Source organism: Bacillus sp. B.PNR1, from assembly GCF_030386235.1.
Lineage (GTDB): Bacteria > Bacillota > Bacilli > Bacillales > Bacillaceae > Bacillus > Bacillus stercoris.
The window spans coordinates 1,030,339-1,491,711 of record NZ_JANYMN010000001.1; the positions used below are offsets into that span (position 1 = coordinate 1,030,339).

A 461,373-nucleotide genomic window follows, 5' to 3' on the forward strand; every position below is an offset into this window, starting at 1 on the left:
TTCTGGCGGAAAAATCATCGTCAAGTCACCAGAAGAATTCAACTCTGCTTCGGATGACAATGTCATTATCGGCAACGTTGCTTTTTACGGTGCGACAAGCGGAGAAGCATATATTAACGGACGTGCTGGTGAACGCTTTGCCGTTCGGAACAGCGGTGTGAACGTAGTTGTAGAAGGCATCGGCGACCACGGCTGTGAATACATGACTGGCGGCAGCGTTGTCGTTCTCGGTGATGTAGGCAAAAACTTTGCGGCAGGTATGTCCGGCGGAATCGCTTATGTATTGGCTGAAGATGCCAAAGCCTTTAAACGCAAATGCAACCTTGAGATGATTTTATTTGAATCATTAGAGGATGAGAAAGAAATCCAGCAAATCAAAGCAATGCTTAAAAGACATGCTGCGTATACAAACAGCCAAAAAGCACAAGATCTGCTTGCTCAATGGGAAGACAGCGTGAAAAAATTCGTTAAAGTCATTCCGAAAAACTATAAACAAATGCTTGCGAGCATCGAAGAGCAAAAAGCTGCAGGTTTATCAGAAGAAGAAGCCATCATGTTCGCTTTTGAGGCCAACACGAAGCCAAAGCAGAATACAGCAGCTGGACAAAAACAAGCGGTAGTACAGTAAGGAAGGGGAGAGGAACATGGGGAAACCAACTGGATTTATGGAGATCAAACGAGAAAAACCTGCTGAGCGGGACCCTCTCACTCGCTTAAAGGATTGGAAAGAATATTCTGCTCCTTTTTCAGAAGAAGCATCGAAACGGCAGGGGGCGCGGTGTATGGATTGCGGTACACCGTTTTGCCAGATCGGTGCGGACATTAACGGATTTACATCCGGCTGTCCGATTTACAACTTAATTCCTGAATGGAATGATCTTGTCTACCGGGGCAGATGGAAAGAAGCATTGGAACGTCTGTTGAAAACAAACAACTTTCCTGAATTCACAGGGCGGGTATGTCCTGCCCCTTGTGAAGGGTCATGCACTTTAGCGATTTCAGACCCGGCCGTTTCAATTAAAAATATCGAGCGAACCATTATCGACAAAGGATTTGAGAACGGCTGGATTCAACCTAGAATTCCTAAAAAACGAACAGGCAAAAAAGTGGCCATTGTCGGGTCAGGCCCAGCCGGACTGGCGAGTGCTGACCAGCTGAACCAAGCGGGACATTCCGTCACTGTTTTTGAACGAGCAGACAGAGCGGGCGGCCTTTTAACATACGGCATTCCAAACATGAAGCTTGAGAAGGGCATTGTAGAACGCCGAATTAAATTACTGACGCAAGAAGGAATTGATTTTGTCACGAACACAGAAATCGGTGTTGACATAACAGCGGATGAGTTAAAGGAGCAATTTGATGCTGTGATCCTGTGCACAGGCGCTCAAAAGCAGCGGGACCTCTTAATTGAAGGGCGCGACTCAAAAGGAGTCCATTACGCGATGGATTACCTGACGCTCGCAACGAAAAGCTATTTAGATTCTAATTTTAAAGACAAGCAATTCATTGACGCCAAAGGGAAAGATGTCATCGTTATCGGAGGCGGAGATACAGGAGCTGACTGTGTAGCTACTGCTCTGCGACAAAAAGCCAAAAGCGTGCATCAATTCGGCAAACATCCAAAACTTCCGCCAGCCCGCACGAATGACAATATGTGGCCTGAACAGCCGCACGTCTTTACGCTTGAATATGCGTATGAAGAAGCGGAAGCAAAATTCGGAAGAGATCCGAGGGAATACTCCATTCAAACGAAAAAAATGGTCGCGGATAAAAATGGCCAGCTGAAGGAGCTCCATACCATCCAAATGGAAAAAGTGAAAAATGAGCATGGAAAATACGAGTTCCGCGAGCTGCCTGGAACTGAAAAAGTATGGTCTGCTCAGCTTGTCTTTATCGCTATCGGCTTTGAAGGCACAGAACAGCCGCTGTTGAAACAGTTCGGTGTGGATTCTGTAAACAACAAAATCAGTGCAGCATATGGGGATTATCAAACAAATATCGATGGCGTATTCGCCGCAGGGGATGCAAGAAGAGGCCAAAGCTTAATCGTATGGGCGATTAATGAAGGCCGTGAAGTAGCGCGTGAAGTGGATCGGTATTTGATGGGGAGTTCAGTTCTTCCGTAAATAAAGGGGATTATCATATAAAAAAAGAAACCGGTCTGGTTGCCAGCCGGTTTCTTTTTTTATTCCATTACGATCCCAATGTTTCCAAACTGCCTGCCTTCCTGCATTCTTTTATATGCATCACATGCTTTTTCTAAAGGATATGTGAGGTCGATTACAGGTCTCAGCTTATGTTTTTCAATGAAAGCGAGCATATCGCGAAATTCCTCACCGCTTCCCATCGAAGTTCCCAAAACATTGATTTGCGGAAAGAATAGAGAACGCACCGGAAAACTGAGATCGTCCCCTGAGCTTGCCCCAAAGCTGACAATGCGGCCATTCGGCTTTACATGACGGAAGTATTCCGAAAAGAGGGCAGGGCCTATGCTGTCAAGAACAGCATCAGCCTTTTTTCCCTGCATCTGTTCATCCCAATTGCTGTAACTGTCAAATGCGTAATCAGCACCTAATTGTAGCGCCCTTTTTCTTTTCTCCTCACTGCGGGAGGTCACGCTTACTGTTGCCCCAATCGCCTTCGCCATCAATAAAGCGTAGGTTGCAACTCCGCTTCCGATGCCGGGTATCAATAGATGCTCGTCTTTTTTCAATTGTCCCTTCGTAAACAGGGCCCGATATGCAGTTAAAGCGGATAAAGGTAAAACGCCCGCTTCTTCCCAAGATAAATAAGGAGGTTTTTTGATTGCATTTTGTGAAGGAATGATCACATATTCAGCAAGTGTTCCGTCAGAAGGACCTCCCAGAATCTCAGGTACAGGCGGAACATTCTCTGTTAATTCCCAGTTTAATGTCGGGAAAATGATGACTTCTGTTTCAACAGTAACATTTTTCACGCCTTCACCAATCTCTTCAATGAGACCGGCGCCGTCAGAACCGAGTATCACGTGAGGATCTTGTTCAGATTTGTCTTTCATGAGAAACAGGTCACGATGATTCAGACCCGCGGATTTTAATTTTACCTTTACCTCTCCATATCCAGGCTTTTTCGCAGGGACGTTTTGAAATGATAATCCCTGCAGTCCGGTTGTTCCATTGTGAATTACAGCTTTCATGTTGTCTTCCTCCTCATTGAATTGTATTTTCATATCTTTACATATTTTACTCAGCAGTTTTCTTCGAGTAAAATGAACAAATATGATAGCCACTATCACTTTTAATCATAGCAAGTAGGTGAGAGCCCGTGGAAAGCGGAGATTTAAAGATTTTTCAGGCTGTGGCCCGTGAAGGAAGCATAACGAAAGCAGCGCAAATGCTGAATTATGTTCAATCGAATGTGACAGCCAGAATACATAACCTTGAGGAAAATTTGAATATCAGGCTTTTTCATCGAACGAATCGCGGGATGAAGCTGACTGCTGCGGGAGAAAATCTTTTGCAATATGCTGATCAAGTATTATTGCTGTTAGACGAAGCTGAAAAATCGGCACAGATGAGCCGGCATCCGAAAGGGCCTTTGCGGATCGGCTCACTAGAAACGACGGCGGTAACGCATCTGCCCGAACATGCCGCCTCCTTCCTCAGACGTTTTCCTGATGTGGATTTATCGGTGAACACTGCTAATACACATCATCTGATTCAACAGGTTCTTGATCATCAAGTTGATGGCGCTTTTGTATATGGACCGGTTGAGCACACTGCTGTCAGACAAATCCATGTTTCCCATGATGAATTAGTTTTGATTTCATCACGAGAAGGGTCGGCCGAGGATATGCTTCAGCAGCCGATGCTCTTTTTTGGAGCAGGCTGTTCTCATCGTGACAGGGTCAAAAGATTACTGGAGGAAGCAGGCATACCCAACCAAAAAATCATAGAGTTTGGCACATTGGAGGCGATTATAAAAGGAGTTTCCGCCGGGATGGGTACGGCGCTGCTCCCAAGGTCCGCTATTGATTGCTCCGAGCATCGAACGAATGTATGGATTCATCAGCTGCCAGCAGCATATCAAGACGTAGAGATCGTATTTATATACAGGAAAGACTTTTTTATTACGAGTGCGTTCCAGACATTTCTTGATGAGATACACGAAATGAAAAGATGAAGATAGACGTGTTGGATTTCTGGTCTGATACACTGCATTGGCAGAATAAAACCGTTTATCAGTTTTTATTTTAAAGATGGGCATAAAAAAACTGTACTCATTTGAAGCGAGTACAGTTTTTTCTTTTTATTTGCGTTTTAAATTAATGCCGATCGCTGCGCCGTTTCTGCTTGAATCAGCTACGCCTTTAAAGGTGCCGTTTTCATGGTCGATCGATATGCTTTGCACGTTTCCGATATCCACCGGACTTGTGCCAAATTTGTGGCCCATGCCGTTCAGCTTGCTGAGGACATCTTTAGGAACTCCGTCTTCGTAACGGTAAGAGCTCATGCTGTTTGTGTAAATTCTCGGCTCTTCAACAGCCGCTTTTAATTCCATACCGTACTCTATATAGTAGAGAATGGTTTGCAAAACTGATGAAATAATTGTGGCCCCGCCAGGAGATCCAACCGTGAGGACAGGCTTGTCATCCTTAAATAAAATCGTCGGGGTCATGCTGCTTAAAGGCCGTTTGTTTGGCTGTACTTCGTTGGCTCCGCCTGGTATCGCATCAAAATCCGTTAATTCATTGTTTAAAATAACACCGTAATCAGGGACCATAATACCCGTTCCGAATAGCTGTTCGATTGTTGTTGTATAGGAAACAACATTTCCCCATCGATCTGCAACTGTAAAATGGGTTGTTTGGCCTTCTACTTTATCTTTCGGCTGTTCGACTTGTTTATAGTTTGCTGATCCTTCTTGGTATTTCCAAGGATCGCCGGCTTTCGGTTTTTTATTCACTTGATCTAGGTTGATTAATTGCTGGCGTTCTTTAATATAATCGGGGTGAAGCAGGCCTTTGAGAGGAACATTTACAAATTCGGGATCACCAGCGTATGACGCACGGTCGGCATAAGACAAATGCATCGTTTCGGCAAGCAGCTGATATTTCTCCCATGAGCGGACATCGTATTGTGAAAGGTTAAAATCATCAAGTATTTTCAGCATTTGCAATAAGAAAATACCACCGGAGCTTGGAGGAGGAGTGGTAGCGATTTGATAGCCTTGATAGTCTCCCCAAATCGGTTCATCAATTGTAATGTCGTAATTTTCTAAATCTTCTTTCGTCATTGATCCGCCGAAATCCTGGACAGTGTCAGAAAGCGCCTTGGCGAATTTTCCTTTATAAAAAGCGTCAGTGCCTTTGGAGCGAATCAGTTTAAACGTTTTGGCCAAATCTTTTTGAATAAGGGTATCGCCTTCTTTCAGCGGCTCGCCATTTGGCAAAAATACATCTTTTGCGGCTGTCTGTGACAGTTTTTCCTGGTAATTAGAAATGGCATCTGCCAACACTGAATCAATCGGGAAGCCTTTGTCAGCGAGTTTAATAGAAGGGGTAATTAATTGCTTCATTGAACGGGTTCCCCATTTATCCAAGGCTTCTTCCAGCCCTTTCAGCGTGCCTGGAACACCAACGGCAGTACCTTTTGTCACACGTTCAGAGAAAGGAATGGCTTTGCCGTTTTCATCCAAAAACATGTCAGGGGTTGCGCCTGCTGGTGCACGCTCACGGCTGTCGATTATCGTTGTATCCTTCGTTTTTCCGTCATACACCATCATAAAACCGCCACCGCCAATGCCTGACATCATCGGCTCCGTTACATTGAGTGCGAATTGAATAGCGACCGCTGCATCAATGGCATTTCCTCCTTTTTTCAGCACATCAGCACCGATTTCAGAAGCGAGAGGATGTGCGGTCGCAACCATGCCGTCTTTTCCGACATCTACTTGTTTGTACTCATCGTAGCTTTTGGGCGGTTTTTTAGCTTCCGCGTGAAAAGGGACACTTCCAGCGACTAACAGAACACTAAGCAGAGCTGTTAAACAGACGTTCCACGTTCTTTTCATGTTCTCCCTCCTATATGAAGCTGTATTGTTACAATCTTAGCGTAAAAAAATTACAGCGTTTTCACAAGTGACAAATGGTATATTATATAGTACATAAAGCCGTTTTTCTGTGCAAAATTGATTATATTGATATGAGCCATGTGCTATATTAGAATCAGCATACGGATGAAGAAGGGACTGCTATATGTATTTAACGATTGAAGAAACAGCAGAATATACAAATCTTTCAGAGGATTATATTAAAAGCTTGGTGCTCGAAGGAAAAATCAGGGCCGTTCATGACGGGGAGCAATTTTTGATTTATAAGGAGCAGTTCAAAACGCATCTCGAACAGCTGGAGAATTACAAAGCACTTGTGCAGGAAATATTAAATGAACCAATCCCGGAAGATATTGATGTAAAGGATGAAGATTAGGACACAATTTGAAATTGTGTCTTTTTTTGTATGTTTTTGCAGAAACGCTGAAAAATCAGGAACGTCAGATTTCGTTTTAAGAGGCTTTTTGATCATAACTAGGGGGATAAGTATCTGAGAGATTAAAAGCTTTATAAGAGGATCTAAAGGCCGTTTAAAAGGAAGAAGGTTTACAGAAGCTTACTCACATGCTTATGTAACACTATGTATATTATGTTACATAAATACCGTCACGCTTTGACATTCAAGGTTTTTCAGCTATAATAGTAACATAAGCCTCAAAACGTTACATAAAGGTTTTTAAGGAGTTTTTTGATGCATATTGTACAGCCGATTCGCAGTTTAGAGAAAATCCAAGAAGTCAAACAGTATTTGCTTAACAAAAACAAGCGGGATTATTTTCTGTTTATTTTCGGCATCAACAGCGCGCTCCGCATTTCTGATATTCTGCCGCTGCAAGTGAAGGACGTTAAACATAAAGATCATTTATGGGCGACTGAAAGCAAAACGAAAAAGAAAAGAAAGATTCTTATTTTAGAGTCACTTAAACAGGAAATATACGAGTATACGAAAGATATGAAGGAAAACGAATATCTTTTTAAATCTGTGCGGACCAGAAAGCCGATTTCCCGCATTCAGGCCTACAGAATTTTAAGAGAGGCAGCTGCGGCGTGCGGACTTGAGGAGATAGGGACACATACACTCCGGAAAACGTTTGGCTATCATTTTTATCAGCGGACAAAAGACATCGCCGAGCTGCAGAGAATACTGAATCATTCATCACCTTCAATTACAATGCGGTATATCGGTATTGATGAAGATACGACAAGAGCCGCGTATAAGGTTTTTGGAGGGCTTTAATACAAATCGCTTGAAAATATTGATCATCAGAGCTACTATATAAATACCAAAAGCTCTAGTAGCACAGCGGATAGTGCAGCAGTTTCCTAAACTGCGGGTCGGGAGTTCGAATCTCTCCTAGAGCGTTATATTCACAGAAAGACAACAGGCACTTTTCGCCTGTTGTCTTTCTTTTTTCACAAGTAAAAAACGCCCGCTTATGCAGGGCGTTTTTCTTATATAACTGCGTCAAATTGATTAACTTTCCACTTTTTATTTTCTTTCACATATGTCACTTTCCGTTTTGCAGAAGGGGATCCGTCTAAAGTAGGAACGGTAAATTCGTAAGTGATTGTGCTGCCTTTTTTAGAGATCAGTTTAGCGGTTGATTTTTTCCAATTTAAAAGGTTGTCTCCGTCACCGATCGGAACAGCGAGTTTTCCTTTTGAAACAGTGAAATGATAATCTTTAAAGCCTTTTTCGATTGCTGTTTTTGTAAAAATAGGAGTTAGGTAATTCACCGCTTTTGCTTTAGTGCCTAGATCACTGCACATGTATACATATTGAAGATTTTGATACTCAAATGTGCCGGACGGGCAAACTGCTTTTTTCACCTTTGGATTGTGGCCGCTCATTGTGTTCCAAAAATGTTCTCTTGCGGATAACGCCAGCTGCAGTGCTTGTTTTTGTGATAAATCGCCTGATGTATTTTTCGCAAATGCATTTGTGCTTAATGACAGAATAAGTGCAATGGTTGTTAGAAATAGAAGACATTTTTTCATTATCGCTCTCTCCTTCAAAATCTCTTTCTCTTATGTTACAAATGTTACAATAATTACGTCCAGATTACAATAGTTTTGCATAAATTATTTTTTATTCTTTTACTCGCAAAAAATACGCCATTACTTGCTAGCTTATTCTTCATAAGCTAAAAAGATGTGTAAAATGAGAAGAATCGGGAAGGGTTTCATATATACAGTGATGAATAATAACATGTTGCATCTCCTGTTTTTGTCAAAAAATGAGGGCATGTTCAAAACGAATTCAAATAAAGGAGTCCTTCAATATGGAAACATCACAAGAACCTCATGTAACTCAAGAGAAAAGCAAACCATCAGTCTGGCGGTCTATGTCACTCTTTTTGGTGCCTCTTCTGCTGAGCAATGTGCTGCAATCAGTCGGCCAGCTTGTCGGGATGATGGCTGTAGGCAGATGGCTCGGTGTTGACGCAGTGGCAGCTGTATCATCCTTTTTCCCGTTATTTTTTCTTTTAATCTCATTTACGATTGGGATTGGTTCAGGAAGCTCGATTCTGATCGGACAAGCCTATGGGGCGAAAAATGAAGAACGGCTAAAGGCTGTTGTCGGGACGACGCTCACGTTTACATTTTTATTAGGCGTTGTGTTAGCCGTTATCGGCAGTATTTTCACCCTGGATATCCTTCGTTTAATGGGCACGCCTGAAAATGTCATTCATGTCAGCGCTAACTATGCACGTATTTTATTTTACGCTATGCCGTTTATGTTTTTATATTTTGCATATACTACCTTTTTGCGGGGAACAGGAGATTCCAAGACACCGTTTTATACACTGATTGTGAGTACGGTTATCAACATCTCCCTTTTGCCTGTCTTAATCCTTGGCATGTTTGGTCTTCCGAAACTGGGCATATACGGCTCGGCATATGCAACTGTCATTTCCACGATTGCGACTTTTCTTGTGTTAATGGTGTATTTACGAAAACGAAAACACCCGCTGCAATTTGATAAAACAGTGCGGCGTTATTTGAAAATGGATAAGGAACTGCTGGCTCTCCTGCTGCGTCTTGGGATTCCAGCAAGCATCAATATGATTCTTGTCTCATTATCAGAGATAGCGGTTATTTCATTCGTCAATCATTACGGCTCTAATGCAACAGCTGCATACGGAGTGGTCAACCAGGTGGCCAGCTATGTACAGATGCCAGCCGTCAGCCTTGGTATCGCGGTTTCTATTTTCGCTGCGCAATCGATTGGCGCGAACGAATTTGACCGCTTAAAGCAGGTCATTCGCGTGGGGATTTGGCTGAATTATATCATTGGCGGCGTACTGATCATTTTGATCTATGTTTTTTCACATCAGATTTTAGCGTTATTTTTAACCGAGCAAGAGACGCTTTACATTGCGCACCGTCTCTTGATGATTACATTGTGGAGCTATTTGCTGTTTGGAAATGCCCAAATCATTTCCGCAACGATGCGGGCAAGCGGAACGGTTTTATGGCCGACCGTTATCAGTATATTTTCGATCTGGGGAGTTGAGGTGCCTGTCGCCTTCGTCCTTTCTCACTACACAAAGCTTGAAATACTCGGCGTCTGGGTTGGCTATCCGGCTGCGTTTGCCGTCAGCCTGCTGTTGATTTATGGGTATTATCAATTCGTGTGGAAAAAGAAACAGATCACACGTCTCATCCAATAGTCACCCGAATCACACCGTTCATGAGTTTGAACGGTGTTTTTTTATTTGATAGGGGGGAACATAAAATGGAGGAAATATGGCACAGTACATTGAATTCTTATACTAGCAATGAATCAAGGAGAGGTTGAGTATACATGGCAAACTTTATTGAAAACATCACGTATTTGGGAACGCCGGCCATCAAAGCGGGCAACGAACATCTAGAAATGATTGTTGTCCCCGAGTGGGGGAGCAACGTCATTTCACTCGTGGACAAAACAACAAAAGTCCAGCTTTTGCGTGAACCGGAAACAGCAGAAAGTTTTCACGATACACCAACATTGTATGGCATTCCAATCCTGTTTCCGCCTAACCGCATAAGTGACGGAACATTCAGTTTCCGGGGCAGAACGTATCATTTTGATATCAACGAGAAGGATAAACACAACCATCTTCACGGGTTTCTTTACCATGAAAAGTGGAATGTCGTGACCACGAAGCAAACTGATGAAGAAGTGATTGTTGAAACAGAAATTGATCTTTCTGAGCTCCCCCATGTGCAGAAGCAATTTCCTCATCATGCCGTCGTTCGGATGACATACACAATCAAGGGGAATACCCTATTTAAACATGCGACGGTCATGAACAAAGGAAAGGAAGCGTTTCCTTGGGGAATTGGTTATCATACTACATTTGTATTTCCGGCAGAAAGCTCGTTATTCTCCCTGACAGCAGATCAGCAATGGGAATTAGATGAACGCTTGCTGCCGACCGGGAAACTGATGGATGTACCGTATAAAGAAGCTTTGCATGAAGGAATAGATTTGCGCCACAAGCAGCTGGATGATGTCTTTTTATCTTCTTATCAGAAGAGAGGCGGAGAAAATCAGGCAGTCATTTATCATCAGCATGCACATATAAGCATTATTTATAAGGCAGATGCACAGTTTAAACAATGGGTTGTATACAATGCGGACGGAAAACAAGGGTATTTGTGCCCTGAGCCTTACACATGGGTGACAAACGCCGTGAATCTTGATTTACCTTCATCACTCACTGGTTTACAAGTGCTGGAGCCGGGAGAAGAAACGACAGCCAAAAGCAGTATCACCATTGAACTGAATCATCAATAGCCAATGATGAAGCGCAGAGAGGCGGGGTAATTAATGAAAAAAAGCATAAAGGTTTATGTTGCTGTTTTACTGCTTTTCGTCGTTGCTTCGGTTCCTTATATGCATCAGGCTGCGCTTGCCGCTGAAAAACAAGGTGCACTTTCCGGGCAGATTGATAAGATTTTAGCTGATCATCCTGCACTCGAAGGCGCAATGGCCGGCATCACCGTTCGCTCCGCGGAAACAGGTGCTGTTCTATATGAACATTCAGGAGACACCCGAATGAGGCCCGCTTCTTCTCTAAAGCTATTGACAGCGGCTGCGGCACTTTCTGTCCTTGGCGAGAACTATTCTTTTACAACCGAGGTCCGGACGGACGGCGCACTAAAAGGGAAAAAGCTGAATGGTAACCTTTATTTGAAAGGGAAGGGAGATCCGACACTTTTACCATCTGATTTTGACAAAATGGCTGAGAAATTAAAAGAATCCGGCGTAAAAGTAATTAAAGGCAATCTGATCGGTGATGATACGTGGTATGATGACATGCGATTATCACCTGATATGCCTTGGAGCGATGAATACACATATTACGGTGCGCCAATCTCCGCTCTAACAGCGTCTCCGAATGAAGACTATGATGCAGGCACTGTGATTGTTGAAGTCACCCCAAATAAAAAAGAAGGAGAAAAGCCTGCTGTTTCTGTCTCTCCGAAAACCGATTATATAACGATTAAGAATGATGCCGAAACGACAGAGGCCGGCTCAAAGAAAGACCTCACGATCGAAAGAGAGCATGGAACAAACACGATTACAATTGAAGGGAGCGTGCCGGTTGACGCAAACAAGACAAAGGAATGGATTTCTGTCTGGGAGCCTGCCGGATATGCCTTAGATTTATTTAAGCAGGCACTTAAAAAACAAGGGATTACTGTGAAAGGGGACGTCAAAACGGGTGCAGCACCTGGTTCTTCAGACGTGCTGCTCGCTCATCGCTCAATGCCTTTATCGAAACTCTTTGTGCCGTTCATGAAATTAAGTAATAACGGACATGCCGAAGTACTCGTAAAAGAGATGGGGAAAGTGAAAAAAGGAGAGGGAAGCTGGGAGAAGGGGCTCGAAGTGTTAAACAGTACGCTTCCGGAATTTGGTGTTGATTCCAAATCACTCATCTTAAGGGATGGATCAGGAATCTCACATATTGATGCTGTATCCTCAGATCAACTCTCACAGCTGTTATACGACATTCAAGATCAGAGTTGGTTCTCGGCTTATCTAAATTCTTTACCTGTTGCAGGCAATCCTGACAGAATGGTAGGCGGAACGCTGAGAAACCGCATGAAAGATACTCCTGCACAAGGAAAAGTAAGAGCAAAAACCGGATCGCTAAGTACGGTCAGCTCTCTATCTGGTTACGCAGAAACAAAGAGCGGAAAAAAGCTTGTTTTCTCTATTCTGCTAAACGGATTGATTGATGAAGAGGATGGAAAAGATATTGAGGATCAAATTGCTGTCGTTTTAGCAAATCAATAATGGTATCAGGCCTGTTTTCCAAGAGAAAACAGGTTTTTTTATGTCTGTAACAACGCCCTGTCGAACCTTAGAAGAATTATCACAAAAGCAAATTAGTTTGATCAAAAAATAGTGTGTAAGACCTTACGTGAAACCATACTTTTATCACTTTATATCCGAAAATTAGATAAAAAAGGAAACTAAAAATAAAGAAATAATACTATATTCAAAAAAATGTTATAAAAATTTAATATTTTTTATTGTACTTTAAAAAATATCCGTTAATATAGTGCATATATGGATTATACAGGCATATAATTTCTTTTATTGTCATTTTTCTGCTTTTTTCTACTTTTTTATCCTCTTATTATGAGAACTGGAGGGAATCCGTTGAACGTACATACTTATTCTTTAACCCATGCCCAAAGGAGAGTGTGGTTTACCGAACTGCTGGAGCCAGGTACTAGCATTTGCAATCTTACCGCCTGCGTGAAATTCAGGGGCGATATTGATCTTGAGGCCCTAGAGGAAGCACTGAATCATTCCGTCGCCCGCAACGACGCCATTAGATTTCAGCTGCTAGAAGGAGAAGAGCCTGAACCGCGACTGTACCTTACTGAATATAAATACGTTTCACTTGAAATAATAGATTTTTCAAATGTTGAAATGATAGAAATGGAGCAATGGATACAAGATCAAGCGAGAATCCCATTTAAACTGTTCAACTCACCTCTTTATCAATTTTACCTCCTCAGAATTGACTCTCATGAAGTTTGGCTGTTCGCGAAATTCCATCACATCATCATGGATGGAATCTCTTTAAATGTGATGGGAAATCAAATTATAGATCTTTATCAAAAAATAAAGAAGAAAGATCCTTTACCAGATCAGCCGGAGCCTTCTTACTTGAGCTATATTGAAAAAGAGAGTCAATATCTACAATCTTCACGTTTTGCAAAGGATCGTTTATTTTGGACGCAAACCTTTCAGCGCCCGTTGGAATATCACTCGTTAGCCGGCCAGACGTCCTTACAAAAACAGAGCACAGCCGCATCCAGAGACACCATTATTCTTTCACCTGATCTAGAGCAAACGATTCGAATCTTCTGTAAAGAACACAAGATCAATATCATTTCCTTATTTATGGCTTCATTTTACATATGCATCAGCCGAATCACTTCTAAAAAAGATCTTGCCATTGGCACCTATTATGGCAACAGAGGGTCAAAGGCTGAAAAAGAAATGCTCGGCATGTTCGTCAGTTCTCTTCCAATCAGAATAACGGTTGATCCTGACACAGATTTTCTTTCCTTTGTCCGCAGAATAGGCAGGGAACAGCTTTCCGTTATGCGTCATCAACGGTTTCCTTATAATTTGCTTGTGAATGAATTAAGAAATGAACAGAAGGATTTACACAACCTTATCGGTATATCTATGCAGTATCAGCCACTTCAGTGGCATAATGCAGATGGTTTTGACTATGAAACAGCGCTGTATTTCAGCGGATACACCGCGAATGAGCTTTCTGTTCAGATACAGGAACGTGTAGACACCGGAACCATACAATTAAATTTCGACTATCAAAATACCTTGTTTTCTCTTGAGGATATTAAACGTATTCAACACCATCTGCTTACCTTACTGGAAAGCGCCCTTCAACAACCGTACAGCTTTATAAGAGAATTAGATATGACGAATACAAGAGAAAAGCAAAAATTGTTGTATGAGTATAACAAGACAGAAGCTGTTTCGCCTGAAGCCCCAACTTTGCACGGTCTGTTTGAACGACAGGCGGCTTTCACACCGGAACGGACAGCCATTCGATTTTCAGGCGGTTCGCTGACGTATGCTGAGCTTGACATGTATGCCAGCCGGCTGGCTGCCCGCCTTGCGGCACGCGGCGTCTCAAAGGAAAGCATCGTAGGTGTTTTGTCTGAGCGGTCACCTGACATGCTGATCGCTGTACTTGCTGTATTAAAAGCTGGCGGGGCGTATTTGCCGCTTGATCCTGAGTATCCAGAAGAGCGGCTGAGCTACATGCTGAAAGACAGCGGGGCGGCTCTCTTGCTGACACAGCCAGGATGTTTTGCGCCGAGCTTTTCTGGAGAGACGCTTGAGGTTGACATGTTATCTCTTGCGCGTGAAGAAACAGAACGTCATATGTCTGCTTCTGTTAGCGACGAATCTCTCGCCTATGTCATCTATACGTCTGGCTCCACCGGGCAGCCAAAAGGGGTAGCCGTCGAGCACCGCCAGGCTGTTTCCTTTCTGACCGGCATGCAGCACCAGTTTCCGCTTCAGGAAGATGACATTGTTATGGTGAAAACCTCTTTTTCCTTTGATGCGTCTGTGTGGCAGCTGTTTTGGTGGTCGCTTTCCGGTGCTTCGGCTTATCTGCTTCCTCCGGGCTGGGAGAAAGATCCGGCATTGATCGTAAAAGCCATTCATCAGGAAAACGTGACAACGGTTCATTTTATTCCGGCTATGCTGAACAGTTTTCTCGATCAAGCGGAAATCGCAACACTAAGTGACGGGACAAGCCTGAAGCGTGTATTCGCCGGAGGTGAACCGCTTGCACCCCGTGTGGCAGCGCGATTTGCTTCTTTATTGCCTGAGGTATCGCTGATCCATGGCTATGGGCCGACAGAAGCAACGGTTGACGCGGCATTCTACGTGTTCGACCCAGAGCGGGACAGGGACCGCTTGCGGATTCCGATCGGGAAGCCTGTACCCGGTGCGCGTTTGTATGTTTTAGATCCCCATTTAGCCGTACAGCCTATCGGTGTCTCAGGCGAACTGTACATTGCCGGAGCGGGTGTGGCCAGAGGCTATTTGAATCGGCCGGCCTTAACGGAGGAGCGTTTTCTTGAGGACCCGTTTTACCCGGGGGAACGCATGTACAAAACAGGGGATATAGCCCGCTGGCTCCCTGACGGGAATATGGAATTCCTCGGCCGCACGGATGATCAGGTGAAAATCCGCGGCTACCGGATTGAGCCTGGAGAAATTGAAGCGGCGCTTAGAAGCATAGAAGGCGTCAGGGAGGCGGCCGTTACCGTACGGACAGACAGCGGCGAGCCGGAATTATGCGCTTATATAGAAGGACTCCCGAGAAACGAAGTGCGGGCGCAGCTTGAGAGACGGCTGCCGGGCTACATGATCCCAGCCCATATGATCGAGATGGAACAGTGGCCGGTTACGCCAAGCGGAAAGCTGGACCGGAACGCCCTGCCAGCTCCTAACGGAGCGGCAGATGCAGAGACCTACACAGCGCCAAGAAATGTGACCGAGATGAAGCTTGCCCAGCTGTGGGAAGACGTCCTGAAAAACGGCCCTGTCGGGATTCACGACAACTTCTTTGACCGCGGGGGACATTCCTTAAAAGCAACGGCGCTTGTCTCCCGAATCTCAAAAGAATTTGATGTACAGGTGCCGCTGAAAGATGTGTTTGCCCATCCGACGATAGAAGGACTGGCTTCTGTTATCCGTGAAGGAACGGACAGTCCATATGAAGCAATAAAGCCGACGGAACAGCGTGAGACCTATCCGGTTTCATCTGCCCAAAAGCGGATCTATGTCCTTCAGCAGCTGGAGGACGGAGGGACCGGCTACAATATGCCGGCTGTATTAGAACTGGAAGGGAAGCTTGATCCAGAAAGGCTGGACAGGGCTTTCAAAGAGCTGATCAAGCGCCACGAATCGCTGCGGACCTCCTTTGAACAGGATGGAGGCGGTGAGCCGGTGCAGCGCATCCATGACGAGGTGCCGTTCACATTACAGACGACAGTTCTCGGCGACCAAACCGAACAGGAGGCCGCAGCCGCGTTTATCAAGCCGTTTGATCTCAGCCAAGCGCCGCTGTTCCGTGCCCAAATCGTAAAGGTATCAGATGAGCGGCACCTGTTGCTGGTTGATATGCATCACATCATTTCAGACGGTGTTTCCGTCAACATTCTGATTCGGGAATTCGGAGAGCTGTACAACAACCGGGCCCTTCCGGCGCTTCATATTCAATATAAAGATTATGCCGTATGGCAAGAAGGATTCAAAACAGGAGACACGTACAAAACGCAGGAGGCGTACTGGCTGAAGCAGCTCGAGGGCGAGCTGCCGGTGCTGGATCTCCCGGCTGATCAACCCCGCCCGCCGGTGCGAAGCTTTGCGGGTGACAAGGTCTCCTTTACGCTTGATCAAGAAGCGGCATCAGGGCTTCACAAGCTGGCACGGGAGAACGGAAGCACACTGTACATGGTGCTCCTTGCGGCCTACACAGCGTTATTGTCACGCTTAAGCGGACAGGAAGATATCATCGTCGGCTCGCCAATTGCCGGCCGGCCGCACAAGGATCTGGAGCCGATACTCGGCATGTTTGTGAACACGCTGGCGCTGCGGGCACGCCCGGAGGGCGGGAAGCCGTTTGTACAGTATTTGCGGGAAGTGCGCGAGACTGCATTGGAAGCCTATGAGCATCAGGATTATCCGTTCGAAGAGCTTGTCGATAAGCTTGAATTGACAAGGGATATGAGCCGGAATCCAGTATTTGATGCGATGTTTATCCTTCAAAATATGGAAAAGCAGGAGATGGATCTCGAAGAGATAACAGTCCGGCCTGCAACATTCGCACATCACATTTCTTTATTCGATATCACGTTAATAGCAACCGAAACAGATGAAGCCGTATGCTGCGAATTGGAATTTAGTACAGAAGTGTTCCTGAAAGATACGATTGAACGCTGGGCAGCTCATTTTATCGAATTACTGCATGCGGTCATTTCTAATCCTGAAACAAGGCTTTCACAAATAAATATAATTAGTGAAAAAGAAAAACAAAAAATTCTCACTACATTTAACAAAACTCAAGTTGAATTTGCTCAAAGTGATGTTCCTTTTCATCGCATATTTGAGGCGAAAGCTGAAGAAATTCCAGAACATATAGCTGTTATTGATAACGAAACAGAGATTAGCTATCGGCTTCTAAATGAAAGAGCCAATTGTCTGGCACGAACATTGCAAAACAGAAAAGGTCCGAAGCCAACTGTGGCAGTTTTAGCCAAGCGGTCCATTGATGCAATTGTTGGCGTGCTGGCAGTGATGAAAGCTGGCGGAGTGTATATCCCAATCGATTCACACTATCCAAAAGCTCGTATTGAATACATTCTTCGTGATAGCGGGGCAGATATTCTTCTTTTACAGAGAGAGTTGGAGCATTTGATTTCGAACTCGCCTGAATCTGAGATGTCTCACATCTGCCTTGACGATGAGAGCTCTTATGAAGAAAGTAACTGCAACCTTAACTTATCTCCTGCTCCTGAAGAGGAGGTATATATCATTTATACGTCAGGAACGACGGGTGCGCCTAAAGGTGTGATTGTCACCCATCAGAACTTTACTCATGCTGCTCTTGCTTGGCGTCAAATTTATGAGCTTGATCGGAAGCCTGTCAGACTGCTTCAAATCGCGAGCTTTTCATTCGATGTCTTTTCAGGAGATTTGGCGAGATCATTGATAAACGGCGGGACGCTAATCATTTGTTCAGATGAAAAGAGGCTGGAACCTGCTGAATTATATGGAATCATGAGCGCCCGGCGAATTACGATAATGGAGTCAACACCGGCTCTCATTATCCCGCTTATGGAGTATATATACCGTAACAAGCTCAAGCTTCCTGACCTAGACATACTGATTCTTGGTTCCGACATGGTGAAAGCTCAAGATTTCAAAACATTGACAGACCGCTTTGGTCAAAGCATGCGCATCATCAATAGCTATGGTGTCACAGAGGCAACCATTGATTCGAGCTTTTATGAAACAAGTATGGGTGAAGAGTGTACGGGCGATACCGTACCAATCGGCAGCCCTCTGCCGAATGTACGCATGTACGTACTCAGCGAGACTGATCAAATTCAGCCGATCGGTGTTGCCGGCGAGCTGTGCATCGGCGGGGCAGGTGTTGCGAAAGGCTATCATCATAAAACTGACTTAACGAAAATGAAATTTACAGAAAATCCATTTGTCTCTGGAGAAAGGCTGTACAGAACCGGCGATCGCGCCTGCTTCCTTCCGAACGGAACGATCCGGCTTCTTGGCCGAATGGATTATCAGGTGAAGATAAATGGATACAGAATTGAAACAGAAGAAATTGAAAGTGTTCTGCTTCAAACGGGGCTTGTCAGAGAAGCTGTTGTTGCCGTTCAGCATGATAAGAATGGACATGCAGGTTTGGCAGCATACATTGTGCCTTCAGATGTCAATACGAATGCTCTCCGTGCTGCTTTAACAAAGGAGCTGCCAGCGTATATGATTCCTGCACATCTGATTCCTTTAGAAAACATGCCGCTGACTCTAAACGGAAAGCTGGACAGAAATGCCTTGCCGGCTCCAAATAATGTGTTATCGCGTCCATATTCCGCACCAGTTAACGACATACAAAAAACGATGGCGTATATATGGGAAGATGTACTGAGCATGTCACGAGTCGGCATTCACGATTCCTTTTTTGAGCTTGGCGGAGACTCAATTAAAGCATTACAAGTGGCAGCACGTCTGGCAGCTGAAGGCTGGAGCATGACTATACGCGACTTATTCCGTTATTCAACGATTCAGGAACTATGCGGACATATCACACCATTGGCATCTCAAGCGGACCAGGGACCTGTGGAAGGTGAAGCTGAACTCACCCCGATTCAGAGAAGATTTTTCGGACAGGTCCATGCTTTTCACTATCATTACAACCAGTCCGTCATGCTTTTCAGTGACAAAGGATTCAATGCTAACGCGCTTCGTCTAGCGCTGCGTAAAATAACCGAGCATCATGATGCCACTCGCATGATTTTCCAGCATGACCAAAGCGGCCATGTCATTCCGTTTAATCGCGGAATCAATCACAAGGATGATGAACTATTTGGCCTTTATATTTCAGATTGGACAAAAGCATCGCTGGAAAGGACTCACCTTGATGAAAAACTAGCGGCTGAGGAAACCGTCATTCAAAGCAAAATGAATGTACAACAAGGGCCTCTGCTGCAAGCAGGTTTGTTTAAAACGTCAGAAGGGGATCATCTTTTGATTGCGCTTCATCATCTAGTGATGGATGGTGTTTCTTGGAGGATTCTGCTTGAGGATTTAGCGGCGGCATATCAGCAGGCTTTAGAAAAACAAGAAATCCGATTGCCGCCAAAAACCGATTCTTATTTGTCCTACGCCAATGGTCTTGCCCAAATAGCTGAAAGTAAACAATTGCTTTCAGAAAAAACGTATTGGCAAACGATTTTAGACGCTCACACTGCTTTTCTTCCTAAGGACATAGAAAATGTGCCGGGCAGACTCCAAATGAACAGCGATGCACAAGCGTTTGTGCTATCCGGGGACTGGACTGAAAAATTGCTGTTTGAAACTCAGCAAGCCTATGGCACTGATGTCAACGAACTTTTGCTTACAGCTTTAGGAATGGCGCTTTCTGAATGGACAGGGCATGACCGAATCCTGATTAGCACTGAGGGACACGGTAGAGAAGGGCATGTGCCAAACATTGATATTTCACGGACAGTTGGTTGGTTTACTTCCATTTATCCTATTCTGCTAGACATGGGTATTCCCGAGCCTTTCGAGGATCCGCTCGCATACCGAATTAAGATGACAAAAGATATGCTGAGAAGAGTCCCAAACAAAGGAACTGGTTACGGATTGTTAACACACATAGGAGAACTGCGCCATAAAGAGCCTGAGGTCAGCTTTAATTATCTCGGCCAATTTAGCGAAGAGAAGGAAGCTGAAACGTTTCAATTGTCATATTACCAGCCCCGTTACGAAATAGCGGGTGAGAGAGAACGAGAATATGAGCTGGACATCAATGCTCTCATTACAGACGGACGGCTTCACGTAAAAGCGGTATACACCCAAGTATTCAGCAAACACTCGATTGAGTGCTTTATGGATCGTTTTCACAGGCATCTTATCGAGACGATTGAGCATTGTTCACAGAAAAAAGCACGCGAAAAAACGCTGAGTGATTTCAGCAATAAGGAATTAACGTTGTCTGCATTATCTAGCATCGAAAATTTGGTGAAAGATCTTTAACTTTTGAAAAGGTGTGTGGAATTGATGGCACAATCGGCGCAAATTCAAGATATTTATCCGTTATCGCACATGCAAGAAGGAATGCTGTTTCATTCACTGATGGATTTCAGCTCAAAAGCCTATGTCGAACAGACCTCGTTTACGATCACAGGCAATCTATGTATCGACTCGTTTCAAAAGAGCTTAAACCTTCTTGTCTCAAGGTATGATATTTTCAGAACAATTTTCATTAAAGAAGTACCAGATCTTACAGGGCCGCAGCAGGTAGTCTTGTCAAACCGTGAATTGACAGTATATAGAGAAGATATTTCTCGCCTGGCTGATCAAGACCAGCAGTCGCTGATTGATGCTTTTATGACCAAGGATCGGGAAAAAGGATTTGATTTGCAAAAAGATCCATTAATGCGCCTTGCCCTTTTTGATAGAGGCGACAGCCAATATACATGTGTCTGGACACATCACCATATCATCATGGATGGCTGGTGTCTCGGCATTATTCTGAAAGAGTTTTTCAGCATGTATGATTCACTCAAAAATAACTCGCCTGTACAGCTTGGCAGGACGGTGCCGTACAGCCGTTATATTGAATGGCTCGGAGAACAAGATCAAGAAGAGACTGCTGCTTATTGGAGTGGATATTTGAAGGAGTACGGGAATACTGCTTCTATTCCCCGGATAAAGAGCCGCCCAGCGGACAGCGATTACGAAGCCGCTCAGGTTCGCTTTTCTTTAGCGCCGGAAATGGTTGAGAAACTGACTGAGGCCGCCCACAAATGGGGAGTCACACTAAACACGTTGTTTATGAGTATTTGGGGCGTGCTTCTCCATCGATATAATGCCGCTGATGATGTCGTTTTTGGCTCCGTTATTTCTGGACGTCCGTCAGCGATTGACGGGATTGAATCAATGGTCGGCTTGTTTATTAATACGGTCCCAGTGCGAATTCGATCTGCTGAGGGCATGACGTTTTCTTCGCTGGCCAAATCTGTGCAGGAGGATTTTTTATCATCTGAACAGCACGGGTATTATCCGCTTTATGACATTCAAAACCATAGTCCATTGAAACAAGATTTGATCGATCATATTTTTGTTTTTGAAAATTATCCTGTACAGCTTGATCAGGCATTACGCATCGAGAGCGAGAATGAGGAAAATGCGCTGAAGCTGGGTGACATTTCAATGTCTGAGCAAACCAATTACGACTTTAATATCGTGATCGTTCCGGGAGAATCATTTTATATCAAATTCAGCTACAACGCAGCCGTTTATGAACGTGAGGAGATGCTGCGGATACAAGGCCATCTAAAGCAAGCGCTTGAATGCATTGTGACACATCCCGATGTTGCCGTCAGTGACATCAATATCGTGCCGCCGGAGGAACAACAGGTTATCCAATTGTTTAATGAAACAGAGCGTCCTTATGTGAACAAAACGATATCCCAATTGTTCGAGGAACAAGCTTACAAAACACCCGAAGCGGCTGCATTGAAAATGGGAGACGAATGCTGGACCTATCGTCAATTAAACGGAAGGGCCAATCAGATTGCGCATGCTCTCATAGAAAAAGGGGTTGGATCTGGAGATATCGTCGCTGTGATGATGAGGCGGTCAATGGAAATGCCAGCAGCTTTACTAGGGATTTGGAAAGCGGGGGGCGCTTATATGCCGCTTGATCCAAATGTTCCGACAGAACGTCTTTCTTTCTTGCTGAAGGACAGTCAAGCGGCTCAAATGCTGATAGAAGAAGACCTTATGACATTTATCCCGCCGCACTATGAAGGAAACATTGTATCGATAGAACAAACAGAAAGCCATCAATCAGCAGCTCCAGATGTGCCGCCTGGTGATCTTGCCTACTTAATTTATACGTCGGGAACGACAGGGCGGCCTAAAGGTGTTCTTGTTGAACATCAAGGCATTGCCAATACATTGCAATGGAGACGGGAAGAGTATGGCATGACCGAACAGGATATATCCCTCCATTTGTTTTCATACGTGTTTGACGGCTGTGTAACGAGTTTATTTACTCCGCTTTTATCCGGTGCTTGCGTATTGCTGACAACGGATGACGAAGCGAAGGATGTGCTAGCCCTTAAGCGAAAAATAGCCTGTTATAAGGTCAATCACATGATCATTGTTCCTTCCCTGTACCGGGTGTTATTGGAAGTGATGACTGCTGAGGATGCAAAAAGTCTTCGTATTGTGACATTTGCTGGTGAAGCGGTCACACCTGACCTGCTTAAGATGAGCGATAAGATTTGTCCTTCTGCAGAATTGGCAAATGAATACGGGCCGACCGAAAATAGTGTGGCAACAACAATATTGCGTCAACTGAACGAAAAAGAGAGGATCACGATCGGACACCCGATAGCAAACACGAAGGTATTTGTTTTGTACGGAAATCAGATGCAGCCGATCGGCACGGCGGGCGAACTGTGTATTTCCGGCGCGGGCCTTGCGAGAGGATACTACAAACAGCCGGAGCTGACAGAGAAAGTATTCTACGATCATCCATTCCTTGAAGGGGAGCGCGTATACCGAACAGGTGATGCAGGCCGTTTTTTGCCGGATGGAACGATTGAATATATTGGACGTTTTGATGATCAAGTGAAAATTAGGGGTTACCGCATTGAACTGGGAGAGGTTGAAACGGTTCTTCGACAGATACCAGGTGTAAAGGAAGCAGCCGTACTGGCCCGTGATGTTTCTGCTGGGGAAAAAGAGCTTGTTGCTTATATCGTTCCGGAAAAGGGAAACAGTCTCCCAGATTTGTATCGGCATCTTGTTGGGACATTGCCGTCCTATATGATTCCAGCAAGTATGATCAACATCAGCCGAATGCCATTAACATCCAGCGGAAAGCTTGACCGCTCAGCACTTCCTGAACCTGAAACAAATACGAGCCTCACATATATGGCGCCCCGAACCTTAATCGAAGCTGATCTCGCACGTATTTGGGAAGATGTGCTGAATAAACAGCCAATCGGCATTCGTGATGATTTCTTTCAGTTAGGCGGACAGTCCTTAAAAGCGACCTTACTTGTATCAAGAATACATAAAAAGCTTAATATTGAGCTGCCGATCAGTGAGGTTTTTTCAAATCCGACAATTGAAAGCATGGCTGTCAAATTGATGAGCTTAAAAGAACATGCTTTTACACAGATTGAACCTGCGGATCAAAGAGATGTCTATCCGCTGTCTTTCGCACAAAAACGATTATATGCTCTTCATCAGCTGGCAGATGACAGCACTGGCTATAACATGCCCGCTGTACTTGAATTAAGCGGATACCTCGATCGTCAGCGGCTGAGAAGCGTTCTCACAGAACTTGTGATTCGGCATGAAGCATTGCGGACTGTTTTTGTGATTGATGGAGGAGAGGCCGTACAGCTCATTTATCCTGAGATGGACTTTGATCTGAAAGAGCTTGAAATGGAATCAGACCAAATGCTTGAGTCTGCAATTGAGTCCTTTATCAAACCGTTTGATTTATCGTCCGGCGCGCTTTTTAGAGCATGTCTCGTTTCGATGGGCAATAACCGCGGATTTTTGCTGCTTGATATGCATCATATTATCGCTGACGGTGTCTCGATGAGCACTTTAGTCCAAGAATTTACTGACTTATATTGCGGAAAAGAGCTTCCAGCATTAAGCCTGCAATATAAAGATTTTGCTGTTTGGCAGCAAGAGAAGTATCCTGAAGAATTACACAAAAAACAGGAGGCCTATTGGCTCAATCAGCTAGGGGGGAGACTTCCTGTATTAGATTTACCGCTTGATCAAACAAGACCGCGTCTCCCCGATTTCAGCGGCGGAACAATCGAAGTCAACATTGATAAAGACACGGCTGATGAGCTGCACCGTGTAATGGCAGAAACGGGAACAACATTGTATATGATTCTTCTGGCTTCCTATTCTATTTTGTTATCTAAGCTAAGCAGACAAGAGGATATTGTTGTCGGCTCACCTGCTTCCGGAAGACCGCACGCCGATCTGGAGCGCGTCATCGGGATGTTCGTCAATACACTAGCAATTCGCTGCCAGCCCGAGGGCCGCAAAACGTTCAGCTCGTATTTGCAGGACATTCGCCACCTGGTTCTGACAGCTTATGAGCATCAGGATTATCCTTTTGAGAAGCTGGCAGATAAGCTCGATACACATAGAGAAGTAAATCGCAACCCGCTGTTCGATGCGATGCTCGTGCTTCAAAGCAGTGATGATTTTCAGTTCGAAGTGCCGGGTCTATCGATTTCGTCTGTCACTCCTAAACACGATATATCTAAATTTGATTTGACCTTGCACGCTGAGGAGCATTCTGGCGGAATCCGCTGCCGTTTTGAATACAGCACTGCTCTTTTTGAAGAAGAAACCATTGCACGGTGGGCATCCTATTTTATTGAGCTGATAAAAAGTGTAACGGCGGATACCGAGATGAGGATTTCGGATATGCAATTGCTTCCTTCTGAAGAGCGTGACTTGCTCCTTGAAAAAATGGGACAGTATGCAGCTTATCCAAGAAATGAAAACATTGTAAGCTTATTTGAAAAAAAAGCCGCTGAACATCCGGAGCATCTCGCAGTGGTGTGCGGTGACTCTCAGCTTACCTATCGAGAGCTGAATGAAAAAGCCGAGCGGACAGCTGCTCTGCTGATCAAACGAGGAGTCAGCGCTGGGGATATCGTCGGTCTGATGCTCGATCGGTCATCTGATATGGTCATTGGTGTTTTATCGATTTTAAAAGCTGGAGGGGCCTACTTGCCGATTGATCCTGAATATCCTCAGGAACGTATTAGCTTTATGCTCAATGATAGCGGGACAGAGATATTGCTGACAGAGCGCAGTCAAAACAAGCCCGCAGGCTACAACGGACATATTTTGTATATCGATGAAGGCGAAAACGACTCAATTCCGGCTGATTTAAACATTCAAATATTAACGGATCAGCCTGCATACGTGATATACACATCCGGAACGACTGGCCAGCCAAAGGGCGTCATTGTCGAGCACCGCAATGTGATCAGTCTCTTAAAGCATCAAAACCAACCTTTTGAATTTGGCCATGAAGACATCTGGACGTTCTCTCATTCATATTGTTTTGATTTCTCTGTATGGGAAATGTTTGGTGCGTTATTGAACGGAAGCACACTAGTCGTGGTCTCTAAGGAAACAGCCCGTGATCCCCAGGCATTTCGATTATTGTTAAAAAAAGAACGCGTCACTGTACTCAATCAGACCCCAACAGCTTTTTACGGCCTGATGCATGAAGATCAAAACCATCCGGACCGATTAACCATCCGCTACGTCATTTTTGGCGGTGAAGCTTTACAGCCAGGCATGCTTCAAAGCTGGAATGAAAAATATCCTCATACCGATCTCATCAATATGTACGGTATTACAGAAACGACGGTACATGTAACGTTCAAAAAATTGTCCGCAGCAGATATTGCAAAAAATAAAAGCAATATCGGCCGGCCTCTTTCAACTCTGCAGGCTTATGTGATGGACGCTCATATGAATCTGCTGCCTATCGGAGTTCCAGGGGAGCTGTATATAGGCGGTGAAGGTGTGGCACGGGGATATCTAAACAGAGATGAGTTGACCGCTGACCGTTTTGTACCCAATCCATACTTTCCGGGGGACAGATTATATCGCACGGGAGATCTTGCTAAACGCCTGTCAAATGGCGAGCTGGAATACTTAGGACGCATTGATGATCAGGTTAAAGTCAGAGGACATCGCATCGAGTTGGGTGAAATCCAAGCGGCTCTTCTCCAGCTTCCAATGATTAAAGAGGCGGCTGTCGTTACCAGAGCAGACGAGCAAGGGCAAACAGCTATATATGCTTACATGGTGATAAAAGATCAACAAATTGCGAATATATCAGACATCCGGACTTCTCTAAAAACCATGCTGCCTGACTTTATGCTGCCCGCCCGCTTGATACAGATTGACAGCATCCCGCTAACTGCTAATGGCAAGCTTGATCAGAAAGCTCTCCCGGAACCTGAAAAACACACTTATACTGCTGATGATATCAGCCCAAGAGATGAGATTGAAAAGGTGATGGCTGAAATTTGGGAGGAGCTTCTTGATGTAGATGAGCTGGGCGTAAACGCCAATTTCTTTGAACTGGGCGGAGATTCTATTAAAGCGCTGCAGGTTTGTGCCAGACTGAAGCAGCGCGGATATGAAACGACAGTACGTGAGATGTTTGAACATCAGACTCTTGGTGAACTGTCCGCTCGTGTCCAAAAAGCCGTACGCGTCATTGACCAAGGTCCGGTCGAAGGTGAGATCACTTGGACACCTATCCAGCAATGGTTTTTCTCGCAATCTCTGGAAAGCCATCATTTTAACCAGTCCGTTATGCTCTACCGGTCTGAACGATTTGACGAGATTGCGCTCAAAAAGGTGCTAAAAAGCCTGGTAACCCATCATGACGCACTGAGAATCATATGCCGGTATGAAAATGGCAGTCCGGTTCAGCTAAACAGAGGCATAGATCTGCCAGATGAGGAGCTATATGCTTTTGAACTGTTTGATGTAAAGGATAACGCAACAGACGCACATAGCAGGATTAAGAAAGCAGCCAGCCAAATGCAGGAGCATATGCGTTTGGAAACCGGACCCTTGCTTCACGCTGGATTGTTCAGAACCGAGAATGGTGACCATTTGTTTCTGACGATTCATCACTTAGTCGTTGATGCGGTTTCTTGGCGCATTTTGTTTGAGGATTTTTCAACAGCTTACAAACAGGCAGTCTCAGGAGAATCTATTAAACTGCCGCAAAAAACAGACTCATATTTAACGTATTCACAAAAAATAGCTGACTACTCAAAAAGCCGGCAAGTGCAGCGCGAAGCAGTGTATTGGGATGAGTGCGAGAACCGTCACATTCAGCCTGTTCCAAAAGACAATGACGCAGCACCTAACACATTCATAGATACAGAAATGATTGATTTTGAGCTGTCCCGCCATCACACAGAATTACTGTTAACGGCTGTGCATAAAGCTTACAGCACGGAGATGAATGATATCCTTCTGACAGCTTTAGGACTTGCTTTGCAGCAATGGACGGGCAATAACCAATTTAAAATCAGCATGGAGGGCCACGGAAGAGAATCCTATCTTGACGACATTGATATTAGCAGAACTGTTGGCTGGTTCACCTCCATTTATCCTGTGTGGCTTGATATGAGCGATTCTGAACATAAGAATAACGATGAGCGGCTGGGCCACCTCATTAAACAGACAAAAGACATGCTGCATCGTATACCGCATAAAGGTGTGGGCTACGGTGTGCTGAAATATATCAGCAAAAAATGGGACTCTGAGAAAAACAGCCCGGAAATCAGCTTTAATTATTTAGGTCAATTTGATCAGGATATTCAGTCAAAAGCCTTTGAAGTGTCTGACATCAAGCCAGGAAATGAGATCAGCCCGAACTGGGAGCGGCCTTATGTACTGGATATCAGCGGTGCCATTTCTTCGGGATGCCTGAACCTGCACATCATCTATAACAGGCTACAATTTGAGGAAAATACAATCCAAACATTTGCCGGGCATTTTGAACAGACACTGCAAAACATCATTGAGCATTGTACGGGCAAAGAAAGCCGAGAATGGAGCGCATCGGATTTCACTGATGAAGATTTAACGCTTGATGAATTGAACGAGATTATGGGAGCCGTCAACAAACTATAGGGAGAGGAGATTCATCTGATGCCGCAGCAACCCGAAATACAGGATATATACCCTTTGTCTTTTATGCAGGAAGGGATGCTTTTTCACTCATTGTATGATGAACAGTCGAGAGCTTATTTTGAACAGGCCTCTTTTACGATCAATGGACAGCTTAACTTGGAGCGTTTCCAGAAAAGTATGGATGCTGTTTTTGACAGGTACGATATCTTTCGAACAGCATTCATCTATAAAAATGTTGCCAAGCCTCGTCAGGTCGTGCTCAAGCAACGTCCTTGCCATGTTCATTTTGAAGATATTTCTCATCTCAATGAAAAAGATAAAGAACATTGTACAGAGGCATTCAAAGAGCAGGATAAATCCAGGGGATTCGATCTGCAAACGGATGTACTAATGAGAATATCTATTTTAAAATGGGCGCCTGGTCGTTATGTCTGTATTTGGAGCCACCATCATATTTTAATGGATGGCTGGTGTTTAGGCATTGTCATTAAAGATTTTCTTCACATTTATCAAGCGCTGGGTAAAGGCCAGCTTCCTGATTTGCCTCCCGTACAGCCGTACGGGACGTATATTAAATGGCTGATGCAGCAAGATCGTGAAGAAGCAGCTGAGTACTGGAAAAAGAGGCTTCAGCATTTCGAAAAATCTACACCCCTGCCGAAAAGAACAGATCAAATTCCGAATGGGACACTACAGCAAATCACGTTTACCATTCCCGAAAAAGAAACCGCCGAATTACAGAAAATCGCAGCAGCTTCTGGTGCGACACTAAACACTGTTTTCCAAGCTTTATGGGGGATTATGCTTCAAAAGGTCAATCGCAGCAGCGATGCTGTGTTCGGTTCAGTTATATCAGGCAGACCTTCTGAGCTAAAAGATGTGGAAAACATGGTCGGGCTTTTTATCAATACCATTCCTATTCGAGCCCAAAGTGATTCTCTGTCTTTTTCTGACCTAGTCAGGAGAATGCAAAAGGACATGAATGAGGCAGAAGCCTATAGTTACTTTCCCTTGTATGATATTCAGGCGCAGAGTGCTCTTAAGCAAGAATTGATCGATCATATTATCGTCTTTGAAAATACACCTACCCAGCAAGAGATCGAAGAGATGAATCAAGCGGGGTCATTTGATTTCTCCGTCAAAGATTTTGAGATGGAAGAGGTGACCAATTATAGTTGCAGTGTCAAAGTGATCCCAGGCCGTACCTTGTCCGTTCGGATTCATTTTCAGACCAGCGCTTATCAACCAAGCATGATGTCCGAAATAAAAGATTATTTGCTGCACATGGTCTCTGACGTCATCTCTGATCCATCTCTTCCTGTGTCAAAGATGACATTGCTTGATGAGAACAAAACACGGAAAATCGTTTCTCAAAACAACAGGTCAGTATCTGTTTCGCCTGAAGCCCCAACTTTGCACGGTCTGTTTGAACGACAGGCGGCTTTCACACCGGAGCGGACAGCCATCCGATTTTCAGGCGGTTCGCTGACGTACGCTGAGCTTGACATGTATGCCAGCCGGCTGGCTGCCCGCCTTGCGGCACGCGGCGTCTCAAAGGAAAGCATCGTAGGTGTCCTGTCTGAGCGGTCACCTGACATGCTGATCGCTGTACTTGCTGTATTAAAAGCTGGCGGGGCGTATTTGCCGCTTGATCCTGAGTATCCAGAAGAGCGGCTGAGCTACATGCTGAAAGACAGCGGGGCGGATCTCTTACTGACACAGCCGGGATGCTCCGCACCGAGCTTTTCCGGAGAGACGCTTGAAGTTGACCTGACATCTCTTGGGAGAGAAAAAGCAGAAAACCATGTATTTGTTTCTGCTGACAGTGGTTCTCTCGCCTATGTCATCTATACGTCTGGCTCCACCGGGCAGCCAAAAGGGGTAGCCGTCGAGCACCGCCAGGCTGTTTCCTTTCTGACCGGCATGCAGCACCAATTTCCGCTTTCGGAAGATGACATTGTCATGGTGAAAACCTCTTTTTCCTTTGATGCGTCTGTGTGGCAGCTGTTTTGGTGGTCGCTTTCCGGTGCTTCGGCTTATCTGCTTCCTCCGGGCTGGGAGAAAGATCCGGCATTGATTGTCAAAGCCATTCATCAGGAAAAGGTGACAACGGTTCATTTTATTCCGGCTATGCTGAACAGTTTTCTCGATCAAGCGGAAATCGCAACACTAAGTGACGGGACAAGCCTGAAGCGTGTATTTGCCGGAGGTGAACCGCTTGCACCCCGTGTGGCAGTGCGATTTGCTTCTTTATTGCCTGAGGTATCGCTGATCCATGGCTATGGGCCGACAGAAGCAACGGTTGACGCGGCATTCTACGTGTTGGACCCAGAGCGGGACAGGGACCGCTTTAGGATTCCGATCGGGAAGCCTGTACCCGGTGCGCGTTTGTATGTTTTAGATCCCCATTTAGCCGTACAGCCCTTAGGGGTCTCAGGCGAACTGTACATTGCCGGAGCGGGTGTGGCCAGAGGCTATCTGAATCGGCCGGCCTTAACGGAGGAGCGTTTTCTTGAGGACCCGTTTTACCCGGGGGAACGCATGTACAAAACAGGGGATATAGCCCGCTGGCTCCCTGACGGGAATATGGAATTCCTCGGCCGCACGGATGATCAGGTGAAAATCCGTGGTTACCGGGTTGAGCCTGGAGAAATTGAAGCGGCGCTTAGAAGCATAGAAGGCATAAGGGAAGCGGCCGTTACCGTACGGACAGACAGCGGCGAGCCGGAATTATGCGCTTATATAGAAGGACTCCCGAGAAACGAAGTGCGGGCGCAGCTTGAGAGACGGCTGCCGGGCTACATGATCCCAGCCCATATGATCGAGATGGAACAGTGGCCGGTTACGCCAAGCGGAAAGCTGGACCGGAACGCCCTGCCAGCTCCTAACGGAGCGGCAGATGCAGAGACCTACACAGCGCCAAGAAATGTGACCGAGATGAAGCTTGCCCAGCTGTGGGAAGACGTCCTGAAAAACGGCCCTGTCGGGATTCACGACAACTTCTTTGACCGCGGAGGACATTCCTTAAAAGCAACGGCGCTTGTCTCCCGAATCTCAAAAGAATTTGATGTACAGGTGCCGCTGAAAGATGTGTTTGCCCATCCGACGATAGAAGGACTGGCTTCTGTTATCCGTGAAGGAACGGACAGTCCATATGAAGCAATAAAACCGACGGAACAGCGTGAAACCTATCCGGTTTCCTCTGCCCAAAAACGGATTTATGTCCTTCAGCAGCTGGAGGACGGAGGGACAGGCTACAATATGCCGGCGGTATTGGAGCTGGAAGGAAAGCTCAATCCCGAAAGGCTGGACAGGGCTTTCAAAGAGCTGATCAATCGCCACGAGTCGCTTCGGACCTCCTTTGAACAGGATGGAGGCGGCGAGCCGGTGCAGCGCATCCATGACGAGGTGCCGTTCACATTACAGACGACAGTTCTAGGCGACCAAACCGAACAGGGGGCCGCAGCCGCGTTTATCAAGCCGTTTGATCTCAGCCAAGCGCCTCTGTTCCGTGCCCAAATCGTAAAGGTATCAGATGAGCGGCACCTGTTGCTGGTTGATATGCATCACATCATTTCAGACGGTGTTTCCGTCAACATTCTGATTCAGGAATTCGGAAAGCTGTACAACAACCGGACCCTTCCGGCGCTTCATATTCAATATAAAGATTATGCCGTATGGCAAGAAGGATTCAAAACAGGAGACGCGTACCAGACGCAGGAGGCGTACTGGCTGAAGCAGCTCGAGGGCGAGCTGCCGGTGCTGGATCTCCCGGCTGATCAACCCCGCCCGCCGGTGCGAAGCTTTGCGGGTGACAAGGTCTCATTTACGCTGGATCAAGATGCCGCATCAGGGCTTCACAAGCTGGCACGGGAGAACGGAAGCACACTGTACATGGTGCTCCTTGCGGCCTACACAGCGTTATTGTCACGCTTAAGCGGACAGGAAGATATCATCGTAGGCTCGCCAATTGCCGGCCGTCCGCACAAGGATCTGGAGCCCATACTCGGCATGTTTGTGAACACGCTGGCGCTGCGGACACGCCCGGAGGGCGGGAAGCCGTTTGTACAGTATTTGCAGGAAGTGCGCGAGACAGCATTGGAAGCCTACGAGCACCAGGATTATCCGTTCGAAGAGCTTGTCGATAAGCTTGAATTGACAAGGGATATGAGCCGGAATCCGCTCTTTGACGTCATGTTTGTTCTTCAAAACATGGATCAGGAATCGTTGGACCTGGATGAACTGTGTCTCAAACCTGCAGCAAACAATGGGCATCAAACGTCCAAATTTGATTTAACGCTATATGCTCAGGAACAGCCCCACGGTTTGCTGACGTTCCAAATGGAGTTTAGTACTGACTTATATAAGAAAAAAACGATAGAAAAGTGGCTTCAATACTTCATCAATATGTTACTCTCCATCATCCAGGACAACAAAGCCGTTCTCGGAACAATAAATATCCTGAATGAAGATGAGGCCCATTACCTTATCCATGAACTCAATCGTACAAAAATGGATTATCCAAGAAATGAAACCATCAGCAGACTCTTTGAAATGCAGGCGGAACAAACGCCTAATGCCATAGCAATTGTCAGCGATACACAAGAGTTAACTTACGCGGATCTGAACAGCTGGGCAAATCAAATTGCTTCACTTCTACAGAGAAAGGGAGTCGGTCCCGATCGAGTCGTAGCCTTGTTGGCAGGACGAACGCCAGAACTCATAGCAGGTATGCTGGGCATTCTGAAAGCCGGGGGAGCCTATCTGCCTATCGATTCTAATCTGCCTGTTGAACGGATAGCTTATATGCTGTCTGACAGCAGGGCAGCATTACTCCTTCAATCTGAAAAAACAGAAAAACAGCTATTAGGCATTGAATGTGAACAAATCATAATCGAAGATATTCAAAAGCAAGGAGAGGCGAAGAACGTTGAATCTTCAGCAGGGCCCCATTCACTTGCATATATCATTTATACCTCTGGATCAACCGGTAAACCAAAGGGTGTCATGATTGAGCAGCGAAGTGTCATTCGTCTTGTGAAAAACAGCAATTATATTACATTTACACCTGCTGACCGCCTTCTGATGACATCATCAATCGGTTTTGACGTTGGATCATTTGAATTTTTTGGACCGCTGTTAAATGGTGCCGCTTTGCACCTGTCCGATCAACAAACCTTTCTCGATTCCCAACAGCTTAAGAGATACATAGAACATCAAGGAATCACAACGATGTGGCTGACCTCGTCTCTATTCAATCATTTGACAGAGCAACTCGAGACAACATTTTCGCAGCTTAACCATCTGATCATAGGCGGAGAAGCTTTGTCGGCAAGCCACGTCAATCGAATCAGAAATGCCTGCCCGGAAGTATCGATATGGAACGGATATGGGCCAACCGAAAATACAACTTTTTCGACATGCTTCCACATTCAAAAAACATATGAACTCTCCATTCCGATCGGGCGGCCGGTTGGCAATTCCTCCGCTTATATCTTAAATCAATGGGGAATGCTGCAGCCGGCCGGAGCTGTTGGCGAACTTTGTGTCGGCGGAGATGGCGTTGCCAGAGGGTATTTACGCCGTCCTGATTTAACGAAAGAGAAATTTGTCCAAAACCCATTTGTACCCGGCGATCGACTGTACCGCACAGGTGATCTGGCGCGCTGGCTTCCCGATGGCACAATTGAGTACGTTGGCCGTATTGATGATCAAGTAAAAGTCAGAGGCTATCGGGTAGAGCTGGGCGAGATCGAATCAGCACTTCGCCACATAGACGGAGTCAAAGAAGCGGCGGTGTTGGCACGTACAGGACAGTCAGGGAGCAAAGAGCTGTTTGGCTATATCAGCGTAAAAGCGGGCACGAATGCTGAACAAGTGCGTTCTCTTCTCGCCCGTTCACTGCCTAATTATATGATTCCGGCGTATATCATTGAAATGGAGAATCTTCCGCTCACATCGAACGGCAAATTGAACCGGAAAGCACTGCCTGAACCAGATTTCGCATCTAAACAAACATACATCCCGCCACGCAACGAACTTGAAGAGCAGCTGGCATTGATCTGGCAGGAGGTTCTAGGCATCCAGAGGATCGGAATAGAGGATTCATTCTTTGAATTGGGCGGCGATTCAATCAAAGCGCTTCAAGTTTCTGCACGTCTCGGGCGCCACGGGTTAAGCTTGCAGGTAAGTGATTTATTCCGTCATCCAAAGATAAAAGACTTATCACCATTTATTCGTAAAACAGAGAGAGTCATAGAACAAGGACCTGTTCAGGGAGATGTTCCATGGACGCCTATTCAGAAATGGTTTCTCTCACAAGACATAGAAGAACGACACCATTTTAATCAGTCTGTCATGCTTTTCCATACTGACCGTTTGTCTGAAGACGCTCTTAGAGCATCCTTAAAAAAGCTGGCGGAGCATCATGATGCGCTTCGGATGGTTTATCGTAACGATGGCGGGCGATGGATTCAAATCAACCAAGGCATTCATGAATCACAGCTATACAGGTTAAAAATATCTGATCTTTCACAATCTGAAAACGATTGGGAAACACAAATCAAACGAGAAGTTGCAGATCTTCAGCAAAGCATCAATTTGCAGGAAGGGCCATTGTTACATGCCACGTGGTTTAAAACACTGACCGGAGATTACTTGTTCCTCGCGATCCATCATCTAGTCGTTGACGGTGTGGCATGGCGGATTTTGCTGGAGGATTTGTCAGCAGGGTACCAACAAGCGTCCTCAGGCCAGCCGATTGATCTTCCGCCTAAAACTGATTCCTACCAGGAATACGCCAGACGGATTCAGGAATATGCCCAAAGCAGCAAGCTGATTCGTGAAGAGGCGTATTGGCGAAGTGCAGAAGAACAGCAAACTGCGGAACTGCCATATGAAATGCCGCTTCATGAGAACACTGGCTGCAGCAAGAGGGACTCGGTAAGCTTTTCACTCTCTGAAGCAAACACTGACGTTTTGTTGCAAAACGTCAATCACGCCTATGGTACAGATACACAAGATATTCTGTTAACGGCGGCATCGTTGGCGATTTGTGAATGGACAGGAGGAAGCAAGCTCCGAATCGCTATGGAAGGACACGGAAGAGAGCACATTATGCCGGAGTTGGATATCAGCCGGACGGTCGGCTGGTTTACATCCATGTACCCGGCCCTCATAAGCTTTGAAAATCAAAGGGATGAGCTGGGAACCGCAGTAAAAACCGTTAAAGATACACTTGGCCGGATACCAAACAAAGGGATAGGTTACGGTATGCTGAAATACCTCACACACCCTGAAAACAAAAGCATTGCGTTTTCAAAAACACCTGAAATCAGTTTTAACTATTTGGGCCAGTTCAACGACATCGAAAGACAGGGCAGCTTCCGCCCATCAAGTCTTGGAAGCGGAAAGGATATCACTCATACATGGAAGCGTGAGCAAATCATAGAATTAAGTGCAATGGCAGCAGACAAAAAGCTTCATTTCAATCTTAGCTATCCGCCGGCCCGTTTCCTTAGAAACACAATGGACCAGCTTATCAACAGGATCGAACACTTTTTGCTGGACATTATGAAACACTGCGCCGGTAAACAAAAAGCAGAAAAGACACTGAGCGATTTTAGCAGTCAATCATTAACGGCAGAGGATTTGGACAGTATATCCAGCTTGGTGGAAGAATTGTAGAAAATCGTGACAGGGAGACATGAACATGACAAAATCGAATTCAATTCAGGATATTTATCCGCTGTCTTACATGCAGGAAGGGATGCTTTTCCATTCCCTCCTGCAAAAAGATTCACAGGCATATGTTGAGCAAGCTTCTTTTACAATAGCAGGAAAAGTCAATCCGCAGTATTTTCAAAACAGCATCAATGCTCTTGTCGCAAGACACGATATTTTCAGGACGATTTTTATCAGTCAAAATGTTTCCTCTCCCCAGCAGGTTGTCCTGAGAGAACGCAATGTCGTCGTGCAGGAAAAAGACATTACGCATTTAAACAAAGAGAAGCAATCACAGTTTATCGAACAATTGAAAGAAAAAGACCGCGCTCAAGGGTTTCACTTGCAAAAAGATCTGCTCATGCGCATCACTCTGATTCAAACAGGAGAGGGCCAATACACTTGTATTTGGACCTTTCATCACATCATGATGGACGGCTGGTGCCTCAGCATTGTGTTAAAGGAGTTTCTTCATATTTATGCATCTTATGTAAATGAATCCGCTATATCACTAGAGCCGGTTCAGCCATACGGAAGGTATATCAAATGGCTGATGGAGCAAGACAAAGAGCAGGCGGTTTCATATTGGGATCATTACCTTTCCGGCTATGAACAGCAAACCATGCTCCCAAAGCAGAAAAAAACAAAAGGGAGAAGCAGGCAGGAACACGTTACGTTTTCATTCTCTAAGAAAGAAAGCAGCAGGCTTTCGGAGCTTGCAGCAAGAGAAGAAGTGACACTCAGTACGATTTTCCATACCATTTGGGGCATTCTGCTTCAAAAATATAATAATCATGATGACGCCGTATTCGGTTCTGTCATGTCTGGAAGACCCGCCGAAATCGAAGGCATTGAACAAATGGTAGGTCTTTTCATTAACACGATACCGGTTCGGGTGCAGGGGGCAAAAACACCATTTCTACAGCTCATAAAAGATATGCAAAAAGACCGACTTGCCGCTGAAGCATACAGCTACCATCCTTTATATGAGATTCAAGCCCGTTCAGCGGTTAAGCAAGGGCTGATTGACCATATTCTCGTATTTGAAAACTATCCGGTGCAGCAAGAGATTCAAATGCTCAACAAACAGGACCATGCTTCAGATCTTTTTCAGATTCATAACTTCGCTGTCGCAGATGAAACCAACTACAGCTTTTATCTTATGGTAGCGCCAGGAGAAGAAATCCATATAAAAATGAGCTATGATGCTGAGCAGCATGATCGGTCTTTTGTGCTTTCTGTCAAGGAGCATCTTCTGAATGTTGTATCGCAAATCTTACACAATCCGAATCTTTCACCTGGCGAAATCGAGATTACGACAGACACTGAAAAGCGGCAGCTGATTGGAGAAATCGCAGATCGAACACCAGTTTACGAAACCATCCATGCCATGTTTGAAACACAAGCAGAAAAGACGCCGGATGCTTATGCGGTAATTGATCAAGCCTGCTCGTTAACATACAAAGAACTGAATAAATCGGCTAACAGATTGGCGCGGCATTTACGAATGAAGGGTGTTGCGAGACAGGAGCCCGTTGCGATTATGATGGAACGCTCAGCGGCGTTTATCACAGGTGTTCTTGGAATCTTAAAGGCAGGCGGCGCTATTGTTCCGATTGATCCGTATTATCCAGCTGACAGAATCCGTTATATTCTAAATGACTGCGGCTGTTCGCATGTTGTTTCACAAGCGCATCTCTCCTCATCGTTAGAAAACAATTACATTATCACTCATGCAGAAGATATCGAAAGCAAAGAAGACGGCAGTAACATGAAGTCAGTCAATAATGCTGACGATCTGCTGTATATCATTTATACGTCAGGTACAACAGGTAAACCAAAGGGTGTTCAATTTGAGCATCGAAACATGGCTAACTTGCTGAAGTTCGAATATGCACACTCTGGCATTGATTTCGAAGCAGATGTTCTGCAATTTGCGACACCTGCCTTTGACGTCTGCTATCAAGAAATATTTTCTGCGCTTCTGAAAGGCGGCACACTGCACATCGTGCCAGAATCCATAAAAAGAGATGTGCCTCAGCTGTTTGCATTTATAAACAAGCAACAGACGAATATTGTGTTTCTCCCAACTGCTTTTATCAAAATGATTTTCAGCGAACAGCAACTGGCGAACTCGTTTCCTTATGGCGTCAAACACTTGATTGCAGCCGGGGAACAATTAATAATTTCAGAGCTTTTTCAGGACGTATTGCGTGAGCGCGGCCTGCACCTGCACAATCATTACGGACCTTCAGAGACTCATGTCGTATCTACGTATACCATTCATCCGGGAGGCCCTATTCCGGAGTTTCCGCCAATCGGTAAACCGATAGGCTGTACTGATCTATATATTTTAAATCACCAAAAACAGCTGCAGCCCTGCGGCGTACCTGGTGAACTCTATATTTCCGGCGCAAGTGTTGCCAGAGGTTATGTCAATCACGATAAACTGACACGCGACAAATTTTCATCCGACCCATTCAGGCCTGGTGCGATCATGTACCGTACAGGTGATTTGGCCAGACGGCTTGAAGACGGCAACATCGAATATATCGGACGGGCAGACAATCAAGTGAAAATTAGGGGTTATCGAATTGAGCCGCAAGAAATCGAAGTCACGTTAATGAATCATCCGGACATAAAAGAGGCTGCCATTCTCATCAGACAAGATGAAAACGGTGAATATGAATTATGCGCTTACTATTGCAGTGTACAAAATCTGAATGCAATAGATTTACGCAGCTATATGGCTAGTGAGCTGCCAGAATACATGATTCCGGCGAAATGGGTATGGGTTGACAGCATACCTCTTACCCCAAATGGCAAAGTAGATCAATCAGCACTTCCAGAGCCAGATGCTTCGATCAGCGGAAATCCATATACTGCCCCTCGTAATCTGTTAGAGGCAAAGCTTTCACAACTATTTGAAGATGTGCTGAAGAATGGCTCTATAGGCATCCAAGACAATTTTTTTGATCATGGCGGCCACTCTCTAAAAGCAACAGTGCTGATGTCACGGATTGCAAAGGAATTTCATGTGCAAGTTCCGCTTAAGGACATTTTTGCCTATCCGACAGTGGAAGGGTTAGCTTCAATCATTCGAAATGCAGAAGAAAATCCGTATGCAGCAATTGAACCGGCAGAAGAAAGGGCGGCATATCCTGTATCTTCCGCTCAAAAACGGATCTATGTGCTTCAGCAGCTTGATGAGGGTGTCGCCTATAATATGCCTGCGGTCTTAGAACTGGAAGGGACACTGGATGTCGCTAACCTGTCTGCTGTATGTAAAGAACTGATCAGTCGGCATGAGCCTCTTCGAACTTCCTTTGTATCCGGGGCAGATGGCGAGCCTGTTCAGCGTATTCACACCGAGGTACCGTTTGAATTAAGCAGAGAGACCGATATCGAGAGATTTGTTCGTCCCTTTGATCTCAGCCAGGCGCCGTTATTTAGAGCGGGTCTTGTAAAAGTGTCGAACGAGAAGCATGTATTGCTGGTGGATATGCACCATATTATTTCAGATGGCGTATCCGTTCAGCTCCTAATCCGAGAATTCACCGATCTTTATGCAAAACGGCAGCTTAAGCCGCTGCGGATCCAGTATAAAGATTACGCCGTCTGGCAGCAGCTTTTTAAAAAGGGAGACTCGTATCAAAAGCAGGAGACTTACTGGCTGCAGCAGTTTAGCGGAGACCTCCCTGTACTAGAGCTTCCTACAGATAAACGCCGTCCGGCAGAACGGCAATTCGCTGGCGGAAAAGTAACCTTTCAAATGGATAAAGAGCTCACGTCCCGGATAAAACAGCTCGCCCATAAAAACAGCAGCACACTTTACATGACACTGCTCGCTTTGTATTCAGCTTTTTTATCACGGTTAAGTGCTCAGGATGATATCGTAATTGGTTCACCTATCGCCGGACGGCCCCATGCCGACCTTGAAGCTGTTCTTGGGATGTTCGTCAATACATTGGCTCTCCGCACACGCCCGGCCGGTCATAAGACATTTGAAGAATTTCTGAAAGAAGTCAGACAAACGGCACTGGAAGCGTACGAGCATCAGGATTATCCGTTTGAAGAGCTCGTGGATAAACTCGGCGTGCAGCGGGAAATGAGCCGGAATCCACTGTTTGACACAACGCTTGTCCTTCAGAATATGGAACAGCAAAAGCTGAAAATGAAAGATATACAGCTTCAATGGAAGGACTCGCATCATCCAATATCAAAATTCGATATTTCCTTGTATGTTACAGAACACAATTCCGAACTTTTCTGTCAGTTTGAATACAGTACAGCTTTGTTTGAGAAAGCGACCATCCAAAGGTGGGCCGATCTTTTCACCACGCTTGTGGAACATACATCTGTCAGTCCTGAAACAGAATTGGACAACATTCCAATCTTAACAATAGGAGAAGAGAGAGAGTTCATTGAATCATGCCATCCGGTTCAGGAGACGGGCTATCCGATGAATCAAACTCTCCACCATGCACTCGAAATGCAGGCAGCAAAAACGCCTGATCAGACAGCCGTTATCTTTGAAGCTGGAGCGATGACCTATAAAGAATTGAATGAACAGGCTAACCGTATCGCCTGGGAGCTGATTGGACGGGGAGTAAAATCTGAAACAACAGTTGCCATTATGGGAAGGCGTTCGCCTGAAATGCTGATTGGCATTTATGGCATTCTTAAAGCGGGCGGCGCATATCTGCCCATTGACCCGGATTATCCGGAAGAACGAATCAGCTTTCTGCTCAAAGACAGCGGTACAAACATTCTCTTGCTTCAGTCTGACGGCCTTCATGTTCCGGCATTTGCAGGAGAGATTCTTTATCTCAATCGGACAAATAACGGGCTGAAACATCGTTTGTCCAATCCGAATGTTAACGTTCTCCCGCAATCTTTAGCCTATGTCATCTATACATCCGGCTCTACCGGGATGCCTAAGGGCGTTGAAGTTGAACATCGATCAGCGGTGAATTTTTTGAATTCCCTTCAGTCCCGTTATCAACTGAAGCAATCAGATGTGATTATGCATAAAACATCTTATTCATTCGACGCTTCAATATGGGAGCTGTTTTGGTGGCCTTATGCCGGTGCTTCTGTTTATCTGCTTCCTCTGGGAGGCGAAAAAGAACCTGAAGTGATCGCAAAGGCCATAGAAGAACAAGAGATCACAGCTATGCATTTTGTGCCTTCAATGCTACATGCCTTTTTAGAACATATAAAAAATCGCTCTGTACCGATGAAGAAGCCAAACGGACTCAAGCGGGTGTTTTCCGGTGGAGAGCAGCTGGGGGCCCATCTCGTCTCCCGATTTAGCGAGTTGCTTCCAAATGTTGCATTAACCAATTCCTACGGGCCAACAGAGGCAACTGTAGAAGCTTCATTCTTTGATTGTCCGATGCATGAAAAACTTGAACGAATTCCTATTGGCAAACCTGTTCACCATGTCAGATTGTATATTCTCAATCAGAAGCAGCGGATGCTGCCTGCCGGATGTATCGGTGAACTGTACATTGCCGGAGCGGGTGTGGCCAGAGGCTATTTGAATCGGCCGGCCTTAACGGAGGAGCGTTTTCTTGAGGACCCGTTTTACCCGGGGGAACGCATGTACAAAACAGGGGATATAGCCCGCTGGCTCCCTGACGGGAATATGGAATTCCTCGGCCGCACGGATGATCAGGTGAAAATCCGCGGCTACCGGGTTGAGCCCGGAGAAATTGAAGCGGCGCTTAGAAGCATAGAAGGCATAAGGCAAGCGGCCGTTACCGTACGGACAGACAGCGGCGAGCCGGAATTATGCGCTTATATAGAAGGACTCCCGAGAAACAAAGTGCGGGCGCAGCTTGAGAGACGGCTGCCGGGCTACATGATCCCAGCCCATATGATCGAGATGGAACAGTGGCCGGTTACGCCAAGCGGAAAGCTGGACCGGAACGCCCTGCCAGCTCCTAACGGAGCGGCAGATGCAGAGACCTACACAGCGCCAAGAAATGTGACCGAGATGAAGCTTGCCCAGCTGTGGGAGGACGTCCTGAAAAACGGCCCTGTCGGGATTCACGACAACTTTTTTGACCGCGGAGGACATTCCTTAAAAGCAACGGCGCTTGTCTCCCGAATCTCAAAAGAATTCGATGTACAGGTGCCGCTGAAAGATGTGTTTGCCCATCCGACGATAGAAGGGCTGGCTTCTGTTATCCGTGAAGGAACGGACAGTCCATATGAAGCAATAAAGCCGACGGAACAGCGTGAGACCTATCCGGTTTCATCTGCCCAAAAACGGATTTATGTCCTTCAGCAGCTGGAGGACGGAGGGACAGGCTACAATATGCCGGCGGTGTTGGAGCTGGAAGGGAAGCTTAATCCCGAAAGGCTGGACAGGGCTTTCAAAGAGCTGGTCAAGCGCCACGAGTCGCTGCGGACCTCCTTTGAACAGGATGGAGGCGGCGAGCCGGTGCAGCGCATCCATGACGAGGTGCCGTTCACATTACAGACGACAGGTCTCGGCGACCAAACTGAACAGGAGGCCGCAGCCGCGTTTATCAAGCCGTTTGATCTCAGCCAAGCGCCGCTGTTCCGTGCCCAAATCGTAAAGATATCTGATGAGCGGCACCTTTTGCTGGTTGATATGCATCACATCATTTCAGACGGTGTTTCCGTCAACATTCTGATTCGGGAATTCGGAGAGCTGTACAACAACCGGGCCCTTCCGGCGCTTCATATTCAATATAAAGACTACGCCGTATGGCAAGAAGGATTCAAAACAGGAGACACGTACAAAACGCAGGAGGCGTACTGGCTGAAGCAGCTCGAGGGCGAGCTGCCGGTGCTGGATCTCCCGGCTGATCAACCCCGCCCGCCGGTGCGAAGCTTTGCGGGTGACAAGGTCTCCTTTACGCTTGATCAAGAAGCGGCATCAGGGCTTCACAAGCTGGCACGGGAGAACGGAAGCACACTGTACATGGTGCTCCTTGCGGCCTACACAGCGTTATTGTCACGCTTAAGCGGACAGGAAGATATCATCGTCGGCTCGCCAATTGCCGGCCGGCCGCACAAGGATCTGGAGCCGATACTCGGCATGTTTGTGAACACGCTGGCGCTTCGGGCACGCCCGGAGGGCGGGAAGCCGTTTGTACAGTATTTGCAGGAAGTACGCGAGACAGCATTGGAAGCCTACGAGCATCAGGATTATCCGTTCGAAGAGCTTGTCGATAAACTTGAATTGACAAGGGATATGAGCAGAAACCCGCTGTTTGATGCCATGCTAGTTGTCCAAAATAATGATTACGAGCCATTGCAACTGCATGATTTGCAAATGAAGCCGGCACAAGTTTCTCATCTCGTGTCTAAGTTCGATTTAACATTACAAGCATCTGAAGGTGACGGAAACATCCATTTCCTTTTTGAATATTCAACAGCACTGTTTGAGAAAACCACCATTGAACGCTGGGCGTCGCACTTGACAAATATACTTCGCATCATCGGCAAACACCCGGAGGTGACACTCAACCATATCGACGTCCTGACACAAGAAGAGCGGAACCAGCTGCTCAATGAGTTTAACACCGGGAAAGCGAATCAGTACGAAATACAAACCATCAGTCAATTGTTTGAACAGCAAGCTGCGCGAACACCAAAAGCGTCTGCACTTGTCAGCGGAGACAAAACACTGACTTATCAGGAGCTAGACGAGTGGTCCAATGGAATCGCACACACATTACGCAGCAGAGGTGTTAAACCGGACACACCAGTAGGCATCATGGTGCATCGTTCGTTTAGTATGGTGGCAGCCATACTTGGTGTGTGGAAAGCTGGAGGCTGTTACGTGCCCATTGATCCTGCATACCCGGCGGAACGGAAACGCTATATCCTAAGCGACAGCGGAACGAAACTGCTAATGACAGTAAATGAAGCGGATTGGGGAGAACTTGCTGATTTTGAAGGAGAGGTCTTGACGATAGAGAGCGCGGAGGCTTATGACAAATCGCCGCTGCCGCAAGTGTCGTCTGCCCATCATTTGGCTTATATCATTTATACTTCAGGAACGACGGGCCGTCCAAAAGGGGTGATGGTCGAGCATAAAGGGATTGCCAACACGCTTCTGTGGCGGCGAAACGCTTATGCATTCAACGAGACAGATACCATCCTGCAGCTCTTTTCTTTCTCATTTGACGGCTTTTTAACTAGTATGTTCACACCGCTTTTGTCAGGTGCAAAAGCAGTTCTGCTTCATGAAGAGGAAGCAAAGGACATTCTGGCCATTAAGCATCAGCTGTCTCGTCACCGGATTACACATATGATTATTGTGCCTGTTTTATATCGAGCGCTTTTGGACGTAGTGCAGCCGCCAGATGTAAAGACACTTAGAGTCGTCACACTAGCGGGAGAAGCAGCTGACCACGAATTGATTCACCGCAGCTTGGCCATTTGTCCGCATACCGAACTCGCCAACGAATATGGGCCTACAGAAAACAGCGTGGCGACTACCGTCATGAGACATATGGAAAAGCAGACATACGTAAGCATCGGCCAGCCGATTAACGGGACTCAAGTACTGATTTTAAATAGCAGTCATCAGCTTCAGCCAATCGGTGTTGCGGGAGAACTTTGTATAGCTGGAACAGGGCTTGCAAGGGGGTACGTCAATCTTCCGGAACAGACAGAGAGAGCCTTCACAAAGAACCCATTCAAACCTGAAACACGAATGTACCGAACAGGAGACGCCGCCAGATGGATGGCCGACGGAACACTCGAATATCTGGGAAGAATCGATGATCAAGTCAAAATTAGAGGATACCGTGTAGAAACGAAAGAAATTGAATCGGTCATCCGTTGTATAAACGGTGTACAAGACGCCGCAGTAGTTGCTCATGTAACAGCGTCAGGACAAACCGAATTAAGCGCTTATGTTGTGACAAAACCAGAGTTGAGCGCAAATACTGTACGCTCAGAATTACAAAACAAGCTGCCGGTGTTTATGCACCCTGCGTTTATTGAAAAACTGGATGCACTTCCATTGTCGCCTAACGGTAAGCTGGATCGCAGAGCACTTCCGAAACCCGTATCGAAGAGCGGAGCTGAACGTCCATTCCTCGCGCCAGCCAGCAAGATGGAACAAATACTGGTGGATATATGGACAGAAGTACTGGGGGCAGAAAAAATCGGAACTGCTGATTCGTTCTTTGAACTTGGAGGAGATTCGATCAAAGCGTTACAAGTATCCGCACGGCTTCATCGGATAGGAAAGCAACTGGCAGTAAAAGATTTGTTTAGCCATCCGACCATTCAAGAACTGGCAGCTTATATCCGTGATTCAGATACAAGTTCCAGCCAAGCTGCGGTTGAGGGAGACGTACAATGGTCGCCTGTTCAAAAATGGTTTCTTTCTCAAGAGATAAAAGAAAGACACCATTTTAATCAGTCCGTTATGCTGCATCGGAGCACTTCTGTACAAGAGGAAGCACTTCGTAAAACGTTAAAAGCAATAACGTGTCATCATGATGCGCTGCGGATGGTATTTACACAGAATGAACAAGGAAAGTGGAGTCAATATAATCGGCCGCTCAGTCATTCGGACGACGCGCTGTACGGCCTTCAGATTATTGATTTGTCGGCTCCAGACGGCACTGATGGTAATAGACCGTATGAACCTCTTATCAAAACCCATGTACTTGATATTCAGCAGAAAATGGATTTGAAAAATGGTCCGCTGCTGCAAGCCGGTCTATTTCACACAATTGACGGTGATTTCTTATTTTTATCTGCTCATCACCTCGTTGTTGACGGTATTTCGTGGCGAGTGCTGTTAGAAGATTTGGCTTTAGGCTATCGTCAAGCTGCAGGCGGGGAAGAGATTCAGCTGCCGCCTAAAACAAGCTCATTTAAAGCGTATACGAAAAAGCTCTCTGACTACGCTGAAAGCCAGCAGCTAATGAAACAGCTTAAGTATTGGCGCGAAACCGAAGAATATCAAACAGAAGCACTGCCTTTTGATCAAATCGGCGGAACCAGAGAAAACGAGAGAAAACGGTCCACGATTTCATATACCTTAAACGAGAAAGAGACAGCTGCGCTCTTAAAAGACGCCAACAGCGCATATAACACTGATACGCAGGACATGCTGCTGTCTTCTGTCATTCTTGCGCTGCACCATTGGACCAATCGATCCGCCTTCAAACTATCATTAGAGGGACACGGGCGAGAGGGTGTATTAGACGGGATAGATGTGAGCCGTACGGTTGGATGGTTTACCGCCATTTATCCGTTATTGGTTAAACTGAACACAGACTTGCCAGCTTCGGAAGAATACATGGTTCATGTGCTAAAAACAACAAAAGATACACTGAGACGCGTACCGGACAAAGGATTCGGCTACGGTGTCATCAAATATTTGACGCCGCCTGACAAAAAAGACATCAATTTCACAGGCACGCCAGAAATCAGCTTCAATTATCTGGGGCAATTTGAAAGCAGCGGCCCAGCTGAAGTACCTGAAGAGGACGCCTTCTCATTCTCTCCGCTTGGTGCAGGAGATGATATCAGCACAACATGGAATCGTGAACAGTTACTGGATATCAGTGCAATCGCTGCAGAAGGGAAAATGACTGTAAATATGACTTATGACACTACCCGTTTTGAGCACAAAACCATCGAACAGCTTAGCGAAACATGCCGTCAATTTTTATTACAGCTGATCGAACACTGCCAGAACAAAAGAGAAACAGAAAAGACCATCAGTGATTTTGATGACCAAGAACTAACCGAGGACGCCCTGCAAGAGATTGCTGATATGCTCAGTTTTCACTAATGAATCCGTGAAGAAAGGTGCAGACATTATGAATAACATCAAAAAAATCAAGAACATTTATCCTCTGAGTCACATGCAGGAGGGAATGCTCTTTCATTCCTTCCTCCGTAAAGAGGAGGGGGCATACGTTGAACAGTCGCTCTTCACCATTAAAGGAAGCCTTAGTTATGAATGGTTTCAGCGCAGCATTCAAACCATCATCGACCGCCATGACATTTTCAGAACCGTCTTTTTGCCGCACGTCCCGCATTTGTCGGGACCTCGGCAAGTCGTGATGACTGAACGCGAATTTCATTTGTGCAGTGAAGACATTTCCCATCTGCCAACAAACGACCAGAATGAGTATATTGAATGCTTTAAGGAAAGAGACAAACAAAAAGGCTTTGATTTGCAAAAAGACATGCTGATGCGAATTTCTCTGTTCAAAACAGCTGAAGAGGAGCATGTCTGTGTCTGGAGCCATCATCACATTTTAATGGACGGCTGGTGCCTTGGCATCGTACTTCAGGAATTTATGCAGATTTATCAATCTATCTGTACAGGTAAAACACTTTCTTTAGCCCCTGTCCGTCCGTACAGCACCTATATTTCCTGGCTGACAAACCGTGACAAAGCAAAAGCGGCGGAGTACTGGGATTCATATTTAAAAAACTACAGCAGCCCATCACCGCTGCCTCGTGTGTCTGATGAAGAAACAAAAGAAGGTTATCAACGTGAAGATTTGGTATTTTCATTAAGTAAGTCACTGACTGACAAGCTGAAAGAGACTGCCAAACAACAGGGCGTCACCCTCGCTACCCTAATTCAGGCCGTCTGGGGCGTTATGCTCCAGCAATATAACCGCACCGACGACGTTGTATTTGGTGCGGTTGTATCAGGCAGACCGTCAGAAATTCCGGGCGTGGAGCAAATGATAGGGTTGTTTATCAATACCATTCCGGTTCGCATTAAAACACAGCAAGACGAAACGTTCCAAGAACTGCTCAGACGATGCCAGAAAGAAATGCTGGAAGCTGAGCCGTTTACCTGTCAGCCTTTATTTGATATTCAGGCAAACACCTCATTAAAACAGGAACTGATTGATCACATTATCGTCTTTGAAAACTATCCGATACAGCAGAAAATCGCCGAATCCGCTGATCATACCGATTCACCGCTGCAAATCGATCAAGTACAAGTATCCGAGCAATCAGGATATCACTTTAATCTTGTCGTTGCTCCCGGCGAAGAACTTGTCATCAAATTCAGCTATAATGCGTTCGTTTACGATGCTGCTTGGATCAGCTGTATCAAGAGGCAATTTACGCAAGCACTAAGCACAGCTGCACATTATCCTGATATTCCTATTGCTGATTTTTCTTTTCTTGATGCAACAGAAAAAGAGCAGATTGTCACACAGTTCAACAATACAAAAACAGAGTATCCAAAGAATCATACAATTATCGATTTATTTCGAGAACAAGCAGAAAAGACGCCAGACCATATCGCACTTGTGTGTGGGAATTTGACTTTTTCGTATGAAGAACTTGATAGACGCTCTAATTCACTCGCCAGAGCGTTATATCAAAAAGGGTTTCGGAAGAACGAGACAGCCGGCATATTGGCTGCTCATTCTGCCGAATTCATGATCAGTGTGCTTGCCGTTTTAAAAGCAGGGGGAGCATACCTCCCACTTGATGCTGAGCTACCTCCTGAACGAGTCAGCTTTATGCTTGAGGAAACGCAAGCAAAAATGCTGATTGTTCAAAAGGGACTGGAGCAAAACGCTGCGTTCTCAGGAACATGTATCATTTCAGATGCGCAGGGATTGATGGAAGAGAACGATATCCCAATCAATATCACCTCCAGCCCGGACGATCTTGCATACATCATGTATACCTCAGGATCAACAGGCCGGCCAAAAGGCGTCATGATCACCAATCGCAATGTCGTGTCCCTTGTCAAAAACAGCAATTACACGTCTGCGTCCGTTGATGACCGATTGATTCTGACTGGATCTATCAGCTTTGACGCCGTCACCTTTGAAATGTTCGGTGCGCTATTAAATGGCGCAAGTCTTCATATCATTGATAAATCAACACTGTTATCACCTGATCGGTTTGGGGCGTATTTGATTGAAAATGGCATCACAGTGCTATTTTTAACGACAGCTCTTTTTAATCAGCTGGCACAGGTACAAGCAGACATGTTCCGCGGGCTCCATACGTTATATGTCGGAGGCGAAGCACTCTCGCCTGCCCTGATGAATGCTGTCAGACACGCCTGTTCTGATCTCGCGCTTCATAATATTTACGGGCCTACGGAAAACACGACATTTTCAACCTTTTTTAAGATGAAAAGAGACTATGCAGGACCAATTCCAATCGGAAAACCAATCAGCAATAGCACAGCTTATATCTTAGATGCAAAAGGGCGACTTTTGCCAATAGGCGTTCCCGGCGAGCTTTGTGTAGGCGGCGATGGAGTCGCAAAAGGCTATTTGAACAGAGAAGACCTGACAAATGCTGTTTTTTCTCCACATCCTTTCTTGCCTGGAGAAAGAATATACCGTACCGGTGATCTGTCGCGCTGGCTGCCCGATGGAAACTTAGAATACATCAGCAGGATTGACAGGCAAATGAAAATCCGCGGAAAACGAATTGAGCCCGCCGAAATTGAAGCGCGCCTGTTAGAAATGGAAGGTGTGCAGGAAGCGGCAGTGACAATGAGAGAAATTGACGGAGAGGGACAGCTGTACGCTCATTACGTCGGCGATGAGAAACGAACAGAAAAGGAGATACGTGCCGATTTGGCGCGTGTACTCCCAGACTATATGATCCCGCAGCACTGGGTGCGTGTGGACCGGATGCCGCTGACCGGAAACGGAAAAATAGACCGCAGCGCTCTTCTTATACCAGAAAATAAGCCTGACAAACGGAAGGACATCATACTGCCAAGAAACTTGGTTGAGGAAGAATTGGCGAACATTTGGAAGCATGTTCTCGGTGTCAACACAATCAGTATTGATGATGACTTCTTTGCACTTGGCGGACATTCACTAAAAGCACTGCAGGTCATACACACCCTGAAGCACCAGCAGCAAATTGATATACCGATTGATTTGTTATTCGAACATCCGACAATCGCTCAGCTTGCCGAAACACTTTACTCTAAACAGCTGACAGACGCAAATGAACAGCATGTGATCAAACTGAACCAGCACGGCGCGCAAAACCTGTTCTGCTTCCCGCCGATATCAGGATTTGGCATTTATTTCAAAGACCTTGCTTTATTGCTGAATGACAAGGCATCTGTCTACGGATTTCACTTTATAGAACACGACACCCGCATTGAACAATATGTTAATTGCATCACGGACATACAGCCTGAAGGCCCATACGTTTTATTAGGCTACTCCGCAGGCGGAAACCTGGCTTTTGAAGTGGCACAGGCTATGGAGCGCAAAGGATTGGAAGTCAGCGACTTCATTATCGTGGACGCTTATCTCAAAAAACAGTCTTTGCCTATCGATACAGGAAATGACGAATCTGCAGCATATCTGCCTGAAGCGGTCAGAGAAAAGGTGATCAAGAAAAAGAGAAACTATCAGGCATATTGGGCACAATTGCTGAATGAAGGGCGCATCAAAGCAAACATTCATTTCATTGAAGCTGGAATTCAAACCGAAATCAGCAGGCATACAGGCTTGACGAAATGGGAGGGAGCCTGTGGAACCTACAGTGAGTACACGGGCTTTGGCGCTCATAAAGACATGCTGGAAGGAACATATGCTGAAAAGAATGCTGACATCATCCTCGACATAATAGACAAGATCACTTTAAATAACGCGATACTGCAAAAACGATAAGCGAATTAGCGGACAGAGGCATGCATTCTCTGTCCGTCTTTCTGTTTGTATCAAGAATGGATAAAGGACACTAGGGAATGATAACATCATCCTTTTTCTTGGAGGCTTCCCATGGATCACCTATCTTTTCTTACATTTATCATGCTGATTCTAGCCAGTTACAGGCTGACACATTTGATTGTATTCGACAAAATCACAGAATTTATCCGAAAACCTTTTATGAAAAAGAAAAGGATTGTAGATCAAAACGGGCATGTAGACGAAAAAAGCGTGCCGGCTTCTAATTTTGGATACATGCTCAATTGCTACTGGTGTGCCGGTGTTTGGTGTGCCATCTTGATCGGACTTGGCTATCTTTTTTTGCCTCGTATTGCTATACCGCTGATCTTTATTTTAGCCATCGCTGGGGCACAAGCGATCCTTGAAACGGCTGTCGGTGTCGGCGTAAAACTCATTGATGTGTTAAAAAGCCTGCAAACCATGATGAATGATAAAAAGTCCTAAAAGCGGCTCACAACATGCTTTAGGACTTTTTTCGTTTATTTAGTGAGATAGACATAAATCCTGATTTCTTCATTCTGTTAATCACCCTTTTATAGCCCGGGAATACCGTAATAGCGAATAGTGAAAGTGATGTAATGGGGGAGAAGAAACAGAATGAAGGTTTGCCAAAAGTCGATTGTCCGTTTCCTTGTCAGCTTGATCGTCGGAACGTTTGTCATCTCCGTTCCGTTTATGGCCAATGCGCAGTCTGACAGGGAGCTGAGAGCCGTATGGATAGCTTCCGTATTGAACATTGATTGGCCGTCAAAAAAAGGGTTATCGGTTGAAAAGCAAAAGCAGGAGTATAGCAAACTGCTGGATGATGTGCAAAAAATGGGAATGAATGCCGTTATTGTTCAGATTAAACCGACCGCTGATGCCTTTTATCCATCCGCTTACGGACCTTGGTCTGAATACTTAACAGGTGTCCAAGGGAAAGACCCGGGCTATGATCCGCTTGCATTTATGATTGAAGAAACCCACAAACGAAATTTGGAATTTCACGCGTGGTTTAATCCTTACCGTATTACGATGAATCATACAGATCTTAATAAATTGTCTGAAAATCACCCGGCAAGAAAACATCCAGACTGGGTTGCCGCATACGGAAACCAGCTGTATTATCATCCGGGCATTCCAGAAGCGAGAGATTTTATCGTTAAAGGCATTGAAGAAGTCGTAAAACATTATGATATCGATGCCGTTCATATGGATGATTATTTTTATCCTTATAAAATAGCGGGAAAGGAATTTCCTGATCAAGCACAGTATGAACAATACGGAAAACACGCTTTTTCGAATATTGATGACTGGCGGCGGGACAATGTGAACCAGCTTGTCAAACAAATCAACCAAACAATTAAAGCTGCAAAACCGTATGTCAAATTCGGCATCAGTCCCTTTGGCGTATGGAGAAACGCCGCAGATGACCCGACCGGATCGAATACAAAAGCAGGCGTCAGAAATTATGACGACCTATATGCAGACACAAGACATTGGATCCAAGAAGGTGACATCGATTATATCGCTCCGCAAATTTATTGGAGTATCGGCTTTAACGCAGCGGCTTACGACGTGCTGGCTGATTGGTGGAGCAATGAAGTTAAAAATAGGCCTGTTCACTTATATATTGGCCAGGCAGCATATAAAATCAATAACAATTTTGATCCGCCTTGGTCCGACCCCGAGGAATATGTGCGGCAAATCACGTTGAACCGTCAGCATGAGCTGGTAAAAGGAAGCATGCATTTCAGCCTCAAAGACCTCAACAAAAATCCGCTTGCCATCAAAGACAGGCTCATCACTGATCTTTACAGCAAGCCGGCATTGGTTCCGCAAATGCCTTGGCTTGACAGTACCGCTCCAAAAAAACCGAAGCTTACAAAAGTCATCGAAAACAAAAACGTCAACCTTCTGCAGATTAAAGACCATCCATCAAATCAAAAAACGAAAGAAACAGTCTATTATGCGATATACAGAGCCGAAGGGAAAAAGCAGAAAACATTGCTGGCAACGCAAAGAAAAACACATGAGCAGCAAACCTTCTTAGATAACACGGCAGATCCTAACAAGAAATATACGTATTATGTCACCTCAGCAGACCGGCTTCATAACGAAAGCAAGACTTCCAAACGAACAACAAAATAAGAAATGAGACGGACGGCTTTCCAAGTCGTCTTTTTTAAAAAAATGATGTTGGAAACAGAAAATGATGATCAGCCGCTGAATTTTTATAGAAACAAAAAAAGTACGGGGGAGACTCACATGAATGTGGAAGCGGTGTTTGGACATTTTCCAGTATTGGAATCTGAGAACCTAGTACTAAGTAAAATCGAAGAGATCCATGTACAGGACGTGTTTTCGATCTATGATAATGAAAAAGTATTCGATTACTGCGGAATCATCCCGAAACATAACATAAAAACAGTACATAACATGATTACCCAAACTCGACCGACCACAGTACGCGGTGATCAAGCTCGGTATATGGGGGTCAGCGGTCGGTTTATTGATTGATACGATTTCCCTTTGGAATCATCCCTTTATCTTCCCGGCTCTATCAAAGGGCCAAGTCATTGCGTTTGCGATATGGATGGTATACGCCTACTGCATGTATTTGCTCATTCCGCTGATATTGTCACATAAAAAATGATTCAGTTTTAATTTTCAGACTTTTCTTGTCAGGGAATGATTATAGAACTCGCCTAATAAAATGTTACAAAGATGTGAAGGGGGAAACGACGTGAATTTTGAGCTGACAAAAGAACAACAAATGGTGCGTGAAATGGTAAAAGATTTTGCGAAAAAAGAAATTGCTCCTCACGCTGAACATGTAGATCAAACGGGCGAGTTCCCGATCCAAACATTTAAAAAAATGGGTGAACTCGGGCTGATGGGTATTCCATTTCCAGAAGAGTACGGCGGATCTGGCGGTGATACGATTTCATATGCCTTAGCGGTTGAAGAAGTCGGCAAAGCTTGCGGCAGTACTGGATTAAGCTACGCTGCAGCGGTCTCATTAGGCGCCAGCCCTCTTTATTACTTTGGAACAGAAGAACAAAAACGGACGCATTTGACGCCGCTGGCTTCGGGAACAGCACTCGGATCATTCGGCCTGACGGAACCAAATGCCGGCTCAGATGCGGGAGGCACTCAAACAAAAGCGATTTCAAATGGTGACGAATATGTAATCAACGGCGAAAAGTGCTGGATCACAAATGCAAGCTACGCACGGACAGTTATTGTGACCGCGGTAACAGGCAAAAACAAAGACGGAAAAAACATCATCTCCGCATTGATTGTGCCAACTGACACACCAGGACTCACGATTACGAGCCCGTACGATAAAATGGGCGTCCGCGGTTCGAATACAGCAGAAATTTTGCTTGAGGATGTAAGAGTGCCTGCGGGCAACTTACTCGGCGATCCAACAAAAGGATTTAAACAATTTCTATATACGCTGGACGGCGGGCGAATCTCCATTGCTGCTCTTGCGGTTGGCATTGCCCAGGCGGCACTTGACGCATCATTGGCATATGCGAAAGAACGGAAGCAATTTGGACAGCCGATTTCTTCCTTCCAAGCGATTCAATTTAAGCTTGCTGACATGGCGATGGAAATTGATCTGGCACGGCAAATGGTGTTAAAAGCCGCCTGGCTGAAAGACCATAACCGCCCGTTCACAAAAGAAGCGGCATACGCCAAGCTGTTCGCATCTGAAATGGCGACTAGAGCTTGCAATCAAGCCATTCAAATCCATGGAGGTTCAGGATATATGAAAGAGTACGGGGTGGAACGGATGCTGCGGGATGCAAAATTAATGGAAATCGGTGAAGGCACATCTGAAATTCAGCGCCTCGTAATCGCCAGACAGCTTTTAAAATGAAAATGTAAACGCTTTCTAATCATTAAGAAAGGAGGAACAATCAATGGCTGAACTCATCCATTCCACAATCGGCAGGCTGCTGGAACAAACAGCTGAAGCGCATCCCCATCGAGACGCGGTTGTGTATCCAGACCGGAATATCCGCTATACGTACGCCCAATTTGACAGTCTGTGCCGTCAAACCGCTAAAGGTCTTATGCGGATGGGGATTGGAAAAGGAGATCACGTCGCCATATGGGCTTCTAATATCCCTGAATGGCTTGCCGTGCAGTTCGCAACTGCGAAGATCGGAGCCGTGCTCGTAACCGTCAATACCAATTATCAAGCACACGAGCTTGATTACTTGTTAAAGCAATCGGATGCCGCGGCACTTATCATCATGGATTCATACAGGGGCACTTCTTATCCAGACATCGTGAACAGTTTAATACCAGAACTGCAAGAAGCAAAGCCCGGCCAACTGAAATCTGAACGCTATCCCTTTTTAAAAACGCTGATCTATATTGGCAATAAACGATTGCCTGGCTTGTATCAGTGGGACGATATAGAGATATTGGCAAAAACAGTGACAGATGCTGAGCTGGAAGCAAGAATGAACAGCCTGGATAAAGACGATGTGATTAACATGCAATACACATCAGGAACAACAGGGTTTCCAAAAGGCGTGATGCTGACCCATTTTAATGTCATCAATAACGCTGCCAATATCGCTGAATGTATGGCTTTATCCGCTCAAGACCGCATGTGCATCCCGGTTCCGTTTTTTCACTGCTTCGGATGCGTGCTCGGGGTTTTGGCATGTGTGTCCGTCGGGGCAGCCATGATACCTGTTCCAGAATTTGATCCCGTTACCGTCCTTAAAACGGTAGAAAAAGAGAAATGCACAGCGCTGCATGGTGTGCCTACCATGTTTATCGCCGAGCTGCATCATCCGGATTTTGATGCATATGATCTATCAACGCTCCGAACAGGCATCATGGCCGGCTCTCCCTGTCCAAGTGAAGTAATGAAAGCTGTGATTGAAAGGATGGGCATGAAAGACATTACAATCGCCTATGGACAAACAGAAGCCTCGCCGGTCATTACGCAAACGAGGGCAAATGATTCCTTCATAAGAAGAGTCGAAACAACCGGCCGAGCCCTGCCGCATACTGAAGTGAAAATTGTAGAGCCCGGGACATGCCAAGAAGTTCAAAGAGGCGTGCAGGGAGAGCTATGCACCCGCGGCTATCACGTCATGAAAGGCTATTATAAAGACAAAGAAGCGACCAGAAAAGTAATCAATCATGACGGATGGCTATTTACAGGAGATCTTGCTGTCATGGATGAAGACGGGTACTGCCGTATCACCGGAAGATTAAAAGATATGCTCATCAGAGGCGGGGAGAACATTTACCCGCGGGAAATTGAAGAATTTTTATACCGGCATCCCGCTGTTTTAGACGTACAGGTCGTTGGTGTGCCTGACGCCAAATTCGGGGAGGAGGCTGCAGCCTGGATTAAACTAAAAGACGGTAAAAGCGTTTCATCTGATGAGCTTAAAGCCTATTGCAAAGGAAAAATCGCCCGCCACAAAATTCCGCGTTATGTGATTTTTACAGACGACTATCCGATGACGGCTTCAGGTAAAATTCAAAAATATAAACTGCGAGAAAAAACCATTGAAATGTTCAACTTATCATCAACTCAATGAGGTGAAATCATGTTTACTAAAGTACTGATCGCCAACCGCGGAGAAATTGCAATGAGAATTATCCGAACGTGCAGCCGTCTAGGCATCAAAACAGTCGCGGTTTATTCAGAAGCAGACAAGGAAGCGTCCCATACAAAAGCCGCTACAGAGTCTTATTTGATCGGGGAATCAAGAGTCAGTGAAAGTTATTTAAATATAGAGAGAATCATAGAGACGGCAAAAAAAGCAAATGCCGACGCCATCCACCCGGGATATGGATTGTTATCAGAAAACAGCCGATTTGCTGAACGCTGCAAGCAAGAAAACATCGTATTTATCGGACCTTCACCCGATATCATCGCAAAGATGGGCAGCAAAATTGAAGCGCGCAAAGCAATGGAGGCTGCGGGTGTCCCTGTGGTGCCCGGCGTTTCAGAACCCCTCGAAGACATAGAGGCAGCCTGCCGCACTGCTAGTCAAATCGGATATCCTGTCATGCTGAAAGCTTCAGCGGGCGGAGGCGGCATCGGAATGCAGCTTGTTGAAAATGAAGAAGCATTAAAAAAAGCGTACGAGGGGAACAAAAAGCGCGCGGCAGATTTTTTCGGTGACGGATCAATGTATATAGAAAAAGTCATTGAACATGCACGCCATATCGAAGTTCAGCTTTTAGCCGATCAACACGGCCATACAGTACATCTGTTTGAACGCGATTGCTCAGTTCAGAGGCGCCACCAAAAAGTCATTGAAGAAGCGCCGTCTCCATTTGTAGACAATGAACTGAGAATGAGGATTGGGCAAACGGCAGTAAAAGCAGCAAAGGCGATCGGCTATACGAACGCAGGCACCATCGAATTTATAGTTGACCAAAAGCAAAATTTTTATTTCCTCGAAATGAATACGAGACTGCAAGTTGAACACCCCGTGACTGAAGAAATAACAGGCCTAGACTTAGTTGAGCAGCAGCTGCGAATTGCTGCGGGCCATACACTCACATTCTCTCAAAAAGACATCAAACGAAACGGGCATGCGATAGAGGTGAGAATATACGCGGAAGACCCCAAGACCTTCTACCCGTCACCAGGCACGATCACTGCGTTCTCACTCCCTGACCATAAAGGGGTCAGACACGAATGTGCGGTAGCAAAAGACAGCATTGTTACCCCTTTTTATGACCCGATGATCGCTAAGATGATCGTCAAAGGCCAGTCCAGAACAGAAGCAATTGAAAAACTGGAGACAGCGCTTCGAGACTACCATGTAGAAGGAATCAAAACAAATCTTCCGCTTCTCATACAGGCTGCGGCATCAAAGGCATTTAAAGAAGGGGATGTTACGACTGACTTTTTGAAACAACACCTATAAAGGAGGCAGTTGTCATGACGGTTAGCATACAAATGGCAGGAAACCTGTGGAAAGTCCACGTCAAAGCCGGCGACAAAATTGAAAAAGGCCAGGAGGTTGCCATTTTGGAATCGATGAAAATGGAAATCCCGATCGTTGCAGATCGAAGCGGAGTCGTAAAAGAAGTCAAAAAAAATGAAGGCGACTTTGTAAATGAAGGCGACGTACTGCTCGAATTAAGCGATTCCACTCAATAATTTGGAGGAAGACCATGTCATATCCTAAAAAAGTGACAATCAAAGAAGTCGGCCCGCGTGACGGTTTACAAAACGAGTCCGCATGGATCGAAACAAAGGATAAAATAACCTGGATCAACCAGCTTTCCCGGACAGGGCTTTCGTATATTGAAATCACATCCTTCGTTCATCCGAAATGGATTCCAGCGCTTCGAGATGCTATTGATGTAGCAAAAGGCATTGACCGTGAAAAAGGGGTAACGTACGCGGCGCTTGTCCCGAATCAAAAAGGACTGGAGAATGCGCTTGAAGGAGGCATTAACGAAGCTTGCGTTTTTATGTCCGCCAGCGAAACGCACAACAGAAAAAACATCAATAAATCCACTTCTGAAACTCTTCGTGTACTCAAACAAGTAAACAATGACGCAAAAAAAGCAAACCTCACAACAAGAGCCTACCTCTCGACTGTTTTCGGCTGTCCGTACGAAAAAGATGTCCCCATTGAACAAGTCATTCGCCTTTCAGAAGCTCTATTTGAATTTGGGATTTCTGAACTGTCGCTTGGAGATACGATTGGAGCGGCTAATCCTGCCCAAGTGGAAACTGTACTTGAAGCTCTATTGGCACGGTTCCCCGCGAATCAAATCGCCCTGCATTTTCATGATACGAGAGGAACAGCGCTCGCCAACATGGTCACAGCGCTCCAAATGGGCATCACGGTATTCGACGGCTCGGCAGGCGGGCTTGGCGGATGTCCATATGCGCCAGGTTCATCAGGAAACGCCGCAACTGAGGATATCGTGTACATGCTTGAACAGATGGGCATCAAAACAAATGTAAAGCTCGAAAAACTGCTATCTGCGGCCAAATGGATTGAAGAAAAAATGGGCAAACAGCTGCCGAGCCGAAATTTACAAGTATTTAAATCATCTTGATAAAAGAGAGGACGCATACAATGGGAGAATCTATTCTTTTCACTGTGAAAAAAGAACATATTGCGTTGATCACCTTAAACAGGCCTCAAGCGGCAAATGCTCTTTCAGCAGAAATTCTTAGAAACCTGCAAATGATTCTTCAAGAAATTGAATTCAACTCAAACATTCGCTGCGTCATCCTCACCGGCACCGGCGAAAAAGCGTTCTGTGCGGGGGCAGACCTGAAAGAACGAATAAAACTAAAAAAAGATCAGGTTCTGGAAAGTGTAACTCTCATTCAAAGAACAGCGTCTTTCCTTGAAGCCTTGCCGCAGCCAATCATAGCCGCGATAAACGGCAGCGCATTAGGCGGCGGGCTAGAATTGGCATTGGCATGCGATCTTCGAATTGCATCTGAATCAGCTGTGCTGGGACTTCCGGAAACAGGGTTAGCTATTATCCCAGGCGCTGGAGGGACCCAAAGACTGCCTCGGCTGATTGGCAGAGGAAAAGCCAAAGAATTAATTTATACCGGCAGACGCGTAACTGCTCATGAAGCAAAAGAGATAGGCCTTGTAGAGCATGTCACGGCTCCTTGCGACCTTATGCCAAAAGCAGAGGAACTGGCTGCAGCTATTTCTGCTAACGGGCCGATCGCTGTCCGTCAAGCTAAATTCGCGATCAATAAAGGATTGGAGACAGATCTCGCTACAGGTCTTGCGATTGAACAAAAGGCGTATGAACATACCATTCCTTCAATAGACAGGAGAGAAGGACTTCAGGCGTTTCAAGAAAAAAGACGGGCCGTATACAAGGGAATATAAAAGGGAGGAAATGCTCATGGATTATGAAAAGGAACGAACAGAATTGGCCGAACGAATCCGAAAAGGCGGAGCGGAAAAGTATCACCAAAGCAATCGAGAAAAAGGCAAGCTCTTTGTCAGAGAGCGGCTCTCGCTTCTCTTTGACGATGGCATTGAGCTAGAAGACGCTTTTTTTGCGGAATGCATGTCAGACGGCCTTCCCGCTGACGGAGTGGTGACGGCGATCGGCAAAATCGGCGGCCAAACTGTGTGCGTTATGGCAAATGATTCAACAGTGAAAGCGGGCTCCTGGGGAGCTAAAACCGTTGAAAAAATCATCAGAATTCAAGAAACTGCCGAAAAACTAAACGTTCCGCTCATTTATTTAGTCGATTCAGCAGGCGCCAGAATCACCGATCAAATCAATGTCTTTCCAGGGAGACGCGGAGCAGGAAGAATTTTTTATAATCAAGTTAAATTATCGGGACGCATTCCGCAAATCTGTTTGCTTTTCGGACCGTCTGCGGCAGGAGGCGCTTATATTCCGGCCTTCTGTGATATCGTCGTTATGGTAGATGGTAACGCCTCCATGTATTTAGGCTCGCCAAGGATGGCGGAAATGGTCATTGGCGAAAAAGTGTCTCTCGAAGAAATGGGCGGCGCTCGTATGCATTGCTCCATCTCCGGCTGCGGAGATATTCTTGCAGAAACTGAAGAAGAAGCCATACATCTGGCGCGGGCTTATTTGTCTTACTTTCCGGCGAATTTTCAAGAAAAGGCGCCCATTCATGAGGAACGCCCGCCAAAACACTTCGACATCCCGCTTGCCGACGTCATTCCGCAAAACCAGAACGCACCTTTTGATATGCATGAGCTGATTGAGCGGATCATTGATGAAGGGTCATTTTTTGAGATCAAAGCCTTATTTGCACCAGAATTAGTAACAGGCTTCGCACGGATCGAGGGACAGCCTGTCGGCATTGTTGCAAACCAGCCGAAGGTTAAAGGCGGCGTCTTATTCCACGATTCAGCAGACAAAGCGGCTAAGTTTATTACCTTATGTGACGCGTTTCATATCCCGTTGCTGTTCTTAGCGGATATTCCCGGTTTTATGATTGGCACAAAAGTGGAACAGGCGGGGATTATCAGACACGGAGCGAAAATGATTTCTGCGATGTCGGAGGCAACTGTTCCAAAGCTCTCTGTCATTGTCCGAAAAGCGTACGGAGCGGGGTTGTATGCAATGGCAGGGCCTGCCTTTGAACCGGACTGCTGTCTAGCGCTCCCAACTGCCCAAATCGCCGTCATGGGACCCGAAGCCGCTGTAAACGCTGTCTACGCTAAAAAAATCGCCGAACTGCCAAAAGAAGAGAGAGCCGCATTTATCGGCAACAAACGGGAGGAATACAAAGAGGACATCAATATCTACCGTCTGGCTTCAGAAATGATCATTGATGCTGTTATCCCAGCCAATTCGCTGCGTGATGAGCTGGCCAAACGGCTGAAGGCCTACATGACAAAGGAAATGACATTTACCAATCGAAAGCATCCGGTTTATCCGGTATAAAAAAGCAAGAACTTAGGAGCGCCAAAAGCGCTCTTTTATATATTCACAATAATAATATTATGTAAACTAATCGCCTTTGCATAAAACGCTTTGTTTTTTAGAATAGTAAATAAAGGCTGCCGCATCTTTAGCGGCAATTGTCAGTTTATCATAAAAAGGGGCCTACATTATGTATCATTTATATTCACATAACGACTTGGACGGAGTAGGATGCGGAATCGTAGCAAAATTGGCATTCGGAAAAGACGTTGAGGTCCGGTATAACTCTGTCAACGGCTTAAACGCACAGGTGCAGTACTTTTTAGAAAAAATGAAGGAGAGCAACAGACAAGATGCATTATTCATCACCGATCTCGCCGTCAATGAAGAAAACGAACAGAGATTGAATGATTATGTTCATGCAGGGGGCAAAGTGAAGCTTATTGACCATCATAAAACAGCCCTTCATTTGAATGAGCATGAATGGGGATTTGTCCAGGTGGAATACGATGATGGAAGGCTCACATCCGCGACGTCACTTTTATATGGCTACCTCGTTGAAAATGGCTTCATGAAACCGACAAATGCCTTAGACCAATTTACAGAGCTCGTCCGCCAATACGATACATGGGAATGGGAGCGGTACGATCAAAAACAGGCGAAGCGGCTTAATGATCTTTTCTTTTTGTTGTCAATTGATGAATTTGAGGCAAAAATGATTCAGCGCCTTTCCTCGCATGACGAATTTTTCTTCGATGATTTTGAAGAAAAACTGCTTGATTTAGAAGACGAAAAAATTGAGCGTTACCTCCGCAGAAAGAAAAGGGAAATGGTACAAACCTTTGTGCACGAACACTGTGTAGGCATTGTTCACGCTGAATCGTACCATTCAGAACTGGGAAACAGGCTAGGGAAAGATAATCCGCACCTCGATTACATTGCGATTTTAAGCATGGGATCAAAACGAGTCAGTTTGCGCACCATTCATGATTACATCGATGTGTCAGAGATCGCCGGCCGATACGGAGGCGGGGGGCATGCAAAGGCATCCGGCTGTTCAATAACCGACGAAGTATACGAGTTGTTTGTAACTGAAGCTTTCCGGATTGATCCTGTACGGCCTGATGCTTTCCGTAACATCTATAATCTAAAAGGATCTGCGAACGGATCATTATATGAAAATCGTGCTCAAATGAGATTTTTTCTGTTTCCTTTAGACAACGAGTGGAATATCCAAATTAACGGGGAAACACAGGATGAAACATTCGCAGCGTTTGAAGAAGCAGAATGGTTCATTAAAAGAAATTATGCCGCATCGCTCGTGCGGGATGAAGTGTTTGTCGCATTTTTAGCGGAGAATCTGAAGCTGGCAAATCAACATCGCAAGTAAAAAAATATGCATAGGGGAGCTTCATTCACCCCTATGCATATCCGCTAGCTATCGTTTGAATATGGCTGTACGTTTCTTAATCACAAAATAAAGGGCTATCACAACAACAGCCAATATCATAATCGGTGTTGTATAAGTACCCGCTATGTTCTCTACATCATCCCACTGGCTTCCTAGCTGTATGCCTAAATAAACAAACAGGATAGACCATGGAATGATAGCAAGCACAGTCAGTACCACAAACTTGAGAAATGGCATTCTGGCAATACCTGCAGGAATGGATATCGCATGTCTGACAACCGGTATAAAACGAGCCGAGAAAACAACCCCGGCGCCGTACTTTTGAAACCAGTTTTCCGACATGTCGATATGATGCTTTTTAATCAATAAATACTTCCCGTATTTGTCCAAAAATGGTCTGCCTCCATAGCGGCCGATCCAGTAAATAAAGATCTGGGCAATGGTACCTCCGATAACACCCGCAATAATGGCGCCAATAAACCCAATCGTGCCTTCCGATACCATATAGCCGCCATAAGCTAATACAATCTCACTCGGAATGATTTCAATCATTAACCCAATCGCAATACCCGCATATCCCATGTTCGTCAGCCATGTTAAAATTTCGCTTATCAAACTGCCCACATTCTTCACAACCTGTCCTAATCTTTTTCACTATTATATGACTGATTGACGAGCAAGATGGTTACAATTTTTTTACCACAGCATTTCTTTCGTTTCCCGTTTGATTACACCTTCTAAATAGGTCAAAAGCTGAGATCTCATTTCGGGACGCATTAAGCCGATTTCAGTGCTCGCTTTAAAACAGCCCAGCTTATCGCCAATGTCATATCGATTTCCTTCCAGCAGCCGAGCATGGATCGGCTCATTACGGCAAACCTCACGAAGCGCATCTGTGAGCTGAATTTCATTTCCCGCGCCTCTGCCAATTGACTTCAAAACGGGGAAGATCGAAGAATTCAACACATACCGTCCCATTACGGCGATGTCGGAAGGCGCTTCTTCAGGTGAAGGCTTTTCAACTAAATCGTTCACTTCATACACATGCCCATGAGTTCCAGACGTATTAATAATACCATATTTGCTGACATCCTCAGGGAGAACTGACTGTACACCGACAACCTCTGTGCCATAAACGTCATATACATCCATTAATTGCCGAAGAGCCGGTGTTTCAGACACCATAATATCATCACCTAAGAGAACGGTAAAAGGCTCATCTCCGATAAAATGCTCCGCACACAGTACCGCATGGCCTAATCCGAGCGGTTCTTTCTGGCGGATGTAATGAATGTTGGCCAAATCGGCGATCTGCTGCATTTCTTCAAGTGTCTCCGTCTTGCCTTTTTCCCGCAGATTGAATTCCAATTCCGCCGATCGGTCAAAATGATCTTCAATCGAGCGTTTGTTTCTCCCTGTAATAATCAGTATATCTTCAATTCCTGACTCTACGGCCTCTTCTACAATATATTGGATTGCTGGTTTGTCGACGATTGGGAGCATTTCTTTAGGCTGCGCCTTTGTCGCAGGCAGAAATCTCGTTCCTAAACCCGCTGCGGGAATAACCGCTTTTCTCACTTTTTTTCTCATTCATCTTCACTCCTGATCCTGTATATTTTTCAGCGAATCTCCAAATACCCAGATTCGGTTTCCGATAAAATTCATCATCATTCCGCCGATAGTGGCGGCGAGCTTACTCACCAAAAGCAAGCATCCGCAGTTTTGAAACAAATAAAGCAGCAAAAAGGTGATCCCCGACGCGGCAATATTAATCATGAGAAAGCGTACGATCTCTTTCCCGTCAGCCTTACGTTTTACACGAAACGTCCAATTCCGGTTCCACACATAGCTGTTGATGATACCTGCCGAATAGGAGCAGATCTGCGCCGACAGATAAGGGACATGACAAGCAGTAAGGAGAAAGAAGACACCAAAATCTATCAGCGTATTGCCGACGCCTACGGTGCAAAAGCGTCCTAATGTTTTTATTTTTTCTTTCAGCATAACGGCACCGACCTCCCTTCATAAAAGATGCGAATAGCTGCCATATTTGTTGATATTGATTACTTTAACGGACACTGTTGAATAAACAATTAATAAAATATGAACAAAACATGAAAAAACGGGTATACCGCTCTCTTTACATAAGGATGGACAAAATATGCAGTATGTCGAAGGGGAAGAGGGCGGAATGATAACGAAATGTCTTACAAAGAAGAGAACAATGTAAACAGGAATCAGCAGAAAAAGCAGGCAGAATTCAATAGATTGAGAAGTTTCGTGCCATGATTTCCTATCTGCTCTAAAACAACGAGATTCGAGGGAACAGGAAGCGAAGAAGAAGTCGGTAACAGCCGTCTATGTTAGCCCCATCTTATCAATGAATAAATGTATCCAGTTCCTTTGTAGAATCGAACACGAATTCCTCCAAAAGTATCCTATACACAATTTTTTTAATAAGGTAGGATGTTAGACAAAGGGATATTTTGGATAAATATGCATCTCCGTTCAATGGGTTTAGCGGTGCGACTTCATGACCTGTTGTTATCAAATTCCAAAAGAAAATCCCCCCATTTTAAGGAAAAAGGAGGATGTTAAGTGATGAGGAAAAAGTGTAGCGTATGTTTATGGATTCTAGTTTTATTATTGAGCTGCTTATCTGGAAAGTCTGCGTATGCTGCCACCAGTAGTACAATTGCAAAACATATAGGGAATTCAAACCCGCTTATCGACCATCATTTGGGAGCAGATCCGATTGCGCTGACCTATAACGGAAGGGTTTACATTTATATGTCAAGTGATGATTATGAATATAATAGCAACGGAACGATTAAAGATAATTCATTTGCCAATTTGAATAGAGTATTCGTCATATCTTCAGCGGATATGGTGAACTGGACAGATCACGGAGCCATTCCGGTAGCAGGTGCCAATGGAGCTAATGGAGGCCGCGGAATTGCAAAATGGGCAGGTGCATCATGGGCGCCGTCAATCGCAGTTAAAAAAATAAATGGCAAGGATAAATTCTTCCTTTATTTCGCAAACAGCGGCGGAGGTATCGGGGTTCTCACCGCAGACAGCCCGATTGGTCCATGGACCGACCCAATCGGAAAACCGCTCGTAACGCCAAGTACGCCAGGAATGTCTGGTGTTGTATGGCTTTTTGATCCGGCAGTATTTGTAGATGATGACGGCACCGGTTACCTGTATGCCGGGGGAGGCGTTCCTGGCGGTTCAAATCCAACGCAGGGACAATGGGCCAATCCTAAAACGGCAAGAGTCATAAAATTGGGGCCTGATATGACGAGTGTTGAGGGAAGTGCATCTACAATTGATGCGCCTTTCATGTTTGAAGATTCGGGATTGCACAAGCATAACGGAACATACTACTATTCCTATTGCATCAATTTCGGCGGCGCACACCCGGCCGATAAACCCCCGGGTGAGATCGGCTATATGACCAGTTCAAATCCCATGGGTCCCTTTACATATAGAGGGCACTTCCTGAAAAATCCGGGTGCATTTTTCGGAGGCGGCGGAAACAACCATCATGCTGTTTTCAATTTTAAAAACGAGTGGTATGCAGTGTACCATGCGCAAACTGTCAGTTCCGCTCTGTTCGGGGCCGGCAAAGGTTACCGTTCTCCCCATATTAATAAGCTGGTGCATAACCCAGATGGATCCATCCAAGAGGTAGCAGCAAATTATGCAGGTGTAACACAGCTTTCCAATTTAAACCCATATAACCGGGTAGAAGCTGAAACGTTTGCCTGGAATGGACGCATTTTGACAGAGAAGTCCACAGCCCCCGGCGGGCCAGTAAATAATCAGCATGTAACAAGCATTCAAAATGGAGACTGGATTGCTGTAGGAAATGCAGACTTTGGAGCAGGCGGTGCCAGGTCATTTAAAGCAAATGTAGCATCCACTTTAGGCGGAAAAATAGAAGTGCGCCTCGACAGTGCTGATGGTAAGCTTGTTGGAACCCTGAATGTACCTTCCACAGGCGGAGCGCAAACGTGGAGAGAAATTGAAACTGCGGTAAGCGGGGCAACCGGTGTGCACAAAGTATTCTTTGTATTTACCGGAACAGGTACAGGAAACTTGTTTAATTTTGATTACTGGCAGTTTACACAAAGATAGGATTCGTAATGGGACCGTTAAAAAACGAGACGGGTGACCAGCACCGGAATAGCCCGCCATTATGAATTTTCTAATACCGTAAAAGACACATTACGAAGGAGCGAAATAAATGATTCCACGTTTTAAAAAAACAATTTGTATATTATTAGTATGTTTCACTATGCTGTCAGTCATGTTAGGGCCAGGCGCTACTGAAGTTTTGGCAGCCAGTGATGTAACAGTTAATGTATCTGCAGAGAAACAAGTGATTCGCGGTTTTGGAGGGATGAATCATCCGGCTTGGGCTGGGGATCTTACAGCAGCTCAAAGAGAAACGGCTTTTGGCAATGGACAGAATCAGTTAGGCTTTTCAATCTTAAGAATTCATGTAGATGAAAATCGAAATAATTGGTATAAAGAGGTGGAGACTGCCAAGAGTGCGGTCAAACATGGGGCAATCGTTTTTGCTTCTCCCTGGAATCCTCCAAGTGATATGGTTGAGACCTTTAATCGTAATGGTGATACATCGGCTAAACGGCTGAAATACGATAAGTACGCCGCATATGCGCAGCATCTTAACGATTTTGTTACCTTCATGAAAAATAATGGTGTGAATCTTTATGCGATTTCGGTCCAAAACGAGCCTGATTACGCTCACGAGTGGACGTGGTGGACGCCGCAAGAAATACTTCGCTTTATGAGAGAAAACGCCGGCTCGATCAATGCCCGCGTCATTGCGCCTGAGTCATTTCAATACTTGAAGAATTTGTCGGACCCGATCTTGAACGATCCGCAGGCTCTTGCCAATATGGATATTCTCGGAACCCACCTGTACGGCACTCAGGTCAGCCAATTCCCTTATCCTCTTTTCAAACAAAAAGGAGCGGGTAAGGACCTTTGGATGACGGAAGTATACTATCCGAACAGTGATAACAACTCGGCGGATCGATGGCCCGAGGCATTGGATGTTTCACAACATATTCACAATTCGATGGTAGAGGGAGATTTTCAAGCTTATGTATGGTGGTACATCCGAAGATCATATGGTCCTATGAAAGAAGATGGTACGATCAGTAAACGCGGTTACAATATGGCTCATTTCTCGAAGTTTGTGCGTCCCGGCTATGTAAGGATTGATGCAACGAAAAACCCTAATACGAACGTTTACGTGTCAGCCTATAAAGGTGACAACAAGGTCGTTATTGTTGCCATTAACAAAAGTAACACAGGGGTCAACCAAAACTTTGTTTTGCAGAATGGATCTGCTTCAAACGTATCTAGATGGATCACGAGCAGCAGCAGCAATCTACAACCTGGAACGAATCTCACTGTATCAGGCAATCATTTTTGGGCCCATCTTCCAGCTCAAAGCGTGACAACATTTATTGTAAATCGTTAAGGACACCTAAGGCAAGCGGTACCGCATTGGAGCGGATACGAACATTAACCGCCGAGGTTGCCGCAAATAAACCTGCACAGGAATAAAAAGTCGAAGTCAAAAAAAAGCGATTTTCCGATCAGAAAATCGCTTTTTTTCGTGCTACTAAAAGAATTCGCTTTTTAGTTTACATAATATATATTCTAGGAAGTAAACAAAATAAATGAATTTCTGTCTCATATCAAAAGTATACTTAAGTTAGTGAGACAGAAATTGAAATTTTATTGTTTGTTGCCAATCAAAAAAATGGCGTTGTTAATCCATAATAAACTGCTTCTAAATCTTCCAGCGTCATATCGCCATATGCGCATTTGATAACAGAGTCAGCAAACACATCATAGTCATAATCTGTAGAAAATCCTCGCTGCAGCTGTTTTTCGTAAGCTTCAATCTGTTCTTTTTGATACTGGATGTCTTTTTCCTTACCTGGATAGTCCGGACCATTTATCGCGTGATTCATTTCTTTGAACAGCATCATATATTGCTTCAGTGTTTCATCCACAACCTACACCTCCTTGTTTTACTGAATAAGATAATGAAAACGGACATCAGCAATGATGTCCGCCAAAAGTTAACCTATTTGGGTTCTGTTCCCCAAATCAGTTTTCCGTGATTATATAATGTGATTTTTTTCGTTGTTTTAAACGTATTTGATTGGAAAAAGGAATAATCGCCGCTTTGTGCATAATTGCTCCAGTCATCGTTGTGAAGACGAAGCTGAATATTTCCTGTGCTTGCTCCCGGTGACAGCTTTCCTTTTTTGAACCCCAGTTCCAGATAGGTATCTGCACCTTGCTTAGGTTTATGCAGCGTCACAAATTTGTGGGTCAGATTGCCGCATCCAATCTGCGCGTAGTCACAGTCAAAGTTTTGGCCTTTGTTTTTCGCGTTATACCAGTAACGGGCAGTGACATCTTTTAAATCCACCGTCGCATTGCCGTTATTTTTTATGTAAAGCTGCGGGCGGATTTGGTTGCTGTTCACACCCCCATCCCCTGCTTTGTATTGTACAGAAATGCCGTTTTCCTGTGCGGGGTTATCTTGTGCCGGCGTTTCAGGGCGTTCTTTCGTTGAATCTTTGTTGCCGAGAATGTTTTCTCTTACGAATGTTCCTGAAGCAGTTAAATCTGTAAGCGGCCAGCCGCCTGTTTTAGATGCTCCCGGCTTTAACGCTGAGGATGATTCCTGCTTATCAGAAAGATTCCAGTTCACCCAGCTGATTTTCTTGCTGTCGAGATAATTCAGCCATTCCCGCGACTGGTCAAGGAATACACCGCCATTTCCAGACGCGTCGCTTGTTCCCCATTCCGTCACGAAAATAGGCGCTCCTTTACTGAGTGCATAGTTTGCTTTATCCCGTAAAGATTGGCCGTGTGTGCCGGCATAAAAATGAAGCGCGTACATGACATTTGCATCTTTTAGCTGATCATCGGCAGCATCATTCACATCCTGGCTCCATGTACCGGTTCCGACAATGATGGTGTTGTCTGGATCATTTTTGCGGATAACGGAAATCACTTCTTCCGCATACGGTTTAATATCACGCTTCCAGTTCACATCACCGTTTGGTTCGTTTGCAATTTCATAAATGACATTTGGCGTGTTTCCGTAAAGGCTTGACATTTCCTTGAAGAATTCTTTTGCCTTCTCTTTATTTTGGTTTGGATTACCGTCATTTAAGATATGCCAGTCAATGATGACATATATCCCAAGCTCTTTTGCCGCTTCAACCGCTTCTTTTACTTTGTTTTTCACGGATGGGTTGTCAATATAACCGCCATCTGCTGTATACATCGCCGCTCGGAAAACGGTAATGCCCCAATCGTCTCTCAGCCATTTTAAGCTGTCTTTATTGACAAAATCGCCATACCATTGCAATCCGTGTGAACTGATCCCCTTCAATTGCACCGCTTTGCCGTTTTGATTGATTAGCTGCGTGCCTTTTATGCTAAGCTGGCCATTTATGGCGACTGGCGTTTTTGCTCCTGCAGCAGATGCTGCTGGATTTCCTAAGCCGCTGGTTGCGAGTATTGAAATTAATAAACACACGATTAAGATAGAGACTTGACGTTTCATATATAGTATTCTTTCCTCCTTTACATCATGACGAAAATATATGCCTATTAACTCGTACGCTCCACCTCCCTTCCGTTTTTGTTTGGCACGGACTATTGTAAAAATTTATCTCATCTTTGTCTATCAACCTAATTTCTTGTTTTTAGACGGATTAAAAAGCCTGTCAATTTGCTCTTTTTGTCTTGTTTCAGATACTGCTGACACATACGGACCAAATAGAAAATTGTTTAATCAGGACTATTCACGTTACTTTTTGTTTAATTTGAAAGATTCTGCTTCTTTACGCCAAATAAAAAGCCGCATTCAATGAATTGAATGCAGCCGTGTTCTTATGCTTCTTGTTTCTCTTCTTCCCATGTTTCAGCATTTTTCAGCCCTGGAATGTTTTTCGCTTTAAATACAGGATCAAGTCCTTGTTTACGCTGTTTGGCGTAGTCTTTATACACTTTGTAAGCAACGTTTGACAGCAGCGTAATCACAACTAAGTTAATTAGCGCCATGATACCCATAAAGAGATCCGCCATGTCCCAAACGATTTGGAAGCCTGATAGAGAACCGTAGACAACCATAGCAATAACCGCAATCCGGTAAATATTCAGCCATGTTTTGCTTGTTTTAATAAATTCAATATTTGTCTCACCATAATAATAGTTGCCGACAACTGAACTGAATGCAAACAAGAACATTGCGACTGCGATGAAGCTAGGCGCCCAGCCGCCGATATGATGATTAAGGGCAGCCTGGGTTACTTGGATACCATCACCTTTTGGCGTTACACTGTACAGCAAAATGATAAACGCTGTGGACGTACATACGATAAATGTATCGAAAAATACGCCTAATGTTTGAATAAAACCTTGTTTTGCCGGATGCGATACATGAGCTGTTGCAGCCGCATTCGGAGCGCTTCCCATCCCTGCTTCGTTTGAAAAAAGTCCGCGCTGCGCACCGATAACGATGATGCCGCCAATTCCGCCGCCGACGACTTGTTCAAACCCTAAAGCATTTTTAACAATTGTAGCGATAACGCCAGGGAAAGCCGTAATATTTGTGATGACAACAAATAAAGCAATAATAATATAAATGCCAGCCATAACCGGTACGATTAGCTGTGTTACAGCCACAACACGTTTCAAACCGCCAAAAATGATAAACGCAGTTAAAACAGCCAAGACAATGGCTACAACTGTTTTATTCACATGAAATGCGCCATCCAACGCTCCTGCAATAGTATTCGTTTGAACAGCGTTAAAGATTAAACCGAATGATACCGTAATTAAGACAGCAAAAACGATGCCGAGCCATCTGGCTCCAAGGCCCTTCTGAATGTAGTAGGCCGGACCTCCGCGGAAATCCTCCCCGTCTCTTACCTTATAAAGCTGCGCTAGCGTACTCTCAACAAAGCTAGAAGCCATACCTACAGCAGCTACAACCCACATCCAAAACACAGCGCCCGGTCCGCCTGTCGCAATTGCTAAAGCTACACCAGTCAAATTCCCAGTACCGACTCGGGATGCAGCGGAAATAAAGAATGCCTGCATAGAGGAAACGCCTTTATTTCCTTCAGGCTTCTCACCTACTATTCTGAACATTTCAATAAAATAACGGAATTGGATAAAACCAAAACGTATGGTAAAAAATAATCCAAGCCCTATTAAAATATAAAATAGGTATTTCCAAATGAAATCACTTGGAATATGAATTAAACTATCGAAAAAAGACGCCATATTTACCTCCCGTTTTCATCAATTCAATACGAATTCGTTTTGATGTTAGATTTTTTAACATAACGAGTTTTATTATATCACAATATGACGAATTAGGAAGTTTTTTCGCGAAGAATATTGTCATAGCCAGATGTTACTCTGTCGACCCTTTCCCTAGCATTTTCCTATAAAAAATAAAAACATTCGTTGCAAGTTTGCATTTTTAAAAAAGTACCTATTAACAATGCAATCATTTCCTCTCATTTTCTTACCTTTCCTTTGATTTTAGCTCACAAATAAAGGAATAAACCTTAGACAACAAACATATCATCTAAAATATGCTTTTATTCACACCATAAACCGGGTATACATACACTAATAAAGAATGTTTCTCTTTCAAAAATAAGCAAAAAGATATATACTTAACAAAGTGAAATTTAGTTTTTAAATTTAATAAATCAGGTTTACTTTTAGGATGGATTGGGGTATTATTATAAAAATATTCAGTAATATTAAAGGAGGGGGAGATCATTTGAAAAAAGTAACGATATTGAAAGCATCCATCTTATTCTTGGCGATCGCCAGTTTTCATTTGCTCTCAATTCCCCACGCCTTTGATATCGGCCATCATTATAAAGCCGTAGCCGACCAGCAGGAAATGCACGAGATGAAAGCCGGCCAAAATGCTGATGATGAGAAGAAATCCATCACAGGGGCATTTGCGCTAACCGCTTTGTGGGCAATGGCTGTTCTGCTTCTGACCGCTGAAAGCAAAAGTACGGGATACACCCGCAGGCGCCAGCGGAAAAAAAGCTTTATACTGGCCAAATTTTATCAATCGTCTTATTTCGGCAAACTTCATGTTCAACATCACCCGATTATATAACGATAATATGAGGAGGCTGTTTAACATGTTGTTTATCTTAAGAATGGTGATATTAGGCTTATTTTCTTTCACAGCGCTGAATTTATTTGTATGGCAGGGAATTGAAGTCATTCATGCCGTAACAGATCTATTCACCAACCATGAAAGCTAAATAAACGAAACCCGCTCACGTAATATGAGCGGGTTTTTTATTATTGTTCTGTATGAACGCGCCAAACAGCTGTAACCTTGCCTGATTCCTCTTCATCAAAAAAGAAAGAGCCATTGCTGTATCTGTCGTTTGTCCGCAGCTCTTTTGCCTGCAGTTCTTTTCTGTCGCCTTTTTCTGTTTCTGCCATAAGCCGCTGTTCAAGACCGCAAGCGAACAGTGCTGCAACACGGTGAGGATTCTTTTTCAGTTCCCTTAGCATCACGACACCGCGTTTTGCGCGGGATGTTTTCTCGAACTCAGAAAGACTCATGCGTTTTACCGCTCCCCGCTGTGTGAACAAAACAATTGAATCAGATTCTTGAAGGATCTCCCCGGAGACAACAAAGTCATCCTCTTTTAAGTTAATCCCTTTGACACCTGCCGCACGCGCGCCAACTACATTCACTTCGTCTTCTCCAAACCACAGGCCGTACCCTAAGTGAGTGGCCATAAAGATCTGGCTTTCCCCATTTGTTACATGAACATCAATCAATTCATCTTCACCCTTCAGATTTAAGGCCACAAGCGCCTTAGAATAACGCTGTGCTTTATAATGGGTGAGCTCTGTCTTTTTCACCATGCCGTTTTTCGTAAAGAACAATAGATATGCCGACGGATCAAATTCTTTTATCGGTATGGCCTTTACAATCGTTTCATCACGGTCAATGGTGATGATATTAGAAAAATGCTGACCCATGTCCTTCCATCTGATATCAGGCAGCTGGTGAACAGGACAATAAATGTAGCTTCCTTTGTTCGTAAAGAGCAGCAGTACGTCCGTCGTATTCATCTCAAATTGATGCAGCATCCTGTCCGTATCTTTCATTCCGAAATCCTGACCGTTGGAAGCGGCATATGAGCGCTGGCTTGTCCGTTTTAGATAGCCATCCTTCGTAACGGTTACATATACATCCTCAGACGCAACCATAACTTCTAGGTTGATTTTAATTTCCTCAATTTTCTCTTCAATCACTGAGCGTCTCGTGTCTGCATATTTCTTTTTCAGTGCTTTTAAGCTGTTTGTGATCACTTTTAACAGCTTTTTATCATTGCTTAGTATAGATTCAAGCTCTTCAATTTTTTCACCGAGCTCTTCTGCCTCTTCCTTAAGCGCTGTGATATCGGTATTGGTTAAACGATATAACTGCAATGACACAATGGCTTCAGCCTGAGGCTCTGTAAATTCGTATTTCGCAATCAAATTATTTTTAGCGTCACGTTTATCGCTTGAAGAACGGATCGTTGCAATGACTTCATCTAAAATGGACAAAGCTTTCATGAGCCCTTCTACGATGTGATGTCTGTCTTTTGCTTTTTGAAGCTCATAAACGGACCGGTTTGTGACGACTTCCTTTTGGTGTCCAATATACGCATCCAAAATAGACGGCAGGCTCATCAGCATCGGACGGCGGTTATGAATAGCCACCATATTGAAGTTATATGTGATCTGCAAATCAGTGTTTTTATATAAGAAATTCAAAATGCCTTTGGCATCCGCTTCTTTTTTCAGCTCAATGACCACTCTCAGCCCTGTTCGATCCGTTTCGTCACGAACCTCTGAGATGCCTTCAACCTTTTTATCAATACGGAACTCGTCCATTTTTTTCACAAGGTTTGCTTTATTTACTTCAAATGGAATTTCAGTAATGACTATTTGTTCTCGTCCGCCTCTGATTGTTTCAATTTCAGCTTTTCCGCGGATAATGATTTTTCCTTTTCCTGTTTCGTAAGCTTTTCTTATGCCGTCAACGCCTTGAATAATACCGCCTGTCGGAAAATCAGGCCCTTTAATGACTTCCATGAGTTCATCAACAGAGCAAGATGGCATTTGAATACGCTTAATGACAGCATCAATGACTTCTCCCAAATGATGAGGGGGAATGTCGGTCGCGTATCCCGCTGATATCCCGGTTGATCCGTTGACCAATAAGTTAGGAAACATCGCCGGGAGTACGACAGGCTCCTTGCTTGTGTCATCGAAGTTCGGCACAAATTCAACCGTGTTTTTGTCAATATCCCGAAGAAGCTCAGATGCTATCGGAGATAATCGTGCCTCTGTATAACGCATGGCTGCCGGGGGATCTCCGTCGATGCTTCCGTTGTTTCCATGCATTTCGATCAACACATTACGAACTTTCCAATCCTGGCTCATCCGCACCATTGCTTCATAAACCGAACTGTCACCGTGCGGATGATAGTTACCGATGACGTTACCGACCGTTTTGGCCGCTTTTCTGAAGTTTTTATCAAACGTGTTTCCATCTGTATGCATCGCATACAGAATTCTGCGCTGTACCGGCTTTAATCCGTCTCTCGCATCAGGTAGCGCTCTGTCTTGAATAATATATTTACTGTAGCGTCCAAAACGGTCGCCGATCACCTCTTCTAATGGTAAATCATGAAATAATTCTGGCTGTGACAATCATTAAACCTCCTCAGCGACCGATAAGTTTTCATTTTCTAAAATATTGCTTTCTTCATCTAAGCCGAAAGCGACGTTTTTCTCAATCCACTTTCTGCGCGGCTCTACTTTATCTCCCATTAACGTCGTTACACGTCTCTCTACACGTGCCGCATCGTCAATTTTGACCCTGACAAGTGTGCGGGACTCCGGATTCATTGTCGTTTCCCACAGCTGGTCTGCGTTCATCTCTCCAAGACCTTTATATCGCTGAATGGTATAGCCCTTGCCGACTTTTTTCAGGACATCACCCATCTCTTCATCAGACCATGCATATTCAATGATTTCCTTCTTCCCGCTTCCTTTACTAACCTTATATAAAGGTGGCAGCGCAATAAACACCTTGCCATGCTCAATGAGCGGCTTCATATAGCGATAGAAAAAGGTAAGAAGCAGCACTTGAATATGGGCGCCGTCAGTATCGGCATCGGTCATAATGATGATTTTGTCGTAGTTGATGTCATCGATTGAGAAATCTGCTCCGACACCCCCGCCGATCGCATGAATGATCGTATTGATCTCTTCATTTTTAAAGATATCCGCAAGCTTAGCTTTTTCTGTATTAATGACTTTACCGCGTAAAGGCAGAACCGCTTGGAATCTGCGGTCTCTTCCCTGCTTGGCTGATCCGCCTGCTGAATCACCCTCAACGAGATACAATTCATTTTTTGCCGGGTTTCTCGAACCCGCAGGCGTCAGCTTTCCGCTTAAAGTCGCTTCTGATTTTTTTCGTTTTTTGCCGCTTCTTGCTTCTTCACGGGCTTTGCGTGCCGCTTCGCGCGCCTGGCTCGCCTTGATTGCTTTTTTGACAAGAAGCGTTGCGGTGTCCCGATTTTCCTCTAAAAAGTAAGCAAGCTGCTCTGAAACAATTGCATCAACCGCTGATCTTGCTTCACTCGTTCCGAGCTTTCCTTTTGTTTGTCCTTCAAATTGAAGAAGCTCCTCAGGAATGCGGACAGAAATAATGGCTGAAAGCCCTTCCCTTATATCGGTGCCTTCAAGGTTCTTATCCTTTTCCTTCAGCAAAGCCACTTTTCGCGCATATTCATTAAAAGCCCGCGTCATCGCAGTTTTTGCACCCGACTCATGCGTCCCGCCGTCTTTTGTTCTGACATTGTTAACAAAAGACAAAATATTTTCAGAATAACCATCGTTAAACTGGAACGCAAAATCCACTTCTATGGAATGATGCTCTCCCTCAAACGAGACCACTTCAGACAAGACGTCTTTTTCTTCATTTAAGTAAGCGACAAACGCCTCTATGCCGTTTTCATAATAAAAGACCTCATGCTGGTCATTGCGTTCATCAATCAGCTCAATTTTCAACCCTTTTAACAAAAACGCAGACTCTCTTAAGCGCTCGGAAAGCGTTTCAAAATTATAGGTTGTTGCGCTGAACATCGTTGGATCTGGCTTAAAGTGTGTGAGTGTTCCCGTCTTTTTCGTTTTGCCGATCTTTTCGAGAGATGTAACCGGTTTTCCTCCATTTTCAAATCGCTGCTGATAGATAAAACCGTCCCGTTCAATGGTAACTGTCAACCATTCAGATAAAGCATTCACGACTGATGCACCCACTCCATGGAGCCCGCCGCTTGTCTTATAGCCGCCTTGGCCGAATTTTCCTCCGGCATGAAGCACCGTAAAAATCACTTCAGGGGTTGGTTTGCCGAGCTTATGCATTCCGGTCGGCATGCCGCGTCCTCTATCCTGTACAGAAATGCTATTGTCTTTATGTATTTTGACGATTATGTGATCTCCATGGCCGGCAAGCACCTCGTCGACAGAGTTATCTACAATTTCATAAACCAAGTGGTGCAAGCCGCGCGCGTCAGTAGAGCCAATATACATACCCGGCCTTTTCCGGACAGCCTCAAGGCCTTCGAGCACCTGTATGGCATCTTCGTTGTAATCAAATTGCTGTTTTCTAGCCAAACGTACAAACCCCTTTCAAAAACTAACATTGTCTTTCTCTTTTTCAGTGTTACACATCATTTGTATATAAGATATTTTTTATAAACCTCGCCTCAAGCCGGTACTGCCTTGGACTCCTCATTATAACCAATATGTTTGCAATCGCAACATAGAGCTAACGAATCAGTTCTCAAAACATCGGCTAGTGCTGTTTTCGCACTATGAGAACGTATGTTTGTTTATTATATATAAAGCAGCAGACCTTCGCAAATCGAACGGCCGAAACCCAGCTGGACAAGGTATTCAAAAAAAGCTGTTCAAGCTTTATTGTATCTGTTTCACCGTAATACGCAAACAATATCTTAAAATTAAAAAGCAAAAATCCTTGAATTCACAAGGATTTTTGCAGTTCTGCACCTATTTTGTTACAGCGTGTGCCACTTTTATGCACAGATCCATGATAACCGTTCTGCCTTTTTCTTTTAGCATCTGGTATGCTTCCTCGTTTACCAGCCCTTGCTGCGCCCAAAATACCGGGGCATCTGTCTCTAAAAACTCTTCCGCCACTCCAGGAAGCTGTTCTGAGCGCCGGAATACATTGACGATGTCAATCGGACCGTCAATCTCTTTTAAAGATGAAACGGCTTTGACACCTAGTGCCTCATCAATTGTCGGGTTCACTGGGATAATTTCATAACCCGCGTCCTGCATTGCTTTTGAAACCATATGTGACGTTCTATCCGGACGGTCTGAAAGCCCCACTACTGCTATACGTTTGCTTCTTTGAAGAATCTCTTTAATTTCCGCTTTAGAAGGGTTTTGCATCATGAGTCACTCCTTTTCCACTTATTTTACACGATCAAAACAGGAGAAATCAAAATATGATGCAGGTTTGATTAGATTTGTAAGCAAACTTTACAAAAAAACTTATCATCAGATCATGACATCTCATGTTAAAATAGAAAGAAGGGAATTTGAAAAAGGAGAAATGTAGATGTTAATTGCTTTATTGATTATTTTGGCCTACTTGATAGGCAGCATTCCATCTGGCTTAATTGTGGGCAAGCTTGCCAAGGGAATTGATATTCGGGAGCACGGAAGCGGCAACTTAGGCGCTACCAATGCATTCCGTACACTGGGCGTAAAAGCAGGTTCGGTCGTCATAGCCGGAGATATTTTGAAAGGGACACTGGCAACTGCATTGCCTTTTCTCATGCACGTAGATATTCATCCGCTTCTTGCAGGAGTCTTTGCGGTTATAGGCCATGTGTTCCCCGTCTTCGCTAAATTTAAAGGCGGTAAAGCCGTGGCAACATCAGGTGGCGTTTTGCTATTTTACGCACCTCTGTTATTTATCACGATGGTTGCGGTATTCTTCATCTTTTTATACTTGACTAAATTTGTTTCTCTATCATCAATGTTAACAGGGATCTATACTGTTATATATAGTTTCTTTGTCCATGATACGTATTTATTGATTGTCGTTACCCTGCTCACTATTTTTGTGATATACAGACACCGGGCAAACATTAAACGAATCATCAATAAAACAGAACCTAAAGTAAAATGGCTATAAGCTTAAAAACCTTCTCTTTTGACACAGAATAGCCTAATACGTTTATAATAGAGAAAATTCAAATGAAGAACAAAGGGGTGTGCTGTTATGAATATGACAATTAACGAAGACGCATTGAACTGGTATAAAGAAGAGCTCGATTTGGAAAGCGGAGACCAGGTTCGCTTTTTCGTCCGCTATGGAGGCTGCAGCAACGTTCAAAAAGGTTTTTCTCTCGGTGTAGCGAAAGATGCCCCACAAGAGGCTGGAGTCACTGCAGAAGCAGACGGCATTACCTTCTTTATTGAAGAAAGTGATTTATGGTACTTTGATAATCACGATCTTCTCGTCAGCTATTCAGAAGACGCTAATGAACCGGTTTTTGAATACCAATAAAAAAGAACGCACATGATGTGCGTTCTTTTTTACAAATGAAATCGTATAAGATGATCGGTTAGGTTTTCTTGTTCCAAAATATATTTTTGGGTCTCCCCCAGCAGATCAAAGTGAGGAAATTCACTTTTCTTATGTATCCATTCTTTCTTTAACCCGTAGGCTGCTCCCCACCGAATCAGCTTATCAATATCTGCACAGCCGGCTTTTGTCACAGTCTTTGCTTCCGGAAACCGGTCATCAAGCCAGTAATGTGTTAAAAATGCGATTTCTCCTTTTTTCACTGCTTGTTTCCACCGGTTCAGTTCCTCCCGTTTCACACCAAACGCCATATCCCGTTCACTTCCCTATTTTTTGGCCTTTTCATATGCTGCGTGCCAATCAGGAAAAGCTTTGCGAAACTGAATAGGCTTAAAGCTTTCTTTATCCACACATATATGAGATGAGGTGGCTTTGATGGAAAGCTCACCGGCCGGATTATAAATTTGATAACCATAAACGGTTTTAAAGCCGTTATATTCCTCTATCCATGTATGGACAACCGCGGTTTCTCCGTAATGAAGCGGCTTTTTATAGGAAATGTTGATATCAACGACTGGAGACAGAACACCTTTTTTCTCCATATCACTATATAAAAAGCCTAAGTCCTTGATTAAAGCTGTTCTGCCGACCTCCATCCACACAAGATAATTTGCGTGATAGACAATCCCCATTTGATCTGTTTCTGCATAACGCACTTCTATTTCTTTTTTTGATACATGCAAGATTACTCTGCTCCCTTAACGTCAATTTAGCCCCATTTTACCATAACCAAATCAGAAAGAAAAAAACCAGGTTTCCCTGGTTTTTTAAGAGCGGTATCCATTTTGTCTCGCTGCGGATTCGTCCTGTATTTCATTGCGAAATGCTTCAATGCTCTGTTCGCGTCTTGCATTTTTTTCTTTGATACGCTGTTTATCTTCTCCTGAAGCAAACTCCATTGTTGCTTCTGCTTCTTCTATATTTTCAATTGTATTTTGAACCATATCCTGCAATTTTTCTACATTATCAGAACGATCATCAGGATTAGACTGCTGATATTGATTTTGGTTCTTTGTCATCGGATGTACCTCCTAGAAATAAACTCGATTTTTAGCTACTCGCCCTTTGTCTGCATGATGATCGGCTGCTGTCCTGAAGTATCATGCATTTTTTCCCCTTTATTGGCTTTATATTTCACAGGCTTTGTACCCAAGTGGCTTGGAGCATATTGAGGCTGACCGTTTTTCTTGTTGCTTCCCATGCTTATCCCTCCTCAACAGATAGGTTTCTCAAAAGGAGGGATAAACATGAATACAAATTAAAGGTTATTTTTGCTTAAATCGCTGTTCAAGCTTTTCCTCAAGCTGATTTAAATACTCTGTATTAGTCATCAGCTCTTTTTTGTTTTCCATGACGAGCTCATGAAAAGAACGTTTTCTCATCTTCTTCACGCTTCTCACCTCCGCATATTCTTTTATTTTTTCCAATTCTGAAAACTTGTAAGCATATTTGAACATAAAAAAACTGAATCTAATCAAGATCCAGTTTTTGTTCCATTTCTTTTTTTGTCATGGTGCCAATGTGTATGTCTTGAATAACACCTTTTTCATCCAAGATATATGTCGTTGGATATGACATCACGTTATAGTCAGCATTGATCCCTTTTTTATCAATCAGAATAGGGAACGTTAAATCATACGTATCAGCAAACGCTCGGACTTGTTTTTCACTTTTCTCAGCTGAAGTGAAATTTACCGCAACAACCGCAAGTTTGTCGGCATACTCTTTTTGCAGTTCTTCCATGGCCGGCATTTCCTGACGGCACGGCTTACACCAAGTTGCCCAAAAATTGAGCAATACTTTTTTGCCTTGTGAATCCTTTAAGGAGCTATTCTCTCCCGACAGCGTTTTCAAAGAAAAATCAGGTGCTTGTTGCCCCTCTTCAATTCCGACTTCTTTTTTGCTGTATGTTTGATACAGGTTCCAACCCATATAACCGGCAAGCATAATAAGCAGGATCCCTGCAAGCCATTTTTTCAGCATATGCCACCTCCGTAGCACATTTTGTCATAAAAAGAAGAGAAAGCGAAATGCCTTCTCTTCCTATTGATTCATCAGGACTGCTTCATTTTTTCACGAAGCACCATTTGAAGGATGCCGCCATGGCGGTAGTAATCAATTTCAACTTCACTGTCAAAGCGGACGACTGCTTCAAAAGTTGTTACATTGCCGTCTTCATTGATTGCTCTTACCGTCACAAGGTCACGAGGGCGAACTGTTTCATCAACATCTACCTCGATGACTTCTTTACCCGTTAAGCCAAGTGTATCCGCATTTTCACCTTGTTTAAACTGAAGCGGCAGCACACCCATGAATACAAGGTTGCTTCTGTGAATTCTTTCAAAGCTCTCTGCAATTACCGTTCTAATGCCGAGGAGGTTTGTTCCTTTGGCAGCCCAGTCACGTGAAGATCCCATACCGTAGTCTTTTCCTGCTAATACAACAAGACCGGTTTTATCTTCTTTGTATTTCATGCACGCATCATAGATGGATGTTACTTCACCAGTTGGCCAGTACGTCGTAAATCCGCCTTCTGTACCCGGTGCGATTTGGTTTTTGATGCGAATGTTTGCAAATGTCCCTCTCATCATGACTTCATGGTTTCCTCGGCGGGAACCGTAGGAGTTAAAGTCACGAGGAGAAACCCCTTTTTCTTGCAAATACTTTCCGGCAGGCGTATCTTTACCGATTGCACCAGCAGGAGAAATATGGTCAGTTGTGACTGAATCGCCGAATTTACCGACAACACGCAAACCTTTTAATGGTTCAACCTTGCCTGGTTCAACAGACATTTCTTCGAAGAATGGCGGATTTTGAATGTAAGTTGACTCGCTATCCCATTTATATAATGCTTCATCTGTTGTTTCAATCTCGTTCCAGCGCTCGTTGTCATCAAATACCGTTTCATACTCTTTGCGGAAGAGCTCAGGCGTAACAGTTTGCTTAACAAGTGAATTGATTTCGTCTGTTGACGGCCAAATATCGTTAAAGTATACGTTTTGACCATCTTTACCCACACCGATAGGGTCGGTTTTCAGGTTAATGTTTACCGTTCCAGCCAGCGCATATGCCACAACAAGCGGCGGAGAAGCAAGGTAGTTTCCTTTAACAAGCGGGTGAATACGTCCTTCAAAGTTACGGTTTCCGGAAAGGACAGACGTAATCAGAAGATCATTTTTCGCAACCGCTTCTTCGATTTCTGGTGAAAGCGGACCTGAGTTTCCGATACATGTTGTACAGCCGTACCCAACGAGGTTAAAGCCAAGCTCTTTCATGTATGGAAGAAGGCCTGAATTCACAAGATATCCTGTAACGACTTTAGAACCCGGTGCAAGTGACGTTTTCACGTAATTAGGCACCTTAAGCCCTAGCTCAACCGCTTTTTTCGCTACTAGTCCGGCGCCGATTAGAACATATGGGTTAGATGTATTCGTGCAGCTTGTAATCGCGGCAATAGCGATCGCACCCGTTTTCATAACTGTTTCTTCGCCATTGAGAAGTTTAAACTTAATTTCTTTATTCTCTTCTTCAGCGTTTAAACCGAACCCTTGGTTACCCGCAGGGCTGATTAAGTGCTTTTTAAACGTTTCCTGCATAGCAGAAAGCGGAATTAAATCCTGAGGACGCTTTGGACCTGATAGGTTTGCTTCAATTTGTGAGAGGTCGATTTCAACCACATCAGTAAATTGAGGGTCTTCCGCATCAGGAGTGTAGAACAAGCCATTGCTTCTGCAGTACGCTTCGACAACATCAATATGTTCAGGATCACGGCCTGTCAGGCGCATGTAGTTGAGCGCTTCTTCATCTACTGGGAAGAATCCGCATGTAGCACCATATTCCGGAGCCATGTTGGCAATTGTTGCGCGATCTGCAAGCGGCAGTTCAGCAATTCCCGGTCCGAAGAATTCAACAAATTTGCCGACAACGCCTTTTTCACGGAGCACTTGTGTTACTTTTAACGCCAAGTCAGTAGCTGTTGTTCCGTTTGGAAGCTTGCCGACAAGTTTCGCGCCGATTACCTCTGGAACTGGGAAGTAAGAAGGCTGTCCAAGCATTCCCGCTTCAGCTTCAATTCCGCCGACACCCCAGCCAAGAACACCGATACCGTTAATCATTGTTGTATGTGAGTCTGTCCCCACAAGCGTATCTGGATACGTTACAAGCTCACCGTCTTCTTCAATGGCATGGACAACACTTGCCAGGAACTCAAGGTTGACCTGATGCACAATACCTGTTGCAGGCGGCACTGCTTGATAATTGTTAAACGCTTTCTTTGCCCAGCTTAAAAATTTGTAGCGTTCTGCATTTCTTTCGAATTCTAAATCCATATTTACTGCTAACGCGTCTTCCGTACCCGCTTTATCAACCTGTACAGAGTGGTCGATAACGAGATCAACAGGAATTTCAGGGTTGATTTTATCAGGATCTCCGCCGACAGCTGCCATCGCTTTACGCAGTGAAGCAAGGTCTACTACTGCCGGAACCCCTGTGAAGTCTTGTAAAATAACACGAGACGGTTTGAACGGAACATCGATTTCCTTTAATTCGGCAGTTCCCCATTTTGCCAAATTTTCCACATGTTCTTTTTTGATGACGAATCCGTCAACTTGACGCAAAACTGATTCTAAAAGAACTTTGATGGAATAAGGAAGCTTCGAAACCTTCCCGATACCTGAATCTTCTAACGCTTTTAAAGAGTAGTAATGATATGTTTTCCCATTTGTAGTAAACGTTTTTCTCGCTTGGAAAACGTCTTTTGCTGCAGTTTTTTGCTCGTTTGCCATTCTCCAAAATCCCCCTTCAGATCAGATCATTCTCAGATGAACATTACATTCCATCACAATTTTCTCACAATTTCATATTAAAACAAAATCATACATAAGTAAATATCAATGTTTTTATTAAATACAATAAGTTCGACTTATGAGAATATACACCGGTAATTTTTACTGTTTATGCTCTCTCATAGAACACACTAAAAGGAGCCATATTATGATTGAGGTGATAATGATGGTTAAAAGAAAAGCGAATCACGTTATTAACGGAATGAATGACGCCAAAAGCCAAGGCAAAGGCGCCGGCTATATCGAAAACGATCAGCTTGTACTGACTGAAGCTGAACGCCAAAATAATAAAAAGAGAAAAACCAATCAATAACATTGAACTCTTTTAAGGAGGTCCTCATTTTATGACCAATAAAAATACAAGTAAAGATATGCATAAAAATGCGCCAAAAGGACACAATCCAGGACAGCCTGAGCCTTTAAGCGGAAGCAAAAAAGTGAAGAATCGAAACCACACTAGACAAAAGCACAACTCAAGCCATGATATGTAAGAAAAGCAGACCTTAGTGTCTGTTTTTTTATGCGTTCACCCATTTATTATCCACCGCATATACTGTAAGGCAAGGTTGATATGTGGAGGAATGCTTCCATGACCCATTCAAAACGTAATGATGCAAATGATTTCGATAGTATGGATGAATGGCTTCGGCAATTTTTTGAAGACCCCTTCGCCTGGTACGACGAAACATTGCCTATTGATTTATATGAAACAAGTCAGCAGTATATTATAGAAGCGGACCTGACTTTTTTACAGCCGACACAAGTAATGGTTACCCTGTCTGGCTGCGAGTTCATTTTAACAGTCAAATCATCTGGACAGACTTTTGAAAAACAAATGATGCTTCCTTTTTATTTTAATGACAAAACCATTCAAGCCGAATGCGAAAATCAAATACTCACAGTCGCCGTCAATAAAGAAACAGAAGATGGCTCTTCTTTTTCTCTTCAATTCCCTCTCAGTTAAACATAAAAAGTCACTTTCATCCCCTATAATGAAAGTGACTTTTTTTCCGTCCGTTTATCGTCAAATACCCTCTAGTGACTCTCCCATGGCCAAATAGCAGATTCACTATACAATAGAATATGATCTACTCTCTCTTTTGACTAGACATCTATCACTTTTTTCTATTCTTTTTTTACTGTGTTCTTCTAATCTCTCTTCGTATACAATATGGTTAGAATAAGGGGGGGATGATTGATGCTGGAAGGATGGTTTTTGTGGTTTATTCTATTTTGGGTAATCATGATGATTGTCTTATTATCAATCGGCGGTTTTTTCATGTTTCGAAAGTTTTTAAAGCGTTTACCAAAAGAAGACGGCAGGTCAGAACTTGATTGGCAGGATTACTATATTGAAAACAGCAGACATTTATGGAACGACGAAAACAAACAGTTTCTAGATGAATTGACAGCGCCGGTGCCAGAACTGTTCAGAGATGCAGCAAAAGCCAAAATCGCAGGCAAAATCGGTGAGCTTGCATTAAAAGAAAAGGTAGCAAAGATTGATCAGCAACTTATGATCAAAGGTTATATTCTCGCAACTCCTAAAAGAGACCATACCTTCTTAAAAAGGCATCTGCGGGACAAAAAAATCGATCTGGAGCCTTATCAAACCCTTCTCAAATAAAAAACCTTTCCTGGCAAGAGGAAGGGTTTTTTAATTCATTTGAATATTAGCTGACTGCAGCTCGTTATGAAGTTTTCGATATGATAAATACATGGCGATTCTCCAAGGCACAATCATACCGAAAGCCAGAATCCAAAACATTCCGCTCAATGCACCATAATCAATTGATGTGCTCAAAATCGATTTCATCACGATTCTGATCACCAAAAGACCGACTAATATAAAAACAAATGCTTTAGAGCGTTTCATGTAAATCTCATTATTTTTAACTTCGAACTTAGAGGTTTTGATTAGAAAAATAGAGAAAATCACACCTAAAGTGAATGCTTCCAAAAACTCTGCACCAGTTACCCAAAATACCGGAAATAAAAACATTAACGCTCCCGTACTCATAAAAATCGGCGGGAGAATGATTTTTTTTGGTGAAACAGGCTTGTCAGAGGACTTTATTCTGACAACCATGACAGCTACAGCCATGAACACAGCAATAATCGATGAAATTATAATCATCATACTTATCATTCCTTTGTTTCTCGGAGTGTTGATACTATATACTATACTCCAAAACAATAAAAAAAACCATTTTGAAAAGAAATGACTTTAATATCCCATAACGCGGCTGACAGCTTCCAGCACTTTTGTTTCCTCGAACGGCTTCACAATAAAATCCTTTGCCCCCAGCTCAATTGCTTCCGTTACAATTCTTTGCTGGCGCATGGCAGTGCACATGATGACCTTCGCTTTAGGATCAAAGGTTAGGATATCACGAAGCGCTTTTATGCCGTTTTTCACTGGCATTGTAATATCCATTGTCACAATGTCCGGGCGCAGTTTTTTATACAGATCCGCTGCTTGCTCGCCGTCCGCCGCTTCGCCTGCGATTATGTAATTTGCCTCTTCCAAGATCTCTCTGATTTTCACTCTCATGAACTTGGCGTCGTCTACAACTAAAACTCTTGTCATATGCCCCTCCAAAAAACGATTTCCACAAATAATAGTCTTATTGTACCAAAAACAACAGGTTTAGTAGTAGTGCGAAAGTAATTCTCCATTAAAAACCAGTAAATCCCCCAAAAAGGTCAGACAGCAAAATAATGATCAGGCTCATCCAATCAAAGAATAACAGCACACCAATCACAATCATTAAAACGCCGCCTGCTTTCATGATCAAAAGCTGGTTCCTTCTTATCCATTTCAGCTTTGTGATAAAGAAAGACAATAAAAGAAACGGTACAGCAAAACCGAGTACATATAACATCATGTATGGCACTGCTGAGCCTGGATTGGTGCCTGCAAGTGAGATAACAGCACCTAATATTGGACCGGTACACGGTGTCCATCCCGCCGCAAATGCCATTCCGATTAAGACTGAACCGAAAAACCCGCTCGGTTTATGCTTAAAATGGATTCTCCGCTCTTTCATCATAGCCTCTGGCCGGAACACGCCGAGTGTAAAGAAACCGAACAAAATAATAAGCAACGCGCCAATTTGCCGAATCGCATCATGGTAATCCCTAAACAGGCTGCCAATTAAAGATGTTCCATAGCCTAAAGCAATAAAAATGACTGAAAAGCCGAGCAAAAAACACAAAGTATGAAACAGGCTTCTTTTCTGCAGCAGCAGCTTTTCTGTTTTTACATCATCCATGCTGACCCCTGTAATATATGACAAGAAAGCTGGGTAAAGCGGCAGGCAGCAAGGCGAAATAAAAGATAAAAACCCCGCTCCGAATGTCAAAAAATAATTTACGTCTCCCATGTCATCATCCCTTCATGATTTGACATTCCTTCAAGTTATGACAAAATCATTTCATTTTTTTAACACTTTCACCTGAAGGATTTCTATTTTCAGAAAAAACTTATATAATTTAATTTGACATTGAGATATTGTACTCCTTCTCATTTGAAAATTAGTATAAATATGGATATAATATAAACATTCAACTTGAAGATTTAATGTATGAAAGGATACATCCCTGTGATTAGAGAGCATCTATTAAATGAAATTGAAAAAAAAAGAGCAGAGCTGCTGCAAATTGTCATGGCGAACGGAATGACATCTCATATTACGATAGAGCTCAGTCAGGAGCTTGACCATCTTCTCATACAATATCAAAAGCAGCGCCTTCGAGCAGTAGCGGGTGATGAATGATCGCAAAATAAAAAACCCGTATAAGGGTTTTTTATTTTATAACCATGTTTCTCTATATCATAATCTTTACGTATTATTTCGTTTGATTATTCATGGCTTTCATCATTTGATTGATTTTCTTTTGAGAAGGTTTCATTCCCATTTGCATCATCATCATGCGTAACATTTGTTCATTAATAGGCGGATTCTTTTTCAGGTAGCTCATCATATATTTACGAGCAATAAAAAACCCGAGTGCAACACCTATGAGCAATGCAACAACGCCCACTAGGATGCCAACCCATAAAGTCATTTTATTTCCTCCTTCATGTTGTCTAGTTTAAAGTGTACTAAACCAAAAGCTATTATACAACATTTACATCTCTTTTTCTTCGGTTTTAGACAAAATTTCTTTCTTTCACCGGATTTAGCCATCCGTAACGCTTCGAATTGAAATCCATCGCTAAAAAGCAAGGGCTTACTTTTCTTAACACTTCAAAGAATATCGTTTCTGCCTCATAATCTCCCGAAGCCACTATTTCTATCATGTGCTCCTTCATCATAAATGTCGCATGGCCTTTTGCTTTTGGCAAAGCTATTCTATAAATATAATCCAGCTGCCTGTAATCCGTTTTGTTTAAATTCATTTTTAATCGCTGATGCATATGTAAAATTGGGATTGGTTGTGTAATATATTGAATCTGTTTCTCTGTCATTTCATATTGCTGCTTTTCAAGGCTTGTCCAATGATAGTCTTGAAACAGCTCAAACATAACCGATTCCCGCCCGAAATAGTGATTGGCAAACTCCTCTTTTATCAGGTACGTATAGTAGTGACGTTCCATCTTTTCATCCCCTTTTCCAGCAGCATTTCATTTGCTCTCTATTATACAAAAGAAGAAAAGAAAGAATTGTCTATTACTGTTAAACAGCCAATACTATTTTTGTCGGATAAACAAGAAAAAGAGGATGATTTGACTCATCCTCTTTCAAAGACTTACTTATTAATTAATGCCTTTACTCGATTCACTACGTTCGGTACTGAGAAGCCGTATTCGTTAATGATGGTTTCACCAGGGGCAGACGCACCGAATCGGTCTATGCCAAGTACGTCTCCTTCAAGCCCCGTGTATTTGCCCCATCCAAATGATGAGCCCATTTCAATTGCTAGGCGTTTTTTCACAGCTGCAGGAAGGACTTCGTTTTTGTATTCATCAGATTGTTTCTCAAAACGGTCCATTGAAGGCATGCTGACAACAGAAACATCGATATTTTCTTTTGCCAATTCTGCTTGCGCTTCAATCGCAAGACCTACCTCAGATCCTGAAGCGATGAGAAGAGCGTCAGGTGTTTCGTTTTTAGATTTAGAAACAACATATGCACCTTTTTCTACTCCTGACAATGCTTCTTCAGGCGTTTGATCGATGGTAGGAAGGTTTTGGCGTGTTAGCACTAGCGCTGTTGGCTGATCAGTGCTTTGTACTGCAAGCTTCCACGCTGCTGCTGTCTCATTGCCGTCTGCAGGACGGATCAAAGAAAGATTAGGCATTGCACGGAGTGAAGCAAGCTGTTCAACAGGCTCGTGCGTCGGGCCGTCTTCACCTACAGCAATACTGTCATGTGTGAAGACATATGTGACAGGAAGGCCCATTAACGCTGCAAGGCGAATAGAAGGACGCAGGTAATCAGAGAAGACAAAGAAAGTTCCGCCGAATACACGCAGTCCGCCATGAAGCGCCATACCGTTTAATGCTGCACCCATCGCAAATTCACGTACACCAAACCAGAAGTTTTTGCCTGAGTAATCAACCGCTGTAAAATCACCGGCATTTTTAATTGTCGTTTTGTTCGATCCCGCTAGGTCGGCAGAACCTCCGACAAAGAAAGGAATTTTTTTCGCGAGTCCGTTGAGAACTTCACCGGAAGATGCACGGGATGCTAGGCTGCTTCCTTTTTCATAAACAGGAACCTCTTGATCCCAGTCCTTCGGAAGCTCTCCTTTGATTGCCAGTTCAAGCTGTTCAGCAAGTTCAGGATAAATTTCTTTATATTTAGCGAATTGAGCATTCCATTCCTGTTCTTTTTTCTCGCCTGATTCTTTTACAGCTGCAGCGAAATGCTCATATACTTCTGACGGAACGTAGAAATCTTCTTCATATGTCCACGCGTAAGCTTCTTTTGTTAATTTGCTTTCCTCTTTACCAAGCGGCGCGCCGTGAACACCGGATGTACCTGCGCGGTTAGGCGATCCGAATCCGATTGTCGTTTTCACTTCAATTAATGTAGGTTTCTTATCATTTTGGCGTGCTTTTTCGATAGCCGCTGTTAATTCTTCAATATTGTTTCCATCCTCAACATAAAGAACTTCCCAATTCATTGCTTCAAAACGCTGTTTTACGTTTTCAGAGAATGAACGGTTCAGATCTCCATCAAGAGAGATGTCATTAGAATCGTATAGTACGATCAGACGGCCAAGCTGAAGATGTCCTGCGAGTGAAGCGGCTTCAGAAGAAATCCCCTCCATTAAATCACCATCACCACAAATACTGTATGTATAATGATCGACTACGTTAAATGAATCACGGTTGTAAGTTTCCGCTAAATGGCGTTCAGCGATTGCCATACCGACTGCCATGGCAATTCCTTGGCCAAGCGGACCTGTTGTTGCATCCACACCGGCAGTATGTCCGAATTCCGGATGTCCAGGTGTTTTGCTGCCCCACTGGCGGAATCCCTTAAGATCTTCAATACTAAGATCAAACCCGCTTAAATGAAGCATGCTGTATAAAAGTGCTGACCCATGTCCAGCAGATAAAACAAAACGGTCACGGTTAAACCAGCCAGGGTTTGTCGGACTTACGTTCATAAATTTTGTCCACAGCGTGTATGCCATCGGAGCAGCCCCCATCGGCATCCCTGGGTGACCAGAATTTGCTTTTTCAATAGCGTCTATTGACAGTGTGCGAATGGTAGCAACTGATTTCTTTTCAATTGTATCCATAAAAATCCCCTTCCTTATGTGTTGTACCCTTACATCATAAATGTCTGACGACTTTTTCTCAACTGTTTCAGCTTAAATTTGAGAGAAACTTGTTGAATTTTGTCACATAAGAGTTTTGATTATAGTATATGCAAAAGAGGAATACGATATTGCCGTATTCCTCTTATATTAGTGAAGTTTGTTATTTCTTTGTTCTCTTTTTAGCTTTTCTGGTGTTACATCATTGCCTTCTGGATCAATGATTTTGACGCTTTTCAAGGTGTTCTTCATAGAAGAACGAAAACCTTTCAAGTACTCTTGACGGAGCTTTTGCTGTTCGGCTTTTTCTTCTTCTGTAATAACGCCAGCTTTTGCTTTAGCAGCAAGCTCATTAATTCTGGCAATTTTCGCGTTTGAAATCATGTTAAACTCCTTTATTTATTGCATTTTGTCTATATAGTACTAGATCAAAAAAAGTTTTACAACTGATTCACTCCGCTGTCTCTTCATTCTCTATGTATTCCTGAAAACGCCGGTGAACGGTTGCTTTAGAGACATCATAACCAAACCCTCTTAAGGTAGCCGCGATTTCAGCAAACGTCAGTTTATTCGCTCTCAGGCGGACGATCTCAGAGATTGGCACCTCTATTCTATCTTTTCCGCTGTTCTCGTGTTGGTTTTTTAAGTTTTTTTGCGGTTTAAAACCGTTTTTTACTGCACGCTTCATTCCCCGTTTGATTTTCATGTTGTGAATTTTACGTTGATACTCTTCCACAATGCTGACGATTTCCAGCACCATTGAGTCAGCCTCCGATAACTCCAATTCACCTCTGTGTGCAGTTGTATAGACTTTCACACCTTCTCTGTAAATGCAATGAAGCAGTGCGATTTTTGCGTTTCCCCTTCCGAGCCTTGTCTCATCCTGAACCAAAATGACATCGATTCCAGCGTTCTTAATCTCATCAAGCAGCTCAAATACACCATCCCGATCCATTTCATATCCGCTGGCTTTTTCAGAAATCACTTTGACAACTTCCATGCCGTTCTCAGCTGCAATGGCCGCAAGCTCTTCCTCCTGCCGCTTTAATGACGTTTCCTGTTGTTCTTTATTTGTGCTTACGCGGGCGTAAATGAGTGCTTTCATTTTTTTCTATCTGTCCTCTCTATCTTACAGTTGCCAATTCATATGCATCTTGATGCTTCTTTTTCAATGGGATCACTAATTCATCACCCGGCTGGATATCAGACGTCTGAAGATGATTTTTATCAGCCACCCATTCGATAAAATCATTTTTATTTATCTTTTTTGTATCAGCTACCTGATCAGCAATTGACCAGAGTGTGTCCCCTTGCTGGACTTCTATTTTAACATACTGATTAAGCTCTTGGCCGCTGCTTGTATATGACAGCATCAGGATAACCGCGCTCAAAATCACTGTGAACAGACCGACAAAAATAATAGATTCTTTACTCATGATCATACCTCCGACAGGAATGTTTGTTCGCATTTTTATAATTTCAGTATATACGAACAAACGTTTCTGTCAATTGTTTTTTTCGAACCTATGTTTGTACTGTAAGGAAAATCATGCTATAATCTTCTTAAAATCGACGTTTTGAGGTGCGAAAAATGACGAAGCTATCAAAAAGGCAACTTGATATCCTCCGTTTTATTAAAGCAGAGGTTAAATCAAAAGGATATCCGCCTTCCGTGAGAGAGATCGGCGAGGCTGTCGGGCTTGCGTCCAGCTCTACTGTCCACGGCCATTTGGCCCGATTGGAAACAAAAGGGCTGATCAGACGGGATCCGACAAAACCAAGAGCAATAGAAATTCTTGATGAAGAAGTAGACATTCCGCAAAGCCAGGTTGTTAATGTACCTGTCATTGGGAAAGTCACAGCGGGATCTCCCATTACAGCAGTTGAAAATATTGAAGAATATTTTCCGCTTCCTGACCGCATGGTTCCTCCAGACGAACACGTATTTATGCTGGAGATTATGGGAGACAGCATGATAGACGCTGGTATTCTCGATAAGGACTATGTCATCGTTAAACAGCAAAACACAGCGAACAATGGGGAAATTGTAGTTGCGATGACAGAAGATGATGAAGCTACGGTAAAACGTTTCTATAAAGAGGATACTCACATTCGCTTGCAGCCTGAGAACCCAACGATGGAACCCATCATTTTGCAGAATGTCAGCATTCTAGGGAAAGTAATTGGCGTGTTCAGAACGGTCCATTAATCTATTGATCTATCAGACGCATGAAATAACCCCCTCTTCCTTTAAGGAGAGGGGGTTTGTTGTTCAAAAAAAGCAGGCTCGCCCTGACTTTTGGGTGCGAGCCTGAATAGGAGGAAAAAGAACTTCATGTTTACACCATAATTATCCACTAAAAGATTGTTGTAGTCAAGAAATTTTCTTTCCTTCAGGAAACTTTTAATCAACACATGCATGTTTATAATATTAGACGCTACCTTCTTAAAAATGTTTCATTCTTTGGGTCGTGAAAGGATATGGTTTCATATTTATTAAGGGGTGAGGCGATTGAATATATTGAAAATTTAGCACATAGTTTATTTAGTTCATTTTTCTGTTAAAAACCGCTCACTTCTCTAAATCGTCGTGAGCTATATACAACAAGTAAATATGCTTTTAACCATATATGGTGTGTGATATCAAAAGGCCGTATCGTCATAAAAGGACATATGTGTTTTTTCTTGTTTGTAATATCGAAGCCTGTCTTGAAGGGTTCCGGTATGAAATTCAAATTTGTGGCCGTCAGGATCGGTAAAATAAATTGATTTTCGATCGCGTTCATCTCGTTCTCTGCCAGGCAGAATATTGACATGAAGTCTTTTTAATTTCGCTGATACTTCCTCGAATTCATGATCCTCAATCGTAAAAGCAATATGAGTATAAGAAAGCTTAATTTCATTTCTGGGGACATCTGATTCTTCATTAAGTGCAAGCCAGATGCCGTTCATATCAAAATATGCAGTTGTCTTTCCCTTTACCAGAAGCTTTGCGCCAAACACTTTTTGATAAAAATCAATCGATGTATCCAAATGCGAAACTGAAAATAGCAAGTGATTGATTCCTTTTATCTTCATAAACCATTCCCCCTTGAAAGCTGATCATCTACATATATCACCTTTTTCATAAGAAAGTTTCATACAGCTGAAAAAAATACCAGTGTAAACAAAAACGGATTGTTTAAAATAATCACTGTAATCGTCATGACCATTATGACTGAGATCGAATTGCCGTGTTTATCACTTGTTTCTCCCAAGAATTTTCTTCAAAAAATAACAATTTAGGTGGTCAAATGAAACATATCATTGCGCTTGCTTCAAAGATTGCTTTCACTCTCGCCCTTTTATATGTGATTTTGGACAGAGTCTATCACGCATCCTTTTTGAGCGTGATGTTTATTGCACTTTTCTTGGGTTTTGTTTCCTATCTATCTGGCGACATGCTCGTCTTACCGAGAACAAACAATATTACAGCTTCACTTGCTGACTTTGGCCTTTCTTTCGTGATTCTTTGGGTCTTTGTTTTAACCCAAACAAGAAACGATTTTTCACCATTTGGAGCTGCTCTTCTGTCCGCTGCCTGTCTTACTGTATTTGAATACTTTTTTCATCGGTATTTACTGAAAAATGTGCTTGATGAAAATTTCCGAAATGAACTGTCAGCCAGAGATAACACGTTGCAGTATCAAACGGAAACCGCGGACGAGCTGTTTCCCGAAACGAATGAGAAGCATAAGGAATAGGAGGCTGTCAAATTGCCTCCTATTTTTCAGTAGCTATTTTTGAGAAAACGGGACATCTCTTCTGTAAAATCATAAAACCTCTCATTTTGAGTAACAGCTCTGCTTTTTAAAGAAAAGATGCCGAACAAAGACTTTCTAAAGCCTGTGCTCATTTCTATCTGGATACTTAAACCTGTTTTTGACTTATTTGCAATATTATTTGGACTAACGCCCGCATGCGGATGGTCTGTATTGAGCAATACAGCAGGAAAACCGGCATGTTGCAGCTTCTCAACTAAATCTGCCGCTCTTACGCGATCTGTACCGCCAACTTCGATCTGCTGATCTTCTTCTGCGTATCCGTGCAATGAAATGACATATTCATGATTTTCCGTCATTCTCAGGGCCTGAGGTTCATCAAAATGTGTGCTCGTAATGTGCAGGACTGAGTTTCCCGACGATTTTAAGCCTTCAAATAAATACAGCGAGTACTCTTTGCTGAGCTCTCTCGCTACCTCACTTGTTCCGCCTTCAATACCTCCTCCGTGAATGGCTAAAACAAGTACAGGGCTTTCGGTTTCTTTCGTAACAATGTCGTAATCAGAAGGGTCTTCATTGTTTTTTAATTCCTCAAAATTCTGATATACATCTTCAGCATAAATTGAAGAAATCGGAGTAAACACCATAAAAATTAACAATAATTTTACAATTTTAATAGTTGATGGAAAACGTTTGGCTATGTTACAATCAACATGCTTCAAGGAATGGAGCAAACGGCGGAGCAGGGATACTTTGGCCGGTTTCATCTACTCCGCCTCTAAGTCCAAATCAACAGGATGTCGGTTTCTTTGAGGCTTTAGCACGAATTCTCTCGTCCTCCTTGTTAAGTTTTTGTTAAATTCACAATATTATATACCATTAGCCCGGGCGCTGTTCTTCTCATTTTTGAATTTATGAAAAGGAATCTGGCACCACTTCCCCACATTTCCATACAAAACAAAAACGCACCTGCCATTTGGCCTGTGCATTTTTTATTTTCTCTTCATTCTTCGTTTTTTTGCTTGATTTAATTTCATGATGTTTTTTTCAATTTTTCTTATGTTTCGCCTTTGCGGAATTGTTTTAAGTTCATGATAAACAGAAATAAATCCGCTTAATGTCACTGCTGCGATATAAAGGACACGCTGTTTGATCATCCGGTCAGCGTGTCCATGATCATTCGCTTCTTTTTCCAGCCTTTCGATCACAGCTTTATCAAACAGTTGATCGACATACACTTGTTTCATTCCCACTGCAAACCCCGCAGCCAGCCAAAGAATCAGAAATAAACTGATATAAAACATCATAAATTCTTCCTTTCCTGTCTAGATGCGGCGCAGAATTTTGAAATGCAGCAACTGGCAGACGAAGCTTCTTCGTTATGTTAGGTTCTTTCAATAGGCCGGTTAATATGTGTCATGCTGTAATGAACAGTTAGAAATTTTATTCCAAAGAGCCACATGTGATGAACAGCGGTTAATTTGTTGTCATGTGCAGCTTCTATCAGAAAGGTTTCAGATAAAGGAAGCGGATAAGTTCCCGCTCTTGTTTGCAGATAAATTCCCTCATCCCCCGCTCTGCTTTTTCTCCGCCTGCTCGTTAAAATCAGCTTCTCCTGATGATGATATGGTTTTAAAATACCTGTCATGCTGCTGAATGGAAGCGGCAAAGAAATATTCATATACCCCTCTCCATTTGAACGGTACATTGAATATAGCGCAGTAAAAATGGTTTCCTTTTTTTCATTTGTTCTAATCCAGGCACGTACTTTTTCTCTTCCGTCTTTTTTTGAATGAACACCTTTTATTTCGCTGAACATTCTATACCAGTCAGGGTTCGTCGAAAGATGTATTTGGCCGGTTCTTCTGCTGAACCATTCGTAAACAATTGCAAGCGGACGAAACCACGTGTTCCATGTTACTTTTGCTTTGATATTGTATTCGATGGTTTGTTCATAAAACGAAAGAATGAGCGGTGCCAGTTTTTCAGGTGAAAAATCCTTTGAACGAAGGCTGCCCATATCGTCCACAAGTCCGCTGTACTGGACGTTACTCTCAGCTTGAATGTTAGCTAAAAAGTCTTTTCCAATCTTTCTTTTTCCGAAGATATGGCTGAAGGTCTTTATACGGCCTGCATCAAAAGGCTTCGGATCCTCTATTCTCCATCCTATGAGAGCGGGCAAGATAACACCAAACGCGTTTACAAAACCGTGAATCCAAATCATCTGATTAATGGTCAATGTAACTTCTTGCCGAAATACACCAAATGAATAAATCATCGAGAAAGCAATCGTAATCATTAAAACAGCGGAAGAAAGCCGAATAAGAAATGCCCCCGTCTTGGTGCGAAAAGCTGCCGTGAACACCAAAAATCCATGAAGATAAATCGCCGCCATATAAATGCTAACCGCAATGACATCAAGTGTTTTTGAATAGGTTATGCCCAGTGCGATCAGAAGGGGCGAAAGCAAAATCACCCATGTTATCCAATTGTACAACTTTCGATGCTTTCTAATGGTTCTGCCGAGTAAACCGTTGAAGATCGGGATCAGAAAAGCAGAATAGTGAAAGTGGACAGCAGTCAGCAAAATGATGAGAGGAGCAAATTGCATGATCTGCAAATGGGCAGCATAAGCAAAAAACCAAAATCCTCCTCCCGCCAAATAAATAAGACCGAACAAAACCGATGTCTCTTCGATTCTATGTATCTTCGTTTCCCAAAGGCGGAGGATCGCATACAATGCAATAAAAACTGTGTACATCCACCAGATTAGCGCGAAACCACCAATCTCTGTCACAAGAGCCAGCACTGCAAAGAATGCGGCTGCCGGATAGCACTGGATTAGCCCGTATTCAATGAATTGAGCAGCACGAAGCTGCGATTGACGAAAAACAAAAGGGAAAATTCCCGGCACGAAAAAAAGAATGGATAACAAAACGAGTGCCTCTGCCACTGAAATATCCGGTGCTTCTGCTGCAATAAATCCTATAAAACAAAGCGCACTGACAATGCCATTTCGTTTCATGATTCCCTCTCTTCCTCCTGAAACGTTCCTTTATAAAAGAAAAGAGTGCCGAGAATTGTATTTCGCACATGCACTTCAATGGTGAAACAATTCTTTCTTTCATCAAATGTTTCGCAAACTACGGATGTACCGGTCAGCCATTTTGGCAGCGGGATTCGTTTTCCGCATATCAGTAGCCATTGCTTTCCTGATGTGATCGTAAGAGAGCCGTCATGAGATGCCTCGAACGACAAAACAGACAGCAGCAGATGAGGTTTACCAAAGAAATCAAGGATTCTATTTTCTTTCTCGTCGTATATCATAATCGCGTCAAAGAAACGTTTTTTGCCTTTAAAGAAAAATGTACGGTTCCATTCTATCCCGATATGTTCCGAGTTCATAAGGCAAGATCTATTTTGTATCGTAAATGGGATGTCTTTGCCTCTTTCTGAAAAGAAACATCTGAACAAAACGCCCAGCTTTAACAGTATTCTAACCAGAAAAGAGCCTCCGCTGATTTCTGACATCGTTCCCGTCCCGCTAAAGGTATGAGACCCGTCTAATTGGTACCGTTTCCGCAGCTTGGGATGGAGCAAATGGTAGTTAATAATTGATTTTTCATAAATCGAACTCACAATGTCACTTCTTTCTCTTTCGATTTGTGCGCATGGCACTAGGGAGCTGCAGGCTAAGAGCACCGCTTGCCGCAGAAAACACACTCAACAGAACCCATATGAGCATATCGGAACCTAGACAAGCGAACAAAGCAAAGATACAAGCCTGGACACCATGAATGATCCATTTTCTTTTTAAAGGAATCAGCCACAAAATAGCTAAACCTATCTCCGCTGTCCCTGCCAAAATGCTTGTTTCAACATCTGTAAAGCCTTGATTAAACCAAAACAGGCTGAAAAACAGGCACATGAACACATAGACGACAGCAGATCGAATGAAATGTTTCGGATGTTTATTTTGCTCAATCCAAAGCCTTAATGCATCAAAGCTCCAGGCAGTCGCCCATCCAAGCAGCGGCCGAAATAATAAACGATCGATCCACATTCCCGGCAGTCCGTAGGCTGTTTTATATTGGTACTGTGTTAAAAACGTCATTTTCCCATTTTCTCTCTGTATATACCTCCAGTACCCGCTTCCATGCCGAATCAGAGATAACGGATGATTTGAGCCGAAAGCCAGTGAGGAAGATCTTTCAGCTGAACATTTGTCGAAAACGCCGACGGTTTCTCCTGTACCTGACACCTTTAACCCAAAACCTATTCTTGTTTCGTAAAGAAACTTCTGTTTTTCGCATGGCTGTCTATCCAAATACGTGATATTTGAAAACCGGAGATCCCACTCCTTATGCAGTGATGGATTTTGTGTATATTCCCAGAGTGTATCCAAATCAGAATTCATTTCGATTTCTACATAAATCGGTTTCTGTCTCATAGCCCCTCCTCCCTTCTATTTCAAGCAATTCCTATATTAGCATATTGGTCGATTTGATAAGTGTATATCTCTTCAAAAAAAGGATCTTAATCCTAAAAAATGCAAGAAAAAAAGAAGAGAGGTTTTCTTCTCTTCCTTGTGATTCATTACTGAGTCTTCACCGTCCCGTAATGAGTAATTGTGATGTTCACGCTGTATGTGATGTCGGCTTTACTGAAGGTGTCATTCCAATTATTTTTCACCCTTTTCCATAAGTGGGGATATGCAATTCTTAAAGATTCATCAAAACCCGCAACATCCGCTTTATACTCATGCTGTATTTTTTTTAGTACATGACCAACTATTTTCTTTACCTCATTTTCAATATTCGTTTCGAGGCGATCTATAAACTGAGTGTCTAACACCTCTTTAGTGTTCCAGTTTTCAACCAAATCGCCTTCTGATTCAATATCGACATGAAAAGAAATATCTGATCCTTTGACGATTGGCTTAATTTTGCTTTTTATTTTATTGATATCGTACGCTATCGTTTGTTGGCTCTTTTTATCATGGCTTTTGACAACTCCGCCTTTTCCTTCTCCTCTAATCCATGTAATCCCCTCAGTTTCATATTCATTTAACGTGCCGATCACTTTTCTCGATTTTCCGTTGATTACAGTTGCTCCGGAATACTTGACCGCTCCATTCGCCGCAACCACATTTTGCAGTAAAAAACTGCTGCCAGAATGCAGTTTTCCGATCAGTTTTGCGAGTGTCATTGGGGGAAGAATTCTGGAAGCTTTATGTTTATTTTCGCCTAATCCAATCAGCCGAAATGCCGGAATTTCTCCGTTCTCTTTCAATTGGAGAGCTTCTCTTGCTTCCCCTTTTGCAGATAAAACAAGACAGCTCAGCCTGATTTCATTATCACGAAAAAATTGATCCAGCATTTTGCCGATAGAATATGTGCGCAGCACATCTTCACTCAGAACAACAACTTTTAAATGCGGGCTAAACACTTCCCGGTCTCGTCTTAACGCAACCTCACTTCCGATCTGCTGTAATGAATCCCCTGTTTCACTTATATTTATATATGCTTTTTGATCCCCTTTTCCGCTACCGCCGCCCCCGCTTGTGCCAGCACCTGCCGCTTTTTCATTAACAAATTGATAGGTCAGCGTAATGTTGTCTTTTTTCGGGTAGCTCCCTCCCTCTTCTTTTAACTCTTTTTCAGTGTTAGTTTCTTTTCCTTTATCAATTGCGATAGCGAATGTGAGACCCAGATCCTCTATTTCCCGGCTGCTCCAGCATCCTGTTATGAAAACCATCAGCAGACATACTATGACAATAGCAGGCACTGGACGTTTTAGTTTACTTTTCACCTCTTTTCCTCCATTTCGATATGACTAACAGCAAAATCGGTAAAGCCCCAAAAATATACAAAGCGATATGACTGACCGTATCGCCCAAAATGAAGACATCATTTTCATTTTTCGGCATGCAAGAGAGGATATAAATAACAGGAAGCAGCCCAAACATGCATGAAAGGGGTTTCTTTTTAAAAACCTGTGAGACTCCCAGGGAAGCTGCATAAAACGTAATAATAAACGTGGCAAAAAGCTGCATAATCCAAATCACAAGCAGAAATGACTCAAACCGTTCAAATATTAAACCAGGTATTTCAAAACTTCTCATCAGGTCAAGCCCCGGCCATGTTCTCGTCACAACTCCTTCAACTGAGAGTGCACCGATGACCATAATCAGCGTAATCATATAAAAACAGGTCACAACGCCTGTCCCGATCACAACCGCTTTCCCCGCATTTTTCGGCTTTTTCATAAATGCTACTAAAATGAGCATAATTTCTGAACATGTAAATGAAAGGTTCGTTGTCTTTATCCCTCTGAGAACCGGCATGATTCCATCACCTAATACAGGGCGCAAATTGTTGATTTCAAATATGCCTAAACTCATGAGGGCTATCGTTAAAAAGATGATGACCGTAATCGGAAAAATCATTTCAAAAAGCCGTGCAATTGGATCAAGACCTTGTGTAATTGAATAAAGCCCAATCCAAAGAACTGTCATAATGATGGCCCAAGACGGTGTCCCTTCGAGGAGGAAGAAATCCACGATTTCGGACATGACTCTGACTTCAAATGCACCGAGTGCCAGAAAATAAGTAATAAAAACAATACTGATTAGATGTCCAAGCCATTTTCCTACAATATGTCCGGAGTATTCATAAAAGGTTTCCTTAGGGTATTGCTGGCTTAATTTAACTATAATCATCCCTGCTATTACCGCTATGCCCCCGCCTAATAAAACTGAAATCCATCCATCAGGAGATTGTGTTTGTTCTGTTACTGTCCGAGGGAGCGTAAGAACTCCGGAAGCAAGCATATAATTAATGATGATAATCGTTGCCTGACCGGTTGTGATTTTACTGGTTGGGCTGAACATGTGGCTTTTCACCATCCTGTCGAGTTCATCATTTCACCCGTTTTGTATTATCTGTATTCATCATTTTAGGCCGGCGCTTCATGACTAAAAGTGGCATTCTGATTACAAAGTCTTTCCAATCTTTTAAGCGATAAGGCACTGCCGGACTTGCGTATGGCACACCAAAGCTCTTTAGCTTCACAACATGGCTGCTTAGCAGCAGATAATACATAATAACTCCAAACAATCCAAACACCGCCGCACAAAACATCGCGCCAAACCGAAGCATCCGAAGTGCTATGCCTGTGCTGTAATGCGGAATGGCAAATGAAGAAATTGCTGTGAGCGCAACGACAATGACCATGATTGGACTGACAATTCCCGCCTGCACAGCTGCTTCTCCGATGATTAATCCGCCGACTATGCCGATTGCGGGTCCAATGGGTTTTGGCAGACGAAGCCCAGCTTCTCTTAAAATTTCGATTGCAACTTCCATAAATAAGGCTTCAATGAGGGATGGAAATGGAACGCCTTGGCGCGTCCCGGAAATTGAAATCGCCAGCTTGGTCGGAATTAACCCAGGATGAAAAGAAATGAATGATATATATAAAGCCGGTGCGAATAACGTAATCAATGCTGCTATGAACCTCAGCAATCTGATGAGCGAGCTCGGGAACCACCGTTCATAATAATCTTCAGGCGATTGAAGCATCATGCTGAAAGTGACCGGAACAATCAAAGCAAACGGAGTGCCGTCAAGCAGAATGGCTACTCTTCCTTCCATTAATCCGCTTATGACGCGATCAGGACGTTCTGTACTCTGAACTTGCGGGAATGGGCTCAAATAACTATCCTCAATTAACTGTTCAACATAGCCTGACTCCGGCAAATGATCGATCTCAATCCCTCTCACTCGTTTTTTTACTTCCTCGACCACTTTTGGATCTGCAATATCATTCATATATGCAATGATTAAATCCTTCTTTAATCGTGTCCCTACTTCAAATCTCTGCAATGTTAATTGATCATTTTTTCCTTGCTGTCTTAAAAGAGCTGTATTCGTACTCAGCTCTTCTGTAAAGCCTGTGCGCGGCCCTCTGACAAGCGCTTCTGAAAGCGGCTCCTCGATACTTCGATTTTGTTTTTTTACGGTTCCCAGAAGAAAGGCCTGCGGCATTCCATCGATGAGAAGCGCTGCCGAACCCATGAAAACACTCAATACGATATCACTGATTTTCTCTGATTCTATAACATCACCGATTGACACGATTTGATTTTTTATCTGTTTCGAAGTAAAAATGTCTTTTCCGGCTTGAGAAAATTGGTCGCTGACCTGATGAGTATGATTCATGATTAATACTGATAGGACTTTATGAATCAAATCTTGGTCAGACAGCCCTTCAACAAAGATTAATGACGCTTTTACATGTAAATGAGTGATTTCAAGCTCTCGGAAATGAACGTCCCCGTTATGTCCAATTATTCTTTTTACCTGTTCTGTATCGTATCCGATGTTACCGGTTAACACACCCTGATCCTTCTTTTCAGTTGTTGAATGATCTGATTCTTGCTGCTTCTGTGTTTTAAACTGATTCCGCCACCTCATCATTGCACCTTCTTATACATGTATCCAAGTAAACACTTTATAGATGACATATGGAACGAGAAATACAACTAACGCTTGAAACCATACATTCCAGTCAGTAAGAGTTGATATCATGTTATCCATCTGTCAATTCCCTTCTCTCTCTAATAGGATTATTTTTCCCGTATATCTATATTTTATGTTTGTCTTTTTTCTCAATAAGAAAAGCATGATGAACATTTCATCATGCCTTCAAGAAATAAAATCTTTTTTAGATAGCCTCGAATGAACTAAAATTCCAGTTTAAAGCTTTCTGCCTGATCTGAAACTTCCACAGGAATCCCCATTATCGTTTTCGGTTTGGATACGTAAACAAAGCGCATTTCTTCCTTTAATTGCTGAAACGCTTTTTCACTAACTACGATTCTGGCTGGCTTCCCTGGACTGTTATCAATGGCTGCTTTGATTTTTCCAAGCATTAAAAAACCTCCTGTTTTAGAAAAATGGCAGATTTACTATTAAAACAAAACTGATAAGCACAGCAAAATCGCGCAAAATAAATGGGCTGAACAGGAACCTGATTCAAACATAAGCTAGAATGCAATCACAACTATACATTTTCGGCTGATACACTATTCATCAGCAGCTGCAGCATAAACAATGCAAGCTATGGACATGATCTTATTAGTTATTATATGATTAAATTGAAAAAACATCATATATCAAGAGGTAAACGAAATGGCTCAAAATCACGAAAATACATTACCAGATATTACGAAAAGCATTACCCTGGAGGCTCCCATTCAGAAAGTCTGGGAGACAGTCTCCACTTCAGAAGGCATTGCCAAGTGGTTTATGCCCAATGACTTTCAGCTCAAAGAAGGACAAGAATTCCACTTGCAATCACCGTTTGGACCGTCCACTTGTAAAGTTTTGGCTGTTCAAGCTCCAACTGAACTTTCTTTTGAATGGGATACAGAAGGATGGACCGTTACCTTTCAATTAGAAGACTTGGGGGAAAAAACGAGGTTTACCCTTATTCACGGCGGCTGGAAAGAGCCGAATGAATTGATCGGAAAAGCCAACGAGAAAAGCTCCGTCATTCGCGATAAGATGGATGGCGGCTGGACTGGCATCGTAAATGAACGGCTTCGTAAGGCTGTCGAAGAATAAAAAAAGAGAGAGATACCTCTCTCTTTTTTGTTTTTAACAAAGGGTTGTACTTCACAATTTGAGCACATCAATCATAAAACGTAACCGCTTTAGATTTTCCAGAGTAATCGGTGACAAAAAACTCAGCCTTGTTATTGCTCCCGTCTACAAATTTTCCAATACTGCCAAAGGTGTAGCATTCTCCGGGTGAAAAATAGTTTGACCCTACATAATCATCAGGATTGTCGCCGGCATCATCCTCATATAAGTGCAGTGAGACAGAAAAAGGAGTGCTTCCTGAAAGGCACACTCTAAAATCTCCTCCGCTCGAGTATACCGCGGGACTTGAGTAGGTATATGTGTAAGTCCCCAACTTATCCCACTCTCCAGCTCCCGCAGTTCCCGCTTTTTCTGCTTGTGCCGTTAATGGAAAAACCGCCGCCAGCCCTAAAACAGACAAAAATCCAAATACCTTAGTAAATCTCATCAGTCACACCTCTCCTTTATTTCAATCACCTTAGACAGGGCATTGGACATTATATTCAGCAGCAGCCGTTTTAAGAATCCGCTTTTGTGCTGGTTTTAATTTGTCAAAATAAATGAATTCCCATTTGAACTGCCATCTCTTATAATTTGTGTAAAAGGTTGTACTTCAATCAGGAGGAAAGGGATATGGAATTAAGCTTCACAAAAATACTCGTTATTTTGTTTGTAGGTTTTTTAGTGTTTGGACCTGATAAACTGCCGGCGCTTGGCCGTGCAGCAGGAAAAGCCTTATCAGAATTTAAACAAGCAACCAGCGGACTGACTCAGGATTTAAGAAAAAGTGATGCAGACAACAAAGAAGACAAACAAATATAAGATAAATCGTTTGGGCCGATGAAAAATCGGCTCTTTATTTTGATTTGTTTCTATGTCACCTGTCTTTTTTCTTCCATTTGGACAGCCCTTTTTTCCTTCTATGATTTTAACTGTCCAAGCCGCAAAATCAACTCGCCGTATAATAAAACGTATTATAAATAAAGGAGGAGTATATATGGGTTATTACAAAAAATATAAAGAAGAGTATTATACGGTCAAAAAAACGTATTATAAAAAGTATTACGAATATGATAAAAAATACCACTATGATAAAAAAGATGACGACTGTGATTATGACAAAAAATATGATGACTATCATAAGAAAGATGATGACTGTGATTACGATAAAAAATATTATGATCACGACAAAAAAGACTATGATTATGTTGTAGAGTATAAAAAGCATAAGAAACATTACTAAACTCCATTCACATCTCCTCGTTTTCACTTTTCCCCGGCTAATGCCGGGCTTTTTTGAGCACTATCATCTTGAAGCTTCCCTTCACTTTCTATAAAAACCTTGGTGACTGAATTAAAAAAAGAATGATGAATATTTAGTACATAGTTTATTTAGTTCTTATATAGGCAGATTCAATTCGATTTCCAAGTATTGCAGTTACAAAGAAATGTTTATAAACTCTTAGAGTATCACACACTTTGTCTAGAAACATCGTATTTTATCTCATTTTACTTTGTCTATTTATATCAGTTGCCATGACAAGCTTTGAGGTGATAAGAACAATCGCCAATGTTAGCTGCTTTGTTTTCGTATTGCTGTATTTTAAAGATGAAATGAAAACATACTCACGTAAAGCGTTAGCAATCCTAAGCATTTGTTTTCTTTTCTTAGTCGGTATCTGTGCTTTTATCATGTTACAAGGACAGACATTGATGAAACAGCACCCCTTTTTTACAGGCTGGGAAACGATAGCGCGCATTCTTTTGATTATCGTTTCTTTAAGCATTTGTGCTTTTATAATGAGGAAAATTTCAAATCGGTTAAAACGATTATGATCTTATTAATTCCTTTGTTAAGGGTATATAGCTTTCAGATTTCAGAAACGTTTCGTCCCTTATGTCACTCAAAATGAAATATTTTGTCGATTTATATACATAAATCCAGTTCCAAAATAAGGTATAATAAATGACGAAATCACTATCAAAAGGGGGAATTTGAGTGAAAAAAGTATTGATTGCAGGTGCAGTAGGAACAGCCATTCTTTTCGGAACACTTCCATCAGGTATACCAGGCTTGCCCGCGGCAGATGCTCAAGTCGCAAAAGCAGCCTCCCAGCTGCCTAAGGGAATCGGCGGCCGCGCCTATCTGAATAGTACAGGCGCCGTTTTCACAGCTAAAATCAATCTTCCTGACACTGTAAAATATGATACGGTCTCTACTCCTTATATTTATTCAGGATTTAGGGCAACAAGCGGAACTGAGGCAGATATCGGGCTTCAGTACAGCAAGCAATACAACGTCTGGAAGCCCCTCATGAAGGTAGGATCCAAAAATGAAGAAACGTACATCGAAGGAAAAGACAAGTTCACATACAATAAAGGCTTCCGCCCTGGAAGCACAGTCCAAATGACAATCTATAAAAATTTAAACGGCAATACGCGCATGACCCTTTGGGGAACGAACAATGACGGCTATACCGGACGAATTATCACAGAAATTCAAGGGACCAACATCGGCACGATTTCAAAATGGAAAACGCTTGCTACTGCAGCAGTTTCTTATGAAAGCCAGCGTGATGCCATCAAAACAGCCTTTTCGACATCTTTTAACAGCATCACAATCGACAATAAAGCTATCACTCCTGTGGTAGATACACAGGATTTCGCAAAGGTTTCTGTTTCAGGAAATAACCTTACAATCTCTGTTAATAAATAAACGAAGCAGCAAAAGGCCGCCAGCATTGCTGGCGGTTTTTGCTAGCATTTTCGTCCTCTCTAAAAAACCCGCTCAGTTTCCAAAATTATAGAGATATATGAACAGAGAACCTTTTGTCCAGCTATGCGATAAAATAAGACGTTTTGTTTAAGGGATTAAAGAGTAAGAAACAAAAGAAATTCTCTCCTATAGTTGAAAAGGTTAACAATGTTAATAAATATTAGTAAAACAAAAGTTGAAATTTTAAAATAACTTTGATATGATTTATTTAAGTAATATAGAACTAGATACTATTAAAAGCCCCTCATTTGTGGGGCTTTCAATTATTTCTTTATTACAAAAATAATCTTCAAAGACAGTTTGACAATATTCTATTGTTTGCTGATTATTGAATTATCTTAATATTCAGCTCTTTCGTTTGTTTATATCACATTATAATATAGGGTGGAATTTGTATGAAATACGAAAAAACAGGTCTTTTTGGGATAATTCTTGTTATTATTGCTCTTCTGGTATCAATGTATTTTATGTTTAATACAAAAGCGTTGATTCCTGCTGGATATGATTTAGCTATTCATGGAATAGTTATATCAAGAACATTAATGATCGCTTTCACTTTGTATCTAGTTTCAAAATTAGGATATTTTCTTCTTAATAAAAAAGATTAGCTTTTAAGCTAATCTTTTTTATATAAAATTAATAGTTTTTCAGAGCATATTCTCCATACATAGGTTTTTTAACTACATATTTTTTCTTTGATACACATTTACCAGTAACAATATCCTTGCGACAGTTGTACCCTTCTTCTACATTATATCTAACTCTATATGCCATATAGACTCTTTTATTTGCTCCAACATTTAGAGTGTATCCTTTAGAGCTAGCTACAGAGCCTGCAGTAGATATTCCTAAACCACTAATAGATCCGCTTACAGTTGTTGTAAAAGTAACTGTTTTGTTTGCAGTAATAGATCCCCCTTTACTGCCAGTTGCTATATTATCGGATACCCTTTTAAAACTAGACCAGCTTTTATACGTTTTAACATTCATCTTAACATTGCGAAAATCGTTCACAAATTGCGCAGTAAACTCTCCGCCTCCAGATCCAGTCGACTCGTTTGCAAATACAGTATGTACTTGTGATGCCACATCGTTAACAGTCTTGTCTGCTCCTTTTTCAGCAGCTAATACATTGCCATTAGGAACACCTAATATAAATAGAGCAATCGAACTAATGGCTAACTTACAAAAAACTTTTTTCATCAACAACAGTCCTTTCTATGTATTCATTTAGTACCATATAAGTATACAATTTCTAGAAATATATTTAAATGGTTATTTTTAAATGTTGGGAATATTTTTTATATATAGGCTGAGTAAGAGAATAATAGATGAAAAACAGAGATTATGACGGCGATTCTTTAATGTGATCGCATGTATAAATACAAAACCAGTCAATTCTAACGATAAAAGTTTGAAGCATAGAATAGACTCAACAATCCTTACAGCTATCGTATAGACTTTTCTTCGCAACACAATATTCTTAAGGCCTATAATATTATTAGCAGGAATTACACCTGATAAAACGAATTGCCTTTTCACCGCGTATTTAATTTTTTCAGATCAAAGAATCCGCCATTCCTCTTATACGTAAGACCATCTGACGCTTTTAAACAATATCTTCGGTTACATGCGCTCTAATTTTGTTTTCTCTTTATTTGTAACTTATATTCTGTTATAGAATATCCTTTCATATTTAAATTTTATAGAAATTACCAACAATAAAATAAAAAAAGGCAGCATTAAACTGCTACCTCAAATGAAAGCTTGTCCCCATGCTTATAGTTGATTAACTTAAAATCATCGATTGTAAAATCATAAAAATCTTTCACTTCAGGATTGATCCATAGTTCCGGTGCTTCAAACTGTTCTCTTTCCATCTGGATTTTCAAATTGTCTATATGACGGGTGTACACATGGCAATCCCCAATGTTAAAGATATATTCACCAAGCTCATAGCCAGTCACTTGAGCAATCATGCGCTGCAACACATTATACTGAAATACATTGAACGGATTCCCCAAAGCCATGTCATTGCTCCGCGCTCTTACCTCAAGGTGGAGTTTCCCTTGTTTCACGTACCACTGTGTCTCGTATACACATGGTGTTAAGGCCATTGCGTCTAATTCATCAGGATTCCACAGCATTGTAATGTGCCTGCGTGAAGATGGATTATTCTTCAATTGATGAAGAAGATAATCAACTTGATCCACCTTTTCTCCATTTAAATTTCTGTTTTTCTTCCCCAGCTGAAATCCATATGCATGACCAATGGTGCCATCTTCTTGTTTCCACTGATCCCAAATATGTACGCCCATCTTGTTTAAATCATTAACATCGTTCGATTTCAGCTGCCAAATCCAGAGCAATTCTTTAATGGCTGTTTTCCAGGCAACTTTTTTTGTCGTTAAAATTGGAACCTCTGAGTTGTCGAATCTCATTTGCTTACTAATCACACTTAGTGTATGAGCCGGTGTTCCATCTGAGTCCCACTTTGTTCTTACTTGAAATTCTTCGTCTGAGATTCCATTATTTATAATGTCATTTATGATTGAGTTGTATTGTTTATCGAATTGAGTCATGGCAATTCATTTCCTTCCTTCATTTTCAGTTGCTTGGCATAATATATTACGAATACAATATTATCGCAAATAGTAAGCACGCACCGATAAAATGAGATTCTTATTCCATCCCTTTGTGTGTAAAGAGGAGTTACCCCCTCTTTTACATCGGTATTTCTCCATAACATAGTCTGTCACATTGCTTTTAGCCGCAAGTTTTGACCCAGACACACCATTTAACTTGGTTAATGATGATATCCTAGTTTTTATTTGCCCTCTGATCAAACATTCTTTTATTTTAGAAATTCCTTCATTTTCCTATTTGTGTTAAAATGAATCAAAAAGGAAATTGTGGTGTACTTATGCTCGACTCGTCTTTTCTCTTGCCATTTTTAATGGTCCTCTATTTTTGCTTTCTAGTTTATCGACTCATTAAACGAGCCCTTTTTAAAAAAGATGGATTACCCATACATAAGCATATCGTTATCTTTTGTTTATTGGTTTACTTTTTCAATTTGATAAGTGTTACATTATTTCCTCTGCCCGTAGATGCTGGTTTGATAAAAGATATGAGGTACGACTCTTATCTCCCATTTGTATCAGGGAATAACTTCATCCCATTTTATTTCTTTGTAGATGTTTATCACGAAGGCCTACAATTTTATGTAATCAGATCAATCGGAGGAAACCTGATATTACTGCTCCCAGTTGGCTTTTTATTTCCACTGTTATTTGAAAAGCTTAATAACCTTAAAAAAATATTACTAATTGGATTTTTCATTTCTTTGTTTATTGAACTAACACAGCTTTCGTATTCAGTGTATATAAAATCTGTTTACAGAAGTTTTGACGTGGATGATTTAATGCTTAACACCTTAGGGACTTTGTTAGGCTATTGGTTCTTTTACATATTAAGCATGTATTATAAAAGACTAGCTAATCGCTATAAAAATAAAAATGGGACCTCAATAAACATTTAATCATTTGCTGTTCAAATTAGATAATATGTACCTTGGCTGTAATCTGCATTGATCAATCACACATCATGAAGACAGCCAAGGATTTATTTTGTTTACTTAGTACCTGTTGAACCGAGTCCTCCTCTATCCTCGTTTCCCAAATGCTCTACTTCAACCAATTCAACCGCCGGCATTTTCTTCATGATTCTAAACTGACAGATACGATCACCCTTCTTAATTTCAGTATCGCGCAATGCATAAGCAGGAAAGAACCAAAAATCGTTGTCTCCCTTGTATGACTCATCGATAACACCCATTGAATTTGTTTGAATAACGCCAAAGTTCTTATATGTGCTTGACCGAGGAACGACATGTGCTTCGTAACCTTCTGGCAGCTCCATTGCTACACCTAATGGGACAAGCTTAAATTCATCTTTTTTGATTGTTACATCCTCAGCTGCTCGAAGATCGATCCAGTCCCCCTTCTCAATTTTGCTGATTCTAGTTTGTGTTTCATCTAGATATTTGATTTTAATTTGCATTGTTATGTATTAGCTCCTTTTATTTTATTGGCTATCATACAGTAAGGCCTGTTCTTGTGTCATTTTCATCAGTTATAAACTGAACGTCTTCAAAATCATTGTGTAAAGCATTAAAATAAAGTTTTTCAATGGTATTTTTGTTTTTACAGTAAATCGAAACGTAGCTATTATCTGCTATCAAAAGTACAAATTCGCAATCACTGTCAGCAAACTCTTCATATGTATTGACTTGATTAACTGTTTTTCCATGTGGAAATGCTTTCAATTCAACGAAAATGGTATAGTACTGATTCGTTTTTAATAGTTGCGTAAAATCCGCCCCTTCAACAATAGCAAAGTCATGAAAGAGCTCCTCATTATCGAGCTCTCCATCTACAACAAAATAAGATTCACCACTCGTTTGCCACTTATAATGAGCTATGTCTACTGGCTGCAGTATTCTCCATAGAAAATTTCCATATTCATTCGGTATTTGAAAACTAACTCCCCTTTTCATGTATACCCCTTACTTAAACGATTTTTTGAATACGAATTTAATTATATACTCTGATGTCAGGTTTATGGAACAAGGAATCGACTGCTTTTTGAACGGATTATCTTTTACAGAATTTTCTCAGTCCTTCTCATTTAAAAGGTTCTTCTAATGTTCATACCTTAGGCGTCCCCCTTTCCTCTAGGCTCAGTCAGTATCTTTATATAAAGTGTCTTTCTTGTTCTATTCTCTGCAGACCGTACTTTTTCGCTTTAATCATCTTCATGTTTTGGGCAGTTTGCTCCGTCATAGTGTTCAACACTCTAATCGGTATCCCTTGTTATTGAGAACGGTGAAACCTCCCTGTTTGATTTCTGGTTATCATTCCTCCTATGAGAGTGTACCAAAACAAATAATCACTGAAGATTATTTTTGATTAGTTGTACTTCTCATATCCTCAGCCTCCATATCCATTCTCATCCCCTTACAAGCCTCGTTTATCCGTATTTGCTATTCGAACATTGATTAGCACCTTTTCGTATCACATGGATTTGCTGTTGAATGATTTCAAATGAAGCTGAATAAAATAAGATCGAATCATCCAACAATTAACATTTATTCTTGCGGCAATAGGTGGTAGTTACAATCCATAAGAAGGAAGGAAGCGTTGATGATAAAGCTTTGCCGAGAAGTTTGGATCGAAGTCAATCTTGATGCCGTCAAAAAGAATTTGCGAGCGATCCGCCGTCATATTCCACATAAGAGCAAAATTATGGCTGTCGTAAAAGCGAACGGTTATGGTCACGGGTCTATAGAAGTGGCGCGTCATGCACTTGAACACGGGGCGAGTGAGCTCGCTGTTGCCAGCGTGGAGGAAGGAATCGTTTTACGAAAAGCGGGGATTACAGCACCTATCCTTGTGCTTGGTTTTACGTCCCTTAGTTGTGTGAAGAAGTCAGCGGCTTGGAATATAACATTATCAGCATTTCAGGTTGATTGGATAAAAGAAGCAAACGAGATATTGGAGAAAGAAGCAAGTACTGATCGGCTGGCTATTCATATTAACGTGGATACCGGCATGGGACGATTAGGTGTACGCACAAAGGAAGAGCTTTTAGCAGTAGTGAAAGCCCTAAAGGCAAGCGAATTTCTCAGGTGGACAGGGATTTTTACACATTTTTCAACAGCTGATGAACCAGACACGACACTTACAAAGCTGCAGCACGAAAAATTCATCAATTTTCTCAGCTTTTTAAAAGAACAAGGAATTGAGCTGCCCACCGTGCATATGTGCAACACAGCTGCAGCTATCGCATTTCCGGAATTTAGCGCTGATATGATCCGTTTAGGTATCGGCTTATATGGTTTATATCCTTCTTCCTATATTAAACAACTACATCTCGTTAAGCTTGAACCTGCGCTAAGTTTAAAAGCGCGCATCGCTTATGTCAAAACCATGCGGACAGAGCCCCGAACCGTTAGCTATGGTGCTACATACGTTGCAGAACCTAATGAAGTAATTGCTACAATCCCGATCGGCTATGCTGACGGCTATTCTCGTGCCCTTTCCAATCGCGGGTTTGTTCTTCACCGCGGAAAACGAGTGCCTGTAGCGGGAAGAGTAACAATGGATATGATCATGGTCAGTTTAGGAGAAAACGGTGAAGGTGAACAAGGAGAAGAAGTCGTAATTTACGGTAAGCAAAAAGGAGCTGAGATTTCCGTTGATGAAGTGGCTGAAATGCTCAATACGATTAACTATGAAGTGGTGTCTACATTAAGCCGCCGCATCCCTCGTTTTTATATAAGAGATGGCGAGATTTTCAAAGTATCAACTCCTGTATTATACGTGTAGAACATCTTAACATGCTGAATCAAAATCCCTCTGGCAGAGGGATTTTGTTTTTTCTGAAGAAGAGAGATTTCAACATATCTATACCTCAATAACTGATTGTTCAGGAGCATTATGATCATGTCGAAAACGGAAATGCTCTTCTAGTTCTTCAAGTGTACGCCCCTTTGTTTCCGGCATGAATTTGTACACAAAACCAATTGCCAATACACCTAAAGCCACGAATATAAAGAATGTAAAAGACAACCCTACAGAACTAAGCAAGATCGGGAAAGCAAAACCAATCACAAAGTTTAATAACCAGAGAAAAAAAACACTTATCCCAGAACCAAGTCCTCTCAATCTTTGAGGAAATATTTCCGCTATGACCAGCCAAGTCACAGGTCCTACACACCCTTGCATAAAGGCAAGAAATAAAACGGTCAAAGAAAGCACTACATAAGGAAGTGCCATAGATCCATCAAGCACAATTGAGAAAATTGCAATCAATAGGAGCGCTGTAGTCGTCCCCGCCAAACCAATCAACAATATTGGTCGCCGCCTTACTTTTCCGACCAGCCAAATCCCAAATATAACTGCAATAACGGATATCAGCCCATTCCCAATATTAGCGATTAAAGCCGCTTTTGTGCCAAAACCGGATTCTTTAAGGATTTGTGTGCCATAATACATAATCGAGTTCACACCTGTAATTTGATTTACGATGGCTACACCGATTCCAATCAGCAAAAGACGGCGCAGCCATGGGGTAGAAAAGTCCTTGAGCGATTCCTTCTCAAGCTGTGTATCTTTTTCTACCGCTTTTTGAATTTCCCGATATTCAGCTTCTGCACGTTTATCTTCACGAATTTGTTTAAGAACACGCAGTGCCTCATTTTTTTTGCCTTTGGAGATTAGCCATCTCGGGCTTTCTGGTACCTTAAGCATACTGGCAAATAACATGATAGCCGGAACGGCACAAATGACTAGCATGTATCTCCAAACATGTCCCGTATTTGCCATTGTTACACCAAGGATGGCATTAAAAACATATGCTAAAAATTGCCCGCCAACAATCATTAGCTCATTTTGGGTTACCATACGTCCTCTCTTCTCATGCGGTGCCATTTCCGCTAAAAAAGCCGGTACCATCGCTGAAGCTCCCCCAACAGCCAGTCCCAATAAAAAACGAAAGACCGCCATGATGAAAACACTAGGTGCAAACGCTGTCCCAAGTGATGCCAAGAAAAATAAAAAAGAGAGATTAAGGATCATTTTACGGCGGCCATATCGATCAGCTAATCTTCCGCATAACAACGCTCCAAACGCCGCACCTAATAAAAGAATACTCGTAACAAGCCCTTCTGTAACCGCTGATAAATGAAGCTGATCTGGTCTTGCCATAAAAGGCAAAGCTCCATTTATAACTCCGGTGTCATACCCAAAGAGAAGTCCTCCAAAAGTTGCTGAGATCATTATTAATTTCAACCTTCGATTTCGATGTTCATTCATATCCATCTCCCCTGCCTTTATTAAGAATACTTAATAAGCTCTTTCAGTGTGGATATTGATACAAAACTAATGTCATCTCGATCTTAGATTTCTGCGTTTGTAATCGTTTGCATTTTTAATCAATAACATAATCCGTTAATTGTTATATTGTAGTGATGTTTTTGTCATATTATTGTCACTTCTGATATTATCATAATTCCAAAAGCATTTTCAGTCAATATAATTTTCAGAATTGTTTATCTTCCTTCTGTAATGGTAATATTTTGGTCACCTTATTACAAAGTTAACCATTGGTAATTTCAGTGTAAGAAGTTCCCCTGAAGTTATAGGTATTTTTCATTCACAAAAAATGTCCATATCGTTATAATGTTGATGTTTAAGCGCGAAAAGAGAAAATGATAAAGAGGGAATGAATATGAAGAAGATTTTGGTCAGTTTGATCGCCATCGTTTTAAGTATGACTTTGGGAGCTTGCGGATCAAATCGCACAGCAACAAACCAGTCAGGTTCTAGTGAGACTGAGCATACTCACTCTAATGAATATAAACAGCCAGAACAAGGGGCTGGAACGCCTCATTCAAAAAATCAGAAAAAATTGGTAGATGTTACATTAGATAGAACAGTTGATGGAGATACGATTAAGGTGATTTACAACGGAAAAAAAGACACAGTTCGCTACTTGCTCGTTGATACACCTGAGACGAAGAAACCGCATTCTTGTGTTCAGCCATACGGTGAGGATGCGTCAAAACGAAATAAAGAATTGGTCAACAGCGGTAAGCTGCAGCTGGAATTTGATAAAGGCGATCGCAGAGATAAGTATGGAAGACTGTTAGCTTACGTTTATGCTGACGGCAAATCTGTTCAGGAAACATTGTTGAAAGAAGGATTGGCCAGAGTAGCATATGTATATGAGCCAAACACCAAATACATAGACCAATTCAGACTAGATGAGCAAGAAGCAAAATCAGAAAAACTTTCCATCTGGAGCAAGAGTGGATACGTGACCAATAGAGGTTTTCATGGCTGTGTGAAATAGAAAAACACTGCCTGTGAAATTTTCTGCTGTATAGCACACGAAATAGCTGATTTCGCAACTCCTAATAGTTAGAGTTGATCTTACTTTTTCAACATGAATCTTTTTGAATAATATAAAAAGTGTAGATAATAAAAAACCCCTTTCACGTTAATGTGAGGGGGTTTTTTGTGCATGAACATACTACCAATATTCATCGTAAATCAAGAGAAAGGATTATTGACTTTTCCCACCAACAGTCAATACATTGGTAGTTACATTAGCACTGCCATTACTTTGATAGCCCTCTACAGTAAGTACGGTTTCATACATCTTACCCATTGGCATTCCTAAGCTTTCCCACTTTTTGAAGTGTTCGCTGACAGATACGGTTCCGCTTGTTCGTTTTGTCTGCCGGACACTCCAATACTGTTTAAAGGTTGCGATACCTATAATTGTTCTTTTGTCCCTTATCATTCGTTTTTTCGAAAGCTCTGCAAAGCTGTATTGAGATCCTTTGTATGAGTGTAAATGCTCTTATACAAATCAAATAGTGTTTTATATTTTTGGACATTTTGTTCCCTCGGATAAATTGTAGCAGCCTTACGAATAAACTGCTTTGCACATTCTTCAAGGGATTCAAACCACCCACTTCCAAAAGCAGCCAGCATAGCCGCTCCCATGGCTGGGCCTTGTTCATTTTCTAACTTAATCACCCTCGCATTGAAAATATCAGCTTGCATTTGCAGCCACGTTTCATTTTTAGCACCCCCACCAATAGAAACGACAGTATTAGCTGATTTTCCCGCTTCGCGGAATAGCTCAATTGATTCATGCAAAGAGAATGTGATACCTTCCATTATCGCCCTCAAAAAGTGCTCTCTTTTGTGGGCTCCATCCATTCCGATCAAGCTTCCCCGAATAGAAGAATCAGCATGCGGCGTTCTTTCACCCACCAAATAAGGAGTGTATAGCAGCCCATTGGCTCCTATCGGAATAGATTCCACCCCCTGCAATAATTGCTCAAACGATTCGTTTGGCGCAAACGTATTTTTAAACCAGTCCAAGCTGTATCCTGCAGCGAGCGTGACTCCCATCGTATAAAAAGAATCCTTTTTTCCATGATTAAAAAAGTGCACTTTCCCTTTAAAGTCTCTTTCATTGTCTTCTTCATAGGAAAGTATGACCCCTGAGGTCCCAATACTGCATAATGTTTTGCCGGAAGAAAGAATATCCGCTCCAATAGCACCGCAAGCATTATCCGCTCCCCCGGCGTACACTTTTGTTTTTTCCAATAGTCCTGTCTCCGCCGCGACGTTCGGAAGCAGCGATCCTACACAATCATGAGATTCAACAAGCGGAGGACAAATATCTACAGGTATACCAAATTGTTTGCAAATATCATCACTCCACTCCTTGCGGGCAATATGTAAAAGTAAAGTCCCTGCTGCATCGGAGTATTCAGTGTGAATGGCACCAGTCATACGAAATCTCACATAGTCTTTTGGAAGCAAAAAAACAGCAGTTTTTTTGAAAAGTTCAGGTTCATTTTCCTTCACCCATAACATTTTAGGTAATGTAAACCCTTCAAGAACGCGGTTTTTTGTGATGTCAAGCAGATGATCGCCAAATGTCTCGGTAATCCTGATACATTGAGGCGTCGTTCTGGTATCATTCCAAAGAATTGCATGACGCAACACCTGACGATTTTGATCAAGCAGCACCAACCCATGCATTTGTCCCGAATAGCTTATCCCATCAATATCCTTGGCTTGAATTTCAGATATAGAAACCAATTCAGCCAATGCTTCAATTGTTTGCTGCACCCAGTCTTCAGGATTTTGCTCACTATATCCCGCCTTCTCTTGGATGAGCGGATAACGTTTGGACGTTTCTGCACAAACCTTGCCGTTTTGATTGACTAAAATAGTTTTAACAGCACTCGTCCCAAGATCAATTCCAATGACGTACTTCATTTTTTCACTCCTTACCCTTTTAAAAAATCATTCACTCTAAATAAATCCCAATTATAAAAATTACCCGTCATAACAATCAGAAAGAGTAAAGGAATTATGACGGGTAGTTCAGTGACTTTGTATCGCAGGATCTGGAGCTTATCCCGTTATACTTCTAAAATGTATTGGTTCAATATCGCTTTTAATCGCTCCTGTCTTCCAGATTCGTTTTTAATTGATTGATTATTTAGCGCATATTGCTCAAGTGTATTGAAATTAGCTCTTCCTTCTATAATGTCAAGACCAATCCCTTCAGTAAAGCTGCGGTAGCGGTGTTGAATCACATCTTCAAACACACGATCTTCGATTAATTTATGGGCGACTTTCAATCCTCTTGCAAATGCATCCATCCCTGCAATATGGGCATATATTAGATCATCAGGCTCAAAAGAAGATCTTCTGACCTTCGCGTCAAAGTTTAATCCTCCGCTTCCAAGGCCGCCATTTTGCAGAATTTCGTACATTGCTAGTGTAGCAGAATATAAATCTGTCGGAAATTCATCTGTGTCCCAGCCTAACAGAGGGTGTCCCTGGTTCGCGTCAACAGAGCCAAGCAGACCATGCACTCTTGCCATGCGTAATTCGTGTTCGAATGTATGCCCGGCTAATGTGGCATGATTGGCTTCGAGATTTAATTTAAAATGATTGTCTAAGCCATATTGCTTTAAAAAGGCAATGGTTGTTGCTGCATCTGTATCGTATTGATGGACGGTCGGCTCTTTTGGTTTTGGCTCAATCAAAAACTGCCCTGTGTACCCGATTTCCTTCGCGTAATCCACTGCCATATGCAAAAATCTTGCCAAATTATCAAGCTCAAATTTTAAATCGGTATTTAACAATGTTTCATATCCTTCACGGCCGCCCCAAAATACATAGTTCTCGGCGCCAAGCTCTTTTGCTGTTTCTAACCCTTTTTTCACTTGTGCTGCAGCGTACGCAAACACATCTGCATTGCAAGAAGTCGCAGCGCCATGGACGAAACGGGGATTTGTAAACATGTTTGCAGTATTCCATAATAGCTTAACGTTGCTATTTCTCATGTAATCTTTAATCATGCTCACGATCATATCCAAATTTTGGTTAGTCTCTTTTAGCGTACTTCCTTCTGGTGCAATATCCCGGTCATGAAAAGCAAAATATGGTGCATCTAGTTTTTCAAACATCTCAAATGCTGCTTCTACTCTCACCTTCGCTAGATCCATGCCTTTATAGTGATCCCATGGTCTTTGCATCGTAGCCGCTCCAAAAACGTCTGTGCCATCAGCAGTAAATGTATGCCAATAAGCAATAGAAAATCGCAAATGCTCTTTCATCGTTTTTCCGCCGATTACTTCTTGAGGATTATAATATTTAAATGCTAAAGGATTAGTCGAATCTTTCCCTTCGTAAACCACTTTGTTTGCGCTTCCAAAATAGTTGACTGAACTAGAATGAGATTGAGCCATGTGATTTCCCCCTTAAAAATAAATTCAAAACATGATCATTCAAATACAGCTGCATTTATTTCATAGGTGCTTGTTAGTTTGTTGCCCGAACAAACTAACTTATTTTCATCTTATATAACCTCATCAGTATTTTCAATATTTTTTTAGTTTTTTATGAACACATTAGATATAATAAAGGGAAGATTCGCTATGTACTATGTTCATACTTAATTTAAAGGTTATACAAATGGAGTGGATGAAGTGGATATCGCAGATCAAGCCTTTGTTAAAAAAGTAAATCAAAAGTTATTATTAAAAGAAATACTCAAAAATTCACCTATTTCAAGAGCAAAATTATCTGAAATGACTGGATTAAATAAATCAACTGTTTCATCACAGGTAAACACATTAATGAAAGAAAATCTTGTATTTGAAATAGGTCAAGGTCAATCAAGTGGCGGAAGAAGGCCTGTCATGCTTGTTTTTAATAAAAAGGCAGGATACTCCGTAGGAATAGATGTGGGTGTGGATTATATCAATGGCATTTTAACAGACCTTGAAGGGACGATCGTTCTTGATCAACACCACCATTTAGAATCAAATTCTCCAGAAATAACGAAAGACATTTTAATTGATATGATTCATCACTTTATTACGCATATGCCCCAATCTCCTTACGGTCTTATTGGTATAGGCATATGTGTGCCAGGACTCATTGATAAAAATCAAAAAATTGTTTTCACTCCGAACTCGAACTGGAAAGATATCGACTTAAAATCTTCTATACATGAGAAGTTCAATGTGCCTGTTTTTATTGAAAATGAGGCAAATGCTGGCGCATATGGAGAAAAAGTATTTGGTGCTGCAAAAAATCACGATAACATTATTTATGCAAGTATCAGTACAGGGATAGGGATCGGTATTATTATCAACAACCATTTATATAGAGGGGTAAGCGGATTCTCTGGAGAAATGGGACATATGACAATTGACTTTAATGGTCCTAAATGCAGTTGCGGAAACCGAGGTTGCTGGGAATTGTATGCTTCAGAAAAGGCTTTATTAACATCGCTTCAGACGAAAGAGAAAAAAGTGTCCTATCAAGATATCATAGAGCTCGCCCATGCAAATGATATCAGCACCTTACATGCATTACAGAATTTTGGATTCTATTTAGGAATAGGCCTTACCAATATTCTAAATACATTCAATCCACAAGCCATCATTTTAAGAAACAGCATAATTGAATCCCATCCTATGGTTTTAAATTCAATTAGAAGCGAAGTATCGTCCAGGGTTTATTCCCAATTAGGCAATAGCTATGAATTATTACCATCTTCCTTAGGAAAAAATGCACCGGCATTAGGAATGTCCTCCATTGTGATTGATCATTTTCTGGATATGGTTACAATGTAATGTCGCTCTCCGCTCATCTTTAAAGATGAGCTTTTTGTTTGTTATATATAGGCACATTCTAAGATGAAAAAGGAGTCCTAAAATAGAGCCTCCTTTTTCACATACACTTTATTTTTCTGTATAACGAAAATATCTAAAGTCGGCCGGAATATGATGACCGCTGGTATCTTGACATTGCATCCCTACAAAGGCTCCTGTAAAGAATCCTCCCCCACGGATGTAATCATCTGATAATTTTTTCGATTCCAATGCAATATCAATTTTGTGCCAATCTTCTTTGTTAAAAGAATAGAAATAATAATATTTTTCCTTGTCGATATTTACTTTTAAATATACATACTTTACTTCACGAGGAATAACAATTTTATTGTGTAATGGCTGTGAAAAAGAAAAGTTATCACATATTGTTAATTCAAGAATACGGCCAAGTTCTTCATCATGCGTGATTTGAAGAGCCGTCCAGTTCTCTGTATTGTAGTAGTTCACCAATCCAGCAGCTTGTTGAAAATTTTCCGGGAAAAACGCTACAGCTGTTTCCGCTTCAAAATGGAGGCTTTGCCAACGCCTGGCTACAAATGCCTGAGTAAATGTCGAGGTTAATGATTCATGACCGTATAATCGTAAATGATTTGGCACCTGGATTAATGAACCTAATTTTTCTGTAAACGGGATTCTTAACGTTTGAAAATTGATATTTAATGTTGAATCCTCAAATTCATCAACTTCGGGGTACGTGGCTTCAAACACGGTTTCCGGTATAGAAGGCGCTTCCACCTCCAAGCTTCCTTCTTTTCCGCCTGCTACATAGGGCCATTCATCTTTCCAGTAGAGTTTTTGAATAGCAGTTTCTCTGCCCAAAGGACAATATCCTCTCTGCTGAAAAATTGACTCATCGTCTGGATGTATGGGACGTCCCGTTAAATGAGCTAAATACCACTCACCTGTATGTGTTTGAACAATAGATGCATGTCCGCATTTTTGCAATGGATTTCCTGGATCATGCCATGACGTTAAGATTGGATTATCGGGATGAACTTCATATGGTCCCTCAATATTTGCAGATCGGGCAATTGTAGCAGCATGTTCGAACCGCGTTCCTCCTTCTGCAGTTAGTAAATAATAATAGTTCCCGATATGATAAAGGTGCGGAGCTTCTGTTAGCTTTCTGTCAGTTCCTTTAAATATCACTTTCGGTTTACCGATTAATTTTTGCTCCTTATCAGAATATTCCTGGATAACAATTCCTCTAAATGAGTGCCGGTCAATACGGTGATCCCATAACATATTTAATAAATATTTTTTTCCATCCGTATCATGGAATAAAGAAGCATCAAACCCCGAGCTGTTTAATGGTATCGGCTCTCCCCAATCACCATTAATCGTTTCACAAGTCACTAAATAATTGTGACAATCTTTCCAAGCGCCATCTACTACCTTAACGTCGGTATAGATCAGCCAAAACCTTCCATCACTATAGCTTAAACATGGTGCCCAAACCCCACCTGAATTAGGGTTTCCTTTCATGTCTAATTGTGAAACTCTCTGTAATGGGTGTGCAACTAAGCGCCAATTGACTAAATCTTTTGAATGGTGGATCTGGACTCCCGGAAACCACTCAAATGTAGATACAGCGATATAATAATCCTCTCCTACCCTGCAAATACTTGGATCGGGATTGAATCCTTTCAGTACTGGATTGGTAATCTTCATTTTGGACTCCTCCTCAGTTTATTTTCTTTTTTAAGCTTTGAAATCATCAATATGATCCAAATAAACTTTGTCTCTATTCTCTAATTCTCGAACCATTTTTTTATATTTTTTCTCATCTAAGTTATAGAAATTAATATCAATTAAAGCCAGAGCCAGCAAGAACACGGGAATAATGGTGGTTGTAATTAAAATCCCCGTTAATGCCGCCGGAGTTTGTGCCTGATTTGCCACATATCCAAACTTATCAAGAACCAGACCTGGAACAACTCCTCCTAAGGCCATACCGAATTTAAAGAAAAATCCAATAATAGCGTATATGAGACCGCCCATTCTTTTCCCAGTCCTGTACTCTCCATATTCTATTGTTTCAGGAATAAGCGCCCACATATATCCCCCGGCAGTGAGACTTCCAGCAGCAGCGATTAAGCGACAGACAAGTATGAGGTATACATTACTTGGCGGAACAAACAGTAAAGCTAAGAGGCCGATTATATTCAGTAATAATGCATAGTTTAGTAATTTCTTCTTCCCCAATAATTGATGTAGCCTTGGAATAAACGGTAAAATGACCAAAGCGGGCAAACTACCTATCAAACCGTACCACTTCACCAAATCCTCTCTTTCTAAGTTATACGTTACGTAATAAATGCCCACCGAATTACTGATGGAATTCACTCCAAAAATAATGATAAAGAAAATACTTAATACAACAAGTGGACGATTAACACGAAACTGCTCAAATATATCCGTAAATTTAATTTTTTCTTCGGATTTTTGAAGAGTGACACGCTCTTTTGTGCTTTTAAAACAAAAGATTAAAAGGCACCCGCCTATCATTCCCAAAATACCCATAGTTAGTTGCCAGCCAAGAGATTCGTTGCCGGAAGTATCGCTTAAATAAGCAGCCAGTAAAGGAACAAAAAATGCAACGACAAGTCCCCCAAGATTCGCAAATAACATACGGACAGACGTTATACTAACCACTTCTTGATTATTTCTGGTCATTGCAGATGTTAACGCGCCATATGGCACGTTTATCATTGTGTATGTAAGCGACAAGCCGACATAGGTGATATAGGCATATATTAATTTCCCCATATCCGAAAAATTCGGGGTTGTAAAACAGAGTATGGCCAGTATGACAAATGGAAAAGCTCCGAATAAAAGATACGGTCTAAAGCGTCCAAATTTGCTATTCGTTCTGTCAACTATTGTTCCAATAAAAGGATCAGCGAGTGCGTCGATTATTCTAACCACTAAGAACATAGTACCGGCGGCGGCTGCCGATAAACCAAATACATCTGTATAGAAAAACAAAAGATAAGTAGACACTGTTGCATAAATTAAATTACACGCAAAATCTCCAGACGCATATCCAACTTTTTCAACCATGCTAATCTTCTTTACATTTTCACCGAGCATGATTTCTCTCCTTTTCGATCCTTTAATATGGAACAGTGTGAAACGGTTTAAAAATCCCCTCAAACTTATGGACTGGACGTGTTTATAAAAGCGCTTTCAAAACAGGGCATTTTCATCATCTAAATGGTGATCAGCAAGCAGTAAACTCATCTTTTTTCGTCATACTTTATATGCTGAAAAAGGATAAAAGCTTCTTTCTTTTGTTTGTTCCCACCTTCCATCCAAATTTAACAAGAGATTTATCGATAGACAATTAAAGTTCCCCTCATTAGTTTGTTGATCGAACAAACTAACTTGACTTAATATTATAAAATCCCTTTGACTTTTTCAACATCTTTTTCAGAAAGTTTAAACAGGAATGAAATAAATATTGATTTTTGACTCTTCCGTTATATTCAGTGTCTCAAATATTTGCGAATGTCATGTATCAATTAACAACGATCAGTCCGAAAACAGATACTTGTGTAACCACATGACAAAGATGATCTATGCGAAATAAGGAATTGGTTAGTGGTAAGCTGCATTTAAGAGTTTGATAAAGGTGATTACAGGATGTATGGAGACTGTTAGCGAATGGCAAGCTTGGTCATGAGTAGAAAGAAAAGGAATGGCCAGAGTAGTTTATGTTATAAGTCCAACCCTACATACATATATCAATACAGGAATAAATAAGAAACAAAAACAGAGAAGCTTTCAACAGGAGTAGAACTGGCAAGACTGTGTTAAACACTATGATTTATCCAAACTTATTTTAATCTTAAAAATTTAATTGAGGGTAAAAACAAAAGAGAATACAGAAATTAATTCTGTATTAATTTATTCAATAATCGTGAAAGTCATCTGTACAATATCTAAAAAGCCTTAAATACTGAATTAAAGAAAAACATCAATATGATAATGGCTAGCACAACAACAATTTCAAAAGTATGTGAACTGCCATCTTCTTTTTCTCGTTCTTTCTTCTCCCTCATTTGCTCCCTATACTTTCTTTGTATTTCATCCTTTTTTTTATCCATCTTACTCGACCCCTTTCATCATAAAGTAAAGTCAAGCAATTCTGAAATTTCCCATTCCTTTCTGTTGACACTTAATTTAATCCAATCCTCATCATCGCATATGGTTTTTTGAAATGGACAACTAATTGAATCATTCATTTCTCAGCCCGACCTTTAGAATCCTTAATTACGTAAAACCATTTTAGCTGTTGTCCCATGGCTTGTCGGACTTAACTAGAGCCATATAAAACTTAGATTTTTTTCAGTTTCTATTAAAAAAGAGTATTACATGTGCTTATACTCTTCTACCCAGTCGTGATATTTTTCATAAAGGTGGCGTATTCGTTTGAAATCAAGAGCTATGACTTCACATCCGCGGTCATCATAGATAAAGAAAATAATGTCTTTTGTAATGTTCACAAAGAAAACATCAGGGTAATCAATAGAGTAACCTCCGAATTTCGGTTTCAATGGGAAATCCTCGTTACTGGCGGCTTTAAGTAATTCAGTTACACGTAAGTCTCGAGGTTTGCATAACAAGGAAAATTGCTGCATCTCATATTCTTCAGCTTTATTGATTTCGAAAGGGTAGGGATATGTCTTCACCATCATTTGATTCAAAAGATTTTTACACTTTAGAAACGGTTGATATACCTTTAATTTTCTTATACATTTCTCTTTCTTTTTGTGCTTATACATATTCGCCACAAGGAATATGTCATCATTTTGTTCGAATAATTCATTAAAAATAATTGAGATTTGTTCATATACAACCTGAAACATCTTTAGATTCAATTCTTCATTTGCTTTGAGTTGATAGATATTTTCCCCAAGACAAAAATGGATTCCTGTGCCCCATTGATTATAGATGCTAGGAATTAATTCGAGGTTTTGAAACCTTTCCTCCATATACCCTATTACATTCATTCACACATTCTCACTTTCGGTTAATCGGATGATTTTATGTAGACCTAGAAAAATTGTAATTCCTTCCTAAGATTCTAACTTTAGTATACCATTTTCACTTTGGGCGATCGATAGAAATATGGTCTTTTTGGAACCCCCTAAAAGATAATGAACATCTGTGGCTTGTTCACTTTATTCTCTGAGTTCAATGACATATTAAGCAATTCAACATAGATCAATTCATACTAAGGCAAAAGTGAGAAGATCGGTTATAAAATGATTAACGCTAGATCAGTATAGTTCAATTCCACTCATCCTCTAAAATAGCGTAATAATATTCATCCCACCACTCATTGCCTTTTGGAATACACTTTTTAAAAAAGCCTTCTCGTCTCATTCCAATCTTCTCCATAACTCGGTATGATGGAATATTCTCAGGTTGACAAGTAGCTATAATCCTATGTAATTTCATTTCTTTAAATCCGTATTCCAAGATAGCCTGCGCTGCTTCAGAAGCATACCCTTTATTTTGATAATTCGGATTAAACACCCACCCAATCTCATATGTATGTTCACCAAAATACTTATGAAAAACAATATGGCCGATAAGTAAATCTTCATCTATTAGTATGACAGGAAATTTTTCAGCGTCATCACCTTTGTTTTTATTTACAAATGCTTTTGCTTCTTCTTCAGTAAAAACCCCTTCTGGTATATACTTCATCACATTAATATCTGATGTATACGCATATACAGCTTGCCAATCTTTGAATTCGAATTCACGTATCAATAACCTTTTTGTTGTGATATGCATTAAAGTAACTCCCCCTCACATTTACTTCATCTTTATTTCGATATGAAGACAACAATAACCTCTTTAAATGACTATCCTTATTCAACAATATTGCCTCTTACTTGAATCAACTGATTCTGATAGTGAACAAGCAATGGATTATGATTCACCGAGATAAACCTTCTACCCTTCTCTTAATTGAGAAGGTTTTTTTTTTCGTTTTTTAAGATAACATTAATCTTCCTTATTCATTTAAATATGATAAAATATGACATATTAGTCTATTGGATACATATAGGGAGGGATTTCAATGGAGCAATTAATTCCGTCATCCGCAGTTGGAGTTAAAATCAATGAGTGGTATAAATACATACGGATGTTCGCCGTTCCAGATGCAGAGATATTAAAAGCAGAGGTTGAAGAAGAAATAAAACATATGGAGGAAGACCAAGATTTATTGCTGTACTATTCTCTCATGTGTTTTCGCCATCAAATAATGCTGGATTACCTTGAACCAAAAACAATGAACGAAGAACGGCCTGAAATTTCAGACTTATTAGAAAAGATTGAAAGTAACCAAACTGATTTGAAAGGGATTCTTGAATATTATTTTAACTTTTTCCGTGGAATGTATGAATTTGAACAATACGAATATCTTAATGCCATAAGCTTCTATAAGCAAGCCGAGAGAAAATTATCACTTGTTGCAGATGAGATTGAACGAGCAGAATTCCACTACAAAGTTGCAGAAATTTATTATCATATGAAGCAAACTCATATGTCGATGCATCACATTGTTCAAGCAATTGATAGTTATAAAGCACATGAAAACTACACTGTAAGAGTTATTCAATGCTCATTTGTCATCGGTCTAAACTATTTGGATATGGACTTCCCTGAAAAAGCGATCCCTCATTTTAAAGATGCTCTAGATAAAGCAAGAGAAATCGATATGTCACGATTAATCGGATCATCTCTGTACAATCTTGGCTTATGTTTATTTGCTGAGGAAGCTTATGAAAAGGCAGCTGAGTACTTTAAGGAGGGTATTAGAGTATACCAGGATAATGGGTATGAGCACTCAAATCGTTTATTAGACATCTTACTTATGTTGACAAAAACCACATTTAAAATGAGAAATCACTCCGAGGGAACTTCTTGGTGTGCACATGGTCTGTCTTTATCCAAAGATTTAAACGATGAGATAATGGCCAAAATGTTTGAATTCATTCATGCCCTATATGTAGATAACGACAAAGGAAAATTAAATTCGATTCTAAATTATTTAGAATTAAAGTCAATGTTTTCAGACGTGGAGGATTTAGCAGCAGATGCAGCGAAGTATTACAATGAAAAAGAAGACCATAAAGTGGCTGTTGTTTATTATGAGAAAGTGCTTTATGCCCGTAAACAAATTCAGAGAGGGGATTGTCTTTATGAAACTTAAGCATGCATCTGTCTTAATTTTAGCCATTGTTTTAATTGGATTTGCAAGCATTTATTTAACTAACACTCAAAAAGATGTCCAAGAAGCACGCAGAGGACATACGTCCAGTATTGGTTTTACTGATGGTCATTCGTATGAAATTGCAAGCAGAGGACATACTTCTTAATATTTTTTTCTTATACCCCCTCCAAATTGAGGAGGTTATTTTTATGATTTATGTCCCCCAGTAAGTCCAGCTCTGTGGAGTGCAGTTCCTGCAGGTGTATAAGAAACTGCTCTCAGAATTGCTTTCGATCCGTATTTGCTTCTAATCCCATCCATGACAAAACCGAGTTTCCTTCTCTTTTCATTATCCGCTTCAAATAAACTCAACTGCTGGTTAACATCTTCCTCAATATTTGATAACGTAACTGAGATACTTCTCACTGTTTTACCCGAGTGAAATTTATTAAAGAGCATTAAGCAGCATCTATAAATATCCATTGTGATATTTGTAGGAAGATCAATTGTTTTGGCTCGATGAAATCCACAACCAAGCTCATCTTTACTGTAGCCAATTCCTAGACTTATTGTTCAGCCAACTTTATTATGTGCACGTGCGCTTCTTGCGACCTCACAAATCTCTAGAAGAACAGCTTTAATCTCTTCTTTTCTTGTGTAATCCCTCAGTAAAATCTGACTCTTACCAAAACTAATCTGCCCCTGCATCAACGGAGCGCCGATTTCTGATAAATCAATTCCATGAGCATGATAATACAACTGGTTTCCCATTATGCCGAACTTTTTAGGTAGAGGAGTTCGTAAAGGTTCAAATGAAGTTAAAGATATGACTAATGCAAAAGATGGAACCCAAATTAATGTGCATCATTTGATTCAAGAAGAGCCTGGCAATATGCTCGAGATACCTGAAAGCTGGCACAATAAGTACAGTGATGTTTTGCATGGATTAAAAGAGAATGGACAAAGTTTTAGAAACGATCCAGTACTTGATAAACAATATAAAAGCTTTAGGAGAAGGTATTGGAGATGGAGAGCTCAGCAATTTGAGAACCAAGAATAAGAGGCGAAAGTTTAATGGATTATTCAAAAGTGAAAACTTTCTTTGATGAAAATAAAGAAAATTCAATTCTCACCGGGGGAGTCACTGAAGATCAGATTAGAGAAATAGAAGAGGATCTTAATATAACCCTTCCAGACAGCTATAAATGGTTTTTAACTGAGTATGGTTCAGGGGGAGCATACGGGACAATGATACTCGGATATGATTCTCACGGTGCTGAAGTTGTTGAACAGACCAATGAATATAAAAAATATTATAACCTTTTCGATGGTCTTGTAGTGATCGAATATGTTGATGAATTTTCTTATTGTCTTGACACTAACAAGATGAAAGAAGGAGAATGCCCTGTCATCCTTTGGGATAACCAAGAGGGATATGGTAAACAAGTTGGTAGCACATTCCTAGAGTTTTTAATAGAAGAGCTTGAAGAAACGAAAGACGACTGGATTGATGATGGAGACTGGGACGATTAAGTCAAAGGATTGCAATTTAGAGCCCCTCATTATATGAGAGGCTCTTTTATTACTTCAATTTCTCTTCAATTTTCGCTTTAGTCTTAGGTCCATAAATATTGTCCTGCCTAAGCCCCTGTATAGAATAGAAAACTGCACTCATTTTGTTTTAAAATGAAGTATGGAACACATATAGTAGTTATTGCTGGCTGTATGTGCAACTTAATGTCAATTTTACTTTGGAGAAGCATTACGTTCATCTTGAATAGTTCGATCAAAGTTCAAATGAAAATACTCGAATTAAGTCCTTTTGAGAAAAGGAGGGATTTGTGATTTTTTATTATGAAGTAATTTGTATAAGTTGCAGGAAAAGATTTAAAGTATATGAAGGCACATTGAAATATAAGCAAGTTAAAGAAAACATGAAAGGAAAATATACTTGTGAAGAATGTAGTCATAACATACGTTTAGAGGCTATAAAAAACTTTTTTAGATAACATTTTTTGGAATTTCTTATAGTATGTTAACTAGAAAACTGCAAAAGCCTGATCTAATAGGCTTTCTTTTTTGCATAAAAAACCCCCGATTTATTCATCGAGGGTATATTTTTATGCTTAAATCGTCCTTTTTTATTCTTATCGGTATAAAAATACGAGATTTTTCAACCTCGTCAATTCACAAACTTATTTTAAAAGCTTTTCAATTTCCGCCTTTGTTTTCGGCCCATAAATACCGTCAGCTTTTAATCCATTCATTAGCTGGAACCGTCGTACGGCATCGGCGGTTTTCGGTCCATAATAGCTATCGATCCCAAAGTTTTTGGCTTTCTTATCCGGATAGAAATGCAATGCCGATAACGCTGTTTGAATTTGCTCAACTGCATTGCTGTGCATCAATGGGCTCTTCACTTTAAAAATGCCGGAAGGTAGATTAAAGGACGATTTCTTTTTTGCTTGAGCTTGATTTTTTAACTGTCTTAGATGAAGTTGTTTTCTTGCTAGATGTTTTGCCGCCAAGCGCTTTTAATTCAGCATCAGTTGCAGCTTTGACTTCATCCCAGCGCCCTTCTGACAAGATACGATGCGGGCAATACTTTCCGCTCTAATCTTGATGCTTCCGCACACGATCAACATCCTCGTTCTTTAAGCAGCTGCGCCACAAATTTAATAGCCAGCTTTTCTGCCGCGTAGTATTTAGCCCCTCCTGACTTGCTGTAGCAGATTTCAACGCCAATAGACTTACGGCGTTTGTACCGTCGCCTGTGTGCCATGCATTGCGATTTAACGGCAGGCCTTGAATAACCTCTTTATCATCAACTGCAAAGTGAACACTCGTTGAACTGGTGTTTCCGGTCATGTAACTGACCTCGTTAGCAGCTGACGCGTCGTCTGCCGTGTTGTGAATGGTGATGTATTCAGCGTCCATGTGATTCGGGCATTCCAAACCGTATTTAGCTTCTGATACAAGATTCATTTTCACTTTGATTGTCATAAGTGTACTCTCCTTTATTTTGATATAGAAAAAGCCGCCGGGTTACCCAGCAGCCTGTTCATCTTTTTCGTTTGTTTGTTCGTTGTCACTTTCGATTAGGTGAAGACGATCAGTAATGGCAGGCGGAATCTTAACGCCAATCTGTGCAAGGCTCTCCGTAATGGAAAGTCCCTCATTAAAAGAACGGTTCCAAATGTCAGGACACCGTTCAGATTGAGGATTGTATCTACGATATTTGCCACAATTGGAGTTAGATTCATAACTTCAAATTTTTTTGGTCATATTTTTGGTCAAGGACCAAAAATATTGTTCTCTTAATCTTTTGACCAAAATTTAAAAATCCCCTGACACCAATAGTGCCAAGGAATTGAGAGATTAATACTGAGACATATACTGTTCGCGTTCCCAAGGATGTACTTGTGTGCGGAACATGATTCTTTAGATAAAAGAGCTAATCTATAACAATCAAAACCCTTACTTATCAAGCGTTTCAGCAAATTCATTCGTTTAGATTTGTAATACATTAAGTATGATTAGTTAATTTTTTTGGTCAAATTTTGGTCTTAATTTTGGTCAAAAGCATGTTTTATGAATAATATGCTTACTACCTAGGAGGGAGTTAATCACCCCTATTGAATCATTGATTTAATAGGATTTATAACAATATTTTTGTGCGAAGTTTGCGCAAAAATATATTTGGAATTCTTTTTGCTTGTTTACTTTTTCTTCCCTCTAAACTTTTGGGAATAATAATATATCAGATAAACAATCAGAAAGACTAATGTAGCCATGGCAACATAGTATAATGGCATCGCCAAAAAAGGAGCAAAATTCGCTATGACCATCAGTATAATGATGGCTATTCCATATAAACTTATAAAGCGTAGTAATGCCATATTATCTCCCCTTGCTGTTTTCATCATTTTAACAAAAAAAGTAAGGTGCTAAAGGGCTATTTTTGTTATGCGATATCCATGCACGGACTGGAACCGCCTGACTTCGTAAACGGTCTTCAATTAATTCAGATAGGCAAAATGACACAGATCAAATTAATCATTTCTCACTTTTGAATCACATCCGTGTCTGTTTCTTCATTTTCCCATGGTAAAATCTTGTTGGAGCTATTCAAACGAAAGGATATGATCATGAAAGTATTTGAAGCCAAATCACTGCTTTCTGAAGCAGATAAACGTGCAAAAGAATACAAGGAATTAAGAAGTCAGATGGTCAATCTAAAAAAGGCTTTTAAAGCTGTAGCTGATTTGGATGACAGTGAGTTTTCCGGCAAAGGCGCCGACAACATTAAAGCATTTTATCAAGACCACGCAGGTGTAGCTGACAATTGGATTGACTTACTTGATATGAAAATTGCTTTCTTGACAAGCATTTCAGGCACTCTAGAGGACGCCAGCTTATCTGATGCATATATAGAAGAATCCTTCTTAGAACACGAACTGGCCAACGCCTACACAAAATCAAAATCCATAATGTCTGAACAAAAGAAAGCGATGAAAGATATCTTACATGATATCGATGACATCCTCCCACTTGATTTGTTCTCGACAGAAACCTTTAAAGACGAACTCGCCGATGCGGAGAACCAACGCAAAAAAGCAGTCAATAAAGTAGACAGCGTTGACGAAGCACTTGTTTCTGAATATGCTCAGTCAGAGCCAAACGAGCAATTCATCAAGAAGGACTTTCAAAAGCTTGAGGAATCCACTGGCAAGGGTAAGAATGCTACACCCATCCACTACAATGCCAAAGCGTATAGAGAAAGTGACATACATAAGAAAAAAGGCGATATTGAGAAACAAACTGAAGGTTATTTGAAGATCAAGAAAGATGAAGCAAAAGAACGAGAAATCAAAGAATTGAAGAAGAAGCTAGCTGATGGCGTGACGGATCCGGATGAATACTTAGAAATTGCCAAGAAGGTCGGATATGAGAACCTTACCTCTGAACAGCTTGAATTTGTTTCATTTCTTGAACAGCGTAAAGCTTTCATGGATAACGGAAAAGAAGTGTTGCAAATCATAGGTGATGGCGCCAAGGGTGCGATTGTTGGTTTATACGATCTTGCCAAGGATACCGGTGAAGGAGCCATTCAATTCGGATGGAATATCGGTTGGACAATTGACAACTTAAACAAGAATCCTCAAAAAGTGCTTGATACAGTTCTGGAATACGACTATCAAGCTGCCTTTCAAAGTATGGTCGACACATTGAAGGATAATTGGGATACAAAAATGATTCACGGGGATGCATACACACGGCTGCACTATGTTACTTATTTGGGCGGAAGTCTTCTGTTATTGAAAGGTGGAAAGTCCTCTGTCTCAACAGGCTCGAAGGATCTTGCTAAAGTTGGGAAAACAGCTAGTGATACAATTAAGAAAGGTGGAAAGTCTGTAAAACAGTTTGTCAAATCTCCTGTTAACCGGTATACTCCTGCATTAGAAGGAATCCTTCAAGATGCTGAGAATACCATTAATGTGAAAAATACTCCGCTGCTAAAAAGTATTGTGGAAGATAAAAAAGAGAGTGTTCTCAGAAGAACTGAAAGTTCTAACAACATGGGTACAGGTAATGTCAAACAAGGTGATAGTACCCCTCTCGCACCTGGCGGCGGATTAGCTGCTCATGAAGCAAAAGGCGGGCATCTTATAGAAAGACATGTCGGGAAGACTGATGGCGAATTATTTCAACGTTTAATAAAAGATACAAAAATCTCTGGGTCTTCTTCATTTAAAGATAGAGCTACTGCAGAAAAAGTCGCCAGTTCAGTTCTAAGTGATCCAAAAAACATTACTAAAATAAAAAAATGGCTCTCTAATCCTAACAGTAGACGTACTCTTCCTTTAAGATACAAAGGTGATGGAGAAGTTCTCGGCAGAAGAGTAGAAAAAGGTTCAAATGTTGCTAAGGATGCTACCAACGCTACAATAGTATTGAAAAAGAGTAAAAATGGGGAATTTATTTTAACTGGCTATCCTACAAAATAAAAGGAGTTCTGAATAACAATGTACGAGAATTATGATACTCTGGAAGAATTAAGTGATTTTTTAGAAGGAACATTTCACCAGGACATGGGTTCACCAGAACAAGCTTTGAAAGAATTTATAGCTGAATCAAGTAAAGAATGCTTAGTTTTCACAATAAAATTTTGTGAAGAGTTTTTAAATGAAAACATATCTGACCAAGAGAAAGAAAGTTTTATAAAATCATATACGGAGATTTATTTTCCGGCAATCGATTTAACTCCTTTACAATGGTTGAAAAAAGTAATTATAGAAATAAAAGAGGCTATATAAGCAATGATTGAAATTAAAGTTTCTGATCCTGTATTTAGATTTCTCGGTGGACATTTCCACCAAGATATAGAATCTCCTGAAGATGCTCTTAATGAATATCTAAATGAAGCATCACAAAAGCTAAAAGAAAGAGATTTAATAGTACTAACTGAGTTTTTAAATAGTGATTATTCAGAAGAAGACAAGAATGAATTTATAGAGGGAGTAGCGGATGGTATATACTTTCCTGAAGATGATATAACACCCTTAAAATGGCTTAAGCAAGTCACTGAACAAATTAGAAAACACCTTAAAACAACATAGTTAGAAAAAGAGCCCTCTTTTAAGAAGGGCTTCTTTTATTAATTCAATTTCGCTTCAATTTTCGCTTTAGTCTTAGGTCCATAAATGCAGTCAGGCCACATACTGACTGGAACCGTTTGACTGCATTTGCTGTTTTCAGACCATACACGCCGTCAATACCGTTATTCCTCGTCCTTTTGTCTGGTGTTACAGGATCTATATTAAATTATTAAATTGTTTAACTAATAAAAAAATCCCCTGACACCAATAGTGCCAAGGGATTGATAGATTAATATTGAGACATATATTGTTCGCGCTCCCAAGGATGAACTTGTGTGCGGAACATATCCCATTCGATTTCTTTTGCTTCGATGAAGTGTTCGAATAGGTGCTCGCCCAGCGCTTTGACCATGACTTCGTTTGATTTGAATTCTTCTAGCGCTTCCGCAAGAGTTGCTGGAAGGTCAACGATTCCGTTTTCCATGCGCTCTTCTTTGCTCATCACATAGATGTTGCGGTCGATTGGAGCTGGCGCTTCCAGTTTGTTTTTGATTCCGTCTAATCCTGCAGCAAGCAATACGCTAAGTGCAAGGTACGGGTTAGCAGCTGGGTCTACACTGCGTACTTCAACACGTGTGCTGATGCCGCGGGAAGCCGGGATACGGATAAGCGGGCTTCTGTTTTGCGCGCTCCATGCTACATAACAAGGTGCTTCATAGCCAGGAACAAGACGTTTGTAAGAGTTTACTGTCGGGTTTGTTACTGCTGTAAAGCTTGTTGCGTGCTTCACGATACCTGCAATAAAGTGTTTCGCTGTTTCACTTAGCTGAAGATCTGCGTTTTCGTCAAAGAATGCATTAACACCATTTTTGAAGAGTGATAGATTGCAGTGCATACCTGAACCGTTCACACCGAACAATGGTTTTGGCATAAATGTCGCATGCAGGCCGTGTTTGCGGGCAATTGTTTTGACAACTAGTTTAAATGTTTGGATGTCATCACAAGAGCGGACTGCTCCAGCATATTTAAAGTCGATTTCGTGCTGACCAGGTGCTACTTCGTGGTGAGACGCTTCGATTTCAAAGCCCATCTCTTCAAGCTCAAGTACGATATCGCGGCGGCAGTTTTCTCCTAAATCAGTTGGAGCTAAGTCGAAATATCCGCCTTTGTCGTTTAGTTCAAGCGTTGGCTCGCCTTTTTCGTCTAATTTGAATAAGAAGAATTCAGGCTCAGGTCCAAGGTTGAAATCGCTGAAGCCGAGGTCTTCCATTTCTTTCAGAATCCGTTTTAAGTTGTTTCGCGGGTCACCTTCGAAAGGTGTGCCATCCGGATTATAAATATCACAGATGAAACGTGCTACTTTACCTTTTTCAGCTGTCCATGGGAAGATAACAAATGTATTTAGATCTGGATACAGGTACATGTCTGACTCTTCGATACGAACGAATCCCTCAATAGAAGAACCGTCAAACATGACTTTATTATCAAGCGCTTTTCCAAGCTGGCTTACAGGAATCTCAACATTCTTGATTGTTCCAAGAATGTCAGTAAATTGAAGACGGATATACTTCACGTTTTCTTCTTTTACTAATGTTTCGATATCTTCTCTAGTGTACTTTGCCATTTGGTAAAATTCCTCCTCTTAAAAGGTAAATGTATATAGCAAAACAGTTGCTAACGGATTAATGAAAGAAGCGGGACATGTCGCCTTGACGGAATGTATTCCCTCTTTGAAAACGGCCGGCTTGCATAAGCTCGTTTTTCAGGAGCTGTCTCAGTTCGTCATCAGACAGATCATGTTTCATTGGTTTTTTCGTCTTCTCATTTTGTTTCTTCTCCGGCTCGGCTTCCGCCTTCGCCAGAATCTGTTTAATTCCTGCCATGTTTACACCTTGTTCTATCAGGTGCTTGATTTCTAACAGTTTATCTACATCATGAAATGAAAATAATCGTCTATTCCCTTCACTTCTGGCTGGAAATATCAGTCCATTTTCCTCATAATATCGAATTTGTCTTGCTGATAACTCCGTTAACTGCATGACAATTCCTATTGGAAATAAAGGCATTGAGCGGCGAATATTATCACTCATCTCAATTTCCTCCTTTTCTTAACTTAGTTTCATTATAGGTGATGTTATATTTTGTGTCAATACGATGTAAGGATTCTTAACATCAAATTAAGAGAAATTTTTTAAAAATTTAAATTAATTGCTTTTCCATCAGTGAGTCTACCGCACTGCATATGGCATTCTTCACATGCGAATAGGTTAATCCTCCCTGAACATACGCTACATACGGCGGGCGAATAGGGCCATCAGCTGATAATTCAATGCTTGCTCCTTGAATAAATGTGCCTGCTGCCATAATGACATCATCCTCGTATCCCGGCATATAGGCCGGATAAGGCGTCACATGAGCATTGATTGGCGATGCAAATTGAATAGCCTGGCAAAAAGCAATCATCTTTGCTCTGTCAGAAAACTCAACGGATTGTATTAAATCCGTTCTTTTCGCATCCCATTTCGGGTTTGAAGTGAAGCCGAGTTTTTCAAGAAATCTCGCTGTAAACACCGCTCCCTTTAGACTTTGAGACACAACGTGAGGGGCCAAAAAGAATCCTTGATACATTTCTTGGAGCGAGTAAAGAGACGCCCCTGCTTCTCTGCCGATGCCAGGTGACGTCATACGGTATGAGCAAGCTTCAATCCATTTCGCTTTTCCAACAAGGTAACCGCCTGTTTTCGCAAGACCTCCGCCAGGATTTTTAATAAGAGATCCAGCCATCAGGTCGGCTCCGACATGGCAAGGCTCAAGCTCTTCCACAAATTCTCCGTAACAGTTGTCCACAAAGACGATCAAGTTTTCATTGATTTCTTTTACAAAACGGATCATTTCTTTTATTTCACTAATTAAGAAAGAAGGGCGATTGGCATACCCTTTTGAGCGCTGAATGCCGATTACTTTGGTCTTCGGATTAATCGCAGCGGCGACTGCATCGTAGTCTATCCTTCCGTCTTCCGTCAGATCAACCGCATTGTAGCCGATTTGAAAATCCTTTAATGATCCAGCGTTTTCTCCGCCTCTGACGCCCACAATTTCCTCTAACGTATCATACGGCTTGCCCGTTATATAAAGGAGCTCGTCCCCCGGTCTGAGGACACCGAACAAAGCAATCGAGATGGCATGTGTGCCTGAAATGATTTGCGGCCTTACAAGCCCCGCTTCTCCGCCAAACACATCCGCATATATGCTTTCAAGCGTGTCTCTTCCGATATCATCGTAGCCGTATCCAGTAGACGGCGTGAAATGCGTGTCGCTTACTTTGTGTTTTCTATAGCTTTGAAGCACTCTCCATTCATTGCGCTCGCTGATTTCTTCTATTTGTTTATGAACCCCGGCAATGTCCGCTTCCACTTCCATTGCCGTTTTTTTGAGTAATTCTCCGTGTGTTAATGTGTCAAACATGTCTTTATATTTCCTTCCTACATATACTTCTTTAATTCACCGATGATACTTTGCTCTTCTTGGACATAGCCCGATATGTCATACCGTTCATTTTCTTCATTAAAATAGAAGCGGTCTACCATCGTTTCCGATTTGATTCTGGAAAGGAGCTTCCCTTCACTTGCCGGCACATGTGCTTCAAAAGACGTTAACAGCTCTTTGCGCAAATAGCGCTGAATCGCTTCTTTAAAGGTTTCATCGTCGTCCTCAAATTTCGCACTGACCATAATATGATCCCTTCCGGCGGACGGTATAAAATCAGGCAGTCTTTGATCACGTTTATTGTAAGCCGTGAGCATCGGGATATCATCTGCTTCAAGTTCCTCAAGCAGACGAAGGACTGTTTTTTCATGTCCCACATAATCCTCATTTGAAGAATCAATTAAATGCAGGATCAAATCCGCTTCTTTTACTTCCTCAAGCGTTGACCGGAATGCAGCAATCAATGTCGTTGGAAGATCCTGAATAAATCCTACTGTATCTGAAAGAAGAACACTGTAGCCGCTTGGCAGGACCATTTTTCTGGTCATCGGGTCCAGCGTGGCAAACAGGAGATCTTCTTCATAGCTGTCAGCACTCGTCAGGCGGTTGAACCATGTTGATTTCCCCGCGTTTGTATAGCCGACAAGCGCAATTTGAAGCACACCGTTTTTCTTTCTTCTTTCTCGGTATCGGCTTCTATGACGAATGACAGTTGAAAGCTGTGTGTTGATTTCATGAATGCGATTTCTGATATGGCGGCGGTCGGTCTCCAATTTCGTTTCCCCGGGACCTCTGGCACCAATTCCTCCGCCTTGCCGGGAGAGGTTGATCCCTTGTCCCGTCAGACGCGGCAGTGCATATTGCAGCTGAGCCAGCTCAATTTGAAGTTTGCCTTCTCTTGTTCTCGCCCGCTTTGCGAAAATATCTAATATCAATTGCGTGCGGTCAATCATCTTCACTTCGATTGCTGTTGCCAATGACTTCAGCTGGCTTGGCGACAGTTCATCATTAAAAATGAGGAGATCAGCATCAAGCTCTTCCACCAGCGCCTTCAGCTCTTCTACCTTCCCTTTTCCTATATATGTAGCGGCGTCAGCCCTGTTCCGTTTTTGCGTGACGCTGGTCAATACTTTTCCGTCTGCTGTTTTTGTCAGAGATGCTAGCTCTTCCATAGAATTTTCAAAATGCTCATCCGTGATATGCGGCAGCTGACATCCGACTAAAATGGCTTTCTCCTGAATCGTTTCTTGTTCGTTCAAATGGATGTTCCTTTCTTTTGCATATTGGGCAGTAGTATTATCATACCAAACCCTGCATGTGTATACCACAAATCGATTGCTTTGAAAAGCAGAAATACAAGCAAAAAACAGACCTCTCAAAAACTGAGAGGTCTATGCAGATCCAGATGCTTCTTCTTTAATGGAAAGATCTTGGCTTTTGATTGTCATCAAGTCGCTTTTTAAGTATTGGTCTCCCATTAAAAGCCTCATGGCTTGTGCTCTGATCGATTTTTCGATCACATTTCTGACAAAACGTCCATTGCTGAATTTAATGGGACTTGTCGTGCTTTTCACTGTCATTAAGTAATCTTTCAATTTCCATTCCGCTTCTTGACTGAGCTGGTATTCCCTTTCATCAATCATTCGTTTCGCAATCTCCATGAGCTGGGTCACAGAATAATCTGGAAAATCAATGGAGATGGGAAATCTTGATTGGAGGCCCGGGTTTAGCGAGAGGAAATGATCCATTTCCCGAGAATATCCGGCGAGTATCAAAATAAACTCATGCTGTTTGTCTTCCATATGTTTTACAAGTGTGTCGATCGCTTCTTTCCCAAAGTCCTTTTCGCCGCCTCTTGCCAGCGAGTAGGCTTCGTCTATAAACAAAATGCCGCCTAATGACTTTTTGATTAAATCTCTCGTCTTTTGGGCGGTGTGTCCAATATATTCCCCGACCAGATCAGCCCGCTCCGCTTCGATTAAGTGGCCTTTTGAGAGGACATTCATTTCAAAGAACAGCTTGCCGATCAGCCGTGCAACCGTCGTTTTTCCCGTTCCCGGATTTCCTTTAAACATCATGTGCAGCGCTTGTTTTCCCACCTTCAAGCCTTGCTCCGCGCGTTTTTGGTTCACAAAAATCCAGGCGTATATTTCCTTGATGTTGCGTTTCATTTCCTCCATCCCAACTAATGCGCTCATCTCTTTTTCAATTTCCTTCAAAATGCCGTGCTTTGCTTCGTTTTTTTGCAATGCAGCCTGATACTCCGCCTCTGCCTCAGCATTTGTCAGCACCTGCTTTTGCCCGTTCAGAATAATGTTGATCTGTCCGTTGTTTTTATAAGTCACAGCGCGCTCCAACATCTTCACCTCTCTGTTCTCTCTATATGATATTCAAGCGGATGCCGATTGTGACAAACGCCTATCATGTGTCGAATCAGTTGCTTTTTTCGGGAACGATAGGGAATCCTGCGCTTTCCCGAGAAATACTTTATTTCTTATTGTATTCACGGACATGGGGTGGACAAACCATGAGATTTTGTTTTTAATCATTTTATTAGAGTAATATCTACTTTTCTCCCTTCACGTTAGAAACATTGTTAATCCTTTTTTCATTCAAACGGGCTGTTTTTTTGTGCAAAGCGTATCATCCGCCCGAAGATCCCTGCGAAGGTGTTTTCCTTTTCTTCTAATGATATCTTTCATGACCGTTCCTTTTTTCAAAATGAACGGCGCTCTCATATCTAAATGCATGCTTTTAAAATGAAAGCACAGCTTAAAACCAGCAGGAATCAGTGCAGATAGAATCGAACCCATAATACTCACTAACATCTGACATATGCACATATTTCATTTCAGACCGTATCAGTTGTCGCTTCATGTTGAATTGTGCGCTTTCCCGAGAAATAATTTCCGGATGTTGAAGGGGTATTTCCTCATTTTTCAGATAAATGATAATCGTACAAGCAGAAGCCGTGTTTTTTCATATCCTGTAATGAGGTGATGAAGAATGGTTAAAATTTTTATTGATCCTGGCCATGGCGGGTCTGATCCTGGCGCAACAGGAAATGGCCTTCAAGAAAAAACGTTAACGCTGCAAATCGCTTTTGCCTTACGTACGATATTGACTAATGAATATGAAGGTATTTCTTTGCTGCTGAGCCGGACAAGCGACCAATATGTCAGCTTAAATGACCGCACATCTGCCGCAAATAACTGGGGAGCAGATTTCTTTTTATCCATTCACGTTAATTCCGGTGGAGGCACAGGTTTTGAAAGCTACATTTATCCAGGTGTAGGTGCCCCAACGACGTCTTATCAATCGACAATTCACTCTGAAGTGATACAAGCAGTCGACTTTGCCGATCGCGGCAAAAAAACAGCCAACTTCCACGTCCTAAGGGAGTCGGCCATGCCTGCCCTATTGACCGAAAACGGCTTCCTTGATACCGTTGCCGATGCAAACAAACTGAAAATAAGCAGCTTTATTCAAAGCTTAGCAAGAGGGCATGCAAACGGGCTGGAGCAAGCCTTTAACCTTAAAAAGACTTCCAGCTCAGGGTTATATAAGGTTCAAATCGGTGCATTTAAAGTCAAAGCGAATGCGGACTCGCTGGCAAAGAGTGCCGAAGCTAAAGGGTTTGACTCGATTGTCCTTTTAAAGGATGGATTATACAAAGTGCAGATTGGTGCATTTTCATCCAAAGACAATGCGGACGCTCTCGCTGCCAGAGCGAGAAATGCCGGCTTTGACGCTATCGTGATTCTGGAATCATAGTCGAGACGGAGACAAGCGTCTCATAAAAAAACCCGGCTCCTCATCACGAGAAACCGGGTTTTTTTATACGAGAATATCAACAACAAACTGTGACCATGTTTCCAGACGGTTATAGATGTCATCCTGTTTTAATTCAGAAACTTTCATCCATTTACCTGCAATTTGGTCTTTCTCTTTCACTTCCACTTGTGCGCCGGGCTTCAATTGAAGCGCAGAAAGAATACCGATATGCACTTTACCGACACTGTTTTCATCATCATTGATCAATCCCAGTGTGACAATCGCCTGTTTATCTTCTTCATTTATTTGCAGTTCTTCCTCAAGCTCACGGTCTGTGTTCAGCTTTAAGACTTCAGCAAATGAAGCTGCCCCTTCGATCGCGTTCATATGGCCGCCAAAGCCGAGAGAAAGTTTGTTGTGCAGGCGTGATTCACCGCCGCCGGCCAGCCGCTCGTAAAGGAAGACTTCATCTTCGCGCTTGATGACGACATAAGGTATCGGCTGCTTGAAACGCGGATCTTCTTCTGCGTCCCCTCTTCTCATTTCACGATAGGCAGCTTCAATCTGAGCCATGATTTCTGCTACTCTGCTATCTTCACTGTACACGCCCTGGAAGGTTAAGCTTTCTTTCTTAAACACATCATCACGCGGGGCGACTAAAATCATTTCGTCCATTTTTCCCATGGGTACTGCGTCCTCCTCATTTAACCTTCAAGCCGAAAAGAGCAGATATTATATCTGCTCTTTTTCATCTTCAAAATAAAAGTCATCATCTTTGAGCGGCTCAACTGTCGCTTTTTTATAACCGTTCCCCTTCATGGAGAAGAAGTCATGCGATTTAGTTTTTGTATTTAATCCGTTTAAAACGATCGGATTAATGTCTTCCTCTTCGAAGTATGGATCAAATCCAAGGTTCATGAGCGCTTTATTTGCATTATAGCGGATGAATTTCTTTACATCGTGTGAGAGTCCGACTTGATCGTACAAGTCCTCTGTATACTCAAGCTCATTTTCATATAACTCATTCAGAAGGTCGATCGCAAATTCACGAAGCTCTGCTTTTTTCTCTTCTGTCTGTTTATTATAAATTTCCTGCGCAAGGAGACCGACATACACGCCGTGAATCGCTTCATCACGAAGAATCAGGTTAATGATCTCACCGCTTTGCATCAGTTTTCCTTGTCCGTAGAAATATAACGGGTAATAGAAACCGCTGTAGAAAAGGAAGCTTTCCAGATAGACGGAAGCAACCATCGCTTTGAACAGTGATATTTCATCATCTTTTTGAATGGCTTTGTAAAGTCCGACAATCATTTGCGCTTTTTTCTGCAAATATTTATTTTGTTTAACCCATTCGAATACTTCATTGATCGTTTCAGTCGGTGCAAGGGTCATGAAGATATTAGAGTACGATTTCGCATGGACAGCGTTCTCCATCATCGCCATAAAGTTCAGCACCGCTTTCCGCTGGTGGCCGTCTACGTGTTCAGCCACGATCGGCATCCCCGTATTCCCCTGCTCTGTATCAAGAAGCGTAAGTCCGGCAAGTACCTTCATATAAGTGTCCTGCTCATTTTTTCCGAGGTACTTCCATGTGAGGAGATCGCCGTTTAAAGCAATCTCTTCCGGAAGCCAGAACTGTTTTACGTTTTGGTTATAGAACATTTGGGTAAAATCGTCTTCATGCTTTGACCAGTTTGCTGCGTCATAAATTTTTGTCACTATAAACTCTCCTTTAATCAAACAACACAAGAAAGGCAGCTGTCTTGCCCAGTATCTTTCGTTCTTGCATAGTAAATGGTTTTAATTCCTCTATGATGTGCATACAGATCGATTCGGTTTAAATCACGGGTCGTCATTGTGTCTTTTAAGAACAATGTGAAGCTGATGCCCTGATCAATGTGCTGTTGGATAGTCGCGATCATATCCACAACCTTGAACATGTCCATATCGTAGGCTTCTTTATAGAAGAACCAGTTATTAGATGCAAGCCCAGGCATTGGGTAATACGTTTTTGAGTTGCCGTATGTTCTTTCTTCAATTCGTTCCATAATCGGCATAACAGACGCCGTACTTGATTGCACGTATGAGATAGAGCCTGTCGGCGCAATGCATAATCTGTAGCTGTGATACATACCGTGTTCAGCGACAAATGCTTTTAGCTGTTTCCAATCCTCTGTCGTCGGGATATGCATCCCTTCAAACAGATTGGCGATTTTTTCGTATTTCGGCGAGAAATCAGTGGAAACGTATTTGTCGAAGTATTCACCCGTCGCATAGGTTGAGCCTTCATATTGATCAAACGTTTCGCCTTTCTCTTTTGCAATTTCCGCAGAACGCTGGATGGAGTAGAAGTTCACCATCATAAAGAACGTGTTTGCAAAGTCACGCGCTTCCGGGCTTTCATAAGCAATACCGTTTTGCGCAAGGTAACCGTGAAGGTTCATAGCGCCGAGACCAATTGATTTCATCGCTTTGTTTGCACGTCTTACAGCAGGTGCATTACGGATGTCAGTCGTTTCAGACACATGTGTTAAAGAGTCTGTCGCAAGCTTGACTGTTTTTTCGATTGATTTATGCTCCATAACATTGAGAATGTTAAGTGAGCCCAGGTTGCAGGAAATATCCAAACCGATTTCATCTTCTACATCATAGTCTGTGTATGAAGACACTTGAGATGCCTGCAGCACTTCAGAGCAAAGGTTAGAAAATTTCACCTTGGAAATATGGTTATTCGCATGCACTTTGTTCACGTTATCTTGGAACATGATGTATGGATAGCCTGATTCAGAACGAAGCATCGCCAGTTTTTCAAGCAGTTTCCGCGGATTAATTTTTTCCTTTTTGACCCGAGGGTTGTCGACAAATTTGTCGTACATTTCGTTCATGTCCATCTCATCCATGTGCTGGCCGTACTCTTTATAAATCGTGTGCGGATAGAATACATAAGCCGCTTTGTCCTCACGTGCAAGCTCAACGAACTTATCCGGAATGACAACACCGATAGAAAGCGTTTTGACACGCACATCTTCATCCGCAGAAATCTTTTTCGTATCAAGAAAATCATTGATATCGCGGTGGAAAATGTTTAAGTAAGCCGCGCCGGATCCTTGTCTTTGCCCCATTTGGTCAGCGTAACGGAACGCGTTATCAAGAAGCTTCATGACGCCTACAACGCCTTTTGTCGCATTTTCAACATCTTTAATGGCTTCACCTTTCGCACGGAGCTTGGACAGGTTAAGAGAAACCCCGCCGCCCAGTTTAGAAAGCTGCATGGAGATATCGATCGCTCTTGAGATATCGTTTAAGGAATCATTGACTTCCAGCAAGAAGCAGCTGACAAGTTCTCCGCGGCGTTTTCTGCCGGCATTCAAAAATGTCGGTGTGCTCGGTTGATATTCCTGATTGATCATCAGGTTCACATATTCTTTTGCTTTCTCAGTGTCGCCGTTGGCGAAGAACAGCGCAACAATTGAGATCCGGTCCTCATAACGCTCGAGGATTTTTTTCTTGTCATTCGTTTTCAAAGCATAGTCATTATAGAATTTAAACGCACTCATGAAGGAAGGAAAACGAAACTTCTTAGCGTAAGCTGTCTTAAACACTTCTTTAATGTCTTCAAAAGAATAAAGGCTTAAGAATTCCTCTTCGTAGTATTGGTTTTCAATCAAATAATCCAGCTTCTCTTTTAAATCGTGAAAGAAAACTGTGTTTTGATTGATATAGTCTACAAAATAGCTATGTACAGCCTCTTTATCCTTATCAAACTGGAATTTTCCATCTTTTTGGATCATGATTTCGTTATTTAACTGGATCCATTTTGGCACTTGATTTTGTGACAACTCTTTCTACCTCCTGAGTAAACAATTCAACGTCTTTAGATGTGCCGCTGAGTTCAAATTTGTGCAAGATCGGCACCTGATATTGTCTAGAAATGGTATCGGCGCTTTTTGCAAAGTTATCGCCCCATACTTTATTGCCGCTCGCAGCGACTCCTAATAAGAGATGGGCGTATTTTTCGAGAAATGATTGTGTTGATGCCGGTACCTGACCGAAGTTTGTCGTGTAGGTGACCAAAACAAACGGAGTGTCCACGTGGTCTATTTCGTCCACCTTGCGTATCTGCTGAAAGCCTATTTTATTCACAAACCGCTGAACATTCCCTGTTTTCGAATCAAATATGATTTGTACCACGTTTTATCACGACCTATCAAAAAATATGAATCTCTCATCACTAACACTATATATAGTATACTACCCTCTAGCAAAAACACAATATATAGATTCGTTTTTATGAAAAATTCATATTTTGATCAAATCAGGCAAATGGACAGACTCATTAGGGCCCAAAAAAGAGAGCAGAACGAGAATCATCTCTCGTCCTACTCGGGGTGTCGTTTTTTAGCCGATGTTTATCATAACATGAAAAAAAACTGCTTAGTAGTCTAGATTTTTTTTTCTTAAGCTATCACAGCATTTTTCGCTCTCTACTGTTTCTTCTATTTCAACATCCGCGCCGATCTCTTCTAAAACCGCCTTCAAAGCAGTGATAATTGACGCTTCTCTGATTAATTCTTTTCCGTTCACAATGATACTTGTTCCATATTCATAGCAAGAATCATCTTCGCAAATTTCTTCCCAATGATTCACGATCACTTTATGCTTCATTTTTTCACCCTCTGTTTGATCTGTGTCTGTATTTAGTTTAGCGGCTGGCATCCGCTTTGTAAATTCGAATGCTTGTGAATTTTATTCAAGCTCATCATCCGCGTATTCTTTCTTCAGCTTTACCTCATTGCGGGACTCATTATACTCATAAATTTTGATATAGCCGTCCTCCATCACGCCAAAATGATTATGTTCAAGCGGAAACGAGGTTGGCTGAGGCGTTTCATAGTCTGAATTGCCGCTGTCTGTTTCAATGATGGTATCTTGACTCCCGCACGCCCCGAACAGTAAAAAAACAGCTATCCACACAAGGGCGATCCTGATTCGTCTCAGTTCTGCTTCACTTTCAAACAAGGTCGCGTCACTCCCTAAGTTCATATTTATACATAATATACCATTTTTTCTTCAGTATGTTGTTCTCATAAAAAAAGACCGTGCCTTGGCATGGTCAGCTTACACAAAAAAGTTTGGAGCAAAAGTGAATTTACATGTTAAAAATGGCTGCCGAGAATCCCCCGGCAGCCTCCTTATGTCTTGACATGGCATTTTTTGATCTATTCGAGTTCAAGCTGGACGTTTTTTTGCGGCGCAAACGTTGAGATCGCATGTTTATATATAAGCTGCTGCTTACCTTCCGATTCCAGCAAAACGGTAAAGTTATCAAAGCCTTTTACCTGGCCCCGCAACTGAAAGCCGTTCAGCAAAAAAACAGTGACATACGTATTTTCTTTCCGGATTTGATTCAAAAACTGATCCTGAATATTAATCGGTTTCATGTTTCGTCCTCCTTGATTCTCTATATCATACAGTTTCGATTAAAGTTCGAGTTTTCCTGCTATATGTGTGAAAATTTCCTTTTTTTTCAGCTCCATATCAACTGGCGGTGTCATATCGAACCATGTAACTTGCATTTTATTGCGAAACCACGTCAGCTGGCGTTTCGCATACCGTCTTGAATTCTGCTTTAGTTGTTCAACAGCATCGGAAAGTGTCACAAAACCGTCAAAATATGCATAAAGCTCTTTATAGCCTATCGCCTGTATCGATTGACAGTCTCTCACGTTCTTGTCGTACAAGTGTTTCACTTCCGGAAGCAGACCTGCCTCCATCATCATATCGACCCGCCGGTTAATTCTTTCGTAAAGCGTGTCTCTATCCATTGTCAGCCCGATTAACACTGCATTGTACAGAAGTTCTCGTTTTTGTTCTTTTAAATGCTGCGACATCGTCTTTCCGGATGTATGTAAAATTTCCAGCGCGCGAATGACTCTTCTTGTATTATTGGGATGAATCACAGCTGCCGCCTCGGGATCTGCTGCAGCAAGTTTGGCATGAAGAAAATCAGCGCCTTCCCGTTCAGCTGCCATTTGCATGCTCTCTCGAAACGCAGGATCATTTGCCTCTTCCGTAAATGTATAATCGTAAAGCACAGATTGTATATATAGACCTGTACCGCCGACAATCATCGGAAGCTTTCCTCTATTTGCAATCTCGCTGATTTTGTTTCTTACTAAGCTTTGATAATCGGCGGTAGAGAAAGAGTCTTGGGGTTCTAAAATGTCAATCAGATGATGAGGAACTCCCTCCATCTCCTGTTCGGTAATTTTAGCTGTTCCAATATCCATCCCTTTATAAATCTGCATTGAATCTCCGCTGATAATTTCCGCGTTTAAAGATTTGGCTAGCTGAATACTTAAATTGGTTTTTCCCACTGCCGTCGGTCCGACTAAAATGACAACGGGCTGCTTCGTATTATTCAATATGTATCACTCTCTTTTATAAATCTCCCCCCATTATAGCATTCAACATGGACAACCACCTATCCATTTTGCCCTTTTTTTGCATCGGTAAACATCCTTCTACCAGCCGATTGGCTCATTGCCGACAATTTCCCTCGTCTGTCCTTTCAGGGTATGACGGTGCGTTTTTCTTTCGTCATCTCCGGGAGCATAAACAACCCCTCCGTACTGGATCTCAACCGGCTTGTTATAGGCCAGATACGTCGTTTCTTCGATTTCATGATAATGTGTGCCATCTGCTAAAGGAATCGCTGGCCCTGAGATTCCGTAATACCGATGAAAATGGCCGTTTTCAAATGAAGTGATCCCTGTATAGTAATGTGTGTGCTGATCGGTATTTGATCCGTTTGCGGGCTGAGTAAACCCTTCAATCAGATGATAATGGCCCTGTTCCCTCGATGTTTTGACATGATAAGCATGTGCATGGGGCGGTGCTTTCGACCAGTCAGACTGATACAGGCCCAATGTGTTCACATCCTCTTTTTTCCTTAATTCGCCCAATCAAATCCGGGCAGGCTGAATACACTGCATCATCTACACTTTATTACAGGAGGAAAGAAAACATGAACGAGTTAGAGAATTTCAGTCCTGAAGATACAAGAATATTTGGAAGACCTTTTGGATTCGGGAGACCATTTGGATTTGGAAGACCTTTCGGATTCGGTTACGGGTTTGGAAGACCCGGATTTGGCTATGGATTTGGGTTTGGCCGGCCATTCGGATTTTTTGGAGGCCCGTTTATCGGCGGCCTTGCAGGCGGGCTTATAGGAAGCGCTTTATTTAATCCTTATTTGTATGGCGGATACCCCTATTATCCGTATGCTCCGTTCCCTTATTATTATTAATCGCAAAAGACCCCTTAAAAAGGGGTCTTTTTAATTGTGTAAAAATGAATCTCTTGACTCATACATAAGCATACACTAATATTTTTCTAGCTGAAGCTCTTTTCTAATCTAAAAATATAGTGAGGAGAATTTAAGATGTTAATAGGATATATATTCCTCACGATTGCCATATGTTCGGAATCGATAGGGGCAGCCATGCTGAAAGTATCTGATGGCTTCAAAAAGTGGAAGCCGAGTGCCTTGGTCGTCATTGGCTATTCCCTCGCCTTTTATATGCTGTCACTGACGTTAAACCATATTCCCCTAAGCCTCTCCTATGCGACTTGGAGCGGGGCGGGAACGGTGCTGACGACAGTAATCGGAGTGAAATGGTTCAAGGAAGAACTGAATGCGAAAGGGCTTTTCGGGATTCTTTTATTAATATCAGGGGTCGTGTTACTTAACTGGCAGTAAAGGAGTGAGGATGATGAAAGGATTGCTTTATTTGGCTCTCGCTATTTTATCTGAAGTGTTTGGAAGCACGATGCTGAAGCTTTCAGAAGGATTTACACAGGCCTGGCCCATTGCCGGAGTCGTAGTCGGATTTCTTTCCGCTTTTACTTTTCTAAGCTTTTCTTTAAAAACAATTGACTTATCAAGCGCGTACGCAACATGGTCGGGCGTTGGTACCGCGCTTACAGCCATTGTCGGTTTTTTGCTTTTTGGCGAAACCATCAGTTTAAAGGGAATATTCGGTCTCACGCTTGTCATTGCGGGCGTGGTCGTGCTAAATCAGTCGAAAGCCCACGCTGAAGATAAAAAACAGACGGTCTGTGAGTAACCGTCTGTTTTCATTATTCTCCCCCCGCTTTTACAGAGGCTTTAAGCTGCAGCTCAACATTCCCTTGAATCGCGCGCGAAATCATGCATGACGACTCCGCTTTTTCACAAAGCTTGTGCGCCAATGCGATGTCGTCTTGTGAAGCATCATGTTTAAGCACAACAGAGGGACGGTGAATAATCTTTTTGTATGTAAAGACTCCTTTCGTGACGTCGACAATACCTTCTGACTCCATCTGCAAGTCTTCTTTTTCCAGCCCGCTTCTTTCCATCATCGCTGCAAGTGTAATAATATAACAGGTCGCTGCCGCACCGAGAAGCATTTCATCAGGGTTGGTCCCTTCTCCCGGTCCATCCATTTCTTTAGGGATGGAAATCGATGTGATCAGGTTACCGCTTTCGATCGTACCCACATCATTGCGTTTACCTGGCCAGTTCGCTTTTAAATAAAAATGATGATCTGCCATTGTTTTGCCTCCTTGTTCATCCTATTTCAGTCTACTGACCTTCTCGTATTTTGTCTCCTGATCTGCTTGTTACGAATACTCTTTTTCCAGGACACCCTTGATCGCACTGACATAAGCATAAAATTCACTGTTCTTTGTGTATTTTCTATTTTTATAATAAAAATCATCAAAAAATGCTTCTCTCTGCTCGCGGCTGATTTCCAGCTGTATACTTAGCCCCGTTTCTCCTTGGTTGTTAATGTTTTCGGCATTCAATCCAGCGAGACCGCTTTTAGACGACGCTAATTCAGCGGAAAAACCTCTCCGCTCAAGAGCTCTCACAATCATTTTTGCCCGCTTTCGATCCGTTCCCCCTACAAGGGTATTTTTGTTCTCCCCTTTATATCCGTGAAAAGCCACCACATATTGATGCTCCTTGATTTTCTTTTTAGCTAATGGCTCATCAAAATTGGTGCTTGTAATATGCAGCGTTTGGTTATCATGGGACTTCAGCCCTTCAAACAGGTATGTAGAGTATTCATGATTGAAATACCGAACAAGCTCACTTACTCCGCCTTCAATTCTTCCGCCATGCGGAGACATAATTAAGACTTTGCTTCCTTTTTTCTCATTATATGAAATATCGTAATCGGCTGGACTCTCATTCTCTGCCAAGCTGCTGAAATTTGAATATGTATCTGGCTGATTTGATGGTTCAGGTTCTAATGAGTAATGAACATATCTCAAGAACAAGACAATGGCTAAGACTAATATGACATTTAGTAAAAATCTTCTCATGTTTAACTCCTTTCATAAGAATGGCACGGTTCATTATATGAGGTTTAGCCAATAGGTTTTATCTTACCATTGTATACACGATATCATCAGTGAAAAAGTTCCCGGTTTCAAAAAATCAATTGATTGTCACGGTTATTAGCGGTTCATTTCAAATAAGAGTGAAAAAAGGTTGAGAGGAAAGCCAAAAAAGGTAGGAACAACCTCACTTGGCAAATAAATGTATATAGGTTTAAGGAGGGTTTTCGTAACAGGCTGTCCGTTTGCTTAGACGGACGCCTGTTACTGGCCTGCAAAATAAAGATTTTTCTTATTTGTTCTCACAAAGTCACAGGAGAGGATAGAGTCCAATAAAAATGTTCTGATTTGTTGTTTCGAAAAACAAAATGCTTTGATTTTCGTTTTGCTTTTCTGCCTTACAATAATCGTTCTTTTACTAATTGTTCCGTCTTTCTTCATATATATAATGCTGATTGGCATTTGGCTTTCCAAAGATCGATGTAAGTAGAAATTCATACAGCCGCTCTCCCCTTCCAGTTTGATATGACCACATTATAATACGAACAAATGTTCCTTTTCAATCCCCAATGATTTCCTCAACCTCTCATCCATCGTATCTAATACGAAAGATTCATAAAAACAAACTCTTATCCGCCTCTTATAAAGGACAAACAAACTTACCAAACCTATCATCTGTTCATAGAGTATACAGAGAACCTTATAATAGGAGGAAAATACATGTTTGGGTACTCTATGGTACAAATGGTGAGAGCAAATGCTCATAAGCTAGATTGGCCGTTACGGGAAACCGTATTGCAGCTTTACAAGCCATTCAAATGGACTCCTTGCTTCTTGCATAATTTTTTCGAAACCAAATTGAAAAACAGAAAAAGAATGTCAGTCATTATTGAATTTGAGGAAGGCTGTCACGAGACCGGCATTCAAATGGCTGGGGAGGTACTGCAAAAAGAAAAACGCAGTAAGCTAAAAACCCGCTTCAACAAAATCAACTGCTGCAGTGCGGAGGTTACCCCCTCAGCATTACATTCTCTTCTTTCTGAATGCAGCAATATCCGTAAAGTGTATTTAAACCGCGAAGTCAAAGCGCTTTTAGACACGGCAACTGAAGCAAGCCATGCGAGGGAAGTCGTCCGAAACGGGCAAACCCTGACAGGAAAAGGCGTTACTGTCGCTGTTGTCGATACAGGAATCTACCCGCATCCTGATTTAGAAGGCAGGATTATCGGGTTCGCGGACATGGTCAATCAAAAAACAGAGCCATACGATGATAATGGTCATGGCACACATTGTGCAGGTGATGTCGCAAGCAGCGGCGCATCCTCTTCCGGAAAATACCGCGGACCTGCACCGGAAGCCAATCTCATCGGCGTAAAGGTATTAAACAAGCAGGGTTCAGGAACGTTAGCAGATATTATAGAGGGTGTCGAGTGGTGTATTCAATACAATGAGGACAACCCTGATGAGCCGATTGATATTATGAGTATGTCGCTCGGGGGCGATGCCCTTAGATATGATAATGAACAGGAAGATCCGTTAGTCAGAGCGGTTGAAGAAGCGTGGAACGCAGGGATTGTCGTCTGTGTCGCTGCCGGAAACTCAGGCCCTGATTCGCAGACCATTGCAAGCCCGGGCGTGAGCGAAAAGGTGATTACAGTAGGTGCGCTTGACGATAACGATACTGCAAGCAGCGATGATGATACGGTCGCTTCCTTCTCAAGCCGCGGTCCGACAGTATACGGGAAAGAAAAGCCCGATATTTTAGCGCCGGGTGTTAATATTATTTCCCTTCGCTCTCCGAATTCATATATTGATAAGCTTCAAAAGTCAAGCCGTGTAGGATCTCAGTACTTCACAATGTCAGGAACCTCGATGGCAACACCAATTTGCGCAGGAATCGCAGCTTTAATTCTCCAGCAAAACCCGGATCTTTCACCCGATGAAGTGAAAGAGCTTTTGAAAAACGGCACGGACAAATGGAAAGATGAAGATCCGAATGTGTACGGAGCGGGCGCTGTCAACGCGGAAAATTCCGTTCCCGGCCAATAAACAGCATCAAAAAGCAGGCAATTCTCTCAGCAGAACTGCCGGCTTTTTGTTTGAATATTCATAATCATAAGGTAAAATAATGGAAAATGGATGAAGGAAGTGAAGAAAGTGCCATATTATATCTGCAACACATGCGGTGTGCAGCATGCACAGACTGTAGATCCGTCCAACTCGTGTCTGATTTGCGAGGATGAGAGACAGTATATTCATCCTGACGGACAAACTTGGACAACCCTTGAAGACATGCGTGAGAAAGGAAACCTTCAAAACATCCTCAAAAAGGAAGAAGACCATCTTTACAGCATCAAAACTGAACCAGAGTTTGCGATTGGTCAAACAGCCCATCTGATCCAGCATAAGGGCTTTAATGTGCTGTGGGATTGCATTTCATATCTTGACCAAAGGACAATTGACCAAATCAACGAATCAGGCGGTATTCAAGCCATCGCTTTGTCTCATCCACATTATTACTCTACTCAGGTTGAGTGGGCTGAAGCATTTCAGGCCCCGATCTATATCCATGAAGATGACAAAAAATGGGTGACAAGACCAAGCAATCACATTCACTTCTGGTCAGGGGAAACGCTCAGCATGAAGCCGGGGCTGGATCTTTACCGACTGGGCGGACATTTTAAAGGCGGTGCTGTTCTTCATTGGAGCAACGGCAATGAAGGGAAAGGATGTCTATTGACTGGAGATATCATTACGGTTACAGCGGATCGAAACTGGGTCAGCTTTATGTACAGCTATCCAAATCTCATTCCCCTTCCCGCATACAAAGTTGAAGAAATAGCAGCCAAAGTGAAACCGCTTCAATTCAACAGGCTTTACAATGCTTTTTCTAAAGTGGTCAAAGAAAATGCCGGCGAAGCTGTCCAGCGTTCTGCCATACGTTATATCAAGGCTTTGAACAGCGAATTGTTTCATACATAAGGGGTGAGGCGGCTCTTTTCCGTGTAAAAGATGCTGCAATTGGGAATAGTATCGTGTAGATCAAAAGGAGGAATATTGATGGCATACACGAATACACAGCTTTCCCAATGGCTGGAATCAAAAGTCGGCCAGACACTTGATATTAGAAAAGGTGAATTGACCCATGATGAAGAGATATCAGACTTGGATCAGATTGTTCTCCACCTTCAAAAAGTGGCTATACGAAGCACGAGTCACCCTGATGACTATGTAGCGAAAGAAGAGCTCGTTTTAGAAGGTGAAGGAACAACCTTCACTGAGGACGGAAACGTGCCGCTTCCGCAAAATGCCTATGAGATTCCTTTATTAGGTGATATTCATATTCACCAAGAAAACGAAGGATTGAAGGTCATAACAGATCGTGCAGTATATACAATTGATATCCAGCACTGCTGACTCTCACTTTCATCAAAATAATGCAGCTTAGCGCCTTTGAGCATTCGTTCAAAGGCGCTAATTTACATCAAGCCCTTTTTTCGCTTTTTCGTTCTTCATCCTATTGAATGACGCCTATAATAGATATATAGTTTTAGAGACAGGATTACATTTCAAATTATTCTGTTTTTTGTATACGAGTTCAGCAATTTGATTCATCTATTTACCCTATTAGGCGAGGAGAATGCAAATGGAAAAATTGATGTTTCATCCGCATGGTAAAGAGTTTCATGATAACCCTTTTTCAGTTTTAGGACGATTTAGAGAGGAAGATCCCATTCACCGATTTGAATTAAAACGGTTCGGAGGCACGTATCCGGCTTGGCTAATAACCCGATACGATGATTGTATGGCCTTTTTAAAAGACACTCGAATTACAAGAGACGTGAAAAATGTGATGAGCCAAGAACAAATCAAAATGCTCAACGTTAGTGAAGATATCGATTTTGTTTCCGATCATATGCTGGCAAAAGACACACCTGACCATACCCGCTTGAGATCACTTGTTCATCAAGCATTTACTCCCCGAACCATTGAAAATCTGCGCGGCAGCATCGAACAAATTTCTGAACAGCTTTTAGATGAAATGGAAAAAGAAGATAAAGCGGATATCATGACATCCTTCGCTTCCCCTTTGCCTTTTATTGTTATATCTGAATTGATGGGAATTCCTAAAGAAGATCGAACACAGTTTCAAATCTGGACCAATGCGATGGTTGATACCTCTGAAGGTAACAGAGAGCTGACTAATCAAGCCCTTCGTGAATTTAAGGAGTATATCGCCAAGCTGATCCATGACAGAAGGATAAAGCCAAAAGACGATTTAATCAGCAAACTTGTACATGCTGAGGAAAACGGCAGCAAATTAAGCGAAAAAGAGCTTTATTCCATGCTGTTCTTGCTCGTTGTAGCGGGCCTTGAAACGACTGTAAACTTACTCGGCTCCGGCACCCTCGCATTGCTGCAGCACAAGAAGGAACGTGAGAAGCTCAAGCAGCATCCCGAAATGATTGCTACAGCAGTTGAAGAATTGCTGCGATACACCTCACCTGTCGTTATGATGGCAAATCGGTGGGCCATCGAAGACTTTACATACAAAGGGCATTCGATCAAAAGAGGAGACATGATTTTTATAGGCATCGGATCTGCCAATCGCGATCCGAACTTTTTTGAAAACCCCGAATTTTTAAATATAAATCGGTCGCCTAACAGACATATTTCTTTCGGTTTTGGCATTCATTTCTGCTTAGGAGCGCCTCTTGCCAGGCTGGAAGGCCACATTGCATTTAACGCACTTCTGAAGAGGTTTCCTGATATTGAACTCGCGATGCCTGATGACATTCAATGGAGAAAAAATGTCTTTTTAAGAGGATTAGAAAGTCTCCCTGTTTCACTTTCAAAATAACATTCAAAACGCCCCCTTCAAAAGAGGGGGCGTTTGTGTTTCTCAGCGCTTCACCAATTCATCTTCTTTTTTCGCTTCATGTTTTTTCCTGAAAGCCTTAAGGAAATTCGCATTTACTACTCCCTTATTTGAATAGAGCTTTTCGCAAAATTCTAACATGGCTGCTGATGCTTTCGGTTCGGTTAATATCATGAAGTGGTTGCTTGAATCGACATCTACCAGATGGAAATGGGGAATTTGCCGCTCCCATTCCTCCCAATAGGCAGCTTGATCAAACGGTTCTTTTTCATTTGATAAAGTGAAATAAATGTCTAAATCACCAAAGAAAGACCTGCTTTTGTTGCGGAAATAATAACATTTTACTGCCTCAGGGTCAGGGAGAGGCTTAACAGTATACGACTCCAAATCATAGGCGCGCTGTGTTTTCATCATTTGCTGAGCCTGTGAACGTATTTGCTTCTCTGATTTGTTTAACCCTCGTTCTTTTGCCAGTTCAATCAACACAGACAGGAATTCTTCATCCTCTAAGCTTATGTCCACCTCTTCACGGCTGATGAGGACATCAGTAAGCTTATCCCGTTTCGCAATCGGTGCCAGCATCATATTAATTGTTTGCAGCATTGACGTTTTCATAGATGCCTCATACTCTTTTGTCTCAGAACGATATGGGGAGTCAATCATCACCATGCTTTTGACAGAAAGGCCTTGGCTTTGCAGCTGGCGTGTGACTTCATATGCAATCATCCCGCCTAATGAATATCCGCCTACATCATAAGGGCCTTCAGGCTGTATGGATCGAATGATCTCTATATAATAGGAAGCGATTTGTTTAATTCCGTGCAAAGGAGCATACTCAGTCATGAATCCTCTGGCTTGAATGCCGTAAAAAGGGCGCTGGCTCTTTTGTGCAAATTGCTGATAGATTTCAACCCCTCCTACTCCGCCATGGAACCAAAAGACAGGACGCCCCCGCTTCCCGTCATTTAACGGTATCAATTCCGGAAACGTGCGAGCGTGATCATTTTGCAAGGATGTATCCTCCTGTTTCTTTGCGATCAAGTCCGTCATGTCCTGAACCGTATGACATGCTTGAAGCTCCGTCAAGACTATGTGAGGGTTTACCTTTGATTGCAATTGCTGTAATAACTGTATGCAAGAAATCGAATCAAACCCGTACTGCTGCAATGGCTTTTGAGGCTGCAGTTCATCTGGAGCCATCCCTAATACATTTGCTAATATGTGAGGATCGCCGCTGTTGTTGATATGCTCATCCTGTGAAACAGAAGGCGTATTCTCTACTGCTTGAAAGCCGTTCCAGCAGCTTCTCTTTTCAAATGGATAGGTTGGCAAAGGTATTCTGCGGGCACCTTTTCCTTTATAAAGCTTCTCCCACGGGATTTGCACCCCTTTTGTCCAGCAAAACGCGATCTTTTCAAGGTTGTTTCCGGACAACAAAGACTCGATCACCATTTCTCTTAATGGCCCATCAAGCAATGTTATGATATCTGACGTGCCATTTTCTTCATTTCCGCTAAAGACAGGTACAGTGTTTTTCGGCTTATCGCCTTTTTTCTCAGCTAAGCAGGCTTGCAGGCCGTTTACCAGTTCTTCTTTATTGCGGACAACCAGTGCCAGGCGGTCCCCCATCTCCTCTCGGCCGGTTTGGAGTGTATAAGCATAATCTTGTAATGACAGTTCTTGTTGTTTATTCACATAGTCAAGCTGCAGTTGAACAACTGCTTTTAGCCTGTCCTGATTCTTTGCGGAAAGAACCACAATGTGGGCATCATGCTCATTCATACTAACCGGTGGTTTTGGTAAAGGAATATATTCTTCTAAAATGACGTGCGCATTTACGCCTCCAAAGCTATAGCTGTTGATACTCGCTCTGCGAGGAATTTTGTTGCCTGCATCGTCATGTAAATCTCCCCATGGCTGGTTCTCGGCAGTCACTCGGAAGCGAGTGCCCTTTATTGACACCTGGTCATTCAAAGATGAAAATCCCGATATGCCTGGTATTATTTGATGCTTCATCGCCATGCTGACCTTCATAATAGCAGCCATGCCGGAGACGAGTTCACCGTGTCCGATGCTCGGCTTTAAGCTGCTGATATAACATGGCGCTTCCTCCTGTACTTCCTGAAGTTCCATCTGACTGGATCCTGACTTTAACGCCTCCAATTCTATCGCGTCTGCCAATGGAGAGGCGATCCCATGCGCTTCTATATAGGTCACCGTTTTGGGATCAATTTGTGCTCCTTGATAAGCCTTCTTCATTGCATCCTTCATACCGACCGGATTTGGCGCGTGAAGCGACATTCCCCTGCCGCCATGCGATACACCCGAACCCTTAATAACCGAATAAATATGATCAGAATCATCAATGGCTTTTTGCAAAGGTTTAATAATGAGAACTCCTGCTCCTTCACTTCTGACAAAGCCATTTGCATCTGCTTGAAAGGATTTGGCCTGTCCTTTCTTACTCAAATAGCCCATTGAGTCGAAGCCAATAAAGCCTTTTGGTGAAAGCAGCAAATTCACAGCCCCGACAATGGCTTGCTCACATTCGCCGTTTCGAATGGATTGTATAGCTCTGTGCAAAGCCACTAGAGCTGAGGAACAGGCAGCTTCATAATATTCACTTGGCCCTTTTACATCAAGCGCATAGGATATACGGTTTGGAATTAAGGATGGAATCACAGCTGTATCCGTATTGCCGGCTGCGACAAATACTCCTGTCGGGCGGCTTGATAAGGCCTGTCCGGTTAAGCCTGCGTCTTCCATCGCCTTCCATGCATGTATCAAAAGCAGAAACTCCTGTGGATCCATATTCGCCGCTTCTTTAGGCGATATGCCAAAAAACAGGGGATCAAACTCACCTATTCCTTCTATAAAACCGCCCCATTGAAGGCTTGATTGCCCTTCCTTATCGGCTGAGGCATATTTTCGCCAGTCCCAGCGTTCTTTCGGCACTTCAGAGACACAGTTCTTTCCTTGAATCATGTTATTCCAAAATTCCGTTACGCTGTTTGCTTTCGGAAACTGTCCCGACATGCCGATAATGGCTAACCCGTCAGCCGCGTTGTTGGTTGTTTTATCTGTCTTCATCTCAATAGCTGGAATCTGTTTCATTTTGATTTCGGATTGAGCTGGGCGTTTCTGCTGCTGATCAGTTTGGCCAAACAGCCGCACAAATGATGTTTCATGTTTGGCTTCAAAAAATTCGGTCAGCTCATCAACAGTCGGATATTCAAAAAACAGTGTCGGATTTAATTCGATCTTTGTCTCTGACTCCATCTCCCTTGTCAGTGCAACCAACTGAGAAGAATCGATTCCAAAATCCATGATATGCGCTTTTGCAAGAGACAATTTTGATGGATCGGCCATGTTGACTGCCAGTTTATCTGTTACATAGCTTCTGATACGTTCTTTCAGATTGCTGTCCTTGATGGCCGTATTTTCAATTCCTCCTTGATTCGAAATACGAAGCTGCTTCAACGAGTAGCCTGAATAGTGGAGGACTGTTTCTGACGACTCATTGATCACATCTACATCAAACAGAAGCATGTCACCTGTATTTTTAACCATTGTAATTAAAAGCCAGCAATCCTCTTTTATCGTTTGCTTTGTAAACTGGATATCATTGATTCCAAATGGCAGGTACCCTCCCGTCATGTCAAACTGCTCTAAGAAGCTGAGGATGGCCAAGTAGGCGCTGTTTGTCACCAATGGGCTTACAGTGTAGTGATGATCGTTTGCCAGTCCGTTTTGAGGCAGGCGAATTTTTGCCAGTATAGACTTGTGATCTCTGTAGAGATGAGTAATTGTCTTAAATAACGCCCCCCATTCAGGGCCGTTTCCGGTTTTATACATCTGATCAATGTGATGAAGCTTGGTTAATGAATGCTTTACGTTCTCGATATTTACTTTTTTCGGCTTAAAAGAACCGATTCCGCATTGTCCGATTGCGGCAGGCTTCCACGAACCAGAAGCCGGCTCTCGATACATGATTTGGAGTTCTATGACATGATCTTTTTGCAGCGGCTTTGCATGCAGTTCAATGGTCTCGCCTTGTTTGATGACAATTGGATTGATATAGCTCAATTTGCTGATACGGCCGCTGTTTTCCTCAGGGAACAAGTTAAAAAACGCTTCTATGGCCAGACTGCCATAAGTGGCACCGACAAGCACCCGTTCATTGTTGAAGATATGTCCTTGAACATAAGGCTCATCATAAGTGAATTGATCCTGTATGACCGGCTGATGGATATCACCTTCAACAGCTGACGAATTCTCATTGATCGGCGTTTCATCGAAATGAAATGATGTATTATGGTCAAATACATAGTGAGGCAGATGAACCCAGCCTGTTCCTGTAGCTTCTTGAAAAGCAATCGATCCCCCTTGTACCCACTGCTCTGCTGCGCTTATTTCTCTATCATTAGTTACTGATTCCGCACATGGCTGTAAATCGAATGATGTATAAATGCCTTGCTGGAGTGAGCTTTTTTCTGTTGTTCGGAACATCTTTAGTTTTTCGATCAGCTCCTGTGTCGATGTCACTGTAAATGCAGCCCTATGCTCTAAATTGTGGTTGATCCGGTGTAAAGCCTGTACAACGGGTTCAATATCCAGAGACGCTTCCTTCCCTAAAAACAATTCCATGTTTTCAAGGTAGCTAAGCAGGCTCCATTTGGTTTTGGCTGAAAAAACGGCAGTGAATTCCTGCTGGCGGGAAGCGAGATGTTTTTTCTCAGAGGCCGTCTCTATATATTCTTCTATAATGAGATTAGCATAGGCACCCCCCGCCCCGAAGGAATTGATCATGCTTCTGCGCGGCAACTGCTTTCCAGTGTCAGGATCATTCAAACGATGCCATGGCTCTGTTTGTTCCTGAAGATAGAAAGCCGTGTTTTCCAGCTTAATATTTGGATTGACAGGCGTCGCGTTAATTGTCGGCACCAGTGTCCCATTCTTCATCTGCAGCAAAACTTTTGTCAGCTGAGAAATGCCTGAAGCCGCCTCTAAATGCCCCAGATTGGATTTGACAGAGCCTATCGCACAAAACTGTTTCTTGTTTGTATATTGCTGAAACGCGTTTGTTAAGGCAATTACTTCAATAGGATCGCCAAGTGCCGAGCCATTTGCCGCCGATTCAATATAGCCGATAGTCTCTGGATCAATGCCGGACTGCTGAATTGATTTGGCAATTAATTTCGCTTGCTGCTTCGGGTCCGGAGCTGTATACATCTGTCTTCCGCCGCTATGGTTGGCAAAACTGCTTTTGATCACAGCGTAAATATGATCCTGATCCTCAATTGCCTTCGATAGCGGTTTTAACAGGACAGCACCGACGCCTTCCCCGGGAATAAGCCCGTTTCCTGTGCCAAAACTTTTGCTTTGATTGCCGCTTCCCAGCAGATTGGCACGCTCCAAAGAATCATATTTAGAGAGATCGAGTGTTAAATTGACGCCTCCAGCAATCGCCATTGAGCAGCTTTTCAATTTCAGGCTTTCACATGCAAGATGTATGGCGTTTAATGAACTGGAGCATGCTGAGCTGACCGCGATACTCGGTCCGGTCAGGTTAAAAAAGTGGGAAACCCGATTTGCAATGTGCCAGTCTCCCCCATTTGAGCTGAGGACTGCCTGCTCTAAAGATGGGATATTCCAAAAATACTGGTTATACATATTCCCTATAAAAACACCTACTCCGTCATCATCCCGCAATTTATCCAGCCGGGTTCGCGTATAGCCGCCGTCCTCAAACGTTTCCCAGACGGTTTCTAAACATAAACGGAGTTCCGGTGTCATTTCCATGACCCGGTTTTGCTCCACCTCAAAAAGCTGATGGTCAAATGCCTCTATATCTTGTAAAAATCCGCCAAAGCGCTTCTTATTCGACGGCTTTTTTGGATCCTTTGATAATGTTTTCAATAAAGATGTGCGCCATCTGGATTCCGGTGCCTCTGTTATACAATTGTCTCCAGCGATTAAATGCCCCCATAGCTCTTCTAAACTGTTAGACATCGGATAGCGCCCGCTTACCCCGATTATTGCGATATCTTCTGTACGAGGATCATTTACATGTGTTCCTTGCAAATTACTTGTCTTTTCTTTTTTTGACGGTTCGGTATTTGCCAGCTGAGTTTCAGTGACTTGCTGCTCTAAAACAAAGCGGCGTGTATTAAGAGCAAATGGCTTACTAGGATCTGTACGCTCTGTTTGAAGAGGAGCTTCATTTTTTGCAGGCTGCGTTTTTTCCTTTAACAATGCTGTGCGGAGCTTATTTTCATGCCCTTTTACCAAATAATCGACGAGTTCTTTTGTATTGTTATGTTCAAATAAAATGGTTTTTGGAAGCTCCCCCGTCACCTTTTCTAATTCACGGATGAAATTCACCTGCAAAATCGAATCGATTCCATACTTCTCGAATGTCGTATCTTCATGAATACGTTCTGGTGATAGTTTGATCGATTTTGCCAAGGTATGCTTTACAAATTGAGTCGTTTGTTCGATGAGAGAATTGCTTTTCTGTGAATGAGCTTTTTCAGCATTTATTTGTATATGGCTTTGATCTGCTCCCGTCTCCGTTCTCTTCTTTTGCCGGACGACTCCGTTACTTTCAGCGGCAATGATCTGCTGGCCGAACTGATGAGATTGTTCAGCCATAAAGGAAACATAGCGAAATCCCTCACTCTCAAGCACCATTTTCCAAGTGTCTGGATACAAACCCGGGCAGCCCGGTATGCGGAGATCAGGGTCCTCATACAGCCACCAGCCCTCTAAAAGGCCAAACGTCAAATGCGAATATATATTATGATTACTTATTTCATTTAAAAGGAGCAGCCCGTTCTTTTTCAAAACTGCTTTTGCATTTCGCAATGTCTGCCGGATATTTTTTGTGGCATGAAGCACATTTGCCGCGATAACTGCGTCGTAGCCTCCCGCGTCAATATGCTGTTCAGCCGCCGGCTCCTCGACATTAAATCGTTTATATGTCAAATAAGGATTGTCCAGACCGTACTTATTTTCTGCATGCATTAAAAAAGCTTTAGACAGATCTGTATAACAATATTCTTTTATATGTGTCTGCCAGGCTTTCAATTTTTGAAAAACTGCCGCGCTTGTCCCGCCGGTTCCGGCACCGATTTCTAATATTCGAATCTTCGCCCCAGGCTCTTGCTTCAGGCGTTCCTGCAGATAGGCTGTTAACGTATCCGCCAGCACCTCATTAAAATAGTCTGCGACTTGATTGTTTTTATAGACCCCTTCTACTAAATCCATAGATGAATCCGGAAACAGGATATCGGTGGCAGACGCCTTGCCGGTCAAAATGTCCGGCAAGGCTTTAAGTGCTGTCTCCACCAATGTCACCATGGCTTTCATATTATCATCTTGAAGCAGGTTTGATTTTTGTTGATTCCATTCCTTCCATAGTTCATCTATATTCTCCATTGAGCATGTGGGAATATATCCGTTCTCCGTTCGCTTCAGGTATTGCTGCCGTTCTAAAATGGATTGGCTTTCTTCGAACCATCTGCCATAGAAATTCTCCAATACCGGCTGAGATTTACTTTCAGTGAAAAAACCTATGGACTGCAATTGTGCAAAAAGCATTTTACAGAGAATGTCTTCTGTATTCAGCATTGGCGCTTCCCCTCCTATAACAGTTGTTGAATCTTTGTGCTGTCACCCGGGTGATAGCTTCGCAGCTTTTGAATGGCGGAGCCGTGAGTTTCCGGGTACACTTCAATTGTTTCTTCTGAATGTTCCGATTCATCATTCGTTTTGTTTGCCATTTTCATCATCACTAGCTGCTTCAGCGGTCCCCCGAGCAGCAATTCCAAAGCTTCCATTGCTTCAGGGGCTTCAATAGAGCCAATGCCTGCCTGAGCCATTCTCTTCTGGTAATCCGGTGATGAAACAACACCAATGCTCCCCCAATAACTCCAATTCATCACGGCCACTGTACAAGGCCATATGTGAGATAGCCGCTGTGCAAAAGCATCCTTAAAACTGCAGCCCGCAGCGTAATTGCTTTGTCCCGAAGCTCTCGCAAACGATTGGACGGAAGAGAAAAACAAAACAAAATCCAGTGGTTCATACCGGAAAACTTGTGCCATTCGCACGCTTACATCAACCTTTGCAGCAAGAACGTTTCTGAAACATTCTTCACTCATATTCATCAGGCTTCGGTCTTGTAATACAATCGCAGAATGAATGATGCCGTTGATTTCACGATGCGTTTGTTTCATTGTTTCATAAGCGCGTTCTAATTCCTCTCGGTTAGCCGCATCAGCTTGAATGTAATATGGGGCTGGCCCTAGAAGCGCAAGTCTGTCCAGCTTGCTTTGGATGGCTGCATCCTTTTTCCTTCTGCCAATCCAAACGATCTGCGCCTGATATGTTCTGATCATATATTCACTCCAGGCCTCACCAATACCGCCAGCTCCGCCTATGACAACATAAACGCCTCCGTGCTTATACTTCGTGTGCACCGGTTGATTGTTGTGTACTGGAATCAGACGAAGCTTATGCCAAATCCTGTCTCGATAGGCCCACGTATTCCCTTCTTGATCAAAAGGCAAGGAAAGGAGTTGAGATAGCGGCAAGTCTTCGTATTCTTTAACATCGATCAGCTTTGTCTGCCAATTTGGATATTCTTTTGCCATTGAACCAATCAGGCCGTGCACCCCGGCATCGACCGGGTTGACAATATCTTGCTGATCAACATATTGTGTGTTCACCGTCACGACCGTCCAGCTGATCTCCTTCCGTGCATAGCCTATAGAAAGCATTGCCTTAATGAGCCTATACAATTGAATGACGCCTTGATCTTGGGCTCCAATCATTTCATCGCCGACTTCGCAATCGGGCACACGAGATGGAGACATCCACACAATATGCTCAAACGATCCAAGTGCTTCAAGCTCATCTGCAATTCTCTGAATTGATGCGTTCGGCTCAATGTTCAGCTCCTTGGACAACGGGAACTGCCTTTGAACAGCTTTTCTGCTGTTGTCATCCCCTCCGAGGATGACAACACGCTCATCAGCAGGTGAAATGATCTTCTTCTCCAGCTGCACTTGATCCCATATCGGCGCCATAAGAAGCGCTCCGTCAAGAGTTGCTTTGGAGTTTAGTGATGTCGGCTCGTCTGGCGGTTGTATACCTTCTTCCAGCACCCTTGATGAAATCCCCTTGATTCTTACACACACTCGGCCTTGTTCATCACACAAATCAATATCCAGTCTCTGTATTTTGTCCTCATTTGGGCGAGATGTCACAGATACCCACATTTTATTTGTACACGGGCTGAATATTTCTAGCTCTTGCAGCGCAAAAGGCAGAGAAAGCTGCTCGTCACCGGAATTCAGCTTCAGCCCGATCGACGCTTGTAAAGCAGAGTCCGCCATACTTGGATGCAGAACGAATTCATTCATTGTGTGATTTACACCAGCAGGCAGGGAAATCTCTGCCAAAGCTTGATTGCGGCCGATGTAAAGCCGATCTATCCCTTGAAAACCAGGGCCGTAGTCAATGCCGATCGCCTTAAACAATTCATAACATTGGTCGTGTGAGAGTGTGCTTAAACTGCACTGGTCTCTAAGCACGCTAATATCCTGGACTGGCAGGTCTCCTGCCCCGCGGATTGAAGCACTGCCTTGACAATGTATCTTTCGATTATTGTGTGCATCCTCTGCCTCTGTATAGATGGCAAAAGCAATCTCACCGTCCTGCTGGGGATGTAGACTGATATCCACTTGAACAGGCTGGCCGTCCGCCACAATCGGCTGCACCCACACAACATTTTTGATGTGAATAACAGATTGTTGATCTTCGGTTCCTCTCACTGCTCTTGTAACGGCAGCATGTACCATCTCAAGGTATGCCACCCCCGGCATAACCGGTTTTCCCTTCACCCTATGATCGGCGAAAAAGAACTCAGCGCCTGTAAAGGTGGAGCTGAAACGCTGCTCTGATAAATCTGAAGTGTTGAGTTGGACCAATGGGTGCAAAGCTGCTGGTTCGACAGTTTTTAGAACTGTTTGATGAGCAGTTGCTTCCTCTTTCGTATCCGTTATCCAGTAGCGTTCTTTCGCAAATGGATAGGTAGGGAGGCTTATGCGTTTCGGCTGTTTGCCGTCATACAGTTTACTCCAGCCTATTTCCATGCCTTTCACCCATAAATCAACCAGTTTTTCATATATGTGAGGCTCCCAGCTATTTTCGAGCGTTTTCTGTACTTCATCATCTGATCTCAATGTTTGTACGATGCCTTTTTCTGCTCTGCCTCTATACATGTACTTCGCGTAGGTGCCCCCTTCTATAAAGAGGTTCAATTTTTCCAGCAAGTCCCCAGTCGAGACAGCGATGATCCCTAATCTCTCCTCCATTGCATCACGACCCTCTTGGAGTGTATAAGCAATATCAGTGAGGTCATGAGCCGTGATAGATTGCTTGCTGATAAAGTCTGCTAATTGCCGGGCTTGGTCTTTCAGACGGTCTTCATCCTTTGCCGACAAAATAAAGATGCCCGGGTGCTGTGCTGTCACAGCTGGTGCTTGTGCAGGATGGGTTGTTTCTTTCGGAATATACTCCTCAATGACCACGTGGGCATTGACGCCGCCTATCCCAAATGAACTGATACCTGCGCGGCGCGGCAGCTCTCGGCCGGCTTCATCACGAAGCGCCTGCCATTCTCTCGATTCCTGCACAATGTAAAACGGGCTGTCATCCAGTCTGATATACGGATTAATGGTTTCACTATACAGACTTTTGACAAGCGTTTTATGCTTAAGCTGCAATAACACTTTAATGACACCCGCCACACCGGCCGCCAGCGATAAGTGACCGATGTTTGTTTTCGCAGAGCCAAGTCCGCAATGGCTGCCATGAACAGCCGGGTCCCCCGTTTTTTTATACAGCTCTTTAAATGCCGCTTTTAAGCCGTTGATTTCTACTGGATCACCCAGTTCTGTTCCAGTCCCATGCGCTTCAATATAAGTTACGGTTCTTGGATCAATTCCCGCTTTTTCATATGCTGTTTTTACGACATCCGCCTGGGCTTTCGGATTAGGAGTCGTTAGAGAATTTGCGCGGCCTCCGTGGTTTACCGCACTTCCTTTAATGACACCGTAAATATGATCACCGTCCCGTTCAGCCGCTGTCAGCTTTTTCAGGAAGAGAATGCCGGCACCTTCACTGACTGCGAAGCCATCGGCTTTGTCAGAAAATGTTTTGCATCTTCCTTCTTTGCTCAGCGCTCCGGCCTTATCATAAGCGATATGACCTTGCGGAGTTACGACCGTGTTGACTCCTCCCGCAATCGCCATGTCACAGTTTCCATTTTCAATGGCGCAGACCGCATGATGAATGGCGACTAAAGAGCTTGAGCACGCAGTGTCGATCGGTTCACTCGGTCCATGAATGTTCAGGAAATAACTGACTCTATTCGGCCCGGCAGAAGGACTCATATTCGCAGCTGCTGAGCCTTCAATATCCACATTTGACAGCAGTGAGCTATACCCCGTGTTTCCTGTCCCAATGAAGATGCCCGTTTTGGTTCCTGCCAGGCTTCTCGCTGAGTGTCCCGCTTCTTCTACCGCCTTCCACGCATATGTCATTAACAGACGCTGCTGAGGCTCCATCTGCTCAGCCTCCAATGGAGATATGCCGAAGAACAATGGATCAAAGTCAGCTACTTCATCAATAAAACCGCCCCATTTGACGTTTGTTTTATTCGCTTCTTTCAGAGGGTCTCCGTAATACTCCTGCCAATCCCAGCGGTCTTTTGGAACCTCTGTAATACAATCTGTTCCCGATGACAGGTTCTCCCAATATTCCTCGACGTCCTTTGCCTTTGGGAAAACGCCGCTCATCCCCACAATCGCAATAGGCTCAGGCTTATGATCAGATTCCTTTTGCTTTGGTGTTACCGAGCGTTTTGCAAAGCGGTTTTCAGTCGAAAACGTCATATTTTTTATATTCTGTTCGACAGGCTGCATCGGCACCTCAGCTTTGGCAGGCGTTTGAGCTGCAAAAGCATCTGGATATTCTTCTGACAGATACCCTGCAAATGCATTAACCGTTGCGTGCTCAAAGAAGATCGTCGGCGTGAGATCCAGCTTGTACTTCTCATTCAGTGTATTCGCGAATTCAGTTAAGGTAATCGAATCAAATCCATATTGATTAAACTCCATGTCCGGGTCAATCTCTTCAGGTTTGATTTTGAGCAATTGAGAGATTGCTTGCTTTAATGCTTCTTGAATGTGGTCGAACATATTCCCTTGATCCATTCTTTTTTCAGCTGTCACCGGTACTTGTACTGTTTTCAGTGGCACTTCATCAGAAGATGGCTTTTGAGCCAGCTTTTCCCTCATCATGTCTTTGATTCCTTCCATGACGATGACTTGATCCTTGCCAAATGCCAAAGCTGTATACAGTGCTTGAATGCCAGTCTTAGTCCGCATTGGCGTCACACCTGTGTTTTTCAACGTCATGTTTTCAATTTCTTTATTCGCGCGCATGCCGCCTTCTTTCCAGAGCGGCCAATTGATCGACAACGTTTGCCCGTGCCTGTACATGGCGGTTACAAGCGCATTTCGATAAGCAGCATACCTGTCCATAAATGCGTTAGCCATTGCGTAATCCGCCTGTCCCGCGCTGCCGGCAACACTTGATATTGAAGAGAAGAGGATAAAGAAATCTAACGCAAGGTGCTCAGTTGCCTCATCCACATTCACAAGCCCTTTTACCTTAGGTGCAAAAACTTGTGTCAGCTCTTCATTGGTTTTGCTCATCAGATAGTTATCTTTAATCAGCCCTGCGCTGTGAATGACGCCATTCAAGTCTCCGTAATCAGAGGTAATGCTTGTGATAAGCTCTGAGGCTGCTTCCGTTTGTGTCACGTCTACCTGCCTGTATTCTGCGCGAGCCCCTAATTGCTGAAGTTCGTTAAGCTCCGCCTGCTGATCCGCATTCAACGCAGATCTGCCTGTCAGAATGAGCACAGGCTGTTCAGATTGACGAGCAATCTCTTTTGCAAAAATAAACCCAAGTCCTCCCGCGCCGCCCGTGATGAGGTATACGCCTTTATCTCTCCACGGCAGGCTTATTTCCCGATCAGCCATTGGCAATTCACGCAAATCATTGATGTACCGTTTGCCTTTTTCATATTTGATACGCTGATCTTCTGTGTGTCTTTTATTCTCTTTCAGTTTTTCTATCACACTTTCAATATTTTCAAGTGAATCGATTTCAATCGTCTGGCCGATTAGTTTTTTGTTCTCCTGACCGGCTGTTTTAAGGAGCGCCGATAGCCCTGAGAATGAGTACTGCTTTTTTTGTGCTGAGGTAAGAAGCTGGATCAGGACATTGCCCTGCGGCTTGTTTTTGAGAAGACCCTGTACTGTCTCAAGCGCTTGTTCGGCATAATCTTGGAACCTCTCTGCAAGTCCTTCGCGGAATGACTCCAAAGCGATGCATTCCGCCCCTGTCATTCTTGATTCAATGCTATCTTTTGAGAGGCCATTCATGTCGCAAAGCATGACAATGTGCCGTTCGTATTGAGGCTCAGGACTTTCTTTTACACAAGCCTTAGGCACCCATTGTTCTTCAAACATCAGGGTTTCCAGCGTTTGATCAGGTTCCGCCGATCCAAAGCCGCCTTCCGCTGCCCTGAATGACAATCCTTTCATCCGAACACAAACATTGCCGTTCACATCTAAAATATCAATATCCCGTTTTTGCACCTTATCAGTTGCCTTGCTGCCTTGGCTGTATCTTGCGTATACCCACATTTCCGACGAACATGCTCCGAAGACTTCAAGCTCCTGGACCGCAAAAGGCAGTGTCAGCTGGTTATCCCCGGCGCCTGTCAAAATGCTTGACGCCTGCAAAGCAGAATCCATCAGCCCCGGGTGCATGTTGTATTGGCTGAGCGTATCTGCAGCTGACGGATGCAATGACAATTTTGCCAAAACAAATTGTTCAGCTGTATAGATTTTTTTCACTCCGCGATAAGCAGGACCATATTCAAAGCCAATCATTCGATATGTGTCGTATACTTCGTTTACGCTGAAATGGCTTTCCTTACACTGCTCCAGCAGGGATGGCAAATCAACCGCCGGCAGATTTCCAGCAGGGTTCAATACCGCGCTGCCTTGACTGAAGACGATTGACTGTTCACCTGCAACGTCTGATGAATGACCATAGATTTCATAAAAAATTTCACCACTTTCCTCTGGTGAAAGCCTGATGTGTACTTGCATCGGCTGGTCTTCTACGACAATTGGCCGCACCCACACCGCGTTCTTTAGCTTTATGGTGCACGGAACACCTTGTACCTCTGCGGCCTGCTCAACAGCTGCCCGCGCCAATTCAAGATGAGCCACTCCCGGCAAGATCCGTTGGCCTTTCACAACATGATCAGCAAGGAAAAACTCTTCTCCCGTATAGATAGAGCTAAACCTTTGTTCTGAGAGGTGCGATGTGTTTTGATGCATCAATGGATGTAGCACAGCTCCGCCAACGCTGGAGGCTGCTTTATTTACATTCGTGCTGCCGCTATCTTCAATATGATCAGAGATCCAATAACGGTCTTTTGCGAACGGATACGTCGGCAAGCTCATGCGCTTAGGCACAGTCTCGCCATACATGTTCGTCCAGTCTACATCAAGTCCCTTTACCCATAATTCAAGCAATTTTGCATACTTTCCCCGTTCCATCCATTTCTTGACGGCTTCTTGAATTTCTTCGTCCTCTGTCAGCATTTGCAGTGTGCCTTTATCAATCCTGCCTCTAAATACATCCTCCACATCGTTTTTGCCTGCTGCGAAGTCTTTTAATTTTTGCCGCAAATCCTCAACGGAACCAGAAATGATCCCAAGACGTTCCTCCATCGCGTCCCGTCCGGCTTGCAGTGTATAAGCGATCCGGGTGAGATTAGCGTCTCTGTATGCTTTCTTATCAAGCGCATCTGCCAGCTGCTGTGCGTGTTCTTTTAACCGCGCTTCATTTTTAGCAGATAAAACGAAGATACCCGGATGTTCCGGCGTGATAGATGGTATATTCTCATCAGCTGCTTCTGGAATATATTCCTCAATAACCACGTGGGCGTTTACGCCGCCAATTCCAAATGAACTGACACCCGCCCGGCGAGGAAGTGCTTCTCCCCGTTCATTTTTCAGCGCTTTCCATTCTCCCGTTTCCCGTACGATATAGAACGGACTGTTTTTTAGCTGAATGTACGGATTTACGGTTTCGCAATGCAGACTTTTCACTAAGGTTTTATGCTTAAGCTGCAACAATATTTTAATAACTCCTGCCGCACCAGCTGCCAGCGATAAGTGGCCGATGTTTGTCTTTACAGATCCTAATCCGCAGTAAGGATTGGCTGATGTGTCTCCTTCATTTATCCCCAATGCTTTAAAAGCTGATTTTAAACCGTTAATTTCAACCGGGTCGCCAAGCTCCGTTCCGGTTCCGTGGGCTTCAATGTAGGTCACGGTTTTCGGATCGATTCCCGCTTTTTGATATGCCGACTGAATAACATCTGCCTGCGCCTTCGGATTAGGAGTCGTTAAAGAGGCTGCACGTCCGCCGTGATTGATTGCACTGCCTTTGATGACTCCGTAAATATGGTCTCCCGCTTCTTCAGCCGCTTTTAATTTTTTCAGGAACAGTATGCCGGCACCTTCCCCATGCGCAAAACCATCGGCTTGATTTGAAAACGTCTTGCATTTTCCTTCTTTGCTCAGCGCACCTGCCTTATCAAAGCTGATATACACCTCAGGAAGGATAATCGTATTTACACCGCCAGCTAACGCCATGTCACAAGTGCCTTCCTCAATGGAAGAGATGGCATGGTGGATCGCCACTAGTGAACTTGAGCACGCTGTATCAATCGGTTCGCTCGGTCCGTGCAGATTAAGGAAATAACTGACCCGGTTTGGACCGACTGAAGGGCTTGTATTGGCTGCCGCTGATCCTTCTATTGCCGAGTTCGCTTTAGATAGAAGAGAGCTGTATCCTGTATTTCCTGTTCCGATGAAAACGCCGGTCTTTGTGCCTGACAACCTTTTCGCCGAATATCCTGCATCTTCGATCGCTTTCCAGGCATAAGTCAGCAGTAAGCGCTGCTGAGGTTCCATTTGTTCAGCTTCACGCGGAGAAATGCCAAAGAATAATGGATCAAAATCTGCTATTCCGTCAATAAAACCGCCCCATTTTACGTTCGTTTTATTGACTTCCTTCGCCGGATCACCTTCATATTCACGCCAATCCCAGCGATCTTTCGGAATTTCCGTCATGCAGTCTTTGCCCTCTTTTAAGATGTTCCAGTATGCCTCAATATCTTTCGCCATAGGGAAAATCCCGCTTATGCCTACGATGGCAATTGGCTCAGGCCCAGTATCACTCTGTATGGCGTTTGGCTGCATGACTTGCTGCTTTCGGCGTCTTTTAGCTTTGGCGCGAACGGCTTGTTCCTGTTTCACGGCTGGCTGAATCTGAGCCGATGCAGCACGTACAGCAAATGTCTTCGCAAATACCGATTGATATTCTTCTGACAAATGCTTGCCAAACGCATGTATCGTCGGATGGTCAAAAAATACGGTTGGCGTCAGTTCTAACTTATAGGCGCGATTGATATGGTTGGTGAATTCAGTCATTGAGATTGAATCAAAACCATACACCGTCATCTCGGCATGATCATCAATCGTTTCAAGCTTAACCTTTAACAGCTTGGCAACCTCTCGCTTTAACATCGCCTTTACTTTATCCAGCAAACTGTCTGTATCAATGCTATTTACTTGTTCAGTCATGTCTTTTGCTTCCTTCTTTTCCATAGGTGCTGAGGCGGTTTTTGCCAGCATGTTTTGTTTTATTTTCTGCCCATCGCCCTCGATCACCATTACTTGGTTTGCCTCTGAATGAAGCGCTTGATATAATGCCTGAATTCCCTTTTCTGCCCTCATAGGAACAATACCGGCTACTTGTACAAGCCTTTTCTCAGTTTCTTGTTCGACCTTCATGCCTCCATCTCTCCATAAAGGCCAGTTTACAGAAAGCGTCTTCCCATGCCGCTGGCTGAGGTCGGCAAGCCTATTTCGATAGCCCGCATACATATCCATAAATACATTGGCTGCCGCATAGTCAGACTGACCGATGCTTCCTAAACTTCCTGAAAGAGATGAAAAGAGAATAAAGAAATCCAAAGGCAAATCCTTGCTTGCCTCGTCTAGATAAACAAGCCCTTTTACTTTAGGCGCCAGTACATCGTGCAGATCTTCTGCCTGTTTATTGACCATGTAGCTGTCCTTGATGATTCCCGCGCTGTGGAGAACACCGTTCAGGCGGCCATATTTTTTTTGAATGTCGTCAATGAGCTGATAGACTTCAATCTTATCGGTAACATCCGTTTGCCGATAGGTAACCTCAGCCCCCTTGCTATGAAGCTCTTTCAGCTTTTTGCTTTTGCTTTCGCTAAGAGAGGAACGGCCCGTCAGAATGATTGTCGCATTCTTCGTTTGTTCCGCGATTTCCTTTGCAAAAATATGGCCTAGTCCGCCGGCGCCTCCTGTAACGAGATAAACGCCATTGTCTTTCCACGGTTTGCTGACGTCTCCTTTTGCCTGTTTGACTTCGCGCCAGTCAGCAATATACCGTGTCCCGTTTTGATATTTGACATATGAATCTTTGCTCAATTGATTTTCTAATAGTTTGCTGGCAATGCTTTCTCCGCTTTCTTCACTGCTGACTTCAATCATTTGGCCGGTTAGTTTGGCATTTTCCTGACAAGCTGTTTTCAGCAGTCCTGTCAATCCTGAAAACAATTGCTGTTCTCCCTCTGCAGAGGTTACGATCTGAATGAGAATGCCGTCTTTCGGTTTCGTACGAATGATCTCTTGTACCTTTTTAAACACTTGTTCTGTATAAGAATGGAAACGCCCCTCCACTGAAGAAGGCCTTGCTTCCAGGCTGTATACACGGACATCCCCGATGGCTGCTTCAATTTGTTTTCTCGTCTCATGATCATATTCACATAGAAATACGAGATGCTCTGCATATTTTTTTGCAGCTAAGCCGTCGGCTGCCTTTTCCTGCCAAACGGGCTCAAGCAATAAAGTTTCGCTGTTGGTGTTTGATGGTTCGGTTTGTACATCTGCTTCCATCACTCTCGCCGAAAATCCTTTCAGCCGCACGCAAATCATGCCATGCTCATCGCATAGATGAATATCGACTTTCTGTATCACATCTCCTGGTTTGTTTTTCGAGTTGAATTGAACATAAACCCACATGTCAGAAACGCACTGACGAAAGACCTCAAGTTCCTCTAAGGCAAATGGCAGCGCTGCCTTAAAGTCTTCCGTGTCTGAAAGTTCCGCTCTGACGACATTTTGCAAATATTCAGCCGCCTGTAACGCTCCGTCCAATACACTCGGATGAAGAACATAATCGTCCAACGTATGTGTGACAGATTCCGGCAGTGATAATTTGGCAAGCAGCTGTCCGTCGCCTTTATATACGGCCTCTACACTCTTGTAACCCGGACCGTAATCGGCGCCGATCATGCTTTCATAAAACGAGACAGCATCCATTCTGCTTAGATCACATTGTTTCTTGATCTCAGAAAGATCCAGTGCTTTTTCTTGCTTTAACTGAATCAATTCCGCTGTACCTTGGTTATATACAACTGGTTCTGCATCAGCGGATTCCGGCTCACCATACATCCGATAAGCGATTTGTCCGCCATCTTCATCGTAAAGTCCGATATTTACCTGAACCGGCTCACTTCCTGCTACAACCGGACGAATCCATACGACATTTTTCAGCCTGATTCCAGTATTATGATCCTCCAATCCGCCAATTCCTTGTTCTATAGCGGCTCTTGCCATTTCAAGCGTGACTGCCGCCGGCAAAATGGCCATGCCTTTAATGATATGTTCGGCAATAAAATACTCTTGTCCTGTGAAAATGGAGCTGAAACGTTGCTCTGACAGAACCGATGTATTATGGTGCACTAAAGGATGCAAACGCGCCGGTTCAATTGCTGTGATGGTATTGCTTTCAGGCCAGTATCGTTCTTCGGCAAAAGGGTATGTCGGCAAGCTGATGCGGCGCGGCTTTGCATCAGGATAGAGCCTGCGCCATTCAACGTGAAAGCCTTTTGCCCACATCTCGGCAAGCTTTCTCACTTCTTCTTTTGATATCCGTGATGAAGCCATATTTTCTGCCTCAGCATTTCCAAGCAGCTGTTCAGCGGATGTCATTTTCGTTCTTTCTCCTTGGATACAACCCTCTGGAAGCGTCTCCCCATTCACAAAAGCTTCCATCTGCTGTTTCCATTGTTCCGGATCACTCGCCATAAAAACGATCCTGTTATCCATTGCTTCACGGCCGACCTGAAAGGTATAGGCAATATCTTTTAAAGAGAAATTCTTTTTCTCGTCTTGACTGATATAAGACAGCAATTCCTTCGTGTATGCATGGAGCCGTTCTCTATTTTTTGCTGATATCGGAATGATGTAAGGCTGATTGCCTTCGTTTTCGGAACCTGCATCAGTATTGTTTTCATATTGCTCAAATATAGCATGAGCGTTAGTTCCGCCTAGCCCGAATGAGCTCAGAGCTGCCCGATGGACACCTGCGTGTTTCTCTAACGATTTTCGTTCACGGACAACATAAAAAGGAGAGCTTTCAAACTTTATATTCGGATTTGGCTCCGTGCAGTTGATGGTCGGTGCAAGTTCATTATGGTATAAGCTCATCGCAACTTTAATGCATCCAGCTAACCCCGCAGCTGTATCCAAATGGCCGATATTCGTTTTCACTGAACCAATTCCGCAAAATTGTGTTTTGTCGGTGTATTGCTTGTACACTTTATTTAGCGCAGACATTTCAATAGGATCGCCTAATTTCGTTCCCGTCCCGTGCGCTTCAATATAACTGACCGTTTCAGGATGAACCTTGGTTGTATCCAATACATGCTGTATCACCTCTGTTTGGCCTTTTACACTTGGCGCATAGAAGCCGGCTTTTTCTGCCCCATCATTATTGATGCCTATTCCGCGCATAATGGCATAAATATGGTCTCCGTCTTTTACGGCATCCACAGCTTTTTTCAGCAGGATGACCGCTACACCTTCGCCCCCAGCCATTCCATCCGCCGAAGCATCGAACGCCTTTACATGCCCGTCGCTTGAAAAATTCAACCCGTTTTGGTGCACATAGCCGATCGCTGATTGTGCGTGCAATGTTGCGCCTCCGACAAGCGCATATTCTGATTCGCCTGATGTCAGGCTTTTGTATGCTTGATATAAACCAACTAGTGATGAGGAGCAGTTAGAATGAACAAAGTAGCTTGGCCCTTTTAATCCGAGCTTATGCGAAATCATTGTCGGAATGGTTCCGCTTTGGGCTAACACCCATGAAACATAGCCATCAGGTGATTCATGTCCTTCTGTTGTTTCCTTCGGCAATAACGTTCTATATGAATTGCTGCTTGCAGACATATATACACTTGTTGCCGGAATCTCCTTAGCCACATATCCTGCATCTTCAATCGCTTTCCAGGAGTGCAGCAATAAGAGGCGGAGCTGAGGATCCATATACTCAGCATCTTTTGGCGAGATTTGAAAGAAACCGGGATCGAATAAGTCTTTCCCTTCGATCACAGATTGCACTGGCACATAGTCAGGGTGCTGTATCAATTCTTCGGGAACTCCATTTGCGCGTAGTTCTTCTTCAGAAAAAAATCGTATGCTTTCTTTGCCTTCTTTGATGTGGTTCCAGAAGTCATGATGATTTTTCGCGCCTGGGAACTGGCACGATATCCCCACAATCGCAACACTGTCGTCAAAATAAGGGGGAATCGTCTGTTGCGGGTATTTTCCATCTTTTTTGTCATCATGATCATCTTCATTTTGCGTCACGGCTAGATCTGAGTTTTTCATCTCCAAAATGTATTCACTGATTGCACGGATCGTGGAATACTCAAACAGCTCAGTAACACTAAACTCACAATCGAATTCTTTTTTGATTCGTTCAGCCACAGCTACAGCCAGAAGCGAATCGCCGCCCGCATCGAAAAATCCGTCTTCCGGCCCAAATCCGCTGACCTGGAGAGTTTCCTCCCAAATGTGTAGCACCTGATCCTCTATTTCCGTTACCTGCAAATGATTTGGTTCCCTTCTATTGAAAACAATCTCACGTTTTTCCAGTTCTTTACGGTTCACTTTTCCGCTGGGCGATAATGGAAGCTCATCCAAGCGGATAAAGTGTGAAGGTATCATATATTCCGGCAGACTGGACTTTAAATGGCAGCGCAAATCTTTCGGATCGGCAGGAGAATGTCCGCTTTCCTCTGTATAATAAGCAGCGAGCTGTTGATGGCTCTCCAGCTGCTTTACCACTACAGCCTGATCTAAAATGCCCGGGTATTCACTCAGCTTTGTTTCTATTGCGCCCAGCTCGACGCGAAAACCGCGTATTTTCACTTGGCTGTCCATCCGTCCCAAGTATTCTATGTTGCCATCAGGAAGCCATCTGGCTAAATCACCCGATTTATATAGCTTCGTCCCTGGTTCAAAGGGATTGTCAATAAATTTTTCAGCCGTAAGCCCCTGCTTATTATAGTAGCCTCTTGCCAAGCCGGCTCCCGCGATGCAAAGCTCTCCAGGCTTTCCGATTGGCACAGGTTTCAAATGCTCATCCACAATATAAATTTTCGTGTTGGAGACAGGCTTTCCAATCGGTGTATGGTGACTTGCAATATCTCCTTTTCCGCACCCGAAATAGGCAGCGTAAATGGAGGCTTCCGTCGGTCCGTATATATTTTCAACACGGCAGTTTGTAAAGAGCGATACCGCCTTTTTCACTAATTCTTTAGGGAAGGCTTCACCTGCAACCATCATATACTTCAGTGGTCCATCCTCTGTAAATCGCTTGTTGTTTTTCGCCATTTCTAAAAAAACATGCAGCATGGCCGGCACAAAATTAACGTGAGTCACTTTATATGTTTCAATGTAACCCATACAAAGCTGCGGTGATTTCTCCCCATTAGGCGGAAGAATCACAAGACGGCCGTCTCCAATAAACCATCCGAATAATTCTGAGATCGATACATCAAACACATAGTTCGTCTTCAGTAAATAGGCATCCTCAGCCGTAACAGGATAATGAGATTCAAGAAAATTCAGGGTATTCATAATGCTCCGATGCTCTACCATAACCCCTTTAGGCTGTCCGGTGCTTCCTGATGTATAAATGATATAAGCGAGGTGCTCTGGTCTTACTTCCCGTTTTAAGCCGTTGCTTTGCTGATCAGGATAACCGTTTCGACAAGCTAACTCGATATTGATTGCTTTCACTTGGCTCCCCGTTAATCCGCTGATTCTATCATGAACGTTAGATTGGGTGAGGACAACGGATGCCTGACTGTCTTTGAGCATGTACTCTAATCGTTCTTGCGGGAAGCTTGGATCTAACGGCACATATGCTCCTCCGGCTTTCAGTATTCCTAAAATTCCGATGATCATATCAAACGAACGCTCTGCACAAATGCCAACTGGCTGTTCTGGTCCAACCCCCTGATGTTGAAGGTAGACTGCCACAGATGTGCTTTTTTCATCTACTTCTTTGTATGTAAGTGATCTGTCTTCAAACATCACAGCAACCGCATCTGGGGTTTGTTTCGCTTTTTCCTCAAACACTTCATGTATACACTTGTCATTTGCGATGTTTGTCCCTGTCGCATTCCATTGTTCCAGCAAACTAGTTTGTTCTTGATTTAATTGCATAGAGTAGGCTTCAAGCGGCAAAGACGGGTCCTCCATCATGTGCTGCGCAAGCTTCATATAGTTCTCCATCATGCTTTCAATGGAGGACACATCATACAAATCAGGGTTAAACAAAAGATGAAGCACTGTTTCATTTTCTTGCTCATATATTTCGAGTGCCAGCTCAAATTCACCCTCTTGCCGAATGTCTTCAATATATTCGATGCCAAGCGTTTGATACGGCTCGAGCACTTTTTGCAAGCCTGTTGCCTGAAAAAAGTTTTGGTACAGAAAGGCTGTTTGAAAAACCGGAGAATCCGCGGACGATCGGTCTACATTCAGCTCTCTTACCAATGCAGGGAACGGATACGCCGCATGATCCAGACCGTCAGCCATTGTCAGCTGCAGTTCCCGAATAAATGCTGTTAATGGCTGAGTTCCGATATTCTTGCTCCGAACAGCCATCATATTGATAAAATAACCGATTAGGGTTTCAAAGCTATCTTCATGCCGACCCATTGTCGGAACGCCGACAATGAGATCCTTTTGTTTTGTATAATGATGCAGCAGTACTTTGTAAATGGCGAGAAACACAACAGATTCATTCACATGATAAGTGCGGGCAAACGATTTAATTTGATTTCTCAGGTGATGTGGGAGCAAGCTTTTATAAGCTTGCCCCTTGAATTTTCGTGCTGAAGATCGCGGACGGTCAGCTGGCAGATCAAGAACTGGCAGACTCCCAGACAACTGTTCTTTCCAGTAAGCGAGATGCTCTTCCCCTTCTCTGCCAGTCAGCATCCGGTTTTCCCAAGCGACAAAATCGTAATAATCAGCTGTTATTGGCTGCTGCACGGGCTCAATCCCATTCAGCAATTGTTGATACGTTTCAAATAGCGCCGCCATCAATGTCAGCATCGACACACCATCGAATATGATATGGTGAATCGTTATAAGAACAATACATTCTTCTTTCGATCGATGAAAAAGATGTGTGCGCATTAACGGATCAGCTTCCAAATGGAAAGGTTCTTTTGCTTTTTCTTTTAGAAAAGGCAAGATATCTGCTGATTTCATTGCTGATATATCCTCTTCCACAAAATAAAGATTCTCTGATAACTGAACCGTTTGAAATAGAATGCCATCCTCTTCTTGAATCACACTGGCTAAGACAGGATATTGTCTCTGTACAAACAGAAGGGCCTTCTTGAACGTTTGTGCATGTATTGGCTTGCTGAAACGAAAGCATAAAGGAATATTATATGCACTCATCCCAGGAGACATTTTTTGAAGCATCCACAGCCCTTTTTGCCCTTCTGAAAGCGGACTTTTCAACTTCCGCTTCATGCCTTTAAGACGTTCTTCCACCTCAGAAATGGTTAATTCTCCTGATCTGAAGGCATCAAGAATTTCTTTATGATTCATACGATTTACTCCCTTCTATGATGTTTTGCACACTCTTAAAATCCAATTTCCCTTGCGCCACCTCTTGCATCAATCCGATGATTTGCTCGTCTGTATACGTGCCCGTTGTTTGATGTGCTGCGCTATGATTTTGTTTTTCAGCCTTTGAGGCCAAATGGTTAGATAGAGCTTGCACTGTCTGACATTCAAGGATTTCTCGGCCGGTCATCTTCAGCTGTGTGGTTTTTTCGATATGCCGCATCAATTTTCGGCCAAGAATTGAATCCATCCCATAATCCAGAAAATTTCTATTAAAATTGATTCGATCCTCAGATAAGTCCAACTCTCGTGCTAAAAATTGAACAATGATCTTTTGAATATGGGTTTCCCCACTCATATATTGTGAACGCTGTTTAACGGCCTCTGATTGCTGAGTGCCTGACGAAACCCAATACCGCTCCCTTGCAAATGGATAACCAGGTAAAGAAACCATCCGTACGTCATCGCCATCATGAAGGAGTTCCCAAGGAATCTGATATCCTTTCACCCAGCGTTCCGCAATGTTTTCCAAATTTCTTTCTTTTGCGAGAGCTTGCAGAGCTTCCTGTTCTTCTAATATCCCTTCTGTATATCCTGTATAAAGGGATCTCTGTTGGCCCGATACCCCACCATTCTTCATTGCTTCTGCATATTCCTTCAATTTTCGCACCAATTGCTCCTGATTGTTTACAACGATCGCGAGCCTTGCTTCCATGGCTTTCCTCCCAACCTGAAGCGTATATGCCACATCAGGTAAAGAAAGGTTGTGATTCTGCTCCAGATACGCAATCATGCGGCAGGCAGCATCCTGAAGCCGATCGTCGTTTTGGGCTGAAAGCACGATGACCTGCGGTGACTCATTACGCCGCTGCGTGAACGGCTGATCATCTTGGATGTATTCTTCAATGACTGCATGCGCATTGGTGCCGCTGATTCCCGTCGTGCTGATCGTTCCCATCCTCGGCTTCTGATTATTCCTGATCCATGGACGGTTTTCTTTGCAAAGCACAAACGGGCTTTCTTTAAACGGAATATACGGGTTTTCCGATTCACAGTGATGAGTAGCCGGGATGATCTGGTTTTTCATAGCCATCAGCATACTGATTAAAGCTACCGTTCCTGACGCTGCAAATGTGTGTCCGATTAAAGGTTTAATTGAGCTGATCATACAGAATTGCTTCTGCTTCGTATATTTGCTGAACACGTTCGTTAAGGCTTGGACCTCAAGCGGATCACCAATATTCGAGCCGGTACTGTGCGCCATCACATATTGAATATCGAGCGGATTGATTTCATTTTTTTCATAAATGTTTTCGATCAATTCTGCCTGGCTAAAAGGATTTGGCGCAGTAATGCCGTTGGTTTTTCCATCGTAATTCACGCCGCTGGCCTTGATGCAGCCATAAATATGGTCTTTATCTTCAATTGCCTTTGATAATGGTTTCAAGAGAACAGCAGCCACCGCTTCACCTGGCACAAGACCATGGGCATTCTCGTCAAATACTTTGCATTGTCCATTCGGAGACAGCATTTCGGCTCTTGTCAGCGCCTCAAAAGACATGTGAGAAATATTCAAGCTGACGCCGCCGGCTAAAGCCATTTCACAATCCCCCTGACGCAGAGCTGAACATGCCTGGTGAATCGCCACAAGTCCAGATGAACATGCTGCTGTCAACGCCATATTAGGCCCTTTTAAATCCAATGCGTACGCAATTCTCGCAGATAATGTGGCGTTTTGTGTTCCATTAATGTAATCCGTATCTCCTGTTAAATGCGCATATTCTCCTTCTTCCACACCTACATAGACACCGCAGGATTTTCCTTTTATCCGGTCTCCCATATAGCCGGCGTCTTCAAACGTGCGCCATGCTTCCTCTAGAAAAATGCGCTGGCGCGGATCCATGCTTTTGGCTTCTTTAGGCGATATTTGAAAAAACAGCGGATCAAACCGGTCTATGTCCTTCAAAAATGCGCCCCACCTTGGCACTGCTTTTTCTGGATCTCCGTTCGATCCCCCACAGTCCATGCGTTCGTCCGGGATGTCAGAGATACACGTTTTTCCGTTTTGCAGATTATCCCACAGCTCATAGACCGAATCAGCTTGAGGGAACCTGCCGCTCATGCCGATAATGGCGATCGGCTCATTGTGACCCTGTCCGTTGCTTTTTTTACTGGTTTCTGCTTCGGGAACTACAGGATTTGCAGCAGGAGCTTCTATGGACTTTTGCGACTCAGATGCATCATCCCGGTAAAATGCTTCAATCAGCTCTTTATGATCCGTTAAGAAAAAGCCGATCAATTCCTGTAAAGTCGAATAGCCGAAAAATAAAGCCGGTGTTACTTCGATGTTGAAATGCTTTGATAACACATTCGAAAATTTAGCCAAATAGATTGAATCAAATCCGAAGTCAGCCCAATTTTTGTTCACATTCAGCTTGTCCTTTGAAATCTTAAGCAATGTGTGGATATGCTCTTTCAAATCGTGTTCTAACCGCTTTTCAACGCTTAGTGTTTTTACCTCATTGTTTTTTTCTTGTACGACAGGGACTTGAGTGGCCGGTTCTGGAATTACTGGTTCAGTCATTCCTAAAAATCGGCTGACACGGCTTGGTTGACCGGCTATCACGAGGTGCTGAGCATCCTGCTGAGCTAGAATATGCTCAAACATACGGATGCCTTCCTCGGCTTCTAGGAAGCGTTGGCCGCTTGATTTCAGGTACATATCAGTTGTTTCTTCATCACCGATTTTCATTCCGCCATCTTTCCATACAGGCCAGTTGATGACAAACGTTTTGCCGCTATGCAGCTGGTTTCTGTATTGTGCGTAAGCCATCTGAAATCGGTTGCCAATCGCATAATCACAACATCCAAAATCCCCCAAAACCGCCGAAGAAGAAGAAAAATAACACATAAAATCAAGGGCTTCATTTTTAAGCCATTCATCAAGCGCTATTGTTCCGTTGATTTTCGGTTCAATGACGTGCTGAAAGCTTTCGATCTTTTTGTCAAAAATAGCAGAGTCGCTCTCAATTCCGGCTGCATGAATAACACCGTTGATTTCACCGAATCGGTCTTTCCCTCTTTTTACGCAGTCTCCCATCGCGATAGGGTCAGATACATCTGCTTCTGCATACATCGCTTCGCCGCCTAGATTCTTTAATTCTTTTATTTTCTTTTGCTTTTCTTCATTGAAAGGCGATCGCCCTGTCAAAATCAGGTTTGCGGCATAGTTTTTAGCCAAATGCTTGGCGAATAAATAGCCGAGCCCTCCTAACCCGCCTGTAATCAGATAAGTCCCGCTAGATTTTAATTTGCTGTTGTTCGGTTGTAACGTTGTCCGTTCTATGTGACTTACATACCGTTTCCCATTTTGATACAAAACAGTTTGTTCTATTGAAGCCTGTAATTCTGACCACATATTACGTGCCCAATCATCCATCGATCCTTGATCTGCCGGCTGAAAGATTCCAGTCACTTTTGTGTGCGGAAGGACAAGCCCGAGCGATCGTTCGAATCCAATCCATGATTCCAGATAGCTTCGGTCAAGGCCATTTTCAAAACATCCTGCCAGCATCAGCCGTAAAGGATGCAGCTTTGCTGCGGACATACCTTGTAATAAATAGACAATACAGGAATGGTCCTTTATACAGCTCTTGTCTTCCGCAGGCCACATATAGAGAATTGCATCTGGCTCTCCATGTTCTTCTTTAATGCTCTGGAAGGCCTTTTCAAAAGTAACGGGTTCTTGCCGCACAATCTGGTAGCTATATTCAGACTGTTTGCTGTACACTTCGCCCTGTGATATAAAAATGAGCTTGGTGTCTTGATCAACGTTTTTCAGGGCTGAATCAAATGCGTTTTGCTTTTCTCTTTCAGTCAGAAAACAGATGATCGTTTTGATACGTTTCGGAGCGTGGGTTGCCGGCTCTTCTTTCCACACTTCTTGAAATGTCATAACCTCGAAAGGTTCTTCTCTTTGCTGATCAAGATTTTTTTCTATAGGCGCCGGGGCCTTTGCCGGGCCTGGTGCCCAATATCGTTCTTTTGCAAATGGATATGCCGGGAGACTGATCCGGACAGGCGTTTGGGTGCCGTACAGCATATCCCAGTCGAAAGACAAGCCTTTCACCCAAAGATCCAGCAGTTTCGTGAATTTCCCTTTGCTCATCCATGCTTCTATGATTTTTTCCGTATCCTCATCCGCTGATAAGACTGCTAATGCTTTTTTGTTATCATCGATGCGATCCAGATACAGGCTGTCTGCTTTGTTTTCGATAAAATCGTTCAGCTTTCTCTCAAGATCCTCTAGTGATTCCGCTATAAAGGCCAGCCGTTCTTCCATTGCTTCACGGCCTGTTTGCAAGGTATAGGCGATCCTGATCAGGTCTGTTTCGCGGTACCTTTTTTGTTTGATGGCTGTAAGCAGCTGTTCCGCTTTTTCTTGCAAGCGTTCCATGTTTTTGGCCGACAGCACAATCAGCGCTGGAGGATGGTCTTTCGGCGTTTGCGCCCCCGTTCTTGGAATATATTCTTCCAGGATGATATGGGCATTGGACCCTCCGGCGCCAAAACTGCTCAAGCCAGCGCGCCTAGGCACCTCTTGCCCGCCAATCACCGGGCGTTTCCATTCACCAAGTTGCTGCTGAACGACAAATGGCGTATGGCTGAACTCGATGTTCGGATTCAACCGCTGAGCATGCAATGATGGCGCAATTTGGCCATATTTAAACTGAAAAAGTATTTTTGTCAGCCCTGCAATTCCGGCTGCACTTTCACAATGACCGATATTTGATTTGCTGGAGCCGATCGCACAAAACTGTTTCTCCTGCGTATCTTTCTCAAATGCTTTTGATAACCCCGCTATCTCAATCGGATCTCCTAATGCAGTGCCTGTTCCATGCGCCTCTAAATAACTGATGGTTCGGGCAGAAATGTCGGCGCGCTCCATTGCTTCTTTAATTACCTGTGCCTGTGCATGAGGATTTGGAACCGTGTATCCATTTGTTTTTCCTCCGCTGTTAACGGCACTTGCCTTTATCACACCGTAAATATGGTCGCCGTCCGCTATTGCTTGCTGCAGCGGCTTTAACACAATCGCGCCTACGCCTTCACCGTCGACAAATCCATCTGCATCAACTCCGAATGATTTACATGTATCACTAGAAGAGAGCATATTCATGACAGATAAGTTCTGATAGTGAACCGGGTCGACGACTAAATTGACACCGCCGGCAATGGCGCAATCACTCGATCCGCTATAAATGCTTTCCAGCGCTAAATGAATCGCTGTCAGAGAGGATGAGCAGGCTGTATCGACGGCAAGGCTCGGGCCTTGGAAATTCAGCAAATAGGATATTCTGTTGGCGATAGACCAATAGCCGTAGCCTGTCGGATAATTTTTGTTCATAACTCCGGCAAAGACGCCGATTTTTCTGCTTGAACTGAGCGAGTCAGGCGTGTATCCCGCGTCTTCAATACTTGCATAAGCGGTTTGCAGAAATAATCGCTCCTGAGGGTCCATTCGTTCTGCTTCAAGCGGCGAAATCTGAAAGAATAATGGGTCAAACTTGTCCATATCCTTGATAAATCCGCCCCATTTCGTATAAATCGATCCTTCTTTTCCTTTTTCTTTATCGTAATAAGCTTTCCAATCCCAGCGTTCTTTCGGAATTTCCTCAATACAATTTCTTCCTTCTTTTAGGTTGTTCCAAAAGTCTTCTGCTGTTTCTGCCTGAGGATAGCGTCCGGAAATGCCGATAATGGCAACGTCACGGCTTGGAAGAGCGTTTGTCGGTGTTTCTTTTTCCCTGTTGAAGCCAAGCTTGCGATAGCGCCGTGTTCTTTTAACGGCCTCATCAGGTTTCTGTGAAGATTGGGTTCTGCTTTCGGCCGGTGTCTGTTGTTGAACTTGACGGTCAAGACCTGTTAATTTCATCAGCGCTTCTGTTTTTGTTTTGATGAAATGCTCCACTAACGCGTCAATGGTCTGGTACTCGAAAAATAGAGTGCTGCTTACATGGTCAAATTCTTTACGCAATGTATTCGTCAGCTGGACAACAACGATAGAATCAATGCCGTACTTTTCAAGCGGTTCAGATGACTCAATCTTACCTGCAGGAATTTTCAACGTTTCTCCGATTAGTTTTTTCATATAATCTGTGCTTTTTTCTCTTAGAAGAGCATGTTTAGATTGTCCTGCTCTCTCTGAATCTATGGATTGAATGCAGGCTGGCTCCTGATAAGACGCTTGTGAAACATCCTTCTCCGGCAAGAGCTCATTTTTCATTATACGGCGAACCAGCCCGTTGCTTGAGGCTGCGACGATTTGGTGACTCAGATCATGGGCTTCCTCGGCCGGGAAAAAGACAGATTCAAAGCCTTCGCTTTCGAGTGCCGCTTTCCAGCTGTCAGGATGTAAGCCTGGACAGCCGGGAATCCGCACTGCAGGATCTTCATACAGCCACCAGCCTTCCAAAAGACCAAAGGTGATGTGAGGAAACAGGCTGTTTCCCGCCATTTCATTCAGCAGCAGCATTCCGTTGTTTTTCATCACTGCTTTTGTATGCCGCAGGGTTTGACGGATATTTTTTGTCGCGTGAAGGACATTAGCCGCAATGACGACATCATAGCCGCCAGCCTCGATTTCCTGCTGATCAATCGGTTTTTCCACGTCAAATAGCTGATAAGTCAGGTACGGATTTTCCACCCCATATTCCTTTTCTGCATGCAGCAAAAATGCTTTCGACAGATCTGTATAGCAGTATTCGTTGATATGCTTTTGATATGGTTTCAGTTTTTCAAAGATTCCGGCACTCGTGCCGCCTGTGCCCGCGCCTATTTCCATAATGCGAATTGATGCCTCAGGATCTTGCTTCAGACGTTCATCCAGATAAGCTAATAATGTATCGGCAAGCACTTTATTAAAATAGTCTGCCACTTGGTTATGCTTATAAATGCCTTCCACCAATTCCATCGAGGATTGCGGGAACATGACATCTGTTGCCGGGACTTTCCCTGTCAAAATATCCGGCAGTGCTTTTAGCATGGCCTCTGCTAAGACAACCATCGCCTTTGTCTCGCTGTCTTTGAGCCACTTTTCTTTTTTGGCGTTCCATTCTTGCCAAAGCAGCTCGATATCCTCTGCTTGAACCTTCCCCACCAATGAATCTCCATCTTTCTTAAGATAGCCATGCTGCAAAAGAAATTCGCTGCTTTGCCGAAGCCATTTTTCATAAAATTCACGATTTTTGTATTGTCGAAGACGTTCAACCGATAATGTATGACCATCAAACAGTTCAGCCGTTTGCAGCTGTCCTAACAACAGCCTGTAAAGAAGATCGTCTAGTTCTTCATGTGTTGCTCTTTGTATTCGTCCCGTTTTCGGCAGACGCTCCATCAGGCTCTCTGCATCTGCTGAAGATTGCTCGGGATATAGAGTGATGCATTCATTCTGATTCACGCCTTCGACTGCTACAGGCTTTGTCGTATGAATGAAAGCCGTTTGGCCGACTGGCCCAGAAAGCAGTACGTCCAGCGCCTTCATTGCTTCCGCAGGCTCAATTAAACCTAAGCCGATTTGATTCATAAGCTGTACATAATGTTCATCCTCAGCCGCTTCACTATTCCCCCAATATCCCCAGTTCATGACTTTTACAGGGCATGCCCAGCTCTGGGAAAGCTGGTGAGCAAAAGCATCTGCAAATGTACAGCCAGAGGCATAATGGCTTTGCTTCACATTTTTGATATGTGCCACAAGCGAAGAGAAAAATAAAACAAAATCTACATTCTCCCGGCGGAACACTTGGGCCATCCGAATACTGACATCGATCTTCGCCGCAAGTCCGGCGGTGAATTCTTCAAACGTCATATTTTCCAGGCTTTGTTCAAATAAAACCATCGCAGAGTGAACAATCCCGTGAATATGAGGATGGCGTTTTTTCACTTGATCATATGCCTGCTGCAATGAATGCTTATCGGCAGCATCGGCTGCAATATAGAAAGGCTCAGGGCCAAGCGCCGAAAGACGGTCTATTTTCGACTCGATGGCAGCATTGATTTGACTGCGTCCAATCCAAACGATCTGCGCCTGGTAGCGGCGGATCATGTACTCACTCCATGCCTCTCCAATGTACCCGGCGCCTCCAATGACCACATACACCCCGCCTTTTCGATAAAGCGTGTCATTTGCCAGTGAGTGCCGATACGGGATCAATTGCTGCTGATGCCATTGCTGATTCCGATAGGCCCAAGCGTGTCCGAGACGGTCAGCAGGGAGCGTAAACATTTGATATACGGGCCATGTGCAGTCTTTTTCCAGATCAAGAAGACGGATTTTCCAATGCGGATATTCCTTTGCCATTGTGCCGGCAAGTCCATGGATGCTTGCATGAGCTGGTTGTACTGTCTCATGTTGCGTAACCGGCTGCGCTTGGATTGTCACAAGAGACCATTCAAGTTGTTTCTCGCCATAGCCTAATTGCAGGTAAGCTTTCACAAGCTTAAATAAGTGAAGAACAGCTTCTCCTTGTCTATCACTATTCTCCAGGTCTGATGGGGCAATCCACAAGACATGGTCAATGCTTCCGTACGTTTGCAGTTTGTCCGTTATTGCCTCAATGTCATCCGCAGGGCGGATATCGACAAAGGAAATTTGCGGATAATGATGCTTTATGAAAGTCCGATCAGCTTCAGCAGCTCCGCATAAAACAGCTCTTGTACCAGCAAACGAAGCATTATCCTCCGCTTCTGGAGAGACTGGTTCCCAGACGGGGATCATCATCGTATGCCCGGTCAGCTGAGAAGCAGTTACTAGTTGAGACCTTGAATGCCGCTCTCCATCAAGCGCCCGCATTGAGGCACCCTTCATTCGCACACAAACATTTCCGTTCTCATCGCATAAATCAATATCATACTTTCTGACGTTGTCCTCCGCTTTACTGTCTGAACTGTATCGAATATAAGACCATATCTCCTCTGGACATAGGCTGAAAATATCAACCTCCTGCAAAGCAAATGGAAGAGACAGCGTCTGCGCTTGTCCAGCGGCATTGACTGAGCTAACGATAAAACCGACTGTGGCATGGAACGCGGAATCCATTAAACTCGGGTGGAGCGCAAAATGCTGCTTATCGTTTTTTAGAAAAGCGGGTAGCGAGATTTTTGCAAGCAATTGATCTTTGCCGACATAGATTTTTTCAATCCCTTGATAGCCCTTTCCATAGTCAAGCCCAATCTTTCGAAACGCTGCATAGCATTGTTCTGACGTCACTGTGTCCAGACTGCATTCTGTCTGTATTGATGATAGGTTTAAAACAGAAGTATCCGCTTCATCTGAAATGACTGCGCGGCCTTGGCAGTGTATCGTCAGGGCTTCTTCTTTATGTTCAGAGCTGCTATAAATGTCAAAGGAAATGTCCCCGTTATCCTCAGGATAAAGGCCAATATGTATTTCTTTTGGGTCATTTTCTATCGTGATAGGACGTATCCACACAATGTCTTTAAGCGACACAATTCTTTGTTCGCCGTCCAGGTCGCCTGCAGCTTTTTCCGCTGCTTCCCTTGCCATTTCTAAATAGGCAACGCCAGGCAAAATCTTCTGTCCCTGTACAACATGATCAGACAGGAAAAATTCCTTGCCTGTAAATACAGAGCTAAAGCGCTGCTCAGTAAAGTCTGATGTATTGCGGTGCACCAGCGGATGTAAGATGTGATTCACAGAGCTGGTTTTCGTTTCAGGAGCTGGGATCCAGTAGCGTTCCCTTGCAAACGGATAGGTCGGAGCACTGATTTTAAACGGCTTGCGATCGCCGTATAGATCGTCCCAGGTGACCCGCTTTCCTTGAACCCATGATTTCGCCATTTCGTTCATTTCACTGTCTGTGATCAAATTGTTATTCAGTGCATTCACCGACGTTGATCCAGCCGCCATTTGATCTTCTTTGGCTTGTCCGGTCCAGCAGCCCTCGATCTTTTCTTCGCCATTGGCAAACGCCTGAAGTTTAGCAGCTAAATCTTTTTTGTCTTTTGCGAAGAAAGCTGCGCGCTCCTCCATTTCAACCCGTCCTGTCTGCATGGTATAAGCTAACGCTATAAGATTGACGTCCTCGCTAAGAAAATCCAGAAGTTTAAGTGCGTAAGCCTGCAGACGATCTTTGTTTCTCGCGGACAAAGGTATCACTATTCCTTCATTTTTCGTTAAAATCGTCTCTGAATGGCTCTCTGCCGGAATATATTCTTCCAAAATAAGATGCGCATTTGATCCTGAAGCACCAAACGAACTTAAACCTGCGCGGCGGGGAAATGTGACGTCCATCCCGTTTTCTTCAAAAGATGGCTGCTCCCATTCCTTTGTTTCATGCTGAACAAAAAATGGGGTTTGATCGAGCTGCAAATAAGGATTCAGCTCTTCTGAGTGTAATGACGGCACCAATGTTTTATGATGCAGCTGCAGGACTGTCTTCGTTAAACCGCTAATGCCGGCTGCCGCTTCAGCATGGCCAATATTTGATTTCACAGAACCGATTGAACAGAATTGCTTGTCCTGCGTATTGCGGCTGAAAGCTTTTACTAATCCTTGTATTTCAATCGGATCTCCCAATGAGGTGCCCGTGCCATGGGCTTCAACATAGCTGATGGTGCGCGGATCAATTCCTGTTTTTTCTAGACATGCTTCAATCACATCAGCTTGGGCTACCGGGCTCGGTACTGTAATTCCGCTTACTTTTCCTACATGATTTATCGCACTGCCTTTGATGACAGCATAGATTCGGTCACCGTCTTGTTCAGCTTTTCGCAGCGGCTTTAGCAATACTGTGCCGACACCTTCTCCAGATACGTAGCCATCCCCGTCTTTTCCAAAAGTATGGCAATAACCGTCACTTGAGTGCATCCCTACACTGCCATAGCTGATATATTTAGCCGGATGCAGTGACAAATTGACGCCTCCCGCTAGCGCGGCCTCGCATTCTCCATTCCGGATGCTCTCTATTGCCAAATGAACCGCAGTTAATGAGGAAGAGCAGACCGTATCCACCGCCATGCTTGGGCCGTGGAAATTACAATAGTAAGAGACCCTGTTGGCTATTTGCGCGTAATTCAACGATAAAGGAAATGGATTGTTTTCTGATAGAGCTTCCGCCCCTATTAGCGAATAGTCCTTATGCATAACACCGGCAAACACACCGACATGCTGCCTTTTATTTTCTCCCTTTGGCGAAGCAATTGTCTCTGGTGTATAACCCGCATCTTCAATAGCTTCCCAGCACGTCTCTAAAAATAACCGCTCCTGAGGGTCCATCATTTCCGCTTCACGAGGAGAGATTCTGAAAAATTGAGGATCAAAGCAATCAGCTTCCTCGATAAACCCGCCCCATTTCGAGAGCGGCTTGCGTGCAGGGGAATCCAGACCATCGTTTTCTTTCCATTCCCAGCGTGAGTTCGGGATCTCTGTGATGCAGTCGGTACCAGCTTTAAGATGTTCCCAAAATTCCTGAATGTTTTTTGCCTTAGGATAGCGGCCTGCCATCCCGATAATAGCAATGTCCTCCCCGAGCTCCATTGAAGAGGCAGCACCTTCTGAATAATCCTTCTTTTGTGAAGGAGATTGGCGGACAGCATCGTCCGCCTCTCTAATTGAATAGTGATCAGCAAGATGTGCAGCCAGTTCTGCAATTGTTGTGAATTCAAACAGCAGTGTTGGAGCAAGATCCGCTCCAACCTTATCTCCAATTTCCTGAACCACTGTAAGCAACGACGGTGAATCTAGACCAAGCTCATAGTACCCAGCGTGGATATCCATTTGTTCTGCCGGCCTTTCAAGCTGCTCAGCAAGCAATTGACGCAAATACGTTTCAAATGCGTTATAGTCTCGACTTGTGTGCTGAGAGACAGCGGCTCTTTCTTCTTGAATTTCTTTTGCAGAGTGAAAGGCTGACCCATTCCGTACAGACTTGCCTGCAAACTGTCTCAGCTCGGCCACTTTTTGTCCTGATGAATTAAAATATTCAATCGTCATATAAGTGAGCTCTTTCTTCCGGCGCACAGATGAGGAGAGGATCCGTGCTGTACATCCTTTTTGCAATCGTTCTGAAGCTGAAAACGATTCATAACACAATGGCAGATACATCGTTTGATCTGAGAGCAGGCAGCTTGACCCTATACCACTCCCGTCAATGAGCGTGGGATGAAACAGAAAAGCATCAGAATGACGCAGCGCTTCCTGTCCGACTGCTAAATCAATTAAAGCACCCTCTTTGGTCTCATAAATCTGCCCTTCCGCCTTCATCATGCCGGTATGCACTAATTCTTGAGATCGGCATTGTTCATATATTTCATCTATATTTAGAATCCTGTCAGCTGTACGTTTCCACTGATTAAGGTCTATTGATTCTGCAAAAGCGGTTTGCTCTTTACGCTGCATGTCAGCAGTCACATATTGTCTCTTGTCAGATAGCGACTCTCCATGCTGTTTTTGTCCGTCGATGATAATGGACCATGTCCCTTCCTTTCTTTCAGACACGTGAATGGTCAGGGCAATGTCATATGACTCATCTACGATCAAAGGGTTAAAAATGGTTAGGTTTTTTAATTCAAGCTCTTGGTATGCATAACCATGTTCTTGGAATACTTGATAGATCAAATCTATATAAGCAAGGCCGGGTAATAACGCTTGTCCATATACCTTGTGGTTGGACATGATTGGATTTTTTAATGAAATGTGCAATTGTTCAGTTATCATTTTCCCACTCCTCTCTTATTTGAAAGTTTTCCAAAACATTTCGTTAGAAGCCTTCGTGTCTGAATGCACTTTTTTCTGCACGTTTTGAGCCATTGATTCTGTTAAAATCGGCTGTCGATTTAATTCCGGCAAAGCCAGAGGTTTTCTTCTAATTAGACGCTCAGAAGAGTCTTTCCAACCTTCTACAATGAGATGGGCATTCGTTCCGCCATCGGCAAAACAATTAATTGCCGCAGCAGGCGTTGTCTCCTTCCATTCGACCTGTGATCTGCAGAAATACAAATCTGTCTTTTCTATATCAAAGTACGGCATATGTTCGTTACCTGACAGGAATGGAACCAATTGTCTATGTTTCAGCATTAAAGCTACTTTAATCAGGCTTGCGATTCCCTCTGCACATAATGGATGCCCGATGTTAGGTTTCACCGATCCCAGCCCTAACGGAGCCTTTGATTCAGAACGGTAAATGGATTGAATCGCCTTTAATTCAAGTAAATCTGTTACTGCCGACCCCGATCCGTTCGCTTCAAGATAGCTGATCTCTTCTGTCCTTTTGCCGCTTTTTTCAAGCGCTGTCAGCATGACATCCTTTTGCGCCTCTAGATTCGGAGATGATGGGCCTGCCGTTCTTCCGTCATTATTAATCGCAGCGGCTTTAATGACTGCATATATGGAATCTCCGTCTTCAAGCGCTTGGCTGACGGTTTTGACGAGAACCATGCCAACGCCTTCTCCTAAAATGACACCGTCTGCCCGCTTATCAAAAATATGGAATGACGGTTTGTCACATAAAAGTCCACGTTCATGAAACATTCGATGCGCATCAGCATCAAGCAAACTGACGCCGCCTACAACCGCTGCCTCAATATCTCCGCTTCGCAGAGCCTGAATGGCCATATTCAGCCCCACAAGCGCAGAGGAACAAGCGGTATCCAAGACAATACTCGGTCCCTTCAAGTCAAAAAATTGTGAGATGTTAGCCGCTAAATAGTTTTGTCCGCCAGCGACTATCGGGTTTCTTGCTTTTGAAAGACTGGCCGGATCAGGCTTGTGCTGGCTGCGGCCTCCTATATAAACACCAGCCCTCATGCCTTTCACTTCTTTCTCTGTATAACCGGCGTGATACCACAGTTTCAAGCTTTCCTCCAATACAGCCAAAGCTTGGGGATCCATCGCTCTGACATCGTTTTCGGACATCATGAAGAAATCATGATCAAATCGGTTCATTTCCTCAATGAGGCCCGCGTAATTGGAGCTGGAGTTCCCGAATCGGTCAGGCGGAACAGGTGTAATCGCGGACCGTCCTTCACGTATTAAATCCCAGTATTCTTCAAGAGTTTCCGCTCCTGGGAACCTGCAACTAAGACCGATGATGGCGATGTCCTCAGCAAGAAGTGCCGTTTTCTCATGGCCTATCTGCTGCGGCCGCTGTTCTGGCACCGGCTTTTGCTTCATTGCTGATTGCGGCTTGACAGGTGTCTGTTTCTCAGGAACAGATGGTTGTAAAACAGCTGCTATGTCATATTTCGAAATGAGCCAGTGTGCAAAGGATTCTATTGTCGGATATTCAAACAAAATTGACGGATCAATATCTCCATTTAATTGTTCGTTCATCTGCTGTACCAGCTGGGCCAATATAATTGAATCAATTCCGTATTCTTGGAAAGGCTCATCCGTTTCAAAGTCTTCTGCAGCTATCTTCAGTTCTTCTGAAAAAAGCGTTACGAGCCAGTCAACTGTTTCAAGAAACACGGTTCGAGTGCCGGCCTGCTCTTTCATCTCAGGATGCGAAAGAGCTTCGGCAGGCAGTGACGGCTGCATCAGCTTGTCCGGCTTCCAAACATTTTTATCTGGAACCGCCGGCAGCACGACAGCATACTGTCTGTCAGATAGAATTTGGTCAAGCAGCTGTAATCCCTCATCGTTTGTTAAACTGATCAATCCAGTTTGTTCTAAAGCTTTGCTTCGGACCTCACCTAAACCGGTCTCCTTCCAGTTAGGCCACTGAATGCTTACAATGGGACATTTATCTCGATGAGCCTCTGCAAAATAATCCATAAAAGCATTTGCCATCGCGTAATCAGCTTGTCCTGCTGCTAGGGCAGGAATCGCCGCTGAAACTGAGGAAAACAAAGCAAAAAACGCCAATGGTTCATCATAAAGCAGGTCAAACAACGTTTGCAGACCTTCGACTTTCGGTTCAAGCACCTGTTCGATCTCTTTTAGTGATTTTCTGATAAAAGCCGGGTTTTGTTTGTTCACCATCCCGGCACAATGGATGACTCCGCCAATCGCCCCCATTGTTTCGTGTATTGTCTTCAGGCTCTGTTCGACAGTAACCCTGTCTCCCAGATCCAGAGAAAGCACCTGAACTTGCGCACCCATGTCTTCTAGCTCTTGAACGGCTTTTATTTTCTCGGCAAGCGAGACAATGTTCACCGAATTCCACTGGTCTCGCGGCGGAAGCTCTTCACGGCCGATAAGCACCAGCCGCTTAACGCCGTATGTTTTTACAAAATGCCGCGCACACAGCAAGCCTAGGCCTCTTGTCCCGCCTGTAATGAGCAGAACTTTGTCTGTTGAAAACGATACTTGCTTATGACTATGAGCGGCTTCTCCTGGCTGCTCTGCCAAATATGCGCGATATCGCTGTCCGTTTCGATAACAGACTTCTGCTTCTGTGCTTTTGGCATAAAACTCTGCTGCAATCAGTCTGGCCAGCTCCTCAAGAGAGGCTTCGCACTCCATATCTGCATGTCTTGAAGTAAGGTGGCTGTACTCGCTTTGAAGCATGCGGTATAACCCGGCCCGCGAAGCACCAGACAAATGAACAGCGTCATTTGCATAAGCCTCCAGCCCCTTTGTTACACCTAAGATCGTCAAATGATGCTTGCTTGTACGTCCTTGCTCGATCAGCTTTTGGAGCCAGTTTATCCAGCCCAAAGACTGCTCGTGGCTCGTTCCGCATCCGATCAGATCGATTGCTCCAGCAACGTGTTCATAGTCCGCAGCAGACACCCGATCCAGCTCTTGACTGTCAAATATACGGTATTTCGAGAAATACGTCGAAAGCTCTTCCGCTAATGCCATTGTCTCCTCATTTGCCAAAATGGCGACGGTTTGATTCGTCATTTCTGCCGGTTCAATCGGACAAGGCTGCCACTGTTTACGCAGAAAGCAGCGCTTTGGCATCAGTTCGGAATGAGGGAGTGCTGTAGCAATGGTTTCGAGTTCACCTTCTTGAGTTGGCAGCCAGTAATACTCTTCCGCGAACGGATAAGCAGGCAGGCTGATTCGCCGAGGCGTGTATTCTCCATAAAGCTCATTCCAATCTATCTGCAGCCCTTTCACCCATAGTTCCGCTACTTTCTCCAGCCTTTTTTTCTCTATCCATGTTTGCAGCAACGCTTTGGCATCGTGATCCGTTTCAAACAGCTTGATTTCGCTCTTTTTCGTTTTCACGTGAGCAGCAAATATACTGTTGTTCTGCATTTCAGCCAAATAATCATCTAAAGCTTTGATCAGCATTTCTCTCGAATCCGCCAAAAATGCCAGCCGATAATCCATTGCTTCCCGGCCCGTCTGAAGTGTGTATGCCATATCCTCCAAATTGATATCTTCATTGGCGGTTACGAAATCTTTCATTGCTTCCGCATAGGCCTTCAATTGCTTCTCTTTTTTCGCTGAGAGTACAAATAATTCTGAGCGGTGCTGCTTTGTTAATCGATCGTTCCTCTTTTCAGGCTGGTATTCCTCTATGACGATATGGGCATTCGTTCCGCTATATCCGAAAGAGCTCACACATGCTCTCCGCGGTTTTCCATCAGCCGTTTCCCAAGGCTTGAGCTCCGTATTTACGTATAAAGGAGAATGCTCAAATTGAAAATGCTCATTCGGCGTCGTGAAGTTCAATGTCGGCACAAGTGTTTTATGATTCATGCACAATAACACTTTTTGAACCCCGGCTACTCCTGCCGCCGCCGATGTATGGCCAATATTGCTTTTGACGGAACCGATTGCGCAAAACTGCTTTTTGTCTGTTTTTTCTTGAAATACGGCAGACAGGGCTTCTAATTCAATTGGATCGCCTTGTTTTGTTCCTGTTCCGTGCATCTCGACATAACTGATACTCTCAGGATGTATGCCGTATGTTTCATATATGCCTCTTTCCAGGTCCATTTGGCTTTTCGCACTCGGTGCTGTGATTCCGTTTGTTTTCCCGTCCTGATTAATACCCGAGCCAATGATGATGCCATAAATATGGTCACGGTCCGCTTCTGCATCTTTCAGCCTTTTCAGAACAAGCGCACCCGCACCCTCGCCGGGCACAAAACCATTCGCGCCATTGTCAAAAGCTTTACATTGTCCATCAGGTGAAAGCATGCCGGCCTCACACATACTGATGTAAGATTCCGGCGTTAGATATAAGCTGACACCACCGACCAGCGCCATATCAATTTCTTTGTTTATAAGTGCCTGGCGCGCTAAATGAGTGCCGACCAATGAAGATGAACATGCGGTATCAATCGGAATCGCAGGCCCTTTTAAATTTAGAAAATACGGAATACGCGCCGCTGCGATCGCAAAACTGTTTCCGGTGGCATTTGTTCTTGACTGCCGATTCAGCATGACCCCGTATTCATTGCTCATAATGCCGAGATATACGCCGCATTTTTTCTCATTTAAAGTTCTGGCGTTATACCCAGCGTCCTCAAAGGCTTTATAGCCTTCCTGCAAAAAGATTCGATGCTGCGGGTCCATCAGTTCAGCTTCTGACGGCGGAATATTAAAAAACAACGGATCAAAATGTTCAATATCATCAAGCATCCCCATTGATTTGCAGTAGACTTTCCCTTTCTTGTTGAGGGCAGGATCATAGTATTTGTCAACATCCCACCGTGATGTTGGAATGTCCCGAATGGCATTCCTTGCATGAACCAGGTTATCCCAATACTCTCTTACATTACGAGCGCCCGGGTATCTTCCCGACATCCCGACAATCGCGATCGCATCCTCGGGGCGGTCTTGACGAACAGGAACTTGTTCCTTCTCATGTTCTTTCTTTATAGGATGTTGAACTGACTGTAGCGGTCGCTCTGCCGGATTTGGAATAGATGGTGCTGCTGGTTTTTGCTGCGTTGCTTCGGTCGGGACAGTATGCTCTATCTTTCTATCATGATGAGTTCCAAGCTCAGACTTTAGCATTTCGGCAAAATCACGTATCGTTGGATAATCATATACAGTGGTCACTGTGAAAGACGTTCCGTACTGCTTGTTCACCGCTTTTATCCATTCGAGTCCGGTAATCGAGTCCATTCCGATATCTATGAACGCTTCGTCAATATCCACCTCGTATGGCTCCATGTATAACACGTCCGCTATGCTTTCCTTCAATTTTTCATGCAGCGTTTCAATTGCTTCCGTATATTGTCTTGATACAGATATTTCTGCCGCGGCATATTGAATCGTTTCTTCAGGTTCTTCTTGCACTGGCTGATGTTCTAACGGCTGCAATGATATATTAGCCGGTTTAGCAGCAGGCACAGCTGTTTTTTGTCTGATTGGCGGGTACGTCTCCGTTTGTTTTTTCTCCCTAGCGTGTGGGCTTAACTCACGTGCTAAGTAAACAGCGAATTCTCGTGTTGTCGGATAATCATATACCTTTGTGACATTTAACGATGTGCCATACTGTTTATTTATTGCTTTTATCCATTCGAGCCCGGTAATCGAGTCCATTCCGATATCTATGAATGCTTCATCTGAATCAATCTCGTTTTGGTCCATGTACAGCACTTCCGCTAAGCTCGCTGTCAGTTCATCGCACAAGGACTCCGCTGTAATGGTCTCTATTTCTGTATCTGGAGGAAGCTGGACTGCTGAAAGCTGCGGTTTTCCCTGGTCTGCTGTTAAAGGCTGTAGCGTTATATTGGCAGGCTTGCCGCTGGCTTCTCTGGCTACAGACGGCTTTGAAATAACGGGCTGTACCGGAGCGAATGTCTCTACCGTTCTTTTTTTCTCAGCCTTTGCATTTACGTCTATCCAATAGCGATCTCTTGCGAAAGGATAGACGGGTAAACTGATTCGCCGCGGTTTTTGATCCTGATAAAGCGTGCTCCAGTCGATTCGCAAACCTCTTACCCACAGGTCTAAAACCTTCGCGTATTTTCCTTTCTGCAGCCATGCCTCAATTGTTTTTGACATATCTTCATCAGCAGCAAAAGCAGCAATGGCTTCTTTGTTGCGCTTTACTTGTCCGCGATAGACATATTCACGATTTTCTGTTCCCGAGATACATTCATTCAGTTTTTCTTCAAGCTCCTGCATCGTTTCCACAACGAACGCCAGCCGTTCGTTCATCGCTTCCCGTCCGACTTGCAGCGTATAGGCAATTCGGTGCAAATCTGCTTCAACATATTTTTGTTTCCGAATGGCATCCAGCAAATCTTCCGCGCGTTTTTGAAGTCTTTCCTCATTTTTTGCTGAGAGCACAATAACAGCTGGCTGCTTCCTCGCTTGGGGTTCCTCCACAGGTTCCGGAGCATACTCTTCTATTAAAATATGGGCGTTCACACCCCCGGCACCAAATGAAGAGATTCCTGCGATTCTCGGTAATTCGATGTCTTTGCCATTGACACTGATGATCGGCCTCTTCCACTCTTCTAGCTCTTGCTGTACTTGAAACGGTGAGTTAAGGAAGTCAATATTCGGATTCAGCACGTTTGAATGCAGGGATGGCGCAAGCTGCCTGTATTTCATTTGGAGCAATACCTTCGTTACTCCTGCAATACCTGCCGCACTCTCACAGTGCCCGATATTTGATTTGGCTGACCCTATTGCACAAAATTGTTTATCATCGGTTTCTTGCGTAAACACTTTGGACAGCCCTGTGATTTCAATAGGATCACCGAGAGAGGTTCCGGTGCCGTGGGCTTCGATGTAACTGACTGCCCGCGGGTCAATCTCCGCTTCCACAAACGCCTTTTTGATGACATCTGCTTGGGCATTCGGGTTGGGAACTGAGTACCCGTTTGTTTTTCCGCCGTGGTTGATGGCCGTCCCCTTAATGATTCCATAAATGTGATCACCATCTTCAATGGCTTTAGACAATGGCTTCAAAAGCACTGCTCCAACGCCTTCTCCCGGCACATAGCCGTCTCCGCCCTGCCCGAAGCTTTCACACCGGCCTTTGCTGGACATAAATTTGTTCTGCCCAAGCATCAAATATTTATTTGGGTGAATTGACACATTCACGCCGCCCGCGAATGCCGCCTCACACTCTCTGCGCTGTAAGCTTTGGCATGCCAAGTGGATAGCCGTTAAAGAAGAAGAACACATGGTGTCTAAAGCAATACTCGGCCCGTGAAAATCAAAATAATAAGATACCCGATTCGCGATGGATGATGGATTTCCTGTTAAAGCCAAAGACCGTCCCCGCACCTGCTCTTGTGCCCCGTACAGCTGATATTCTTCGTACATGACACCGACGTAAACACCGACGCTTCCGCCAAGCTCAGCATCACGCTTACGGCCGAGGTGTTCTCTTGTATAGCCTGCGTCTTCCATCGTTTCATACACGCACTGCAAAAATAAACGCTCTTGCGGGTCCATTAATTTGGCCTCACGCGGCGATATATGGAAGAACTGCGGATCAAACTTGTCTACATCCTTTAGGAAGCCTCCCCACTTGCTGTAGGTTTTTCCAGGCTTGTCTTTATCTTCATCATAATAAAGACTGTGATCCCAGCGATCTTCCGGAATTTCAGTAATACAGTCTCGACCGTTTCTCAGGTTTTCCCACAATTCATCAATATTGTCTGCCTGTGGATAGCGGCCAGAGATACCGATGATCGCGATTTCTTCCGTTTCCTTTTCTCTTAACTTCTTCTGCTCTTTGCCTTGCAAAGGAAGAAATCCAGACTTTCTTGGAGTAACTGGAATTTCTTGTTTTTCAGGTTCTGGTTGTCTTTCAACAGAAGCTTTTCTTGTTTCAATTCCCAAGATGTCCAGCAATTTTTCTCTGTGGGAATCAATAAAATACCGTGTTAATGACCGAATATCCTGATATTCAAAGAACAACGTCTTGGACAAAGAACCGAACCCTTTTTCTAATTGACCCGTTACATGCATGATCATGATAGAATCGATCCCGTAATCTTCAAGAGGAGCTTTAGCATCAATCTGGCCGGCTGGCAGCTTGATCACCGAAGAAAGCACCTGTTTAAAATAGTTCTCGGCTTTTTCTCTCAGTATCTCTTCATCGGCTTCCCCGATCATGCCTGCTTTTTCTGCCTCCTGATTGAGACTGGCTTTTTTGATATTGTGAGATTGGCCCTTGCCATGTCCCGTTTCATGTAAAAATGCACAAATCCGATCAGTAACACCGGAAGCAACTAACACTTGCGGCTTTCCAGACGACCAGCAATGATATAGCGCCTGAATCCCACGATCTGTTTCCATGGCCACCATGCCTGTTTCGCTTTTCAGCATTCTTGCAGTGTCCGCATCAATTTGCATGCCCCCGTCTTTCCACAGCGGCCAGCACACTGAAAGAGTCTTTCCGTAACGTTTGTGAAGTTCCGCTTGGCCATTTCGATATTCGCTGAATGCATTCATAAATGCATTGGCCATTGCATAATCAGCCTGTCCCGCGCTTCCTACCGCCCCGGCACCCGAGGAAAAAAGGATAAAGAAATCGAGCGGAATATTTTTCGTTGCTTCGTCAAGGTGAATCAGTCCGGCTACCTTTGGAGCTAGAACGGTTTGAACCTCTTCTTTCTTTTTCTTCATAATGAAATTATCTTTTATTAAACCGGCGCTATGAATGACGCCGTCTAAGTCGCCATAAACGTTTTGGATCTCTTTTAATAAAGTATCAACCGCTTGTTTCTCGGTCAGATCCGCTTGTCTGTAAACCGCTTGGATGCCAAGTTTCTGTAAGGCTTGAAGCTTCTTCTGTTTTCTTTCATCAAGCGGAGAGCGCCCTGTCAGGATCACAACCGCGCCAGTCGTTTGGTTTGCGATTTCAGTTGCAAAGATAAATCCAAGACCCCCTGCACCGCCTGTGATCAGATACACGCCATTATCCTTCCATGGCATGTCAGTACTTAGGTGCACACCAGACGCTTCTTTCCACCTGCTGACAAATCGCTTTCCTTGCCAGTGGCGGATATGCGTGTCACGCGGACAGCGTCTGTTTTCCTCCAATATTTTGAATAGGTCACCAGCTGGCATCCCGGTTTCTATTTCAATCAACTGCCCTGTCAGTTTTGGATTTTCCAGTTCAGCCGTTTTGAGCAGTCCCGTTAAGCCGCTTAATAGCTGAGGCTCTTCCAACGCAGGCACCGCCACTTGAATGAATGTATGTCCCCCTGTATTTGAGTGCATCAGCTGTTTGATTTCTTCAAATAACTGTATGGCATAACCTTCAAACCGTTCATCAATTGCCTCGGCATCATGCTGCAGAACTGTACAGTCAAGATGATTTCGGATGCTTTCCATTTGTTCTCCAATATCACAGACAACGACTTTATGCGTGTCGTACTCTATGAACTCTTGCTTCTCTGCAGCACATTCTTCCCAAATGTGTTCGAACAATAGCGTGTCAGTCGCTTCAGAAGGATCTTCTTCATCTGTTTCTAACACTCTTGCAGAATAGCCTCTCAATCGCACGCAAACCTGCCCCTCTTCATTGCATAAATCGATATCAAGCTTCTGCATACGATCCCCAGCTGTACTGCCCTCGCTATATGTGATCCGCGCCCACATAGATGCCTCGCAGCTTTTGAAGATTTGGACATCCTGTATTGCAAAAGGCAGCATTGCCTTTCTGTCTCCTAAACTTATATCTTCTCCCAGCCTCAAACCGATAGATGCTTGAAATGCCGAATCTATCATGCTCGGATGCAGAATATAATGGTCTTTTGTATCAGAAACTACAGGAGGCATTGTCAATTTCACTAGAACTCCGTTTTTACCGGCATATAGGCTGTCGATCGCTCTGTGGCTGTCACCATAGTGAATCCCCATTTCTCTATAAGCCTCGTAGCAATCAAAAGGTGACAGAGTCCGCTCATGATAGCCTGCCTTCAGTTCTTCAATGTTGATGACCGGATTTTCCCCCGTCTCACCAAGCACTGCACTTCCTTGCCCGTATATAATCGGAGAGCTCTCTGCGCTTTCAGGGGCCCGGCAGATTTCAAATGCAATCTCCCCATTGTCCTCAGGATATAGACATACATCTATATCTTTTTGCTGTTCCGTGAAGGCAAACGGCCGAACCCAGACGATGTTCCGGAGCTGGAACCCTGACGGGAACTGATCCGCAGCTGCCCTTTCCACAGCTGCCCGAACCATCTCCAATAATGCCGCGCCAGGTAAAACGCGTTCGCCCTTTATGACATGATCCTTCAAGAAAAATTCACGTCCTGTAAACGTTGAACGAAAGCGGACACCCGATATGTCGGACACATTTTGATGCAGGAGAGGATGCAGGATGTGTCGTTTCTCCTTTAAACGATCAGTCTTTTTCTCCGCTTTCGGCACCCAATAACTCACCCTCTCAAATGGGTAAGTCGGTAGGCTGATCCGCTTTGGTTTGTTTCCGTCGTAAAGCAGCTTCCAGTCAACACCAGATCCTTTCGCCCACTGCTCTGCAATCTGATCGAGCTTTCTTTGCTCCAGCAATTTATGTACCGATTCGGCAGAAAGCGATGATTCGCTTCCTCGTGACACGCGGCCTTTCCAGGAATGCTGAATGGTTTCTCGTCCTTCTATAAAAGCCTTCAATTGGTCGCTCAATTCTTGAATTCCGGATGCTAAGAAAGAAACTCGTTCTTCCATCGGTTCACGGCCTACCTGCAATGTATACGCCAAATCTCTAATCAAGATCCCATCATGAAGAAAATCCAAGAGACGTTTTGCATATACACGAAGACGTTCTTGATTACGCGCAGAAAGCGGAATTACTGCGGACATGTCAGAATCTGAGGACAAAGAAACTTCCTGCTCCGCTGTTTGAGGAATATATTCCTCAAGAATAATATGTGCGTTTGAACCTGTTGCGCCAAAAGAACTGATCCCCGCCCGCCGCGGATAAGGGACGTCTTCCCCATTCTCCTTGATAACAGGCTGCTTCCACGTTTCTGTTTCATGCTGTACATAAAATGGAGACTTTTCAAAATCAACGTACGGATTCAGTTCTTCGGAATGCAAAGAAGGCACAAGTTTTTGATGATGAAGCTGAAGGGCAACCTTGCTTAAACCGCTGATCCCCGCAGCGGATTCGGCGTGCCCGATGTTTGACTTTACAGAACCGATTGAACAAAACTGCCGATCCTGCGTATATTGGCGGAACGCCTTCACTAACCCCTGTATTTCGATTGGATCTCCTAAGGACGTGCCCGTTCCATGAGCTTCCACATAACTGATCGTCCGCGGGTCAATTCCCGTTTTCTCCAAGCATGTCTCAATCAGATCAGCTTGAGAAACAGGGCTCGGCACTGAAATGCCGCTGACAGTGCCCACATGATTCACAGCACTTCCTTTAATAACTGCATAAATGCGATCTCCGTCTTCCTCCGCTTGTTGCAAAGGCTTCAATAAAACCGCGCCTATACCTTCGGCCGGCACATAACCGTCCCCACCCTTTCCAAACGTACGGCAGTGTCCGTCAGTGGAAAACATATCCCAGACCCCGTATGTCATATATTTATTCGGGTGCAAAGACAGGTTCACTCCACCTGCTAACGCGACATCGCACTCACCGTGGCGTATGCTTTCCAACGCCAAGTGCACTGCGGTCAGAGAGGATGAACATACCGTATCGACCGCCATACTCGGACCGTGAAAATTGCAAAAGTAAGAAACACGGTTGGCGATTTGCGCATAGTTGAGCGAGAGAGGAAACACATTTTCTGCTGATGTTTCTTCAGCTCCTACTAATGTATAATCCTTGTGCATGACGCCGGCAAAAACGCCTACATGCTGCCTTTTGTTTCGTCCTTTAGGCTTGGCTAACGTCTTTGGCGTATAGCCCGCATCCTCAATCGTTTCCCAGCATGTCTCTAAAAACAGCCGCTCCTGAGGGTCCATTGTCTCTGCTTCTCTCGGCGTGATTCTGAAAAATTGGGGATCGAAGCATTCGGGATCATCAATAAATCCGCCCCATTTGGAAATGTCCTTACCCGAAGGAGATGTGATTCCTTCAAAGCGCCGCCAATCCCAGCGCGATTCAGGGATCTCACTAATGCAGTCCTTCCCCTCTTTCAGATTGTTCCAAAATTCATGAATATTGGCTGCCTTCGGATACCTGCCCGCCAAGCCGATTATCGCAATGTCGCCTGCTGCCTCGATAGGTACAGCACGAGATTCTTCAACAGTCTTACGATCGTTTATTGTGTCGGAAACGCGTGCTCTTTCATTCTGGCCAAGGGAACCAGCGGCACTAAAATGCTCAGCATACTCCTCGGCAAGAAACGCTGACAGCTCAGCTATGGTGGTATGCTCAAACAGAAGAGTCGGCGAAAGGCTTTCACCGATCTTATCACTGATCGTTTCTACCACCTCAAGCAAGCCCGATGAATTCAGTCCCATTTGGTAATAACCGACCTGTTTTTCAACTTGTTCTATCGGCTTATTGATTTTCTCTGCGATTAATTGACTTACGAACTGTTCAGCCCCGCTATAGGAATCTATGGGAGAAGATACCGCGTCAGCAGGTTTATCACGCTCAGCAGTGTCCGCTCTTGTCATCTGGGTCTCCTGTGCATCTTGATGTTTTCCGCTAATCAGCTCCGCTTCTCGCACCAATTTGCTTGTAAAGTTTTTCAACTCAGCCACTTTTTCTCCCGATGCATTAAAAAATTCAAGTGTTACATAAATCAGCTCTTTTTCCCGCCGGACGGAGGAGCGCTTAATTCTCGTCATGCAATCCGACTGCAAAAGTGCAGAAGCGGAAAAGGATTCATAGAACAGAGGCAAATACAGCCTCTGTTCTCCTTTAAGCAAAGATGTGAGCAAATGATTGGCACCCACCCCGCTCCCGTCTATGAGAGTCGGGTGAAACATAAAGCCTTCTGCGTGAAGCATGGCTTCCGAACCGAGAGAAAGCTCAAGAAGGACGCCGTCTTCCTCTTCATAGATGCAGCCACTTGCTTTCATATATTCGCTGTGCACTAATTCCTGACGTCTGCATTGTTCATATACATCATCAAGCTGAACAACGTTCTGTACAGATGCTTTGATTTGACTGAGATCCAGTGTTTCTTCAAATATGGCTGGGGAGTCTGCGTACATGTCAGCCTTCATATAGAGCTTTTCTTCTGAAGCTTCTTTCCCATCACGTTTTTCAATTCCCTTGGCTGTGATTTGCCACTGTCCTTCTTTTTTCTCCGCGCATTGGATAGTAAGAACAATTACTGCATCCTGTTCAGCCGTTAATGGCTGATAGATGGATAAATTGCGCAGCTGAAGCTCTGAGCAGGAGAAGCCGTATTCTCTGAATATCTGGTAGATTATATCGATATAAGCCAATCCCGGCAGGACATTTTGTCCGTAAACCACATGGTGATAAATAAACGGATTTTTTAACGATAATGTGAGTTGTTTCGTTATCTTTTTCACGTTAGACCTCCACCTCATAAGTATCCCATATGTTTGCCGCAGTCATTTTCGAAGTCTCCGCCTCCAGCTTTGGCTCGCCTGGCGAAAGCATTCGTTTCTTTAATTGAGGAGGCGATATTGGACTCCGCTTGATGGCGTGTTTTTCATCTTTTTCCCACGCCTCTACGATGACATGGGCATTCGTCCCCCCATCGGCAAAGCAGTTAATGGCCGCCGCAGGCCGTGAATCTGTCCATTTTTCCTGGGCTCGGCTGAACGTGATGTTCGCTTTCTGTTGATCGAAATGCGCCATCTCTTTTTCACCTGATAAAAATGGGACAAAGCGGCGCTCTTTCAGCATCAGCACAACCTTAATAAAGCTGGCAATCCCTTCAGCACATAGCGGATGCCCGATGTTCGGCTTGATTGAACCGAGAGAAAGAGGCGATGAGTGACTGGAACGGTACACGGATTGGATCGCTTTTAGCTCAAGGAGATCGGTGACGATTGAACCTGACCCGTTTGCCTCGAGATAGCTGATGTCCTCTGGTTTTTTTCCGCTTTTGGAAAGCGCATCTTTCATGACTTCCTTTTGCGCCTCCAGATTAGGTGTTGCAGGCCCCGCCGTTCTTCCGTCATTATTGACCGAGGCCGCTTTCACAACAGCATATATGGTATCTCCGTCTTCCAGCGCCTGTTTTACGGTTTTTAGCATGACCATTCCGACGCCTTCACCTAACACAACTCCATCAGCACGCTCATCAAACACATGGAAGGATGAATGCTTGCTTAAAATGCCGCGCCGATCAAACAGACTGTGAGAGGCATCAGAGTTCAGCAAGCTGACACCGCCGACTATGGCGGATTGAATTTCTCCGCCACGCAGCGCCTGAATGGCCATATTCATGCCGACCAAAGCTGATGAGCATGCAGTATCAACTACAACACTCGGGCCGCGGACATCAAAAAATTGTGAAATATTTGCCGCTAAATAATTTTGGCCGACTGTCACGATCGGATTCTTAGCATGATCAAGGCTCTCTTCATCAGGTTTGTGCTGGCTTCTGCCTCCAATATAAACGCCTACAGGCTTGCCCTTTATTTCCTCAGGTGTATAACCGGCGTGATACAAGAGTTTCAGACATTCTTCCAATACAAGCAGTGCTTGCGGGTCCATCGCCCTTACGTCTTCTTCATGAAGCAAAAAGAAATCCGGATCAAAATACCTGACGTCATCAATCATGCCGGCATAATATGGCGTCTTGCGGCCCCAGCGCTCTTCCGGAACCGGGCCGATTGACGAACGCCCCTCAGATAGTAACGACCAATAGGTTTCCAGTGTATCTGCTCCAGGGAAACGGCAGGAGAGTCCGACAACAGCAATATCTTCTGCATGAGAGCCCGGTGACAAAATCGCTGGCGCCTGAATCTGAGTGGCAGGAGCTCGATCCTCCACAGGAACAGGTACCTCCGCCTCTATTTTGTTCTCCAAAGGGGCTGATGCATCCGATACCCTGCCTCCAAATAGAGCGGACAGCATTTCGGAATAAGAACCAATCAGCCAATCTGCGAACCTTTGAACTGTCGGGTATTCATATAGAATTGACGGATCGAGCGCTGCTTCTAATGTGCGGTTTATACGCTGGAGCACCTGCGCCAAAATGATCGAATCCACGCCATAATCCTGAAATAACCCGTCAACCTCGAAGTCTTCACGATCTATTCTCAGCTCTTCGGCAAACAAGTCAACAAGCCAGGACTGTGTTTCAGATAATAATCCATCATTTTTGGAAACTGCATCGACATCTTCAATGTCTCTTGCTGACGTGCTCTGTAAAGCAGCTTCCTGCAAACCGCCCTCATGCCGTTTTCTCCTCATCATCAGCAGTTCCGGCTCCCAGTTTGTTTGATTCGCCATCGCAGGGAGAACAACCGGCCCGTACATTCTCGCTAAGATTTGATCGAGAAAACGTAATCCTTCTGAATTCGTAATGCTCAATAAGCCGCTTGCCCGATACGCTTGATTTGTCACTTCACCCATACCGGTTTCTTTCCAGTTCGGCCATTGAACACTGATGATCGGCACATGTGTCTGATGTGCTTCTGCAAAATAATCCATATAGCTATTGGCCATCGCATAGTCAGCTTGTCCCGCCGAAAGCTCCGGAATAATAGCTGAAACAGAAGAAAATAAGACAAAAAACTGTAATGGCTCGTCACACACATGGCGATATAACGTTGTAAGACCTGACACTTTAGGTTCTAGCACCCGCTGAATATCATCGGCAGTTTTTCTGATAAACGCCAGCGTATCCATATCCGTCAGACCTGCACAATGAATGACACCGCCGATCGTCCCTAAGGTTTGCCTGATATGTTGCAGCGTTTGCCCGACCTGAGCATCATCAGATAAAGCAAGGGACAGCATTTGCACCTGCACACCTTGTGCTTCCAGTTCCCTCACTGCCTGGATTTTCTGGGCCACTGATGTGTTCGAGGTGTCAAAACGAGCCCATTCCTCTCGCGGAGGAAGCTCCTCTCGTCCGGTCAGCACCAGCTTTTTCACTCCATAGTGCTCCGCAAAATGTCGGGCGCATAATAGCCCAATGCCTCGTGTGCCACCTGTAATGAGAAGCACATGATCCTTTGGGAAGGCCGCGTTCTGTTCCGCTTCCTTACCTGTTTCTGGATGAGCTTTTAGAAAAGCTTGATACCGTAAACCATCCCTGTAGCAAACCTCCGTATCATGAGAATCTGAATAAAACTCATCAGCGATCTGCTTCGCGAGACGGTGATGATCAATAATTCCCTCTGCATCCATATGCCTTGAAGTAAGGTGGCTGTATTCGCTTTGAAGCATCCGATATAACCCAGCTCGTGAGGCGCCAGCCATCCGGACGGATGCATTTTGAAACGATTCGAGCCCCTTTGTCACACAAAGCAGCCTGAGTCCTTCTTTATGCCCGAATTCAACCATTTTTTGCACCCATTCAATCCAATCCAGCCGGTCTTCATCATGCTCGCCGCAGCCGATGACATCCACTATGCCGTCAAACTCTTTCCAATCGATGTCTGACTGATTATTGTCTATCCGGCTCACATCTAATAAGAGATGATTTGGAAAATACGAAGACACTTCTGCTGCTAAATTTGCTGTCTCTCGATTGCTCAGGATAGCAACCATTCTTGTTCCCGGCACTGTTGAGCCAATTGGACTCAATCTCCATTGTTTTGTCAAAAAGCATGGGACGCGGTCTTCAATTGCATTCACCAGTTCTTTCTTGTCCCTTTCTGAATGTTCCTTTGCCGGCACCCAATAGTAATCCTTCGCAAACGGATATGAAGGGAGGCTGATCAGGCGCGGTTTGGTCTCTCCGTATAATGTGTTCCACTCAATGGTGACGCCTTTGACCCATAAATCAGCAAGTTTGGCGTATTTTCTTTTTCTGATCCAAGCTTCAATTGCCAACGCCATATCCTCATCCGCTGTAAAAATAGCCTGGGTCTCTTTATTTCGATGAGACTGTCCCCGCAAGAACCCTTCTGTTTCTTCCTTACCGTCAACAAACGCCTGCAGTTTCTCTTCAAGTTCCTGCATCGTCCCCGCAACACACGCAAGACGCTCATCCATTTCTTCGCGTCCGACTTGCAGGGTGTAAGCGATGCGGTGTAAATCCTGCTCTGTATATTTTTTATCGCGGATCGCTTCAAGCAATTGCGAAGCACGATCTATCAGCCTGTTTTTATTTTTAGCCGACAGCACAATCACGTTTGGCTGTTCTGTAGCCGTGTGTTCTGAATTGGCTTTTGGCATATATTCTTCAATCACAATATGAGCGTTTACTCCGCCAATCCCAAATGAACTGATTCCCGCACGGCGCGGAAGCTCGTTTCCGTCACGATCTGTGACAGCCTTCCATTCCTGTTTTTCCTGAACGATGTAAAACGGGCTGTCAGTCAGCTGAAGATAAGGATTAAGCGTCTCACAATGCAGGCTTTTCACTAACGTTTTATGCTTCATTTGAAGAAGCACTTTGATCAAACCGGAAATGCCTGCTGCTAGCTCTAAATGACCGATATTGCTTTTAACTGAGCCAATGCCGCAACGGTGATCAATAACATCCAGCTGTCTCTCGTTGGTTAGTTCCTTAAACGCGGCTTTCAGCCCGTTTATTTCAATCGGATCGCCCAATTCAGTCCCTGTTCCATGTGCTTCGATATATGTGACAGTGTTTGGGTCTATGCCTGCTTGTCGATATGCACGCACCAACAGATCAGCTTGTGCTTTCGGATTAGGCGATGTCAGGGTATTGGCTCTTCCGCCGTGATTTTCCGCCGTCCCCCGTATAACACCGTAAATGTGATTTCCGTCGCGTTCAGCATCTGCCAGCTTTTTCAGCATGACCATTCCGACCCCTTCGCCTCTGACATAACCATTCGCATCGGCGGAAAAGGTTTTACACCTGCCGTCTTTGCTAAGCATGCCAGCCTTGCTGTAGCTGATGTGCGCCTCTTCTGTTAAGATCGTATTCACGCCTCCAGCGATCGCCATCTCACAATCACCGTTTTGCATCGCAGTCACAGCACGGTGAATGGCTACAAGAGAGCTGGAACAAGCCGTCTCGACTGGTTCGCTCGGACCGTGGATATTCAAAAAATAACTCATTCTATTCGGGCCAACCGAAGGAATCATATGACCTGTAGCAGCATGGCCTTCAATTGGAAGATTCGCTCTATGAAATAGATCTTTATAACCGGTGTTTCCCGTACCGATAAAGATACCGGTCCCTGTACCCGAAAGGTTTTGCGGCGAGCAACCCGCATCTTCCAGTGCCTTCCATACGTATGTCATTAACAAGCGCTGCTGAGGGTCTACATAATCAGCTTCTCGCGGCGAAATACCAAAAAACAATGGATCAAACTCTGCGATACCGTCAATAAATCCGCCCCATTTGATGTCGGTTTTATTGACGTCAGTGTCTGGGTTTCCATAATGCTCCCGCCAATCCCAGCGTTCTTTCGGGACTTCTGTAATGCTGTCTTTGCCTTCCTCAAGATTTCTCCAAAATTCATCTATATCCATAGCGCCAGGGAATCGGCCGCTGATGCCGACAATTGCAACCGGCTCAAAATCGGCAGCCTGCTTTTTGTTTCTTTCTGCTTTTGCAATATCTGGCTGTGTAAAGCGGCGCTTTCTACGCGATTTGATTTTCGGCGCTTCAGAGGATATTGTGTTTAACTCTTCCTGCCCCTCTGGTTTTTCTCGCTCCTGAACTAGGGTGTCCCCATGTTCAGCGGTCAAATACTCAGCTAGGCTTTGGATGCTACCGTATTCAAAGAAAATGGTCGGCGTTAGCTCCAACTGAAATTCTTCGTTGATCTTGTTTGTAAAGACAGTGAATGTAACCGAATCAAACCCGTATTCACTCAGCTCTGTATTGACATCAATATCTTCGCTATTTACTTTTAAAATCGCACTGACCATGCTGCTTAATGATGCCTCCAGGCTGTTTAAACTGTGCAATGAGTTTGTTCTTTCCTCTACGCCTTTAAAAGTAGCATCTTGATCCCATTCGCCCTGATACGCAGCAACTACATATTCAGCCAGGCTTTGGACACTACCATATTCAAAGAAAATGGTCGGCGTTAGCTCTAACTGAAATTCTTCGTTGATCTTGTTTGTAAAGACAGTGAATGTAACCGAATCAAACCCGTACTCACTTAGCTCTGTGTGGACATCGATATCGTCAGTGTTCACTTTCAAAATCGCGCCAACCATTTGGATTAAGGCTGCTTCCAATTGTCGAGCTTGTCCGTGATCCTGATCCGCCTTTTTCTGATCGTTCCGCTTGGCTTTCGTTCCTGCAGAAAGCAGTTTTCGTTTCATTTTCTGAAGCTGTCCTTCCATCACAAAAACTTGCGGCTTATCAGATGCCATCCCTTGATAAAATGCTTTCAAGCCACTATCTGTCGGCATCGGGACCATTCCCGTCGTTTTCAGCATTCTCTTTTCATCTTCAGCGCCGACTTGCATACCGCCTTCTTCCCACAACGGCCAGTTGAAGGAAATGGTGGAGCCGGATCGCTTTTTAGATGCCGCAAGAGAACGGCGGTACGCGGCAAAGGCATCCATAAACGTATTGGCTGCTGCATAATCGGCTTGTCCAGCGTTCCCTAAACATCCCGAAACGGATGAGAATAAAACGAAAAAATCCAATGGGAAATCCTTGCTGCATTCGTCTACATGTAACAACCCGTTTACTTTCGGCTGCAGCACTTCTTGAAGCTCTTCATTCGTTTTATGAATGATGAACTGATCTTTAATGCTGCCTGCACCGTGAATGATTCCATTGAGAGTGCCATACCTTTCTTTGATTTCCTCAAAAAGATGATGAACAGCCTGCCGATCACTTATATCAGCCTCTCGATAGACAACCTCCGCTCCGATGCTTCGAAGAGCCTCCAGCTCGTTTTCCTTATCTTCACTTAAAACAGACCGCCCCGTCAGCACAATCGTCGATCGGCCAGTTCGATTGGCAATTTCCTTTGCAAACAGAAGACCTAAGCTGCCTGCTCCGCCAGTGATAAGATAAACGCCTTCGTCTCTCCACGGCATATGGGGCGTATCAGCTGAAGGAATCGCCATTTCCCGCCAGCCTTTCACAAAACGGTTTCCAGCTTCATATCGAATCTGTTTGTCAAATGGCCTCCGGCTATCGTCTTTCAGCATGAGATGAAGGTCTTTTATTTCTTCAGGTTTCTCAATTTCGATAACCTGAGCAGTCAGTTTGCTAAACTCTATTTCTGCTGTTTTAAGCAGACCGGAAACGCCGGCAAACAATTGCTTCTCTTTTTCAAACGGAACGATTGCTTGAATGATGATGCGGCCTGCAGAAAGCTCACGGAGCTTGCTTCGCAGGAGTTCAAATAGATTCTGCGTGTAACATTGATAACGTTCAGCAATATGTCCTTCAGCTTCGTTCAGAGTAATCACACGGGCATCTTTCATGTGGGAGGCAATGCTGTCTGTGACACTTCGTTCAGTTTCGAAGAGAACAATGATATGCTCCGTGTACGAAGGATCTTCGTCCTCTCGTTCTCCATTCTGTTTTTCCCACACCGGCTCTAGCATTAAGCGTTCGTGCCGTGTTGAAGGCTTTGAAGTATGAACCTCTCCTTCTAATACTCTTGTTGAGAATCCTTTGATCCTGACACATACGTTTCCACTCTCGTCAATGACATCGATATCCGCTTTCTGGACAACCCCCCCGGAGTGGTCGCTGTCACTTAAGCGAGCATAAGCCCACATAGAAGACGAACAGCCTTTGATCACCTCAAGCTCTTCAAGCGCAAATGGCAAAATCAGCTTTTGATCCGCTAATTCCTGCATGATGCATATCGTTGCCGTCTGCAAGGCGGAGTCCATGATACTTGGATGCAGCACAAACTGTTCATTCGTTCCAGAAACGGTTTCCGGAAGCTGCAGCTGAGCCAAAACCTCTCTGTTTCCTATATTCACATTCTTAATTCCTTGGAAGGCCGGACCATGGAACATCCCTCTGCTCCTGCCTTCCTCGTAAAATTGATCGGGTGACATCTCTCCTTTACCGCAGCGGCGTGACATTTCGGCGAGGTCAGCGACCGGCGTTTCGGCTCCAAATACCAGCTCCGCGCTGCCTTGACTATGAATAACAGGGTCGTCCCCGTCTTCCTGTGTACTGTAAATATCAAAAGTGATTTTTCCATCTTCTTCAGGAAAGAGACTGATATCGACTTGAGCTGAATGTTTATCAACCACAACAGGCTGAACCCAGACTGTATGATTCAATCTGATTCTGACATCTTGGGCAATTTCACTTCCTGCCGCCTGGTTTATAGCCGCGTACGCCATTTCAAGGTACGCAACACCAGGAAGCACCGGCTTTCCTCTTACCACATGGTCTCTCAGGAAGAATTCGTCACCAGTGAAAACCGAACTGAATTTCTGTTCAGAAAAATCGGATGTATTCTGATGAAGCAACGGATGAATAGAGCCGATCCCTGTCTGATTTCCGGATCTCTGCGCCACCGGTTTGCGGTCATCCTGTGACGGCCAGTATCGTTCCATTGCAAATGGATATGTCGGCAGACTCATTCTGTATGGGCGCTCACCTTTGTAAAGCTGCATCCAATCCATATGCGCTCCCTTGCTCCACATGTCCGCAAGCTTGTTTACTTTTCCTTTGGCCATCCACTTGCGGATAAGTTCAGCACTGTCCTCATCCTCCGTCAGCCATGAAACCTCTCTTGCATTGTGCTTACTTCCTTGAAAACAGCCTTCAATCGCTGTTTTTCCATTAATAAAATCTGCGAGCCTCTGTTTTAACTCATTTACATGCTCAGCTATAAAGGCAACGCGATGCTCCATCGCTTCCCGCCCCACCTGAAGGGTATACGCCAAATCAGGCAGCTGGCTGTTCTCAAGCCCTCTTCTTTCCAAATAGGCCAAAATATCTTCTGCATACTCTTGCAGCCTCTCTTTATTTTTCGCCGAGATCGGGATAATGCAGGACTTGTCTATCTTTCTCTGATTTGAATCCCTTTTGAATTGTTCAAAAATGGCATGGGTATTTGTCCCGCCAAGCCCGAACGAGCTAAGTGCAGCCCTGTGCGTTTTGATTTCACGGCTTAACGTTTTCTTTTGATCGACGACGTAGAAAGGAGAGCTGGCTAAGTCTGTATTTGGATTCGGCTCCTTATAATTGATACTCGGTGCAAGCTCTTGATGATAAAGACTCATCACGACCTTAATGCAGCCCGCGAGACCGGCGGCTGTATCTAAATGTCCAATATTGGTTTTCACTGATCCAATGCCGCAAAATTGCGTTTTATCTGTATATTGCCTGTAAACGTTCGTTAAAGCCGCCAGCTCGATTGGGTCGCCCAGCTTCGTTCCGGTCCCGTGTGCTTCCACATAACAGATTGATTCAGGCTGTATCTTCGTTTGATTCATGACCTTTTGCACGACGTCAGCCTGCCCTTTGACACTTGGAGCATAAAAACCGACTTTGTCAGCGCCATCGTTATTTACACCTATGCCTCTTAGCAAGGCATAGATATGATCCCCGTCTTTTACAGCTGCAGCAGCTTTTTTCAGTAATACAACAGCAACGCCCTCGCCGCCTATCATTCCATCAGCTGAAGCGTCAAAAGCTTTAATATGTCCGTCACTTGAAAAGTTCAGCCCAGGCTGATGCACATATCCGATATTTGACTCGGTATGCAGCGTTGCACCGCCAACTAAAGCATAATCAGATTCACCCGACAGCAGGCTTTTATAGGCAGAATGCAAGCCAATCAGAGATGATGAGCAGTTGGCATGGACGAAAAAGCTTGGCCCTCTCAGTCCGAGCTTATGAGAAATCATTGTCGGAATCGTCCCGCTCTGTGCAAGCACCCACGAAACATAGCCGTCCGGCGTCTCCAGGCTCTCTGTTGTATCTGACGCCAGCAGCGCGCGATAAGAATTATTGCTTGCCGACATAAAAACACTGGTTTGCGGAATCTGTCTCGCAGCATAACCGGCATCTTCTATTGCTTTCCATGAATGAGTCAGCAGCATCCGAAGCTGAGGGTCCATAAATTCAGCATCTTTAGGAGAGATTTGAAAGAAGCTTGGATCAAATCTGTCTTTCCCCTCAATGAAAGATTTAGCCGGGACATAGTCGGCATTCTCCGCTATTTCCTTTGAAATGCCAGAGCGCTGGAGCTCTTCTTTACTGAAAAACGTAATGCTTTCCTTGCCGTCTCTGAGGTTCTCCCAAAATTCATCATGATTTTTTGCCCCTGGAAATTCACACGATATGCCAATAATCGCCACACTATTCTCATAATAGTCCGGGAGATCGCTCATCTCAGTAGAATGGGCAATATGAGCTGCTGGCTCTGTCGGCACATGATCGCTTGCATCGTTCATGCGCTGTTCAGTGATGTACTGGCTGATATTTTTGATCGATGAAAACTCAAACAGGTCTGTGACAGAAAACTCACAGGATAGTTCATGTTTGATGCGGTCAGCCACAGTGACCGCGAGAAGCGAATCCCCGCCCACATCGAAAAATCCGTCTTCCCATTCAATCTCACTCGTTTTCAGCACTTCCTGCCAAATAGCCAAAACAGTATCCTGAATGTTCTTACGAGAGGGCTGCCTTTCCATTAGCGGTTCCCCTGTTACATCGATAGTCTTAAGGCTGTTTCTATCTATCTTTCCGTTCGGAGTTAATGGCATATGATCAAGCTGAATAAAATAAGAAGGCACCATATAGGCAGGCAAAGCTTTTTTCACAAAATGACGCAGCTCTCTTGCTGTGAGTGAAGCATTTTCATATTTAGCTGTATAATAGGCAGCTAGGTTATCCATACCTGCAACCACAACGCATTCCAGAATGCCGGGATGCTCACTAAGCCTGCTTTCAATATCACCAAGTTCAATACGGAATCCGCGGATTTTCACCTGATTATCGATGCGGCCTATATATTCAATTCGTCCTCCCGGAAGCCAGCGGGCCATGTCTCCCGTTCTATAAAGCTTAGACCCCGGCTCAAAAGGATTGTCAATGAATCTCGAATCCGTTAATTCTTCCTTTTTGTAGTAGCCCTTCGCCACACCGTCTCCTGCAATGCACAGCTCACCCGGGACACCAGCCGGAACTGGCGCGAGCTGAGAATCCGTAATATAAATTTGTGTATTGGCGATCGGCCTTCCTATCGTGGCATGAGAGCATTCATCGTGAATGCGCTGAACCGCCGACCAGATTGTTGTTTCGGTTGGCCCGAACATATTCCAGGCTTCGCTGCCCGTATGCAAGAAATATCGTTTTAATGTCTCAGGCAATGCTTCGCCTCCGCATAAAATTTTCACGCTCTCTTCATTTTCCCAGCCTGAATAAAAGAGCATCTTCCACGTAGCGGGGGTTGCCTGCATCACTGTCGGTTTGATCATTCGGATGTCCCGTTTCAGTTTTTCAACGTCTTTTGTATGCTCGGTTTGACAAATATAGCAGTGTGCGCCTTTTATTAAAGGCAAAAATAATTCCAGAGCGGCGATATCAAAACAGTAGGTTGTGACAGCAAGCATTTTATCCTCTGGCGTAAGACCTGGTGTTTCCCCCATCGAAACGAGAAAGTTTGTTAAAGCTTTATGCGGTATCATGACACCTTTTGGCTTTCCTGTACTGCCAGACGTATAAATGACATATGCCAAGTTTTCCGGTGTGACAGTTCGTGTAAGCACTTTTCGATCTGAGGCTGTTTGAGCAATCTCACCCCAATCTTGATCTAAAAGAACAGTTTCGATACCGTTCCAACTCAAAGTATTTACTAATTCTGCTGTCGTCAGTGTAATGAAAACTTCACTGTCCTTTAGCATGTATTCCAATCGTTCAGCCGGATAGGACGGGTCTAGCGGCACATATGCTCCCCCGGACTTAAGAATCGCTAATAATCCCACTAGCATCTCTAGCGATCGATCCACATAGATTCCCGCCAGACGGTTCGGACCCACTCCATGCGCCTGCAAATAAATGGCGAGCTGTGTGCTTCTTTCATCAAGCTCCCGATACGTCAATGTTCGGCCTTCATAGCTGACAGCTGCTCTACCAGGCGTCTTTTTCGCCTGCTGCTCAAACAACTCATGAAAACATGTATATGGATACGTTTTGTCAGTGGCGTTCCATGTTTTAAGAATCATCTGCTTCTCTGCCTCAGGTAATAAAGCGTACTCTTTTAAAGGCTGAGAAGGATTCAACATCGCCTGCTCTGTTACATAAACAAACTGGTCGAACATGGCGGATATCGAAGCCGCATCAAACAGAGCTGTGTTGTACTTGATGTTCAGCTCCATTTTTTCTTCTGTTTCCCACAGCTCAAAAACTAGTTCGTATTCGCCCTCTTGATGAATACAATCAACGAAATCGACAGAAAAGAAGTCAGCATAGCGGCTCAACAAGCTTTGATAGCTTCCGGATTGAAGAAAATTCTGATAGAAAAAAGCAGTTTGAAATACCGGTGAACCTGCTTGACTCCGAGGAATATGCAGATCCCTCACCATTTTTGGAAAAGGATAAGGTGCATGATCAAGCCCATCCAATATCGTTAATTGCAATTTTGAAATAAAGCCAGAAAAAGTGTCTGCCGGGTTCAGCTCACTCCGAATCGGGAGCATATTGAGAAAATGTCCAATGGCATCATCAAATCTTTCCTCCGGCCTCACCATGGCCGGCATGCCGACGATCTGTTCCTTTTGCCCGGTGTAACGGCCAAGCAGCATCATATAGCAGCTTAAGAATACCGTCGTAACATTTACAGAATGCTCTTTCGCAAACGTCCTGACCTGATTCATGAAGCCGCTGGACAGCTGCCGGGTGTATGTATCCTCTCCAAACTCAGAATCGCCTGAACTTGCGCTGACCTTAGGCAATTGAAGATTCGGCAACGTTCCCGATAGCTGTTTTTGCCAATACGTACGATGCTTCACACCGTCTTTGCCGGCAAGCATGTTTTTCTCCCATGCCGCAAAATCATGATAAATGGCAGGAGAAACAGCTGTATCCGGCTGCTGTCCTTGTAAAAGAAGCTGATAGGTATCAAACAGACTGCGCATCAATGTGACAGACGAAACTCCGTCAAAAATCAAATGGTGAATGACAACTAATAGAAAATGCTCTTGTTCAGATCTGGAAAAGCTCATGACACGCACTAACGGGCTGTTTTCCTTTACATACGGTTCCTTTACTTTCTTTCTAAGAAAAGCAGGAATATCAAACTCTTTCATACTTGAGATGTTTTCTGTCTTGATTTCAATTGAAAGCGCTGGCTCATTTTTCAGAAATGGCACTCCGTCTTTCTCTTGGATGACGTGCTTTAAGATTGGATGCTGATTCAATACAGAGTCGAAAGCCTGCTGTAATGTTTTAAGGTGAAGCCCTGATGAAAATCGAAAACAGAGCGGTACGTGATATGCACTTTTTTCGGGTGACATTTTTTGCAATGTCCATAATCCTTTTTGAACCTCAGAGAGGGGCTGAAAAATTGCCTGACTCCTTTCCGGTTCCGTTTTATATGTGTCAGTGCCCTTTTTGTCAGCAGACAAACTGCTGATGCCTTCATGTTCAGATAGATAGCTGGCTAAGCGTTCAATTGTAGGATATTGATGTATCTCTCTGGCTGTAAGTTTGATTTGATAGTGTTTCTCGATCGATCGAATGAGCTTCATCATCTTGATAGAATTCACACCAAGACTTTGGATATTTGCATTTGGCTCCGCCCAATCGCGGGAAACGTGCAGTTCCTCAGTCAAACAGGTGAGCAGATGCTCCTGTATTTCTTCCCTTACTCTTTTCACATGGTCTGCTTGCTGCATCTCCCCGTCCTGAACCGAACCATTCATCCGGTTGGGTTTATGAAGCAAGTGGTCGAATTCTCCATTTTCAAATGAAGTTTTCAGCTGGGTGCGCTGGATTTTTCCGATAGCCGTTTTTGGTATCTCTTCTTTTTGTACAGGCAGCAAATATTCTGGAGTGACTCCGATCACCTGCGAGACATGGGATTGTATGTTTCTAAGAAGCTGAGACATCTGCTCATCATTTAATTTTGCGGAAGTAACAAAGAAGATAGCCAGCTGATCTGTTGAATTCTGGCCCAAACGGACAGCGCAGGCAGCAGTATAAGAAGTTTCAATTTCAGGTAACTCTTCAACTGCAGACTCAATCGCATGACTGTAATAATTAATGCCATTAATGATAATTGCATCTTTCGTACGGCCTGTTATCGTTAAGCGCCCGTTTCGCAAAAAACCGAGATCTCCGGTTTCAAACCAGCCGTCTTCTGTAAACACACTCTCATTCAAATCAGGCCGCTTGTAATAACCGCTAGTAACAGAAAGACCCGAAACTTGAAAACGGCCGATCTCGCCCTCTTCAACCAATTCATTATGGTCATTCACAATTCTCATAGAGAAGCCGGGGATTGGAGAGCCTATTTCAACAAAATGATCATCATCACTTGTTCCAGCCCGGGTAAACTCATGAGAAAAAATAACGCCCGATGAAGTTTCGGACATTCCCCATGCAGGTCGGATGGCGTCAGCAGGCAGTCCATGAGGTTCTAAAAGCTCAAGTATTCTGCGCCCTACCTTGGCTACCATTGCTTCACCGCCATTTAGCATGTACCGCATTGAAGATAGATCCCATTTCCTATTTTTTATTTCTTCTGCAAAATCAGTGACAAGACCAAACGCAAAATTCGGCGCCCACGTAACAGAAGCTCGGTAATGATCAATCCAATCCAGCCATTTCAACGGCTCCATTAAGATCGTTTCGCTTGAGACGTTAATTTCCTGACAGCCAAGATAAACATCTCGCAAATGCAGCATTCCGATGCCTCCGACATGGTCAAACGGCATCCAGTTAAACGTAATATCCTCTCTGGTGAAGCCTTGCATTTGAATAATCCCTTTCACCATGCTCATAATGTTACGATGATTAAGCATCACTGCTTTAGGTGTTCCCGTACTGCCTGAAGTCAGCAATAAAAGCGCTAAGTCTTCGGGACTGGCTTGATGCCAATCTGTGTCCGCTTCAGCGCTGAGCAGATCCTCTACAGCAATTGCCCTGAACCCTTCAAGCCCTTGTTCTTTTGCCCAATCAAGCATTTCCTGGTACATCCCCCGGTCTGTAATCACCACCGGCTTGTTGAGAAGCGTCCATGCGTCTTTCAGCTTTTGAGTGCCGCTGCTCGATTCAGCATACGTTGGCGGAACAGCTAACGGAGCCGGGACAATCCCTGTTAACACACACCCCCAGAACGCAGGGAGAAGCTGTGAATTGTCACCAAGCTGCAAAATCACGTTTTGTTTTGCTTTCAGGCCTGATAGGCGAAGTCCCTTCACAATGCGCAATCCATCATCCCATAATCGTCTATAGGATTGGTAAACTTCAGTTCCATCCGGCTGCAAATAAATGATTCCCTTTGTATCTCCAAGCTCCGCAGCCGTTCTGTATAAAACTTCAGGTATTGTTGACGGCTGCTCTTCAGATATATGTAAAGGCTCACCATGACTGACAGAAGGATTAGCTAATAGGCGGATATTATCATTATTTCTCATCGCGCTGCCTCCATTTCACCTGCGAAATTTTTATAGATTTTCAGTTAATTCCCGTATAAACCTTTGATCCTTGTTTTGACTTCTTCATGATGAAATGTTTTCTCATGCATCATCAATTCCTGTTCAATGACGCGCGGCAGCTGATCACGAAGCGGGGCAACCAGATGATCTTTCAGGGTAACCAATGAGTTTCTCGGCTTTTCCGCCAGTTCTTGCGCCAGCTCCACTGCATAATCTAACACTTCTGCACGGGGCAGCACTTTAAAGGGAACCCCTCTTTTTTCAAGCTCAGCTCCGCGGTAGCTTCCCGCATTCAATAATATTTCCTGGGCCAGGCTGAATCCCAGTTTTTTAGGAACGATAAAGGTAGCGCCCATTCCAGGCGTAAATCCGTATTTCATAAAATTAGCCGTATACACGCTTTCTCTACTCAGAATGACAAAATCAGCAAAGAGCCCCATGACAAAACCGCCTCCAATTCCATGGCCCTGCATTGCCGCAATAACTGGAATCTCGCAATCCAGCGCCAGAGAATAAAGATTGTCATCAGTGAACTTGGTCAACCCCTGCTGAATTCGAAGCAGTCCTTCTTGCGTTCCTCCTGAAGCAAAATAATTATCATATCCTGTCAAAATGACCGCTTTATATTTGGGGTGCTGCCGTATGTATTCAAACGCTTGAATTAAACCGTCTGTAAGTTCTTGTGAAAACGCGTTTTTATGAGCACGATCATGCATTTTTACCTGAATAATGGCGTGTTCAATTTCAATAAGCTCCACAACGGAATGCGTCATGATGTCCTCCTAACGGTTCTGATTTCATTGCTCAAACGGTTACTGATCCTCCCATGGGAATTGTCCTGTTTCAACATACCTGATGATTCTCATTTGGTTTTGGGGATCAGAAAACATGTCTTGATTTGCAGTTAAAGCGGTGGCTTTCGAACGGCTGACTTGATGATTGAGTGAGCTCATAAACTGTTTATAATGTGCGATTCCTTTTTTATTCAGCCTCCGCAAACGCAATAAATGCTTTCTCAGCAGCACGTCACTTTGAGCATCAAAAGCATCTATTAACCCCCATTCACTGGCTTCCTGAACGGAAATCGGCTTTGTCATAAGTGTCATGTAATGCGCTTTCTGCCAGCCGATACGGCGGATCAAAAACGGTAAAACACAAGCAGGGTACAGGCCAAATAGCAGCTCAGAGAGACTGAATGACGCCGTCTGATCAGCAATGGCAATATCAGTGGCAGAAACGAATCCAACACCTCCTGCATTCACTTTTCCCCTGACATGAGATATCGTGACGTAAGGACCGGTCTGTAATTTCAGCCACAAATCATAGAGAGGCTCTTGAGAGCTTGCCTGTTTTCTGCCCCTTTTCATTTCCTGATAGATATCTTGAAAATCCGCTCCGAAACAAAACACCTCGGGAAGCCCCTCTAAAACGACAACTGTCACTGATGATGTTTCACATTGGTTTAACACTTGCAGGCATTCTTCTATCAGCGTGTCATTAATCGTATTATTCGCTTCAGGGCGGTGAAAGGTAATATAGCAAACCGACGCTTGAAAGCGGACCTTTATCGTTTGATAGGTCACGTGATCCACCTGTACTTCCGATGAAACTCAGAAATTTCTTCTAAAAACAAGCGCGGCTTCTCTTGAGTAGACTTCATGATGCCCGGTATCATCTCAAAGTCCAGCTTTACATTACGCGTCCCAAACCGCACCATCCCGTTCCCCTTAAACAGCAGCTCATACTCTTCCATAGAGAGCTGATATCGGCGATCCAAATGCTTCTCAATGTCAAATGTTCTCTGACGCTCCTGGCCTTCCGGAGTTGTAATTCCGCTGTAAAACTCGGAACAGCAGCCGGATCCGTAGGAAAAACAGCCAATTCGTTTAGGCGAATCAAATCTCCCTTGGTCGATCGTGCTGGCCAATGCCAGAAACAAGGCTGCCCCCATAATATTTCCAACCCGTTGACAGTAATTTAAACCCGGTTTTACCCGATTTAAAAAATCTGTCTCAATCCCAGCTGTTTTCATCTTCGCCACCTTACGCATCATTGTCCGGTGTGCACCTTTCACCATCCCGCCAAAGGGCGTATGGTAAGCAAGATATTGAAACGTGTCCTGATAATTGGCTCCCGGTACACGTTTTTGATATTCCAGAAAGGTCTGTTCGCAGCAATCCAGATATGACATTAAAGAGAGATCAGAATCACCCGCTTCACTGTCGGGAATGGGGCGGCACGTGTCCATGACTTCATAGCCGTAATACCCATTTGCTCCGGGATCTATTTGAAACACCTCGGGATTTTCGCCAACTAAAACGGCCACCGCTCCCGCCCCGGCGCTTGGTTCCGCATAAGACCAATCTTCGCTTAATGCGTCTCCGCCCTCTGCAATTAAAAAACGTGAAATATCACTGGCGATAACCAGTGCTTTGGCCCCCGGGGAAGTCTGGGATAATATAAAATTTACCGCCATCTGAAATCCAGCCGTTCCTGAATAACATGCCTGTTTAATCTCAAACAAACGGCAGTTGCGGTTGAGGCCTAAATGCTCGTGGATATATGTACTTAACGATTTTCCAAAGTCAATCCCGGATTCAGAGCAAGTGATTAATAATTCAATCCGGTCCTTCTCTGCTTCAGATAAAGCATCAATTATCGGCTTAGCTGCATTGACTCCGAAGGTCACGGGATCTTCATAAGGCAGTGCTACCGCTTTTTCTTTCATTAATAAGTTTTCAAATCTGGCAGTGTCTAAGCGTCTGTATTTGGCCAGCTCCATGACATCAAGGTATGCCGTTCCGCCAAAGACATTCATCGCTTCTATTCCGGCTGAAACCATTTATGATTCGCCTCCACATTTCTCAATGTTTTGTATACAAACCGCAGTGTTCATTCCACCAAACCCCATGCTTAAGCTCAGCGCATTTTTGATGCGGTATGAAATCGATTTCTCATTTACCCAATGAAAGGAATCATCGATTGGATGATCCAAATTCCGGCTCGGATGCAGGGCAGATTTTTTCATTTGCAGCAAAACAGAAATAATCTCTACGATGCCCGCCGCACTAAGCCCGTGTCCGGTTATCGATTTTGTTGCATTGATATAAGCATGGGAAAGCCCGCATGCACGGAGCGCCTTTAATTCTGTTTCATCTCCAATAAAAGAACCTGTACCATGAGGATTAATATAATCAATATCTTCTGGTGAAAGGCCGGCACGCCCCAGCGCCTTCTGGATGACATGAATCTCTCCTTCTAATGAAGGATCAGGGTTCCGGTTTCCGTCCAGTTTAATTGACCAGCCAGGCAATGCTGCATAAGGTTTAACACCTCTTCGTAAAGCCGTCTCCCTTCGTTCTATTACCAATGCACCGCACGATTCTCCATAAATAAACCCGTCTCTGTTTTGATCGAAGGGCCGGCACGCTTTTTCAGGTTCATCAGCATATTTGTCCGTTCCCATAGCGCCTAAAGCCCTTAGCGCCTCACATTCCATATAAGAAAGATCCATTAAAGCACCAAGTGCTATGCAAGTATCAACTTCGCCTGACAGGACTTGCTGAATCGCATGAATGACTGCTAACTGGCCGCTGGCCGAGGCTCCTCCTACCGTATATGCCAATCCTGTGATGCCAAACTGATCTGTACATATCCCGCAAAGATCGCTATCCATGAAAGACAGGCCATACGCCGGCGAAATAAAACCAGAGCGGGCTTGATAGCTTTCATAAACCTCTAAGGTTTCTCTCTGCTGGAAATTTGACCCTCCAACTACTAGTCCGATACGTGAGGAATCTGTATCGTCCAATTCAGCCTCCTCCCAAGCCTCCGTGAGAGTTACCAATGCAGCGCGGCTGGAAAATGATGCTTTCCGCAACATTTTTTTAGAAAGCCGGTCGGGATAAGACAATGACGCGATTTCAGCTCCGATAAACCGGCTGTCTTTTTGTCTGCCTGAACGCTTCATGACATCAAAGGCATGTCTGCCGGACAGCAGCGAGGAAGCAAAATCCTCCTTCCCTTGACCGATGGAGGCCGTAACGCCTACACCGGTCACTACGACCTCAGGCAGATTGCACTTTGTCATAAAGCACCTCAGCTAATTCACCGATATTTTTCACTCCGGATAGCTCAATGCGAGGAATTTTTAACGATAAATCCTCTAGCACCATTGTGATAATTTCAGCTCTGTCTACAGAATCAGCCCCTAACTCAACTAACTGATCTTCAGGCTCAAATCTGTGTCCGTCTAATTCAGGAAGCACCTCGCAAATATTGGTGATTAATACTTCAAAGATTCTCTGTTTATCCATAACGCGCTCTCTCCTTCAATGGATCATTTTAATGATTTTTATAGGTATATTTTCATAATTTTCAAACTTCCATCCTTATATTGTCTGTTTCATGCGACGGCTGATACATCGATTGCATCCGTTCATGAAGCAATACTGCCGTTTCTGTCATTAATTTTTTCGCGATTTCATCGACATGACGGTTTCGCCAATTTTCTAATTGCGATCCTTTGACCCATTGATTAAAGGCTCCCAGCGCGGGACCGCAGTGAATTTGATAATCAACCTTCGAATGTTCGCTTCCGCTGATTGCCAATTTTGAGCTGTATCTGAAGTACCATCGGAAAATCAAAGCCATTTTATGCTTCGGGTTTTGTTCAGCCTTCTCAATGTCTGCCGCGGGATAATGCAATGCAATATCTTTATATATGTCTTCTATACTGCGTTTAAAGTATTTCTCCTCAAGCTGGTCCAGCATCTTTGCATCCAGCTCACGTATAGAACCATACCGCTGGTACAGTTCATATAACTTGTTTGCACGTGCGGGAAAGAACACGCCTTTTTTTAGCACTTGCACTTTACTGCCCGATTCAAACATATCGCCAGCAGGCGCATAGGCTGTATCTTGTACATTCATCTGCTGAAGCAAATCCTTTACTTTATCACTTGTTGCCGCCTCAACCGTACATTGATTGATTGAACCTGTTAGAATAAAATCTGCCCCAAGCATAAAAGCCGCCATCGCTGCCTCAGGTGTTCCAATCCCTCCAGCTGCACCAACTCTTATTTTTTTCCGATATTGATATTTTTTCATCATGTCATCTCTTAAAGATGTCATCGCCGGCATCAGGCTGTATGCCACACCGCCATCTGTGTGACCGCCTGAATCAGCTTCCACACAAATATCGTCAGCCATCGGAATGCACCGCAGCAACTCAGCTTCATTCATGGTGATTTTATTTTCTCCTAAAAGCTTTTGCAGCATATTCTCAGGCGCAGGGCTCAGAAATGACTCTGCAACTTCCGGACGTGATATTTTTGCTATGAGACGATTTGAGCATATAACCTCACCATTTTCAGTTCGTTTCACTCCTTTTGCGCGGTACCTTACTAATGCAGGAGTGACACTTAAAAATGCTGAAGCCTCCACAACGCTCACTTGATTCCTCAATAAAAGATCGATCATTTTTTCCTCTGATTCAGTATGTTTCATATTGTGTACCAGATTGATGCCGTAGGCTTGTCCTTTCCCTAATTCACCTTGTATAGCACGGATCGCATCTTCAACCTCATTCAGGCTCAGACCGCCTGTGCCAAAGAACCCCATCATTCCCGCTCTCGACAGCTTTACTAACATTTCTTTCGAAGCAATTCCGCGGTACATTCCTCCTGCAAGATAAGCATATGTAAGATGATAATCCTGTTTAAATTCAGCACTTCCTAAAGATTCTGCCGTAATGCCGGCTTGAACATTGGGTTGCTCCTTTAGATGCACACTGATCGCGGAGGTCTTTTTTGGTATATATGTCAATGGTTCAGCTTCATTTTTAATCCGATGAATGAGACCGGTTAATACAGTACCAGGCCCAATCTCTTCAAACTCCATTTCTCCTCTTCCCATCAGAAAACGAATGCTGTCCGTCCATTTCACTGTGTTGTCCATTTGTTCAGATAATGTATCTTTTAACCGTTCCTGATGGTATGGCTCTGCATAGACATTGGAGATAACCGGGATCGCCAAAGGTGCAAACTGGAATGAGTCAATATATTGCTTAAAGACCTGTTTTGCTTGATTCATATATCTGGAATGAAAAGCTCCGCTCACATTTAATGGATGAACCAGCTTTACATCCTTGGTGTTTTCAAAAACAGCCCGAGCTTTTTCAATCTCTTTTTTCGGGCCGGAAATTACAATTTGCCGAGGCGTATTTTCATTTGCCACATCAATGTCATGAAGGCGGTGCTCTTCTAAAACGGCTGTAACTTGTTCCTTATTCAGGCCGATCACAGCAGCCATTCCGCCTCCTGTAATGCGTCCCATCAATTCTCCTCTTTTTTTGACAAGTCTTAATCCGGTTTCAAAATCAAATGCACCGGCAGCCAACAACGCATTGTATTCTCCTAAGCTGTGTCCTGCCGCAAAATCAGGTTTTCTGCCGGTTTCCTCCACTCGCTTCAAATAACTGAGTGCATTTACAACATATAAAGCAGGCTGCGTGTATTCAGTATGGTTTACATCCAAATAGGATTTCTCTGTACATAGCTTCTCTATTGAATAGCCCAATATTTGATCTGCTTGATCAGTCAAATGCTGATATTGTTCAAATAACCCTTGTCCCATTCCCTTTTGCTGGGAGCCTTGCCCTGGAAAGACATATGTAATCATCTTGTAAACTTCCTTTCTGGTGTACGGAAACCCTCAACCGTATTCAGATTTTTCAGCTCCTGATGAAATGGTGTTATGATTGAGCAGCAGCGGTCAGCTGAATCACCCGGAATCAGCTGTTTCACAAATGCAGCTAAGGTGCCGGATGGCCCTAAATCGATAAACTTGCATGTATGCTTGCTTTCCAAATATCGAATCGCTTCACGAAACATCATTGGTTTTCTGACCGCATTCCAAAAGAAATGATTGTCGATTACGTGAAGGCAGCTTCCCGTTAAGCTCGATACAATCGGTATGAACGGTTTTTTAAAAGATTTTGATCTTAAAAATTCTTCATAGGCACTCTCTGCCGGATCGATAAGCGAAGAATGAAAAGCATAGGATACAGGAAGCAGCTGGCAAAGAATCTGTTTCTCTTTTAAAGCCTCCATAATCTGCTTTATATGATTTTCTTCACCAGAAATGACGAAGTGCGAATCATAATTGATAGAAATAAGTTCACTATTTCTAAACAGTTGCGGATAATCTTTCAGCAATTGCGGTTTGTCAAGAATGGCCAGCATTTTACCTTTATCGCAGGAATTTTGGATGACAATAGCCTGTTCAAGTATGCAATCCAGTATATCCTCTGCGTCTGACAAACCAGAAACTGCCGCTGATGCGAATTCTCCCAGGCTCGATCCCAATACGTAATCAGGATAAATTCCCCTGTCTTCCAAAACTTTATATAAGGAATACTCAACCATAAAAATAGCTGGATGGGAAAAAAGAATACGATCAAACGGATCTGACACCCGTTTATCTGGATGGTAGATTTCTTCAACAATAGATGTGCCGATTCGCCGTGCTGCAATGGCATCCATTTCAAGCATCGATTGGCGAAACACGGCATTTTCCTTAAATAGTTCTTTCCCCATGTGATAGTATTGGGAACCTTGTCCGGAAAACATAAAAACAAGCGGTTCATTCATGTGTATAACCTTCTTTTTTTATATTTATGACGGCTATTTTGATTTTTCAGTTCTATATATGCTGTAAAGACATATAGCAGCGATTGAAAGAAAATAAATAAAAAAGTCTTATATGAAAAAAGTAAAGGAGATTCAACTTTGGAAGGAATGCTATTAGTGCTCTGGATGCGGTTCATTTATGAAGTGATCGTAGATGTATGTTGATATCTCAAAATTGATGTAACATGATGACAGGATCAGCAAAGAACATCGACTCTATGATTGGTGGGTACAGTTAAAAAGGGACCATCTAGATGTGAGAGCGATGGTTTGGCAATCTGGCTGACATAGTTCAAATGTCTAACTTTTTTCAGCCTCTTTATGTAACAGTATATAAAGTTATTTAATTAGAAACAGTGTCAAACGAACGATTGACTCTTTAAAACTTTCTACCTTAAAGGAAAGGAAATCTGTCTTTAGCTCTAATTAACGAGGTACAAGGCCATAAGAACAAACGTTTTTAACGGGGCATTGGTTCCGCATCTTTCTTTATGCGATGTATTAACCCGGTTAAAACATTTCCTGGACCTATCTCCTCAAACTCCATATGGCCTTTATTCATTAAGTAGCTTATGCTCTCAGTCCATTTCACTGAATGATTAATTTGATCGGCCAGCGTCTGCTTCATGAATTCGGATGTATACGGTTTGGCATACACATTTGAAATAACCGGGATAGACGGGGGCGAAAAATGAAAGGCATGAAGGAACTCCTCGAATTCTTCTTTTGCTTTATTCATGTACCTGGAATGAAACGCGCCGCTTACGTTTAAGGGGAGTACCATTGTAACTTCAGTCAACGTATCAAAAAGAGATGCGGCTTTTTCAATCTCATCTTTTTGCCCTGAAATTACAATTTGATATGGGGCGTTCACATTAGCAATATCAACATCATATAAATGATGTTCTTTCAGAGCCTTTGCAACCTGCTCTTCATTTAGTCCCATAACAGCTGCCATACCGCCGTTGCTTACCAGACTCATCAGCTCGCCTCTTTTTCTGACAAGCTGTAAACCTGCCTCAAAGTCAAAGGCTTCAGCTGCAAATAACGCATTGTATTCACCCAAGCTGTGGCCGGCGACAAAGTCAGGCTTAACTTCTTTTTCCTTGATTTTTTTCAGATAGCTTAGTGCGTTTACCACATATAACGCCGGCTGAGTAAATTGCGTTTTATTTAAATTGGAATAAGGATTTTCCAGGCAAAGACGTTTGATTGAATAGCCTAAGATCTCATCTGCCTGATCCGTCAGTTCTTTAAATTCATCGAATAAGCCGCTGCCCATTCCTTGTTTCTGCGAACCCTGCCCCGGAAAAACATATGTGATCATTCTCTCAAAGCCACCCTTCCGATAGTAGATGTGTTTCACTTTTGTATGATTTTATAAAAAATAGTGATGACCGGATAAATAGTAGCATGTTCAAGTTGATGGTAACCTCTGTAAATATTATCCGTCAAGTTAATTTTTCCTACAGTTAACCCAATTGTTTTTCTGCTTCTTTCAATTGAGGAATAAAGGATCAGGAGATATAACAGAATATAAGAAAAAGGACCTGCATCACGTATAGGGCGACATATCAAGATAATGCGCTTCATTTTCTTCCTAATAAGTTTTCAAAATAAATAACACCCTCCTATGTAATCATTTTGAAAAATAAAAAGCATTTAGATATTCGAAGAAAAATAGGATAATAGATTCAAAAAGATTATTTAAAATCAAAAATGCCTTTTTGATTTTTACGGGTGCGAAATTTCACAAAGTATTCCTTCTTATCAATTTGAAAGTAAATATTATGCTGATAAAGATCCTTTATTGAATGGCCGGGCGATTTGCCAAAAGAGTGACCAGGATACACCCGTACATGAGGTGAAACCTCCGATTTTATTCTTTGAATGCTATCAAACATCTCTCCCGCAGAACTGCCATCATCCTCACATATGCCGCACCCTTCCGTAAACACCGTATCTCCGGTAAAAATACTTTCAGAAAACAAATAACACATTCCGCCGGCTGTATGCCCCGGTGTGAGAAGGCATTGTGCACTTGTGTTCCCTATGCTGATCGTCTGATGATCCTCTAGGCTAATTAAATTTCTGCATCGGAATTGATAATAATCAATTTCTTTTTTCGACATATAAACGTGAGCGTTAAACATCTTCGTCAGCGGGTCTACTAGGTTTACATGATCATAATGAGAATGTGTCAATGCGACTGCCTTTAATTCAGCTTTTAGTTCAGAAAGTGCAGTTGTTATTTTACTCAATTCCCATGAGGGATCAACAACAATTGCAGATCTGCTTACAATATCTTCAATGATATAGCAATAATTCGTCCAGCCCTGATACCTTGTTTTAATTAGATGCACCTTATAAGTAAGATTCATTTATACCATCCCTATCATGTAAAGTTCTTAAATGATGGACCGGTGTTCACCCTCCATCTTTCATTCCACTTTATCAAACAGTATGATTGTTTTCCATTTTTTTCAGAGATCCTTGTTCTTTGCATATAAAAAAAGCGATTCTTTTGGAAGCATGTCCAACAAGAATCGCTTTTCGCACTAGTTCCTTAGAGATTTCGTTTTTGTGTCTCGCGTGTATCTTCCACGCAAATGGACTCTACATGCTGCATAATGACCCGCTTGATTCTGTCTTTATTCACTCGCACAGGGTCAAGCATCGCATGTAAAGCCAAGCCGTCAACAAGCGCGTAAAGCCTCTCAGCTTCAATGTTTTTATCAGCATTCTGCTTTAGTAAACCGGATTCATCTAAATAGGCAATCAGATTCCGCATGCCGCTGAAAATCCCGTCATGATTCGCATCAAACATATCCTTTTTATGTCTGGCATAAGCAGTAAAAGCAAACCAAACCTCCATCTCTCTTATCGTTTCTTCATTCGTTGGGACAATTTCAAGCAAAATGTGCAACACTTTTTCCTTAGGGAGCAAATCCTTCATGGCAATGTCCTTAATTCGGGCCGTCACCTTTTCTTGAACAAGTTTCATTGCAAAAGCAAGCAGTTCATCCTGTGTAGTGAAATAATGGCGCAGCGCACCTAATGACAATCCTGCTTCCTTTGCAATGTTCCTGGCTGATGCTCCCTCCATCCCCCGTTCTAAAATGACGCGCCACGTCGCTTCTGCAATTTGTTTTCTTCTTTTCTCATGGTCAATTTGTTTTGGCATAGCTTTATTGTAACAAGAAAAAAATGAGAGGGCAATTTTTATAATACAGTTGTGTTACAAAAACAAAGGTGGTAACATATTATTTAAATAATACAACTGTATTGAAAAGAGGGGAATGGATTGAACGGTATCGCATGGATGATTGTTTTCTGTGAAATTGCGTTTTGGGTTGTCATTGTTTTGGGGCTTGCTGTACGCTACCTATTCAAACGACATACATTAGGACTGCTATTCCTTGCCTTAACTCCAGTTATCGATTTGATCTTATTAGCGGCAACTGGTGTGGACCTTTACCGCGGAGCCTCAGCGACCGCAGCACATGGAATTGCAGCTGTTTACATCGGTATATCGATCGCTTATGGAAAACAAATGATTCAATGGGCAGATGAAAAATTTCAATATTATGTGACAAAAAATGGCGCAAAACCTCTGAAACGTTTTGGAATGGACCATGCCAAGCACGGTGCGAAAGGCTGGCTAAGACATGTGCTGGCCTACTTAATTGGTGCGGGACTATTGGCAGGGATGATTTATTTTATCAACGACTTTGCCCGAACCGAGGCATTGAGCGGCATTCTTAAACTGTGGACTGTCATTATAGGCATTGACTTTCTCATTACAGCCAGCTATTTTATTTGGCCAAAAAAAGAGAAAACTTCGGCGAATCTCAGAAATTAACATGGTGAAAAAGGCCCTTCCCCAGCGGAAAGGGCCTTTTTTGGTTTTGTTAAAATATGTTATACTACTTTCGTCAGAAACAGACTTATAGATATTTTGGTTTCATTTAAGGATAAAGGTTTGTATGAGTAAGCAGGTGAAGGGAGTGTCATCCTTGTGCCAAAAAGAACAGAACGAGCACTCTAAGGATTTTAACCTGAAATCAAAATTAATCGGAATTATATCTGTCATTTTTATCGTGGCTATTGCACTTGCAGTCATCTTCGGCGGCTTTTTCTTCGGGATGAAAGGATTATTCTCCATACTTGGCATCACATACGCTTCCAATCAAACATTAGCTTTATTTATTTTAGCCTGCTTTGCTGTAGGCGTAATCATAGACCCACTCACAAAGATAATCTCTATCATTTTGGAAAAATCACTTTCTTTGAAAAAGACTGCACTTTTTGCTTTTATACTGTATTTTATCAGCAATCTTATAACGATCTGTTTTGCAGATTACTTTATGCAGTCTATTTATATTCCAGATGTCTTGCTTGTTGTGATATCAGCTTTGATTGCTTTCATTGAACTTGCTTTTGATAACCAGCCAAATAGAGAAGCCGCTTAAAAATGCCGATGGCAGATATGGAAAATTCATAACACCTTATATTTGGACATCACCAGTTATATAAACGAAAAAACTCCCTGCTCACACGAACAGGGAGCAAACACAATGTTGTATTTTAAATTCTGCATTCTAGAATGATTCTTACATTCGGATCATCAAGTTCATCCAAAAAGATAATGATCTTCGGACCGCATGCCATGTGTTTCCACCCCCTCACCCAAAATATACATTATTTTAAATTACCTGTAAATGTAAATTTTGTTATGTAGATGGATATATCCGCGAAGTATGATGGATCACACGTTTACAACCGTTTCCTAATATGACACTCCAATGGATACATAAAAAGCATTGATATCGCAAAACTTCATCAGGGATTGATGTAGAGATGTATTTTAATAAGGTTGGTTCAATCGCAACTGCTGCGGATGAATGTGAGGTACAACTGTTAATAGTCTGCTGAAATCCACTGGTCCACCTTTAGACAAAATATTCATTTCTTCTTTTTTAGACTTAAAACTATGTCGAAAGTTATTGTTTCGCATACCTTATTCTATCTCGACTAAAGGAGGTGACATCATGGGATTCTACGGTGGATATTCTGGTGGATACTCTGGCGGCGGATATTCAGGCGGAAGCAGCTTCGTATTGATCGTAGTGTTGTTCATCTTGTTGATCATTGTTGGTGCTTCATTCCTTTACTAATCTAAGAGTATCCAAAGTCTTTTTGACTCACCTCCCTGTACAGCAGACGCCATAAGAAGTTTTTATGGCGTTTTGCCATGCCATGTGATTGCCGAAACATGCCGACAAAGTTTCTAAACGAGGCAAATATTCACTCTAAACTGCCACCGCACTAAAGCCGTTAACCGCCAATAGTCTATCTTGAGATTTACCCGAAGCAGTTTACAGAGAATAAAAAAGCCCGTCTTAAAGAGGGCTTTAATCTTTTTTATTAATGTTTAAATAACTCCATTCCATATTTTTTGATCTTCTATTTTGTATCTTGCGATAAAACATTGGTTAAGTACATCCGTTAATTTCTGCGTTCTTACTCGATCAGTGCCGCCAACTTTAACATGCTAGACTGTTTACGATGTAAACACTTTTCTACAAAAATATGCCCACACCAGAAGAGGTGTAGGCATATTTTTGTATTTAATAAGTTGAAATTGTTCCAGATCCTTCAAAATACCAATATGAACCTGATTGTTTTTTCATCACCATATAATAATTTCCTGCAGGTATATCTACTAAATCCTCATCAAAATAGGTGGTTTCACCATCTGCAACATCTATTGTAAAACTGTCGATCACTGGGTCAGTGCCCAATACATCTTTTTTAATCTCAACTAATACTGTCGTTTCGTCTTCCGATTCATATCCAGTAGCATAAATTTCTCCTGAAACATTCAAGGTTCCTGCACAAAGGGCTCTGGTTACTCCCGTGAGTCTGGCGGAAAATTCAAAGTCAAAATCGTAAGAGTCATAACACGAAGCAGCCGGGGTTACAGAATTCGCAGTCGGTTTTTCAGAGTTCAATGATGATGCATTCGCCGTTGCAAACGGACTGATCGCCAAGCAAATAAGTACGCTAAACAAAGTAAGAATCTTTTTCACCATTTTATTCCCCCCATATTGTTGCTTTGTACAATAAAAATATTAACATATTAGTAAATTAATGACAATCATATTTTTGGGCTTTATTTTATTTTCTACTAGGTTATTTGTTTTCTATTCTCGATTATAAATATATAATTGATAATGAATACGATCTTATTGGGTACAAAATCGCAAAAAGTATGACTTTATTCGCTCAACCAAAAAGTGGGCTGGCGCTAGAGCCACAAGGGATATTACTTGAAGTATTCCGGCAAGATTTTCAGCTTATGAACTTGCCTGTAATCCATCACACAAATTCCTCCTCAACGCCCATGCTGCAGCCGCATTTCGGGCAGCGTGCATCTGGGCGGATTTTTATATCTAATTCGTTGTGACCACATTCAGGGCAGCTGTATTCGATCATAAAACAAGTTCACAAATAATTAACATTTATTTACAAGGAAAATAATTACTTTCGTTGAATCCTTATGGTGTAACACAAAAACTCAAAAGGAGTGTTTAAAATGAATTTCAAAAAGATTGCTGTGACTGCACTATCGATTCCTGTATTAGCTTTTTCAATTAGTGGTATGGCTTCTGCTAAAGAGATGACTCCTCAAAAAAATGAAACGCAAACAACTATATCTCCTGGTCCAATTAAAGCCTATTACGATACTTTTGAAGTGAGAGCTGGGGGTTCTAAACAATTAGATGCAAAATATTTAGGATCAGGATTCGCTTATCATTCAGATAATAGCGCTGTGTTCACAGTAGATACCAATGGACTTGTCCGTGGTAATAAAGCTGGAAATGCATATTTAACTATATTCAAAAATGGATCAGTATACGGTCAGTTACACGTATTTGTCTATTAATTTTCGAATAGAAGAGCATTCTAATATGCTCTTCTATTTTTCCACTTTATCGCCCATGCCTTAACCCCCTACCCCCGGCAGAACTGCGATTGCAAAGAATAAAACCAAAATCATCGCCCCAATGAGCCAACCGTTTGTCTTATCACGCTTTGCAATGATTGTTTCATCACCGATCATTTTCAGATCGTCTGACTTTGCCACAAGCACCGGTATGTAATCTGGATGCACTTTCAAATATTCCGCTGCCTGCTCAACTGTCATCGCTTCATCTTTTGTGGCTTTGACTGCCCGCTGAAGTTCAACTTGTGAAGGAATCATTTTGCAGCACCTTCTTTCCCGAACGAATCCCAACCAAACGTTTAAAGAATTTTAAGCAACCGTTCAACTTTTGGTACTCTCCAAGCTGTCATGGCGTACGTATGAACCTTTTTCGTATAGTGGTAATGATTTTGTTTTATGTGCTGTTTTGCCTCCACTTTAGTTAGAAACATTATATTTTGATAGATGTGATGAACCTCTGTTTCTGGTATCAGATTAGCGTCACTGTCTACATATTCATGTATCCAATCTAATGAGGAAACTTACACTTTATATCTTCCATCGCTTCTGAGGACAATTTTTTATTCTCCTTAATGTCCTTTATATAACTTTCCAGTTCATATGATTCACCATCTTCAGGGATGTAAACAAAAAAGCGTTCCGCAACATCCTCTGAATTTCAAATCCATTTATAATCCCCTACATACCAAAATCGTAGTGGAGTTTGAAAACTTCACGATCCTGTGTTTTCAGTTCATTTTGAAGCTCTTTCAAAAATTGAATAGTCTTGTTCATTTCGGATCACCCTCCAATTCATTTTGGTCAACTGTAATCGCAAAATTACGATTGGTAATGATCTTCTCTAATGCTTGTTTATATGTTTCTATCCCCACTTAGTTGCTGAATGTTCTTTTGAGCCTGCCGAAATTAATGTACAGTATTTCCTGTTGACGCTTGTTTTCCTCAATGATTTCCTGTTGCTTAACAGACAGTTCAGTCCGATCAATCAGAAAGTCAATATGCTCTTTGGCCATCCAATATTGATCTGTCAGCTTAGCATTTTCTTAGCCTTTTAGTTTTGAAATACGCGCTTTAATTTCCTGTAATTTATCCATGTCTGTTCCTCCCTTATCGCATAGAGGACCGGCCCCTCTGCGTCACATTTTATAGCCGATCTCAAAATCAATTCTGGAGAGATTACCTTTTGACGTTTGTACGATTGTTTTACCGTGCTCCGGCATTTCCGTTGATTTGAATGATCTATTGTTTCCGTCAATCACAATGACGTAATTTTTGTCATTTTCAATTTGATTAAGTACCTGTTCCAGATTTTCTATATGTTTTGGACAGTTCACTATAAACGCACTCGAAAGGTATAATAAAAGTGTTGAGTTTCTATTTTTCCATACGGGTGACGTCTACTAGATGACTGTTATCACGTCCAATCGTTCATTGGGAAAACTTGCAGCTTAGTCTGTGGTTCTTCTGTTGGGATGATTGGATGTTTTTATATACTCCAAACGCTCCTCTTCCGTCATAATCCATGTAATGACTTCCCTATGCTGACGTAAGTCTTTATTTTCTACAGTCAAGATGACTTCAAATGTTTAAATTCATATCACTGAAAAAACACAATAAAAAAAGCATTGATCAATTCCGAAGAATATCTCAATGCTTGAAACATGTAGGGACAAAATACGGGCAAAAGGTCTTTTCCCCTTCACCAACCACCCCCACTACATCACGCGTTTGAACATCTTTTCCATCTCATAAGTGGAATGGTGTATGATGATCGGGCGGCCGTGCGGGCATGTAAATGGGTCTGATGTGCTTCGGAGGTCGTCCAGAAGCGCTTTGATTTCGTCATTTCTGAGGTGGCGATTTGCTTTGATGGAGCCTTTGCAGCTCATCATAATCGCGGCTTCCTCACGGAGTTTTTTAATATCAATATTTTTGGAGTCGAGCACCTGCTGAATGATTTCTTCTATGAGCTCGGCTTCTTCTCCCTTTGGAAACCAGGCCGGGTGGCAGCGGACGATGTAACTGTTAGAGCCGAATGACTCTAAAAAGACACCAACACTTTCGAGCTCTTGTTTGTGCTGTTCGATAATCAAAGCCTCGTTTGTGGAGTAGTGGAACGTCAGCGGTACAATCATATCCTGGACCTCAGGCTCAACCTCCCCCACCTTTTCACGGAAGTACTCGTATTTAATACGTTCTTGGGCGGCGTGCTGGTCGATAATATATAAGCCATTTTCATTTTGTGCCAATATATAAGTCCCGTGCATCTGGCCGATCGGGTACATAATCGGAACCCGCTCAGACGTTGGCGGCGGCTGTTCCTCATGGTATTCCTGCTCATATGTTTCAGACTGTTCTTCTGAAACACTGGACACCTCAAGGGTTTGTTCCTCATCATCGATAGGTGGAGCATCAAAATGGAGAGGAGGCAATTCTTCCTCCGCATCAACCGGCTCTTTCACGACTGAGCTGAGCTTCATTGATGAATAAGATGGCGCAGTCGATTTTTCCGAAACTTTTTTTTCCACAGGTTTTTCATCAAAGGTTATAAACTGCTGCTCATTTTTGATGGCAGGTGCTGATTTTTTCGGGAGCTGGGCACTCGGAATCAGCTGCTGCTGTTTAAATACATCTTTAATTCCGTCACGTATTAAGTCATGAAGCTCTGTTTCCTTGCTGAGCCGGACCTCAAGCTTCGATGGATGCACGTTGACATCGACTAAAATCGGGTCCATCGTAATTTCTATAAAGGTAATGGGATGGCGTCCGATCGGCAAAAGCGTATGATATCCTTCATGAACCGCTTTGACGAGCGGGAAATTTTTAATGTAACGGCCATTGACCACAGACGACATATAGTTTCTCGACGCCCGTGTAATCTCTGGGAGAGCGATATATCCCTTCACTTCAAAATCCAAAGAGCTTACATGCAGCGGAAGCATTTTTTTGGCGACAGCAGTGCCGTAAATCGCTGCCAGGACATGGCGTACATCTCCGTTTCCATTCGTTTGAAGCAGGTTTTTCCCATGATGGCGCAGGCGGATCGATACCTCTGGATGCGCCAGAGCAATACGGTTAACCACGTCTGTAATGTTTCCAAGCTCTGTATGAACGGTTTTCATATATTTCAAACGGGCCGGTGTGTTAAAAAACAAGTTGGAAACGACAATTTCAGTTCCCTTCCTGCTTGAGGACCGCGATTCGGAAATGATGTTTCCTCCTTGAAGGACGAGCTTCGTCCCAGCTCCTTCACCAGTGCTTGTCGTAATCTCCAGATGAGAGACTGACGCGATACTCGGCAAGGCTTCTCCCCTAAAACCAAGCGTTCTTACCCTGAATAAATCATTTTCATCTTTTATTTTACTTGTTGCGTGGCGGCGAAAAGCACGCTTGCAATCTTCATTCTCCATTCCTTCGCCGTTATCCAAAACCCGAATGGATGCAAGGCCTGCTTCCTCAATATCGATTTCAATGACTGTGCTGTCAGCGTCGATCGCATTTTCCACCAATTCCTTGACGACTGAGGCGGGCCGTTCCACAACCTCGCCCGCCGCTATTTTATTTGAAAGCTCATCTGACAGCTGGATGACTTTTGCCACATTCATCACCCCGTTTTAATGTAATTTCTTTTGCAGCTTGTACATTTCATTCATCGCTTCAAGCGGTGTCATATCAAGTATATTAAGTGATTTGAAGGCATCGAGCACCTGCTTTTCTTTTTTTGAAAGCTTTGGTGTTTCAGCCGGCTTTTCCCCTTCGTCAAAAAAGGAAAGTTGTGCCGGTTCTTCTTTCACCTGGGGTTTCGCCTCCTGAGATTTATGCACGGGCACCTCTGGTTTGTTTCCTGACTGCTCCAGCTCTTTTAAAATATCTTGAGCCCGCGCAATCAGATCTTCAGGCAGCTCAGCAAGCTGAGCTACATGGATACCATAGCTTTTATCAGCAGCACCTTCTTTAATTTGATGAAGAAAGACAACCGTTCCGTTATATTCTTCAGCGCGAACATGAACGTTTTTCAGCTGAGGCAGCTTGTCCTCCAGAACGGTCAGCTCGTGATAGTGTGTGCTGAACAGCGTCTTGGCGCCGATATGATCGTGAACATACTCAATAATCGCCTGTGCCAGCGCCATGCCATCATAAGTGGACGTGCCCCGCCCAATTTCATCAAACAAAATGAGGCTGTTTTTCGTCGCATTGACAATCGCATTTTTCGCTTCAAGCATTTCTACCATAAATGTACTTTGTCCGGAAATCAAATCATCTGCAGCGCCGATTCGCGTAAAAATTTGATCAAAAATCGGAAGCACCGCTTTTTTCGCGGGTACAAAGCAGCCGATTTGCGCCATAATGGAAATGAGCGCGATTTGTCTCATATACGTGCTTTTCCCTGACATGTTTGGACCTGTAATGAGAAGCATTTGTCTGTTATCGCCCATCATACAGTTGTTCGGGACATATTCCTGGCTGTCCATGACTTTTTCAACAACCGGGTGTCTGCCTTCAATCACTTCGACTTCATCTTTAGAGAACTCCGGTTTCGTGTAGTGACGATTTTCACTAATTGTCGCAAAGCATTGCAGCGCATCCAGCTCGCTCATCTGTTTTGCAAGCTGCTGAAGCCGCGGAATATACTGCTTCACTTTCTCGCGCAGCTCGGTAAACAGCTCGTACTCCAGCTCACAGATGTTATTTTCCGCTTCTAAAATGAGCGCTTCTTTTTCTTTTAATTCTGGTGTAATGTAGCGCTCTGCATTCGTTAACGTCTGCTTCCGCTCATAACGCCCTTCCTCAAGCAAATGCAAATTTGCTTTTGTCACCTCAATGTAATAACCGAAAACTTTATTAAAGCCGACCTTTAAAGAGCGAATGCCTGTGTATTCCCGCTCCTGCTGTTCCAGGCGGGCAATCCAGTCTTTTCCGTTTCTGCTTGCATCACGGTATTCATCAAGCTTTTGATTGTAACCGTCTTTAATCAGGTTCCCTTCTTTTAACGATAAAGGAGGGTTTTCGTACAGCGCTTCTTCCAGCAGTTCAAGTACATCTCCGCAAGGGTCAATACGCTCTGCACGTTCCTTGGCCTTGTCATGAGCAAGTGAAGCAACCAGCTGTTTGATGCCAGGCACTTGCTTTAACGATTCCTTCAGCTGAATCAAATCCCGGGCATTGACATTTCCGAATGCCACGCGGCCGGCAAGACGTTCTAAATCATATACTTCTTTTAACCGTTCACGCAGATCTTCCCGTTCAAAGAAATGGGACATCAATGTTTCCACCATTTCTTGGCGCTCTTCGATTTGATTGACTCTGATAAGCGGCCGGTCAATCCATTGTTTAAGAAGCCGGCCTCCCATTGCCGTTTTTGTTTCATCCAGCAGCCACAAAAGGGAGCCTTTTTTATTTTTCGAACGGATCGTTTCGGTCAGCTCTAGGTTACGCTTTGAGTACAAGTCGATTTTCATCGCTTCCTCAAGCTCATACACCTGCACAGGCTGAAGATGATCAAGGCTGCGCTTTTGGGTTCTTTTCAGATACGCATATAAGCGCATAAATGTTTTTGTTACATCTTCATTATTTAAGTGCTCAATGATCGTGACGTGTTCGTCTATTTCTCCGTCTTCAATTGAAATCGTTGCACCGCACCGCTCTTTCAGCTGTCCGACTGTATCGGCATCCAGGCTTCCTGAAACCACGATCTCCCGGGCGCCGACGGAATAAATTTCTGATATGACGTCTTCAAGCCGTTCAATCAAAACAGCCAAATTTTCTCCCGTTGTTAAATCGGAAAGCGCAAGCCCGTATCCATTCGAGCAGACTGAAACAGATGCGATAAAGTTATTTTCCGATTCATGGATGCCTTTTCCGTCCATTACAGTTCCGGGCGTAATAAGCTGAACCACTTCTCTTTTTACAACACCCTTTGCGGCCTTCGGATCTTCCGTCTGTTCACAGATCGCCACTTTGTATCCTTTTTTAATAAGCTGTTCAATATACGCGGAAGCAGAATGATACGGCACACCGCACATCGGTATTTTTTCTGCCCCACCGCCGTCTCTGCTCGTTAATGTAATTTCCAGCTCTTGTGACGCTTTTTTAGCGTCCTCAAAAAACATTTCGTAAAAATCACCCAGTCGAAAAAATAAAAAGGCATCCTGGTGCTCTGCCTTAATTTTTAAATATTGCTGTATCATAGGCGTATATCCGGCCATTGTTTAATCCCTCACTATGTATCAACGTATCTATTTTCCAACCTTCATTATAACATAAACAAAAAGTGATAAAAGAATGATATATCAATATAAAAAAGAGACTTGGGGGTACTGTCTCCCCTAGTCCCTTTTTTATTCTTCAGGATCTCCCACTAAAAATTCCGGGTTGATGTCTTCAAGCTCTTCATCAAGCTCATCTTCCCAATCTTCCTCGTCTTCCTCTTCCCAGTCAGGATTGACCTCAACAACTACCTTTGTTTCTCCTACCACTTCCGCCAAAAATTCTCTTTCTGCCTGCACAACGATTTTATTTCCATTTGGCGAAATAGTCACTTCAAGGCAGTTTGGCTGCTGAAGCACTTTGGCAATTACTTCATGCTCATCATCTAAGTAATTATTGTCTCTGTATCTGAGTTTAATGACATCTACGTATTTTACCCGTTCTGTGACAACCTCTGTCTTTGTGTTGTCCGCGTATGAGTACCATACGTTTATATCATAATACCCTTCAATTTCTACCGTTTTTCCAATTTTTTCAGCGTCGTACTTGTGGTTAATAATCCAACCACCCAAAATGCTGCTAGGTTTTTTCTCAGGGGAGATAGTGTTGGTGCATTGGGTGAATTTTCGGCCTTTCGCTACTACTGCCTTCGTGATAATTTCCCTGTATTCAGACATTCCGGCATGCCTCCTTGTTCTTCTTCGTGTTATCTTATGCTGGGCATTTGTCTAGTGTGCATTTTTATAAATAAAATATAAAAATACAAAGTTTCTGTTCCATTGTATGCAGGTGTGCCTAGAAACTTTACTTATAAGTACGATAAAGTTTACTCGCGGCTGAGCACAGAAAAACCAATTGAACATTCAGTACATAGATTATTTAGTTCATTTATAACCAAATAAATGATAAAAAAACACGGGCCTGTAAAGGCACCGTGTTTAGAGAGAACAGCTGTTATTTGAATGCTTCACCTTAGAACCGGTTTCCCCTTTCAGCAGGTCGCCTCCGGTTGACGTGATGATTTCATTTGTGACTTGGTTGGAAATGGTGTGTGCAACGAGCTGCAGTAGGTCATTTACCTCCATCTGCGAGTCTCTGAATTCCTGGATAACAGGAATCCCTTCAAGCTCTTCTTGCAGCGCGTCAATTTTTGCTTCTACTTGTTTGAGCGCTTCATGCTTTTCATAATGCTTCAGATTGACAGCCTGCTTTTGCAAGGCTTTAATCTGATTAACGATTGCAGACACTTTGTCATTCTCATTGATTTGCGCTTCAGCTCGTTTGAAAAAATCAACCTCTTCTGTTTCAGAGATCATTTTTGCAAGGTTCCGTGCCTGCTGCACAATGTCTTTTTTTGAGTAGAGCGTCATCTTATTTCACCTCGATTGCTTCTCCTACCATTTCTCCATCAAGCGACCATGTTTTCGCTTGCTGGATTTTCACGCGGACAATTTTGCCGATGGCTTCCTTCGGCCCTTTGAAATTGACAAGCTTGCTTTTTTCAGTATAGCCGGCAAGAATATCAGGGTTATTTTTGCTTTCACCCTCAACTAATACTTCGACAACCTTGCCTTCGTATTCCTTCATTTTTTTAGCAGAAATTTCATTCACCAGTGCGTTTAGACGCTGCAGGCGCTCTTTTTTCACACGCATCGGTACATTATCTTTCATCTTAGCAGCCGGAGTGCCCTCACGCGGAGAGTAAATGAACGTATAGGCGCTGTCAAACTCCACCTCACGATATAGAGAAAGCGTTTCTTCAAACTGCTCGTCCGTTTCGTTCGGAAATCCGACGATAATGTCCGTTGTCAAAGAAGCGTTCGGCATTGCTTCTTTAATTTTTTGAACCAGCTCCATGTAACGCTCTCTGTCATATTTGCGGGCCATCAGCTTCAGAACTTCTGAGCTTCCTGATTGAACCGGGAGATGAATGTGATCAAGCAGATTTCCGCCTTTCGCCAGCACTTCAATGAGGCGATCATCAAAGTCGCGCGGATGACTCGTTGTAAAGCGGATTCTCGGGATATCGATTTTTCTCAGTTCATCCATCAAATCACCAAGTCCGTACGTCATATCTTCAAAGTCTTTTCCATATGCGTTTACGTTTTGGCCTAACAGTGTAATTTCCTTATAGCCTTCACTCGCAAGCCTTCTCACTTCCTGAATGATTTCCTCAGGGCGGCGGCTTCTTTCTTTTCCGCGTGTGTAAGGCACAATGCAATACGTACAGAATTTGTCACAGCCGTACATAATATTGACCCAGCCCTTAATTTTTCCGTTCCGGACTTTCGGAAGGTTTTCAATAACGTCCCCTTCCTTGGACCAAACTTCTACGACCATTTCTTTTGAAAGGTATGCTTCTGACAAAAGCTCCGGCAGGCGATGAATGTTATGGGTTCCGAAAATCATATCGACAAACGGATGTTTTTTCAAAATCCGGTTCACGACTGATTCCTCTTGAGACATACAGCCGCACACGCCTAGAATCAGATCGGGATTGTTTTTTTTCAGTGCTTTTAAGTGCCCGAGCTCACCAAACACCTTGTTTTCGGCATTTTCACGGATCGCGCATGTGTTTAACAAAATGACATTGGCATCATCAACAGAGTTTGTCGCTTCGTAACCGAGCGCCATAAAGATTCCTGCCATAACCTCTGTATCGTGTTCATTCATTTGGCAGCCATACGTACGGATATAAAACTTTCTTCCGTCTCCCAAGCCTTTAAATTGTTCAGAAATTTTAAAGTCATTATGATAAGTAACGGCTTCCTTGCCTCGTTTTTTCGCGTCTTTTAAGGAAGGCGGAATGTAAACAGCTTCAAAGTACTTGCTGTAATCCTTCTCGGATTTTTTGTCCGATGGATTTACTTGTCCGCTCTCTAATTTTTGTTTTTCATTCATATCATATTTTCTCCTTTCAAACCAAACTTCCACCCTTCAGTATAAAGGTTATTGAAGCTCTGCACAACTGGCAACCTATCATTGTACACTCATTGAGAATAATAATCAATAAGGAATCAAAAGAGGAAGAGTTTGCTCTTCCTCCTACAATAGCTGGAGCTCCTTTGCCGTCTTTTCGATGACATCAAGCGCCTGATCCAGTTCATCTTTGGTATGCTCAGCTGTTATAATCGTGCGAATTCTGGCTTTACCCTTTGCTACAGTCGGGAAAACGATGCTTTGGGCAAAAACGCCTCGAGAAAGGAGCTGATCAGAAAATTGCTTTGCCACACCTTCATCACCTATTAAAATAGGAAGAATCGGCGTTTCACTCTTCGTGAGAGTCAGGCCCATTTTTACAAGCATTGCTTTAAAATAAGCGGTATTTTCCCACAAGCGCTCCATATGCTCCGGCTCTTCCAGCAAGACATCGATTGCTTCCATACAAGCGGCAGTGACAGCAGGCGGATGGGATGTGCTGAATAAAAACGGACGGCCTTTATGGCGCAAATAATCGATCAGCACCTTTGAACCTGCAGCATAGCCGCCAAGCACTCCGATTGCCTTGCTTAGTGTTCCGACCTGAATATGAACTCTGCCATCAAGACCGAAGTGATTCACCGTTCCTCTGCCGTTTTCGCCAAGCACTCCGGATGCATGGGCGTCATCCACCATCACAAATGCGTCATACTTCTCAGCGAGCTCTACAATATCAGGCAAAGGAGCTATGTTGCCATCCATGGAAAATACGCCGTCTGTCACAATCAGACGCATCCGATAATTCATTGACTTTCTCAGCACCCGCTCTAAATCACTCATATCGACGTGCTGATACACCTTTTTATCCGCCTTTGTCAGTCGAATTCCGTCAATAATAGAGGCATGGTTCAGCTCATCTGAGATGACAATATCCTCTTTTGTAAGAATACTTGAAAGTACGCCTTGGTTCGTTGTGAAGCCTGATTGGAATACAAGTGCTGCCTCCGTTTTTTTAAAGGCTGCCAGCTTTTTCTCAAGTTCTTGATGCATGGTAAATGTGCCGGCAATCGTTCTCACTGATCCGGTGCCGGCTCCATACTGCTGTACGGCCTCCTGTGCGGCGTTGATGAGTCTAGGATGTGAAGTAAATCCGAGGTAATTATTAGAAGAAAGCTGAATGACTTTTTGATGATTGACTGTGACAGATGGGCCTTGCATAGATTCAAGCTGTTTTATGTCTTGCCATGTATGGTTTTCTTTCATTCTATCAAGCTCTGCTTTTAAAAACTCAAATTCCTTCGTCATGTTTATCCCCCTTTTATGGAATTAAAATTACTTTTCCGCACTGGCCGCTTCTCATCAGTTCGAAACCTTTTTCAAACTCCTCTAACGGAAACTGATGGGTAATAACAGGTGATAGATCGAGCACGTTTGAACTGATCAGTTGAGACACCTGGCGCCAGGTTGAAAACATTTTTCTTCCTGTGATTCCTTGGATCGTAAGCCCCTTAAATACCACTTTATTCGTTAAATCAATTGTCACCGGATGTTCCGGCAAGCTCAGAATATGAAACCTCCCGCCATTCGCAGCCATCGCAAGACCTTGGGCAATCGCTGAGGGATGGCCGGACATCTCACAAACAAGATCTGCGCCTTCTCCATTCGTTAAAGCGCTTACAATTTTGAGCGGATCTTCTTTTTCAATAGAAACAGTACAAGTCGCTCCCATTTGTTTGGCAAGCCTCAGCCTGTATTCATTCTTATCGATTGCTATCACCTGAGAAGCTCCTGCTGCTTTTGCAACCGCAACAGCCATAAGACCAATCGGTCCGCATCCAATCACTGCAGTCGTTCCTCCTGCAGGCTGGCTCTCCAGTACGGTATGAACTGCATTTCCTAAAGGCTCTTGAATAGAAGCAATCGACGGGTCCATTTCAGCAGGATTTCTCCAGATGTTATCAGCGGGAACTTTTACATATTCCGCAAAACAGCCTGCCGTGTCCACTCCAATAATCGCAGTATTGGTGCAAACATGAGATTTTCCTGTTACACAAGGGACACATTCACCGCAGACAATGTGTGTTTCCGCCGACACATATTCTCCTGCTTTTACACCGCTGACATTCTCTCCCACAGCTTCAACAATTCCGCTGAACTCATGACCGAAAACATAGGGTGTTTTGATTCTCTGACGTGCCCATTGATCCCAATTATAAATGTGCACATCCGTGCCGCATATGGAAGCAGCTTTCACTTTTATGAGGACTTCATGTTTATCAATCTCAGGAATAGGAACTTCAGTCAGCACAGCACCGAACGCCCCGTCCTTTTTCATTAGAGCTTTCATCTTTCCACTCTGCATGTACAATCCTCCTTGAAAAATTCTTGTTACATTCGGATTGTACCATGATATGGAATAAGCGTAAACAGCACTGTCTTTTCCAGAAGGACAAAAGTATCTGTCTTGAAAAATGGGCGGAATTTTTTTTTTGAAACGTTTTAGCTCATTTCTGATTTTGCATATCCGCCCATTATATGCCAAAAATACTATCGGGAGAAAATATCACAATAAATGAAAAACAACCTGTTTGCATTACGCAAACAGGTTGAGAATACTTTATTTGTTTTTAGCGAGGTTCCACGATTAATTTAATCGCTGTTCTTTCTTCCCCATCGATTTGAATATCTGTAAAAGCCGGAATACAAATCAAATCTACGCCGCTAGGCGCCACAAATCCCCTGGCAATCGCCACAGCTTTTACAGCCTGGTTTAATGCACCAGCTCCGATCGCTTGAATCTCGGCGGCTCCTCGCTCTCTCAACACGCCTGCAAGCGCACCTGCCACTGAATTTGGACTCGATTTTGCTGAAACTTTTAAGATTTCCATTTCTGCTCCCCCTTAGTTTTACAATGGATAAGTGAGTGTTCATTAGAACAATCATTATTAGATGTTGCTATCCAAAAAGCCATCCCCACAATGCTTTTCAAAAATAGCGGGCTACCTTCCATTTTTACTATATTCACTAAGGAGTTGCTATATTCCTGCTTTTCTTTTTAATATTTTTATAAAATAACCTATGTTCAATTATTCAAAGAACATGTGATCATCATTGATTAAAACACGCTCGATTTTCACGGCTTTTTTCGTTTGATCATCTATGTCAATGACAACTCCGCTGAGCGTTGTTTTCCCTTCAGCGACAGTAAACCGGACTGGAAGGTTCGTTTTGAATCGTTTAATAATCGTCTCTCTGTCCATTCCCAGTATACCGTCATATGGGCCAGTCATTCCTACATCAGTAATATATGCCGTTCCCTTCGGCAAAATGCGGTTATCCGCTGTCTGCACGTGTGTATGAGTTCCTACAACAGCTGATGCCCGTCCATCCGTGTACCAGCCAAGCGCGAGCTTTTCACTTGTCGCTTCGGCATGAAAGTCGATAAAAATGTACGGTGTTCTTTTCGCAGCTTCAGCAATCAATTCATCCGCTTTTAAAAACGGGTCATCAAGAGGCGGTAAAAACGTACGTCCCTGCAAATTAATAACCGCAAGTTCTTTGCCGTTTGCTTTCACATATGTGATCCCTTTCCCCGGTGTTCCTTCAGGAAAGTTTGCCGGGCGAACCAAATTCGGAACGTCATCTATAAAATCAAAAATTTCTTTTTTGTCCCATGTGTGGTTCCCCATTGTGATTGCATCTGCACCGGACTGGATTAAGCTGTGATAAATTTTTTCCGTCAGGCCTTTTCCGTGTGCGGCGTTTTCACCATTAATAATGGTAAAGTGAGGCTTATATTTTGTTTTTAACTTTGGTACATATTCTTTGACCATGTCACGGCCCGGTGAACCGACAACATCTCCGATAAATAAAATTCTCATTTTGTAAATCCTTTCTTCTTGAAAATTCCTTAGCCGTCAAAAAAATAAAGTGATGCTTAGCGCATCACTTTATTTTGCATACTCTACGGCACGAGTTTCTCTGATTACAGTCACCTTAATATGACCTGGATAATCGAGCTCGTCCTCAATTCGCTTGCGGATATCTCGCGCCAGTCGATGAGCTTCAAGATCATTAATTGAATCCGGCTTCACCATAATGCGCACTTCGCGTCCAGCCTGAATGGCAAATGATTTTTCAACACCTTCGTAGGACTCAGAAATTTCTTCGAGTTTTTCAAGTCTTCGAATATAATTCTCAAGCGTCTCACTTCTCGCGCCAGGCCTTGCAGCGGAAAGCGCATCTGCTGCAGCGACCAGCACAGCGATAATGGAAGTTGGCTCCTCATCCCCGTGGTGTGATGCAATACTGTTAATCACGACTGGGTGCTCTTTATATTTGGTCGCAAGCTCTACCCCGATTTCAACGTGGCTTCCTTCTACTTCATGGTCAATTGCTTTCCCGATGTCGTGAAGAAGACCCGCACGTTTGGCAAGCTTTGCGTCTTCACCAAGCTCCGATGCCATTAGACCGGCCAAGAATGCGACTTCCATGGAATGCTTAAGCACATTTTGACCGTAGCTTGTACGGAACTTTAAGCGGCCGAGAATCTTGATGAGATCTGGGTGGAGGCCGTGAACACCAACCTCAAATGTTGTCTGTTCACCCATCTCACGAATATAGTCATCGACCTCGCGACGAGATTTTTCAACCATTTCTTCAATCCGTGCCGGATGAATTCGGCCATCCTGAACGAGTTTATCAAGAGCAATTCTGGCTGTCTCACGTCTGATCGGATCAAATCCGGAAAGAATGACAGCTTCAGGTGTATCATCAATAATCAGGTCAATTCCTGTCAGCGTTTCAAGCGTACGAATGTTACGCCCTTCCCGTCCGATGATACGTCCTTTCATCTCATCATTTGGAAGATTGACAACTGATACCGTTGTTTCGGCAACGTGGTCCGCTGCGCAGCGCTGTAAGGCGAGTGAAAGAATGTTTTTCGCTTTCTTATCCGCCTCTTCTTTCGCACGGTTTTCAGTTTCTTTTGTCATGATGGCGATGTCATGTGAAAGCTCGTTTTCAACCCGCTCAAGAATGATTTGCTTTGCTTCATCACGAGTCAGACTCGAAATTCGTTCCAACTCTGACTGCTGCATACGAATCATCTCATCCACTTTGCTTTCCATCTCTTCAATATGTTGTTGTCGTTCATTCAGAGAATGATCTTTCTTCTCCAACATCGCTTCCCGTTTATCAATTCCCTCATGTTTGCGATCAAGGTTTTCCTCCTTTTGGAGTAAACGGTTTTCTTGTTTTTGAAGCTCATTTCGTCTTTCACGAACTTCCTGTTCAGCATCTATTCGAAGTTTGTGGATTTCATCCTTTGCTTCAAGCAGAGCTTCTTTTTTCAGTGCTTCAGCATCACGCTTTGCATCTTCAAGAATTTGCTCGGCTGCACCGCGTGCGCCCGCAATTTTCGCTTCGGCAATGGTTTTACGAACAAAGTAGCCAACAACTAAACCGAGTAGAATCAGCAAAATGGAGATGAGAACCATCATAATTGGGGTCATACTTTCACCTCCTCTTGCTATGAACTTGGTTGTTGCTTAAATAAGTGTCGGCATGTACATTGTCTAGTTTTCTCAACATACAGAACCTTCACAGGGAATGAGTATGTTCATCGCCCTTGTCAAGTTTAAATGGTTTAACAATCATGTTAAAAAAACAAATGTTACAACTTCATTGTAAATGTGTCGGAAATACTTGTCAAGCTTGCCATCTTAACGTTTGCAGACCCGACGTCTTTTCCCGTGCCGAATGCAATTTATCCAAAAGAAGATCACGGATCATTCTTGATTCAGAAGCTGATATATTTTATTGTTTACTTGGCCCAATTTAGCGTTATTTTGAATGTTGGAGAACAAAATAACAATGGTTTGCCCAGATTTACTAAAGCTGTTCAAGATATTGAAGCCCGGCATAACGCCATGGTTTGAATAGCTTCCGGGAGCAACATAAAATCCCATGCCGTATGTGGAGCTGCTCCCTGGCGTAAACATCTTTTCATAGCTTTTTTGTGAATACAGTTTTCCATCTATCAGCGCTTGGTCAAATTTGTACATATCTATAGCGCTCATATAAATATCGCCCGCTCCATACAGCTGAGATAGATCAGGTATATACGGTGTAACCGTTTTGCTGCCCTTCATCTTATATCCGACGGCAGGATAAGGTTCTTTTTCATATGTTTTGTAAAAGCCTGCATGCGTCATTCCCGCCGGTTTAAAAATGTGTTTTTTTATGTACTGTTCATACGGCTCACCGCTTACTTCAGCAATGATATAAGCGAGAACAGAATAGTTGGAATCCTTGTAGTCCCATACGCCAGGCTGACGTTTGATTCCCTGAAGTTCTATGTCTTTTATTAAATCGTCCGGGGTAATGGCGCCGTTTCCTTCAATATGTCCGTTTATCCCCGATGTATGTGTAAGCAGATTCTTCAAAGTAATCGTTTGTCCGTTGGGGAAATGAGGTAAATATGTACTTACCGGATCACTTGTCTGAAGTTTCCCCTTTTCCTCAAGCTGCAAAATAGCGGTTGCAATCAGCGCTTTTTGTGACGAACCGACGTAAAAAGACGTCAATGGATTATTTTGAATGTGATGTTCACGGTCTGCATAGCCAAAACCTTTATTTGTTACGATTTCTCCATTTCTGACAATCATAGCAGTTCCGCTGAAACCGATCTCTTTTAAATAATTGCTGATGTTTTGATTTCGGTCTACTGTTTTGATTTGTTCCTCTGATTTTTTGGCAGTTTTCTTTTTAACCTCTTTTTTCTGATCGGTATTTGAAACCGCTGCAGTTTCTTGAGATGGCTCGTTTTCTTCACTATTTCGATGAAGCGCATTCCAAATCGTAATGCAAACCATCACTGCTAAAAGACCAAGCAAAAGTTTTCCTCTTTTATTTAGTTTTCTCCGTCTGCGTTTCGCAGTTCTTCTGCGGGTTGGGCTCGTCATTCATTTTTTCCTCCCGAAATAAATTCCATTTTGCACACGTTTTGTTAGACGAATAAAGCCCTAAAAAAGTTGTCAAGAAAAGCAATATTTTTATCATTTTTTTGCAAAATACAAAAAAGCTGAGTTTTTCACTCAGCCTTTTGTATCATTTGAAACTTATTTTATTTTTATTCTTCAAATTCGAGTTCTTCTTGTGTCTCTTCAGCTTGCTGCTGCACTACTCCGTTATTATCCAAGCCGTAATGTTCGCGAATCTGCTCCTGGATCATCAGCATGATATCTTTATTTTCTTTCAGGAATTGCTTTGCATTTTCACGGCCTTGGCCAAGGCGCTCTTCTTCATAAGAGTACCATGAACCGCTTTTTTGCACGATATCAAGTTCAGTTCCTAGATCAATGATTTCTCCTTCTTTTGAAATGCCTTCTCCGTACATAATGTCAACCTCGGCTGTACGGAACGGCGGAGCCACCTTGTTTTTCACGACTTTGATTTTCGTTTTGTTCCCCATTACGTCATTGCCTTGTTTCAGCTGTTCAGCACGGCGCACTTCTAGACGCACGGAAGAATAAAATTTCAGTGCACGGCCGCCAGGAGTTGTTTCCGGGTTCCCGAACATAACGCCGACTTTTTCACGAATTTGGTTAATGAAAATCGCGATTGTCTTCGATTTGTTAATGGCCCCTGAAAGCTTACGAAGCGCTTGAGACATTAAGCGTGCTTGTAGACCGACATGCGAATCTCCCATGTCGCCTTCAATTTCCGCTTTCGGAACGAGAGCAGCTACAGAGTCGACAACAACAATGTCAACTGCCCCGCTTCGAACCAATGCTTCCGCAATTTCAAGCGCCTGCTCGCCTGTGTCAGGCTGAGACAGTAAAAGCTCTTCGATGTTAACACCAAGCTTTTGCGCGTATACCGGATCTAACGCATGCTCCGCATCGATAAACGCGGCTTGTCCGCCCTGCTGCTGTACTTCAGCAATTGCATGAAGCGCCACAGTTGTTTTACCTGAGCTTTCAGGACCGTATACTTCAATAATCCGTCCGCGCGGATATCCGCCAATTCCCAATGCCGTATCAAGTGCGAGGGAGCCGCTTGGGACAGTAGAAATTCTTGTATCTGTCTTTTCTCCCAGTTTCATAATGGAACCTTTACCGAACTGTTTTTCTATTTGTTTAAGAGCCATATCTAAGGCTGCCTGACGATCACTCATTCTATTTTTTCCTCCTTTATGTTACCACTACATATACTATACCCTGTTTGAAGGGATTTGCCAAGAAAAAAGCGAACGCATATTCGGATTTTTTCTTGGCGTGATTCCTATCAAAATATCATAATGTATCAGAGAAATCATGCTTTCTTAGGAGGATAATGTGCTGATAATATTATTTTTGTTCTAAAAGCTTTAAGATTAAATGGCAGCCATATTTGGCGCCGCGTTTTCTGATTCCCGTTCTGGAGCCCGCAAAGTGAAACTCATGAACCTCTTCTTTCCCATTTGCGGAAATACCGATAAACACATGCCCAGGCTCATGCCCTTCTTGAGCATCAGGTCCTGCTACACCAGTAAAGCTAATGCCGAGATCGCTGCCAGTGAGTTTTTGAACACCCTTAGCTAGTTCGGCTGCGCATTCCTTGCTGACCGCTCCAAAACGGTCTAATGTGTCCTTCTTCACACCAAGCACATTCTGCTTCACGTCGTTTGTATAGCAAACAACACCGCCGGCAAATAATGTTGAAGCACCGCTAAGATCCGTCAGCCATTCAGAAAAAAGCCCGCCAGTAAAGCTTTCTGCCGCAGAAATTGTAATGCCTTTTTCCTTACATGCTTTAGATAGCTCTTTTACAAGAGAAGTATCATCGTACCCATAGAAAAATTCACCGACACGCTCTAAGATAACGGCCTCTGTTTCTTTTAGCAGACGCTCTGTTTCCTTTTCATCGGCGTGTTTGGCTGTCAGACGCAGCGTCACCTCTCCATCAGCAGCCAAAGGAGCGATTGTCGGGTTGGTTTGTGCATCAATAATGTCTTCCAAATCGGCTTCAAGCTGAGATTCGCCGATACCGAAAAAGCGAAGAACGGTGGACACGATTTTTTCATTTGAACCCATCTTTTTGAGCAGAAGAGGCTTTGCCTCGTTTTCAAACATTGGACGCAATTCGCTCGGCGGCCCAGGAAGAAGCATATAGAAGCGCGATTCATGCTCTATGAGCATTCCCGGGGCCATTCCAAAGTGATTCGCCAGCACGTCAGATCCTTCGATCACAAGCGCCTGTTTTCGGTTATTAGGTGACATCGTGCGTTTTGTTCGCTTGAAATAGTCCTCAATGGATTGGAATGCCTCATCATTTAACACAAGCGGGCGCCCCAGCGTATTTGCAATCGTTTCTTTCGTCAGGTCATCCTTTGTGGGTCCAAGACCTCCTGAAAAAATAATGAAATCAGAGCGTTCTTCAGCAATGCGGATGACCTGCTTCAGCCGCTCCGGATTGTCTCCGACCGCTGTATGATAAAATACGTTGACCCCGATTTCAGCGAGCTGTTTGCTGATAAATTGAGCATTTGTATTGGCGATTTGGCCAAGCAGCAGCTCTGAACCGACTGCAATTATTTCTGCTTTTTTTGGAAATTCCATGACGAAGTCCTTCTTTCTTAGTTAGATGTTTTTAACGCTTCCCAGTTTTTAGAGAAATATTCCCAGCCTGAGACGACAGTAAAGAAGACGGCTACCCACAGCGCCAAGTCAGCAAACGGGAATGACACAAGTTCAAATGGAAGATTGTGAAGAAGCAATGCGGATACCGCAATAATCTGTGCCCACGTTTTGATTTTACCAAGCATGTTAGCAGCTACGACTTCTCCTGTTCCGGCCAAAACAAGCCTTAAACCTGTTACAGCAAACTCCCTGCTGATAATCACAATGACCATCCAAGCTGGCGCGAGATCAAATTGAACAAGGATAATTAACGCTGCGGATACAAGCAGCTTGTCCGCAAGCGGATCAAGAAATTTCCCGAAGTTTGTTACAAGGTTCAGTTTTCGGGCATAATATCCGTCAACCCAATCTGTTGTAGATGCAATAATAAATAGAATGGCCCCCGCCAAGTGTGCGATCGGGATCGATTCGTCTCCAACTTCGAGCCTGCCCCAGTCAAACGGCGCCAGCATGATAATCATGAAGATTGGGATTAATGCGATTCTAGCTAGTGTGATTTTATTTGGTAAGTTAAACATAAAGCCCCTCCAATTTCATACTCGGACGTGAAGAAAAGTCATCTGGTAATTAAGATGACTTTTCTTCCTTTTTATTTACAATCTTTATGGTTTGTGCCATCACTTTTTTCGGATCAAGTTCATATGAAAGAACCTTGCCGTTGATTTTTATTTTCAGATTAGGTGCATATCCTGTGCGGATTTCAACCTGTTTCTGATCAGTTATATCTTTTTTATAGGTTTCGTCTTTTTTCAGCGTTCCTTCTTTTAAAGAGCTGCTGTTTTCATCGCGCACCCGAATCCAAGAGCTGTCCGCTGCCTTCAATTCAAGCTCGATTTTATCAGCGCCGGACACTTCATAAGTCGTTAACGATCCTTCAGTGCCAGCAGCTTTAATCTCCAGCTTATCACTGTCATTTTCTTTTTTCTTATCTTCGTTTTCTTTCGTTTCTTTTTTAGTGTCTGTCTCTTTTTCAGAGCTGTTATTTTGATTCTCTTTCAGCGTTGAATCTTTAGGGATTTCGTACTTGCTCTCACTTTGCGTAATTGCTTTTTCTGATGCCGCATTGTGATCATCACTGTTTTTGTGATTCGCAAATTGAATGATCGCGTACACAATGGCAATCACGACAATCACGCCGAGAATGACAAGTATCGTTGGCAGCAGCTCCAGCGCCTTAGATGCTGGCTTTGGCATTTCCTTTTGAAGATTCATGCCAGAGATCTTTTCAGACACATCGTCATGATACGTATTCGGGATATCTTTTTTATGCTCCTCAAACAGCTGATCCGCATCAAGCCCAACGGCTTCTGCATATTGCTTGATGAATGCCCGAACATAAAACTTCCCCGGAATAATGTCATAGTTTCCTTCCTCCAAGGCGGTTAAATACCTTTTTTGAATCTTTGTTGCCGCTTGGAGATCATCCAATGACATTGCTTTTTCCTCTCTGGCTTCTTTGAGCCGGATTCCTAGTTCAGTCACAACAAACACCTTCCAATTTTAAAAATCAAAGCTTGAAAACCCGGGTTGATCAAACATTTGGGGTTCCTCGGCATGTTCATATGTAATAACCTCATCAGGGTCATTTCTCAGTTCAATAATATAATCAAAGTCATCTAGTGTATACTCTGTATTTTGAACGAATATGTCCGGATGCTCCACCACTTTTGTTGCCGGAAGCCGCATTATTTCTCGGACCAGCTGGAGATGGCGTTCCGATCCTCTTCGTGTTGACACAATTCCGTCAACGATAAAGACATTTTCAGTGCTGTATTCTTCGGCAATCAGCTGGCTTCTTATCGTCTGCTTCAGCAAGGTTGAGGACACAAACAGCCACCTTTTGCTTGCACACACACTGGAGGCCACAATCGATTCCGTTTTTCCGACACGCGGCATTCCTCTGATTCCGATTAATTTATGGCCTTCTTTTTTGAACAATTCGGCCATAAAATCGACTAATAAGCCAAGCTCGTCCCGTTCAAAGCGGAACGTTTTCTTATCATCGGCATCCCGTTGAATATAGCGGCCGTGGCGTACGGCAAGACGATCGCGAAGCCTCGGTTCTCTAAGCTTCGTTACTTTAATTGTTTCCATCGTTTTTAAGATTGATTCTAATCGTTTAATTTGATCTATATGGCGGCACCTGAGGAGCATTCCCCTTCTGGAAAGATCGACGCCGTTTATCGTTACGATGTTAATAGAAAGCATCCCAAGAAGAGATGAGATATCCCCGAGCAGTCCGGGGCGGTTCACTTGAATTTCATATTCAAAATACCATTCGAGCTTTGCCAAATGATATACCCCCTTCATTGTGGCAAAATTTTACCTTCCTTTATCATAAAGCATTTTTCTCTAATTAGAAAGAAGAATGTTGCTGTGATGAGGAAAACATAAAAAAGAGAGGAAAAATCCCCTCTCTTCCTAGTGAGTGCTGTTATTTTCAACAAGCTTAACCATCATATTGGCAATGGCGTGCTGTTCATCTTTTGATGCTACACTCCAAAGATCTGCCAGCACTTTTTCCTGCTCGTTCTTAGATTCCACTTCATTAGCCAAGTAGCTGCCGATTTCTGTCGCAAGATCTGTAATCGTATCCTGGCTCATACCTTTATCTTGCGCATAGTTCAGACGGTCGCCAAGGAAGTTTTTCCAGCTATCCCAGTTTTCTAATACTGACATGCTTGTTTCCTCCATTTCATGTGAAGTTACAAGATTATTGTGTCCTTCGCAAAAGAAACTATACACCGAATATTTTCGGATCAGCAGTGCCAGCCGCCATTCACCGACAGAATTTGGCCGGTGATATATGATGCTTTGTCAGACAGGAGAAAAGCTGTTGCATCCGCAATTTCCTGCGGCCGGGCCAGCCGGCCGATCGGGATCTCATCAGCGATCTCTTCTTTTTCAGACGGGGTGAATTGATTCATCATATTTGTATCAACCGCGCCCGGCGCTACCGCGTTTACCCTGATTCCGCTTGGCGCCAGCTCCTTAGCCAGCCCTTTTACAAACGAATGCTGAGCTCCCTTTGCCATGCTGTACAGCACTTCACAGGATGCTCCAGTCTCTCCCCAAATCGAGCTGACAGCCACAATTGCTCCCGATTTATTCCGAATCATGCCTGGAAGAAGGTTTCGCGTCAGCATATACGGACTCGCCACATGGAGCTGAACCATTTCCTGGACTGTTACGTTATCCACATCCGTAATCAGCCCAAAATGGCTTCTTCCGCTGTTTAAAACAATCGCATCAATCGGCTGAACAATTGAACTTGTCAGCTTATCTGCCCCTTCTGGCGAGGACAGATCGGCTTGCAATATCTCCGAGTACAAGCCAAACTTCTCTCTTAGTTTTTCAGCAAGCTCCGCTGCCGCATTTTGATTTGTATTGTAATGGAGCAGCAGATTGTATCCCTTAGCCGCAAGGGTTTCGCTGATGCTTTTGCCAATGCCGCCGCTTGCTCCGGTGATTAGTGCTGTTTTGTTCATCCTCTTTCCCTCTTTCCGCACAAAAACACCCCTCACACTGGAGGGATGTTTTGTTTATGATTTAGGAACAACCTTGCATACAGTCAGTCTGTCTGCAGCAATTTCCTCTTGTATGACTTTCTGCACATCCTCGATAGTAATCTGCTCGAGTACCGTTACGACGTCAAAAAGGCTCATATCCAAGAATGCATAACGGGTAAATTGATTGGCGATGTATTCAGGGGAATTCAGCGCTTTTAAGAATGTACCGATCTTTTTCTTTCTGGCCAGTTCAATCTTTTCAGCGGTAATCAATTCGCCCGCGCGCAAAAGCATGCTTGAAACGTCTTCAGCCAATTGATCAGGATCAGGCGTATCTCCGCCGATCGCTGCAAAACCGAACCCATATTCAGCAGTAAAATCAAAGCTGAACGTTTCGTCAATATACCCTTTTTCATAAAGTGATTCATACTGGGCAGAGCTTTTGCCGAAAAGAGCTTCAAGCAATAAGTTCATAGATAGTTCATGCTTTAACAGCTCTTTGCCTAATCTAAACGGGTTCTTTGATTTTAACCCGACAAGGCATTTCGGTCCCTGCACGTTCATTTTGATCTCTTTTTCTTTTCGGAAAACCGCTTCTTGCTCTTTCACTTCTTCACGTTTGATTTCCGGCTGACCGGTATACGGCTTTTTCTCCTGATTTTCTCTGACCTGGGAAATGATCGCTTCAGGATCTACCGGGCCGACAATGAATAGGAGCATGTTGCTCGGGTGATAAAACGTTTCATAGCATTCATAAAGAAGATCTTTTGTAATATATGAAATGCTTTCCACTGTTCCCGCTATGTCAATTCTGACAGGATGCTCTTTGTACATGTTTTCAATGACTCCGAAGTAAAGCCTCCAATCAGGGTTATCATCGTACATGTTAATCTCCTGCCCGATAATCCCTTTTTCTTTTTCAACCGTTTTTTCAGTGAAATATGGGTCCTGCACGAAATCGATGAGCGTCTCTAAATTGCGTTCAACATTTGATGTGCTTGAGAAAAGATAAGCCGTTCTTGTAAATGACGTAAACGCATTGGCAGAAGCACCCTGTTTGCTGAAATCTTGAAAAACGTCTCCGTCCGCTTTTTCAAACAGCTTATGCTCAAGAAAATGGGCGATCCCGTCCGGCACGTGAACCATCTCATTTTTATCTAAAGGGACAAACCGGTTATCTATTGAGCCGTACTTTGTTGTAAAGACCGCATATGTCTTGTTGAAGCCTTTTTTCGGCAAAACGTATACGTCAAGGCCGTTGGACATTTTTTCATGATACAGCGTCTCCTGAAGCTGTTCATATTCGATTGGTTTGATCAAGATGCTCCCTCCGTCCCTTTTAAGAAATAAGTCGTATCAAGCTGAATCTTTTCGCCGGCTTTCATGATATCCTCTTTTGTGACATTCCCAATATTGGCAAGAAAGTCTTCGATAGGAATCTCGACTTGAGCAGCGGCCTGCTGATATAAAAATTCAGTTAAACCGTATGCAGTATCAATCGTTTCCAGCACTTGATTTCGAATGACGGCCTTTGTCTGTGCGATGTCCTGCTCACTGAAATCGCCGTTTTTCATTGCCTGAAATTGCTCCGCAATAATTGAAACAGCCTGGTCGTAATTTTTCACTTCAATGCCTGACATCACCATTAACAAGCCTTTAAAACTTTCTATACGCGAAGCGGCGTAGTAAGCAAGGCTGGCTTTTTCCCGAACGTTAATGAAAAGTTTAGAGTGAGAGAATCCGCCGAACAATCCGTTAAACACTTGTAAAGCCGGATAGTCCTGATCTGTATAAGTGATGCCGGTGCGGTAGCCGATATTCAGCTTTCCTTGTTTGACATCTTCCTCATCAATCACTTCTTTTGCTTGAACTTTTTCATCAGCCCGATTGTTTTCAATCATGCCAAGAGTGCGCTCTTCGGTTTGGAAATACTTATCAATGGCCGTTTGCACCTGCTTACTGTCCACATCACCGACAACATAAAGATCAAGCTGGTCTTTTTGGATAGCACTTTGGTATGTTTCGTATAATTGCTCGGCCGTAATGTCATCGACATCGTCGATTTCACCATTGACATGGAGCGCGTAAGGCTCATTTTGGCACATTTCCTGTATCAGTCTTAAATTCGAGTAGCGCATTTTATCATCATAGACGGCTTGGATTCTTTGCTTAAGCGTCCGTTTTTCTTGAGCCACATATTGTGCCTGAAAAGCGCCCCCCTCTAAAGCAGGTGAAAAGACGATTTCTGCGAGAAGCTGAAGCCCTTTCTCAAGAAGCGGTGTTTGGTCTTTTAAATATTTTTCATTCGGGATTTCAAGCCTGAACGTAATGACGTGCCGCTCTCCTTTTTTCGTAAGATCCGCCGATACTGATGTACCGTACAGCTCATCCAAATAGGAACGCAATTCTGCGGTTTTCGGATGGCTTTTCGTTCCGCGAAGAAGCACATGCGGGAGAAGCGCTCTTTTGGTGACTTGATCCTTTGTCAGCGGCGCAAGCATCTTAAAAATAAGCGAAACGGTTTTAAATTTTTCTGTTTCTACAATGTGTGCGGTTAAACCGCCGTGCTTTGTTTTGAGTTCATTAACATATGACATATGGAACCTCCTTCGTTCATTTCTTCATTAGTATGTATTATGACCAATTTTAAGCATACGCAGAAACACTCTTTCATGTAATTATAGCAACTGTAGGATTTATAAGGAAACAATAACCTCCGCATACGGTATAGTAAGTTCTTTTTCAATCTCGGCGATGGTTGGAACCTGCAAGGGCGCGCAAAAAAAAGACGGTTGGCTAGACCGTCCCTAAGTTTTTTTCTTCTTCTTCACTTTTTTTAGCATCTATAGTAAATAATACCAAAAATAAAGAAACAATGCTGCAAAACGCCGAGAGTATGAAAATAATCCAGTTTGCATTTGACATTAATGCAGCAAAAACAGGCGGGCCGAGAGCCACTCCTATAAAGCGCATGCTATTGTAGAAGGAGGATATGGTTCCGCATTGCTCACTTTCAATTCCTTCGGTTATCAATGCATCTAAAGCAGGAAGAGCCATGCCGATCCCAATCCCGCCAAAGCTTAAAAAGACAAATAAAAAATAAAAACTGTGGTTCCACCACAAGGCAATAAACGACAGGGTTAACAGAATCATTCCTGTCACAACGCAAAATTTCATTCGGCCTTTATCTTTACCGATCTTTTTGCCAGCTATAAAAGAACTGGTTGACAAAAACAAAAGTGGGATTGCCAGTAATCCGCCTTTAGCTACTCCGTCAATGGCATACTTGTTCTCCAGCGTATCTGACAAATAAAATAATATGCCAAATAACAAAAACATAATGACACACCCGATAATGAAGACCGTATAAAGCCAGCGCCCATCCTGTTTAAAGATTTTCTTCACGCTCTTGATAAACTCAGAAACCGCAGGCGCATCTTCATCTTCTTCAGGCTTGGCCACTAAAAACAATACGAGCAAAAAGCTGATCAAACAGAAAAACGGAATAAACCAAAACGGTACAAACCAGTACCAGGAAGCCAGTAATGCGCCAAGTATGGGACTCAGTACCTTCCCTGACGTGTTAGCGGTTTCAATATCTCCAAGTCCAGCGCTGACCTTTTCATCGTCTCCTTCAAACAGGTCACCGATAAACGGCATGACGATAGGAGCGGCACCCGCAGAACCGATGCCTTGAAGAACACGCCCCGCCAAGATCATAGCATAAGGATTTTTCATGTAGGTTGAGGCAAAAGCAGCTACCACTCCACCTAATCCTGCAATGAGGAGACATGGAAGCAATATTTTTTTTCTCCCGAAACGATCCGACAAGTATCCGGCAATCGGAATGCAAATAATTGCCACTACTGAATATACAGTAATGATTAACGACACTTGAAATGAAGTCACCGACAGCTTTTTTTCCATCATCGGAAGAACAGGAATCAGCATGGAGTTCCCGAGTGTCATCACAAGCGGGACGGAAGACAATGCAATAATATTTTTCATTCCATTTTTCTTTCTCAACATTTTCACCCATTCACTTTCTTGTCATCTCTTATATATTGCGTTAACCGGAATGAAAGTATGTACAAAGAAACATGAATCAGTGCAAATAAAAAAACAGACACACTAGCGTCCGTTTTTAGAATCGTTTACGCAAAACATGAAATCTGAATTTATCCGCTCTGAAATAATTTAACGAGTAAAGCACCGGTTTATCGTGCTGATCGTAATGGGTTTGTTTTAACAGTAAAAGTGCTGTTTCCGGATCGCATTCCAGCACTGGAGAAATGGTATCGTGATAGCCGATCGGTTCTATATCAGTTACTGCATAACTGATTACGGAGCCTGAATTTTTCTCAAGCAGGTCAAACATAGATTCTTGCTGATGAGAAAAAGAATTCGGCAAAATATTCATCGGAATTTTGTCTATACAATATACAATCGGCTGTCCGTCAGCTGTTCTAACACGTTCAAGATAAAAAAGTTCTTGCCCTTCTGCCAAATGAAACCTCTTCGTATCATCCTCAGACGGCATAAGCACTTGTGATGACAGAAAAATCGTGCCAGGGGTCATATTTGCCTGTTCTATCATCTTCGTTACACTGTTCAGCTGTTCAATGCCCGAAAGAAATAACGGCTTAGAATGGACAAAAGTGCCTACACCATGCCTTCTGATAATCACATGTTCTTCTTCCAATATCCGCAAGGCTTCTCTTAGCGTCGCTCTGCTCACACCTAGCTTTTTGGAAAGCTCAAATTCAGAAGGCAGCTTTTCCTTCTCAGTGTAGATCCCATTTTTTATATCCTCTTTAATTCGTTCAATTACTTTCAAATACAAGTGCCGATTATCAGCTTTTGTAGACATGTTTCCCCTCCGTAAACCACTTTCGATAAAAATTATTGAACAATTGGGACAACTATATCATGTTTTGTCGAAAAAATAAATAGAAAGCTTATCAGTTTACATAATGTTATTATTGATAACTAAAGGAAAATGGAACTCCCTTCATTATGAAGAGAGCTCATCATATTTCTCTTTTGATAATAAGACTTCCCTAGGTTTGCTGCCTTCATACGGCCCGACAACGCCGCGTTCCTCCATTGCGTCAATCAGGCGCGCCGCTCTCGTATAGCCGATTCTGAATCTTCTTTGCAGCATTGAAACAGATGCCGTCTGCATGCCGACGATTAATTCAACAGCTTCATCATAAAGTTCATCAGTAACCTCTGAATGAGTTTCCGTTGTCTCCTCAGGAATCATTTCTTCTTGATATTGCGCTTTCTGCTGTGTGATCACATGGTCGACGACCTTCTCCACTTCGTCATCCGACAAAAATGCTCCTTGCACACGGACAGGTTTGTTAGCCCCTACAGGTAAAAACAGCATATCGCCGCGGCCGAGAAGCTTCTCAGCGCCGCCCATGTCAAGAATGGTCCTTGAATCCGTCTGCGAAGATACGCTGAACGCGATTCGTGACGGAATATTCGCTTTGATCACCCCTGTGATAACGTCCACCGAAGGCCGCTGCGTCGCAATAATGAGATGGATGCCGGCAGCCCGCGCCATTTGGGACAATCTCGTAATCGAATCTTCCACATCAGACGAAGCGACCATCATGAGATCGGCAAGCTCGTCCACAATGACAACAATATAAGGGAGCTCCGGCTGTTTCGCTCCTTCTTCATTGTTGGCGCGTTTTATATAATCATTGTATCCTTCAATATTTCGTGTGCCCGTATGAGAAAATAATTCGTACCGCCGCTCCATTTCATTGACAACCTTTTTCAAAGCCTGCGATGCTTTTTTCGGATCGGTTACAACCGGAGCAAGCAGGTGCGGAATCCCGTTATAGACATTCAGCTCTACCATTTTAGGATCGATCATCATCATTTTCACTTCATGCGGCTTTGCGCGCATTAAAATACTTGTAATAATGCCGTTGACACAGACACTTTTTCCGCTTCCGGTTGCGCCTGCGACCAAAAGGTGGGGCATCTTATTTAACTCAGCCAATACAGCTTCACCTGAAATATTGCGGCCAAGTCCAATTAACAGCTTCGCATCCGGTCTGTCATTTAATTTAGACTCCAGCACTTCCTTCAGCGAAACCATTGCCACTTCTGCGTTTGGAACCTCAATTCCGATTGCTGATTTTCCTGGTATAGGCGCTTCGATCCTGATATCCTTCGCAGCAAGCGCCAGCGCTAAATCATCGCTTAAATTGACAATTTTGCTAACCTTCACTCCGACATCAGGATACACTTCGTATTTTGTTACGGCCGGCCCGAGATGAACCTGTGTCACTTTCGCCTTTACGCCAAAGCTTTGGAAGGTCCGTTCAAGCTTTCTCGCATTTTCATAAATATTCTTTTTATCAGCCTGCTGGCCGGTATGCTTTGGATCTGCCAGTAAATCCAGTGACGGCATCTCGTAATCCTTATTTTCAAGCTCCGTAAAGGTCATAGGAGGAGCAGAAACAGTTTCCTGATCACCTGTCTCTGGTTGGATGTCCTGAAGCGGCTCCGATACAGGTTCGGTGCGCTTTTCTATAACTGGAGACTCATCCTCTTCATTACGATCAGAAAAGCTTGAGATAATTGGTTCTGAATGGACAAGAGGCGATTCTGTCTCAGAATCCCCTTCTTCATCAGAAGGCTCCGGTTCCATTTGCTGTTTTTTGCGGACCGGTTTTTGTTTTTTGCTAGGCGCTTTTGTTTTTTTTGATGACTGCATATTTGATTTGACGGATTTCATATCATCAATAAATGCCAACCATTGTTCTTTTATAAAGCGTCCAATCGGGCTCATCCACTTTTTCAGCGTTTCTTGCAGTGAGCGTCCTGTGACTAAAATCATTCCTATCAAAATCATGACAATCGCCATGATCTGAGAACCAGTTGACGCAAACAAGAAGTGTGAAGCTGCAAACAGCAGCGCACCGATCATCCCTCCGCCTAAATCAGGAGAAGCAGAGCTGCCATTCATGTCCATTAAAAACAATTCCCACGTATTACGGACCACGCTTGCGGACTCAATAGTCCCTTTGTGCGTCAAATTTTTAAACAGCTGCACGTGAGAAAGCAGCAATATGCTTGCGATGATACAGTACAACCCGGCCTTTCGTCTCGTTAATAGGCTTGGGGTTTTCTTCTTCCAAAACAGCGAGACTCCTAACACCAATAAACCTAACAAGCATAAAATAAACCACTCTCCAGCAAAAAAGCGGAACAAATAGATAAATGTTTGCCCGACTACCCCCAGCTGCAAGATTGCGATAATTGAAATGGCTATACACAGCAGTCCGTTGAGTTCGTATTTTATATTGAGCTGTTTCGCCTGTTTTTTTCTTGATTTTCGTTTTTTCTTTGCCACACTCATCACCTTACTGCGTTAAAAAATGTAAGTTCATACATAATGAAGAAAGCAGCCGTTTACAGGCTGCGTTTTTTCTGTAGGATTCCCCTATTATAGCATATTTTGCCCTTAAAAAAGGATTGGATTCTTATACGTTTAATTTCAGCTTTTGTCCCGGTGAAATGTCCGGATGCAGAAAATGCATTGGGTTTGTGCTCATAATTTGAATGACTTCCGCTTCATTTCCTTTCATTTCGACCAGAAGCGGTACACCTTTATATTCTATTTGCTCATGTGCGCTCGTTTCTTGGTTCTGTTCTGCAAACACAATTTCCTGCGGCATCACGGTATACAGAATCATTGAATCATCCGTCCTTCTTCTTTCCTTGCTGCCTCTATGAGCTCATTCAGTTTATTGATTGCCTGTCCGACGCCGCCTGCGTGATCAATCAATCCGTATTCAACTGCATCCTTACCAACTACATTTGTTCCGATGTCGCGTGTTAAGTTTCCTTTTGAAAACATTAGCTCTTTAAATTTCTCTTCAGTTATATTGGAATGGCTTGTGACAAATTTAACAACTCTTTCTTGCATCTTATCCAGGTATTCAAACGTTTGCGGCACCCCGATGACCAGACCTGTGAGCCTAACGGGGTGAATCGTCATCGTTGCTGTTTCGGCGATATAGCTATAGTCACAGGATACAGCAATCGGAACGCCGATGGAATGACCCCCGCCAAGCACGATAGAAACGGTCGGTTTCGATAAAGATGCCAGCATTTCCGCAATTGCTAGACCAGCTTCAACATCTCCTCCCACAGTATTTAATATAATCAGCAGGCCTTCAATTTTAGGATTTTGTTCAATTGCCACAATCTGTGGGATGACATGCTCATATTTTGTTGTTTTGTTTTGCGGAGGGAGCTGAACATGGCCTTCTATTTGTCCGATTATAGTCAGACAATGAATATTTGTATCTTGGGGCAGCTGTGGAAGTGACGTTTCACCAAGCTGCTGTATTTTATTCATAATGCTGTCTTTCGCATCATTTTTTTCAGAACGCTCTTCTTCTGTATTTTCCATACGATGATCCATCTCGCTTTCACCCTTTCCGAGTTTCTCTTTGTATTATGAACAAAGATACTCAATTCAATCCCGGCTTAAAGGGCAAAAAAATAAAGACCGGAGCTGCTCCGGTCTTTAGTCAGTCATTATACTTCCATAATAATTGGGATGATCATCGGTTTACGTTTCGTTTTTTCATAAAGGAATTGGTTCAAAGCATCCCGCATTGCCTGCTTCAGCGTTGACCATTCAACATTTGATGTTTCAGTCGCTTCTGTCACGATGGAACGAACAAGCTCAGTAGCCTGTACGATAAGACCTTCAGACTCTCTTACATAAACAAAACCGCGAGTGATAATTTCTGGTCCTGATACAAGATGTTTCTTTTGTTTATCAAGTGTAATGACAACGATTAAGATTCCGTCCTGTGAAAGCAAGCGGCGGTCTCTCAATACGATATTGCCGATATCACCGACACCTAACCCATCAATTAAAATATTGCCGTAAGGAACTTTATCCCCGATTTTTACGTTTTGGCCGCGGAACTCAACGACGTCTCCTTTTTCAATTAAGAAGATGTCACTGCGCTTCATGCCAGTTTCTTCAGCGATTTTTGAATGGGCTTTTTGCATTCTGTATTCGCCGTTTACAGGAATTAAATACTTTGGTTTAAGCAGATTGATCATCAGCTTTAACTCTTCTTGTGAGCCGTGGCCTGATACATGAACACGCTTTTGGGCAAAGATGACTTGTGCACCGGCTCTCGCAAGTAGGTCCACTGTTTTAGAATAAATAAGTTCCTGCCCGGGAATTGGAGTTGACGCAATGACAACCGTATCCCCTTCTTCAATGTTCAGCTGTTTGTGAGCTTTGTTTGCCATTCTTGTAAGGGCAGCTAATGGTTCACCTTGGCTTCCGGCTGTAATAATGGCCACTTCGCGCTTCGGATATTTCTTGACATCCTGTATAGAAATAAATAATTCATCATCTGCTTCAATGTATCCTAACTTTCTTGCCAGCTGCAGGACAGATTGAAGATTTTTTCCGGCTACGGCAATCTTTCTGCCATTTTGAGCCGCTGCATGAATGACTTGCTGAATCCGGTTAATATTGGATGCGAAAACAGCAATAATCACCCGGTTCTCTGAATTATACAGCGCATCCGAAATTTCTCCGCTGACAGCCGATTCCGAAGGAGTATAACCCGGCCGTTCCGCATTTGCACTGTCAGAAAGCAAGGCGAGCACGCCGCTATTGCCGATCTTGGCGATCTCGCCAATGTCGCACGTCTGATTAAGTGCAGGTGTTTGGTCAAATTTGAAGTCTCCCGTGCATACAATAGATCCAAGTGATGTTTTAAAGCTCACACCTACAGAATCAGGGATGCTGTGAATCGTTCTAAAGAACGATACCTTTGTCGATTCAAATGTAATGACAGATTTGGAGTGAATTTCTCTTAAATCAGTTTTTCGGTTATGTCCGTATTGTTTTAATTTCTCTCTTAACAGCGCAAGCGTCAGCTTTGTTCCGTAAACCGGAACGGACAGCTTGTTTAATAAGTAAAAAACGCCGCCGATATTTTCATCGTGCCCGTGCGTTAAAAAGATTGCCTTGACGCGATCAGCCCGTTCAATCAAATATGATATGTCAGGAATCACCACATCAATACCGAGCATTTCATTTTCTGGATGCATAAGGCCGGCATCAACGACAAATATGTCTGAGTCAATTTCGATGACATAAAGGTTCTTCCCAATCTCTCCGACACCGCCAAGGGCGATAATTCTAACGTTTTCTGTATTTTTCTTTTTCAAAATCTATATCCTCCTAGTCTCATACCCGTCCATCATCACTTGTTCCTATTATAACTGAAAGTAAATTTAGAAAACAAGATAAAGCAGAAGGTTTAGGGAAAACCAATATGTAAAAGAAACGGTCAAACTCAGCTGAATGTGAGAATGACCGCGTTTGTTTCACTGTATGAAATTTTCTTACAGTTCGCTGATCGTGCTGCTTAAGCTCAGACGTTCATCCTCGGTTAACGGGACAAGAGGCAGACGCACAGAACCGACATCAAGACCTCTCAGCTGAAGCGCTGTTTTGACTGGAGCAGGGTTAGGCGCTTTAAACAGTTCCTTCATAATCGGCAGCAGTTTCTGATGAATCAGTGCCGCATTAGCTGTTTGCCCATTCGTATAATTTTTGATCATTTGCTGCATATCTGTGCCTGCGATATGGCTCGCCACTGACACAACTCCTCTTCCTCCAACTGAAAGAATTGGAAGCGTCAGAGCGTCATCCCCTGAATAGACATAGAAGTCTTCAGGCGTTTCAGCAATAATTTTTGTAATCGCTTCGAGGTCGCCGCTCGCTTCTTTAATCGCAACAACATTCGGAATGTCTGCCGCCAAACGGATCGTCGTTTCAGGAGCCAGAGAAGCAACCGTACGGCCCGGAACATTATAAAGCATAACCGGAAGTGATGTCTCTGCCGAAATTGCTTTAAAATGCTGGTACATTCCCTCTTGGGAAGGTTTATTGTAATACGGCGTAACAAGCATAACAGCGTCCACGCCTGCTTCCTCAGCTTTTTTTGTCAGCTTAATGGAATCTTTCGTATTGTTGCTTCCAGTACCGGCGATAACCGGAACCCGTCCGTTTACTTCTTTTACCGTATATTCAAAAAGCGCAATTTTTTCTTCAGTTGATAGGGTTGGAGATTCTCCAGTTGTTCCCGCTACTACTAAAGAATCCGTTCCGTTTTTCAACAAGTAGTCAATCAGTGTAGACAGTTTTTGAAAGTCTACGTTCCCTTTATTGTCAAAAGGTGTAATCATCGCTGTAGACACATTTCCGAAATTCATTTTATTCACCTCATCATGATTCAATCACATTTACTTGGATAGTTCAAACACTTCATGCAAAGCGTTTACAGCAGGAACCATATCCGCTTCATGGACGAGCACCCATATCGTCGTATGGCTGTCAGCCGACTGAAGAATCGGAATTTCTTTTTCTGAAAGAGCTGACACAATTTTGGACGTAACACCGGGAACACCCATAATGCCCGCACCGACCGCCGATACCTTCGCGCAGTTTCTTGTTACCATTGGATCATAGCCCATATCCATTAAAATACGCTGAGCTGTTTCTGTTTTATTTCCGGCTACCGTATAAACGATTTCACTAGGTGTAATGTTAAAGAAATCGACACTGATTCCAGCGTTCGCCATTGCCTTGAACACTTCAGTCTGAACATTATACTGGCCGATTTTGGAAGGCACCTTGAACTGCGTGACATCTTTGACATGAGCGATTCCCGTAATCAGCCTTTCAAAAACATCACTGCCGACCTTGGAAGAGTGATGTGATGTCACCAATGTACCTTTATCCTTCGAATAAGTCGAACGCACGCGGATCGGAACCTTGGCCTGCATCGCGATTTCCACAGCACGCGGATGAATGACCTTAGCCCCCTGATACGCTAGGTTGCAGATTTCCGTATACGTCACGACAGGAAGCGGTTTCGCATTTTCCACAACTCTTGGGTCTGCAGTCATTACACCTTCTACATCGGTGAAAATATCGATGTATTCTGCATCAACAGCTGCTCCGAGTGCGGCTGCAGACGTATCACTGCCCCCTCTGCCGATTGTTGTTGTATCACCTTTTTCAGTTGCGCCCTGGAAGCCTGCGACGACGACCGCATCATGATTGGCGAGCACACCGAATAAACGCTCCGGTCTCATTTCAATGATTTTCGCATTGGTATGCTGATCATTCGTTAAAAAGCCAGCCTGAGCCCCTGTCAGCGCAGCTGCTTTCACACCGTTATCAAGCAGCATGCTTGTAAATACGACAGAGGAAATGGTCTCTCCGCAAGATAAAAGCAAATCCTGCTCCCTTGGAGAAATCGCTGACTGATCGCCGTAAAGCAGCCCCAGCAAAGAATCTGTTGCATACGGGTCTCCTTTTCGGCCCATCGCTGAAACGACAACGACAACCTTATATCCTTCACTGATTGCTTCTTTAATATGCTCTAAAGCCAGTTTGCGGCCTTTATCATCTTTTACTGATGTTCCGCCGAACTTTTGAACAATTATCTTCACTGTTTTCACTCCAAATTATTCGGACGTAACAGAAGAGAGCAGGCTGATAGTGCCTTACTCTCTTCTATTCGTCTTTAGGAAATTCTCTCTTTTATACGAGGTTTAGTTTTTTCAGGCTTTCTGCAATTTGAACAGAGTTCCATGCTGCGCCTTTTAATAGGTTATCAGAAACAACCCATAAATGAAAACCGTTTGCTCTGTCCAAGTCTTTACGGATGCGGCCTACAAACACATCGTTTTTGCCGACAGCATCAGCAGGCATCGGATAAAGCTGCTGGCTCGGGTCATCCTGAAGTGTCACACCCGGAGCTTCTTTTAATAGATTTTTAATATCTTCAACTGTAGCGTCATCACGGTCTATTTCAATGTAGACAGACTCTGAGTGCCCAGTTTGAATTGGCAGTCTCACACATGTAGCCGCTACTTGAAGGTCAGGCATGTGCATGATTTTTTTCGTTTCATTGATCATTTTCATTTCTTCAAACGTATAGCCGTTATCCTGGAATTTATCAATTTGCGGAATCGCGTTGAAGGCGATTTGATAGTGTTTTTTGTCACCTTTTACAGGCATGATCTCAGGCTCTATTTCTTCTTTATTTAAAATTGCCTGTGTTTGGCTGTAAAGCTCTTTTACAGCTTCATTACCCGCTCCTGATACTGCCTGGTAAGTTGATACGATGACTTTGTTTAAGCCGTATGTTTTACGGATCGGCTCAAGAGCCGCAACCATTTGGATTGTAGAGCAGTTTGGATTGGCAATAATGCCGTTGTGTTCATGCAAGTCTGCCTCATTCACTTCTGGCACAACAAGCGGTGTATTTTCGTCCATGCGGAATGCGCTCGTATTATCTATAACAATAGCGCCGCGTTTTACAGCTTCTGGTGCCAATGCTTGTGATACGCTTCCGCCGGCGCTGAACAAAGCAATATTTACCCCTTCAAAGCTCTCAGGAGAAGCTTCCTGAACAGTCAGCTCTTGGCCTTTAAACGTGACTTTTGTCCCCGCAGAGCGTTTTGAAGATAGCAATGTAAGTGTGTCCATTTCAAAGTTTCTGTCTTCAAGTGTTTTAAGCATTTGTTGTCCCACAGCCCCTGTCGCTCCGACAACAGCTACGTGTAAACCTCTTCCCATCTGTAAAACTCCTTCCGCCAATCAGCTTCATTGAATTGATTTGACTATGATTTTACGTTTTATTTTACCATAGAATATGCGGGTGATGACCGAATTTTTTAGTTTGGGAATGATTTTCTGTAAATTTAGTCATTTCCCTGATAATTCTCAACGAGAACCGGCTGAAGCTGCTGGTGCAATAGTGCCTTTTCAATCGTTTGCGGAAGCAGATCCATTTTGGCTACCATTGAATTCGGTTTTTTAAATGGATCGTCTTGCCCGAATGGAATAAAAAAGATATTTTTTGTTGACATGAGCCTCATTAAATTTGTTCCGTTTAAACCGAGTGCATCATTTGTTGAGATACCTAGAACGACTGGCCGATTGTTTCGGATTGTCGCTTTTGCCGCCATCAGCACCGGGCTGTCCGTCATGGCATTTGCCAGCTTGCTCATTGAATTGCCTGTTAAAGGCGCAATGACCATGCAGTCAAGGGGCAGCTTCGGCCCAAGGGGTTCTGCCTTTACAATCGAATCAATGGCCTCATATCCAGTCAGGTCTTCAATTTTTTTAACCCATTCTGCACCCTCTCCAAATCGGGTATTTGTGGATTTTACGTTAAATGTGACAACCGGACGAACTTCAGCTCCTTCGTTGACCAACGCCTCAATTTGCGGAAAAACCGCTTCATATGTGCAATGCGACCCGGTCAGCCCGAACCCGATTCTTTTTCCTTTTAATGACGACATCCTTATTTCCCCTCCTCAGCTTGTATTTCAGCCAAAAGCTTGCTCAAGACGTTTGCAAGGATTTGCCCAGCCGTTTTAGGAGCGACAATCCCTGGAAGGCCGGGAGCAAGAAGTGCTTTAATCCCCTGTTTTTCTGCATATTTAAAATCCGTTCCTCCGGGACGTGAGGCCAGATCCAATATTAAGGTTTTCGGTGTCATACAAGAAAGTACCGCTTGATTTAAAATCATACTCGGTATGGTATTAATGCAAATATCTATATCTTTCACATGCTCTTTCAGCTCATCGGTATGAAAAGGAACGAGCCCCATTTCAGTGATACGTGCCAGATGCGCTGAACTTCTTGCTCCCACTTTTACATTCGCCCCGAGCGCGGCAAATGTCCGGGCAATCGTCATCCCGGTGCGCCCGAGACCGAGAACGGCCACCTGAGATCCGTGTATCGTATAATCCGTGTGCTGAATAGCCAGCATAATCGTTCCTTCTACTGTCGGAATAGAGTTGTATATCGCAATGTCATCCCGCTCAAACAGCTTAACAAGTTTTCTTTTTGCCTGAGCTGCAATGTTTTCTAAATAGGCATTAGAAATACCCGAGAAAATAACACAATGTGCAGGCGTTTTGTTGAGATGGTCCTGTTTTAACACAACCTCTTCATTCGAAAATACAGTCGATACGACACCTTCTCCTGTTGTTGCGGATACTGGGAGAATGATGCTATCTATTTGTTGAAAAGGAATTTCATCAATATTGCATTTTACTGCTCCGGTAAAACCGTGATCCAATTGGTCAAATCCGACAAGATAGATGTCAGCCTGCTGTTCAGTGAGCTTTCTTATAATTTCGAGCTGTCTTGCGTCACCGCCGATAACTGCAATTTTCAATCCGGTTAACATTCTAAACGTTCACCTTCTTTGTATATACTGGATCTCTAGTTGTTAAGCTCCCCTTCATCTTATGATCAAAAGGAAATACCGGTGAATATAAAAGATGCGCTTTTTCTATATAAAAAAACATCGGCTCTGGCAGCCGATGTTTCAGATGTTTTCTTTAGAACCCAATTGGTCGATTTACTCTTGTCGAGGAGACATTTCCTCAGGTACATCTAATATGATCATATCTGATCCGATCTTTTGAATATGATGCCATGGGACGCGAATGTCATGACCTTGTTTTCTTAAACCAAACCACTTAACTGTGGGAATGAGGAGTGCTGTAATTTGTCCATCCTGTTCATTAATTTCTAAATCGGTCTGGCCGAGCACTCCGAGCCGTTCAGCTCTTTTGATGTCTACAATTTCCTTTCCTGATAATTCACTGAGCCGCATGTCTGTCACCCCCTTGTACTATGTATGATGAAAAGGATTAAAAAATGCCTGCCCCATTATTGGGCAGGCTTTCCTTTTTAAGATGGCATATTGCCGGAAGGGCTGATCAGTGCTAATGCATAGTCTTCGGTGAACAATTGTCTGGCAAGGCCGTTGACACGCTCTAAGTTCACGGCGTTTAATTCATTGATGATCTGATCTAATGTTTTATGTTTGCCGAGAAGCAGTTCATTTTTCCCGTTTCGGCTCATTTTGCTATTTGTGCTTTCTAAGCTCAGCATTAAGCTTCCCTTCATTTGCTCTTTGCTGTTTTCCAGCTCTTTCGAAGTAATACCGTCACGTTTTAATGTAGCAAGCGTTTCTTGAATTGTTTCTGACAGCTGCTGAAGCTGATTTGCACCCGTTCCGCCGTAAATCGTTAGCATTCCGCTGTCTTCATACGAGCTGTGGTAGCTGTAAACAGAATAAGCAAGGCCTTTATCTTCACGGACATCTTGGAACAGCCGGCTGCTCATGCTGCCTCCGAGCACATTGTTGAGGACGATTAAATCATAAATACGTTCATGGCCAACCTCTAAGCCTTTAAATCCAAGGCACAAATGAGCCTGCTCTGTTTCTTTTTTTCTCGTCAGTTTTTCCGTGTGGAACTCAGGCTTCTCAAGGCCTGTCGCTTTGCCTTTCGCCTCGTATGAACCGAACCATTTTTCCACATCTTTGATAAAACTGTCAGATATATTGCCCGCTACCGAAATCACTACTCGGTCCGGTGTATAATAATCATTCATGTATTGTCTGAGAGAGTCACCGTTAAAGGAAGCAAGCGTTTCTTCCGTGCCAAGAATTGGGTAGCCTAAAGAATGATTGCCGTAAGTGGCTTTGCTCAGTAAATCATGCACAATGTCGTCCGGCGCATCTTCGTACATTTTAATTTCTTCATATACTACATTTTTCTCTTTTTTCAGCTCGTTTTCATCAAACGTTGAATGAAAGAACATATCTGCTAATACGTCCAGCGCGTAATTCGCATGCTCGTCAAGCACCTTTGCATAGTAGCAGGTATATTCCTTTGAAGTAAACGCATTGACTTGACCGCCAATACGATCAAAAGATTCTGCTATCTCACGTGCAGATTTTGTGCTCGTCCCTTTAAAGAACATGTGCTCTAAAAAGTGAGAAATTCCGTTTATCTCCGGCGTTTCATGTCTCGACCCTGTACCGATCCATACGCCGATCGCAACAGAACGGACTGTCGGGTTATTTTCCAGCACAACTCTTACACCATTTTGACACGTATATCGTTTAATCAAATTTGTTCCTCCTATTCAAAGACAAGCTGCCTTCATCTGTTACTTCAATAGTCTTGTTTCATCCATTAGTTCAGTGACTGTTCCAAGTGCGTATCCTTTGTCTTTTATCTTTGTAATCAGCGCTTCAAGACTTTCCGCCGTAGGGTCAGTCGGATGCATTAAAATCATGGCACCATTATGTATCTTGCTTAACACTCTTGTCTGAAGTACAGACGGAGCCGGCTTTTGCCAATCGATTGTATCAACTGTCCACATAACTGTTCCCATCTGTTTCTCAGCTGCAATATCGATAACCGCTTTTCTGAAACTTCCGCTCGGCGGAGCGAACCACTTTGGCTTAACGCCGATCGTTTGTTCTATTTGCTCATTTGTCTTGTCGAGCTGCTCGGAAATTCTTCCTATAGTCAGTTTGCTCATATCCGGATGATTGTATGAATGATTTCCGATTTCATGTCCGTCTTTTGCAATCTTCTTAGCGAGCTGTTCATTGTTTCTCACCCAATTGCCTTCTAAAAAGAACGTAGCTTTGACATGGTGCTTTTGCAGAATAGGAAGCATTTTTTCCAAATACTCATTTCCCCATGCCACATTGATTAAAAAAGCCACCATCGGTTTGTCAGGATTTCCTTTATAAATAGGCTCAGGCTGAAGTGACTCAAGATGAACGCTTGGTTTTACTTGGCTGTACACCAGGTCATTTTCCCGAAACTCACCATGCTTTTTCATTTTTTTATATGATTGTTCAATATTGACCTTTAATCCATTGTAGCCAGGAATGCTTTTCCACACTTTATCAATTCTTGCATTCTGGGGCTTAACTTCGTACTCCGGCGCTTTTTGAAGCAATTCTTCATATAACGGGTCTTTGGACGCCGTGACAGTCACCGTATCTTTTTTCATTGCCCCTATATAATCAAGTGCATGCGGATTTTCCATCATCTCAAATGAGACAAAAAAAAGAAATAAAAAAACGGCAAACGGTACAAATTTTTTGTACATGTTCTGTCCCCCCTCACCTCACATTATGAAGGAGAAGGACAAGGTAGAACCCGCCTGCTTTTGAAAAGCTTCAAAATAAAGAAGCCGGGTCTCCCAGGCTCCTTTTATGTTTTCATTTAAGATTGTTGTTCTTCTTTTTCTTTCTCTTCACGGAGCACCGCTTTGCGAGACAAATTCACTCGTCCTTGTTTGTCAATTTCAGTGACCTTGACAAGAATCTCGTCTCCGATCTTCACAACATCTTCAACTTTCCCTACGCGTTCAAGCGCAAGCTCTGAAATGTGCACCAAACCGTCTTTTCCGCTGAAAATTTCAACGAAAGCCCCGAATTTTTCAATCCGTTTCACTTTACCTAGGTAAAGCTGGCCGACTTCAACCTCTCTGACAAGGTCTTCAATGATTTTTTTCGCTTTTTGGTTGCTGCTTTCATCTGTAGAGGAAATGAAGATTGTGCCGTCCTGCTCAATATCAATTTTAACACCGGTTTCTTCGATGATCTTATTGATTTGTTTTCCGCTTGGTCCGATGACATCGCGGATTTTATCAGGATTAATAGTCATTGTTAAGATCTTAGGCGCATATCGAGAAAGCTCTTTTCTTGATTCGCTTAACGTTGCAAGCATGCTGTTGAGGATTTCCATTCTGCCCTTTTTCGCCTGCTGAAGCGCTTCTTCAAGAATCTCTCTGGAAAGGCCTTCAATTTTAATGTCCATTTGCAGGGCCGTTACGCCTTTTTCAGTTCCCGCTACTTTAAAGTCCATATCTCCAAGCGCGTCTTCCATGCCTTGGATGTCAGTCAAAACAGTGTAATGTTCGCCTGATTTGACAAGACCCATCGCAATACCAGCAACTGGCGCTTTAATCGGTACACCTGCATCCATCATTGCAAGTGTGCTTGCGCAAATGCTTGCTTGAGACGTAGAACCGTTTGATTCAAGCACTTCTGAAACAAGACGGACAGTATAAGGGAAGTCTTTTTCAGACGGAATAACTGGCTCAAGCGCGCGCTCACCCAGTGCTCCATGTCCGATTTCACGACGTCCCGGTCCGCGCATCGGTCCTGTTTCCCCAACGCTAAATTGCGGGAAGTTGTAGTGATGCATAAACCGTTTCGACTCTTCGACACCTAAGCCGTCAAGGATTTGCACATCTCCCAGAGCACCTAGCGTACATACGCTGAGGGCCTGAGTTTGTCCCCTTGTAAATAGACCTGAACCGTGCGTTCTTGGCAAGAGGCCAACTTCTGAAGAAAGCGGGCGGATTTGATCGACACCTCGGCCGTCCGGTCTTACTTTCTCTTCAGTAATCAGGCGGCGAACTTCATTTTTCACCAGCTTAGATAAAATCTGCTTCACTTGTTTGATTGTATCTTCATCATGCTCTTCATCCTCGAATTTTGCCACAACTGCGCTCTTCACTTCGTTAATGGCATCTTCACGAGCATGCTTTTCATGAACTTGGATAGCTTTCAGCAGATCCTCTTCTGCTAAAGCTTTTACTTTTTCGTTAAGCTCTTCATCAATTTCAAAGAGCTTAATTTCTGATTTCTCTTTGCCGACTGCTGCAACAATTTCTTCTTGGAATGCAATCAGGCGTTTAATCTCTTCATGACCGAACATAATGCCTTCAAGCATGATTTCCTCAGGAACTTCGTCCGCTCCCGCTTCTACCATGTTAATGGCATCTTTCGTGCCGGCAACGACAAGATTGATGTCGCTTTTTTCAAGCTGATCAACTGTTGGGTTAATGATAAATTGATCATCAATGCGTCCGACAGTAACCCCTGCAATTGGTCCTTCAAACGGAATATCCGATACAGAAAGCGCAAGAGATGAACCGAACATGGCAGCCATTTCTGAAGAGCAGTTTTGGTCAACACTCATGACAATGCTGATGACTTGAACTTCATTACGGAATCCATCGGCAAACAAAGGACGGATCGGACGGTCAATTAAACGGCTGGCAAGAACCGCTTTTTCACTCGGGCGTCCTTCTCTTTTAATAAAGCCGCCCGGAATTTTCCCTACCGCATATAATCTTTCTTCATAGTTTACAGTAAGAGGGAAGAAATCAAGCGGTTTTGGTTCTTTTGAAGCGGTTGCTGTACTAAGTACTGCTGTATCACCGTAGCGGATCATCACAGCACCATTTGCCTGTTTGGCAAGCTGGCCGGTTTCAACAGTAAGCGTTCTTCCGGCCCAATCTATGGTAAAGACGTGTTTTTCTTGTCCCATACGATTACGAACTCCTCTCTTCGTTGTGTGAAATAATCAATTACTCCTATTATGAACGAAATGAATTGAACATATCAATGTCAAAGTAGTATGTAAAAGGATTTCAATGATTTGTTATAAGAAATTTCGCTTTAATACGATAAAAAAGCGGGAATCCTCCCGCTTTTTACGATTATCGACGTAAGCCTAGTTTGTTAATTAACTCACGGTAACGAGTTACGTCTTTATTACGTAGATACGTAAGAAGATTACGACGCTTACCTACCATTTTAAGAAGACCGCGACGTGAGTGGTGGTCTTTCTTGTGAGTACGTAAATGCTCGTTCAAGTTGTTAATTGAGTCAGTTAGGATAGCGATCTGAACTTCTGGAGATCCAGTATCAGATTCGTGTGTTTTGAACTCGTTGATGAGTTGGTTTTTACGCTCTTGAGTAATTGCCATCCTGTTTCACCTCCAAATCATATTTAGCCCCAGTTACCTAGCAACCGTCGGTGACTTCGGATTGCCAAGCAATGGTTTTAAGACTACGAAAACTATCATACTAAAAATCGTGCCTATATGCAAATATTTTAGAATAAAATTTGCGTGCGTTGCAAGTTATTTCCGCAAATTGTTGAAATAACGGATGGCTTCCTGCTTATCTTTCTCAATTTGCTCTGTTAATTCTTTGATGCCATTGAATTTCCGCTCGCTCCGAATCCGTTTGTACCATTCGATTTTTATAGCGGCTCCATATACCTCTTGATCGAAATCAAACAGATTGACCTCAATGGAAGGCTGTTCAGGGCGCTTTTCATAAAACGTCGGCTTATAGCCGATATTGCAAACGCCATTGTAGACTTCGCCGTTCACTTCCGCTTTTACGGCATATACACCCGTTGGCGGAACGATATAGCTGTTATTTAAACCGACATTTGCTGTCGGAAACCCGATGGTCCGCCCTCTTTTATCACCATGAATTACAATTCCTTTTATAAAATAAGGCTGTCCAAGCAAGACATTCGCCAATTCAACATCCCCGTTTTGAAGCGCGGTACGGATATACGAAGAACTGATTTTTTTATCCTGCTCCGTTAATTTTTCTACCATGGTGCACTCAGCTTTTCCGTCTAAATCAGCCGGCATGGTCTCCATTGTACCCTTGCCGTATTTGCCGTACGTAAAGTCAAAGCCGGCCACTGCGTGCTGCACATTAAGGCCGATGATATACTGGTCTATAAACTGCTTGGGAGAAAGAGAAGCAAACACTTCATTAAATTTAACGACATACAGAATTTCTGTACCTAATTGTTCAATTTGGTTTATTTTATCTTCAAGAGGCGTAATTAGATCCTTTGGCTCCTTATCCCTGCCCAAAACGTGAGAAGGATGAGGATGAAAGGTCATCACAGCCAATGTCAGGCCTTTTTCTTCGGCTATTTGCTTCGCTGTACCGATTACCTTCTGATGTCCAAGATGAACGCCGTCAAAATAACCTAACGCCATCACTGATTTTGCCTGCTCCTCTTTCATTAAATGATGAGGATGTGTAATATGTATCGTCTTCACAGAACGGTCACCTTTTTTCTATTGTTCGCTTTTTTGCATCAATACTTTTGCCGGCTTTAACAGCCCTTTTTTCGCAGGATGGGGGAGATAGATCGCCAAACAGCTTCCGGATTCAGTAAAGACGGCAATTCGGTCTTCACTTGTCATTTCAGAAAACTGCTCGGGCGTCTCAAGCAAAGCCCCATTTTCTACTTTCTTAGCTAATGTATCACTTATGATCCATTTCGGCAAATGATTGAGCGCACGTTCAATAGGGACTATATGCTCTTCCACGGTTCCGGATTGGACCTGTGCCTCCAGTTCGTCAAAAGTATAGCATTCGTCGAGAGAAAAATCTCCGGAGGCCGTACGGATTAAATGAGACATATGAGCCGGATATCCGAGCTTTTCACCGATCATGACCGCCAGCGTCCTTACATAGGTCCCTTTGGAGCATGTCACTGTAAACCGGAAGCTTGCGGTTTCTCCATTATGTTTAATCTCTGTTGTCAGGGCAATGTCTTCAATGGTAATCATACGTTTCGGACGTTCTACTTCAATCCCCGCTCTTGCGTATTCGTATAATTTTTTGCCGTTTACTTTTACAGCGGAATACATGGGCGGAATTTGTTCTTGTTTGCCCTTTAAACTGTTTAAAACCTTTTCTGCATCGGCTTTATCAATGTCATGATTGACAGGGTTTGTTTCCACCGTTTCTCCGGTTTGATCCTCTGTTGTCGTTGAAAAGCCAAGCGTTATTTCCGCATCATATGTTTTAGATTTTTCAGTTAAGTATTCGACTATTTTTGTCGCTCTGCCCACACAAATCGGAAGCACGCCTGACACTTCTGGATCGAGCGTTCCCGTATGTCCTACTTTTTTTGTTTTCAACAGTTTTCGGATCTTCATGACACAGTCGTGCGATGTCATGCCAACAGGTTTATGTAAAAGGAGAACTCCGTTAACCATTTGCCTTTCACTCCTTCTTTTTTAGCTTTTTTCTTATAAACGAAGAAAGAGGACAGACGATATACGCCTATCCTCTCATTTTTTATTCAGATGGTTTCTCTGAATGTAATTCGTGAATCAATGTTTCGATTCGATTTCCGTAATCGATTGATTCATCGAACTCAAATTCAATTTCAGGCGTTTTGCGAAGTCTGATGCGGCTGCCGATTTCGGATCGGATAAATCCTTTCGCTTTTGCCAGCCCTTTCAGTGCTTCTTCCCGTTTTTTCTCGTCACCGAGAACCGAGATATACACCTTTGCAATTTGCAAATCACCTGATACACGTACATCCGTTACTGTCAGAAAACCAATTCTCGGGTCTTTCAGCTTGCGGCTGATAATATCACCGAGTTCTTTTTTCATTTGCTCGCCGACACGGTTTGCTCTCATACTCAATTCAATCACCTCTAAGTTAAAACCACTCTGTCCTAGTGATCGTCCGTTCAATTTCAGGAAAAGAATCGATAAACGCTAGGACGCGCTGCAGTTCTTTTTCTGTTTGAACGCGAGAGGAAGAAACAGCGGCGATTCCGAAGCTGGTTCTTTGCCAGGTGTCCTGATAGCCAATCTCCGAAATCGAAACATTGAACTTGTTTTGAACCCTGGTTAAAATCCGCTTCAGAACGGCGCGCTTTTCTTTTAGCGATCCTGCATCATAAATGATGCATTCACACTCCGCAAATCCGATCACGTTCTTTCAATTTCTTGCATGACAAACGCTTCAAGGATGTCACCTTCGCGAATGTCATTGTATTTCTTAATTGTAATACCACATTCATAGCCTTGTGAAACTTCTTTCACATCGTCTTTAAAGCGTTTCAGAACATCTACTTCGCCTTCGAAGATGACGACGCCGTCACGAATTAAACGGAGGCCGCTGTCGCGAGTAATGGTTCCTTCAGTAACATATCCGCCAGCAATTGTACCAATTTTAGATACTTTGAATGTTTGGCGCACTTCTACTTGACCAATTACTTTTTCTTCATATTCAGGATCAAGCATACCTTTCATGGCAGCTTCAATCTCGTCGATTACTTTGTAAATGATACGGTGAAGTCGAATATCTACATTTTCAGCTTCAGCCGTACTCTTAGCATTTCCGTCCGGTCTCACATTAAACCCGATAACAATTGCATTGGAAGCAGATGCCAAGATAATGTCAGATTCAGTAATCGCACCAACGCCTGTATGAATGATTTTCACTTTAACGCCTTCTACTTCAATTTTTTGAAGTGCAGCCGTTAAAGCTTCAGCAGATCCTTGAACGTCAGCTTTTACGATGAGATTGATGTCTTTTACATCACCTTGTTTAATTTGCTCGAATAAGTCATCAAGACTGAGCTTCGCTTTATCGCTGCGCTGCTCTTCAAGCTGTTTCGAAGCACGGGCTTCACCGACAGAACGAGCTGTTTTTTCATCCTTAAAGACAAGGAATTGGTCTCCCGCTTGAGGGACATCATTCAAACCGGTAATTTCAACCGGAGTAGACGGACCGGCAGTTTTTACACGGCGGCCAATGTCGTTGACCATCGCACGGACACGGCCAAATGTATTGCCGACTACGATCGGATCACCGACATGCAGTGTTCCAGTCTGCACGAGCAATGTCGCGACTGACCCTCTGCCTTTATCGAGTTCAGCTTCAATAACCGTTCCTTTTGCCTGACGGTTCGGGTTCGCTTTCAATTCCTCTACCTCACTGACAAGCAAGATCATTTCAATGAGCTCATCAATGCCTTTTCCAGTTAAAGCGGAAAGCGGCACAAAAATGGTTTCTCCGCCCCAAGCTTCAGGGACAAGTCCGTATTCCGTCAGTTCTTGCATCACACGGTCAGGGTTTGCGGATTCTTTATCAATTTTATTCACAGCAACGATGATTGGAACCTCTGCTGCTTTTGCATGGTTAATCGCTTCTACTGTTTGCGGCATTACACCGTCATCGGCAGCTACGACGAGAATCGTAATATCCGTTACTTCTGCACCGCGTGCACGCATCGTTGTAAATGCGGCGTGGCCCGGTGTATCCAAGAACGTGATTTTCTTGCCGTTCTCTTCAATTTGATAAGCGCCGATATGCTGAGTGATACCGCCTGCTTCTCCTTCAACAACCTTTGTTTTACGGATGCTGTCAAGAAGCGTCGTTTTCCCATGGTCAACGTGGCCCATGATTGTTACAACAGGTGGACGAATTTCAAGATCCTCTTCTTTATCAGGCTCTTCGTATTTTTCCAGCTCTGTTTCTTCAAGCACAATGACCTCTTCGGTTTCAACACCATATTCTGATGCAATGAGTTCGATTGTGTCTTTATCAAGCTCTTGGTTAATGGTTGCCATTACGCCAAGAAGCATCAGCTTTTTAATGATTTCTGAAGGCTCTTTGCCAAGCTCTTCAGCAAGTGCGCCAACTGTTAAAGTGCCAGAGAATGTAATTTTCTCAGGAAGCTCTTTTTTCGGTTTTACAGGCTTTTGCTGATGTTGGTTTTTATTGTTGTGGTTGCGTTTATTTTTTTTGTTGTTGTTATTCTTCTTGTTTTTGTTAAATTGATTATTCTGCACGTCATTCTTCTTTCCGTCTCGAATTTTATTTGGTTGATTTCCAGCTGATTGCTGATTAACCCCTTGTGGCTGTTTGTTTTTGTTCGTTTCTGCTGGCTTTTGAGATTTAGCGGCAGCGCCGCCTTTTTTATATTTGGCATCAAGCTTTTTAATGGCCTTTTCTTCTAGCATGGCCATGTGATTATTCACTTCTAAATCCATGTTTTTCAGTGCGGTCAAAATTTCCTTACTTGAAACATTTAACGCTTTTGCATATTCGTATACTCTCATTTTAGCCATTCGTTCACCCCCAAAAATATTAATCGAGCAAGCTGATCAGCTTATTCGCAAAACCTTGGTCAGTGACGGCGACAACGACACGGGCTTCTTTACCGATAGAGCGTCCAAGAACCGCGCGACTCTCGACTTTTTTATAAGGGACTTTATAATAATTGCACTTGTCGGTTACTTTTTTTGCTGTGTTAGATGATGCATCCTCAGTAAGCAGGACAAGCTTTGCACGCGCATTCCTGATTTCTTTTATCACCAAGTCTTCGCCTGACACGACCTTACGAGCTCGATTGGCCAGACCCAGCAAGGGAAACCATTCCATTCCAGACATTTTATTTTTTCACCTTTTCCGCCAGTTCCAGCAATTCATCGAAAATCTGGTCATCGATTTGTGATTGAAATTGATTTTGCAAAGTGTTTTTCTTTTTTGCTGCTAAGATGCACTCTTTATCCAGCGTTAAATAAGCACCCCGCCCGTTCTTTTTGCCGGTCGGGTCTACTGAGATATCGCCTTCTTTCGACCGTACAACTCGGATCAGTTCCTTTTTAGGCTTCATTTCACCAGTCACTACACATTTGCGTAATGGGATCTTTTTGTGTTTATTCACCTAAAGTCACCTCTTATTCATCCGATTCAGCAGTTTCAGGCTCTGTAAAGAGCGGCTCATCGTCTTCTTCAAGTTCTCTCGGATAGATTCCAAGTTCTCTTGCGTCTGTTTCGCTCTTAATATCAATCTTCCAGCCTGTCAGTTTAGCAGCTAAGCGTGCGTTTTGTCCTCTTTTGCCAATCGCCAAAGACAGCTGGTAATCAGGAACAATAACAGTTGTCGCTTTTTCTTCTTCATTAACGATGACATCAAGCACTTTGGAAGGGCTGAGCGCATTCGCGACAAATTCTACAGGATCACTGGACCAGTTGACAATGTCAATTTTTTCACCTTTTAATTCATTGACGATTGCTTGCACACGCTGGCCTTTAGGGCCTACGCATGAACCGACAGGATCCACATCAGGATCATCTGTGCGGACAGAAATTTTTGAACGGTCGCCGGCTTCTCTGGCAACAGATTTTAGCTCGACAGTTCCATCATAAATTTCAGGCACTTCAATTTCAAACAAACGCTTTAACAGGCCTGGATGTGTTCTTGACACGTAGATCTGCGGGCCCTTCGTTGTTTTTTCTACTTTTGTGATAAATACCTTAATGCGGTCATGAGGCTTGTAGCTTTCATTCGGCATTTGCTCATTAACCGGCAGCAAGGCTTCTATTTTGCCTAAAGACACGTAGATAAATTTATTGTCCAGACGCTGGACGATACCTGTCATGATGTCTTCTTCACGGTCGATAAATTCAGAATAAATCACACCGCGCTCAGCTTCGCGCACACGCTGTGTGACGACCTGCTTCGCTGTTTGAGCAGCTATGCGCCCGAAATCCTTAGGAGTTACTTCGATTTCGACGACATCGCCGACCATATATTCCGGATGGATGCCCTGCGCTTCTTCGATAGAGATCTCTAATCTCTGGTCGTACACTTCGTCAACGACATCTTTTCTTGCAAATACACGGATGGAGCCAGTTTCACGGTTTAGATCCACCCGTACATTTTGCGCTTGATTAAAATTCCGCTTATAAGCAGAAATTAACGCAGCTTCGATTGCTTCAATGATAATTTCTTTACTGATGCCTTTTTCTTTTTCAAGAATCGTGAGAGCATCTAATAATTCACTGCTCATTTAACGGTCTCCCCCCTTAAAACATTTGTATTCATTAGAATGTAACAGCTAATCTTGCATTAGCTATCTTTTCATACGGAATATTGACCCGTTTCTTTCTTGTTTTGATCGTGATCTCAACTGTCACTGTTTGTCCATCAAATTCAGCCAGTTCACCTTCAAACACTTTTACGCCTTCAATAGGCTCGTACGTCTTAATGTATACATTTTTTCCAAGTGATTTTTCGAAATCGGCTTTTTTCTTTAGCGGACGCTCAGCTCCTGGAGATGAGACTTCAAGAAAGTAATTTTGGCTAATTGGGTCTGCCTCATCAAGCTTTTCGCTTAAAGCTTCGCTTACTTTGGCACATTCCTCAATATCCACACCGTCATCGGAATCAATAAACACGCGAAGGAACCAGCTTTGGCCCTCTTTGACAAATTCAATGTCAACGAGTTCCAGCTGAAGGCTGTCTACGATTGGCTGAGCCATTTCTTGAACGGTGTCAGTCACTTTTTTGCTCATGTTCTTCCTCCTTGTGCTGTCGATCTCATATTCGTCTCGTCACTCTGCATAAAAACCCTGCTTCAAAAGAGCAGGGGCTAAAAAGTAAACGATGAACATGTCGAGACAAAATTCTCTTGTTCAATACAAAAGAGCGGGTTTCCCCACTCTTTGCCTCGGTAATCGTTAGCATTTCCAATAAAACTATACCATAACCATATTTTTATTGCAAATGGATATACGCTTACCTTCATGCCTAAGCAAGTGACAGAAACTCTAATATTACGATGACACTTTTTGCGCTTATGTATGCATAGAAGCAGAATTTCCGAGAAATTCTGCTTTCCATGTTAAAACAGTGACAATTGGTTTTGATCAGGCAGTGATTCCAGACAGCCATGGCGATCTAAATACTCTAAAATGGTTTTTGATACTTTCCCTCTCTTTTGCAAATCTTCTTTTGAGAGGAATTCACCTTCTTCGCGAGCTTTTACAATGTTCAAAGCAGCGTTCGTTCCTAATCCAGGGATAGAGTTAAACGGCGGGATAAGACTGTTGCCGTCAATAATAAACTCTGTAGCGCTGGAGCGATATAAATCGACTTTTTGGAATGAATAGCCTCTCTCACACATTTCAAGCGCTAATTCTAAAACAGTCAGAAGGTTCTTTTCCTTCGGTGAAGCATCAAGTCCTTTAGCGTTTATATCCTCCATAACCGCTCTGATTGCTGTAGAACCCTTGATCATTGTATCGATATCAAAGTCGTCCGCACGAACGGTAAAATAAGCCGCATAATACAAAAGAGCATGATGCACTTTAAAGTAAGCAATGCGGACTGCCATTAATACATATGCCGCGGCGTGGGCTTTCGGGAACATGTATTTAATCTTTTTACAAGAATCAATATACCAGTCTGGGACATTGTTATTTTTCATTTCTTCTTCCCATTCAGGCGTTAATCCTTTTCCTTTACGCACAAATTCCATGATTTTAAAGGCAAGGGACGGCTCAAGGCCTTGATAGATTAAATACACCATAATGTCATCACGGCAGCCGATAACCTCACTCAGCTCACAAATATTATTGTGGATGAGCTCCTGCGCATTGCCTAGCCATACATCAGTTCCATGAGACAAGCCTGAAATCTGAACGAGCTCTGAAAAAGTTGTCGGCTTAGTATCTTCAAGCATCTGCCGGACAAATCGGGTTCCGAATTCAGGAATTCCAAGCGTGCCCGTTTTACAGCCGATCTGTTCTTCCGTCACACCGAGTGATTCGGTTCCCTGGAAGATCTTCATCACTTCAGGATCATCCGTCGGAATTGTTTTTGGATCTATTCCGCTTAAGTCTTGAAGCATCCGAATGACAGTCGGATCATCGTGTCCGAGAATATCCAGTTTTAACAGGTTGTCATGGATGGAGTGGAAATCAAAATGAGTCGTTTTCCACTCTGAACCTGTGGCATCTGCCGGGAACTGAATCGGTGAAAAATCATAAATATCCATATAATCCGGAACTACGATAATACCGCCGGGGTGCTGTCCAGTTGTACGTTTTACACCTGTGCATCCCTGTACGAGCCTATCTATTTCGGCACCGCGCATATGAAGATCATTGTCTCCGGCATAGCCTTTTACATAACCGTAGGCTGTTTTTTCTGCCACCGTGCCTATTGTACCCGCACGATATACATTGTCTTCTCCGAACAGCACTTTTGTGTAATTGTGTGCCTGCGGCTGATATTCTCCCGAGAAGTTCAAATCGATATCAGGTACTTTGTCCCCTTTAAATCCTAAGAACGTTTCAAATGGAATATCATGGCCGTCTTTTTTCAAAGGTGTTCCGCAATGAGGACATGTTTTGTCAGGCAGGTCAAAACCAGAACCGACAGAACCGTCATTAAAGAACTCAGAATGCTGGCACTCAGGACAAACATAGTGCGGCGGCAGCGGGTTTACCTCGGTAATCTCAGTAAGTGTCGCAACTAATGAAGATCCTACGGAACCACGGGAACCAACGAGATACCCGTCATCTAGTGAACGTTTTACAAGTTTGTGAGAGATCAAGTAAATAACAGCAAAGCCGTGGCCAATGATACTCTTTAATTCTTTTTCAATCCGTGCTTCGACAATTTCAGGCAGCTCTTCCCCGTAAATGCTTCTTGCACGCTGATAGCTCATTTCTCTGATCTCTTCATCGGCGCCTTCGATTTTCGGCGTATATAAATCATCTTTAATCGGCTTGATGTCATCAACTAAAGATGCAACCTTTTGGGTATTGGTGACTACGATTTCCTTCGCTTTTTCTTCGCCTAAGAAAGAAAAAGCTTCAAGCATTTCGTCTGTCGTTCTGAAATGCACTTTTGGCAGCTCGTGCCTGTTCAGCGGATTTGCCCCGCCTTGTGAGGATATTAAAATCTTTCTGTAGATTTTATCCTCATCATTCAAGTAATGAACATTTCCCGTAGCAACAACCGGTTTATTAAGCTTTTCCCCCAGTTTGGTGATATTCGCAATAATTTCTTTCAGCGCTTTTTCATCGCGGACCAGTTCAAGCTCCAGCAAGTGACGGTACACTTCAGGCGGCTGAACCTCAAGATAATCATAGAATGACGCGATGTCTTCCACCTCTTCAGGCGATTTTTGCATCATTCCCTCAAAAACCTCTCCCCTGTCACAGGCTGAACCGATCAGAAGCCCTTCCCTGTATTTCTCAAGCTGAGACCTCGGAATACGGGGCACTCTGTAAAAATAATGAATATGAGAAAGTGACACGAGCTTAAATAAATTTTTGAGTCCCGTGCTGTTCACAGCAAGCAATGTGGCGTGATACGGTCTTGATCTTTGATAAGCATTGGACTGACCCATATTTTCATTCAGCTCATCATGGTACTGAATGCCTTTTTCAGCTGCGTCTTTCAGCATTTTCAGAAGCAAATAAGCGGTTGCCTCAGTATCATAGATCGCACGGTGGTGCTGTGTGAGTTCGATATCGAACTTTTTACAAAGTGTGTTCAACCGGTGGTTCTTAAATTCCGGATAGAGAAAACGGCCAAGCTCAAGTGTATCAATGACCGGGTTTTTAGCTTTATCGACTTCAAGAAGCTTTTTATAGGCTACATTTAAGAACCCCATATCAAAGCTTGCATTATGAGCGACAAGGATATCATCGCCAATCCATTCCCTAAAATCTCTTATGACATCTACGACATCCGGAGCGTCTTGTAGCATATCATCAGTGATCCCTGTCAGCTCTATGATTGTGGCGGAAAGCGGACGATGCGGGTTCGCAAACGCCTCAAATTTATCAATAATTTCTCCGCCTTTTACTTTTACTGCAGCCAGCTCAATAATGGTATCGTATACAGCAGACAATCCTGTCGTCTCAACGTCAAAAACAACATATGTTTCTTCTTCGAGCAGACGATGTGCGGCATTATAAGCAATTGGCACGCCATCATCCACGAGATTCGCTTCCATCCCGTAAATCATTTTAATTCCATGCTTTTTGGCCGCAGAATACGCATCAGGGAAGGATTGAACGACAGCATGGTCGGTCAAAGCGATGGCCTCATGCCCCCATTTTTTCGCCTGTTCGACAAGCTTTCCGATACCCGTAACAGCATCCATTTGGCTCATTGGGGAATGAAGATGCAATTCCACTCTTTTTTCTCCTTCAGGTGCTGAATCTTCACGGGTTTTTGCTTTTATTTCGTTTACGTCATTTGCGATCATGACAAGGTCTCTGACAAATGTATCATTTTGAATGCTTCCGCGTGCTTTTACCCACATTCCTTTTTTCAGAGACTTCATCAGTGCCGCATCTTCTTTTTCACGTGCAAACATTTTGATCAAAATACTATTTGTATAGTCTGTAATTTTGAAGATACACAGCGTGCGCCCGCTCTTCAGCTCGCGCGTCTCCACATCAAACACATAACCTTGGACCGTAATTCTCCGTTCTTCGTCCATGATGCTGTCAAGTGTCCGGATTTCCTCGTTATCTTTAATCTGATAACCGATGACTAGAGGACCAGATGGAGCTTGGTCTTCATCACTTTCTTTATCTTTCTTCTCCATTTCAATCAAGGCCTGCATAGCCCGCTCTTGGTCTTCTGCAAGCTTTTGCTCCCGAAACTTTTGAACTTCCTGCTCGGATACAAATATTTCAGCATCAAGCTGAAGATCCGGAAAGCCAAATTGACGGTAGCCTGCTTGAATCATGGAACTGTATTTGTTTTTTAGCGCAGCCGCTTCTGTATCCGTTTTGGTTTTGACAATCAGTTTATTGCCCTTCAGCTTCGGTTTTTGCTGGTTTAAAAGGCTGATAATCGGCGGCGAAATGCCCTGCAGTTCTTCAATGCAGCGTGACCAGTAGTCTTGAACGATACTTTCACTGACCTCGGCATCCTGAACTTCAATTGAAGATGTCACTTTTGCTATGTGGGCAAACGATTGCGTGAGCCTCGTTGTTAATGTGTCATATATTTGAAAAGGCAGCAAAGATTTAAATTGAAAATGAAAATGCCAAGACTTAGAAGCTTTGTGAATTGTCAGCTTTTTAATCTCACCATCATCAAAGTAGGTCATGAAGGTATCATCTGTCATATTAATCTGCTGCAGAAGAATTTGAAACTGCCTTCTGTTTACTGATAACTGTTCCATTAAGACAGTATCCCTCCCTAAAAACATCATAAGTGAAGGTACCTCAGGCAATGAGGTACCTTATATTATATCTATTTTAACATGTTTTTTTGATAAATCGTTATGGTGATTACTGCTTGCTGATAAATGCGGATAATTCGTCTACTGAAATCTCAGTTGACTCACCTGTTTGGCGGATTTTCACTTCGACAATGCCTTCGTCAGCCCGTTTTCCGACAGTAATGCGGATTGGAAGGCCGATTAGATCTGAATCAGCGAATTTTACGCCGGCACGCTCAGCACGGTCGTCATAGAGCACCTCATAGCCTTCAGCTTTTAAATCGGCATACAGCTTTTCAGCAAGCTCTCTTTGCCCATCGTTTTTCATGTTCAAAGCAAGAATATGAAGATCGTACGGTGCAACGCTTTTTGGCCATATTAAGCCTTTTTCGTCATGATGCTGTTCAGCAATAGCAGAAAGCGTTCTTGACACGCCGATTCCGTAACAGCCCATCATCATTGGCTGCGCGCGTCCATTTTCATCTAAATATGTCGCATTCATCGCTTCTGAATAGCGTGTTCCGAGCTTAAAGACTTGTCCGACCTCGATCCCTTCAGCAAAACGGATCGTTCCTTTGCCGTCTGGTGAAGGATCACCTTCCTTAATAAAACGAAGATCTGCAAACTCTTTAATTTGGGCGTCACGGTTCACATTGACATTTTGATAATGATGATCTCCTTCATTTGCTCCGGCAACAGCATTGACCATTGCCTTCACAGCTTGATCGGCATACACTTCCACATCCTGATGAATACCGATAGGGCCAACAAACCCTGGTTCTGTTCCGAGCTGCTGAATGACCTCTTCATGTGTGGCAAGCTCTACAACCTCTGCATGAAGCAAATTTTTCACTTTAATATCGTTCACTTCATGGTCCCCTCTAACAAGCACTAGGACAAAACGGTCATCGGCTTTAAACAATACTGACTTAATACATGCTTCAGCAGAAACCTGTAGGAACGCAGTCAGTTCTTCAATTGTTTTCACGTTAGGCGTATGAACCTTCTCTAGAGCTTTTGGTTCTTCATTTGAAGGGACTTCCTGGTAAAGAACTTCAGCCATTTCGATATTAGCCGCGTACTGTGATTCATCAGAATACGCAATCGTATCCTCTCCGATCGCAGAAAGCGCCATAAATTCGTGCGTATCCTTTCCTCCCATTGCGCCTGAATCAGCAATAACAGGTCTTACATTAATGCCGCAGCGGGCAAAAATATTTGAATAAGCCTCATACATTTTTTGATACGTTTCATCCAGGCTCTCTGCAGATGCATGGAATGAGTACGCATCCTTCATAATAAATTCGCGGCCTCTTAACAAACCGAAGCGAGGACGTTTTTCATCTCTGAATTTAGACTGAATTTGATACAGAGTCAGAGGGAGACGCTTATAAGATTTAACCTCATCGCGAACAAGTGAAGTGATAACTTCTTCATGCGTTGCCCCTAAAGCAAATTCACGGCCATGACGGTCTTTTAGTCTCATCAGTTCGGGACCATACGTATACCATCTGCCTGATTCCTGCCATGTCTCAGCCTGCTGCAATGCGGGCATGAGCATTTCTACGGCATCAATTTTCTCCATTTCTTCTCGAACAATCTGCTGAATGTTTTGAATCACCTTATACGCAAGAGGCATATAGCTGTATACCCCGCTCGTATTCTGTCTGATAAATCCTGCTCTCAGAAGAAGCTGATGACTTTTTGCTTCGGCATCAGCTGGAACTTCACGGAGCGTAGGAATAAGCGTCAAGCTTTGTCTCATTTCTTCGCACCTCTGATTGATTTACTTTTCGTTTACAAAAACAGCCGCTGGATATCGTTCCATGTGACGACCAGCATAAGAAGCATTAAGAAAGCTACTCCGATAAACACAACAAATGCTTCTTTTTCCCTGTTAATCGGTTTGCCCCGAATCGCTTCAATAAATAGAAATAACAGTCTTCCCCCGTCAAGTGCCGGAATCGGAAGCAAGTTGACAATCCCAAGGTTAATGCTTAAAAACGCAGCAAACTGAAATAAGTTCACTATCCCTGTTTTCGCCACTTGGTCTGTCATGTCATATATGCCGACAGGACCTGACAGCATATCAAGTTTAAATTGGCCTGTTACTAATTTGCTCAGGTTGGTTAAAATGGCTTTGGTGACATCAACGGTTGATGTCGCGCCATAAGCCACCGCTGAAAGAACGCCTTTTTCAGTCGGCGCATAGGAGCCGAAACGTCCGATTGTTTTTTTATTCTCATCTTTAACAGCTTCCGGAGTCACTGAAATATGAAGCGTTTTGTTATCTCTTTTTACTGCAACGTCCATTTCTTTTTCCGGGTTTTCTTTTACAGCGGAGACAATGTCAGTCCAAGACCTCATTTTTTCTCCGTTGATGCTTTGGATGTAATCCCCTTCTTTTAGCCCTGCTTCGGCCGCCCGTCCATTGTCTGTCAGCTGTCCGAGCATAGGCTCATTTGACGGTACACCTTGAATCAGCCCAAGCATCACTAAAATGACGTAAGCTAAAATAAAGTTCATAATCGGTCCTGCAGCAATGGCTTTGATCCGCTTCCACACAGGTTTGGAACCAAATTGGCGATTATACGGCGCAATCTGCACTTCTTCTCCGTCTACAATGAAAAAGGATGTTTCGCTGACCGTAAAGCTGGAAAGTTCGTCCTCTTTCCCTTGTTCATAACCGGTAATCTTCATGTCATGCTCTAAATCCGCTGTTTCCACTTCAATGACTAAAGCATCCGGATATTTTTCCTTTTGATTGATGATGACTTTCTCAACTTGATCTTCTTTATTAAACAGAAGCCCAACCGTGTAACCGGGTTTCACCTCAATCATTTCCGGATCTTCGCCGGCCATACGAACAAATCCGCCGACCGGAAGCAGCCTGATCGTATAAACTGTTTCATTTTTTTTGAAAGAAAAAATCTTTGGACCGAAGCCGATCGCAAATTCACGGCAGAGAATTCCCGCTCTTTGGGCTAGCAATAAATGGCCCAGTTCATGGAAGAAAACGAGCGTTCCGAAAATAATGATAAACGCTATAACTGTATTCACGAACATACCACCTTATGTGAGTATTGAATTGACGTATCCCCGGGTATCTTTGTCCACTTCTTGAATGTCCGCCAGGCTCGGTTTTTTCAGTAATTGATGGCGGGTTAGTGCCTTTTCGATACAGTCTTCAATAGCCAAAAACGGTATCTTGCCGGCTAAAAAGGCAGCGACAGCTACTTCATTTGCCGCATTTAGCACTGTCGGCATTGTTCCTCCTATTTTACCTGATTCAAATGCAAATTGTAAGCATCGGAACCTGTCAAAATCAGCTTTCTCAAAATGAAGGCTGCCGATTTCCCATAATTCAAGCCTTTTCGCATCTGGTAATGGCAACCGGTCAGGATATGTGAGCGCATATTGAATTGGGACTCTCATATCCGGAGTTCCAAGCTGCGCGATCACACTTTTATCATGAAACTCAACCATTGAATGGATGATGCTCTCCTTATGTAAAACCACATCAATTTGTTCATAAGGTATATCGAAAAGCCAATGTGCCTCGATCACCTCTAATCCCTTATTCATCATTGTAGCCGAATCAATTGTAATTTTTGCACCCATTGACCAATTCGGATGTTTTAATGCATCCTCAACAGTTACTGATTCGAGCTCCTCCCGCGTCTTGTCCCGAAAGCTTCCGCCTGATGCCGTAATGATGAGGCGTTCAATGTTTTTGGCCTGTTCGCCTTGGAGGGCTTGAAAAATGGCTGAATGCTCACTGTCAACAGGCAGCAGCGGAACATCATATTTCTTAGCATGTTCTTTTACTATATGCCCTGCAGTGACAAGAGTTTCCTTATTTGCAAGCGCAATTGTTTTTTTCTGTTCAATCGCCTTTAATGTCGGGATTAGGCCGACGCTGCCGAGCAAAGCGTTGACAACAATGTCAACCTCCTCCATTACTGCTGCTTCTATCAGTCCTTCTTCTCCCAGCCCGATTTGGCATTCAAAAGAAAAAGACATTTGTTTTAATTTATGATATGTATCCAGATCACCGACAGAGACAAATTTCGGCTGAAAGGCCTCAATCATTGGAACGGCCTTATCAATATTTCTGCCAAACGACATAGACACCAGCTGAAATTGATCTTGATGCGCACGCAGTACGTCAAGAGTTTGTTCGCCGATTGATCCTGTTGCTCCTAAAAGACAAATATTTTTCAAAGTTGCCACTACTCCTATTCTTATTGCTGCATGATCAGTCTCATATTCATATTAGACTTTTTTATGAAAAAAGGGCAAGCAGAAAGTACAAGAAAGGCATGACAAACAAGAAACTGTCAAAACGGTCTAATATACCGCCATGCCCGGGAAGAATATTCCCAGAATCCTTTACATCGTAATGTCTTTTCAAGGCGGATTCCACTAAATCTCCAAGTTGTCCGAAAACAGACAAAAACAGCGTGATCAACAGCAGATAGATATACGGGATCGGAAGTTGTGCCACAAGCTGAAAAATCGTCGCCAATACAAGTGCGATGACAATTCCGCCTACAAAACCCTCCACTGTTTTGTTCGGACTGATTTCAGGCCACAGTTTTCGCTTCCCAAGCGCTTTACCGACAAAATATGCACCGGAATCAGTGGACCAAATGACAACACATGCATAAAAAATGTATGTTAATCCGTATTGGTCAAGATTTCTGATTTCGATAAAATAATGAAAACACATTCCGATGTAGATTGCGGCAAGCGTAATAAATCCGACTTCATCAAAAGTAAAGGTGTTCTTGACCAACACTGTGTAAGTCAGCAAAAGCAATACCGCAAACAAAGCGATTTCCATTTTGGAAATTCCGTCCGCTTCGAAAAGCGAATACTGGCTTGGCAATAAGAACATCCACAATAATAAAAGACCGATCAAACCCGGCAGTGAAATCATCTTCAGCTTTTTCATCCGTAAAAGTTCAAAAAGCGCCACACTGCCCATAGCATAAATTAATATGGTGAACGGCAATTTCCCGACAATAACCAAAAATAAAAATACAATTGCTGCCAGAACACCTGTCAAAATTCTTTGTTTCATGTCCACCATCCTCTAAATTCCGCCAAACCTCCGGCCTCTCTGCTGAAACTCTCCTAACGCCTGTAAGAAGTGATCTTCTTTGAAATCAGGCCACAAGACGTCAGTAAAGACAAATTCACTGTAGGCCACCTGCCATAGCATAAAGTTACTCAGTCTTATCTCGCCGCTCGTTCGAATTAAAAGTTCAGGGTCCTGCAAAGATTCAGTCATTAAATAAGTAGAAAAAAGCGATTCATCAATGTCTTCAATATTCAAAGAGCCTTCCTTCACTTTTTCCGCGAGTGATTTTGCAGCAGTGACAATTTCAGTACGGCCTCCATAGTTAAGGGCAAAATTAAGGATCATTCCATCATTTTGCGCCGTATCCTGAACAGCCTTTTCAATCGCACGCAATGTATGCGCCGGCAAAGCTGTTTCATCCCCAATGATCCGAACCTGTACATTTTCCTCAACAAGCTCTGGAAGATACGTATTCAAAAATTCTTCCGGAAGCTTCATTAAAAAATCGACTTCCATTTTCGGTCTTTTCCAGTTTTCTGTTGAAAATGCATACAAAGTCAGCACTTTGACACCTAATTCGTTTGCGAGCTTCGTTGTCCTTTTTACCACCTTCATCCCTTCATGGTGGCCTGCAATTCTGGGAAGAGAGCGTTTTTTAGCCCAACGGCCATTTCCATCCATGATAATGGCGATGTGTTCGGGAATTTCTCCCTTAAGTATGTCTTCTTTTGTATAACGTTCTAAGTTGGAAGCCGCAGTTTGCTGATTCTTCCAATTTTTGAGTATGTTGAGCATGAGATTCCTCCGTCACCCAAAAAGGTTACATTCCCTGCTGATCATCAGTGTAATCAACAGTATTAACAAAAAAACCCCCTGTAAACATGAGAGGGTCTTTTCACTATTATCTATTGTACATAGTTTTTCATTAAACTTCCATGATTTCTTTTTCTTTGTCTTTTGTGACACTGTCAATTTTTGACACATATTCATCTGTCAGTTTTTGAACGTCTTCAGTGGAAGCACGCAATTCATCCTCAGTAATGTCTCCGTTTTTCTCAAGTTTTTTGAGATCATCGTTAGCATCACGACGAACGTTACGGACAGCTACTTTTGCTTCTTCAGCATATTTTTTTACAACTTTCACTAATTCTTTCCGTCTCTCTTCCGTTAGTGCCGGAATTGCAATTCGAATCATATTGCCGTCACTTGTCGGTGTAAGACCTAAATCAGCTTTTAAAATCGCTTTTTCGATATCGCCGATTGCTGTTTTGTCGTATGGCGTGATAACGAGCATACGAGCTTCAGGCACATTAATAGAAGACAACTGATTTAAAGGTGTCTGTGCCCCGTAATATTCAACCGTTACTTTATCTAATAAAGATGGATTTGCACGGCCTGCGCGTACAGTAGCCAATTCGCGCTGATAAGCAGCAATTGCTTTTTCCATTTTTTCTTTTGTTTGAGTTAATACTTCTTTTGACACGTTATTTCCCCCTCACGATCGTTCCGATTGATTCACCGATAACGGCACGTTTGATATTTCCTTCTTCCATAATAGAAAAGACGATAAGCGGAATGTCATTATCCATGCATAAAGATGATGCTGTTGAATCCATGACTTCCAGGCCGTCTTTAAGAACGTCAAGATAAGAAAGTGATTCATACTTAACAGCTGATTCATCTTTTCTAGGATCAGCATTATACACACCGTCAACATTATTTTTAGCCATCAAAATAACGTCTGCCTCAATTTCAGCAGCTCGCAGTGCAGCTGTTGTATCAGTTGAGAAATATGGGTTTCCTGTGCCCGCAGCGAAAATAACGACACGTTTTTTTTCTAAGTGGCGTATCGCTTTTCTTCTTATGTACGGTTCAGCAACTTGTCTCATTTCAATGGATGTTTGCACTCTGGACTGGATTCCGAGTGTTTCCAAGCTGTCTTGAAGAGCAAGCGAATTCATAACTGTCGCCAGCATCCCCATATAGTCAGCAGTCGCACGGTCCATGCCCAGGTCACTTCCTGTTTTTCCGCGCCATAGGTTGCCGCCGCCTACTACAACAGCCACTTCGACTTCAAGCTCAGCGATTTCTTTCACTTGCTTTGCAATGGATTGAATGACAGTTGGGTTAATTCCGTTTCCCTGTTCTCCTGCCAATGCTTCCCCGCTAAGCTTTAATACGATACGTTTGTATTTTGGTTTTTCCATGATAACCTCCAAGTGTAAACATTGCCGTTTTCTATTATGCAAGAGAAAAAAAGGTTTGTAAATATAGTTTTAAAAATAGGGAACACAAATTGTGTCCCCTATACTGCCTGAAAAGTCGCGACTTGGCCGCGAAATCTTTTCGCCATTATTTTTTCACTTGGTTCATTACTTCTTCAGCAAAGTTTTCTTGACGTTTTTCGATGCCTTCTCCAACTTCGTAGCGGACATAAGTTTGAACAGTTGCGTTTTTCGCTGCAACAACTTGTTTCACTTTTTCATCTGGGTTTTTAACGAACGCTTGGTCTAAAAGACAAATTTCTTCGAAGAATTTGTTCAGACGGCCTTCAACCATTTTCGCTACGATGTTTTCAGGTTTGCCTTCTTGAAGGGCTTGCTGAGTTAGGATTTGACGCTCATGGTTAGCTTCTTCTTCAGAAACTTGATCACGAGAAATGTAACGAGGGTTAACCGCAGCAACGTGCATTGCGATATCTTTCGCAATTTCTTCGTCAGTTGTACCGTTAAGAACAGTTAATACACCGATGCGGCCGCCCATGTGAAGGTAAGCACCGAATGCAGAGCTGTCGTCTTTTGTAAGAACTGTAAAGCGGCGAAGAGTGATTTTCTCACCGATTTTAGCAACTGCGCTTGTGATGTACTCTTCAACAGTAGAGCCATTTTCCATTTTTTGACCCATTGCTTCTTCAACATCTGCAGGTGCATTTGCAAGAAGGTGGTCAGCTAAAGTGTTAAGAAGCTCTTTGAATCCTTCGTTTTTCGCAACGAAGTCAGTTTCAGAGTTTACTTCTAGGATAACACCTTTGTTGCCGTCAGTTTTAATAAGAGTAGAACCTTCTGCTGCGATACGGTCAGCTTTTTTCGCTGCTTTTGCAATCCCTTTTTCTCTTAAAAGGTCAATTGCTTTGTCCATATCTCCGTCAGTTTCAGTTAACGCTTTTTTACAATCCATCATGCCCGCGCCAGTTTTTTCACGCAGTTCTTTTACTTGCTGTGCAGTAATTGCCATTTGTATTCCTCCTTATATGTTTAAACAAGAGTATGTATATTACACATTTTTCTTGAAAAAAGGTGATAAAAGGCAGTCCCTCTTATCACCTTTTGAATAGGTTACGCAGTTGTTGTTTCTGTTTCTGGTGCAGTTTCTTCAGCAACTTCCGCTTCTTCTTCGCCTTGCTTCGCTTCTAAGATTGCATCTGCCATTTTAGAAGTTAGAAGTTTAACAGCGCGGATAGCGTCATCGTTCGCTGGGATTACAACATCGATTTCATCTGGATCACAGTTAGTATCTACGATACCGATGATAGGGATGTTTAATTTGCGAGCTTCCGCAACAGCGATGCGCTCTTTGCGAGGATCGATGATGAATAATGCATCAGGAAGATCCTTCATATCTTTAATTCCGCCTAGGAATTTTTCAAGACGCTCTAATTCTTTTTTCAATTGAACGACTTCTTTTTTAGGAAGTACATCAAACGTACCGTTTTCTTGCATTTTTTCAATGTCTTTAAGACGTTTAATACGTTTTTGGATTGTTTCAAAGTTTGTTAATGTACCGCCCAACCAGCGTTGGTTGACATAGTACATGCCAGAGCGTTGAGCTTCTTCTTTAACAGAATCTTGAGCTTGTTTTTTTGTTCCGACGAAAAGGATTTTTCCGCCTTCAGCAGCAAGATTTTTAGTGAAGTTGTAAGCTTCCTCTACTTTTTTGACTGTTTTTTGAAGGTCAATGATGTAGATTCCGTTACGCTCCGTGAAAATGTAACGCTTCATTTTTGGGTTCCAACGGCGTGTTTGGTGACCGAAGTGAACACCAGCTTCAAGCAATTGCTTCATAGAAATGACTGACATGTTATTTCCTCCTAGTATAATGGTTTTTTTCCTCCGCTTAGGTCATTTTTGTGCAGAACTGCCGCCTGCAGCACCCTCTGCATAAATCGTTAAGCGTGTGTATTTAACACCAAGACATAATATAACACAGCTTTATCCGACAATCAAGAATCCTTTACACCTTTGGAGCGAAATTTTAAAAATAGCTCGATTTCTGTCTTTCCGCTCTTCAGTTTCTGAGCAATTTGACTTGCCGAATACCCCTGTTCATATAATTCTATGACCTGGTCTTCAAATGATGGGACATCACTGTTTACGATCTCTTCCCGACGGTCAACCTCAGTAATCAGACCTTCAATATGTTCAGGAAGGTTCTCTATTTCTTGAACTGCATCCCGCTCTGGATGTTTTTCAAAGTGCTGAAGATCTGTCTTTTGAGATTCTGCGTCAGATTGACTTGAAGATGGAGCGGCGTTTTCTATCAGTTTCTCATTTTCTTCTTTTAATTCAAGGAGAAACGCGGCCAAAGTGTTTTCCGTCTCTTCAAGTATCTGCTTTTGCTGTTTTTCTGTTTCTTTCACTGCAGCGAGCCTCGTATACAGGATAATGACAGCGTACAGAAGAACGCCGTGGAGCGTAAAGCTTAAAAGCCATAATAGTGTTGACATGTTTTTCACTCGCTAACCATGAAATTCATTATTGAATCACTTTTTCCAGCAGATTCTTTAGTTTAAATAATGCCTTTGAATGGATCTGTGATATGCGGGACGTAGAAAGATTTAATACTTGTCCGATTTCTGTCAGTGTCAGCTCTTCTTTGTAGAACAAACTGACAACCAGCTGTTCTTTTTCAGAGAGTTCGTGAATTTTTTCAGCAAGCTGTGCAATCAGTTCATCCTTCATAATCTTTTCTTCAGGCGGAACATTTTTGTCATCTCTGATCATGACTTGAATGTTTTCCCCGTCATCTTGATCATGGAGCTTTTCATCAATTGACAGCAGATTTGCAAAAAAACCTTCATTCATTGTTGACACTACATCCTGTACCGTCATTCCGAGTTCCTCTGCAATTTCCGCGGGCGATACATTCCGAAGATAACGCTGTTCAAGCTTTTCAATTGCTGCTTCAACCTTCTTTGTTTTTTCGCGTGAGGTTCTGGGCAGCCAATCTTCTTTACGAAGCCCGTCTATGATTGCGCCGCGAATTCTAAACGAGGCGTAGGTATCAAATTTTAAGTCCCGGCTAGGGTCAAATTTTTCAAGGGCATCATATAAACCAAGCATACCAAGGCTCATTAGATCGTCTTTATGCACTGATTTCGGCAGTCCGACAGAAATTCTGCCTACATGATATGTGACAAGCGGCATGTAACGGCGCATTAAGTCGTCACCGGCTTTAGGATCTTTCCACTCTTTCCAGCGCGTCCAAAGCACCTGATCTTCATAATTCAAGGATTGCATTGTTATCCCCCTAATACCTTAATTAAATCGTTTTTTCACCTTGTTTAACAGTTCGAATATGCAGCATGCAGGACTTCGGTTCAAATTCTATCGTCCGGCCGCTTGAGCCGCCCGTATCTTCACTAATAATAGGAATATTAAATAAAGACAGCTGTTCTTTTATCGCTAATACATTTCTCGGTCCGATCTTCATCAAATCATTTGTCGATTTAAATTTAAACATCTCTGATCCGCCGGCCAGCTTTGCTTTTAATGCAAATTTCCTACATCCCGCTTCTATCAGCATATCAATCGTGGTCTTTACGGCAGTGTCAGCGTACTTAGCCCGGTTAAGCTCTGCAGTTTTCGATAACGTCGAATCCGGCAGCATGACATGAACAAGACCCGCCGTTTGCTTTTCTTTATCATAAAGCACCAACCCCACACATGAGCCCAAACCAGAGGTCCGAATGGTATCCGGGAAGCGGGCGATCTTCACATCAGCAATCCCAACCTTTATAACAACAGCCTCAGTTGTACTCATAATGATGCACCTAAGGCGACAAAGAGCTTTTCAAATGAATCATAGTCCGGCAGCATAAACATATGCGCTTTCAGCTCTTGCTGATGGCTCTGGTCAAAAATTGACGTGTCGACCACAATGGCGTGTTCTCCAACCTGACTGAGCTCCATCAGCCCTTCGCTGATCACAGCTCCGAACATGTCCAATGAAACTTCAGGAACACTTGGATAAAGCTGGAGTTTAGTCAAATCTGCCAAAGCTGTTAAATATGATCCCGCTAAAATATTGCCCAGTTCATGCAAAGCGGATGAGCTCATATGATCTTCACCTAAGTCCTCTATATCAAAATCAGGGTTTCCAATCAGCTCTCTGATAAATTGCTCCGCCTGAAAAAAAGGCATTATAAAGAACATCGAACCCGTTAAATCGCCTTCCATTCTTAAAAAGATGCTGGCAACCGGGACATCAGCACCGCCGAAAAAATCGACAAGCTCATCAAAAGACAGCAGCTTTGCAAATGGGACTTCCATATCTATCTTTCTATTTAACAGCTGGGCCATTGCAGAGGCGGAGTGGCCGGCGCCTATATTACCGACTTCCCGCAAAATGTCCATCTGCTCTTCTTTGATTCCATTAAAAATACTCATGTCATAACCCCTTTAAGATTAAGCTTGATCGGGCACAGCGGACTGAGATGATTCTTTATCCAAAACCGCGTTCGCATCAATAATATTTAAGAGTCTGTTCTCTTGTTTCACAATCTGTTCGATCGACACATCCGTATCTTTCTGAACGCCTTCTGGAGCGGATTCTATTTCACTTTCGTGTACGGTAATCACATCATTCGCTTCATCCACAATCCAGCCGACTTCAATATCACGATAAGCAATAATGATAATTCGTGTTTCATCGGTAATTTCATACTCTGGCAAATTCAGGCGCTTTCTTAAATCAATAACCGGAGTCACCACCCCGCGCAAATTGATTACCCCGCAAATATATGGTTCGACGCCAGGTACCCTCGTTGGCTTTTGCCATTTTTCAATTGATTTCACCTGAGTGACGGAAATGGCGTATTCTTTTCCATTTACCATAAAGACAATCATTTTTTCGCCTGTTTTAATTTCTGCAGTCATGTGAGACACCTCCTCGAATGGTTAAATAATCAGTGCATTACAATCAATAATGAGCGCTACTTCTCCGTCTCCTAAAATAGTAGCTCCGGAAATTGCAAAGACGTTTGTTAAATAATCTCCGAGTGATTTAAGCACAACTTCCTGCTGGCCAATAAAGGAGTCCACCACAAATGCAGTAGGTTTGTCGCCTTTTTTCACGACAATGATATGGAGCTGTTCCGCATCTTTTCTTGTATCTTCTATTTTAAACTCTTCTTTTAAATAAACGACAGGGACAATATGCCCTCTAAAGTCAATCACTTCACGGTCATGCGTTTGCAAAATGTCTTTTCTGTCAATGACTGCTGTTTCAATGATTGAAGAAATCGGAATGGCAAATGTCTCTTCTTCCAACTTAATCAGCAGGACTGAAATAATAGATAAGGTAAGCGGCAGCTGTATACTGAATAGAGAGCCCTGACCTTCGGCTGATTTCACACTGACTGAACCGCCTAGAGACTCCAGTTTGTTTTTTACAACGTCAAGTCCGACGCCGCGGCCAGAGATATCAGAAATTTGGTCAGCGGTTGAGAACCCCGGAGCAAAAATCAATTCGTAAATTTCGTTGTCTTCTAAGGTTTCAGCTTCTTTTTCCGTTATGACCCCACGCTCAAGCGCTTTTTCCATGATTTTCTTGCGATTAAGGCCTGCACCGTCATCTTCTACTTCGATAAAGACATGGTTACCGCTGTGATAAGCTTTAAGCACAACTTTTCCTGATTCCGGTTTTCCCTTTTGCAAACGCGTTTCCGGCGCCTCGATACCATGGTCAATGCTGTTTCTGATCAAATGAACGAGAGGATCTCCGATTTCATCAATCACTGTACGATCCAGCTCAGTTTCCGCGCCGATGATCGAGAGTTCAATTTTTTTATTCAGCTCTTTCTGAAGCTGGCGAATCATTCTCGGGAATCTGTTAAAAACGGTTTCAACCGGGACCATTCTCATATTCAGAATAATCGATTGCAAATCTCCGGAAATTCTCGTCATCCGTTCAACCGTTTCAGTCAGTTCATTGTGCTCAAGCTCTTTCGCAATCTGCTCAAGACGTCCGCGGTCAATGACAAGCTCTTCAAATAAGTTCATTAAAGAATCAAGCCTGTCAATGTTGACACGAATTGTTTTGGATCCGCCGGCTGAGTGCTTCGCCTGTTCATCGTTTTTAGCAGGCTGTTTTTGTTTTTCCTGCTTCGCAGGTACAGCTGCCGGCGAGTCTACAGGCTTAGATTCCTCAGGCTTTTCAGCTGATGTTAAAGGAACCCCTTGACTGACTTCAACATGCTCAATTTCCGACACGCCATTGATTAATTGTTCAATGTCTTCTGCTGATTGATGTGTTAAGAAACAAACTTGAAAGTCAGTTCCAAAATCTTCTGTTTCAAGCACTTCAGCACTTGGAATTGTTTTGGCTACTTCTCCGACTTCATTTAGTTTTTCAAACACCATATAGACACGAACTGCTTTTAACATACAGTTTTCGTTCAGAGAAATCTTGATTTCATATCGTTTGAATCCTTGCTCCTCCGCTTCTTGTATAACTGTACGTTCAAATTCATCATATTCCCAATCAGATGCTGAACTCGGTGCTTCTGCAGGTTCCGCGGATGCAGCAGATTCAGTGTGTGCACCATTTACATCAAGCTTGGCACTCACTTCTGAGATATCTCTTTTACCATCCCCGCCATCAATAATAGACTGAACCATAGCTTCCAGGTGATCCAGAGCTTCAAACAAAATATCCAGCCATTCTGAGGTAACTGCCATGTCTCCGTTTCGGATTGCATCCAGCACGTTTTCAAGCAGGTGGGTAAGATGCGCTAAATCCGTGTAGCCCATCGTTGCGCTCATTCCTTTTAATGTATGGGCAGCCCTGAATATATCATGTACGAGCTGAAGGTCAGTCGGGTCTTTCTCTAAAAGGAGAAGCTTTTCATTACATGTTTGTAAATGTTCTTTACTCTCATCAATAAAGACATCTAAATACTGATTCATATCCATTTGAATCACACCCTCTCTTTTTTCACACAGCTTGTGATGGATGCTGCGATATCTTCTACATGTTTAATCTCATGAATGAGACCCGCTTTAACAGCAGCTTTTGGCATCCCGTAAACGACACAAGATTCTTCAGACTCCGCAATGGCTTTCACATTGCCGGCTGTTAGCATGTCCTTTAGCCCTGCAGTGCCGTCACTGCCCATTCCGGTCATAATAACCGCTACTTTTTCATAATCTGTCAGTTTACCGACAGAACGGAATAAATAATCAGCAGATGGTTTATGACGGCTCGGGGTATCGAGATTATCAAGCACAATCTGGAGTCCTCCGCTACTTTTAATAACGGAAATGTTTTTTCCGCCCGGTGCTATGTAAACACAGCCGTTAAGAGCTGCTTCACCATCTTTTGCTTCTTTCACCTGAATGTCAGATAAATGATTCAGCCGATCAGCCAAAGAAGCAGTAAATCCTTCAGGCATGTGCTGAACGACAACCACTGGTGCGTTCAAGTCCTTAGGAAGCTTCGGTATCACCTTTTGTAACGCCCTTGGACCGCCAGTTGATGTGCCGATACACACAATTTGTCTGCCTGTGCCGGCTTTCGGTTTGCTCAATTCAGGCTTAACACGCACAATAGGTTCGGGCCGAACCGTTTGGGAAACAGGACGGTTCCGCTTGCCGGAAAGACCTGCCGCGACGACACGCTCAACTAATTGTTCTTTAATTTTGTACAAATCTAAAGATATTGAGCCTGATGGCTTTGTGATAAAATCAAAGGCACCGATCTCCAAACAATTAATTGTGCACTCTTTACCTTTTTCGGTCTGGCTCGATACCATGATGACCGGCAAGTTATAAATCTCAATAATTTTGCGAAGCGTATCTGTCCCATTCATGACAGGCATTTCAACATCAAGAGTAATAACATCCGGTTTTAATAATTCAATCTTCTTAAGCGCTTCTTCTCCGTTTCTGGCAGTTCCGATTACTTCTATCTGCTTTTCCTCGGTCAGAAAATCACTTATCATTTTTCTCATGAAAGCTGAATCATCAACTACAAGCACACGAATCAAATTAAGCCCTCCTCATTAAAAAAGAAGATAATTTCTCAATAAATGTCTGTTTGTCTTCTTTGTGTCTCGTTTCTTCTCTTTCAAACAAGGCGTCCGCTAAAAGGCGGACTGACCGGCTGGCTTTTGCCTGAGGGCTTTTTATGAAAAAAGGAACCTGTTCGACAACCGCTTTGCTCACGATCACATCGTCAGAAACGGAACCGGCAAACTGAACCTGAACATCCAAAAACATATGAATTGTGCGGGAAAGACGGGCAAAAGCGTCAAGCCCTTCTTTTTGGTCACGGCACCGATTGACAGCCACCTTCATCGAAAGCTTATTTCCTGTCAAAACCAAGTGCTTGACAGCACTGTATGCGTCCATGATGGCCGTCGGCTCGGGAGTTGTTATGATCAAAATATCTTCTGCTGATAAAATAAAAGGCAGTTGATCTTTTGATAATCCTGCTCCCATGTCAAACAGCACATAATCGAACTGGCTTAATGCATGAGAAAGTTCATTGGCAAAAAACGTCCATTTTCTCTGATCCAGTTGAAACATCACATCCAGACCGGTTCCACCTGATATATACCGCAAACCCTTTGGGCCAACGGATAATGACTGTAACAACGGCTTCTGATCGGTTAAAACATCGATTATCGTGGCAGACGATGAATTTCCCATTAATATATCAATGTTCCCCATCCCAATATCAAGGTCGATGAGAAGCACCTTTTTACCTTTGTCCTGCAACGCAAGTGCCATATTTAAGGTAATATTAGATTTTCCGACACCGCCCTTGCCGCTGATGACAGCAAGTGTCTTCGCTTTTTGTGAATAAACCATTGGCAGAACGCGCTGACGCTTTTCCATTTTCGCCCGTAAAGTTGCTGCTTGGTCATATCGGTTCATCTGCACAGCATCCTTACAAAATCAAGTGGAGATACAGTCTGTATATCCTCAGGCACATTCTGGCCGTTTGTCATAAATCCGACACCTATTTTTGATTCTGCCAGTATATTAAACACAGAACCTAAGGAAGTCGTTTCATCTATTTTCGTAAAAATAAACTGATTGACAGGGACGGATGAAAACCGTTTGACAATATGTTTCATATCTTCATATTTTGCAGTCGCGGATAAAACAAGAAATGACTGAATGCTGCTTTCAAAAGGAATCGTTTCTTTCAGTTCATCAATGTATTGCTGGTCTTTGAAGTTTCTTCCGGCTGTATCAACAAACACATGATCATACTCAGAAAATAACTCTTTCGCCTGCTCAAATTCTTCTTTTGTATAACAAACTTCCAGAGGAGCCTGCAGCAGTTCAGCGTATGTTTTCAACTGTTCAACAGCTGCAATTCGATACGTATCTGTAGTAATAAAAGCGATTTTTTTCTGTTTTTCAAGCATAGATATGGCTGCGAGTTTAGCTAGTGTAGTTGTTTTACCAGCCCCTGTTGAACCAAAGAGAACGATATACTTTGAATGGATTGGCTCCTGCCACTTGTCTGCTGAAGGCAGCGTATCGCATAGTAATTCCTGAAGTTTGCCGACCACATTTTCTTCATTAAGGCCGCCTGCTTCCACAGAGAAGCGAAGCAATTTTTTCAGAGTGCTCGTTTTCGTTGACTCTTTAATTCCCGTTTCTTGCAAAAGCTTCTCTGCTTTTCGCAGTGGCTCAGGAAGTACAGATTGATATGCTGAAAAATCACCTTGCTCCTGTTGCACCGGAATTTGAGGGGATGTCCTCTCCTCTATTTTCGGACTGCTGACCGGAGTTTTTAATGTTTGTTTCGGTTCAGTTGCCTTCTGAGGCGTTTTTTGCTCAAGAAAGTCCTGATCCAATACGGCGATCACTTCAACAGCAGGCTTGTTGATGAGGCCAAACCATTTTCGCTTTTTAATTTTTTTCGAATTTAATATGACCGCTTCATTGCCCAATTCTTTTCTGATGAGAAGTGCCGCTTCTTGCATTGAAGCAGCAGTAAATTTTTTTATTTTCATTAAATATCCACCACTCCAATGCTTTGTACCTCAACATTCGCCTCAAGTTCGTTATAAGAGAGTACCGGAAGATCAGGGAAGTATCGTTCCAGAAGCTGTTTCACATACATTCTGACAGGCGGCGAGCATAGAAGAATCGCGGTTTCCTGACGTAATGACAGCTGTTCAGCTTCTTTAGCGACAGAACGCACTATGCTTTCTGAAATATCTGGTTCGAGCGATAAATAATTTCCGTGTTCCGTTTGCTGCACACCGTCTGCTATAGCCTTCTCTACCCGACCCGAGCAAGTAACAACTTTCAACACTTCATTATCTTTGGCAAATTGGGCTGTAATTTGTTTAGCAAGTGCTTGTCTTGTATACTCTGTCAAAAGATCAGAATCTGTTGTTAATTTCCCATAGTCAGCAAGTGTTTCAAAGATCGTTACTAAGTTTCGAATTGAAACCTTTTCTTTTAAAAGCTTAGCAAGCACCTTCTGAATATCACCGACAGACAATGGATTTGGCGTAACCTCTTCAACCAGGACTGGATACGATTCTTTCAAGTGATCAATCAGCTGCTTTGTCTCCTGCCTTCCGATCAATTCGTGAGCATGCTGCTTTATTTTCTCCGTAATATGCGTTGAAACGACTGATGCAGGATCAACTACTGTATAACCAAGCATGTCGGCTTCATCCTTTACCGCTTCGCTAATCCATTTGGCCGGCAGTCCGAATGAAGGTTCCACTGTTTCTATCCCTTCAATCAGATCGTCTTCAGGTGTAGGCGACATTGCTAAATAATGATCAAGCAACAGCTCACCTTTTGCTACTTCGTTTCCTTTAATTTTCAATCGGTATTCATTAGGCTGCAACGCTATATTATCTCTGATCCGCACGACAGGAATGACAAGCCCGAGTTCCAAAGCCAACTGACGGCGTATCATAACAATTCGGTCTAATAAATCACCGCCTTGATTGGCATCAGCAAGCGGTATGAGTCCATAGCCAAACTCAAATTCTATCGGATCTATATGCAGAAGCTGAACAACGCTTTCAGGACTTTTAAGCTCGTCAACCTCAGCCTCTTCCTCAAGAATCTCATCCACTTCTTCTTTTTCCTTACCAGATTTAGATAGCGTATAAGCGCCAAAAGCAAGCAACCCCGCAAGCGGCCCCGTCAGAAAAATGCCGATCGGAGTGAAAATACCTAAAAGCATGATCGTAGCTGCGGCGACGTATAAAAGCTTTGGATACGCAAACAGCTGGCCTGTAATGTCATGCCCTAAGTTTCCTTCAGAGGCAGCTCTTGTGACCACAATACCCGTAGCTGTAGAAATTAACAGTGCCGGGATTTGCGAAACAATTCCATCCCCTACAGTCAGCATCGTAAAGTGTGAAGCAGCCTCTTGAATGGACATGCCCTGCTGAAGCATTCCGATCACGATTCCGAAAATAATATTGATCATCACAATGATGATTCCGGCAATGGCGTCACCTTTTACAAATTTACTGGCACCGTCCATTGCTCCATAAAAGTCGGCTTCTCTTGCCACTTTTTCGCGGCGATGCTTCGCTTCCTGTTCGGTAATCATCCCTGCGTTTAAATCAGCATCAATACTCATCTGCTTCCCGGGCATTGCGTCCAGCGTAAATCTTGCTGCAACCTCAGAAACACGTTCAGCACCTTTTGTAATGACGATGAACTGAATAATAATCAAGATGATAAATACAACGAGTCCAACTAATACATTTCCGCCGACAACGAAATTCCCGAATGTCTCGACGACTTTCCCTCCCTCACCGTGTGAAAGAATTGAACGGGTAGTTGAGACATTCAAGCCCAAACGAAATAGGGTTAAAAGCAGCAGCAGTGACGGAAAAATCGAAAACTGAAGCGCTTCCTGCATATTCATTGTGGTGAGAAGCACGATCAACGCAAGAGAAATATTAATAATGATCAAAATACTTAACAGCCATGGAGGAAATGGAATCACCAGCATCGCCACAATGAGGACAACACTTATTAAAACGGATAAATCTCTTGTTGACATGCTGTTTTTTCTCTCCTTTTAAATCGAAAAATTCAATATACTTTTTGTTTTGTTTTATATACGTAAGCCAGAATTTCTGCCAAGACTTTAAAAAATTCTTCCGGCACTGCCTGGTCAATTTCCACCTGATCATATAACGCACGGGCTAGCGGTCTGTTTTCTACCATCATGACATCATGCTCTTTAGCAATTTTCCTGATTTTTAACGCCAGGTGGTCAACACCTTTTGCAACAATATAAGGAGCGTCCATTTTTTCTTCGTCATATTTCAGGGCAATCGCATAGTGAGTCGGGTTTGTGATGATGACATCTGCTTTTGGAACTTCCTGCATCATCCGCCTCATCGCCATTTCCCGCTGTCTTTGCTTAATTTTAGACTTAATAATCGGGTCACCTTCAGATTTTTTGTACTCGTCTTTTATATCTTGTTTTGACATTTTGATATTTTTCTCATAATCAAATCTCTGATATAAATAGTCAAGACCAGCAAGAATTAATAAAGCACCTGCACCGCTCAGTCCCATCCACAAAGTGAGTTTTGAAACGAAAGAAAGTACCTCTTCAGGTGTCAGGAGAGGAAGCCGGAGAATTTCTCCATAATGCAGCCAAAGCACAGCGAATGCCGCAAAACCGACAACTGCGATTTTCAAAATTGATTTAATCAACTCTACAATCGCCCTCATACTGTATATTCGTTTAAAGCCTTTGATCGGATCGAGTTTTTCAAGCTTAGGCTGTATCACTTCAGCAGAAAACAAGAATCCAACCTGCATATAGTTGCTTACGACCCCTGCAACAAGAGCTACAAGCAAGATTGGTGCAAGTATCATGCCCGTATCCTTTAATAAGCTGACAAACAAAGTATGCACATTTGATTCTGAGAGCTTCATTGTGAGCGATTCGGTATAAAATGTTTCTATAAATGACAGCAGCCTGTCTCTCATATACGGGCCAATTGCTATAAGCGAAAGGAATATAACAAGTAAAGAAATGGCGGTATTGACATCCGAACTTTTGGCTACCTGTCCTTTTTTTCGCGTATCCTTCCGTTTTTTCGGAGTGGCTTTTTCAGTCTTCTCCCCGGCAAAAAACTGCAGGTCAATTCTAAGCTTCATTAAGAAACACCGACCAATGCTAAAAGATTCCGCATCGTTTCAATCGTTAAACTGAAAACATTCCGCACAACGACGAAGATAACGGACATACATACAATGAGCATGATGAAACTGACAGCGATCTTTAAAGGCAGACCGACCACAAATACATTTAATTGCGGAACAGTTCGAGCCACGATACCTAATGCTAAATCAACTAGAAACAAACTGGCCACAACAGGCGCTGACATTTGAAAAGCGATAATAAACATCGCATTAAAGCTTTTCGCGATAAAATAAGCAAACTTTTCATCGCCGAAATTCGGAAATGCCTGATCCACTGAAATATACTGAAAGCTGTAGTAAATACCGTCCAGCAGCAAATGGTGGGCATTGACACTCAGCATAAACAAAAGTGCCATCGTATAAATAAACTGGCCAATCAACGGACTTTGCGCTCCGGTTTGCGGATCAATAACGTTTGCTATTGAAAATCCCATTTGAAAATCAATAAACGAGCCGGCAATCTGTACTGCGGCAATCATCATATAAGCGATTAAGCCGAGACATAGGCCAACCAAGGCTTCCTTAAAAGCCAAGAGCATATATTGCTCATCTATCTCCAAAGAGGGCGGTTTATCAATGGTGCTGAAACAAATAACCGCCAGAAAAAAAGCAAATCCTATGCGGTGAACAGCTGGGACATTTCGATGTCCGAATAGCGGAATCGTTACAAAAAAAGCAGAGATTCTAATAAAAACCAATAAAAAAGCAGGAAATAAGTCAATAATTGAATTCATCTCTGCATTACCCTGCAAAACGATTTAGATTAGAAAACAGCTCTGTTGTAAATGAAAGAATCGTCGACAGCATCCACGGACCAAAAAAAATGAGGGCCAGAAGAACCGCCACGATTTTCGGAATAAACGCCAAAGTCTGTTCCTGGATTTGAGTTGTCGCCTGAAATATGCTGACAATTAAACCGACCAGTAAAGCAATGGCCAATAACGGCCCGCTGATCATCAGTGTTACGTATACGGCTTTTTCCGCCATAGAAATTACAAATTCTGAACTCACGTTTAGCACCTACCCTAAAAGCTCTGAAGCAAAGATTTCACAATTAAATACCAGCCGTCCACCAAAACAAAAAGTAATATTTTAAAGGGCAGAGAAATCATAACTGGAGGGAGCATCATCATTCCCATTGACATCAAGACGCTCGCCACTACCATATCTATAATTAAAAACGGGATAAAAATCATAAACCCTATTTGAAATGCAGTTTTAAGCTCTGATATAGCAAAAGCCGGAACCATTGTTGTTAGCGGAATATCCTTTAATGATTCAGGTTTATCCATTTTTGCGTAATTCATGAACAGCGCCAAATCCTTCTGCCTTGTGTGTTTACTCATAAACTCTTTAATCGGTTCCTCAGCTTTCGTATACGCTTCATCCAAGCTGATTTTGTTGTCCATCAATGGGGTCAGCGCTTCTTTATTAATTTCTGAAAAAGTAGGAGCCATAATAAAAAATGTTAAAAACAGCGCAAGCCCGATAAGAACCTGGTTTGGGGGCATAGATTGCGTCGCAAGTGAAGTTCTGACAAATGACAGAACAATGACGATGCGAGTAAAGCAAGTCATAAGAATCAATATTCCAGGCGCCACTGAAAATACAGTTAACAATAATAGTAATTTAACAGTTGAACTTACGTTTTCCGGATCGCTTGAACTGAAAATATTTATAAACTCATTCATGATGACGTGGGCCTTTCTTCTTTCCTTCAGAACGGTTTTGTTTTAACTCTTCAAGTTGCTCTTTTAATGCTTTTGAAAATGAAGGCAGTTTTTGCTGCGGCTGATGCTCAGAACTCTTAAGCGGCTTCACAAACTTTTGCCACTCTATTTTGCTTGACATTGCCTCTTCATGCTGACTGAGAATGACTTCAATCTCTTTTTCATCCTCAATTTCTTTCAGCAGCTGGATCGTCTCTCCTACACCGACGACGAGCACGCTTTTTCCGACCTTGATCAATTGTATGGATCTGTTCTGGCCGACCGATGTGCCGCCAATATTTTCAACATATTGAAAAGGCTTGAGGAGCCGATTTCTTTTGTTCATGAGCTTAACCAGCCCGTAAATCAGCACGATAACAAACAGTAAAGCGAAAATCATCTTTACAAAATCAAAAGCTGAGACAGAAGGAGCAGCCGCTCCCTCCGTCTCATCAGCAGTTTTTGTTGTTTTTTCTTCCTTTTGCCCTGACTTATCTGCAGTTTTCTCATCTTTCTTTTGAAACCACTCGTTTACAGTTGAATTCTCAGAGTCTGCCGCCGCAGCAGCAATTGGATGTACACTGAATAAAACGAAAAAACAAATAAAAGCGATGAAATATTGACTCTTTTTCAACAATCGTACACCCTTTAACTTAATGTTTTGTTGATTGCTTCAAGCACACGGTCAGCTTGGAAAGGTTTCACAATGAAATCCTTAGCGCCGGCCTGAATGGCATCAATAACCATTGATTGCTGTCCCATAGCAGAACACATAATGATTCTTGCCTGAGCATCAATTTGTTTAATTTCTTTTAATGCTGTAATCCCATCCATTTCAGGCATCGTGATATCCATCGTAACAAGGTCAGGAGAATGCTCTTTATATTTCTCTACTGCTTGTGCTCCATTTTCAGCTTCCGCTACTACTTCAAAACCGTTTTTAACCAAAATATCTTTAATCATCATTCGCATAAATGCTGCGTCATCTACAATTAAAATTCTATGTGCCATAATTTATCTCTCTCCTTGTGTTTCGTTATTTTAAATTATTAATGCGCTCTGCCTGGCTTAAAATGTCAGTGACTCTTACGCCGAAGTTTTCTTCAATGACAACAACTTCGCCTTTGGCAACGATACGCTGATTAACTAAAATATCTACCGGCTCACCAGCTAATTTATCAAGCTCAATAATACTACCTGCAGAAAGCTCTAAAATTTCTTTTACACTTCTCTTTGTTCTGCCGAGCTCAACAGTAATTGAAAGCGGGATATCTAAAAGCATATCCAGATTATTGATAGGGGCTTGTGTCGCCTCATTTGGATCAAACGCAGAAAATTCCACCGGTGAAATCTGAACTGGCGTTGCTTTTTTTGCTGTTCCCTGCCTTTTTGGCGGCTGCGGCTGCTGTTGCTTCGGTTCAATACGAGGCTCTGGCGTCACAGGCTCTTTCGGCTGCTCGTATGTAGCATCAGGCTGCGCCGTTGTTGCTTCCTCTGCATTTCCTGAATTCATAAGGCTTGAAATTAAATCTTTCGCAAATGTTAATGGGTAAAGCTGCATAATACTGGAGTCTATTAATTCTCCCACCTTTAAGTTGAAAGAAACTTTCACCAGCATTTCATCATCAGGAATACGGTCTGTGCCCTTTTCTTCAGTTACATCGAGCAATTCAACCCGAGGCGGTGAAATATCAATTTTTTTACTGAATACAGTAGACATTGATGTGGCTGCCGATCCCATCATTTGGTTCATTGCTTCTTGAACCGCACTTAAATGGATTTCCCCCAGTGAAGGATCCGCACCTTTTCCGTCTCCCCCGATCATTAAATCAGCAATGATCGCCGCGTCACTTTGTTCCACGACTAACAGGTTGCTGCCGCTGAAGCCCTCCGTATAATTTACTTCAATCGCTACATACGGTTCAGGAAACGCATCGCTGATTTTACTTTTTGGGATAACCGTTACGCTCGGAGTCGTAATATCGACCTTTTGATTTAAAAGTGTTGACAATGCTGTCGCAGAACTGCCGAATGAAATATTACCGATTTCACCGATCGCATCACGCTCCATTTCCGATAAGTCATCTACTTCCGGAACCTCTGGCTCATCAAGCGTGCTGCCAGTACCGTTAAGAAGCGCGTCAATCTCATCTTGAGATAATCTATTATTCTCCATCTTGTTCACCTCTTATGTCGTGATCTAAAATTTGCACTGCCTGTTTTCGATTCACCCGGCCGGCTTGTCCTAAAAATTTCGGCTTATCTCCGACCAATACAGTAAGAGGATCCGTGACTGATTTGTCCAAAGTTATGCAGTCTCCGACTTCTAAACTTAAAAACTCTTCTATTGTCAGTTCAGATGTGCCGAGCTCGGCCACGACAGGTATTTGTGCTGTCATGATACGTTTTTCAAGCGACTTTGTTTCCTCAGGCTTTGGCTCATTTCGGTCTGATTGCATCCAATAGTGGACTGAAAGCTTCGGTATGAGCGGCTCGAGGACGATATGCGGGATACAGAGATTAATGACACCGCTGATTTCACCGATTTGAGTATTAAGTGAGATCACCACGACTGTTTCATTAGGAGACACCATCTGAACGAATTGCGGATTCACTTCAAACTCAGTCATTTCCGGTTCAATATCAGCAATTGACTGCCAAGCTTCTTTATAATTACCCAGTGCATTTTCAAATAAATTAGAAATGATTTTTGTTTCAATTTCTGTCAAGCTGTCAACCTTGTTATGACTGATTCCAATCCCACCCATGACTCGGTCCATCATTGTATAAGCTATCGTGGGGTTAACCTCCATCATAATTCTGCCTTCCATCGGATGGACATCAAATAGATTCAGAATCGTCATGTTCGGGATCGATCTGATAAATTCCTCATACGGGACCTGGTCAACAGAACTGACAGATATATGAATATAGGTTCTGAGCTGAGCCGAAAAATGAGTGGTAAGAAGTCTTGCAAAATTGTCATGAATTCTCGTTAAACTGCGGATCTGATCCTTAGAAAACCGTAGCGCACGTTTGAAATCATAAACCTTGACTTTCTTCTCTTTTTCTTCTTTTTTCAGCTCTTCAGCGTCCATTTCACCAGTTGATATTGCAGAAAGCAGTGCATCTATTTCATTTTGGGAGAGAACTTCTCCTGACATTTTCCTCACCTCCGTATTCTGTCAAATTATGTTTTATTGCAGATTAAAGGAGGTAATATACACTTTTTCTACTTTTCCTTCTTGGAGGTAGCTATTTATTTTATCTTTTAGTTCCTTCTTAAAGGTTTCTTTTCCCTTGTCTCCCTCAATCTGATCAGCATTCGTATCAGCCAGCAGTGATATAACAGCGTCTTTCACTTGAAAATCACGTTTCTCAAGTTCTTCTTTTGATTTATCAGAATCAGTTTCAAGTTTAATAGCAAGACGGATAATGTTATCAGACTTTAAATTTGTTGTGATTTCTTCTACATCAACAGAAGATGAAACAATTTCATCAATACTTTTTTTCGCTTCACTTTTTTCGGACTTTCCGCCTAACACAAAATAAGCCGTTGCCCCGAGAGCACCAATTACGATAAGAATAATTAGTAAGATGATCATTAACTTTTTCTTCATTCCGGTTCCTCTATTCCTTGATCCATTGAAAATATTTGTATGTTTCGGTAGAAAGATGCGATCTTTTCCAGAACAGCTTCTTCATCTTCTTTTACTACAAACTTCTTACCGTTTGACAGAGTGATTGTAGTATCCGGAAAGCATTCAATCTGTTCAATAAATAGCGCATTCAGTGTAAAGGGCTGCCCGTTCAAACGGGTTACTTTTATCATAAAACAGCGGAGAAGCGATTACTCGCCTCCCCTCCCTCCTTAACGTTTAAGGTTAACCAGTTCTTGAAGGATTTCATCAGATGTTGTAATAATTTTTGAGTTTGATTGGAATCCGCGCTGGGCTACGATCATTTCAGTAAATTCGTCAGTTAAATCAACGTTAGACATTTCGAGAAATCCTGATTTAAGAGAACCTGTTCCGCCATCACCGGGCTGGTTCGCTGCACTGGCCGTACCCGAGTTTAAAGATTCACGGTATAAGTTGCTCCCGATTTTATCTAAGCCGTCACTGTTGGCAAAAGTCACAATCCCGATTTGTCCGCCGTCTTGTGGTTGACCGCCGGCATCAACAATTGACACCTTTCCATCAGGACCAATGCTAAAGCTTTGAGCATCAGTAGGAATTTTAATTGTTCCTCCATTCATATTTAACACATGGTAGCCATCACCTGTAACCAATGTTCCGGTATTATCTAAATAGAAGTTCCCTGCTCTTGTATAAGCTGTTCCATCACCTGTATCAATCCGGAAGTAACCATCACCGTCAATTGCTAAATCAAGTGCTCTTCCTGTACTTTGTGTGGCGCTTGTTGAATGAATTGTATCAATTGTGCCAGATGATGAACCTAAACCGATTTGCTTAGAGTTCGTACCGCCGATATTTGCACCGGCCGCAGAACCGCCGGCAATTGTTTGGCTTACCATATCTTTAAAAGTCACACGGCTCTTTTTGAATCCTACTGTATTCACGTTTGCAATGTTGTTACCGATTACGTCAAGCTTTGTTTGAAAGTTTTTCATACCGCTGATTCCAGAATAAAGTGAACGTAACATAATGTATTCCCCCAGATTTTTTTATTTAGATGATTGTCCCACAGACATGACATTCGCAGGACTGATCTCGGTCCCATCATCAAGAACGAGATAATAATTTCCTTTAGAATGTTTAACAGAGCTTACTGTGCCTGTTTTATCTGTTGCACTTTTACCATCAGTCCAAGATACTTCTTTTCCCATCCAATCAACATACGTTGTAAACGGATCTTGGTTTTCAACGAATTTAGTCATCGTTGTATTCAGATTCATTATCTGTTCCAAGCTTGAAAAAGTCGCCATCTGGCTGATAAATTCTTTATCGTCAACCGGGTTGAGCGGATCTTGGTTTTGAACTTGAGTCATTAAAATTTTTAAAAACTCGTCTTTCCCCAAGCTGCTGTTGTTCGTCGACACGGTATTCGTTTTTTCAGGCAATTTATATTCTGAACTTATAGAAGTCATTCTTCCTCCTCCATTTCAACCATCGACACTTCATCGAGCAGATCGCCAAAATCATTTGATTGCTTTTTCTGTCTTTGCTGTCTCTGCCCCTCTTGCTGCTGTTTCTGTTCATCAGCAAGCTGGCCGTATATCGGCTGATCCCCGCTTTGGACCGGAAGAGTAAAACGGTCTATTTGGACGGCCATATTCGGCAATGATTGCTTCAGCTGCGGAAGATGCTGTTCAAGCAATTCTTTTGCTGATTGGCTAGATGCAATGATTTTACTCTGAAACATTCCATTTTCATTTGTCAGCTTGATTGTGACAAATCCTAAATGTTCAGGGTTCAACCGAATGGTGAAGCTTCCCGTTGATCTGCCGAAAGGCGTATATTTCATCTGCTTCCACGCATTGATCACTTGATCAGCCACCGTTTTTGTTTCAGCATTTGGTATATCAGCTGACATCTTCTGCAGATCAAGTGTTTGAACTCCTCCTATGCCCCGATACCCTGAAAACAGCATTTGGAGTCCTGATTTACTATCTACAGGCTGAATACTTCCAGAAACATCCGATGCACTTTTGCTGGATGAACTCTGCGAAAGCGGTGTGAAAACGCTCTTCCCAAAGTCTTGTGATGATTCGGATGATTTCGATAACAAGAAAGCTTTCAGCTGGCTTTCAGCTAAACTCCATTCTTTGGTCCCTTTTTGAGGGAGCATAGACATTTGATCCATTAAGCTTTGAAAACTTTTCAGCTCTGACGCTGTCATCGAATAAAGTTTTGAACTCGACTCATCTTTGGTGAACATTTGCTGTTTAAGATCCTGAATTAGCTGTTGAGATACACCTTTTTTTTCTAATGCAGAAAGAAATTGATCCCCATTTTGGTAAATGGCATGAGCTTCATTGCCGTTCCCTCGATCAGTCAGCTTATTCCCTTCTACAAGCTGGCTAATGAACATCTGGATATAGATCAATTCTTTAGCAGCCTCGGATACTTCATTTTCCTGATTTGATTGCTCTGTATCGGACTTCAGTTGTCCATTAATGTCAAGAGCAGAACCATTGGCACTCAGAGCCGTTTTAGCTTCTGAAAAGATTTTCTCTGTTTCTGTGAGCAATTGATCCATCCCGCCTGACAATCTTGATTCAACTGCTTGCAAAAGATTTTGCAACATTTGCAGAGCATTCGCATCCAATTGCTTCCCTGTCAGTTTGCTTAATGTTTGCAGAAGACCCGCATTTTGTTTGTCTTGATCTTCAGGACTTGCTTTTAGCCATTCACCGATCTTTTTAAGCGCATCTTCTAAAAGCTGGCCTCCGGAATTCGGAGAACCCTTTTCTTGTTCTGAGAGTTCCTTTAAACCTGCCTCAGATATAAGCCAGTTTTGAAAAACACCCGGGCTACTTTTCATGCTTTTAGCGGCAGAACCCGTTGTCGTTTGTAGCAAAGGTCCCGATAATTCAAGCAGCTTCACCTTTAATTCCCCCTATTCTTGGCTGGCAGCAATTTTTTCTGTATAGGTTGCTGCTTGCTCAGGAGTCATTTTTGCCAATATGTCAGCAAGCTGCTTTTTGCTTAGGCCATTCAATATTTTCAGTGCTTCTTGCTCCTTTAATTGGGCAATAATTTTCGCAGCCTTTCCGCTGTCCATGCTTTTGTACACACTGATCACTTTGTCATTTTTAGAAGAAGCTTTCGAGTCTGATGTTCCCTCAGTATGATCTTCAGATGACTTTTTTTGGTCCTCCGCCGTCTTTTCAAGTGAACGGATCTTTTGATTGAGCCTATCGATTTCCGATTTGCTTGTTTCTAAATCTTTATTCAATATACTGATTTCACTTTTTTGATCTTTAATGGTCTTTTCCAGAGCTCCCGTATTACTGCTATCCTTACTTGATGCTGTGTCTTTTTTATTTTCGGTTTCAGGAACCAATTCCTTAAGAACCGGCGTTTTTGCCGCAGCATCCTGGATCGGCTTTAACACATTGACACCAGCAGCCCAAAGAACAATCCCCCCTGCGATTAGAAGAAACATCAGCGGGAGGATAATGATAAGCAAAACCGAACGGAACTTACCTGATTCTTTCTTTTTGCCGGACATTACATTCGCTCCTAATGGCCTTGAATCATAAACTGCTTAATCGAAATATCGTCCATTTCTTTCATTTCTGCAGCTTTGTCTTCAAGAGCAAACATTTTAAACTGTTTTTCACGCATTTTTTCAAACTTTTTCACTTCAATATTTTTCTCTGTCAAAATTTCTTGTTTTTGATTCATTTGATTTCTTTTCATAATGACAAGCTTTTGATAGTGATAAATCGTATTATCAAGATTTGAGACAAATTGTTGGTAGTGCCTCATTTCCTGTACACTCATGCCGCTTTTTAATTTCTTTTCTTTATTTTGTTCTAGTAATTCTTTTTTGCTCATACTCTCATATAATTTTTCAGCAACGTTTTCAAATTCAGAAACTGATTGCTGATAATCGGATAAGGATTGGTCTTTCTCATTTTCTTTTAGTTCCAGCAGCTTTTGGAATCTAAATTGATAAGCCACGTTTTATTCCTCATTTCCTGTCAAACTAGTTAATGCAGCAATGCTTTCTTCCAATGATGCCGGTTCATCTGTTCCCTGCTTTAAAAATTGAATAAGCTGCGGATAAAATTGTATCGCTTCATCAATTTCTCTTGAGGAGCCTCTTTTGTAAGCTCCGATATTAATGAGATCTTCCGAATTTTGATATGTCGATAAAAGTTCGCGGAATTTATTTGCCGCATCCAGGTGCTGTCTTGTCGATATGTTTGACATCACCCTGCTGATGCTTTTTAGGACATTAACTGCCGGAAACTGGCCTTTATTGGCAAGCGCCCTGTCCAACACAATATGTCCGTCTAAAATTCCGCGTACGGTATCGGCAATCGGCTCATTCATGTCATCGCCGTCTACCAGCACTGTATAAAACGCCGTAATGGTTCCGTGCTCGTTTGCACCTGTTCGCTCTAATAAACGAGGTAAAATAGCGAACACAGAGGGTGTATAGCCTTTTGTCGTCGGTGGTTCTCCAGCAGCTAAACCAATCTCACGCTGCGCCATCGCCACCCTTGTAACAGAATCCATCATAAACATGACATTTTGGCCTTTATCTCGAAAATACTCGGCAATTGCAGTCGCTGTATATGCCGCTTTCAATCTCATTAATGCTGGCTGGTCTGAGGTGGCAACAACTACAATCGATCGTTTCAGCCCCTCTTTCCCAAGATCTTTTTCAATAAACTCCCGGACCTCTCGTCCACGTTCTCCGACAAGTGCAATGACGTTTAAGTCAGCTTCTGTCTGCTTAGCAATCATTCCCATTAATGTGCTTTTTCCGACACCGCTTCCGGCAAATATTCCAATCCGCTGGCCTTTACCGACTGTCAGCAAGCTGTCAATGGATCTGACGCCAACACCCATTTTTTCACGGATAGGCGGCCGTTTCATCGGGTTGGGCGGTGATTGCTCCGTCGATACAGGCGAAAGTCCTTTGGGCAGAAGTTTTCCGTCAAGCGGTTCTCCAAAAGCATCGATGACTTGCCCGATCAATCCAGATCCAACTTTAATCCGAAGAGATTCCCCAGTAGCTTCTACAATGCTGCCTGGTGCAATACTCGCAGCCTCTAAATAAGGCATAAGCAAAATATTTTCTTCTTGGAAGCCGACTACCTCGGCTTTAATGACTTTCCCAGATTGTCCTTTTGCATAAATCAGGCATACGTCGCCAATTGAGCTTGCAGGGCCTTTTGATTCAATCATCAGGCCGATGACCCGCTTGACTTTTCCGTACCGTTTATACGAGTCTGTCATTTCTATACAATCTATCAGACTCTGTGTCTTCATTCAGCTGCACCCGCTTCCAGCGCTGTCAGAAGTTTATCTTTCAATTGCATCAATTGTGTGTCAACACTTGCATCTACCCTGCCAAAAGGAGTTTCAATATAACAGGTTCCTTTTTGAGCTTTTTCATCAGCATATATACCAAGACGGCATTCTTTATAAAGAAGCTGCTGGATTTCATCTTTTTGCTGAAAGATTGTCTCATAGTAATAAGGATCAACATAAATTGATATATCGTCATATTCCTTCACTTCGTTTACAACCTGTTGTACAAGCAGGAGGAATGCCTCTTTATCATCAGATTTTTGCTGCCATACTTTTTTTGCCAATGCAACGGCAAGCTCAACGATTTCTTCATTAGCGTCTTCAAGCTTGTCCTCAACAGATTTTCTGGACATTTCAGTAATTCTGTTCGCTTGGCCGATCAGTTCGGCATACTGTTGCATTGCCTCAGCTTTGCCCAATGCTACTCCTTGTTCAAAGCCCTCGGCTTTTGCTTCCTCAATTAGCTTCTGTTTTTCAGCCGCCCAATCATTTTTCTCCTGCTCAATTTGACGGCGAGTATTTTCTATATGACTGTTCGCCTGCTCAGAAATCCGGTCAGCTTCCTCTTTCACTCGGGCCATAAGAGCCTCCGGGTTCTCTTCAGCCTGTAAAAGGTGGGAATGATCAATACGCACCTCTTGTATAGAAAGTTTTCTTTTTTCCTTTTGTGGAGAAAAAGATGATTCTTGTTTAATGATATTAGACAATAATATCATCCCCTCCGCCTCTTGCTATCACAATTTCACCGGCTTCTTCAAGCTTTCTGACGATGCTTACAATTCTCGATTGAGCTTCTTCTACGTCTTTCAAGCGTACAGGGCCCATAAATTCCATTTCTTCTTTGAAGGTTTCAACCATACGCTGTGACATATTGCTGAATACAATTTCTTTGACTTCCTCGCTTGCAACCTTTAATGAAAGGAGCAAATCGTCGTTCTCAACATCGCGAATGACTCTCTGAATAGCACGGTTATCAAGTGTGACAATATCTTCGAAGACAAACATCCGCTTTTTAATCTCTTCAGCAAGATCGGGATCCTGAATTTCCAATGAATCCAATATCGTCTTCTCTGTCCCTCTGTCTACTCCGTTTAACACTTCCACAACAGCTTCAATTCCGCCTGTTTGTGTATAATCCTGAGTAAATGCAGAAGATAATTTTTGTTCCAGAATCCGTTCTACCTCATTAATAATTTCTGGTGACGTTCTATCCATGACCGCAATTCTTCTCGCAACCTCAGCCTGAACTTCAGGATTCAGCTCCGATAAAATTTGCCCGGCCTGCACAGGATCTAAATAAGACAAGATTAAAGCCATTGTCTGAGGATGCTCTTGCTGGATAAAATTCAAAATTTGTTCAGGCTCCGCTTTTCTGGCGAAATCAAATGGCTTCACCTGTAAAGAAGACGTCAGCCTGTTTAGAATGTTTTCCGCTTTATCCTCTCCAAGCGCCTTTTCTAGAACTTGTCTTGCATAGCTTAAACCGCCTTGAGAAATATAATCTTGTGCAATGGCTATATTGTGAAATTCTTCTATGATTTCATCCTTTTTTTGATGATCGACGCTTCGAACACCTGATATTTCCAGCGTAAGCCTTTCAATTTCTTCATCGGTTAAGTGCTTATAAACAGAAGCTGACACATCTAACCCCAAGGAAATCATGAGAATGGCTGCTTTTTGTTTTCCTGTAAGCTTATCTTGATCACGTCTCGCCATTTCTTATTCCTCCTAATCCTCGGCCAGCCAGCTTCTCAGCAGTTTTGCAAAATCTTCCGGCTTGTCTTTCGCCATCTTTTCAAGCTGTTTTCGTCTGACTGTTTCCGCTGTTTCATTTTCCTCTTCGTTGATATCAGGCAAATTGATTGGTTCTTGAGGAACCTCATACTCATACTCCTCGAATTCATCCTCTTGCGCCCGTTTCTTTCTGATAAGCATAATGATCAGAACAATAATCGCAGCGATTAAAACACCGCCTGTAATATATGCCCACAGCGGGATACCTGAGGATTTCTCCGTGTTTGTATCCAAATTGACTTTTCCGTCAAATGGCTGAACGGAGACAACAATTTTATTATTGATATCAGCATCAGATAAATTCTGGTTTTGCGTTTCATCTTTATCTAAAGATGTTCTGACTACAGTTGAAAGGATTTTTTGTATATCATCCTGTCTTTCAGTTGATAGTGACGCTGTGTTTTTGGCATCAGGCGGCTCTACCATGACTTGAATCCCTAAATCCCTGACCTTATAAGGACTTTCAGCGATTTCTTTATGGATTCGGTTAACCTCGTAATTGATTTTGTTGCTATTTTTTTCGTAGTTCCCGCTTTCGGCATTTTCACCATCAGCCTTATAATTTGTGACATCATCCTCGCCGGTTCCGGCAGTTCCGCCGTTGGCTGCACCGTCGCCCTGGTATGTTTCAGATACCTTTTCCGCGCTGACTGCAATGCCTTCCATGTTTTCTTTATCCACAGGTTCGACAATGTCTTCTGTACGATTTTCTTTTGTGAAATCGATGTCTGCTGTAACGGAGACAACGACTTTATCTTGGCCCATCATCGTACCTAGCAGTGACTGAACATGTTTTTGAATGTCTTTTTCAACTTGAGACTTAATTCCTTGCTGAGAAGAATAACTATCCGCGTAGGACCCTGCATTGCTGTCTGATTTGTCGTAGTATGTAGAATTTTGGTCCATGATGACGATATTATCTTCTTTTAGGTTCGGCACGCTTTTAGATACCAGATGATACAGTCCGTTGATCTGGCTTTGGTCAAGTGTGTAACCCGGTTGAATCTGCAGAACGATTGAAGCAGAAGCTGCAGATTGCTCTTCACCGACAAACACAGCGTCTTTCGGGAGATTAATCATTACTTTTGAGTTTTTAATACCGTCCATTTCATTGATCAAGTTTGACAGTTCTGTCTGTGTCGCTTTCACTTTTACCATATCAAACTCATTGTCTGTCAAACCAAAGCCGGCATTCTGCCCAAAAAACGAGTAATCAATTGATCCTGTTTTAGGAAGTCCTTCTGCAGCCAGCTGCACTTTCAAAGAATCAACCTGATCCTCCGGAACGCTAATCACTGTACCGCCACTCGAAAGTTCGTTTGGTACTTTTTTCGCATCCAATTCTTCTTTGATTTTTCCTGCTTCTTCGGCAGATAAATCTTTGTAAAGCGGAGCCATCTTTGTACTGGAAGCAAAAACACTAATAATAATTCCAATAATAATAATTGCCGCTAACACACTAACCATTAAAATCTTTTGTAATTTAGATCTATTTTTCCAAAACTCACTCGTTTTGTTTTTCATTTGCATTAGAGTACGATTCATGTTAACCCCCGGTCATTCCACTCTTTCTCTAAATCGTCAGACCCCCTACATTTGCATTCTCATAATCTCCTGATAAGCTTCCACAGCTTTATTGCGGAACTCTGTTGCTGCAGTTAGAGAGATGCTAGCTTTTTGAGCGGCGATCATGACCTCATCAAGATTTACATCTTTTCCTGCAGCCAAGGCATTAGTCATGTTGTCAGAAGCTACTTGGGACTCATTTAACGAACTAATAGAGTTTTTTAAAAGCTCCGAAAAGCTTGTTTGATTTGAAGAATCTGTTTTTTGGCTATTGTTTACTTGATTTGTTGCATTTTGAGTGTTTTGAGTATTTTGAACCTGAAAAGGAGAAATTGCATTAATCACATTCATTCACCTACTTTCCGATTTCTAATGCCTTCATCAGCATTCCCTTTGTGGCATTCATCGCAGTGACATTCGCCTCATATGATCTGGTGCTGCTGACAAGGTCAACCATTTCCTTTAATGGATCTACATTAGGTTTTTGTACATATCCTTCAGCGTTTGCATCAGGATCTGTCGGATCATAGACAAGATTAAAATCCGATTTATCCTCCGTAATTTTTGAAACCTTCACACCGTTTCCAGCATGACCGCTTCCGCTCATTTGAGAATTAAGAATGGAAGAGAACGATTCACCTTTTGACTGAAGGGAGACCATTTTTCTTCTGTAAGGCACCCACTCTCCATTCACCTGCTTAGCTCTTGTCGTATCCATATTTGCTAAGTTAGATGATACAACATCCATTCTGACCCGCTGAGCTGTTAAAGCAGATGCTGAAACATTTAAGCTCTGAAAAGCTGTCATCATTTTCCTCCTGTTAATACGGTCTTCAGTGAATTAAATTTACCGTTCATTCTTTCAACTAAAGCTTGATAGTTGATTTGATTTTGCGCCAATTCTGTCATCTCTTTGTCAACATCGACATTGTTTCCATTTTGCTGATACGATGTATCTCCGCTCGCAACAATTGAATAATTCGAATCAGTATCAGAAAAATCAACATGACGATAGTCTGTTTTTATCGCATCAAGACGTGAGGATTCTTGATCTAATAAATTTTGGAAAGAGACTTTTTTTGCCTTATAGTTCGGTGTATCTATATTGGCGATATTATTAGTTATGACTTTTTGCTTAATATCCGCTCTGCTCAAGGCATTTTCAAGATTTTGTATCGTTCCAGAAAATAAGCTCAAATCCACTTACCTCCATTTCAGTTTTTTTCACCCTCAATATCCTTGTCGAGAATTGTAAAACTATATGCTTATTGTAAGAAATAACAGGCATAAAGTCTATGAAGTTCGTGTAAAAAAATGTCCTCACAATTATCTATTTTACAACTAGGCATAAAGTCCTAGATTGTTAGAACTACATTTCCTGCCTTGATATAAGCCTGAAAATAGCAGAATTTCTGTTTTTTCTCCTTTCTTTTCGTCATTTTTGAAACTTTTTGAAGAAATATGCAAGATTTATTAAAATCATTACACAGAAAGACTTTCAACCCAGGAAATAAAGCTTATTGATTTCCTTTATTTGAAATAAAAAAAGAACCCCTTAAAGGGTGTTCTTTTTTTGATTAATGAGATTTTAGATTTTCTAATTCGATTAAGAATTTGTTGTTTAGCACTTTGATATAAGTACCTTTCATTCCTAATGATCTTGACTCAATGACGCCGGCACTCTCCAGCTTTCTCAGTGCGTTCACAATAACCGAACGTGTAATGCCGACGCGGTCAGCGATTTTACTAGCAACGAGAAGGCCTTCGTTTCCGTCAAGCTCCTCAAAAATGTGCTCAATTGCTTCAAGCTCACTGTAAGAAAGCGAGCTGATAGCCATTTGTACAACAGCTTTACTTCTTGCTTCCTCTTCAATTTCTTCTGCTTTTTCTCTTAGGATTTCCATTCCGACAACTGTTGCGCCGTATTCAGCTAGAATTAAGTCATCATCATTGAATTGATCCTGTAAACGTGAAAGAATGAGTGTTCCTAATCTTTCCCCTCCTCCGATGATCGGCACAATTGTAGTTAAACCAGCTTGGAATAAGTCTCTGTTCTCAACAGGGAAAGCAGTGTATTCACTATTAATATCCAAGTTAGAAGATGTTTCAGGGACATTAAACAGATTTTTCGTATATTCTTCAGGGAATTGACGATCCTCAAGCATTTTTTTCATACGATCATTTTCAATTTGCTGGTTAATAGAATACCCAAGGAGTTTCCCTCTGCGGCTTACAACGAAAATATTGGAATCAATGACATCCCGCAGCGTCTCCGCCATTTCCTTGAAGTTTACCGGTTTCCCTGCCGCAGCTTGCAGCATGGAGTTAATAATTCTTGTTTTTTGTAATAAAGCCATGATAAATAATCCTCCTAAACATTCCTCATATTAAATTTTTCACAATATAAATTGACTTAAATCTTTGTTTTTGGCTATCGTTCCGAGTTTTTCTTCGACATACTGTGGTGTAATCGTTATTTTCTCCATCGTTACATCAGGAGCTTCGAACGACAAATCTTCTAATAGGCGTTCAAGTATTGTATGAAGGCGTCTCGCACCGATATTATCTGTGTCCTGGTTCACATGATAAGCAACTTCAGCAATCTTATGAATAGCTTCGTCAGAAAATTCAAGAGATATACCTTCAGTCTGCAATAATGCTTGATATTGTTTCAAGAGCGCATTATCCGGCTCAACCAAAATTCTCACGAAGTCATCCACCGTGAGTTTGTTCAGTTCTACACGAATCGGGAAACGCCCCTGCAGTTCAGGAATCAAATCAGATGGTTTGGCCATATGAAACGCTCCTGCTGCAATAAATAATACATGATCTGTTTTTACAGAACCATATTTTGTGACAACGGTAGAACCCTCAACAATCGGCAGGATATCCCGCTGAACGCCTTCTCTTGAAACATCGGCAGAAGAAGATGCACCGCCGTTTTTTGCGATTTTATCAATCTCATCGATAAAGATAATCCCGCTCTCTTCTGCTCTCTGAACAGCTTCCTGGCTGACTTCATCCATATCGATGAGTTTGCTAGCTTCTTCATTCGTCAGGACTTTTCTGGCTTCTCTGACTGTCATTTTGCGTCGTTTCTTTTTCTTTGGCATTAATCCGCTCAGCGCATCCTGCATGTTCATGCCCATCTGCTCCATACCCGAGCCCTGCAGCATGTCAAACATAGAAGGCTGTTGTTCTTCGACTTCTACTGTTACATAGTAGTCTTCGAGCTCTCCTAAGGCCAGCTGATGCGCCATTCGTTTTCTTTTTTCTTCAATATTTGCTTCTTCCTGGCTCTCCGCCTCATCTTCACCATTCGGCTGGCTGCCGCCAAAAAACATTTCAAACGGATTTTTAACGCCTGATTGTTTTTTCTTCCCAGGAACTAACAGACGAACAATGCGTTTATTTGCATTTTCTTCTGCCTGTTCCTTTACTTCGTTCATTTTCTCTTCTTTTATAAGCCGAACAGAAGTCTCCACAAGATCTCTGACCATTGATTCGACATCTCTGCCTACATAGCCGACTTCAGTAAATTTAGTTGCTTCAATTTTGATAAATGGCGCACCTGAAAGCTTAGCGATTCGTCTGGCAATTTCAGTTTTCCCAACGCCGGTAGGCCCCATCATTAAAATGTTTTTCGGAACGACCTCGTCCTTCAGCTTTTCATCCAGAAGACTTCTTCTATAGCGGTTTCTTAATGCCACGGCGACAGCTTTTTTCGCGTTTTGCTGACCGACAATATATTGGTCTAACCGATCTACAATCTGTCTAGGAGTTAACGGTTTTTTTTCCATGCGCCTCAAGTCCTTTCTATTCAAGCTCTTCCAGTATGATTTGATCGTTCGTGTAAACACAAATTTCGCCTGCTGTTTCTAATGCGGCTCTTGCAATCTCACTTGCGGTCATACTTTCACCGGCATGCTTTTTCAAGGCTCTTCCGGCTGCCAAAGCGTAATTGCCTCCTGATCCAATTGCGAGAATGCCGTCATCTGGTTCGATCACCTCGCCTGTTCCCGATACGAGAAGCAAAGTATCCTGATTCATCACAATCAGCATGGCTTCAAGCTTTCTAAGCACTTTATCGCTGCGCCATTCCTTCGCAAGCTCAACAGCCGCCCGTTTTAAGTTGCCGTTATATTCTTCAAGCTTGGCTTCAAACTTTTCGAATAAAGTGAAAGCGTCTGCAACAGATCCCGCAAAGCCAGCAAGAACCTTGCCGTTAAACAGTTTTCTCACTTTTCGTGCCGTGTGTTTCATGACAACAGCCTGACCAAACGTTACTTGGCCGTCTCCAGACATAGCGCTTCGTCCTTTATGCTGTACGGCAAATATTGTGGTCGCATGAAAAGATGACATAAAGGGCCTCCTTTAATTTTTCTTAAATGCTCTTGGGTGGTGGGACATATATGTGTTTCTCAACATTTCCTTCGAAACGTGCGTGTATATCTGTGTCGAAGACAGATTGGAATGCCCGAGCAGTTCTTGAACGCTTCTCAAATCCGCTCCTTCATTTAACAGATGGGTGGCGAACGTGTGTCGAAGCATATGCGGATGGATATGTAAAGTGCCGGACGCTTTTTGAACAAGCCCGCTTAAAATATGTCTGACGCCACGGGCTGTAAGCGGTCCGCCTCTTTGATTTACGAATAATAGATCATGAGGTTCTTTTGCCTTCATCAGCAAGCACTGTCTTCCGCTATTCATGTATACCTTCAACGCTTCGCGGGCATAAGACCCAAAGGGGATATAACGCTGCTTCTTGCCTTTACCGTGAACAAGCACAGTGTCCATAAATAAATCAACATCATTAACAGTTATGGAACAGCATTCACTGACCCTCATTCCGGTGGCATAGAGCAGCTCTAACAGCGCTTGATCCCTCATTCCGGCCGGCTGGCTTATATCTGAAACTTCAAACAGCTCCTCAAGCTCTTTTTGATATAGAAACTTCGGTATCCGTTTCTCTTGTTTCGGCAGATGAACAAGCTGAAACGGATTTTCTTCAACAAGCTTTTCCCGCATCAGAAACTTATAAAAGCTTCTTAATGCAGATATCTTTTTGCTTATTGTTCTTCTCGATAAACCTTTTTCATAGGCTTCTGTCAAAAAAATCCTAGTATCTTGATATGCAGCTTCTTCAAATCCATTTATACCTTGAACGCGCAGGAAAGTCTCGAATTCTTCAATTGAATCCACATAATTCACAATAGTATATTGTGAATAATTTTTTTCAATTTGTAAATATTCAACGAATAACTTTACGAAATTCTTAACATTCTCCATGCCTAATACCTCCCCAGGAAGGGCTTTTAAATGGTATCACAAATCGCGTTCAGGTTGCAATCAATACCTATATTGTTTTCGAAATTGTTTGAATTGTTTCAATTGCACGATTCGCGTATTGTTCATTTCGTTCTTTTTTATTTTTAATTTTAACAGGCAGTTCTTTTAAAAGCCCAAAGTTTGCATTCATCGGCTGGAAGTTCTTCTGGTTTGTTGTTGTAATATAATGAGCCATACTGCCAATTGCCGTTTCCTGCGGGAAAATAACAAGCTCTTCTCCCAATACAAGCTTCGCCGCATTAATGCCTGCTACCAGTCCTGAGGCGGCTGATTCCACATATCCTTCTACTCCCGTCATTTGGCCTGCAAAGAACAGGTCACTGCGGTTTTGAAATTGATAAGTCGGCTTTAACAAGCTAGGAGAGTTAATAAATGTATTTCTGTGCATCACGCCATATCTGACGATTTCTACATTTTCAAGCCCTGGAATCAATTTGAGGACTTCCTTTTGATCTCCCCATTTTAAATGTGTCTGGAATCCTACAATATTATAAAGTGTGCCCGCAGCATCATCCTGTCTGAGCTGAACGACGGCATAAGGACGTTTTCCTGTAACAGGATGCTCTAGCCCAACCGGTTTCATCGGACCGAAAAGCATTGTTTTCTTACCGCGTTTTGCCATGACTTCAATCGGCATGCAGCCTTCAAAGAAAATCTCTTTTTCAAATTCTTTTAACGGGACTGTTTCTGCTGATGTTAAAGCTTCATGGAAACGGTCAAATTCTTCTTCTGTCATAGGGCAGTTCAAATATGCTGCTTCACCTTTATCATAGCGGGATTTCAAGTACACCTTATCCATATCAAGGCTGTCTTTTTCTACAATTGGCGCCGCTGCGTCATAAAAATATAAATAGTCCTCTCCAGTCAGCTCCTTCAGCTGGGCAGACAGCGATTCAGATGTTAACGGTCCCGTTGCGATAATGGTAGGACCTTCAGGAATCTCAGTCACTTCTTCATTAATAACGGTTACGTTTGGATGATTTTTTACCCGATTTGTCACACTTGCGGCAAATTCATGACGGTCTACTGCAAGAGCCCCTCCGGCAGGCACCGAACATTCGTCAGCAGCCGCGATGATGGCTGAATCAAGCGCACGCATCTCTTCCTTTAATACACCGACCGCGTTAGCAAGTGTATTAGAGCGAAGAGAGTTGCTGCAGACTAGCTCGGCAAATTTATCAGTATGGTGCGCAGGCGTTTGTTTCACAGGCCGCATTTCATACAATTTAACTTGAATCCCGCGTTTGGCAAGCTGCCATGCTGCTTCACTTCCTGCGAGTCCGGCTCCGATTACATTCACTGTTTGTTGGTTCATCTTTCACATCTCCTAGTTTATTATTCAAGGCCTTCTTTTAACACACAAAGAAGGTGAGCAAGACCCTGCTCACCGCTACTTCTGTGGTTCTTCCTTATAATCGCATTCCACGCATTGGACTTGTATGCCTTTTTTGAGTTTTTTCTCGACGAGCATTTTTCCGCATTTCGGGCATTTTCGTTCAATTGGTTTGTCCCAGGATACGAATTCACAGTCCGGATAACGGTCACAGCCGTAAAACACCCGTTTCTTTTTCGATTTTCGCTCAACAATGTTTCCTTCTCCGCAGCTCGGACACTTCACGCCGATTTGTTTCACAATCGGTTTCGTGTTCCGGCAGTCAGGGAAGTTGGAGCAAGCTAAGAATTTACCGTACCGTCCCATTTTATATACCATCGGCGAACTGCACAATTCACAATCCTCTCCAGCATATTCTGGTTCGATTTCAACTTCCTTCATTTCTGATTCGGCTTTTTTGACGCGTTTTTCAAAATCGGTGTAGAAATTATCAATAATCTTGACCCATTCGGTATTTCCTTCTTCAACATGATCAAGATCTCTCTCCATTTTAGCTGTAAACTCAACGTTAATGATCTCCGGGAAAAACTCCATGATCAAGTCAAGAACGATCTGACCTAATTCAGTCGGAACAAAGCGTTTATTATCCAAACCCACGTAGCCGCGCCGTTGAATAGTATCAAGCGTCGGAGCATATGTGGATGGACGGCCTATGCCGAGTTCTTCAAGCGTTTTCACAAGCCGTGCCTCAGTATACCTCGGAGGCGGCTGGGTAAAATGCTGCTCCGGTTCTATATCTTTTGATAATACCGTATCGCCTTCTTTTAAGTCAGGCAGCATCCGGTCTTTTTCTTCCATTTGGTCGTCTTTTCCTTCAACATACACCTTCATAAACCCGGAAAACTTGACTTTACTTCCATTTGCACGAAATGTCAAACCATTGTTTGTCAGGTCGACACTCATTGTATCTAGAACAGCCGGCGCCATTTGGCTGGCAACAAAACGCTCCCAAATTAATTTATACAGTCTCATTTGGTCTCTGCCGAGAACTGCTTTTAATTCACTTGGTTTTCTGAGAACTGATGTCGGCCGAATTGCTTCGTGGGCATCCTGAGCATTTTCATTCTTTTTCGCAGGCTTCCGTTTTCCGCCTAGGAACTCTTTTCCATATGTCTGATCGATAAAAGCAGCAGCTTCATCAACAGCCGTATTTGAAATACGGGTTGAATCCGTTCTCATATACGTGATCAGACCAACAGTTCCTTCTCTTCCTAGATCAATTCCTTCATATAATTGCTGTGCAATCATCATCGTTTTCTTCGCTCTGAAATTGAGCTTGCGAGCCGCTTCCTGCTGCAGGGTTGAGGTGGTAAAAGGCAAAGCAGGATTACGTTTGCGTTCTTTTTTGGTTACTTTTTCGACTGTATATTTATTCCCTTTGAGCTGAGAAAGAATCTCTTTTACATCAGCTTCACTATTTAAAGGAAGTTTTTTGCCGTTTTTTCCGAAAAAGCTTGCTTCAAAGGTTTCCTGGCCTTTTAAGAACGTACCGTCAATTGTCCAATATTCCTCAGGCTTAAAGTCGTTAATCTCTTTTTCACGGTCAATAATCAAACGGAGGGCAACGGATTGCACGCGTCCTGCGCTAAGCCCTTTTTTGACTTTTTTCCATAAGATCGGACTGATTTTATATCCGACAAGCCTGTCTAAAATACGTCTCGCTTGCTGTGCATCCACTAAATCCATATTAATCATGCGTGGATGCTTAAACGATTCCTTAATAGCGTCTTTTGTAATTTCGTTAAACACTACACGGCAGTCTGAATTGAGATCTAAATCAAGGCTGTGTGCCAAGTGCCATGCAATCGCTTCCCCTTCTCTGTCGGGGTCGGCCGCGAGATACACTTTTTTGGCTTTTTTGGCAGCCGTTTTCAGTTCTTTTAATACCGGACCTTTACCTCGAATGGTAATATATTTCGGTTCGAAATTCTGTTCTATGTCAACTCCCATTTGACTTTTTGGAAGATCCCGGACATGTCCCATTGATGCTTTTACTTTATATTTTTTACCTAAGTAACGTTCAATCGTTTTCGCCTTAGCGGGCGATTCCACGATGACTAGATAATCAGACATTTTCATCCCCCTCAAGAGGTGTTCTCTCTCTTTTCAAGATATTTCAATTTTATTTTTGCAGCTGTCTTTATTTGGCTTTCAACATTTCATTCTTTATCATGAACGTCATTCATTAAATAGAAAACAATATGCAACTTTAAATCCTCACTATTATTAAATATTACAATGCCGTTTGTCAAACGATAATTCAAAAGGGTTCCGTATATTGAACGTTTCTCTCGGGAAGCTCCTCGAAAATATCCTCTGCTGACCTTATGGCTTTAGCCCCCTGCTGGATCAGTTTTATAGGACCTCCGGCGTAAGGGTCAAATAATGAACCGGGTACGGCAAACACTTCTCTACCTTGCTCCAATGCTTGATAGGCAGTTATCAGCGAACCGCTTTTTTCCTTGCCCTGTACGACAATAACACCTTCACTCAGTCCGCTGATGATACGGTTTCTCATAGGGAAATGCCATTTTTGGGGTTTAGTTTCAGGTGGGTGCTCTGACAGAAGGATATGGTGTTTAGCCATGTAATCTGCTAATTGAAGGTTTTCCCGGGGATAAATGTGTTGAAATCCGCCTGCAATGACGCCAATTGTCCGCCCCTTCGCCTTAATACTTGCAGCATGGGACATTCCGTCTATCCCAGACGCCAGTCCGCTGACAATCACCCAATCTTTACGGCAGAGCTCTTCTGTAAGATGATTGACAACTTGTTTCCCGTAAGCTGTTGGATTTCTTGTCCCTACAATTCCAATTTTTCTTCCTTTCGAAAGAAGAGTCATATCACCCTTTGCAAACAGAACGGCGGGGGGATCATAAATGGTTTTAAGCCAGAAAGGATATTGCTTTGAAGAGATAGGAATGGTGTTAATGCCTTGCTCACGATAAGCAGCAAGTACGCGTTGGAGCTTTGGGTAAAATTCTTCTATTTTCTTTTTTAATGCAGCTGCTTTCATTTTATCACGAGTAACCGTTTGTAACACCGATGATGTCAGCGACATAGACGGATCGGCTTTCCACCATTTTAATAGAAGGGATGGGGATAATAATTGATTGATTCTGCAAGTCGTTAAGCAGGCAGCGGCCTGATCCAATAGATTGACCTCCTTTTGACAGAAAAAGCAGGAACAGCCTTAACGGCTGTCCCTTTTTATTAATGCGTTTTACAAGTTTCGAACAGGTTCTTCTCTTTCAGCACCTTAATTAAGGTTTCACCCATAACAGAAGGTGTCTCTGCAACTTCAATTCCGCATGCATTAAGGGTTTTGATTTTTTCATCAGCTGTCCCTTTTCCGCCGGAAATAATGGCGCCTGCATGCCCCATGCGCTTCCCAGGAGGTGCTGTCTTACCGCCGATAAAACCGACTACCGGTTTTGTCATGTTGGCTTTTACCCACTCTGCCGCTTCCTCTTCGGCAGTACCGCCGATTTCGCCAATCATGATGACAGCGTGTGTGTCAGGATCTTCGTTAAACGCTTTTAAAACGTCAATAAAGTTTGTTCCATTTACAGGGTCTCCGCCGATTCCAACAGCTGTAGACTGTCCTACGCCCGCTTCTGAGAGCTGGTGCACCGCTTCGTATGTTAATGTTCCTGAACGTGATACAACGCCTACATGACCCTTTTTATGGATGTATCCGGGCATAATGCCGATTTTACATTCTTCAGGCGTAATGACACCAGGGCAGTTCGGCCCTATCAGTCTCGTTTTCTTGCCTTCCATGAAACGTTTGACCTTCACCATATCCAAAACCGGAATGTGTTCTGTGATACAAATCACGAGATCAAGCTCCGCATCTACCGCTTCCATAATCGCATCAGCTGCAAACGGTGCAGGCACATATATAACAGACGCGTTAGCGCCGGTCGTTTGAACTGCTTCAGCCACTGTATTAAATACAGGAACACCTTCCGCTTCAGTTCCGCCTTTTCCAGGTGTTACACCGCCTACGATATTTGTGCCGTATTCGAGCATCTGCTTCGTATGAAATAAAGCGGTAGAACCTGTAATCCCTTGTACAATAACTCTTGTATCTTTATTAATAAAAACACTCATTATATGGTCCCCTGCCTTTCATTCTTTCTTAAACTAAGGATACGATTTTCTGCGCGCCGTCAGCCATTGATTCCGCAGATGTAATGTTTAATCCTGATTCACTAAGGATTTTCTTCCCTAGATCCACGTTTGTCCCTTCAAGACGGACGACAAGCGGCAATGTCAAACCAACTTGTCTAGTCGCTTCAACAACCCCTTCTGCGATGACATCACATTTCATAATGCCGCCGAAAATGTTGACAAAAATCCCTTTAACGTTTTGATCAGAAAGAATGATTTTAAATGCTTCCGTGACTTTTTCCGCGGTTGCACCGCCGCCCACATCAAGGAAGTTGGCCGGTTCTCCACCGTAATGCTTGATAATATCCATTGTGGACATTGCAAGTCCCGCGCCGTTTACCATACAGCCGATATTTCCATCAAGGGAAATGTAGCTTAGGTCATATTTGGACGCTTCGATTTCTTTCGGATCTTCTTCATCCAAATCTCTGTATTCCATAATGTCCTTTTGTCTGTACAACGCATTGCTGTCAAAATTCAATTTTGCATCAAGCGCCATCACATTTCCGTCCCCGGTAACAACAAGCGGGTTGATTTCGGCGATTGAGCAGTCTTTTTCAACAAACGCTTTATATAGTCCAAGCATAAATTTAGCAGCTTTTCCCACAAGCTCTTTTGGAATATTAATAGCGAATGCAATTTCTCTGGCTTGATAGCCTTGAAGGCCGACAGCCGGATCAATGACAGCTTTTTTGATTTTTTCCGGTGTTTTCTCCGCAACTTCTTCAATTTCCGTTCCGCCTTCTTCAGAAGCCATCAGAACGATTCTGGAAGTAGCGCGGTCAAGCACAAGACCCACGTAATATTCTTTTTTAATATCGCAGCCTTCTTCAATAAGTAAGCGTTTTATTACTTGGCCGTCCGGACCCGTCTGATGTGTAACTAGGGTCTTCCCTAATAGTTCTTCGGCATACGCTTTTACTTCATCTAATGATTTTGCTATTTTTACCCCACCAGCTTTGCCTCGACCGCCAGCATGAATTTGAGCCTTTACGACATAAACCGAGCTGGATAAGCTCTTTGCACTCTCAACTGCTTCTTCTGCTGTAAAAGCCACTTTACCTTCAGGAACAGATACCCCATATTTTCTGAGGACTTCTTTTCCCTGGTACTCATGGATATTCATTTCCCATCCTCCTAACTTATGTAACAAAACTAAAATAGACTGCGCTTTCATTCTATAATAATACTGGAAGAATTGTCTACACTTCGGTGCAAAATCTTTTAATCCTTCTAAACATTCAAACTTTTACTTTATTAAAAACATAAATTTTCAAACAGAGGATGGGGAATATTTTAGCTATTTTTTGTTTTTTACGCTTTCGTCCAATCTGTAAATGAATGAAAAAATCTCGGCTACCGTTTCATAAAGAGCCTCAGGGATTTGATCATCTACCGTCAAATGGCGCATTAATTCGACAAGGGTCCGATCTTCTTGAATCGGGACCCCTGCCTTTTTCGCTTCTTTAATAATGTTGTCGGCTACATGGCCCTTTCCTGTGGCAAGCACTCTCGGCGCCTTGTCTTTTTGTTCGTCATAATGAAGAGCCACAGCTTTTCTGATCGGTGTCTGCTCTTTCATATTTTCACATCCACTTCTTGATCACTGATACTTGTTATATATTGATCGATTGAAGCCTTTTCTTCGGTGTGAACCCTTTTTTTCGCGTTTACCCCTGAAAGGCTGTATCCCATTTCTTTTAACCCCTGTTTAAGCGCGGGAACCATCGGATCGATCGCAGCCTGCAGCTCGAAATCAGTCTCTATTGTAATGGTCATGACTTTTTGCTGTATCAAGCAATCAACGACGGTTTCTTTTAATGTATCAAGCTGCAGCAAAAATAAAAGGCGGCAATGGGAAGGATCAAGCTTGCCATCCGCTTCTTTCTTTCCTTTAAACAGAACGGTCATGTCCTGAATTCCTGACTTCGAAAACATCGGAAATGACAGTACAATTTGACTGTATGACGGATGGTCCTGCTGCATGAAAAGCTGGCCATTTAATTTATGAAAAATCTGATCGGCTTCTTGCTTGATTGGTTCGGCTACCTCATGCGATGCTCTTATGGCATGAAGAGCCAGCTTGATGGACTGCATTTCGTCAGATGTGTCTGCGCTTCCTTGTTCAAACGCTTTAATGAACGCAAGCTCGTCCCTTGCGCCAATTGCCGTTTTCACTTTGGATAAGAAGGAAAGAACATCTGCCTTATCCGCTAAATGAGGTGCTGTCTGCTGAACAGCCTTTAAAAAAACTTCGGCTTCCTGGTCAGTGATTTGTGCCGCCTGTAAATGAGCTGAAGCTGCAAGTGACTTACTATCACCCGTTGAACCAGCCGCTTTAATCCAATTTGCTGCTTCTTTCACAATTTGGAGACTGTTTTTTTCAGCAGATTCCGTCAGCTTTGCCAGCAGCTGGCGGGCTTCTTTGATTGGAATGTCTGAGGCTGTTTTAACAGGCTCTCCTTGTATGTTTCTCTGTTCTGCTAGATGATTTGCAACCGGCAGGCTGGCCTTTTCGAGGAAGCCTGCCGGTATGCTAAGTTCCCTGTTTCCAGCTGTATTGGCGGAAGAGGGTGTTTTCGCAGTCTCCGTTAAAGAAATAAGCTTAGCGATCAGACGTTCTGCATGAACATCAATTTCACTATTTAAAAGCGCTGCAACTGCCTCCTTTAGCTTTGACATCATTTGGCTCTGCTGAGGGTTTTGTTCGATTGCCTGAACCAGCTGGGATATATGCTGATGCAATGGAACAGGCGATTTCACAGCATGAACACCATTCAAAACCTCGGAGTGAATGGGAAGATCGCGCTTTAAAGCGAAGAGAACCGTTTCAATCGCTTTTTTGGCGTCTTGCGACGGCAGCGTGTCCATCCAGCGGACAGCTGTTTTAATATCATTTTCTGTCACGGGTGTTTTGCTCTTCAGCATCGCTCCTGTCATCATGAGAGCTGCGTTTGACGTCTTCACTGAAATGGCATTTAAAAGCTTGCCAGCTGCATCCTGAATGGTTTTAGGATTTTGCTCAAAGCTTTGAACGACCTGAAGACGTCCTGTCTGTTCTGCCGTTTTTTCGTAGGAAAACCAATAGTATGCCTGAGGACGAAGCTGGGTTTCTAGTTTCCCCTGAACAGTTTGATTGCCGACTTGGATCAGGGCATGCTGATCTCCTAGTAAACGAAGCACTTTTCCCAAGAGGAGACGTTTCTCCCCGTTTAGCGCTTCGTTTACATTTGATGTTTCCTGCGGGACTGCTGTACGCCCAAAAAGGTGCTGCAGCGCCTTTTGCACATCATTTCGTATGTTCATTTTAAAAAAGTGCCTCCTTGTCCATTGATTTAGCTGAAAGATTGAACAGGAGCGAAAGTTTTGCGGTGCAATTCAGTTGGGCCGTATGCAGCGAGAGCTTCCAAATGTTCTTTTGTTCCATAGCCTTTATTTTTTTCAAACCCGTACATAGGGTACGTGTCGGCATAAGCGCTCATCATTCGGTCTCTCGTCACTTTTGCGATACACGCACCTGCCGCAATAGACACACTTTTGGCATCTCCTTTTATAATTGACGACTGAGCCATGTCGAGCGGCAGTGTCATTGCGTCAACAAGCAAATAATCAGGTGTATCCGACAAATCCTGTATCGCTTTCACCATTGCCATTTTAGAAGCTTCATATATATTGATTTCGTCAATGACTGCAGCTTCTACAATTCCTATCCCGACCGCCAGTGCTTCTTTCATAATAAGCTCGTAAAATTCCTCGCGTTTTTTCTCTGAAAGCTTTTTGGAGTCTGTCAGCCCAAGTATTTCACATTCCTCTGGCAGGATGACTGCACTGGCGACAACCGGCCCTGCCAATGGCCCCCGTCCGACCTCGTCAACACCTGCAATCAAACGGAATCCTTTGTTTCTTGCCAGCCTTTCATAGGAAGTCATATTCACCCATTGTTCTTTCAGCGCTTTTTCTTTCGCTTGCTTTTTAAGCCATTGCTCTACAAGCGTTTGAACGCTTTTTCTCGGGTCGTTTTCGCACTGGGCAATAAATGGGTCTTGTGCATCCTTCACTTCCTGCAAACGGTCTTTAATGTCCTTTACGGTTAATGTATTCACTTTCTCTTCTCCCTTACTGTATGTATCGGTTCGGCCAAGAAAAAATAAAGACCCGCATTTCTGCGCGCCTTTACATCGTCGGCTGTTCAAATGACAGCCTGCCGAACTTTTCAGTGCGGATATCGCGAATGATGACTTCAGTCGTCTTATCGTAGTTAATAAGCCCACCGCTCATGAGACAGCCGCGTTTTTCACCTATTGCGTCAAACAGCTCGGCAATGTCCTCCGGGATCTCATCAAGGCCGTAGCGCTCTTTAAGTCGTTCTGGATAATGTTCTTCAAGAAAACGAAGACCGAACACCGCTACATCCTGCAAATTGATTATCGAGTCCTTAATAGCGCCGGTGACTGCCAGTCTCAAGCCGACAAGCTCGTCCTCAAATTTAGGCCACAAAATCCCCGGTGTATCTAATAACTCTAATTCTTTCCCAACTTTGACCCACTGTTGAGATGTTGTAATACCAGGTCTGTCTCCCGTTTTTGCTATGTTTTTCTTTGCAAGGCGGTTAATGAGCGTCGATTTCCCGACATTTGGAATACCGATAATCAAAGCGCGAATCGCTCTCGGCTTCACACCTTTCGCCCGCATTCGGTCAAATTTTTCTTGGAGGATCTCTTTTGATGCAGGCACAATTTGATTTAACCCTTGTCCATTTACAGAATTAATGGACAGAGAGCGGATCCCCTGGTTCTCAAAGTGCTCTTTCCATTGCTGTGTAACCGCCGCATCTGCTTTGTCAGCCTTGTTTAACAGCATAATTCGCGGCTTATTTTTTAGAATATCTTCAATCATTGGGTTTCTTGATGACATTGGAATTCTGGCATCTACCAATTCATATACGATATCGATTAATTTTAATTTTTCGGTTACTTCCCTTCTTGCCTTTGCCATATGGCCCGGGAACCATTGAATTGTCATGTGACACGAACACCGCCTTTATCTCTTCAGTATGCATGATTCATTGTTGTTCTTTATGTATTTTACGATGCCTGTCCGGCATTTTCAAATTCTGTATAAAAAAAGAGCTTGTTACAGGTAACAAGCTCTTTTCGTTCGTTATCATTATCGTCTGATCTCTTTAATACGAGCCGCTTTTCCGCGAAGTTCACGCAGGTAGTAAAGTTTAGCACGGCGTACTTTACCGTAACGTACAACTTCGATTTTCGCGATTTTTGGTGTGTGTACAGGGAAAGTACGTTCAACGCCAACACCGTAAGAAATCTTACGAACTGTGAACGTTTCGCTGATTCCACCACCACGACGCTTAATCACAACACCTTCAAAGATCTGGATACGCTCACGGTTACCCTCAACAACTTTAACGTGTACACGTAAAGTGTCACCAGGACGGAACGCAGGAAGATCAGTACGAAGTTGTTCTTTTGTGATATCTTCAATTAGTTTTTGCATCGTTTTCAACTCCTTCCAACAGATGCTCTTGGCCACAAAACACGGCACAGCGGAACATCGTTTTCAAGCTTGCAGCGGATAAGCCCGCTTAAGCCACAAGTAGTATCTTATCACAATTTCATAGCCTATGCAATAAAATCTATTCTTTTTCCCATTCAGAAATCCACTTTCTTTGCTGCTCTGTAAGCGGGTAGTCTTTCAACAGATCCGGACGTCTTAGGTAGGTCCTTCTGATCGATTCTTTATTCCGCCATTCTTCAATTTTCGCATGGTTTCCTGACAAGAGTGTTTCAGGCACTTTTAAACCTTTGTAATCTGCCGGTCTTGTATAATGCGGGTGCTCTAAGAGTCCAGTGCTGAATGAATCCTCAATATGGGAAGCCTCTTTACCCAGTACACCTGGAAGCAGTCTGACCACGCTGTCTGCGATCATCATTGCAGGGAGCTCACCGCCCGTCAGTACAAAGTCGCCAATTGATATTTCATCCGTTACCAGATGCTCGCGGATGCGTTCATCATAGCCTTCATAGTGGCCGCAAATGAATAGCAAATGCTCTTCCTTTGCTAATTGTTCGGCTTTTTTTTGGGTAAAACGCTCACCTTGCGGGCATACGAGGATAATACGCGGAGCAGCTGCTGCCTTTGATGTCAGGTCCTCGACCGCGTCAAAAACAGGCTGAGGCTTGAGAACCATACCTGCACCGCCGCCATAAGGATAATCATCAACAGTATTGTGCTTGTTATCAGAGTACTCCCGGAAATTGATGACTTGAAACTGCACCGCATCTTTTTCCTGGGCTTTTTGAAGAATCGATGAGCCGAGCACACCTTCAAACATTTCTGGAAACAGCGTCAAAAAGTCGATTTTCATTCGTCTATTAACCCTTCCATGAGATCAATCTCAATTTTCTTTTCGCTGACATCAATATGTTTGACCACTGATTCAATGTAAGGAATGAGTGCGTCTTTTTTTCCTTTTCGTTCGATGACCCAAACGTCATTAGCACCAGGCGTCAAAATTTCTTTGACCTTTCCAATGAGTTCGCCTTCCTCAGTAAATACTTCACACCCAATGATTTCGTGAAAATAAAATTCACCCTCATTCAGCTCTCCTAAATCTTCTTCAGGCACTTTAATGATTGCGTTTTTCAGCTCTTCTACTTCATTTAGGCTTTGTCTTTCTTTAAACTGCAGCAGATGAAATTGTTTATGCAGTCTATGCGTGTTTACCGTTACTTCCACTGGTTCGTTACGGCCGTCCATAAACAAATACAGCGTGTTTCCCGGCTTGTATCGTTCTTCGGCAAAATCCGTTTTCGAAATCACACGCACTTCGCCTTTGATTCCGTGGGTATTCACGATTTTTCCTACATTAAACCATCGCTTTGTCATATGATCACCTCTGGCGAATTTCAATTACTTTTCCGTCTTTTATGACGATGGTGTTCGCTGCTGTTTTTTCATGCCAGTCATCCCCGGCTTCAATCGTCAGCAGGGCATCGACTTCCTTTTCTCTCAACTCACTGCCAAGCGGCAATGTATGTACTTGAGCAATTTGAAAATCGATGATCTTTATATCATCTTTTCGCTTTTCTATTGCCTTTTTAAATTGTTCAATCATATCAGGGTTTTGTTGTTCTTTCTCGTGTTTTCTAAGCTGAAAATAGAGCTGGCTGCATTCTCGTTCAAGCATTTGTTTCTTTTCGGCAAAAGAAGCTAAAAGCTGTTCTTTGCTGCGCTCGGTTAAGACTTGCATAACGGCTACACGGTGAATAATTTGCATCGCACCAAGCTCCCCGCTTTTAAAACTTTTTCTCGCTCAGGCTTTTCTATTTTGCCTAAGCTTCTATCAGTTTACCCTTTTTTTGCGTGTAAAAAAAGGGGAGGTGCCGGCCCTCTCCCTTTTAGTCAAATATCTCAAATTGAACTTTCTTAGAAGACTGTGCGCCAGCTGCAAATACAGCTGTTCGAATCGCTTTTGCAGTCCGGCCTTGCTTTCCGATAACTTTACCGGTATCTGACTTATGGACAGATAAGCGCAGCGCAATCTTTTGATCGGTTTCTTCTCTTGTGACGCGAATGTCATCTGGATGATCAACAAGCGGGGTCACAATTCGGACAATCAAATCTTCCAAGTGTTGATCAGTCATTACTTGCCTTGTTTAGCGTTGTGGAATTTTTCCATGATTCCTTGGCTAGAGAACAAGTTGCGAACTGTATCAGATGGTTTCGCTCCAGTTTGAAGCCATTTAAGAGCAAGCTCTTCGTCAATTTTTACTTCCGCTGGTTTTGCAACCGGGTTGTAAGTTCCGACTGTTTCAATGAAACGGCCGTCACGTGGTGAACGAGAATCTGCTACAACAATACGATAGAAAGGAGATTTTTTTGCTCCCATACGTTTTAAACGAATTTTTACTGCCATTTTACTAGCACCTCCGAAAATATTTCAACAAGATAGTATATTAACAATGATAAAAGTGTTTGTAAAGTGTTTTTTCTTAACAATGGTTTTATCATGTATAACCGATTACATAAAAGGTAGCTTAAACCCTTTTTTCTTGCCTTTTGACATATTTGTCATCTGCTTCATCATTTTTTTCATTTCGTCAAACTGCTTAAGCAGACGGTTGACTTCCTGTACGGATGTCCCGCTTCCTTTTGCAATCCGCTTCCGCCGGCTGGCATTGATGATATCCGGCTGTTCTTTTTCAAGAACAGTCATTGATTTGATGATGGCTTCCACATGATTCAGCTGTTTTTCGTCAACTTGGATGTTTTTCAGGCCTTTCATTTTACCTGCACCCGGCATCATTTGCAGAAGTTCATCAAGCGGTCCCATGTTTCTGACTTGCCCGAGCTGCTCCAGAAAATCGTCCAATGTGAAGCTCATCGTCCTCATTTTTTGTTCGAGCTCTTTGGCTTTGTCTTCATCAACGCTGGCCTGTGCTTTTTCAATCAATGTCAGCACGTCGCCCATGCCGAGAATCCTTGATGCCATGCGTTCAGGATGGAACGGCTCTAACGCATCAAGCTTTTCGCCCATACCCGCGAATTTAATCGGCGTGTTTGTGACCGCGCGAATAGAAAGCGCAGCCCCGCCGCGTGTGTCTCCATCCAGCTTCGTTAACACAACACCGGTTAAACCGAGCTGTTCATTAAAGCTTTTGGCAACATTAACAGCGTCCTGACCGGTCATTGAATCGACAACAAGGAAGATTTCTTCCGGATTCGCGATTTCTTTGACGTTGGTCAGTTCATCCATCAGTTCATGGTCGATATGCAAGCGGCCTGCCGTATCCAAAATGACATAGTCATAATGTTCTTCCTTGGCTTTCTCAATCGCTTGTTTCGCTATTTCAACAGGACTGACCTGATCACCAAGAGAGAAAACAGGCATATCTAGCTGTTTGCCGAGCGTTTCCAGCTGCTTAATTGCGGCTGGGCGGTAAATATCGGCAGCAACCAGCATCGGTTTGCGATTATGCTTTTTGCGCAGCAGATTCGCAAGCTTACCGCTTGTTGTCGTTTTACCGGCACCTTGGAGACCGACCATCATAATAACAGTCGGCGGCCTTTTTGCGACGGCGATTTTGCTCTCTTCGCCGCCCATCAGCTCAGTCAGTTCCTCTTGAACAACTTTAATGACCTGCTGGCCGGGCGTCAGACTTTTCATGACGTCTTGGCCTACAGCGCGTTCACTTACTTTTTTGACAAAATCCTTGACTACTTTAAAGTTAACGTCAGCCTCAAGCAGCGCAAGACGAACCTCACGCATCATATCTTTAACATCTTGTTCGCTGACTTTCCCTTTTCCGCGGATTTTAGAAATCGTCTGCTGCAGTCGGTCGGCTAATCCTTCAAATGCCATAGTTTGCCGCCTCCTAATCTAATTTCTCAAGCGCTTCAATCAGAGCTGTAATTTCTTCCTCTTCTTTTGAACCGGAAGCAAGCTCCTTCAGCTTATTAAACATCTCTTTACGCTCCTGAAACTTTTTCAAAAGGAGCAGCTTTTCTTCATATTGTTCAAGCATCGCTTCTGTTCGTTTGATGTTATCATAAACAGCTTGTCTTGAAACCTCATATTCTTCGGCTATTTCGCCTAGGGAGAAATCGTCCAAATAATAAAGCGACATATAGCTCTTCTGTTTTGACGTCAACAACGACTGATAAAAATCAAACAGATAATTCATTCTCGTTGTCTTTTCGAGTGACATTTGAGCTCTCCCCTTTGTTAAGTCAAATCCCTTTACGATAACTTAGTCTACACGGTTTTATTGACACTGTCAAGTTTTTATCTTGTCAAAGCATGCTGCTCTTTTTGCATAATAAATTTATTCAGAAAAATTCATATAGACCGCCGTTAAAATACTCGAATTCTTGTTTAGATACTCGATAGCGGCAATAGCCTTCGTAAAAAGCATTGAGAAATGCTTCATTTGTGGCAAAATTTCTGATCGCCAATGATTCATCATATCGCGGATCTCCCGCTGATATTCCCGCAGCATCAATAAACAGACAAACCTCTCCGTCTTTCACCAGCACATTATCAGTTGTGCAATCACCATGAATCATTGTCTGCTGAACAGGAACAGGCCTGTGCTGGTCCAATTCCTTCAAAAGCCATGCGCTGCCTTCAGCTTGTCCTTTTTCGACATATTCACCGGCTCGTTTGATTTGCAAATCGAGCCAATCTATTTCCGGCTGTAAATCAGGGACAAGTTCGGTTTCATGCAGACGATTGAGAAACTGGCCGAAGCTTTTGATCAGCTTTTTCTTTTCAGTATCTCCCTTTGCTTTTCTTAAAGCAGAAGTCAGTGTAATTCCATCTTCAAACGACATGACGATATGGCTGGAATGCTGTTGCTGGATAAACCCATAATAAACAGGGACAGGCAGACGATGAGTTTCGGTAAGCTTTTGTAAAACAAGGGCTTCTTTCCTTAACCATTCCCGATACCTCAAGTGAGAAGAACTTTTCAACAGATATGCGCCTTGGCTTGTCACTATTTTTCGAACGGTTGAAGTGCCTCCCTGTTCATCCAACAGCGACATGTGTTTTATTGCGCCGATCTTTTTTTCCAATTCAGCTTTCAGCCATTTGTCCAACAATCTGCACCCTCCATTCCGATATATCAATGCGTATAAAAAAACGAGTATAAAACTGTCCATTTTATACTCGCTTTTTATTCGTTAATCCTCGGCTTTTTCCACTAAATCTGAAAAGAGCCCGTACACATACGATTCTGGATCAAATTCCTGGAGGTCATCAACTTTTTCACCTAACCCGACTAGTTTAACCGGGATGTGAAGCTCGTTGCGAATCGCAAGGACGATACCGCCTTTTGCCGTACCATCAAGCTTCGTTAAAGCAATGCCGGTAACATTTGTCGCTTTAGAGAACTCTTTTGCCTGAGCCATTGCATTTTGGCCAGTTGTGGCATCAAGGGCAAGCAGCACCTCATGCGGCGCTTCAGGAACCTCTCTTTCGATAACACGTTTCACTTTTTCAAGCTCTTTCATGAGATTGACTTTGTTTTGGAGACGACCTGCCGTATCACAAATTAATACATCGGCATTTCTTGCTTTTGCAGCATGAACAGCATCGTAGATGACAGCCGCCGGATCGCTTCCGGCCGTCTGCTTAATGACAGGCACTCCTGTACGCTCTCCCCATACTTCCAGCTGTTCAATGGCGCCCGCTCTAAAAGTGTCTCCGGCAGCAAGCACGACAGATTTTCCTTCTTGTTTCATTTTATGAGCAAGCTTTCCGATCGTTGTCGTTTTCCCAACGCCATTTACACCTACCAGAAGGATTACGTTTAAACGCCCATCCTGGATATTCAGCTCTGAAATTTGCTCATCTCCGCTGTTATAAATCTCGACCAGTTTCTCAGAAATGACTGACTGGACTTCCTTCGGATCTTGGATATTTCTGCGTTTGACTTCTTTTTTTAGTTCATCTATCAATTCCATAACGGTTGTAAAACCGACATCCGCGCTGATAAGAACCTCTTCAAGCTCTTCGAAGAAATCCTCATCCACTTTACGGTAACGGGATACAAGATCATTCACTTTGTTTTGAAAGGAGTTTCTTGTTTTTTCAAGGCCATCCTTAAACTTTTCAGATACGGAATCTGTCTGTTTTGTGATTTTCTCTTTTAATTTTTTAAAAAAGCTCATCTTTTAACCTCTTTCCTCGTTACTGAACGAATTCTTTTGTTTCTTCCAGCTTAACTGAGATTACCTTGGACACACCGGACTCCTGCATGGTTACGCCGTATAGGACATCCGCTTCCTCCATCGTCCCTTTTCTGTGGGTAATCACAATAAACTGGGTATCTCTGCTGTATCTTTTTAAATACTGCGCAAACCGGAACACATTCGCTTCGTCAAGCGCAGCCTCTACTTCGTCAAGGACGCAAAACGGCACTGGGCGAACTTTTAAAATTGAGAATAAGAGCGCTATAGCCGTAAGCGCACGCTCTCCGCCTGACAGGAGATTTAAGTTTTGCAGCTTTTTCCCCGGCGGCTGTGCGATAATCTCAACTCCTGAGTGAAGCAGATCGTTAGGATCGGTGAGCCTCAATTCAGCTCGCCCCCCTCCGAATAAGGAGCGGAAGACTTGATCAAAGTGTGAGCGGATTTGGACGAATGTGTCGTTAAAGCGTTTCGTCATTTCTTCATCCATTTCTTCAATCACTTGGAACAGGGTATTTTTCGCTTCTGTTAAATCTTCTTTTTGTTCCGACAGAAACTTGTACCGTTCGTTGACCCTCTCAAACTCATCTATGCTTCCGAGGTTCACGGTACCAAGCTCTTCAATTGCGAGTTTAATCAGCTTCACGCGCTTTCTGGCTTCCTCTGGATCAGTTTCAAGCTGATATTTCTCTTTTGCCCCCTCAAAGGACAAGCTGTATTCCTCCCGCAAGTACTGGAGTAAATTATCGAGCTCTACTTCCATTCGCCCAAGTTTGACTTCCTCGTCTTTTAAGAGTGTTGTTTTTTGTTTATACAGGCGTTTCATTTCTTTTAGCTCACGCTCATACGTATCAAGCCCATGCTGAAGCTTGATGCGCTGATCGCGCCTTAACGCAATCAGTTCGATCGTTTTTGTTTTGTCATTCAATTTGTGTTTTGCGGCTTCTTCCAGCTTTTCTTCACCGCTGGTGCTTGATGACATCTCTGACGTTAAGAAGCTCAAGTCTTCTCTTGCTTCTTTTAACGCAAACTCAGTTTCTGTGAGCTCTTTCTTCAATCTGGCAAGGTTGTCCTCTTCCCCCTTGCATGCCTGCTCTTTTTTGGCCGCTGTGATCTTCAGCTCAGTCAGCTCGTTGGAGAGAGACTCTTTCGTTGAGGATTGCGATTGTTTTTGTTTTGTCAGTCTGTCTATGTCCTCTTCAAGAAGCTTCATCTTTTCAGATACGGCTGAGAGCTCTTCTTCAAGCTTGCGTTTGCGCGCTTTTTTCTCTTCATCGCTTTCTGACAGAGCAGATTTTTCTTGATCATAGAGCTCTAAATGGGTATTGATATTTTTCTCGGCAACTTGAAGTTCGTACAGCTGGCCCTTCACATCCTGCTGCTTTAACCTTAAGCTTTCTCCGGTTTCTCTTAAGTCAGCCAATTTTTTCTCCATATCCTGAATGGAGTGCTTAAGGGTTTTGACCTCTTGTTCAAGCAGAGCAGTTTTCTCTTCCATTTCAACGAGCCGTTTCGTCACATCTTCTAGCTCCCGGCTTCTTCCGAGAAGGGAGTTATTTTTCTTTTTAACCGCGCCGCCTGTCATTGAGCCACCAGGGTTCACAACATCTCCCTCAAGGGTTACGATGCGGTACCGGTGCCCGAGAAGCTTCGCAAGCTCGTTTGCACCCTTTAAATCCTCTGTGATCAGCACGGTCCCAAGAAGATTCTGTATGACGCTTCGATATGCAGGATCAAATGTGACAAGTTCACTGGCAACCCCGAGAAATGATGAGTGCCGAGCGGCTGTTTCCGCGTCACGGCTTTGAAGCTGGCGGTCTCTAATAACAGAAAGAGGCAAAAACGTCGCCCGGCCGAAGGAATTCTGCTTTAAATATTGAATCGCTTTGCGGGCAGACTGTTCATCGTCGGTCACGACGTGTTGAGCAGAAGCGCCGAGCGCTATTTCAATGGCCGTTTCATACTTCCGTTCTGTCGAGATCAGCTCAAGGACCGCTCCGCGAATTCCGCCAAGGCGCTCTTTCGCTTTCAGCACTTCTTTAACACCTTGATAAAAGCCGGAGAAATCCCCCTGCATCGTCTCAAGCATGTCCTTTTTTGCTCTCGCTTGCTGAACATATTGGTATGCCTGATACAGAGCGGATTCATTTTTTTCGTATTGGCGCTTTTTCTGCTCATATTTTGTCTGCATATCACGATATGCACCAACTTGGCTGTGAATCTCCTGCTCAATTTGGGCAAACTCCGTTTCACATGCTGCTTTTCGCGCAGAAATATCACGCCGTTCCTGTATATGCTTTTCATTGTTGTCCGCGAGTCTCTGCAATGTGACAGCAGATTGGGACATCTGATCATCTAGGAGCTGGAGCTCGTTGCGAATCGAAGCCTGGCTGTTTAACAGCTCAAAGTAATCACTTTTCAGCTGCTCGATTTTCTCTTCGACATTTTCGTTGTGAAGACTTAGAGCCTGCTGTTTTTCTTTTACTTGAGCCCTTAGCTGTTTCACCTCTGCTTGAAGTGTTTCGAAGACAGCTTCCTGCTTCGCAAGCTCTTCTTTCAGCACCGTTTCTTTTTGCTGGAACTGAACGATGGCTTCTTCAAGCTGTTCTTGGTTTTGCACAGCGTTTTTCTTTCGTTCTTTCAGGACTTCTTTACGGCCTTCAAGCTTTTCCAGCTCTTCACTTGTTACCAGTAAAACTTGCTGGAGCTCATCTACTGATTCATCAAGCGCTTGAATTTTATCTCGCGCATCTTCGATTTTCGCTTCTTTCGCAGAAATCGCAGACGATTCAGCGAGCTCTTCTTCCTTTGCGAGCTGCACTTTCTCTTTAAGCGTTGACCATTTGCCATGCAGCTCTTCGATATCATAGGCAGTCAGCGCAATTTCAACATGCTCCAGTTCTTTCTTTTTCTCAAGGTAATCTTTCGCGATTGAAGCTTGAATTTTAAGAGGTTCAACCTGTCCTTCAAGCTCATGTAAGATATCTTCTACCCGATTTAGGTTGTCTTGTGTTTCAAACAGTTTATTTTCTGCTTTTTTCTTTCTCGTTTTATATTTAAGCACCCCGGCCGCTTCTTCAAAGATACTGCGGCGATCCTCTGCTTTGCTGCTTAAAATCTCTTCCACTTTCCCTTGGCTGATAATAGAAAATGCTTCTTTACCAAGGCCGGAGTCCATAAATAAATCAATAATATCTTTTAAGCGGCATGGCTGATTGTTAATCAGAAACTCACTTTCGCCTGATCTGTACACACGTCTTGTGACACTAACCTCGTGGAAGTCAATTGGCAAGAAATGATCGTCATTATCAAGAGTAAGCGTAACTTCAGCTAGATTTAATCGCTTTCTTGAATCACTGCCGGCAAAAATAATGTCTTCCATTTTTCCGCCGCGAAGAGAGCGTGCCGATTGTTCGCCGAGAACCCAGCGAATGGCATCCGTGATGTTGCTTTTTCCGCTTCCGTTCGGGCCGACAACCGCTGTCACGCCTTTCACGAAGTCTACGGAAATCCGTTCTGCAAATGATTTAAATCCTATAACGTCTAAACGTTTGAGGAACATAGCGATCCTCCTTATGTAATAAGTATTTCAATTCTATCATAAACATTGGTGAAATAAGACGGCATACATACTGAAATCCCCCTGAATCATAAGGGGGATTTTATTGTTTCGTATGGTGTTTTTGCAATTTAGCTAAAGCTTCCTGAGCAGCGTGCTGTTCGGCTTCTTTCTTTGAACGGCCGTTTCCGACTCCGAGTGGTTCACCTTTTAGAGATACGATGGCTTCAAATTCACGGTTGTGCGCAGGTCCTTTTTCGTTGGAGATTTTATACTCCAGAGAGCCTTTGCCGTCCCGCTGCACGTATTCCTGCAGCTGGCTTTTGAAATCCATCACATGAGAAAAAGCACCATCGTTAATTTTAGGGAACACATAAACTTTTAAGAAACTTTCAACCGGCTCTAATCCTTGGTCAAGATACAAGGCTCCGATAAATGCCTCAAAAACATCTGCCAATAGAGCAGGACGCTTTCTTCCGCCTGTCATTTCCTCACCTTTCCCCAACAGGACAAGGTCGCCGAATGACAGTTCGTGAGCCAATGAAACGAGAGACGGTTCGCAAACAATTGCGGCTCTCAATTTCGTCAAATCTCCTTCACTCATAGCCGGGTATTTGGCAAATAAGAATCTGGAGATCGTCAGTTCCAAAACAGCGTCACCTAAAAATTCAAGCCTTTCATTATCTTCATACGGCTTTTTCCGATGCTCATTCACATAAGATGAATGTGTAAATGCTTGATACAAAAGCTTTTCATTTTGAAAGTGAACCGAAATCCGTTCTTGAAACTCTTTAAATTGTTCTACTTTTTTATAGAACTTTTTTTTATCTTTATAATGTGAGTGTTTTGACATAGTAACCTCCATAGGCACATCAGGTTCACCGCGCTTCTCTGACTAAACCGGATACAGCGCGCGTAAAAGCGGCATGCTGTAATAACTGCACGAATAAAGGGCTAAAGCCCCGCGTTTCGGCGGGACTTTTAGCATCAGCTTATTGCTGGTTTTGTATGTAGTTCACAGCGTCGCCGACTGTTGCAATCTTTTCAGCATCTTCGTCAGAAATTTCCATATCAAACTCGTCTTCAAGTTCCATAACAAGCTCAACTACATCTAGGGAATCAGCACCTAAGTCTTCCTTGAAAGAAGCTTCAAGTTTGACGTCTGCTTCATCAACGCCAAGGCGATCTACGATGATTTTCGTTACACGCTCTAATGTATCTGCCATAGCAATTCACCTCCCCTCAAGTATTATAGTGGATTCGTTTTTAAAAAACTAGAGAAACTATGATGAAATTTTCGAGAAAAAACTTACATCACCATTCCGCCGTCAATATGAAGTGTTTGGCCTGTCATGTAACGTGCTCCCTCTGAAGCAAGGAACGTGACAACACTGCTGACATCGCCGGGTTCGCCAAAGCGCGCGAGCGGAATTTGTTTCAGCATTTCATCTTGAACGTCTTTTGCAAGTTTATCTGTCATATCGGTTGAGATAAATCCTGGCGCTATCGCATTTACCGTAATATTTCGGCTGGCCAGCTCTTTAGCGGAAGATTTGGTTAAACCGATGACGCCGGCTTTTGCAGCCACGTAGTTGGCTTGTCCAGGGTTTCCGCTGACGCCTACGATAGACGATACGTTAATAATACGTCCTGAACGCTGTTTCATCATTTGTCTTGTCACAGCTTTTGTGCAGTTGAAAACACCCTTCAGGTTAATGTTAATGACATCATCCCATTCGTCTTCCTTCATTCTCATGATGAGATTGTCTCTTGTAATTCCCGCATTATTAACCAGAATATCAATCGTAGAAAAAACAGAAAGCGTTTCTTTTATCATGTTTTGTACATCTTCGGGATTTGATACATCCGCTTTGACAGCAATTGCTTTTCTGCCCATTGATTTGATTTCATCAACCACTTCATTTGCTTTCGCTTCATTGCCGGAGTAGTTCACGACAACATTCGCGCCGCTTTTTGCCAGGTCAAGGACGATTGAGCGGCCAATTCCGCGGGATGCGCCAGTGACAATAGCCGTTTTATCATTAAGCATTATCATTCTCCTCCTTAAGCGTTTGAATTGCCAGCTCGATCGTTTCCGGATCTGATACAGCAATTGTTTTTAATCGTCTGTTTACTTTTTTCACTAGGCCTGAAAGCACTTTTCCGGGACCGATTTCAACAAAAGTCGTAACGCCCTCTGCAATCAGCTTGTTAATGCTCTCCTCAAAACGAACAGGAGAGTAAAGCTGCTCAATGAGTTTTTGTTTGATTTCAGCTTTTTCAGTCATCAGGTCAGCAGAAACATTTGAGATGACCGGAACGTCAGCGTCTTTTATGTCACAGGCATCCAATACCTCTTTCAGCTTTTCAGCTGCCGGTTTCATCAGTTCGGAATGGAACGGACCGCTTACTTCAAGCGGAATCGCGCGTTTTGCACCATTCTCTTTTGCCAGTTCAGATGCAAGCTCAACCCCTTTAGCTGTTCCGGAAATAACGATTTGTCCAGGACAGTTGAGATTCGCAAGCTGCACAAGGTTGCCTTCCTTCATGACTTTATCAGTTACTTGCTTTAACGCTTCAGCATCCATGCCGAGAATCGCAGCCATTGCTCCTTCGCCAGCCGGTACCGCTTCATTCATAAACTCTCCGCGTTTTCTGACGGTGTAAACAGCATCTTTGAAGGACAGGGCGCCAGCCGCAACCAGTGCAGAATATTCACCAAGGCTGTGCCCTGCTGTGAAATCAGGTGTAATGCCAGATTCTTTAAATTTCTCAAGAACAGCAATGCTTGTCGTAAGCAAAGCAGGCTGCGCATTGTATGTAAGTGTTAATTCTTCAGCAGCACCCTCAAAAATAAGCGAGCTGAGTTTTGTTTCTAATGTTTCATCGGCTTCATCAAACAGACGCTTTGCAGCAGGCACCTGCTCATAAAGCTCTTTTCCCATGCCGATAAATTGTGAACCCTGACCCGGGAATAAAAATGCAATCTTACTCATGATGTAAAAACCTCCAGACTACTCATCTGTTTTTTCTTCTTTTACTTCTTCCTGAATGAGTTCAGCCACATTTTGGCTGACCATCTCTCTTGCTTGCCGAATCGCATGAAATACTGCATGAGAATCTGATGAGCCGTGCGCCTTGATCACAGGGGCTTTTAAGCCAAAAAGGCTTGCTCCACCATAATTCGAGTACTCCATTTTCATTTTCATTTCTTTCAACTTTGGCTTCAGCACAGCTGCTGCAAGCTTGGATGTGAAAGTAGACGTCATTACTTCTCTCATCATTTTAAAAATAGACAATGCAGAGCCTTCCAGCGTTTTGAGTGTAACATTCCCGGTAAAGCCGTCTGTTACTACAACATCCGCCACATCATCTAATAGGTCTCGCGCTTCCACGTTTCCGATAAAATTGATGTTCTCTGTTTCTTTTAACATTTGAAACGTTTGTTTCGTCAGTTCGTTTCCTTTTTTATCTTCTGTTCCGACATTTAAAAGCCCGACTCTCGGTGAAGAGACACCGCGCACTTGCTGAGAATAAACAGAGCCCATGATGGCGTATTGAACGAGGTGCTCCGGTTTGGCATCGACATTGGCGCCGACATCAAGCAGAAGAAATCCGCCTCCCGAAACGGTCGGAAGTGTCGGGGCAAGCGCCGGACGGTCAATTCCTTTAATTCTTCCGACGATAAAGAGACCGGCTGTCATTAACGCACCGGTATTCCCTGCTGAAATGCAGGCGTCAGCTCTGTTTTCCGCAACCTCCTGCGCCATAAGAACCATTGATGAGTTCTTTTTTCTTCGCACGGCGCGGACCGGTTCATCCGTAGGCTCAATCACTTCATCTGCGTGCAGCACCGTGATGCGATCTGATGTTGTTGTTAAATGTGATTCTATCGTTGCTTTGTCACCGACAAGTGTGATATGGAGATCATCAAATGCCTCTATACCTTTTATAACTCCGTCAATAACAGCTTTGGGAGCGTGGTCTCCTCCCATTGCATCTACAGCTATTCTCATGCATGCTCCACCTTTATGAATGTTTTGAACGATACATGTCAAAGCGTCCAGAAAAAACAATTTCTTCGCCAACGTAGCTGTTCACTTCGACAACCGTTCTTCCTTTTTCTTTTTCGACAGCCGTTACTTTCGCTTTCGCTACGACGCGTTCTCCCTGCTTTACCTGTCTTGTAAAGCGGATGTCTGCACTTGCAGTCAGCGCCAGCTCGTCATCAATGACTGCAACGGCCAAAGAATTCGCCTGTGCAAATAAATGGTGTCCTCTCGCAATCTGATTCCGGCTGAACACATGCTCCTGTTTTATTTCTAAAATGGATATCGCCTGATCATCCAGCTCAAGGTCAATAATTTCTCCGATAACTTCATCAAGTGACAGGGACTTTACTTCGTCCTCAAGTGTTTTCTCTGCCACGTTCTTAATTCTTTCTCTCAGCTCCGGTATGGAAAGCTCTAAGCGGTCCAAACGTATCGTCTGGATGCTCACCCCGAATTTACCAGCTAATTCTTCATCTGTAATAAAAGGGGTTGCTTGGATCGTCTGCTGAAGTAATTCCTGGCGTTCTCTCTTATTTCTTCTCATATCTAAACACCATCCGGACAATTAAGACTAGGTACTAATAGTAGTATATAATTTCATAGATTGGAATGCAACGATTGTTTCTGGCTGAACACCAAAAACTTCTGATGCTCAGCTTAATTTTTCCCCGTCCATTACTCCGCTCTTCAGCAAATGCTCTCTTAACACAGCGTATTCCGGCTCCTTCCAGAACGCGTCGGAAGCCACAAGATTCGCAGCATCCTGCCTTGCCGTTTCAAGCGCTCTGTAATCATGAACCATGTCCGCCACCTTGAATTCCGGCATTCCGCTTTGTTTTTTCCCAAAGAAATCACCGGGACCCCTCAGTTCCAGATCCTTTTCAGACAGCTCGAACCCGTCATTTGTTTCCGACATGATCCTCATCCGTTCTTTCCCTGTTTCTGATTTTGGATCAGCCATCAGAATACAGAAAGATTGATGTTCCCCCCGTCCGACACGGCCGCGCAGCTGGTGAAGCTGTGACAGCCCGAAACGGTCGGCGTCATAAATCACCATAATCGTTGCATTCGGAACATTCACGCCGACCTCAACGACAGTGGTGGATACGAGAATTTGACAGTGATTGGCGCTGAATTCTCTCATGACCTGGTCTTTTTCATCTGAATGCAGCTTTCCGTGCATAAGGCCGACGTTCCATTTCCCCCGAAAAATATCAGAAAGCATATTGTATACGTCAATGGCGTTTTGCACATCAAGCTTGTCTGATTCTTCAATCAGCGGACAGATGATATAAGCCTGTCTGCCTTGCTTTAATTCTTTTTCGACAAATGCCAAAATGCGATCCAGCATGTCATGTTTTACCCAATAGGTTTCGATTTGCTTTCGTCCAGCCGGCATCTCATCAATAACTGATACGTCCATTTCACCGAACACTGTGATCGCTAACGTTCTTGGAATCGGAGTGGCTGTCATAAAGAGAACATCGGGATCTTGCCCTTTGTTCCGAAGCTTTTTGCGCTGCTCAACCCCAAAACGATGCTGTTCATCTGTAATAACAAGACTCAGCGCCTTAAACTCCACCTCATCTTGGATTAAAGCGTGGGTTCCTACAAGAATATCAATCTCTCCCGCCGCAAGACGCTCAAGCAATTCTTTTCGCCGCTTCCCTTTAACGGAGCTTGTCAAAAGAGCCACGCTGACATCCCATTTTTCAAATAGTGAAACAAGCGAATCAGCATGCTGTTCGGCCAGAATTTCTGTCGGCACCATGAGCGCTCCTTGGTATCCGGATAAGATCGCGGCATACAGCGCAATCGCAGCGACCGCTGTTTTTCCTGATCCAACGTCCCCTTGAAGAAGACGGTTCATTCTGTATGGAGAAGACATGTCTGCTGTTATTTCGCGAAGAACGCGTGACTGGGCATTTGTGAGGGGAAACGGGAGGCTTTTGATAAATCTCATGAGTTCTTCGTTTGAAAAAACCTGCCGTATCCCTTGTGTCTGCTCTCTTTCCGCCTTTCGGAACGCCTGCATTTTCAACTGAAACAGCAAAAATTCTTCGTAAACAAACCGTCGTCTGGCAAGCTTTAATGCTTCCCTTGTTTCCGGCTGGTGCATTGCTTTTAACGCCTGATAATAGTCAGGCAGTTTATAGCTTTTTCTTAGCTTTTCCGGAAGAGGATCAGGAAGTGATTCTGCATATTGGGTCAGCGCCTGCTGAATAAAGCGCCTCATCATTTTGACGGTAACATTTTCTTTCACAGAATACACTGGTTCAATGCTTTTATCCTCTTGATGCGGCCCGTTTTTCAACTCCTGAACAGAGATAGTTTGGCGGTGCTTGTCCCATTTACCTGAGACCGTCACGACAGAGCCCAGCGAAAGCTTTTTCTTCAAATAAGGCCTGTTAAAACATACGGCTGTGATTAAATAGTTGCCGACAAGAACCCGAAATGTCAGCCTGTTTCGTTTTTTTCCGTAATAGGTAAGAGAAGGCTCTGAATGAACCTTCCCTTCGACTGTCACTCTTTCATCATGCGCTACTTCTTCTAAATCCCTCAGCTCATAGTCATCATAGCGATAAGGGAAATAATTCAGAAGATCAGAAATGTCATAAATTCCGAGTTCGTGTAATGTTTTTTCTGTTTCCGGCCCAATACCCTTAATGTTAGCTATACTAGTTTGCTGATGTTGTTTCACGTGAACCTAGCGCTCCTCCGAAAATTTTTTTCTCTAACTCTCTTCCAGTCGGTGTGGCCGCTAAACCGCCCTGGCCTGTTTCCCTAAGTGCAGTGGGCATCGTTTGGCCTATTTTATACATGGCATCGATAACCTCATCACATGGAATACGGCTAGTAATGCCCGCCAATGCCATATCAGCGGCGATCATCGCATTTGACGCGCCCATCGCATTCCGTTTCACGCAGGGCACCTCAACAAGCCCCGCTACAGGGTCGCACACGAGGCCTAGCATATTTTTTAATGTAATGGCCATGGCCTCCGCGCTTTGTTCAGGTGTTCCTCCTGCCATTTCAACAATGGCCGCAGCCGCCATGCCTGAAGCTGATCCAACCTCTGCCTGACATCCTCCGGCAGCACCGGAAATACTTGCGTTATTGGCGACGACAAATCCGAAAGCTCCAGCCGTAAACAAAAAGCGGATCATTTGTTCTCTCGTTGGATTCAGCTTTTCTTTTACAGCAAATAACGTGCCGGGCACAACACCGGCAGAACCTGCAGTCGGTGTCGCACAGATGGTTCCCATAGCTGCATTTACTTCATTTGTTGCCACGGCTTTCGATACAGCATCTAAAATCAGCGGGCCAGACAGGCTTTTTCCTGATCGAATATAAGCCTGTAATTTAACGGCGTCTCCGCCCGTTAAACCCGTTTGACTCGTCACTCCCTCGAGTCCTTTCTGAACCGCCGCTTCCATAACAGACAGGTTATGATCCATCTGCTGAAAAATGTCCTCTTTTGTTTTTTCTGTTACTTCCATCTCTTGAGCGATCATCACATCAGAGATCAATATTTGTTTTTCTTTAGTAATCTCAATTAATTCCTTTACATTACGAAACATAACTGGCTCCTCCTGACCCTTTCGCTAGTCAGCAATCTTTGTCACTTGAATAATATTCGGCAGCTTTGACAGCTCGTCGAGAATATGGTCGTCTATATTTTGATCGACCTCTATTGTCATCAGCGCAAGCTGGCCGATATCTTTCCGGGCTACTTCCATATGTCCTACGTTGATTGAAAATTTCGCCAGAACATTGGCAACACCGGCGATGGTGCCAAATTTGTCATTATGAACAACTAATATGGCCGGATGATTTCCTGACAGCCGGAGTTCAAAACCATTCAATTCTGTGATTTCGATCTTTCCTCCGCCAATCGAAATACCTGTCAGCTCAAGCTCTCCCTTTTCATCAGAAATGGTGATTTTTGCTGTGTTCGGATGGACCGGAACTGCGTCTTCAACCCGAAACTCTATATGAATTCCTTTATCTTCTGCAATTTGTATAGCGGTTTTAATCCGTTCGTCGAATGTATCAAAATCAAGCAATCCGCCGATAATAGCGACATCTGTGCCGTGGCCCTTATACGTTTCCGCAAAAGACCCGTAAAAAGATACGATGATGCGCTCAGGCTCTCTGCCAAATAAACTTCTGGCCACTCTCCCGATTCTGGCAGCTCCCGCTGTATGAGAGCTGGACGGACCGATCATAACCGGACCGATAATATCAAAAACGCTTCTGTATTTCATGCTATTCCTCCTTATGAACCAGAGCTTATTAGCGCTTTGCTTCTAGACTAATTGATCAGATATAAAATGGCAAGCGGACGCGTTACAGCGCTGCCGCATTTAAAAGCAGACATAAGAATAGAAGGGCAAATTGCCCTTCTATTCTGCAGAAACGATATACGAATACAGCGGCTGTTTCCCATTGTGGATCTCAACCTTAATCTCCTCGTACTTATCACTGAGAAATGCTTCAAGCTGCTCGGCTTCTTCCCGAGACGCATCCTCACCATATAGAATGGTCACGATTTCATCGTCTTCTCCGATCATTTCTGACAGCAGCATTTTCGCGGCTGACAGTTGATTTTCAGAAGTGCCGATAATCGTTCCATTCAGAATGCCCATAAAGTCGCCTTTTTTAATATCTTTACCGTCAATATGAGTATCTCTGACTGAATACGTCACCTGTCCGCTTTTTACTTGCTGAATGGCGCTGAGCATATTGGTCTCGTTCGCTTCAGCTTCTTGATCCGGGTTAAAGGCCAGCAGTGCTGACATCCCTTGTGGAACCGTTTTGGCCGGAATGACTAAAACCTGTTCATTCATTACGCTGGCCGCTTGGTTAGCAGCCATAATAATGTTAGAGTTGTTCGGCAGGATAAACACCGTTTCTGCATTTACAGACTTCACGGCTTCGACGATATCCTCAGTACTCGGGTTCATCGTCTGACCGCCTTCAATCACAACAGAAGCGCCGATGCTTTTGAATAGGTCTGAAATTCCTTCCCCCATCGCCACAGTTACAATGCCATACGGCTGTTTTGCCGGCGTTTTTTCGTTGCCAGCGGGCTTGCTTTCTTGACTGATGATAGAGGTATGCTGTTCTCTCATATTTTCTATTTTTATTTTGATCAATTCACCGTAATGCTGGGCGTAGTTTAACACGTTCCCAGGCTCTTCAGCATGAATATGAACCTTCGCCAGCGATTCATCCGCAATCACGAGCAGTGAATCACCGAACTGGCTGAGGTCTTGTCTGAACGTACCTTCGTCGAATTCTCTTTTTGCCTGATCAAGCCTCACCATCACTTCGGTACAGAATCCAAATTCAATATCTTCGGTATTCATCATGCTTTGGGCGCTCTTGTGATGCTCCGCGTTGACCATGTCGTCAAGTGACGGAAGAACTGCTTTCTGAGGTACAGCTTCACCTTTTAATGAAGCAAGGAAACCTTCATACACACAAAGCAGGCCTTTGCCCCCGCTGTCGACAACTCCTACTTCCTTTAGAACAGGAAGCAATTCAGGGGTGCGGTTTAAAGACGCCTCCGCTTCTTCTGTCACTGCAGTCATCAGCGCAGTGATATCGGTTTCTTTTTCTGCTAAGGCCATCGCTTTTTTCGCAGCGTCTTTTGCAACTGTTAAAATGGTGCCCTCTACAGGTTTCATGACAGCTTTATACGCCATGTCTACACCTGCTTGCAGTGCAGCTGCAAATTCCAGCGAATTAATTTCTTTTTTCGATTCAATGCTTTTGCTGAATCCGCGGAACAATTGGGACAGGATGACTCCTGAATTTCCACGCGCTCCCATGAGCAGTCCTTTAGATAACGCGGTGCCCACCTTCCCGATATCATCCGTATCCATTTGTTCAACTTCTCTTGCTCCGGAAGTCATCGACAGGTTCATGTTTGTTCCCGTATCACCGTCCGGCACAGGGAACACGTTCAGCGCATCAACTGCACTGGCGTTTTGAGACAGATTCTGCGCTCCCGCAAGAATCATCTCGGCAAAGGTTCTGCCGTCTAATGTTCTAATAGACAATCCTACTCCTCCTAACTACGGGTTCGTCACTCGTACGCCTTGGACATAAATATTGACCGAGTCCACTGCGAGTCCGATGGTTTGATTTACTGTGTACTTTACTTTTGTTTGGACATTATGTGCCACTTCAGAAATTTTCGTGCCGTAGCTGACTATGATATACATGTCGATATGTATCTGTTCTCCTACTTGGCGAACTTGGACACCCCTGCTGAAATTCTCTTTCCGAAGGATTTCAGTCAGTCCGTCTTTAATCTGGTTTTTAGAAGCCATGCCGACAATGCCGTAGCAATCAACAGCCGCGCCTCCTGCAACCATTGCGATGACTTCATTAGATATATCAATCTGCCCGTACTTCGTTCTTAATTCAATGGACACACTATTTCCTCCTTCGAATGCATAGAGTTACAGCTATTCTACTATATGGTTTCCATTATGAAAAGACCAGGCAATAATTGCTGGCCGTACCTCTACATATACTATAGCGCTGCTGTTTCCGCAAGATGTCAAGTGAATTTTCTTGAAAGATGATGAAACAATAGTTGCAAACGTTTTTTAGCTGTGGTAAATTATTTAAAGTATCCATATCGAAAGCATCTAAGATCATATGAATGTTAAAAAGTAGATGTTTTGTGCAAGTGAGGAGGGAAACAAATGGCACGTAAATGCGTTATCACAGGTAAAAAAACAACAGCTGGGAATAACCGTTCTCACGCAATGAACGCTTCTAAGCGCACTTGGGGCGCGAATCTTCAAAAGGTTCGTATCCTTGTGAACGGAAAACCTAAAAAAGTATATGTATCTGCTCGAGCTTTGAAATCCGGTAAAGTTGAGCGTGTATAACAAAATGAACGCCTGCCTCAATATGTGGCAGGCGTTTTTATGTGGTGAAAGAGGGCTTTGAACCCCTGGGCATTAATCTTTTCTAAATGAGCCCAGCATCGCCCGGACAATTCCTCCTAAAAACTTCGGCAATTTAATGGTGTAAAATTTCATTTTTTGTCCCCTCCTATAACGTCCCGTAACCACCTTGTTCATTGTTTTCAGCAAATGAATGAAAGCACATGCTTAATCCGTGCTTCTTATCATTATTAATATGCCTTTTGCAAACGAAAAAGTACCTCGTGAATGAATGAGTTCGTTACTAATACATAGTGTTGAACCGAGCGTAATATGACAATTATTTAGAGGATATTTAAAACCAGTCAGAGTCAGCTCATGTATTTCTTCGGAAAACGGTATGAAGGAGATATATCGCTTATTTTCATCCTTCTCAATATCATATTCACCAGGAGGGAACATTTGAATATGATTTTGTTTGTCTATCAGCCTAATTTTTATGTTCGTTTTTACACCTCTAAACAGAAGCTGAATGTTTCCTAAAAAATGATCAGCTCTGCCGCCTGTAATGCCGAAAATCTGAATGATATCCGGATGCTTTTCCAGCGCCCAATCAAGGGCGAGGTCTAAATCTGTTTGATCTTTTTCTGCTTGATACACATGAAGGGCGGGAGCGGCTTGTTCTATCCGCCGGCGTTCTTGCTCTGTTATGCTGTCAAAATCTCCGAAGGCTTCAACAGGAATGATCCCGGCATCTAGAAGAGTGACGGTGCCTTTGTCAACACCGATCCAAAGCGCGTGTTCATCCGAGTAGCCGGTTAGATCGGGAATGAGATTATTCGGGCCTCCCGCAACGATATTAATTGTTTTCATCTCTGATTCCTTTCTCTGCATACAGGAAAAAGAGCTTAGGCTATTGTATGCCCAGCTCTTTTCTAAAGCTGTTTATTTATTTTCCTCTGATTTCAGAAATTGCTTTTTTGCGGTCAGACTGGCCATAAACAGCTGAACCGGCTACGAGTAAATTCGCGCCCGCTTCAATGACTAGCGGAGCGGTTTCTTTGTTGACGCCGCCGTCTACTTCAATTAAGAGATCTTTTTTTCCTTTTTCATCCGCCATTCGCTTAACCTCTTTTATTTTAGGAAGGACTGAATGAATAAATTTCTGTCCGCCGAACCCTGGGTTCACCGTCATTAATAGAACAAGGTCGAGATCATCGAAAACATGCTCGATGACTTGTACAGGAGTATGCGGATTTAGAACAACACCGGCCTTCACTCCTTGCTCTTTAATAAGCTGGATGGTACGGTGCAGGTGCGGACATGCCTCAGCATGCACAGACAGGATATCTGCGCCGGCTTTCGCAAAAGCCGGGATATAGCGATCGGGCGCTTCTATCATTAAATGAACATCGAGCGGCAGATCCGTTACCGGCCGGACTGCTTCTACAATCAGCGGACCGATTGTGATATTCGGGACAAAATGGCCGTCCATAACATCAATATGAATATAATCAGCTCCGCCTTTTTCTACATCTTTAATCTCATTGCCTAAAGAAGCAAAATCAGCGGAAAGAATAGATGGTGCAACCTTTATCATTATGCTAATACCTCGGCTTTCTGTCTTTAATCTCCGTCATAAATTCAACATAATGGTCATAGCGGTACTGCTTTATTTCCCCGTCTTCAACAGCTTGTTTCACCGCACATTTCGGCTCTTTTAAGTGTAAACAGCCTCTAAATTTGCATGAAGAGCTTTTTTCTCTTATATCTGGGAAGGTATAGCCCAGTTCTTCTTCCTCAATGTCTGTAAATTCAAGCGAGCTGAATCCTGGCGTATCCGCAACCAAGCCTCCGGACGTGTGTATCAGCTCCACGTGGCGGGTTGTGTGTTTCCCGCGGCCCAAATGCTCGGAAATCTCGTTTGTTCTTAATCCGAGCTCGGGACTGATCGTGTTGAGAAGCGAGGATTTTCCAACACCGGATTGACCGGCAAATACCGTTGTTTTATCCTGAAAATGCGGGATGATGTCCGCTAAACTGTCTTGGTCCTTAGAGGAGGTAAGATACACGTTATAACCAATATTCCGATAATCTTCTGCGTAGGCTTGTATCGTATCTTCTGTATCTTGATCATCAATCAGATCCATTTTAGTAATGCATATGATCGGCTGAATATCATTGGCTTCGACGAGAACCAGGAAGCGGTCGAGCAACGCCGTGCTGAAAGAAGGCTGAACCGCTGAGAAAACAAGGACCGCTTGATCAACATTGCAAATTGGCGGCCTGATAAGCTCATTGGTTCTTTCTTTGATTTCCATCAAATATCCTTCTTTGTCATTTTCAGCCTGATACACAACGTAATCACCGACGAGAGGAGTAATTTTGTTCTTTCTGAAAATGCCTCTCCCTCTGCATTGTATTACTTTATCTGAATCCTCTGATTCATCCAGTACATAGTAAAAGCCGCTTAGCGCCTTAATAATTTTGCCCTCAGGCATATTTTCCCTCCTTGTTATTCATCTTTTGGATACTCAATGGTTTTGTAGCTGACAACTTTATTGTTTACCATTACTTGATAGTACCCTTTTTGGCCGGGTTCAATCTTTAGTTCGATCGTTCGTTCAGTCGGCTCTTTTATCTTAAATTCTTCGTAAGTGTCAGAGATGCTGTGATCCGCATCGTCAACCGCGATTTGCACTTGAAGTTCGTCCCCTTCATTTTCTGGTTCATAAGGGATCTCGACCTTTTCTTTCACTGTTTTCGCAGGTTTTTTCTCGGGTCCTAGAGAGAATGTCACTTCCACTTCATTTCCCGGCTTTACTGCCGTACCTGCTGCTGGTTTTTGTTTGACAACCTGTCCTTCTGGAACATCATCTGAGTATGCTTCTTTTTCTACAAGCTTCAAGCCGTTGTCTTCCAGATATCCAGACGCCGCTTCTTTACTGTAGGTTTTCAAATCTCTAAGCGTAATGTCTTCGGGTCCGATACTGACTGTGAGTTTGACTTGATCTTCACTCGGGACAAGCTCAGTCCCTGCTGAAGGATTTTGGTCAATGACAGTGCCCGCGTTTTTCTCATCATTCACTTCATTTACCGTTACATGTTTAAACCCTTGGTCCTTCAGCGCTTTTTTTGCCTGGTCGACCGTTTGGCCTGTCACATCACCGATCTCCGTTTTTGCTTTTCCGGTGCTCTTATAAAGGGTGACCGTGGCGCCTTCTTTGACTGTGGTTTCCGCTTTGGGATCCGTTTTTACCATCAGGCCCTCTTCAATTTTTTCATCTGAGATTTCCAACACCTCGGAATCAACTTGTAAACCTTCTTTTTCCAAGAGGCCTGCGGCTTTTTCGTATTCCATTCCGGAGACATCAGGTATTTTGACATCCTTAGGCATAAAAAGCGACGGAAAAACAGTGACAGCAAGAATTCCAGCCGTGATAAAAACGAGGCATATCGTGAGCAAAACCCACGGCCACTTTTTTCTTTTGCCGTTTTTCTTTGTTTTGTTTTCTTGTGCGGTTGTCAAATCAGCTTCTTTTTCGCCAGCAGCTTTAGCGAGTTCTTCATCTTTAATGATCGGTATCGCTTTTGTCATCTCTTCATCTTCTTGAATCGTAAATCTCTTTTCATTGAGTCTGTCAGCATCAAAAGCGGTTTTTATGTCAGCTTCCATGTCTTCAGCCGTTTCGTAGCGATGAAAAGGGTCTTTGGCCGTTGCCTTTAGTATGATGTTTTCAACGCTTTGGGGGACTGACGGGTTCCACCTTCTAGTCGAAGGAGTTTCCGCTTGAAGATGCTTCAAGGCGATGCTGACTGCTGACTCTCCGTCAAACGGAATACGGCCCGTTAAAAGCTCAAATAGAACGATTCCAAGGGCATAAATATCCGATTTTTTTGTCGCTAAGCCGCCCCGGGCCTGTTCAGGTGATAAGTAGTGGACTGAGCCCAGGACAGAATTGGTATGGGTGATTGTGGTCGAACTTAATGCCGTCGCAATTCCAAAATCCGTTACTTTGATATTCCCCATGTGGTCAATCAAAATGTTATGCGGCTTGATATCTCTGTGAACAATCTGGTTTTGATGGGCATGAGCGATGGCTGAGACAATTTGCTCCATAATGTTCAGCGCTTCTTTAGGGTGAAGCGGCCCATTTGATGTTATGTATTCTTTAAGCGTCATGCCTTCGACGTATTCCATGACAATATAATAAATATCATCTTCCTCGCCCAAGTCGTAAATACTGACAATATTTGGGTGATCGAGGCTCGATGCGGATTGGGCTTCTCTGCGGAAGCGCCTGATAAATTCATTGTCATTTGCATAGTCAAACCGCAGGATTTTGATCGCGACTTCACGGTCTAGAATAATATCCTCAGCTAAATACACGTTGGCCATTCCCCCGCCGCCTATGACGCGGAGAATTTGGTAACGTCCGCTGATCCGCTTGCCGATTAGCACTGATCTTCACCCTCTTCAACATGTAAAGCAAGCTCAAGCAAAACTGCTGTAATGTTGTCTTCTCCGCCATTCTGATTGGCTTTGTCCACAAGCAGGTTTACTTTTTCCTGAGGAGCTGAATCGCTTTGCAGGATGTCTTTTAACTCAGTGCCTTCCACTTTATTCGTCAGTCCGTCAGAACACAAAAGCAGTTTGTCTCCGGGTTCGATGTCAAAGGAACGTGTGTCGATGCTGACTGACTGGTCTGTTCCAAGCGCCTTCGTCAACACATTTTTTCGCGGATGATGTTCAGCGTCTTCTCTGGAAATCTCTCCAGTACGAACCAGTTCATTTACAAGCGAATGGTCTTCTGTCACTTGAATGAAATCCTCGTCCTGAAGCAAATAGCATCTGCTGTCACCGATATGGGCAACAGAAACCGTTTTCCCCGTAAATAGCGCACATACAATCGTCGTCCCCATGCCTTGGCATTCTTCGTGGGCTTGAGCGTGATCGTATATTTTGCTGTTTACTGAAAGAATCTGTTCAATGAGCCATTTTTCACATTCCGAGGGCGCTTGTGGAATTGTCTCTGCTTTATTCCATTTCTCCCCCATGGCTTTCACAGCCATCTTGCTCGCAACATCTCCAGCAAGATGGCCGCCCATGCCATCAGCGACAACCGCTAATACAAATTCATCTTTCCCCTTGAATATCCCCGCATCATCTTCATTATGCTGGCGGATTTTTCCTGTATCTGTTTTTAAGGCTGTTAACAACCCTCATCACCTCGTCTCGTCTTGACGCTCCTTCGCGCGAAGCTGACCGCAGGCTGCGTCAATATCATGTCCTTGCTCTCTTCGGATTGTGACATTTACTCCACGGGATTTCAATGTTTTTTCAAAAGCGAAAATCTGATCACGCGGTGTGCGCACATAGTCCCGTTCAGGCACGTAGTTTACCGGAATCAAGTTCACGTGGCATTTGACTCCTTCCAGCAAGTCGGCAAGCTCTTCGGCGTGTTCCACCTGGTCATTTACGCCTCCAAACAGACCGTATTCAAAGCTGATGCGACGTCCCGTTTTATTAATATAATATTTAACGGCTTCCATGAGATCAGGCAGTTTATATGCTCTGTTAATCGGCATCAAGCGGCTTCTGATTTCTGTGTTTGGCGCGTGCAGAGAAATTGCAAAGTTAATCTGCATTTTCTGATCAGCAAATTCGTAAATTTTCGGGATGATTCCGCTCGTAGAGACCGTAATATGGCGAGCACCGATATTCAGGCCCTTGTCATGGTTAATGATTTTCAAGAAAGCGAGCATTTCGTTAAAGTTATCAAAAGGTTCACCGATTCCCATGATCACGACAGAGCTGACGCGTTCATCCGTTTCATCAAGAGCTTTTTGCACTTTAACTACTTGAGCGACAATTTCACCTGCTTCAAGGTTTCGTTTTAAGCCTCCAAGCGTTGACGCGCAGAATGTGCAGCCAATACGGCAGCCGACTTGTGTCGTTACACATACAGAATTGCCATACTCGTGTCTCATTAAAACGGTTTCGATGGTATAACCGTCATGAAGCTCAAACAAAAACTTCATCGTACCGTCTTGAGAGGTTTGTTTAACAGCCGTTTTCAGCGTTGTTAACACAAAATGAGTGTTTAATTTCTCACGCAGATCCTTTGACAGGTTTGTCATTTCTTCAAAAGAAGATACGCGTTTTTCATATAGCCATTCAAAGATCTGGGCCGCCCGGAACGGTTTCTCTCCGTTGTCTGTCAGCCATTGTTTGATTTCATCTAATTCAAAAGAATAAATAGACGGACGCTCTGTCCGCAACTCTTTTCTTACTTTTGTTTTATTAAGTTCTGCCATTGCTTATCCCTTCTTTCTCATGCTGCAAATAAAGAAACCATCTGTTCCGAAATAATGAGGAAGGATTTGCAGCCTTCCATCCCGAACAAAGGGTCTCGCCTTTTCGGGCAGCCGCTTTTCAAGAGACAAATCGGGTTCAAAATCAGGATGTTCTTGTATAAACGCATGTATTACTTCATCATTTTCTGTCCGGTCCATTGTACACGTACTGTAGACAAGAGTGCCACCTTTTTTTACTAATGGTGCGATTTCCCTCAGGATCGACAGCTGGATTTCAGCTAGACGCGCGCTGTCATCAGGCTTTTTCGTGTATTTCATATCCGGTTTTCTTCTGATAACGCCGAAACCAGAGCACGGGGCATCAACCAATATCCGGTCAAACTTTTCGTTTTCAAACGTTTCCCCTGCTTTTCTTGCATCCATTGTCTCCGCATGAATAATTTTCAGGCCAAGACGGTCTGCCGCTTCTTTGATCAGCTTCACTTTATGTTTGTGAAGATCAAGCGACGTAACGCTCCCCTTGTTCTTCATTAATTCTGCGATATGAGCCGATTTGCCGCCAGGCGCCGCACACGCGTCAAGCACTGTTTCATCAGGCTTAGGATCAAGGGCGCGGGCGACGAGCATGGAGCTCTCATCCTGGATGGATACTTCGCCGTTTTGGAAGAAATGAGTTCCGGCAATTGATCCCTTTAAGAGCTTCACAGCATCCTCAGCGAGATCGCCTTTTTCAACTTCGATTCCCTCAGCAGCCATTTGATCAAGCAGTTCAGCTCTGTCTGCTTTCATTTGATTGACACGCAGCGTTTGCTTCGGCGGTATGAGGTGGATACGGCAAATCTTTTCGGCCGCGTCAAACCCATACGCATCCGCCCACTCTTTCACAAGCCATTCCGGATGGCTTGTTTCTATCGCCAGCCGGCGTACAGGATCTTCGATGGCGTCAAAGGATGGAACACCTTCGCGCTGGATAGAACGAAGCACGCCATTGACAAAAGAAGCAATGCCTTTGTGTCCGCGGATTTTAGCAATCTCAACCGCTTCATGGATGGCTGCCCTATCTGGAATCTTCTCCAAATATTCCATTTGATATAAGGATAGGCGAAGAAGCTGAATCACCCACGGCTTTACTTTTTGAGGCTTATTGATAAACGGTTTAAGCATATAATCAAGCGCGATTTTGTTTTGTAATGTACCATAGACAAGTTCAGTCAAAAGCCCTCTGTCCTGATCACTCAGTTCATTTGATTTAATGACCGATTTCAGCAGCAGGTTGCTGTATGCCTGGTTTTGTTCTAATTTGATCAGCGCTTCAAGGGCGATGTCACGAACACTAGTTTTTTTCATTATTTACTCCTAACACATCTCCGGCTTCAACATGAGCGCCCCGCACAAAGTCCTCGCCTTTCATGCGTTTTTTGCCGGCCGGCTGAAGTTCAGTTAATAACAGGGCCGTATCATTACCTGTGGAAACGATAATCCCTTCCTTTTCAACTGCAACGACTGTGCCGGGCTCAGCTGTTGTTGGTGCTGGTGTTTTTTTCGACGCCCACACTTTCAAGTTTTGTCCGTTTAGAGTTGTATAAGCAACAGGCCATGGATTTAATCCGCGGATCTGGTTGTAAAGCTCTTCGCCCGTTCTGGACCAGTCGAGCAGTTCTTGCTCTCTTTTGATATTAGGCGCGTACGTCGCTTGCTCTTCATCCTGCTTTTCGGGTGATATGCTGCCGGCAATGACGTTTGGAACCGTTTCAGACAATAGCTTCGCGCCAGCAACGCTTAATTTATCGTGCAGCGTTCCGACATTATCGGTTTCTTCAATGTCCACTTCCACTTTTGAGATCATGTCTCCGGCATCCAATTTTTCTACCATATACATAATGGTAACCCCGGTTTTCTTCTTTCCCTGCAAAATAGAGTAATGGATCGGAGCCCCGCCGCGCAGTTCCGGCAAAAGAGACGCGTGAACGTTAATGCAGCCGTATTTCGGGCTGTCGAGAAGCTCCTTAGGCAAAATTTGTCCGAATGCCGCCGTTACAATAAGGTCAGGCTTTAATGCCAGCACTTTTTCAATTTCTTCTTTCAATCTGACTTTTTCCGGCTGAAGAACCGGGATGCCGTGACGCAATGCCTCTTCCTTGACCGGAGGAGGTGTCATCACTTTTTTTCTGCCTTTCGGACGGTCCGGCTGTGTGACGACCCCCACTACTTCATATCCGTCCTCAATCAAGGTTTTTAAAACAGGAACTGAAAAATCCGGCGTCCCCATAAATACGATTCTCGTCATCAAATCATCCTTCCATATCCGCTAGTTCATCTTCTGTATAGTATTTACTGATTTTAGATGTAAACAGCACACCGTCTAAGTGGTCCATCTCGTGCTGCACAGCTCTCGCCAAAAAGCCTCGCGCTTCCAGAATGAACGGTTTTCCCTGACGGTTAAACGCACGCACTTTGACATAATCAGCACGTGTGACATCACCATAGACGCCAGGAAAGCTCAGGCATCCTTCAATTCCGGTTTGCTCACCGCTTTTCTCTAAAATTTCAGGATTAACGAGATCAATTCTGCCTCTGTCATCCCCGATATCTACGACAGCCACTCTTTTTAAGATGCCGATTTGCGGCGCTGCCAGTCCGACTCCATCCATTTCAAGCATGGTGTCGTACATATCATCAAGCAGTTTTCTTAGCTTTTTATCAAAAACAGTCACGCTTTCCGTCGGTGTTTCCAAAACCTCCGCCGGATGTGTGACGACCTTTTTTACTGCCAATTTGTTACCCTCCAAGACGTGAGATCTTACATCATCATATAAGGATTCATATCAATTGAAATCATTACATGCTTTTGTTCAATTTCGCGTTTATAATGTTCCAGTATCTTCTTCAATAAAGCGGATAACTGGGTTTCCTGTTTGTATTTTATCACGCATTGATAGCGATATCTATCTTTGATCCTGGCTATCGGCGACGCGCTTGGCCCGAGAATTTTCGTGTCAGCTCCGCAGTTTGCTTTCAAAAAATGAGCGATTTTTTCAGCTGTAACCGCTGCTTTCGCCACTTCCTCATGAGAAACCGTCACAAGAGCCAAAAAGTAGTAGGGCGGATAGGATTGCTCTCTCCTGTGCGCCATTTCATGCTGATAGAACGTTTCATAATCATGCGTTTTCGTCAGCTGGATACTGTAGTGAGACGGTGTATACGTTTGAATGGTGACATGGCCGGGCTTTTCATGCCTGCCTGCCCGGCCGCTGACTTGGGTTAACAGCTGAAATGTTTTTTCAGCCGATCTGAAATCAGGAATATGAAGTGTTGTATCGGCACTTAACACTCCGACAAGCGTGACATTCGGAAAATCAAGCCCTTTCGCGATCATTTGCGTTCCGAGAAGAATATCCGCTTTTCCTTCTCCGAAAGCTGACAGTAGTTTTTCATGGGCGCCTTTCCTTGATGTCGTGTCAACATCCATCCGAATCACTCTCGCATTTGGCAGCACTTTTGTCAGCTCTTCCTCCACTCGCTGTGTTCCCGTTCCGAAAAAGCGGATATGCTCGCTTGCGCATTCAGGACAAGTATGCGGAACAGGCTCTTCATGTCCGCAATAATGACATTTCAGCCTTTGGCCGTAACGATGATACGTCATGGAAATGTCGCAGTGCGGACATTGCGGGACATAGCCGCAATCTCTGCACATCACAAAGGAAGAATAGCCTCTTTTATTTAAAAACAGCACCGCCTGCTCACCCTTGGCAATCGTTTCTTCAAGCTTTTCCATCAATTCAACAGAAAACATCGAGCGATTGCCGCTTCGAAGCTCCTCTCTCATATCGACAAGCGAAACCTCAGGCATCACTTGATGGTTAACGCGGTGCTTCAGTGAGAGAAGCTCGTACACGCCCTTTTGCGCCCGTGCATATGACTCTAATGTCGGCGTAGCACTCCCTAATACAACCGGGCAGCTGTGATGCTCAGCACGCTTGATTGCCACCTCTTTCGCGTGATAGCGCGGCATTTCTTCCTGTTTATAAGAAGACTCGTGCTCTTCATCGATGATAATCATTCCGAGATTTTCAAACGGAGCAAAAATTGCGGATCTGGCACCGACGACAAGCCGTACTTCCTTCCGGTGGATTTTACGCCACTCGTCATATTTTTCCCCTGTGGATAAACCGCTGTGCATGACTGCCACCTTGGAGCCGAAGCGGCCCTTAAAGCGATTGACCATTTGCGGCGTCAGCGATATTTCCGGTACGAGGACGATGGCTTCTTTTCCTTTCGCCAGTACTTTTTCAATTGATTGCAGATAAATTTCCGTTTTTCCGCTGCCTGTCACGCCGTGAAGGAGGAACACTTTATGCTCATCCTTGTCCAATGTCTCGCGTATGGGCTCAAAGGCAGCTCTCTGTTCGTCTGTCAGTGGCAGCGGCTCTGTTTTTTTGAACATTTTATCCTGATAGGGATCTCTGTAGACCTCTTCATAGCTTTCCCTCAAAAGCTCTTTTTGGATAAGGGTTTTGATGGTCGCAGAGCTCGCGTCCGTTCTTTTGCACAAGTCCGCCGCAGGGATTTTCACACCTTCTGGCTCAGAGATGAAAAAGTGAAGAATCGCCTGCTGCTTGGCTGCTTGACGGGACAATCCCTCAGCCTGCTTAGCAAGCTCTTCTTTACTCACATTTGCCTGAATATGCCTCACCATTTTTTTATTTGTTTTTTGCGCGACTTTATAGGTTACGTCTATGCTCCCTTTTTGAACATGCTTTTGAATCAGTTTCAACGTATTATGATCGGGTATATCTGAATACAGCAGCGTCTTTGTTTCAGAAAACAGCCGCTCCACTTGCGGCGGAAGCTCAGCTCCGTTTGCAATTTTTAATTCTTTTTCATATTTTGCCTTTAATGCGGCAGGCAGCATTGCTTGAAGTGCCGTTATTTTAAAAGACAGCGTTTTGTCGGACAGCCATGATGACAGATCCATAAGCTCCTCTGTCAGAACAGGTGTAAGATCTAATAAATCCTCTACTTCCTTGACAGATTTCCCCGATAGGTCAGATGCTTCTTTGACTGCTGTTACAAACCCCTGAATCTTACGGGGGCCAAACGGAACAATGACCCGCATCCCCGTTTTGATCATGCCCTTGAGATGGTCTGGGATTTTGTAATCAAAAGGCCTGTCTATATTTTTGGTGCTGACATCCACGATGACCTCTGCAAAATTCATGTTCTTTCTCCGGTTTGTTTTGAGAGGGCTGCGATCTCCTGAAGAATTTCAAACGAAACATCGAGCTTAGACATGATCGGAAGTTCGCGCTTATGCCCGTCTTTGAAAAAGATTGTCACGATATTCGTATCAGCACCAAAACCGGCCCCATTTGCTTTCACATCATTTGCCACAATCATATCAAGATTTTTGGCAGCGAGCTTTTTACGTGCATAGTGTTCAATGTCTTGTGTTTCAGCGGCAAATCCGACTAAAATCTGCTCTTTCTTTTTCTCGCCCAAATCTTTCAAAATATCGACCGTTCTTTTCAGTTCTAAGCTCATACCGCCGTCTTGTTTTTTCATTTTATGGTCAAATACTGTTTTTGGCGTAAAATCGGCTACCGCAGCTGTTTTGATGACAATATCGCTTGCTTCATACACGGAGAGCACAGCTTCGTGCATATCCGCAGCCGATTGAACAGGAATAAACTGAGCAAGTCCTTTGGGCTGATCAAGTGAAACAGGCCCAGAAATTAAAGTTACCCGTGCACCAAGCCGGACTGCAGCCTCCGCTAATGCGTAGCCCATTTTGCCCGTTGATTTATTGGTGAAAAACCGGACAGGATCAACCGCTTCCCGTGTTGGGCCGGCTGTAATGACCACACGTTTGCCCTCTAAAGGGGCGGATGTTTCATCAGCAAAATGTTTTTCGGCCAGTTTTACGATGTTTTCCGGCTCTTCCAATCTGCCTTTTCCGACGTAACCGCATGCTAAATAGCCCTCACTCGGCTCAATAAAACGATAACCGTCCTGATACAGCACAGAAATATTTCGTTTGACTGCCGGGTGGTCATACATATGAACGTTCATCGCCGGCGCGATCCAAACGGGAGCCGTCGCTGCCAACAATGTTGTTGTCAGCATATCATCAGCGATGCCGTTAGCCAGTTTTCCAATCACATTAGCCGTAGCCGGCGCCACGATAATCAAGTCGGCCCAGTCTGCGGCGTCAATATGGGAAATGACGCTTGGATTTTGTTCTTTAAATGTATCTGTATAGACTTCGTGGCGGCTCAATGCCTGAAATGTCAGCGGTGAAACGAATCGGCAAGCTGATTCAGTCATAATCACTTTCACATTTGCTCCTGCCTGAACCAGCTTGCTCGTTAACGCACAGGCTTTATAAACAGCGATGCCTCCGCTCACGCAAAGTAACACATTTCGATTGTTAAGCAATGAATTCTCCCCCTCTGCACTTTACAAAACCGCACGGAAAAAAATAACAACCTACATGATATAGGTTGCTACTTGTGCTACTATTCGCGGTCTTCCTTTTCAAACGAAAGCAGGCCTGCATCAATTTCTTCTAAAGCTTTGCCTACATATTTGTGTGAAATCGTATGTTCAATCATTTGGTCTTTTTTGATTTGCATTTCACGGGCACGTCTCGCAGAAACAGTCACGAGCGTGTATTTGGAATCTAATTTATTCATTAAAGAATCAATTGACGGATCTAACATTGATTATTCAACCTCCAGCATTTTCTTATATCTTGGTGCAACACGTTCACGCTTCAAATGTTCAGCAAGAACGATTGCTTTGATTTTATCGCAAGCCGTTTCGACATTATCGTTTTCAACGACATAATCATAAGCATCCATCATTTCAATCTCAGCTTTTGCGGCTTTCATTCGATTTTCAATCAGAGCGTCTGTTTCTGTGCCTCGTGTCACGATTCTGTTCTTCAGTTCAGAAAGGCTTGGAGGCGCAAGGAAAATAAACAGGCCTTCCGGGAAAGCATTTCTCACTTGAAGAGCCCCTTGGACTTCAATTTCTAAAAAGACGTCTTTTCCATCTTGAAGTGTCTGTTCAACATAATCGACAGGCGTGCCGTAATAATTGCCGACATACTCTGCCCATTCAAGCAGCTTGTTGTCCGCAATCATTTGCTCGAATTCGTCTCTTGTTTTGAAAAAATAATCGACTCCGTTCACTTCGCCCTCTCTTGGACTTCTAGTGGTTACTGAAATCGAATATTCAAATTTTGTGTCTTCCTGCGAAAAAATCGCTTGCCGAACCGTTCCTTTACCAACTCCTGAGGGACCTGAGAGAACGATTAATAACCCTCTTTCTTTCATGCGGCAATTACCCCTGCCCTTCATCCATAATTTCTTCTTTAACAGAAAGTCTGTGTGCAACTGTCTCAGGCTGGACGGCAGATAAGATAATGTGATCACTATCCATGACGACAACTGCACGGGTTCTTCGTCCGTATGTAGCGTCAATTAGCATTCCGCGGTCTCTTGCATCCTGGATCATCCGTTTGATTGGCGCAGACTCCGGGCTGACAATCGAAATCATCCGATTGGCGGAGATTATATTGCCAAATCCGATATTAATCAGTTTAATCGTCATCTTCTACGTTCCCCCTGTAAAATAGACGTCTCTAGTTTAGCCTAGTAAGACCGTCTGTAAACAATACGCACAGTCACTATTCTATATTTTGCACTTGTTCTTTTATTTTTTCAATAGAACTTTTCATTTCAACGACAAGCTTTGTGATCTGATGATCATTTGCTTTTGAGCCGATCGTATTTGCTTCCCGATTGAGCTCCTGAACGAGAAAGTCGAGTTTGCGCCCGACAGCTCCGCCACTAGCTAATATATCACGAAACTGGGCGAAGTGGCTCTTCAGCCTGGTAATCTCTTCAGTAATATCAGAGCGGTCTGCAAAAATAGCGCATTCTGTTACAAGCCGGCTCTCGTCTAATACATCTTCAGTCCATTCTTTGATTCTGGCGTACAGCCGTTCCCGGTAACGAGATACGACATCTGCAGCAAGCAATTCAGTTTCTCTCACCAGCTCTTCAAGCTGATCAATATGCATCAGGCAGTCTTTCGCTAAGAGCAGCCCCTCTTTTTCACGCATTTCACAGAGGCCTTTTACCGCTTCCTCTGCAGCATCGGTGATCAATGCCTCCAGCTTGTCATTTTGCGTCTGTTCTTCATGAACCTGGACGACGTGATCAAGCTTAAAGAAATCCATCACATCGGGCTCAGCAGACAATTGATACCGCTTCTTCATATCTCTCGCAGCTGCGACAAACTCATCGAGCAGCGGCCAATCAATCTCAAGCTTTTTCTCAACAAGCATATCACTGTCAACAGATACGAAAAGCTCAATTCTTCCGCGCTGGATATGCTGCAGAATGGTCTGTTTCAGCTTATCTTCAAAATATAGCAAAGGCCTTGGCAAACGAGCGTTCACTTCTTTAAATCTGTAGTTCACAGATTTAAGTTCTACGCTTACAGAGAGATCATCTTGTGTTTTGCTTGCACTGCCGAAGCCTGTCATACTTCGTATCATTTTAAAACACCCAATTCTTCCCTGTTCTCATAATAAAAGGGCAATAGACATGCTATTACCCCTAAGATTATATCATATGGATTTATTTTTTTCTTGTTAAAAGTGACCCCGCCAGTAAAAAAGTAGGGATGGCGGACATACCGATGACGAGCATCCAGTCTCCCGGAGTGATGGCTACGGTATGGAAAATCGGCTGAAGCGGCGGATAGTAGATCACGACAAGCATCAGCAAAATGGATGACAATACCGCACCGATTAAATACAGGTTTTGAAACGGATTTCTGGAGAAAACAGAAGTCTCGCTTCGACAGTCAAAAACGTGAATAAGCTGAGCCAGCACCAATGTTGCAAATGCGATCGTCTGGGCATAAGCCAAATTTTCTGGATTGCGGTGGTACACAATGATAAACGCTAAAATAGTGGCAGCTCCGATTAAAAATCCTCTGGAGACGACCTTCCACCCTAGCTTGCGGGCAAATACCCCTTCTTTCGGATGACGGGGCTTGCGCTTCATTACGTCTCCTTCCGGCTGATCCATGCCGAGCGCCATTGCCGGCAATCCGTCCGTCACCAAGTTGACCCACAAAATCTGAATCGGAACGAGCGGCAAAGGAAGAGCGAGCAGCATCGCAAACAGCATGACAAGGATTTCCCCGACATTAGAAGCTAACAGGTATCTAATAAACTTTCTGATATTTTCGTAGATGTTCCTGCCTTCTTTTATCGCTGATTTAATCGTCGCAAAATTATCATCCACGAGCACAAGAGATGACGCTTCTTTAGCCACATCTGTCCCGGTAATGCCCATAGAGACGCCGATATCAGCTTGTTTAATGGCAGGGGCATCATTGACGCCGTCTCCCGTCATCGCCACGATATGCCCGTTCTCCTGATAGGCTTTTACGATTTTCAGCTTATGCTCAGGAGAAACGCGGGCAAATACATACACATCCTCCACTACATTAGAAAGCTCTTCTTGAGAAAGTTCATTCAGCATTTTCCCATCCATAATTTTTCCGCTTTTCGGAAGGAGGCGCAGATCTTTCGCTATCGCTTTAGCGGTCTCCACATGATCACCTGTAATCATGACGGTCTTAATTCCCGCTTCACGGCATTCTTTAATCGCCTGTCTGACTTCCGGCCGCGGCGGGTCAATGATACCTGAAAGGCCGAGCATCGTCAGATCTTTTTCCGCCTGCTCCATTGACGGTGTTTCGCCTGCTCTTATCGGCCTGTAGGCGACCGCTATCGTTCTGAGCGCCTGAGATGCCAAATGTCTTAATACCGCCTCTGTTTCTGCTCTTCTTTCATTTGAAAAAAGAGCGGCTGAGCCGTCATAATAAATACGGGAAGATCGCTGCATCAGTACATCCGGTGCACCTTTTGTAATGATATAGCGCTTTCTGTCCTGATCCTCTACGATGACAGTCATCATTTTCCGTGCAGAATCAAAAGGAAATTCTTCAATCACCCTGTAGTTTGCTTCAACAAACTCCTTTGAAAAACCGCCTTTTCTTGCCGCGGTGAGCAGCGCCCCCTCTGTCGGATCTCCGTCAAGCACATATTCTCCGTCTCTTTTCTCAATATTGGAGTTGTTACAGAGCGCCCCGAACAGAAGCATCTGCTGAAGCGGCTTATGTTCATTGATACTGACCTCTTTTTCGTTCAGTGTGAAGCTTCCTTTCGGTTCATACCCGGCCCCTGTCACTCTCCATGTTTTCCCTCCGGACCACACATGTGTCACCGTCATTTTGTTTTGGGTCATTGTCCCTGTTTTATCTGAACAAATGATAGACGCACACCCAAGCGTTTCAACAGCAGGAAGCTTTCTAACAATGGATTTTTGTTTAATCATCCGCTGTACACCAAGCGACAGCGCCACTGTGACAATCGCCGGCAGTCCCTCTGGAATGGCGGCTACCGCTAATGAGACACCCGCTAAAAACATGCTGTACAGATCATGCCCCTGAATAACACCGACAGCAACAACAAGAACGGTCAGAAGCAATGCAACAACAATCAAAATCTTCCCAAGCTGCTCCAGTCTTCTTTGCAGCGGGGTTGACAGCGTCCCTGCCGATTCAAGCATGTCGGCAATTTTCCCCATTGCTGTATTCATCCCTGTCCCGACGACAACCCCGACACCGCTGCCGCGGGTCACAATCGTTCCCATAAATGCCATATTGGTAATATCGCCAAGTGAAACATCCGGTTTTTTCAGTTTATCAGCGTGCTTCACAACCGGAATTGATTCCCCGGTCAGCGCTGATTCTTCTATTTCAAGGCTTCTCGCTTCAACAATTCGAACGTCCGCGCCAATCCTGTCCCCGCTTGTAAATTTCACAATATCCCCCGGCACAAGTTCCTTAGAAGGAATCTTTGTCCAGCTTCCTTCCCTGAGTGCCATGACATGCGGTGTTGAAAGCTCTTTTAAAGCTTGAAGAGATTGCTCAGCTCGCCTTTCTTGAAAGAAACCGAGTATGCCATTCACAAACACAATCGCAATAATCGCAACCGCATCTACATATTCACCAAGAAATCCTGAGATTAACGTTGCCGCCAGAAGCACAAGCACCATAAAATCTTTGAACTGCGCGAAAAACAAGAGAAGCGCTGACGTTTTTTTCCCTTCTTGCAGCTCGTTTGGCCCATGCTTGTCAAGGCGTTTTTTCACTTCTTTTTCTGTTAATCCTTGTTTCATGGACGTATTGGTTGCCTCTAGTAAATCTGTTTGTCCCATTTCATGAAACTTCATTCCGCTCGTCCACTCCCCTGCTCTCTTATAGAGATATCACTCTATAAGCATGCTTATTCTGACTCGTCCCATTTCATGCTATAATTATCGAATGCAGGAAGAATGAGAGGGTGTATTGCATATGTCGTTTGATGGCATGTTTACATACGGAATGACACACGAACTTAACGAGAAAATAATGGGCGGACGAATTACAAAAGTCCACCAGCCATATAAGCACGATGTGATTTTCCACATCCGTGCCAAGGGAAAAAACCAAAAACTATTATTATCGGCACATCCGAGCTATTCACGGGTGCATATCACGACACAAACTTATGAAAATCCAAGCGAACCACCAATGTTTTGCATGCTGCTGAGAAAGCATATCGAAGGCGGATTCATTGAGAAAATCGAACAAGCGGGCTTAGACCGCATTATGATTTTTCATATCAAAAGCCGAAACGAAATTGGCGATGAAACCGTGCGAAAGCTTTATGTAGAAATTATGGGCCGCCACAGCAATATTATTTTGACCGACGCTGCAGAAAATGTGATCATCGACGGACTTAAGCATTTATCGCCGTCAATGAACAGCTACCGTACAGTACTGCCCGGCCAAGATTATAAGCTTCCGCCTGCCCAGGACAAAATATCACCGCTTGAGGCGTCAGAAGATGATATTTTGCGTCACCTCAGTTTTCAAGAAGGACGGCTTGATAAACAAATTGTCGACCACTTTTCAGGGGTGTCTCCGCTTTTCGCCAAAGAAGCGGTTCACAGAGCTGGCCTCACCAACAAAGTCACACTGCCAAAAGCGTTGCTGGCACTGTTTGCCGAAGTAAAAGAGCACCGTTTCATTCCCAACATTACGACTGTAAACGGAAAGGAATATTTTTATCTGCTGGAGCTGACTCATCTAAAAGGCGAAGCGCGCCGTTTTGATTCATTAAGCGACCTGCTCGACCGTTTTTATTTCGGAAAAGCTGAACGAGATCGGGTCAAACAGCAGGCTCAAGATCTTGAGCGGTTTGTTGTCAACGAACGGAAGAAAAATGCCAACAAAATCAAAAAATTAGAGAAAACACTGGAGTATTCGGAAAATGCGAAGGAATTCCAGCTTTACGGGGAGCTTTTAACTGCTAATTTATATATGCTGAAAAAAGGTGATAAACAGGCTGAGGTCATCAACTATTATGATGAAGAAAGCCCGACGATCACGATTCCTTTAAACCCGAACAAAACACCTTCTGAAAACGCCCAGGCCTACTTCACGAAGTATCAGAAAGCGAAAAATTCGGTCGCGGTTGTAGAGGAGCAAATCAGGCTGGCACAGGAAGAGATCGAATACTTCGATCAGCTGATTCAGCAGCTTTCCTCCGCTTCTCCCCGGGATATCAGTGAAATCAGGGAAGAGCTTGTGGAGGGCAAATATTTACGCCCTAAGCAGCAAAAAGGCCAGAAAAAGCAAAAAACGCACAACCCGGTGTTAGAAACATACGAATCCTCCTCAGGACTGACAATTTTAGTGGGTAAGAATAATCGCCAAAATGAATATTTAACGACAAGAGCGGCTGCCAGAGATGATATTTGGCTTCACACGAAGGACATTCCTGGCTCCCACGTTGTGATCAGAAGTAGCGAACCGGATGAGCAAACAATCATTGAAGCCGCGACAATTGCAGCTTATTTTTCAAAAGCTAAAGATTCAAGCTCCGTGCCTGTAGATTATACAAAAATCAGGCATGTCAAAAAACCGAACGGCGCGAAACCCGGTTTCGTCACCTATGACAGCCAGCATACCGTCTTTGTCACGCCAGATGCTGATACTGTCATCAAGCTGAAAAAAAGCTGAGCCGCATAAAGAAAAGCCAGAGCATTATTATGCTCTGGCTTATTTCTTTCTTCTCACTTGATAAAGCCTATCCACTTCAGCAACAAATTCGCCGTCAATCAGCTTATCCATGTTTTCAGCAAGCTCTTTTGTGTGCTTTGGACTGGCTCCGCTTGTAGAAACGGACACCGTGACATACCCTCTTTTTACGATTTTCGGCATATATACATTGCCAAGCTCAGCGTCACTGACACAATTGACAAGCTGAAAAGGCGAAGCGGATTGGGCAATTTCTTTGTTCACTGCCGCATCATCCGTCGCGGCAATAATGAAAAAAGCATTGAGATAATCTTCTTTTTCGATCGTCCGTTTTTTCCATTTGATGCGTTGATCTTCTGCCATTTGCTTGATTTCCGGTTCAACATCCGGACTGACAAGCGTTATATCTGCTCCTTCAGAAATCACCGTTTTCAGTCTTCTGAGAGCGATGCTGCCGCCCCCCGCAATGACAACCTTCTTCTTTTCCAGGCTAATGTGCAGCGGAAGCATATGAACCTCCATCAAAATCAAATTGTCCCTCAGGATTTGCCGCAGTTTCTTTCACACGGTTTAAAAATGCGCTTTTCACATGAGGGTGGAAACCGATATAAGAAGAAAGATAGACATTCGGATTATGAGCTTTTAATGTCTGAACCTCTCGTTCAATTTCATTCATCAGCATACCCGTAAAGAGCAAATACGGAACGATAAAGGTTGTTGTGCCGTCATCTTTTTCAAGTTCTGAAAAAACCTCTTTGTAATTCGGGCCGCATGCTGTCAAAAAGCACGGAATGACTTCCTTGACTGGAACCATTTCCTGAAGAAGATGAGCAATACCAGTCACGTCTCTTTTGACATCTGGATCTGAACTTCCCCTTCCGATGAGCACCACTCTGGCATTTTCATACGGAACACCAATGTCTTTCATTCGATGATATACAGCCTTGACTACTTCTTCGTCAATCCCGATCGGCTTTCCGTATGAAATATGGACTGACGGAAATCGGGATGCAGCACGCGCAATTTCTTCCGGAATATCATGTTTTGCATGCGCAGCTGTTAAAAGAAGCAGAGGCACCACTGCGATATGAGTGGCGCCTTGCTTCACACATGCTTCAAATCCTGTCTCAATTGTCGGCTCCTGAAGCTCTAAAAAGCTGATTTCTTGTACTGGCACAGAGATGTGTGCCTTACACCCTTCCAAAAAGGCTGCGGCTTCTTGCTGAGCTTTTTTGACCCGGCTGCCGTGGCCGACATATAAAATCGCTTGTTTCATTTTACAACGCCTCGCTTAAATCTTGTTTTTTCAGTTCAGATTCAAACCATTCCAGCTTATAGTGATAATTTACAACATTTCCAATGACAATTAAACTCGGATTTGTAATGTTTTCTTTTATCACCGTTTCTGAAAGGGTGTCAACTGTACAAAAAACAGATTTTTGCTTGTCCGTTGTTCCCCAATGAATAAAGGCTGCCGGCGTAGAACCGTCCCGGCCGTTTTCAAGGAGTTTTCTTTCAATCTGCTGCACGTTTTTGATACCCATATAGATGACAAGTGTATCAATTCCTGTAGCCAGCGCTTTCCACTTTTCCTCAAAATCTTCATCACTTTTATAATGACCCGTTACAAATGCGACGTTAGAGCCCGCATCCCGATGAGTAACAGGAATCCCGGCATAAGCAGCTGCCGCGATTCCTGACGTAATGCCGGGGATGATTTCAAACGGTATGCCATTTTCAGAGAGGCATTCCGCTTCTTCCCCTCCCCTGCCGAACACAAAAGGGTCCCCGCCTTTCAGTCTGACAACTATTTTCCCTTTTTGCGCATACTTCACAAGAAATCGATTGATGGTTTCCTGCTTCATCGTATGAAAATCTGGAAGCTTCCCGCAGTAGATCAGGTCTGCTTGCTCTTTGGCATATTGTAAAATCTCTTTATTTACTAATCTGTCATATAAGATAACATCAGCTTTTTCAATGGCTTTCAGCGCTTTAATCGTCAGCAGATCAGGATCACCGGGACCCGCTCCTACAATATATACTTTTCCCATCGTATTTCCCCCGATCTATTCGAGTTCTTCCAGAACATTCACTTGTGATGTTGTTCTCGCTTGCATTCCGGCATCTGAGAAGAACGCAGCAGATCATATTCAGCTCAATTTTTGTTTGACAAACTCGATCAGCTGATTTTTACACGCTTCACGATCATGCTGTCCTGAATCAAGAACGAGCTCTGGCGCTTCCGGTTCTTCATAAGGAGAATCAATTCCTGTAAAAAACGGAATCTCTCCGTTTCTTGCTTTTTTGTAGAGCCCTTTCGGATCCCTTTGTTCACAAATATCAAGGTCGCATTTAATGTATACTTCATTGAATTCGCCAGTTTCCACAAGCTCGCGAACCTGCTGTCTGTCCTCGCGGAAAGGAGAGATAAAAGCAGTAATGACAATGGTTCCCTGCTGAACAAAAAGTTTTGCCACCTCTCCAATTCGGCGGATGTTTTCTTTCCGGTCTTCATCAGAAAAACCGAGATCCTTATTTAAGCCGTGACGGATATTATCCCCGTCCAGCACAATGACTTGGTAGCCTTGCTCAAATAATTCTCTCGCAGCGGCGTTGGCAATGGTTGATTTGCCTGAGCCGCTTAACCCTGTCAGCCAGAGAATGGAGCTTTTATGCTTGTTTTTTTGTTGGTACTCTTCTTTTGTGATAGAGGCTTCATGCCATACAATATCGCGATTTGTCACTGCCAGTCCTCCTTAAGATACGCCTACTTCTTCTTTTTTCTTCATCCCTTTGATTAACACTTCTACGACTTCTTTTCGGCTGAATTCGGCAGGAGGCAGCACACCGTCTCTCAGCATACCTCTTACCTTAGTGCCTGATAAAATGACGTGATGCTCTCTGCCATGAGGGCATGTTTTCGCTGTCCCCATATTTCCGCATTTTTTACAGAAGAAGCTGTGCTCGAATTTCAGCGGTGTAATCCCGAGTTCTTCAGGTTTGAATGTGTCAAACAGCTCCTGTGCTTCGTATGTTCCGTAATAGTCACCTACACCTGCATGATCACGGCCAACGATGAAATGTGTGCATCCGTAGTTCTTTCTGACAAGCGCGTGGAAAATGGCTTCTCTCGGGCCTGCATAACGCATCGCCGCCAAAAAGACACCAAGGAACACGCGATCTTTCGGGTAATAATGATCAAGAAGAACTTGGTAGCTTTCCATCCGTACATCAGCTGGGATGTCATCGGATTTTGTTTCACCTACTAACGGATTCAAGAACAAGCCGTCTACTGTTTCAAGAGCCGTTTTTTGAATGTATTCATGCGCTCTGTGAACAGGGTTTCTTGTTTGGAAGCCGACAATCGTTTCCCAGCCTTTTTCAGCAAACTGGCGTCTTGTTTCTGCCGGTTCAAAAGTAAACTCAGGGAACTGTTTTGAAGCTTTTTTAATCAACGTGATCGGTCCGCCGACATATGTATTGCCGCGGCTGAACAGTTTTTTAACACCCGGATGCTCCTGCTCATCCGTTTTGTACACATTGATAGCTTCTTTTTGTTTGTCAGGCACATACAGGTCTTCGATTTGGATAACGCCGTATGTGTCTCCTTCATACGTTAACTTTACCGTTTCGCCAACTGACAGTTCCGCTGCTTTTTGCGCATCGACCGGAAGTGTGATTGGAAGAGACCAGACAACGCCGGAAGAAAGACGCATGTTTTCGACAACAGATTCGTAATCTTTTTCATTAAAGAAACCTTCAATCGGGCTGTATGCACCGATACCGATCAATTCCAAATCCGCGAAAGAAATTAAATCAAGTTCAATTTCTTTTTGAATGCTGCTCACATCATATGATTCATCTACTCTATTTACTAATGTTCCTCCATGTGGTGCTAAGCTCATAACATCCATCTCCTCCTAGTTAACTTATAAAATTACTCAGATTAATGTTCAGATTCCCCCGCCTTGTTCGTGGACTGAGCGTCTCTCTTTACGAATGGCCTTTGTCAGGCTGACGGCACCGCCCGCCGCTAAAAGCACACTTACCATGATAAAGATCGAATAATAATCCGCTTTTAAAAACAAGGATACAAGCAGATAAGAAATCGATAAAGATAAAAACGGCGATACGATCCATACCTTCAGCATCGTTTGAACAACTTGTTTATGGAACACGTTCGGACCGTTTTTTGCCATGCCTATGCCGATAATAGACGATGACGTGACTTGCGCCAAGGGCACCGGCATCCCAAATACAGAACTGATTATTACCAGTCCCGCTCCTGTGCCAGATAAGAGAATGCCTTCTCCTTTTGAAAATCTCGTAATTTTCTTCCCGTTTGTTTCTAATACACGCCGGCCTAATAACAGTGCGCCGAGCGCAACAAAAGCTCCTCCGTACAAGGTCCCTTTTACGACATCAAGCACACCGGCAGCCACTAACGGGCCAACGGCATTCGCCACATTATTCATGCCGGCAGAGAATGCTTCGAAAAATCCGGCAACTAACAAAACAATGCCGAGGATTTTTTGCTGTTTAGAAGATTTCACTTCAATCTTAAAATAACGAAAAAGCTTAGATACGAAATAGGTGAAGCCAAAAGCGAACAGCGGGACAAAAACCCAAAATGTCACAATGATCAGAAGATTATTCACAAACAATACTTTATAAGCCACTCCCACGCCGACAACCGCGCCGACCGTCACTTCACTTGTCGATAAAGGAATGCCGAGCAGATTAGCCGTAAAGAGCGACAGCGCAGCAGCTCCAATAATGATGCAAACAATCGTCAGTGTAATCGTCTGTTCTGGGATAATGCCAGAGCTGATTGTTTTTACGACCTCGCCTCCGCCAATGACCGCCCCGGCCAAGACACCGACTGCGCATAGGATCAAAGCGTAGGTTTTCTTTTTGATGGCTCCAGAGCCGTAAGCAACTCCCATCGAAGCTGCAGCGCCGCTTGCACCAATATTCATCGCGAAAAACAAGCTAAATAAAATAGCGGCTAGTTCCATTTTGCAGCTCCTTATTCATGCAGTCCGCATTCTGTTTTCGCCATACCATTCCATCTGCCTGAACGCAGATCCTCTGCGGTAAAAGCGGGAGCAGTGCAAGGCGCACAGCCAATACTTGGGTATCCTTGGTCATGAAGCGGATTGTAGTCCAGTTCATTCCGTGATGTGTATCTCCAAATGTCTTTCCAAGTCCAATGGATAAGCGGGCAAACTTTTACTGACTTGAATTTTTCATCTTTGTTTAAGAAATTCGTATTGGCACGGCTTGGCCCTTGATCACGGCGCAGACCGGAAAGCCAGGCTGGATGTCCTGAAAGCGCCTCTCTTAAAGGAACGACCTTTCTAAGGTAGCAGCACTGATTCGGCTCTCTTTCCCACAGCTTGTCACCATATTCCTCGGCTTGTTCCTCAAGGGTGAGGTCTGGTTTTTTCAGGATGATATTAAGACCTGGATAACGCTCTTTCACTCGTTCAATTGTTTCATAGGTCTCTTTAAAATGAAGTCCTGTATCAAGAAACACAATCTCTGCGTCTTTTTTCACTTTATAAATTAAGTCAATCAAAACGATTCCCTCAATTCCGAAACTGCAGGCATAAACAAGCTGGTTGCCGTAATGGCCGTATGCCCACTTTAAAACTGACAGCGCTCCTTTATAAGGATCGTCTTCCGGAAATGTAATCGTTGGTTCTTCCCAATTATCATACGTTAACATTTCTTCTTTCCTCCTTTCGGAGACAAACAAACAGTAGCTTCCTGCCGGTTGTCTTTTCCCAATTGTAATATGATTCTTGGCTGGTGATTTCAAACAGCCTTTTTGCCTCTTAAAATAAAAAACTTTCAATCCGGCGGAAAGAAAGACAGGAACAGCATGTAGCCCTTATCTTTCAAAATGGAATTCATTTTGCTAGAAGTAGCACCTTACAAACTATGCAGGTTGCCGGGCTTCATAGGTCCAGTCCCTCAGCCGCTCTTGATAAGTTTTTCAGATTTGTAGTAAATTTTAGCACAATTCTAACATAAGTCAACCCGACTTTTTTTATAGGATTAATAAAAAAACAGGCCTCATGGCCTGTTTTTAAGTACAGCAAGGCTTTGAAGCCTCTTTACATTGTTGGAATTTATTTTTTATTTTTTAAACCAATCTTTTGACTCGGGATTTCGTTTCCATGTTTTCAGCTTTTTTAGATCATCTGAATGAATATTTCCGTTCTCAAGTGCGACCTCTGTGAGCGTATCGTAATCAGTTAATGAGTAGTATGGCAGTTCTGCCTTTGCGAAGGCTTCTTCTGCTTTGGGAAGTCCGTACGTAAAGATTGAGACGACACCAAGCACCTCACAGCCGGCCGCTTGTAAGGCTGCACAAGCTTCAAGCACGCTGCCTCCTGTGGAGATTAAGTCTTCAATAACGACCGTTTTTTGCCCTTTCTGCACAGCTCCCTCAATCTGATTGCCTTTTCCGTGCGCTTTCGGCTTGCTCCTCACATAACACATCGGAAGATTCAAACGGTCAGCCGCCAGAGCAGCATGAGGAATACCCGCAGTTGCTGTTCCTGCTATCATTTCAGCTTCGGGAAAATGCTCTTTGACAAGCTTGCTGATGCCTGAGGCGACATCATTTCTGACCTCTGGGAAAGATAGCGTAAGGCGGTTGTCACAGTAGATTGGTGATAAAATGCCGCTTGCCCATGTGAACGGCTCGTTCGGACGTAAAAATACTGCTTGGATGTCTAATAGATGTTTTGCGATGATTTGTTTCAAGATTTGATTCCCTCCCATTCAAGTCTGACAGCCTTATAGGCTTTTACCGGATCTTCCGCTTTTGTAATCGAGCGTCCTACTACAATCGCTGATGAACCTTTTTCTCTTGCAATTGCAGGTGTCGCCACGCGGACTTGGTCATTCGCAGCGTCATCTGACATTCTGATCCCTGGAGTGACAGTCAGAAATGAAGGCGACACTGCTTGGTAAATGGCTTTTGCTTCATGAACAGAGCAGACCACTCCATCCAGTCCGCTTTCTTCCGCCTGTTTGCTGTAGTGCACAACCGTATCGATCAGAGGCTTTTCGATCAGCAGTTCATCCTTCATGATTTGTTCAGATGTGCTTGTCAGCTGGGTTACCGCAATAAGTGACGGGCGTTTTTTCCCCGCCGGCGTACCTTCTTCTAAGCCTTCAAGAGCTGCTTGCATCATTTTTTTGCCCCCGGCCGCATGAACATTGACGAGGTCTACGCCGAGACTGGCAAGACGCTTCATCGCCTTGTTTACAGTGGTGGGAATGTCATGAAGCTTTAGATCCAAAAACAGCTCGCAGTTTCTTTCTTTTAGCTGTTTCACGATAGATGGCCCTTCTTGGTAAAAAAGCTCCATTCCAACCTTTACAAATAACGGTTCTTGCTGAAAAGGCGTTAAGAACGCAAGTGTTTCTTCAGCTGATGCAAAATCAAGCGCGATGATGGGCAGGTTGTTTTTCATGATTCCAGCTCCTTCCGATGCATTCTTCAATTGATTGATAGCCGTATTGGCGCAAAACAGATGGAAGCTGTTCAATAATCTCTGGACACGCAAAAGGATTCACAAAGTTTGCTGTTCCGACAGCGACCGCGCTTGCTCCAGCGAGAAGAAATTCCAGGGCATCTTCGGCCGACTGCACGCCTCCCATTCCGATAATCGGGATGTTGACCGCCTGGCTGACTTCATACACCATGCGAATGGCAACCGGCTTCACAGCAGGGCCGGAAAGTCCTCCTGTTTTATTCGCTAATATCGGTTTGCCGGTTTTTAAATCGAGTCTCATGCCGATTAGTGTGTTGATCATCGTAAGGCCGTCCGCTCCCGCTTCCTCGATCGCTAATGCAATCTCTGTGATATTAGCCACGTTCGGGGAAAGCTTCACATAAACGGGTACATTTGAAACCTCTTTCACCGCTTTTGTCAAATCGGCAGCCATTTCAGGGTTCGTGCCAAAAGCGATTCCGCCTGTTTTCACATTCGGGCAGGAAATATTCAATTCAAGTGCATGAACATTAGGCGCTTTGCTGATACACTCTGCGACTTCAACATAATCCTCGACTTGAGAACCTGCGACATTGGCAATGATCGGCGTATCAAACTGCTCAAGCCACGGCAGCTCATGATGCAAAACGCTATCCAGCCCCGGATTTTGGAGACCGATCGCATTAAGCATTCCAGCACCAGTCTCAGCTACCCGCGGCGTCGGATTCCCGAAGCGGGGCTCCTTTGTCGTAGCCTTAATCATGATGGCTCCAAGACAAGACAAATCATAAAAACGTGAAAATTCTTTTCCAAAACCGAAGCAGCCTGATGCAGGAATGATTGGATTTTTCAAATCAAGTCCCGGCAATTTCACCTTGAGCATTACAGCGCCACCTCCTGAGCTTTAAATACAGGCCCGTCGAGACATACTTTTACATAGGATGTCTCACTTTCGTTTGTATGGCACACACACGCGAAGCATGCGCCGATTCCGCAGCCCATTCGTTCCTCCATGGACAAATATACTTCTTTATGGGCATATTCCTGTTTTAGCGCCTTGAGCATCGGTGTCGGCCCGCAGCTGAGAAGGATATCAAACTCTAGATGTTTCCGTTTAATCACATCTGTGACAAATCCGGTTTCCCCGTAGCTTCCGTCAGCTGTTGCCACAAACGTGTCTCCATACTGCCGGCATTCTTTCTCGTAAAAAACATCCTTGGCCGATTGGAATCCTAAAACGTGGATGACATTTACCCCTTTTTCAATCAAGCGTTTCGACAGCTCTTGGAGAGGCGGCACACCTACACCGCCTCCTACCAGCAAAGCCGTCTTTCCGGGTTGGACTTCATTGACAGGAAAGCCATTTCCCAAAGGCCCGAGGACATCCACAAGCTCTCCCTGCTGTTTCAGAGACAATAGCCTTGTACCTTCCCCATCTACTCGATAAATGATGGTGACTTCACTTTTTTCAAAATTGACGTCGGCGATGCTGATTGGCCTCCTCAAAAGAGGCGTGACCGCTTCGCTCACTTTAAGATGAAGGAACTGCCCCGGGGTTGTAAACCCTTGGACAAGCTCCCCTTTCAGAACCATTTGATACACCCGGTCTGCAATTTGCTGGTTAGAACATACTGTCAAATACGCTTTTTTCATATAGTGACTGCCGCCTCCTGATTTGTGTTGACTGCCGGCATTTGATCAGCGCGGAATGTCATGCTTTCCAGCACTCGCAATATCGCCTCTGCCGTATCTAATGATGTTAAGCAGGCAACACCATTTTCTACTGATTCACGTCTGATTCTAAATCCGTCTCTTGCCGGCTGCTTTCCTTTTGTCAGCGTATTGATGACAAACTGTGCTTCACCGTTTCTGATGACATCAAGCAGGTTCGGACCATCCTGGCCGATTTTTCCGACAACCTTCGCTGGAATAGAAGCTTCTTTCAGGTAGCCTGCCGTTCCTTCCGTCGCTAAAATGTTGTAGCCAATCGCGTGGAACCGCTTAGCAATGGCAAGCCCTTCTTCTTTGTCCTTATCAGCTACTGTTAAAAGCACGGAACCGTAGTTCGGGATTTGAATACCTGAAGCAATCAAGGCTTTATAGAGCGCCTTTTCAAGGGTCGAATCTTTCCCCATGACTTCACCTGTTGATTTCATTTCAGGCCCTAACGTAATGTCAACTCTTCTCAGCTTGGCGAAGGAGAAGACCGGCGCTTTTACAAATACACCTTGCTGCTCAGGCTGAAGGCCCTCTGTATAGCCAAACGCAGCCAGCTTTTGACCGAGAATGATTTTTGTTGCGAGATTCGCCATTGGGATACCCGTAATTTTGCTTAAGAACGGTACGGTTCTGCTTGATCTCGGGTTCACTTCGAGCACGTACACCTCGCCTTGTGATAAGACGAATTGAATATTGAGCAAACCGACAATGTTCAGCCCTTTAGCAAGTGCGATCGTGTATTGTTCAATTTTTTTCTTAATGTCCTCAGTGAGCGATTGAGGCGGATAAACAGCGATCGAGTCTCCGGAGTGAACGCCCGCACGTTCAATGTGCTCCATAATTCCCGGAATGACGACTGTTTCACCGTCAGATACTGCATCAACTTCAATTTCTTTCCCAGTCAAATATCTGTCAATTAATACAGGGTGCTGCGGATTGATTTTGACTGCGTTTTTCATGTAATGAAGCAGCTCTTCTTCATGATACACAATCTCCATCGCCCGGCCGCCAAGTACATAGGAAGGGCGCACCAATACCGGGTAACCGATATCGCTCGCGATGCTTACTGCCTGATCAACTGATGTCGCTGTTTTGCCAAGCGGCTGCGGAACACCAAGTTCTCCAAGCGCTTGTTCAAATTTATCCCGGTCTTCCGCACGGTCTAAATCTTCTAATGAAGTTCCAAGGATTTTCACTCCGCGTGCAGAAAGCTCATCAGCAAGGTTGATCGCAGTTTGTCCGCCAAATTGTACGACAACGCCCATCGGCTGTTCGAGGTCAATGATGTGCATAACATCTTCAATCGTAAGCGGTTCAAAATACAGCTTGTCTGAGATGCTGAAGTCTGTTGAAACGGTTTCCGGGTTGTTATTGACAATAATGGCTTCATAGCCTGCTTGTTTAATTGCCCATACAGAGTGAACAGTCGCATAGTCGAACTCGACACCCTGACCGATTCGAATCGGACCCGAACCAAGCACCATCACACTTTTCTTATCTGTAACGACAGATTCATTTTCTTCTTCATATGTGCTATAGAAGTAAGGTGTTTCCGACTCAAATTCCGCCGCGCACGTATCTACCATCTTGAATACCGGCGCAATCCCCGCTTGTTTTCTCAAGTTGTATAGATCGGATTCTTTCATTTTCCACTCGCGGCTGATGTACTGATCAGAGAAGCCGAGTTCTTTTGCCCGTCTCAGCACATCTGTATCGCCCACATTCGCCTTCAATTCTTTTTCAAACTGTACGATTCCGAACAGCTTATGCAAGAAGAAGACATCGATAGCGGAAAATTCATGAAGGTCTTCTACCGTGTAACCTCTTCTGTACGCTTCAGCTAGGTAGAATAAGCGTTCATCACCGGCCTTTTTAATTCGCTTTTCAAGAAGTTCATCTGAAATGTCAGCGGCGTCCTTCAATTCAAGATGATACACATCAGCTTCCAGTGAACGCACAGCCTTCAGCAATGACTCTTCAAGCGTGCGGCCGATCGCCATGACCTCACCAGTCGCTTTCATTTGCGTGCCGAGCTTTCTGTTTGCTGATTCAAATTTATCAAACGGCCAGCGCGGAATTTTGGATACGACATAGTCAAGAGCAGGTTCAAATGCTGCATATGTTTTTCCTGTTACCGGGTTCATCATTTCATCTAATGAAAGGCCGACTGCAATTTTAGCAGCGAGCTTTGCTATCGGGTATCCCGTTGCTTTTGATGCAAGGGCAGATGAACGGCTGACACGCGGATTTACTTCAATGATGTAATATTGGAAGCTGTCTGGATCTAAGGCGAGCTGGACGTTACATCCGCCTTCGATTCCAAGCGCGCGAATCAGTTTTAACGATACATTCCGCAGGAGCTGATATTCGCGATCGCTGAGCGTTTGGCTCGGCGCGACAACAATACTGTCTCCAGTATGGATTCCAACCGGATCAATGTTTTCCATGTTACAAACAACAATGGCGTGATCCTGGCTGTCTCTCATGACTTCATACTCGATTTCTTTATAGCCGGCAATGCTCTTTTCAAGCAGACATTGGTGTACCGGGCTTAATTTCAAGCCGTTCTCAACAATTTCTTTTAGCTCTGTTTCATTCGAGCAGATGCCTCCGCCTGTTCCGCCTAATGTATATGCCGGACGGACAATGACAGGGAATCCAATTTGGCTGACGAATTTTTCCGCTTCTTCGAGGGAATGGATAATCTCACTTTCAGGCACCGGTTCATTCAGTTCATTCATTAATGTTCTGAACAAGTCACGGTCTTCAGCTTGCTGAATCGCAGACAGTTTCGTGCCAAGCACTTCGACGCCGCATTCTGCCAAAACGCCTCTTTCAGAAAGCTCAACCGCAAGATTCAAACCGGTTTGGCCTCCGAGCGTAGGAAGAATGGCATCTGGGCGCTCTTTTCTGATGATTCGTGTCAGGAATTCAGGTGTGAGCGGTTCGATGTAAACCCGATCAGCCATTTCTGTATCTGTCATGATCGTGGCAGGGTTTGAGTTGACAAGGATGACTTCATAGCCTTCTTCTTTCAAAGCAAGACAGGCTTGCGTTCCCGCATAATCAAATTCTGCTGCTTGTCCGATGATGATCGGCCCAGATCCGATTACTAAAATTTTGTTAATGTCTACGCGTTTTGGCATACCGCTTCCCCTTCTTTCTCTGTTGTTTCGATCATTTCGATGAATCTGTCAAATAGATGGTTAGCATCCTCAGGACCAGGTGAGGCTTCGGGATGATATTGAACCGTAAATGCCGGCAATGTTTTATGCTTCAGCCCTTCAATCGTATCGTCGTTGATTGCGATATGCGTCACTTCAAGTTCTGTTTCACTGATAGATGAAACTGTATAACCATGGTTTTGAGATGTTAAGGCAACTTTCCCTGTAGCCAGCTCTTTTACCGGGTGGTTTGAACCTCTGTGGCCGAATTTCATTTTTTCAGTATTCGCCCCGCACGTCAGCGCGAATAATTGGTGGCCGAGACATATTCCGAATAAAGGCACTTTTCCGAGAACACCTTTAATCATTTCAATCGCTTCAGGCACATCCTTCGGGTCTCCAGGTCCGTTAGAAAGCATGATGCCGTCCGGTTTCAGCTGAAGCACTTCTTCTGCTGTAATGTTGTAAGGCACAACGATGACGTCACATTTCCGTTTGTTCAGCTCCCTTAGAATCCCGTGCTTCATGCCGAAGTCAACCAAGACAATGCGTTTGCCTCTTCCCGGGCTCGGATATGCTGTTTTGGCTGATACTTGTGATACTTGATTTCTTGGCAATTCCGTTTCGTTCAGTCTTTTCAGCACAGCTTCGATGTCTTCATCAGATGAAGCGAATGTTCCTTTTAGCGCGCCTGCCGTGCGGATCATTCTTGTCAGCTTCCTTGTATCAATCCCCTGGAGTCCGGGAATGTTTTTCATTTTTAGGTACTCGTCTAATGTGTATGCTGAACGCCAGTTGGAAGGCAGTTCACATAATTCCTTGATGATCAGCCCTTTGACAAAAGGGGTAATGGATTCAAAATCATCACGGTTAATGCCGTAATTTCCGATAAGCGGGTATGTCAATGTTACGATCTGCCCGCAGTAAGAAGGGTCAGATAAAATTTCCTGATAGCCTGTCATCCCAGTATTAAAAACGACTTCTCCCATGTTGTGTTCTAAGCTTCCGAAGGCTTCTCCCTCGAATACCGCTCCGTTTTCCAGTACTAATCGTCTCTTCATTTGACAAGTCTCCCCTCTTCATAAGCAAGCTTCCCTGCCGCAATTGTAGCGACCGGCCAGCCGGTGCAGCTGATGCCGTTGAATGGTGTATTTTTTCCTTTTGATAAAAATGTCTCTTTGTCTATAACTGCTTCTTTTTCTAAATCGATTAACGTAATGTCCGCAGCTTGCCCCGTTTGTAATGTTCCATATGGGAGACCGAACGCTTCGCATGGCTTGATTGTCATGTAGTCAATCAACTGCTTCAGCGACCAGCTGCCATTTTTGACAAAGTGTGTGTAAAGAAGCGGGAATGCTGTTTCTAAGCCGACAATTCCGAATGGCGCCAGTTTCATTTCTGTGTTTTTCTCTTCTTCCGTATGCGGTGCATGGTCTGTTGCGATAAAATCAATTGTTCCGTCTAAAAGACCTTCAATTAAAGCAGCTCTGTCTTCTGCACTGCGGAGCGGCGGATTCATTTTATAGTTTGTGTCCAGCCCCGGGATGTCCTCATCACAAAGCAGCAAATGATGCGGCGACACTTCTGCTGTCACTCTGATTCCCGCTTTTTTCGCATCGCGTACAACTCTGACAGATTCTTTCGTGCTGATATGGCATACATGATAATGGCAGTTTGCCGCCTCAGCCAGCAGCACATCGCGGGCAATATGAACCGATTCACACACAGAAGGAATGCCGTTTAGCCCGTTCGCTTTGGAGAATGTCCCCTCATGTACGCTCCCTCCGTAAATTAAGGAGTTGTCCTCGCAATGTGCAACAATCGCTTTGTCAATTGCGGCTGCCCGTTTCATCGCTTCATACATCATTCCTGCTGTCTGTATACCAACGCCGTCATCTGTAAAAGCAAATGCCCCGGCTTCTTTTAACGCTTCAAAGTTTGTCATTTCATCGCCGATTTGTCTGATCGTAATGGATGCATATGGAAGAACTCTTACGCATGATGTTTCTTTAATTCTGTTTTGCACCCATTCCATCTGCTCCTTTGTATCAGGAACCGGCCGCGTATTCGGCATTGCTGCTACTGTAGTATAGCCGCCGCGTGCCGCTGCTTTTGCCCCGGTTTCAATAGTTTCTTTTTTCTCTCCGCCCGGCTCTCTGAAATGCACGTGGAGATCAACAAACCCAGGTGAAACGAGCAAACCTTTTGCATCAATTACCGTTTCATTATCCGTTGCATCAAGCTTGCCGATTGCGGTGATGGTTTCTCCAGTCACTCGGATATCCGCTTCTGTTTTTTCACCATTTTCGTTTAGTATCCAGCCGTTTTTAATGAGATATGACATACGCTGCTTCTCCTCTTTTCACATTGGTTTGTAAGGCACGCTGTATCACTGCCATTCTGATAAATACGCCATTTTGCATTTGCTTGAAGATTCTTGATTTTTCGCTTTCTACTAAGCTGTCATCAATCTCCACTCCTCTGTTTACCGGAGCAGGATGCATGATGATCGCATGCCGCTTCATACGCTCAGCCCGTTCTACGGTCAAGCCGTATTTGTTTAAATAGCCTTCCTGGCTGACAGCGGACTGATGTCGTTCATTTTGAATGCGCAGCAGCATGACAACATCGGAAGACTCAACCGCTTCATCCATTGAGACATACGTGCCGAATGTATTTTCTTCATCCTGCCATTCCGAAGGGCCGGAAAATAGGACCCGGGCACCCAATCTTGTCAACACTTCCGCATTTGACCTTGCCACTCTGCTATGCTTGATGTCGCCGTGAATGGAGACGGTAAGCCCTTTGAACGTATTGAACTCTTCATAAATCGTCATTAAATCAAGCAGTGATTGTGTCGGATGCTGGCCGCATCCGTCTCCCGCATTCAGAATCGGAATGTTCACCTGGCTGACAAGCTTTTCATAATACTCATCCTCACTGTGCCTGATGACGCAGACGTCCACACCGATTGATTCAAGCGTCCGGATCGTGTCATATAAGGTTTCGCCTTTTTGCACGCTTGTGCTTGTTCCATCAAGGTTGAGCACATTCATGCCCAGCTTTTTTTCTGCGACCTCAAAGCTGAACCGCGTTCTCGTGCTCGGTTCGAAAAACAGGTTTGCGGCAAACTTTCCTGTAAGCTGATTGTCTGTTTTTCCGTTTTTGAGGTCTTGTGCTGTTTGAAGCAAATCTTTGATTTCCTCAGTGCTGAGTTCACTCATCGTCGTTAAATGCTTCATGTCCTTTCCCCTCTCATTTCAACTTAAGGCTGAAAAAAACCCCGGGTCTAAGATAGACTCGGGGTATGGTTAAATAGAGGGCAGCATTGAAGCTTCCTTCTCTTCATAACCCTTACAAGCCTCTCTGGACTTTCATTAAAAGGTTTTAAATATGATGTTGTTCAGATGTGTCTGCGTGCTCTTCCTTCGCTTCCGGAAGAATCAGGTTTAAGATGACACCGACAATTGCGGCAAGCGCCATCCCTGACACTTGGAATCCGCCTTGAGACACTTGGATAAATGCGCCTCCTACACCGATCACAAGGATCACCGATGTGATAATGAGGTTTCGATTATTTTCATAATCAATTTTGTTGTCAATCAGCATTCTCAGGCCGCTTGAAGCAATGATTCCGAACAGCAGGAAGGAGACGCCTCCCATGACCGCTGACGGCACTGAACTGATCAGCGCTGAAATTTTGCCGATAAAGCCGAAGCAAAGGGCAATCACTGCCGCGCCTCCGATGACAAAGACGCTGAATACCCTTGTGATGGCCAGCACGCCAATGTTTTCTCCGTAAGTCGTCGTCGGCGGGCCGCCGATCAGGGAAGCAAGAATTGTCGCCACGCTGTCACCCATAATGGAGCGATGCAGTCCCGGCTTTTTAATGAAATCTTGTCCAACAACCTTACTCAGCACCATTTGGTGGCCGATATGCTCCGACATTGTCACAAACGCGACCGGTACCATTGCGGCCGCGATGCCGAGTGTTACTGACGGTGAATAGTCTTTGAACGGGATGATAAATTCAGGCACTGCGAACCATTTCGCGTCAAGCACCGGCTGGAAGTTGACAATCCCTTGAGTAAGGGCGAACAGGTATCCGCCGATGATTCCGATCAAAACCGGAATCAGGCTTAAGAATCCTCGCAAGAAAATCGCGCAAATAATCGTAATTGCCAGCGTAACTCCTGCGACACTAAAGTGCTTTAAGCTGTAGACCAACTCACTCGCGTTTGGATCAGCATACATCGCCATGTTTACCGCAGTGCTTGCCAGTCCCAGCCCGATGACGATAATAACAGGTCCTACGACTACAGGCGGGAGAATCTTCATCAGCCATCCTGTGCCAAGCTGCCTGATCAATAAGGCAATCAGCCCGTATACCAGCCCTGCAAGAAACGCCCCGACCATTGCCGCTCCCGGCCCGCCGGTCGCTTTTACCAGTATGATCGGAGAAATAAAGGCGAAGGATGAACCGAGATACGCCGGAATTTGCCCTTTCGTAATAAGAAGGTACGCCAGTGTTCCGATGCCGCTTGTCACCAACGCCACAGCAGGACTCATTCCGACGAGCTTCGGAACCAAAATGGTTGAGCCGAACATGGCAAACAAATGCTGAAGGCTGAATGAAACCCAAGAGAAAGGTGTCGGGACATCCCTGACCCCTAAATTTACTTTTTTCTTACTCATGATGATTTCCCCCTGATTGTTGACTTTCATTTTAGGATGACTCAATGGCTGTATAAAAAAACCTCTTTGCTATTTTTACGCAAAGAGGCATACAAAGACCTGCCGAATGCTTTTCGGGTCTTTGTTGTGCACCTCTTTGCAACCTCTCTGGATTGCCCTTAAAAAGGTGATCTATTATTCATTTTCATAAATGGCGACGAGATCGTTTTGATCTACCTCATCAAGCTGAACCATAACCTTTTCAGCCTTTGATGTCGGGATGTTTTTCCCGATATAATCCGCTCGGATCGGCAGTTCCCGGTGTCCCCTGTCAACAAGCACAGCCAGCTGAATGGAGGAAGGTCTGCCCACATCAACAAGCGCATCCATACCTGCTCTGACTGTTCTTCCGGTATACAGGACATCATCAACAAGAATGACTTTTTGATCTGTGATATCTACCGGAATATCTGCACCTTTCACAAGCGGTTCTTCGTTGCTCGTTTTTTTAGAAAGATCGTCTCTGTAAAGGGTAATATCAATTTCACCAACTGTAACAGGATTTCCTTCAATCTGTTCAATTCGTTCCGCAAGGCGTTTTGCCAGGTAAATCCCTCTTGTCTTAATGCCGACAAGAATGCAGTTATTCATCCCTTTATTGCGTTCGATCATTTCGTGTGCAATCCTGGTCAAGGCCCGTCTGATTGCCTGTTCGTCGAGAATGACAGCTTTTTGATTCAATGTGTGACACCTCACAGTTTATATAGAAGAAAAAACCCCTCCTGCCAGAGCATAGAGGGGTTTTAGGACAAGGTGCGCACTATACACGCATCCCGTCTATCCGTTATCCTTCTCAGCCTCTCTGGACTGTTTTAAAGAATCTATTCAGCTTCGTTTATTATTTCAGAAAAGAAACACTCTGTCAACCGTTTTTTCTGAGGGTTTCGATTAATTCTGCCATATCATCAGGAAGCGGCGCTTCAAATTCGACATATTCTCCTGTTCGCGGGTGGTCAAAACCTAAAACGCCCGCGTGAAGCGCCTGGCCGTTAAAGTCGATTGTTTTTCTCGGACCATATTTCGGGTCGCCCGCTAATGGGAATCCGATATATTTCATATGAACACGAATTTGATGGGTTCTCCCTGTTTCAAGCTGGCATTCCACTAACGTAAAGTCCTGAAAACGCTCAAGCACATGAAAATGAGTGACAGCGTTTTTGCCATCACGTGTCACAGTCATGCTTTGACGGTCTTTTTTATCCCGCCCGATCGGCGCGTCAATTGTGCCGTCATCATGAGAAATAAGCCCGTGGACAACAGCCGTATACTTTCGCGTGACCGTTTTGTTGACCAATTGGTTTACAAGTGACTCATGTGCCATATCATTTTTCGCCACCATTAATAAGCCGGACGTGTCCTTATCGATTCTGTGAACAATCCCCGGACGCATCACACCATTGATTCCGGAAAGGTCTGTGCAATGAGCCATAAGGCCGTTTACAAGTGTGCCCGTAAGATGACCGGGTGCTGGGTGTACAACCATTCCGCGAGGCTTATTGACAACCAGCACATCCTGATCTTCATAATAAATATCAAGATCCATAGGTTCTGCCAGGACGTCGAGCGCTTCCGGTTCAGGTATTGTGACGGTCACCTGATCACCCGGCTGAATTTTATAATTCGCTTTCACCGCACTCCCGTTCACGACAACCTGTCCGTCTTTTACCCATTGCTGAACCTGGGTTCTTGACCAATCATTCTCAGTTGATGCCAAAAATTTATCAATCCGCTCACTTTTTTGTTCTTCTGAAGCGGTTATATCAATTTGATTCATGCTATTGCTCCTTTTTCTTTTTCCCGCTGTCCAACAGCATTTGTATAAATAAAAGCATTACGCCGACACATAGTGAAGAGTCCGCGATGTTAAAAATCGGGTAATTGTAATTCACAATTATAACATGGATAAAATCCACAACTTCTTGTCTGACAGCCCGATCGATAAAGTTGCCGATGGCACCGCCAAGCATAAGCCCGAGGGCAACGCCAAGAAGCCTTTGTCCTTTTGTGTAACGCTGTATGTAATAAACAATACCAATAATAACAGCGGTTGTTATGAGGTAGAAAAACCACATCTGACCCGCTAATATCCCCCATGCAGCACCCGTATTGCGATGGGAGGTGATATAGAATACCTGATCAATGATCGGAATGCTTTGCCCAAGTTCCATGTTCTTAACGACTAGCCATTTTGTCAATTGATCGGCTGCAATAATAAGTAGTGCAATTATATAATACAGCACAAACGTTCCTCCAGTTTACGGTTACTTTAATCCATTATGCATTTTATCAATAAAAAGCACTGGAGTAAAGAAATATCAGGCATATTAACTGGTCAGACACTGTTTATTCATACAGTGCCTGACCATATTCGATATCCGTTGATTTCCATATCGGAAGCGTTTTTTTTTCGAATTGGACAGAATAAAGAAAATCGTTTGCTGTTCGGGCCGTCGGCAGCACCGCCAGCTTTGAAAGAGGAATGGGGGCCCCGGTTTCTTCACAGTATCCGAATGTGCCGTTTTCGATTTTTGACAATGCAAGGAGAACGTCTTGAAGCTCTTCTTTAATGTGATAGATCAGAGTTGCTTTTTGTTTATGATTGATTGCTGCTTGCGGGCTTGTAGAAACCTGAAAGCAAGAATACTCAAATAATCTCGACTGTAATTCTTCTTTCATCAGAAGAAGTTCCGTGTAAATTGCGGTCAGTTGATCATTCATTCTTCACAACTCCTGCTCTTAACGTAGTACCTTTATTGTTGCCTATGAATGATGATCTAAAGCCCATAAGATTTTTCCTGCCGTTCTAAAGGATGTCACTCTTGGCACAAAAAAAGCCCGGCTTTTACGCCGGGCCCCTTTTGCATTATTTTTCATAATATTTTTCAACGATTTCAGCGTTGCGTAATGAAAGTGTTGGATATTTCGGATTTGCCCCTACATCTTTTGAAATCACGCGTGATCTCTCACACATTTCGCCTTCCGCTTTCTCGACAGCGATTTTACCCGTCGGAAAGCTTTGCGCATCGTTCGGCGCTTCCTGTTCTTCACTGATTGTCAGTTCTGACACAATAAACAGCTGAGAAAGATTTTCTTTAATGGAAGCCAAGAGCTCTTTGTTTTCTTTATTTGGATACAATTTCAGGTTAGCTTCCAATGATTTACCGATAATTTTTTCATTCCGCGCAGTTTCTAATGCTTTTAGCACGTCATCACGAAGAGCCATAAAGCGGTCAAATTTTTCTTCAGTCGCTTCACTGTTTGGAACTGCGATTGTTTCCGGCATATCTGTCAGCTGAACGCTCTGCTCTTCAACAAATGTTAAATGAGACCATAATTCGTCAGCTGTATGCGGAAGGATAGGCGCTGAAAGCTTCACTAATGCAAGAAGCGTTTCGTAGAACACTGTCTGCATGCTGCGTCTATCCGGATGATCCGCATGCTCGATGTAAACAATATCCTTTGCAAAATCGAGATAGAATGAGCTTAATTCGATTGTGCAGAAATTATGGATGCTGTGATACACAACCGCAAATTCGTACTCATCATACGCTTTTTTCACTTTATCAATCAGTTTGTTCAGCTTAATCAGCATATACTGATCCACTTCACGAAGTTCTTCAACAGCCACCGCATTTGTTTTTGGATCAAAATCGAAAAGGTTGCCGTGAAGGAAACGGAACGTGTTACGGATTTTACGATATACTTCCGCAACCTGCTTCAGAATGGCGTCAGACACGCGAACATCCGCCTGATAATCCACTGAAGATACCCATAATCTTAAGATGTCGGCACCAAGCTGTTTCATAACTTTAGCCGGAACAACAACGTTACCGATTGATTTACTCATCTTGCGTCCTTCTCCATCCAGTGCGAACCCATGGCTGAGCACGCCTTTATACGGCGCTTTTCCTGTTACGGCTACTGCTGTAGAAAGAGAAGAGTTAAACCAGCCGCGGTATTGGTCAGATCCCTCTAGGTATAAATCAGCCGGACGAACGAGGTCATCACGTTCTTCAAGTACTGCTTGATGTGAAGAGCCTGAATCAAACCAAACATCCATGATATCCTGTTCTTTTGTAAATGTGCCGTTCGGGCTTCCAGGATGTGTAAAGCCTTCCGGAAGAAGGTCCTTTGCTTCTTTTTCAAACCAAATGTTTGATCCGTGCTGTCTGAACAATTCAGAAACATGTTCAATGGTTTCATCCGTAATAATCGGTTCCCCATTTTCGGCATAAAATACCGGAATCGGCACACCCCACGCACGCTGTCTGGAAATACACCAGTCTCCGCGGTCCCGAACCATGTTGTGCAAACGCTGCTCGCCCCATTCAGGAACCCATTTGGTTTCTTTGATGGCGTCCAGCAGGTCTGATCTGAAATCTTTAATAGACGCAAACCATTGCGCTGTCGCTCTGAAAATGGTTGGTTTTTTTGTTCTCCAATCGTGCGGATAAGAATGAGTAATAAATTCAAGCTTCACAAGTGCGCCTTTTTCATCAAGCTGCTGTGTGATCGCTTTGTTTGCATCATCATAGAACATGCCTTCAAAGCCAGGAGCTTCGCTTGTCATTACACCTTTTTCATCGACCGGGCAAAGCACATCTAAACCGTATTTTTGGCCGATGATAAAGTCATCTTCCCCATGCCCTGGCGCTGTATGAACACAGCCCGTTCCGGCATCAGTTGTTACGTGTTCACCTAGCATAACGAGAGAATCTCTGCCATATAGCGGGTGTTCAGCGATAATGTTCTCAAGGTCTTTTCCTTTGACCGTTCTTGTCACTTCATACTGATCAAATCCGCATGCAGACGCAACATTTTCGACTAAAGCACTTGCTACTACAAAGCGGTCTTCACCTACTGCAATCACGCTGTACTCAAGATCAGGGTGCACTGAGATTCCGAGGTTCGCCGGAATTGTCCAAGGCGTTGTTGTCCAGATGATGATACGTTCTCCATTCTCAAGAACGCCTTTTCCGTCTTTTACACCAAAAGCAACGTAAATTGATGCTGAACGTTTGTCTTGATATTCGATCTCGGCTTCAGCCAAAGCAGACTCACTTGAAGGTGACCAGTTAACCGGTTTAAGACCTTTGTAAATGTAGCCTCGTTTTGCCATTTCACCAAATACGCGGATTTGCTGCGCTTCGTATTCCGGTTTTAATGTCACATATGGGTTTTCCCAATCACCGCGGACACCAAGACGTTTAAATTGCTCACGCTGTCCTTCGATTTGCTTCCAAGCGTACTCTTCGCACAGTTTGCGGAATTCCGCTACTGACATTTCTTTGCGGTTGACTTTTTTGTTTTTTGTCAGAGCTGTTTCAATTGGCAATCCGTGTGTATCCCAGCCTGGTACATACGGTGCGTTGTAGCCGCTCATTGATTTATAGCGGACAATGAAGTCCTTCAAAATCTTGTTAAGCGCGTGGCCCATATGGATGTCACCGTTAGCATACGGAGGTCCGTCATGTAAAACAAATTTCGGGCGGTCTTTCGTCCGTTCCTGCACAAGACGATAGATATCCTCTTCCTCCCATTTCTTTTGAATGTCAGGCTCACGGTTTGGCAAATTTCCACGCATCGGGAAATCTGTTTTTGGCATTAAGAGCGTGTCTTTAAAATCCATTTTCATTCCTCCACTGCATTTTTTCAGAAAATAAAAAAAGCCCTCTCATCCCATAAGGGACGAGAAAGCTTATCTCGCGGTACCACCCTTTTAGAAAAAGCCAGCATACGCTTTTTCCTCTTGAGCATCGTAACGTGATGAACGTCCTAACCTACTGTGAGTTCAGAAAGGAAACTTAAGGGCTGATCTACATGATTCCGGCCATCCCGGACTCTCACCATCTCCGGGTCGCTATGAAGGCCTGAAGGAAACATGACTGTCCCTTTCAACCGTTTTTTCATCTGAATTTATGAACGTATTATATTCGACAAGCTAAGAAAATGTCAAGATAATCAGAGAATTTATTCCTTTTCCTCAAATACAGCGTCGACTTCATACTCAAGGAGATGATCCCAATCGTCATTTTTCAGAAGATCGAGCTGAGCCTCAATCAGCATTTGGAAACGTGTTCTGAACACTTTAGACTGTTTTTTCAGCTCTTCGATTTCCATGGCGATTTTTCTTGATTTTGATAACGATTCGTTGATAATGCGATCAGCATTTTTCTCCGCTTCCCGTACGATCAGCTTTGCCTCTTTTTGTGAATTGCGTTTTACGTCTTCAGCTGCTTCTTGGGCAACTAAAATCGATTTATTCAATGTTTCTTCAATATTGGCAAAGTGTCCGATTCTTTCATCTAGCTCATTGACTTTCGCTTCTAGTTCCGTTTTCTTACGGAGAACAATTTCGTAATCTTTTCTGACTTGCGCTAGAAATTCATTTACTTCATCTTCATCATATCCGCGAAAACTTTTTGTAAACGTCTTGTTGTGAATATCATTTGGCGTTAATGGCATGATGCCACCTCCATTTTTACATTTCAGTACGGTTATCTAGTTCACATTATAAAACAAATTTCGCACAGATGGAGAAAAAAACTGAAAAACCGACTATTTTTGTCGTTCAAACGTAACTCTCCATTTGTCTTTTTTGGTTTTTCCTTCGATTTTGGATAAACTGCAGCGGCCAAAGCCTCTGATAGACAGCATGTCCCCTTCTGCCACTATGTAGGAAGGATCTTCAACTACCTTCCAGTTCACTTTTACGAGCCCGTTTTTCACAAGTGTCTGTGATTTCTGGCGGGATTGCCTGCTCATAGAGGCGCAGACAGCGTCAAGCCTTAAAGAAGAAACCGTGTCATCTCTTATTTCGACATCAATAGCCGGAATGTTAAGGTCTGACAAGCCAATTTTCTCAAGGCTGACCGTCGCTTTGCCTGCTTGAGTCAGCTGTGCGGCCACAAAATCAGCGGTATCGGCTGATACAATCAATTGCACAGCTGATTCAGAAAACACGATGTCACCGAATTTTTGCCGCTTTAATCCTATGCCCATTAATGCACCAAGCAGAGAACGGTGATCTACTGAGACAAACTTGTCAGCATAACGGACGTGAAACGCCTGCAGTTCAAAATCCGATTCTTCTGGAGTAATGTATTCTGGATACAGAATCGCCCGTTTCCGCTCCGCTCTGTCATAGCCGCCGGAAAAAGCAAGCCCGACGTCTGTCTGTCCCGTAACAGCAGTGAGGATGACCTGCTCTCGAGGGTCTAAAAAGTCGGTCAGCTTCATTCTGTACTGCTCCTGGACAATTCTTTTCCATTCGAGCGCCTGATCAATAAAGGCCCGCTCGTCTTTTCTGAAGTGCTGATAGATATCGCTCATCGTCTTTCCCTTCTATGTAAAGAGGCTTGGCTGCTGCCAAGCCCCTATCAAACTGTCACATTAAAACGCAATCATGCGGTAAAGTCCCCACAAGCCAGTAGTCGCAAATCGAAGCACAAGGATTGCTACGATTGGTGAAATATCCAGCATTGCAATCGGAGGGATGATTTTTCTGAATGGTTCGAGATATGGTTCACAAATCGATGCTAAAAAACGCCCGACTGCTGTTTCCCTCGTACTCGGCACCCATGACATAAAAATGTATATGATCAGGGCAAATGAGTATATTGTGATTAATAAGCTTAAAACCGAAAAAACTTGATAAAGGATCATCTCGCTTTACCACCTCTGATGTTCGTCTTCAGATATGAGCTCAGAAATTGTGCCTGATACATCTACGTTATCAGGCGTGCAGAGAAAGATATCTGAGCCGATTCTTTGAATATCTCCGCCGATGGCATAGACGGTTCCGCTTAAAAAGTCAACAATCCGCTTCGCCTGGTCATGCTGTATCCGCTGAAGATTGACGACAACTGCCCGCCGGTTCTTCAAATGGTCGGCTATTTCCTGCGCCTCCGCATACACGCGCGGCTCACTCAACACCACTTTAGAGGATTTCTGAACACTTTGCAAGCTCACTACATTCTGTTTGCCCGCAGGTTTATTCCCGGTATAAGCCGGCTTTTCTTTTTGCTCATGCTCCTCATGCGATTCCCGCTCTGTCTCAATATATTCATATTCATATTCTTCATCTTCCATCGAGAAAAAGTTTTTCAGTTTATTTTTCATACTCATTGCTGTACACCCCCTGTTTCATTTCCGACTAACGATGAGCCGATTCTAATATAAGTAGCTCCTTCTTCAATTGCAATTTCAAAATCATTTGACATGCCCATCGACAGTTCAGTACACGGAGCGTTCGGCTGCTTCAGTTTCTGAACCTGGTCACGGAGTTCTCTCAGCGACCTGAAACAGCTTCTGATCTGATCTTGATCATCAGTCAGCGGAGCCATTGTCATCAGTCCGGCCACTTGGATATGTTCGAAACCGGAAAGCTCCTGTATGAATGGAATGACTTCTTCTTTTTTCATGCCGTGTTTAGAAGGCTCAAGAGAGGTATTGACCTGCACAAAGCATCGGACAGTACCTTCAGCCCGTTTTTCAATTTCTTTCGCTAATGAGAGCCGGTCTAGGGAATGGATATAAGAAACCGCATTGACGACAGATTTTGCTTTTCTTGATTGCAGACTGCCGATAAAATGCCATTCCGGATTCCCTTTCATCAATTCCTGTTTGCGGAGCAGTTCCGCATCCCGATTCTCTCCGAGGCAGGTGATGCCAGCATCTACTGCCTCCTGTGCTCTTTCAGGTGATACATATTTTGTGACTGCAATAACCGTAACTTCATCGGAGCTGCGGCCCGATCTGTTACATGCTTCGTTTATTCGTTCGTTTATATGTCGTAAATTATCAACAACACGCAAGATCTTTATGCCTCCTTCATTCCGATAAAGGACATCATCCGTCCAGTTTTCCCCTGATCGCGGCGGTGAGAATAGAAAAGAGACGGCTCGCTTTCCGTGCATAAACCGCTGACAGAAATCTGTTCATTTGCCAAACCGCTGTCTATCAGTATGAGGCGGTTCAGCTCTTTCAAATCAAGCTGATATTGTGCCATTGCCGTCTGATTAACGGCACGGTCTGCTGAAACCGGCAATGCGCGGACAGCATCCATGACACGGTCATCTACCGTATAGCATGCTCCGCTGATAGATGGGCCAATAACAGCCTGAATATCTGAAGGATTTGAACCTTCCTTCTCAGTCCATTGCTTCACCATTTCTCTGCCAATCTGTTTGACAGTGCCTTTCCACCCGGCATGGGCAACTCCGACAAGTGATTTAACCGGATCATAAAAGAAAAGAGGCACACAATCAGCAAAGCATAATGCTAAAAATACATTCTTTTCGTTGGTATAGAGCCCGTCCGTTGCTTTTAGCGCTGTGTGATACTCACGGGCGCCTTTTCCCCTATCCCTCTGCGTCACTTTCTGAACGCGATTATCATGTGTCTGATCAGCGAATACCCAAGACTGCAAATCAGTATTAAACATATCGGCAATATATTCACGATTTTTAACTACATCTGCATCTTTGTCATGAACGTGCAATCCTGTATTTAACGATTCAAAAGGCTTTTGGCTGACACCGCCGTTTTTCGTCGTAAATCCGGCAATGACTTTTTTGTTGTTTTGATTCGTTTGAGCCCAGTCTTGTATCATGAGTGTCGAGGGTGTGGTAAGACTAAATGGGTGATATGTATTCATGATGATCCAACCTTTCGACAAACATTTAAAAAAGCGGAATTTCCCACTTATTTTACCACATCTTTCTGCATTCGTTGAGCGCCGATTTGCATATTTCTAAATGAAATGTGCCGGAAGAAACGAGACTTCCGGCATTTGCCAATCCGCGGCAGAAAAGCAGGTTTATGCATGCGGTTCACTTAATCGGACCAAGATTACATCTTCCCCGATTTTTACTATATTTCGCCATGGAATGACCAATTCCTCTTCTTTTCCGAAAAATCCGAGCACTTTCCCATTTCCTCCTAGTATGATCGCCTGAATTTTACCAGTGGTCACATTGATATCAATATCACCAATACTCCCCAGCTTTTTTCCGTTTGAGACATTGACGACATCCTTCACCTGAAATTCTGAAATGCTGATCATTCCATCACGTCCTTTTTCCATCCTTTTGTTCAAGTATATGAACGGGCAGGCTGAACCTTGTCAGCAAGAAGAAATTTTCATGTCACTGTTCTTTTTTCCGGCTGCACCAGCTGATAATAAAATCGAGGATAATTTTTGTATACTCTACTAGCTGCTCAATCGATACCTTCTCATTCACGGAGTGTGCATTGTGCAGATCGCCAGGACCGTATATCACGCATGGAATACCGGCATCATACAGCCACCCACCATCTGTAACCGATTGAGAAACGTCAATAATTGGACTCTCCCGCTTCACTTTCTCATGAGAGGCAGTAAGCGCTAAGACGCCTGGGTGGCCAGGGTCAACTTCCAATGCCGGAAAAATTTCTCCTCTGTCTTCAATCATCGATGAGCCTCCCCACTTAAATACGGGGCGGTTTTCCCTAAGCCAAATATCACTGTCACTCAGCCGATTGACGTAATCTTCTATTTCCGCTGCCACTTGGTCATGGGTTTCATTCGGATAAAAATGGACTGTGATCCACAGCCGGCATTCGTCCGCTATAAAAGCCGCATGTCTGCCGCCTTCTATAACAGCCGGGTTAATTGTATTTGTTCCAGGTTTAAAGCCGGGATAACGTTTCATAATGGACCAGTGGCGCTCAAGCTCACCGAGCCCCGCAATGATTTTCGCCATTTTTTCAATTGCGCTTGCTCCGAATGTTCCTCCGCCTGCGTGAATCATATTTCGTCTCGTTCCATCATGAAATGTTTGACTGCTTTTGATTTCGATCCAGCCTGTAATGACACCGCCTTGGCCTTGAATATGCATATCGCTCGTATCCGCGACAATTGCAAAATCAGCGTGGTAGCCCCTCTTGCAGCATTCAAGCGTGCCGGCTTCTCCAACTTCCTCCCCGATAACCGATTGCAGAATCAGATCACCGGGAAGTTCAATGCCTGCTTCACGAATTAATTTGACAGCAAACAGCACACATGCCATTCCGCCCTTCATATCGGAAGCGCCTCGCCCGATTAAGAGACCGTTTTTTTCAATTGGATGAAATGGATCGTGCTCCCATTCCTCATCCTCTTTTACCTCTGCCACATCTACATGGCCATTGATGATCAGGCTATGATAATCTGCTGAACCTGTTCCCTTTAGCTGGCCTACAACATTGGGGTCTCCAGGGTACACATCCCATTTGTCGATCGAAAATCCTAATTCATTTAAAAATCCCGAAATCCATGACTGAATCCCCTCTGTATTTCTTGCAGGCGGAGCAGGTGTTTGATAAGAAATCAGCGCTTTTGCCAGCTGAATAAGCTCCTCCTTTTGTTCTTCCACTTTTTTGAGCAAAGAGTCTATTTGTTGATCCAATCTAATCCGCTCCTATTCTTCAAAAATAAAAAGCCGCTTCAAGTTATGAAACGGCTCAATAAAAACAAACAGAGTCCTATGCACTCTGTTTATTCACCGCTTCCCTCCGCTGGCATGATCCAGATCAGGTCAAAAGGGTTGAGACAAAGTCTCTCTCAGCTTCGCAAAGCACCCCTAGGATGAATCTATGTGTTTGTCAGGCATTCGTTATCGGCTCAGCTCTTGTTAAAAACGGCCGATCTTGATTCCATAATACATGGATTGGCGTATCAAAAAAAGCGGAAAGTATTTGATCAGTAAGCATTTCCTTTATTTCTCCGGCTCCAAAGACCTCTCCCTGCTTTAATAAAAGAGCTTTATCAAAGACAGGCAAAATTTCCTCAGCATGATGAGTCACATAAAGGATAGATGGTGCATTTTCTTTGTTTGCAATGTATGTAATCGTATCTAACAGCTTTTCCCGGGCAATAAAATCCAGCCCTGTGACTGGTTCATCCAGTATCAGCAGCTCCGGATCGGCCATTAGTGCTCTTGCAATCAATGCTCTTTGTTTTTCCCCTTGAGAAAGGGTTTCATAGCGACGGTCGGCATATTCAATTGCTCCCAAGTCCTCTAACAAACCAATCGCTTTTTCCCTGGTTTCCTTACTTGGCGTTTCATATAACCCAATTGAAGCGTAAGCTCCGCTCAAAGCAATTTCAAAGGCTGAATCTGCCGGGTACAATTTTTGCTGAAGAGCTGCTGAGACGAGGCCAATTTTACGTCTGAGTTTTTCCCCAAGCTCTGTTTTGCCAAATTCATGGCCAAGCACCTGCATCTCGCCTGATGTTGGAAAATAATAAGAGCAAAGCATATTTAACAGTGCTGTCTTCCCGGCGCCATTTAGGCCGTAAAGCACCCAATTTTCCTTTTCTTCCACCTTCCAATGAATATCCCTCAATATCCATTTCCCATTCCGTTTTAATGAGACATTGTCAAGCTGCAAAATCATCGTGGTCCTCCTCTTAATTGCCTTTTATAATTGTTTCAATTTTCTTAAAACTTAGCACAAACTAGGATACCTTATTTTTTCCAAAACGTAAACCGTCGGCAAACAATAGAAAAGCCTTTAAAACAAAATCGTTTTAAAGGCTTTTCATTATTGATGAATATTTTTATTCATTTGTTTGATAGCCGCTTTTTCAAGTCTGGACACCTGTGCTTGGGATATTCCGATTTCCTCTGCGACTTCCATTTGGGTTTTTCCTTGGAAGAATCGTTTTCTCAAAATCATTTTTTCCCTATCGTTCAGCCTTCTCATGCCCTCTTTTAAAGCCAGCTCTTCAATCCATTGTGTATCTGTATTGCGCTCATCACTGATTTGGTCCATCACATAAATCGGGTCTCCGCCGTCGTTATAGATCGGTTCAAATAGAGAAACCGGATCCTGAATGGCATCAAGCGCAAATACAATTTCCTCATGCGGTACTTCAAGAACTTTTGCGATGTCTTCTGCAGTCGGCTCCTTGCTTGTCTCACTGATTAACCGCTCTCTTACCTGAAGCGCCTTGTAAGCGATGTCCCGGAGTGATCTTGAGACACGGATCGGGTTATTATCGCGTAAATACCTGCGGATCTCTCCGATAATCATAGGTACAGCGTATGTTGAAAACTTAACATTGTGGCTTAGGTCAAAATTATCAATGGATTTCATTAGTCCGATGCAGCCGACTTGAAATAAGTCATCAACATACTCCCCTCTGTTATTAAATCGTTGAATGACACTTAAGACAAGACGCAAGTTCCCATTTACAAGCTTTTCTCTTGCTGAATCATCGCCTTCATCCTGCAGCTGCCTAAACAGCTTTCTCATCTCTTCATTCTTGAGTACTGGTAATTTGGAGGTATCCACCCCGCAGATTTCGACTTTATTTCTCGACACTTTTTTCCCTCCCTACAGGAGCTGCTGTACACCGTTAAGTATCTCCTTGGGTGGGAAAAATATGCACTGCACTCAGGCCGAAAAACTGTCGAAATCAGGAAATCCCTGTAAAATCAAGGGGTTCTACCCATAAATTTTTTTACACCATTTTGTTGAACTCTTTTCTCAATCTTTTTATAATTCGTTTCTCAAGCCGTGAAATATAGGACTGTGAAATCCCCATCATATCCGCTACATCCTTTTGGGTTTTTTCTTCTTCACCGACAAGCCCAAACCGCAGCTCCATAATTTGCTTTTCCCTCTCATTAAGCTGTTCAAGCGCTTTTTTCAAAAGCTTTTTATCTACGTTAGCTTCTATGTCTTTAGTGATGATGTCATCGTCTGTGCCGAGCACATCAGAAAGCAAAAGCTCATTGCCGTCCCAATCAATATTAAGCGGTTCATCAAAGGAAACCTCTGAACGGATTTTGTTGTTTCTCCTCAAATACATCAGAATTTCATTTTCTATACAGCGGGAGGCATAGGTCGCCAGCTTAATTTTCTTTTCTGGGTTGAATGTGTTCACAGCTTTGATTAATCCGATGGTACCTATGCTGATTAAATCCTCTATATTAATTCCCGTATTTTCAAATTTACGGGCGATATAAACGACCAGGCGCAAATTGCGTTCAATTAAAATGGCACGTGCCGCCTGATCGCCGTTTGGGAGCTTCATTAACAACACCTGCTCCTCATCTTTAGACAATGGAGGCGGCAGGGCTTCACTCCCGCCTATGTAATAGACTTCATCACTTTTCAGCCCAAGTTTCATCAGCAGCTTATACCAGAGGTGCGTCAACCGTAATTTTAGTTTTTTCATCTTCCTCTCCCTTCTAAATGTACCGCCGTTTGAGTATGATAAGTAACGGACATTTGCGAACTTTATGAAACGTGTTTGACAGCCTTGCCCGAAAGCATTTTCGGATGAATAATCGCATCAAACTCTCCATCTGCCGACAGCTTTGTTGTGCTGATACCGATTAAGCATTTATCTGCACAAATCATTTCTTCTTTTGTCATAATCGTTACGTGATCCGGTTTAACGCATAATAAAAATTGATTTTGCTGACCAACTCCCCTGTATGGAATCAACCTCATTTTATCTAAAAAGCGAAATGAATCATCAAGCTGTTCGATGGCTTCCAGCGGGTCTGTGTTTCGAATGATCATCGTTTCGGCTGCTCCGAAAATCGGCTCCAATTTATCAACGTAAATGATCATAACCGGTGTTTTTGTAAGAGGATCGTACAGCTGATTGCCCGAATCAATCAGGCCTCTGACATGAAGTGTTTGGTTGCCCAAATCGGCCTGCACGCTGACTCGTTCCTCATATTGAATGTTTTTTGTTTCAATATCTTCGATTCTTCTTTTAGAAAAAAACCATAATGCTGGAAAGCCAGCAACAATAAACAACCAGCTGATCGGGTCTCCAAACCCTGTTTGATTGGTAATCATGACACCGTTTCGAACAATAGAATTTGACTGGAGCAAAGAATGAGCTCCAATAATTCCTCCTCCCATTAAAAAAGTGGCAAAATAAAAGGAAAACAAATTTTGAAAGAAAAAGCGAAATCTTTTAAAGCCAAATGTCACCACCACAATCACAACTGAAAAAGCTAGCTTCCCAGCTGGATGGTCAACAATCGGCGAGAAAGGAGTAAACATCAAAAGGACAATACTTGAACCGATGAACGCCCCGCCTATCAGTCTTCTTTTTTTCACATGCCGTTTTAAAATAAATGCCGTGAGCAAAAGCAAAAGTGCATCAAAACAAAAGTTTAACAGCCAAATGACATCTAAATAGATTTTCACATCTGACTCCTTTCTTTCTTGCCTCACGCTGTTCCTCTTCTTGCTCCATAAGTATAAAGCAAGCTCTGTGGGAAAGTCTGTCAATTAATGTTGAGAGGAAAATACAATTTTTCAGGGAAATCTGCTTAATTTGTCGAGGAAGTGTAATGAGAGGATATAAAAAAAGCTGCCAGTGACGGCAGCTTTTTTCTACTTAATTTTCTGTGTTGATATTAAGTTTTCCATTCGCAGTTTTTCTCGTTTCATTTCCATAATCATCTCGTACGATCACTTCTACTTTTGCTCCGGTTGCTTTAATAGAAGAAGTGGCTGTCCAATAGCCTTCATATCTCCCCGGAGAAATTTCTCTTAACGGGAGCTCGGTGGCGTTTTGCACACTCGCTCTTGCATTTGTCAGCGGCATACGAATGATAAACGTTGCATCCAAATCCTCAGCGCTTGAGAAAGCGATTTTCACAGATTCACCGGCTTTTAAGTTTTTATCCTCTCCCGGAATCAAGCCAGAAATGACAGGCTTGTCAAAGTTGACATCAATGACTGTCTTTTTCGTCGTTTTGTTGCCTGCAAGGTCTGTAGCAATCACCTTGATTTCATTTCTTCCATTATCCAAAAGAATACGGGCTGAGTATGAACCATCAGCTACTGTTGCTTTTTTGCCATTCACCTTGACGTCTTTCAGATTGTCATCGGATACAGCCCCTTTGACAGTCAGCGTTTCTTTATTTGTTTTCTCGCCATCCTTTGGATTGTCCAGTGTTAATTCAGGCTTTTCTTGATCAAGCGTGACCGTGATTGGGCTGGAGGCATCCGTTGCTCCGTTATCTGTTGATGCAGTTGCTGTCAGCTTATTTTCGCCCTTGCTGAGTGTGATGCCTGTCTGGAACGTGCCGTCCGCGGCAGTTTTTGTTTCTCCTGCTTCTTTCTCTTCATTATAAATGTGTACCGTTGTACCAGGTGAAGCTTTTCCTTTTACAGTGACGTTCTCCTTATTTGTGTATGACTTGTCTGTCGGTGAAGTAATCTCAGGCACAGCAGCTTCGTAATCAACTAATGCGCGAATCATATAGTTGCCGTCTGCTTCGTCACCCGGCTCCCATTTTCCACCTATATACTGCCAGTTGCGGCCGGAATTCTTGCCGGTTTCATCCATTGCCAGTCCAGGTGAATACGGGTCAGGTTTCGACTGGATATATACGAGATAAAAGTCTTTATCGACCATAATCCCTTTTGAACTGAGATCTACCTTAGTCCACTCGCCATTGCGAAGAGCTTCAGCGTTAAATGGCCCGGCAATTTTCTTGCCCGGTGCTCCGTCTTTTCCTGTAGCATCGTATACCTCAACCTTAAACTCTGTACCGCCTGGATCTGGGAACTCTGTATCCCAGAATCTAAACAGCCCTCCTGTAAGCATGCCTTTGTCCTTGCCGTCAGCCAGCGTCATTTTTACCGCCCATCCGTTCCCGGCAGCGAAATAAGAATTGGCATTCTCGGCTGTCCCGTCATCATATGCAATTTCACCTGGATAACCAACGAAAGGCTTCAATGCAGTTTCTTTTGTAACATTACCTTTTAACTCAACGGAAAATTCATCGCTGTAATAACCCGGTGCAGCGACTTTAATCGTATAAGCGCCTTCATAGGCCTCGAGCGTATATTCACCTTTGTCGTTCGTCGTAGCCGGTTCAACCGCAGCATCCTCTACAACATAAATGGAAGCGCCTTTTACCGGCTCTTTTGTCGTTTTATTGATAACCGTACCTTTTAATGTGCCCTTCTTCATTTCTTCTAACGTAAAATTAGCTTGTGACGTCTGGTCCGCCTGCAGAGAAACTTTTTGTGTTTTCGATTGATAACCGTATGCTTCTGCGATAAGCGTATAGTCTCCCGCTTTGTGCGTCAGCGTGTACCGCCCTGTGGATTGATCGGAATATGTTGATTTTCCTGTTTCCACTACACTGACTTGTGCCCTGAGCGGCAAAACTTGCGGCTGTATAGCTTTACTCTCGGTTTTTACAGCTGTATTTTGAGATGGCTTTGCTTTTTTCGGATTTACTGCCTTTTTCTTTTGTTTTCCAGACGGCTTTTCGACGCCCAGCTTATTCTTTTTGGCTGTTTTTCCGGCTGATTTGTCAGAAAGCGCTACATCATCAATGTACCAGCCCTCTTTGTTAATACTTTCATCTGATTGTAGGTTAAACATCACTTGAATGTTTTGGCCTTTATAAGCCGATAAATCAATTTCTTCATTCGTCCAGCTTGATGTCTTTCCATTATAAACACCGGCCTGCTCCCAATTCTTTTCTCCCTCAGGCAGAACAAAAACGTAGCCGTAATCAAAGTCATCCTCTAAATTGTGCCAGCTTTTAAATTGAAGAAACAGATTTCCTGAATCAGGCACTTTAACAGGAGGCATAACAAGGTTCATGTTTGCCGAGTTGGCATAATTCCCCGCCAGATTTGTTCCATATACTTTTTCTCCGGATGCTGCTGTATTTGGGCCAGTTGACGGAACGCCCCATTCCCAGTTATTATTTGTTCCGCTTGCAAGCCAGCCGCCGGCTGCAGTTTCAAAATCCTGCTTATATCCCACCGTAATACTTGGTTTCACTGTTATATCATATATATCAGTCGAAACCATATGTCCGCCAAAATCCTGAATGATCCACTTATAGCTTAGCTTAGTTCCTTTGATGTCTGGAATCTCTGCCTGATACGTTCCTTTTAGATGATCACCACTGATTCGTTTAGCCGTTACTTCTGTCCATTCACCTTGATCAAGCTTGTAGGACAGTTTTACAGATGTCACACTCACATTGTCTTCAGCTGTTATAGTCAGCGGCAGGCTGCCACCTTCATACGCTTCTGTCACTTTCTCATGCTGGAAGACAGGAGGCTCTTGATCATCCCCCTCTACAGAGACTTGTCCTTCTGCTTTGCCTAACCCATCTGTGACAGCGGATACAGCATCAAAAGCGTTCACCAAACCATGGCCATATCCGTTATTCGGAGAATCAGGGAATGTTGAATCTGTCAGCGGTTCAGCCGTGCTGGTTAATATATCCTCCATCTCATCGACAGAAAGTGAGGCATCCGCCTGTTTCAGCAGTGCAGCAACAGCGGATACATGCGGCCCTGCCATTGATGTGCCGTCCCATCCGTCCTCATATGTCTGACCGGGAACGGATGAACGAATATTTACGCCCGGTGCAGAAATTTCCGGCTTTATTTCATCATATGGAGATGGCCCTTGAAGAGAAAAGTCAGCGAGCTTTTTATTGATATCAGTCGCTCCAGTTGCAAACGATTCCGGATAGTTTGCAGGGTTTGCGATAGATCCAGGCCCGCCAGGAATAAAGAGATCTGTATTCCCCGCAGAAAACTCAGGGAAAATGTCGGCCGCACGCCAGGCATTGACCATGTCTCTATACCATTCATCAAGTCCTGAGCCTCCGCCCCATGAGTTATTGACAACATCAGGAGCCATTTCCGGGTGAGGGTTGCCCTCTGCGTCCTTTGGTGCTAAAACCCATTCACCAGCTTCCAAAATGTCAGCATCAGTGCCTCCATCTTCCGAGAACGCTTTAACAGCGATCCATTTTGCGCCAGGCGCTACACCGATTTGATTTGTTTCATCAGGTTCAGATCCCACCATCGTACCTGTCACATGGGTTCCATGAGCCAAATCATCATAAGGGCTTGCCCCGCCTGCTACAGCATCATACCAGTTCATTTCATTTTCAGGCTCATCGGGATTTTCCGGGTTATATCCGCGATATTTCTCTTTTAATGCCGGATGGTTCCATTCCACACCGGTATCAATAGAGGCAACAACTGTACCAGTTCCATCGTATCCAAGCGCCCAGGCTTTTGGAGCATCGATTTGGTCGACATTCCATTCCACACTGTCAGTTGCTTTAACTGCTTTTTGCGCTTTTTTCATATTAAATGGGGAGGATGACTTAAAAAGCTGCCGTTTCTCATTAGGAAGCACTTTTTCCACTTCAGGAAACTGTGCCACTTTTTCCATAACCTCTTTTGAGGCATGAACAGCAATCCCATTCACCACATAATAAGAATGAATCTGGTCTGCATTTCCTTTATCTTTCTGGGTGTTCAAGTATGTTAGGACGTCTTGCTGGGATTCATCGGCTGTGACTTTTAAAGATGACACAACGGCAGAACGCTTTTGATATTCCGTTTTAGCGGCAGACAGCTTCTTCGATTTCGCCTTTTTAACAGCCGCTTTTGCCGCTTTTTCTGTGTCGGCCTGATCTTTAAATTTAATCAGAAAGGTCGTTTTGTCTTTCTTTTTAAAGCTTTTCTTTAATGAACTCGAGATCTTGTTTTGAATGGATTCCGCAGATTGAAGCTCCTTTTTAACAGAAGCTGAGGTGACTTTGCTGCTTGCCCCGGCTGCTCCCGGAAACAGCAGTGAACTAATGACAACCGTACTTAAAACAGAGCTGATGAGTCTGTTTTTCGTTTTTTTCCTCATTTTCATCCCCCTTTTTCAACATGCTTTGTAAAAAATATGTCGTCCCTCCTTTTAAAAATGAATGGTTTGTCAGAACATCGCTGTATGTTAACTGTAGACAATCTAAATTACAGATATTGTCGTTTCATGTCAGCTAATTTCCATATATATGAAAATGATAAAATTGTCACAAAAATAAATAGGTCTATTCATCTATTCCATTACTAAACGAAGGAGGTAATAGGGAAAAAGGCTATATAAGAAGAAAGTTTGATGAGGAAAACAAAAAGGACAAAATCGAAAACGATTTTGTCCTTTACATTAACCGCGTTTATTACGGTTTCTTAAGAATGTCGGGATGTCAAGCGTATCATCAGCCGGCTGTGAAGTATGACGGCTTACTGTGTTCTGCTGCTGAGGCTCCTCACGTTTGGGCTCACGCTTTGGAACACTTTGATTGTGTGTTTTAATGCTTTGATTTAAGCCTGGGCGCTGAGGCTTCGTCACGTCCTTTTCTTGTTCAATAAAGCCAGTTGCAATCACTGTCACCACAATCTCATCTTTTAGATTTTCATTAATAACAGAACCGAAAATCATGTTTACGTCTTGATCAGACGCCGAAGCGACAATGTCTGCTGCTTCCTGAACTTCATATAGGCTGAGGTTTGTTCCCCCAGTGATGTTCATGAGAACGCCTTGCGCACCGTCAATGGCCGCTTCAAGAAGCGGGCTGGAAATGGCTTTTTTCGCTGCCTCTGCCGCACGGTTTTCCCCGGTAGCAATACCGATACCCATCAAAGCAGATCCTTTGTTTGACATGATCGTTTTCACATCAGCAAAGTCAAGGTTGATAAGACCAGGTGTAGCAATCAAGTCAGAAATACCTTGGACCCCTTGGCGGAGTACGTTATCCGCTTCACGGAATGCTTCAAGCATCGGTGTGTTTTTATCAACAATTTCAAGGATACGGTCGTTCGGGATCACAATCAGTGTATCCACCGCTTCTTTCATTGCCGATATTCCGCCTGCAGCCTGAAGCTGTCTTTTGCGTCCTTCGAAGGTAAACGGTCTTGTTACAACTCCAACTGTTAATGCGCCTAAGTCTTTCGCGATTTGTGCGATAACCGGTGCGGCACCTGTTCCTGTTCCGCCGCCCATACCAGCTGTCACGAATACCATGTCAGCGCCTTTTAACGCTTCTTCAATCTGCTCTTTGCTTTCTTCAGCGGCTTTTTTTCCGACTTCCGGATTCGCACCTGCTCCCAATCCTCTAGTCAGCTTTGCGCCGATTTGCATTTTCACTTCTGCTTTTGACAGGTTAAGAGCTTGAGCGTCCGTATTTACCGCGATGTACTCTACTCCTTGCACTTCATTTTCAATCATTCGGTTAACGGCGTTGTTACCGCCGCCTCCTACTCCGATTACTTTAATTGATGCTAAGCCGTCTATGTTTGTTTCGAACTCCAACATGCTAAATCCTCCTAATCTGCCGAATGACTATCTATCTATTCCCAAAACATGCTTAATAGTTTTTTCATTTTGCTCTGTTTATTATGTTCGGCTTGTGTTTTTTGTTTTCCTTTTGGCCGCTGCTGCACCTCATTTTGATGATGATGCTGCTCTTGTTCCTCAGATGATGAGACTGCGATTTCCTGTATCGCTTCTTCAGGCATCTTAAAGCCTATTTTTCTGCCTTGGATTCTTGCATTCCGGCAGGCGAATTGGATCAGGCCCACTCCCGTCATGTATTGAGGATCTCTTACACCGATATAATTCGGGCTTGCCACCCTGACGTTATTTTGCAGCACATCCTGTGCCAAAGACATGACACCCGGCATTGCCGCTTGTCCTCCTGTCAGCACGAAGCCTCCCGGCAGATCGGTAATTCCCATACTGCGAAGCTCTTCTGAAACAATTTCAAGAATTTCTTCTACTCTCGCTTCAATGATATTCGCTGCTTCTTGCTGTGTAAATGTTTGTTTTTGATTGGTGCCTATAACGGTTACCTCAAATACTTCATCCTCCGAGGCTTCGTCATAGTAGGCATGTCCAAATTGTTTTTTCACGCGTTCTGCTTCTTCTGTTGACGTTCTCAATCCGATGGAGATATCTTTGGTGATATTTTCGCCTCCGAGAGGAATGACACGGGTAGAAGTGAGATGTCCATTCTGGAATACGGCAATGGTTGTTGACCCTCCCCCTATATCAATGAGAGCCACACCAAGGTTTTTCTCGTCCTTTGATAATGCAGCAGAACCGGCTGCCAGCGGCTGAAGACAAATATCAGTTATTTCAATACCAGCTCTTTCAACACAGCGGAGTAAATTATGTAAGATTGTTTTTGAACCGGTGATCAAGGTGCCCTCTACTTCTAAACGCACACCCAGCATTTTTTTCGGGTCGGTGATTTCATCTCTTCCATCTACGATAAACTGTTTAGGAATGACGTCGACAATCAGCTGTTCGTGCGGTACTGAAACAACCTGTGCCGCCTCCATGACACGGCGTACATCTTCAACCTGAATTTCTTTATTTTCACTGGAAACTGCTACAACGCCGTTTGTATCTTGAATATTGATATAATTTCCATTAACGCCGACAATAGCTTTTCTAAGCGGAAAACCTACCATTCTTTCAGCTTGGTCAAACGCTTTTCTTATAGAATGAACGGTCTCATCTATATCAACGATTGAGCCTTTTTTCAACCCTTCAGACGGTACATTTCCCACACCGATAATATTAAGGGAATCATCTGTCATTTCTCCGACGATCACTTTTGTATTGGACGTACCGATGTCAAGACTGACGTAAAGTTCATTGTTGTTCATTCTATGGCACCTCCTCACATTTCGATCATTTCTATTCTATTATTTGCGGAACAACAATACAATGAATGTGGCTTTACAAGTGTGTAACAAAAAATAACAACAGAATATTTTTATGTGCTATTCACATTTTATGTTTATTGAAAATATTCGTTATATCCTATGTATATCCTCTTTTATATCACATTTTTTTTATTTTTTTTAGAAAGAGTCCACTTTGTTAGTAGATTTCTTCTGATAACGGCTATATTCTGAAATAATCTGACTCCAAAAGCGAATATACCTGCTAAATACAAGTCTACACCAAGATGGACTCCCAGAAAAGCTAAACTTATTGCCAATATAATATTAAAAAAGAAACCGGAAACAAATACCATTTCATCATATGTACCTTGTAAATGCGCCCTGATTCCGCCGATTAATGTATCAAGTGCGGCAAGCACCGCAAGCGATAAATAGTTTGAGTATTCACTCGGTATCGTTAAGTTTGTCATCAGTCCAATCGCTATTCCGAGCACCAGTCCCAACACGGGCAGCCACATGACAATTCTCCTCCTTTTCAGTCTTTAAGCAGTTTCAGCTGTTGTACGTCCAATGGTCTGTCATATGCTTTTAATGTTAGTTTGCTTTCAGATTTACCGGCTTTTAATGCTAAATTTTCAGATGCAAAAAGATCCTCAAGGCCTGACCCCTTCACTCTGCTGTACAACATGTCCGGATCTTTGGCAAGCACTTTTACTGTTAAAGGATAATCGTCAAGAGCGTACCCGTCTATTTTTGTTGTGCCGTTGATATCTCTGATGACTGTATGATTCACAACTCTTCGCTCGTTAATTGAGATATGCTCTGCACCGAAGAAGTTGAGTTCATTCATCAGCTTTTTCAGCAAATCCGGAGGCGGATTTTCGATCGCCTCTCCTGTTAAGCTTTCAGAAAAAAGCGGGGAAATAGTGATGACAATTCCGCTACCTGTTATATCGGTCATGCCGGCTGTTTTTTTTAAGGTTTGCAAGGTATTATTGAGCGCGGTTTCTTTTGTCATTTCTTTCGTTTGCGAATAGCTATTCAGCAGTTTATCATATTTGTTTATTTCAGCCAGCAGCTTTTCCTGCTTCTTCTGCTCTGATGTCAGCTCTTCCCTAATGTCCCACATATCTCTTGTATCCCGGACTTGAGGGTGTTTTAATGAATTAAACTGAACAGAAATCATCAGGCCGAAGATGACCATAAGCACACTGATGCTTATGAAGGAACGCTTTATTTTCAATCTGTTTCACCCGCTTTTTCAGTCATTCCTTCGTTTTCAGAATCGGTTTCATTTGTACGTTTTTCTCTTTTTCTGCCGAAACAGAAATATGATCCAGTGACAGCTGATCGATCAGGCCTCCTGCGATATTTAACGAAGGCAGCAGGACATCCGGATCTCCAATAGCAGATATCGTAAACGGAGCGGGATGCTGCACCCCGTCTACCGTTACAACAGGACCATTGCACTTGATATAAGAATCATGCGTCAACCGCTGTCCATTTACGGCGACGGCAGCTGCTCCCGAGATATACAGTTCGTTTACCACTTGGAAGATATGGCTTTCGTGAACGATATAACTGTTCACATTCTCCCCTTCCGGTATGTATGACGCATCTTCCAATGTCACCTCAACGCCTTCTCCCTGCACACCGACTTCCCCAATATACATCCTGTATTTTTCTGTATCTTCGAGGACGTTATAGTATTCCGTCTTCTCTTTCTTCAGCTTATTTTCCGCCTGGCGAACTTTGTTTTGCTTTTGATATAATTCTTTTTCAAGCTTCCTATTTTCTTTCTCTTGTTTCAGAAGTTCATCTCTCAGTGCATATTCTTTTTTCCACTCTTCCGTCTCAGCCGCGCTTTTGTTGTTTTCTTTTGTCATTTGAAAAGAAAATGAAATCAAAAAGCCTGCAATAAGCATAATCAAGGAAAGAAGGACTGCTGATTTGCCCCTCAATTTTCATCTTCCTTTTTGGCAGCTTTATCGTTTTTTCCGAACTCTTCAAAATAGGTGGCAACTTCTAAATGAATAATTCCTTTTTTATTGCTGCTAAGCTGTGAAATGATAGAAGGATACGTCTTCATTCGGTCTGCAAAGGTTTTAATAGACGCGGTGACAACATAACCGTCGTTCATGTACAACTTAATACGGTTTTCATCCATTTTTACAGGCGTATAATAAATTTCTGAAATCGACTGTTTTAGCGAATTTGACAGCTCATCAAGCTGCTTGGCCATTTGAGAGCGTTTCTTCGCGTTTGTCCAATTCACCAAAATCGGCCCGGCATCATCCGGTGTTACTTCATTTGGCAGAACTGAGCCGTTTTCAAGCACTTCATAGTACACATCGTCTTTTTCTAAATAAGCAATGGCTTTATATTCTTCGATTGCAATGTTGATTTTATTAGGAAGCGATTTGCTGATCTCCGCTTTTTTCACTAATTTATTTTGCTGAATCTTCTTTTCTGTTTTTTGCTTGTCCAAACTCCAGAACTCAGTATCTCCGCTGTTAATATCGGAAAGGTCGATAATTTCCTTTTTAGATACATTTTCATTCCCAGTAACAGAGATTGTTGATACTTTACTGATTGGCGTTTGCAGGTACACAATGACCAGCACCATAATAAAAAAGAGCATAATAAATGAAATGAGACGGCGGTTTGCCTTCTGTTTCCTCTGCTCTTTAATTTTAGGGATACGCTCTTCAATGTTAACGATTTTTTCTCGGTCTTGACCCGGGTTCATTGCCTGTTCACCTCATTCAAATGAAACAGCTGTTAAAAGTCTGTCTATTCCAAAACAAACGGCATGCTATGATGCCGTTTGTCGTTTGCTTACAGTATATCATATGAACAGCTTCAGTCAGAACTTGAATCAGCGATTTCCGCCGATGATTTCAACCTCTGTGTGCATATCAATCTCGTATTTTTCACGGATTGTCTTTTTCACATGGTCAATAAGATCAAGTACATCTTTTGCTGATGCTCCCCCCGCATTGACGATAAAGTTTCCGTGCATCTCCGATATCTTTGCACCGCCGATTTGATATCCTTTCAAGCCTGCTTTTTCAACAAGGTTCCCGGCATGATTCGGAAGCGGATTTCTAAAGATGCTTCCCGCACATGGGCTTGAATACGGCTGTGTATTTTTTCTATAGTCTTTATTGCTTTGCATTTGCTGAACGATTGATTCCTTATCCTTCTGCTCCAGCTTCAAAACAGCTTCAAGGCAAACGCCCGGGCGTTTCTTTTGCAATACAGATGTCCTGTAGCTGAAATCCATCTGTTCATTTGTCAGCCACTCAATCGTACCGTCTTCAAATAAAATGTGCGCTTTGACGAGGATCTCGCTCATATCAGAACCGTGAGCGCCGGCATTCATATAAACCGCGCCGCCGACTGATCCTGGAATGCCGGCAGCAAATTCCAAACCGGACAGGCCTTTTTTGCTCAATGATGTAGCAAGGCGGACCACTGAATAACCGCCTCCGACGGTTACTTGTTCCCCTTCAAGCTCCAAGTGGTCAAGACCCGCACCCAGCTTAATCACTACGCCTCTTATTCCTTCGTCTAAAACAAGAAGATTTGATCCGCGTCCGATGACTGTCCACTTCACATCATATTTTTTAATCACGTCCATGATGTCTTTAACAGCATCTACACTGCTTGGAATGACCAATACATCCGCAGGTCCGCCGATTTTCATTGTTGTATGATTCGCGAGCGGTTCATTTGCAAGAACCTTGCCGACTTCGCGTTCTTTTAATTCCTGTATCACTTTCTCCATCGTAAACCTCCGCATTCCATTTGCTTTTCTATTATTTTTTCAATTCCTCGAGTACGCTGTATAGACGGGCAGCCGCGTCAGGAACACCGAGTGACTTTGTTCGTTCGCTCATTTCCTTTAACGTTTGCTCATTCAGTACAATCCGGTCTAGCGCTTCAATCAGCTTCTCCCCGCTGAGCTCTGTTTCTTTCAGTACAATCGCCGCATCATGCTGGCCGAGAGATCTCGCATTGACCTCCTGGTGGTTCGCTGTCACGTATGGACTCGGGATCAGAACACTTGGAATTCCAAGAGCAGTAATTTCGGCAATCGTAGTCGCACCGGCTCTGGCCACAATGACATCAATGGCCTTTAAATACTCCGGCATTTGATGAAGAAACGGCTTTGTGACCATATTATCAGCTGCACCCTTGCTTTTCAGCTCATTCATTACTTTTTCATAGTGAACTTCACCGGTGATATACAGCACTTGGTAGTCTCTTGTTTTCAACGCATCCTGCATCTCAATGACAGCGCGGTTAATCGGTGCTGCGCCCCTGCTTCCGCCAAAGATTAAAACGGTTTTTTTCTCTTCAGAAAGCCCAAATTCAGCCATTGATCGGCCCGTCTTTATTGAGACGACTTCAGAAGCTCTCGGGTTTCCCGTAAATACAACTTTCTCACTAGGGAAATGTGATTTTGCTTCTTCAAAACAAATCGCTACCTTATTAACATATTTTGAAAGAAACTTATTTGTGATGCCCGGCAGGCTGTTTTGCTCATGGACAATAGTCGGAATTCCCATTTTCGCAGCGGCATAAACCACCGGCCCGCATACATAACCGCCCGTTCCAATCACAGCATCGGGCTTAAATTCCGCTAAATACGATTTGCTCTTTTTGACGCCCTTTAGAAAACGCATCACAGTCTTGACGTTTTCAAATGACAGCTTTCTTTTAAATCCTGTAATTTCAATTGATCGAAACGGTATATTCTCCCGCTCAACAATTTTTTTCTCCAGCCCGTTTTCTGTTCCGATATATAAAAATTCTACATTAGGATGACGTCTTTGCACTTCTTTAATAAAAGCAAGCGCGGGATAAATATGTCCCCCTGTACCGCCTCCGCTTATTGCAATTCGCATATCTTTTCCCCCAGTCTAAGTTTCTCTATAACATAACGATAACCCTGTTTTGTTGGACAGGGTTATCGCATCAATTGTTTCCTAGCTTCCTGTTAGACAGGGCGCTTGGCAAAACATTCGTTAATACCTCGAGTAGCGGCTTACATTCAGCAGCACCCCGACTGCCATCAGCATCAGAGTCAATGAAGAGCCTCCGTAGCTCAGAAACGGGAGCGTGATGCCTGTTACCGGAATCAGGCCCGTGACTACGCCGATATTGATCATGACTTGAATGGCAATCATTGAAATAATACCGACTGCGACAAAGCTTCCGTACAGATCAGGCGCACCAAGCGCAATTCTGATTCCTCTCCAAAGCAGGACGCTGAAGAGGAGCAAAATAAGTGTTCCCCCGATAAAGCCCAGCTCCTCTGACAAGATGGCGAAAATAAAGTCTGTTTGCGGCTCAGGCAGATAAAAGAACTTCTGTCTGCTTTGTCCGAGTCCCATTCCGAACAATCCGCCAGGCCCCACTGCATAAAGCGATTGAATGATCTGAAATCCGCTTCCGAGCGGATCTTCCCATGGATTTAAGTATGAGGTAATCCGCTTAATCCGATATGGAGCCGATAGGACGAGCCCGACAAATCCGCTGAGGCCGATCAGCCCGAGAAAGACGAAATGGGCGATCCGCGCGCCGGCTACAAAAATCATGACAATACAAGTTCCGACCATTACTGTCCCCGTTCCGAGGTCAGGCTGGCACATAATAATCAAAAATGCTGAAAACACGATGCCAAGTGCAGGGATGAACCCCCGTCTGAACGATGTAATGTTTTTTTGTTTTTCAGAGAGAAATTTAGCAAGGAATGCAATCATCGCAAGCTTCATAAACTCTGAAGGCTGTATGCTGAATGCTCCGACTCCGATCCAGCTTCTTGAACCGTTCCGCACCATTCCGACGCCCGGTATCAAAACAAGCACCAGAAGGAAAAAACAGATAACCATCAGCAATTTGGACCATGTCCTCCAAGTCCAATAATCGACATTCATGATAAAAAACATAGCTATGACGCCGATTCCCGCAAACAAAAGCTGCCGTTTCGCGAAAAAGAATGAGTCGTCAAATTTATAATCCGCCCATACCGCACTCGCACTGTACACCATAATTAATCCGATTGTTAATAATAATAACGTAATGATGACCAATAACAAATCAGGCGATGTTTTTTTAGTAGTCAAAGCAATCGACACCCCAAGCTTAAAGTCATTAGGGCTGCCGATTTACTTCAAGACAAGCCCTTACTTAAGCATATGCACGGCATCTATAAACATGTCACCGCGTTCTTCAAATGTTTTGAATTGATCCCAGCTCGCACACGCGGGTGACAGCAGGATGACATCTCCTTCATTTGAGATCGCAAACGCCGCAGATACTGCTTGTTCAACATTATCGACACGTTTGACATGTTGTATTCCCAGCTCATTGCCGAGTTTCTCGAGTTTTGGCGCCGTCTGGCCAAAAGTAAGCACTGCTTTGACATGCTTCATATAAGGTTTCAAGTCATCAAAACCATTTCCGCGATCCAGTCCGCCCGCAAGCAGAATGACCGGCTTATCGAAAGCTGAAAGCGCCTTGCTTGTCGCTAAAATGTTTGTTGCTTTACTGTCGTTATAAAATTTGCGGCCATTCACTGTCGTCACATATTGGAGGCGGTGCTTCACGCCAGTAAAGCTTGTCAGCACTTTTTTAACCGCCTCATTGGACGCACCTGCCGTTTTCACAACTGCAATCGCTGCTAAAATGTTCTCCAGGTTATGAGCGCCGGGCAGGACAACCTCTTCCAGAGGAAGAATGGCTTCGCCGTTAAACATAATCATACTGTCTTTTACGTAAGCGCCCTGTTCAAGCGTTTTGCTGACTGAAAATGGGACTGTTTCGGCTTTTCCAGCTTCAGCAAGACGCACAACCGTGTCATCATCTTGGTTGACAATGGCTTTATCTGAGGCAGTCTGATGAAGATACACTTTCTGTTTCGCTTTTTCATAGTTTTCCCGTGTATGGTGATAATCCAAATGGGCGTCAAATACATTTAAAATCAGGCTGATTTCCGGTCTGAAAGCGTGTGTTCCCATCAGCTGGAACGAAGACAGTTCAGTAACGATCCATTCGTCCCCATCAGCATGATAGGCAACCTCACTTGCGACTGTGCCGATGTTTCCGGCAATCAGTGCTTTTTGCGAGTCAGCTTTGAGCATTTCGTAAATCAGCGTTGTCGTGGTTGTTTTACCGTTCGATCCGGTAATTCCGATAAACTTGGCGTTTGTCAGGTAGTAAGCGAGCTCAATTTCCGTCCAAACCGGAATGCCTCTTTTCTCCGCTTCCTGAACCATAATGTTTTCATAAGGAATTCCCGGGTTTTTGATCAGAATCGTGATTTGATGCTGATCGAACAGAGAAACTGGATGCTCTCCGCAAACCACTTCGATTCCTTTTTCAGAGAGCTTTTGTGCCGGTTCGTTTTCTTCAAAAGGCTTTTGGTCATTGACTGCAACATAACTGCCTTTTTCATGAAGAATGGAGGCCGCCGCATACCCGCTTTTCGCAAGCCCAAGGATTAAAAAATGCTGATTCTGTAAAAATTGATCATTTTCCACTTATAACCACACCTCGATGTAAATTCCTAAAACGGCAAGCAACAGTCCCGCAGCCCAAAACGTCACGACTACTCTCCATTCAGACCAGCCGACAAGCTCGTAATGGTGATGAAGCGGACTCATTTTGAAAATTCGTTTACCTGTCGTTTTAAAGCTGATGACCTGCAGAATAACAGATAATGTCTCAATAACGAATACACCGCCAATGATAACCAGCAGGATCTCTAATTTCGTTAAAATGGCAATGGTAACGATGGCTCCTCCCAATGCAAGCGATCCCGTATCTCCCATAAACACTTTGGCCGGATGAGCATTAAATACAAGGAAGCCCAGAACTGCGCCGACAACGGCCACTGAGAAAATCGCTACGTCATATTGAGACTGATTCCATGCCAGAATGGCAAAGGCGCCAAAGGCAATCGCCGCAGTACCGGATAATAAGCCGTCAAGGCCGTCAGTCAGGTTAACTGCATTTGATCCGCCGACAAGCATAAAGAGCACCAGAATAAAGTAAGCCCAGCCTAGATCAAATGAGAAGTCAGTTCCAGGAACGCGAATATCTGTCGCGAAATTGTAGTAATGGTACACAGCATAAAATACAACTGCGATAATAATTTGGCCGATCAGCTTTTGCTTTGATGTCAATCCAAGGTTGCGCTTCATGACAACCTTGATGTAATCATCTAAAAAGCCAAGCAATCCATAGCCGAGCGTAACAAACAGAAGCAGCACCATTTCGGGGCTTATTTCTGAAAACTTCTGTGTCATCACAATAGTTGTCACTATGATAGAAAGTATAATCATGACCCCGCCCATTGTCGGTGTCCCTGATTTTTTCTGATGTGATTTCGGTCCTTCTTCTCTAATACTCTGGCCGAATTTTAATCTTCTTAAAAACGGAATAAGAATCGGAGAGAGCAGAACACTAATTAAAAAACCCATTAAAATTGTAAACAGAATGACTTGCTCAAGCATTGTCCTTTTCTCCTCCTGTTTCTTTCAAACGACATACGTAGTTATCATATTCATGATTTTTTCCCATATGAAAAATCTTTTCAAGCTCCATTATTCAATAACATCTCTTTCCTATGAATTCGTCTTATTCTTATTGAGTTCAACAATGGCTCTCGCCGCTACTTCAGCATCATCAAAATCGAAGGTTTCATTTCCGATCTGCTGATAGGTTTCATGTCCTTTTCCTGCAATGAGGACAACGTCGCCTTTTTTGGCATTGGCAATCGCGAAAAAGATCGCCTGTTCGCGGTTTGCAATACTGTGATAGTATGCGTTCTCTACTCCGGCTTCCATATCTCTTAAAATCGCGCGAGGGTCTTCGCTTCTCGGGTTATCTGAAGTAAAAATTGGCTCGTCAGCCAGCTCCACAGCAATTTTAGCCATTTTCGGGCGTTTCGTCTTATCTCTGTCTCCACCGCAGCCGACAACGACAAATAGCTTTCCTTCTGTCATGTCTCTGCAGGTCTGCAGCACATTTTCAAGGCTGTCAGGTGTGTGCGCGTAGTCTACAATGACAGGAAACTCCTGCTGCTGATTGACCAATTCAAAACGTCCTCTTACACCACGCAATTCTTCAACAGCCTCAGTGATGATTTCAAATGGTATGCCTGCTGCAATACATGTCGCAACAGCAGCCAGCACGTTATACACATTAAATTGTCCGACGAGAGACATCGTGATGTGCTTCGTGCCTTTGTTTGTCACGAGATCAAAGCTTGTGCCCTGTGCAGTGATATTGATGTTCTTCGCCATCACGTCAGCATTGTTTTTAATTCCGTATGTAGAGATATGCGCTGCTGTTACCTTTTCAAAATAAGCGCTCGCCTCATCGTCAGCATTCAGTACGGCACGCTTTGGATGTTGATGGTTGAAAGCCCCGCCAAGTTGGGAAAAGAGCAGGCTTTTTGCATGCCGGTACTCATCCATCGTTTTATGATAGTCCAGATGGTCCTGTGTTAAATTCGTAAACACGGCAATATCATAATCACAGCCATGGACGCGTCCTAAAGACAAGGCGTGGGAAGAAACCTCCATGATAGCAGTGTCGACGTGCTTGTCATTCATTTTCTTAAACGTTTTCTGCAGCGTGACGCTTTCCGGAGTCGTGTTTTTCACTGGAAGTGTTTCGTCTCCGATTTTCATGTACATTGTACCGATCAAGCCTGTGCGTTTTCCCGCTTTTTTCAAGATCTCATCGACCATATGGGTCGTTGATGTTTTGCCGTTTGTCCCCGTTATCCCAATCAGCTGAAGCTTCTTCGTCGGCTGTCCGTAAAACGCATCAGACAAAACGCTGAGCGCGCGAAGTGACTGCCGGACAATAATAACAGGAACATCCACATCGACCTCTCGTTCTGCCACAATAGCCGCTGCGCCGTTTTCTACTGCTTTTTGCGCAAAATCGTGGCCATCCACCGTATACCCTTTTACACATACAAAAAGACTCCCTTTCTTTACTTCTCTGGAGTCCATCTCAATTGAAGTTATTTCAGGGTCTTGTGAGTCGTTTACAGAAGGTTCGGTTGTTAAGTATGTAAGCAGCTTTGTAAGTTTCATCGTATCAAACCTCTCAACATTCTAATTCGTTCTTTTTATCATTGAAGTCACATCAAAGGATGTGGTAATGATTTTAAGCATACAGTTCATATTTTAGCGTAAATAAAAGGATACATCCAGCTAATCTTGAAAGATATCAGCATTTTTTCTGCAATAAAAGAATAGGCAGCCCGAATCAATCGGCTGCCTCCTTTTCATCTTCTTCAGTCAAATACACGCGTATCTTCGAACCCTCTTTTACTTTCGTTCCGGCAGCTGGCGATTGTTTAACGATTTTGCTTCCTTTCCCGGAAGCATCTACATTGAGATTCACCAATAGTGACTCAAGATCTGAGACAGACATCCCTACAACATTCGGAACTTCTATTGTTTTTGTGTCGTTCCATTGGTATTTTTTCTCGATTTGATTTTTCCGGGGCTTCACACCAAGTTCCGGCAGGCTGTCTCTCATAATACTCCCGACAATAGGCGCTGCAACCGTTCCGCCAAACTGAATCGTGCCTTTCGGGTTATCCACCGCAACGTAGACAACCAGACTCGGATCATCGGCGGGCGCGAAACCGATAAATGATACAATATGGTTGTTTTCGAGGTATTTTCCATCTTTAACCTTTTGTGCCGTTCCCGTTTTTCCTCCGACACGATATCCTTCCACAAATGCATTGCGGCCGGTGCCTTCTGCGACAACGCTTTCTAGAGCATAGCGGATTTGTTTGGATGTTTCTTCAGAAATGACTTGTTTCTTTGCGATTGGTGATTGTTTTTTGACCGTTTTCTTCGTAACAGGATCGATCCATTCCTTTGCAATATAAGGTGTGTAGAGCGTCCCTCCGTTTACAGCGGCAGATACGGCTGCAACCTGCTGAATCGGCGTGACGGATACTCCCTGTCCGAAAGCCGTAGTTGCTTGCTCCACCGGGCCCACTCTGTCAAGAGGGAATAAGATGCCTGTTCCCTCGCCTTGAAGATCAATCCCCGTTTTTTGTCCAAAACCAAAGTCTTTGATATATTTGAAAAGCTTTTCTTTTCCTAAGCGCTCGCCCAATTCAACAAACCCCGGGTTGCAGGAGTTCTGTACAACTTCTAAATACGTCTGCAGCCCGTGCCCGCCTCTTTTCCAGCACCGCAGTCTCGCTCCGTCCACTTCCGCATGCCCCTTATCATAAAATTGATCCCGTTTTAAATTAACTTTTTGCTCTTCAAGGGCTGCTGCAAGCGTAATGATTTTAAAGGTAGATCCCGGTTCATACGTGCTCCATACTGGCAGATTTCGATTGTAGACGGACGGATCGACTGATTGGTAATCAGCAGGGTCAAAGTCAGGCCTGCTAGACATCCCCAAGATTTCTCCGTTTTTCGGATTCATAGCTACGGCAATCATGCCGTCCGGATGATATTTGGCCTCAGCGTTATCAAGCTCTCTTTCCAGTATCGTCTGAACCTTTGAATCAACTGTCAGCTTCATATCAAGCCCATCCTTAGGCGGCGTATAGTCGTCCGCTTCATCAGGCATCTTCTTTCCCTTGGCATCTGTATAAAACTTAACAGAACCTTTTTCCCCTTTTAGATCATCGTCGTAATAGGCTTCCAGTCCAAGGAGCCCTTGGTTGTCAATTCCTGCAAATCCAAGCACATGAGATAAAAAGCTGCCGAACGGGTAATGACGGATACTGTCCTCCGCAACATACACACCTTTTAAATCAAGCGCTTTGATTTCCTTCGCCTTCTCATTTGAAATTTTTCTCCCCTCAGGAGTGATCTTTTCGATTGATGCTTTTTTTGTCACATGTTTATATACTTTTTCTTCTGACATGTTGAGCACCGCCGCAAGCTGCTTGCTCGTTTTCATCGGATTCTGTACTTGTCGCGGCACGACGAATACGGTCGGCGCACTTTTGTTTGTTGCGAGCTTCACACCGTTCCGGTCCAGAATCTCGCCTCTCTCCGGCTCAAACGGCAAGTTACGGCTCCAGGAATCTTTCGCCAGCGAAGTCAGTTTTTCGCCCATCACAAACTGAACATACCCCAGCCTTGTATCAATGATCAGAAACACGATCACGCCAAAAAGCAAAACAAATAATAAACGTTTTCTAACCGTTACATTCGAGACGCGCAAGAGACCGTTCACTCCTTATTTAGGCTTGTTTCATTTTATGCCTGAAATTGGACAGGTAGAACGAGGCTCCTCTGAAGGCATAAAAAAAGAAAGCCTGCATAACGCAAGCTTTCTTTTTAATCAGGATTTTTAAACTTAACCTTGATTACGGTTTTATCTTTTATTTCTTTGTCTTTCTTAACGCTTTGGCTGACAGCGTAGCCTTGGCCGTTTACTTCAATATGAATTCCCGCGAGCTCGCCGTACTGAAGAACCTCTCTTCTAGACCACCCTGTCATATCAGGCATTTTGATTTTGCCGCCCGTTTTCAGGAAAACCTTCTGATTGGTGAGAACTTCCTCATCCGCTTTCGGATACTGTTCTTTTACAGCGACATCACTGCCGATGACAATCGGTGTGAGATTCTCTTCTTTTGCTTTCTTTTGAGCAGCAGTAACCGTTTGATCTGTTAAATCAGGCATTGTCTGCGCTTTTGTTTCTTCCTTATCTGAGTCAGATTTTTCAGTTGGCTCTATGTTTAGGTAATGCAGGCTGTTTTTCATTGTTGGGTTGAAGATTTCTGATACTGGATCTGAACTGCTTTGTCCTGCTTTTAACTGCGGCTGCTGTACAGCAACATAAATTAAAAGCTCAGGATCATCTTTTGGTGCCATACCCATAAACGAAAAGATATAGTTATCTGTGCCGTCTAAATATCCGCCTTTACCGGCTATTTGCGCAGTACCTGTTTTCCCCGCAACATCAAAACCTTCGATTTTATAAGCTTGCCCTGTTCCGATCTTCGATGTAACGACTTCTCCCAATATATCCCGCACCTTTTTCGCTGTGCTTGCAGAAATTGGAGTTCCGGCTGATTCCGGCTTATTTTGATAAATAGTTTTATCTTTATCGGGATCAACGATATGGTCAATCACATAAGGCTTCATCATTTTACCGTCATTCGCAATTGCCGTTGCGGCCTGAATCTGCTGAATTGGTGTGACCGCAGACGCTTGGCCATATGCAGTTGACGCCTTATCAAATTCATATTTAAAGTTAATTTTGCTGGAGACTTCTCCTGGCAAATCAATACCTGTTTTCTGGTAAAAATTGAACTTGTGCAAATATTGATTGAGGCGGTCATATCCCAGCTTTTCTTTCGCCAGTTTCGCAAAAGCGACATTCGACGACCTTAGAACGCCGTCATGATAGGTTGTCGGACCCCAGCCTACACCGTTATTGTGATCCCTAACAGGTGCTCCGCCAACTTCAAATGTCCCTGACTTATATTGTTCGTTCGCATTAAACACGTTTTCCTGCATCGCAGCAGCAAGTGTAAATATCTTCATCGTTGATCCGGGTTCATACGCATATGAAATCAAATCATTATAGTAGTTTGTCACATCGCGCTTGTTCGGGTCAAAGCTTGGCCGCTGTCCCATGGCAAGGACTTTGCCGGTTTTCGGATCGACGACTGCGGCCATAATTTTTTTCGGGTTATACTTTTGCGCCACTTTCGACATGCTGTCTTCCAAAAAGGTTTGAATTTTCTGGTCAATGGTTAAATATACATTGTCACCATTTTTTGGTGCGGTAATTTTGTTTTTGCTGTTCGGGAGCTCCCAGCCGGATTTGTCGCTTTCATATGTCACATATCCGTCCCGCTCCTTCAAATACTTATCTAGCACTTTTTCTAATCCCATCGCGCCGGAAATTTCATTTGTGTCCTGATCAACCTCGGCATAGCCGATTAAATTGGATGCGAAAATACCATTTGGATAGTACCGTTTTGTATCCCGTAAAAATGAAATGCCCGGGAGTTTCATTTTTTCAATTTTTTGCTTTTGTGAATACGTAATATCCCGGCCCGCTGAGCCAAACTCGACTTGTTTTGCATCTTTATTTAAGATATCAAGGATGTCGGCCTTGTCCAAGTTTATCACTTTAGACAATGCTTCCGCCGTTTTTTCTTTGTCTACGACATGCTGAGGATGCTTGACATCAGTGGTCATTTTTTTATCGAGAATCGCAATCAGCTTATACGTCGCCGTGTCCTCAGCAATCACTTTTCCGTTTCGATCTAAAATCGAGCCGCGGCTTGCCTCGATGGTCCGTTTCTTTTCATGCTGCTCTGTCGCTTTTGTCGCAAGCACTTCGCCGTCCGCTTTTCCGGTTATTTGAATATATGCCATTCTCCCTAGGATGACAAAGAAAAAGAGAGCGAAACAAATACTTAGAATCGCTGCTCCTCTATTCATAAATTTATTCTTTTTTGGCATTTGAATCATTCCTGTATGTTTTTCACTTTTTTATCTTTTAAATTCAAGCCGTTCTTTTTCGCAATGTCCATAATACGCTGCGGTTTGCTTAAATCAGCAACGCTTTTTTCGAGGTCACCAATTTGCTTATTTTCGGATGAAATTTGCTCCTCAAGCTTTTGCACCTCAATATTGGTTTGATATGCCGCATATGCCTTCGATACGATCAAAAGCGATACGCTGAGCACCGCCGCAGCAAAGAGGACAAGAAGCACTTTTTCTCCGAGAGTAATGGAAGCCCTTTTTTTGACAATCACTTTTTTCTCAGGATTGATCGCATGCCGCTGCTGTTTCTCTGGTTGGTAAGCTAAATTGCTCATAGGCTGATGACCTCCTTTTAATTTTGCATTCGCGTTTCGTTATTTTCTTTTTTCAGCAATCCGAAGCTTGGCAGAACGGGCCCTGTTGTTCTCTTCAAGCTCTTCTTGAGATGCCGTAATCGGTTTTCTTGTGATGAGCTTTAGCTCCGGCTCAAACTCTTCCGGTATAACAGGAAGACCCGGAGGAAGTTCCGGAAGCGACGACTTTTCTTTAAAAGTGGTTTTGCAAATTCTGTCTTCTAGCGAGTGGAAGGTAATGACTGATACCCTGCCCCCTGGCTTCAGAACCTCAATTGCCTGCTCCAAAGCTTCTTCAAACACCCTAAGTTCATCGTTTACGGCAATTCTTATTGCCTGAAACACGCGTTTAGCGGGATGTCCCCCGCTCCTTCTCGCTGGAGCGGGAATCGCGTCTTTTATTAGATCGACCAGTTGGCCCGTAGTTTGAATAGGAGACTTCATTCTTGCCTCCTCAATTTTTCTGGCGATCTGTTTACTGAACTTCTCTTCTCCGTATTTAAAGAAAATACGGACGAGATCCTCATAGCGCCACTCATTAACGACTTCTTTCGCCGTAAGCGTAGCCGACTGGTCCATCCTCATGTCCAACGGTGCGTCATGATGGTAACTGAATCCGCGCTCCGGTGTATCCAGCTGCGGAGAGGACACCCCTAAATCAAATAAAATACCGTCTACTTCTGTAATACCTTGTTCATTCAAACATTCTTTTAAATACCTGAAATTGCTTTTAATCAGAATAAGCTGCCCTTTATAATCGGACAACGCTTCTTTCGCATGCTGTAATGCCATATCATCTTGGTCAAAAGCGATTAAACGCCCCTTCTCGGATAACTGCTGCAATAAGTATGTACTGTGCCCAGCTCCGCCGAGTGTGCAGTCTACATATGTACCGTCCGGTTTAATATTGAGTCCGTCTACGGTTTCACGAAGAAGTACTGTCTTGTGTTGAAACATTTTGTGTTGGTCCCACCTTTTATCAGGATGAATTGAAATTGTTTTTAGAGTGTTATACACGAAGAATCATTATATATCAAACCCAATCATGTTTTCAGCAATTTCAGCAAATGAATCTTCTTGCTCTTCTGTGTATTGTTCCCAAATTACTTTACTCCACAATTCAATTCGATTAGAAACCCCGATAACAACACATTCTTTTTCCAGTTTGGCGTAATTCAATAGAGATGATGCAATATTTACCCTGCCTTGCTTGTCCAGTTCGCATTCGGTCGCCCCTGAAAAGAAGAAACGGGTAAACGCGCGGGCATCTTTCTTTGTGAGAGGAAGAGCTTTCAGTTTTTCTTCAATTTGTTTCCATTCGTGCATAGGGTAGCCGAAGAGACATTGGTCAAGCCCTCTGGTCAGCACAAATTGCTCACCTAGGCCTTCTCTAAATTTAGCGGGTACGATCATGCGGCCTTTCGCATCGATGGTATGCTGATATTCACCCATAAACATGATCTCTTGCCCCACTTTCTCTCCTTAACTCACCACTATTCACCACTTCGCTCCACAACTTCATTTTACACTGTTTACCCATAAAAAAAAACCCTGAACTATTCAGGGTTCTTTAAAACTTTATTTCAAAGTTTGACAACTTGATGTTGATTTTGAAAAGAAAATGGCAGATTCTTGAATGTCATGAAGAATTTTGGACCGTACCTGTTCAAATAATACATGATATTCCAAATCCGTTCTTGCGGTGCAAGAAGCGGCTTAATGCTATTTTGAATTCTCTCATAATCCTTCAAAACGTAGCCTTCTTTTTCTTCAATTCGCTTCGTCACCGTGCGCTCTAAGAATTGAAGCTGATCCTGAATAAAAGCGGCATTTTTCAGGAGTAAAGGTTCCATGCTTTGATCGACCTTTAACGCCTCCTGCCGGACCGTTTTGTGAATCGCTTCAATTTGGCTTCTCGCTTGATCCATCACCGCCGTAAACTCTTCCGGAATCTGGCGCTCGAAGTATGTCTCTCTTTGATTCTCCGTACCGCGCTCAATCGCATCTTGTAACGAGATATTCCGTTCAGCCAGTTTTTTCTCAATATGCCGCTCAAGTATCGTAATGTTCAGCCTTGGCATGACAGGAGGCATTTTGAAGCCCATCACCGCAAAAGCTTGTTTGAGTTCACCCCAATAGTTGATTTCACCGGGCCCTGCAATAAATGCTAAAGTCGGAATGAGAAATTCCTGCATTAAAGGTCTCGTTACAACATTGTTGCTGAAGCGCTCCGGATGTTCTTCCATATGCGTATGAAGTTCATCCATCGTCCATCCTAGATCAAGCTCTTTGACAACAAATCGGCCGTTATCTTTTTCAATTAAAAAACGTTCTTCTTCATATTCATAAAACAGATTCGCTTGCTCTTTTCCGGACTCGATAATCGGTTTGTAGCCTGCTTGGCGCATGAAGGCCTGCTGATCTGATACAGCGCGGGCGAGTTCATCATTTTCTCGAAGAATCTTTTGGAACATGGCCGTTTCCAGCTTTTTAATCCCAGGATCTCCAGAATTTAATAAAACTAAGCCCTCCTCTTGGAACAGATCCGCGATCAGCAGCTCAAAGAAGTCAGTAAACGTAACAGATTCTCGTAAACATCGTTTCACATTGTCAAGAAGTGAATTCGTGTGGTCTGTTTCTTCAAAAGCGGCAAACACATCATCTATCCACGCGGAACACTTTTCCTGGTCAAGCGTTGTGCTCGCTGCTGATGACTTCTTCCAATATGACTGAGACAGCTTTTTTTTCACAGGACCATTCTCTTCAGAAATATGAACAAAATTAATCTCATCCAAATCGTGGTCTTCTCCGGCCACCCAGAAGATCGGTATGACAGGCACTTGCAGTTCCTTTTCTTGTTGCTTTGCTAAAACAATGATTGAAATGATTTTATGTATGGTGTAAAGCGGCCCTGTTAAAAGTCCTGCCTGCTGTCCGCCGACTACAGCGGCACTTGACGGGTCCTTCAGCTTCTCAATAGCGGACTGCATCGCACTTGAACTGAATTTATTATGGTACGAGGATAAGTACGCCGCCAATTCCTCTCTCGCGAAAAACCGGGAGGATAAGTCTTGCAGTCTTTCACGCCACATGTCCTTATGATGAATGCTGTAATCAAAAAAAGAAGACATTTCTTCTTTGCCATCTATATAGTGCTGTACAAACACATTCTGATTTTTGATGGAAAGTTCAGTTAGCTGCATCTTCTAGAACTTCCTTTCTCCAATAAATAGTTAGTTATCCGAAATGAGTATAGCATGTTACCGAAAAAGCTCAAAAGACTTTGTTTGTATTTCGCTCCAATGCTTTGATGCTGCCGTATAAAAACGCTAGATGGACGGCATCAATTCCGTGAAGACTTGCTTCCTTCAATAAGTATCCGATGATGGCGTCAGCTTCCGTTTGCCGGCCTTCAATGACGTCAACCAGCATTGAAGAGCGATTTTCTTTCGTTAGTCTGCAAACGGCCTGAACCCGCTCCCAAGCCTCTTCTTCGTTTTCAAGCCTTAATATGCGGCACGCCTCCTGAAATACCAGCTTCATAAAAGCCAGATAAGCTGGCGTTGTCAGCAGGTCTCCATTTTTCACCTGCAATAACGCAGTTAAAGGATTAATACACGCATTTACAATCAGCTTGCCCGTTAGCAGACGGTACCAATCCGTCTCATAACAAATCGGAAAATCCGAGTGGTTATGCTTAAACAAGATGTTCAGCCGATCTGGTTCAGCATCGAACGCGCTCCATTTTATCGCACCTAAGCCTGTATGATCAACAGCTGTATCCGATTTTCTTACAGCCCCGTGCTCAACGATTCCAACATAAATAGAGTGGCCAACGTGCCAGTCTTTTAGGTTGTGGATATGCCCCATGCCGTTTTGCAAAAATAATATATTCGTTTTTCCGATCCGTTCAAGCGACGGAAAAACAGACTGAAGCTGATGCTGCTTCACTGTCACGACAAGCAGATCGAAATCCGAATTGATACGCGTGTCTGCACTGCAACCAGCGCTGAATTCCTCCCCGCCTTTATAAAGCCGGATTCCTTCAGACTGAATGGCCGTAGCCTGTTCCTGCCGCCTCGTCACAACAGTCACGTCGTGATCAAGTGACAAATAATAGGCGCATAAAAGACCGACGGAGCCTCCGCCGATAATTCCAATTTTCATGATGTCACACCCAATTTAGCTTTTACGTATTATCATAGCAGAAGTATGAAGAAATTACTTCTCAAAGATCCCATGTGCTTAAAATTAAAGTTTAAATATTTGGATTTTTTAAATAAAGCGTTTACAATATATATATAGAAACAACAAAGGGGGAGATTGGTTTGACAAAGGTAGAACGTCTGCTTATCAACTATAAAACGCTGGAAGAATTCAAGAAATTTAAAGAATACGGCATTCAGGAGCTTTCAATGCTTGAAGATCTTCAGGATAATATTATTGAAAATGACAGCACTTCGCCTTTTTACGGGATTTATTTCGGCGATAAACTTGTAGCACGAATGAGTCTGTATCAAGTTAACGGCAAATCGAATCCCTATTTTGACAATCGCCAGGATTATTTGGAGCTGTGGAAGCTTGAGGTTCTTCCAGGCTACCAGAACAGGGGATATGGGAGAGCCTTGGTTGAATTTGCAAAATCATTCAAAATGCCAATCCGGACAAATCCGCGAATGAAATCAGCAGAATTTTGGAACAAAATGAACTTTAAGACTGTTAAATATGATATGGCGCGGGACAAAGGGGAAAACCCGCTCATCTGGCATCCTGATATGGATCGCGAAATGACACCGGGAGAGTCCGCATAGACATAAAAACAACCGGCCTATTCTTCCTATAGGGCCGGTTCATTTCAAGCGTTTCTTTACGTTTCTTGAGCCGCTTTTTTCATTCTTCCGTCTTCCTTGGATACAACCATTTTTCTGGCCCGATCCATAATGTCGATCAGTGCCTTGTAATCCTCTTCTGTCATCTCTAGCTGATTCCGCAATGTTTGATTTTCATTCCGCAAATCCTCAAGCTCTTTTTGCAGGGATTGGATTTGCTCCTTCAATTTTTCTCTTTCGAGCTGAAATTCTTGTGCAGAAGGTGCTTCTTTAAATTGTTCGAGAAATCGAATGACATCCTGAATGGACAAGTCTCGTTTTCCTTCTGACGATGCCGAGGCAGTCTGCTTCACGGAATTCGGCATATTGACCGAATGAACGCCGATTTGCTTTCTCAGTTCTTTCCTCTGCTTTTTCGCAAGCTCTATACCTGACTGGTATTGTTTTCTTACATACGAGTTCCACCTGAAACCGCAGGCTGCCGCAGTTCTGGTCAGCGCCCTTCCTACCTCCTCAAAGGCGGAAAGCTGTGTTCCTCCCTCTCGAATATGACGAAGCACCACTTCTGCCAGCAGCAAATCCTCATCCTGAGTCCAAGCATCTTGTCTTGTAATGGTCAAATTCAATCTCCCTCCATGTCAGCTTATTTATCTCATACATATGCCGGTAATAGATTAGATAGACTATTTGCACTCACAAATTTTCCGCAAGCTGACAGGAAGAGAAAAAGAAAAAGCGCAGGGCTTTCACCCCGCGCTTTTCTCATTAGTTACTTTTTACATTTATGTCTTTGCCGTTGTATGATCCGCATGCTTTGCATACACGGTGAGACAACTTCATCTCTCCGCATGACGGACATTCTGTCATACCAGGTACATTAAGTTTGAAATGTGTACGGCGCAATCTTTTCTTCATTTTAGAAGTTCTTCTAAAAGGTACAGCCATTATTCCCACCTCCTTAAAGAGTTAAGATTCATCATCTTGTTTTAAGAGCTTTTCGAGGGCTGCAAGTCTCGGATCAACTTGTTTCTTCTTGTCTTCTTCCGAAATGACTTGCCAGTCCTTTCCTTCTTGAGGAGCAGCTCCTTTTTCTTGTTCAGATTCACAAAAGATTTGCATAGGGATTTCTAAAAGAATTTCTTCTTTCACGATCGGAGTTAAGTCGATAGTATCGTCCTCAACAATGTGAACGTCAAAATCTTCTATATCATCCGTGTGATGAAATATAAACAGTTCTTTTGTTGAAATTTCAAATGGATACGGGACATCAACGAGTGTTCTTGAGCATGGCAAAATCATTTCGCCTGAAATTGTAAAATCAAACGAAACCTGTTTGGATTTGATATCCGCTCTGCCCTTCACCCGGACGGGAGAAATGCGGCGAATGTCAGAATTCAGCTTTGTCAGCTCATTTAACTCAACTGTTTCATCAAATTCAAAACTTTGTTTTGGCATTTGATGCAGCTGATAAATCGTCCATTTCATTTGTATCACCTCAGGAAAGCAACAAACATGATTATAGCTTTTAAGATTGTTTTTGTCAATATTTTTTCTTTACAGCATAATGCTGCCATCCAAGCATCGTTGACAGCGGAATATGCTATGCATACACTTAAAACAAAAATAAGGCGTAAGAGTTTTCATTTGCAAATGTACCATACGTTTTTAAACATAGCAAGAAAGGCGGAAAAAATATGAATGCTGTCGGATTGGTGGTTGAATATAATCCCTTTCATAACGGTCACCTTTATCATGCCCAAACAGCAAAGCGGCAAACCGGATGCGACACGGCTGTCGCGGTGATGAGCGGGCATTTTTTACAGCGTGGGGAACCGGCTGTTGTGTCAAAATGGGCCCGAACAAAAATGGCGCTGCAAAGCGGAGTTGATCTTGTTATTGAGCTGCCTTATCTTTATGCCGTGCAAAAAGCGGACATTTTTGCACGCGGCAGTGTTTCCATCCTAAACGAAATTGAATGTGAGGCGTTGTTTTTCGGGAGTGAGAATGGGGATATCAAGCCGTTTTTAGAAACAGCACAGCTTATTAATGAGCATAAACATACATTTGATGACCGAATTAAAGAAGAACTTAAAACGGGGACGAGTTATCCAGCAGCGGCGGCTAGCGCCTTCAGCTCCATTTTGCATTCCGAAAGTGCACTTGACTTGTCAAAACCAAATAACATTTTGGGATACCAGTATGTGACTTCGATTCTAACCGGGGGATATCCTATGAAACCTTATACCACGGCACGCATCTCTTCGGACTATCATGATGCCGATCTCCCTGAAGGCGAAAACCCTATCGCAAGCGCCACAAGCATTAGAAAAGCGATGACTGGCCAGAGTCTCGAAGCCTGCCTTCGTTTTCTCCCTGCTGCATCTGCACGAGAATTAGCAGCTTACCGCAAATCTTTCGGATTGTGGCATACACCTGAGAGCTACTTTTCTTACTTAAAATACAGCCTTTCAACAGTAACAGCACAGGAATTACAGCAAATATACGAGGTGGAGGAAGGTTTAGAGCACAGAATTCTTCGTTCGATCAGAAAAGCCAGCTCCTATCTGGAATATATGGAGCTGCTGAAAACGAAACGTTATACATGGACAAGGCTCCAGCGGATGAATACGCACATTTTAACCAGAACAAAAAAACAGGATATAAAAAAGCTGCTTGACGACGATAAGGTGCCATATACCAGGCTTCTCGGCATGACGAAAAAAGGACAGGCTTATTTATCCGAAAAGAAAAAGACACTTTCTGTTCCGCTTGTCAGCAAACTGTCCTCTTTCTCTCATCCAGCTCTCGATCTGGACATAAAAGCAAGCAGAATTTACAGCCTGCCGATAGAAGAGCCGCTGAGAACCGAGTTTGACCTGCAGGAATACGGACATGCACCGATTCGCTATGACGAAGATGGACAACACTTTTTAAATGTATAGAAAAAGCACCTGAGAATCAGGTGCTTTTCGCTTTCAGCTTATTCAAATAGTCAATCGCATCCTGCATGGTATCAACAGGCACAATCTTCATATCTGAATCAATATCTTTTGCTGTTTTTACAGCATTTTCATAATCGGAATTGCTGGCACCGTTTTGATTTGGCGCGAAGAAAATGTCTTTTCCGGCTTTGTCTGCGGCGACGACTTTTTGATCAATTCCGCCAATCGGGCCTACTTTTCCGTCAACATCAATGGTACCTGTTCCCGCAATATCATAACCTTTTGTTTCGTCTGTTTTTGTCAGCTGATTATAGATTTCAAGAGACATCATTAACCCTGCAGAAGGGCCGCCGATATTCTCGATTTCAAAATCAATATCCGGCTCCACTTTGACGTTTCTGTCCGTATAAAGTGAAACACCGATCCCAGCCCGTTGCGGCTCATCAGGGAATTGTTTTAGCGTAAGAGTGACACGCTTTTCTTTTTCTTCTCTTTCGATCTTTAACGTCACTTTATCTCCCGCGTTTTTGCTGCTGATATAATCAATCAGCTTTTCAGCTGACTGATAGTTTCTGCCGTCTGCACTGATGATTTTATCACCGACCTCTATTTTCCCTTTTGCCGGCATGTTTTCTACAACTGAGCTTGCATATATGCCGTTAAAGGAGTAGCTGACTTTTTTTCCTGCTTTTTGATAGGCGGCTATAACCGCGTTTTCTTGCGAGCTTTTCATCATTTGGAGCTGCCTTTTCATATACTCCTTATCTGACTCGCCTTCTTCCTTAATGCTCTCATCAGGAACAATTTCATAATAAGGGTGCATCTTTGCCCACACATATGTAAACGGATTAGCCGGTCCCACTTTGACAGTCATTAAAGACAAGCTTCCTTTTTCCGGGTAGCCTCCCTCCACTTTTATCAATGGAGCAAGCTCTGTCGCTTCTCCCGGTTTTGTAATATAGTATGGAAGTTTTATAAATGATAAAACGGCGATCAGTATGAGGATGACAAGCATCCAGCTAAAATGTTTTTTACGTAGCAAATTATGAGCCCTCCCAATTCTCTATTTCTTTTCTTATCTTGCTGATCATTCGGTTTGTCGCCTCTTCGCCTGCCGATATCATTTCTTCAATATTGGCAAACGAGCTTGAGCTGTATGTTTCAAGAGAAGGGCGAATCATGATATCTGCGGCAATCGTTTGATGCCGCACCAATTCATTTTGCAGGATATCCATACTTTGCATAATCACATCAAAAATATGCACTGCTGTTTCAGTTTTTCGAACCCTGGATACATCCGAAGCGATGATAATATCAGCTCCCATGTCTTTTACAACAGAAACCGGAATTCGATCGACGACCGCGCCGTCTACAAGAAGGCGTCCGTCCAGCCTCTGCGGAATAAAGATACCCGGTATGCTGATGCTGGCCCTCACTGCATCTGACACTGATCCTTTGCGGAACACAATCTTTTCTCCCGTCTGTAAATCACACGCAACAATGCCCAGCGGAATTTGGAGCTCTTCAATCGGTTTTCCGAATGTATAAGCATGCACAAGCTGTCTGACGCGGTCACCTTTTAGAAAACCGAGCTTCGGCACCGTATAATCAGCATAAAGCCTCCGTTTAAAGGCTTTGGCTACTTTTTTCATCGTTGCCACGTCATGGCCGGCGGCATAAAAACTGCCCACCAAAGCGCCCATGCTGCTTCCTGCAATCATATCCACATGAATTTGATGCTTATGTAAACTGGAAAGCACACCGAGATGAGCAAGCCCTCTGGCCCCTCCCGATCCTAACGCTAACCCGATTTTAGGTTTGGCCAAAGCGTTAACCTCCTGCCTGAATTCCCTATATACCGAATTCTATGGTCTAAACTGAACCCCTATGCTCGTATATTAGTACAAAGAATCAAGAGGACAGGTACTGCTTGGCCGTTTCATGTCATACATTATTTTATCATGATATACATGTCATTGGGCATTTTTAGCATCGGGGAGGTAAGAATGAACTTGTCGAAGATCAATACACTTTTGATTGCCTCGTTTTTTCTTTTTTTAACAGCGACTGTCATCTCACATCCACAGGCCTCATTCGAAGCCTCTAAAACCGGGCTTTCTATGTGGTGGGAGGTTGTGTTTCCGTCATTGCTGCCATTTTTTATTCTGTCCGAACTCTTAATCGGCTTTGGCATTGTACGGTTTGTCGGTGTTTTGCTTGAGCCTTTTATGCGGCCGATCTTTCGCGTGCCGGGTGTCGGCGGCTTCGTTCTTGCTATGGGAATGGCATCAGGAAACCCAGCGGGAGCAAAACTCACTGCCCGTCTGCGGCAGGAAAAACAAATTTCAAGAGTAGAGGCAGAACGGCTTGCGTCGTTTACCAATTCTTCAAACCCGCTCTTTATTTTCGGCGCTGTTGCTGTCGGTTTCTTTCAAAATGCGTCACTAGGCATTTTATTGGCTTCTGCACACTATTTAGGGAATCTGGCTGTTGGATTAACGATGCGTTCCTACGGCCGCAAGGAAGAGCAGCATCTCAGAAGAAAGAAAACGATACCCTTTCCTTCGATCAAAGATGCGTTACACGCCCTTCATACCGCCAGACTTGCGGAAAAACGGCCTTTGGGCAAAATTTTAGGCGACGCCGTGACGTCTTCTGTTCAAACGCTTCTTATGGTAGGCGGCTTTATTATTTTATTTTCTGTCTTCAATCGGCTGTTGTCCGTGGTTCAGCTGACTGATGTTTTGTCTGTTTTCACAAAAGGCGCGCTGACTTTGTTTCAGCTTCCGGCTCAATTGGACATTCCGCTTTTATCGGGGATGTTTGAAATCACGTTAGGCAGCAAGCTTGTCAGCGAGACAGATGTTTCTCTTCTGCAAAAAGCGATTATCGTCAGCTTTATTCTCGGGTTTAGCGGCTTTTCCGTACAAGCTCAAGTGGCAGGTATTTTATCGGAAACCGACATTAGATTTAAACCATTCTTTATCGCACGTTTGCTGCAGGGCGTTTATGCCGCTGTCTTCGTCATGCTTTTATGGAAACCGCTTTACACGGCGTGGCATGATCCTTATCAGTATGTATTTAAATCTTTTAAGAGCAGTGACATGCCAGCTGCGTTTATAAACGGCTGGAATCTGCTTGTGCAGATCGGACCTGCTGTCACACTATGCGCGCTGTTTACGTACATTATCATTTTTTCTTACAGACTGACAAACGGCACAAAAAAAGGATGAGTCAAACCCCCTCATCCTTGTCTGTATTTTTGCTGAAGCGCAAGCTCTACTTCCGGCGGTACAAATTCTGATACCGAGCCGTTGTATCTCGCCACTTCTTTTACGATGCTTGAACTTAAAAACGAATACTGATTGTTTGTCATCATGAAAAATGTCTCAATGGATTCATCAAGCACACGGTTTACTGACGTTCCCTGCATCTCGTATTCAAAATCTGATACAGCTCTCAAGCCTCTTAATATCGCTTTGGCATTTTTTCTTTTTGCATAATCAATTAACAGTCCTTGTGATGTTTCAACTGTTATGTTTGGAATGTCTTTTGTCACTTCTCTCAGAAGCTCACACCGTTCCTCTACACTGAACAAAGGCTTTTTTGAAGAATTATTCAGCACACATACATACACTTGTTCAAAAATATGCGCCCCGCGTTTGATGATGTCCAGATGCCCGTAGGTCACCGGATCAAAACTGCCGGGACAGACAGCTATACTCGCCACCTCACTACCCCCTCTTTTTATAAATCGCCACACCTGTAAGCCCATAGGTTTCTTTTCTTGTCATCACAAGATCTCCTACGGTTTCGGGAAGCTCGACCTCTCTGTCATGCTCAGCGACGATAAAGCCGTCTTCTTCCAGCATTTGATATTCGTCAATCAAAGTTAAAAGTGCTTTCAGCTTTTGTTCCTTATACGGCGGATCGAGAAAAATGCCGCGAAAGCCGGTTTCTCTCTTTGCAGCAGCTTGCAAAGCACGTTCCGCATCATTGCGGTATACCTGTGCATGTTTTGTAAGCTCCAGCGTTTTCAAATTAGATTTTACCGTTTGAATGGCCTTAAAATCACGGTCAACGAATATACAATGCTCAAACCCGCGTGAAAGCGCTTCGATTCCAAGACCTCCGCTCCCTGCGAATAAGTCTAGTCCCCTGCCCCCATCAAAATAAGGGCCGATCATATTGAAAATGGATTCCTTCACTTTGTCGGTTGTCGGTCTTGTTGATGTTCCCGGCACAGCCTTTAGTGAACGGCCTTTTTTTGATCCAGAAATTACTCTCATGTTCCACACCACTTTTTCTAAAAGCTATTTTGTTTCTTTATTCGGCCAGACGCCGCTATGTACATAGAAAAAAATCAATCCTATCTTAACATAAAGCATTCTCCCAAACAATGAACGCTAATCTTGATAAACAGGTGTATAGGCAGCATGATCCTTGTCCATACTATAAGCAACAGCATCTAGAGGATGTTGTTGCCAACCGCGGAGAAGACTTACGTTTCCCCATAAGTTCTTCCTCCGGTTTCTCCTCTCCCTTTGCCTTCTCCTTAACATATTAAGGAATAGAAGGACCCCGCAGATGTCTGCGGGGGTTTTTTTATTGCTATATGCCGATTTTATAATCGTATTCTTTTGCCTTATCAAGCTTTGACTCGAATTCCAATTTTAAAAACGGTTTATAAGAAGGCTCTACTTTTTTCACAAAAGAGTAAGACGCAATCTTGTCCATTGTTTTTTCAATTTGGTCCATATCACAGTACAGTACGACATATTTTAATCGTTTTGATACATAGTGCACATTCCCGAACTTTCTCAGCATTTTGCTTTGCTTTAGGGAGTGCAGATACACAACCATTCCCTGGCGCCTATTCTCCAATACAATCACCTGCCTGATTTCTTTTATATGTAAAAGACGAGACGGCCAGTCTCGTCAGGACACTTTACATCCGCAGCTTCCGCCTGAACCGCAGCCGCCTCCGCATGAAGACAAACCGTCAAAATAAGGATTCCCAGTCGGAACTTTCACATGCTCCGAAACAGCTGTCCCAATCTCGACGCTGACCTCATCAAGAATGGACTGGAGCTCATTTTCAGCTCTCTTGAAGTCAGCCACCTTGTCGTTCAGGTCCAGCTCACGTTTGATCTCCCTCATTTTCCGGGTTATTTCTCTATAGTCAGGATGATATTTGCCAAAACGCTGTACATCCTCATACTGCTCTTTTATTTTGATAAAAGAACGAATAATCCGCCCTGCCTCTTCATCTTCCTGGAGACGCTTGTAACAATTGCGGTAGTTCTCAGCCGTCTCCGACTGCAGAATCATCTCGGCAAGCTGCTGAGCTTCACTTTGAAGCCGCACGGATTCCATCGTCGCATACATAACATGCACCTCCAGTTGTTAGTTTACCATGAAACCAGCCAATTGGAAAATGCTTAACCACAGCCGAAAACAAACTCCGTATGGACGCACGAAAAAGACCCTTTCCCGGGCCTTTTAATCTTTTGTCCGCATCGCTTGGAACATTTGCATCATCATTTGCGCCATTTGAATCCCGTTTGTAAACTGATTCACCCGATGCGGAATGGTTTTTTCATAAAAATTCATCATCTCAAGCTGAAAGGTGGACAGATCATCCGGTTTTCTCGAAAGCCTGCGGTACCATATCGGCTGCTCTCTGATGAATCGTTTCCGTTCTTCGTTTGCGAAAATATATTCCTGCACCTCTTTGCGCATATGAGATCCCCTTTTTTAATCCTTTCGAAAAGAAAAAGGATGCTGTCCAGAGCCTGGCTGAGATTGCTTCTGGCTGTTCCCTGAAAATGTATTAAGAAGGCTTTGCAACGATGAGATCGACTGGCTCATTTTATTGATTTGTTCGTTCATTTGATTGACATCCATCTTTTTCACCGCAGTCACCATTTTCGTGACAAAATCATTTTTTTGCGGTGTTTCGGGCACAGCCTCTGCAGCTTCTTCCGGTTCCCGATACGGATCCCAAATCGGGTCGCTCTCCCCGAAGAGAACCCAATTTTCATATACGTCCTGCCAGCTTCTTTGTTCTTTTCGCACTTCTTTTATCAGCTTGGGATGCTTTTTGACGAATTGTTTAAAGTCATTGATTGAATGATTGGCATGTTGATTCGCCACAATCCTCACCCCCTCCGAAAATCGTTACCTACTACAATGTATCGTTTTGTCGGGCATTGTGTTCGCCTATATTCATTCACAAATGAATTTTTAGTGCTGTCCCTAGACACTGGTGAAAAGCCTTAAGAAGAAGGGGAAATCCGCTCCTCAGCAGCAAGAAAAGTAACATATTGAACAGGCTGTATTTACACATCCCTTAGCGCAAGACCAGCTTGTGTGAAAATAGAAAAAGCCCGGAACCATTCGTCCGCGGCTTTCATTACCATCGCTTAATAAAATTTTGGGTGTAATATTTTCGGTCTACTCCGACACCAAGATGCGTATAATCTGAATTCAGGAGCGCTTTTCGATGGCCTTCGCTATTCAGCCAGCCTTCTACAGCGGCCGGACCGTCCACATAATTGTATGCGATATTTTCTCCCGCTTGTTGAAAGTCAACATGCCCTTCTTCTAAGCGGTCTTTCAGTGAGCCGTATTTCTTAGAAACATGGGAGAAATAATTATTTTCCTTCATATCCTCGCTATGCCCAAAGGCAACTTCCGCCGTTGGCTGATCCCACTCAAGCTTCGCAAGTCCATGTTTAACGCGTATGACATTCGTCAAATCAAGTATTTGCTTTTCGCTCGTTGTTTGGATCTTTTTCCACTTCTCATCTGAAACGGCTTTCGGTTTGATTAATTCGCCGCGGTATACAACCTCATAAGGCCTTTGCTTTACAAAGGTCTGCGCATCAAACGCCCTGATGCTGGATAGCTTCCCTTCAAATTTGTCCATATACAGCTGGACATACATTTTTCCTACCTTTACAGTCGGTCTTGTATTGATATCCTCTTCAGAAAACTCAAAGCGATAGGAATTTCCTTTATACTCTACATTCACAAATGGCGCCACCTGGGTCGTCTTGAACACATCTCCGGTTGATTCGCCAATTTTGAAAGGCTTGGCGTTAATGTCATTCCCAGCAGCGAATAATGTGACCACTTTATTGTTTAATACCCCGATTTGGATATATTGGTCCTTACCTTGATTGTATACCCACCAATCGTAATCATAAGCTGAAGGGTCAATGCTTTCAGGTTCCCCAAGCTTTTTCGTTACTTCATCGGCGGACTTGCCCATGAAGGACAATAATCCTGAAGTCGGCATATGTATTCGTTTGCCGCTTTGTGCTTCCTCATTTGACACCTGAGGCTCGCTGTCATTTGATTTCTTTTCAGGAACAGATCCATATTGAATAAACAGAACATAAGTTCCGCAAATAATCAAGAGGATAACCATTGCTCTCAATATATTTTTCAATCTATCACCCCCATGGCGATTCACAATGTCTTGCCTTACAACCCATTACAATACAGCCTATTTAACATGTCAAAGATTTATGTGTTAATGAAAAAAGCCTTCTTCTCGATTATCACCTTCGGAAATATCCGATAAGGCGCTGCCGGCACGTTCATTTGTTTGCTCAGATAAAGAAAGATCACCAAGCGTGACAATTCCAGTCAGTTTTTTATTTTTTGTAACTGGTATCCTTCTGAGCTGATGCGATGCCATCAAATGAAGAACCTCATCAACTGAAGCATCTTCCTCCACACTGACAGGTTTTTCGGTCATTGCATCAGTGATTTTTTGCGAGTTCGGTTTTTTGATGGCGATTCCTCTTAACACGAGATCACGGTCGGTCACGATGCCGACCAATGTTTCCCCATCCTCATCAACCACTGGAATCGCTCCTACATTCGCGTCCTTCATCTTTACTGCAGCTTCATATACATTATCTAATACCGTGCAATATTGCAAGTCGGCTGTCATCAGATCTTTTATTTTTGTCATCCGTTTAACCTCCTTTAGTCTAGTGCTATTGTCGTCAAAATTTAATTTTTGCATACTTTCAAAAGAAGAAGATTCATTGAAAGTTTAACGCTTTCATACTATGATTGTCAGGAAAGGTAATTTTTATAAGGAGGGGTCGGTGTTGAAGTTTACTGAAAGCGGACTTGAAGGGGTTAAGGCTGAACTCAGCTTGCTAGACGACTTAATGGAAAGCAAAGGTCTCATCAGAGCGGGCCAATGGGATTACGAGAGAGTCACCTATGACAAGAAGTTTTCGACGATTGAGGGCACGTTTTACCTGCGGATACAAGGAATTGCGGCAGAGGGTGATATCGGAAGCGGACGCGCGGTGATTCAATTAATGTCCCCTCTCCTAGGCAAGCATTACTACCCGCACGGAGTAGAATATGGAGAAACGGAAGAGTTTCCCATACAGGTTGTGACAAAAAGCAAGGCACTGATTCAGGACATATCCGACATGTTAAAAACAGTTCAAATGTAACGAAAAGGTACAGCATATTCCGCTGTACCTTTTATGATATCGTCTGCTGAATATACGGCGGCTCCTCCTGCCCGTCCTTTTCCCTTTCTTTCTTCACCCATTGGAAAAAAATAATCGCCAAAAAAGTACCGTACACAATTTCCTGAATGATTTTCATCATGACGGCCCCGAGCTGCTGATCCTCTAACAAAGGCAGTGTATTCAACATCTCCGGTCCTGTTAATGGGACCTGCCCCATCATATCCGCAGGCACGCAAAGGCTCATTGCCTCGGCCCATGCAGACGGATCTGTATAGGTGGCGTATAACGGCGCACCGCTGAACATGATTAAGGCGCAAGCAGGTGTGAGCAGCATACCGTCCGCCATAATATACCCCAGCTTAATCAACCCGCTGAGCTGCCGTAGACGCCCCACCTTATGAACAAGCGGCCACCACATGAAGAATGCAAGCACAAAGATAAGCCAAGTGATGAATGTATGGTAAAACGAATCGGTTTTGACAGTATCAAATATAAGCGGTACATGATATAAAGAAAAAATGCCGTTAAACAAAAGCAAAGCAATTAAGGGCTTCGTGAAAAAGGAAAAAACCGGTTTGATTGCAGGCCTGAAAATGATTTTCTCCCAGAGCCATGCAGGAATTCCAGCGATCAACAGTGGCGGTACAACCAAATACAGGACAGCCATCTGTACCATATGCGCGCTAAACATAATATGTCCGAGCAAATCAACAGGGCTTCCCTCGGCCGCATATAAAAACAGCATCGCCGACAGAAAACACGCCATCTCTTTACCAGTTATTCGATTCGGCTTTGAAAACATTCTCCTGTAAAAATAGAGATAAATCGCCGTAATGCCTAACAGGATACAAAAAAGATAAGGGCTCCACATGGCGCGAAACCCAAATATCTCCAACTGATTCATTTTTTCACCTCCGGCGGCTGTTCAAATTACCACCATATAATTGTGACAAACGCAAGCACAGTGATAAACGCGACAAACACCCCTGAATACAAAAACAATGCCGGCGCCTCATGCCCTTTTTGATTCATATGCATGAAATAATACAGCTGAAAGATGACTTGAATTGCAGCAAGCAAAATAATGAAAGGAATCGTAAACCAGCTTGCGACACCGTCTGTTGCCACAGTCAGAAATGCAACAATCGTAAGACCGATCATTAAACCAAAAGATAAAACCTGATATTTCATCTCCTGGGCGTGCTTTTTTTTCTTAAATTCAAGGTCGCTGTTGATATGCCCTCTGCTTTTTTTACCGACCATGTTTATCCCACCATCCCCATTAAATATACAACGGTAAAGATGAAGACCCACACGACATCAATAAAGTGCCAATAAAGGCTGGCAACGTAAAACTTAGGCGCAGTATACAGGTTCAGCCCTCTCTTGGCATTGCGGATCATCAGCGTGCTGATCCACATCAGCCCAAACGCCACGTGGGCGCCGTGTGTACCGACAAGCGTGTAAAACGCAGAACCGAGCGCAGAGCTTGTGATGGTAAAGCCAAATTCATGGGTGTAGTGCTTAAACTCATAGATTTCCAGTCCTAAAAAGCCCGCCCCCAATAAAACCGTAATTCCCAGCCAAAGCTGCATCTTGCCGAAGGAAAAGTTCTTCATGTGGTACATCGCGTACACACTCGTTAAACTGCTCGTTAATAACAGCATTGTCGCAATGAATACAAGTGTTACGTCGAACATTTCGGTTGTAGGCGGATCACTGGCGTTTGAATTCCGAAGCGCTAGAAACGTGGCGAAGAGAGACGCAAACAGAACAGTCTCTCCGCCAAGAAAAAGCCAAAAGCCTAGAAATTTATTTTTCCCTTCCAGTGTTACTTTTTCGGGAGAAGCTGGAAAGGTTTCTGCGGTGAATTTTTCTTGAATTTGCATTATGCCTTCACCCCTTTATCATCGTTCGGCAGTTCCTCTTTATGAATATGATAGCCGTGATCATCAATGACTGAGCGGAGCAGCATCGTAATAAAGGTGATGCCGAGCCCGATAAAGATCACCGGCAGGCCCCAAGCGTAATCGCTTCTGTACAGCAGCCCGAACGCTGCGACAAAAAGGCCGAAGGAAATGATGAGCGGCAGGATTGAGCCGTTTGGCATATGAATATCATCAACCGGTTCCGCCGGTGTCATTGATTTGTGACCTGCCTGCTTCTCGATCCAAAGCGGATCAAGTCCTCTGACAAAAGGAAGCTGTTTAAAGTTATACTCTGGCGGCGGCGAAGAAACGGCCCATTCAAGCGTACGTCCGTCATGCCATGGATCATCGCCTACATACTCGCCTTTTACCGATGTCCAAATGACATTGACCAGCAGAAGAATAACAGCTGCCGCCATAAAAAACGCCCCGATTGTACTGATCAAGTTGCCGGTTTCAAGACCCTGGCCTGGCAAAAACGTATAAACCCGGCGCGGCATCCCCATTAAACCGACAAAATGCTGAATGAAAAACGTGAGGTGAAAGCCGATAAAAAACAGTACAAATGAAATTTTCCCCATCGTCTCATGCAGAATTTTACCGAACATTTTCGGCCACCAGAAATGAACACCGGCTAATAGGCCGAATACCACGCCGCCAATGATGACGTAGTGGAAGTGCGCCACCACAAAATACGTATCATGGAACTGATAATCAGCAGCGGCCGCTGCCAACATGACTCCCGTCACACCGCCAAGCACAAAAGATGGAATAAATGAGACAGCATACAGCATTGCGGTTGTATACTTCACATTTCCTCCCCAAATCGTCAACAGCCAGTTAAAAATCTTAATCCCGGTCGGAATCGCAATAGCCATTGTGGCAACCGCAAAAATCGCATTTGCAATCGGGCCGAGACCAGTCGTGAACATGTGGTGCACCCATACCATAAAGCCCAGAAAGCCAATGAGCACGATGGCAAAAACCATTGAAGAATAGCCAAACAAACGCTTTCTGGCGAAAACAGGGATGACCTCGGAAAAAATACCGAATGCAGGCAAAATTAGGATATAAACCTCCGGATGGCCGAAAATCCAAAATAAATGCTCCCAAATGACCGTATTCCCGCCAAGCTCGGGATTAAAGAAATTGGTTCCGAACAGCCGATCCAGCATCATAAGAGCCAATCCGACCGTAAGCGGCGGAAAGGCAAACAAAATCAATGCCGAGGCCACGAATGTCGTCCATGTAAACAAAGGCAGCCTCATGTACGTCATGCCCGGAGCCCTCATATTGATAATCGTGGCCAAAAAGTTAATTCCGGCTATCAGCGTCCCGAGCCCCGATATTTGGAGTCCGAGGACGAAAAAGTCTATACCGTGCCCTTTTGAATGAAGCGAAAGTGAGGCATATGACGTCCAGCCCGCATCTGGCGCTCCGCCCAAAAACCAGCTTAGATTTAAGAAAATGCCTCCGAAAAAGAAGAGCCAAAAACCAAGCGCATTTAAAAATGGAAACGAAACGTCCCGAGCCCCGATCTGCAATGGCACAACCGCATTCATCAAGGCAAATAAGAGCGGCATCGCAGCCAGAAAGATCATCGTCGTTCCGTGCATAGTCATTACTTCATTGTACGCTTGAGCACTGAGAAACGCATTTTCCGGCTTTGCAAGCTGAATTCTGATAAACATTGCTTCAATTCCCCCGACAAGAAAGAAGAATCCTCCTGCCGCTAAATAAAGAATCGCGATTTTTTTATGGTCCACCGTCGTCAAATAATCCCAAAGCATAGATCCGCGCGTCCGCTTTTCTGTAAGCGCATTCAACATATGTGACCTCCCCCAATATCTCCCTTTCTTCCCTACTTGCTTTCCGCTTTTAAGCCTTTTAAGTATTCATAAAGCGCATCTGTTTCACTGTCTGAGAGCTTTGGATATGTTCCTGTCATTTTGTTCCCCGGCTTTATGCTGTCAGGGTCCTTCAGCCAGGCCTTCACATTTTCTTTGTTAGCCTCTTTCACCCCTGCCACTTTTGTCCTTTCACCGAAAGTCGCCAAGTTGGGTGCCGTTCTAGCGGCTTCTGCACGCTTATCATTCGGCTCTACCGCATGGCAGCTCAGGCAGTTTTTCTCTTTAAACAGTTCTTCACCCTGCTTAGCCAAATCGCTCTCTGCTGTAGATTTATAGTTTTTCATTTCTTTTGTCCAGCCCTGAAATTCCTTTGCAGACATTGTCTTCACTTTAAAATCCATCAGCGCATGTGAAGGGCCGCAAAGCTCTGCACACTTTCCAAAAAACATATCTCCTGCCTCTTTGCTTCGTTTCGAATCAAAAGTCAGGAAAAACTTATTTTCATTATCCGTATTCGTATCAAGTTTTCCTCCAACTGAAGGAATCCAGAAGGAATGTTTCACATCAGAAGCTTTTAAATTAAAATATACACGCTGGTCTGTCGGCACAATCAGCTCCTGGCTTGTGATAATGCCGTAATCAGGGTACTCAAACTCCCACCAGTATAAATTTGCCCGGACATTGACTACAAGAGCATCCTCAGCTTTGCGGCCTTTCTTATCCATTGGTGATGTGTCTGCTAGCTCCAGCGTATATAATACAACAGGGATCACAAGAATAATGAGCAGCAAAATCGGGATCACGGTCCATGTGATTTCTAAAAATTTATTCCCCTCTACCTGTTTCGGTATCGTGTTCTCACCAACCCGTGATCTTCTAAATCTCACAATCACATAAAAGAAGATAACAGATACTACTGCAACAACAACCACCATAATCAATGTGCTGAGCACTGTCAGGTCATACTGTTTATCAGCCACCTCGCCAGCAGGCTTGAGCGTGGATAAAAAAGGTTTTCCACATCCGCTTAATAGAAGCGGCACTAAGGCTAATAATAAAATAAGACGCCAATGCTTTACCATTTCACCCAACCCCTTTTCTGGTCAATACAAAGGCGGAAAGCAGATCGAAAACCATCGCCTCCAGCCTATCACCAATAAAGCACTTACATTTCCTCTTCTCTTAAATTATGAGTTTTTTTACTCAAAATGCCATCTATGTATAAAAGTAAAGCCGCCTGATTAAACAAGAGGTCAAGGCGGCATTTACTAGTTGTCATCGTTTATTTTGAAGCGATAAAACAAGCAGCATATCTATTTTTTAGAAAAGAGTTAAGACAACCATGGCAACGAAATAGATAGTCATGTAGTTAAGTGAGTATACGAACATCTGCGTTGCCCACTTCATAATATTCTTGGAGCGGAATCCCATTAAGCCAAGAATCAGCCAGCCGATATTTAACAGCAAACCGAGGATGACAATTGGAAGCCCTAGGCTACCAAGGAAAAACGGAAGCGGCATCAGGCACGCAACCCACACAATAATTTGTCTTTTTGTCACTTCAAATCCGTATACGACAGGAAGCATCGGAATATTTGCAGCTCTGTAATCCTCAGTTTTCTTAATAGCCAATGCTAAGAAGTGAGGAATCTGCCAAATAAATAAAATCATGAATAACACCCATGCTACGACACCGATATTCCCTTCCACTGCCGTCCATCCAATAAGCGGCGGCACTGCACCTGAAACGCTTCCTACTACAGTGTTAATCGTATAGCGGCGTTTCGTCCACATTGTGTACAATACAACATACGTAAAGACTCCGATAAAACCGATGACAGCAGCCATGACAGTTGTCATCAGCAGCATAATCAATCCTAAAGCAACCAGCAAAATTCCTGACCATAACGCCTGACTCGGCTGAATTTTACCCGTAACCGTAGGTCTTACTTTCGTGCGCTCCATAAGATGGTCAATATCCCGGTCATACCAGTTATTGATCGCGCAGGAGCCCGCAATAATCAGAGATGAACCGATTAATGTAAGAAGAACGGTGTTTATATTGCCTAAAAAACTTAAACCGGAAATATGTAGTGCAAGCCACATTCCAGTGAAAGTCGTGATGAGGTTAGAATTGACGATCCCTATTTTAATAAGGGACAGAAAATCTTTCCATGCCGTTGTTTCTTCAATTTGTCCGTCTATAGCTGTATCATTTAAGATTCTGGAGTTAGCCATAACGTAAACCTCCCTTACAAACCTAACGCAGGAGAATAAAAAAACCTGCAACTCTATCATACAAGATAACATCTTGTAAAAAAACATCCTATTAAATATTAAACGACAAACAGGAATTTATTTGTGAACTTTTTATGAATTTTACCAAAGATGCAGGCAATCGCCAAATTGGCATTGCGTTTACCTTATTTCTATCAGACCCGGAACGAATAATCAAGTGTACATTTTCCAGAAGCCGTCATTCTATTATATTTTTGTGAACAAAAGCCTCTGGGAATTGCCACAAAACACATATTCGCTTACACTTGGAACGTATATAAAATTGCAGCAGTATGTTGAGAAGGTGAATATTGTATGAATAAAGCATTAAAAGCTCTCGGTGTCTTGACGACATTTGTCATGCTTATTGTTTTAATCGGGGGTGCTCTCGTTACAAAAACAGGTTCCGGCCAAGGATGCGGCAGACAGTGGCCGCTGTGTCACGGCCGTTTTTTCCCTGAACTGAACCCGGCCTCAATTATTGAATGGAGCCACAGATTTGCAAGCGGGATCTCTATTATCCTTGTGTTAAGCCTTGCGTTTTGGTCATGGAGAAAAATCACGCCGATTTTCCGTGAAACAACGTTTCTCGCGATCATGTCTATTATCTTTTTATTTCTACAGGCATTGCTTGGCGCATTGGCTGTCGTATTCGGTTCGAACGCGTTGATAATGGCGCTTCACTTCGGCATCTCATTAATTTCTTTTGCTTCAGTGCTTATTTTGACATTACTCATATTTGAAGCTGATAAATCAGTCAGAAAACTGGTTAAGCCGCTTCAAATCGGCAAAAAGATGCAATTTCACATGATAGGAATTTTAATATATTCCTATATCGTTGTGTATACAGGCGCATATGTAAGACACACTGAATCAAGTCTTGCATGTCCTGATGTGCCGCTGTGCAGCCCGCTGAACAATGGACTTCCGACCCAATTCCATGAATGGGTGCAAATGGGCCACAGAGCAGCAGCCTTACTATTATTTGTATGGATTATTGTTGCCGCTGTTCATGCTATCACTTCCTATAAAGATCAAAAACAGATTTTTTGGGGATGGATCTCGTGTCTTATGTTCATCACATTACAAGCACTGTCAGGTATTATGATCGTATACACTGAACTGGCACTGGGCTTTGCACTTGCCCACTCGTTCTTTATTGCCTGTCTGTTTGGCGTTTTATGCTACTTCTTATTATTGATTGCTCGCTTCCGTTACGAATCCAGACAGTCATAAAGACTCTAGACCAAAGCCTTAAGCGGCTTTGGTCTTTTTTTATGTCTTGTTTTGGCGCTTTATTGTTTCAATGGCCAGCCTTTGTATTAGTTTCACTTCATGAAAATAAGCCCTTTTGACCATGGATAATCAGATAGAGCCTATAGTAATAAAGTATCTAAAAGATCGCCGGTATAAAAGCCTGTTTGATTTTGAAAAGGAAATGGCTTGTGACAGCACTACTGTATAATCTTTGAAGGCCGCTTACATCTCTTCTAAACAGTTTCACTCCGCATTTTCTATAAAAAACAAGAGTGTATATCAAATGATATACACTCTTTGTTTTTTATGCTTTTTCAATTTCGAGGAGCAGATCTCCCGTTTGAATCGGCTCGCCATTTTTCACATGAACTTGCTTGACTGTTCCTGAGAAAGGGGCTTGAACCGTTGTTTCCATTTTCATCGCTTCATTAATCATCAAATGATCACCTTTATTGACTTTTGTACCTGCTTCAGTCAATACCTTAATAACGGTTCCAGGCATGGAAGCTGCGATATGGCTTGGATTTGTCCGGTCTGCTTTCAGCCTTTCCTGAACGGAAGACTTAATGCTTTCATCTTTAATG

Annotated in this window: 370 protein-coding genes, 1 tRNA gene, 12 pseudogenes, 2 riboswitches and 1 other annotated feature (2 of these 386 cut by a window edge); of the genes and pseudogenes, 76 read left to right on the plus strand and 307 right to left on the minus strand. The window is 43.4% G+C overall.

All coding sequences use genetic code 11. The features are described 5' to 3' along the window. Window positions 1-628 carry the 3' end of a glutamate synthase large subunit gene (gene gltB / locus NZD81_RS05745; RefSeq protein ID WP_282372239.1) on the plus strand. It extends 3,932 nt beyond the left edge of the window, so 628 of the gene's 4,560 nt are visible here — the last part of the coding sequence; its start codon lies beyond the left edge, outside the window; the stop codon is at window positions 626-628. A gap of 16 nt (window positions 629-644) precedes the next feature. Beyond that, entirely contained in the window at window positions 645-2,126 is a 1,482-nt protein-coding gene (gltD, locus tag NZD81_RS05750) for a glutamate synthase small subunit (protein ID WP_103032139.1), read from the plus strand. 59 nt (window positions 2,127-2,185) lie between these two features. Here the strand turns inward: gltD and NZD81_RS05755 are convergent, their stop codons facing one another. Continuing rightward, window positions 2,186-3,175: a zinc-binding dehydrogenase gene (locus NZD81_RS05755; RefSeq protein WP_282372238.1), complete on the minus strand. Its 990-nt coding sequence runs from the start codon at window positions 3,173-3,175 to the stop codon at window positions 2,186-2,188. Between the two features lie 128 nt (window positions 3,176-3,303). Between NZD81_RS05755 and yofA the strand changes: the two genes are divergently transcribed. After that, window positions 3,304-4,161 carry a LysR family transcriptional regulator YofA gene (gene yofA / locus NZD81_RS05760; protein WP_103032137.1) on the plus strand — a complete coding sequence of 286 codons (858 nt, stop codon included), beginning with the start codon at window positions 3,304-3,306 and terminating at the stop codon, window positions 4,159-4,161. Window positions 4,162-4,287: 126 nt separating this feature from the next. On the opposite strand, the gene ggt is transcribed toward yofA, so the two are convergent. Further along, window positions 4,288-6,051, minus strand: coding sequence for a gamma-glutamyltransferase (ggt, locus tag NZD81_RS05765; protein WP_282372236.1), 1,764 nt, complete (start codon window positions 6,049-6,051; stop codon window positions 4,288-4,290). Window positions 6,052-6,235: 184 nt separating this feature from the next. Between ggt and NZD81_RS05770 the strand changes: the two genes are divergently transcribed. The 3 genes from NZD81_RS05770 (at window position 6,236) to NZD81_RS05780 (ending at window position 7,452) form a co-directional block, all read left to right on the plus strand. Continuing rightward, a complete protein-coding gene (locus NZD81_RS05770) occupies window positions 6,236-6,466 on the plus strand; it encodes an excisionase family DNA-binding protein (protein WP_003231472.1) in 231 nt (76 codons plus the stop codon). Between the two features lie 315 nt (window positions 6,467-6,781). Beyond that, window positions 6,782-7,327, plus strand: a complete 546-nt coding sequence (locus NZD81_RS05775; protein WP_014664172.1) for a site-specific integrase — start codon at window positions 6,782-6,784, stop codon at window positions 7,325-7,327. Window positions 7,328-7,379: 52 nt separating this feature from the next. Then, window positions 7,380-7,452: transfer RNA gene (locus NZD81_RS05780), tRNA-Arg, on the plus strand. A gap of 90 nt (window positions 7,453-7,542) precedes the next feature. Here the strand turns inward: NZD81_RS05780 and iseA are convergent. Continuing rightward, entirely contained in the window at window positions 7,543-8,088 is a 546-nt protein-coding gene (gene iseA, locus NZD81_RS05785) for a DL-endopeptidase inhibitor IseA (RefSeq protein WP_014664171.1), read from the minus strand. A 284-nt stretch (window positions 8,089-8,372) separates the two neighbouring features. Here iseA and NZD81_RS05790 point away from each other — a divergent pair, with 284 nt between their 5' ends. From NZD81_RS05790 to nrnB, 20 genes and pseudogenes are all read left to right on the plus strand, one after another. Next, window positions 8,373-9,764 (plus strand): MATE family efflux transporter, encoded by a 1,392-nt coding sequence (locus tag NZD81_RS05790; protein WP_014664169.1) that lies wholly within the window; start codon window positions 8,373-8,375, stop codon window positions 9,762-9,764. 134 nt (window positions 9,765-9,898) lie between these two features. Next, window positions 9,899-10,876, plus strand: a complete 978-nt coding sequence (galM, locus tag NZD81_RS05795; protein ID WP_069839364.1) for an aldose 1-epimerase — start codon at window positions 9,899-9,901, stop codon at window positions 10,874-10,876. Window positions 10,877-10,909: 33 nt separating this feature from the next. Beyond that, the gene (dacB, locus tag NZD81_RS05800) at window positions 10,910-12,385 is read left to right on the plus strand and encodes a D-alanyl-D-alanine carboxypeptidase/D-alanyl-D-alanine endopeptidase (protein WP_282372234.1); all 1,476 of its coding nucleotides are present in this window, start codon (window positions 10,910-10,912) and stop codon (window positions 12,383-12,385) included. A gap of 369 nt (window positions 12,386-12,754) precedes the next feature. Beyond that, entirely contained in the window at window positions 12,755-20,440 is a 7,686-nt protein-coding gene (locus tag NZD81_RS05805) for a non-ribosomal peptide synthetase (protein WP_289859697.1), read from the plus strand. 24 nt (window positions 20,441-20,464) lie between these two features. After that, complete coding sequence (locus NZD81_RS05810) at window positions 20,465-28,144, plus strand: non-ribosomal peptide synthetase (protein WP_282372232.1); 7,680 nt, start codon at window positions 20,465-20,467, stop codon at window positions 28,142-28,144. Between the two features lie 18 nt (window positions 28,145-28,162). Continuing rightward, window positions 28,163-35,830, plus strand: a complete 7,668-nt coding sequence (locus tag NZD81_RS05815) for a non-ribosomal peptide synthetase (RefSeq protein WP_289859698.1) — start codon at window positions 28,163-28,165, stop codon at window positions 35,828-35,830. Between the two features lie 25 nt (window positions 35,831-35,855). After that, window positions 35,856-46,670, plus strand: a complete 10,815-nt coding sequence (locus NZD81_RS05820) for a non-ribosomal peptide synthetase (protein WP_282372230.1) — start codon at window positions 35,856-35,858, stop codon at window positions 46,668-46,670. 7 nt (window positions 46,671-46,677) lie between these two features. Beyond that, the gene (locus NZD81_RS05825) at window positions 46,678-50,517 is read left to right on the plus strand and encodes a non-ribosomal peptide synthetase (protein ID WP_282374346.1); all 3,840 of its coding nucleotides are present in this window, start codon (window positions 46,678-46,680) and stop codon (window positions 50,515-50,517) included. 111 nt (window positions 50,518-50,628) lie between these two features. Further along, window positions 50,629-51,021 (plus strand): DUF1360 domain-containing protein, encoded by a 393-nt coding sequence (locus tag NZD81_RS05830; protein WP_014476970.1) that lies wholly within the window; start codon window positions 50,629-50,631, stop codon window positions 51,019-51,021. A 153-nt stretch (window positions 51,022-51,174) separates the two neighbouring features. Then, window positions 51,175-52,707, plus strand: a complete 1,533-nt coding sequence (locus NZD81_RS05835) for a glycoside hydrolase family 10-like protein (protein WP_282372228.1) — start codon at window positions 51,175-51,177, stop codon at window positions 52,705-52,707. Between the two features lie 117 nt (window positions 52,708-52,824). Then, window positions 52,825-53,001: pseudogene (locus NZD81_RS05840) on the plus strand (GNAT family N-acetyltransferase); the annotation flags it as partial. A gap of 4 nt (window positions 53,002-53,005) precedes the next feature. Continuing rightward, window positions 53,006-53,212: pseudogene (locus tag NZD81_RS05845) on the plus strand (hypothetical protein); the annotation flags it as partial. Window positions 53,213-53,302: 90 nt separating this feature from the next. Next, on the plus strand, window positions 53,303-54,445 hold the full coding sequence (locus tag NZD81_RS05850) for an acyl-CoA dehydrogenase (RefSeq protein WP_014664158.1): 1,143 nt from the start codon (window positions 53,303-53,305) through the stop codon (window positions 54,443-54,445). Window positions 54,446-54,488: 43 nt separating this feature from the next. Further along, the gene (locus tag NZD81_RS05855; RefSeq protein WP_014664157.1) at window positions 54,489-56,138 is read left to right on the plus strand and encodes an AMP-binding protein; all 1,650 of its coding nucleotides are present in this window, start codon (window positions 54,489-54,491) and stop codon (window positions 56,136-56,138) included. Window positions 56,139-56,147: 9 nt separating this feature from the next. Then, a complete protein-coding gene (locus tag NZD81_RS05860) occupies window positions 56,148-57,482 on the plus strand; it encodes an acetyl-CoA carboxylase biotin carboxylase subunit (protein WP_014664156.1) in 1,335 nt (444 codons plus the stop codon). A 14-nt stretch (window positions 57,483-57,496) separates the two neighbouring features. Beyond that, complete coding sequence (locus tag NZD81_RS05865; protein ID WP_014664155.1) at window positions 57,497-57,718, plus strand: acetyl-CoA carboxylase biotin carboxyl carrier protein subunit; 222 nt, start codon at window positions 57,497-57,499, stop codon at window positions 57,716-57,718. A 14-nt stretch (window positions 57,719-57,732) separates the two neighbouring features. After that, on the plus strand, window positions 57,733-58,632 hold the full coding sequence (gene ldeG, locus NZD81_RS05870; RefSeq protein WP_151257150.1) for a hydroxymethylglutaryl-CoA lyase: 900 nt from the start codon (window positions 57,733-57,735) through the stop codon (window positions 58,630-58,632). Between the two features lie 20 nt (window positions 58,633-58,652). Continuing rightward, window positions 58,653-59,435, plus strand: coding sequence for an enoyl-CoA hydratase (locus tag NZD81_RS05875; protein ID WP_282374318.1), 783 nt, complete (start codon window positions 58,653-58,655; stop codon window positions 59,433-59,435). Between the two features lie 10 nt (window positions 59,436-59,445). After that, the gene (locus NZD81_RS05880) at window positions 59,446-60,981 is read left to right on the plus strand and encodes an acyl-CoA carboxylase subunit beta (protein ID WP_282372226.1); all 1,536 of its coding nucleotides are present in this window, start codon (window positions 59,446-59,448) and stop codon (window positions 60,979-60,981) included. 169 nt (window positions 60,982-61,150) lie between these two features. Then, entirely contained in the window at window positions 61,151-62,350 is a 1,200-nt protein-coding gene (gene nrnB / locus NZD81_RS05885) for an oligoribonuclease NrnB (RefSeq protein WP_282372224.1), read from the plus strand. 48 nt (window positions 62,351-62,398) lie between these two features. On the opposite strand, the gene uptA is transcribed toward nrnB, so the two are convergent. The 3 genes and pseudogenes from uptA to NZD81_RS05900 form a co-directional block, all read right to left on the minus strand. Next, entirely contained in the window at window positions 62,399-62,995 is a 597-nt protein-coding gene (gene uptA, locus NZD81_RS05890; RefSeq protein ID WP_003231529.1) for an undecaprenyl phosphate transporter UptA, read from the minus strand. Between the two features lie 72 nt (window positions 62,996-63,067). After that, the gene (gene galU / locus NZD81_RS05895; RefSeq protein ID WP_282372222.1) at window positions 63,068-63,961 is read right to left on the minus strand and encodes a UTP--glucose-1-phosphate uridylyltransferase GalU; all 894 of its coding nucleotides are present in this window, start codon (window positions 63,959-63,961) and stop codon (window positions 63,068-63,070) included. 6 nt (window positions 63,962-63,967) lie between these two features. Continuing rightward, a pseudogene (locus NZD81_RS05900) lies at window positions 63,968-64,419 on the minus strand (GtrA family protein). Between the two features lie 553 nt (window positions 64,420-64,972). On the opposite strand from NZD81_RS05900, the gene xynD reads away from it, so the two are divergent. Next, window positions 64,973-66,514: an alpha-L-arabinofuranosidase gene (gene xynD / locus NZD81_RS05905; protein ID WP_282372221.1), complete on the plus strand. Its 1,542-nt coding sequence runs from the start codon at window positions 64,973-64,975 to the stop codon at window positions 66,512-66,514. A gap of 109 nt (window positions 66,515-66,623) precedes the next feature. Next, window positions 66,624-67,892 carry a glucuronoarabinoxylan endo-1,4-beta-xylanase XynC gene (gene xynC, locus NZD81_RS05910; protein WP_282372220.1) on the plus strand — a complete coding sequence of 423 codons (1,269 nt, stop codon included), beginning with the start codon at window positions 66,624-66,626 and terminating at the stop codon, window positions 67,890-67,892. A gap of 277 nt (window positions 67,893-68,169) precedes the next feature. Here the strand turns inward: xynC and NZD81_RS05915 are convergent, their stop codons facing one another. From NZD81_RS05915 to NZD81_RS05925, 3 genes are all read right to left on the minus strand, one after another. Next, a complete protein-coding gene (locus tag NZD81_RS05915; RefSeq protein WP_071581693.1) occupies window positions 68,170-68,433 on the minus strand; it encodes a YnfE family protein in 264 nt (87 codons plus the stop codon). Between the two features lie 74 nt (window positions 68,434-68,507). Beyond that, window positions 68,508-70,007, minus strand: coding sequence for a cellulase family glycosylhydrolase (locus tag NZD81_RS05920; protein ID WP_172640654.1), 1,500 nt, complete (start codon window positions 70,005-70,007; stop codon window positions 68,508-68,510). A 329-nt stretch (window positions 70,008-70,336) separates the two neighbouring features. After that, window positions 70,337-71,734, minus strand: a complete 1,398-nt coding sequence (locus NZD81_RS05925) for an alanine/glycine:cation symporter family protein (RefSeq protein ID WP_282372213.1) — start codon at window positions 71,732-71,734, stop codon at window positions 70,337-70,339. Window positions 71,735-72,245: 511 nt separating this feature from the next. Between NZD81_RS05925 and NZD81_RS05930 the strand changes: the two genes are divergently transcribed. Further along, complete coding sequence (locus tag NZD81_RS05930) at window positions 72,246-72,599, plus strand: hypothetical protein (RefSeq protein WP_014664143.1); 354 nt, start codon at window positions 72,246-72,248, stop codon at window positions 72,597-72,599. Between the two features lie 25 nt (window positions 72,600-72,624). Further along, window positions 72,625-72,750: a hypothetical protein gene (locus NZD81_RS05935; protein ID WP_003231548.1), complete on the plus strand. Its 126-nt coding sequence runs from the start codon at window positions 72,625-72,627 to the stop codon at window positions 72,748-72,750. A 40-nt stretch (window positions 72,751-72,790) separates the two neighbouring features. On the opposite strand, the gene parC is transcribed toward NZD81_RS05935, so the two are convergent. From parC to NZD81_RS05950, 3 genes are all read right to left on the minus strand, one after another. Then, window positions 72,791-75,211, minus strand: a complete 2,421-nt coding sequence (parC, locus tag NZD81_RS05940) for a DNA topoisomerase IV subunit A (protein ID WP_014664142.1) — start codon at window positions 75,209-75,211, stop codon at window positions 72,791-72,793. Window positions 75,212-75,214: 3 nt separating this feature from the next. Beyond that, window positions 75,215-77,182 carry a DNA topoisomerase IV subunit B gene (parE, locus tag NZD81_RS05945; protein WP_014664141.1) on the minus strand — a complete coding sequence of 656 codons (1,968 nt, stop codon included), beginning with the start codon at window positions 77,180-77,182 and terminating at the stop codon, window positions 75,215-75,217. Window positions 77,183-77,578: 396 nt separating this feature from the next. Next, window positions 77,579-77,986, minus strand: coding sequence for a CoA-binding protein (locus NZD81_RS05950; protein ID WP_003245606.1), 408 nt, complete (start codon window positions 77,984-77,986; stop codon window positions 77,579-77,581). A 169-nt stretch (window positions 77,987-78,155) separates the two neighbouring features. Here NZD81_RS05950 and plsY point away from each other — a divergent pair, with 169 nt between their 5' ends. Further along, entirely contained in the window at window positions 78,156-78,737 is a 582-nt protein-coding gene (plsY, locus tag NZD81_RS05955) for a glycerol-3-phosphate 1-O-acyltransferase PlsY (RefSeq protein WP_014664139.1), read from the plus strand. A gap of 87 nt (window positions 78,738-78,824) precedes the next feature. Further along, window positions 78,825-79,112, plus strand: a complete 288-nt coding sequence (locus NZD81_RS05960) for a HesB/YadR/YfhF family protein (protein WP_014664138.1) — start codon at window positions 78,825-78,827, stop codon at window positions 79,110-79,112. 29 nt (window positions 79,113-79,141) lie between these two features. On the opposite strand, the gene NZD81_RS05965 is transcribed toward NZD81_RS05960, so the two are convergent. The 7 genes from NZD81_RS05965 to acnA form a co-directional block, all read right to left on the minus strand. Next, complete coding sequence (locus tag NZD81_RS05965; protein ID WP_014664137.1) at window positions 79,142-79,441, minus strand: hypothetical protein; 300 nt, start codon at window positions 79,439-79,441, stop codon at window positions 79,142-79,144. Window positions 79,442-79,456: 15 nt separating this feature from the next. Further along, the gene (locus tag NZD81_RS05970; protein WP_282372212.1) at window positions 79,457-79,873 is read right to left on the minus strand and encodes a YbgC/FadM family acyl-CoA thioesterase; all 417 of its coding nucleotides are present in this window, start codon (window positions 79,871-79,873) and stop codon (window positions 79,457-79,459) included. Between the two features lie 84 nt (window positions 79,874-79,957). Beyond that, window positions 79,958-80,209: a small acid-soluble spore protein Tlp gene (gene tlp / locus NZD81_RS05975; RefSeq protein WP_282372211.1), complete on the minus strand. Its 252-nt coding sequence runs from the start codon at window positions 80,207-80,209 to the stop codon at window positions 79,958-79,960. 35 nt (window positions 80,210-80,244) lie between these two features. Continuing rightward, complete coding sequence (gene sspN / locus NZD81_RS05980; RefSeq protein WP_282372210.1) at window positions 80,245-80,391, minus strand: acid-soluble spore protein SspN; 147 nt, start codon at window positions 80,389-80,391, stop codon at window positions 80,245-80,247. Window positions 80,392-80,455: 64 nt separating this feature from the next. Further along, window positions 80,456-80,581 (minus strand): FbpB family small basic protein, encoded by a 126-nt coding sequence (locus NZD81_RS05985; RefSeq protein WP_003244964.1) that lies wholly within the window; start codon window positions 80,579-80,581, stop codon window positions 80,456-80,458. Window positions 80,582-80,660: 79 nt separating this feature from the next. Beyond that, the gene (locus NZD81_RS05990; protein WP_095432852.1) at window positions 80,661-81,173 is read right to left on the minus strand and encodes a redoxin domain-containing protein; all 513 of its coding nucleotides are present in this window, start codon (window positions 81,171-81,173) and stop codon (window positions 80,661-80,663) included. Window positions 81,174-81,244: 71 nt separating this feature from the next. After that, the gene (gene acnA / locus NZD81_RS05995) at window positions 81,245-83,974 is read right to left on the minus strand and encodes an aconitate hydratase AcnA (protein ID WP_282372209.1); all 2,730 of its coding nucleotides are present in this window, start codon (window positions 83,972-83,974) and stop codon (window positions 81,245-81,247) included. A 226-nt stretch (window positions 83,975-84,200) separates the two neighbouring features. On the opposite strand from acnA, the gene sspO reads away from it, so the two are divergent. From sspO to yneK, 4 genes are all read left to right on the plus strand, one after another. After that, window positions 84,201-84,347 carry an acid-soluble spore protein SspO gene (gene sspO / locus NZD81_RS06000; protein WP_003244839.1) on the plus strand — a complete coding sequence of 49 codons (147 nt, stop codon included), beginning with the start codon at window positions 84,201-84,203 and terminating at the stop codon, window positions 84,345-84,347. Window positions 84,348-84,378: 31 nt separating this feature from the next. After that, window positions 84,379-84,525, plus strand: coding sequence for a small acid-soluble spore protein P (locus NZD81_RS06005; RefSeq protein ID WP_003221237.1), 147 nt, complete (start codon window positions 84,379-84,381; stop codon window positions 84,523-84,525). Window positions 84,526-84,605: 80 nt separating this feature from the next. Further along, window positions 84,606-84,998, plus strand: a complete 393-nt coding sequence (gene cotM, locus NZD81_RS06010) for an outer spore coat protein CotM (RefSeq protein ID WP_014664130.1) — start codon at window positions 84,606-84,608, stop codon at window positions 84,996-84,998. Window positions 84,999-85,232: 234 nt separating this feature from the next. After that, a complete protein-coding gene (yneK, locus tag NZD81_RS06015) occupies window positions 85,233-85,661 on the plus strand; it encodes a DynA interaction protein YneK (protein WP_147771948.1) in 429 nt (142 codons plus the stop codon). 30 nt (window positions 85,662-85,691) lie between these two features. Here the strand turns inward: yneK and NZD81_RS06020 are convergent, their stop codons facing one another. The 3 genes from NZD81_RS06020 to ccdA form a co-directional block, all read right to left on the minus strand. Further along, complete coding sequence (locus NZD81_RS06020) at window positions 85,692-86,183, minus strand: CcdC family protein (protein ID WP_080478227.1); 492 nt, start codon at window positions 86,181-86,183, stop codon at window positions 85,692-85,694. Window positions 86,184-86,261: 78 nt separating this feature from the next. Then, complete coding sequence (locus NZD81_RS06025) at window positions 86,262-86,624, minus strand: response regulator (RefSeq protein ID WP_014113939.1); 363 nt, start codon at window positions 86,622-86,624, stop codon at window positions 86,262-86,264. Window positions 86,625-86,712: 88 nt separating this feature from the next. Further along, a complete protein-coding gene (gene ccdA / locus NZD81_RS06030; protein WP_069839390.1) occupies window positions 86,713-87,420 on the minus strand; it encodes a cytochrome c-type biogenesis protein CcdA in 708 nt (235 codons plus the stop codon). A 219-nt stretch (window positions 87,421-87,639) separates the two neighbouring features. On the opposite strand from ccdA, the gene ynzD reads away from it, so the two are divergent. Further along, entirely contained in the window at window positions 87,640-87,813 is a 174-nt protein-coding gene (gene ynzD / locus NZD81_RS06035) for an aspartyl-phosphate phosphatase YnzD (protein WP_024121579.1), read from the plus strand. Window positions 87,814-87,886: 73 nt separating this feature from the next. Here the strand turns inward: ynzD and NZD81_RS06040 are convergent, their stop codons facing one another. The 6 genes from NZD81_RS06040 to yneA form a co-directional block, all read right to left on the minus strand. Beyond that, on the minus strand, window positions 87,887-88,105 hold the full coding sequence (locus NZD81_RS06040; RefSeq protein ID WP_003221221.1) for a YneF family protein: 219 nt from the start codon (window positions 88,103-88,105) through the stop codon (window positions 87,887-87,889). An 85-nt stretch (window positions 88,106-88,190) separates the two neighbouring features. Further along, window positions 88,191-88,637, minus strand: a complete 447-nt coding sequence (gene sirA, locus NZD81_RS06045; protein WP_003231591.1) for a sporulation inhibitor of replication protein SirA — start codon at window positions 88,635-88,637, stop codon at window positions 88,191-88,193. A 152-nt stretch (window positions 88,638-88,789) separates the two neighbouring features. After that, window positions 88,790-90,793 carry a transketolase gene (tkt, locus tag NZD81_RS06050; protein WP_282372203.1) on the minus strand — a complete coding sequence of 668 codons (2,004 nt, stop codon included), beginning with the start codon at window positions 90,791-90,793 and terminating at the stop codon, window positions 88,790-88,792. 168 nt (window positions 90,794-90,961) lie between these two features. Further along, window positions 90,962-91,195 carry a DUF896 domain-containing protein gene (locus NZD81_RS06055; protein WP_003231595.1) on the minus strand — a complete coding sequence of 78 codons (234 nt, stop codon included), beginning with the start codon at window positions 91,193-91,195 and terminating at the stop codon, window positions 90,962-90,964. 67 nt (window positions 91,196-91,262) lie between these two features. Continuing rightward, the gene (locus tag NZD81_RS06060) at window positions 91,263-91,916 is read right to left on the minus strand and encodes a YneB family resolvase-like protein (RefSeq protein WP_040083041.1); all 654 of its coding nucleotides are present in this window, start codon (window positions 91,914-91,916) and stop codon (window positions 91,263-91,265) included. A 19-nt stretch (window positions 91,917-91,935) separates the two neighbouring features. After that, complete coding sequence (gene yneA / locus NZD81_RS06065) at window positions 91,936-92,253, minus strand: cell division suppressor protein YneA (RefSeq protein ID WP_080478226.1); 318 nt, start codon at window positions 92,251-92,253, stop codon at window positions 91,936-91,938. Window positions 92,254-92,402: 149 nt separating this feature from the next. Here yneA and lexA point away from each other — a divergent pair, with 149 nt between their 5' ends. Continuing rightward, on the plus strand, window positions 92,403-93,020 hold the full coding sequence (lexA, locus tag NZD81_RS06070; protein ID WP_003238209.1) for a transcriptional repressor LexA: 618 nt from the start codon (window positions 92,403-92,405) through the stop codon (window positions 93,018-93,020). Window positions 93,021-93,454: 434 nt separating this feature from the next. On the opposite strand, the gene fosM is transcribed toward lexA, so the two are convergent. Further along, on the minus strand, window positions 93,455-93,889 hold the full coding sequence (gene fosM, locus NZD81_RS06075) for a FosM family fosfomycin resistance protein (RefSeq protein ID WP_136654421.1): 435 nt from the start codon (window positions 93,887-93,889) through the stop codon (window positions 93,455-93,457). Between the two features lie 215 nt (window positions 93,890-94,104). On the opposite strand from fosM, the gene NZD81_RS06080 reads away from it, so the two are divergent. Next, on the plus strand, window positions 94,105-94,554 hold the full coding sequence (locus NZD81_RS06080; protein ID WP_014664120.1) for a YndM family protein: 450 nt from the start codon (window positions 94,105-94,107) through the stop codon (window positions 94,552-94,554). Window positions 94,555-94,580: 26 nt separating this feature from the next. Here NZD81_RS06080 and pghL read toward each other — a convergent pair whose 3' ends face one another. The 9 genes from pghL to NZD81_RS06125 all read right to left on the minus strand — a co-directional run bounded on the left by pghL (window position 94,581) and on the right by NZD81_RS06125 (window position 103,507). Beyond that, window positions 94,581-95,339 carry a gamma-polyglutamate hydrolase PghL gene (gene pghL, locus NZD81_RS06085; protein WP_014664119.1) on the minus strand — a complete coding sequence of 253 codons (759 nt, stop codon included), beginning with the start codon at window positions 95,337-95,339 and terminating at the stop codon, window positions 94,581-94,583. 225 nt (window positions 95,340-95,564) lie between these two features. Continuing rightward, the gene (locus tag NZD81_RS06090) at window positions 95,565-95,879 is read right to left on the minus strand and encodes a hypothetical protein (protein ID WP_040083045.1); all 315 of its coding nucleotides are present in this window, start codon (window positions 95,877-95,879) and stop codon (window positions 95,565-95,567) included. Between the two features lie 77 nt (window positions 95,880-95,956). Beyond that, the gene (locus NZD81_RS06095) at window positions 95,957-97,597 is read right to left on the minus strand and encodes a YndJ family protein (protein WP_282372196.1); all 1,641 of its coding nucleotides are present in this window, start codon (window positions 97,595-97,597) and stop codon (window positions 95,957-95,959) included. Next, entirely contained in the window at window positions 97,594-98,211 is a 618-nt protein-coding gene (locus tag NZD81_RS06100; protein ID WP_040083048.1) for a DUF4166 domain-containing protein, read from the minus strand. The genes NZD81_RS06095 and NZD81_RS06100 overlap by 4 nt, the downstream gene beginning before the upstream one ends. Window positions 98,212-98,215: 4 nt before the next feature. After that, window positions 98,216-99,022, minus strand: coding sequence for a hypothetical protein (locus NZD81_RS06105; protein WP_071581683.1), 807 nt, complete (start codon window positions 99,020-99,022; stop codon window positions 98,216-98,218). A gap of 146 nt (window positions 99,023-99,168) precedes the next feature. Next, window positions 99,169-100,383: a Ger(x)C family spore germination protein gene (locus tag NZD81_RS06110; RefSeq protein ID WP_282374317.1), complete on the minus strand. Its 1,215-nt coding sequence runs from the start codon at window positions 100,381-100,383 to the stop codon at window positions 99,169-99,171. Beyond that, the gene (locus NZD81_RS06115) at window positions 100,373-101,464 is read right to left on the minus strand and encodes a spore germination protein (RefSeq protein WP_014664113.1); all 1,092 of its coding nucleotides are present in this window, start codon (window positions 101,462-101,464) and stop codon (window positions 100,373-100,375) included. Before NZD81_RS06115 ends, NZD81_RS06110 begins: the two co-directional genes overlap by 11 nt. 28 nt (window positions 101,465-101,492) lie before the next feature. Continuing rightward, complete coding sequence (locus NZD81_RS06120; protein ID WP_282372194.1) at window positions 101,493-103,052, minus strand: spore germination protein; 1,560 nt, start codon at window positions 103,050-103,052, stop codon at window positions 101,493-101,495. A 266-nt stretch (window positions 103,053-103,318) separates the two neighbouring features. Continuing rightward, a complete protein-coding gene (locus NZD81_RS06125) occupies window positions 103,319-103,507 on the minus strand; it encodes a hypothetical protein (protein WP_014664111.1) in 189 nt (62 codons plus the stop codon). A 259-nt stretch (window positions 103,508-103,766) separates the two neighbouring features. Between NZD81_RS06125 and NZD81_RS06130 the strand changes: the two genes are divergently transcribed. Beyond that, complete coding sequence (locus NZD81_RS06130; RefSeq protein ID WP_282374316.1) at window positions 103,767-104,201, plus strand: SRPBCC family protein; 435 nt, start codon at window positions 103,767-103,769, stop codon at window positions 104,199-104,201. Window positions 104,202-104,268: 67 nt separating this feature from the next. On the opposite strand, the gene NZD81_RS06135 is transcribed toward NZD81_RS06130, so the two are convergent. Continuing rightward, entirely contained in the window at window positions 104,269-104,667 is a 399-nt protein-coding gene (locus NZD81_RS06135; protein ID WP_095432840.1) for a hypothetical protein, read from the minus strand. 39 nt (window positions 104,668-104,706) lie between these two features. Beyond that, window positions 104,707-104,781 (minus strand): annotated as a pseudogene (locus tag NZD81_RS21250) (hypothetical protein); the annotation flags it as partial. Between the two features lie 71 nt (window positions 104,782-104,852). Here NZD81_RS21250 and NZD81_RS06140 point away from each other — a divergent pair. The 5 genes from NZD81_RS06140 (at window position 104,853) to NZD81_RS06160 (ending at window position 107,603) form a co-directional block, all read left to right on the plus strand. Then, complete coding sequence (locus tag NZD81_RS06140) at window positions 104,853-105,041, plus strand: twin-arginine translocase TatA/TatE family subunit (protein WP_014664108.1); 189 nt, start codon at window positions 104,853-104,855, stop codon at window positions 105,039-105,041. Window positions 105,042-105,216: 175 nt separating this feature from the next. Next, window positions 105,217-105,462, plus strand: a complete 246-nt coding sequence (locus NZD81_RS06145; protein WP_040083053.1) for a hypothetical protein — start codon at window positions 105,217-105,219, stop codon at window positions 105,460-105,462. Window positions 105,463-105,698: 236 nt separating this feature from the next. Then, window positions 105,699-106,055, plus strand: a complete 357-nt coding sequence (locus tag NZD81_RS06150; RefSeq protein WP_040083055.1) for a YoqO family protein — start codon at window positions 105,699-105,701, stop codon at window positions 106,053-106,055. A 163-nt stretch (window positions 106,056-106,218) separates the two neighbouring features. After that, a complete protein-coding gene (locus NZD81_RS06155) occupies window positions 106,219-106,935 on the plus strand; it encodes a YrpD family protein (RefSeq protein ID WP_136654430.1) in 717 nt (238 codons plus the stop codon). 455 nt (window positions 106,936-107,390) lie between these two features. After that, the gene (locus NZD81_RS06160) at window positions 107,391-107,603 is read left to right on the plus strand and encodes a hypothetical protein (protein WP_040083057.1); all 213 of its coding nucleotides are present in this window, start codon (window positions 107,391-107,393) and stop codon (window positions 107,601-107,603) included. A 28-nt stretch (window positions 107,604-107,631) separates the two neighbouring features. Here the strand turns inward: NZD81_RS06160 and NZD81_RS06165 are convergent, their stop codons facing one another. After that, window positions 107,632-108,198: a hypothetical protein gene (locus NZD81_RS06165; protein WP_069149648.1), complete on the minus strand. Its 567-nt coding sequence runs from the start codon at window positions 108,196-108,198 to the stop codon at window positions 107,632-107,634. A 539-nt stretch (window positions 108,199-108,737) separates the two neighbouring features. After that, window positions 108,738-109,577 carry a thymidylate synthase gene (locus NZD81_RS06170; RefSeq protein WP_136654431.1) on the minus strand — a complete coding sequence of 280 codons (840 nt, stop codon included), beginning with the start codon at window positions 109,575-109,577 and terminating at the stop codon, window positions 108,738-108,740. A gap of 374 nt (window positions 109,578-109,951) precedes the next feature. On the opposite strand from NZD81_RS06170, the gene NZD81_RS06175 reads away from it, so the two are divergent. Continuing rightward, entirely contained in the window at window positions 109,952-110,536 is a 585-nt protein-coding gene (locus NZD81_RS06175) for a VanZ family protein (protein WP_240345568.1), read from the plus strand. A gap of 92 nt (window positions 110,537-110,628) precedes the next feature. Here the strand turns inward: NZD81_RS06175 and dutA are convergent, their stop codons facing one another. Both dutA and NZD81_RS06185 read right to left on the minus strand, forming a co-directional pair. After that, the gene (gene dutA, locus NZD81_RS06180; protein WP_069149646.1) at window positions 110,629-111,057 is read right to left on the minus strand and encodes a dUTP diphosphatase DutA; all 429 of its coding nucleotides are present in this window, start codon (window positions 111,055-111,057) and stop codon (window positions 110,629-110,631) included. Between the two features lie 34 nt (window positions 111,058-111,091). Next, window positions 111,092-111,553, minus strand: a complete 462-nt coding sequence (locus tag NZD81_RS06185; protein ID WP_282372183.1) for a DUF2691 family protein — start codon at window positions 111,551-111,553, stop codon at window positions 111,092-111,094. 646 nt (window positions 111,554-112,199) lie between these two features. Between NZD81_RS06185 and alr the strand changes: the two genes are divergently transcribed. Next, entirely contained in the window at window positions 112,200-113,384 is a 1,185-nt protein-coding gene (alr, locus tag NZD81_RS06190) for an alanine racemase (RefSeq protein WP_014664095.1), read from the plus strand. 78 nt (window positions 113,385-113,462) lie between these two features. On the opposite strand, the gene NZD81_RS06195 is transcribed toward alr, so the two are convergent. Then, window positions 113,463-114,878, minus strand: a complete 1,416-nt coding sequence (locus NZD81_RS06195) for a sugar porter family MFS transporter (RefSeq protein WP_289859736.1) — start codon at window positions 114,876-114,878, stop codon at window positions 113,463-113,465. Between the two features lie 409 nt (window positions 114,879-115,287). On the opposite strand from NZD81_RS06195, the gene NZD81_RS06200 reads away from it, so the two are divergent. Further along, window positions 115,288-115,911 (plus strand): thermonuclease family protein, encoded by a 624-nt coding sequence (locus NZD81_RS06200; RefSeq protein WP_282372181.1) that lies wholly within the window; start codon window positions 115,288-115,290, stop codon window positions 115,909-115,911. Between the two features lie 213 nt (window positions 115,912-116,124). On the opposite strand, the pseudogene NZD81_RS06205 reads toward NZD81_RS06200, so the two are convergent. The 3 genes and pseudogenes from NZD81_RS06205 to xylA all read right to left on the minus strand — a co-directional run. Further along, window positions 116,125-116,346 (minus strand): annotated as a pseudogene (locus NZD81_RS06205) (glycoside hydrolase family 11 protein); the annotation flags it as partial. Window positions 116,347-116,360: 14 nt separating this feature from the next. Continuing rightward, window positions 116,361-117,863 (minus strand): xylulokinase, encoded by a 1,503-nt coding sequence (xylB, locus tag NZD81_RS06210; RefSeq protein ID WP_289859737.1) that lies wholly within the window; start codon window positions 117,861-117,863, stop codon window positions 116,361-116,363. 146 nt (window positions 117,864-118,009) lie between these two features. Then, complete coding sequence (gene xylA, locus NZD81_RS06215; RefSeq protein WP_147771935.1) at window positions 118,010-119,347, minus strand: xylose isomerase; 1,338 nt, start codon at window positions 119,345-119,347, stop codon at window positions 118,010-118,012. A 240-nt stretch (window positions 119,348-119,587) separates the two neighbouring features. Between xylA and xylR the strand changes: the two genes are divergently transcribed. Beyond that, the gene (xylR, locus tag NZD81_RS06220; protein WP_040083073.1) at window positions 119,588-120,742 is read left to right on the plus strand and encodes a transcriptional repressor XylR; all 1,155 of its coding nucleotides are present in this window, start codon (window positions 119,588-119,590) and stop codon (window positions 120,740-120,742) included. 108 nt (window positions 120,743-120,850) lie between these two features. On the opposite strand, the gene xynB is transcribed toward xylR, so the two are convergent. From xynB to NZD81_RS06245, 5 genes are all read right to left on the minus strand, one after another. Then, window positions 120,851-122,452 (minus strand): xylan 1,4-beta-xylosidase, encoded by a 1,602-nt coding sequence (gene xynB, locus NZD81_RS06225; RefSeq protein ID WP_282372178.1) that lies wholly within the window; start codon window positions 122,450-122,452, stop codon window positions 120,851-120,853. Between the two features lie 30 nt (window positions 122,453-122,482). Further along, window positions 122,483-123,874: an MFS transporter gene (locus NZD81_RS06230; RefSeq protein ID WP_282372177.1), complete on the minus strand. Its 1,392-nt coding sequence runs from the start codon at window positions 123,872-123,874 to the stop codon at window positions 122,483-122,485. A gap of 851 nt (window positions 123,875-124,725) precedes the next feature. Further along, window positions 124,726-124,890 (minus strand): hypothetical protein, encoded by a 165-nt coding sequence (locus NZD81_RS06235; protein WP_003231681.1) that lies wholly within the window; start codon window positions 124,888-124,890, stop codon window positions 124,726-124,728. A gap of 264 nt (window positions 124,891-125,154) precedes the next feature. Further along, window positions 125,155-125,796 carry a DUF3885 domain-containing protein gene (locus NZD81_RS06240; protein WP_282372176.1) on the minus strand — a complete coding sequence of 214 codons (642 nt, stop codon included), beginning with the start codon at window positions 125,794-125,796 and terminating at the stop codon, window positions 125,155-125,157. Between the two features lie 280 nt (window positions 125,797-126,076). Further along, window positions 126,077-126,589: a GNAT family N-acetyltransferase gene (locus NZD81_RS06245; protein ID WP_069839407.1), complete on the minus strand. Its 513-nt coding sequence runs from the start codon at window positions 126,587-126,589 to the stop codon at window positions 126,077-126,079. A 289-nt stretch (window positions 126,590-126,878) separates the two neighbouring features. Between NZD81_RS06245 and NZD81_RS06250 the strand changes: the two genes are divergently transcribed. Beyond that, entirely contained in the window at window positions 126,879-128,015 is a 1,137-nt protein-coding gene (locus NZD81_RS06250; RefSeq protein ID WP_282372175.1) for a response regulator aspartate phosphatase, read from the plus strand. Beyond that, window positions 128,005-128,181, plus strand: coding sequence for an aspartate phosphatase (locus NZD81_RS06255; RefSeq protein ID WP_282372174.1), 177 nt, complete (start codon window positions 128,005-128,007; stop codon window positions 128,179-128,181). The genes NZD81_RS06250 and NZD81_RS06255 overlap by 11 nt, the downstream gene beginning before the upstream one ends. Window positions 128,182-128,222: 41 nt before the next feature. On the opposite strand, the pseudogene NZD81_RS06260 reads toward NZD81_RS06255, so the two are convergent. Further along, window positions 128,223-128,807 (minus strand): annotated as a pseudogene (locus NZD81_RS06260) (DinB/UmuC family translesion DNA polymerase); the annotation flags it as partial. A 43-nt stretch (window positions 128,808-128,850) separates the two neighbouring features. On the opposite strand from NZD81_RS06260, the pseudogene NZD81_RS06265 reads away from it, so the two are divergent. Continuing rightward, window positions 128,851-129,075 (plus strand): annotated as a pseudogene (locus tag NZD81_RS06265) (HNH/ENDO VII family nuclease); the annotation flags it as partial. Between the two features lie 14 nt (window positions 129,076-129,089). Further along, on the plus strand, window positions 129,090-129,548 hold the full coding sequence (locus tag NZD81_RS06270; protein ID WP_282372173.1) for an SMI1/KNR4 family protein: 459 nt from the start codon (window positions 129,090-129,092) through the stop codon (window positions 129,546-129,548). A gap of 662 nt (window positions 129,549-130,210) precedes the next feature. Here NZD81_RS06270 and NZD81_RS06275 read toward each other — a convergent pair. Together NZD81_RS06275 and NZD81_RS06280 are read right to left on the minus strand one after the other, a co-directional pair. Then, window positions 130,211-131,018 (minus strand): annotated as a pseudogene (locus NZD81_RS06275) (peptidoglycan recognition protein family protein). Between the two features lie 42 nt (window positions 131,019-131,060). Then, window positions 131,061-131,263: pseudogene (locus NZD81_RS06280) on the minus strand (phage holin family protein); the annotation flags it as partial. A 900-nt stretch (window positions 131,264-132,163) separates the two neighbouring features. On the opposite strand from NZD81_RS06280, the gene NZD81_RS06285 reads away from it, so the two are divergent. Genes NZD81_RS06285 through NZD81_RS06295 form a run of 3 tightly spaced genes read left to right on the plus strand, consistent with a single transcriptional unit; the run spans window position 132,164 to window position 134,635 of the window. Then, window positions 132,164-134,023 (plus strand): ribonuclease YeeF family protein, encoded by a 1,860-nt coding sequence (locus NZD81_RS06285; protein ID WP_282372172.1) that lies wholly within the window; start codon window positions 132,164-132,166, stop codon window positions 134,021-134,023. Between the two features lie 18 nt (window positions 134,024-134,041). Further along, the gene (locus NZD81_RS06290) at window positions 134,042-134,332 is read left to right on the plus strand and encodes a contact-dependent growth inhibition system immunity protein (protein WP_069839412.1); all 291 of its coding nucleotides are present in this window, start codon (window positions 134,042-134,044) and stop codon (window positions 134,330-134,332) included. Between the two features lie 3 nt (window positions 134,333-134,335). Beyond that, window positions 134,336-134,635, plus strand: a complete 300-nt coding sequence (locus tag NZD81_RS06295; protein WP_282372170.1) for a contact-dependent growth inhibition system immunity protein — start codon at window positions 134,336-134,338, stop codon at window positions 134,633-134,635. A gap of 38 nt (window positions 134,636-134,673) precedes the next feature. On the opposite strand, the pseudogene NZD81_RS06300 reads toward NZD81_RS06295, so the two are convergent. The 7 genes and pseudogenes from NZD81_RS06300 to NZD81_RS06330 all read right to left on the minus strand — a co-directional run. After that, window positions 134,674-134,819, minus strand: a pseudogene (locus tag NZD81_RS06300) (peptidoglycan-binding domain-containing protein); the annotation flags it as partial. A gap of 84 nt (window positions 134,820-134,903) precedes the next feature. Beyond that, complete coding sequence (glnA, locus tag NZD81_RS06305; protein WP_014664076.1) at window positions 134,904-136,238, minus strand: type I glutamate--ammonia ligase; 1,335 nt, start codon at window positions 136,236-136,238, stop codon at window positions 134,904-134,906. Between the two features lie 58 nt (window positions 136,239-136,296). Then, window positions 136,297-136,704 carry a transcriptional repressor GlnR gene (gene glnR / locus NZD81_RS06310; RefSeq protein ID WP_014664075.1) on the minus strand — a complete coding sequence of 136 codons (408 nt, stop codon included), beginning with the start codon at window positions 136,702-136,704 and terminating at the stop codon, window positions 136,297-136,299. A gap of 109 nt (window positions 136,705-136,813) precedes the next feature. Beyond that, a complete protein-coding gene (locus tag NZD81_RS06315) occupies window positions 136,814-138,079 on the minus strand; it encodes a methionine gamma-lyase family protein (protein WP_282374315.1) in 1,266 nt (421 codons plus the stop codon). A gap of 17 nt (window positions 138,080-138,096) precedes the next feature. After that, complete coding sequence (gene hflX, locus NZD81_RS06320; RefSeq protein WP_040083090.1) at window positions 138,097-139,359, minus strand: GTPase HflX; 1,263 nt, start codon at window positions 139,357-139,359, stop codon at window positions 138,097-138,099. A 132-nt stretch (window positions 139,360-139,491) separates the two neighbouring features. After that, window positions 139,492-140,460, minus strand: a complete 969-nt coding sequence (spoVK, locus tag NZD81_RS06325) for a stage V sporulation protein K (protein WP_003231746.1) — start codon at window positions 140,458-140,460, stop codon at window positions 139,492-139,494. Between the two features lie 252 nt (window positions 140,461-140,712). Next, window positions 140,713-140,928 carry a hypothetical protein gene (locus NZD81_RS06330; protein ID WP_282372166.1) on the minus strand — a complete coding sequence of 72 codons (216 nt, stop codon included), beginning with the start codon at window positions 140,926-140,928 and terminating at the stop codon, window positions 140,713-140,715. A 178-nt stretch (window positions 140,929-141,106) separates the two neighbouring features. Between NZD81_RS06330 and cwlC the strand changes: the two genes are divergently transcribed. Next, window positions 141,107-141,874, plus strand: a complete 768-nt coding sequence (gene cwlC / locus NZD81_RS06335) for a sporulation-specific N-acetylmuramoyl-L-alanine amidase (protein ID WP_282372163.1) — start codon at window positions 141,107-141,109, stop codon at window positions 141,872-141,874. A gap of 63 nt (window positions 141,875-141,937) precedes the next feature. Here the strand turns inward: cwlC and NZD81_RS06340 are convergent, their stop codons facing one another. The 9 genes from NZD81_RS06340 to NZD81_RS06380 form a co-directional block, all read right to left on the minus strand. Beyond that, the gene (locus tag NZD81_RS06340) at window positions 141,938-142,558 is read right to left on the minus strand and encodes a hypothetical protein (protein WP_282372161.1); all 621 of its coding nucleotides are present in this window, start codon (window positions 142,556-142,558) and stop codon (window positions 141,938-141,940) included. Between the two features lie 48 nt (window positions 142,559-142,606). Beyond that, entirely contained in the window at window positions 142,607-143,596 is a 990-nt protein-coding gene (nrdF, locus tag NZD81_RS06345; RefSeq protein WP_014664066.1) for a class 1b ribonucleoside-diphosphate reductase subunit beta, read from the minus strand. 17 nt (window positions 143,597-143,613) lie between these two features. Continuing rightward, window positions 143,614-145,716, minus strand: a complete 2,103-nt coding sequence (gene nrdE, locus NZD81_RS06350) for a class 1b ribonucleoside-diphosphate reductase subunit alpha (protein ID WP_040083095.1) — start codon at window positions 145,714-145,716, stop codon at window positions 143,614-143,616. After that, window positions 145,676-146,068: a class Ib ribonucleoside-diphosphate reductase assembly flavoprotein NrdI gene (nrdI, locus tag NZD81_RS06355; RefSeq protein WP_040083097.1), complete on the minus strand. Its 393-nt coding sequence runs from the start codon at window positions 146,066-146,068 to the stop codon at window positions 145,676-145,678. The genes nrdE and nrdI overlap by 41 nt, the downstream gene beginning before the upstream one ends. A gap of 243 nt (window positions 146,069-146,311) precedes the next feature. Beyond that, a complete protein-coding gene (locus NZD81_RS06360) occupies window positions 146,312-146,542 on the minus strand; it encodes a hypothetical protein (protein WP_003245262.1) in 231 nt (76 codons plus the stop codon). An 81-nt stretch (window positions 146,543-146,623) separates the two neighbouring features. Next, window positions 146,624-146,896: a YmzC family protein gene (locus NZD81_RS06365; RefSeq protein WP_040083098.1), complete on the minus strand. Its 273-nt coding sequence runs from the start codon at window positions 146,894-146,896 to the stop codon at window positions 146,624-146,626. 200 nt (window positions 146,897-147,096) lie between these two features. Beyond that, window positions 147,097-147,318 (minus strand): RNA chaperone Hfq, encoded by a 222-nt coding sequence (hfq, locus tag NZD81_RS06370; RefSeq protein WP_003221097.1) that lies wholly within the window; start codon window positions 147,316-147,318, stop codon window positions 147,097-147,099. A 39-nt stretch (window positions 147,319-147,357) separates the two neighbouring features. Beyond that, window positions 147,358-148,302, minus strand: a complete 945-nt coding sequence (gene miaA, locus NZD81_RS06375; RefSeq protein WP_014664061.1) for a tRNA (adenosine(37)-N6)-dimethylallyltransferase MiaA — start codon at window positions 148,300-148,302, stop codon at window positions 147,358-147,360. A gap of 99 nt (window positions 148,303-148,401) precedes the next feature. Beyond that, window positions 148,402-148,815: a YmaF family protein gene (locus tag NZD81_RS06380; protein WP_080478223.1), complete on the minus strand. Its 414-nt coding sequence runs from the start codon at window positions 148,813-148,815 to the stop codon at window positions 148,402-148,404. Between the two features lie 89 nt (window positions 148,816-148,904). Here NZD81_RS06380 and NZD81_RS06385 point away from each other — a divergent pair, with 89 nt between their 5' ends. From NZD81_RS06385 to ebrB, 3 genes are all read left to right on the plus strand, one after another. Continuing rightward, complete coding sequence (locus NZD81_RS06385; RefSeq protein WP_014664059.1) at window positions 148,905-149,186, plus strand: hypothetical protein; 282 nt, start codon at window positions 148,905-148,907, stop codon at window positions 149,184-149,186. 135 nt (window positions 149,187-149,321) lie between these two features. Then, the gene (gene ebrA / locus NZD81_RS06390; protein WP_014664058.1) at window positions 149,322-149,639 is read left to right on the plus strand and encodes a multidrug efflux SMR transporter subunit EbrA; all 318 of its coding nucleotides are present in this window, start codon (window positions 149,322-149,324) and stop codon (window positions 149,637-149,639) included. 13 nt (window positions 149,640-149,652) lie between these two features. After that, a complete protein-coding gene (gene ebrB, locus NZD81_RS06395; protein WP_069149626.1) occupies window positions 149,653-150,006 on the plus strand; it encodes a multidrug efflux SMR transporter subunit EbrB in 354 nt (117 codons plus the stop codon). 13 nt (window positions 150,007-150,019) lie between these two features. Here ebrB and NZD81_RS06400 read toward each other — a convergent pair whose 3' ends face one another. The 3 genes from NZD81_RS06400 to NZD81_RS06410 form a co-directional block, all read right to left on the minus strand. Continuing rightward, window positions 150,020-150,472 (minus strand): OsmC family protein, encoded by a 453-nt coding sequence (locus NZD81_RS06400; protein ID WP_095432816.1) that lies wholly within the window; start codon window positions 150,470-150,472, stop codon window positions 150,020-150,022. Between the two features lie 69 nt (window positions 150,473-150,541). After that, window positions 150,542-151,249: a poly-gamma-glutamate hydrolase family protein gene (locus tag NZD81_RS06405; protein ID WP_014664055.1), complete on the minus strand. Its 708-nt coding sequence runs from the start codon at window positions 151,247-151,249 to the stop codon at window positions 150,542-150,544. A 279-nt stretch (window positions 151,250-151,528) separates the two neighbouring features. After that, complete coding sequence (locus NZD81_RS06410; protein ID WP_014664054.1) at window positions 151,529-151,762, minus strand: hypothetical protein; 234 nt, start codon at window positions 151,760-151,762, stop codon at window positions 151,529-151,531. A gap of 222 nt (window positions 151,763-151,984) precedes the next feature. Here NZD81_RS06410 and aprX point away from each other — a divergent pair, with 222 nt between their 5' ends. The 4 genes from aprX to NZD81_RS06430 all read left to right on the plus strand — a co-directional run bounded on the left by aprX (window position 151,985) and on the right by NZD81_RS06430 (window position 156,125). Further along, complete coding sequence (aprX, locus tag NZD81_RS06415; RefSeq protein ID WP_069149625.1) at window positions 151,985-153,313, plus strand: serine protease AprX; 1,329 nt, start codon at window positions 151,985-151,987, stop codon at window positions 153,311-153,313. Window positions 153,314-153,421: 108 nt separating this feature from the next. Next, a complete protein-coding gene (locus NZD81_RS06420) occupies window positions 153,422-154,246 on the plus strand; it encodes an MBL fold metallo-hydrolase (protein WP_282372147.1) in 825 nt (274 codons plus the stop codon). A 78-nt stretch (window positions 154,247-154,324) separates the two neighbouring features. Then, the gene (gene ymzB, locus NZD81_RS06425; protein WP_282372145.1) at window positions 154,325-154,681 is read left to right on the plus strand and encodes a protein YmzB; all 357 of its coding nucleotides are present in this window, start codon (window positions 154,325-154,327) and stop codon (window positions 154,679-154,681) included. 229 nt (window positions 154,682-154,910) lie between these two features. Next, window positions 154,911-156,125, plus strand: a complete 1,215-nt coding sequence (locus NZD81_RS06430) for a cytochrome P450 family protein (protein ID WP_147771921.1) — start codon at window positions 154,911-154,913, stop codon at window positions 156,123-156,125. Between the two features lie 42 nt (window positions 156,126-156,167). On the opposite strand, the gene NZD81_RS06435 is transcribed toward NZD81_RS06430, so the two are convergent. From NZD81_RS06435 to NZD81_RS06510, 16 genes and pseudogenes are all read right to left on the minus strand, one after another. After that, the gene (locus NZD81_RS06435; RefSeq protein ID WP_282372142.1) at window positions 156,168-163,775 is read right to left on the minus strand and encodes a beta-ketoacyl synthase N-terminal-like domain-containing protein; all 7,608 of its coding nucleotides are present in this window, start codon (window positions 163,773-163,775) and stop codon (window positions 156,168-156,170) included. A 14-nt stretch (window positions 163,776-163,789) separates the two neighbouring features. Beyond that, a complete protein-coding gene (locus NZD81_RS06440; protein ID WP_289860546.1) occupies window positions 163,790-180,256 on the minus strand; it encodes a non-ribosomal peptide synthetase in 16,467 nt (5,488 codons plus the stop codon). Window positions 180,257-180,323: 67 nt separating this feature from the next. Beyond that, the gene (locus tag NZD81_RS06445; RefSeq protein ID WP_282372140.1) at window positions 180,324-193,088 is read right to left on the minus strand and encodes a type I polyketide synthase; all 12,765 of its coding nucleotides are present in this window, start codon (window positions 193,086-193,088) and stop codon (window positions 180,324-180,326) included. Between the two features lie 15 nt (window positions 193,089-193,103). Next, window positions 193,104-206,726, minus strand: a complete 13,623-nt coding sequence (locus NZD81_RS06450; protein ID WP_289859762.1) for a type I polyketide synthase — start codon at window positions 206,724-206,726, stop codon at window positions 193,104-193,106. After that, complete coding sequence (locus NZD81_RS06455; RefSeq protein WP_289859763.1) at window positions 206,710-221,829, minus strand: non-ribosomal peptide synthetase; 15,120 nt, start codon at window positions 221,827-221,829, stop codon at window positions 206,710-206,712. The genes NZD81_RS06450 and NZD81_RS06455 overlap by 17 nt, the downstream gene beginning before the upstream one ends. 44 nt (window positions 221,830-221,873) lie before the next feature. Beyond that, entirely contained in the window at window positions 221,874-222,623 is a 750-nt protein-coding gene (locus NZD81_RS06460) for a polyketide synthase (RefSeq protein WP_095431334.1), read from the minus strand. Window positions 222,624-222,662: 39 nt separating this feature from the next. Continuing rightward, a complete protein-coding gene (locus tag NZD81_RS06465; RefSeq protein WP_134975503.1) occupies window positions 222,663-223,442 on the minus strand; it encodes an enoyl-CoA hydratase/isomerase in 780 nt (259 codons plus the stop codon). After that, window positions 223,430-224,692, minus strand: coding sequence for a polyketide biosynthesis 3-hydroxy-3-methylglutaryl-ACP synthase PksG (gene pksG, locus NZD81_RS06470; RefSeq protein ID WP_134975504.1), 1,263 nt, complete (start codon window positions 224,690-224,692; stop codon window positions 223,430-223,432). Before pksG ends, NZD81_RS06465 begins: the two co-directional genes overlap by 13 nt. Next, window positions 224,693-225,940, minus strand: a complete 1,248-nt coding sequence (gene pksF, locus NZD81_RS06475; protein ID WP_147771916.1) for a polyketide biosynthesis malonyl-ACP decarboxylase PksF — start codon at window positions 225,938-225,940, stop codon at window positions 224,693-224,695. Next, a complete protein-coding gene (locus NZD81_RS06480; protein WP_003231809.1) occupies window positions 225,918-226,166 on the minus strand; it encodes an acyl carrier protein in 249 nt (82 codons plus the stop codon). The genes pksF and NZD81_RS06480 overlap by 23 nt, the downstream gene beginning before the upstream one ends. Before the next feature lie 61 nt (window positions 226,167-226,227). Further along, on the minus strand, window positions 226,228-228,531 hold the full coding sequence (gene fabD / locus NZD81_RS06485; RefSeq protein ID WP_289859767.1) for an ACP S-malonyltransferase: 2,304 nt from the start codon (window positions 228,529-228,531) through the stop codon (window positions 226,228-226,230). Then, complete coding sequence (locus NZD81_RS06490; protein WP_289859768.1) at window positions 228,528-229,502, minus strand: acyltransferase domain-containing protein; 975 nt, start codon at window positions 229,500-229,502, stop codon at window positions 228,528-228,530. The genes fabD (NZD81_RS06485) and NZD81_RS06490 overlap by 4 nt, the downstream gene beginning before the upstream one ends. 499 nt (window positions 229,503-230,001) lie before the next feature. After that, a complete protein-coding gene (gene fabD / locus NZD81_RS06495) occupies window positions 230,002-230,868 on the minus strand; it encodes an ACP S-malonyltransferase (RefSeq protein ID WP_289859769.1) in 867 nt (288 codons plus the stop codon). Beyond that, a pseudogene (locus tag NZD81_RS06500) lies at window positions 230,865-231,134 on the minus strand (hypothetical protein). The gene fabD (NZD81_RS06495) and the pseudogene NZD81_RS06500 overlap by 4 nt, the downstream one beginning before the upstream one ends. Window positions 231,135-231,244: 110 nt before the next feature. Beyond that, window positions 231,245-231,922, minus strand: a complete 678-nt coding sequence (locus tag NZD81_RS06505) for an MBL fold metallo-hydrolase (protein WP_289859771.1) — start codon at window positions 231,920-231,922, stop codon at window positions 231,245-231,247. 185 nt (window positions 231,923-232,107) lie between these two features. Next, on the minus strand, window positions 232,108-232,725 hold the full coding sequence (locus NZD81_RS06510; protein ID WP_289859772.1) for a TetR/AcrR family transcriptional regulator: 618 nt from the start codon (window positions 232,723-232,725) through the stop codon (window positions 232,108-232,110). Between the two features lie 120 nt (window positions 232,726-232,845). Here NZD81_RS06510 and NZD81_RS06515 point away from each other — a divergent pair, with 120 nt between their 5' ends. From NZD81_RS06515 to NZD81_RS06525, 3 genes are all read left to right on the plus strand, one after another. After that, window positions 232,846-233,403 carry a hypothetical protein gene (locus tag NZD81_RS06515; protein WP_289859774.1) on the plus strand — a complete coding sequence of 186 codons (558 nt, stop codon included), beginning with the start codon at window positions 232,846-232,848 and terminating at the stop codon, window positions 233,401-233,403. Between the two features lie 154 nt (window positions 233,404-233,557). Further along, window positions 233,558-234,013, plus strand: coding sequence for a regulatory YrvL family protein (locus NZD81_RS06520; protein WP_289860547.1), 456 nt, complete (start codon window positions 233,558-233,560; stop codon window positions 234,011-234,013). A 579-nt stretch (window positions 234,014-234,592) separates the two neighbouring features. Next, the gene (locus NZD81_RS06525) at window positions 234,593-234,718 is read left to right on the plus strand and encodes a YjcZ family sporulation protein (protein WP_014664033.1); all 126 of its coding nucleotides are present in this window, start codon (window positions 234,593-234,595) and stop codon (window positions 234,716-234,718) included. Between the two features lie 453 nt (window positions 234,719-235,171). On the opposite strand, the gene NZD81_RS06530 is transcribed toward NZD81_RS06525, so the two are convergent. Next, window positions 235,172-235,636: a hypothetical protein gene (locus tag NZD81_RS06530; protein WP_071584046.1), complete on the minus strand. Its 465-nt coding sequence runs from the start codon at window positions 235,634-235,636 to the stop codon at window positions 235,172-235,174. 503 nt (window positions 235,637-236,139) lie between these two features. Between NZD81_RS06530 and NZD81_RS06535 the strand changes: the two genes are divergently transcribed. After that, window positions 236,140-236,490, plus strand: a complete 351-nt coding sequence (locus NZD81_RS06535) for an Ig-like domain-containing protein (RefSeq protein ID WP_136654460.1) — start codon at window positions 236,140-236,142, stop codon at window positions 236,488-236,490. Between the two features lie 60 nt (window positions 236,491-236,550). On the opposite strand, the gene NZD81_RS06540 is transcribed toward NZD81_RS06535, so the two are convergent. From NZD81_RS06540 to NZD81_RS07155, 125 genes and pseudogenes are all read right to left on the minus strand, one after another. Beyond that, window positions 236,551-236,808: a hypothetical protein gene (locus NZD81_RS06540; RefSeq protein WP_136654461.1), complete on the minus strand. Its 258-nt coding sequence runs from the start codon at window positions 236,806-236,808 to the stop codon at window positions 236,551-236,553. A gap of 512 nt (window positions 236,809-237,320) precedes the next feature. Continuing rightward, window positions 237,321-237,563, minus strand: a pseudogene (locus NZD81_RS21255) (hypothetical protein). Window positions 237,564-237,686: 123 nt separating this feature from the next. Continuing rightward, entirely contained in the window at window positions 237,687-237,884 is a 198-nt protein-coding gene (locus tag NZD81_RS06545) for an XtrA/YqaO family protein (protein ID WP_103747120.1), read from the minus strand. Window positions 237,885-238,265: 381 nt separating this feature from the next. Next, window positions 238,266-240,149, minus strand: a complete 1,884-nt coding sequence (mutL, locus tag NZD81_RS06550) for a DNA mismatch repair endonuclease MutL (RefSeq protein WP_289859779.1) — start codon at window positions 240,147-240,149, stop codon at window positions 238,266-238,268. A 15-nt stretch (window positions 240,150-240,164) separates the two neighbouring features. Next, a complete protein-coding gene (mutS, locus tag NZD81_RS06555; RefSeq protein ID WP_289859780.1) occupies window positions 240,165-242,756 on the minus strand; it encodes a DNA mismatch repair protein MutS in 2,592 nt (863 codons plus the stop codon). A 132-nt stretch (window positions 242,757-242,888) separates the two neighbouring features. After that, window positions 242,889-243,434 (minus strand): outer spore coat protein CotE, encoded by a 546-nt coding sequence (cotE, locus tag NZD81_RS06560; protein WP_003221022.1) that lies wholly within the window; start codon window positions 243,432-243,434, stop codon window positions 242,889-242,891. Between the two features lie 261 nt (window positions 243,435-243,695). Further along, window positions 243,696-244,127, minus strand: a complete 432-nt coding sequence (gene ricA / locus NZD81_RS06565) for a regulatory iron-sulfur-containing complex subunit RicA (protein ID WP_014664027.1) — start codon at window positions 244,125-244,127, stop codon at window positions 243,696-243,698. 1 nt (window position 244,128) lies between these two features. Further along, window positions 244,129-245,658 carry a tRNA (N6-isopentenyl adenosine(37)-C2)-methylthiotransferase MiaB gene (gene miaB / locus NZD81_RS06570; RefSeq protein WP_289859783.1) on the minus strand — a complete coding sequence of 510 codons (1,530 nt, stop codon included), beginning with the start codon at window positions 245,656-245,658 and terminating at the stop codon, window positions 244,129-244,131. A 144-nt stretch (window positions 245,659-245,802) separates the two neighbouring features. After that, window positions 245,803-246,981: a glycine C-acetyltransferase gene (locus NZD81_RS06575; RefSeq protein WP_069149616.1), complete on the minus strand. Its 1,179-nt coding sequence runs from the start codon at window positions 246,979-246,981 to the stop codon at window positions 245,803-245,805. Between the two features lie 13 nt (window positions 246,982-246,994). After that, entirely contained in the window at window positions 246,995-248,038 is a 1,044-nt protein-coding gene (tdh, locus tag NZD81_RS06580; RefSeq protein ID WP_103748760.1) for an L-threonine 3-dehydrogenase, read from the minus strand. A 265-nt stretch (window positions 248,039-248,303) separates the two neighbouring features. Further along, a complete protein-coding gene (gene spoVS, locus NZD81_RS06585; protein WP_003154135.1) occupies window positions 248,304-248,564 on the minus strand; it encodes a stage V sporulation protein SpoVS in 261 nt (86 codons plus the stop codon). 198 nt (window positions 248,565-248,762) lie between these two features. After that, on the minus strand, window positions 248,763-249,557 hold the full coding sequence (gene ymdB, locus NZD81_RS06590; RefSeq protein ID WP_040083141.1) for a 2',3'-cyclic-nucleotide 2'-phosphodiesterase: 795 nt from the start codon (window positions 249,555-249,557) through the stop codon (window positions 248,763-248,765). A 69-nt stretch (window positions 249,558-249,626) separates the two neighbouring features. Further along, entirely contained in the window at window positions 249,627-251,189 is a 1,563-nt protein-coding gene (rny, locus tag NZD81_RS06595) for a ribonuclease Y (RefSeq protein ID WP_003221010.1), read from the minus strand. Window positions 251,190-251,465: 276 nt separating this feature from the next. Further along, window positions 251,466-252,641, minus strand: a complete 1,176-nt coding sequence (locus NZD81_RS06600; protein WP_014664022.1) for a serine hydrolase domain-containing protein — start codon at window positions 252,639-252,641, stop codon at window positions 251,466-251,468. A 167-nt stretch (window positions 252,642-252,808) separates the two neighbouring features. After that, window positions 252,809-253,855 (minus strand): recombinase RecA, encoded by a 1,047-nt coding sequence (recA, locus tag NZD81_RS06605; RefSeq protein ID WP_003245789.1) that lies wholly within the window; start codon window positions 253,853-253,855, stop codon window positions 252,809-252,811. A 172-nt stretch (window positions 253,856-254,027) separates the two neighbouring features. Further along, window positions 254,028-255,278: a competence/damage-inducible protein A gene (locus NZD81_RS06610; protein ID WP_289859788.1), complete on the minus strand. Its 1,251-nt coding sequence runs from the start codon at window positions 255,276-255,278 to the stop codon at window positions 254,028-254,030. A gap of 17 nt (window positions 255,279-255,295) precedes the next feature. Further along, entirely contained in the window at window positions 255,296-255,877 is a 582-nt protein-coding gene (pgsA, locus tag NZD81_RS06615; RefSeq protein ID WP_014664019.1) for a CDP-diacylglycerol--glycerol-3-phosphate 3-phosphatidyltransferase, read from the minus strand. 49 nt (window positions 255,878-255,926) lie between these two features. Then, entirely contained in the window at window positions 255,927-256,841 is a 915-nt protein-coding gene (rodZ, locus tag NZD81_RS06620) for a cell shape determination protein RodZ (RefSeq protein WP_069839434.1), read from the minus strand. Between the two features lie 18 nt (window positions 256,842-256,859). Beyond that, complete coding sequence (locus NZD81_RS06625) at window positions 256,860-257,651, minus strand: DUF3388 domain-containing protein (RefSeq protein ID WP_040083145.1); 792 nt, start codon at window positions 257,649-257,651, stop codon at window positions 256,860-256,862. A 129-nt stretch (window positions 257,652-257,780) separates the two neighbouring features. Continuing rightward, a complete protein-coding gene (locus NZD81_RS06630) occupies window positions 257,781-258,038 on the minus strand; it encodes a DUF3243 domain-containing protein (RefSeq protein WP_003245199.1) in 258 nt (85 codons plus the stop codon). Window positions 258,039-258,118: 80 nt separating this feature from the next. Then, a complete protein-coding gene (ymfI, locus tag NZD81_RS06635) occupies window positions 258,119-258,847 on the minus strand; it encodes an elongation factor P 5-aminopentanone reductase (RefSeq protein ID WP_289859790.1) in 729 nt (242 codons plus the stop codon). Between the two features lie 54 nt (window positions 258,848-258,901). Further along, complete coding sequence (gene yfmH / locus NZD81_RS06640) at window positions 258,902-260,188, minus strand: EF-P 5-aminopentanol modification-associated protein YfmH (protein WP_289859792.1); 1,287 nt, start codon at window positions 260,186-260,188, stop codon at window positions 258,902-258,904. Further along, window positions 260,185-261,465, minus strand: a complete 1,281-nt coding sequence (gene yfmF, locus NZD81_RS06645) for an EF-P 5-aminopentanol modification-associated protein YfmF (protein ID WP_289859794.1) — start codon at window positions 261,463-261,465, stop codon at window positions 260,185-260,187. Before yfmF ends, yfmH begins: the two co-directional genes overlap by 4 nt. A 199-nt stretch (window positions 261,466-261,664) precedes the next feature. Then, a complete protein-coding gene (bcbE, locus tag NZD81_RS06650) occupies window positions 261,665-262,876 on the minus strand; it encodes a bacillibactin exporter BcbE (protein ID WP_289859795.1) in 1,212 nt (403 codons plus the stop codon). A gap of 136 nt (window positions 262,877-263,012) precedes the next feature. Next, window positions 263,013-263,738 (minus strand): GntR family transcriptional regulator, encoded by a 726-nt coding sequence (locus tag NZD81_RS06655; protein WP_003245732.1) that lies wholly within the window; start codon window positions 263,736-263,738, stop codon window positions 263,013-263,015. A gap of 144 nt (window positions 263,739-263,882) precedes the next feature. After that, window positions 263,883-266,246 carry a DNA translocase SpoIIIE gene (spoIIIE, locus tag NZD81_RS06660; protein WP_071576878.1) on the minus strand — a complete coding sequence of 788 codons (2,364 nt, stop codon included), beginning with the start codon at window positions 266,244-266,246 and terminating at the stop codon, window positions 263,883-263,885. A 130-nt stretch (window positions 266,247-266,376) separates the two neighbouring features. Then, window positions 266,377-266,589 (minus strand): YlzJ-like family protein, encoded by a 213-nt coding sequence (locus NZD81_RS06665; protein WP_003231871.1) that lies wholly within the window; start codon window positions 266,587-266,589, stop codon window positions 266,377-266,379. Next, the gene (gene tepA, locus NZD81_RS06670) at window positions 266,586-267,323 is read right to left on the minus strand and encodes a translocation-enhancing protein TepA (protein WP_014664011.1); all 738 of its coding nucleotides are present in this window, start codon (window positions 267,321-267,323) and stop codon (window positions 266,586-266,588) included. The genes NZD81_RS06665 and tepA overlap by 4 nt, the downstream gene beginning before the upstream one ends. Before the next feature lie 116 nt (window positions 267,324-267,439). After that, window positions 267,440-269,107 (minus strand): ribonuclease J2, encoded by a 1,668-nt coding sequence (gene rnjB / locus NZD81_RS06675; RefSeq protein WP_040083151.1) that lies wholly within the window; start codon window positions 269,105-269,107, stop codon window positions 267,440-267,442. 177 nt (window positions 269,108-269,284) lie between these two features. Further along, complete coding sequence (gene dapA, locus NZD81_RS06680; protein ID WP_014664009.1) at window positions 269,285-270,157, minus strand: 4-hydroxy-tetrahydrodipicolinate synthase; 873 nt, start codon at window positions 270,155-270,157, stop codon at window positions 269,285-269,287. A gap of 30 nt (window positions 270,158-270,187) precedes the next feature. Then, window positions 270,188-271,402 carry an aspartate kinase gene (dapG, locus tag NZD81_RS06685; protein ID WP_040083152.1) on the minus strand — a complete coding sequence of 405 codons (1,215 nt, stop codon included), beginning with the start codon at window positions 271,400-271,402 and terminating at the stop codon, window positions 270,188-270,190. Between the two features lie 91 nt (window positions 271,403-271,493). Further along, window positions 271,494-272,534: an aspartate-semialdehyde dehydrogenase gene (gene asd / locus NZD81_RS06690; protein ID WP_014664007.1), complete on the minus strand. Its 1,041-nt coding sequence runs from the start codon at window positions 272,532-272,534 to the stop codon at window positions 271,494-271,496. Between the two features lie 125 nt (window positions 272,535-272,659). Further along, on the minus strand, window positions 272,660-273,262 hold the full coding sequence (gene dpaB, locus NZD81_RS06695; protein WP_014664006.1) for a dipicolinate synthase subunit B: 603 nt from the start codon (window positions 273,260-273,262) through the stop codon (window positions 272,660-272,662). A 2-nt stretch (window positions 273,263-273,264) separates the two neighbouring features. Next, window positions 273,265-274,158, minus strand: a complete 894-nt coding sequence (dpaA, locus tag NZD81_RS06700) for a dipicolinic acid synthetase subunit A (RefSeq protein WP_014664005.1) — start codon at window positions 274,156-274,158, stop codon at window positions 273,265-273,267. A 174-nt stretch (window positions 274,159-274,332) separates the two neighbouring features. Beyond that, window positions 274,333-274,590: a YlmC/YmxH family sporulation protein gene (locus tag NZD81_RS06705; RefSeq protein WP_014664003.1), complete on the minus strand. Its 258-nt coding sequence runs from the start codon at window positions 274,588-274,590 to the stop codon at window positions 274,333-274,335. A gap of 77 nt (window positions 274,591-274,667) precedes the next feature. Beyond that, the gene (locus NZD81_RS06710) at window positions 274,668-275,897 is read right to left on the minus strand and encodes a M16 family metallopeptidase (protein ID WP_282372070.1); all 1,230 of its coding nucleotides are present in this window, start codon (window positions 275,895-275,897) and stop codon (window positions 274,668-274,670) included. Between the two features lie 39 nt (window positions 275,898-275,936). Continuing rightward, complete coding sequence (locus NZD81_RS06715) at window positions 275,937-276,896, minus strand: polysaccharide deacetylase family protein (protein WP_148343055.1); 960 nt, start codon at window positions 276,894-276,896, stop codon at window positions 275,937-275,939. Between the two features lie 116 nt (window positions 276,897-277,012). After that, on the minus strand, window positions 277,013-279,130 hold the full coding sequence (gene pnp, locus NZD81_RS06720) for a polyribonucleotide nucleotidyltransferase (protein ID WP_282372065.1): 2,118 nt from the start codon (window positions 279,128-279,130) through the stop codon (window positions 277,013-277,015). A gap of 172 nt (window positions 279,131-279,302) precedes the next feature. Beyond that, window positions 279,303-279,572, minus strand: a complete 270-nt coding sequence (rpsO, locus tag NZD81_RS06725) for a 30S ribosomal protein S15 (RefSeq protein ID WP_003220957.1) — start codon at window positions 279,570-279,572, stop codon at window positions 279,303-279,305. A gap of 156 nt (window positions 279,573-279,728) precedes the next feature. Beyond that, entirely contained in the window at window positions 279,729-280,679 is a 951-nt protein-coding gene (gene ribF / locus NZD81_RS06730) for a bifunctional riboflavin kinase/FAD synthetase (RefSeq protein WP_040083157.1), read from the minus strand. A gap of 18 nt (window positions 280,680-280,697) precedes the next feature. Then, the gene (gene truB, locus NZD81_RS06735) at window positions 280,698-281,627 is read right to left on the minus strand and encodes a tRNA pseudouridine(55) synthase TruB (protein ID WP_282372062.1); all 930 of its coding nucleotides are present in this window, start codon (window positions 281,625-281,627) and stop codon (window positions 280,698-280,700) included. A gap of 82 nt (window positions 281,628-281,709) precedes the next feature. Continuing rightward, window positions 281,710-282,063 (minus strand): 30S ribosome-binding factor RbfA, encoded by a 354-nt coding sequence (rbfA, locus tag NZD81_RS06740; RefSeq protein ID WP_009967251.1) that lies wholly within the window; start codon window positions 282,061-282,063, stop codon window positions 281,710-281,712. 16 nt (window positions 282,064-282,079) lie between these two features. Next, on the minus strand, window positions 282,080-282,358 hold the full coding sequence (locus tag NZD81_RS06745) for a DUF503 domain-containing protein (protein WP_003220950.1): 279 nt from the start codon (window positions 282,356-282,358) through the stop codon (window positions 282,080-282,082). After that, window positions 282,355-284,502, minus strand: a complete 2,148-nt coding sequence (gene infB / locus NZD81_RS06750; RefSeq protein ID WP_014663997.1) for a translation initiation factor IF-2 — start codon at window positions 284,500-284,502, stop codon at window positions 282,355-282,357. The genes NZD81_RS06745 and infB overlap by 4 nt, the downstream gene beginning before the upstream one ends. 19 nt (window positions 284,503-284,521) lie before the next feature. Continuing rightward, a complete protein-coding gene (locus NZD81_RS06755; protein WP_003220946.1) occupies window positions 284,522-284,824 on the minus strand; it encodes a YlxQ family RNA-binding protein in 303 nt (100 codons plus the stop codon). A gap of 1 nt (window position 284,825) precedes the next feature. Next, a complete protein-coding gene (gene rulR, locus NZD81_RS06760) occupies window positions 284,826-285,101 on the minus strand; it encodes a glucose-induced regulator RulR (protein WP_014663996.1) in 276 nt (91 codons plus the stop codon). Window positions 285,102-285,114: 13 nt separating this feature from the next. Continuing rightward, window positions 285,115-286,230, minus strand: coding sequence for a transcription termination factor NusA (nusA, locus tag NZD81_RS06765; protein WP_014663995.1), 1,116 nt, complete (start codon window positions 286,228-286,230; stop codon window positions 285,115-285,117). Between the two features lie 34 nt (window positions 286,231-286,264). Then, window positions 286,265-286,735 (minus strand): ribosome maturation factor RimP, encoded by a 471-nt coding sequence (gene rimP / locus NZD81_RS06770; RefSeq protein WP_014663994.1) that lies wholly within the window; start codon window positions 286,733-286,735, stop codon window positions 286,265-286,267. 329 nt (window positions 286,736-287,064) lie between these two features. Further along, window positions 287,065-291,378, minus strand: coding sequence for a PolC-type DNA polymerase III (locus tag NZD81_RS06775; protein ID WP_282372060.1), 4,314 nt, complete (start codon window positions 291,376-291,378; stop codon window positions 287,065-287,067). Window positions 291,379-291,487: 109 nt separating this feature from the next. Further along, window positions 291,488-293,182: a proline--tRNA ligase gene (gene proS / locus NZD81_RS06780; protein WP_243571834.1), complete on the minus strand. Its 1,695-nt coding sequence runs from the start codon at window positions 293,180-293,182 to the stop codon at window positions 291,488-291,490. A gap of 32 nt (window positions 293,183-293,214) precedes the next feature. Further along, window positions 293,215-294,483 carry an RIP metalloprotease RseP gene (gene rseP, locus NZD81_RS06785; RefSeq protein ID WP_014663991.1) on the minus strand — a complete coding sequence of 423 codons (1,269 nt, stop codon included), beginning with the start codon at window positions 294,481-294,483 and terminating at the stop codon, window positions 293,215-293,217. 6 nt (window positions 294,484-294,489) lie between these two features. Further along, window positions 294,490-295,641 (minus strand): 1-deoxy-D-xylulose-5-phosphate reductoisomerase, encoded by a 1,152-nt coding sequence (gene dxr, locus NZD81_RS06790; RefSeq protein WP_243571835.1) that lies wholly within the window; start codon window positions 295,639-295,641, stop codon window positions 294,490-294,492. 61 nt (window positions 295,642-295,702) lie between these two features. Continuing rightward, the gene (gene cdsA / locus NZD81_RS06795; RefSeq protein ID WP_014663989.1) at window positions 295,703-296,512 is read right to left on the minus strand and encodes a phosphatidate cytidylyltransferase; all 810 of its coding nucleotides are present in this window, start codon (window positions 296,510-296,512) and stop codon (window positions 295,703-295,705) included. Window positions 296,513-296,515: 3 nt separating this feature from the next. Beyond that, window positions 296,516-297,298, minus strand: coding sequence for an undecaprenyl pyrophosphate synthase (locus tag NZD81_RS06800; RefSeq protein WP_040083163.1), 783 nt, complete (start codon window positions 297,296-297,298; stop codon window positions 296,516-296,518). Between the two features lie 130 nt (window positions 297,299-297,428). Continuing rightward, window positions 297,429-297,986, minus strand: coding sequence for a ribosome recycling factor (gene frr / locus NZD81_RS06805; RefSeq protein ID WP_003231927.1), 558 nt, complete (start codon window positions 297,984-297,986; stop codon window positions 297,429-297,431). A gap of 1 nt (window position 297,987) precedes the next feature. Then, on the minus strand, window positions 297,988-298,710 hold the full coding sequence (gene pyrH, locus NZD81_RS06810) for a UMP kinase (protein WP_003220923.1): 723 nt from the start codon (window positions 298,708-298,710) through the stop codon (window positions 297,988-297,990). A 145-nt stretch (window positions 298,711-298,855) separates the two neighbouring features. After that, entirely contained in the window at window positions 298,856-299,737 is an 882-nt protein-coding gene (tsf, locus tag NZD81_RS06815; RefSeq protein ID WP_014663986.1) for a translation elongation factor Ts, read from the minus strand. Window positions 299,738-299,838: 101 nt separating this feature from the next. After that, window positions 299,839-300,579 (minus strand): 30S ribosomal protein S2, encoded by a 741-nt coding sequence (rpsB, locus tag NZD81_RS06820; RefSeq protein WP_003220918.1) that lies wholly within the window; start codon window positions 300,577-300,579, stop codon window positions 299,839-299,841. Window positions 300,580-300,722: 143 nt separating this feature from the next. Continuing rightward, entirely contained in the window at window positions 300,723-301,226 is a 504-nt protein-coding gene (locus tag NZD81_RS06825; RefSeq protein WP_134975527.1) for a Swarming motility protein SwrB, read from the minus strand. 28 nt (window positions 301,227-301,254) lie between these two features. Then, on the minus strand, window positions 301,255-302,019 hold the full coding sequence (gene sigD, locus NZD81_RS06830) for an RNA polymerase sigma-28 factor SigD (RefSeq protein ID WP_003220911.1): 765 nt from the start codon (window positions 302,017-302,019) through the stop codon (window positions 301,255-301,257). Window positions 302,020-302,041: 22 nt separating this feature from the next. Continuing rightward, window positions 302,042-302,542, minus strand: coding sequence for a chemoreceptor glutamine deamidase CheD (gene cheD, locus NZD81_RS06835; protein ID WP_014476818.1), 501 nt, complete (start codon window positions 302,540-302,542; stop codon window positions 302,042-302,044). After that, window positions 302,539-303,168, minus strand: a complete 630-nt coding sequence (gene cheC, locus NZD81_RS06840) for a CheY-P phosphatase CheC (RefSeq protein WP_003231935.1) — start codon at window positions 303,166-303,168, stop codon at window positions 302,539-302,541. The genes cheD and cheC overlap by 4 nt, the downstream gene beginning before the upstream one ends. Before the next feature lie 18 nt (window positions 303,169-303,186). Then, window positions 303,187-303,657 carry a chemotaxis protein CheW gene (cheW, locus tag NZD81_RS06845; RefSeq protein ID WP_003231938.1) on the minus strand — a complete coding sequence of 157 codons (471 nt, stop codon included), beginning with the start codon at window positions 303,655-303,657 and terminating at the stop codon, window positions 303,187-303,189. A 21-nt stretch (window positions 303,658-303,678) separates the two neighbouring features. Then, window positions 303,679-305,694 carry a chemotaxis protein CheA gene (cheA, locus tag NZD81_RS06850; protein WP_040083165.1) on the minus strand — a complete coding sequence of 672 codons (2,016 nt, stop codon included), beginning with the start codon at window positions 305,692-305,694 and terminating at the stop codon, window positions 303,679-303,681. 5 nt (window positions 305,695-305,699) lie between these two features. Beyond that, complete coding sequence (gene cheB / locus NZD81_RS06855; protein ID WP_014663984.1) at window positions 305,700-306,767, minus strand: protein-glutamate O-methylesterase CheB; 1,068 nt, start codon at window positions 306,765-306,767, stop codon at window positions 305,700-305,702. A 1-nt stretch (window position 306,768) separates the two neighbouring features. Then, a complete protein-coding gene (flhG, locus tag NZD81_RS06860; protein WP_083252925.1) occupies window positions 306,769-307,665 on the minus strand; it encodes a flagellum location/number ATPase FlhG in 897 nt (298 codons plus the stop codon). Next, the gene (locus NZD81_RS06865; protein ID WP_147771899.1) at window positions 307,656-308,753 is read right to left on the minus strand and encodes a flagellar biosynthesis protein FlhF; all 1,098 of its coding nucleotides are present in this window, start codon (window positions 308,751-308,753) and stop codon (window positions 307,656-307,658) included. The genes flhG and NZD81_RS06865 overlap by 10 nt, the downstream gene beginning before the upstream one ends. Beyond that, the gene (gene flhA, locus NZD81_RS06870; RefSeq protein WP_014663981.1) at window positions 308,753-310,786 is read right to left on the minus strand and encodes a flagellar biosynthesis protein FlhA; all 2,034 of its coding nucleotides are present in this window, start codon (window positions 310,784-310,786) and stop codon (window positions 308,753-308,755) included. The genes NZD81_RS06865 and flhA overlap by 1 nt, the downstream gene beginning before the upstream one ends. Window positions 310,787-310,818: 32 nt before the next feature. Further along, window positions 310,819-311,901 carry a flagellar biosynthesis protein FlhB gene (gene flhB, locus NZD81_RS06875; protein WP_069840321.1) on the minus strand — a complete coding sequence of 361 codons (1,083 nt, stop codon included), beginning with the start codon at window positions 311,899-311,901 and terminating at the stop codon, window positions 310,819-310,821. After that, window positions 311,901-312,680, minus strand: coding sequence for a flagellar biosynthetic protein FliR (gene fliR / locus NZD81_RS06880; protein ID WP_014663979.1), 780 nt, complete (start codon window positions 312,678-312,680; stop codon window positions 311,901-311,903). The genes flhB and fliR overlap by 1 nt, the downstream gene beginning before the upstream one ends. Before the next feature lie 7 nt (window positions 312,681-312,687). After that, window positions 312,688-312,957, minus strand: a complete 270-nt coding sequence (gene fliQ / locus NZD81_RS06885; protein WP_003220888.1) for a flagellar biosynthesis protein FliQ — start codon at window positions 312,955-312,957, stop codon at window positions 312,688-312,690. 14 nt (window positions 312,958-312,971) lie between these two features. After that, window positions 312,972-313,637, minus strand: a complete 666-nt coding sequence (gene fliP / locus NZD81_RS06890) for a flagellar type III secretion system pore protein FliP (protein ID WP_003245692.1) — start codon at window positions 313,635-313,637, stop codon at window positions 312,972-312,974. Then, on the minus strand, window positions 313,630-314,289 hold the full coding sequence (gene fliZ / locus NZD81_RS06895) for a flagella biosynthesis regulatory protein FliZ (RefSeq protein WP_151257046.1): 660 nt from the start codon (window positions 314,287-314,289) through the stop codon (window positions 313,630-313,632). The genes fliP and fliZ overlap by 8 nt, the downstream gene beginning before the upstream one ends. 14 nt (window positions 314,290-314,303) lie before the next feature. After that, the gene (gene cheY, locus NZD81_RS06900) at window positions 314,304-314,666 is read right to left on the minus strand and encodes a chemotaxis protein CheY (RefSeq protein ID WP_014476812.1); all 363 of its coding nucleotides are present in this window, start codon (window positions 314,664-314,666) and stop codon (window positions 314,304-314,306) included. Window positions 314,667-314,691: 25 nt separating this feature from the next. Then, window positions 314,692-315,831: a flagellar motor switch phosphatase FliY gene (gene fliY / locus NZD81_RS06905; protein ID WP_282372036.1), complete on the minus strand. Its 1,140-nt coding sequence runs from the start codon at window positions 315,829-315,831 to the stop codon at window positions 314,692-314,694. After that, on the minus strand, window positions 315,821-316,819 hold the full coding sequence (gene fliM / locus NZD81_RS06910) for a flagellar motor switch protein FliM (RefSeq protein WP_003220879.1): 999 nt from the start codon (window positions 316,817-316,819) through the stop codon (window positions 315,821-315,823). The genes fliY and fliM overlap by 11 nt, the downstream gene beginning before the upstream one ends. Before the next feature lie 33 nt (window positions 316,820-316,852). Further along, complete coding sequence (gene fliL, locus NZD81_RS06915) at window positions 316,853-317,275, minus strand: flagellar basal body-associated protein FliL (protein WP_014663976.1); 423 nt, start codon at window positions 317,273-317,275, stop codon at window positions 316,853-316,855. After that, window positions 317,272-317,487, minus strand: coding sequence for a swarming motility protein SwrD (gene swrD, locus NZD81_RS06920; protein WP_040083172.1), 216 nt, complete (start codon window positions 317,485-317,487; stop codon window positions 317,272-317,274). The genes fliL and swrD overlap by 4 nt, the downstream gene beginning before the upstream one ends. A gap of 39 nt (window positions 317,488-317,526) precedes the next feature. Next, entirely contained in the window at window positions 317,527-318,321 is a 795-nt protein-coding gene (gene flgG / locus NZD81_RS06925; protein ID WP_151257044.1) for a flagellar basal body rod protein FlgG, read from the minus strand. Window positions 318,322-318,342: 21 nt separating this feature from the next. Beyond that, window positions 318,343-318,765: a flagellar hook assembly protein FlgD gene (gene flgD / locus NZD81_RS06930; RefSeq protein ID WP_014663973.1), complete on the minus strand. Its 423-nt coding sequence runs from the start codon at window positions 318,763-318,765 to the stop codon at window positions 318,343-318,345. After that, the gene (locus NZD81_RS06935) at window positions 318,762-320,225 is read right to left on the minus strand and encodes a flagellar hook-length control protein FliK (RefSeq protein ID WP_282372028.1); all 1,464 of its coding nucleotides are present in this window, start codon (window positions 320,223-320,225) and stop codon (window positions 318,762-318,764) included. The genes flgD and NZD81_RS06935 overlap by 4 nt, the downstream gene beginning before the upstream one ends. 12 nt (window positions 320,226-320,237) lie before the next feature. Continuing rightward, on the minus strand, window positions 320,238-320,852 hold the full coding sequence (locus NZD81_RS06940) for a MotE family protein (protein ID WP_136654478.1): 615 nt from the start codon (window positions 320,850-320,852) through the stop codon (window positions 320,238-320,240). 11 nt (window positions 320,853-320,863) lie between these two features. Beyond that, window positions 320,864-321,307, minus strand: coding sequence for a flagellar export protein FliJ (gene fliJ / locus NZD81_RS06945; RefSeq protein WP_014663970.1), 444 nt, complete (start codon window positions 321,305-321,307; stop codon window positions 320,864-320,866). A gap of 3 nt (window positions 321,308-321,310) precedes the next feature. Beyond that, complete coding sequence (fliI, locus tag NZD81_RS06950) at window positions 321,311-322,627, minus strand: flagellar protein export ATPase FliI (RefSeq protein ID WP_040083176.1); 1,317 nt, start codon at window positions 322,625-322,627, stop codon at window positions 321,311-321,313. Continuing rightward, window positions 322,624-323,376, minus strand: a complete 753-nt coding sequence (gene fliH / locus NZD81_RS06955; protein ID WP_282372022.1) for a flagellar assembly protein FliH — start codon at window positions 323,374-323,376, stop codon at window positions 322,624-322,626. The genes fliI and fliH overlap by 4 nt, the downstream gene beginning before the upstream one ends. After that, window positions 323,369-324,385, minus strand: coding sequence for a flagellar motor switch protein FliG (fliG, locus tag NZD81_RS06960; protein WP_014663967.1), 1,017 nt, complete (start codon window positions 324,383-324,385; stop codon window positions 323,369-323,371). Before fliG ends, fliH begins: the two co-directional genes overlap by 8 nt. Window positions 324,386-324,397: 12 nt before the next feature. After that, window positions 324,398-326,008 (minus strand): flagellar basal-body MS-ring/collar protein FliF, encoded by a 1,611-nt coding sequence (fliF, locus tag NZD81_RS06965; RefSeq protein ID WP_040083177.1) that lies wholly within the window; start codon window positions 326,006-326,008, stop codon window positions 324,398-324,400. Window positions 326,009-326,053: 45 nt separating this feature from the next. Further along, window positions 326,054-326,374 carry a flagellar hook-basal body complex protein FliE gene (gene fliE, locus NZD81_RS06970; protein WP_003238544.1) on the minus strand — a complete coding sequence of 107 codons (321 nt, stop codon included), beginning with the start codon at window positions 326,372-326,374 and terminating at the stop codon, window positions 326,054-326,056. 10 nt (window positions 326,375-326,384) lie between these two features. Continuing rightward, complete coding sequence (gene flgC / locus NZD81_RS06975; protein ID WP_014663965.1) at window positions 326,385-326,837, minus strand: flagellar basal body rod protein FlgC; 453 nt, start codon at window positions 326,835-326,837, stop codon at window positions 326,385-326,387. Further along, window positions 326,837-327,226, minus strand: a complete 390-nt coding sequence (gene flgB, locus NZD81_RS06980; protein ID WP_014663964.1) for a flagellar basal body rod protein FlgB — start codon at window positions 327,224-327,226, stop codon at window positions 326,837-326,839. The genes flgC and flgB overlap by 1 nt, the downstream gene beginning before the upstream one ends. Window positions 327,227-327,606: 380 nt before the next feature. Then, entirely contained in the window at window positions 327,607-328,386 is a 780-nt protein-coding gene (codY, locus tag NZD81_RS06985; RefSeq protein ID WP_003220850.1) for a GTP-sensing pleiotropic transcriptional regulator CodY, read from the minus strand. Window positions 328,387-328,425: 39 nt separating this feature from the next. Beyond that, window positions 328,426-329,829, minus strand: coding sequence for an ATP-dependent protease ATPase subunit HslU (hslU, locus tag NZD81_RS06990; RefSeq protein WP_014476801.1), 1,404 nt, complete (start codon window positions 329,827-329,829; stop codon window positions 328,426-328,428). Window positions 329,830-329,845: 16 nt separating this feature from the next. Then, window positions 329,846-330,391 carry an ATP-dependent protease subunit ClpQ gene (gene clpQ / locus NZD81_RS06995; protein WP_014663962.1) on the minus strand — a complete coding sequence of 182 codons (546 nt, stop codon included), beginning with the start codon at window positions 330,389-330,391 and terminating at the stop codon, window positions 329,846-329,848. Between the two features lie 12 nt (window positions 330,392-330,403). Beyond that, window positions 330,404-331,318, minus strand: a complete 915-nt coding sequence (gene xerC, locus NZD81_RS07000; protein WP_040083178.1) for a tyrosine recombinase XerC — start codon at window positions 331,316-331,318, stop codon at window positions 330,404-330,406. Window positions 331,319-331,385: 67 nt separating this feature from the next. Next, window positions 331,386-332,693, minus strand: coding sequence for an FADH(2)-oxidizing methylenetetrahydrofolate--tRNA-(uracil(54)-C(5))-methyltransferase TrmFO (gene trmFO, locus NZD81_RS07005; RefSeq protein WP_014663960.1), 1,308 nt, complete (start codon window positions 332,691-332,693; stop codon window positions 331,386-331,388). A gap of 75 nt (window positions 332,694-332,768) precedes the next feature. Next, entirely contained in the window at window positions 332,769-334,844 is a 2,076-nt protein-coding gene (gene topA, locus NZD81_RS07010) for a type I DNA topoisomerase (RefSeq protein ID WP_014663959.1), read from the minus strand. A gap of 187 nt (window positions 334,845-335,031) precedes the next feature. Next, window positions 335,032-335,925, minus strand: coding sequence for a DNA-processing protein DprA (gene dprA, locus NZD81_RS07015; protein ID WP_103032057.1), 894 nt, complete (start codon window positions 335,923-335,925; stop codon window positions 335,032-335,034). Between the two features lie 59 nt (window positions 335,926-335,984). Next, entirely contained in the window at window positions 335,985-336,887 is a 903-nt protein-coding gene (sucD, locus tag NZD81_RS07020) for a succinate--CoA ligase subunit alpha (RefSeq protein ID WP_003238566.1), read from the minus strand. A 28-nt stretch (window positions 336,888-336,915) separates the two neighbouring features. Then, window positions 336,916-338,073: an ADP-forming succinate--CoA ligase subunit beta gene (sucC, locus tag NZD81_RS07025; RefSeq protein WP_014663957.1), complete on the minus strand. Its 1,158-nt coding sequence runs from the start codon at window positions 338,071-338,073 to the stop codon at window positions 336,916-336,918. A gap of 174 nt (window positions 338,074-338,247) precedes the next feature. Continuing rightward, a complete protein-coding gene (locus NZD81_RS07030) occupies window positions 338,248-338,529 on the minus strand; it encodes a FlhB-like flagellar biosynthesis protein (protein WP_014663956.1) in 282 nt (93 codons plus the stop codon). Then, window positions 338,526-340,253, minus strand: coding sequence for a hypothetical protein (locus tag NZD81_RS07035; protein ID WP_289859863.1), 1,728 nt, complete (start codon window positions 340,251-340,253; stop codon window positions 338,526-338,528). The genes NZD81_RS07030 and NZD81_RS07035 overlap by 4 nt, the downstream gene beginning before the upstream one ends. A 29-nt stretch (window positions 340,254-340,282) precedes the next feature. Continuing rightward, the gene (rnhB, locus tag NZD81_RS07040) at window positions 340,283-341,050 is read right to left on the minus strand and encodes a ribonuclease HII (RefSeq protein WP_128422224.1); all 768 of its coding nucleotides are present in this window, start codon (window positions 341,048-341,050) and stop codon (window positions 340,283-340,285) included. A gap of 70 nt (window positions 341,051-341,120) precedes the next feature. Beyond that, window positions 341,121-341,969: a ribosome biogenesis GTPase YlqF gene (ylqF, locus tag NZD81_RS07045; protein ID WP_009967235.1), complete on the minus strand. Its 849-nt coding sequence runs from the start codon at window positions 341,967-341,969 to the stop codon at window positions 341,121-341,123. Between the two features lie 144 nt (window positions 341,970-342,113). After that, window positions 342,114-342,461, minus strand: coding sequence for a 50S ribosomal protein L19 (gene rplS, locus NZD81_RS07050; protein WP_003220825.1), 348 nt, complete (start codon window positions 342,459-342,461; stop codon window positions 342,114-342,116). Window positions 342,462-342,600: 139 nt separating this feature from the next. Next, window positions 342,601-343,332: a tRNA (guanosine(37)-N1)-methyltransferase TrmD gene (trmD, locus tag NZD81_RS07055; RefSeq protein ID WP_289859867.1), complete on the minus strand. Its 732-nt coding sequence runs from the start codon at window positions 343,330-343,332 to the stop codon at window positions 342,601-342,603. Continuing rightward, window positions 343,329-343,853: a ribosome maturation factor RimM gene (gene rimM, locus NZD81_RS07060; protein ID WP_014663951.1), complete on the minus strand. Its 525-nt coding sequence runs from the start codon at window positions 343,851-343,853 to the stop codon at window positions 343,329-343,331. The genes trmD and rimM overlap by 4 nt, the downstream gene beginning before the upstream one ends. A 4-nt stretch (window positions 343,854-343,857) precedes the next feature. Continuing rightward, window positions 343,858-344,244, minus strand: a complete 387-nt coding sequence (locus NZD81_RS07065) for a YlqD family protein (protein ID WP_014663950.1) — start codon at window positions 344,242-344,244, stop codon at window positions 343,858-343,860. A gap of 121 nt (window positions 344,245-344,365) precedes the next feature. After that, complete coding sequence (locus tag NZD81_RS07070; RefSeq protein ID WP_014663949.1) at window positions 344,366-344,611, minus strand: KH domain-containing protein; 246 nt, start codon at window positions 344,609-344,611, stop codon at window positions 344,366-344,368. Continuing rightward, the gene (gene rpsP, locus NZD81_RS07075; RefSeq protein WP_003220815.1) at window positions 344,611-344,883 is read right to left on the minus strand and encodes a 30S ribosomal protein S16; all 273 of its coding nucleotides are present in this window, start codon (window positions 344,881-344,883) and stop codon (window positions 344,611-344,613) included. The genes NZD81_RS07070 and rpsP overlap by 1 nt, the downstream gene beginning before the upstream one ends. A gap of 105 nt (window positions 344,884-344,988) precedes the next feature. Beyond that, window positions 344,989-346,329 carry a signal recognition particle protein gene (gene ffh / locus NZD81_RS07080; RefSeq protein ID WP_014663948.1) on the minus strand — a complete coding sequence of 447 codons (1,341 nt, stop codon included), beginning with the start codon at window positions 346,327-346,329 and terminating at the stop codon, window positions 344,989-344,991. A gap of 13 nt (window positions 346,330-346,342) precedes the next feature. Next, window positions 346,343-346,675 carry a putative DNA-binding protein gene (locus tag NZD81_RS07085; protein ID WP_003238590.1) on the minus strand — a complete coding sequence of 111 codons (333 nt, stop codon included), beginning with the start codon at window positions 346,673-346,675 and terminating at the stop codon, window positions 346,343-346,345. 121 nt (window positions 346,676-346,796) lie between these two features. Continuing rightward, window positions 346,797-347,567: a phosphotransferase family protein gene (locus NZD81_RS07090; protein ID WP_289860548.1), complete on the minus strand. Its 771-nt coding sequence runs from the start codon at window positions 347,565-347,567 to the stop codon at window positions 346,797-346,799. A gap of 84 nt (window positions 347,568-347,651) precedes the next feature. After that, window positions 347,652-348,641: a signal recognition particle-docking protein FtsY gene (gene ftsY / locus NZD81_RS07095; protein ID WP_014663946.1), complete on the minus strand. Its 990-nt coding sequence runs from the start codon at window positions 348,639-348,641 to the stop codon at window positions 347,652-347,654. Between the two features lie 19 nt (window positions 348,642-348,660). After that, window positions 348,661-352,221, minus strand: coding sequence for a chromosome segregation protein SMC (gene smc / locus NZD81_RS07100; protein WP_289859874.1), 3,561 nt, complete (start codon window positions 352,219-352,221; stop codon window positions 348,661-348,663). A 100-nt stretch (window positions 352,222-352,321) separates the two neighbouring features. Further along, complete coding sequence (gene rncS, locus NZD81_RS07105) at window positions 352,322-353,071, minus strand: ribonuclease III (RefSeq protein ID WP_003232030.1); 750 nt, start codon at window positions 353,069-353,071, stop codon at window positions 352,322-352,324. A gap of 139 nt (window positions 353,072-353,210) precedes the next feature. Continuing rightward, window positions 353,211-353,444 (minus strand): acyl carrier protein, encoded by a 234-nt coding sequence (acpP, locus tag NZD81_RS07110; protein WP_003154310.1) that lies wholly within the window; start codon window positions 353,442-353,444, stop codon window positions 353,211-353,213. Window positions 353,445-353,527: 83 nt separating this feature from the next. After that, complete coding sequence (gene fabG / locus NZD81_RS07115; protein ID WP_136654486.1) at window positions 353,528-354,268, minus strand: 3-oxoacyl-[acyl-carrier-protein] reductase; 741 nt, start codon at window positions 354,266-354,268, stop codon at window positions 353,528-353,530. Further along, window positions 354,261-355,214, minus strand: a complete 954-nt coding sequence (fabD, locus tag NZD81_RS07120; RefSeq protein WP_136654487.1) for an ACP S-malonyltransferase — start codon at window positions 355,212-355,214, stop codon at window positions 354,261-354,263. Before fabD (NZD81_RS07120) ends, fabG begins: the two co-directional genes overlap by 8 nt. An 18-nt stretch (window positions 355,215-355,232) precedes the next feature. After that, window positions 355,233-356,234 carry a phosphate acyltransferase PlsX gene (plsX, locus tag NZD81_RS07125; protein WP_103032051.1) on the minus strand — a complete coding sequence of 334 codons (1,002 nt, stop codon included), beginning with the start codon at window positions 356,232-356,234 and terminating at the stop codon, window positions 355,233-355,235. A gap of 13 nt (window positions 356,235-356,247) precedes the next feature. Continuing rightward, complete coding sequence (gene fapR, locus NZD81_RS07130; protein WP_003232044.1) at window positions 356,248-356,814, minus strand: transcription factor FapR; 567 nt, start codon at window positions 356,812-356,814, stop codon at window positions 356,248-356,250. A 108-nt stretch (window positions 356,815-356,922) separates the two neighbouring features. After that, entirely contained in the window at window positions 356,923-358,971 is a 2,049-nt protein-coding gene (gene recG, locus NZD81_RS07135) for an ATP-dependent DNA helicase RecG (RefSeq protein ID WP_069149581.1), read from the minus strand. Next, window positions 358,949-359,851, minus strand: coding sequence for an L-serine ammonia-lyase, iron-sulfur-dependent, subunit alpha (sdaAA, locus tag NZD81_RS07140; RefSeq protein ID WP_003232049.1), 903 nt, complete (start codon window positions 359,849-359,851; stop codon window positions 358,949-358,951). Before sdaAA ends, recG begins: the two co-directional genes overlap by 23 nt. A 24-nt stretch (window positions 359,852-359,875) precedes the next feature. Continuing rightward, on the minus strand, window positions 359,876-360,538 hold the full coding sequence (sdaAB, locus tag NZD81_RS07145; RefSeq protein WP_014663941.1) for an L-serine ammonia-lyase, iron-sulfur-dependent subunit beta: 663 nt from the start codon (window positions 360,536-360,538) through the stop codon (window positions 359,876-359,878). 138 nt (window positions 360,539-360,676) lie between these two features. After that, entirely contained in the window at window positions 360,677-362,338 is a 1,662-nt protein-coding gene (locus NZD81_RS07150) for a DAK2 domain-containing protein (RefSeq protein WP_289859883.1), read from the minus strand. A 15-nt stretch (window positions 362,339-362,353) separates the two neighbouring features. Then, window positions 362,354-362,716, minus strand: coding sequence for an Asp23/Gls24 family envelope stress response protein (locus NZD81_RS07155; protein WP_014663939.1), 363 nt, complete (start codon window positions 362,714-362,716; stop codon window positions 362,354-362,356). 276 nt (window positions 362,717-362,992) lie between these two features. Here NZD81_RS07155 and rpmB point away from each other — a divergent pair, with 276 nt between their 5' ends. Further along, window positions 362,993-363,181 (plus strand): 50S ribosomal protein L28, encoded by a 189-nt coding sequence (rpmB, locus tag NZD81_RS07160; RefSeq protein WP_003221548.1) that lies wholly within the window; start codon window positions 362,993-362,995, stop codon window positions 363,179-363,181. Window positions 363,182-363,253: 72 nt separating this feature from the next. Here rpmB and spoVM read toward each other — a convergent pair whose 3' ends face one another. The 17 genes from spoVM to NZD81_RS07245 all read right to left on the minus strand — a co-directional run bounded on the left by spoVM (window position 363,254) and on the right by NZD81_RS07245 (window position 380,817). After that, complete coding sequence (gene spoVM / locus NZD81_RS07165) at window positions 363,254-363,334, minus strand: stage V sporulation protein SpoVM (protein WP_003221545.1); 81 nt, start codon at window positions 363,332-363,334, stop codon at window positions 363,254-363,256. A 72-nt stretch (window positions 363,335-363,406) separates the two neighbouring features. Continuing rightward, window positions 363,407-364,051 carry a thiamine diphosphokinase gene (locus NZD81_RS07170; protein ID WP_041521333.1) on the minus strand — a complete coding sequence of 215 codons (645 nt, stop codon included), beginning with the start codon at window positions 364,049-364,051 and terminating at the stop codon, window positions 363,407-363,409. 76 nt (window positions 364,052-364,127) lie between these two features. After that, on the minus strand, window positions 364,128-364,778 hold the full coding sequence (gene rpe, locus NZD81_RS07175; protein ID WP_014663936.1) for a ribulose-phosphate 3-epimerase: 651 nt from the start codon (window positions 364,776-364,778) through the stop codon (window positions 364,128-364,130). 4 nt (window positions 364,779-364,782) lie between these two features. Continuing rightward, window positions 364,783-365,679: a ribosome small subunit-dependent GTPase A gene (rsgA, locus tag NZD81_RS07180; protein WP_282374307.1), complete on the minus strand. Its 897-nt coding sequence runs from the start codon at window positions 365,677-365,679 to the stop codon at window positions 364,783-364,785. A 14-nt stretch (window positions 365,680-365,693) separates the two neighbouring features. Further along, complete coding sequence (prkC, locus tag NZD81_RS07185; protein WP_040083188.1) at window positions 365,694-367,640, minus strand: serine/threonine protein kinase PrkC; 1,947 nt, start codon at window positions 367,638-367,640, stop codon at window positions 365,694-365,696. Next, the gene (gene prpC, locus NZD81_RS07190) at window positions 367,634-368,398 is read right to left on the minus strand and encodes a protein-serine/threonine phosphatase PrpC (RefSeq protein ID WP_040083189.1); all 765 of its coding nucleotides are present in this window, start codon (window positions 368,396-368,398) and stop codon (window positions 367,634-367,636) included. The genes prkC and prpC overlap by 7 nt, the downstream gene beginning before the upstream one ends. Before the next feature lie 6 nt (window positions 368,399-368,404). Beyond that, complete coding sequence (gene rlmN / locus NZD81_RS07195; protein ID WP_014663932.1) at window positions 368,405-369,496, minus strand: dual-specificity RNA methyltransferase RlmN; 1,092 nt, start codon at window positions 369,494-369,496, stop codon at window positions 368,405-368,407. Window positions 369,497-369,499: 3 nt separating this feature from the next. Further along, on the minus strand, window positions 369,500-370,843 hold the full coding sequence (gene rsmB / locus NZD81_RS07200; protein WP_103032046.1) for a 16S rRNA (cytosine(967)-C(5))-methyltransferase RsmB: 1,344 nt from the start codon (window positions 370,841-370,843) through the stop codon (window positions 369,500-369,502). Continuing rightward, a complete protein-coding gene (fmt, locus tag NZD81_RS07205) occupies window positions 370,830-371,783 on the minus strand; it encodes a methionyl-tRNA formyltransferase (protein ID WP_040083191.1) in 954 nt (317 codons plus the stop codon). Before fmt ends, rsmB begins: the two co-directional genes overlap by 14 nt. Window positions 371,784-371,787: 4 nt before the next feature. Beyond that, window positions 371,788-372,270: a peptide deformylase gene (gene def / locus NZD81_RS07210; protein ID WP_040083192.1), complete on the minus strand. Its 483-nt coding sequence runs from the start codon at window positions 372,268-372,270 to the stop codon at window positions 371,788-371,790. Between the two features lie 26 nt (window positions 372,271-372,296). Continuing rightward, window positions 372,297-374,714: a primosomal protein N' gene (gene priA, locus NZD81_RS07215; RefSeq protein ID WP_134975542.1), complete on the minus strand. Its 2,418-nt coding sequence runs from the start codon at window positions 374,712-374,714 to the stop codon at window positions 372,297-372,299. After that, a complete protein-coding gene (coaBC, locus tag NZD81_RS07220; protein ID WP_069149573.1) occupies window positions 374,711-375,931 on the minus strand; it encodes a bifunctional phosphopantothenoylcysteine decarboxylase/phosphopantothenate--cysteine ligase CoaBC in 1,221 nt (406 codons plus the stop codon). Before coaBC ends, priA begins: the two co-directional genes overlap by 4 nt. A gap of 80 nt (window positions 375,932-376,011) precedes the next feature. Then, the gene (gene rpoZ, locus NZD81_RS07225; RefSeq protein WP_003221520.1) at window positions 376,012-376,215 is read right to left on the minus strand and encodes a DNA-directed RNA polymerase subunit omega; all 204 of its coding nucleotides are present in this window, start codon (window positions 376,213-376,215) and stop codon (window positions 376,012-376,014) included. Window positions 376,216-376,218: 3 nt separating this feature from the next. Further along, window positions 376,219-376,833 (minus strand): guanylate kinase, encoded by a 615-nt coding sequence (gene gmk / locus NZD81_RS07230; protein ID WP_003232083.1) that lies wholly within the window; start codon window positions 376,831-376,833, stop codon window positions 376,219-376,221. A 7-nt stretch (window positions 376,834-376,840) separates the two neighbouring features. Then, on the minus strand, window positions 376,841-377,110 hold the full coding sequence (gene remA, locus NZD81_RS07235) for an extracellular matrix/biofilm regulator RemA (RefSeq protein WP_003154355.1): 270 nt from the start codon (window positions 377,108-377,110) through the stop codon (window positions 376,841-376,843). 76 nt (window positions 377,111-377,186) lie between these two features. Next, the gene (locus tag NZD81_RS07240; RefSeq protein WP_071576821.1) at window positions 377,187-378,062 is read right to left on the minus strand and encodes a YicC/YloC family endoribonuclease; all 876 of its coding nucleotides are present in this window, start codon (window positions 378,060-378,062) and stop codon (window positions 377,187-377,189) included. 82 nt (window positions 378,063-378,144) lie between these two features. Next, window positions 378,145-380,817: a calcium-translocating P-type ATPase, SERCA-type gene (locus NZD81_RS07245; protein WP_014663925.1), complete on the minus strand. Its 2,673-nt coding sequence runs from the start codon at window positions 380,815-380,817 to the stop codon at window positions 378,145-378,147. Between the two features lie 121 nt (window positions 380,818-380,938). Between NZD81_RS07245 and rqcH the strand changes: the two genes are divergently transcribed. Next, window positions 380,939-382,651, plus strand: a complete 1,713-nt coding sequence (gene rqcH, locus NZD81_RS07250) for a tRNA modification protein RqcH (RefSeq protein WP_282374305.1) — start codon at window positions 380,939-380,941, stop codon at window positions 382,649-382,651. Window positions 382,652-382,690: 39 nt separating this feature from the next. On the opposite strand, the gene sirC is transcribed toward rqcH, so the two are convergent. The 53 genes from sirC to NZD81_RS07515 all read right to left on the minus strand — a co-directional run bounded on the left by sirC (window position 382,691) and on the right by NZD81_RS07515 (window position 441,363). Further along, window positions 382,691-383,179, minus strand: a complete 489-nt coding sequence (gene sirC, locus NZD81_RS07255; RefSeq protein WP_014663923.1) for a precorrin-2 dehydrogenase — start codon at window positions 383,177-383,179, stop codon at window positions 382,691-382,693. Beyond that, complete coding sequence (gene sirB, locus NZD81_RS07260) at window positions 383,160-383,945, minus strand: sirohydrochlorin chelatase (RefSeq protein ID WP_040083199.1); 786 nt, start codon at window positions 383,943-383,945, stop codon at window positions 383,160-383,162. The genes sirC and sirB overlap by 20 nt, the downstream gene beginning before the upstream one ends. A 1-nt stretch (window position 383,946) precedes the next feature. Then, window positions 383,947-384,720 (minus strand): uroporphyrinogen-III C-methyltransferase, encoded by a 774-nt coding sequence (cobA, locus tag NZD81_RS07265; protein ID WP_014663921.1) that lies wholly within the window; start codon window positions 384,718-384,720, stop codon window positions 383,947-383,949. Between the two features lie 99 nt (window positions 384,721-384,819). Next, window positions 384,820-385,413 (minus strand): adenylyl-sulfate kinase, encoded by a 594-nt coding sequence (gene cysC, locus NZD81_RS07270; protein WP_071580688.1) that lies wholly within the window; start codon window positions 385,411-385,413, stop codon window positions 384,820-384,822. Window positions 385,414-385,425: 12 nt separating this feature from the next. Beyond that, window positions 385,426-386,574 carry a sulfate adenylyltransferase gene (sat, locus tag NZD81_RS07275; protein ID WP_103032040.1) on the minus strand — a complete coding sequence of 383 codons (1,149 nt, stop codon included), beginning with the start codon at window positions 386,572-386,574 and terminating at the stop codon, window positions 385,426-385,428. A 48-nt stretch (window positions 386,575-386,622) separates the two neighbouring features. Beyond that, window positions 386,623-387,687 (minus strand): sulfate permease, encoded by a 1,065-nt coding sequence (gene cysP, locus NZD81_RS07280; protein ID WP_040083201.1) that lies wholly within the window; start codon window positions 387,685-387,687, stop codon window positions 386,623-386,625. An 11-nt stretch (window positions 387,688-387,698) separates the two neighbouring features. Continuing rightward, window positions 387,699-388,400: a phosphoadenylyl-sulfate reductase gene (locus NZD81_RS07285; protein ID WP_003238646.1), complete on the minus strand. Its 702-nt coding sequence runs from the start codon at window positions 388,398-388,400 to the stop codon at window positions 387,699-387,701. Window positions 388,401-388,562: 162 nt separating this feature from the next. After that, window positions 388,563-388,668: riboswitch (SAM riboswitch) on the minus strand. Between the two features lie 145 nt (window positions 388,669-388,813). After that, the gene (gene pyrE, locus NZD81_RS07290; RefSeq protein ID WP_040083202.1) at window positions 388,814-389,446 is read right to left on the minus strand and encodes an orotate phosphoribosyltransferase; all 633 of its coding nucleotides are present in this window, start codon (window positions 389,444-389,446) and stop codon (window positions 388,814-388,816) included. After that, a complete protein-coding gene (gene pyrF, locus NZD81_RS07295) occupies window positions 389,443-390,162 on the minus strand; it encodes an orotidine-5'-phosphate decarboxylase (RefSeq protein ID WP_071580686.1) in 720 nt (239 codons plus the stop codon). The genes pyrE and pyrF overlap by 4 nt, the downstream gene beginning before the upstream one ends. Then, a complete protein-coding gene (locus NZD81_RS07300) occupies window positions 390,131-391,066 on the minus strand; it encodes a dihydroorotate dehydrogenase (RefSeq protein ID WP_148343040.1) in 936 nt (311 codons plus the stop codon). The genes pyrF and NZD81_RS07300 overlap by 32 nt, the downstream gene beginning before the upstream one ends. Continuing rightward, a complete protein-coding gene (pyrK, locus tag NZD81_RS07305; RefSeq protein WP_095431274.1) occupies window positions 391,066-391,836 on the minus strand; it encodes a dihydroorotate oxidase B electron transfer subunit in 771 nt (256 codons plus the stop codon). Before pyrK ends, NZD81_RS07300 begins: the two co-directional genes overlap by 1 nt. Beyond that, on the minus strand, window positions 391,833-395,048 hold the full coding sequence (gene carB / locus NZD81_RS07310; RefSeq protein ID WP_040083206.1) for a carbamoyl-phosphate synthase (glutamine-hydrolyzing) large subunit: 3,216 nt from the start codon (window positions 395,046-395,048) through the stop codon (window positions 391,833-391,835). Before carB ends, pyrK begins: the two co-directional genes overlap by 4 nt. Continuing rightward, a complete protein-coding gene (locus NZD81_RS07315; RefSeq protein ID WP_282374304.1) occupies window positions 395,033-396,127 on the minus strand; it encodes a carbamoyl phosphate synthase small subunit in 1,095 nt (364 codons plus the stop codon). The genes carB and NZD81_RS07315 overlap by 16 nt, the downstream gene beginning before the upstream one ends. Next, the gene (locus tag NZD81_RS07320; protein ID WP_003232117.1) at window positions 396,124-397,410 is read right to left on the minus strand and encodes a dihydroorotase; all 1,287 of its coding nucleotides are present in this window, start codon (window positions 397,408-397,410) and stop codon (window positions 396,124-396,126) included. Before NZD81_RS07320 ends, NZD81_RS07315 begins: the two co-directional genes overlap by 4 nt. After that, on the minus strand, window positions 397,394-398,308 hold the full coding sequence (locus tag NZD81_RS07325) for an aspartate carbamoyltransferase catalytic subunit (RefSeq protein ID WP_174223248.1): 915 nt from the start codon (window positions 398,306-398,308) through the stop codon (window positions 397,394-397,396). The genes NZD81_RS07320 and NZD81_RS07325 overlap by 17 nt, the downstream gene beginning before the upstream one ends. 145 nt (window positions 398,309-398,453) lie before the next feature. Beyond that, window positions 398,454-399,761: a uracil permease PyrP gene (gene pyrP / locus NZD81_RS07330; protein WP_014663908.1), complete on the minus strand. Its 1,308-nt coding sequence runs from the start codon at window positions 399,759-399,761 to the stop codon at window positions 398,454-398,456. Window positions 399,762-399,935: 174 nt separating this feature from the next. Next, a complete protein-coding gene (pyrR, locus tag NZD81_RS07335; protein ID WP_003221477.1) occupies window positions 399,936-400,481 on the minus strand; it encodes a bifunctional pyrimidine operon transcriptional regulator/uracil phosphoribosyltransferase in 546 nt (181 codons plus the stop codon). A gap of 181 nt (window positions 400,482-400,662) precedes the next feature. Further along, on the minus strand, window positions 400,663-401,574 hold the full coding sequence (locus tag NZD81_RS07340) for an RluA family pseudouridine synthase (RefSeq protein ID WP_282374303.1): 912 nt from the start codon (window positions 401,572-401,574) through the stop codon (window positions 400,663-400,665). A 1-nt stretch (window position 401,575) separates the two neighbouring features. Beyond that, the gene (gene lspA / locus NZD81_RS07345) at window positions 401,576-402,040 is read right to left on the minus strand and encodes a signal peptidase II (RefSeq protein ID WP_014663906.1); all 465 of its coding nucleotides are present in this window, start codon (window positions 402,038-402,040) and stop codon (window positions 401,576-401,578) included. 103 nt (window positions 402,041-402,143) lie between these two features. Beyond that, a complete protein-coding gene (gene ylyA / locus NZD81_RS07350) occupies window positions 402,144-402,518 on the minus strand; it encodes a sporulation-related RNA polymerase-binding protein YlyA (RefSeq protein WP_014476755.1) in 375 nt (124 codons plus the stop codon). A 145-nt stretch (window positions 402,519-402,663) separates the two neighbouring features. Beyond that, window positions 402,664-405,429: an isoleucine--tRNA ligase gene (ileS, locus tag NZD81_RS07355; RefSeq protein ID WP_282374302.1), complete on the minus strand. Its 2,766-nt coding sequence runs from the start codon at window positions 405,427-405,429 to the stop codon at window positions 402,664-402,666. A gap of 52 nt (window positions 405,430-405,481) precedes the next feature. After that, window positions 405,482-405,708 (minus strand) — a binding site (T-box leader). A 62-nt stretch (window positions 405,709-405,770) separates the two neighbouring features. Continuing rightward, window positions 405,771-406,265: a septum site-determining protein DivIVA gene (gene divIVA / locus NZD81_RS07360; RefSeq protein WP_003221468.1), complete on the minus strand. Its 495-nt coding sequence runs from the start codon at window positions 406,263-406,265 to the stop codon at window positions 405,771-405,773. A gap of 93 nt (window positions 406,266-406,358) precedes the next feature. Continuing rightward, on the minus strand, window positions 406,359-407,132 hold the full coding sequence (locus tag NZD81_RS07365) for a YlmH family RNA-binding protein (RefSeq protein WP_014663903.1): 774 nt from the start codon (window positions 407,130-407,132) through the stop codon (window positions 406,359-406,361). A gap of 60 nt (window positions 407,133-407,192) precedes the next feature. Next, entirely contained in the window at window positions 407,193-407,465 is a 273-nt protein-coding gene (locus NZD81_RS07370; RefSeq protein WP_003221463.1) for a YggT family protein, read from the minus strand. A gap of 6 nt (window positions 407,466-407,471) precedes the next feature. Beyond that, window positions 407,472-407,927, minus strand: a complete 456-nt coding sequence (sepF, locus tag NZD81_RS07375; RefSeq protein WP_014476753.1) for a cell division protein SepF — start codon at window positions 407,925-407,927, stop codon at window positions 407,472-407,474. Continuing rightward, window positions 407,924-408,616: a YggS family pyridoxal phosphate-dependent enzyme gene (locus NZD81_RS07380; RefSeq protein WP_014663902.1), complete on the minus strand. Its 693-nt coding sequence runs from the start codon at window positions 408,614-408,616 to the stop codon at window positions 407,924-407,926. The genes sepF and NZD81_RS07380 overlap by 4 nt, the downstream gene beginning before the upstream one ends. 5 nt (window positions 408,617-408,621) lie before the next feature. Continuing rightward, entirely contained in the window at window positions 408,622-409,458 is an 837-nt protein-coding gene (gene pgeF, locus NZD81_RS07385; RefSeq protein ID WP_041521330.1) for a peptidoglycan editing factor PgeF, read from the minus strand. Between the two features lie 162 nt (window positions 409,459-409,620). Continuing rightward, window positions 409,621-409,866 carry a YlmC/YmxH family sporulation protein gene (locus NZD81_RS07390; RefSeq protein ID WP_003232153.1) on the minus strand — a complete coding sequence of 82 codons (246 nt, stop codon included), beginning with the start codon at window positions 409,864-409,866 and terminating at the stop codon, window positions 409,621-409,623. Between the two features lie 82 nt (window positions 409,867-409,948). Further along, window positions 409,949-411,229, minus strand: coding sequence for an N-formyl-4-amino-5-aminomethyl-2-methylpyrimidine deformylase (gene ylmB / locus NZD81_RS07395; protein WP_014663898.1), 1,281 nt, complete (start codon window positions 411,227-411,229; stop codon window positions 409,949-409,951). A gap of 84 nt (window positions 411,230-411,313) precedes the next feature. After that, window positions 411,314-411,415, minus strand: a riboswitch (TPP riboswitch). Between the two features lie 10 nt (window positions 411,416-411,425). Next, on the minus strand, window positions 411,426-412,220 hold the full coding sequence (locus NZD81_RS07400) for an ABC transporter ATP-binding protein (protein WP_014663897.1): 795 nt from the start codon (window positions 412,218-412,220) through the stop codon (window positions 411,426-411,428). Between the two features lie 147 nt (window positions 412,221-412,367). After that, window positions 412,368-413,150, minus strand: a complete 783-nt coding sequence (gene sigG, locus NZD81_RS07405; RefSeq protein ID WP_014663896.1) for an RNA polymerase sporulation sigma factor SigG — start codon at window positions 413,148-413,150, stop codon at window positions 412,368-412,370. A gap of 139 nt (window positions 413,151-413,289) precedes the next feature. Next, the gene (sigE, locus tag NZD81_RS07410; RefSeq protein WP_003221446.1) at window positions 413,290-414,009 is read right to left on the minus strand and encodes an RNA polymerase sporulation sigma factor SigE; all 720 of its coding nucleotides are present in this window, start codon (window positions 414,007-414,009) and stop codon (window positions 413,290-413,292) included. A 62-nt stretch (window positions 414,010-414,071) separates the two neighbouring features. After that, window positions 414,072-415,001, minus strand: coding sequence for a sigma-E processing peptidase SpoIIGA (gene spoIIGA / locus NZD81_RS07415; RefSeq protein ID WP_282374343.1), 930 nt, complete (start codon window positions 414,999-415,001; stop codon window positions 414,072-414,074). A gap of 193 nt (window positions 415,002-415,194) precedes the next feature. Further along, the gene (locus NZD81_RS07420) at window positions 415,195-419,496 is read right to left on the minus strand and encodes a bacillopeptidase F (protein ID WP_282374300.1); all 4,302 of its coding nucleotides are present in this window, start codon (window positions 419,494-419,496) and stop codon (window positions 415,195-415,197) included. Between the two features lie 300 nt (window positions 419,497-419,796). Further along, the gene (gene ftsZ, locus NZD81_RS07425) at window positions 419,797-420,945 is read right to left on the minus strand and encodes a cell division protein FtsZ (RefSeq protein WP_014663893.1); all 1,149 of its coding nucleotides are present in this window, start codon (window positions 420,943-420,945) and stop codon (window positions 419,797-419,799) included. Between the two features lie 35 nt (window positions 420,946-420,980). Further along, window positions 420,981-422,303 carry a cell division protein FtsA gene (gene ftsA / locus NZD81_RS07430; RefSeq protein WP_003238682.1) on the minus strand — a complete coding sequence of 441 codons (1,323 nt, stop codon included), beginning with the start codon at window positions 422,301-422,303 and terminating at the stop codon, window positions 420,981-420,983. A gap of 173 nt (window positions 422,304-422,476) precedes the next feature. Further along, window positions 422,477-422,842, minus strand: a complete 366-nt coding sequence (locus tag NZD81_RS07435) for a small basic family protein (RefSeq protein ID WP_003238683.1) — start codon at window positions 422,840-422,842, stop codon at window positions 422,477-422,479. 17 nt (window positions 422,843-422,859) lie between these two features. Further along, window positions 422,860-423,567 (minus strand): DUF881 domain-containing protein, encoded by a 708-nt coding sequence (locus tag NZD81_RS07440; protein WP_041521328.1) that lies wholly within the window; start codon window positions 423,565-423,567, stop codon window positions 422,860-422,862. 22 nt (window positions 423,568-423,589) lie between these two features. After that, window positions 423,590-424,285 carry a DUF881 domain-containing protein gene (locus NZD81_RS07445; protein ID WP_014663891.1) on the minus strand — a complete coding sequence of 232 codons (696 nt, stop codon included), beginning with the start codon at window positions 424,283-424,285 and terminating at the stop codon, window positions 423,590-423,592. Next, window positions 424,282-425,073 (minus strand): cell division protein DivIB, encoded by a 792-nt coding sequence (gene divIB / locus NZD81_RS07450; protein ID WP_014663890.1) that lies wholly within the window; start codon window positions 425,071-425,073, stop codon window positions 424,282-424,284. The genes NZD81_RS07445 and divIB overlap by 4 nt, the downstream gene beginning before the upstream one ends. A 129-nt stretch (window positions 425,074-425,202) precedes the next feature. Next, window positions 425,203-426,114: a UDP-N-acetylmuramate dehydrogenase gene (gene murB, locus NZD81_RS07455; protein ID WP_014663889.1), complete on the minus strand. Its 912-nt coding sequence runs from the start codon at window positions 426,112-426,114 to the stop codon at window positions 425,203-425,205. A 31-nt stretch (window positions 426,115-426,145) separates the two neighbouring features. Continuing rightward, complete coding sequence (gene murG, locus NZD81_RS07460) at window positions 426,146-427,237, minus strand: undecaprenyldiphospho-muramoylpentapeptide beta-N-acetylglucosaminyltransferase (protein ID WP_151257020.1); 1,092 nt, start codon at window positions 427,235-427,237, stop codon at window positions 426,146-426,148. 120 nt (window positions 427,238-427,357) lie between these two features. Next, window positions 427,358-428,458 carry a stage V sporulation protein E gene (gene spoVE / locus NZD81_RS07465; protein ID WP_014663887.1) on the minus strand — a complete coding sequence of 367 codons (1,101 nt, stop codon included), beginning with the start codon at window positions 428,456-428,458 and terminating at the stop codon, window positions 427,358-427,360. A 60-nt stretch (window positions 428,459-428,518) separates the two neighbouring features. Continuing rightward, window positions 428,519-429,874: a UDP-N-acetylmuramoyl-L-alanine--D-glutamate ligase gene (gene murD / locus NZD81_RS07470; RefSeq protein WP_069149558.1), complete on the minus strand. Its 1,356-nt coding sequence runs from the start codon at window positions 429,872-429,874 to the stop codon at window positions 428,519-428,521. Beyond that, window positions 429,875-430,849 (minus strand): phospho-N-acetylmuramoyl-pentapeptide-transferase, encoded by a 975-nt coding sequence (mraY, locus tag NZD81_RS07475; protein WP_103748798.1) that lies wholly within the window; start codon window positions 430,847-430,849, stop codon window positions 429,875-429,877. Window positions 430,850-430,960: 111 nt separating this feature from the next. Beyond that, window positions 430,961-432,445: a UDP-N-acetylmuramoyl-L-alanyl-D-glutamate--2,6-diaminopimelate ligase gene (locus NZD81_RS07480; protein WP_172640688.1), complete on the minus strand. Its 1,485-nt coding sequence runs from the start codon at window positions 432,443-432,445 to the stop codon at window positions 430,961-430,963. Between the two features lie 175 nt (window positions 432,446-432,620). Further along, window positions 432,621-434,561 (minus strand): stage V sporulation protein D, encoded by a 1,941-nt coding sequence (locus NZD81_RS07485; RefSeq protein WP_095431262.1) that lies wholly within the window; start codon window positions 434,559-434,561, stop codon window positions 432,621-432,623. A gap of 116 nt (window positions 434,562-434,677) precedes the next feature. Further along, window positions 434,678-436,819 (minus strand): penicillin-binding protein 2B, encoded by a 2,142-nt coding sequence (gene pbpB / locus NZD81_RS07490; protein ID WP_483298457.1) that lies wholly within the window; start codon window positions 436,817-436,819, stop codon window positions 434,678-434,680. Window positions 436,820-436,824: 5 nt separating this feature from the next. Further along, window positions 436,825-437,178: a cell division protein FtsL gene (gene ftsL, locus NZD81_RS07495; protein ID WP_040083221.1), complete on the minus strand. Its 354-nt coding sequence runs from the start codon at window positions 437,176-437,178 to the stop codon at window positions 436,825-436,827. A 39-nt stretch (window positions 437,179-437,217) separates the two neighbouring features. After that, window positions 437,218-438,153, minus strand: a complete 936-nt coding sequence (gene rsmH / locus NZD81_RS07500) for a 16S rRNA (cytosine(1402)-N(4))-methyltransferase RsmH (protein ID WP_014663880.1) — start codon at window positions 438,151-438,153, stop codon at window positions 437,218-437,220. Window positions 438,154-438,222: 69 nt separating this feature from the next. Next, window positions 438,223-438,654 carry a division/cell wall cluster transcriptional repressor MraZ gene (gene mraZ / locus NZD81_RS07505; protein ID WP_003221402.1) on the minus strand — a complete coding sequence of 144 codons (432 nt, stop codon included), beginning with the start codon at window positions 438,652-438,654 and terminating at the stop codon, window positions 438,223-438,225. 125 nt (window positions 438,655-438,779) lie between these two features. After that, entirely contained in the window at window positions 438,780-440,399 is a 1,620-nt protein-coding gene (bshC, locus tag NZD81_RS07510) for a bacillithiol biosynthesis cysteine-adding enzyme BshC (RefSeq protein ID WP_172640686.1), read from the minus strand. A 70-nt stretch (window positions 440,400-440,469) separates the two neighbouring features. Continuing rightward, on the minus strand, window positions 440,470-441,363 hold the full coding sequence (locus tag NZD81_RS07515; protein WP_040083223.1) for a 2-dehydropantoate 2-reductase: 894 nt from the start codon (window positions 441,361-441,363) through the stop codon (window positions 440,470-440,472). A 161-nt stretch (window positions 441,364-441,524) separates the two neighbouring features. Here NZD81_RS07515 and NZD81_RS07520 point away from each other — a divergent pair, with 161 nt between their 5' ends. Next, on the plus strand, window positions 441,525-442,007 hold the full coding sequence (locus tag NZD81_RS07520) for an N-acetyltransferase (RefSeq protein WP_040083224.1): 483 nt from the start codon (window positions 441,525-441,527) through the stop codon (window positions 442,005-442,007). 56 nt (window positions 442,008-442,063) lie between these two features. Here NZD81_RS07520 and gerR read toward each other — a convergent pair whose 3' ends face one another. From gerR to NZD81_RS07535, 3 genes are all read right to left on the minus strand, one after another. Then, entirely contained in the window at window positions 442,064-442,645 is a 582-nt protein-coding gene (gene gerR / locus NZD81_RS07525; RefSeq protein WP_040083225.1) for a sporulation-specific transcriptional regulator GerR, read from the minus strand. 145 nt (window positions 442,646-442,790) lie between these two features. After that, window positions 442,791-442,970 (minus strand): 50S ribosomal protein L32, encoded by a 180-nt coding sequence (rpmF, locus tag NZD81_RS07530; protein ID WP_003154457.1) that lies wholly within the window; start codon window positions 442,968-442,970, stop codon window positions 442,791-442,793. A gap of 21 nt (window positions 442,971-442,991) precedes the next feature. Beyond that, window positions 442,992-443,510, minus strand: a complete 519-nt coding sequence (locus NZD81_RS07535; RefSeq protein ID WP_040083226.1) for a YceD family protein — start codon at window positions 443,508-443,510, stop codon at window positions 442,992-442,994. A gap of 27 nt (window positions 443,511-443,537) precedes the next feature. Between NZD81_RS07535 and NZD81_RS07540 the strand changes: the two genes are divergently transcribed. Next, window positions 443,538-443,723 (plus strand): hypothetical protein, encoded by a 186-nt coding sequence (locus tag NZD81_RS07540; protein WP_040083227.1) that lies wholly within the window; start codon window positions 443,538-443,540, stop codon window positions 443,721-443,723. Next, window positions 443,720-444,967, plus strand: coding sequence for a nucleotidyltransferase (locus NZD81_RS07545; protein WP_040083228.1), 1,248 nt, complete (start codon window positions 443,720-443,722; stop codon window positions 444,965-444,967). Before NZD81_RS07540 ends, NZD81_RS07545 begins: the two co-directional genes overlap by 4 nt. A 16-nt stretch (window positions 444,968-444,983) precedes the next feature. On the opposite strand, the gene ddcP is transcribed toward NZD81_RS07545, so the two are convergent. After that, on the minus strand, window positions 444,984-446,009 hold the full coding sequence (ddcP, locus tag NZD81_RS07550; RefSeq protein WP_014663872.1) for a protease DdcP: 1,026 nt from the start codon (window positions 446,007-446,009) through the stop codon (window positions 444,984-444,986). Window position 446,010: 1 nt separating this feature from the next. Then, entirely contained in the window at window positions 446,011-446,793 is a 783-nt protein-coding gene (locus NZD81_RS07555; RefSeq protein WP_069149551.1) for a patatin family protein, read from the minus strand. A gap of 180 nt (window positions 446,794-446,973) precedes the next feature. On the opposite strand from NZD81_RS07555, the gene spoVV reads away from it, so the two are divergent. Beyond that, window positions 446,974-448,200: a dipicolinic acid transporter SpoVV gene (gene spoVV / locus NZD81_RS07560; protein WP_040083231.1), complete on the plus strand. Its 1,227-nt coding sequence runs from the start codon at window positions 446,974-446,976 to the stop codon at window positions 448,198-448,200. 11 nt (window positions 448,201-448,211) lie between these two features. Here the strand turns inward: spoVV and coaD are convergent, their stop codons facing one another. From coaD to NZD81_RS07600, 8 genes are all read right to left on the minus strand, one after another. After that, window positions 448,212-448,697, minus strand: coding sequence for a pantetheine-phosphate adenylyltransferase (gene coaD / locus NZD81_RS07565; protein WP_014663869.1), 486 nt, complete (start codon window positions 448,695-448,697; stop codon window positions 448,212-448,214). Window positions 448,698-448,701: 4 nt separating this feature from the next. Then, the gene (gene rsmD, locus NZD81_RS07570) at window positions 448,702-449,256 is read right to left on the minus strand and encodes a 16S rRNA (guanine(966)-N(2))-methyltransferase RsmD (RefSeq protein WP_014663868.1); all 555 of its coding nucleotides are present in this window, start codon (window positions 449,254-449,256) and stop codon (window positions 448,702-448,704) included. Between the two features lie 322 nt (window positions 449,257-449,578). Next, window positions 449,579-449,851 carry a YlbG family protein gene (locus NZD81_RS07575; protein WP_009967171.1) on the minus strand — a complete coding sequence of 91 codons (273 nt, stop codon included), beginning with the start codon at window positions 449,849-449,851 and terminating at the stop codon, window positions 449,579-449,581. 54 nt (window positions 449,852-449,905) lie between these two features. Further along, window positions 449,906-450,355 carry a regulatory iron-sulfur-containing complex subunit RicF gene (ricF, locus tag NZD81_RS07580; protein WP_289859938.1) on the minus strand — a complete coding sequence of 150 codons (450 nt, stop codon included), beginning with the start codon at window positions 450,353-450,355 and terminating at the stop codon, window positions 449,906-449,908. Between the two features lie 114 nt (window positions 450,356-450,469). Continuing rightward, complete coding sequence (locus NZD81_RS07585) at window positions 450,470-450,709, minus strand: YlbE-like family protein (RefSeq protein WP_014663867.1); 240 nt, start codon at window positions 450,707-450,709, stop codon at window positions 450,470-450,472. Window positions 450,710-450,724: 15 nt separating this feature from the next. Then, window positions 450,725-451,123 carry a YlbD family protein gene (gene ylbD / locus NZD81_RS07590; protein ID WP_014663866.1) on the minus strand — a complete coding sequence of 133 codons (399 nt, stop codon included), beginning with the start codon at window positions 451,121-451,123 and terminating at the stop codon, window positions 450,725-450,727. 259 nt (window positions 451,124-451,382) lie between these two features. Next, window positions 451,383-452,423: a CAP domain-containing protein gene (locus NZD81_RS07595; protein WP_289859941.1), complete on the minus strand. Its 1,041-nt coding sequence runs from the start codon at window positions 452,421-452,423 to the stop codon at window positions 451,383-451,385. A gap of 84 nt (window positions 452,424-452,507) precedes the next feature. Next, window positions 452,508-452,954: a CBS domain-containing protein gene (locus tag NZD81_RS07600; protein ID WP_003221362.1), complete on the minus strand. Its 447-nt coding sequence runs from the start codon at window positions 452,952-452,954 to the stop codon at window positions 452,508-452,510. 139 nt (window positions 452,955-453,093) lie between these two features. On the opposite strand from NZD81_RS07600, the gene NZD81_RS07605 reads away from it, so the two are divergent. Beyond that, a complete protein-coding gene (locus NZD81_RS07605; RefSeq protein WP_289859943.1) occupies window positions 453,094-453,456 on the plus strand; it encodes a YugN family protein in 363 nt (120 codons plus the stop codon). Window positions 453,457-453,487: 31 nt separating this feature from the next. Here the strand turns inward: NZD81_RS07605 and ctaG are convergent, their stop codons facing one another. The 6 genes from ctaG to cyoE all read right to left on the minus strand — a co-directional run bounded on the left by ctaG (window position 453,488) and on the right by cyoE (window position 459,493). Then, entirely contained in the window at window positions 453,488-454,381 is an 894-nt protein-coding gene (gene ctaG, locus NZD81_RS07610) for a cytochrome c oxidase assembly factor CtaG (protein WP_289859946.1), read from the minus strand. Window positions 454,382-454,407: 26 nt separating this feature from the next. Further along, on the minus strand, window positions 454,408-454,740 hold the full coding sequence (ctaF, locus tag NZD81_RS07615; protein WP_014663862.1) for a cytochrome c oxidase subunit IVB: 333 nt from the start codon (window positions 454,738-454,740) through the stop codon (window positions 454,408-454,410). Window positions 454,741-454,742: 2 nt separating this feature from the next. After that, window positions 454,743-455,366, minus strand: coding sequence for a cytochrome c oxidase subunit III (ctaE, locus tag NZD81_RS07620; protein ID WP_014663861.1), 624 nt, complete (start codon window positions 455,364-455,366; stop codon window positions 454,743-454,745). Next, window positions 455,366-457,234, minus strand: coding sequence for a cytochrome c oxidase subunit I (gene ctaD / locus NZD81_RS07625; RefSeq protein WP_014663860.1), 1,869 nt, complete (start codon window positions 457,232-457,234; stop codon window positions 455,366-455,368). The genes ctaE and ctaD overlap by 1 nt, the downstream gene beginning before the upstream one ends. Window positions 457,235-457,266: 32 nt before the next feature. Further along, window positions 457,267-458,337 (minus strand): cytochrome c oxidase subunit II, encoded by a 1,071-nt coding sequence (coxB, locus tag NZD81_RS07630; protein WP_014663859.1) that lies wholly within the window; start codon window positions 458,335-458,337, stop codon window positions 457,267-457,269. 238 nt (window positions 458,338-458,575) lie between these two features. Next, on the minus strand, window positions 458,576-459,493 hold the full coding sequence (cyoE, locus tag NZD81_RS07635; RefSeq protein WP_003232250.1) for a heme o synthase: 918 nt from the start codon (window positions 459,491-459,493) through the stop codon (window positions 458,576-458,578). A gap of 354 nt (window positions 459,494-459,847) precedes the next feature. Between cyoE and ctaA the strand changes: the two genes are divergently transcribed. Next, entirely contained in the window at window positions 459,848-460,768 is a 921-nt protein-coding gene (gene ctaA, locus NZD81_RS07640; protein WP_069838814.1) for a heme A synthase CtaA, read from the plus strand. Window positions 460,769-461,093: 325 nt separating this feature from the next. Here the strand turns inward: ctaA and pyc are convergent, their stop codons facing one another. Beyond that, window positions 461,094-461,373 carry the final stretch of a pyruvate carboxylase gene (gene pyc / locus NZD81_RS07645; protein WP_227098510.1) on the minus strand. It continues 3,167 nt past the right edge of the window, so 280 of the gene's 3,447 nt are visible here — the last part of the coding sequence; its start codon lies off the right edge, out of view; its stop codon occupies window positions 461,094-461,096.

Coding starts and splice junctions, on each gene's coding strand:
- NZD81_RS06195 (WP_289859736.1), bottom strand. CDS start 114,878: ATGGATATGAATGAACATCGAAATCGAAGGTTGAAATTAATAATGATC.
- NZD81_RS07480 (WP_172640688.1), bottom strand. CDS start 432,445: ATGAAACTTACAAAGCTGCTTACATACTTAACAACCGAACCTTCTGTA.
- fliR (WP_014663979.1), bottom strand. CDS start 312,680: ATGAATTCAATTATTGACTTATTTCCTGCTTTTTTATTGGTTTTTATT.
- pghL (WP_014664119.1), bottom strand. CDS start 95,339: ATGAAACCGGCCAAAGTATCCCTGCTCCGCCGTTTGCTCCATTCCTTG.
- rny (WP_003221010.1), bottom strand. CDS start 251,189: ATGACCCCAATTATGATGGTTCTCATCTCCATTTTGCTGATTCTACTC.
- NZD81_RS06385 (WP_014664059.1), top strand. CDS start 148,905: ATGAACGAGTTAGAGAATTTCAGTCCTGAAGATACAAGAATATTTGGA.
- NZD81_RS06540 (WP_136654461.1), bottom strand. CDS start 236,808: ATGATTCCTTCACAAGTTGAACTTCAGCGGGCAGTCAAAGCCACAAAA.
- sirA (WP_003231591.1), bottom strand. CDS start 88,637: ATGGAACGTCACTACTATACGTACCTGATAAAAGAGGAGTTTGCCAAT.
- aprX (WP_069149625.1), top strand. CDS start 151,985: ATGTTTGGGTACTCTATGGTACAAATGGTGAGAGCAAATGCTCATAAG.
- sucC (WP_014663957.1), bottom strand. CDS start 338,073: ATGAATATCCATGAGTACCAGGGAAAAGAAGTCCTCAGAAAATATGGG.
- NZD81_RS07170 (WP_041521333.1), bottom strand. CDS start 364,051: ATGAAAACAATTAATATCGTTGCGGGAGGCCCGAATAATCTCATTCCC.
- rplS (WP_003220825.1), bottom strand. CDS start 342,461: ATGCAAAAACTAATTGAAGATATCACAAAAGAACAACTTCGTACTGAT.
- cdsA (WP_014663989.1), bottom strand. CDS start 296,512: ATGGTGGACATGAAACAAAGAATTTTGACAGGTGTTCTGGCAGCAATT.
- NZD81_RS06410 (WP_014664054.1), bottom strand. CDS start 151,762: ATGAATTTCTACTTACATCGATCTTTGGAAAGCCAAATGCCAATCAGC.
- NZD81_RS05835 (WP_282372228.1), top strand. CDS start 51,175: ATGAAGGTTTGCCAAAAGTCGATTGTCCGTTTCCTTGTCAGCTTGATC.
- NZD81_RS07035 (WP_289859863.1), bottom strand. CDS start 340,253: ATGAACATACGAAATGATGTGCAAAAGGCGCTGCAGCACCTTTTTGGG.
- NZD81_RS05990 (WP_095432852.1), bottom strand. CDS start 81,173: ATGCTGAAAAAATGGCTTGCAGGGATCCTGCTTATTATGCTTGCCGGT.
- NZD81_RS07340 (WP_282374303.1), bottom strand. CDS start 401,574: ATGAATCAAATTGATATAACCGCTTCAGAAGAACAAAAAAGTGAGCGG.
- NZD81_RS06340 (WP_282372161.1), bottom strand. CDS start 142,558: ATGGGAAAAATGGACGAAATGATTTTAGTCGCCCCGCGTGATGATGTG.
- fliM (WP_003220879.1), bottom strand. CDS start 316,819: ATGTCAGGAGAAGTTCTCTCCCAAAATGAAATAGATGCACTGCTTTCT.
- NZD81_RS06600 (WP_014664022.1), bottom strand. CDS start 252,641: ATGACGAGCCCAACCCGCAGAAGAACTGCGAAACGCAGACGGAGAAAA.
- tkt (WP_282372203.1), bottom strand. CDS start 90,793: ATGGATACAATTGAAAAGAAATCAGTTGCTACCATTCGCACACTGTCA.
- NZD81_RS06665 (WP_003231871.1), bottom strand. CDS start 266,589: ATGATTCTGTATACCGTGATGCCGCAGGAAATTGTGTTTGCAGAACAG.
- NZD81_RS06200 (WP_282372181.1), top strand. CDS start 115,288: ATGAAGAAGATTTTGGTCAGTTTGATCGCCATCGTTTTAAGTATGACT.
- NZD81_RS06165 (WP_069149648.1), bottom strand. CDS start 108,198: ATGAAAAAAGTTTTTTGTAAGTTAGCCATTAGTTCGATTGCTCTATTT.
- NZD81_RS07585 (WP_014663867.1), bottom strand. CDS start 450,709: ATGCGCAAAGAGGTGCAGGAATATATTTTCGCAAACGAAGAACGGAAA.
- fmt (WP_040083191.1), bottom strand. CDS start 371,783: ATGACGAGAATCGTATTTATGGGGACGCCGGATTTTTCAGTTCCTGTT.
- cheY (WP_014476812.1), bottom strand. CDS start 314,666: ATGGCACATAGAATTTTAATTGTAGATGACGCAGCATTTATGCGAATG.
- NZD81_RS06460 (WP_095431334.1), bottom strand. CDS start 222,623: ATGACGCATTCCGTTGTGGAGCTTATTGAAATTGAACACGCCATTATT.
- recA (WP_003245789.1), bottom strand. CDS start 253,855: ATGAGTGATCGTCAGGCAGCCTTAGATATGGCTCTTAAACAAATAGAA.
- NZD81_RS07085 (WP_003238590.1), bottom strand. CDS start 346,675: ATGTCACTCGAAAAGACAACGAGAATGAATTATCTGTTTGATTTTTAT.
- clpQ (WP_014663962.1), bottom strand. CDS start 330,391: ATGTCATCTTTTCATGCGACCACAATATTTGCCGTACAGCATAAAGGA.
- NZD81_RS07030 (WP_014663956.1), bottom strand. CDS start 338,529: ATGAAAGAGCAGACACCGATCAGAAAAGCTGTGGCTCTTCATTATGAC.
- infB (WP_014663997.1), bottom strand. CDS start 284,502: ATGGCTAAAATGAGAGTATACGAATATGCAAAAGCGTTAAATGTTTCA.
- miaB (WP_289859783.1), bottom strand. CDS start 245,658: ATGAATGAAAAACAAAAATTAGAGAGCGGACAAGTAAATCCATCGGAC.
- xynB (WP_282372178.1), bottom strand. CDS start 122,452: ATGAAGATTACCAATCCAGTACTGAAAGGATTCAATCCCGATCCAAGT.
- NZD81_RS06090 (WP_040083045.1), bottom strand. CDS start 95,879: ATGATGTTTTATATCAGTTTATTTCTGATTCTTTGGCTGGCTGCGGGG.
- NZD81_RS06655 (WP_003245732.1), bottom strand. CDS start 263,738: ATGTCTACAAAAGCTGATAATCGGCACTTGTATTTGAAAGTAATTGAA.
- NZD81_RS05755 (WP_282372238.1), bottom strand. CDS start 3,175: ATGAAAGCTGTAATTCACAATGGAACAACCGGACTGCAGGGATTATCA.
- NZD81_RS06230 (WP_282372177.1), bottom strand. CDS start 123,874: ATGCTCGGTGAAAATGTAAAGAAGATTAGCATGGTTGAAAAAGTTGGA.
- acpP (WP_003154310.1), bottom strand. CDS start 353,444: ATGGCAGATACATTAGAGCGTGTAACGAAAATCATCGTAGATCGCCTT.
- NZD81_RS07540 (WP_040083227.1), top strand. CDS start 443,538: ATGATTATAGCTTTTAAGATTGTTTTTGTCAATATTTTTTCTTTACAG.
- rpe (WP_014663936.1), bottom strand. CDS start 364,778: ATGATAAAGGTTGCACCATCTATTCTTTCCGCTGATTTTGCTTCTTTA.
- NZD81_RS07400 (WP_014663897.1), bottom strand. CDS start 412,220: ATGATTTTGCAGCTTGACAATGTCTCATTAAAACGGAATGGGAAATGG.
- lexA (WP_003238209.1), top strand. CDS start 92,403: ATGACGAAGCTATCAAAAAGGCAACTTGATATCCTCCGTTTTATTAAA.
- NZD81_RS06445 (WP_282372140.1), bottom strand. CDS start 193,088: ATGATAACTGAACAATTGCACATTTCATTAAAAAATCCAATCATGTCC.
- cheW (WP_003231938.1), bottom strand. CDS start 303,657: ATGACTGCAGAAATTAAAACAGGCGAAAAAATGATTGTCTTTATGGTA.
- pyrH (WP_003220923.1), bottom strand. CDS start 298,710: ATGGAAAAACCAAAATACAAACGTATCGTATTAAAGCTTAGCGGGGAA.
- ccdA (WP_069839390.1), bottom strand. CDS start 87,420: ATGGGAGACGTAAATTATTTTTTGACATTCGGAGCGGGGTTTTTATCT.
- trmD (WP_289859867.1), bottom strand. CDS start 343,332: ATGAAAATCGACTTTTTGACGCTGTTTCCAGAAATGTTTGAAGGTGTG.
- fliL (WP_014663976.1), bottom strand. CDS start 317,275: ATGAAGAAAAAGTTAATGATCATCTTACTAATTATTCTTATCGTAATT.
- NZD81_RS05770 (WP_003231472.1), top strand. CDS start 6,236: ATGTATTTAACGATTGAAGAAACAGCAGAATATACAAATCTTTCAGAG.
- carB (WP_040083206.1), bottom strand. CDS start 395,048: ATGCCAAAACGCGTAGACATTAACAAAATTTTAGTAATCGGATCTGGG.
- NZD81_RS06525 (WP_014664033.1), top strand. CDS start 234,593: ATGGGATTCTACGGTGGATATTCTGGTGGATACTCTGGCGGCGGATAT.
- rpmF (WP_003154457.1), bottom strand. CDS start 442,970: ATGGCTGTACCTTTTAGAAGAACTTCTAAAATGAAGAAAAGATTGCGC.
- NZD81_RS05875 (WP_282374318.1), top strand. CDS start 58,653: ATGGGAGAATCTATTCTTTTCACTGTGAAAAAAGAACATATTGCGTTG.
- cheC (WP_003231935.1), bottom strand. CDS start 303,168: ATGAGTATTTTTAATGGAATCAAAGAAGAGCAGATGGACATTTTGCGG.
- fapR (WP_003232044.1), bottom strand. CDS start 356,814: ATGAGAAGAAATAAGAGAGAACGCCAGGAATTACTTCAGCAGACGATC.
- NZD81_RS05820 (WP_282372230.1), top strand. CDS start 35,856: ATGACAAAATCGAATTCAATTCAGGATATTTATCCGCTGTCTTACATG.
- NZD81_RS07065 (WP_014663950.1), bottom strand. CDS start 344,244: ATGCAAATTATTCACCGTGTAGCCGTTATGCAAGTCTTAACCGAGCGC.
- rpsO (WP_003220957.1), bottom strand. CDS start 279,572: ATGGCAATTACTCAAGAGCGTAAAAACCAACTCATCAACGAGTTCAAA.
- NZD81_RS06940 (WP_136654478.1), bottom strand. CDS start 320,852: ATGTCCGGCAAAAAGAAAGAATCAGGTAAGTTCCGTTCGGTTTTGCTT.
- NZD81_RS06775 (WP_282372060.1), bottom strand. CDS start 291,378: ATGGAACAGTTATCAGTAAACAGAAGGCAGTTTCAAATTCTTCTGCAG.
- ylqF (WP_009967235.1), bottom strand. CDS start 341,969: ATGACAATTCAATGGTTCCCGGGCCATATGGCAAAGGCAAGAAGGGAA.
- rimP (WP_014663994.1), bottom strand. CDS start 286,735: ATGAGCAAAAAAGTGACTGACACCGTTCAAGAAATGGCTCAGCCAATC.
- ebrA (WP_014664058.1), top strand. CDS start 149,322: ATGTTAATAGGATATATATTCCTCACGATTGCCATATGTTCGGAATCG.
- NZD81_RS07420 (WP_282374300.1), bottom strand. CDS start 419,496: ATGAGGAAAAAAACGAAAAACAGACTCATCAGCTCTGTTTTAAGTACG.
- fliY (WP_282372036.1), bottom strand. CDS start 315,831: ATGGAGAATAATAGATTATCTCAAGATGAGATTGACGCGCTTCTTAAC.
- galM (WP_069839364.1), top strand. CDS start 9,899: ATGGCAAACTTTATTGAAAACATCACGTATTTGGGAACGCCGGCCATC.
- NZD81_RS07300 (WP_148343040.1), bottom strand. CDS start 391,066: ATGCTCAAGGTGAAATTGCCGGGACTTGATTTGAAAAATCCAATCATT.
- pyrP (WP_014663908.1), bottom strand. CDS start 399,761: ATGAGTAAGAAAAAAGTAAATTTAGGGGTCAGGGATGTCCCGACACCT.
- cotM (WP_014664130.1), top strand. CDS start 84,606: ATGTGGAGGAATGCTTCCATGACCCATTCAAAACGTAATGATGCAAAT.
- sspO (WP_003244839.1), top strand. CDS start 84,201: ATGGTTAAAAGAAAAGCGAATCACGTTATTAACGGAATGAATGACGCC.
- spoVK (WP_003231746.1), bottom strand. CDS start 140,460: ATGTTGGAGCGCGCTGTGACTTATAAAAACAACGGACAGATCAACATT.
- yneK (WP_147771948.1), top strand. CDS start 85,233: ATGCTGGAAGGATGGTTTTTGTGGTTTATTCTATTTTGGGTAATCATG.
- plsX (WP_103032051.1), bottom strand. CDS start 356,234: ATGAGAATAGCTGTAGATGCAATGGGAGGAGACCACGCTCCCAAAGCT.
- NZD81_RS06060 (WP_040083041.1), bottom strand. CDS start 91,916: ATGAAAGCACTCATTTACGCCCGCGTAAGCACAAATAAAGAACAACAG.
- dapA (WP_014664009.1), bottom strand. CDS start 270,157: ATGAATTTCGGAAATGTGTCTACAGCGATGATTACACCTTTTGACAAT.
- fliF (WP_040083177.1), bottom strand. CDS start 326,008: ATGAATCGTACTCTAATGCAAATGAAAAACAAAACGAGTGAGTTTTGG.
- mraY (WP_103748798.1), bottom strand. CDS start 430,849: ATGCTTGAGCAAGTCATTCTGTTTACAATTTTAATGGGTTTTTTAATT.
- ylyA (WP_014476755.1), bottom strand. CDS start 402,518: ATGAATGATCAACTGACCGCAATTTACACGGAACTTCTTCTGATGAAA.
- NZD81_RS07600 (WP_003221362.1), bottom strand. CDS start 452,954: ATGACAAAAATAAAAGATCTGATGACAGCCGACTTGCAATATTGCACG.
- NZD81_RS05920 (WP_172640654.1), bottom strand. CDS start 70,007: ATGAAACGTCAAGTCTCTATCTTAATCGTGTGTTTATTAATTTCAATA.
- alr (WP_014664095.1), top strand. CDS start 112,200: ATGATAAAGCTTTGCCGAGAAGTTTGGATCGAAGTCAATCTTGATGCC.
- rpsP (WP_003220815.1), bottom strand. CDS start 344,883: ATGGCAGTAAAAATTCGTTTAAAACGTATGGGAGCAAAAAAATCTCCT.
- ffh (WP_014663948.1), bottom strand. CDS start 346,329: ATGGCATTTGAAGGATTAGCCGACCGACTGCAGCAGACGATTTCTAAA.
- spoVS (WP_003154135.1), bottom strand. CDS start 248,564: ATGGAAATCTTAAAAGTTTCAGCAAAATCGAGTCCAAATTCAGTGGCA.
- trmFO (WP_014663960.1), bottom strand. CDS start 332,693: ATGAACCAACAAACAGTGAATGTAATCGGAGCCGGACTCGCAGGAAGT.
- galU (WP_282372222.1), bottom strand. CDS start 63,961: ATGAGAAAAAAAGTGAGAAAAGCGGTTATTCCCGCAGCGGGTTTAGGA.
- sdaAB (WP_014663941.1), bottom strand. CDS start 360,538: ATGAAATACAGAAGCGTTTTTGATATTATCGGTCCGGTTATGATCGGT.
- iseA (WP_014664171.1), bottom strand. CDS start 8,088: ATGAAAAAATGTCTTCTATTTCTAACAACCATTGCACTTATTCTGTCA.
- NZD81_RS06400 (WP_095432816.1), bottom strand. CDS start 150,472: ATGGCAGATCATCATTTTTATTTAAAAGCGAACTGGCCAGGTAAACGC.
- ricA (WP_014664027.1), bottom strand. CDS start 244,127: ATGACGCTCTACTCAAAAAAAGACATTGTGCAGCAGGCACGGAACCTT.
- NZD81_RS05790 (WP_014664169.1), top strand. CDS start 8,373: ATGGAAACATCACAAGAACCTCATGTAACTCAAGAGAAAAGCAAACCA.
- NZD81_RS05935 (WP_003231548.1), top strand. CDS start 72,625: ATGTTGTTTATCTTAAGAATGGTGATATTAGGCTTATTTTCTTTCACA.
- NZD81_RS06020 (WP_080478227.1), bottom strand. CDS start 86,183: ATGATAAGTATGATGATTATAATTTCATCGATTATTGCTGTGTTCATG.
- dutA (WP_069149646.1), bottom strand. CDS start 111,057: ATGCAAATTAAAATCAAATATCTAGATGAAACACAAACTAGAATCAGC.
- fabD (WP_289859769.1), bottom strand. CDS start 230,868: ATGATCACATATGTTTTTCCGGGGCAGGGTTCGCAGAAACAAGGAATG.
- NZD81_RS07515 (WP_040083223.1), bottom strand. CDS start 441,363: ATGAAAATTGGAATTATCGGCGGAGGCTCCGTCGGTCTTTTATGCGCC.
- rsmB (WP_103032046.1), bottom strand. CDS start 370,843: ATGAAAAAAACTAGTGTTCGTGACATCGCCCTTGAAGCGCTGATCAAA.
- NZD81_RS06160 (WP_040083057.1), top strand. CDS start 107,391: ATGAAATACGAAAAAACAGGTCTTTTTGGGATAATTCTTGTTATTATT.
- pnp (WP_282372065.1), bottom strand. CDS start 279,130: ATGGGACAAGAAAAACACGTCTTTACCATAGATTGGGCCGGAAGAACG.
- cobA (WP_014663921.1), bottom strand. CDS start 384,720: ATGGGAAAAGTATATATTGTAGGAGCGGGTCCCGGTGATCCTGATCTG.
- rncS (WP_003232030.1), bottom strand. CDS start 353,071: ATGTCAAAACACTCACATTATAAAGATAAAAAAAAGTTCTATAAAAAA.
- flhA (WP_014663981.1), bottom strand. CDS start 310,786: ATGTCAACAAGAGATTTATCCGTTTTAATAAGTGTTGTCCTCATTGTG.
- NZD81_RS05950 (WP_003245606.1), bottom strand. CDS start 77,986: ATGCAAAACCCTTCTAAAGCGGAAATTAAAGAGATTCTTCAAAGAAGC.
- rseP (WP_014663991.1), bottom strand. CDS start 294,483: ATGTTCGTGAATACAGTTATAGCGTTTATCATTATTTTCGGAACGCTC.
- NZD81_RS06125 (WP_014664111.1), bottom strand. CDS start 103,507: ATGCTTGGAAAAATCAAAGCAGCCATTGATAACAGTCCAGGGAAGCCA.
- NZD81_RS06025 (WP_014113939.1), bottom strand. CDS start 86,624: ATGACAAGAGTTTTAGTTGTAGACGACGCCAAGTTCATGAGAGTGAAA.
- ftsL (WP_040083221.1), bottom strand. CDS start 437,178: ATGAGCAATTTAGCTTACCAACCAGAGAAACAGCAGCGGCATGCGATC.
- NZD81_RS06245 (WP_069839407.1), bottom strand. CDS start 126,589: ATGCATATCACAACAAAAAGGTTATTGATACGTGAATTCGAATTCAAA.
- NZD81_RS06755 (WP_003220946.1), bottom strand. CDS start 284,824: ATGTCTGGAATGGAATGGTTTCCCTTGCTGGGTCTGGCCAATCGAGCT.
- NZD81_RS06330 (WP_282372166.1), bottom strand. CDS start 140,928: ATGTTAGTGAGTATTATGGGTTCGATTCTATCTGCACTGATTCCTGCT.
- pksG (WP_134975504.1), bottom strand. CDS start 224,692: ATGGTTTCAGCCGGAATAGAAGCGATGAATGTCTTTGGCGGAACGGCA.
- cheD (WP_014476818.1), bottom strand. CDS start 302,542: ATGAGTACAACTGAGGCTGTTGTTATAAAGGTTGGGATTGCTGATGTG.
- rsmH (WP_014663880.1), bottom strand. CDS start 438,153: ATGTTTCAACACAAGACAGTACTTCTTCGTGAAACCGTAGACGGACTC.
- NZD81_RS06865 (WP_147771899.1), bottom strand. CDS start 308,753: ATGAAAATAAAAAAATTTACTGCTGCTTCAATGCAAGAAGCGGCACTT.
- NZD81_RS06185 (WP_282372183.1), bottom strand. CDS start 111,553: ATGAAAAGGGGAGTTAGTTTTCAAATACCGAATGAATATGGAAATTTT.
- ctaG (WP_289859946.1), bottom strand. CDS start 454,381: ATGAATCAGTTGGAGATATTTGGGTTTCGCGCCATGTGGAGCCCTTAT.
- divIVA (WP_003221468.1), bottom strand. CDS start 406,265: ATGCCATTAACGCCAAATGATATTCACAACAAGACGTTTACAAAAAGT.
- sat (WP_103032040.1), bottom strand. CDS start 386,574: ATGAGCTTAGCACCACATGGAGGAACATTAGTAAATAGAGTAGATGAA.
- xynD (WP_282372221.1), top strand. CDS start 64,973: ATGAGGAAAAAGTGTAGCGTATGTTTATGGATTCTAGTTTTATTATTG.
- pksF (WP_147771916.1), bottom strand. CDS start 225,940: ATGACAAAGTGCAATCTGCCTGAGGTCGTAGTGACCGGTGTAGGCGTT.
- NZD81_RS07070 (WP_014663949.1), bottom strand. CDS start 344,611: ATGACTGATCAACACTTGGAAGATTTGATTGTCCGAATTGTGACCCCG.
- rlmN (WP_014663932.1), bottom strand. CDS start 369,496: ATGGCAGAACTTAATAAAACAAAAGTAAGAAAAGAGTTGCGGACAGAG.
- bcbE (WP_289859795.1), bottom strand. CDS start 262,876: ATGAAAAATATTATTGCATTGTCTTCCGTCCCGCTTGTGATGACACTC.
- flgD (WP_014663973.1), bottom strand. CDS start 318,765: ATGACTTCTATAAGTTCAGAATATAAATTGCCTGAAAAAACGAATACC.
- NZD81_RS07320 (WP_003232117.1), bottom strand. CDS start 397,410: ATGTCATATCTCATTAAAAACGGCTGGATACTAAACGAAAATGGTGAA.
- NZD81_RS05860 (WP_014664156.1), top strand. CDS start 56,148: ATGTTTACTAAAGTACTGATCGCCAACCGCGGAGAAATTGCAATGAGA.
- NZD81_RS06825 (WP_134975527.1), bottom strand. CDS start 301,226: ATGTCAACACTATTATGGCTTTTAAGCTTTACGCTCCACGGCGTTCTT.
- NZD81_RS07245 (WP_014663925.1), bottom strand. CDS start 380,817: ATGAAGTTTCATGAAATGGGACAAACAGATTTACTAGAGGCAACCAAT.
- ymfI (WP_289859790.1), bottom strand. CDS start 258,847: ATGAACAAAACAGCACTAATCACCGGAGCAAGCGGCGGCATTGGCAAA.
- pgeF (WP_041521330.1), bottom strand. CDS start 409,458: ATGAATACATATCACCCATTTAGTCTTACCACACCCTCGACACTCATG.
- sirC (WP_014663923.1), bottom strand. CDS start 383,179: ATGCTTCCGCTGCACATTAGCCTGGAAAAGAAGAAGGTTGTCATTGCG.
- cysP (WP_040083201.1), bottom strand. CDS start 387,687: ATGGAACTAGCCGCTATTTTATTTAGCTTGTTTTTCGCGATGAATATT.
- rpoZ (WP_003221520.1), bottom strand. CDS start 376,215: ATGTTAGATCCGTCAATTGATTCTTTAATGAATAAATTAGATTCCAAA.
- NZD81_RS05865 (WP_014664155.1), top strand. CDS start 57,497: ATGACGGTTAGCATACAAATGGCAGGAAACCTGTGGAAAGTCCACGTC.
- flgG (WP_151257044.1), bottom strand. CDS start 318,321: ATGTTACGTTCACTTTATTCTGGAATCAGCGGTATGAAAAACTTTCAA.
- fabD (WP_136654487.1), bottom strand. CDS start 355,214: ATGAGTAAGATTGCATTTTTATTCCCGGGTCAGGGTTCACAATTTATC.
- NZD81_RS06170 (WP_136654431.1), bottom strand. CDS start 109,577: ATGACTCAATTCGATAAACAATACAACTCAATCATAAATGACATTATA.
- rsgA (WP_282374307.1), bottom strand. CDS start 365,679: ATGCCTGAGGGCAAAATTATTAAGGCGCTAAGCGGCTTTTACTATGTA.
- NZD81_RS07285 (WP_003238646.1), bottom strand. CDS start 388,400: ATGTTAACGTATGATAATTGGGAAGAACCAACGATTACATTTCCGGAA.
- tdh (WP_103748760.1), bottom strand. CDS start 248,038: ATGCAGAGTGGAAAGATGAAAGCTCTAATGAAAAAGGACGGGGCGTTC.
- NZD81_RS06115 (WP_014664113.1), bottom strand. CDS start 101,464: ATGTTCAGCCCAACCAGTAAAATCACAACCGGTCAGGCAACGATTATC.
- NZD81_RS06140 (WP_014664108.1), top strand. CDS start 104,853: ATGGAATTAAGCTTCACAAAAATACTCGTTATTTTGTTTGTAGGTTTT.
- NZD81_RS07545 (WP_040083228.1), top strand. CDS start 443,720: ATGAATGCTGTCGGATTGGTGGTTGAATATAATCCCTTTCATAACGGT.
- NZD81_RS06575 (WP_069149616.1), bottom strand. CDS start 246,981: ATGACGAAGGAATTTGAGTTTTTAAAAGCAGAGCTTGATAGAATGAAA.
- asd (WP_014664007.1), bottom strand. CDS start 272,534: ATGGGAAGAGGTTTACACGTAGCTGTTGTCGGAGCGACAGGGGCTGTG.
- priA (WP_134975542.1), bottom strand. CDS start 374,714: ATGAATTTTGCAGAGGTCATCGTGGATGTCAGCACCAAAAATATAGAC.
- divIB (WP_014663890.1), bottom strand. CDS start 425,073: ATGAACCCGGGTCAAGACCGAGAAAAAATCGTTAACATTGAAGAGCGT.
- NZD81_RS07370 (WP_003221463.1), bottom strand. CDS start 407,465: ATGATCCTTTATCAAGTTTTTTCGGTTTTAAGCTTATTAATCACAATA.
- mraZ (WP_003221402.1), bottom strand. CDS start 438,654: ATGTTTATGGGTGAATATCAGCATACCATCGATGCGAAAGGCCGCATG.
- gltD (WP_103032139.1), top strand. CDS start 645: ATGGGGAAACCAACTGGATTTATGGAGATCAAACGAGAAAAACCTGCT.
- cyoE (WP_003232250.1), bottom strand. CDS start 459,493: ATGGCTAACTCCAGAATCTTAAATGATACAGCTATAGACGGACAAATT.
- tsf (WP_014663986.1), bottom strand. CDS start 299,737: ATGGCAATTACTGCACAGCAAGTAAAAGAACTGCGTGAAAAAACTGGC.
- NZD81_RS06455 (WP_289859763.1), bottom strand. CDS start 221,829: ATGAGAAATAATGATAATATCCGCCTATTAGCTAATCCTTCTGTCAGT.
- glnR (WP_014664075.1), bottom strand. CDS start 136,704: ATGAGTGATAATATTCGCCGCTCAATGCCTTTATTTCCAATAGGAATT.
- NZD81_RS06290 (WP_069839412.1), top strand. CDS start 134,042: ATGTACGAGAATTATGATACTCTGGAAGAATTAAGTGATTTTTTAGAA.
- NZD81_RS06095 (WP_282372196.1), bottom strand. CDS start 97,597: ATGAAACGAAATGGCATTGTCAGTGCGCTTTGTTTTATAGGATTTATT.
- glnA (WP_014664076.1), bottom strand. CDS start 136,238: ATGGCAAAGTACACTAGAGAAGATATCGAAACATTAGTAAAAGAAGAA.
- rpmB (WP_003221548.1), top strand. CDS start 362,993: ATGGCACGTAAATGCGTTATCACAGGTAAAAAAACAACAGCTGGGAAT.
- sigD (WP_003220911.1), bottom strand. CDS start 302,019: ATGCAATCCTTGAATTATGAAGATCAGGTGCTTTGGACGCGCTGGAAA.
- sepF (WP_014476753.1), bottom strand. CDS start 407,927: ATGAGTATGAAAAATAAACTGAAAAACTTTTTCTCGATGGAAGATGAA.
- NZD81_RS06480 (WP_003231809.1), bottom strand. CDS start 226,166: ATGGATAAACAGAGAATCTTTGAAGTATTAATCACCAATATTTGCGAG.
- NZD81_RS06175 (WP_240345568.1), top strand. CDS start 109,952: ATGGTCCTCTATTTTTGCTTTCTAGTTTATCGACTCATTAAACGAGCC.
- NZD81_RS06130 (WP_282374316.1), top strand. CDS start 103,767: ATGGCTCAAAATCACGAAAATACATTACCAGATATTACGAAAAGCATT.
- NZD81_RS06505 (WP_289859771.1), bottom strand. CDS start 231,922: ATGAATCTTACTTATAAGGTGCATCTAATTAAAACAAGGTATCAGGGC.
- hslU (WP_014476801.1), bottom strand. CDS start 329,829: ATGGAAAAAAAACCGTTAACTCCTAGACAGATTGTAGATCGGTTAGAC.
- dpaA (WP_014664005.1), bottom strand. CDS start 274,158: ATGTTAACCGGATTGAAAATTGCAGTTATCGGCGGTGACGCAAGACAG.
- rimM (WP_014663951.1), bottom strand. CDS start 343,853: ATGACAAAGCGATGGTTTAATGTAGGAAAAATCGTGAATACCCACGGA.
- NZD81_RS06270 (WP_282372173.1), top strand. CDS start 129,090: ATGGATTATTCAAAAGTGAAAACTTTCTTTGATGAAAATAAAGAAAAT.
- NZD81_RS07435 (WP_003238683.1), bottom strand. CDS start 422,842: ATGTGGCTGCCCGTGTTGGGACTGGTGCTCGGAATAGCGATTGGACTG.
- NZD81_RS06530 (WP_071584046.1), bottom strand. CDS start 235,636: ATGGTGAAAAAGATTCTTACTTTGTTTAGCGTACTTATTTGCTTGGCG.
- fabG (WP_136654486.1), bottom strand. CDS start 354,268: ATGCTTAATGATAAAACGGCTATTGTCACTGGCGCATCCCGCGGAATT.
- hfq (WP_003221097.1), bottom strand. CDS start 147,318: ATGAAACCGATTAATATTCAGGATCAGTTTTTGAATCAAATCCGGAAA.
- codY (WP_003220850.1), bottom strand. CDS start 328,386: ATGGCTTTATTACAAAAAACAAGAATTATTAACTCCATGCTGCAAGCT.
- NZD81_RS05965 (WP_014664137.1), bottom strand. CDS start 79,441: ATGGCGTTTGGTGTGAAACGGGAGGAACTGAACCGGTGGAAACAAGCA.
- tepA (WP_014664011.1), bottom strand. CDS start 267,323: ATGGATCATCGTATGGAAAATACAGAAGAAGAGCGTTCTGAAAAAAAT.
- ftsZ (WP_014663893.1), bottom strand. CDS start 420,945: ATGTTGGAGTTCGAAACAAACATAGACGGCTTAGCATCAATTAAAGTA.
- nrnB (WP_282372224.1), top strand. CDS start 61,151: ATGTATCATTTATATTCACATAACGACTTGGACGGAGTAGGATGCGGA.
- topA (WP_014663959.1), bottom strand. CDS start 334,844: ATGTCTGATTATCTAGTCATCGTGGAATCGCCCGCTAAGGCGAAAACG.
- fosM (WP_136654421.1), bottom strand. CDS start 93,889: ATGAAGATAAAAGGAATCAATCACTTGCTATTTTCAGTTTCGCATTTG.
- ggt (WP_282372236.1), bottom strand. CDS start 6,051: ATGAAAAGAACGTGGAACGTCTGTTTAACAGCTCTGCTTAGTGTTCTG.
- NZD81_RS05880 (WP_282372226.1), top strand. CDS start 59,446: ATGCTCATGGATTATGAAAAGGAACGAACAGAATTGGCCGAACGAATC.
- NZD81_RS06450 (WP_289859762.1), bottom strand. CDS start 206,726: ATGAGGTGGAGGTCTAACGTGAAAAAGATAACGAAACAACTCACATTA.
- NZD81_RS07390 (WP_003232153.1), bottom strand. CDS start 409,866: ATGATCAGCATTTCAGAATTTCAGGTGAAGGATGTCGTCAATGTCTCA.
- NZD81_RS05925 (WP_282372213.1), bottom strand. CDS start 71,734: ATGGCGTCTTTTTTCGATAGTTTAATTCATATTCCAAGTGATTTCATT.
- cwlC (WP_282372163.1), top strand. CDS start 141,107: ATGGTTAAAATTTTTATTGATCCTGGCCATGGCGGGTCTGATCCTGGC.
- NZD81_RS06430 (WP_147771921.1), top strand. CDS start 154,911: ATGGAAAAATTGATGTTTCATCCGCATGGTAAAGAGTTTCATGATAAC.
- NZD81_RS06135 (WP_095432840.1), bottom strand. CDS start 104,667: ATGAGATTTACTAAGGTATTTGGATTTTTGTCTGTTTTAGGGCTGGCG.
- NZD81_RS06080 (WP_014664120.1), top strand. CDS start 94,105: ATGAAACATATCATTGCGCTTGCTTCAAAGATTGCTTTCACTCTCGCC.
- NZD81_RS07325 (WP_174223248.1), bottom strand. CDS start 398,308: ATGAAGCATTTAACGACGATGAGTGAACTCAGCACTGAGGAAATCAAA.
- xylB (WP_289859737.1), bottom strand. CDS start 117,863: ATGAAGTACGTCATTGGAATTGATCTTGGGACGAGTGCTGTTAAAACT.
- swrD (WP_040083172.1), bottom strand. CDS start 317,487: ATGATAAAAGTAACCCGTTTGAACGGGCAGCCCTTTACACTGAATGCG.
- NZD81_RS06510 (WP_289859772.1), bottom strand. CDS start 232,725: ATGCCAAAACAAATTGACCATGAGAAAAGAAGAAAACAAATTGCAGAA.
- NZD81_RS05775 (WP_014664172.1), top strand. CDS start 6,782: ATGCATATTGTACAGCCGATTCGCAGTTTAGAGAAAATCCAAGAAGTC.
- tlp (WP_282372211.1), bottom strand. CDS start 80,209: ATGACAAAGAACCAAAATCAATATCAGCAGTCTAATCCTGATGATCGT.
- spoVM (WP_003221545.1), bottom strand. CDS start 363,334: ATGAAATTTTACACCATTAAATTGCCGAAGTTTTTAGGAGGAATTGTC.
- NZD81_RS06800 (WP_040083163.1), bottom strand. CDS start 297,298: ATGCTCAACATACTCAAAAATTGGAAGAATCAGCAAACTGCGGCTTCC.
- NZD81_RS06255 (WP_282372174.1), top strand. CDS start 128,005: ATGAAACTTAAGCATGCATCTGTCTTAATTTTAGCCATTGTTTTAATT.
- mutS (WP_289859780.1), bottom strand. CDS start 242,756: ATGGCCGGATATACGCCTATGATACAGCAATATTTAAAAATTAAGGCA.
- NZD81_RS05855 (WP_014664157.1), top strand. CDS start 54,489: ATGGCTGAACTCATCCATTCCACAATCGGCAGGCTGCTGGAACAAACA.
- dacB (WP_282372234.1), top strand. CDS start 10,910: ATGAAAAAAAGCATAAAGGTTTATGTTGCTGTTTTACTGCTTTTCGTC.
- smc (WP_289859874.1), bottom strand. CDS start 352,221: ATGTTCCTCAAACGTTTAGACGTTATAGGATTTAAATCATTTGCAGAA.
- NZD81_RS06040 (WP_003221221.1), bottom strand. CDS start 88,105: ATGACTTTATGGGTTGGCATCCTAGTGGGCGTTGTTGCATTGCTCATA.
- truB (WP_282372062.1), bottom strand. CDS start 281,627: ATGGTTAACGGAGTTCTCCTTTTACATAAACCTGTTGGCATGACATCG.
- ebrB (WP_069149626.1), top strand. CDS start 149,653: ATGAAAGGATTGCTTTATTTGGCTCTCGCTATTTTATCTGAAGTGTTT.
- NZD81_RS05830 (WP_014476970.1), top strand. CDS start 50,629: ATGGATCACCTATCTTTTCTTACATTTATCATGCTGATTCTAGCCAGT.
- NZD81_RS06145 (WP_040083053.1), top strand. CDS start 105,217: ATGGGTTATTACAAAAAATATAAAGAAGAGTATTATACGGTCAAAAAA.
- NZD81_RS06610 (WP_289859788.1), bottom strand. CDS start 255,278: ATGGAATTTCCAAAAAAAGCAGAAATAATTGCAGTCGGTTCAGAGCTG.
- nusA (WP_014663995.1), bottom strand. CDS start 286,230: ATGAGCAGTGAATTATTAGATGCTCTCACGATTCTTGAAAAAGAAAAA.
- xylA (WP_147771935.1), bottom strand. CDS start 119,347: ATGGCTCAATCTCATTCTAGTTCAGTCAACTATTTTGGAAGCGCAAAC.
- coxB (WP_014663859.1), bottom strand. CDS start 458,337: ATGGTAAAGCATTGGCGTCTTATTTTATTATTAGCCTTAGTGCCGCTT.
- rqcH (WP_282374305.1), top strand. CDS start 380,939: ATGTCGTTTGATGGCATGTTTACATACGGAATGACACACGAACTTAAC.
- NZD81_RS06105 (WP_071581683.1), bottom strand. CDS start 99,022: ATGAGACAGAAACCGATTTATGTAGAAATCGAAATGAATTCTGATTTG.
- fliP (WP_003245692.1), bottom strand. CDS start 313,637: ATGAATGAGTTTATAAATATTTTCAGTTCAAGCGATCCGGAAAACGTA.
- NZD81_RS06315 (WP_282374315.1), bottom strand. CDS start 138,079: ATGTTTGACACATTAACACACGGAGAATTACTCAAAAAAACGGCAATG.
- NZD81_RS06535 (WP_136654460.1), top strand. CDS start 236,140: ATGAATTTCAAAAAGATTGCTGTGACTGCACTATCGATTCCTGTATTA.
- NZD81_RS06435 (WP_282372142.1), bottom strand. CDS start 163,775: ATGCTGAATACAGAAGACATTCTCTGTAAAATGCTTTTTGCACAATTG.
- spoVV (WP_040083231.1), top strand. CDS start 446,974: ATGAACTTGTCGAAGATCAATACACTTTTGATTGCCTCGTTTTTTCTT.
- flgC (WP_014663965.1), bottom strand. CDS start 326,837: ATGACAGCTTTTCAGAGCTTAAATGTTTCAGCATCTGCTTTAACAGCT.
- ctaA (WP_069838814.1), top strand. CDS start 459,848: ATGAATAAAGCATTAAAAGCTCTCGGTGTCTTGACGACATTTGTCATG.
- NZD81_RS06715 (WP_148343055.1), bottom strand. CDS start 276,896: ATGTACAAAAAATTTGTACCGTTTGCCGTTTTTTTATTTCTTTTTTTT.
- NZD81_RS06405 (WP_014664055.1), bottom strand. CDS start 151,249: ATGAGAAGATTTTTACTAAATGTCATATTAGTCTTAGCCATTGTCTTG.
- NZD81_RS05960 (WP_014664138.1), top strand. CDS start 78,825: ATGAATATGACAATTAACGAAGACGCATTGAACTGGTATAAAGAAGAG.
- murB (WP_014663889.1), bottom strand. CDS start 426,114: ATGGAGAAAGTGATACAGGAATTAAAAGAACGCGAAGTCGGCAAGGTT.
- NZD81_RS06235 (WP_003231681.1), bottom strand. CDS start 124,890: ATGGATAAAAAAAAGGATGAAATACAAAGAAAGTATAGGGAGCAAATG.
- NZD81_RS06240 (WP_282372176.1), bottom strand. CDS start 125,796: ATGAATGTAATAGGGTATATGGAGGAAAGGTTTCAAAACCTCGAATTA.
- pgsA (WP_014664019.1), bottom strand. CDS start 255,877: ATGTTTAACTTACCAAATAAAATCACACTAGCTAGAATCGCATTAATC.
- NZD81_RS07240 (WP_071576821.1), bottom strand. CDS start 378,062: ATGATACGAAGTATGACAGGCTTCGGCAGTGCAAGCAAAACACAAGAT.
- NZD81_RS06360 (WP_003245262.1), bottom strand. CDS start 146,542: ATGAAGCATAAAGTGATCGTGAATCATTGGGAAGAAATTTGCGAAGAT.
- acnA (WP_282372209.1), bottom strand. CDS start 83,974: ATGGCAAACGAGCAAAAAACTGCAGCAAAAGACGTTTTCCAAGCGAGA.
- ldeG (WP_151257150.1), top strand. CDS start 57,733: ATGTCATATCCTAAAAAAGTGACAATCAAAGAAGTCGGCCCGCGTGAC.
- NZD81_RS06490 (WP_289859768.1), bottom strand. CDS start 229,502: ATGAATGAACCGCTTGTTTTTATGTTTTCCGGACAAGGTTCCCAATAC.
- plsY (WP_014664139.1), top strand. CDS start 78,156: ATGTTAATTGCTTTATTGATTATTTTGGCCTACTTGATAGGCAGCATT.
- bshC (WP_172640686.1), bottom strand. CDS start 440,399: ATGCAGCTAACTGAACTTTCCATCAAAAATCAGAATGTGTTTGTACAG.
- xerC (WP_040083178.1), bottom strand. CDS start 331,318: ATGGAGAATGTTAAGAATTTCGTAAAGTTATTCGTTGAATATTTACAA.
- NZD81_RS06055 (WP_003231595.1), bottom strand. CDS start 91,195: ATGATTTCAAACGCGAAAATTGCCAGAATTAATGAGCTTGCTGCTAAA.
- proS (WP_243571834.1), bottom strand. CDS start 293,182: ATGAGACAAAGCTTGACGCTTATTCCTACGCTCCGTGAAGTTCCAGCT.
- rsmD (WP_014663868.1), bottom strand. CDS start 449,256: ATGAGAGTAATTTCTGGATCAAAAAAAGGCCGTTCACTAAAGGCTGTG.
- NZD81_RS06295 (WP_282372170.1), top strand. CDS start 134,336: ATGATTGAAATTAAAGTTTCTGATCCTGTATTTAGATTTCTCGGTGGA.
- sucD (WP_003238566.1), bottom strand. CDS start 336,887: ATGAGTGTTTTTATTAATAAAGATACAAGAGTTATTGTACAAGGGATT.
- NZD81_RS07315 (WP_282374304.1), bottom strand. CDS start 396,127: ATGAAGAGACGATTAGTACTGGAAAACGGAGCGGTATTCGAGGGAGAA.
- murG (WP_151257020.1), bottom strand. CDS start 427,237: ATGCGAATTGCAATAAGCGGAGGCGGTACAGGGGGACATATTTATCCC.
- sdaAA (WP_003232049.1), bottom strand. CDS start 359,851: ATGTTTCGTAATGTAAAGGAATTAATTGAGATTACTAAAGAAAAACAA.
- NZD81_RS05810 (WP_282372232.1), top strand. CDS start 20,465: ATGGCACAATCGGCGCAAATTCAAGATATTTATCCGTTATCGCACATG.
- pyrK (WP_095431274.1), bottom strand. CDS start 391,836: ATGAAAAAAGCGTATTTGACAGTATGTTCTAACCAGCAAATTGCAGAC.
- ctaE (WP_014663861.1), bottom strand. CDS start 455,366: ATGCAAATTCAAGAAAAATTCACCGCAGAAACCTTTCCAGCTTCTCCC.
- NZD81_RS06285 (WP_282372172.1), top strand. CDS start 132,164: ATGAAAGTATTTGAAGCCAAATCACTGCTTTCTGAAGCAGATAAACGT.
- ftsY (WP_014663946.1), bottom strand. CDS start 348,641: ATGAGCTTTTTTAAAAAATTAAAAGAGAAAATCACAAAACAGACAGAT.
- pbpB (WP_483298457.1), bottom strand. CDS start 436,819: ATGCCAAAAAAGAATAAATTTATGAATAGAGGAGCAGCGATTCTAAGT.
- ymzB (WP_282372145.1), top strand. CDS start 154,325: ATGGCATACACGAATACACAGCTTTCCCAATGGCTGGAATCAAAAGTC.
- yfmF (WP_289859794.1), bottom strand. CDS start 261,465: ATGTCATATGTTAATGAACTCAAAACAAAGCACGGCGGTTTAACCGCA.
- fliI (WP_040083176.1), bottom strand. CDS start 322,627: ATGAAGACACAGAGTCTGATAGATTGTATAGAAATGACAGACTCGTAT.
- pyrF (WP_071580686.1), bottom strand. CDS start 390,162: ATGAAAAACAACCTGCCCATCATCGCGCTTGATTTTGCATCAGCTGAA.
- yneA (WP_080478226.1), bottom strand. CDS start 92,253: ATGATCATGAGTAAAGAATCTATTATTTTTGTCGGTCTGTTCACAGTG.
- ymdB (WP_040083141.1), bottom strand. CDS start 249,557: ATGAGAATTTTATTTATCGGAGATGTTGTCGGTTCACCGGGCCGTGAC.
- gmk (WP_003232083.1), bottom strand. CDS start 376,833: ATGAAAGAAAGAGGGTTATTAATCGTTCTCTCAGGTCCCTCAGGAGTT.
- ctaD (WP_014663860.1), bottom strand. CDS start 457,234: ATGTTGAATGCGCTTACAGAAAAGCGGACGCGCGGATCTATGCTTTGG.
- fliG (WP_014663967.1), bottom strand. CDS start 324,385: ATGGCGAGACGTGATCAAGATAAGCTTACAGGAAAACAAAAAGCAGCC.
- flhB (WP_069840321.1), bottom strand. CDS start 311,901: ATGAAGCTTAGAATTGACCTGCAGTTTTTTGCCGGGGAGAAGACTGAA.
- cotE (WP_003221022.1), bottom strand. CDS start 243,434: ATGTCTGAATACAGGGAAATTATCACGAAGGCAGTAGTAGCGAAAGGC.
- remA (WP_003154355.1), bottom strand. CDS start 377,110: ATGACGATTAAACTGATTAATATCGGATTTGGCAATATAATCTCCGCC.
- ctaF (WP_014663862.1), bottom strand. CDS start 454,740: ATGGTCGGTAAAAAAAGCAGAGGGCATATCAACAGCGACCTTGAATTT.
- NZD81_RS06440 (WP_289860546.1), bottom strand. CDS start 180,256: ATGAAGCGGAAGTTGAAAAGTCCGCTTTCAGAAGGGCAAAAAGGGCTG.
- rpsB (WP_003220918.1), bottom strand. CDS start 300,579: ATGTCAGTCATTTCTATGAAGCAATTGCTTGAAGCTGGTGTTCACTTC.
- xynC (WP_282372220.1), top strand. CDS start 66,624: ATGATTCCACGTTTTAAAAAAACAATTTGTATATTATTAGTATGTTTC.
- cheA (WP_040083165.1), bottom strand. CDS start 305,694: ATGGATATGAATCAGTATTTAGATGTCTTTATTGATGAGAGTAAAGAA.
- NZD81_RS06630 (WP_003245199.1), bottom strand. CDS start 258,038: ATGTCAGTATTAGAAAACTGGGATAGCTGGAAAAACTTCCTTGGCGAC.
- NZD81_RS06005 (WP_003221237.1), top strand. CDS start 84,379: ATGACCAATAAAAATACAAGTAAAGATATGCATAAAAATGCGCCAAAA.
- NZD81_RS06250 (WP_282372175.1), top strand. CDS start 126,879: ATGGAGCAATTAATTCCGTCATCCGCAGTTGGAGTTAAAATCAATGAG.
- NZD81_RS07365 (WP_014663903.1), bottom strand. CDS start 407,132: ATGAGCGATATCTATCAGCACTTCAGAAAAGACGAGCGGGCCTTTATT.
- NZD81_RS05815 (WP_289859698.1), top strand. CDS start 28,163: ATGCCGCAGCAACCCGAAATACAGGATATATACCCTTTGTCTTTTATG.
- fabD (WP_289859767.1), bottom strand. CDS start 228,531: ATGATTACATATGTCTTTCCAGGGCAAGGCTCCCAGCAAAAGGGAATG.
- NZD81_RS07535 (WP_040083226.1), bottom strand. CDS start 443,510: ATGAAATGGACGATTTATCAGCTGCATCAAATGCCAAAACAAAGTTTT.
- sigE (WP_003221446.1), bottom strand. CDS start 414,009: ATGAAAAAACTAAAATTACGGTTGACGCACCTCTGGTATAAGCTGCTG.
- sirB (WP_040083199.1), bottom strand. CDS start 383,945: ATGAAACAAGCGATTTTATATGTCGGCCACGGCAGCCGGGTCAAAAAA.
- ftsA (WP_003238682.1), bottom strand. CDS start 422,303: ATGAACAACAATGAACTTTACGTCAGTCTTGACATCGGTACGTCCAAT.
- NZD81_RS06705 (WP_014664003.1), bottom strand. CDS start 274,590: ATGCGGCTCAGTGAATTATCAGGAAAGGAAATTGTAGACATCAAAAGA.
- sspN (WP_282372210.1), bottom strand. CDS start 80,391: ATGGGAAGCAACAAGAAAAACGGTCAGCCTCAATATGCTCCAAGCCAC.
- ricF (WP_289859938.1), bottom strand. CDS start 450,355: ATGTATGCGACGATGGAATCCGTGCGGCTTCAAAGTGAAGCTCAGCAG.
- dpaB (WP_014664006.1), bottom strand. CDS start 273,262: ATGTCGTCATTAAAAGGAAAAAGAATCGGGTTCGGGCTGACCGGGTCG.
- NZD81_RS06120 (WP_282372194.1), bottom strand. CDS start 103,052: ATGATGAGGTGGCGGAATCAGTTTAAAACACAGAAGCAGCAAGAATCA.
- ileS (WP_282374302.1), bottom strand. CDS start 405,429: ATGGATTTTAAAGACACGCTCTTAATGCCAAAAACAGATTTCCCGATG.